Consider the following 440857-nt stretch of genomic DNA (forward strand, 5'->3'; position numbering starts at 1 on the left):
TAATAAATTATTGATTGCCTTTGCAGCTGCGCTGATCCTGCTGCCTATTCTGGGCATAGCGATTGTTTCAGGGGTATATTATGAAAAGGAAAATACAACAGGCGGGGGCACAGAAATGGACACCTTTGGTCCTGTGCCCAAAGACATGCCGGCCATTGCTGTCAGTACCCCATTTGAGTCCGTAAATATAGAAGGAGCAGATCAGTTTTATCTGGCGGTCAGGCTCGTTCAGGCGGAAAAGACCGAAGTCAGGTACGCGGAAAATTTAAAAGGCCTGATTTCAACAACTGTTGACGCCAGCGGACAGTTGCAGATCGTGCTCAAAAAATCAGACAAACAACGGGACAACTATACAAGAATCTGGATTTACGGCCCTGGAATTAAAAAACTGAATGTTGTAAATGGCAGAGGTTTGAACCTGAATGCGAAACAGGATTCCCTGCAGCTCAACCTGAGCAGCACAGGGTCGGGGCACTTCGATCCGGAGACCAATATTGGATGGTTAAGCGTCCGGACTGATAAAGTAGGAGAAATAAGTTTCAGAGAGACCGCCACCAAATCCGTAAACCTAGAGCTCAATGGGACCAATGTAAAGAGTGAGATGAGCTCATTTGACAACCTTTCCATCAATGCTGCCGGAAACGCCGAGATAGAGCTGAACGGCGGATATGACGGGGTCCCGGAGAAATCGATTAAGCACCTGACCCTGAATACCCTTGGAAAGGCAAAAGTTAAGGTTTTTAACATGCAGATTGAACAGTGCTCAGGGCGCTTTTCAGATTCCACGCAAGTAGAAATGCCCGCGGTTAACATCAACCAGATGTACGCGCCGAAAAATAAAACCCTGTAAAATAAATGCCCCCAATCGCCATCATCAAATGCCACCTTTGTTCAAGCAGCAGAGGTGGCATTTTGTCTGATCAGCATTTATTTCCCGGTAATCGCTTGATAAACCGCTTCCTTCATCTGGTAATTCCTGTCAAACAAAAGCGGATAATTGCTCCTTCCCCTAACCGGAAAATTATTGAGCCATGATGCGCCGTCGGTCAGGCCCCAGAAAGTAACCCTGCCGACCATTTTCCTGTATTTGACAAATAAGCTGAAAATGGACTGGTAACGCTTTGCCAACTGCAACGTGACGCTATCAGGCAGTCCCTTTTTGAACGGATCATATTTACTTTCGTAACCTTCACTGGCAGAGACCTCGGCGGTAATTTCTCTACCGGCTCTTGGCAATACATCAATATCCAGTTCCGTAAAATTGACATCCACACCCAAAGGTTCAAAATCTGTCAGTATTTTTTCTATACTGGTTATATTCGGGAAGACCAGACTATAATGTCCCTGTTCACCAACGCCCTTGATTTTTATATTTCTTGCCTGTAAACGTTTGATCAGCTTTAAAACACTGGCCCTTTTTGCCGGATTGTACAGGTTATAATCGTTGTAATACAACTCACAACCGGGATCAGCCTGTTGCGCAAATTCAAAAGCTTTTTCTATATAATCTTCACCAATGATCGTTTTCCATTTGGTTTCCCTGAAAGTGCCATTGTCATTAAATGCCTCGTTGACCACATCCCAGCCTTTTATCTTCCCCTTATACCGGCCTACCACCGTTTCAATATGGTCCTGCATCCTTTTGAGCAAAGCCTCCCTGCCGATTTGCAGGCCCTGGTCATCCTTGAAAATCCATTCCGGGCTTTGGCTGTGCCAGATCAGGGTATGGCCGATGGTGGCCATATGGTTTTTGACACCAAAATCCACATACTGGTCTGCATAATCAAAGCGGTATATGCCCGGTCGGGGGTGCAAGGCCCCCCACTTCAGGTCATTTTCAGGGCTTATGCTGTTGAACTGCTCAACGATCAATTTTTGCGCCTTCACATTACTCCCGTCTGTATAATTTCTTCTGATGGCCACCCCCGTCAGGAAGTCCTTTTTGAAGTAGGCTTTAAGCGGAACCTGCTTTTTCTGAGCGAACGCAAGATCTGTAACCAGAAATAACAAGAGGAACAGGTGAAAGCGTGATATTGAATAGTGGTTCATATATTGGACATCATCATTTATAATTTACTAAGATAGCAAAACGGCAGATTTTCATCTGCCGTTTTTCATCACCCTCACTCATCACCCTATAATTAACCCTATATTAATTATACTTTTTATACCTTTTCCGGTTCAGATTTTTTCCGGTTGCCTTTTTTGCCATGTTTTTTGAAAGACTCAGCCCTTTTGGCTTTTATCTCGTCATAGCTTTTGCGCTGGCCTTCATTTAAAACACTGCTGATCTGGACGTCCCTTTCCTCCATAGCGGCTTTCATTGCGGCCATATCAGGCTTCTGACCTTTTACATGTTTACCTTTGGCCTTCTTGATGCCATCCAGATTGATCGCATATATTTTCGTTTTTTGGTCAGCAGTCAGCGAAAGTTTTTTGTCCAGCGCATCGGTTGCATGCTGTGCCCTTTCTTCCGGGGTCTTGCGTGCTTTTTTAGTACTGTCCTGCTGCGCGAATGCCATAGTACCCATACTGATGAATAACATGGCGGTAAAAATCAATTTTCTCATTTTCGTTTCTTTACGTTGTTCTTAGTCATAGAGCTTCTATCCGGTAAATGGTTTAATCACCGGAATGTTAAGAAATGTTAAAAGAAAGAATTTGTACCTGCACAAAGGATATTGTACGTTTCTAAAGGATTTTAAAGTTCCTTACAAAATCATAATTTATACGAATGTAGTAAAACAAGATACTGTATTTATAAATACATAAAGACAGCCCGGTTTTAAACCCTGCAGAAACTCCAGTGTAAGTCCATAGAAACACCACACCTTATTAACCCTCGCTTAACCCTCCCTTAAGGGTTGCTTCGGCCATAGACCTACCAACCCCTAAGCAGCCATTGACCAGGGGCTTATCAAGGACCTATCAACCATGAGCTTTAAGAGGACTTTGACACCTTGTCCTATACTGGAATAAGTTTACAATAAGAAGTTTTGTTACTACTCTGTCCTATACTGGGATAAGTTTACTACTCCCCGGTTTATAACAAAGATAACGTAATGGAAATATCGTCAGATCTGATAAAAATATGGGACATGATGCATGGTGCCTAATTTTCTGTAATTTTACAATTGACCGAACGCCTTAGCTGCCTTTAAAAGCAGGCGCGTGACTGACCAAAATATGAACTGCAATACATACCTGTTTTCTTTAAGGAAGTTTGTCCTGCTGCTGATGGTATGGTCAGGAGGTATGCTTGCGAAAACACTGGCACAGCAGCCGGCATTAGGCAGCAAGATCAGTTTCAATCACCTCACAGTGGAAAACGGACTATCTCAAAGCAGCGTATTGTCGATTGCGCAGGACAGCATAGGGTTCATGTGGTTTGGTACGAAAGACGGCTTGAATAAATTCAACAGCCAGACTTTTGAGGTCTATAAGCACGATGAACGCAACCCAGGATCACTGAGCAGCAGCAGGAACATCAATACTTTACTTACAGACCGGAAGGGCAACTTATGGATCGGGACACAGAACGGGCTGAACCTCTACCTGCCTGAAAGCAATTCGTTCCGGCATTTCGTAAACGATCCTGAGGACCAGAACAGCATCAGCAACAACATCATCCGGCATCTTTTTCAGGATAAGCAGGGCAACATTTGGGTGGGAACGGAAAACGGGCTCAATAAACTGCTGAAGAATGGCAAATTTCAACGCTTTTACAGCAGCCCGGTAAAAGGACGGGGGATTGCCCACAACCTGGTCAAGGCCATTCATCAGGACCATAACAACGTACTCTGGGTCGGTACAGTAGACGGGCTGACCAGCATGACACCCCATAAAGGCAGTTATATCTTCAGCACTTATTTTCACGACCAGGCAAGCCCAGCCAGTCTGGCTGACAATGACATCAATACCATTTTTGAAGACGCAAAACACAGGCTATGGATCGGGACCCATAATTTTGGGCTGGAATTGCTGGACAGGGCGATGGGCAGTTTCAGACATTATACAGCAAAAAAAGGCCAGCCAAATGCCCTGCTGAGCAATGTGATCAGGAAGATCACGATGGACAGTTCCGGTAAATTGTGGATTTCTACCTTAAACGGGATCAGTATTTATGATGCTGACCGTGAGAAGTTTACAAACATATCGCACAACCCTGACGATCCTTCCAGCCTGAACCAGAATTCGGTTTATGACATCCTGCACGATGCGGCAGGTTCCATGTGGCTGGGCACCTATTATGGAGGTGTAAATGTGTATCATGCCAATTCGACCCCATTCCGGACCTATAAGGCCAACCCGGGAAAGAACGGGATCAGCAGCAATGTGATCAGTGCCATAGTGGAAGATAAGGCGGGTAACCTGTGGATAGGGACGGAAGCTGAGGGCCTCAATTATTACAACAGGTCGACGGGTTCGTTTACCAATTTCAAAAGTGACGGGGAAAGCAGCAGATCCCTGAGTTCCAATCTGGTCAAGGCGGTTTCCATAGACCGCGAAGGCTGGGTCTGGGTGGCTACCTATGAGGGCGGGCTGGATGTATACAGACCGGAAACGGGTACTTTTAAGCATTATAAGCCTGATCGATCCGCAAAGGGGTTGAATTCTAACCGGATCGTCTGTATGTTGCACGACAGCCGCGGGAGGCTTTGGCTGGGTACACGCTCGCAGGGGATTTTTATTTACAACCAGGCTACGGATGACTTTTCTGTCTTCATGGGCGGGCATGAAAGTGAGGACCTGAGGTATGTGCGCTGTTTTTATGAAGACCGGCAGCACAATATTTGGCTGGCTACCAATTCGGGGACTTATGTTTTGCCACCGGGTGCTGAAAAAGCAAGGCGGTTTGAGCATCCGGATACGAAGATCAGATTTGATGATGTCAATTTTATCAGGGAAGATGACAGGGGTGTGGTTTGGCTGGGCAGTTACGAGTCCGGGCTGGTCAGGTACGATCCGGTTAAAAACAGCATTCAGAACTACACGGCTGAAAATGGATTGCCGGGCAACAATGCACTTGGGCTTTTGGAAGACAAGCGGGGTTTTTTATGGATCAGCACTTCAAACGGGCTTTCCAGGTTTAACGGAAAGGTTTTTACAAATTATACAGTGGAGGATGGCCTGCCAGGAAATGTATTCAATTTAAATTCTTCTTTCAAAGACAGTCGGGGAGAAATGTTCTTTGGTGGCTACAACGGTCTGGTCAGTTTCTTTCCGGAGCAGATCAGACGCAACCGGCTCGTACCAAGAGCAGTTTTTGCACGTTTAAAACTCTTCAACAAACCGGTGAACATCGGCGATGAGACAGGCCTGCTGGCCAGAAATATCAGTTTGACTTCAGAGATCGATTTCTCTTATCATCAGAATATCTTTACTGTTGATTTTGCCCTGCTCAATTTTATCAAGTCGGAAAAGAACAGGTACGCCTATAAACTGGATGGGTTTGAAAAGGACTGGAATTATGTATCGGCACCTTCGGCTTCCTTTACCAACCTTCCGGCAGGCACATATACGCTGCTGGTCAGGGGTGCCAACAATGACGGTGTCTGGACTGCCGAGCCGGCCAGACTGCTGATCCATGTGCACCCGCCTTTCTGGAAGACCTGGTGGGCTTATACTTTTTATGTGGTCTGCATCGCGGGGCTTGTCTTTTTGATATTCAGGTATTTGTGGATGCGGGAGCTGCTGAAAAGAGAGCATGAACTGTACCAGATGAAGCTGGATTTCTTTACCAATGTATCTCATGAGATCCGCACGCCGCTGACGCTGATCCTGGGGCCGCTGGAAAACCTGGTCACTGAAACGCGGGAATCTCCGGCACTGAACCGCAGGCTGCTTACCGTGAAAAAGAATGCGGGCCGTCTGACCAGGCTGGTCAATGAGCTGATGGATTTCAGAAAAGCAGAATCGGGCAATATGAGCCTCCATGTGATGCCTGGCAATATGGTCAGCTTTGCCCGGGAGATCTTTTTGTCGTTCCAATATCTGGCGATCAGGCATCAGATTGATTACCGTTTCAATTGCGGGGAGGAAGTTATTGAGGTTTATTTTGATCCGGTGCAGCTGGAAAAGGTGCTTTTCAACTTATTGTCCAATGCGTTTAAGTTTACCCCGGATCATGGCCGGATTGTCGTTGATCTGATCGCAGTGGCCAGTGGTCAGGTGGAAATCAGGGTTTCTGATAATGGGAAGGGTATTCCTGAGGAAAGCAGGGATAAGATCTTCAGTAATTTTTACCAGGTCAGGGACCATCAATCTGCTGGTTCGGGTACGGGGATCGGTCTGTCACTTGCGGAAAAGATCGCAAGGCTCCATCATGGGAGTTTGACTTTGCTGAGTGCTGAAGAGGCTGCGAAGACCGGGATGCAGACTTCTTTTGTCCTGAAACTGAAAATGGGACAAAGGCATTTTAAGGCCAGTGAACTGGCAGAGTCATACGTCAATGTGGAAAACCCGGAGTTTTATCAGCCCGTAGAGGAAGTGCCGGAAAGCGGTCTGGTCTATCAGGAGGAGGGGCTGGCTGATTTGAAATCAGGGGATAAAACAGCAGACACCATCAGTATTTTGATTGTGGAAGACAACCTGGAAGTGCGGGAGTTCATCAGCAGTTCTTTAAAACAGAATTATCATATCCTGGAGGCTGAAAACGGCAGGGAAGGGGTGGATATCGCCATGGAGCGCATTCCGGATATCATTGTCAGTGATGTGATGATGCCGGTGATGGATGGATTGGAATTATGCCGCATTCTGAAAACGGACACGCGTACCAGCCATATCCCGATCATTCTTTTGACTGCCCGGTCAGGAAATATCCACGAAGTGAACGGCCTGAAGACAGGAGCAGAGGCTTACCTGACCAAACCCTTCAGCATCAACAGTCTGCAGCTTCATATTTACAACATGCTCACCCTGCAGGCCAATATGCGCCGGAAGTTCAGCCAGCAGATCACTTTGCAGCCTACCAATATCCTGATCGAATCGGCCGATGAAGAGTTTTTGGGAAAGATCATGGCTTTGATCGAGAACAATTTTGGGGAAGAGGAATTCAATGTCAATACACTCGCATCTGAAGTGGGCATGAGTACGCCAGTGCTCTATAAAAAGATCAAAGCCCTGACGGGCCTTACGGTAAATAATTTCATCAAGTCTGTGCGCCTGAAACGTGCGGCCCAGTTGCTGCAGCAGGGCCACCATACGGTCTATGAGGTGGCCTATATGGTGGGCTTCAGTGACAGCAAATATTTCAGCAGGGAATTTAGCAAGCAGTTCGGTAAAACGCCTTCAGCTTACGAACTGGACTGAATTTCTTGTGTTTTTTAAGATTTTCCCCCTCTTTATTTAAGATTTTAACCCCTTCTCTATTTCGCCAGCGTCTAGTTTAGCTTCACCAAATATAATAAAGCAAACTATGAACAAACTTTACTCAGGCAGTCAATTGCTGGCCATGGCATTATTGATTGTTTTATTACTGGCCGGCAGCTTTGCGTTCGGCCAGTCTGTCCAGGTTACAGGTACGGTAAGGGACGGAAGCGGCGATGGCATTCCCGGTGTCGGGATCACTGTTAAGGATGCGAAGGCGTCGGCGGTGACAGATATCAATGGTAAATTCACGATCGCGGTACCAAACAGCCAGTCTGTCCTTGTTTTTACTTACATCGGTTTTGCAACTTATGAAACGGCTGTTGCCGGGCGTAAGGTGGTCGATGTACAGTTAAAGGAAAGTCTTACCGACCTGAATGAGGTGGTAGTAGTCGGTTACGGTACCCAGAAAAAGGTAAACCTCAGTGGTGCGGTAGCACAAATCAAAAGTGATGACATTGCGGGAAGGCCCGTACCCAACCTGACTTCTGCCTTACAGGGCGTTTCTCCGGGCGTGACCATTACCAGGGGCAGCGGACAGCCGGGTGATGAGAGCACCGGGATCCGGATCAGGGGTGTGACTTCTTCAAACGGGGCAGACGCACTGGTACTGGTGGACGGGATCCAGATGGACATGAACCTGGTAAATCCGGACGATGTGGAAAGCATTTCTGTGCTGAAGGATGCCTCGGCAGCGGCCATTTATGGTGCGCGCGCTGCGGGCGGTGTGGTGCTGGTCACTACAAAAAAAGGATCAGGCGGCAAGACGAAGATCAATTTTAACAGTTATTATGGTTTGAACATTACGGCGAGACAGCCTGAGCGCCTGCCGTCCTGGGAGGAGCAGCTGCTGATCGATGAAGCGAGGTTTAATGCTTTGGGAACCAGAGAGTATACTCCTGAAATGATGGAGTGGATCAGGAACCCCAACTTTCAGTACAGGGAAAACCCTGGCGCCAACCGATGGGAGTATTTTGGAAGTACTGACTGGGTCAAAGAGGGGATGAGCAAATACAACGGCATGCAGAATTATGCCTTGTCGGTAAGTGGGGGTGACCAGAAGCTGAATTACCTGGCCTCCGGGGGTTATTATCAGCGGGACGGGGTATTGCGTTACGGTCCCGATGACAATTCCAGGAAAAACCTGAAACTGAATGTCAATGCGGAACTGAACAAATACCTGAGTGTGGGTTTTGTCGGTGGTTACGCAGGTTCTTTTGTCAATGAAAATTCAAACGGAACAGGTAATATCATTGCCAACCTGTATCGCAGCCGCAACAGGCAAACGATTTTTACACCTGCTGAAGACCAGACGGGCCAGCCTTACAATGGCGATTTGCAGGTGAATGCCATCGACATTCAAAAGAATGCCGGTCTGGAGACCCGCAATTACGAGACTTTTCAGGGCAAATTAAATTTAACGGTTAAAAACCTGGTTAAAGGTTTGACGGCTGATTTTACGGGCTGGAGAAACCAGGACAGTTACAATATGGAAGCCAACCGAAGGACACTAGTCTGGTATGGACGTACTACGGAACTGGAAAGGTTCTCTATCAATAAGCCCAATAGTATGGAAATGATCAAAAACCGTGGTTTCCATAACAATTTTCAGGGCGTGCTGAATTATGACCTGACGGTTAAAAACCATCATTTTAAGTTATTGGGTGGTGCTTCTTATGAAGAATACCGTAAGGATGAAGTGCGGGCACAGGCGCAGACGATGGTCAACAATGACTTCTTCAGTTTTAATTTTGCCGATCCATTGACCAAGCAGAATTTTGACCTGGTGGAAACCTGGGCCATTGGTTCTGTATTTGGCAGGTTCAATTATGATTTTTCTGAGAAATACCTTTTCGAAGCTTCTTTTCGTTATGATGGCAGCTCGAGGCTGGCTCCTGAAAACCGCTGGCAATTGTTCCCTTCGTTTTCTGCGGCATGGCGCATCAACCAGGAGTCTTTTATCAAGGATAATCTGCCTGTGGTCTCCAATTTGAAACTGAGGGCATCCTGGGGACAATTGGGCAATGGTTCGGTACTAGGCCTTTATGACTATATTCCTTTGCTGAGTGCGGGTCTTGGTGAAAGCCGTTCGGACTATCCGAATGTGATCTTCAATGGCCAGCAAAGCCAGTTCTTTTTTCAGAAGCAGCTGTCTTCTCCGACTAAAAGCTGGGAAACGGTGCAGCAGGCCAATATAGGTATTGACCTGGGATTGCTCAACGAAAGGTTGTTGTTTACGGCTGATATTTTTGAAAAACGAAATAAGGATATGCTGGCGGCAATTAAAGTCCCAAGTATCATCGGTGTAGAAACCGGGACTGTCAATGTCGGTGAACTCAAAAGCTATGGCTGGGAGCTGGACATCAAATGGAGGGACAAGATTGGTAGTGTAGGTTATAATGTAGGCTTTAACATTTCAGATAACCAGAACAAGGTGATCAAATATGATGGAAGAAGTTCTGTCAATGGCGGACGGGTGGAACTGCTGGAAGGTTATCCTTTGAACAGTGTATGGGGCTACAAAACAGACGGATACTTTCAGACCCAGCAGGAAGCTGATGATTATAAGGCAAGGGTGCAATATCCTTTTGCCCCGGCCAATGCCTTTAAACCGGGTGACGTGAAATACCTGGACCTGAATGGTGACGGAAGGATCAGCGCTGGCGGCGCAACTCCTGAAGATCCGGGAGACCTGACGTATCTGGGTACTACAAGTGGCAGGTACACCTACGGAATGGACCTTGGGTTGAACTGGAAGGGTATTGATTTTTCGGTCATGTTCCAGGGTGTGGCCAAACGTGCTTTCCTGCTGAACAACAATGCGCTGGTGCCTTTTAACCAGAGTGCGTTCATGCCTTACAGCATTTTTATGGACCGCTGGACACCGGAGAACCCCAATGCCATGTTTCCCCGCTTGTACCAGGGAAATACCTATAACTACCAGGCATCTGACCGCTCTGTGCAAAACGGTTCTTACCTGCGCTTGAAGAATGTTCAGCTGGGCTATACCATTCCCTTCAGGAAAAAGTTCATTCAGAACATGAGGGTATACCTTGCCGGTCAGGACCTGTGGGAAAGGACGGATGTGCTGAGTGTGTTTGATCCTGAGGTAGGAAATGATGCAGATACGGGAACTTATCCGTTTTTCCGCACGGTATCCTTTGGTCTTAATGTTACTTTTTAATTTGAATCTTATGAAAACAATCAATATAGCTTTAGTTTGTTTACTGCCTCTTACATTTTTGGGCAGCGGCTGTAAACTGGACCGGTTTCCGGAGACCGAATTCAGTGATGTGAACTTCTGGAATACGGAGACGGACCTGATCAATGCCTGCAACCGGATGTACCAGGAATTGCCTGGTTATGGCATCGACAACAGGGCCGAAGACAATATAGGCCCGGGATCGAACCAGGTCAGTACAGGCAGCAGGCCGGTACCTGGATCGAGCGGGGACTGGACTGATCCTTATAAAAGAATTTTTACAGCAAATAACATTCTGGAAAAAGCCGGCAAGGCCGCTGTTTCTGAGACGGTAAAGAACCGGTATTTTGCGGAGGCACGTTTTTTCAGGGCCTACAATTACTTCAGTTTGATGCAGAAGTATGGAGCCGTGCCTCTGTTGCTGAAAACACTGGACATCACGTCGCCGGAGCTTTCCATGCCACGGACACCAAGGGCTCAGGTGGCGCAGCAGATCTATGATGATCTTGATTTTGCGGCACAGTGGCTCCCTTCACGTGCAGAGCTGCCTGCTGCCCAGTTTGGCAGGCTGACCAAGAGCGTAGCCTGGGCTTTTAAAGCCAGGGTAGCACTTTATGAAGGTACAAGGGCCAAGTTTCACAATGACGGGGACTGGCAGTCTCATCTGAACAAGGCTGTTGATGCGGCAACTTTGGTGATGGCGCAGGGCCATATATTGAATCCGAGCTACAGCAACCAGTTTCTGATAGCGGGTGAGGGTCCAACAAATACAGAAAATATCTTTGTAAAGATCTACGGGCCGAGCAGCGCCAATGTGCTGCTGGGACACAACAATTCCAGGGATCTGGAGAACGGAAGGATCGCACCTACCCGCAGTCTGCTGCGCCAGTATTTATATACAGATGGTTTGCCTGCATGGACAACAGAAAATGCGCCCAGTGCTACCAAATCGGCCCTGTTTATTCCTGAAAGCAATGAGGTCAACTATGATGACATTTTCAAAAACAGGGACCCGAGGTTGAAACTGACCTTGTTTTTGATCGGCGAGCAGGCTTATCAGCGCCCATGGGTTCCGGTTACTTCCCTGGGATCGAGGACTGCATTTGCGGGCAAAAAAGGTTTTAGCCTGGCGGATAATGCGATCAATAACCAGGCAACGGTCGACAAGACCCTGATCAGGTATGCTGAGGTGCTGCTGATCTACGCGGAAGCTAAATTTGAATTGTCAGGAGCGATCAGTGATGCTGACCTCAACCTGACGGTCAATGCGCTCAGGGACAGGGCAGGTTTCAATATTCAACTGACCAATGCTTTTGCGACGGCCAATAGCCTGGACATGAGGGATGAGATCAGAAGGGAAAGGTCTGTAGAGCTGGCACTGGAAAACTTCAGGTACGATGACCTGATCCGCTGGAAAACCGCTGAGGTGGTACTGCCACAGGAAATATTGGGCGGAAAGTTCAATACGACCGACTGGAATTTACCTAATCCGGGTTCACTTGCGCTCAATGCTAACGGGATTGTCATCGCCGAACCTGCGAGTGCGCGTGCCTTCAGGGCCGACCGGGATTATTTGTATCCTATTCCTTTGAATGAGATCAGTTTGAGTGGAAATAATGTAGTTCAGAATCCTAACTGGTAATGTTTATTAATTAGAAATCAGAAAATGAAATCAAAAATAATGATAGCGGCAATGGCATTACTGGTAGGTGTGCTTTCTGCTTGTGAAAAAAGGGATTATCTGCTCGGCCTGCCTGAGTATGACCATCACTATTATATTGCTTATGTACCTTATACCAACGCACAGGTTACGGTCAATAAGAACCAGGCGGCATTGCTGAAATTTCCAGTGTCTTTCAATTCTTCCTTTACCAGAAGTTATGATGCGGTGGCGCAATATGTTCTGACCCCGGCTACAATTGCGGGTACCGGGGCTGCTGTTTTGGGTGCCGACTTTAATGTGGTAGATAAAAACGGGGCGGTCATCAACCCGGTAAACGGTAAATATTCCATCGTTTTTCCAAAAGCGGAAAAAGCACGGGACACCATTTACATTAAGTTGCTGAACAATCAGGTCCCGGGGGCGCGGTCTGTAAATATAGACCTGATTGAGAACGTGACTTCTGAATACAGAGTGGATACTATGTCTGTGGCTTTCAGAAGACCATTGAGGATCAATTGAGCTTTATATGATCTATAAGCCTTTTTATCTCATGAAAATTAAAGCCTTCGCCTTTATAGTGTTTACTTTACTAAGCCAGAATCTGGCTGCACAGCAGAAGACCCGGCTGAATAACAATTGGGAGTATGTGCGGCAGGACCTCGGTGGTATTTGGGAGGCTGTAAGGCCAGTTGCCGCCGGTGCGCCGGAAAGTGTCCCTATATGGAGCAAAGTAACGCTGCCGCATTGCTTTAACGCACTGGATGCGGTTGATCCCGATGTCAATTATTACCAGGGTCCCGGATGGTACCGGACCCGTCTGAACATTAATAATATCTATGAAAACGGCCGCACCCTGCTCCACTTTGAAGGCGTGGGGCAAAAGGCCGATGTGTATGTCTACACAACAAAGGTCGGCTCGCATACTGGCGGATATGATGAATGGACGATAGACATTACTGATGCTGTGGCGGCTTTTAAAAAGACGGAGGCCTATCAGAAGGAATTTAAAGGTACGGTGCCGGTATCCGTGCGGGCAGACAATTCCCGTGATCTGGAAATGATCCCCTCTGATCTTTCAGACTTTAATTTGTACGGCGGTATTTACCGTTATGTCAACCTGGTCTATGCGCCTGCACTTTCTGTGGATAAGCTTTTTGCTACTGCGGAGGTGGACGCTGCGGGTAAAATGGGGAAACTAAATCTAAAAGCCAGGTTCTACAACCCTTCCAATGCAGGCAAGGCAGAAACGACTGTGAAGCTGACGGACCCTAACGGGAAGGTCGTCCGGCAGCTCGATGTGAATCTGAAAAAACTGCAGGGGGATGTTGCACTGACCACTCTTGAACTAAAGAAGCCCCTGCTCTGGTCTGTGGACAATCCTTTGTTATATACGGTTGAACTGATTGTAAAACAAGGTGGGCAGGAATATAAAACCACAGAAAAAGTGGGCTTCAGGAATTTCGAATTCGTCGATTACGGGCCGTTTAAACTGAACGGCAAGCGATTGCTGCTCAAAGGTACACACCGGCATGAGGACCATGCCGGGGTTGCTCAGGCCATGACCGAAGACATGATGCGCACTGAAATGAAGATGATGAAGGACATGGGGGTAAATTTTATCCGTCTGGGCCATTATCAGCAGTCATCGATCATTCTCGATCTGTGTGACAGCCTGGGGATACTGGTGTGGGAGGAAGAACCCTGGTGCCGCGGTGGTCTTGGCGGTGATGTTTATAAGGAACAGGCACGGCGTATGATGACCAATATGATCGAGCAGCATTATAACCATCCTTCTATCATTATCTGGGGCCTGGGCAATGAAAATGACTGGCCAGGTGATTTCCCGGAGTTTGACAAGGAAAAGATCAGGGCGTTTATGAAAGAACAGAATGACCTTTCGCACAAGCTTGATCCATCCAGAAAGACAGCCATCAGGCGATGTGATTTTGCCAAAGATATTGTAGATGTGTATTCGCCATCCATCTGGGCGGGATGGTACAGGGGCATCTACACAGAGTATAAATCAACTTCTGAACAGGAATTTAAGAAGGTAAAACACTTCCTGCATGTGGAATGGGGAGGGGACAGTCACGCCATGCGCCATTCGGAAAGCCCGGATAATGCGCTTTCCAAAATCAAGACGGGCGACGGTACTGATGAGCGTGCAGGTGATGCGTCTTTGTATGGCGGTGGTGCGCGGGTATCCAAAGACGGAGACTGGAGCGAAAGCTATATAGTAAACCTGATTGACTGGCACCTGAAAGAACAGGAGACCATGCCATGGCTTACAGGTACGGCTTACTGGCCTTTTAAAGATTTTTCTACACCGATCAGACCGGAAAACCCGGTTCCTTACATGAACCAGAAAGGTGTGGTGGAACGTGACTTTACAAAGAAGGAGTCTTTTTATGTATTCCAGTCTTACTGGGCTGCCACGCCTATGGCACACATTTACGGGCATACCTGGCCAGTGAGGTGGGGTGATGAAGGGGAAAAGAAAATGGTGAAGGTCTTCTCCAATTGTGATGAGGCGGAGCTATTTGTTAACGGTAAAAGCCAGGGTGTGCGCAAGCGCGTCAGCAAAGATTTTCCCGCTGCGGGTTTGCGCTGGCAGGTCCAGTATGCTGAAGGCAAGAACCAGTTGAAAGTAGTGGCAAAAAAAGGTGGTGTTGTGGTGGAGGACCAAATTGAACAGGATTACCAAACTGCCAAATGGGGCAAGCCAGCCAAAATGGTGCTGGAACAGGTAAAAGAGGAGAACGGTGTTTCAACCATACAGGTGAAACTGCTGGATGCAAAGGGTGTACTGTGCCTGGATGCGCTGAATTTTGTCTCTTTTTCTTTGACTGGTGATGGTGAACTGATCGCTGATCAGGGTACTTCAAGCGGATCAAGGAGAGTGGGTGTCTATAATGGCAGGGCTGTGATCAGCATCCGCACAAAAGGAGGGAAAAGTGTGGCCAGTGTGAGCTCTGAAGGTTTGCCGACTGTCTTTTTACCAATTGGCGATTAGCTGGGGAACTGATGAGATATATTTTTATATTGTGGGATGCGGGCAGGAAAACTGATCGCAGGTCATTAAATAATCAATCGTAAAGCAGATGATCAGATACCTGAATTATGCCCTTATAGTTTTTATAATAGCGTTTCTTCATTCCTGTTCTGTACTGAAGCCGGATGGGGTCACTGTCAGGCTGGGCGCGGAGAAAGATCAGCTCGTAAATCCGGTTAAAAATGAAGCGATTAACGCATTAAAGGCGATCGTAATGCAACAGGCGGAATGGGCTATGCGGCAAAAGCCGGTTACTGTGACTTCAGATAGTTCTGCGCGCAGCGCCGGCGATAAGCATGACTTCTTTTCGGAGGGTGATTACTGGTGGCCTGATCCTGCAAACCCCTCCGGGCCTTATATCCAGAAGGACGGTATGACCAATCCGGATAATTTTGTGGCCCATCGATTGGCGATGATCAGGTTCAGCAAGATTATAGGGGCCCTGGCATCGGCATATAAAATTACTGGCGACAAAAAATATGCGGTGCAGGCGATGGTGCATTTAAAGGCCTGGTTTATTGAGCCACAAACACTGATGAACCCCAACCTGCAATATGCACAAGCCATAAAGGGCAGATTTACCGGACGGGGTATTGGTATCATCGATACCATTCAGCTGATGGAGGTTGCCCAGGGTGTGATTGTAATGGAAAAGGTCATGACTGCAGAGACAGTCAGCGGAACAAAGAAATGGTTTACAGATTATCTCGGCTGGCTGATGAGCCATCCTTATGGGAGAGCTGAAATGGAAGCACTCAATAACCACGGTACTTGTTTTGTGATGCAGGTAGCTTCTTTTGCGAAGCTCACACAGGATAGAAAGCTGCTGGATTTTTGCAGGGAAAGGTATAAAAACGTCCTGCTGCCCAATCAAATGGCGACTGATGGCAGTTTTCCTAAGGAACTGGCGCGGACTAAACCTTATGGTTATTCGATTTTTAACCTGGATGCGATGGCAGCGATCTGTCAAATTTTGTCCTCAGGCCCGGGATCTGGCCTGGAAAACCTGTGGTCTTTTCGGACTGCGGATGGAAGGTCTATAAAAAGAGGCATAGAATATTTGCATCCATTTATCGCTGATAAAAACAAGTGGCCTTCAAAACCTGATGTGATGTACTGGAAGGAATGGCCGGTGGCACAGCCTTTTTTGTTGTTTGGTGCACAGGCCTATAGCGATAAGGGCTGGCTGGGCACCTGGATGAAATTGGAACATAACCCTCAAGTAGAAGAAGTAATACGTAATTTACCTATAAGAAATCCTTTGATATGGCTCGATTGATGATCAAGAAGAAACATCTTCCCGTCTTGTTAATACTTGTGGCCCTGCATGCACCTTGTTATGCCCAGAAGCCCAATGTTAAAAAGGCATTTCAGCAGGCTGAGATACAGACGCTGCAACTGCTGAAGGAAACAGAACTGGCAAAAGCTGAAGCAGATAAATCTGCGGCAGGTAATGATCTGGTATCTCCAAGAACACTGGAAAATGGTAAGCTCAAACTCGTAGCCTCTAAAGACTGGACGAGTGGTTTCTTTCCGGGTGTACTCTGGTTTTTGTATGAGTACTATGGCAATACAGACTGGAGGGACCAGGCCAGGAAATATTCGGCATTAATCGAAAAGGAAAAGACCAATGCCGGTACACATGACATGGGCTTTAAAATCTACTGCAGTATCGGTGCCGGCTACAGACTTACTAAAGACCCGCATTACAAAGATGTGATTATTGAATCCGCAAAGACTCTCAGCAAACGGTTTAGTCCTAAAACGGGAGTGATCCGCTCCTGGGACCATAACCAGGACAAGTGGAAAAATCCGGTGATCATCGACAATATGATGAACCTCGAACTGCTGTTTGAAGCTACACAGCTGACCGGTGATTCTTCTTTTTATAAGATTGCGGTGAGCCACGCGAATACCACCATGAAAAATCACTTCAGGGCAGATTATAGTTCTTATCATGTCATTGACTATGACCCGGAAACAGGTGCTGTACTAAAAAGAAATACGCATCAGGGATATAGCCATGAATCAGCATGGGCCCGCGGACAGGCCTGGGCACTGTATGGTTATGCCATGTGCTATCGCTTTACGAAAGACCCGGCTTATTTGAAACAAGCCGAAAATGTAGCGGGTTTTATTTTGAACCATTCGGGGATGCCGAAAGACCTCGTGCCCTATTGGGATTTTAATGCACCAGGTATCCCTAATGAACCTCGTGACGCCTCGGCAGCTGCAGTTATGGCCTCAGGCTTGTATGAGCTGAGTGGCTATAGCAAAAATAGCAAGCTGTACAGAAAGAAAGCTGATGCGATGCTGAACAGTCTTGGTATGAAATACATTTCCAAAGACGGTGATAACAAAGGATTTATACTCGGGCACAGCACGGGATCAAAACCTATGAACAGTGAGATTGATGTGCCTATTTCTTATGCAGATTATTATTATCTGGAAGCCCTGCTCAGGTGCAAACGGCTGATTGCACCTGAGCAGGGCTAAAGATGATCTTTATAGAACTTATACGCTAGTGCTTGCCCTTGTTGCCTTTGCCACCGCCTTTGCCATTGCCGCCACCATGACTTTTAGCACCCGAATTTCCGGAAGCTTTAAAGTTACCTTTATTGCCACCACCAGAATGACCTTTCACTACACGGTACTTAGGGCTTTTACTATATTTAATGGCCCGTTGCGAATGGTTGGATCTGTATTTAGCATACTTCACCTTATGGGTGTTAAAATACCTGTATGGCTGCGGTGAATTGATGACTACTTTATATCCACGATACAAGTCATAGCCCCGGTATCTCGGCGGTACTCCTGCGGAAAATATCCAGTTCCCATTGCTCAGGTAGATAAACTGACGCTCCGGAACATAGTAATAACTTTCAATCTCCGGGAGATAATAATAATCTACATAATCGTAACCGACAGGACCCCATAACGGCTGCGATCCGATATTTACATTAATGCTCACCTGCGCTACAGCTTTATTGGTACTGAAACCGGCTATGGCAAACAAAAATAGAAACATTAACTTTTTCATGATATTTGTGTTTATTGCGTGTTAAAAAATGGCCGCGATTATTGAAGTGTAATCACACCCAGACTGGTATTCTGGCCAGCCGTTACTGAAACATCAGTTACAGCAGTTCCGGTGTAACCTTCAACAGGAACAATTTCGACTTTGTATTTTCCTGTAGCCAAGCCGCCGACAGTAAATTTACCAGTGATCAGGTCGGTCATTGTACCCACGGTATCAGTACCTGAGATGACCAAAACCTCAGGATGTGCAGCAATCGGGAGAACTGTGCCCGAGATCAGACCAGAAGTAGCTGCGGTTATGCCTCTCACTACCGGTTTTAAGATATACTTGCCGTTTCCTGTAACCACGATTGATTTGGCCGCATCAAAATCAAGTAATAATGAATACGTAGCGCCTGCTACCAATTCAGGGTTTTCAGTCAACTTTACTTTAAAGCCGGAACTTTGACCACTTGGGGTTTTAAGTTCCTGTTGCTCACCGTCAACCACAATGGAGTTGCCTGAATCATGAAGGACAAGCCTGATCTCAGTGATCTCGCCTGAAGGCATATCACCAGATGCAACAATGATGTCAGGGTTACTGGTGCCAATCCTGAAGTTGAGAATGTTAAATATTCCGTTGTCAACATCAAAAGTATACGGCTCGCCACCAGATAGTAGTACAACAGACTTAACGTTCAGGTTGATCGCATCAAAATCTCCAGGTGCGTCAGTCATTCTGATCTCTACCTTGGTTGTGCCAGAGGCGCCCGGGCTGTCTTTTTTGCATGCTGCGAATATCAATACGGATGTCAGCAATATGGCTGATAGTACCGAATAAAGAGTTTTGTTTTTCATAGTATTAGTTTTTGTTTGTAATATAATTATTGGTCAAAGCTCCAGATCCAACATGAAATGAACATGAAATTTCCGATTTATTATTTTTTATGAAATTTCATCTTAATTTCATCTTCAGTGTCTCCATTTGTGAAGGATTTGGTGGCGCAGATGAAAACAATAAATGTTTTAGGGGAGGATGATTGTTTGCCTCGAAAGAGGCAAACTTTCTTTATATTTACATTCAGAATGGTTATTTCGCATACAGCTATTATATACAGAGGTTTATCGCTCAGCCTGTTATTGGTCTGTATCACGGTATTTTCAGCTTATGCAGCCCCGGCGGGCTGGATATCTCCTGCAAGTCTTCAGGATAGTAGCCGGAGGAGCGGTTTCCAGGATAACAAACAGGACAAAGAAAGAAAAACAAGGGATCCTGAGACCAAGCGGCCTGGTGCACAACGGGTTGATCCCGGCAAGCGAGATCCGCAAAAGCCGGAGATCAAAGCAGTGCCCAAAGCCAGAAAACAATTGAAGCCGGCAGCTGTTAAGCCTAAAGTAAAACCAGTTAAGATTATTCGTCCTAAAATCAAAAAGCACTAACCAATATGAGATCAGCAGTCATCTGCCTATTGATATGCCTGCAGACTTGCCGTCTTATGGCCCAAACAGATGAGGTAGATGATAAAAAAACAAAAAAAACCACATTGACCCTTGCGGCCATATATAGTAACAATGTCAGCTATTACGGGCAATCCACTGCGGAGAAACTTCCTTATGTACTTGCAAATGCCACCGCAAGGCTTTCTATGGGCCTGTACTTTTCAGCTGGCGCATATAAGTTGCTGAAGATCGGCGGCGGTATTTCAGAAACGGATCTTGGAATTGGATATGAGCACAACTTTACAGATAAGTTCAATGCAGATGTCAGTTATACACGCTCTATTTTTCCAAGTAATTCGCCGCTGCTCCAGGCCGCCAATACAAACAATATCAACCTCACTTTGAGCTATACCTGGCCATGGTTCAAGAGTTCGCTTTCGGCAGATCATGCCTTTGGAGAGGAAAATGATTTTTTTCTCGGTATCACGAACGCGAAGGACATTAGTCTGGGTACTATATTTTATGATCAGGACCAGCTATCCATAGAGCCGGCGATCGAGATCATAAGCGGGACGCAGCATTTTTACACCACCTATCAGGAGGAGAAAATAAAGCGCAACAACGGGAAAGGAAAAGGAGCGAATAACGGCAATGGCAACCCGGAGGGAAGCAGAGAAATTATTACGATTCCCAAAACCAGTTTCAACTTGCTGACTTACAACTTCAGATTGCCGCTGGCTTACAGCCGCTCCAGTTATTTAGCCGAAGTGGCCTACCAGTTTTCAGTGCTTAGCGACGAAGCGATCACAGAAGCCAAAAAACAGCAATCATTTATCAGTCTCAGTTTTTATTACCAATTTTAGCTTGTAACTATTGAAAACCTGCTAACTCCATAAGATGAAAGTCCTGATCATAGAAGACGAAAAAACACTGGCATATGAAATGGAGACTTTTCTCAAAAAGGCCTTTTATCTTTGCGACCTGGCGCATACCGCGGCTAAAGCTGCGGAATGTATTGAGATGAACCAGTATGATTTCATATTGCTGGACCTGGGCCTGCCGGACGGTGATGGTCTTAGCCTGTTGCCAAAAGCTAAAAAGCACAATCCCGAGGCAGCCTACATCATCCTTACCGCACGGGGAAACCTGGAAGACAAGATAGCGGGACTGGATCTTGGCGCCGACGATTATCTCGCCAAGCCGTTTTCCTTACTCGAGCTCCAGTCCCGCATGCAGGCCATTGCCCGCCGGAAGTTCAATGTCAATGCGGAGACGGTCCCGCTGGGCGATTTTAGCGTCAACCTGCAGACACGGTTCATTTATTTTCAAGTGCAGCAGATCGAATTGTCCCGTAAAGAATTTGACCTGCTGAGTTATCTGCTGCTCCATAAAAACAGGGTGCTGACCCGCATGCAACTCAGTGAGCACATCTGGGGTACCTTTGCGGACGATGACTATGACTCCAATTATATCGATGCCCACATCAAGAACATCAGGAAAAAATTAAATACATACGCACCAACAGACTGGCTCGAAACTGTGAGGGGTGTTGGTTATAGAATAAGAAAGTAACGTGAAACTATCTGTAAAGCTGATCTACTTTATTACAGGCTCTAAAATTGCCGTTGTGCTGATTTTTATCCTGTCAGTACCTTTTTTGGTCGAGAGGATAGCCTCGGAATATACCAATTATTCACTCCGGGACCAGCAAAAGAAAGTGATGAATAACGTTCGGAGGCATGGTGTAGGATTTTACCTGCAGGGTGATAAAAGCTATGGAAGCTATACCATGCTAAAAGAGGAGTACATCGCGCTGGAACCCGCCGGCCCGGGCGTGGATATGGATACCATTCAGACAGAGGAACGTATTGTAGAGCAGGACACGCTCAATTACCGTGTGCTCAGCTACACTTTCAGGGCGGGACCAAACAGATATCTCCTGGAGATAGGAAAGACCACAGGTAGCATTAATCAATACAACAAGCCTCTCCAGCGTATTGCCTTGTACGTACTGATGGGCCTGATTGCTGTCACGATCATTATTGACCTCATTTTTACCAGGATATTGATCAGCCCCCTCAAGGAAATCATTCAAACTAAACTCATCAAGAGAAAATTTCCTTTCAAAGAGCCTGCTGTCCCAGTCAAAACAAGTACCGGAGATTTTAAGTACCTCGACCAGTCGCTGATTGACCTTATGGATCAGATCAATGTCGATTTTGAAAAGGAAAGAGAGTTTACCGCCAATGCCTCGCATGAACTTATGACGCCCATCAGTATACTGCAGACTAAAATGGAAAACCTGCTGGCAGAAGAGAACATTAGCGAAGCCACTACGATGAGCATTATCGGGATGATGAAAACACTGGGCCGGCTGAAGAAAATATCGTCCTCGCTTTTATTTATCAGCAGGATAGAAAATGCGCAGTTCGCGAGGACGGATCAGATAAAACCTGCGAAACTGATAGCAGATGTACTGGAAGAGATCAGTCACCGGATGGAAGAGAAGGGGCTGAAACTGCATGTCAGTCTTTCAGATGATGTCACCCTTAACAATGTGAACCAGGACCTGCTGTTCCAGTTTTTCTACAACCTGATTAACAATGCGATAAAATACAACGTGGAGAAGGGGAGCATCAGCATCAGTGACCATCGGGGACGTTCCGGTTATTCTATTGTCATCAGTGACTCGGGGATCGGCATCGCAAAAGAAGAGCTTGATTTTATTTTTGACCGGTTCCGGAAAGCCAATCTGGGTGAAAATGTGGGTTACGGACTGGGACTTTCTATAGTAAAGAGCATTGCGGTTTACAATGGGATTGATGTTAAAGTGGCTTCAGTTGTCGGCGAGGGAAGTAAGTTTACGATTACGTTCGGCGATTTTGATGCTAAAATAACCAGAGGAAAACCATAAAGCCAGCAATGTTCCATAGCTTCCCCCACGTTCTATCCACTCAAATATTTCCCACTGCGGATAAAAAAGCTCAGTTCCAATTTTCCAGATCAGGAACAGCATAATTAAGGGGCGTAGTGGATGGATCAGAATAGAGATGGCCGCCATAAGTTCAAACAGACCTGCCGCATGTGCCACGGTATGAACATCATTGAAACCCAGTGATTCATATTGTGCAAGCAGGCCTTTCTTTTCCGTTAAGTTGAGCCATCCATGACCTGCGAGCAACAGGAACGCTGTCAGTTGCAAAGCAAACTTCAGTTTTTTTAAACTTTCAGGTGGAATGGAGCCCGGAGGCTGTATTTTTTTAAACCATGCCCGAAAACCCTTTTCCGGTGGATATAGGATTAAAACTGCAAGAGGAGCGCCGAAATTGCCAGCCCTCTCCAGCAATTCCGCAAAAGGCTCACCGGAAAGCGGACGCATAGATGCTGTTGCCAGGCCCCATATGACCAGCCATAAAAAGACAGCCCGGACAGGATAAAATAAAAGGCTCAGCCCCATCAGTATATCTGCCGATCCAATAACAGGCATCAATGTATAGGCTGTATCCTGACCGATGCCTATCACTGCCAGATAATTACACCAGACTGCTTTGGTGATAATTCCGAAAGCCCCATGGCCGATAAGGCACATTGCAGAAGCTATGCGTAGCGTATGATATATTTTTTGCTCCGTTTTCACGATGGTATACTGAGTAAGAAATTCTTGATCTGTTGCTGTAAATATGGTATAATTTTTTGAAAGTGGGCGCGTAAAGGATATCAAAACAGGACCTCACGGCGCCGTTTATGTGTTGCTGAACAAGCCGGATATGCTGATCCGCATCACGCCAAAGAAATACGATGTTTTTTAATGTTTTAGGATGTTTTGTTAAAATGCGTTAAATTGATAAAGTATTTGAATAAATTAGCTGAAAAAAGTGTTTCAAAATTATGCTCAGAATATTTAACGCAACCATAAAGATTACTGCATTTCTTTTTTTCATCTCTCCACTCATAGGTATAGCTCAAAGTAACACTGCATTGACCCTAAATTCAAGTGCCGCCGCATTTAATGCTGAGGGTAAATATGATGATGCCTTGGCCAATATCAATGAAGCCATCCAACAGAACCCCGGTCTCGCATATTTGTACATTACCAGGGCCCGTACCTACAATCTAAAGAAAGACAGAATCCGTGCAATCGCGGATTTTACAGAGGCACTCAGGCTGGAGCCTCAGAACCTCACCGCATTAACAGGCAGGGGTTACGCTTATTTTAACGAAAAGCTCTACGATAAATCCATTGGAGATAACGACAAGGCACTGCAGCTCGATCCCAAAAATCTGATGGCCCTGTCCAACCGGGCAGCATCCTACAACAACTCTGGTGATAAAATAAAGGCCCTCGAAGATTTAAATACACTGGTAATGCTCGATGCCAAAAACCCTGTTCAGTGGGCCAAAAGAGGGGCTGTTTATGTAAATATCGGGGAATATCAAAAGGCTATTAGTGATTTAAGTACTGCACTTGAACTAAACCCAAAAGACATCAGTTCACTCAACAACAGGGGCTGGGCATTTGCCAGGACGGGCCAGTACAAACGCTCTGTAACCGACTATAAAATATTAATCAGTATTCAGCCACAAGAATCAAGAGCATACATTAGCATGATGCCATCTCTGATCAGGATGGGTCAGTTTAGTGAAGCAAGGGCAGTTTATAAAGATTACCAGGCAAAAGGATTGAGCTCCTATATCACCAATGACGACTGGAAATTTTTTATCCACTACCTCAGAGCAGCTACCGAACACATTCCCGCCGGGCAATACCAGGAAGCCCTCAGAAGTCTGGACCAGTCCCTGAAGGAGTACGGCTCAGAAATTAAGACCGCAAACAAATCAGGGTATGCAGATGTACTTGCACTAAAAGGTTACCTTTTGGAAAAACTGAACCGTGATGGTGAGGCACTTGATGCTTATAATCAGGCGACAGTAATTAATCCCGATCAGCCGGATGTCAGCGAAGCTGTTAAACGCCTGGTTCAGAAACAGGGAATTGCAAAGCAGAAGGACAATACCCAGCCTATAATTGAGCTGATCAGTCCACGGAGTGCCCGGGGTTTGCAAATTGTAAAGAATGAATCCAAAATTGAGATCGTTGGCAGGGCAAAGGACGAATCAGGAATAAAAAGCATTGCCGTAAATGGGCTGCAGGTAGATAAAGTGGAAGAAGATGGCCTTTTTTTGACCACCATAGTGCTGAAGGAGGGGCAGAACAGCATCACTGTCATCGCTACGGATAAGAATGACAATGCCGGGACTAAGACTTTTCAGCTCAATGCAATTTTACCATCAGTTGCCAAGACAAAGGAGGAGCCTGCGATCATTCCCGTGGATGTTAATAAACCGCCGGTCTTTCACGCCATACTGATTGCATCAAACGAATACCAGGATCCCGCTATAGATGATTTACAAAACCCAAGCCGGGACGCAGAATCACTAAAACAGATCCTGCAGAACAACTATACATTTAACGCCAATAATATCCAGACCGTATACAACAAGACGCGTGAGGAAATCATGCAGGCAATTATTCAGAAATCAAATTCCCTGGGTGAAAATGATAACCTGCTAATTTTTTATGCAGGGCACGGTATCGCTGAAAAAGACAAATTTGGCGATGTCGATGGATACTGGGTCCCAGTATCCGCTAAGAAGGGGATGAACTCCACCTATATTTCCTCAGATGACATCAACAAAGCTTTAAAGCGGAGCAATTCCAAACATATTCTTGTCATCGCTGACGCCTGTTTCAGTGGGGCATTTACCAGATCCATCAGCAACGATGCACCCAAAGAAATACAAGTTCAGTATACTTATCCCAGCCGTAAAATTATGGCCAGCGGCAATATGGAGCCAGTCCCTGACAACAGTAAGTTCATCTATTACCTCAATAAAAACCTGAAAGAGAACAGGGTAAAATACCTGACTGCTAAAGATCTCTTTAATAGTTTTTATAAGGCGATTATCAATAATACAGAGACATTTCCCCAATATGCAGCTATAAAAGGTGTAGGCGATGAAGGTGGTGAATTTGTATTTATTATGCGATAACCGCCTATAGATGGCTCTTAATTATTCACATCGTCATTGCTGATACTGCGTTTACTCTTTTTAATAGATTCTTTCAATTTTCCAAAACGGTAGCTGAGGCTGGCGCCCGCAGTACGGAAATTTTGCTGGCTGTTATTTTCCTGATTAAAATTCGGACCGAAAGATTTTGTCACATTCATCCTGTACCGGTTGAAAGGATTATTGGTGAAAGCAGAAAAACTGAGCTTATCCTTGATGATGTCCTTGCTCACATTGAATGCCGTACTTGCGAAAGCATTGGATTGCTGCTGTACCGTCAGATCGCCGCCGTTCAGGTAAAAGCTTGCGCTCAGGCGCCAGTCTTTAGGCAGACGCAGACCAGAGGTCATATTGAAATAGTACATAAAGCCCTGATTTTTTATCGGTTTGCCATTGCTGATTCCGTCCGCCCAGCCATGCATTAAATTTCCGTTCAGGCTCAGGTTCCAGGCCTGGCTGAGTGGGTAGTTGAAATTGATATTGCCACCCAATGCTTTAGCACCTCCGGTATTCTCAAAACGGGTACGGGTGATATTTGTGGTTTCATCATAATTAGACACCTGGAAGATCAGTCCCCTGATCCAGTTGTACCTTAGGTTTACATTCAGGTTACCCTTTTTATTCCAGTTGAAACCAAACTGCAGCGAATTGCCCTTTGTAGGGCGCAGGTCCGGATTGCCAGTAGTTTCAAAAACAGGATTTGAGCGGTCCACAAAAGGATTTAGCTGATTAATCCCAGGCCGCTGGATGCGCTGGCTCCAGCCAAAATTGATTCCTGTAGTCTTAAACCGGCGACTAATTGCAACCGAAGGAACTATGCTGAAATAGTCCTGCTTTACCTTCGATACAGTGGTCACAAAATCAGCATCAACAACTGTGTTTTCAAAACGTACCCCAGCCTTGACAGACCAGTTCTTTAAATTGTACTGATAAGAGTTGTAGGCAGCAAGGATGTTTTGGGTATTGTTAAAAGTATTGGTTTTAGAAGGATCAATGATGTAGCCCTGATTCACATCGTAGGAAAAATACTTAAAGTCACTTTCATTAGTCCGGAAAATGCCCTTTACACCTGCTTCAATAGTGAGCTTCTTTACAGGATATACAAAATCCAGCTGTGCAGTATGTTCGCTCATGACACTTTCATTGACCTGCCTGAAGTCCGGAAGACTGTAGTTGGTGCGGTTTGTGAAAAGCTGCGCGGTATTCTGATCATTTATAAAACCGTAATAGCGGTAGGAAGCTGTCAACAACTGGTTCTTGTCTCTGCGAAATCCCAATTGGTAGTTCAAAGCAGCATCAGCACCTTTTCCTGAATTGTCTTCATTGGTCAAAAGATTATACTGCTGCAGGACCGTAGATGTGTTTTTCAGCACAGAGTTCTGAAAAAATTCCCCGCTTCCATTATTGCCGTTCAGGTTAAATTGTCCGGAGATCAAATTCAGCGAATCAACCTCATAGCTCAGTTCAGTACCCAGGTAAGCATTTTTATTATCGCTTTCGCGTTCAGCGCTCTGGAAGAGCTCCGAAGGCGTGACCTCAGTACTGACACGGGATATGGTGATCCCTGTGGATGGCGTATTTGCCAGGGCGCCGCCACCAAATGCAGACAGACCGAATTTGCCCGATTTATTAGTAAAAGATCCACCTATAGAGGGGCCGCCCAATGGGGAGCGCTCGCTCAGGTTGATGTTGCCATTATAACCGTTATCTACTGCTTTATTTGTAATAATATTGATGATTCCTGCTAAGCCTTCAGCATCGTATTTGGACGATGGCGTAGTAATCACCTCAATCTTTTGGATCGTAGAAGCCGGCATGCTTTTCAGTACCTCTTTCGGATTACGCTCCATCATACTTGACGGTTTTCCATTAATAAAAATCCGGTATGCTGAATTGCCGCTCAATTTGATATTGTTGTCGGCATCGACACTCAGCAATGGAACCTTACGCATCATTTCCAGCACACTGTTGGATTTACTGTCCGGATCTGCCTGCAGGTCGTAAATAAGACGGTCGGCTTCCTGTTTGATGCTCTGACGCGCCGCAGTAACCGATACAGACTTTAGGTGCGTATTTGAAGCACTAATGGCGATCTTACCGAGATCACGAAGTTGCGTTTCCTTATCCAGAGAGATTTCCATGGATCTCATCACATAGCCGACTGATGCAAATGTTATAGTGAATTTTCCTGCCGGTAATTTATCCATCAGGAAACCACCATCTTTTTTGCTGTGCTGTGTTTTTATTGTCTTTTGGTCTGCATTTTTCAACGACACAGTGACAAATTCTACCGGCATCTGTGACGCAGAGTCAACCAGATAGCCTTTAACACTGTATGTTCCTGAGGCGATCTGTGCAGCCGCAGTAAAAAAACCAATAAGGAATGCGACTAATGTGAGTATAATTTTTTGTTTCATGAGAATACTATTTGGCAGTTTGACGCCTCCATATAGTAATATGTTACACAAGGATGTAAATTAAACCCTGTACTATGCATTGCACATTACTAAAGGTAGATTATCTTGTTTTAGAAGAAATTGATGCGGCTGGCGTCAGAGAAGCAATCGTGCGTATGACTATTTTCCATCAGAACTGCGAATGTCTTTCGCATGGTCAAAAGTTGCCAGACAACTGTCCAGCGGCTGGCCCTGATTATAAATACAGTCGCAGAAAATTTCGCATGCCTCAGGATTTTTACTCCCGGCGCATTGGCTGACACATTCGACAGCAGAGTTACCCGGCCGGAGTTCATATAAATAAAAGTTGATGATTATGACAAATGCCACAGTAGCAAACGATCCGCTAAAGAACCAGAACCGCAGTTTGCGGACTGTTGACTTTGAAACATCGGCAGGGGCATGTGCGAGCGGTCTCCAGGATAAGACCGGCTTAAGACGGTCGTAATTCCAGCACAATAAAAATAAGTTTGCCAACATCATAAACGTCACAATGCGGGTGCCCTCAAACCGCGTAGCATAAGTAAGCACCCCTATATTCAAGATAATAGGAAAATACATTAAAGCACCGAGTACAGAAGTTTTCGGGATGATTAACAATATAGCCGTTACGATCTGAGCAACACCAATAAAAGTATAATAATATCCTGTAAGATGTAACGCATCAAAATAATGGCCCAGGGGATTATTGGGCGATAGGGCAGTGAACCGTTCGCCCATAATTTTTACATACCCGGAAGGGATAAAGCCAGCTGCTAAAGCATAGCGGCAAAAAATAGCAAACCACTTAAACCACTTATCAGCCCTTGCTACACTATATAATTCTTCAAATCTGTTCATAGCCGGATGAGTTTGTTTTATTGATTATAAAAGTGCTTTGATTTACAAAGTTACTAATATAACCGAAAAATGAAAGGTTTAAGATGAGAAGACCAATGGAGATAAAGAAATGTCGCAATTACCCCCTTAACTTGTCACTATCGCATATTTGCAGCTATGTGCCATTGCTGTATCTTTGAATAAATAAATCAGAAAAAACTTATGGCAACACAAATTTTTGTGAACCTACCGATTGAAGATCTCAACAGATCTGTAGCGTTTTTTACCAAACTTGGTTATACTTTTAATCCGAAATTTACCGACGAGAAAGCAACCTGCATGATCATCAGCGATACCATTTACGTGATGCTGCTGACAAAACCTTTTTTTCAGACTTTTACTAAAAAAGAGATTGTAGATGCCCACAAAGCAGTAGAGTGCTCTATTTGCTTATCTGCCGATAGCAAAGAAGCCGTTAACGAAATTGTAGAAAAAGCACAAGCGGCAGGCGCGACAGTACCTAATCCGGCCAGTGACTACGGTTTTATGTACCAACACAGCTTTGAGGACCTTGATGGCCATCATTGGGAGTTTGCATGGATGGATCCCAATGGCATGCCTGAGCACCAGGGGTAACAAAAATGCCTATCCTGGCAAAGAACGACATCAATAACATTCTTCAAATTCGTGTATAATTTGCATCGCCCGCTAACGATTCCTCACCCTCAGGAGAAATGTTATACATGACGATTTGTAAGGCATTATCTGTTGGATACGGAATCTCAATTCGCCAACCCCAATCGGGATTATCCGGCACTTCATACGAGCCTGTTAAGGCAATATTGCCTTGTTCACTGATTGTCCCGTAACAATTCATGATTTTCCCGCTCATGCCCCAGGAATCAACCCACGAGGCGGTAATTCCGGCCTGTTTGCTGATGTTACCAATTAGTATTAAGCCATCCTGGCTAACCCCTTCATGTTGCCAATCATAGCTCAGTACAAGGAATTTGTCATCTGCAATGGATTTAACAGTCATGTTCGAAACGGAGATAAAATCCGGATCTGGCAACCAGCTCAATATCAAACGATATGTGCCTTCCCATTGTCCAATAAATTTGCTGCTTAAATCCATGATTTCCATACTTAGTTTTTATATATTTTATAATCCTCCTCAGTTGAGACTCTTTCTGAATTTTTTGTTCCATTTTTCCTGAGCCCTGTCATTGCTGCTATGATTGGTTTCCTAAAGCGATTTCAGTTTATGCTGACAAAAACCTCAGATAGTAGATCCTGCTTCCATGCGGTCTTTATACAACCGGGCTCGATTCTTTCTTCAATATATAAAAATACATGTCAGTGCGGCTCATAAAACCCATCCACTGATACAGCTGTATTGCCCGGACATTGTCGGAGCGGACATGTAAGTAGGGTGTATTCCCGTTTTTGCGAATGATCCTGACCTGGTCTTCGAGCAGTTTTCTGCCATGCCCTTTACCTGAATGACCCGGATGTGTACACACTGCACTGATTTCGGTAAAGCCATCAGACTGCAGCCTGTGGCCGGCCATGGCAACCAGTTTACCTTGTTCAAATATTCCACGATAATTCCCGAATTCAATTGTTCTTTTCAGAAATGGGCCGGGCTGAGCAAGCTGAGTCAAGGCGAGCATTTCCTGTATATGATCTTCAGTGAGTGATTGGAGATCATCGTGGTTTTCTGCTTTCGGGGTGTCGGCCCGGAAAACCATTTGATTGCCTGGGACTTTAACCGATATTGTCCAGGGTGAAGGGTCTAATTCTGGTTCGGGTGAGAACAGGACGATTACTCTTTCAGGGTCTGCCAAATCAAATAAGATCTGGAAACTTTCAGGGGTGTTTTCGCGAAGACCGGCAAATGGGGCGACCTCGGGATGAAAGAGTTTCACGCCGTCAGTACCCTCGCCCAGTTCAGCGTGTCGGGAAAGCAGCGAAAACCAGATCGGGTTGTCTAAAATAGTCTCTATCATATTCTGCACAAAGGTATTGAGAAAGTTGAAGGTTTGGAAATGCTGACCAAGATTTTACCTTAGCCCTTCCAGGGAATTTCCATTCAGGGCGCAAACAAGCGAAAATTACCACCTTGCAACCGTTGTGCAAGAATGGAGAAGGAATTGCACAATACCTTTTTCTAGGACGGATTAGTGATTGTTTTTCAATCACTGGAATGACCAGCAAAGGCCTGGCGCATAGCTGGGCTAAACTAAGCAAGGGCACGCCTACTGGCCTGGAAAAATTAGTTACCAAGCTGGATGTCCTGTTTCCGCATGTAATGACTTGGGCAACATCGATTATAGAAGTGCTGGGAGGTCTGTTTATTGTCATTGGCCTCTCGGTAGCTATCACTGCCATCCAGCTGATATGCGTTATGCTGGCTGCGATGGTCGCCATACTCATTCATTATGGCTTCAACTCAGTAAAAACGATAGGCCTTTCTCCAGAAGGACCCTTGTTTGGACCTCCGGGATACGAGATCAATTTGCTGTATATCGCAGGCCTTATCTCATTAATGTGCACAGGGTGCGGGTGTCTGTTCAGTAGAAAAGGCCTTTAAAGGCCAAAAGTAATGATACAAACTCTTGCTTGCTATTTGATTTTCTATGCAACAAGCGTTAAAGGGGTTGATGATTACCTAAGACTTGCAGGGAAACCGCCAGAAAGGCGAGGTCTTTTACAACAAAAAAGTCTGTCACGGGTATGCCGTCCATCTGTTTCCAGATAACCGGCGTGGTAGCAAGAAAACTAAGTGTGGTTAAAAAGATGACGGCTGAAAGATAGCCACCTATCCGGCCAGCCTTGTCATTCCAGAATGAGACGATAAGTAATGCGGCTGTAATGAGTTCAAATATTCCGATGAAGTTTGATACGCCCTGATCTGAGGCAAGGCTATACAGCCAGTTCATCAGAAAGCTATTAGAAGCATAGCCTTTGATTGCCGCCGCTTCTGAAGGCGTGAATTTTAACAGGCCGATCCATACCAGCACAACTATTGTCGCTATAACCCCGAGCTTATAGCCAATGCTTTTTAAATTTTTCATGTTTAATGTGATTTTTAAATTTTCCAAGTAAAGGTTTTACGTTGTTGTCGGAAAAGTTTCAGAATCCTTACATATCTGTTCAAAATGCTCAGTAGGGTAAACTCAATTGCAATTAATTTTTTATCATCCTCATGAACCCGGTCAATAAGGAGGTTGCTTCGTCGCGCCTTCTCGTAACGACGGGCCGGTGAGGGGGCCAACAATGTTCAGTGTGGACTTCGTTTGTGAGTGCTGATCATAAAATGGCGAGTAAGACTGTGTTTGTTGCTGCCACTGTGGTTCAGTTTTTCTCTCTCACAACAAATGATAAACGCAGGTCATCTGTTGTAAGGAACTTCGTTAATCCAGCGGAAGTCTCTTTTGGTCAGTTCAAATTCTTTCCTGGCCAGAGATATGATTACCGGTTTGCCCACGAGTTCTCCTTTAAGCTCAAGCGTGTCGCGGTGCAGCCTTCGAAAAGAGAGGGTATACCTGACGTCAGGTTCTTCATTGAAAGACAGTTTCAGGATTTTAGCGGACATCTCGATTTGTGCTTTGCAATAAATGGTTTCATTGTCTCCATATTTGATAAAAGCTCTATCGTACCGATCTATACCCATTGCAAGCCATCTGCTGCTTACATACAGGCTGTCCGCAGCGGGTGCACCCTTTGTCCATTTTAAGGAAGAAATCCTGTAGATGCCATATAAGCTTTCTTTTGCTTCTTTTTGTTGATTGAGGGAGGCGGTCAGGGTGTTGAATGCGGGTATGCCGGCGCAAAGGGCAATGGCGATGTATTTAACGGCTTCTTTTGTAATTCTCACCCATTTTGCTTTGAATACGGGCGGGTCCATCAAGTCAAGTCCAGTGGTTTTACCTTTAAAGAAGAACTGGAAGAGCCGTGAAAAGTTGGACGACAGGATGATAAGACACATCACTACGAGTGAAGTAGAGAGCAGTTTGACCGGTACATCATAGAAGTAGTTGATGGCCATGATATTCACGCAGGTCATCAGGCATAGTAATGCCCCGATGGTGGCTGTCTTCCTGAAGAACAGGAGTATGCCCATCATTTCAGCAAAAAACATAAACGTTTTATATCCTTCGGAGAAACCCAGGAAACGCCAGGCTAAACCCATCGGCGATGAGTCGCCGTAAGTAGTGGACATGCCTGTGGCCGAGGGGCCGGGAAATTGTCCATTGTTGAGCTTTGCAAGGCCGTAATGTACCAGCATAAAGCCAACATAGAAGCGCAGCGATACTGTGAGCCAATAATAAAGCTGGTCATGGCTTTTTCTTTTCAGGTCAATGACCGACCAGATCAATGTCCCGGTAAGCGCAAGTACAAAAACGACGAATAACAGTATGTAGTGATAAGTGGTGTCCCCGCTCCCGTTGAACTGGGGATTGACCGGATCGGAAAGGTGTAATAGGTGCTGCCCGGTCCACAGGACAAGTTTTTGCAGAAGTGGATCTGTGTATTTGATGAGGATATGTAAAAAGATAAAGGAACCGTTGTTAAAGCACAGAATGAAAATGGTGCAAAGCAGGAAGGTAAACCTGGTGGCGATCAGTTTGAGCGTTTGGATCATGCGGGTGATGTTTGGTTTGAACAATTATAATTCTTTATTGGATAAATGAGGTAATCTGACCCACGATTTTTAGAAAACATATTGTAATGATTTAGTTGATTTTAATCAGAAAGTATTAATTTGGTCCCGCTAAAACACTAATTATTCCTATTTTGGAAACTCTTAACCAAATTATAAATGAAACAATCATTGAAATCAATTTTTGCTGCTGCTTCGATACTTGCTGTAGCTGCGTGTAATACACCTACCAAGACAAATACGGATGATGCGGCTGCTGCGGACAGCACTGCTGTTGTTCAGCTGGACAGTACTAAATTTCAGAAGGAGATAGATGGTAAGAAGACCAATCTGTATGTTTTGAAGAATAAAAACGGTATGCAGGCTGCATTTACCAATTATGGTGGTCGCTTGGTGAGCCTTTTGGTGCCGGACAGTGCCGGTAAGCCAGTTGATGTGGTGGTTGGTTTTGACAGTGTGGATGGTTTTGTAAATTCTACTGAGCCTTATTTTGGTGCTACGATCGGCCGTTATGGCAACAGGATTGCGAAAGGTAAATTTACGCTGGATGGGAAGCAGTATACTTTAGCGACCAATAATGGCCAGAATACTTTGCATGGTGGTAAAAAAGGTTTTCAGTATGTAGTTTGGGATGCGGCCCAGCCTGATCCACAGACTTTGGTGCTGACTTATCTTTCTAAAGACGGTGAAGAGGGTTATCCCGGAAATCTGAATGTGAAGGTGACCTATAGCCTGACTGATGACAATGAACTAAAGATGGATTATGAGGCGACTACTGATAAAAAGACGCTTTGTAACCTGACCAATCATGCGTTTTTTAATCTGAACGGTGAGGGTAGTGGTCCGATCCTGGGCCATCTTTTGCAGATCTATGCGGATCAGTACACTCCGGTTGATACGACTTTGATTCCTCTGGGCAAACATGCAGATGTGAAGGGTACGCCGTTTGATTTTACAACTCCTGAGACAATTGGTAAAAGGATTGAAGAGGACAATGATCAGCTGAAAGCGGGTAAGGGGTATGACCATAACTATGTGCTGAATGGCACTGAGGGCTTGGGCATGACACATGCGGCTACTGTAAAAGGTGATAAGTCTGGTATCGTAATGGATATTTATACTCAGGAGCCTGGTCTGCAGTTTTACTCTGGTAATTTTATGCAGAGCAAAAATGTGTTTAAAGGTGGTGCTAAGGATGATTTCAGAACCGCGCTTGCTTTAGAGACGCAGCATTTCCCTGATTCGCCGAACCAGCCGGGTTTTCCTTCAACTGTGTTGGAGCCGGGAAAAACATATAAGACTTCTTCGGTCTATAGGTTTAGCGCGAAGTAACAGTTCAGGAAATATAGTCTGTTTAACAAGATGGTCGTTTATTTATTAAGCGACCATTTTTGTTTGTGCTAAAAACGCCATTCGGCGTGGTTATTTTCTTTCCAGGGTTGTTTAGATTCATTTTTCTGCTGCTCTGTCCAGGCAAGAGTGCCTGCTGAAGGCACTTCGATACTGGAGGTGTTTTTACGTTTATTTTTCAGGCCCTGCAAATGATCGGCATGGTTCCTGGTTGTTTCCCATAGGTCTTCTACAGAATGATCGGTAAGCAGGACGTCTTTATTGTCACGGCCGCTTTTGGGCGCAAGTAATATACCCAGTGCTGCGCCTATGGCCAACCCTGCAACGAGAGCAGCTGCTGTTAAAGGCGTATTATTTGAGATTTTCATAGCTGATGCTTTAATGTTCCTGGTTAAGTGTTCAAGTATTTTAACAACCTCATTCAGATCGTATTGTTTGTGCAAATTTTAATTTTAACGGATAACTGTCCTGATGTGCACCTGTATGGAGGGGCATTCCTAAACTTTCCGTTTTCAATTTTGTTGATCAGGGTATGAATGAAGTAAAAGTGACCGATAAAGTAGAAGGTTTCTACGATAAGTTTCTGAACTGGACCATTGAAAAGGGGCCCCTTGTTTTGATGAGCTTTGTCATCTTAATTGTGGGGCTCTGGCTAATCAGGGTTTTTTCCCGGTGGATGGAACGCAGGCTGGCACAAAAGAAAGTCAATAATTCGCTTTCTCCTTTTTTCCTGAGTGTATCGGTAGTGGTGCTGCGGATCCTGCTCGTCTTTCTCATTATGCAGGTTCTGGGTATTCGGCTAACTATTTTTGCCGCTTTGATCGGCGCGTTTGGTGTGGCGGCTGGTCTGGCTTTGTCTGGTACGATGCAAAATTTTGCGAGTGGTGTGCTGATCTTGTTACTTAAGCCGTTTAAGGTTTCAGATAATATCATTGCCCAGGGGCAGGAGGGTACCGTGACCTCGATCCAGTTGTTCTTTACCATTGTCACTACTTTTGACAACAGGAAAGTGATCATTCCCAATAGCAAGCTTTCTAATGAGGTGATCATCAATGTGAGCGCTATCGGCAGCAGACGCCTGGATATTGAACTGAAGTTCAGTTATGGCGTAGACCTGGAGACGGTTAAAAAAGTGATCGATGAAACCATAGCTGACTCCATCTCAATTTTGAAGACTCCGGAAAAACGTGTGGGTATTTCTTTGCTGGAGGAGAGCGGCTATAAAGTATTGATCAATGTCTGGCTTGAATCGCATGGTTTCAATGATGCCAAACTGGCATTTCAGGAAAAACTGCTCCATAATCTGAAGGATTCGGGTATTGTTTTGCCTGGAATGGCTGAGAAGTAATTACTGGTGAAGGTGAAGCTGGCTTTTCAAGCTGCTGATTTCGTTTTGCATCTGGTCGATCTTGCCCAGCAGGTGACGGATGGCATCGATGCCTTCGATGTTGATGTGCAGGTCATAATAAAAGTGTGCATATTTGTCCAGTTCGGTGATTTGCTCTTCATGGATGTATTTTTCCGTATCCACTATGGTCAGGGTAATGATTCCTGATTCTTCAAGGGAAATGATGAAGTCGGGTTCGATGTCGTAGTTGACACAGTATTCTGTTATCGTGATCAGTTGTGGTTCCATAGCTGTCTAACTAAGTTCTTGTAGTTCAGTAAAAAGCTCCTTTTGCTTATCTGTTAAGTTTGTTGGTATTTTGATGCTGTAAGTGATGTAGAGACTGCCGTGTTCACCTTCTTTTTTGTATACCGGGAAGCCTTTGTTTTTTAACCTTATTTTGCTTCCATTTTGTGTGCCCGGGACGACTTTTAATTTAACCTTCCCGTCAAATGTTTCAGCAGTGACTTCTCGGCCAAGTACCGCAGTGTAGAGGTCAAGCTCAACTGTAGCATAAAGATCATCATTCAGCCGCTTGAATTTTGGATCTTCACTGATATTGAAGGTGATGTAGAGGTCGCCATTGGGACCTCCGTTTGCGCCGGGTGCGCCCTGCCCGCTGAGTTTGATGACCTGCCCGTCAGCGATTCCCGCCGGTATGGTGATGCGAAGCTGTTTGCCGTTTACTGTTAAGGTCTGTTTGTGTGTGGTATAGGCGTCGCGCAGGCTGATCCTGAGTTCTGCCTGGTAATCCTGTCCTTTGTATTTGCGGCTGCCGCGCTGTTGTCCTGCGCCTGCATTGCCAAAGAGTGATTCAAAGAAGTCTGAGTAGTCGCCGCCACTTCCAAAATCGGCTCCGGAGAAGCCGCCGAATGGGTTGCCTCCTGCTCCTCCGAATGGATTGCCGCCACCGCTGTGTTGTCTTTGCTGTCCGGCGTATTGATTTTGCCCACCTGATCTTTTGGCTTGTTCGTACTGGTCGGCATTTTTCCAGTGCTCGCCATACTCATCGTACTTCTTGCGTTTTTCAGGATCGGTGAGTACCTCGTTGGCCTCATTGATCTGCTGAAACATGTTGTGGGCTTCTTTGTCGTTGGGGTTCAGGTCGGGGTGGTATTTCCTGGCCAGTTTCCGGTATGCTTTCTTGATGTCGTCCTGAGAAGCGCTTTTGCCGATGCCCAGGGTTTTATAGTAGTCTATAAATGCCATATATGTCTTTAGCTATAACATTGTTATAACAAACGAAAACATAAAATAGATGAAAAGAATTTTTATGACTTTGATTTGCTGGCTTTCCTGATGCAGGCCTCTAAGAAATGGTCAATGCCGGTGGTAGCATAACCCAAAAGCCTGGAGTTTTGACCAAGCTCTGAAGATACGATGGTTGTCCGTTCTCTGATCTGGGTCATACAGTAGGTATTGATGGCCTGCTGCATCGGAAGGGTGATGTATTGTTTTGCTTCGGCGATCTTCCCGCTTAAAATGATCAGTTCGGGGTTGAAGAGCTGTATGAGCACCGCGATTCCTTTGCCCATATAGGTGCCGATGTTGGACAGCAGCTGGATGGCATATTGATCGCCTTTGTTGGCAGCTTCGATGATGACAGCCGGTTCTATTCTTTGCAGCTCTTCTTTGCTCAGCTTGTTGAGCATGGAGTTTTTGCCTGATAATATGCCTTCTTTTGCCATTTCTGACAGGGCATTGCCGGAAGCTATGGTTTCCAGACAGCCGTGTTTGCCGCAATAACACAATGCGCCATTCTCCACAAAGGGGATATGTCCCAGCTCTCCGGAGAAACCAGAGGCGCCTTTTCTGAGTTTGCCGTCCATGATGATTCCCAGTCCGACACCCCAGTCCATGAGTAAGATCAGGGCATTTTGTTTGCCTTTGGCAATCCCATGGGTAAACTCGGCCATTGATGAGCCGTTTACGTCATTCTGGATGATGACAGGCAGGTTCAGCATTTTTTCGAAGGCAGCCGTCAGGGAGATGTCTTCTGCGTCGCTCAGGAAGTAGCTGTAGCTTTTGCCTTTTTCGGAATCGATGAGGCCAGGCAAGCCTACACTGCAGCCGATCAATTGTTCATTGGCAATACGGTGTATTTTCAGAATATCCTGAACGTGGTTACTTAAAATACTAAAGAAGTCTGACCGTGTGCTTTTGGAAATGGGCAGGGGGATGGTCTGGGCTTCAACAATGTAGTTATAGTTGTTGTCTATTATCGCTATTTTGGTATGGAACAATTCGATATCAATACAAATGATCAGGATCTTTTCATCTTTCAGGCCATAAAGGTCCGGTTTTCTCCCGCCCATGGATACGCCAAAGCCTTTCTTTTCTATCCAGTCTTCGTCAATAAGATTGGTGATGAGTTTTAAAATACTTGGCGTACTCATGTTGAGGGTATGGCACAATGTGGACACTGAACAGGGCCCAAGGTTAAAAAGATGTTTGACCAGCTGGTATTTGTGTGCCAGTTGTTTATTACGTGTGGTTTTTGTTATGTCATTTAATAGACGAAGATCCATTGTTTTAATTCCTGTATTTTGCTAAATATAGAGAACTTCTATTAAAATTTTACAAAAGTATTTTTAATACGTAAATATTTACACGATGTTTTGTGTTTTTGACAATTTCTCGCTAATATTAACCATGCAAGTATTCGGTTTGGTAAGGCCAAAGCAGGTATTACCACATGAATTCAAACACAACCACTTATATGAAACCTAAAGAACCACAACAAAAAAACACCAGAAGAGATTTTATTAAGAAGTCTGCGGTCGGTGTGGCCGCTTTTACTATTGTTCCCCGGTATGTTCTTGGCGGGCAGGGCTTCCTTGCGCCAAGTGATAAACTGACTAAGGCCGTAATCGGTGTAGGCGGTATGGGCAGGGGCCACTTTGGCTATGAGGGCACCCAGGTGGTGGCCATTTGCGATGTCGATAAAAATCACCTGAAGCAGGCTGCGGGTATGCTGGATAAGGGTGTAAAACAGTTTAGTGATTACCGTGAGCTGATCCAGCTTCCTGAGGTAGATATTGTGCACATTGCTACTCCGCCGCACTGGCATGGGATTATGGCGGTTGATGCGGCTAATGCAGGTAAGGACATCTGGTGCGAGAAGCCGATGACCCATACGATTGGTGAGGGCAAGCGCGTCGTGGAGGCGGTGAAACAGCACGGCCGGATGTTCAGATTAAATACCTGGTTTAGGTTTAAAGATACTTTTTATGGCATGGGTACTACTGTAAAGCCGATCAAGAAACTGGTAGACAGTGGTTTGCTGGGCTGGCCTTTGAAGGTGACTGTGGGCAAGCATACCGGCTATGACTGGAAGTTTTACTGGGTGGGCAAGGATAACCTGGAGCCTCAGCCGGTGCCGCCTGAACTGGATTACAATTCATGGCTTGGCCCTGCGCCTTATAAACCTTATAATGCGCATCGTGTGCATCAGACCTTCAGGGGTTACTGGGATTATGATGGTGGTGGCTTGAGTGATATGGGACAGCATTATATTGATCCGATACAATACTTTTTGGGTAAGGATGATACCAACCCGATTTCTGTGGAGGTGGATGCGCCTCAGCAACATACGGATGCAGTGGGCATCTGGCGCAGGATTACTTATACGTATGCTGATGGTTGTCAGATTATATTAGATGGTGAAGGTAAGGATACCAATGTGCCTTATATAGAGGGACCTAAGGGTAAGCTGTATCCTGGATTCAAGTCTGATATTCCTGATCTGGAGCGTAAACTGGCTCAGTTCCCTGATCCTGCTCCGGAGATTGTGGAATTCTCTGAGTCGGTGAGGTCGAGGAAGAAGTTTGCTTTGAATGAGGAAAACGGGCATCGCTCGTGTAATATCGTAAATATTGGACTGGCTGCGCTGAGACTGGGCAGGTCACTGAAGTTTGATCCTGTGAAACAGGAGTTCGTAGATGATGAGGCGGCAAACAGGCTGATCAATCCGGTAATGCGTGCTCCTTTTTCTATTTAATTATCGGGAAGACCTGTTTCATTCTATAAAACTATTAGATTATAAATCATGATAAAGAGATTATTATTTGTCCTGCTGGCGGTTGTGCTGTTTACTGATGCGGCCTTTGCCCAGGATAAAAAAGATGAAAGAACTATAACTACGCGCATAGCGGATTTGCTTGCGCAGCTGCCTGCTAAGGATGCTGCTCAGCTGGAGCGGAATATGAAGGAGGTGGCTGATCTTGGTGAGGAGGGCTATGTGACGTTGATCAGCGGACTGACTGCGCCTGGAAAGGGCAATAATGCTTTGATAGAGTATGCTGTGGGTGGTTTTACTGCTTATGCTACGAAAAGCGGCAGGGAGTCATTGAGAAATATGGCGGTTAGCGCTTATACTAAGGCGCTGGCTAAGGTGTCGGATAAACAAAATAAGGCATTCATCATCAGCCAGTTTGATCTGGCGGGTAATGATGCGGCGGTATCTGCTCTGGAAGGGTATTTAACTGATGAGCAGCTTGCGGACGAGTCTTCGAGGGCTTTGGCCAAAATTGGTACACCTGCGGCGGTGTCTGCATTGCTGACTGGACTGGGCAAATCAAGTGGTAAAGCTAAAGTTTCTGTAGTTGAGGCTTTGGGCCACACCAGTTCTAAGGCTGCTGCGGATGCGATAGCGCCTTTGGCTGCTGGTTCGGATAAAGATTTGGCAAAAGCTGGTCTGTATGCGCTGGCAAACATCGCGGATGCTTCTTCTGCTGATGTGTTGGTTAAGGCTGCGGAGCAGGCGGGTTATAAGTATGATCAGACCAATGCGGTGGCGGCTTTATTGGTGTATGAGGAGAAAAGGGTTGCCAGCGATAAAGCGGGTGTCGAAAAGATTGCCAGGGCTATTTTGGAAAAGGCAACTGGGGATGATCAGGTGGATCAGCGTATTGCTGCATTGAAATTGATTTCTGAGACTCAGTCTGATCAGCAGGCTTTGCTGGAAGCTATGGGCGATCAACAGTTTGAGTTCCGCGCAGCGGCCATAAGATATGCTGCTGCTGGTTTAAATGATGCGAATAGTGCGGAATGGGTTAAGAAACTTAACAAGGCTGATGCGCCTACACAAGTTTTGATCATTGACATGCTGAGCAATGTAAAATCTGCTTATCCTGCTTTCCTGAAGTTGTTCAAGAACAAGGATGCGGTAGTGCGGGCAGCAGCGTTTTCTGCTGCGGCTAAGACCGGTGGGGAATCGGCAATTGACCCTATGATCAAGGTGATGGGTAAAGACACTGCGAATATTACTGCTGTCTCTAATACTTTACTGAGAATGAAGGGCGAGGATGTTACCGCCGTGATTGCTCCTAATATTCCTGGCGCGAAAACTGAAGTACAGGTTGCGCTGATCAATGTTTTGGCTGCACGTGCCGCGAGTGGTCAGAGGGGCATTATTGTCGCTTCCCTGACCAGTAAAAAACCTGAAGTCAGGAAAGCTGCTTTTGCGTCGTTAAAACACATTTATAAGGCGTCAAATAAGGCTGAATTGTTTAAATTATTGAACGAAACTACAGATCCTGCCGAACTGAGCGATGTACAAGCGGCAATTATTGCAGTTTACGAAAGTAGTACGGATGCCGATGCTAAAACTGCTGAAGTAATGGCCGAAATGGATAAATCTGCAGCGGATAAAAAGGTTTTGTATTATAAGGTACTGGGAAGCATCGGTGGTAAAAAGTCATTGGATGCTGTTTCAACAGCCTTCAGTGCCGGTGATGATGCTACAAAAAAGGCTGCACTTGATGCATTGTCTTCATGGACGGATGCTGGTTCTGCTGATGAACTGATTAAAATTGCGCGTACAACGGCTAACGCTGATTTCTTAGACCAGGCATTGAATGGTTATCTGCGTTTGGTGAGAGACACAGATTATCCTGCTGAACAGCGGTTGTTGCTGCTTCGCAATGCAATGGCGGTAGCTAAGACTCCTGCGCAACAGCAAAGGATACTTAAAGATGCTGAACAGGCCCGGTGCTTTAATGCGATCGTGTTTGCTGGTCAGTACCTGGACAATCCTGCATTGCAACAGGCTGCTGCTAATGCGGTAATGAACATTACCATGGCTGGAGAATACAGTGGTGAGATAGTTAAAGGTTTATTGAACAAAACCATTGCCGTGATTACCGGCGGTGATGCGGGTTACCAGAAAGAGGGAATGCGTAAATATATTTCTTCGATGAAACAGGGTGAAGGTTTTGTGCAGGTGTTTAATGGTAAGGACCTGACCGGCTGGAAAGGTTTGGTGGCTGATCCGATCAAGCGTTCTAAAATGGATGCCAAAACACTGGCTGAGGCGCAGGCTAAGGCCGATGCGGCAGCACAAGATAGCTGGAAGGTTGTTAACGGTGAACTGCTTTTTCAAAGTCATGGTGATAACCTGGCTACGGTGAAGAAATATGGTGATTTTGAGATGCTGGTTGACTGGAAGATCATTGACGATAAGAAAGGTGAGGGTGATGCGGGTATTTATCTGCGTGGTACTCCTCAAGTGCAGATCTGGGACCTGGCGCGTACCAATGTAGGTGCGCAGGTGGGTTCTGGTGGTTTGTACAATAACCAGTCTAATCCGAGCAAACCTTTGGTTGTAGCTGATAACAAACTGGATGAGTGGAATACTTTCAGAATTTTGATGAAGGGTGACCGTGTTACAGTGTGGTTGAATGGTGTATTGGTAACGGATAATGTAATCCTGGAGAATTATTGGGACAGAAAACTGCCGATCTTTGCTGAGGAACAGATTGAATTGCAGGCGCATGGTTCGCCCGTGGCTTACCGCGACATTTACATTAGAGAAATACCTCGTCCGAAACCTTTTGAGCTGAGCGCTGAAGAGAAGAAAGAAGGTTATAAAGTCTTGTTTGATGGCACCAATATGCACAGCTGGACGGGCAATACTACTGATTATGTGATTGAGGATGGGAATATTGCGATCAGACCGAAACCGGGTAAAGGGTCTGGTGGCAATTTGTTTACCAAGGAAGAATTCAGCGATTTCATTTATCGTTTTGAGTTTCAGCTGACTCCGGGTGCTAATAATGGTTTGGGCATCAGGGCACCTTTGGAAGGTGATGCGGCCTATACGGGTATGGAACTGCAGATATTAGATAATGATGCGCCGATCTATAAAGATCTGCATGTTTATCAGTATCATGGTTCTGTTTATGGTACGATTCCGGCAAAAAGGGGCTTCCTGAAGCCTGTTGGCGAGTGGAATTATCAGGAGGTGATTGCTAAAGGGCCTAAGATCAAAGTGATTTTGAATGGTACGGTGATCCTGGATGGTGATTTGACTCCATTCCGGAAAAACGGCGCTCCTGATGGGCAAAAACACCCCGGGTTGTCAAGAGACAGCGGACATATCGGTTTCCTTGGTCACGGTTCGCCGGTACAGTTCAGAAACATCAGGATTAAGGATTTAAGCAAGAAAGAGGCGACGACGGGCAGGAAAGCAGCTGCCAGGAAGTAACTAATCACTAGTCGTCATCCTGAAATAAATTCAGGATGACGATCGCTTTAAAAGCGGAATAGAAGAAATAACATTAAACGAGCAAAATAACAGGTTAAATTATGATTGAAGATAAAGAATATTCAACAACTGAAAATTCGAGAAGAAACTTTATTAAAACAACTGCCCTTGCAGCAGCGGGGTTTATGATCGTGCCGCGTCATGTATTGGGAGGGAAAGGTTTTTTAGCGCCAAGTGACCGTCTGCAGCTGGCCGGCATTGGTGCGGGTGGAAAGGGAGAGAGTGATATTGCCGATATTGTTAAGGGTGGTAAGACAGACGTGGCTTTCTTGTGTGACGTGGACGACAGAAGAGCTGCGAATTCAAGAAGAAATTTCCCTAAGGCAAAATATTATAAAGATTATCGTGAGTTACTGGATAAAGAAGCGAAGAATATTGATGCCGTAACGGTATCGACACCAGATCATACGCATGCACAAATTGCTATGGCTGCGATGCAGCTGGGAAAACATGTATATGTACAGAAGCCGCTGACTCATGACATTTATGAGGCGCGGGTGCTGACTGAGGCCGCAAAACGATACCAGGTAGTGACGCAAATGGGCAACCAGGGTGCGTCAGGAGATGGGGTGAGAAGGCTGCAGGAATGGTATGATGCCGGAAGGATCGGAAAGGTGCATACGGTTTATTGCTGGACGGACAGACCGGTTTGGCCGCAGGGGATTGCATGGCCGTCTGCGAAAGCGGAAGTGCCTAAGGAACTGGACTGGAACCTTTGGCTGGGCAGTGCGCCGTATAAGGATTATATTGACAAAATGGTGCCGTTCAACTGGCGCGGATGGTGGGATTATGGTACCGGTGCAATCGGTGATATGGGCTGTCATTTGGTAGAACCCCCTTTCAGGGTGCTTGGACTGAATACGCCAGTAAGTGTGGAATGTAGTGTGGGTACTGTATATGTGGATGAGTTTAAGCGGGGTTATTTCCCGGAAAGCTGCCCGCCTTCAAGTCATGTGATCATGACGTTTAACAAGACTGAAAAGAAAAAGAACGACATTCAGGTTCACTGGATGGATGGTGGGATTAAACCGGAACGTCCGGAAGAACTGGGGCCTAATGAAAGATTTGGTGACAATGGAGTATTGTTTATTGGTACTAAGGGCAAAATGATCTGTGAGACGTATGGCAAAAATCCAAGATTGTTACCGCTGTCACGAAATGAATCTGATAAGACCAGGATCAGTATCCCGCGTGTGCCGGGTCAGGAAGCCGGCCATTATACCCAGTTTGCGGAAGCTGCGATTGCGGGGTATGGAAAGATGCAGCTGAGTTCTCCTTTTGAGATTGCGGGCCCGCTTACGGAGACCCTGCTGATTGCCAACCTGGCCATCAGGGGAACGGATGTGCAGCGTAAGAACGCCGCCGGACAGATCAGTTACCCGGGACGAGATCTAAAGATGCTTTGGGATAAGGTGAACATGAAAGTGACCAATTTTGACGATGTGAACCAGTTTGTGAAACGGGAGTATCGTCAGGGCTGGAGTTTAGGAGTTTAAACTTACAGCGATGTCGACAAGCAAAAATTTAAGGGTATTGGTTGTGGGCTGCGGGAATATGGGGGCTTCTCACGCCACTGCCTATCATACTTTGGATGGTTTTGAAATTTGCGGACTTGTTTCAACGGGCAAGAGTAAGGATGTGCTGAATTCGAAACTTGGCGGCGGATATGACCTGTATGCCGATTTCTATGAAGCGCTTGAAATCACTAAACCTGATGCGGTCTGTATATCAACTTATCCGGATACGCATGAGGCTTACGCCGTTAAATCATTTGAAAGCGGCTGTCATGTGTTTATAGAAAAACCGCTTGCTGATTCTGTTGAGGGTGCGATAAGGGTTGCTGAGGCAGCAAAAAAGGCGAATAAGAAGCTTTTGGTTGGGTATATCCTCAGGTATCATCCTTCCTGGGAGAAGTTCACTGAACTGGCCCGGGAGATGGGAAAACCTTTGGTGATGCGGATGAATTTAAATCAGCAAAGCCATGGTCCGAAGTGGACCGTACACCGCAATTTGATGAAGAGCCTGAGCCCGATAGTGGACTGTGCCGTGCATTATATAGACATCATGTGCCAGATGACGCGCTCCAGACCTGTTCAGGTAAGTGCTATCGGTGCGAGACTGACCGATGATATCCCGGAGTGGAATTACAATTACGGTCAGTTGCAGATCCGCTTTGAAGATGGTTCTGTTGGGTGGTATGAAGCGGGCTGGGGCCCGATGGTCAGTGACAATGCTTTTTTCGTTAAAGACGTTTTCGGACCTAAGGGGTCGGTGTCTATTATGGCAAAAAAAGCAGGGGCTGCAGGAAATTCTGACAATATAGATGCCCATACAAAAACCGAATCGATAAAAGTTCATTATGCGGACCTGGGTACTGATGATGAATTCAGCAGGCCTGATGAGTGGATTGACCTGACAGATGAACCCGGGCATCAGGAGTTGTGCAACCGTGAACAACGGTATTTTTTGAAGGCTATAAGGGAAAATATTGACCTTACTGAACCGACAGAAGATGCGGTTAACAGCTTGAAAATCGCCTTTGCATGCGACGAATCGGTGAAAAATGGACAAATGATCAAACTAAATATCAACAATACCTGAGTTTTTACTCAGATTGTTTAATATTCATTTGGAGCAAATCCAATAATTATTAACTTTAAAGCGTTATATCTAATAATTTTAAAATCTTAAACGAAGAAAAACATGGAAAAATTTTCAAAACTAAAAGCTCTTATTGCTGGTGTTGAAGCAGATGCAGACAAATTTTATAATTCAGGTAATGGTGCTGCTGGTACCAGAGTACGTAAAGCAATGCAAGATCTGAAAGGACTTGCTCAGGAGATCCGTACTGAAGTTACAGAGAAAAAGAACGCGAAGTAATCTTTCCTTGAATTATATAAAAAAAGCTCCCGGTGAAAATCGGGAGCTTTTTTTATGGACGGTTTACAAGTATTCAAAATCTTCAGTTTTTGGGAATCCTTCCAATCCGGACTGAATTGCCTCCGGGGCAGGTCTGGCCAATTTTCTTTTAACAGTGTCAATCCAGCTCCCCTCAACTTTGATCAGGGCATGAAGCTTATCTTCTTCTGAGAGAAATTCATGCTGGATGATCCAGAAAGAAGCGTCCTTTTTCATTTTCAGCAGCTTTGTAACAATGTGGATTCTGGAATTGAGATGGATCTCTCTTTTGAATTCACATTGCTCTTTGAATAGGACCGGACCGACATTTTCTGCTTTCATCATTTCTATGGTGATGCCATACTGATGCAAGATGTCAATCCTTTCCTGTGCAGCGAGGTCATAATAACTGCTGTGCCGAAGGTGAAAATTAGGATCCAGGTCTGACCATCTTAAGTTTAAGTTTTTCATTTTGACGGACGATTAATTGTTCTTCTGCTGGTTAAATATCTGCGGATAGGGGTGTCATAAAATATCATTACCAGGTATGCGATAAGTAGCAATAAGCCGGTTCCGGTAATGATAATCAGCACAAGCTGGCTTGTTCCTGGCTTATGGCCGGTGTAGTAGTTTAAGAACATCCAGATCACCGCATAGTGTGTCATGTACAATGGATAGGATATTTTACCGAAAAATACGCAGATCTTTTTGAGGCGCTGCGATATTCGGGCTCCGGCGCCAAGGGCAATTAATACAGGGAAATAAACCAATACTACCAATGGTTCCGTCAGCCAATTCCAGGTTGTGTAGGGCATCACAAAGGCCAGTGACAGCAGAATTGATAGGCCTGCGAAACCCAGTTTTGTTTTAATGATCCAGTTGAAACGGTAAATGAGCATTCCGGCTAAAAAGGAATAAAATATGCGCGCACCGCCATCCCAAAAGTTTTCACCGGCCCAGCCGCCCAGTAAGGATCCGCCGGCATGGTAGCTTGCGTAGCAAAGCACAAATACAGATATAAGGGCGAGAGCCAGCAAGTAGCGTCTGTGGAGCCTGGAAAGTACAAAAGCATACAGGATATTTGCAACATATTCCCAGAATAATGACCAGGATGGCGCATTGAGACCAAAAAGATTAAAGGAGCGTTCAGTAATTACCGGAAAAGGGATCAGCAGAATGGAGCAGATGAAAATAAGTGCCACTTTTCCCGCACTATAAACCTCCGGGTTTCCGCCAAATGGATCGTATATAAAAGCCAGCAGCCCTAGTACAGAACCCAATATAACCAGTGGATGGAGCCTGATCAGCCTGGATGTAAAAAATGTCGCAATGCCCATTTTTTGTAAACGGTCGTCGTAGGCATAGGCAATCACAAATCCGGATAAGCAAAAGAAGAAGTCTACCGCCAGGAAACCATGTGCAATAAAGTTATCGCCAGGAGGGTAGACCATTTCCATAAAATGGAAAATTACAATTGCGAAGGCTGCTATACCCCTTAGTCCATCAAGTATTTCAAAATGCTGTTTAGATTCTAAGATCTCGGGGCCAGGTACTTTTTCTTGCATTAGGTTTTTGGTTATGATAATAGCCCGGAATACAGTTCTCCGCGGGGATTGCGTATGGTTTCAAGATTACCAAATAATATGGACTCTATCAAGTTTTTAACCTGACATTAAAAATCGTATATTTTATTTCACTATCAGGCAACCTAATCAAAAAAAGGCTCGTAACTGTAAGTATAGATGAATTAAACTATTTACGTGGACGATTTACTTATTCAGGATTTAATTGATGGCTGTAAGAAAAGAGACAGGAAGAGTCAGAAAGGGCTTTACCAGATCTTTTACAGCTATTCTATGAGGATGTGTATCCGCTACGCAAAGGATAAGGATGAAGCTTTGGAACTCGTGAACGACGGTTTTATGAAGGTATTTATAAATATCCATAAATATGATCCGGATAAGCCGTTTAAGGCATGGCTCAGCACGATCATGATCAATTCGTCTATTGATCATTATAGGAAGCAAATAAAACGTATTGAAATGGAAGAATTGAATGCAAAACACGAAATGGAGGACAGGGAAAGTATTCTTTCAAAAATACATTATGAGGACCTGATCAGACTTGTGCAGAAGCTTTCTGTTGCCTACAGGACAGTGTTTAACCTGTTCGCTATTGATGGTTACTCGCACGAGGAAATCGCAAATATGCTTTCAATTTCTGTTGGTACATCGAAATCGAATTTGTTTAAAGCAAGGGAACAACTGAAAAGAATGTTAAAGGACACTCATTTAATAGAAAATTAATAGACTCATGGAATTAAACGACAACGAGTTTGATGCCACCTTTAGAAAAAAGGTATTCGATGCTGATCCGCAGTTCGAGGAAGCAGCATGGGATAAAATGGAGCGAAAACTTAAACGCAGGGATCGAATCGTGTTTTTCAGAAAGTCTGCTTTGGTATTGCTTGCATTACTGGCAGGAGTATGGGGCTATTATTCTTTTGAAAAGACGCCTGATCAGCATATTGATTGGGTATCAAATAAGAAGCAAATTGAAAAAACTGTACCTGCGGATACAATTGTGCCCCGGGATAAAATGACACCTGAAATTGATCAAACAAAGGGTATTGTTACTGTTGAAAATCAGGTGAATTCTGTTAGAGAAAAGATTACTCCTGTGGTGATCCAAAATAAGCGGACTGCAAAAATGAATTACAATCCGGATCGGGTAATGCCGGTACGGGACTTAGCTGGTGAAGGATTTAACAAACAATTGTCAGGAGCTGTCCTGATCAATCCGATTCCTGCTGATCAGTTGAGCGGTCTGACGATGTCCGATATGGATCAGCGCATGAGGCCGCCAATGATTAAGAAAGTAACTCCGGTCCCGGATCTGGGGCTGCCTGGCAAAAAAGAAATAAAGGTTAAAAGAAGCTTGCCGATTAGTTTGGCTATAAGCGCAGGGCCTGAATTTAATTCGGCGAGTTCGGTAGTGGGGGGTGACCCCGGGTTTAATGCAGGTTTAACTCTTGGTTTTGGAATTTCTAAGAAGTTAGACCTGCAAGCCGGGGTACGGTACAGCATCAAAAAATACAGCGGTGCCGGCGGTATCAGGTATAATTTTCCGAACACAAATGCTACATGGCTGAAAAATAATTTAACAGATCTGGATGCTACTTGTAATGTGCTGGAAATTCCTCTTACGGCTTCATATCGGGTTGCGGACAATGCCAGTAGAAGTATAAATGTAAATGCTGGCATATCAAGCTACCTGATGCTGAAAGAGGATTATCTTTTTAAATACAACAATCAATATGGCGGGGAGACACAGAGGGTGCTGCGGAAAGCCAATGCCAATCAGCACCTGCTGAGTGTGGTCGATCTGTCGGCTACTTATTTTATAAAATTAAAGAACAACAATTTAAAAATAGGGCTTGAGCCATTTGTTAAGATACCGTTATCTGGTGTTGGAGAGGGTAATATCAACCTTAAATCGAGTGGAATAGCATTAAAACTACGTTATGACTTGGACAAAAAAAATAATTAGAGGATGTTGCCTGCTGGGTCTTGTTCTGTTTTTTGCTGATGCGGCCGCCCAGAGCTTTGTAAGCAAAAATATAAGGATAGGGATGTTTTCATCAACTCCTCTCGAAGATATTAAAGCGGTCAGTGATCAGGGGACAGGCGTAATTGTCGCCAAGACAAGGGAAGTAGTGGTGCAGCTTGCCGTGAAGACGCTGGAGTTTGACCGCAAGCTGATGCAGGAGCATTTTAATGAGAACTATATAGAAAGTGATAAGTATCCGCTGGCTAAGTTTAAAGGGGTATTGGATCAGTCTGTGGACCTTACTAAAGACGGCGATTATAATGCAAATGTAACTGGTGTGCTTTCACTGCATGGTGTGGACAAGCAAAGGACTATCCCTTGCAGGATTTCAGTCAGGGGCGGGGTGGTTAGGGTGGAGAGCCAATTTAAAGTAGCATGCGTGGATCACAAGATCGATATACCCAGGCTGGTGTTTGCTAAAATAGCTGAATCCATCAGCGTAAAACTCAACGGACAGTTTAATCAAGTAAAATAACCCATTATGAATAAGTTCAAATTTTTGCTCATCACTTTTTCGCTGCTGGCCTTAGGTTTAACAGTTGTTAATGCCCAGGATGCAGATTCCTTAATGAAGACATTGAACAGCAACGTGATGCCAGCACCTGTCGAGGCTGTCTTTAAAGCGACACGGGTTGTTTTGTCCCATTCCAGTGAGACCCAAAAGAAACATGACCTGGACCTGCGGATCCGTCATCATTTTGGAGATATCGGGGGTAAGTTTGGCAGTGCCCATACTTTGTATGGTTTGGATGTCGCTTCGGACTTATTCATTGGTTTGGACTATGGCGTCACTGATGATTTTACTGTAGCTGTCGGAAGAAGCAAGCAGGATGAACTGTATAATTTTTCAGGGAAGTATAAGTTGCTGAGACAGAAAAGTAAAGGAGGCATGCCGGTAAATCTTACTGTATTTGCCCAAATGGGCTGGATTGCCCGTGAACCTTTTAGTGAAAGTGAGTTTGCTCAGTATTCAGACAGGTTCTCTTATTTTCTCCAGGGGATCATCTCGAGGAAGATCTCTTCGCGGTTGTCGCTTGAGGTAACGCCTGGTTATTTGCTGAGACAAAACCCTTCTGATCCTGAAGACCCAAACAATCTGTTTGTTCTCGGTTTTGCCGGCAGAATGAAACTGACCAGGCGGCTTTCCTTTATCGCTGACTATACACTGGTAAATGGTCTTTCAAGGCCTGCTGATCTTGTGACGGACTATTATAATCCGCTTGGTGTTGGTTTGGAAATCGAGACCGGCGGGCATATTTTCTCTCTGAATTTTATGAATTCAGAGTATATAGTGGAAAATAATTTTATTTCTAATACTAAAAAGTCCTGGAATAAAGGTGGTGTCCGTTTTGGATTTACCATTTCCAGAAATTTCACACTGTTTAAATCAAAGAACAAAGACCCGGATAAGCAATCAAAGATTTACTAAACTAAAAATCAAAACTATGGAACGCGACGAATTTCTCAAATCATTAGGATTGGGACTGGCACTGGTATGTACCGGCTCATGTATGTCCGGCTGTGGAAAAGGCAGCGACGGACCTGAAAAACCACCAACAAATCCTCCTCCAGGCGGTGGTGGCGGAGGCGGTGGCGGCAACACTGCCGTTATAGATCTTGCTACTCAGCTAAAAGCCATTGGCGATTATACTGTGGCTGGTGGTGTTTTATTTTACAGGATTGCAGCTGGCGATACCCCAGCTTCATTTGTGGCCACAGAGTCTCTCTGTCCGCACCAGGGTGGTAACCTGGTCTGGAAACAGGCGGCAAACAGGGTAGAGTGTCAATTGCATTTTTCTCAGTATTCTACTTCTGGTGCGGTACTGCAGGGGCCGCAGGGTTCAGCAGGAAATACCCGGGCCCTGAAAATTTACAGTACGGCGGTAAGCGGAGGTAAACTTACTGCGACAATTGTCTAACTAAACCAGCAAACCTGACCGTGGTAAAAAAGCATCCTGCTAAAGGGTGCTTTTTTTATGTATCAGGTCGGCTGTTTATGCCCAAAAAGCGATCCAAATCGGTAAGGTCGGATTTATAATGGGACAGATTGCGGCCAATAACCTTTTGGATGCTGCCAGAATTATAGAAAAAACAGACAACAAAGTGGAGATCTAAAGCTCCCTGAATATGCTGTCTATTATTTTTACTGAACTAAAAATAAAGAAAAGGCACTGGCTTATGCACTGAGGGCAGAGAAATTGGGCGTAATTACTAAACACCCCGGGGTAAACTTAATGACGCTTATGCAGCTTGCCAGATCGTGCGCATTAAACGGGCATTTCATTCAGGCCAACGCGCTCTTTAACCAGCTCATTAATACTGGGATGCGGTGAGGACGAAGTTTCCGGATTTTCTCATCTTGTAATTATTTTGGCCGTTAGCATTTTGCTGGTTTACCTTCGATATCGGCATAAACAGAAGATCACGGAGCAAAATATATATGTGCTGGAAAAAGCAAAAGAACTGCAGATTCTTAAAGCCATGATAAACGGAGAGGAAGCTGAGTGTTCAAGGCTGGCAAAGGATCTCCATGATGGCATTGGAGGACTTTTATCTGCTTCTCCCGGCTTCAGTCGCCTACTTTTAAAATTAATTATATTAAGGTTGGTGAAGTTCCCAGGATGGAAAATGGTTTTGAGCTATTGGTGTACAGGGTCATTCAGGAATTGATCAATAATGTGATTAAGCATTCACTGTCAGTTTATGCTTTGGTCCAAATGAGTTATCACGACTGTATGCTTTCGATCACGGTGGAAGATAATGGAATTGGTTTAAAAGGCGAAGAGGGGGTGGGGTTTATCAATCTCAGATCAAGAATTGCTGCTGTGAGCGGATATGTAGAAATAGAGTCCTCCGAAGACAGTGGTACAACGGTTTTTGTTGAGTTTGATGTGACACAGTATCTAATAGAGCAACCGGTGAATATTAAAAAAAATAGCAAATTAATGTATGATACCGATTACTATAGGAATAGCTGACGATCATTTGCTCGTTATGCAGGGCATAAAAGGAATGCTTGACGGCAGCAATTTTCAGGTTCTTTTCTCAGCTGTTAATGGTAAGGGTCTGTTGGATTGTCTGGACGAAAATCAACCCGATGTGTTGCTAGATATTCAGATGCCTGATATGAATGGAGTGGACCTGTGCCGGACCATTACAAGATGCTATCCTGATATAAAAATAATTGCGCTCACCAATATGGATGAGTTACATTATGTAAAGCAAATGATCAGGAACGGGGCAAGCGGTTATTTGCTCAAGAATGTGGGTCAGCTGAATCTAAAACTAAGTAAATGTACGTAGTTTTCTAATTCAGCTATCCTGCGGAGGCGGCGTGATCTGAGTGTATTTAATTTTACGGTTATAAATTAATACGCTATGGAAAACAATCATGTGATTTACTGGTCTGCTAATTGTGTCACCGGGTACAGTGGATCGGAATTAAATGTACAGAAGGAAAGTACACGTACGGACATTTTGAAAAGAACGGCAATAGCCCGGGAGTATATCATAAAAAACTACAATAAAAAGTTTAGTCTCAAAGATGTTGCCTATGCATCGTTTTTTTTCGTTAACCACCTTCTAAGGACCTTTAAGGCTGTTTATGGCATTTCACCCTATAAATTTTTGTCAAATGTTAGACCATAAAACGCCCGCAGGTAAAGCGTCTAACCGAAGGGTAGAGTTTGTCAGGCTATAATTAACAATGCATTTTTAAACCTTAAATAACAAATAGAAATCAATGAAAAAACAAATTGCAGTAATGATCGCTCTTTTCACAGTACTAGCAGCGGGATGTAAAAAAGACAAAGACAATCCTATTAACGGAGACGAAAACGGAAAAGTAAAGTACATCAGCAAAATCACCACAACTGAGGACGACGTTCAAACCACCTATGTAGCAAATTATGATTCCCAAAATAGGCTTGTTTCTTACAACGCACAAAACAACAGCGAAAAAATGACTTTCACCTATGGTGCCAACGGGAACCTTGTTAAATATGAATTCGAAAGTGACGAAAATAAAGATGTATTTGAAGTCACTTACAACGGAGCAAATGTTCCGGTGACTGGTAAGCATACAACTTACACTAACTTAGCCGTCGTAGCTGAAGAGGCGCTAACTTATACTGTGGCGAATGGGGTCATCACAGAGATGCAGGCAAAGAATCTGGACAATGAGGTCGCTACTTATAAGATGACTTATCAGAATAACAATTTGTCTAAAGTAGAAGTAACGGTCCCGGATGGCAAATTCACGATTTCAGCGACCTACGGAAATAATAAATCGCCTTTTTTAGGACTAAATTTAAAATACCTGATCGCTCCTGTCAATTTGTTCGCCTATTTTGCTAAAAATGAATTGACCGGTGTCGCTACAGCCTTTAATAATCAGACAATTGTAAGAGATGTAACGACGTACACTTATGACAATGATGGTTATCCACTTACCTCAAGTTCTACAAACCCTGATGCTGCCGCCGAACCAGCCAGTATCAGTAAATATGAGTATAAATAGATGGTTTCACTGATGGTCATATCAGCGATTGTTCTTGTAACAAAATTCAATAAATAACTTTTATTTCATTCGCTGAATATCAAAAATTTGTATATTACTGTCAAGTACCTGACAGGTTCTGTTGAGCCTGTCAGGTTTTGAACTTTTATAACCAAATACACAAATGAGCGAGTTTGAAATTAAAAAATCAGCCACTGAGTATGATGCCGTAATTGTGGGATCAGGTGCGGGTGGCGGTATGGCAGGCTATGTACTGGCAAATGCAGGCCTAAAAGTTTTGATGCTGGAAGCCGGCGAATATTTTGATCCGAGAACAGATTCACAACAATTAAAATGGCCATGGGAATCACCCAGAAGAGGCGCGGGCACGACCCGTCACTTCGGTGATTTTGACGCTGCTTACGGAGGTTGGGAACTTGACGGCGAACCTTATACCCAAAAGGACAATTCGGAATTTTCCTGGTTCCGTTCCCGGATGCTTGGCGGTAAGACAAACCACTGGGGCAGGATTTCTTTGCGGATGGGACCTGACGATTTTAAACCAAAAGACGGACTAACTGATGAGTGGCCCATTACTTACCAGGAGTTAAAACCTTTTTATGACAAAATTGACCGTATGATTGGTATCTATGGTACTGTTGAAGGGATAGAAAGTGAACCGGACGGGATATTCATGAAACCGCCAAAGCCCAGGCTCAATGAATTGTTTATAAAAAAAGGGGCAAAAAAAGCTGGTGTTAACGTAATTGCGGGAAGGGGTTCTGTGCTTACTGAAGAACTGAAAGGCAATAAGGACCGTGCGCCATGTTTTTATTGCGGGCAATGCGGCAGGTCGTGTAAAGTTTACGGCGATTTTTCAGCTTCTTCCTGCTTAGTGATTCCCGCTATAAATACAGGTAATCTTAAGGTAATCACCAATGCAATGGTGAGGGAGGTAATCACGGATAAAACCGGGAAAGCTATAGGTCTTTCTTATGTAAATACAAAAGATCTCCAGGAATATCAGGTCAATGGAAAAATCGTGATACTGGGGGCGAGTGCTTGTGAGTCAGCACGGTTACTGCTCAATTCGAAATCACCGGCACACCCTAACGGACTGGCAAACAACTCTGGAGTGGTAGGTAAATACCTGCATGATTCTACTGGAGCAAGCTTGGGTGGCTATCTGCCTCAGCTGGTAGACCGTAAAAGATACAATGAAGATGGCGTGGGAAGCGTGCACATCTATTCTCCATGGTGGCTGGACAACAAAAAACTGGATTTCCCGAGAGGTTACCATATTGAGTATGGTGGTGGAATGGGGATGCCGGGCTATGGTTTTGGCTGGGGTATTGAAAATCTGAACGGAAAAGGCGGATATGGTGCTTCATTGAAGAATGACTACAGGCACTGGTACGGTACGAGTGTTGGTATGGCGGGACGTGGAACGGCGATAGCGAGGGAAAGCAATTATTGTGAGATAGACCCGAACGTAGTGGATAAATTTGGAATACCGGTGCTTAGGTTTAACTACAAATGGGCACCGGAAGAGGTAAAACAAGCAAAGCATATGCAGGAAACTTTCCAGGAGATCATGCATGGCATGGGTGCAGTAATTACCTCAGGTATTCCAGGGCCGGAAACCAATTACGGTCTGGAGGCACCCGGTAAGATCATCCATGAGGTGGGCACAGTCAGAATGGGTGATGATCCCAAAAAATCTGCGCTTAACAGGTGGTGCCAGGCTCATGACTGTAAAAACCTTTTCGTGGTAGATGCAGGGCCTTTTGTGCAACAGGGCGATAAAAATGCAACATGGACTATTCTGGCACTCTCCATGCGTACTGCAGAATACATTTTGCAGCAAAAAGAAAAATTAAATCTAAGCTGATCTAAATCTATAAATATGAACAGACGTGAATCATTAAAGGTATTGGGTTTAACTGCTGTAAGTACAGGTATTGTACTTGAAGCGTGCAAACCAGGTAAGGAAACAGAAACAGTTGCTAAAATTGATGAAAAAGCAAAACCCGGAAGGCAGCAGTTTGAAACAGAGCGGGACAGGCAATTAAATTCCTATAAATTCTTCAGCGAGCATGAAATGGCTACAATAGCCGTTTTGGCTGATATCATCATTCCGAAAGATGATAAATCCGGCAGCGCTACTGATGCTAAAGTTCCCGATTTTATTGAATTTATAGTTAAGGATATGCCGTACCACCAGATACCGATGCGGGGTGGGTTGAAATGGCTGGACATGCAGTCCCTGAGCCGGTTTGGAAAATCATTTAAAGAAGTTTCTTCGGATCAGCAGATCGCTATAGTGGAAGACATCGCATATCCGGGAAAAGTGAAACCGGGGATGCAGCCGGGCGTCAATTTCTTTAGTCTGATGCGCAATCTTACTGCTTCCGGATTTTATACTACGGAAATTGGGATTAAAGATGTCGGTTATATGGGCAATCAGCCAAACATCTGGGAGGGTGTACCCGCTGATGTTTTGAAACATTACGGGATGGAGGATGTGTAGAGTCAGGTTAATCCTCTTGATGTCACTGTTAGCGATTTCTGGCTTTGCACAGACTAAGATTGCCAACGCAAGTGCCGGCCGAAAGAAAATAATAGTAGCTTACGTGACCTCCTGGACCAAGGTTATGCCTGACCCGGCCTACGTAACGCACATCAATTATGCTTTCGGCCATGTAAACAATACTTTCGATGGCATCCGTATTGACAATGAAAAGCGCCTTAAAAGCCTGGTAAGCCTAAAAAACAATGCACCACAGCTAAAAATTATGCTGTCTGTCGGCGGCTGGGGCAGCGGCAGATTTAGTGAAATGGCAGCGACGGCAGAGAACAGAAAGAAATTTGCGGAAGACTGCTTGCGTGTAATCAACGAGTTCGGACTGGACGGCATAGACATCGACTGGGAATATCCGACCAGCAACGCCGCTAAAATATCGTCATCTCCGGATGATACCCGAAACTATACATCACTTATGCAGGAGATCAGAAACAAGATCAGGAAATCAAAATTGCTGACACTGGCTTCTGTCGCTGATGCTAAATACATAGATTTCAAAGCCATTGAGCCTGCAGTTGATTTTGTAAATATCATGACTTACGACATGGGCCGTCCGCCATACCACCATGCAGGACTTTACCGTTCCAAATATACCAGCGGTATTAGTGTAGACGAAGCTGTAACCGCGCATTTGAATGCAGGTATGCCATTGGGTAAGCTTGTATTGGGAATTCCTTTTTACGGACACGGTAAGGATGGCATTGCAGATTTTATTGACTACAGGGAGATCGTGAACCTGAAGGGATTTAAGATGCAGTGGGATGAAGAGGCGAGGGTCCCTTTTCTGGAAAATGACAGAGGCGAATTTGTCTGCACCTACGAAACCCCGGAATCCATCGCTGTTAAATGCGCTTATTTGCTGAACCGCGGCATGCTTGGTGCAATGTATTGGGAGTACGGAGGAGACACCGATGACGGAATATTGAGGAAAGCCGTATTTTCAGGAATAAATAAATAATGCTTTCATTGCTCCGCAGGAACAGGGACAGCTTTTTTATAATACAGACTGATCAGAATAAATAATGTACCAAAGGAAATAGACAAGTCTGCAAGGTTAAATACACCTGTCTGGAAGACTATGAAATCAAGGTGCAGGAAGTCAGTTACAGACCCAAAAACCATCCGGTCATAAAGATTACCAATACCACCACCGATGATGCAACTGATCCCAACCATGAACAAGCGGTTTAAATTGCGTTTGACCATCAAAAAATACAGTGCATAACCCAAGATAAACAGGGGCAGCAGACTAAGGAAAACAAACTTCACCGGAATGGGTAGCGACTCTCCTGAACTTAGAAAAGCACCGCTATTTTCTACTTTGAGTATAGTAAAGTGATTTTTGATCACCGGGATCTGTTCATCATAATCTAGGTATTCCCTTACTACAGTCTTGGTCAACTGATCACAGCCAATATTAAATGAAATCAGCAGCAGAATAAGAATCCTGCCAAATGGCTGTTTTAGTTTCATTGCAGAAATTTATGTTTTACAAGATAGGTAAAAATTATTTTTTAAATTGCCGCCATGGCCGATTATAAAAAAGAAGCAGCTAAAGCAGCACTGGGATTGATCAGACAGGGGCATATCATTGGCCTGGGCGCAGGGTCTACTGTAGCACACCTCATTGATCTGATCAAACAAAATAAGGGCCTCATAGAAACAGTTACTTTTGTTTCTTCTTCTTTCAAGACTAATAACTACCTGGTGGAAAGTGGTTTAAACGTTCAGTCTCCTTTGCTGATTAATAAGCTGGATGTCTATTTTGACGGTTGCGATCAATTTGACTCACAATTGAATGCGCTTAAAAGTGGTGGAGGCATCCATACCGCTGAAAAAATCCTGGCCGCCATGGCCGACGAATTTATTTTGATGGGAGATGATGGAAAGTTCGTGCCTGAACTTAATGCGGTTTATCCATTGGTGATTGAAATTCTGCCGCTTGCTTTGCAAATGGTAAAGGATCGTCTGGATAAAGAATTTCCTGATGCGGAAGTAAAATTGAGAATGAGCAATCAAAAAGACGGAGCACTGGTTTCTGAAAATGGAAACTTTCTTGCGGATATTTATTTTGCTGAACTTCCGGATCTTCAGGATTTAAACAGCCGTGTAAAGATGATGCCAGGTATTGTAGAACATTCGTTGTTTTATAAAATGGCCGCCAAAGCTATAATTGCCGGTGAAACTGGCGTGAAGATCATCGAGGCGTCAGCCCTGTAATTTCCCAAGGATTGTTCACTTTGGTCTTATGGTCCTGGATTTTAACGAGAATGATAGGAGCGTGGTTCATTACCTAAGTGGATTTTGTAAGGTCTTTGCTCATCTGTCAGAAATATCACAACATGTGATAAGAAAAAACCGGAAACAAGTTGAAACTCTGATTCCGGTTTAGTACCCTGGAAGGGATTCGAACCCCTGACCCACGGTTTAGAAAACCGTTGCTCTATCCAACTGAGCTACCAAGGCATGTCCCTTATGGAGCGCCAAAGATATAAAAACGCATGAACAAGCACAAATCTAATTTGAACATTTTATTGAGAAGCTTTTAACTCAGATTGCTATTTTCTTTTGAGGGAAAGCTTCGGCATGAGAAATGATCATATTCAGGATATAATCATTGCAGGGGTAGGGCTGCAGCGCGGATTTTAACATAGCTGGTTTTGTGATATCAGTATAATGTGATATATAACCCATGCCATAAAACTTGCCATGCTCCACCAGCAGACAACTGTGTTCTTCCTCGTTCCTGCCCTGATCTATGAGTGCAAAAGTAGGCAACATGGCTTTCAGCTGCTCCATTGCATATTTTACCCTTACATTATAAGCGGCGGCCGATTCTTTTCCGGCACAGGCGCCGGCACAGTTTCCTTCGGAATGGGCGGTACAGGCCGCTCTTCCATGCTGGATATAGCACAGTTTTTCACAAAGCAAATGCTCCCTGATCAGCATTCTCAACAGGTTATGGCCTTCCAGCAACGTATTGAAACTAAAAAGCGCGTGGACGTCCTTTTTATATTTGTCGATGCCAAGCCTTGTATAACCCTTTTGGTCTTCAAACGCATATAAGCCATACTTTTGTTCAAAACGCTTCATTGCGCGGTTATTTTCAGGCCACAGGCGTTTAATTTCTGCGGCCTCCAGGATAAAAGCCATCAGCTCCGTACCGCATACTTCAAAATCTATGTTGTATATATCCTTCAAAAAGTTTTGCCTTTGCCGGCCGATATTGTTGCCGGTAAAATGCGAGCAGACCCTTTTTTTCAGGCTCTTGGCTTTCCCAACGTAGATGACCTTACCCTTTTGATTTTTGAAATAGTATACACCCGGGCTTAAAGGCAGCTTATCTACTTCAGAACGATGCAGGTTTGGCGGCAATGCCTGTTCCTTGGCGCCACGGCTCAAAGTCTGCAAGATCAGCCCTTCTGTATCTGCCTGAAATAACATTTCCAGCAAGACCGCAGTAGCTTCCGCATCACCACCGGCCCGGTGTCTGTTGTTGATTTCAATACCCAAAGCTTTACATAATTTCCCCAAACTATAAGAAGCATGTCCAGGCAGCAATTTTCGGCTCATCCTTACGGTACATAATTTCTTACAAAGCAGCTGATAACCCGACAAAGCCAGCTGATGTCGCACAAAAGAAAAATCAAAGTTCACATTGTGCGCCACAAAGATCTTGTCATGAAGCAGTCCGTAGATCTTTTCCGCTACTTCTTCAAATAGAGGTGCATCGGCCACCATCGCATTGCTAATTCCCGTCAGCGCCTCAATATAAGCAGGTATTTCCTGCTGCGGGTTAATCAGCGTTTCATACCTGTCGACCACAGATGAACCGTCATGTACCAATATGGAGATCTCCGTAATTCCGTTTCCGGAGGCAAATCCCCCTGTGGTTTCAATATCGACTACAGCATAAAACATAGTTCGGATCAATTGGTAAATGAGGTGTAAATATGCTAATTATTTTAGTAAGCAATGCAAATTAATGTCATTAATTTAAAATATTTGGCTTGATTTCAGGTTAAATGAAAACTGTGGCATATAAATGGCAGAGTAATAACAATACAACGCAACAATTAAGACTATGAAGATTTTAGCAGTGGATGATGACAGGGATATAGTCGAAGTCATAAAGATTATATTGGAGGATGAGGGGTATGAAGTATCTACCCTAACCAGCGGTATCGATGTGCTCAAAGTGGTCGCATCAATGAGACCGGATTTAATTTTATTGGATGTCATGCTCGGCGGAATGGATGGGAGAGACATTTGCCGGCAGATAAAAACCCATAAGTTGTTTAAGAACATTCCAGTGGTGATGATTTCTGCAAGTCATAACCTGCAGAATTTGCTCAAGCAGCCGGGTTCCCCTAATGACTTCATTTCCAAGCCATTTGACATTGACCGATTGGTCAAAACAGTAAAAGCACAATTGGTGGCTTGATCAGGCTGTACTGATAAATATAGAATAATACTGAATTCCATAGAGAATTTAAGACGTTAATATCGTAATGGGATTGCTGAGTATTTTATGTATCGGGCATTTATCTGCAATCTGCATTAGCCTTTCACGCTGGGCATCGTCTATCTGACCTGTAAGTTCAATCTTTCTGCTTATGGTTGTAGACTTATTCATTTCCTCTTCTTTACAGATCGCCAGTTCTATTTTAATGGCATCCAGCGGTATGTTTTTACGGTCGGCATACATCCTCATCGTTATCGCAGTACAGCTTCCCAAACTGGCCAGTAAAAGCGCGCCCGGGCTTATGCCTTCATCGGTTCCGCCCAGATCTTCAGGCTCGTCCGCATAAATAAAATGACCACCTGCATATACTTTAGTTTTGTAATGTGATTTGTCCAGTTCTGTTACCGCTGTAATCTGGTTTGTTGGCATATTTTATGATTATTGATCTTATACGATATGGTGTTATTGACGCTTTCTTAAATGGCAGATATAGACAGGATCTTCAAGCAGGGCTAGCCAAAAAATAAGTAGCAAAGCCCTATCGCAGTACATACCCCAACCAAATCGGCCAGCAGCATGGCACCAATCGCATACCTTGTGTTTTTAATGTTCACCGCACCAAAATATACAGCAACTACATAAAAGGTAGTGTCTGATGACCCCTGTAATATGCTGGACAACCTTCCCGCAAAAGAATCTGCTCCGTGGGTAGTAATGGTGTCTACCATCATTCCCCTTGCGCCGCCGCCGCTGAGGGGTCTGATCAGCGCCGTAGGTATACCGTCAATAAACCTCGAATCGGCACCCAAAGCCGTACATGCCGACTTTAATCCATTAATTATGATGTCGAATGTACCACTTGTCCTCAGCAGGCTTATTGCGATCAGCATCCCAACCAGGTAAGGAATGATCTTTACTGCGGTTTCAAACCCACCCTTGGCACCCTCTATAAATGAATCAAATACATCTATTTTTTTATACAGGCCGCCGCCTATGATCAAAAGAAAGATCAGCAGAATCAGACCGTTGCTCAAAATACCAGAAAATGATTGCAGTCCCTCCGTACTCAGTGTAACCAGGTACAGCACCAGCGCAGCAATTATAGCAGATATACTTAAAATCCAGACTAAAATGGCGGGCTGAAGCAGGCTGATCTTTTGTTTAAAAGAAACAATAAACATCGCCGCCATGGTAGCCACAAAAGTGGCGATCATGCAGGGGATAAATATCTCGGTAGGATTGGCAGAATTCAAAGAGGCCCGGATGGCGATGATGCTCACCGGGATTAAGGCAAGACCCGACGCATGCAGGCAAAGGAACATGATCTGTGCGTTTGAGGCCACGTCCTTACTTGGATTCAGTTCCTGCAGGCTCTCCATGGCCTTTAAGCCAAAGGGTGTTGCGGCATTGTCCAGCCCCAGCAGGTTGGCGGAAAAATTCATCACCATATGTCCCGTAGCAGGATGACCTTTAGGAACATCCGGAAATAGTTTGGAAAAGAACGGAGCGATGATCCTTGACAACAGCCTGATACCGCCAGCCCTTTCAGCAATGCTCATGAAACCCATGAACAAGGCCATGATACCGATCAGCTTCAGACAGATGTTTACTGCTGTCCAGCAGGTTTCAATTATTCCATCGAGTTTCAACGGGTTCAACGGATCATCAGCTTTGCCGATCACCATCCAGTTGAAAATGTCCGTTTTGCCAAAGAAGATACACTTTATACTGGCTACTACAATTGCAACAATAATGAAGGCCGACCAGATCCTGCTTAATGCCATTTTTTGTTTTTAGTTTTTTAAAGCGGTTAATTTAGCATTTTTAAAGTACATTCCATTACGGCTTTTCATCCGTCAGCTCAAATCCCCATGTTTTACCTTTTTCCGTTGCCGGGATTCCGCCGACCATCCATACCGGCGCTTTGGCGCCCTTCAGGTAATAATCAAAAAACTGCTGTTCACGGATCTGTATGTCTTTTCTGTTCTGGCGTTGCACCAGGTTATGTGCCTCATTGTTGTAGTTCAGTAACCAAACTGGTTTTCCAAGCCTGCGCAAACCATTGAACATTTCCAGGCCCTGGTACCAGGGTACCGCGCCATCTGCATCGTTGGCCATGATCACCACAGGAGTGGATACTTTCGGAAGGGAAAACAATGGTGAGTTTTCAATATAGAGTTCCGGTTTTTCCCAAAGCGTAGCCCCGATCCGGCTTTGTGTCTTTTCATATTGAAACTGCCTGTTCAGACCGCTTTCCCAACGGATCCCACCATAAGCAGAGGTCATGTTGACCACCGGTGCACCCGCCCATGCGGCGGCATACATATTTGTCCGGGTGATCAGGTGTGCCACCTGATAACCACCCCAGCTCTGACCCTGCAGGCCAATTTTTGCGCCATCTACCCAGGCATTTTTCTTTAAAGATTCTACGCCCGAATTGACGAATTCTTCCGCCGACCGGCCAGGGTATCCTTTTTCGTAGCTGATGTCCGGCGCGAAAACCAGATAACCATTGCTCACAAAATAAGAAATATTCAGCCTCGACGGAGTAGGAGCCGGAGGTACATAATTGTACAAACCGTCAGAAAGTTTTTCATAAAAGTAAACGATCATCGGGTACTTCTTTGCCGGATCAAAATTTTCCGGTTTATAAAGTATGCCTTCAGAATTGTATCCCTTTGGCGTAGTCCATTTGACCAGTTCAGCAGTGCCCCAGTTGTAGTTTTGCTGCTGAGGATTGGTGTTGCTCAATTTTACCTCTGTTTTCAGGTCAACAGAAGCAAACACATTTGGTGAGTTGCTGTAATTGCCCTTATCATACAGGTAGCGCTCCGCATCTTTAGCTTTTTCGAGTTTTGAGTAGCTGAACTTATCCATCATCACCAGCTCAGGATTTTTGCTGTCACCAATATTAGTGCGGTAAAAACCATGCTCTTTGGTCGTGTTGTTAAAAGCATCCAGCAAAACCACAGCTCTTTTTTCTAAAAACCGTTGTTCAGGATCGAGTTTGTTGTATCTGAATGTGATCTTGTTTTGCAGGCCAAAACCATTGGTGATGTTTTTAGGTGCTGTCTTACCATCAGGCGAGCAGTCCCAAATGTCATAACGGTCATAGATGAGGACTGACCTGTCGTCTTCAGTCCATGCGGCAACACCATACGGATCTGGTTCATCAGGAACATCATTCAGTTCGTCAACGATCCTGGTGGGGATTCCCACTGAGACTTGTGTTACTTTAGCAGTAAGAATATTGTAGCTAAACCATCCGGCTGTTTTTTTATCAAAATAAAGCACATACTTTCCGGATGGGGAAGGAGCGGCAATACCCGAAAGCCCGGTAATGATCTTTTTTCTTGCACCTGTTTTGGTATCTATCAGGTAATAATCTCTTATTGCACTACCGCTCCATTGCGTCTGCACCCTATTGCCATAATCCGTTGAAGCCAATACAAAGTTTGAATTTCCCTCGTCGATCAGGGAAGCATCAGGTAGTTTGGCATCTGTGAGCGGAGCAATCCTGATGTCGCTGTTAAAGATTTCTATGGCGGTCAGGTAGCTTCTTTTACTTTCCTGATCTGCATTTTTCAGCTGCATAGGCTGCAGGTAATCATCTTTATACCCCCAGATGTCCAGTTTAGCGTGTTCAAAATCTATCAGAGTGGTATCCTTCGCTTTTTTTACAGGCGCAATACCAAAAAACAGCTTTGTGCCTTCCTTGTTGAAATTGAGTCTGCCATCCCCGCTAACTGACCATTTTTTTGGCATGCCGGGCATTTCGGCGTCTACCAGGACCTGTGCGGTATCCAGGGAAGGCGAATTGAAATAAACAAAATAATCTTTAATTTCCTGTTTTTCAGGGCTTTGTTCCCCCAGGAATACCAGAGATTCGCCTTCTTCGTCAAACAGAAAATTTTTAAAGTTGCCCTTCCCGCTAACCAGTGTTTTTAATGTCCCTTTTTCTATATTCAGGAGAAAAACCCCCGCTTTGGCTGCAGCATCTTTTTTAGATCCTGTAGCCGCAAAAACCAGTTGCCTGCCATTTTTGCTGAAAGTATACTCACTTACATATTTAAAAGTCCTTTCCACACCTGTCATCAGGTTTTTAAAAACAAGGTCGGAGCCTTCCGGTCTGTCAGTCTTCGACGGCTCATCGTCTGCGAAATAGTCCTCCACATCTTTTTTAACCTCCGATCCCGCCGGTGATTTTGCTTTTTTTGAGGTATCAACAGGCTTCTCGAGTTGATATGCTAAATAAGCAAGTCCATTTTCCGGAAACTTATAAGATCTGACTCTTGGTATTTTAACCACCGCCATACTGGTCAAATTGGCGATCCCCAAAGTATCTTTGGTCATCTCATCAGCCTTTTTCTTTTTGATTTTATCAGCTCTGGTAGCAGAATAAAAGGGTTTGATGGAAAATACTGCATATTTTGAATCCGGACTGAACTGCAAATTTTCTGCCCGGCTCACTTTTAACCTGGCATTGCTGACCAAACTTGAAAGGTATAGCGTGCCATCTCCTTGCTGCTGGCTGATCACATAACCCGCCCAGTCACCGTTATTGGAGAGTTTCTTTGAGGAAATGGCCTCCCATGCATCATAAACAGTATGGTCCAGTGGTTTTTTTTGCGCATGGCATACGCTGGTGAGCAATAGGAGTGTCAGGCTTAGATATTTATACATATTAAAAAAATGTGTGTTCCCTATGTGGTTTGGAGGCTTAAAAATTAGAAAAATTTTGAGATAATACTACATCCTCTGTTATATTTTTACAATATACAACAGTGAACTACTGCTTCGCTCAGTAATATCCAGCTTAAAAGATACTGCCTTTAGACTGGATTCCTATTGGTCGAGCAGCATGAAAGCAGCATGAAAGCAGTAGGAAAGCAGTACAAAAGCAGTAGAATATATTATGGCAGAAGCTAAGGTCAACCTGCTATAATAAACCCGTAAAATGAAGAAGCACCCCTGGAGGTGCTTCTTTTATGCATACAGTTCTCGCCCAAAAAGTGGCCAGGTACTGTTATTATTTTTCTTTCTTTTTCTGGATCTGGGCCTGCTGTTGCTGGCGCATATAGTCATCCAGTCTGGACTGGAACTTGCCTTTCTTTTTTTGCTCTGCAGGCTTGGCTTTATTGTCCTGTAAAGTCTTGTGAATTTTTTCATCGTCAACCATTGATTTGATGATGAACTGCTGTGCAAAGGTCAGCATGTTGGCCAGAAAATAATAATAGTTCAAACCGGAAGGATAGCTGTTCAGCACACCTAAAAACACAATCGGCATGATGTAACCTATATATTTCATCTGTCCGCTAGCCCCAGAGATCTGGTTGTTGAAGTACGTATAGATCAACGTAGAAATGGTCATCAGGATACACATCAAACTCAGGTGATTGCCAATTACCGGGATGGTAAATCCAAATTTAATGAACTCATCGTAGGTTGAAAGGTCTTTCATCCATAAAAAGCTTTCTCCTCTAAGTTCAAATAAGTTGGGAAAGAAGAAGAAGAAAGCCATTACAAAAGGCAACTGGAGCAGCATTGGCAAACAACCTCCCAATGGGTTAACACCCACCTGCTTGTATAGCTTCAGGTATTCCTGCTGCAACAGGGTCGGGTTGTCATCACCAACTTTGGCTTTGATCACATCCATTTCAGGCTTCAATATCCTCATTTTCGCCATAGACACGTACGACTTGTAGGTCAGTGGTGACATGGCTACTTTTAACGCAATGGTCAGCAACAGGATGATCAGGCCGTAACCCCAGCCAAAGCTTTCCAGCCAGTTAAATACCGGCAATACCACAAACCTGTTGATGTATTTTAAAGGCCAGTAGCCCATGTCTACCTGTTTCTCTATTTCATGACCCTGATCTTTCAAGGTAGAAAACTTATTGGTGCCAAAATAGAAAGTAAAAGCATAGTTCTGTGCAGCTAGCTGATTGAACGGCAATTGCATATTGGCACCGTACCATTTGACCTCTTTAGGCTGAGTACTTACCTTTACTTCCAGTTCGCCTTTATCAAAAGGCACTGCAGGAAGCAGTACTGCAGAGAAAAAGTGCTGTTTGAAAGAGATCCACTCGATTTTCGCTTCTTTCAGTTCCTCTTTCTCATCTTTAGCAACATTCAGATGGTCAGGGCTTTCCGTGGTATATTTGTAATACGGCGCCGAATATCTTTGTTCGTTTTCTATTGATTTCTCCTGCTGAAGCAGGGTAGTTTCCCAGTTCAGTGATAGCGTATTGCCTTGTACAACCTGGTTCAAGCCATTTAATGCAATGTTTAAACTCACATTATTGCTGGCTGGTTTCAGGTCATATAAAAACTCAATGTATTTGTCGCCTGTATAGTTGGCACGCATGCTGACACCATTTGCAGTTTTTGAAGCTGTAAAGTAAAGGTCATTGGTGCTTACCATTTTACCGCCAATGTTCAGGTTTAAGCCAAATTTATTTTGCTTTCCGTTAAACAATACTACAGGGCTTCCTTCAAATGTTTTCTGCCCTTTAACTTCTACAGACAGGATCTTGCCGCCTTTATTAGTAAAAGTTAATTTTAAATTCTGGTTTTCAAGGACAGTTTCCTGTTCAGTTCCGGAAATATTGTTCCCAAAAGGACCTTTTAAAGCCGTTGAATCGATAGCGGGGGCAGGAATGGCTGCCTGAGCGACAGGAGCGCTGGCTGATGCTTTTTTTGCTGAATCAGCAGCAATTCTTTCGCTTTCTTTTTTGATCTCTGCCTCACTCGGCTTGAAAAAATAGAAAGACCCGGCAAGAACGATCATGATCAGGAATAATCCTGTGAATGTATTTTTATCCATTATTGTTATATAAAACGCGTATTATTTTATTTTCTTTTTTGTAAACTCCATCGCTGCGGCGACAAATTTAACAAAAAGAGGGTGAGGATTTGCAACAGTTGATTTTAATTCGGGGTGAAACTGCCCGCCGACAAAGAAAGGATGGTTTTTCAGCTCTACAATTTCTACAAGATTACTATCCGGATTGATGCCTGAAGCGATCATTCCAGCTTCTTCATATTGGTTCAAATAAGCATTATTGAACTCATAGCGGTGTCTGTGACGTTCAGTGATGTGCGTTTTGCCATAAGCACCGTAAGCTTTGGTCCCCTTTTTAAGGTCACATGGATAAGAGCCCAGACGCATGGTACCACCTTTGGTGGTTATGTTTTTCTGATCATCCATCATATTGATCACCGGATGCGCTGAATTTTCATCGATTTCAGTAGTATTTGCATTGGTAAGGCCGAGTACATTCCTGCCGTATTCTATGACGGCGCACTGCATACCCAAACAGATCCCAAAGAATGGCACGTTGTTTTCCCTAACAAATCTGATGGCTTCGATCTTTCCTTCTATACCCCGGCTGCCAAAACCCGGAGCTACGAGCAGCCCATCAAAGTGCTCAAGTTTTTCTTTTACATTCTCCGGATAGATTTCTTCTGAATGAATGTACTGTACGCGTACTTTACATTCGTTTTTCGCTCCTGCATGCACAAATGATTCTGTAATAGATTTGTAGGCATCCGGAAGTTCCACATATTTTCCAACGACACCAATGGTCACTTCAGAGATCGGGTTTTTCAGACGTCCGAGGAAGTCTTTCCAGCTCTCCATATCAGGCTCATTCTTTTGCGCCAGTTTCAATTTGCTCAGCACGATCTTATCCAGCTGCTCTTTCATCATCAGCAAGGGAACGGAGTAAATTGAGGAAGCATCGATCGACTCTATTACCGCGTTAACATTTACGTTGCAAAACAAAGCTATCTTTTTACGGATATCAGCTGTAATATGGTGTTCCGTACGGCAGACCAGGATATCTGGCTGAATACCATATTCCAGCAATGCTTTTACCGAGTGCTGTGTAGGTTTGGTTTTCAGCTCACCTGCGGCGGCAAGGAAAGGAATTAAAGTAAGGTGGATCACTATCGCATTATTTGCGCCCTCTTCCCATTTAAACTGGCGTACCGCCTCTATAAATGGCAAGGATTCGATATCACCAACGGTACCGCCGAGCTCGGTGATTACGATGTCATATTTACCGCTGTCACCAAGGATCCGCATGTTTCTTTTGATCTCATCGGTAATGTGGGGTACTACCTGCACGGTTTTTCCTAAAAACTCACCCTGCCGTTCTTTGTTGATCACATTTTGATAAATGCGGCCGGTAGTAATGTTGTTGGCCTGCGAAGTAGGCACGTTTAAAAATCGTTCGTAATGGCCAAGGTCAAGATCTGTTTCTGCACCGTCTTCGGTCACATAGCATTCGCCGTGCTCGTATGGGTTTAGTGTTCCCGGATCAATGTTGATGTAAGGATCAAACTTTTGGATGGTTACACTGTAGCCGCGTGCTTGTAATAATTTGGCTAATGAAGCGGAGATGATGCCCTTTCCTAATGAGGAAGTAACACCGCCCGTAACAAAAATATACTTAGTCATGTTTATGAATTTGTGGATATTAAGCCAGTTTTTGTACTGCCTTATTGTTTTTGTACGGGATACAAAGTTAGCAAATAAAACTGAAGCGGAACGCCTATTTTTTGAAATAAAAATGAGCTTAAAAACAAATCCCTAAAATCTTAGACATGAAATTGTTAGAGCACAAAACCAAACAGCCGCCGTTTTATATCTTCGGGTTTTTCTTTTTTATTGCCATCATAACGGCGGTATATTTCCAGTAATCTCTGCAGATCTTTATCGGAATCTGTTTTTTTTCCTTTTCCCGGAGGTACGATCTGCGCCGTATAATTGGCAAACCCTTCTATCTTTGTGGCAAACCAGGTAGTGTTAAACCGGGGGATGGCAATACCCAGGATCATTCCCGGTAATCCGCTAAAGCCTTCAGGCCCGCCTTTCAATAAGATCTCTTCTGTGTAGAATGCCACTACATATACTGTGTCATTGATACGCCCTATGGCTTTTCTGCATTCATAGCCTGCGATGGTTCGCAGATCATGCATAATCTTCCAGTTTATAGCTGGAATAGTGTCCCTGAGCAGATAATCATCACCGACAACACTTTTCTTTATCACTCTGCTTTGCCCGGAATAATTGGTGTAAAGCTGGTTCTCCGAATCGTCAAGTGACAAAAACAGCATCGAATTGTCATTTTCAGCCTCTTTTCTATTTGCCTTATAAAGTGATTTATTCTGGTCAAAGTACAGTTCCCATTCACTGGTACTGTATTTTTTCATTTTTTCCTTAGCCTCATCAGGGATGTTCCAGTCTGCCGCACTTCGCTGCATGTTGACCTTTTTTTCATAGGTGATCTTGCCGTAAGGAATAAAAACCTGCTGTGCGTTCATTTTTTGAACGGACAATCCAATGAGGAATACACTGAGGACAATGGTTTTCATTTTTTTATTTACCAGCCGGACTTTTGATAAAGTTACCGCTTAAATTCCAGTTTATCCCTATCAAAGCATATCTCGGGATGTAACTAAACGTATTTTCGCTTTTGATATTACCACCCACAAAACGGTTGTAACCAATTTTTTGATTGAGCAGATCCGTAGCGGTAAGCCGGATCTCCAGCGCCTCATTTTTCAGTAACTTGGCAGACAGGTAACTGTTTAATATGGCTACATTTAAGTTTCTTTCAAAAGATAAATTGGCCGGACGGAATGAAAGGGAGAGGGTCGTATTGAACTCCATTTTGTAGGGCAGCTGCACCGTTCCGGAAAACTCGTGGTCATGTGTTAAGCTTTTCCCGTCATTGAGGTCGCCTATTGATGACTTTCCATACATAAAGCTGGCGGAAGGTGAGTAGCTGATGTCGACTTTTGGAGTGTAATAATTGAAGGTGGTCCGCAGGTTGTACTGATTGTTACGTGTTTTGTTTTTTGTGAAATTTATGAGCGTGATGTTATTTGATGTATTGAAACCCAGGTCTACACCCAGTCTGAAATTGAGTTTGGCAAAACCTTTGGAATAGTAAATGTTTCCTGCTGTAGAGTTGATGCCGTCGAGATTGGTAAAACTTGAGATCCTCTTGTTAAAGTCATCTACAATTTCGGTTTCAGTAATGGCCTTGCTGGTGAAGCCATAGCTAAAATAGGCTGAAATGTATTCATCAGTTTTAAACTGGAAACTGTTAAACGAAAGTCCGAAGTTATTAGTAAAGGAAGGCCGCAATGTAGAATTACCAATGATCTGATACAGCGGATTATTAAGCTGGCGTACAGGCTGCAGCTGGTTGATGCTGGGTTGCTGCATATAGCCGTTATAATTGGCTGATAAAGTGCTGTTGTTGTCGATCTTGTAAAATATATTGGTGGCAGGAGCTAGATTAAGGTACCTGCGGTCAAAATCAGTCTTTCTATCCAGATCCCTTAGCTCAAAATTGGTTTGAGTAGCCTCCAGGCCTGTTGAAATAGAAAAACTGTTGATTTTATATTGCATCACCATTTTTCCCACATTGGAGAAGTTGATGAATTTAAAATTATTACTCAGGGAATCTATCTTCAGTCCACCTTTGTCGTTTACAAACCTGTAGCTGCTTGAGGAGATGGTTTTAAAACTATAACCCGCTTCCATAGCCCAGTGTTTGGATATGGGTTCAGTATAGCTGATCCTGGTGCCAACGGAATTTTGCTGATTGGAATTGTCTTTGTTCAGGTCTATATTTTCTATACGGTTCAAAGTGCCGTTGTCATTATAATAAGTTGTGCGGTTGATGCTGTTTTCAAAGTTTTTTCCAGACTGGGTTTCGGGTTGCAGGTCAATAGAAAGTGTTCTTCCTTTTTTCCTGAATCTTTTGGACCAGTTGATATTTCCGTTAAAAGTTTTTGCATCACCGGTTCCGGTGTTGGTCTGGGAATTCTGACTAATGAAGGCTTCCTTTTCATTTCTGGTGTCGTCGAGTCCTTTCGTATCAAGATAATTTCTGCTTTGTCTTACGCCATAGGCTATTTTTAATGTAGAGAGGGAATCCAGGATATAGCTAAAGCTGCCCCTGATGCTTTCACCCGTGCTCTTTGAACGGTCATTATTCCTGCCTGAACTGATAAACAGCGCACCCCCGGGAAGTAATTCCTGGGAATTTGAAGTTTTTCGGTTGGTGCTCTTATAGTCAAAACTTTTGATGTTTACTTTCACACCAGTCTTGTTGTTTATTCTCTCAGAAAAATGACCACCCAGATTCAGATTGCTGGGCAGACCACCCGTCGGAGAGCCATAATCGTCGTCGTCATCACCACCGGACGAATACATGATCGAACTGCCATCATCGCCTACCTCTATCACATCATAATCCTCTCCCTTTAATTTTCTCATCGAACGGTTGATCTTCGATTCATTGGCCAGGTTGGAATAAGTGGCGAAAGCAGCAGCTTTGAGCTTGTTTTTAAACACACCGGCCATTCCACCGTAATCACGGAAATTGCCGGTGCCATAGTTGCCGTCTAAAGCTGTGAGGTATCCGTTTTTGGCATTTTCCTTTAGTTTGATGTTAATGGTTTTGTTTTTAATGCCGTCATCTATCCCCGTGAGTTCGGCGGTTTTACTCTTTCTATCATAGACCTGAACTTCTTCTACAGCATTTGCCTTCAGGTATTTCGTAGCCAAAAGCGGATCATCGCCAAAAAATTCATCGCCGTCTACGAGTACGGTTTTTACATCTTTACCCTGTGCTTTTATCGCACCGTTTTTATCAACTACAACCCCCGGCAGCCTTTTGAGAAGTTCCTGTACATTCGCATTGGTCCTCACCGCAAAACTATCAGCCTGAAATACTAGGGTGTCACCATGCATCCGTACCGCATTTTTGGTAGCCTTTATCTGCACCTCTTTCAGTAGCTTTGATTTGAGTTCCATATGGATATTGCCCAGGCTGACCTGTGTGGTATCAGACAATCTTAAATTCGTAAAATAATCGGCCATTTTAGGATAGGTGATGATCAGTTTATAATCACCCTTCATTAAGTTGTCCAGGGTAAACTGACCTTGTGCGTTGGTCCTGGTACTTTTGATGAGAATAGAATCAACGGAACTGATCAGCAACACCGTACTGTACTGCAGTGGCCTTTTTTCCAGTGAATCTGTAACCACAGCCCTGATTCCTGCTTTTTGTGCCGATGCGGTAAAGAAAGACAATGCAAGCAGAATAAATATAAAAGATCTCATTAGCATATACCGCAGGACAAACTGTAAATAGCTAAAATAAGTTTTTTTGAGCATCCATTAAAGAAAGTAGCGGGTGTTTGAGCGTTTATAATTTAATTGAAAACCGGTTTGATTAATGTTTGGTCCGAATGGATAAATATCCGAACCGAATAACAACGCAGGAACCCGGATTAAAGTATGTCCGAAATTGAGGTGTAAAAAAAAGGCCCGGAATCTCCGGGCGCTTTGTTCGAAAGTATATTTGGTTAGAATATTAAAGGTTGATTTAGAAGCAAAAATCGTGTCTTTCATTTTGTTTCAGTATATAAACATAGCATAAAGTTTGTTGAAATCATAATATTATTATTAACATTTCTCAAAAAAATTCGCATAATACGTTTTAGCGCTATAAAAATGTTAATTATTGAAATGAATTAAAATTTGTGCTGTGATGCAAATTTTTGCTATTTACAGCAAATATAGTAGGGCTTTACTTTTTTTTCTGTTACTGACCAGGCAATGTAAACTTTATGTTCTTTGCCCAGGCGATAAAAGAATCCGTTGAGCTGATTTTTTTTTAGTTCCTCAAAAAAGGCTTTGTCAGGCACATATTGGTCCGGGTTTTCCTGCCCCGTTACCGCCGGTTCCATAAAATTCTCTTCGTCAAAGAATCTGCTGATTTCTTCTTTGAGAAATTTGATCTGATTTTTCTTTTTATCAAGATTGATCGTCGCATCATAATTTTTAAAGAGATCAGCCGCTTTAATGCCGATGCTGTAGATCAGCCTCCCCTCAAAAGAGCGGATCGTAAATGCCAGCCGCATGTCTTTTGGATTATTGCCTTCAATTTTTACTTTGAAGGTATCTGCCTGTAAAGAGTCACTAAAAGATTTGACGATAATTCTTTGCTGTTCATTGGCGGGAATGGTTTCCCCGGTGCCCGGATTACTGCATGCAGCAAGGACAGACACACCGATTAAGATACAGACGGTCAAAAACTTCATATCCTGTTATTTATTTTCTCCAGATCTTCAGGAGTGTCTATTGAAAAGGTCTCAATGGAAGTAATCCTGGTCTGTATCTTATAGTTGTTTTCAATCCAGCGCAGCTGTTCAAGGCTTTCAGCCATTTCAAGCGAAGAAGAAGGAAGCCGGGTGATTTCCAGCAATGCCTTTCTTGTATACCCGTATATGCCTATGTGTTTGTAAAACTGATGGGTACTGAGCCAGTCTTCCATTTTTGCGTTGCGGATGAAGGGAATGGTCTGTCTGCTGAAGTAAATGGCTTCCCCGGCAGTATTCAGAAGTACTTTGGGAGTATTATGATTAAACAGTTCGCCTTCCTCGTGTATTTCCTTGATCAAAGTAGCCAGCTGAACAGCTTTGTCCTCAAAACAGGAGGCTAGCAGATCAATCTGCATGGGGTCTATATAAGGCTCATCACCCTGGATATTGACGATGACATCAAATTCCGGCAATATCCCAGCTACCTCTGCGCAGCGGTCTGTACCGCTCAGGTGATCAGCAGAAGTGATCACGTACTGGCCGCCAAATCTTCGGACTTCTTCAGCAATGCGCTCATCATCAGTAGCCACCACAATCTGTGAAAGCGCAGCGGCTTTACCGGCTTGCTCATATACCCTTTGGATCATGCTTTTCCCTTTGATCTGCACCAGTGGTTTGCCGGGAAACCGCGTAGAGGCATATCTGGCAGGTATGATCCCAAGTATTTTCATCTTAAAAAAGTCCGTTTATTTCTGCTTCTATGGATTGAATGATGGAACCCAAATCTTCTGGATTGTTGCTGAAGTCAAGCTTGTCCTTGTCCAGGATCAATAGCTTGCCCAGGCTATAGTCTTTGATCCAGGCTTCATATTTCTCATTTAATTTAGAGAGGTAATCTATCCGGATGCTGGCTTCATATTCACGTCCGCGGCGCTGTATATTATTTACCAGTGTAGGTACCGAGGCACGAAGGTAAACCAAGAGATCAGGTGGTTTTATAAATGAAGTAATGTTGGCAAATATGGCTTTATAGTTATGGTGATCCCTGGTGGTCATCAGGCCCATTTCGTGGAGATTATCTGCAAATATATGTGCGTCCTCGTAAATGGTCCTGTCCTGAATTACATTTCTGTTGAAGTTTTGTATGTCCACGATTTGCTGGAAGCGGCTGTTTAAGAAATAGATCTGCAGGTTAAAGCTCCATCTTTTCATGTCACTATAGAAATCTTCCAGGTATGGATTGTTGTCTACAGCCTCATACAAAGCCTCCCAACCATAATGTTTTGCCAGTAAGCCTGTCAATGTAGTTTTTCCGGCGCCTATATTTCCAACTATCGCTATGTGCATATCGTGTTTTTGAAGATCTTAAGGTAATTATTTTTGCGATTAATTCAGAATGATTTAAAACCGATCAAAGCCCTTACCTCACGAATGGTTTTCCGGGCACTTTCCCTTGCTTTTTCGGCACCCTGCTCAGCAACTTTACGCAGGTAGTCACTGTCCCCGGAGAGCCCCTCAATACGCTCACGAATAGGGCCGTTGAACACAATCATGTCCTCTGCCAACTGTTTTTTGAAATCGCCGTAACGGATCGCCATTTTATTATACAGCTCCTCAAAATGGGCCAGAGTATCGGCAGGTGAAACTATTTTCATCAGGTCAAACAAGTTCTGGATCGGCTCAGGTTTAACCTGATTTTCCGTTAAAGGCCCGCCATCAGTCACTGCACGCGACAGTTTTTTACGAATAACCTCCGGACTATCCGCCAGATAAATGCAGCTGCCTTCACCATTTGATTTGCTCATTTTGCCTTTCCCGTCCAGTCCGGGAACCTTCACCAGGTTGTCCGAATAGTTAAAGGCAAAGGCCTCCGGGAAATAATCATTATTGTAAAGCCTGTTGAAGCGGTTGCCGAATGTCCGTGTAAACTCCAGGTGCTGCTCCTGGTCCTTTCCAACAGGCACCTTAACGGCTTTGTGGATCAAAATGTCGGCAGCCATCAGTGTAGGGTAGGTTAACAATCCGGCGTTAATATTGTCCGGCTGTGCGCGTACTTTATCTTTAAACGAAGTACTGCGCTCCAGTTCGCCCATATAGGCATTCATATTCAGGTAAAGGTAGAGCTCTGCTACTTCAGGTACATCAGACTGAATATAGATCGTTGACTCATCCGGATTGATGCCGCAAGCAAGGTATTCGACCAGTACATGCCTTACATAGCCATGCAGGTCCTGCGGAGTAGGGTGGGTGGTCAGCGAGTGAAGGTCTGCGATAAAGAAAAAGCAGTTGTAATCATACTGCATCTTTACGAAATTGGTCACTGCACCAAAATAATTTCCCAGATGTAACTGTCCTGTAGGACGGATACCACTAACTACCGTTTCTTTCATGGGCCGAAAATAAGAAAATTTTATCTAAGTTTGATTCAATGATTACACTCTTAAGGCACATTCACCGCACTTATTCTATAGTTGTTATTCTTGCCTTTTCGGCGCTGTTTTACCCATTCTATTACCTCGCTTCACGAAAACCTGCGGGCTACCGGCTGCTCAATCTGATGCGAAAACTAAACAGCTTTCTGATCAGTACGTTTATAGGTGTCTTCTATCTGTTTGAATATGAAGAGCCTCTGGTAAAAGGGCAGACCTATATTTACTGCTCCAATCATTTTTCCAATTTTGACATCATGATCATGTGTATCCTGGCCAAAGGCCGGTTTCATTTTATGGGAAAAGAAGAACTCCTGGATAACCCCGTCCTAAAGCTATTTTTCAAAACAATAGATGTCCCGGTAAACCGGGACAGTAAGATCTCAGCTTTCAGGGCCTTTAAAAAGGTAGGCGACAACCTGGAAAACGGCATGAGCCTGATCATTTTTCCTGAAGGAAGGATTGATGGACATCAATATCCGCCACAATTGCTGCCTTTTAAAAACGGCCCGTTCAGACTGGCCATAGAAAAAAACATACCCATTATCCCGGTCAGTCTGACCAATGTCTGGAAAAAGATGTGGGACGATGGCCATAAGAAAGGCACAAGCCCGGGATTCTGTAACATTTACGTGCACAAACCCGTTTCCACAAGAGATTTGAATATAGATGACGCAGATTTATTAAAAGACCGTATTTTTGACCTGATAAACAGTAAACTCGTTCATAAATGATAATAGATAAGCAAACCATTAACAAAGTGGCTGATCTGGCAAGAATAGCGATAGAAGATAAAGAAGTTGATACATTGATCACCGACATGAATAAGATACTTACATTTATGGAGAAGCTGAACGAACTGGACACAACGGGGGTTGAGCCTCTTGTCTATATGAACCACGAAGAAAACGTTTGGCGGGAAGATAAGGTAAAGCATGAGATCACGGTAGAAGAGGGTCTGAAAAATGCGGCAAAGCACAATGAAAGCTTCTTCTTTGTGCCAAAGATTATTGAAAAATAAATAACAGATGTAACATCGGTATGCCGGTGACTGTCTAAAAAGAAAAAGCAATGGATAAAGCGTTAATTAACATCAAAGATATCGGCCGTAAATATGTGATAGGTTCCGAAGTGATCCATGCTTTAAAATCAGTAACCCTGGATATTCATAAAGGCGAATTTGTAGCATTGATGGGTCCTTCAGGTTCCGGAAAATCTACACTGATGAACATATTGGGCTGTTTAGATACACCCAGCAAAGGCGATTATGTGTTAAACGGGATCAATGTAAGCCAGATGACAGACAATGAACTTGCCGAAGTCCGCAATAAGGAGATCGGATTTGTGTTTCAGACATTCAACTTATTGCCACGCTCCACTTCCCTGGACAACGTTGCGCTTCCGCTGATCTACGCAGGTGCAAATAAAAAAGAACGTGAGGAAAGGGCCCATAAAGCTTTAGAAAATGTTGGACTGGGCAACAGGGTCACACACAAACCCAATGAACTTTCAGGAGGACAGCGCCAGCGTGTAGCGGTGGCCAGGGCACTGATCAACAACCCGTCCATTATACTGGCCGACGAACCGACAGGGAATCTGGATACCAAGACCTCTATTGAGATCATGGGCCTGCTGGAAGAGATCCACAGTAAAGGCAACACCATTATCCTGGTCACGCACGAGGAAGACATTGCGCAGCATGCCCACCGTATCGTACGTATGCGGGACGGCCTGATAGAAAAGGATTACATGAATGAAGATATTAAAACTGTTTCTCCGCGCCTGAGCAATCTGGAGAAAAAAGGCAGCGATTTCGAGAAAATTGTATAAATTTCTGCATGAAGATATACACCAAGACCGGAGATAAGGGGCTTACCTCATTGATCGGGGGGACCCGTGTAGCCAAATATCATCTGCGTATCGAATGTTATGGTACTGTAGATGAGCTCAATTCCTATATCGGTCTGATCATGTGTCAGGACATAGATCCACACCATCAAAAAATCTTAAAGGAAATTCAGGACCGGCTTTTTACGGTTGGCGCATCACTTGCCGCCGATCCGGAGAAATCTAAAATGAAAATCCCTGATCTCCATGAAAGCGATATTTTGCTGCTGGAGACAGAAATGGACAACATGAATGAAATGCTGCCTGAGCTGAAACATTTTGTGCTTCCCGGTGGAAATACCGTAGTTTCCTGGTGCCATGTGGCACGGTGTGTTTGCCGCCGTGCCGAACGACTGGCTGTTCACCTGGCAACAGAGAGTTTTGTTGACGAAAAAATGACCATTTATTTGAACAGATTAAGTGATTATTTATTTGTTTTGGCACGAAAACTAAATTCTGATGCCGGAACAGCAGAAAATATATGGGTTCCGCGCTTGTAAATTTGTAATTGTTTAGAACGGAAAATAGTGGAAAAAAAAGTTTGTTTTGCTCAGGTTTTTTAATATACTTTTGCGAATCAATTTTTGAATAACTTAATAGTATAAGAAATATGTATTGGACATTAGAACTCGCATCGCATTTGGAAGACGCTCCATGGCCTGCAACAAAAGATGAATTAATTGATTACGGGATAAGATCAGGGGCACCTGTAGAAGTAATTGAGAATTTACAGGCACTCGAAGACGACGGTGAACCTTATGAGACCATCGAAGAGATCTGGCCTGATTATCCTACAAAAGATGACTTTTTCTTTAACGAAGACGAATATTAAGTTTTGCCCATAAGCGCATAAAAGCCTCCCGGTTTACCGGGGGGCTTTTATATTTTGGAACGATGATTGATTAGATAATGTCATGGCAATGTATGTTACACTGCCGTCATCTATCTAAAACATTAAAAAATTAAACGTTATGGGAAATCTACTTTATTTGATCGCGGTAATTTTGGTCATCATTTGGGCCATCAGTTTCTTTGGAAATTATTATACCGGTGGCATTATCCACATCCTGCTGGTTATTGCAGTAATCGCTATTATCCTGCGGGTAATACGTGGTGCGGCCTGACATTAATTAGTAATATGATAAATAAAGGGGGATTCTGAATATCAGAGCCCCCTTTTCTTTAACAGGATCGATGCTATTTCCAGGTCTTCCGGGTAAGTGATCTTGAAGTTCTCCCTTTGCCCCTCTATTAGATTTATTTTCATGCCACAGTGTTCTGCCACGGCTGCATCATCAGTGAATTCACTGGAATATGGCACCTCATAACATTTTTTGAGTACCCCGACATCAAAGGTCTGCGGTGTCTGTACCAAGGCAAAGTCGTTTCGGTTTAATGCAATACTTCCCTGTTCAGCAGTTAGTTTTCTGATCGAGTCTGTCGGTCTTATCGCCACCACACAGTTTCCCTTTCTTTCCGCCTCATGATAAGAACTGCTAATGAGTTCGGGTGAAACCAATGGCCTGACCGCATCATGTATAGCAACAATCCCGGCTTCTGTAATGGCGTCCAATCCATTTTTTACAGAATGAAACCGCTGTTCCCCGCCTTCTATAACTGTGTGCTTTATTTTAAAATGGTGGATATTGCATAACTCAGCCCAGTAGAAATGCTGATGTTTGTTTAAAACCACCAGGATTTTCGGGCTCAGTCCACAACGGTGGAAAGCTTCTATAGTATGCATGATCACAGGTTTGCCATTTAGCAATAGGAACTGTTTGGCTACCATGCTCTGCATCCTGCTGCCAGAGCCTCCTGCTACCAAAATTGCATAGTAGTTTGTCATATAATCAGCATGGCATCGCCATAGCTATAGAAGCGGTATTTCTCTTTTACTGCCACCTCATATGCATTCATGACATAATCATAACCTCCAAAAGCACTTACCATCATCAGTAAAGTCGATTCAGGCGTATGGAAATTGGTGATCATTGAATTGGCAATGCTGAAATCGTAAGGAGGGAAGATGAATTTACTTGTCCAGTCATTGGCAGCTTTAAGTGTCCTGTTTGAAGACACAGCGGATTCAATTGCACGCATAGATGTAGTACCGACAGCACAGACCCTGTGCTTTTTTTCGATCGCATTGTTTACAATGTCTGCGGCTTTTTGCTCAATGATAAACTGCTCAGAGTCCATTTTATGCTTGGTCAGGTCTTCAACCTCAACAGACCTGAATGTGCCAAGGCCAACGTGTAGCGTTACCTCCGCAAAATCCACTCCTTTAAGCTCAAGACGCTTCATCAGTTCCCTGCTAAAGTGCAAACCCGCGGTAGGGGCAGCAACAGCGCCTTCATGCTTGGCGAAAATCGTTTGGTAACGTTCCTTATCCTGCGCAGTAGCTTTGCGTTTGATGTATTTAGGCAATGGTGTTTCACCCAGGATCTCAATATTTTTTCTAAATTCTTCGTCTGTCCCGTCAAACAGAAAACGGATGGTTCTTCCGCGTGAAGTAGTATTGTCTACAACTTCTGCCACCAAAAGATCGTCATCACCGAAATACAGTTTGTTTCCAACACGGATCTTACGGGCAGGATCTACCAGCACATCCCACAAACGCAATTCCTTGTTCAGCTCGCGCAACAAAAACACTTCAATTGTGGCACCAGTCTTTTCTTTATTTCCGTATAAACGGGCAGGGAAAACTTTGGTATTGTTCAAGATCATTACATCCTTGTCGTCGAAATACCCTAAAATATCTTTGAATATTTTGTGTTCAATTTTTCCGGTATCTTTGTGTAAAACCATTAAACGGGCTTCATCCCGTTGTTCTGAAGGATTACTGGCAACTAATGAATCAGGTAAATTAAACTTAAACTGAGATAACTTCATATTGTTCGATGTAATATTTAAGGGCGCAAATTTACGAATATAATCTTTATTTTTACTAGATTATATTTTCTTTTAAATTGTTCCTGAAGCCGGGACGGTATTGTTGGTTTATATGCAGAGGCTTATGTATTTTTTATAATATATAAACGCTGACTGTAACCTTTTTGGCTACTTTTGGTCTAAACCTTAATTATGATTATTCTCAAACTAATAGGCGAAAGTTTTCGGTTTGCATCTGATGCACTGCGCCAAAATAAGCTTCGTACTATGCTTTCCCTGTTAGGCATCACCATAGGGATTTTTGCCATCATATTTGTGTTTTCCGCCGCTGATACTTTCAGGGCTAAGCTTCAGGCCAGTATTGATAAATTAGGTTCTAAAACCATATTTGTCCAAAAATGGCCATGGGGTGGTTTTGGAGATTATCCCTGGTGGAAATATGTGAACAGGCCAGAGGCGTCTTTGAGGGATTATGATCTGCTGAAAGACCGATTGGAATATGCGCAGGGTATTTCTTATGAGATATATGCCAATGAGCGCACGGTTAAATACCGCGTCAACTCGGTGGAAGGGGTGGGTATAAGGGCCGCTTCTCAGGATTTTAATAAAACCTGGACGCTTGATTTTCAGGAGGGCAGATATTTTACGGACAACGAGGGCAGGACGGGTGCCCCGGTGGTACTTATCGGTGCGTCTGTAGCAGAAGGTCTGTTTAATGGCGAGCCTGCGATCGGAAAGACGATTGCGGTAATGGGTAGAAAACTGAATGTGGTGGGCGTGTTTAAGAAAGAGGGCGAGGATATGCTGGGGATGTCCCAGGATAAGAATATTGTCATGCCGATCAATTTTGCCCGGGGGATTATGGACGTGGAAAGCGGCAGATATGACCCGAGCATCACGGTAAGGGGTTATGACCATATTGCGCTGGAAGAAGTGGAAAGCGAACTGAGAGGGGTCATGAGAGCGATCAGAAAGACGCCTCCGGGAGCCGAGGAGGACTTTGCTTTAAACAAAAGCACCATTGCTTCCGACGACCTGGACAAGATGTTTGGCGTGGTAAATATAGCGGGCTGGATCATCGGGGGATTTTCTATTCTTGTCGGAGGGTTTGGTATCGCCAATATTATGTTTGTATCGGTAAAGGAACGGACGAATATCATTGGGATCCAGAAGTCACTGGGTGCCAAGAATTATTTTATCATGCTGCAGTTCTTGTTTGAGGCTGTTGCGCTTTGTTTGCTTGGCGGATTGCTTGGGCTGTTGCTCGTTTACCTGGCCACGCTGGGCTCAGCAGCGGCAGGTTTTGATATGGTCCTTTATTTTAAAAATATTGCGCTGGGTATTGGGGTTTCTGTGCTGATAGGCGTGATTTCGGGTTTTTGGCCGGCTTATTCGGCATCGAGGCTGGATCCTGTCGAAGCAATCCGCTCCTAATATGCTTTGCTCCGTTTAAAAATACCTCGCTTGCTCAAGGGTGCTTGGGGGCAAAATGATTATCCTGCATTCGGACTGGAATCTTTAGCCCTGAAGAAGGGCAAAAGTTCCTATGTCCTCAACAGGACAATGATTTTGCCTGGATGCATACCTTTCACTGCGCAATCATTTTTAATATGTCGCTGCAGCATAAACTCGCTCATTTAAAGAGGGGGTTACCTAAAGAGGGGCAGGGCATTACATACTGAATACCTTGCACTCAAATTTACCTTCAGTGATAATTTTTGTTCCTCCTGCAGGGTTTTCGCCTTTAAACTGGAATTCGCCTTTGATGGTTTCATTAGTATAAGAGGTGACAGTTACGGTGCCTTCCGAGCTGAGAAAGCTATGATTAAAATCAAGCTGGGTAGTATAGGAGCCAATAAAAGCACTGGTTTCGGCATCATACTCTCCAACGCCATGAAATTCTGAAATCGATAGGTTGATGGACTCACTATTTGAGCCTCCTATGTTTCCAATGATCTGTATGCTATTCAGGTCTTTATATAGGGTGCCAAATACATTCTTCTCTCCAGAGGCTTCTTTTTTTACACCGTCTACCTTAAGGGTTATTTTAAGTGAAGAAAAGTTTGACGGTACTACCTTCTTGCAGGAACCGGTAATTAAAATGCTGACTAATAGAATTAGTGAAAATGTAAAATGCTTCATATGCGTTAATTTTTTCAAAGCTAAAGAAAATAAAGAAATCTTAAAACAGTATAATTTGGCATAAATCTGCGGTAGCAGGTTAAGACACAGGCAAGCAGAGTTCGACCTTAGTTTGCGCTTGCTGTGCTCTTACAGCATACCTGCTGCGGTAATGCTGCGCTTAAAGACCATTTAACCGCAGAAAGTACGCAGGATAAGCGCAGGACTAGCGCAGAAGGCGACATGAATGTCTTACCCGGATATATTTTTCATACACTGCTTTTTGTGTGTAGCGCTTTAAGGAATCGACAGAAAAAGCATCGGTAATGAAATACCATAAAAAAGGCCGGTTTCATCATTTGAAACCGGCCTTTTTACGATTGTTTAATCTTAGCTCAATTTAGCCAGGGCATCTTTGATCCTGGTTACTGCTTTTCTCAATTGATCTTCCGAAGCCGCATAAGAAAGTCTGATGCAATCTTCATTTCCAAATGCTTCACCAGTCACGGTAGATACATGAGCTTCGTTCAGCAGGTATAAAGAAAGGTCTTCTGCAGTGTTGATTACTGTATCACCGTTTCTTTTTCCAAAGAATGATTTGATCTCAGGGAAGAAATAGAAAGCGCCGTCAGGAAGGTTCACTTTTACGCCCGGGATTTCAGTCAGCAGGGCATAAACGATATCCCTGCGTTTTTTAAATTCATCAACCATTGCATTTACGGTGTCTAAACCACCGTTGTAAGCAGCAAGAGCCGCACGCTGCGCGATAGATGAAGTGCCGGAGGTAATTTGTCCCTGCAGTTTATCGCAAGCATTGGCAATCTCCTTGTTCGAAGCCATATACCCAACTCTCCAGCCGGTCATTGCATATGATTTAGAAAAGCCATTGATCAGGATCACGCGGTCTTTTACCGATTCAAACTCCGCGATAGAAGCATGTTTTCCAACAAAATTGATGTGCTCATAGATCTCATCAGAGATGATATAGATGTTCGGATGTTTTTCAAATACCGCAACCAGGTCAGCCAGTTCTTCTTTGCTGTATACAGATCCGGTCGGATTGCATGGAGAAGAGAACATGAACAGTTTGGTTTTAGGGGTGATTGCAGCTTCAAGCTGTGCGCCGGTGATTTTAAAGTTGTTTTCCACAGTCGCGTTGATGAAAACCGTTTCGCCTTCACCCAATTTGATCATCTCTGAATAAGACACCCAATAAGGAGTAGGAACGATCACTTCATCTCCCGGATCTACCAGGCACATCACCGCATTGGCCAGAGATTGTTTGGCACCCGTCGATACCACGATCTGGTCAAAATTATAGCTCAATCCATTTTCTCTCAATAACTTCTCAGCAACCGCCTTACGGAGTTCAGGATATCCTGAAACGGGAGTATAGTACGAGTAATTTTGATCTACAGCTTCCTTTGCCGCTTCCTTTACAAATTCAGGCGTAAAAAAGTCTGGTTCACCAAAACTCAGGTTAATAACGTCTATCCCTTTTGCGGACAGTTCTCTACCTAATTTAGCCATTTTAATGGTCTGTGACTCAGATAGGTTGTTGATTCTTTTGGATAAAAATGTCATAATAATGGGTACGAAAGCAAATAAAATTTTGTGCGGATGCAAATATATGAACCTCATGGGATTAAAGACTAAAAAAAATACTTTTTAACAGAATTCCATCGCTAAAGCGTATTTTTGAAGGCTAAACTCTGTGATTTGCAACCAAAAAAGAAGGCAATACTTATCGCTTTAAGCATCAGCATATTGCTCATGCTTGCAAAATTCGTAGCATACCTCATCACACATTCCAATGCGATCCTGACCGATGCGGCAGAGAGTATTGTCAATGTACTGGCCAGCAGCTTTGCGTTTTACAGCATTTACCTGGCCACCATTCCCAAAGACACCAATCACCCTTACGGACATGGAAAAGTAGAGTACTTTTCTGCTTTCCTGGAGGGGACACTCATCACCATCGCAGGCGTCATCATCATCGTTAAATCGGGCTATGATCTGATCTATCCAAAGCCCATTCTGAAGCTTTTTGAAGGTGCGGCAATCATCGGTGCCACCGGCTTTGTAAACCTGCTGGTAGGTTATTACCTGATCAATACCGGCAAGCAGCAAAATTCCATCACCCTTGAGGCCGACGGCAAGCACCTCATTACCGATGCAGTCACCAGTGCCGGGCTTGTGGCCGGAGTAATCCTGATCAAACTGACTGGTCTTTACTGGCTGGATGGTGTGATCTCAATTTTACTCGGCCTGTATATCATTTACAATGGTTACAAACTCACCAGGCGTTCTGTCGGCGGGTTAATGGATGAGAGTGACCTGAGCCTGGTTGAAGATATTATTGATTGTATGCAAAAGAACAGGAGAGACCCCTGGATAGACATACACAACCTCCGTGCGCAGCAATACGGCGCAGACCTGCACATCGATTGTCATGTCACCCTGCCTTACTATTTCGACCTCAACCAGGTGCACCACGAAATCTCTTCCATAGATAAGATGATCAACGGGAATGCGCAGCGCAAAACTGAGCTTTTTATCCATGCAGACCCATGCCTGCCCGCCTGCTGCAATTATTGCCACATGAAGGAGTGTCCGGTCCGCGCAGAGGTTTTCCGGGGAGAGATCAAATGGACCATCCAGAACGCCACCAAGAACCAAAAACATTTTGACCAATGAGCTATTTTAATGTAAGGGTATACGGATTACTGATCAATGAAAATAATCAGGTGCTGATTAGCGATGAACAATCTGGCGGCAGGACCTTCAGTAAGTTTCCCGGAGGCGGGGTAGAAGTAGGCGAAGGCATTATCGACGCGCTGAAGCGGGAGTTTATGGAAGAATGCAATGCAGAGATTGAAGTGATCCGTCACCTGTACACCACCGATTTTTATGAACAGTCTTCTTTCAATGACAGCCAGATCCTCAGCATTTATTACCTGGTAAAAGAAACCAAACCATTAACGCTTACCTACAAAACTGTAATATTCGATTTTGATGAAAACACCCTGCAGTCCTTCAGGTGGATCAGTTTAAACGACCTGAGCACCGATGATGTGACTTTCAGAACAGATAAAACCGCGATAGAACTATTACTAAAAGAAAGACAATGAACTTAGCAGAACGCGATAAAAAAGTAATCTGGCATCCTTATACGCAAATGAAAAATCCACTGCCCCATATTCCGATAGTGAGGGGCGAGGGCGTTTACGTATTTGATGAATCCGGTAAAAAATACATAGATGCAGTATCCAGCTGGTGGGTAAATATTCACGGTCATGCCCACCCGCACATAGCCGAAAAAGTAGCGGAACAATTAAAAACACTGGAACATGTGATCTTCGCAGGCTTTACCCACGAGTCCGCAGTCCAGCTTGCCGAAAGGCTCCTGCCTTTATTGCCGGGCAAACAGGAGAAAGTATTTTATACTGATAATGGCTCCACAGCTGTGGAAGTGGCGCTGAAAATGTGTCTGCAATATTGGGTAAACACCACCAAACAACCGCGTACCAAGATCCTGGCATTCAAAGGCGCTTATCATGGCGATACCTTTGGGGCCATGTCGGTCAGCGGCCGGAGTATTTTTACAGATCCCTTCGCCAGTCTGCTATTTGACGTAGAATTTATAGACCTGCCCAATACAAAGAACATCGAACAGATCAAATCAAGGATCAGTTACCTGTCCAACGAAGTGGCCTGTTTTATATTTGAACCCATGGTACTGGGCACAGCAGGTATGGTTATGTACGAAGCCGGACATCTCGATGAACTGATCGCTGCCTGTCAGAAACATGGCATACTGACCATTGCCGATGAGGTGATGACCGGTTTCGGGCGCACGGGCAAGCTGTTTTCATGTGAAGCATTGCAGTACAGTCCCGATATTTTTTGTCTGTCCAAAGGGATCACCGGAGGCACCATGCCCCTGGGTGTCACCACCTGCAATGCGAAGATCTTCGATGCGTTTCTGAGCGATGACAAGTTAAAGACCCTGTACCATGGCCACTCTTACACCGCCAATCCTGTGGCCTGCGCGGCGTCCCTTGCGAGCCTTGACATATTGCTGAGCGATGAGACCCTGCCAAATATCCAAAGGGTTTCCGCAAAGCATGAAGCATTTGCGGAAAAGATCAAAGGGCATCCGAAACTTAAGGATGTGCGGCAGACGGGCACCATACTGGCGATGGAATGGGAGACCGGAGGCGACACATCTTATCTGAACGGACTCAGAAACCGGTTGTACAATTATTTTCTGGAACAGGGAATTATCCTGAGGCCTCTTGGAAATATTATATATATTTTACCTCCGTATGTCATCAGTAACGACGACCTCGATTATATTTACAGCACTATTTTGACCGCATTAGAAGAAATATGAAAGTTCGTCATTGCGAGGTACGAAGCAATCTCATGCTAATGACCAGGATGAGATTGCTTCGTACCTCGCAATGACGCAAGAATAAACAAAACCATTATGAACATCAAGCCGATCTTAGAAAATATAGTTGACAATAACGTATTACATGCCAAGTGGTTAAACACCCTTTCTTATATGGAAAATGCAGGTGCCAAAAAGATCTCCGCATCTGAACATAAGGAAAATGTAAATCTGATCATCCTGAAACATGCCGCAGAGGAGCACCGTCACGCTTATTACCTGAAAAAGCAGCTGGATAAACTGGAAGGCGGACTTTGCAAGACCTATACCAATGATGAACTGCTGACACCCAATCATACCAAATTTTATCTGAATGCACTGGATGTAGCGGTTTGCCGCTACCTCAAGCAGCATTTCAACCTGAGCGGCTATGAATTAAAATTTGCCGCATACCTGTTTGTAACCTATGCCATTGAAGTCCGCGCCGATGAACTGTATCCCGTATACCAGGAAGTGCTGACCAATGCAGGCAGCCGCGTTACCGTGAAATCTATTATTTTAGAAGAAGAGGGACATCTGGAGGAAATGCTGAACCAACTCAGGGGTTTCTCCCCGGACTGGGAAAAACACGCAGAGATCGTCATCAAAATAGAGCAGGAGATGTTTGAAGACTGGATATTGAACCTGGGAAAGCAAATTGCATAACCGGCTCTACATGTTCCTCAGGTACCCTGCCTGCTTATTTAATGTACCCATTTCGTCATCTCGACGACAGGAGAGATCTCTTGTTTAAGCCAATGCAAGAGATCTCTCCTGTCGTCGAGATGACGCTTAAACAAACAGCGCCTAAACTCACCAACATTTAAACAAAACAAGGCCTAAACAAACAACAGCTAAACAAACCAACGTTTAACCACTACAACAAGCGCCAAACATCTCAAACCTTCAGCACCTTCTCCGGAGTGATCGCATAGAACCTGTCTCCCTGTTCAGGTTTAACAATCTTGAGGCCGGTGAATACACTAAATGCCGGCATGACCAGGCAGTGTTCAGCAAAATAAAAACAGGGAAACTTCAACTGCTGTCTTGCCCTGCCGTAAATGACCACACCGGGGTGGACGTGTCCGGTAATATTATAATAACTGTCAAATTCACGGGGCTTGTCGTGGATAAACCGGAAGGGTGCACAAAGCAGTTCCTTGTTGTGCACCTCAATACCCAACGCTTCATAATCCTCATTCTTCAGCGCATCGTGATTTCCTTTTACCAGAACTACTTTTAAAACGGGATACCGGCTGCGCCACTCCAGAAAGGCGTTGGCGTCACTGTTCATGTTATTGTGGAACATATCTCCTGTAACCAGCAGTACTTCAGTGAGATATTCTTTAACAAGGCTTGTCAGTCTTTGCAGGTCCGTCAATCCTACCGTATGAGGCACCTGAATGCCTGATTTTCTAAAATGCGCAGACTTACCAATATGAAGGTCACTGATGATCAGCATCTTTTCCCGTCTCCAATACACTGCCCGTTCCTTGCTCAATACCAGTTGCTCTCCGCTGCACTCAACGATCATTCTTCTTTCTTGTGTTTTTCTTTTCTGCCTCGGCAGTCATTCTTTCAATTCTCTGGCTCAGTTCTTCAGAACTCATGTTGTCACGCAAGCTATCCACTTTGATCGGAAAACACAAAGGCGTATAGCTGTCTGTTTTTACAATGACCACCTTGCTGGCCTGGATCCTGTGCAGGGCCGCTGCCAGCCGTGGTTCCTCTATCTGCTGATAAAAAGCCTCATCATAAGCCTGCCGCAATAATAGGTTATGTTTATCATAATCACTAAAAACGTTGAAAAATAATGCGGCAGAAGACTGCAGGTGCTTGTTTGCCACATACTTGCCGGGATAACCCTGAAACACCAAACCCGAAATACAAGCAATGTCCCTGAACTTTCTTCGTGCCATTTCAGTAGCATTGATGCTGGCGATGATATCTGCCGAAAGGTCATCAGGACTGAAAAGTGACTTGATGTTTTCTTCATCCAGCGGAATTGGCTGTTCGCTCAGGAGTTCAAAACCATAATCGTTCATGGCAATAGAAAACGTAATGGGTTTCAAACGGCCCAGCCGGTAGGCGACCAGTGACGCCATGATCTCATGCACCTGCCGGCCTTCAAAAGGATAGGCAAAGAAGTGGTAACCGTCTTTTGTGTTGATCAGCTCAATCAAAAACTCATCATCCTTAGGTACATGCGATACCTTCGCCTGCCGCTGAAATAAAGGAAGGATAAAGTCAAGTTCCTCGTCATCATGCTGCTTATACAAGGTCTCATTGTACTTCTTGCGCAATATCGCCCCCAGGTTTGCCGTCAGGGAGATGCGGCCACCCATCCAGCTTGGGCTCATGGCGGTCTTCTGTTTGCTCTTGCGCACCAGTACCATCATTTCCTTGATCATGATGAATTCCAGCACCCGGCCGGCAAGCGTAAAATTGCTGCCCGGTTTCATTTTCGACACAAAAGACTCTTCCACCATGCCTACAAAACCACCCGTCAGATATTTCACCTTGATCATCGCATCGCTCACAATCGTACCGATATGCAGCCTGTGCCTCAAGGCGATCTGTCTGCTTTCCACTTTCCAGAGTCCATCGACTTTAGAAACCTTACTGAACTCATTATAAGCGGTTAAACTATCTCCACCTGTAGTGATGAACTGCATGATCCAGCTCCATTCCTGGGGCAGTAATTCCCGGAAAGCATGCGTTTGCTTCACCTCAAAAAAGACCTGTTCATCGTCAAAGCCATCTCCGACAGCCAGCGTGACCAGGTACTGGATCAGCACATCAAAAGACATCACCACCGGCTCCCGGCTCTCGATGTCCTGTGTCCTTGCGGCTTCTTTTATGGCTGCGGCCTCCACCAGTTCGAGCGCATGGGTGGGCAGGAAGTAGATCTTTGAAGTCTCATGAGGCGAATGTCCGCTGCGGCCGGCACGCTGTAAAAACCGCGCAACACCTTTAGGCGATCCGATCTGCACCACCGTATCCACAGGCTTAAAATCCACCCCCAGATCGAGTGAAGAAGTACTCACAACAGCCTTTAGCGCACCTGTATGTATGGACTCCTCTATCCAGTTTCTCAGTTCGTGGTCAATAGAACCATGGTGAATGGCCAGCAGGCCCGCCAGATTCTCATCTTTGGCAAGCAGGGTCTGGTACCAGAGCTCAGCCTGTCCCCGGGTATTGGTAAAGATCAGTGTGGTTTTGCTTTTGTAAATGATAGGAAGGAGCTTATGCGCCAGCTTATGCCCCAAATGGCCCGCCCAGGGCAGCATATCTATATGGTCGGGCATAATAGACCTGATGACGATCTTTTTCTCTATATCGGCTTTAATGATGGTCTTCAGCACATCTTCATAAGGCACAAGCACATCCAGCGCCTGTTCAATATTTCCGATGGTAGCCGATATGCCCCAGATCCTGAGCAGCCTTTCCGGATGCTGAGCCTTCAGCAATCCCTTGATCCTGGAGATGGCCAGTTCCGCCATCACCCCCCGTTTACTGCCCAGCAGTTCATGCCATTCGTCGGCCACAATACACTGCAAATGCTCAAAATAATTGAAAGTGCTTTTTTGCGCCAGCAACAGGTGCATACTTTCCGGGGTAATGATCAGCACCTCAGGCATTTGTTTCTTTTGCTTCAGCTTCTCATTTTGTGGAGTATCACCATTTCGCACACCCACCGTCCAGTCCATTTGCAGCTCCTCACAGACCTCCCGCATGGCACGGGCAAGATCTTTGGCCAGCGACCGCAAAGGCGTAATCCAGATCAGCTTTAATCCGGCGTCCTGTTTTTTCCTGTTTGTCGTTTTTTTAGTATTTCCGCTTTTTTTATTGAAATCTTCCGCCAGGTCCTTAAAATCTTCCTTCAGATCTTTACCAATCTGTTGCTGCAGGTTTGGAACTGGGGACTTAATCACTGTGTTCGAATGCTCCGGATCAGCCCTTTTGTTCAGCTCATCAATCACAACCGCCAGAAACAAAGAAAAAGTTTTTCCAAAGCCCGTAGGGGCATTGACCAGGCCACTATAACCTTCCGCATAATATGCCCAGGCATCCGTTTGAAACTTAAAGGGCTTTTTCCTACCGGACTTCAGCCATTGCATCACCTGCTTATAACCGCTGCTTTTCTCCAGCGGCAATGGCTTGTCTGCTGTCCTTTTTTTTAATACCGCTGGTTTAGCTGATCTGCTCTTCTCCATGTCAAAAGCGCTATAAAGTAGATTGCAACAATTGCCTCAGATCATCCAGCGTATTGATCTCATCGGCTTTTTTATCTTTTCGCCACCTGGCAATCCGCGGAAACCGCAAAGCAAGGCCAGCTTTGTGCCTTTTGCTCTCTGCGATCCCTTCAAAAGCGATCTCAAACACCAATTCCGGTTTCACCGTCCTTACCGGACCAAATTTCTCTATCGCGTTCTTTACCACAAACGAATTTACTTCTTTTATTTCTTTGTCCGTCAGGCCCGAGTAAGCCTTCGCTACCGTGATCAGCTGGTCGCCATCGCGGACCGCAAAGGTATAATCTGTAAAGAAGTTTGCCCTGCGTCCGCTGCCTTTCTGTGCGTAGATCATCACGGTATCCACCGTGTAAGGATTGACCTTCCATTTCCACCAGTCGCCCCGTTTCCTGCCGGAATGGTAGAGAGAATCCAGCTTCTTGAGCATAATGCCCTCGCTGTTGATCTCCCTTGAGCCTTTTCTCTGCTCTGCAAGATCTTCCCAGTCTGTAAACTCTACGACAGGAGAAAGGACCACTATATCTTGGGTTTTCAAACCGCTGACGGTCCTGACCAGTACAGACCGCCGGTTTTCGAGAGGTTCTTCTCTCAGGTCACGCCCTTCATACTCGAGCAGGTCATAAGTGTAAAAACCAATCGGCGCATCGCTGAGCTGCGACTTATTGATGGTTTTTCTGTTTAATCTCTGCTGCAAGACACTAAACGCTAGCACATTACCGTTCTTCACTGCAAGTATCTCTCCATCCAGAACCGTACCGTCCTCCAGTTCATCAGCCAGAAAATGCAGCTCAGGAAACTGCGCTGTAACCAGCTCTTCACCCCGGGACCAGATGAACAGCTCACCATTCCGTTTCACAATCTGCCCCCGGATGCCATCCCATTTCCATTCCGCCTGCCAGTCAGACACAGCTCCCAAAGCAGCAGGCTCCGCTTCCAGCGCATAGGCCAGGCAAAAAGGGTAAGGCCATGAATTGTCGGTGTTCACATGCGCCCCGGCCATCAGGTCCTCATAGCTGATCTCCCAGGGCTGCCATTTGCCCATAATGCTGTGCATCACCTTGTTGCTCTCCATGTCGCTTTGTTTGGCCAGCGCATTGACCAGCATTTTATTGGAAACCCCGATCCTGAAGTTTCCCGAGATCAGCTTATTGAAAATGAAGCGTTCCTGGGTTTCCAGGCTGTTCCAGGCGTTTAAAATGAATTCTTTTTTCTCCTCATCCGTCTTGCCGTTCAATGCAGAAAGGCCATTGATCCATTCATGCAGCTTGCGGTTGGTCTTGTGCTCCGCCTCCGGCAATACCAGTGCTATGGTCTCACTGAGGTCGCCTACATTGTGATAACTCTCTGCAAACAGCCATTCCGGAATGCCGCTCAGTTCTACCGCCCATTGGCGGATCAAAGCCGTATTGACAGGCCGTTTGGGTCTTTTTCCGGTAAACATGGCGATCACATAGGGCTTGTCCAGATCATCAGCTTCCGTAAAATAATCAACCAGGGCAGCAATCTTATCGTTGGTCTTGTTGCTCATCTCCAGCTGGCGGATCAGTTCTGTAAATCGCCTCATACGGCATCCTCCTGTATTTTCTGACCGGCATCTGCACTTATTTCCACTTTTTCTTCTTCTTCCTCATTGCCGTATTGCGTTTTTACTTCTTCCGCTTCAATCCCAATTTCATTCAGGTACTTTGAAAACGTCGCCGTATAACCATGGGTAACGAATACTTTTTCAGCACCCGTTTCTTTGATCGCAGCCAACAGACCCGGCCAGTCGGCATGGTCACTCAATGCAAATCCGGCATCAGCACTGCGCCATCTTCTGCCCGCCCTAACCTGCATCCAGCCGCTGCAAATGCCTGTAGCAGGGCCAATAAGGCTTTTGATCCAGCGGCCGTCGGCCAGAGCAGGAGGTACAATCACAATTCCTTTCTGCAGTTCATCCTTCTTTATTTCCGGGGTTATCCTTTGGGTTTCAGGTAGATCCACACCTGCACCGATGAAACGTTCATTGAGATTGGCTATAGCGTTGTGAACATAAATGTCGCTGTAACCGGCGAGGCCTTTTATCAGACGCTGTGCCTTACCCAGGCTATAGGCAACCAGTACACTTGTTTTATTGCGGTCATGGTTTTCAGAGACCCAGTTCCTGATCTCCGAAAAGATCGTTTCCTGTGGCTGCCATTTATAGATTGGCAATCCAAATGTACTTTCAGACACGAAAGTATGGCACTTTACGGGTTCAAATTGAGTGCTGATGCCGTCATATTCTGTTTTGTAGTCGCCGGATACGACACAAATCTCTCCTTTATATTCCAGCCGGACCTGCGCAGATCCGATCACGTGACCTGCGGGAAAAAGACTTACCTTTACACCATTGATCGTTATTTCCTTATTGTAGGGCAGGGTTTCAATGGTCAGGTCCGGGCCGAGCCTCTGGTTTAAAATGGGTTTGGTCAGTTCATGGCACAAATAGGCCTTATTGCCCCATTTTACATGATCGGCATGGCCATGGGTGGTCACTGCCAGGTCAACCGGCCGCCAGGGATCGATGTAAAACCCGCCCGGTATGCAGTATATTCCTTTATTGGTAAAAGAGATGAGTGCCATTGGCTAACAACAAAAGCAATACAGATAAAGTTTTGATGAGTATCTGCAGAGTTACTGCCCTACAATTTAATAGATTTTGGCAGGAACGGCAATACATCTTTACAAGATCTTTTATAGGTCTGCAGATCTACAAAGGATCTACAAAGGATCTATAAAGGATTAAGAAAGGATCTACAAAAGTATACAGCAGTACGTTTTCACTCATACCGAAAAGGGTCTGGAATTTGTGCAGAACAGAAATAAAATGGATAGGTATGGTGTTGTAGTTTTTCTTTTATATTTTTACCATCTAAGATATAACGAATGCCAAATATACAAAGACTTGTACTGATTCTTTTTACACTTCTATCTTTCAGCCAGTTCTCATTAGCACAAAATAAATTAACCATTAACGGCAATGTCACCGATTCAGGCTCCGGTGAAACGCTGATCGGAGCCAGTGTAAAGCTTGTTGGCCCCGTTTCAACCGGTGCAGTTACCAATTCATACGGGTTTTACTCAATCAGTGTACCCGCGGGGAAGTATGAGCTTGCGGTAAGTTTTATCGGCTACAAGACAGATACACAAACTGTTGACCTGAGCAAATCTCTGAAATTGAATATCGCCCTGACAGAAAGTAACCAGCTCAATGAAGTGGTCATCGCGGCTGAAAAAAGAAATGAAAATGTAGTCAATCCGCAGATGGGCCTGCAAAAGATCACTGTGAAAGAGATCAACAACGTACCTGTTCTGCTTGGGGAGCGGGATGTGCTGAAGACCTTGCAGCTGCTGCCGGGTATTAAATCTGCAGGGGAGGGCAACAGTGGTTTTTATGTCAGGGGTGGTTCTACGGATCAAAACCTGATCCTGCTGGATGAGGCCCCGGTTTACAACGCTTCACATTTGCTGGGTTTTTTCTCGACTTTCAACTCTGATGCCATTAAGGATGTAAGTGTTTACAAAGGCGGTATGCCGGCACAATACGGCGGCCGGCTGTCTTCAGTTCTGGATATAAAAATGAACGAGGGAAACCGCAAGCAATTTACCACCGAAGGCGGGCTTGGTCTGATCTCTTCACGGCTAAAGGTCGAAGCACCCATTGTAAAAGATAAGGGGGCATTCATGATCAGCGCAAGAAGGACCTATATTGATGCTTTTCTTGCATTGTCGCCGGACAGTTCTGTGCGGGGCAATACCTTGTATTTTTATGATTTGAATGCCAAGGCCAATTACCAGATCGACGATAAGAATACGCTGTTTCTTTCCGGATATTTTGGCAGAGACAACCTGGGGATCAATGAAACATTTGGTTTCAACTGGGGGAATTCGACGGTAACGCTGCGCTGGAACCATTTGTTCAGTGACCGCTTGTTTTCCAATACGTCACTGATCTACAGCAATTATAATTATGTGATCAGGAACCTGATGGAAGAAAATAATTTTGAGGTCAATTCTGCGATCAAAAATTACAACATCAAAGAGGACTTTGAATATAGCCTGAGCGCTAAACACAGTCTTAAATTTGGTATCAATGCCATTAGCCATACCATTGAACCGGGCAAGATCAATACAACAGGCGAATCGAGTGTAAACCAGGCCAATTATGAGAGCAGGAAAGGCATTGAGCTGGCTGCTTATATATCTGATGAATGGGCCCTAAGTGACAAAATAAACGTCGTCTACGGTCTGAGGATGAGCAGTTTTTCACCGACTGGTCCTGGAAATTTTAAAACCTATGATGAAGACGGGAATACCCTCGAAGTGATTCCTTATAAAAAAGGCCAGATCATTAAAAATTACATCAACGCGGAACCGAGGATTTCAGCGAATTTTCAGATCAGCCCCAATAGTTCTTTGAAAGCCGCTTACACCCGAAATGTCCAGAATGTGCATCTGATGTCCAATTCTACGTCGACTTCACCTACGGACCTGTACATCATGAACAGCAATAATGTAAAACCTGAAATTGCCGATCAGATCGCTACTGGTTTTTTTAAGAATTTCAATGACAATAGATATGAGTTTTCGGCTGAGATCTATTATAAATTGATGCAGAACCAGATTGAATACAGAAGTGGAACAGATTTGAGGGGCAACAGTAATGTCGAAGCGGATCTGCTGTACGGAGATGGCCGTGCCTATGGTATTGAACTGTTCCTGAAAAAAAGATATGGACGGTTTAACGGCTGGATAGGCTATACCCTGTCAAAAACAGAGCGCAAGTTTGATGCCATCAACAGCGCCAAATGGTTCAACGCAAAGCAGGACCGGACACATGATCTGTCTCTGGTAGGCATTTTCAAGGCCACTTCCAGGTGGACTTTTTCTTCGGTGTTTGTCTACAACACCGGAAATGCGGTGACTTATCCGAGCGGAAAATACCAGATCAATGGGCGTACCGTATTTTATTATACCGATAAAAATGGCTACCGCACACCGGCATACCATCGTTTGGATGTATCCGCAACGCTCGAGGGCAGGCCGGGAAGAAGGCTGCAGTCCAGCTGGTCGTTTGGCATTTATAATTTATACAACCGTCAGAATGCGTTCGCTATTGACTTTAAAGATGATCCTGATGACGCTACTAAAACCCAGGTGGTGCGTACCACATTGTTTGGGATCATTCCTTCGGTAACCTGGAATTTTAAATTTTAACAAGATGATGAAAAGAATATACCTGATCGGGGCAGTGCTTTGTGTACTGGGGATGATGGGCTGTGAAAAAGTAATCAAGCTTGATCTTGATAACGCGGATCCGCGCATAGTGATTGACGCCAATGTCAACGATCAATTTGAAAACCAGACCGTAAGAGTTTCTAAAACCTACAGCTTTTCAGAAAGCAATAAATTCAACGGCATCAGCGGGGCCAAGGTGGTATTGACTACCTTTGATGGTGATGTAGTAAATTTCAATGAGACTGCGGTAAAAGGGGTTTACAAAAGCCCCAGGATGCGCGGCAAACCGGGTGTGGAATACACCATGACGGTGACGGTGGAGGGCAAGACCTATGTTTCGGTTTCGGCGATGCCTTTTAAAGTGTCGCTTGACTCATTGACCTTCAAACAGTTTGATTTCTTTGGCAGTATAAATACTTACATTGCCGCGAATTTTGAGGATCCGGGATATACCGCGGATCAGTACCGGTATATTTTGAAGGTAAAAGACAAAGTAGAGGAGGATGCGGTTAGTGATGACCGTTTTAACAATGGCAATCATGTGGCCAATGTATTGTACTATGAGCTTGACGACCTGACGAACGGGGATACACTTGAGGTGGAATTGCAGTGTATAAGCAGGCCGGTCTATAAATACTTCTTTACGCTGGAACAGATCTCCGGAGATGGCGGGCCGCCGGTTTCTCCGGAAAACCCGCCTTCAAACTTCAGTAATGGGGCACTGGGTGTGTTTAATACTTATACCTCCAGTAAACGTACTGCGTTAATTAAGAAACCTTAACAGCCAGGATGTTTGGTATTGACGATAAGGGCAGAAGGCTGGCGTGCTGGTTTAAAGGGCCTTTAAACTAAACTGTCAAAAAGAATTGTCAAAAACAACTGACTGACCAGCTGCGTTCCCAGTTTTCGCCGGTCTGCAAACTGACGATGCCTTCTTTTGTTTCCAGGTTCTGATCATGGTCTGTACCGTCAGCGATTCCGCACCAGGGTTCCAGGCATACAAAGTCTGCGTCTTTTGCGGCCCATATGCCGAAAAACGGGAAGCCGTCAAAGTCAAAATGCAGGCCGCGCGGATTCCTTCGGTTGCGCAGGGTGATCCGGTTACTTTTTAGGGTTTTAAATACCAGCGCATCTTCGTAAAAGAGCTTATGATTCAAACGCAAAACATTTTTGTCCAGTTCTATGGTGTCGGTTTCATCGCTGATCAGATCGCTGTGTATTTTATGGTAAACCAGCTCAGTGTCCTTATTGAAAACCAAAAAATAGTCATCGTAAGTGAGTTCATGACCGGTCGGGGTGGCAAATGCCGGATGGCCGCCTACTGAAAACAACAAGGTGTTCTGATCATCAGTATTGGTGACGTGATAAGTACAGGAGAGGCTTTTGCCTTCAATTTTATAGTGCAGTGCCAGTGCGAATTTAAAAGGATATACTTTTAAAGTATCCTCATCATGAGTAAGGGTAAAGGTGATTTCAGTTGCGCTGGTCTGGTTCGCTTTAAATTCACGGTCCCTGGCGAAGCCATGGCGCGGGAGATTATATTTCTGACCATTGACCAGGTAAGTGTTGTCTTTAAGTCCGCCGACTATTGGGAACAATACAGGGCTGAACTTCCCCCAGAATTGGGGATTTCCGTTCCACAAGTATTCAGTATCAGTTTCTTTGCTTTTAAAGTTTTGCAGCTCAGCACCTTTTGCTGAAAAAACTGCTTTAACATATTCATTTTCTATCGAGATCATATTTTTCACTGAATTGCTAAAATAGTAAATTCAGTTTATCTAAACTCATATGCCTTGCATTATTGCGGTTGTTTGACTAGGTTTATGAAGATGTATCGGGTCATCTGTATAAATTGTAACTTACTATGGGCACTGTAAAAAAAACGGTAACGATAACAGGATGGCTAATGAGCAGGCCGGCACTTACAGGATTACTTGTTTTCCTGGTCCTGCTGATTCTTATTGGACTGATCACGAATCAGCGGTATCACTTTTTAAAGGAAACAGAACATCATGAAATCGAGCATGTCCTTGATGCGGTAAAACAAAATGTGGAGCAGAGGTTAAGGGACAGTTATACTACTGCGCTGACGCTTGCGCTCACCATCAGGGACAATGGCGAACCTGAAAATTTTGAAGCTGTTGCTGCAAAGCTGATTGACTCTAATTCCAGCTTTCTGGCAGTGCAGCTGGTACCTAACGGCATTATTAAGTATATCTACCCGTTGAAAGGTAATGAAGGGGCTTTAAATGCGAATATCTTTACGATAACGGATGAGCATTCTATGAGGGCACGACAGTCTATCCGGTCTGGAAAGATGTATTTTACAGGGCCTAATCAGTTGAAGCAGGGTGGAATAGGTATTGTGGGCAGGCTTCCTGTATACAATAAGGATAAATTTTGGGGATTTTCTGCGGTCGTTATTAGACTGGATACCTTTCTGAAAGAGACAGGTATTGCCGGTAAAAAGAATGAAAAATTTTATTTCCAGTTTTCGAGGTATAATATTTCCAGTAAAAAAGAGGAGTTTTTTCTTCCGGGTGATACCAGTTTTTCAGACCATATTTATGGATCTGTAGCTATTTCTGATGGGAACTGGAAGATTTATCTGGTTTCAAAAAACAGGTATGACATCTTTATTCAGCTGATATATTCGTTATTATTTGGTTTATCTCTGGCCATATTGAACAGCTTGCTCATCACAAAGCTTTTAAAAAAGCATCTGGAACTGCAAAATGTGGTCGATAACCAGGCTTCTAAGCTCATTGAGACTGAAATGAAGTTTAAAACCATTTTTGAAGAAGCTCCAATCGGAATAGCGCTGATCAGTGCTGCTGACGGGAGGTTTTTGCAGGTGAACAAGGAATTATGTAAGATTCTGGGATATACTGAGCTTGAACTTTTCAAATTAAGTTTGAAAGACATCAGCTATTCAGATCGGAAAAAAACGGGTAATCTGCAAGGGCAGGCAGATTTAAGTGCCGATAGTCAGAATCGACGGCAATACATTCATAAGAATGGGAGTGTAAAATGGGCAAATCTTATAGAAACACCCCTGCTGGATGAAACAGACGGGTCTGAGAGCAATATTATGATCCTGGAGGATGTGACTGACCGGAACAATTCTATAAATATGATTACGGAGCAGAACAAACGCCTGCTGAACTTCTCTTACATTGTTTCGCATAACCTGAGGTCTCATACCAGCAATATACAGGCAATCGCAGGCCTGATAGAGCAGAGTTCTTCTGAGCAGGAAAAGAAAGAACTGGTCGCACTGCTGAAAACGGTATCGGCTTCACTGGATGAAACAATGGTCAATCTGAACAATGTGGTCAATATTCAGACCAGCATAGATGTGATCACTGTGCCGCTTAACCTAAGTGATTATATAGGGCGGACCCTTAATGTTTTGAGGGACCAGATCAATGTAAAATCAGTAGATATTCGCAATGATGTTCCGGCTGATACTATGGTAAATTATAATCCGGCGTATCTGGAAAGCGTTTTGCTGAATTTCATCTTTAACGCCATCAGGTATAGTCATCCGGACCGCAGGCCGCTCATCAGACTAAACAGTTACCGCGAGAACGACCAGGTCGTGCTTGAGGTTTCGGATAATGGGATTGGGATTGACCTGGATAAATTTGGCGACCAGCTTTTTGGAATGTATAAAACCTTTACGGAAAACCCCGATTCAAAAGGCCTGGGACTTTTCATTTCTAAAAATCAGATCGATGCCATGAGCGGTATGGTTACCGTTCAAAGTGTATTGGATGAAGGAACGACCTTCAAGATCTATTTTAAGTAAGCAGATTTTTAAGTAAAGCCGGCCTGCCTGATGAATTAATTTTCCTTTTTAGCAGCCGCCTCTTCTTTGGCTTTCTTCTTGAAAAATCCCCTTAAAAGAAAATTATGCTGCAATGCCTCCAGGTTCTCGTCCAGTTTCTGACTGCTGGTCTCCATGTTTTTCACAATGGATTTTACCTGCTCTGCTGTTTTTTGGTCGTTCAGCAGGACACCTACGGCATTATCTGTTTGGGTTAGTTTAGCCGAAGCTTTGTTGAGGTTTTCAGTCAGTGCTGATGCAGAGCTGGCGGTTTTCTGTAGTTCATCAACAGAGGCCTGCAGTTTTGCGAATACAGCGGTATCGGTCAGTAGTTTGTCGGCGAGGCCACCTTTAGTGTTGAGGGTTTTGGTAAAGGTATTGAGCTCCATTGCCATTTTATTGGCGGCAGCCGTTGTGTTTTTCAGGTTTACGACAATAGATTTAAAGTCGGCAGCAACCTGCTCATCGGTCAATAAGGTGCCGGCTGTTCCTTTTCCTTCTACCAGGCTTCTGGCCAGAATTTTAAAGTCTGAGGTCACATCTACCAGGTTTTTGTTGTTGACTTGAAACGTTTTCATGATGTCATCGGTTGAAAGGGTAGTGTTTACCCTCAGCCGGTCGCCGTCTTCAACGAATGGAAACTTGGGGGTGCCGCCTGTGATCACGATGATCTTGTTGCCGATCAGTCCGTCAGAACTGATGCTTGCCGATGCATCTTTATGGATGTACTTGTGCGCTTCTTCTTCAATATTTAAAAATACCTGCACTTGCGAGGTCCCGTAAAACTGGATCTTTTTGATGGTTCCGATCTTTACACCCGAAAACCATACGTTATTGCCGGCTTTAACGCCTTGTATGTCATTGAAAACGACATCAACGGTAAAGCTTTTAACAAAAGCTTTTTTCTGGCTTCCCAGTGTAAATACTCCTACTATGAATATCGCCAGGCCAAGAAAAATAAATATTCCTACTGTTATCTTACGGCGATTGTCTGATGCCTGCATAATTTCTATTGTATAAAATTGTAATCGTAAAATGGTTTTACCCGTTCGTCAGCGGTATTGAACACTTCTTCAAAAGTACCCTGGCGTTCAAATTTGCCGTCGAGCAGCATGGCCACTCTGTTGCCCACCGCCTTAGCGCAGGTCAGGTCGTGTGTGATGATGATGGAACTGGTATGAAAACGCTCCTGCACTTCATTGATTAAGCTATTGATCTCTAAACAGGTGATGGGGTCAAGTCCTGCTGTCGGTTCATCATAAAGCATGATTTCAGGTCTGAGGATCAGTGTGCGCGCCACACCAATTCTTTTTCGTTGTCCGCCGGAAAGTTCTGATGGCATCTGGTTGATGGTGTGCAGCAGGCCAACGGCGTCGAGCATTTCCTCAACAGCGCTGTTTACTTCGCCTTTAGTCAGTCTCCTCTGGTTGCGTACAAGCGGAAATTCAAGGTTTTCTCTTACGGTCATACTGTCGTAGAGGGCGCTGTTCTGAAAAGAAAAGCCAACTTTAAGCCGTAATGCCAGCAATTCTTTGTAAGTGATGCGGTCTACATGCTGGTTCAGTACAAGCACTTCTCCCTGGTCGGGTGTGAGCAGGCCGACCAGAATCTTGATCAGTACTGATTTTCCTGTACCGGATTTTCCCAGTACTACAAGATTCTCCCGTTTGTTCAGGTGAAGGTCTACGCCTTTGAGTACATGGTAGTTGCCAAAAGATTTATACAATCCTTTGACTTCTATTACTTTTTCGGGGCTGATTTGTTCTTTTGTCATAAAGGTTATGTTCTGAATAAACCAAAGAACTGAACAGATACCACTTCTTCAATGAAGATGAGGAACATTCCGATCACTACTGATGAATTGGCCGCTTTTCCCACACCTTCGGTTCCTTTAGAGGAATTGTAGCCCTGGTAACAGCCTACCATACCAATGGTGAAGCCGAAAATAACTGCTTTGATCGTGGATGCCGTAATGTCCAGAAAAGAAATGGATTCCAGCGAAGACTGAAAGAACAGTTTGGCACTGGTACCTTCACTCATTGATACATTGAGCAAGGCACCCAGCATACCTACCATTGCAGTATAGAAGGTAAGAATAGGGATGGTTATCGTGGCGGCGAGCACCCTGGTGCTGACCAGAAATTTAAACGGGTTTGTTGCGGAGACCTCCATGGCGTCGATTTGCTCGGTTACCCGCATGGAGCCAAGTTCCGCGCCGATACTTGAACCTACTTTCCCGGCTGCGATCAGCGAGGTCAGTAAAGGGGCGAGGGTTCTTAATAATGCGATACCGACCAGGGAGGGAAGCCATGATGTGGCGCCAAATTCAGCGAGGGAAGGTCTGGATTGTTTGGTAAATACGACACCTGTGATAAAGCCGGTCAGAGAGATCAATGCCAGTGAGCGGTAACCGATATCGTAACATTGTTTCATCAGCTCCTTGCCTTCATAAGGCGGAAGGAAACCCTCCTTAAAGAAACGGCCCATGAATTGAAAAACATCGCTCAGCGTAATAAACATCCTGGACAGTTTGCCCGGGCGCTTAACTTCTTCGTCTAAAATTACAGGGTTATCAGTTTTATTTTTCATGCAAAGGGCTTTCTTCTCATACCGTTCAATTCAGGATCCTCCTTGGTGCGCGCACAAACACTGCTTAACAAACCATGAGCCATAATTGCGCAAAGTTATTTACTTTTTTACATAAATAGTCAGGATGTTGAAAATCTTATCTTTTATTTCCCTCCTGGCGGACAATAAGTTTGTAAAAATTTAGTATACGTTAGTGCCAGGTGTTCAGAAGTGCCGTCACCTTCGCTGATGCTGTGTGTTCTGTTCGGATAAGACATCATTTGAAATACTTTCCTGTTCTTAATCAGTTCATTGATCAGCATTTCCGCGTTTTGATAGTGAACGTTGTCATCGCCGGTTCCGTGTATATACAGCAAATTGCCTTTTAAATTTTGCGCGTAGGTAACGGGAGAGCCCTTGATATAGGCCTCGGTACTCTTCAAAGGCGAGCCCATGTACCGTTCCTGATAGATGTTGTCGTAGGTCAGCTGATTGCCCACTGCGGCTATCGCTATGCCGGTTTTATAGATCTCGGGATACTGGAACAGGAGGTTTAAGGTAGATGAACCGCCACCGCTCCAGCCCCATACGGCTACGCGGTCTTTATCCACAAACGGCCATTCCAAAACTTTTTTAGCGGCCATGGCCTGGTCACGGATGTTGAGCCTGCCGATGTTCTGGAAAATACTTTTGCGCCATTCCCTGCCCTTAGGTGCGGGGGCGCCTCTGTTCTCCAGCGAAATATAGATGTAGCCATCTTTAGGCATGTCACCGGCGTAGAGTCCGTTCTGGCCGGCACCCCAGGTGTCCGTTACTGTTTGTCCGGCAGGTTCTCCATAAACATAAAACACGACGGGATATTTTTTGGTCTGGTCAAAATTGTCAGGCTTTTTCATCCAGCCGTCCACTTCAATCCCGTCTTCTGTTTTTATTTTAAAGAATTCTACTTTGTTTTTTGGCGGTTTGATCCGACCCAGCTGATTGGTCACACTTCCTTCCATAGTGAGCGGGTTCAGTGTGGTTAATTTCATCCATTCTTTTATCGGGGGAACCGAAGCTGTCTGGTAAGTGTGCCGGGCAAATATGCCGTTTGGTGAGATGTCATAAGTATGTGTGCCGGGGAGAATAGAAGGGGTGACCATTTCAGGTTTTGCACCGCCGGACAGTTTGGTTTTATAAAGGTATTTCTGGGTGGCATTTGTGGGTGAGGCGATAAAATAGACAATGCCATTTTTTTCATCGATCATAGATTGCTCGATCACGTCATAATCGCCTTTGGTAATCAGGGTTTGCTTTTTACCGTCTTTGCTAAACCTGTACAAGTGGCGCCAGCCGTCTTTCTCGCTGGACCAGATGAACTCTTTTCCTTCCGCGACCCAGTACCAGCCCTTGCCCGCATCGATCCATGCTTTATCCGTTTCTGTATAGATATTGCTGATGTTTCCCGTGCCGGCATCAGCAACATAAAGCTTGCTTACATTTTGCTCCCTGTTCAGCTGCTGCAATATCACTTCATTGCTGTTGGGGATCCATTCCATTCTCGGTATATAGTTCTGGACCTGGTCGCCTGGCACTTTCAGCCAGCTGGTTTTAGCTGTTGCGATGTCAACGATCCCTACTTTGCAGGCGGAGGGGTCCTGGCCAACTTTAGGATATTCAACAGGAATGGTATATGAATAGATGGAATCTGTATTGTTGATCATCAGGAAATTCCTGATTTTGGTGGCGTCAATTTGCCAGTAGGCGATGGATTTGCCATCAGGACTCCATCTGAAACCGTCCCTGCAATCAAATTCTTCTTCGTAAACCCAGTCAAAGGTACCATTGATCAGTCTGTCTGTACCGTCTGTGGTCAATGCTTTGGTCGTTTTGGTTTCAAGATCATCTATATAAAGATTGTGTTTACTTACATAGGCTACTTTTTTACCATCGGGGGAGAATTTCGCAAACATTAATGAGGAGGCCGGTTTTCCCTTTCCGATCTGTGTGATCTGGTTTGTCTTTAGGTCAGCGACATAATAATCTCCGCGGGTCTCATATCTCCAGACTTTCTTACTGTTGGTATACAGCAGTACTTTGGTGCCGTCTTCAGAGATCTGGAAATCCTTAAAATTGTCTAATCCGCTGTTTCTGCTGCTATAGATCAGGTTCCGGCTTACAATGGTCTTCCGGTCATTTGCAGGCAGGGTGATGGAAACCAGTTCTCCGGCGGAGATCTCATAATAAGAATTGCCATCTTTTGCCCATTTAATGTCTTGTGCCGCTGATGGCAGCGCAAGAGCGGCAAGAAAGAGGAATGCGAGTTTAAAAACGATGTCTTTGAAGTTCATTTTCAGAGTTCTATAAATTGCTGATATACAGTTTGGAGGTAAGCCTTAGCAGCATTAAGGACATGGGTTGCTTCGTCTTTGTCCTTGGGATTGCTGTTGTACAATACCATTTTTCCAACATTGTCAAAAGTAACACATTGTTTGTTATTCATGAAACCCATGCCGTTGTCCCAGCTAAAAAAAGCAAAAGGTTTCGTGTAGGGGTTCAAAAGATTTTTGCTCCAGATGAATTCCGTTGCCGGGATGTTGAGTTGCGCGAGTACTGTTGCGGCTACATCGGCCTGACTGCCCACATTTGTGAATTTCTTTCCTCTGAACTCCTCCTTTATCACATCTCCATAAAATAAAAGTGGCACATGATAGCGTTCCGGTACGAAAACATCAACCCTGTCCTTGGGCAGCACGTGTCCATGGTCAGCAATGAATACAAACAAGGTATTTTTGTACCAGGCTTGTTTTCTGGCGGTGTTCAGAAACGCATTGATGCAGGAATCGGTATAATAGGCCGTGCTTTTAAATTTGGCTTTGTTGTCATCTGATCCAAACCTGGGCCTGCCCGGCAGTACATAAGGTTCGTGATTGGTGAGGGTAAGGGTGGTGGAGAAAAAAGGTTGCTTTTCCTTGTTCAGGTCTGAGAGTTGGCGTTTAAATACATCTTCATCAAACTGTCCCCAGGGAGATTTGCCTTTGATTTTGAAATCATTTCTGTCAACAAGTTTTTGATAGTTGTGGCTCAGTATGAATGCTTTGTAGTTGTCAAATTCAGATTCTCCTCCGTAAAAGAAAGCGGTGTTGTATCCATTTTTAAATAAGGGCTGTGACAGCCCGGGAAGCTTCTGCAGTTTATCGGGCCATTTTACAACACTGCCTGCCGCCAGTGTCGGAAAGCCTGCCAGCGTGGCCATCAGGCCTTTATCAGTACGGCTTCCGGATGAATAGATCTTGCTGAACAGCACACCTTTATTGATCAGTGTATCAAAGTTTGGGGTAATGCCTTCTTCGTTTCCCAGCGTTTTGGTCAGATCAGCAGTAAAACTCTCAATGATGAACAGCACCACATTGGGCCTGTCTGTTTTCAGGACATGGATGGTGCTGTCCTTTGCAGGTGTGTACAAGTCTTTTACGTATTTTTCTGCCTGTTGCCTACTAAAATATAAATAAGGATTGCTGCTGGCTTTGCGTGCTGCGAGGACGCTGCGAAGCAGGTTCCATTCGGTATTTACCGCGGCATGGTTCAATACCTGTTCTTTAGAAAAATAAGCCATACTCTGGTTAATCGGCGAACCGCCGAGACCACCGCGGACCAGCAGAAAGGTTCCGGCAAATAAAACGGGTACCACAAGCAACCTGAGCCAAATCGAAACAGCTTCAAATGTTAATTTTCTTTGCACTATCCACTGTTGTATTATAAAACCCAGGACCACAAGCAAAGCAAGCATGGAAATGGTTAAGGCAATGGGAGAGGACGCACTTGATGCCAGGGCTTCATTAGGAGTAGAAATGGCAAAACCGACTGCTTTAGCATTGATCTTGCTTCCCCATTCCCGGTATATGTTAAAATTCACAACAGAAATGATGCTGAACAGTACAATAAGTACCTTGTTGTAAACGGAAAGCCATTTCAGTTCTATAATTTTTCGTCCACTGAGCAACCAGTATACATAGCTCAGCAATGGCACTACTACAATATAGGCTGTCATAGACAGGTCAAGCGGCAGGGCATGATAAAAAGTAGCGACAGTCGCAGAAAATGGGACAGCGGCTATTTTTTTGGAATTGATCAGCAGGAATATCAGGCGGTCAATAAAGAAAAATAACAGCCAGAAGAGGAAATACCGTATAAAAAACAGGAGGCCTTTAAACATTTGTATTTTTATTGACCGCCGCCCTGCATCGCTTTGATTTCATCCATCGTTTTCTCTTCATAGCCTTTAGGTATTTCTAAAGACAATGGTGCAATCTTTTCTTCTTTAAGGTTTTTTAATGTAAGTATAGATTTTACCCCATTCTGGAACATGGTGAATTTTACCAGCGTTCCTTTAATATCCTTAAAGTCAGCTTCTTTATATCCTTCAGGAAGATCAAAGTCAGTGGTCGACCAGAGTTCATAGGCAGCACCATTGCTGTCTTTGTAGGTGTACTTTTCTGCGTTATAAATGCCTACTTTTTGTTTTTCGCCGGTTGCTTTAAAATCAGAGAATTTAGGAGCACCTTCTCTGCTTTTCTCCATATCCTCTTTGCTCATCTTTACTGCAAACTGTTTTTGGGCGATAGGTACGTCTATCAGCAGCAACCCGGTTTTTGAGGTTTTATCGTCAATGATCTTGATCAGCGCAGGTCCCTGGCTCAATTCTACCTTCGACAGGTTGTCTTTAAACCTCACTACAGTTTCTTTTGGTAACATAGCAGCCATTGGCTCTTGTTCTGCTGTCAGCGAATACTCCATCCCATATGTAAGGGTGCCTTCAGTGATTTTTTTCTGAGCCTTGGCGATTATGGCCGCGCTGATTAAAATGGCAGTTAATACTCCGGTCTTGATTGATTTAAACATGTTATGATTTTTTAAGTTGATCTGATTATAATGGTTACCACCGTAATTTTTCCTTTGATAAAAACGCACTGATGCCTTTTTTAAAATCCTCACTGTCCCTTACCCTGGCATTGATCTGTACAGCCATAGAAAGGCTCTTTTCCAATCCCGGATTGGTGGTCAGGCCGATGAGCTGTTTTGTTACCATTAACGAGTTGGCTGAAGTTTCAGTACACAAATTTAATGCAAATTCTTTCGTTTTTAGATGAATGTCTGCTTTGTTTGTTACGTAGGTAATCAATCCATATTCCAATGCTTTTTCGGCAGGGAAAAGTTCGCCACTGAGCAACAGCTTTTTTGCTATGGTTTCGCTGGTCTTGCGCATCAGAAAACAGGATACGATGGCAGGAACAAAACCAAGTTTGACTTCCGTATAGCCAAAACTGGCTTCGGGTACCGAAAAGATAATGTCACAAACAGTTGCCAGCCCACAGCCGCCAGCTATGGCATGGCCCTCAACCTGTGCGATCACGATCTTTGGCAGGTAGTATATCGTGGTAAACAAGCGTTTCAGGTTTTCAGAATCAGCAAGGTTCTCTTCAAACGTATTGTACTGAAGCTGCTGCAGATAGGCAAGGTCGGCGCCTGCGCTGAAGGCCGGGCCATTTGCGTTTAAGATGACGACTTTTGCGTCATCGTCCTCAGAGGCCCTGATAAAAGCTTCGGTAAGGAGGGATACCAGTTCCGGATTTAGGGCGTTCCGCTTCTCCGGCCTGTTTATTGTAATGGTAGCTATTCGTTCGGTGACAGTATATAAAACAAGGTTTTCAGTCATTGCCGTTTGTATTTTTTTATCGAATTACTATGGGATCAAACATAAATAAAATTGTCTTTAATAAGGATTATTTGGAGGATTAATCTTGCTTTAACAGAATCCAGTTTATTTTTTTAACTTGATGCTGATCAATTGCCGGTTTAATAAAATAATTGAAATCCTTTTCACCGGTTTTTTTTAAAGTAATCAGCGTTATTTCCTGTCCGGAAATGAGTCCCCGGATTATTTGATTGCGGATTTTAAATGCAATCACTTTTTTTTGTTTGAGTGCTGCTGCTTTCTTCGTCAGCAAAAGTGACTGAAAGCACAGCAGAAATACCAGCGATGTAAACAATGCGCGTTTGTTGTAATGCGAAAGCGCTAAAATAAATAGCCCAATTGCGATACATAGCATCAGGAGTTCCGCTTTGCTGATCCAGATACCCGATATTGTTGCATGAGGCAATCCGGAAATTTTCAATAATCCGGCATTGGAAAAGTTGATCAGCCACTCAAAAGCCGGGCCGAGTGCTTCTATTCTGAAAATCAGCAGGAAGATGCCAAGATACATCAAAAGTGCCGCAGGCAGTAAAATAAACAAGTTGCTGATTAGAAAATATACCGGAAACTGGTGAAAATAGTACACGCTCAAAGGATAAGTGATGAGCTGTGCCGCCAGGGAAATGGCCAGGGCACTCCATAGTTTGTACAGCCATTTATTTTTAATATGCAGCCAGCCTTCTATTTTGGGTTGCAGCCATATTAAGCCCAAAACTGCCAGAAAGGAAAGCTGAAAACCTATATCCCAGATCAGGAATGGATTCCAGGCCAGTAGGATAAACGCTGTGAAGGCGATGATGTTGTAGCTGTTTGTTTTTTTGACAAAGGATTTGGCAATAATAAATACTGATATCATGACGGCAGATCTTAAAACAGAGGGAGAGAGGCCTGTCAGCAGGGCATAAAACCACAGGAACGAAAGGATAAAGATCGTTTTGACCAGCATAGACCAGCGTTTCCGGTCAAGGAACTGCAAAAGCCAGTTGAGGACTACATAGACAATTCCGACATGCATCCCGGAAACAGAAAGCACATGTATGGTACCTGTCTTGGCATAAATATTCATGGTCTCCTGGCTCAGGTCAGATTTATAGCCAAGGATCAGTGTCGACGCAAATGCAAAAACATCATCCTTCTTAAGGACCTTTCTATAGAAATTTACCTGCTCCTTTCTAAGTTTCAAAGCAAAGGCGACAATTGGGTTTCCGGTGTCGCTCGTTATTTTAATTAAATCTGCCTGTTTGAGAAAGGCCTGGTGATAAATGTTCTGCATGGCAAGCCAGGATCTGTAGTCGAATTCCGAAGGATTGTAAGGTGGCTCGATTTCTTTGGGCTCTGCTTTAATGATCAGCTCATCGCCATAACTGAGGACAACAGGGCTGAGCGTATCGGCTTTAACAGCGACCATCAGGTTGCCTGAAACTGTTGTGGCTGCCGGCACTTTATTTTCTAAAGATTGATTGTTTTCCGTATCATTATGTACGCTGACCACCAGAGATTTAAATCTTATAATGTTGTCTTTTGATTGAGGTTCGTTTACGATCCTTATTTTTAGATATTGGAACCTCTTACCGGCAAAATAATCTGATCTAATAGACTGCTGGTGAAATACGCAGAAAAAGGCGCCAAAGGTAAACCAGAAGAAATAAAAAGCCAATCCTATTGTGCCTTTAAAGCGGTAGGCTTTCAATTTCAGGTAATATACATTTAAGCTGCCCAAGCTCAGAAGCAATAACAGACAGATCAGCGCACAGGTCCAAAGTAATTGAATATAAGCAAATGGATAGCTGATGAGAATGCCCAATCCATAAGGGAGCAGGATTTTTACAAAAGGAATTTCGTGACTGTTCATCAAAACTGGTACCTGAGCTGTATTCTAACATCCGACTTGCTTCGGCCATTGATCTCATCCAGGCCTGAGCCAATCGTTTCCATGTCCTGATACAAATAGACGGCGTACCTTGCCCAGACGTCCATTGACTTGATTAGCCTGTATCTGACATTCAGGTAAGCTCTAATGCCCTTACCATTGTAAGCCCCTGAGCTTGCCCCGTAAAGCACATTGTCTTCGTAAGCATAGATTCGGCTGTCATAAGACGGGGTGCGGAAATACGCAACGCGGACGTTCCCTGAAAGCAAACCCCGGGCAGGCTTATAATCCGCATCCTGAAAGATCAGAAAACCATATTCATTATTCATTGCAGTCTCGGGGACCTGGCCTCCTTTCTGATAATTAGACATTTCCGCACGCTGATGAAGGTTAAATTCCTTATTGATCTGCCAGTTCCAGTCCAGTCTGAAGCTTTGTTTTTTTACCCTTTCCAGGTGTTGAAATTTACTGCCTGCATCCGGATTTTGCTGCTTTACTTCTCTCTTGTACCTGATCAGTGCTTTAAATCTCTTGTTTGGTGTAAAGGCCGCTTGTCCGAGCAGCTCATATCCTGAAGAAGCTGAATCTATCCTGTATTTTAACCACGGAAACCTGAAGTAATCACTATAAGCTGAAAATGTCCATCGTCCGGATGGCATATAATTCAGGCCTGTATAGATACCTTTTTCATTACTGATCTCTGTGGCTTCGCCTATACCACTGCCAAAAAAATTGTGGTAATCTCTATCATAATTTCTGTGCAGCACTACGACCGATACTTTTGAAGATAAACTTGCCAGCGCCCCATTTACAAAGGCCCATCCGCTGTAGAGACTATGTGCCCATTCCCCATAAAAATAGATGTTTTTAAAAGTATAGTTGTAGTGAAACCCGGTATTGATCAGCTGTCTTCCTGTAAATCCGTATTTGTTGTACAGCTGAGTCCCTGTTACAAATTCATGCTGATAATCGGATTTGTAACCAACCAGTCCTGCATTCAAATGATCCGCGGTGTATTGCAGCACCATGCCATAAACCAGCTGTTCCAGGCTTTTCTGATTTTTCAGCTCTGTTGCCGTTCTGTGCAGTCCGCTGATGTTTATATTTTGAAGTGTAGGATGCCCGTCAGACGGATATTTTACCGAGGCATCCAGTTTTCTGAATGAAACAAAAGAAGTAAGGTCAAAATTAGGCGAGAGACCAACGGTGCTGGCTAGTCCGCGGAAAAAAGAGGCTTCGTTCGAAGAATTATAGGCCCGCAGGCCAATGTCTTTACTTGCTACCGAAGTCACATCCGGGCCTTTTCCAAAAGAAAAGCCTGACCATAGGGTCAATCCTTGTCCAAATTGGAGACTATAGTCTCCAATAACCAATTTTTTAACCCTTCCCGGTGTACGAAAAGAAATGTGGAAGGACAGGTGGTCTGCTCCGGACTTTTTTCTAAAGAGGTATTCTCCGGCATCTTTTTCAGTAACAAGTGCTGCGGATAGGAAATCATCGTAATTGTACTTATATCTTAGCAATAGCTTGTCCGGCGTGCCCAGGTACCTGCTTCCCGGCAAATCGGTAAATCCTTTTTGTGTTTCCAGGATCCGTCCGTATCTGAGGATCAGGTCGTGGCTGCCTTTTGCATAGAGGTCCGGTAAATTCAGCCCGGAAATGCCTGAGGGTATACCTGTGGTGATAAACGGAAGCATCCGGTTTATCGTTTGCAGGTCAAAGCCGTCTATCGCCTGAAGCTCCAGCACGTCAGCCAGCCTGCCTGTATTGCTGATGTGTTCGATGAGATTACTGATCTGCAGGGGCGACAAAAATACCAGTTCTTTTAACTGTGCCGGGCTGGCTTTATTCAGATCTATAGGGTGCTTGAGATGATAGTTCAGGCGCTCGCTCAGTTCGGACAAGTCGTAATCATCCGCCAGGTTCTCTGCCAGACTTTCAATAATGTCTTTTACCGGGTCGTGGTCCTGCGCTTGCAGACCGACAACCCATAACGTTAAAACGCTGATGACAATGAACCGGGCTCTTTTTGACATAAATTTGCCAAAGAGCTGCAATTTTCAGCAAATAAGTAATTAATTATCCGGTTAAGTTAAAACATGCTGATTATCAGAGGGGATAATGTTTGCTGATTCAACGAATAACGCCTAGATCTCCTCGTTGAGCTTCAATAAAAAGTCTTTCAGTTTCTCCAGTGAGGCGATGATCTTTTGATTTTCCTTTACTTCGCCGCTGTTGTTTTTCAGGTGTTCTTTGGCACCCTTCAACGTAAAGCCCTTATCATTCACCAGATGAAAGATCATTTTCAGGTTTTCTATGTCCTCCGGCGTGAACAGGCGATTGCCTTTTTTGTTCTTTTTGGGCTGCAGCACATCAAATTCCTTTTCATAAAATCTGATCTGCGATGCATTCACACCAAACATTTCGGTCACTTCACCCATCGTGAAGTACATTTTATTGATTTCCCGTTCTTTGTAAGGCATAATTAGGGTTGATTGTTAGTGTCTTATGGCTTTTATTTAAAGTATTCAAACTTAGATAAAGTTATGCAAGTATTAATGATCCGGAATAAAAATATTTCATATTTCCCCGCAAATAACTTTAGCACAAGCCAATAAATGTATCATTTTATGTAAGTCCATCTTAGCGGATTAATCCAATAATATGCTAATTTTGTTGCACTAATCAAGATAAAGATGACAGCTAAGGAAATCAGACAGGCGTACTTAAAATTTTTTGAATCCAAACAACACCACATTGTTTCATCAGCACCTATTGTCGTTAAAAACGACCCTACGCTCATGTTTACCAATGCAGGAATGAATCAGTTCAAAGACCTGTTCCTCGGCGAAGCCCCTGTTAAATATCCGAGAGTGACCGATACGCAGCGCTGTCTGCGGGTATCGGGCAAGCACAATGACCTCGAAGAAGTAGGAATAGACACCTACCACCACACCATGTTTGAAATGCTGGGCAACTGGAGCTTTGGTGACTATTTCAAGAAAGAAGCCATTGCATGGAGCTGGGAATTGCTGACTGAAGTCTATAAAATCCCTAAAGACAAGTTATACGTATCCATCTTTGAGGGAGATGATAAAGAAGGTTTGCCGAGAGATACGGAAGCTTTTGAACTTTGGAAACAATATGTGCCTGAAGACCGCATCATCCTTGGTAATAAGAAAGACAATTTCTGGGAAATGGGCGATACAGGCCCCTGCGGACCTTGTTCAGAGATTCATGTAGATTGTCGCCCGGACAATGAGCGTGCACAAATAGAAGGCAAATCACTGGTCAATGCCGATCATCCGCAGGTGATCGAGATCTGGAACAATGTATTTATGCAGTTCAACCGGCTTAAAGATGGTTCATTGCAGCCGCTGCCTGCTCAGCATGTGGATACAGGTATGGGATTTGAACGCCTGGTCAGGGTCTTGCAAGGCAAATCGTCCAATTACGATACTGATGTTTTCCAGCCGCTGATCCAGTTTATAGCTCAGCATGCCGGTGTTGCTTATGGTGCTGATGAGAAAACAGACATTGCCATGCGGGTGATGGCAGATCACATCCGTGCCATTTCATTTGTCATTGCAGACGGGCAGCTGCCATCTAATAATAAGGCTGGTTATGTGATCCGAAGAATTCTGCGTCGCGCAGTACGCTATGCCTATACCTTTTTGAACCTTAAAGAACCATTTTTAAACCAGCTGGTGCCTGTACTGGCCAGACAGTTTGAAGGGGTGTTTGAAGAACTTGCGCTTCAGCAGGATTTTGTACAAAAGGTCGTTTTGGAAGAGGAGGTCTCTTTCTTAAGAACTTTAGCTACAGGTATCCAGCGCTTTGATAATTACACTAAAAAGCAGGCTGAGCTGCTGATGGCGGAGAATGCCATTGAACTGGAAAAATCTTTTGAAGACCAATGGGTTTACAGCATTTTAAAAGATCAGATGGTGATCTCCGGAGAGTTCGCCTTTGAGCTTCAGGATACCTATGGCTTTCCGATTGACCTTACCGAACTGATGGCGCGGGAGAAGCGCTGGTTTGTAGATATGGACGAATATGGCAAAGCTTTGCTCAAACAAAAAGAGCGCTCCAGAGCAGCTACAGCCATCGACACAGGAGACTGGATCCTGGTAAACCCTGAACTGGAAGTGGAATTTGTGGGTTACGATGACGTAGAAGCCGAAACAGAGATTATAAAATACCGTAAGGTAATTGCCAAAGGTAAAGAACAATACCAGATCGTGCTCAGCAAAACTCCTTTCTATGCTGAAAGCGGAGGTCAGGTAGGAGATACCGGCCGCCTTGAAGACCATAGCCGGCTTTTCTTTGTGGAGATCACCGATACTAAAAAGGAGAACGGAGTTATCGTTCACTATGCAGATACCCTTCCCGGTGATGTAGAGGGGCTATTCTGGGCAGTGATTGACGAAGACAAACGCATGCTTTCGCAGGATAACCATACCGCAACGCACTTATTGCACGCAGCCCTGAAGAAAGTGCTGGGCAATCATGTAAACCAGAAAGGTTCATTGGTCAATCCGGATTATCTGCGTTTTGACTTTTCTCATTTCGCTAAAGTAACAGATGAAGAACTCGCTAAAATAGAGCATCTGGTCAATCAAAAGGTAAGGGAAAATATTCCATTGAAAGAACAGCGGTACGTACCTTACGATCAGGCCATTTCAAGCGGTGTGACGGCTTTGTTCGGAGAAAAATATGGTGATCTGGTGCGGGTCATCACTTTTGATGATCATTACTCAAAGGAGCTTTGCGGGGGTACCCACGTACAGGCGACCGGACAGATTGGTTATTTTAAAATCACGTCAGAAAGTGCTGTAGCGGCAGGAGTAAGGCGTATAGAGGCCATTACAGCAGATAAAGCTGAAGCTTTCATTCTCGATCAGAACAGGGAACTTAATGAACTGAGAGCGCTGTTAAAGGGCAATAAGGATTTGAGTACTGCTGTTGCAGCCTTAATAGAAGAAAATAACAGACTAAAGAAAGATGCTGAAAAAGCTGTAACAGAGCATTCTGCCAATCTTAAACATGAGATTGTGCACCACATCAAAACCGTTAACGGGATTAACATGATCACTACACATGTGGATCTGCCAAATGCAGATGCAGTAAAGAACCTGGCTTATGCAGTTAAGGAGCTTGTAGATGAGCTGTTCCTGGTGTTTACGACATTAATTGACGATAAACCAGGTATTACGGTCATGGTTTCAGAGGATCTGGTGAAGGATAAAGGTTTAAACGCATCTAACATTGTAAGGGAACTGGCGAAAGAAATCCAGGGCGGTGGTGGCGGACAGCCGTTTTATGCCACAGCCGGAGGTAAAAATAAAGATGGGCTTAAAGCCGTGCTTGCAAAGGCCGAGGCATTGATCGATGGACTGCCGCAATAGCTAATTTCTTTCCCGGTCTAACACAAATGTGAGCAGACCTGCCACATTTGTGTGTTCATTTTTATGATCATGATCTGCGGGTTTAAAGCCCAGCTTCTCCAGGAGTTTGACAGAGGCCACATTTGCTTCTGAAGGAAAGGCAGTAATGCTTTTTGCGCCCATTTCATCAAATCCGAAATTGGTCACACATCTAATAGCCTCTGCTGCAATGCCTTTACCCCTAAATTCAGGCAGCAATTCATAGCCGATTTCAACTGTTTCCTGTGGGATGTCAAAGTTCCATAAGCAGATCGTACCGATCAGCGCCGGATCCTCTTTAAAAGAGATTGCCCAATACATAGATACATTTTCAGACACCAGTTTTTCAATCTTATGGATATGGGCAATTGCATCATCAATACTGGAAGCAGGTACTATACCTGTCAATACAGCTACTTCTAAATCTGAGCGCAGCCTATAGATCTCAGGAGCGTCACTCAGGACCAGCCTTCTGAGTTTCAGGCGATCTGTTTCTAATACCGGGAATACGGAAAAATCAGGTGCTTTCATCTGGCTGGACTTGATAATGGCACTTCAAGATAATGCTCTACTATTGGAAAAGGATCGTAATAATTGTGCAGCAGCGCCTTCCAATCTTTGTAAACGGCTGATTCCCTGAAACCAACTGTATGCGCTTCCATCGTTTCCCACTCAACCAGCAGTATGTATTTATGATCAACTTCAACACACTTTTGGAGGGTATGACGAATATAACCGTCAATGGAACTGATGTATTGACCAGCTACTTTAAAATCAGCCTCAAACTGATCAGCCAGGCCGGTTCTAATGTATAGGATAGCAACTTCTAATACCATAATCTCTTTGCTTTTAGCCAAACTTAGCAAAAAATGGCAGACTATTTATTACAGTTTACTAACCAATTCAGCAATTCTGTTGGAAATACCTACCTCATTATCGTACCATGCCACAACTTTCACCATTTTACCAATGTTTTTGGTCATACTGCCATCCAGAATAGAGGAGTGGGTATTGCCAAGGATATCAGAAGAAACCAGCTGCTCTTCGGTGTATTCCAGAATCCCTTTCAGCGAGTTTTCTGCATAGTGTTTAAACAAGTCATTCAATTCCTTTGCAGACACCTCTTTTTTAAGATTGATAGAAAGGTCAACTATTGAAGCATCGATCACCGGGACACGGTAAGAATAGCCATCCATGATGCCTTTCAGATTAGGCAGGACATCTCCGATAGCTTTGGCAGCGCCGGTTGTAGTCGGAATAATAGAATACGAGGCCGCACGGGCTCTGCGCAAATCTTTATGAGGCGCATCCTGCAGGTTTTGATCTGCTGTGAAGGCATGAACAGTAACCATATAGCCGGATTCCACGCCAAATTCCTTGTCCAAAATATAAAGGATCGGCGCGATGCTTCCCGTGGTACAAGATGCGGTAGAATAGATCTGGTCGCCGCCAATCAGTTCGTCATTTACACCATGAACAATGGTTTTTACACCACCGGTTGCAGGTGCGGTGATCAGTACTTTTTTCGCGCCCGCATTGATGTGGGCCTGCGCAGCTGATTTATCGGTAAACCTGCCAGTAGATTCTACCACTGCGTCAATCTTCAACGCTTCCCAGGGCAGTTTGGCAGGGTCTTTTTCACTCAGTAACCGTATTTTCTTTCCATTTACAATGATGTTTTCACCATCTTCTAAAACTTCACCCGGAAAACGTCCATGGGCTGTATCGTATTTCAAAAGGTGGGTCAAAGTCTTGATGTCAGTCAGGTCATTGACTGCCACAACTTCTATTTCCGGTTTATTTTCTAAGGCGCGCAGCGTCATCCGGCCGATGCGGCCGAACCCATTAATTGCAATTTTCATATCTGTTATTTTTAAATTTGAAATTTATGTCAGGTCATCACCTCTGTCAAAGAAGTTCTGAAAGCCCTCCGGTAGTCAGACGGGGTGACCATTAAGTGACGTAAAAAAGTTCTTCTCATAGACACCAGGCCACCCAATCCACACCTTTCGGCAATCTGTTCCAGCGAAATATCAGTGTCTTCCAGGTATTTGCGAGCCGCTTCTACCCGTAGCTTCTCTATATACTTAGCGGGAGGAATGCCTGTCTGTTTGTGAAAAACCCTGGTAAAGTTTCTTAAGCTCATATTGACATGATCTGCTAACCGCATGATATCGAGTGGTTCATGCAGGTGTTCAATAATCCAGGGGCGCAGCTTCCCGGCAATATTATGGTGATCATAGACGGGCAGTAAGTTGCCAAATTGGACCTGAAAGCCAGGTCTGTTGAGGTAAAACACCAGTCTTCTGGCTACCTGCATCGCTATTTCTTTACCATGATCTTCTTCTACAAGGGCCAGGGCCAGATCTATACCTGAAGACACACCACCCGATGTGTAAATCCTGCCGTCATTGATGTAAAACGGATTGGAATCTACCTGGATCAGCGGATAGCTCTTCTGGAGCAGCTCGCTGCGGTCCCAGTGGGTGGTCGCACGCTTTCCATTTAACAACCCTGCTTTAGCGAGTGCAAAAGCGCCGGCGCAGATGGAGCCGACCCTGCGGATGTTTTGATCTCTTGCAGCCAGCCAGGTGTAAAACGCTGCATAGTCAGGATCCTCAAGGTTCTGAATGTTATTGCTCCCCGCAATTAATAATGTATCTATTGGCGCAGTGATTTCCATTACGCTGCGTGTGCAATTGATCTCGATTCCAACCGAGTTGGTCACCTGCTTATTAACGGTAGGCGAGACGACGAGAACCTCGTAGCCGGCAACACCCTCTTTGAGTTCAAGGATTTTATTGGCACTGTTAAACACATCGGCAGGCCCTGCAAAATCAAGCAGCATATGACCTGTCATTGCCACTATTACCACTTGTTTTTTTGTCTGAGCTTTGCTGATCGATAAATCTTCCTGATTCATAACTCAAATTTACGAAATAGAAAGATGGGCTCAAAGGACATAAATTATACAATTCAGGCCATAGTGATGAAGTTACTTTTATTCGAAGTCCTCTTTTGTAAATGTTTTTTCTATAATAACATGTTTGCCTTCCGCGTCGGATACAACAGTTGACGCCATACCGATCGTTATTCCCAAATAGTCTATAGTTACCCTGTAAGTGGAAGGCACATTAGCTGTCGTTGACATTTTTAAAGTGGTTTTATCACCAATCATCACCTCATCATAAGCAATGTAAATCTCAGATATGGGACTTCTGCTGATCTCATTTCCGTTTTTGATACTCCGGTAAACGATCAGAGAACTCGCTCCGTTCGGGGTAAAGGTATAAGTCACTTTTCTTATGGTCCTGTCCGGCTTATCCTGTTTCTTTTTGCAGGCTGCAAATGACAGGATAAATAAAAGTACCAGGACTAGTTTTTTCGTTAATGTCTGCATACAGAAGCGTTAATTGGTTTTATGCAATCTACTATTTTCTCTGCTACATCCAATAATCAAAATTAAACGAACATACCTTAAGTATAATTTTATACCCTGATCATTGATCGTCGGGTCCGACCTCATTTCCTTCTTCGTCAATTTGCATGTGTTCGTCCCAATTTTGATTGGATGCCTGCTTTGACTGGCCGTTTGCATCTTTTTCTGTCGAATTTGCTGACTTTGCGACGTTTTGATCTTCTTCTGGAGTTTTCATCATCTGGTTATTAAGGATACAACAACTCTTATTCTGAAATACAACAAATCAAAGTGAAATAAGTTCTTTATTGAAGAACCTGTTCTATTACGGAAACTTAATACTGGTTTGTCCAGTTTTACCGTCGCTTGTCGCCATATACCAGCACCACACTGATCAGACCCGCTGCAAAAAAGCCGAATACCAGAATAAAGACCCCACCGACCAGAAAATGACTGATGACCGAGCCCAGCGCTGCGCCGATAAAAAAGAAAAAAGTTCCGTAGATAGCGGAAGCCATACCCGCCATATTTCCCATTGGTTCCAGAGCCAGGGCACTGCTGTTTGGCTCAACAGCCAGGTTAATTGCCAGCAGCAGGGCAAGGCCGACAAAAAGAACCAGCATGTCAGGCGGGTCACCGGCAATGAGGGTAAACAGCAATAAAAGGCTGCTGATTATAGAATAAACGACGAGCAATCCCTTGATGCTCTGTCTGGCGCCGTACCTCGATGAAAGACGGGAATTCAGTAAGGAGCACAGTGACATCAGCAGTCCGATGCCGGCAAAGATCCAGGCAAACAGCTTCGGTTTACCATAAATTTCCCCTATAATGTGTTCGGAACTTGCTACGTAAGAGCTCAGCGCAGTAAACAGGAGGGTCGCTACACTTGTATACCGCATAAAAATCCTGTTGCTGATCACTTTTCGGATGGCATTCCCAATACCTGACCAGTTAAGCGCACTGCGTCGGTCAGGGGGAAGGGACTCTTCCAGCCGGAGCGACCAGAAAAATACCAGAACAGCAAAAAGAGGGGGAGTCAGGAACACCATCTGCCAGGAGGAAACAGACATAATGGCGAGGCCCAAAAATGGCGCGAGGACTGGAGTAAACAGGAAAATTGTAAATATAAGCGACATGATCCGGGCCATCTGGTCGCCCACAAAACGGTCACGGACACCCGCGATGGTTGTCATAAAGACGGCTGAGGCTCCCATACCTGCTAAAAAACGCGCAGCAAGCATTAGTGACAGGTCAGGTGCAAAAGCAGCCCCGATTCCGCTGATAATGTAAAGCGGAAACCCGATACGAAGAATGGCCAGCCGGCCAAAACGATCGGACAGCGCGCCAAAAATGAGTTGCGCCACCTGCCCCATAAAAAAGAAAGAGATGATCTTTGAGGTTTCAGTAGACTCCGGACTCAGCCCGAGGTGGGCCCGGAGTTCGGCAAAAGCAGGAAGCATAATGTCAATGCCCAAAGCCGTCAGCATCATGGTGCAGGCAGACAGCGCAATGAATTCAGCAGGTTTCATCTTCATGGATCGACCCGTTTATTTAATGGTTTCATAACAATGTTTGTTTTAACGTTACACAAAACTATTTATTTAAGTTAAACAGCAGGAGGTGTAAATTAGACTTTGTTACGGGCAGATTTGGACAAAACTATAAATTATTTCTGCTCCATTCACTCCAGGAACCCACATACAACTTAGGGATCGGTAAACCAGCGTAATCCATAGCCAGTAGCGTATGGCAGGCTGTAATACCCGATCCGCAATGGACAATGACATTTTCAGGTTTAACACTTGCCAGTGCTTTTGTATATTTTTCCTTCAACACTTCCGGTTTTAGAAAAGTGCCGTCCGCTTCCAGATTCTCAGTATAGGGGATATTGATAGCGCCGGGAATGTGGCCTGCAATCAGATCAATCGGCTCAGTTAACCCTGCAAAACGGTTGGCATCACGGACATCAATCACGACATGGCCTGCTGTTTTTGCCACATTTTCCACTTCTTTAATATCCGATAATGGCAAAATCCAGTCACTAACCGGATATGGCGCAACATGCATTGGAGTTTCTACCGCTGAACTTGTCGGAAAGCCCGCCTTTACAGCAGCATCAAACCCGCCGTCTATGACCTGCACCTTTTCATGACCAACAGCTTTCAGCATCCACCAAAACCTTGCGGCTGCATTGCCACCCATTTTATCATCATAAACAATCACATGACTGTCTTTGGAGATCCCGAATTTCTGCAGTATCCGCGCAAACTGTTCCGGAGCAGGTAAGGGGTGTCTTCCGCCGATGGCGAAATCCCCGATAGCTGCAAGATCTGTATTGACATCGGCAAAAAGGGCTCCTGTCAAATGGTTTTGATCGTACCTGGCTTTTGATCCGGCACTGGCATCGATCAGTACGATATCTTCAGTCTGGCTTAACTTAAGCAGATCTTCCGGTTTTATGATTGGTGATGGTTTTTTGCTCATGATGTTTATTGCTTCGTCTGATCAAAGTTAAGCTTAAACCATCAATCACCGTTAATTGTAACGGCAAAAAAACCAAACATTAATGGAAATATTTCTAACTTGAACCCATGACATTTGCAGACAAGGCCATCCTTTTCAATAAGCAACTCAAGTACACCGGCGGGGCTTTGCCGCCTGGCATCCGGATCATGAACCCCTTTGAGGAGTTTGAACAGACTATGAAGATTGTGGAGACCTTTTATCACAAATATTACAATGACAACAAACAGCGGCACCTCATCCTGGGTATCAATCCAAGCAGGTTGGGCGCAGGACTGACCGGTGTGCCCTTTACCGACCCAAAGCGGCTAATGAAAGAATGTGGCATTCCATATCAAGGCAGGATCACCCATGAACCCTCATCCGTGTTTATCTATGAAATGATCCAGGCCTACGGCGGCCCTGAAGCATTTTATAGAGACTTTTACATCAATTCGCCCAGTCCGCTGGGCTATACTTCAGTAGACCTCAACGGAAAAGAAAAGAATTACAATTACTACGACAGCAAAGCACTGATCGACGCCGTTAAAGGTTTCATGCTGGAAAGCATTAACAAACTGATTTCCCTGGGAATAAATACCGATACATGCTTTTGTTTTGGAACCGGCAAGAACGAGAAGTTTCTGGCTAAACTCAACGAAGAACACAGGTTTTTTAAAGAAATCATCGCACTGGAGCACCCCAGGTTCATCATGCAATACAAGAACAAGCAAAAAGAATTTTATATCGATAAATATCTTTCGGCATTTGACAGCGTTCACAATTCAGAAGTGATTTAACTGTATTATTCAATTCATTATGGAAATCAAGACAAAAAGGATTTATGCACCCGCCGCCGATTCAGATGGCTTTCGCATACTGGTTGACCGCCTGTGGCCGCGGGGAATAAAAAAGCAGGAAGCCCATATTGATTTGTGGCTTAAAGAAGTAGCACCATCAACCGAATTGAGAAAATGGTTCAATCACGAGCCTGAGAAGTGGGAGCAGTTCATGAAAAAATACCGTGCAGAGTTAAAGGGGGCTGCTGCATTTGAAGAACTGACCACCCTGGCAGAAAAGCACAGGATCCTCACCTTACTATACGGAGCAAAAGACGAACAGCATAACCAGGCGGCGGTATTGGAACAATTCTTAGTTAAAGGTATTTAGTAATGCTAATGCCGGCCAGCTCCGGCAAGTACCAGATTTTTAACACGGCAGCACAATTTAAGTCAGCTCTTTTTGGAAACAAACACTATTTTCAATACCGGCATATTGCCCGTAATTCGGAACAACCCGGTAACCCATTTTTTTATACAGCGCAATCGCTTCAGGCTGCCGGAGCCCGGTTTCTAAAACACAGGTACTAAAGCCACTTTCCCTGGCCCAGTCCTCAATCTCGGTCAAGACCCGGCTTGCAATGCTTTGACCACGCACAGCCTCAGGTACATACATTCTTTTGACTTCCGCACTACTATCGCTATAAGGTTTAAATGCGCCGCAACCTACAGGGTTCCTGTCACGATAAGCAATAACCACATGCTTAATCAGGTCGATCTTGTTGAACTGAGCGTAAAAAGAATGATCAGCGCCATCCCTGTCAGCCAGTTCCCTGTCCAGCAATTTCACCAGGTTTATAAAATCCTGGTTTTTTGAGTCGGTACGTACAAAAGAAAGCATCATAATTCTAATCCGTTACTATCCATGGTCAGTATTTCAGTCATGTAATCAAAAAAAGGTTGCATATTCCGGAACGTTTCAGCTGCCACAGAAAGGAAATCTTCATTTAAAACCTCTTCGTCAGTAAATTTTCTGATCAGCAGGAACTGTTTATAGCGTAATAAGTCAATGGCACCATCATCGGCGGCAAAGCCTTTGGGCGTAGTTTTCAACTGCTCACCCCTTAATTCGCCAAAAGTGGACACAAAAGACCCGCTTTGCAATATCTCCCGCAAAGGCCCCGCATCAAAAGCGATGTTGTCCCTGATCAGTTTCAGGTCTTCCCTGGACGGCCCCCAGAAACCGCCGCCCAGAAAACTGCCGTTCGGTTCAATATGAAAATAATAACCCCCTCTGCGGTACCTGGTGGCACGTTTGAAACTGCCGCTCCAATGGGTTTTATATGGTGTCTTGTCTTTAGAGAAGCGTGTATCCCGATAGATCCGGTACAGGCTTTTTTTCCCGGACGGAGTTTCAATTACATCAGACTTGTTGAGTTCAGCAAGCAGTGCATCGGCAAATGCCTCAACTTTTTGCTGCTCTGTCTCAAATGCCAGTTTATTGGCATTGAACCAGTCCCTTTCATTATTACTCCCTAAGAGGTTTAAAAAATCCAGACTGGATTTATCGATACGGGCCGGTGCAATAGGGGGTGTTGTCATATTGCTTCAAATATAAGGCAGTTCATTTTATTTCTCCTTCGAATTCAGATTTTTCCTTTAATCTTAACCCCTTCATCAATGCCGGGCATCCGCCAGCCCCGGGTTTTGGTGATGGCAGTAAAAAGCGCTTTAATGAAGGTTGAGTCCGGTTGCGCTGCACCGGAACGAGGCAAGATGACCAGGAACAGCATCAGAAAAAGACTGTTCAACTTCTATTTTCTGATCATCAGCACCATACAAATAGCGATATTAATCATAGAACTATTGATGCTGGCCAATAGCGCCTGCCGGCTATTTTTTCAGATACCCTTTTTCTCTGAGCCTCTTGATTACCTTTTCGCCGAGCGTTTTACCCCATACCTGCCCTGCAATCATGGATTCCTGAGTAATAACAGGTGTTTTCGACGCGTATTTCTTACCGACAGGGGTTTTATAAAACGCAATCACACCCTTGATCTCTTCTTCAGTCAAATGTTTCTGATAAGCTGGCAGTATGAGGTCTACAACCTGATCAATAGCCACTTTGTTCATTTCCACGGTGAATTCGTCCCAGAATGCTGCAGGAACAGAAGGCTGTTGTTGTTTGAACAAGGTAATCATCTGGCTAATGACACCTTTGTAAGTACCTTCCGCGCCCGAAAGCTGCATCAATTGCTTTAAAGAGCTTCTGTAAGACGCATTATTCTGAGCAAAGGAACAAGAACTTGCAATGATTATAAAAAGAGCAGTTAATAAGAGGTTTTTTTTCATATCCTAATTTAAGGCTTTATTTCCAATCTGCACCCCTCAGCGAAAACTTTTTAAATTCTCGCGTTAAAAAAACACACTGCCATAGGGTTGTCAGCGGGCGTACTTTTCTTTGTGTCATTAAAACAATGTAACACTTAAAAGATCATACCATGACAACAGCAATCACCAGCACCGAAACTCCATTATTTTTGTCAGCCCATCATCTCTTAGACCATTGGCAGGGCCACAGAAAACTGACCAGGAGAGTCATTGAAGCCTTTCCTGATGACAAATTCTTTGACCATACCTTAGGCGGCATGCGCTCCTTCGCCGACATGATGAAGGAGATCCTTGACATGTCCGCACCCGGTGTCAAAGGCATCGCCACAGGCGAATGGCCGGCCACCGACGGTTCCTGGAACCACAACGCGAAAGAAGTAGCCGCTTCCAAAAAGACTTTCCTCGAGTTATGGGACCGGGCTACCGACGAGATCAATGCCTACTGGCTGCTGATTTCTGAAGACCGCTTCCAGGAAAGTGTACTGGCTTTTGGCCAATACGAAGGAACCGTTTACAATACCATACTTTATTTCATTGACAATGAGGTACATCACCGTGCCCAGGGCACAGTTTACCTCCGTAGCTTGGGCATTGAGCCGCCTTCGTTCTGGAACAGGGATTAATGAAACCACCGCTTTCTTTAAAAAGATGGGCGTCCGAAAAGGGAGATCGGCCGCCTGAGCATCGGCTGTACGAAAACTTTCCCCGGCAGGTACCCATATAAATCAGAGGCTGTCCGGCCTTTGATGTGACCCCAAAAGTTGGACAAAAGCTTTTGGGGTCACATCACTTTTTGGACAGCCTCTTTTTCCGCGAAAAATGAATTGCCGCTGTGCCGAATTAATGCTAATTTAACGCCTTGTTAAAGACAAGAGGCTAGTATTGCCTGGATTTCTTTAGCAATATGCCCGGATTTCTCTACCAATATATTGTGACACAAACCACCCGATAGATAGCCATGACCAAACTGTTCATCCGTATAGCGGCAATACTTTTCTTCTCTTTTAGCGCATCAGCTCAGAAAACAATCCTGCTGACCGAACAAGCTCAGAACAGACTCCTGATAGTAGAACAGCAATCCGGACAGACCATATGGGAATGGCTGCCACAGCAGTCCAATGTTGCTCCCGAACATTTCAGCTGGTTTAAGAACATCTCCGAGGCAAAACCCCTATTCAATAGAAAATACGTATTACTTACCGCATCAGGGGGGGCGGTTGCACTCGTACGGATCAGCGATAAAAAGACGATGTTCTATGCCAATGCAGGCAACAACCCGCATTCCGCTGAACTATTGCCCGATGGGAACATTGTCAGCGCTGCCAGTACCGGCAACGTAATGACCCTCTTCAAAGTAGATACTGCAAATGCATTGCATTCCGGCTACAGGAAAACATATTACCTCAAAGAAGGGCACAATGTGGTGTGGGATAAGAAAAGACAATTGCTGTGGGCCACCTCCGGCGACACACTAAAAGCATTCAGCTACAGCGGGAATTGCCTGAAACCGGAACTGACCGAAAAAGAGAAAATACTACTGCCCGGTCCGGAAGCGCACGATCTGTTCCCGGTATTCGGCAAAGACGAGCTCTGGTTTACCAATGTATCCGGCTTTTATAAGTTTAGCCTAAAGACCAAAACCTTCACAAAATTCCCCGCTAATGATGCGCGAAACATCAAAAGTGTTTCCTCCGGACCGGCAGGCTATCCGGTCATTGCCATGCGGCCAAAAGAGAAATGGTGGACAGATGAAGTGACTGATAATATGGGCAAAAGTCTTTATAAGCTCAAGGGCTTAAAGATCTATAAAGCACGCTGGTTTGTCGATAACCAGTTCAGCTATCCAAAAAAGCATGTGTTTAATTTGTGTCAGCAGAAGGCCTATTTGAACACCCAGTAGCCCAGTGCCAGCCAGACCAGTCCTTTGACCAGGAAGAACATAAAGCCCCAAAAGCCAAGTTTCTTTAGCCATTTGAGCAAGGCAGTCTTTCTTTCAGAAGCAGGTTTTGTAGTCATATGCAGCAATCTATATGATCCTGACACAAAAATAAAGGATTTAGAGATACGATCATCACGGATTTCAATTAATGCAAACGTTCCCCGGAATAAAAAAGTGTATGCCAGTCCGCAACAACCACCCTGCTTTCCCCAAAATTCAGTGTCTGAATTTTAACTTAACCCCCTACAGAATTTTAATCATTGGACACCTTATCTGCACTCAGCTTCTTTATCGGCGTCAGCTCCACTTTCCTGAACTCCACTTCCGAACCCTCCGCCTGCAAAGCAATATGCCCGCTTCGCACCGTACAATTAAACCCATTATTGACAAACTTACCATTCACCCAAACAAATACCTTATCCTCCAGACACTCCACAACCATTTTATTCCACTCGCCGACAGGATTTTCAACATCCTGCAGCAGGCGCTCAATTTTACGCAGCTTATCACCATTTATCCCCCAGCGGGCTTTATCACCCCGGCGCGCTTCCATATCCGGCACCTCAATATCCTCCTGAATGCACCAAAAATCTCCGGCATTGGTATGCTGAATCTGCACCTCAATAGACTTTGGAAACATATCATAAAGCGCCCTCGGCGTAGAAGCATGCACCAGCAGACCACAATTACCAGGAGTTCCCGCGAAGCGGTACTGCACCTCAATTCGATAGTTTTTATACACCTTATCGGTGATCAAATGACCGCCGGGCGTACCCAGACTCACCAGCAGACCATTGCGGACAATAAAAGGATTCCGCGCATTAGCATCCTTGTCCATCGCAGGAACATCGGCATGCCAGCCCCTGAGGTCCTTGCCATTAAACAAACTGCGCGGCTTCTGCGCAAAAGAACCAACAGTACCGGCAAAGATCAGCCCGGTGATTACAAAAAAGGTAAAGGTTAGTTTCATACAAATTTGTGGTTATCTGGTATCAAAAATGGTTTAGCAAATCACTCGAAATGGTTTACCCACCAGTCAAAAATGGTTTAGCATACTAATATATAAAATCCAGATTGCTTCATGACATAAAATCCACTAGTTTAGCGCCGGTGTCATTTTAAAACCGCCAATTTATGAGCGAAATCAAATGGGGGATCATCGGCTGCGGCGATGTGACCGAAATCAAAAGCGGACCGGCCTTTAACAAAGTGCCCAATTCATCGTTAGTCGCCGTGATGCGCAGGGACGCCGCCAGGGCGGAAGATTACGCGCGCAGACATGGCGTGCCCAAATGGTACAGCGACGCACAGCAGCTGATCGATGACCCTGAAGTCAATGCCATATACATCGCCACACCACCCCTCCAGCATGAAGAATACACCATAAAAGCACTCGCCGCGGGCAAGCCCGTTTACGTAGAAAAACCCATGTCTCTGAACGCCGCTGCCGCGGAAAGAATGAAAGCCGCTTCGGAAAAATATGGGGTGAAACTCAGCGTGGCCCATTACCGCAGGGCACAGCCTATGTTTTTAAAGATCAGGCAATTATTGCGGGAAAAGGCCATTGGAGATGTGCGCTTCGTACAGCTGCAGATGCTGCAGCCACCCAATCCGGCACTCATCGCTGCTTCCGAAACCAACTGGCGTGTCGACCCGGCCATATCCGGGGGCGGGCTGTTTCATGACCTGGCCCCGCACCAGCTGGACCTGATGGTTTATTTCTTTGGAGAACCGGCTGCGCTGCCAAATTTTGATGGTGTGAGAACGGGGCAGGGTATAGCGCTGAACCAGTCCGGGACAAGTGCCGCCGATGACCTGGTAACCGGACAGATCCTGTTCAAAGACGGAGTGGTTTTTAATGGAATGTGGTGTTTTTCTGTTGCTGAGCAGGATAAGACGGACCTTTGTGAAATTGTAGGAAGTCAGGGTAAAATACAGTTTTCTGTATTTGGCAGTACGGTTACTGTTGTTAAAAACGGAACAGCCAAGGAGCTGATTTTTGATCCGATCCCTCATGTAGAGCAACCGATGATCGAACAGGTAACGGCGTATTTTTTAAACAAAGCAGAAAATCCCTGCTCCGCAGAACAAGCCATCCTTTCCATGCGGATTATCGATCAGTTTACCAGTTAATCTGCTTTCGGTCTGCATAGTTTGTGTGTTTAATATCCGTTTAACTTTCTTTAAGTTTTGATTAAGGTTTGAGTAAGGGTTGCTTAAGGGTTGATTAAGGTACACCTTAACCAATAGCTATTAAAACCATAAGTAAACGTTAAATAAAAAATGGAAAATATACCAATCATATGAAGACCATATCAAACACAATACCTACCTTGAGCCCGACTAACTGAATATAAAATTATGGGCATATTAAAACACGGGCCGTTTGGCATGGCCACAGGCAAGATCCAGAACATGGTCAGTTATGACCTGAACGGCAAAAATGTAATTCGCAGAATTGGACGAACCAGAAAGAAACCCACGGTCAGGCAACTGGCTGTTCGTCAGAAAATGGCCGTGGTGATTAGATTTTTAAAACACCTTGGGCCGCTTATTGAATTTGGGTTTAAAGCCCAGGCAGTAGCGGCCAGAAAGTCTGCGCACAATATGGCTACTTCATACAACACAAAAAATGCCACTGTTGGCGAATATCCGGAAATTGTGATGGACTACAGCAAGGCAATGATCTCACAAGGCGATTTGATGCAACCCATTGATCCACAGGTGGAGCTGTTGCAGGGAAAGCTAAGGTTTAGCTGGCAGAACCACCCGGACCTGAACTATACCAACAAAAAAGACCAGGTCATGATGCTGGCATATTTCCCGGAATCACATGACATCAGCGCAGATGTTTATGGTGCGCTCAGGACTGCCGGTGAGGATTTCCTGCCTATTGACAATAAGTTGCAGCAGGCGAGGATGGAGGTGTATATGGCCTTTGTCTCGAGTGACCGTGAAACCGCTTCTGATACCATTTACCTGGGTACGATCAATGGTTAAAGATTATTTATTAGATTAGTGTCTGGAACATTAACCTGCTTTAAATCTGAAATTATGCTTCGGTACCGATCCTTTTTGTTTTATACCTTCCTGTTGCTGAGCCTGTTTGCCAGGGGACAGGGGCCAGGCACAAAATCCGCAGAAGCCCTTGCACACGCGCAGAATAAAGCAAATAAAGCGGTAAAACAGCTCAAATTTACAGTAGAAGAAGCGCCGGAATGGTCAGCCTTGTTTACACGGAACAGCGGCTGGTTTGGCGGGGACGGCATTTTCTCTATTCCGCTCAACGGCGTGGAAGCAAATGGTTCTGAATCCCCCAAAACACTTTTTATATTTTCCGACAGCATGATCGGGGAGATCAAAGACGGCAAACTGCAGCCGGGTTCTAAAATGATCCACAATTCTACTGCATTACTGAAGGGCACTGAACCCCTTAAGGATCAGATGACTTTTTACTGGAAAAACATGGTTCAGGACAATGCAGAAACTGTATTCGTACCGAAAACCCCGCAAACCGGCCCCACCGACTACTACTGGCTGGGCGATGGTTTTGTAAACCACGCGTTAAACAATTCGATATTTATCTTCGGCTACCGGGTAAAACAGGTGAGCGATGGCACATTTGGATTTGAAGAAGTCGGAAATACACTGATAAAGATTGATGCGAAAGAAGACCAGCCTTATTCGGTTTATCAGCAGAAGGATAGCCCTTTTTATTTCAGTAAAATAGGTGCCAACGGGAAAGCTGCCGAAATGGGTTCATTCGGTGCGGGTATATTCGTGAATACTAGCAAAGCGGGCGCGCCAAAGGGCGATAAATATGTTTATATCTATGGGGTAAGGGGCAAAGCCAAAAAATTGCTGGTCGCGCGGGTACTGCCCAAAGATTTTGAAGATTATACCAAGTGGATGTTCTGGGACGGCCTGAAATGGAATCCTGATATGCAGCAGGCTGCGCCGGTAACCGAGGGGGTGTCCAATGAACTGAGTGTGTCGGTCTTGCCGGACAACAGTTATGCGCTGGTTTTTCAGGAAGGCGGCATGGGCAGACACATTGCCATGCGCATCGGTAAGAGCCCTGCGGGGCCGTTCGGGCCGCCAATCCGGCTATGGGACTGCACTGCCGCACTCACCAAAAAGTCGTATTTCCCGTACAATGCCAAAGCACATCCCAGCCTTTCAAAAAAAGGGGAACTGCTGATCAGTTACAACATCAATTCCTTCGATTTCTTTAAAGATCTGGCGGTTGACCCGCAATTGTACAGGCCAAGGTTCATCCGGGTTAAATTTGAATAGTACACAGATGAACGTGTAGAATTGGCCGCTTGTAAACAGCTGCGCCAAATGCTGGTGATCATTGCTGGATCTGCTGCTGCTGTTGTTGCTGCTGCTGCATGATGGCATCCATATAGCGCTGATAGCTGTTTTTATTGGGTGTGCTCGGGTTTGGTTTGCTGTAGTTGATCTCTTTAGGCTGGATGTAGCTGTCGGTTTCAAATGCATCGTCCTCATCATGACCTACCGATACGGTAACCTCCATAACATGGCCGGAAGATCCTTTAAAGACGCCTTTTACCGGGGAGCAATCGCTGAAGTTTCTGCCTACCGCAAGCCGCACATGGTTTTCATTGGCGATGCAGTTGTTGGTCGGGTCCAGTCCCAGCCAGCCATATTCCGGGATATAGGCCTCGGCCCAGGCATGGGTAGCGCCTTCGCCGCGCATGCCGTCACGGTTTGGACAGATGTATCCGCTTACATACCGCGCCGGGATCTGGGTGAAGCGCAGCATGGTGGTCAGGATGTGTGCAAAATCCTGGCAAACCCCGGCTTTCAGCCCCAGTATTTCGCTTAGCGTAGAATCTACGGTGGTCACGCCTTTGATATAGGTAAATTCCCTGAAAACGTAATTACAGAATTTAACGGCGGTTTTATAGGGGGTATCTTCGGTGTTTTTGAGGTTGCTGACGATTTTTTTCAGCGATTCGGCTTCGGGAAAGTACTCCTGTTTGAGGTAATCGATATAGGGCACTTCATATTTGATATCGTCCAGGATCTGCCATTGCTCATTGACAAAGATGTCGTCCTGCGGCAGCGCTTTGGCATGGGTTTCTACATAGATCTTTGAATAGATCTTGAGCTGGGTGTGGGGTTCTTTTTGTGTGAAAGTGCCGATTTCATTGCCATAGTAGTCGATAAAGATGTCTACATCCGGCGTGCCGGAAATGTTGAGGTCGTGTTTGATCACCTGCTGATAGTCGTCTTTGATGGGAAACAGGATGATCTGGTTGGCGCTGTCACGTACCGGTGATTCATATCTGTAATTGGTGATGTGTTTGATCTTGAAAACAGGCATATCTCTGTATTTATATATAGCTTTTGCTTTTTGGTCAGTTGATTTAAGGCAATATTGGATTTATTAATGGTAATTTAATATAAAAGGTCACATTTAATGGTGCTTATGGGATGCGGATTGATAAAATAAGGGGTTCGGATTGATAAAGTAAGGGCATGAATTACTAAAAATAGTATTCCTGCAGCAGGTTCCCGATCCCATAAAGGCCGTTCCTGATCTTGACCAAATAATTGTGCAGTCCTTCTTCCTTGATGGTGTACACAGAGCTGTATGTGATGTAACTGTGCAGTTTGCCGATGTTGAACGAAAGGCTTTTATAATGCTCTATGTTCTTTTCGCTCTTCAGCCGTTCAAAATACCGCTGGATGTTGTGTACCCCGTATTTCGCGGAACGCGGAAAGTCCTGATTGAGCATGATCAGCTCCAGGACATTTTCATCACTGAAACCGCCTCTGTAAGATTTCAGGTAAAGCTCATAGCCGCCCAGGGAAAGCAACAGGTGCTTCCAGTAGGAGGTGTCGGTGAGCAGGTCCGGATTGTCTGATACGGAAATGAACTTGATGTCCAGGATGTCTATGGACTGGATGCTGCGCTCGAGGTATTTGCCGATGCTCATGAAACTGCGGATCTCACCGCGTTCCATGGTGCTGTCGGCGGTGCCGTAGTAGAGCATCACTTGTTTGATCAGGATATCCAGCGCGGTAATGGGGTCGTCTTTCTGGACGTACCAGAGCAGTTTGGGGTCTTTTACGGTATGGTAGTACTCGTTCAGGCATTGCCAGAGGTCAGTGGCGATGTGTTCCTGCACGCTTCTGGCATTTTCACGGGCCAGGGTGATGATGTTGATGATGGAATTGGGGTTGTCGCGGTTGAACAGCAGGTACTCTACTACTTTCCGGCTGTCGTTCTTCATGGAAGAAATTTCTTCTTCTTTTCCGCCGGAAGAGATGCGGATCACCGGATCCCAGGTAAATTCGTGTATGGTGTCCTGTGAGGAGGCGTAGTTGATCTTCAGCATCCGGAGGATGCCGTCGCTGCGCTCTACGTACCTGCTCAGCCAATATAAACTTGATGCTACTCTGCTTAACATGTTGTGTTTCTTTGCTTGGTGTGGTTTAAGATGATAATACCCAGGTGTCTTTACTGCCGCCGCCCTGTGAGCTGTTGACCACGAGCGAGCCTTCTTTGAGCGCCACGCGGGTCAGCCCCCCGGGCACGATGGAGATGCCGTCGGGTCCGCAGAGCGCAAAGGGCCTCAGATCGACCCGTCTGGGCTGCAATACTCCGTCCATATAACAGGGTGCGGTAGAGAGGCTTATGGTAGGCTGGGCGATGAAATTGCGCGGGTCTTTCAGTACTTCGATTTTGTAGTCGTCTATTTCCCGCTGATCTGCCGCGTGGCCCATCAGCATGCCGTAGCCGCCGCTGCCATTGGTCTTTTTGATGACCATCTTGTTGATGTTCTCAAATACGTATTCTTTTTCATCGGCATTGCCGAGGCTGTAAGTGGGCACGTTTTTGAGCAGGGGTTCTTCATTGAGGTAGTACCTGATCATTTCGGGCACGTATTTGTAGACGGCTTTGTCATCGGCCACGCCATTGCCTACGGCATTGATGATGGCTACGTTGCCCTTGCGGTAAGCGCTCATGAGGCCGGCTACGCCGAGTACACTTTGGGGGTTGAACACCAGCGGGTCCAGGAAATCATCGTCTACACGCCTGTAAATGACGTCTACCTGCTGCAGTCCGGTGGTGGTCTTCATAAATACTTTCTGGTCGCTGATGACCAGGTCACGCCCTTCTACCAGTTCTACGCCCATCAGCCTGGCCAGGGTAGTGTGTTCGTAGTAGGCTGAGTTGTACATTCCCGGGCTCAGCAGTACGATGGTAGGGTTGGAGACCGCTCTGGGCGATAAGGCAAGCAGGTTTTTATAGAGGATGTTGGGGTATTCGGTTACGCTGCGCACTTTGCACTGGGGGATCAGGTCGGGGAACAGTCTTTTGGTGATCTCCCGGTTCTCCAGCATGTAGCTGACACCGGAAGGGGTTCTCAGGTTGTCTTCGAGCACATAAAAGGTGCCGTCGTAGTCGCGGATCAGGTCTATTCCGGCAATGTGGATGTAAATGTCATGCGGTACGTTTAAATTGTACATTTCCCGGAGAAAATGTGGACAGGAATAGATCAAAGATGCGGGAATTACCTTGTCTTTGATGATGAATTGTGTGCTGTATACGTCTTTTAAGAAAAGATTGAGTGCTTTCAGGCGTTGTTTGATGCCTTTTTCTATAAAAGACCACTCTGGTGAGGTGATTACCCGCGGAATAATGTCGAAAGGAAAGATTTTCTCGATTCCTTCGCCGCTATCGTAAACGGTAAAGGTAATTCCCTGGCTCATGAATAGTCTTTTGGCGAGTTCCTCCTTTTTATTGAGGTCATTTGCTGACTCTTTTTGCAGATAGGTGATGATTTTGTGGTACTGTTCTCTCAGATTGTCGTTGGAGATGTACATTTCATCCCATGTATTGGAGATATTTTGGTATTTACTCAGGTCGATTTCACTCATATGTCACAAAATATGTCTAATAATAAGGTATTTTATTGTAATTTTTAAATAAATGGCGGTGATTTTATAGAAAATGGTGGTAATGATGGGATTAAGCTTCAGTTTTTATATTTTTTTGTAATGATTGTTAGTTTTTTGTGTTGCCGGGATCTAATATTAGGAGAAAAGACCTTTGCTTTAACTTTAATAACTATTTTGTGACAGGCACGAAAAGGTATAAGGTAGAGATTATTATCCAGCTTTTTTCTTTAAATTAGATACAACACAAATGTAATCTTATGAATAAATATCTGTTTATCGCCCTGGCTATGGCCATGGGCTTATCTGCCCGTGCGCAGATCTCCTTTCAGAAAGTCATCCGGGTGGGTGTAAAAGCAGGGATCACAGGTTCCGTTTTTACCAGGGATGTTGAACCTTTTGATCCGCATATTCCGGGGTATTACGAGAATTTCGACCGCTATGTTAACCTGAACGGTTATGGTGGCATCACCCTGGATTATGATGTGACGGCTCGCATCAGTCTGGGTGCTGAGCTGCTGTATTCGGCAAAGGGAATGGCCTATTGGGAGGAAAATAACGGCGTAGTTTTCTATGATGAGGATGGAAATAGAGGTCAGGCACACAATGTTTTCTATTTTGATATCGATTATGTAGAGCTTCCCATCACCCTGAATGTGAGTGTGCTGCGACCTGAAGGTAAAGTCTGGCTCAAGGCATATGGCGGTATGGCCAGGGGGGCAGCGGTCTATAAAAAGACTAAAATCACTTATCCTGAGGTTGGGGGCTATGACCAGCCCGGCGATGCGGGAAAGAAAGAGCTTCAGTATGTGCGCACTTTCAATACCAGTGTCATCGGGGGGTTGAAGGTCGGTAGCAATAAGCGCAAATCCATCTTTCCATACGGGGATCTGAGGGGCAGTTATATGGTGCAGCCGGTATTCAACCGTAAAAAGGCGGATACCGGCGGTAACCTGGATACCCGGATGTTCAGCTTGTCGCTGGGCCTGGGTGTACAGTTTTAAATGCCACAAATAGCAGCCATCACCGGCTAAGACAATTGGTGAAGTAATTTATTGTTATCTTTACGGTGAACACATTTTACAGCACATTTGAAACCGTTTCTTCTTTCCGTATTGATACTTGGCAGTCTTCACCTGGCTGCGCAGCATAAGGCTGCTCCTTCATACACGCCCGTGGTTAGTGCCGCTAAGCAGTTTGCACTAAAACCGGGAATGGACTTTCTTTCGTATTCAAACCCGCAGAATGACTTTATGCTCATCGGCCGGATGGAAAATACAGAGAAGATCTATTCCCTTATAATGACGGACGATGCCGATGAAATTGTCACCGCCAGTAACATCAGGGTGGCTACCGAGGTCGGCGACAACCATTTTAAACTGGCCGGACTTGCCCTGGCGGGCAGCAACCTGACTGCTTTTGTGGAAAGTCACAACAGGCAGACCGGCAGAAACGTGATGGCCATGCAGGCAGTGGATAAAAATGGGGGGCTCACTTCGGAAGGGATGCTGGTTGGGTATTTTGACTTTGTTAAGGCAGACCATCCCGGTTTATGGCATATTGCTTCTTCGCCTGATCAAAAAAAGATTGCACTGGTGGCCCAGTTGCCGTATGAGCCCAATAAGCCCGAACGGTTTAAGTATTTCTTCATGGATGAAAACCTGACCATGACGCATACGGGTGAATTTTCTGTTGACAATGAACATGCTAAGGTCGCAGGGTATCAGGGTTTGCCGGTTACCGGCTTTTTAGTTTCTGACAAGGGAGAGCTGTATCTGATTGCAGCGGGATCTGCGGAAAATCATCATTTTCCGTATGTCTATAAGGGTACGGTGGGTTCTGATCAATGCGTTACGGTGCCTGTTGGCGCAATGGGCGGAGACGATGAATGCGGGAGTTACCGGGCAACGGTGAAGCCCTCCGGTGATCTCATCATTGCGGGATATTTTCAGAAAAAAGGCGGTACTGACGGTATGGCTGCATTGACTTCAGGCAGCTGGAATTTCAGCAGTTCGGAGCAGGGGATTAAATCTAACGCATTTGGGGCACCGGTGCCGGCGCTTACCGCCGATCAGCTGCTGACGGCTAAGGATACCTATTATTTAGTGGGCTGTTCGCGGGCAGGTATCCATGTTTCGGGGTTCAATGCTGCAGGCGGGAAGAAGTTTGAGGTTCCGGTGGCACGTGATCTGATGGCCGGTATGGCGATGCATGATCATTCCGGTGGTAAAGCTAAGCCGGAAGAGGGCATAGCCTCCGGGGTATTGGATGGCAGGCTTTGCCTCATTTATAATGATCTGTCAGCGAAATATAAAGCAGGCGGGACCGGGCTGGCCGTAGTCGGCTTGTCTGTGAACCATGACGGACTGGTGAGTGCTCCTGCCGTTTACGACCGGCTGACCACGGAAAATACGATGCTGCTTCCCCGTTTTTTTAGTGCAAGCGCTGATCACATCCGGGTGCTGGCTTCGGCTGAAAATAGAATAAAAGTCATTACTTTCCACTAATTCCATGAAAGGTATCCGATTTTTGTGTGCTGGCCTGGTTTTATCAATTGCTACAAGTCTGGTTGGCTGTGATACCAGCGATTCAGATCACAAAACGAGAAAGATGTGGTACCGGGCAATTCATAAAACGGATACTGCGGTGTTTAAGGTGAATGTAACCGACGGGCAGTTTAAAGGCCTTTATGAGATCAATTATGGTGGTGAGTACAGGGATTCGGGTGAGGTGAGCGGATATGTGAAAGGAGATACACTGCTGGGCAATTATCTGTACCAGCGCGTGGGTATTCCTCAGCTGCACCGGATTCCGATAGCTTTGTTAAAAAGAGGCGACAAACTGATCATGGGAGTGGGGTCTATGGAGATTTATCTGGAGAGGACTTATTTCAAACCCAGGGTGCCGATTGATTATCAGAATGTAAAGTTTATATTTGAAAAACTCTAGTCTATGCACCATCTGGTGATCCAATGCATCTGTCTGCTTTTTATTATCATTTTCGTGGTCATGCTGGCGCAGCGGATCAAGGTGGCTTATCCGATATTGCTGGTTCTTGTGGGCCTGCCTTTGGGTTTTGTTCCTTTTTTGCGCGGCATTGAGATACAGCCGGAGCTGATCTTTGTGATCATTCTGCCGCCGCTGCTGTATGAGGCTGCGTGGAACACGTCCTGGAAAGATTTTTGGAAGTGGCGGCGGGTGATCAGCAGTTTCGCTTTCCCTGTTGTGATCCTTACTTCCTGCGTGGTAGCTTTTGTTTCTTCCAGTCTGATTCCGGGATTTACTTTGGCGGCTGGCTTTTTGCTGGGTGGTATTGTTTCGCCACCGGATGCGGTATCGGCAAGTGCCATTCTTAAAAATATAAAAGTGCCAAGGCGCTTTATCAGTATAGTTGAAGGGGAAAGTTTGCTCAATGATGCTTCCAGTTTGGTGGTTTTCCGTTTTGCACTGGCGGCTGTGCTGACCGGCAGTTTTGTTTTCCGCGAAGCGGCGACCGATTTTGTCGTCGTCATTGTGATGGGGATTGTGACAGGTATTGCTGTGGCCCTCGTTTTTTATGCCATTCACCGCTGGCTCCCGACTTCTACCAATATTGATGTGGTGCTGACATTTGTTACGCCTTATGTCATGTATATGCTGGCGGAGGAATTTCTTTTTTCGGGGGTACTTGCCGTGGTCAGCGGCGGGCTCTTTCTTTCTGCCCGAAGGCATGAATTCCTGTCTCACCGGAGCCGGTTGCAGGGTGTTAATGTATGGGAGGCGGTCGCTTTTGTCCTCAATGGCTTTGTGTTCATTCTGATTGGTCTGGAATTTCCGGTGATCATCAAAAACCTGGGCCCGGAGGGCTTTGCACCTGCACTTCGATACAGTCTGATCATTACCGGGGTACTGATCGTGACGAGACTTGCCAGTACTATGGGTGCCATTGTGGTGACCAGGTTCATGGCTAACTTCATCACTGTCGCGGACCGGAATCCGGGTTGGAAAGCACCGATCCTGTTTGGCTGGACTGGTATGCGGGGGGTGGTTTCGCTGGCGGCTGCGCTAAGTATCCCGCTGAGCATGAATTCTGGCATACCGTTTCCCAATCGGGACCTGATCCTGTTCATTACTTTCACAGTAATCCTGGTGACGCTGGTTTTACAGGGGCTAACGCTTCCTTTGGTGGTGAAATGGGTCAATATGCCTGATCCGGATCTTACCATCACTTATGAACAACAGCAGCAACTGATGCGGAAGAAGATATCGCATCTGTCCCTCAGGATCCTCAATGAAGAGTATGCAGAGCATACGGTGAAAAACGATATGATTAAGGCGCTTAAGCTGCGCTACACTGCCGATATAGAATTGCTCAAAGACTGGGAACATGAGGATAATGGTGTGAAGGCAACTGAATACTATAAAGACTACCGGGAGATCATGGCCCGCCTGCTTAAAGAACAGCGTGCTTTGCTGCATGACCTGAATAAGAAAGAAAGCATCAGTGATGTCCTGGTGAAGCATCAGCTGGAACTCCTGGACCTGGAGGAGGAGAAACTGCGCCAGTATTTTGAGCTGGGAAAAGAATAATGTGGTGACCGGCCGGTCCGCTGTCCGAATCCGCACAGCTGATGTTCGTTTATGTACAGCCGGAAGCCGCTTATAACGGTTTGAATGGTTGCGGATTGAGTTTCAGGCTTTGGCACATGCCTTGAAACTTCAGTGGCTAAATAGATATACTTTATGCTCAGACATCACTTGCTGCTGGTATTCCGGAACTTTAAAAGGCATAAAAGCTCTTTTTTCATTAACCTGATAGGGCTTACTGCCGGGCTGTCCTGTGCTTTGCTGATTTACCTGTGGGTGAGTGATGAAATGCAGGTTGATCAGTTTCATAGCAAGCGGCTTTACCAGGTGATGATGAATGAGCACCTTGGAGATGGAATCAATACCAAGGACGGAACCCCGGGGCCGCTCGCTGAGGCGATGGCTCAAGAGATGCCGGAAGTGGAACTGGCGGTTATGGTTTCTCCGGGTTTCTGGCTTGGACAGAGTAAGGTCTCTACCGGCAATAGGAAGGCAATTATGGCTGCAGGTAAGTTTGCAGGACCGGATTTTTTTAAGGCGTTCTCTTTTCCGCTGGTTTACGGAAACAAGGAAAATATACTTTCAGGGCAAAAAACTGTGGCCATTTCAGAAGGGCTTGCTGTTAAACTGTTTCATACTACAGATGTGGTGGGCAAACGAATGATGTGGAGCAATACTGAAATGGAGGCTGAAAACCATGCGCTGATCAGTGGGGTTTTTAAGAATGTTCCTTCAAATTCATCAGAACAGTTTGATTTCCTGGTGTCTCAGGATGTGCTGATGGCTAGCGGAGACTATCGTAAATGGGGCAATTATGGGCCAAATACATTTGTGGTGTTGAAAAAGGGAGAGGATCCTGAGTTGTTTAATAAAAAGATCAGGAAATATTTGGAGACTAAGGATGTTGACAACTATAACTTGTTCATCAGGCCTTATGCGGATGCCTATCTTTATAATAATTTCAAGAATGGTGTTTTAAATGGCGGCAGAATAGATTATGTAAACCTGTTTACGGTCATTGCCATTTTTATACTGGTCATTGCCTGTATCAACTTTATGAACCTGAGTACCGCAAGGGCTTCCAGAAGATTGAAGGAAGTTGGGGTCAAGAAGGTGATGGGGGCGTCCAGAAAAATGCTGATCGTCCAGTACCTCACTGAATCGCTGATGATGAGTTTTGCGGCATTGTTTATATCATTGCTGGCTGTAGAATTGCTGCTTCCGCAGTTCAATAACATTACGGGAAAGCAGTTGTCCCTTCATTTTGACCCTGCACTTTTTACTGCGCTTTTATTGATCACCATACTGACAGGAATCATCTCGGGGAGCTATCCGGCTTTATACCTGTCGGGAATGAAGCCTTCAACTGCATTGAAAGGAAAACTTATCCTTTCTGCCGGCGCTCTGTGGACCCGTCAGGGACTGGTGGTTTTTCAATTTGCGGTATCGGTAATTCTTATCGTAGCGGTAATGATCATTTATAAGCAGGTAGAATACATCCAGACTACAAATCAGGGTTTCAATAAGGACAATGTGGTGTATTTTGAGACCGGCGGGAAATTTAAGAACAACGCTGATTTTGCGATTGAGCGCATTAAAAAAATACCGGGTGTATTGAATGTATCGAGTATAGACCGGGAATTGCTTGGTGACCTGAGTTATACGACCGGTGATTTTAACTGGGAGGGAAGAAACCGAAAAGAAGTGATCAGGTTTCAGCGGGCTGATGTCAATGCAGGCCTTATCGAGACGCTGGGTATTGAAATGGCGCAGGGCAGGAGTTTTTCAAAGGAGTTTAGCGCTGACACGGCCAGGATCATTGTCAATGAGGCGGGAGCTGCCGCGATGCGGATTAAAAATCCGGTAGGGAAGATATTCACACTCTGGGGCGTGGATATGCAGATTATTGGTGTAGTGAAAGACTTTCATTTTGAATCCCTGCATCAACCGGTGAAACCTATGTTCATCAGGTATAAACCCGCATATACCAACAGGATCATGGTCAGGGTCGCGGCCGGAAAGATGAAAGAAACACTGGATGCGCTCAGGCAGTTCCATGCGGAGTTCAATCCGATGTCTGAATTTGACTTTAAATTTCTTGATCAGGATTTTCAGGCGCAGTATGTTGCTGAAAACAGGGTGGCGGTATTGTCCCGTTATTTTGCCATTCTGGCTGTTGTTATTTCGTGTCTGGGACTGTTTGGGCTGGCTTCCTTCACAGCGGAGAAACGGTTTAAAGAGATCGGCATCAGGAAGATCCTGGGTGCTACTGAACTCAATGTGATGTATATCTTATCCAAAGATTTTATCAAACCCGTGTTGCTGGCTATTCTGATCGCGCTTCCCCTGGGTTATGTGTTCGGGAAGAACTGGCTTGGAGGCTATGCTTACAGCATTGACCTGAAGCTTTGGTTTTTTGTCGCCGCCGGATTTTTGACAGTACTCATCTCCATCGTTACGGTTGTGTTCCAGGCTTATAAAGCGGCGAAAGTAAGCCCGATACAGTCGATTAAGACAGAATAGCTGCTTGACTTATTGAGGCTGTCAAACCCGCTGGTCATGCTGAAATGAATTTGCTTCGCAGCTTCTTCGAGGTCAGCATGACGAAATGTGCAGGGTCAAACAGTATAGAGATCGTTTATTGAAGGCCTGTAACTTACAGATGCAGGCTAAATATTGGATAAATTATATCTTTGAATAAGTAGTTGCCCGGTTCCGGGTGTCTTAAGATAACAGGTTATTCAAAAATACGGCATCACATCGACCAATGGCTGAAGGGGAAACAGAGTTAAAAGAGTTATTTAAAGTAATCTCCCTCGGCGATAAAAGGGCCTTTGATTCACTTTTTAAGAATTACTATGTGCTGCTCATCAGGTTCGCCTCGTCGTACCTCAGACAAGAAGAAGATGCTGATGAGGTGGTTTCGGACCTATTTGTAAAGTTATGGCTGAAGCGGGTGGAACTCGATAAAATAGTCAATCCCAAAGTATACCTGTATGTGTCTGTGAAAAATGCGTGTTTAAATGTCATCAGGAATACAAGTAGAAACAAATTCAATTTGCTGGACGGGAGCCCGGATGAGCAGCAGGCTGCTCCGGTCTATTGTTCGCCCCAAACGATTATGGAGGATAAACAGCTGCAGGCCAAACTGGACCAGGCAGTTTCGGCCTTACCCGAACAGCGCAGGCTTATTTTTACAATGGTTAAACTGGATGGGCTGAAATGCAGGGAGGTAGCGGAGATCCTGAATTTATCGGTACGAACGGTAGAGGGACAGGTCTTTAAGGCGGTCAGGACATTGGCGGATGAACTGACTGGTTATCTGGGATATAATCCTGCGACCGCTGCAAAGCATAAACTAAACGTAAATCTGCTTTACTTTTTATTTTAAACGGCCATAGGTAGTTCTGCTGCGGCTGTTGTCCTTTAGGTATTAACATAGAAATCATGAAGAGGGATGCTTTTTTAAAATTATTGACCCGTAAGCTCAATGCCGGTCTTTCGCCTTCAGAATCACGGGAATTTTATGATGCGGTAAATTCCAATGCGGAGTTTCGGCGGCTTGATGAAGAACTGACGAAATATTTTAAGGTCAATAATGCGCTTGCTTCCGGCATTGGTAATGAGTATAATTTAGATGACAAGCTTCAGCTGATCTGGAAATCAATTGATGCACATGAAGATAAGTTTGCAAATTTGAAGGTCAGTCATTTTAACAGATATGCTCGTGTACTGAAGATAGCTGCCGTTGTTTTTATTTTGTTGGCCGGAGGACTTATGTTCTTTAAATATCAAAGGGAAGAACCGCAGGAAAATACCATATTGGTCAATTCGGGAAATCAAAAAGTATTCATGACGCTTGAAGACGGAACCAAAGTCTGGCTAAACCGGCAGTCTTCTGTTACTTATAATGAAGATTTTGGTAAGGTAAGCCGAAAAATCTCGCTGAAGGGTGAAGCTTTTTTTGATGTGGCCAGGAATCCGGGCCTGCCTTTGTCAATTGATGCAGGCCGGATTAACATTAATGTTAAGGGTACGGCTTTTAATGTGAAGGCTTATGGACAGACGAAAAATATAGAAATAGCACTTATAAGAGGGCTCGTAGAGCTGACTGATCATCAGGAAAAGATAAAAAGCATCGTGCTTAAGCCCAATGAGAAGTTTGTTTTTATACCGGGAAACGGTCTGGGTCAGGAGCAATATCAAGTCCTGAAAATGAATGGGGAACTGAAAAATACTGATGTTAAATGGACGCAGGATACTTTGGTGTTTAAAAAGGAAAAACTGAAAGATCTTGCGCTGCACCTGGAGGTCAGGTACAATGTAAAGATAGAAATCCAGAACGAACAGCTGAAAGATAAGCGGTTCAGCGGATTGTTCAGGTCGGAGCCGCTCAGAGACGCGCTTGAAGCTTTAAAGCTTTCCTATCCATTGGATTATCAGATCACCGATCAAAAAGTCATTATAAAATAGGCCAGATGAACTATAGAGTATTAAGTGCTATTTTACTGGCAATATTTGTTTCGTTATCGGCGATAGCGCAAAACAAACGCATTTCAATCGGGGTAAAGGCACAGCCCATTAAAAAAGTACTGCAGCAGATCCAGGATGCAAGCGGATACAGTATTGTTTATAGTGATGATGTAGTTGCTGATTCTATCTATGTGAGTATAGATGCGAAACAGAAATCTGTTGCTGAAATATTGAATGAAACACTTCCTGATAAAAGGCTTTTTTATAAAATGATTTCTGAAAACCTGATTGTTATCGGTGGCAGGACATTGCGTGCAGCTGACCGGAAAAGCGCGGGTTCTGTTTTGGTACAGGGCCGGCTGACGGACGAGTCAGATAAGCCGGTATCATTTGCGTCGATCGGACTATTAAAAGACAAGACTTACCTGAGCGGGAGCACAAGTGATGAAAACGGTTATTTCCAGGTTAGTTATGCCTTTGAAAATGCTGTCGGGTATGAAATCAGAGTGTCGGGCCTTGGTTATAAGGAGCTGAGCGTCCCGTTTGTCTATCCGGATACTTCGGCTTTAAAGCACCTGGTTATGAAACAGGAGGAACGGACATTGGCTACTGTAAATGTCACTGCCACACGGCCGGCAATAGAGCGTAAGGCAGACAGGTTCATTGTAAATGTTGAGGGCAGTTCGCTGGCCAATGGATTTAACGGACTGGAAGTTTTGCAGAAATCGCCGGGCGTATGGGTGGGCAGCGACGGTTCGATCACTTTAAAAGGAAACCAGTCTGTTATGGTGATGATCAATGATGTAGTGCAGCGCATGTCATCCGGCGATCTGGCGGAGTTTCTCCGTAATCTCCGCTCTGAGGATATCAGCAAGATTGAGATCATTTCCAATCCTCCCTCAGAGTTTGAAGCGGCGGGGTCTGGCGGGATCATTCATATTGTCCTGAAGAAATCCCGGCAGGATGGCCTGATCGGTTCTGTATCAGTACAATACCGGCAGCAGGAAAAACAGCCTGCTTATGGTACCAACATGTCACTCAATTACAAATACAAAAGTCTTTATCTTTTTGGAAGCCTTTCTCTCGGTAAGGAGAAGAGTGATTATATAGCCACTAATGACATTACCTATCCGGACCAGAGCTTTTATTCGAGCCATACCACCAGGTTCAATGACAATTCCAGGGAGTTTTACAGGCTTGGTGTGGCTTATGACCTGTCAAAAAACCAGTCGCTGACTTTGCAGACGATAGAGACAGAAGGGGAACTCAACCAATATTTTGATACAGAAATTGATTTTACCAGGAGCAGCCGGCCTTTGACGGGATCTGCCAGGTCGGAGTGGTTCAGGAAACCGTATCAGGGGAGCACGACTTTGAATTATGTTCTTAAACTGGATAGCCTGGGGTCTGGTTTAAAGGTTATTGGTGATTATGTCCGGAATACAAAGACTGAACTCAATGATTTTTATTCCCGGTATACGGTTTCTGAAAAGAATTCAACCTTTCGCAATAACACGCCGAATAGCACTAATCTGTACAGTGTGCAGACCGATTTTACAAAAGTGCTTCCCCGTGATCTTGAATTTAAGGCGGGGCTCAAATTTGTTTCTACTGAACGTGACAACGAGGTGCTGAACGAGGACCTCATTGGAACAGAGTGGGTTGTGAATAAGCAGCTGAGCAACCATTTTATCTACTCGGAATATCTTTCTATGGCATATGCTTCGATCAATAAGATAAAGGGGAAAACGAATATCAAATTGGGACTTAGGGCAGAACAGACACGTATGAACGGTGAATCCATTACTTCCGGGGAGCGGTTCAGCAGAAATTATATTGGATTATTTCCCTCACTTTTTATCACGCAGCAGCTGGATGAGGAGAAGAAGAACTCCCTTTATTTCAGTTATTCCCGCAGGCTGCAGCGCCCTTCTTTTGCAGACCTGAACCCTTACAGGCTGCAGTTTGACAACTACCTGACCCAGCTTGGAAATCCGGACCTGCTGCCTGAATATACCCACAAAATAGAATTGGGAAGCTTGTTCTGGAAGGGGTTTTCTGCAGAAATCTATTATTCACTCACTACCGATAAAATTGCGCAGCTGGCAAGCCCTGTTTCGGATAATATCATTGAGTACCAGACCCGGAACTTCAGCAACAGCTATGAGTATGGTTTTTCGGTGGATGCGCCTGTTAAGGTCAATGCCTGGTGGACGGTGCGCAACGGGCTGGCTTTGTACAATCTTGCGTACCGGCTGGATACTTTCAGGATCAGGCAAACGAGTTTGTATTTAAGGTCTGCGCACGATTTCAGTTTTAAAGGTCTTTTTGATATCGATGTTTCTCTGGATTATACTTCGCCATATGTCACTGCCAATACCCATCACGCAGACCGTTTTATAACGGATATTGGTATGTCTAAAAGACTGCTCAGCAAAACCCTTCAGCTGCGTCTGTATGCCAGCGATGTGTTTAATACATTCAGGGAAAAGAATTATACTACTTATAACAGCACGCGTATCGACTTTTATCAGAAGCGGCCGACCCGAACATTCAGCCTGACAGTGAGTTATAGCTTTAGTTCCGGTAAGAAATTCAGCAACAAGAAAATCGAGCTGAGTAACGAGGAAGAAAAACGCAGGTTAGGGAACTAAGTGACTTTCTGCTTCTGCGATCAGGGCAGCCGGAGTCGGTTGTTCTGCAACTGGAAAGGCCTGATCAGCATGGTTTTGAGAATCCGAAGTATTCAAACAATCTTTTAATTGAGTCCGCAAAAGGTTATGTTTGTATATATCAATAAACTGCATGGATTTGGACAAAGAGGAATTTAAAAGAACGATACAGAATGGTGAAATTCCAGTGGGATTGCCTTTATTTATACAGGCTTTGTGGCATGATGGAAAAGGAAACTGGGCAAGGGCGCATTCGCTGATCGATCATCTTGATGACGCGCAGTCTGCCCACGTACATGCTTATCTGCACCGTAAGGAAGGTGACATCTGGAATGCCGATTACTGGTATCGCCGGGCCGGCAGGAAAAGACCTGACAACACGCTGGAAGCAGAATGGGAAGATCTGCTTTCCTTATATCTCTGAGCCCATGAATAAAATCTATCCCCTGGGAGATTCGGCTATAGTGCTGGAATTCGGACAGGAAATCAGCGAAGAAACGCATCAGCTAATTCATACGGTATGTTTGTTTTTGGATGAATACTCATTTGAAGGCTTTATTGAATATGTGCCCGCATTCACCACGGTAACCATTTTTTATGATCCGCTGGTTTCAGATTATCAGGCAACAGAATCTCTGCTACAGGAGATGCTGGAGGAGATCGCGGAGACGGGAGCTGAGGAAGATACTGCTGTCACTGTAGAAATTCCGGTTTTGTATGGCGGACCTGATCTTTCATTTGTGGCCGCACATGCTGGTTTGACAGAGGAAGAAGTGATCAATTTGCATACTTCAGGTGAATACCTGGTGCATATGATCGGATTTGCGCCGGGCTTTCCCTACCTGGGTGGACTGAATGAAAAGATCGCTGTACCGCGGAAGCAAACACCACGCAACAGTGTGCCTGCCGGGTCGGTGGGCATCGCAGGCCAGCAAACAGGGATATATTCCATAGAGACACCCGGAGGCTGGCAGATCATCGGGCAGACGCCCTTGGACCTGTTTGATGCGGAACGTGAACAGCCTTCATTGCTCAGAGCGGGAAATAAGGTTCGTTTTGTAGCGATTGACGCGCTGGAGTTTCAAATGCTGAAAGGAGAAGTTGATGGGTATTAAGATCATAAAAGCGGGTTTACAAACAACCGTACAGGATCTCGGAAGAACCGGATACAGGAAAGATGGCATCATTGTAAGCGGCGCTATGGATACCCTTGCCTTGCAGATAGGAAATTTACTGCTGGGAAATGAAATGGGCGAGGCAGGTTTGGAATGCACACTGCCGGGCCCTAAAATATTGTTTGAGACTGCCCAGCTGGTTGCACTGACCGGTGGGGACATGAGCCCTCTTGTAGATGGGCTGACTGTAAAGATGTGGAGGCCCGTGTATGTGAAAAAAGGTTCGGTTTTGAGCTTTGGCGCTGCGGTACAAGGTTGCAGAACCTACCTTACTGTATTTGGTGGTTTTAAGCTGCATGCAGTATTGGGCAGCTATTCTACCTTTTTAAAGGCTGGGTTTGGCGGTTATAAGGGGCAGGCATTAAAAAATGAAGATACATTGTCTTTTAACAGGATCTATAAGGGTACTGAAAAGCTGTTCAACTGGTCGCTCGACCTGAAACTTTATCCTGAACTTGATGGTGAAATGATCAGGGTATTAAAAGGGCCTGAATATCATTTGTTTACGGAGCAAAGTCTGGCCTTGCTGGAGGAGGAAAAATACCAGATCACTAATGACGCGGACCGGATGGGCTATAGACTGCAGGGCGCCGCGCTGCGAATGACCGAAGCCAAAGAAATGCTTTCATCGGCTGTTTGTTTTGGAACGGTACAGGTCACTCCGGACGGCTCAGCAATCATTTTAATGGCAGATCATCAAACAACAGGGGGCTATCCGCGTGTTTTACAGGTAATCACTGCTGATCTGACCAGGCTGGCGCAAATGAAAAGCGGACAACAGATCCGGTTCAGATTGGTTACTTTAGCAGAAGCCAGAGCGGCTTTGCTGCTTAGGGAAAAGCAGATTAAACAATTGAAGCAGGCAATAACATTTAAATACATATAGATCATGGGAAATACAGCAGCTACTGTCGATCTGAATTGTGACATGGGTGAAAGTTTTGGGGTTTATACGATTGGCAGCGATGAGGCCATTTTCCCTTACGTTACATCAGCCAATATCGCCTGCGGATTTCATGCGGGTGATGCCGCTGTAATGAAGAAAACGGTCCGGCTGGCCTTAAAATATGGTGTGGCAATAGGTGCACATCCCGGATTACCTGATCTCCAGGGTTTTGGCAGAAGAACGATGGCGATCAGTGCGGAGGAGGCTTATGATATGATGGTCTACCAGATCGGAGCGCTTTATGCTTTCGCAAAATCTGAAGGGGGATCTTTAAATCATGTGAAACCTCATGGAGCACTCTACAATATGGCAGCTGAAAATGCCGGTCTTGCAGAGGCCATCGCAGAAGCGGTTTATAAAGTGGATCCGCTGTTAATTTTGTACGGGTTGTCGGGCAGTGAGCTGATAAATGCAGGATCCAAAATTGGTTTAAAAGTAGCCAACGAAGTATTTGCCGACAGGAGCTACCAGGATAATGGCAAACTGACATCACGTAACCTGGCCAATGCGCTGATCACTGATGAAGATCTTGCGGTTGCGCGATCGCTCCGGATGGTGAGGGAAGGGCTGGTCACCACGGTGAATGGTTCTGAAATAGCGAAGCAGGCTGATACCATATGCCTGCATGGTGATGGAAAGCATGCGGTGGAATTTGCCGCCAGGCTTCATACGGTGTTTAAAGAAGCGAATATAGGATTGAAAGCATTGTCTCATCATATGCCTCAATGAAGAAAACCATAAACCGGGGTTGCCTGGTTTGGGTAGATTTTATATATAGAAGAGCCTGCCATTACATTCAATAAGGCAGGCTCTTTATCTTTAATTTTATCCTCTTGGCCTGATGATACGTTCAATACCAGGGTCTCTTCTTTCACTTCTGTATTGATAGCGCGATCTGTCTCTCCTGTCATCGCGGTGACGGTAGTGGTGTTTCGGAGCACCGTAGTATTTTACTTTATGGCCTTTGTAACGTTTGTAGTGTCTTGGTGCGCTGTAATAAACCGGCGCCGGACGGTAATGTCTGCGTACTGAAACATAGCGCGGGGCCGGGGCATAATACCGTGTAACAACCGGCCTGTATGCTACTTCCTCGTAATATACCGGGGCCCATCTTGGCTGGGAACCGATACTGACATTGATACTGACCTGGGCGTGTGCTGTTGTTGCTATTGCTGATGCGAATCCGAGCATCGCCAATAAAATTAATCTTTTCATAGAATTAACGGTTTTAGTGTTTGTGTGTTGTAATATTAATTTTCAAAACTTGTGCCACAAGTATAATTATGGCTACAATCATGTGTTAATAACGCATAAATGGTTATGTTTGTATCCTTGAATCAACTTTAGTAAGTAACATTATTGCCTATAAATGAGTACGAAGACAGCAGTTTCTGCATCAGCATATGAATTGGTATCTGGTTTGGAAATCCACGTACAGTTAAATACAAAATCAAAAATATTCTCGGCAGACAGTGCTGCATTTGGTGCGAAACCCAATGAGCATATTTCTGCAGTCTCACTGGCTTTGCCGGGCGCACTGCCTAAGTTGAACAAAGAAGTCGTCGCCAAGGCTGTTCGTATGGGCCTGGCACTGAATTGCACTATAAATCAGGTCAATTACTTTGACAGAAAGAATTATTTCTATGCAGATCTTCCAAAAGGGTACCAGATCACGCAGGACAATAAGCCGATCTGCCAGAATGGTTTTCTGAACGTAACGCTGAGCAATGGTGAAGAAAAGCGTATCGGCATCAACCGGATCCATTTGGAAGAGGATGCCGGTAAGAGCCTGCACGATCAGGATGACCTGTACTCCTATGTTGATCTGAACAGGGCAGGAGTGCCTTTGATTGAGATTGTTACCGAACCTGATATCCGCAGTTCTGAAGAAGCGTCGGCTTTGCTGACTGAAATGAGAAAGCTCGTTCGCTTTCTGGATGTGAGTGACGGCAATATGGAGGAGGGCAGTTTGCGCTGCGATGCCAACATATCTATCCGTAAAAAGGGTACACTGGAATATGGCACCCGCTGTGAGGTGAAAAATCTGAACTCGATCAGAAACGTACGCAGGGCAATGGACTTTGAATTTGGCAGACAGCAGGAAGTTCTGGAAAATGGCGGAAAGATTGTGCAAAGCACATTGAACTTTGATGCCGAACAGGGCACAACATCGCCCATGAGAAGTAAAGAGGAAGCAAATGATTACCGCTACTTTCCCGATCCCGACCTGGCGCCTGTACACATCTCCGATGAATGGCTGGCACAGCTGAAATTTGATATGCCTGCGTTGCCCGCTGAGATCTGTAAACAACTGGTGCATGATTATGATGTAAATGTTGCAGATGCTACATTAATTGCTGAAGACCATGATCTGCTGGCCTTTTTTACAGCGGCTTTGCTGAATGTAAATAATCCCAAAAGCCTGGTAAACTGGCTGACGGGCGCGGTGAGGGCTTTGCTGAATGAACGAAACATAACGATCGCAGAATTTAAAGTAAGCCCCGGACAGCTTGCAGATGTGATCAACCTGGTGGATGATAAAATGTTGACCCAGCAGATCGCATTACAACAATTGCTGCCCGCTTTATTGAGCCAAAAAGATACTGAACCTGTGGATGTACAGCAGCTTGCAGCAGATTTAAACCTGCTGATCGTGGACAATGGCGACGAACTCGTTAAATTTGTAGAGGAAGTGTTGTCCAGATATGAACAGCAGGCGCTGGCTTATAAAAAAGGAAAAAAAGGAGTGCTGGGCCTTTTTGTCGGCGAAGTCATGAAACTGGCAAAAGGGAAAGCCAATCCCCAGAAAATAAATGAATTGGTACAAGAGAAATTAAAATAAGAATAAGAAATAAACAAGCGTTATGAAGAGATTAGTCTATGTGTTGATAATGATCAGCGTTGCTTTTGCATCATGTAAAGACAAAAGTAAATTTGTGATCAGCGGAGAATTTAAAAATGCCGAGCCGAAAAGCAAAGTTTATCTGTACGCTGTACAGCAAAACAACCAGTCGCCGCTTGATTCTACAGTTTTCTCAGAAAAAGGAGAGTTTAAATTTAGCCACAGTACTGAAGGTGTGGAGTTCTTCAAGATTGCTGCGGGCCATAGCGAATATGTGATCATTGCGGAAAATGGAGATGGCGTTAAGATCAGTGCTGATCTTACTGATAAAATGCTGACATACAACATTTCAGGGGGGAAGGAAGCTGATAAACTGCAGGAATTAAATACCTCAAAAAATGCTTATTTAGGCAGAATGGCGGCCATACAGGCCCAATTTGATGAAGCCGTGTCGAAGCAGCCTGACCAGCGCGAAACGATCATGCAGCAGATTGCTCCTAAATACAACGCAGAGTTGGCGGGACTAAATGCTGCGGTGCTTAAGTTTGCCAATGAAAATACAGAATCACTGGCCGGTTTTTACGCCATAAATATGCTGAACCCGGCTGAATATGAAAAGGAGATGGTTGCTTTCGCAGGAAAGATCAGCGGAGACCTGAAAAAAAACAAGACCGTAACTGAGTTTGTTGACAAGATGGCCAGCCTGCAAACGGTACAGGTAGGGCATCCGGCTCCGGATTTTACGGTTCCGGGATTGAATGGACAATCTGTAAAGCGGGATGATTTTAAAGGAAAGTATGTATTGATCGATTTTTGGGCTTCCTGGTGTGCACCTTGCAGACAGGAAAATCCAAATGTGGTCAAAGCCTACAATGCCTATAAGGACAAGAATTTTACCATACTTGGTGTCTCACTGGATAAAGATGCGACAGCCTGGAAAAAGGCTATTGCTGAAGATCAGCTGACCTGGAACCATGCAGGAGAACTGAAGGATTTCGAAGGAGATATGGTCAGAAAGTATCATATCGAAGCCATTCCAAGTAATTTTCTGCTTGACCCTAATGGTATGATCGTAGCTAAAAATCTTAGGGGTGAGGACCTTGAAGCTTTCTTAAGTAAAACTTTACGCTAAGCCTAAATTCATGTTAATATATAAGTAGGTATTAACAATTTGTTAACATGTGTTTAACGCTATATTATAATTGATTACCTATTTTCGTAACAAATAATTAAAGCTATGAGCGCTGTAAAACAAAAGATACTGATTGTAGATGATGAACCGGATATTTTAGAGTTAATTGAATATAACCTAAAGAAAGAAGGGTATCAGGTTTTTCTTGCCAATAATGGACAGGAAGGGATCACAGTTGCTAAGAAAGTTCATCCTGATTTAATCATCCTGGATATCATGATGCCCAAAATGGACGGGATAGAGGCTTGTCGCCTAATGAGGGCAATTCCTGAGTTTAAAAGCACGTTCATGGTGTTTTTGACGGCAAGGAGCGAAGAGTATTCTGAAATAGCCGGGTTTAATGTAGGTGCTGATGATTATATAGCTAAGCCTATAAAGCCACGGGCACTTGTCAGCAGGATCAATGCCATATTGAGAAGAAATTCCAGTACTGATGAAGTTTCTGATAATAAAGTGGAAATTGGCGACCTGGTGATCGACAGGGAAGCTTACCTGGTTTATCAGGACGGTAAAAAGGTTGTTCTCGCTAAAAAAGAATTTGAATTGTTATACCTGCTGGCTTCGAAACCGGGAAAAGTGTATACCAGGGAATCTATCTTAAAGAACATTTGGGAGGATTCAGTCGTAGTGACCAATCGTACTATTGATGTGCACATCCGCAAACTCCGTGAAAAACTGGGAGAAACTTATGTGGCTACCGTAAAGGGTGTGGGCTATAAATTCGAACTTTCGTAACCTCATATATGGGCTCACGGTAATTTATTTGTATTTTTGCGCTTTACGTAAAATTACCGAGTGAAATATCCTTCCTTTAAAGACCTGATCCTTTTCGAAAACGATGACTATATCGTTGTAAACAAGCCTCCTTTTGTAGCCTCTCTGGATGAGCGCGGTGGTTCCGGTGAAGTAAATATTCTGCGCCTGGCCAAACAATATGCCGACGATGCGCAGGTAGCACACCGTCTGGATAAGGAGACCTCCGGTGCCATGATCATCGCCAAAACGCCTGAAGCTTATCGTCATGTATCCATACAATTTGAAAAGCGCAGGGTCAACAAGGTTTATCATGCTGTCGTGGACGGACAATTCGTTTTCAAGGACCTGTTTATTGACCTTCCAATTCTCAATGACGGCAATAAAAGTGTAACGATAGACAGAAAAGAAGGTAAACGTGCGGAAACTTATTTCAATACCCTAAAGAATTACAGACATTATACTTTGATGGAATGTAAGCCTGTAACCGGCCGCATGCACCAGATCAGGATTCACCTCGCCACCCAGCGCGCCGCTATCGTCGGCGATCACATGTATAAAGGCAAGCCAGTGTTTCTTTCCGGTATAAAGAAAGGCTACCGTATTGCCAAAGACGATGAAGAACAGCCCATCATGAAGCGGTTTGCCCTGCATGCCAGGTTCGTTACTTTCAAAGGCCTGGATGATAAAGACATATTCATCGACGCACCATATCCAAAAGACTTTGCCACGCTGATCAAGCTGCTGGATAAGTTTGACGCTTAACGCAAACGGTTGCGCAACGTTTGCGTATGAACTGTGTACTATTATTTAATAGTTTTACTTTAAGCACAAAAACCCGAATTGAGAATATTTAATAGACATTTGAACTGCTGATCGGGGGGTCGGCAGATTTAATCACTGTTGCTGATAACAATTAAATGTTTGAGATGAGTACACTTTTATACACCGATGATGAAGACGTCCTGATTTCATTTCAGCAGGGAGATGACAGTGCATATGAAATCATTTATGACAGATACTGGGCACTTCTTTATCGCCATGCAAGAAAGATGCTTCAGAATGATGAAGAAGCAAAAGATGTGGTACAGGAGGTATTCATGGTGTTGTGGACCAAATTAAGCACCTCAGGTATCACTCAGCCACTTGCGGCATTCCTCTATACAGCTACCCGCAATAAGGTGCTGGATTATATTAAACATTCCAAAGTGAAAGCCAAATACCTTGCAAGTCTGCAGCATGAAATGGAAAGTCAGCTTCAGCCCCCTGATGGCCTGGTACGTGAGCGGCAACTAGCCCGGCAAATTGAATCCGAAATCCAGTTCCTGCCTCCTAAAATGCGGGAGATCTTTGTGATGAGCCGCAGGGAATATAAATCCTATAAAGAGATTTCGGAATACCTTCAGATATCAGATAAAACGGTCAAAAAGCAAGTGAGCAATGCCCTGCACATTCTCAAAGCAAGACTGGGAGCATTTTTATTTTAATTTTATTCAATTTCATCTACTCCCTGGGCTAAGCTAAGTCGTTATACCCATAATTAAGCCTAAAAAGGGCTCATATAAAATGGAAGACTTTAACGCTGCGCAGGAAGAACTGCTTGATAAATATAAAAAAGGGATCTGTACACCTCAGGAGAAGGCTGCTGTAGAAAACTGGTACAATCAGCAGTCGGAAATGACCTCAGATGATCTTGATGAACCCGACTATGACCAAACCCGAAAAGAAATATGGACTGCGCTCCAGTCCAGGAGAATTAAGGCGCTAAACGAAAACAAAGACAAATCAGTTATCGGGTTAAAAAGACATTATCTAAGTATTGCCGCCTCTCTCCTTATTGTCGTGGCAGCCGGATTGTTCTTCCTGATGTATAAAAGACAGGAGCAGCCTCTCAAAACAAGTGAACAGGCCAGCATAGCCAGGCCTGGCGGAAATAAGGCATACCTAACACTGTCCAACGGAAAACGGATCGTCTTAAATGATACCCTGAGCGGTACACTGGCCGTTCATGCCGGTGTAAAGATCACCAAAACCGCGAACGGACAGATTGCCTGTGAAGTGATTCCGGGAAAAGCAGGTGACCCGCTCAAATACAATACACTTGAAGCTCCTAAAGGCGGGCAATACCAGATCACACTCGTAGACGGAACCAAAATCTGGTTAAATGCTGCTTCAGTTCTAAGATATCCGTCTCAATTTGCGGGAAAGGAAAGAAAGGTAGAACTCACAGGGGAAGCCTATTTCGAAGTGGCTAAGTCCAAAACCAAGTCTTTTGTGGTTGTTTCCAAACAGCAGGAAGTACAAGTCCTTGGTACCCATTTTAACATCAATGCTTATGAGGACGAAGCGGGTATTAAGACCACTCTTGTTGAAGGCAGTGTTAAGATAACCGCTTCCTCCTCCTCTCAAAAACGCGAAGCAGCGATGGAACTGGATGATGTAATTCTAAAACCGGGTCAGCAATCAACTGTAAAAGACAACAGAATCAACATTAAAGAGGTTGATACAGAAGAAGCCATCGCCTGGAAAAACGGCTATTTTACCTTTGAAAATGATAATCTGGAAATGATCATGCGTAAGCTGGAGCGCTGGTACGACGTAGAAGTCACCTACACAGGCCGGATCAGCAATAAAGTAAAAGTAATGGGTTCCATTTCCAGAAATACTGAATTGCCCGAACTGCTGAAAATGCTCGAAAGCACTGATAAATTCAAATTTAAAACAGAAGGAAGGAGGATCACTGTTATGCTGTAAACTCTACTTACCGGTATCTAAAGTATGGCCCGGGAAGCCTTGCTAAAGAACCAGGAGTGTTCGCGCACCCCTGGTCAAAGAAGTTTGGATTACCTATCAAAATTTTGAATCAACAAAACCAATTAATCGAACCTGAATACCAAAGCGTTTGCAGCGCAATGGTAATCAACAACCAAACCAATTCAAATGTATGAAAATTTATCTCTCTGATTCGTATGGGGCTTTCTGTATGAATAAGAAAATCTTATTAATCATGAAGTTGACAGTTATTTTAATCATATCAGCGCTGCTACAGGTAAATGCTGCCAGTTTAGCGCAGAATAAGATTACGCTCAATGTAAAGAATGAATCGCTGGACAAAGTGCTAAAGTCCATCAGAAAACAGACTGGATATAACATCATTATCATATCGACCAATATGGATAATGCAAAACCTGTTCATGTAAATTTAAAGGAGGCAAGCCTCCAAACTGCACTCAACAGCGTGCTGACCAACACTGGATTGACCTATGCCATAGATGGTAAATCCATAGTGGTCAAGGAAATTAAGGACAATCCTGTAACCGCAAAGCCGCAACAGGCCCTCAGGTTTATGAAGGTATCCGGTGTGGTAAAAGATGAGCTGGCTATGCCCATACCTGGAGTAAGCGTGAAGGTGACTGGTGAACAGCGCAATGCAGTTACGAACGGCAATGGTAAGTACACCATTGAAGTCGAGCCTACTGACTCACTCGAATTTAGCTATGTAGGTTATAAAAAGCAGGTCATCCCGGTGCGAAATAGGGTAGACATTAATGTCATACTTGTGCCAGACGAAGGCAGTCTTGATGAGGTAGCCATCGTAGGGTTTGGTAAACAAAAGAAAGCGAGTCTGGTGGGTGCACAGGTCACCATAAGGCCGGAGGAATTAAAACTTCCCGTAAGGGACCTGACATCCGCAATAGCCGGCCGCCTGGCAGGGGTTGTGGCCTATCAGCGAGGAGGTGCACCAGGTTCAGATGCTGCAGATATATTTATCCGCGGCATAGGAACATTTTCTTCCAGTCCGCAAACGCCGCTATTGGTGGTAGATGGGGTGCCGGACAGGTCTATCAATAACATAGATCCTGAGGACATTGAAAGTTTCACTGTACTAAAGGACGCGTCTGCAACAGCGGTATATGGTACCAGAGGTGCAAACGGGGTAATCATCATCATTACCAAACAAGGCAAATCAGGAAAGCCCACAATCAATGCGGAAATCAATCAGGGCACCAGTAAATTCACTGAGCTTCCCAAGTTCCTGGACGGACCGTCATTCATGACTTTGTACAATGAGGGACTTACCATGCGTGGCAGGACGCCACTGTATACCGAAGAGCGGATTGCAAAGCATATTTCCGGCGAGGATCCGGACATTTATCCAAATGTAGACTGGTATGGTACATTGTTCAATAAATATGGAAATAACAACCGTGCTACTTTAAATGTGCGGGGTGGTTCAGACAATGCGACTTATTATATTTCTGCCGGTTATTATGGCGAGGTGGGGATGTTCAAGCGCGATGAGGTTCAGTCCTACAATTCCACACTTAAAATGGATAGGTTCAGTTTTACCAGTAATGTAGGCGTAAACATCACCAAAACTACCAAGCTGGATCTTGGTGTTAACGGCTTTATCACTAACATTAACCAGCCTGGTTATGGTGTAAATGAGCTTTTTGCACTTGCTACCAGCTCTGCTCCGCACATCATCCCTACCCGTTACTCCAACGGGCAATGGCCGCAGTTGCCTGGTACACTTCCCAGTCCGCTGATGGCGCTTACACAGTCGGGCGTAACGACAACCTACAACAATACCGTCCGCTCCAACCTGAAAGTTGCTCAGGAGCTGAATATGATTACCAAGGGTCTGAATTTCTCCGCATTGTTTGCATTTGACGTAAACGTAAACAACAACCTGAACCGTACCAGAACTGTGCAGACCTATTTTGGCAATACCAGGGATACAGAAGGAAATCTGATCACTGCCATCAGTACTGCAGGTACCAATGATCTTGGCTATGGTTATACCAGGTATGGTGACAGGCGTTTTTACAGTGAAGCAGCATTAAACTATTCCAGGAAATTTGGTGATCATGACGTGTCCGGACTTGCTTTATTCAATCAGTCGGATTACAGCGATGCAACAGCGCGTGTGACCAGTTATAAAGGTGCTATTCCATACCGTCAGCGTAATTTTGTTGGCCGTGCTACTTACGGCTACAAAGACCGTTATTTTGTAGAAGGAAACTTCTCCTACTCGGGATCTGACAACTTCGTCCCAAGCAAGCGTTATGGACTTTTCCCGTCTATAGGGGCGGGCTGGATTGTGTCCAAAGAATCCTTCTTTGAGCCGGTTAAAGATGTAATTTCTCATTTTAAACTTCGTTACACCTACGGTGTATCCGGAAATTCGTCAAATAATATAAACACCCCTGACCTTAGGTTTTTGTACCTGACCACTATCGGAACCGGATATGGTTATACATTTGGTGAACCGGGATCCACAAGAAGCTACGATGGATACGGTGAAAGCCGCATCGGAGGTGATGTTAAATGGGAAAGCTCTTACAGGCAAAATCTTGGTATAGAACTTAATTTCCTTAAAGACGACCTGCAGTTTATTATTGAGTTATTTAAGGAAAGGCGTGAAGGAATTCTTTTGCCGAACTATGTAATCCCTTACAATTCAGGATTTACCGTTGGTAATATTCCGTATAACAATATTGGTAAGACCCGGAACAAAGGTATAGATGCTACCATGAATTATACCAAAAATTTTGGCGATCAAAGCTTTTTCAGCTTCAGGGGAACATTCAATTATAATAAAAACTTAGCGGTATTTGACGGTTTGCCGCCATGGCGATATGATTATCTGAACCGCATTGGTCAGCCGATCAGCCAGCGCTTTGGTTATATAGCCACCGGTCTGTTCCAGACCCAGGAAGAAGTAGACAATGCAGCCGTTCAATCCGGTGATGTACGTCCGGGAGATATCCGGTACAAAGATCTGAACGGCGATGGTGTGATCAATTCCAATGACCAGACGGGTATAGGCTATGGGGCTGTACCGCGTATCGTATATGGCCTCAATTTTGGTGGTGGCTACAAGAAATTTGACATCAGTTTGTTCTTTCAGGGAGCAGCGCTGGTGGATTTCAACTACGCAGGGGGTTTTGGGACTACGCCATTTTCTCAGGGCCCGTCTTACGGCAATATGTACACCTCTGTTAATGACCGCTGGACGCCTGATAATCCGAATCCAAGGCCATTCTATCCGCGTCTTTCCACCAATCAGGACATCACTACCAACTACTATACCAGCACCTGGTGGGTACAGCGCGCCGATTATATCCGTTTAAAAAGTGCGGAACTGGGTTACAACTTTGACAATAAGTTCCTGTCCAAAGTGGCCATTAAACGCCTCAGGATATTTGCCAACGGTACCAACCTGCTGACTTTCTCTAAATGGAAATTGTGGGATCCTGAACTGGGAGATGGCCGTGGAGCTTCTTATCCAAACATCACCACATACAATATGGGTTTACGCGCTAACTTTCAATAAAATAAACCATGAAGACGAACAAAATATATCATAACATACTGGCAATTGCATTTTGTTTAGCGATGCTGCTGCCTGCGGGATGTAAAAAAGGTTTTTTTGATACCGTTCCGGACAACATTACCAAGGTAGAAGATATTTTTGCCAACAGGGGGCAAACTGAAAACTGGCTGGCAGGATTATACAGCATGGTTCCTGATCCCTGGAACCTGGATAATTTCGGATACATATTTCTCACCACCACCGATGAAGGTGATGCTTCGAACTGGAACACACCTGCGCTGGTGAGCGGGGCCATGTCGCCCAGCACTACACCTACAAAATTTGCAGCCTATTATGAGCGCATCCGTGCGGCGACTATCTTTTTGGAAAGAATAGATGGCAACCAGGAGATTCTGGCCTTGGTAAATGGTCCGGAACTGATCAAACAATATAAAGGTGAGGCCCGCTTCTTAAGAGCATATTATTACTGGCTCATGATGAAAGAAGTTGGTCCGGTTGTGATCATGCCACTAAAATCAATGGCTCCTGAAGATGACTTCCAGATTCCCAGAAGTTCATGGGACGAAAGCGTTGCGTTCGTATTGAGTGAAATCGCTGCAGCCAAAGCAGATCTGCCGCTGAACAATTTTGCTGTAGGCAGTTCCACTGATCTGGACATTGCACAGACCGGACGGATCAATAAGATCATCGCCACAGCTGTAGAATCTCAGATCTTGTTGTACCATGCCAGTCCATTGTACAATGGAAATTCAGAATTCTCTGATTTTAAGAACCTTGACGGTAAAGTATTGTTAAATCCAACTTACGATGCCACCCGATGGAAGAAAGCAGCAGATGCATCCAAAGCAGCAATTGATTTAGCAGAATCGCAAAACAAAGCCCTGTACAAGGTTAATGATGCAGACCCTTTTCGTGCAGCTTTCCTGTCATCCCGAAACCTTTACTGGGACGGATGGAAAACAGAGGGTATCTGGTTACGAACCGCCAGTGCGACCAGCGGATGGGAAATTCGAATTGCGCCGCGTTCTACACAAGGAACAGCATACAATGGAATAGGTGTGGTACAAAGCCTGGTAGATGATTTCAGGATGAGCGATGGCATGGCCATTACAGGCCACCCGGATTACAACGAAAATACATACAACAAACCAGCTACTCCATATTACGTAGCTGGTACGAATACGATGTACACCAACAGAGAAGCACGCTTTTATGCAGACATTACTTTCAACGGCTCGGTTAGTCCGGCGGTAGCAAAGACCGGTACCAACAACTCCAGGGTTGAGTTTTTCAATACCGGAACTTCAGGAAAAGCAGGGGCACCCCGTGACTGGCCCAAAACGGGATATGTTGTGCGAAAAAACCTGCACCCGACTTACAGTGTCAGCCCTGCGGTCAACGTTACCCGACCGGCCATGGTAATCAGACTTGCGGAATTGTATTTAAATTATGCAGAAGCATTAAATGAAGCAGAACCAGGCAATGCCGATGTATTAAAATATTTAAATGCAGTACGCAACAGGGGAGGACTTCCGTCCCTGAACTCTGGTTCACAGGACGATTTGCGCAAAGAAATACGCCTGGAAAGACGTATTGAACTTTGTTTCGAGATGGGTAACCGCTATTTTGACGTGCGCCGCTGGAAAATTGCCGATAAACCAGGATCCAATCAGGGGGGTGCATTTTATGGAATGAACATGGATGCTGGTACTTCACTTTCAGATCCTGCATATCATAAAAGAACTGCAGCCATCAACAGGGCACAATGGCAAAGACGCTACTACTTCATGCCTTATGGTCAGAACGAAGCTGACAGAAATAAAGTAATGGTTCAGTTTCCGGGGTATTAATCATTTATAAATATTTATATGAACATCATAAAACATAACCTGCTCCTTCTTTTCGCAATTGTATCGTTCACTGCCTGTGAAAGGAATACTTCCTACGAAAAGGAAACTGATTCCAAAGAAGGGGCGCAGATCTTTATTGCAAAAGCCAACAGAGGGATTCAGAATTTAACCATATTTCCTTATGCCGATACCGCACGTACTTTTACTTTTGGCGCGGGGATAGGTGCACTGGGGTATCCGGCCAACAATATCAACATCAAACTGGCCATAGATCATAAGGCGCTCGATAGTTTAAATGCGATCAGGGTAAATTCTGCGCTCGATCCGTATGAACTTTTTCCGGCCGATTCTTATGAAATCGACAAACTGAACCTGGTGATCCCTAAGGGGGGGATGTCATCTGATTTGGTATCAGTTAAGTACCACTCTACAAAATTTAATGCGGAAAAGAGTTATCTGCTACCGCTGAGCATTACAGAGGCATCTGGTTACGCACTCAATCCGACAGCAAAAACGATCTTTATTGTTGCACCGAAACTGGAAGAAATGCCGGCACCGACTGCAGGATGGGTGGCCTCGGCCTCAACCGAACAGCCTACCGGTGAGAATACCGGACTCGCTTCAGCAGTGTTGGATGGCAACCTATCAACGATCTGGCATTCGAGATATACCGCGCCACGCAGCAGCTTTCCGCACTGGCTAAGTTTCGATATGCAGACACCGATCTATGTCACGAAGATAGCTATGGCACCAAGGCAGAATAATGCCAACGGATTTACCAAATTTAAACTTGAGGGTTCGCTGGATGGGACTACCTGGTTTTCACTGGGTGATAACCTCGAGTTCAATCCCGGTTTGCTGAGTTATCAGGAATACCCGATCACCCGGCAATTTTTAAAGAACATCAGGATCACTATGCTTGAAGGCAAGCAGGATCTAACGTTCCTTGCTGAGTTTGTAGTTTATAAATACTAAGAGGCTATAGTACTAAGAGACTATCTGGTTCGCTCGTCATGCTGATTTATTTCAGCATCCTGGCCTTGCAGGATGTTACTTTCTATTCCGGGATACTGAAATAAATTCAGCATGACGTGAGGTTATAAAAAAAGCTCCCCGGTAATCGGGGAGCTTTTCATTTACAGGCCAGTAGAAGGTTGTAGTTAATCCGCAACCCTTTTCAGACCAAATTTCTCTATTTTGCTATACAAGTGACTGCGCTGAATATCGATGTCATCTGCAGTTTTAGACACATTCCAGTTGTTCTTCTCCAGTTTAAACTTGATGAACTCCTTTTCCGCATAATCCTTATAATCCTGGAAATTGCTGAATTTTTCATAATTGAAAGCACCGCCGCTTCCGTTGCTGTTTGCAGGTGCATGGTTGCTTCCATTAGCCGCACCAATATTGGTGCCACCGCCCGGATTTGCAAATGCACTTACATCATGCTCAGTAATGGTTTTGTCACTCAGAATGATCAAACGCTCGATCATATTGTGCAGTTCCCGCACATTACCTGTCCAGGGCAGGTTCTGCAGTGCAGCTATCGCACCTTCACTGATCTTTTTAACAGGCATACCATATTCCTTGCAGATGTCTTCCAAAAAGTTTTGCGCGATCTCCGGGATATCTTCAGTACGCTCCGTTAACGGGGGTACGTGGATGTTGATCACATTCAGACGGTGGTAAAGGTCCATCCGGAAGTTGCCTTCCTCAATCTCCTTCATCAGGTCTTTGTTGGTAGCCGCAAGCACCCTCACATTTACCTCCAGTTCTTTCTCGCCACCCACACGGGTAATTTTATGTTCCTGTAAAGCTCTAAGTACCTTTGCCTGTGCTGAAAGGCTCATGTCTCCGATCTCATCCAGGAAAAGCGTACCACCATTTGCCAGTTCAAACTTACCGATACGCTGTTTAACAGCTGAAGTGAATGAGCCTTTCTCGTGTCCGAAAAGTTCACTTTCAATCAATTCGGAAGGAATGGCCGCACAATTTACCTCTATAAGCGGGCTGTCCGCACGGTTAGATTTTTCATGTACCCAACGGGCTACCAGCTCTTTACCGCTTCCGTTTGCACCGGTGATCAGTACACGGGCCTCAGTAGGGGCTACACGTTCTATAGTTTCTTTGATCTTGTTGATGTTATCAGACGAACCCAGGATATCCCTTGTCTTGCTGACCTTACGTTTCAGTACCTTGGTTTCAGTAACCAAAGTGCCCCTGTCCAGCGCATTTCTAACCGTGATCAACAGCCTGTTCAGGTCAGGTGGCTTGGAGATAAAGTCAAATGCACCTTTCTTACTGGCTTCTATCGCGGTTTCAACCGTGCCATGGCCCGATATCATAATGAAAGGAAGATCAGGACTATAGGCAAGTGCCTGTTCCAGCACCTCCATACCATCCATCTTGCTCATTTTGATGTCGCAAAGAACGAGGTCGTATTTCTTTTTCTTTATGAGATCAAGTCCGTCTACACCATTGTCAATATCGTCAACTTCGTAATTTTCATATTCTAAGATCTCACGTAATGTGCTTCTTATCGCCCGCTCATCATCAATTATTAACAGTTTCGCCATGTGGTGTGTTAAAATTTTATTATCCGTATGCTAATATATTACTTTTATCAGTAATGCATTATAAAATCAAAAAAATGCAAGCCTGTAAGCCGGGTTCTGTTCCCAATAAATCGGGATTCTATCATTAATCCAGTATAAATGTTGCCATTTATCTCTAACGACCTACCCACTAACATCGGGCGAGCAGCCCTACATGCGTTAGCCTATTTGGTCTTTCAACTCCCGGGGTTTACCAGTCTTGCCATCACTGGCAAAAATCGTGAGCTCTTACCTCACGTTTTCAACCTTACCTGTGTCAATGGCTTAGCCTTGCGGCATCGGCCAAATCCCATCGGCGGTGTGCTTTCTGCGGCACTTTCCGTATCTCGATTTTACATCGGGACCCTTCCCGTTAGGAAGCGGGATGCTCTGTGTTGCCCGGACTTTCCTCTCCGAAACGAGTTCGCAGCGATAGAACAGCTTGCATTTTTGCTGTAAAGATACAAAAAAAGGTATTCTTCTCTAAGGCTGGACCTTTTACTCTGAAAAAGAGCAAAAATCCTATGCCTTTTCGAAGAACAACCTTTTTTTGTTATTGGGCGCAAAAACTGGGAGAATAAAAAGGAAAGAAGGACAAAAAAAAATGTATTCTTCTCTAAGGCTGGACCTTTTGCTCTGAAAAAGAGCAAAAATCCTATGCCTTTTCGAAGAACAACCTTTTTTTGTTATTGGGCGCAAAAACTGGGAGAATAAAAAGGAAAGAAGGACAAAAAAAGGTATTCTTCTCTAAGGCTGGACCTTTTACTCTGAAAAAGAGCAAAAATCCTATGCCTTTTCGAAGAACAACCTTTTTTTGTTATTGGGCGCAAAAACTGGGGGAATAAAAAGGAAAGAAGGACAAAAACTGGGAGAATAAAATCGGGTAAAAAAATCCTTTTATTTCGTAATGTACAGCCGTTTAGAGTTCCCTGTAATGGATTTTATTCTGCCAAAGTACTTTTCATCGTCAAGCTTATTGTAATAGCTGACCTTTACATTACCTATTGATTTTACCTTTCCCTGGGGCTCATTAATGTCAAAAGCATTGTAGTATTTAATGTCGATGTCGCCGATTGATTTTAAGGTGCCGGCCTTATCGTGGATGTCAAAACTGTTATTATAAGCAATTTTGATGCTTCCTATTGACTTCAGCCTGCCTTTAATGTCGTGGATATCATAGCTGTCATTGTAGTCAAATTTTATGCTTCCTATGGATTGGATCTTACCCTCCTTGTCCTTGTCTGAACTGTCAAAATACGTTATTGGCTGGTTGGCAATAGAAGTTGGATTGCCTTCAGTATTATAAAAACGATCATAAGAGGGGCCGTTATCATTATCATTGCCCGAATCACTTCCGTCAACCTGATCTACATAAAAAATTTTTCCCTCCGGCCCCAGGCCAATGATGATTTTTGAATTTAATATCAATTCGATAGACCTGAGACCCTGTATTTTATCTGAAACCCTGAAATGCGCTGCTGTGATGTTTTGTGCATTGGTCTGTGATGCTACAATGAGCATCAGTAATGTAACCAGTAGGTGTCTGCAATTAAGATAGATAGATCGGCTCATTGGTTCTTTTTTTATAGATGGTTACAAATTCTTGATATTTACCCCAAAACAAAGTTTTTTTTTAATGCGATTGTCGGTTTACATTTGTCAGGTTCTCTGGTGCTTTGGTTTGGTCATATTTGCGTGTTTAATGAATTTACAAATTTTATGGATATGAAGGTGGATAATGATAAAGAAAAAGAAAAGGGCCCACAGGCTCCGTCAAAGCCCTACGATACCGAACGGATCATTACGACCGTCAACGACATTGACTTTTCAGGTACGTATTCCTACGCTAACTATTTAAACTGGCACATACAGGAGCGTTTTGAGCTGATCAAAGGAAAGATCTTTAAAATGACTGCGCCTTCTACAAAACATCAAAGGTTTACCGGACGGATATTTTTGGAATTGGGCAATTTTCTGAAAGGGATGAAATGCGAGGCTTTTATTGCTCCGTTCGATGTGCGCTTTCCTTACAAATCCAAAGACGATGTTGATGTAACTACCGTGCTCCAGCCAGATGTTTGTGTAGTATGTGATCCAGGGAAAATCGACAGTAGAGGCTGTCTGGGTGCGCCCGATATCGTTGTTGAAGTTCTGTCTCCGGGAAATAACAGGAAAGAACTGGACAATAAATACAAAGTCTATGAAGAGTTTGGTGTGCGTGAGTACTGGATAATTCATCCTTCAGAACGGACCTTGATTCAATATGTGCTCAATGACGAAGGAACATTCGTTGCTGGAAGACCATATGCCGGAGGAAATGAACTGGTGTCGGACTTGCTGCCCGGTTTCAGGCTGAACATTGATGAACTGTTTATGAATTGTGATGATGAAGATTAGGCTAACGTTCTGAAGATCAAGTTAATCTGCTAAATAAGCATCAATGCTCCATTTGTAAAGCGGAACGGTAGCCAGCAGGAGGCTGGCAGCGCTGACCGCAAAAACGGAATAATTGAATGGCGCCCTGTATCCGGCGAAAAACAACATGGATAATGCAAAGGCGAGTGTCAGTGCAAAACTCCCGATGGCGGCTAATTTTGTTTTATAGCCGATGATCAGCAAAATCCCAAACAAGATTTCTCCAATGGTAGCCAGCGCGCCCATGACTTCGGCTGTTCCAGCATTGAGGTATGGGAGCAAACTATTGGTATAAACAACAAAATTGTGCCAGTTGCCCCAGCCGACATTCGGCTCTCCCGGGGCACCCAACAGCCCAAACCTGTCCAGTACAGGCAGGATAAAGCCGATTCCAAGTGACAATCTCAAGAATAACTGAGGTATTGCGGATGCATTCATCATATTTGTACATTTTTGATAAATGTAGATATTCAGTTGCTGACTAATGTTGAAATATTGTATTTATTTATTTGTCGCTTTCAATTCCTTTTCGCCTGGTATCATCCTGTATATTACAGGGATGTCTTATGTTAACAAATGATTACCATCTTGTTAAAACCGCAATTGTCTGTTTAATTGGGTATTATAAACTTATTTTTATAAAACAATTAATTTTATTGACCATGGAAATGAACTATTTAATTGTGGCTGCTGTATTACTGCTGGTGATCATTTTGATAATCTGGATGATTCGCAGGAATCAGAAAGACAAAAAGAAATTTGAAAAAGAGATTATCAATTCTGAATTAAAGCCTGAATCACATAAAGAGGATAAAGTTTGATTCTGAACAGGAGTGCTCTTTATGTGGCTGATGGTTATTAAACCAAGTCTTAAAAACCGAAGCTGTTCAAAGGAATTGTATTACATCCCCTGAACAGCTTCGTTTATAAAGGTTTATGAATTAAGGCCAAGCCTGATTGCGGCTTCCACAGGACAATATTGTTCCTTGCCTTCTATTTCAAAATCACTTCTGAGCAGCAACGGGGGTTGGGCCAGAAAACGGGGTTCTGTTCCCTGGTGCCGTTGTGCCCTGTGCACCAGAAAAGGATGGCAGAGGTATACTGTCCCTGCCTTTCCGGTGGCGTATATTTCTTTTTTTACTGGCAATTCAGCCGCTTTCTCAGCGAGATCAGGCAGCTTTTCTGCTAATTCCATAAATGACAGCCCGGCATCTCCTGCAGGCTTTAACAGCCTTGCGACGTCGAGATGCGATCCCTTTAAGATTATTGTAGGGGCATCCAGTTCAGTGACATCGGAAAACAGAAAAAGCATCAGCAAGGCCCGGCCTTTTGATTTTATGTTGATACGTGCGCCGAAATAGTCATTTGGATCGGCTCCGGCAAAACCGGCATCTACATGCCAGCCGGTATCTCCTGAATCAACCCCAGAGGGGAAGCGGACTGGAAAAGCACCCATGCTCATGCAGGGAATCCATTTGCATGTACCCGCAAGCTGATCGAATGCCCCTTGAAGGACTGTTGTATTGGCGGCTTTGGTGAATGGTTCCTGTGTATACATACCCAGCCAGACCACGGGCTGTGTCCAGGTGCTGCTGTCATTGGGGTCTGCAGGAATGTCTTTCCACAGAATATTTCTTGCTTCGCTGGCAAGTTCCGTAGAAAAGGCATTGTCAATGCGGACGAAGCCGTCCGTAATAAAGGATTGTATTTGTTCCTGATTTAAGATTTCGTTCATAATGATTAATATAAATGTTCAGACAATAGATAGTTTATTGCCCTGGCGGGCAGTAAATCAAAATACTGATGGTCAGAAGACCGGGGAAATTTATATTAAAGCATTAATGTCATTCTCATTGTGCAAATATATTGATTAATCATATTTATGATTAGGCTTTGTGAATTTTTATATAAGACTTTCTGCGGGAATGTGTCATGACTCTCTTCGGACAACAAGGGAACTGCTACGCATCTGCGAAGCATCTGCTTAGGGGTTGGTTCGCTTGTGGGGCGACCAAAGCCCTAAGGAGGAGTTAGAAAGCTTCTTCATAGATGTGACGTTGAGCAGGGAGAGAACTTATATTGATTTTAGCAGACAGCGGTAGCGGATATGATTATTTTGTTTGGTGGTTAACGTTGCTGTTGAAATATTATATAAGTTTGTTTGATTTTAACTAAATTAGTTCAAGGGAAAACTTAACATCATGGCTGCTTATAGTGCATATTCTGATCAGGAACTGACTGTTTTGTTAAAGCAGGGCGATCAATACGCTTATGCCGAGATCTATGGCCGCTATGTTAAAGGACTGGTTCGTTTTGCAGAAACTAAATTGTATAGCCTTGAAGACGCACGTGACCTGATCCAGGATGTTTTTGTGGGATTGTGGAGTGATCGGGATTCACTCGAAATAAATGAAAGCCTAAAGTCGTACCTGTTTGGGATCGTACGTTTTCAAATCATCAACAGAATAAGGAAAAATATCGTCCGTGAAGATTATGCAGCAAAGCTAAGGGCGCTTTCGCCAGCTTACGTATCACTGGAAGAAGAATTGGAATTAAAAGAACTGGAAAGCAACATCAAAGCCAAATTGAGTGAACTGCCTGAAAAAACGCAGGCTATTTTTCAGAAAAGCAGGGAACAGCACCTCAGTATTAAGGAAATTGCCGAAGAACTCAACTTATCGGAGCAGACAGTAAAAAACCAGATCAGTATAGCCTTAAAGTACCTTAAGAAGTCTTTTTCTGCTTTCTTTTTTACCATCTTCTGGTAGGTTTTGGCGCTGATGTTATATTCCTGTTAAAAAAACATTAAAAAATTTCGGTACTATTTGTTCTGTCAAACTACTACCGTATTAGAAAGCAAAAAATGAGTACAAAGCACATCATAGAACTATTGGCCCGATATGAAAAGGGAGAATGCACAGAGGCAGAAAAAGCATTGGTTGAACAGTGGTTTGAGGCGCATGGTGCTGCTGATTCCAGCTTTGAGCAGATGGATAGTGATGAACAGCAAAAATGGGTAGCCGCTTTATTTAAGGATATCAATCAACAAAATGAAATTAAAGCAATTCCACCTGTAAAACGTTTATGGCCACGTATCGCGGTAGCCGCTGCCGCGGTGGCCGTAATGACTTTGGGAGTGTGGCTTTACTATGCATCATCTATAAACGGTCGTCATCCTGACGCAGGTCAGGACCCCGGAAGCGCACAGTATGCCAACGACATAGCACCAGGTAAGAATGGTGCGACGATTACTTTGGGTAATGGAAGGGTGATCCAATTGAGCGATGCGAAGAGCGGGGTTGTAGTTGGAAATGGAAAGATATTCTATTCGTCATTGCGAGGAGGGGATCCTTCGCTTCGCTCAGGACAGGCTGCGCAACCCCATGATGAGATTGCTTCGATTCCTCGCAATGACGGGGTGGGAGAGAATAGCATGATGCTAACAGCGAGCACCACCCGCGGGCAGACGTATCAGTTTACTTTACCAGATGGTACGAAGGTCTGGCTCAACGCAGATTCAAAAATATCGTTCCCTTCACAATTTTCTGGAAGAGAACGCAAAATATTGTTAGAAGGTGAGGCTTATTTTGAAGTGTCAAAAGATAAAGCACATCCTTTCATTGTACAAAGCGATGGGCAGCAGGTGACTGTACTTGGTACGCATTTTAACATTAATGCTTACCGGGGCGAAGGCAATATTAAAACGACTTTGCTGGAAGGTTCAGTACGTTTAACTAACCACTCTGCAGTAAACGGTCGTCATCCTGAACTTGTTTTAGGACCCCGCACCAGTGAAATACTACTTAAACCCAACCAGCAAGCCACAAACACCGGCGCTGCTATAAAAGTAGAAGCCGTAAACGCAGCCGATGCTATAGCCTGGAAAAGCGGCAGGTTTGCCTTTAACAGAGCCAGCCTGGAAGCTGTATTGCACGAAATGAGCAGATGGTATAACGTAGACGTTAAATACCCTGATGGCATACCTGATGAACAGTTTACGGGGAACATAAACCGGAACAATACCCTGGCCCAGGCGCTTGATATATTGAAGTTTATGAAAGTGAAATTTGAAATACAGGGCCGCACCATAGTTGTAAAGAAATAAAAAAGACATCATCCCTTTAACTAACCATATAAACCAAAAACTAACCCAAAAATGAGAACAGAAAAACGAATATAAAGGAATGATGAACAGGGGGCTTTAAATAAGAAGCCGGATAGTAGTTCGAAGTACCATCCGGCGGTCGATTGAGCTAACCTTTCCCTAAGGCCTAAGCCGACAGGGATAAAAACAATTGCTAGAACAATATTTTATCAACTCAACCAAAGTAAAGTTATGCATTTATTTGCTCATAACCCAGGTGTACGTTTATTGCGTATACCGTCTAAACTGCTGTTAATAATGAGGCTAACCACTTTCATTTTAATGATTGCCCTGGCCCAGGTAAGTGCCAGAGGATTCGGACAGAAAATAACCCTGAATGAAATTAACGCGCCTATTGAAAAAATTCTACAATCTATAAAAAGCCAATCCGACTATGGTTTTATTTACAATGTAAAAGACCTGAACAACCACAAAGTAACACTTAAACTTAAGGATGCTACCATTGAAGAAGCCGTAAAAAGCCTGACCAAGGACTTACAGCTGAGCTACAAAATTGTAAACAAAGATATTGTGTTGACCCGCGAAGAGCCTTCCCTACTGGACAAACTTTTCAACGTCATTTCGAACCTCGTGAGAGATCTAACCGTGCGCGGGGTAGTAAAAGATCAGGATGGGAAACCACTTCCAAACGCAAGTATCCGGGTAAAAGGGAAAAGTGCTGTCATCAATACTAACCAAAACGGGGAGTTTGAAATCAGGAATGTGGCAGAAGATGCTGTGCTGTTAGTTGGCTATGTAGGTTATAAAACTTTGGAGATACCGGTTAGGGGGGCGGTGATTCCATTGGAGATTAAGCTGGAAATGCAAACAGGGGAACTGGAAGAAGTTAATGTAACTTATAACACTGGATACCAGACCTTGCCGAAAGAAAGAGCAACAGGATCTTTTACAATAATCGACAATAAAACATTAAACCAACAGATAGGTTTAAATATCTTGAAAAGACTGGATGGGGTAACCAATGGTGTGTTATTTAATACAAACCGAGGTAATTCTAATCCCCAAAATCAAACGAAAATATCAATTAGGGGCTTAAGTACAATAAATGGGCCTTTAGATCCACTGATTGTTCTGGATAATTTTATCTATGAAGGAGATATCAATAACATCAACCCTAATGATATAGAAAATATTACGGTTTTAAAAGATGCAGCGGCTGCCTCAATATGGGGTGCAAGGGCAGGTAATGGTGTAATTGTAATTACCACAAAAAAAGGCAGGTTCAGTCAGAAAACCAGGATTGATTTTAATACAAATGTTTTAATAACTGAACGACCGGACTTGTTTTCGGTTCCCCAAATGCAAGTTAAAGATTATATAGAAATGGAAGAATTTCTATTTAACAAAGGATATTTTAATAACCAGATCAATGGAAATAATTACAGGTCCCTCATTCCATCTGTAGAAATCTTTTTAAAGAGAAGAAATGGTCTGATTTCTAAATTAGATTCTGCCAATCAAATTGATGTTTTAAAACAAATAGATACCAGAAAAGAATACAATAAAAGCTTTACACGCAATGAAATTGCGCAGCAATATTCATTAGCTATCAGGGGTGGCAGTGAAAAGAACGCTTATACCGCTTCAGTGAATTATGATAAGAATCGAAATTATTTAAATGCGGATTATGAAAAGATCAATTTGAGTGTAAACAATACTTATAAGCCAACTAAAAAGCTTGAGGTAAATTTATCCCTTTACTATACCAATAGCGAAGGTAAGAGCGGTGCACCAGATTTTCAGATATTGCAAACTATAGCTTCAAGAAATGTTTCCTATTTAAAATTCGAAGATGAGGGAGGCAGTTCGCTACCGGTTACCAATTTATACCGCAACGCCTATTTAGACACCGCTGGGGCGGGAAAGCTATTGAATTGGAGATATTATCCTTTGGATGATTACAAGCATAATTATCAAACTGCCAAAATAAATGAGATGATAGGAAATATTGGTTTAACCTATACCATCTTTAAACCTTTCAGTGTTTCAGTAAAATATCAATATCAGCGCCAAGACACCAAAGGTGAAGGTTTGGCTGACGAAGAAAGTTTTTATACCAGAAATAATATAAATCTGTTTAGTCAGCTAAACCGAACAACAGGCATAGTCAAATATAATGTACCCATGGGTGGAATATTAGCGTTGTCCAATTCGGTGTTAAGTGCACACAATATTAGGGGACAGGCAAATTTAAATCAAAACTGGAAAAACCATGCTATCTATGGAATTATAGGCGCCGAAATACGTGAAATGGAGAATACGGGAAATAGTTCAACAATTTATGGGTATAAAGGCTTACCATTGATTTATACAAATGTTGACTACATAAATACTTACAGAACATTTGTGGATGGCAGTTTTCAATCAGTACCTGGTGGCCCCAGTCTATCCAGCGGCACTAACCGATTTGTTTCCTTATTCTCTAATTTCTCTTATGTACTCCTAGATAAATATACAGTATCCGCAAGTGCCAGAAAAGATGGTTCAAATATTCTTGGCGTAAACACCAATGACAAATGGAAACCTTTATGGTCTGCAGGTTTGAGTTGGGATATTACCAAAGAAAAATTTTACAAACTAAATTGGCTACCCACCTTTAAAATAAGAACCACTTTAGGAAGCAGCGGAAATGTAGATTTGAGCCGGTCTGCTTTGCCGATTTCATTTAACATCTCTCCTTCGGCTAACTCCGCATTTCCGAGTACAAGGATAACCACTTTAAACAACCCCGAGCTGCGATGGGAGCAATCGAAACAATTCAATTTTGGATTTGATTTTGCTTTAAAAAATGCGATAATTTCTGGCGGTGTAGAATTTTATATAAAAAAGGGGACAGACTTATATGGGCCTACTCCTTTTGATTATACCGCTTGGGGCGGAGGCAAGGAAATCACAAAAAATGTTGCCAACATGAAAGGACATGGAATAGATGCCATCATAAAAAGTGTTAACATGAATCGTTCACTTAGATGGGAAACAACGTTCCTACTTAACTATAACAATAGTAAAACAACTGCTTATTTTATTTCAAGTGCGCAAACAGGTACAAGCTTATTTGGTGCTGGCAGGGCAATTTCACCAGTTATTGGTAAACCACTTTATGCAATTGCGGCCTATAAATGGGCAGGCTTGGATATTGAAGGTAATCCTCAGGGATTTTTAAATGGAGAAAAAAGTAAAAATTATATGGCTCTGGCAGCCGAAATATCAAAAAATGGGATTGCCAGTGAAAGCGCTGTTTTTATCGGTTCCACCGTTCCGGTAACTTTTGGCTCAATAGGCAACAGTTTTTCATGGAAAGGTGTATTTATGGACTTTAATATTGTGTATAAATTTGGCTACTATTTTAAACGACCTGCTTTGCAGTACAGCGCACTTGCAGAGATGGGTGCCGGTCATATAGATTATGAATCCAGATGGTTAAAGCCAGGAGATGAAACTAGAACAAATATCCCTTCGTTTCAATATCCGATAGATAGCCGCCGGGATGCTTTCTACGCAGCGTCGGAAATCAATGTGCTAAAGGCCGATCACATCAGATTGCAATTTGTAAATGTCGGTTATACATTTAGCAGACCCACAAAAAGAGAGCTTTTTAGTCAGCTACAAGCGTATGTCAACATTTCCAATATAGGAATATTATGGCGTTCCAACAAAGATAATCTGGATCCGGACTACCCTGGTTTAACTGTACCATCAAAAGGATTTGCAATAGGCTTGAAGGGTAACTTCTAATTGCTTTAGGATTATGAAAATAAATTTTAATAATGTGGTTATGATATTAAAAAACGACTTTATGAAACTTAACAACTATTACTCCCTGCCAAAAATATTCCAGATCTTTTTATTTTCTTTTCTTGTAACTATCTGCTGCTCTTGTAAAAAGTACCTGGATAAAACACCGAATGATAAACTTTCTGTTCCTTCTTCACTGGAAGATTTGCAGCGTTTGATGGACGATGCAGTTAGCATGAATAATGCAACTGTAAATATGGGCGAGGCATCTTCAGATGACTATTTTTGGACAAATGATATGTATGATGCTTTGGATTTGATAGACCGGCATGCTTATACCTGGATATATGACGATTATAATTTTGGTAGTGATTGGTCCTATTCCTACCTGCCCGTTTTCAATTCAAACTTTTGCATTGAAAGTATTCAAAAAATTCAAAAGACAGGATTAAATAAAACCATGTGGGACAATGTGATAGGCTCAGCATTATTTTTTAGGGCTTATCATTTTTATAATCTTGCTGGGGTTTATGGAAAAGCATACGATGTGAATTCTTATGAAAAAGATTTAGGCATTGTATTGAGGTTAAATTCTGATTTTAATATCCCTTCTTTAAGAGCATCTATTAAAGACACGTATGCCCAGATTATTAAGGATGCGGAAGAGTCTATAGGATATTTGCCAGAACAACCTCAGCATGCGCTACGCCCCTCAAAACCGGCTGCGTACGGACTGCTTGCGCGCTGTTACCTTTCCATGCGCTTATACGATGATGCCTATAAATATGCCGACCTCTGCCTTAAACTTAAAAGTAGTTTGATAAATTTTAATGGAGATCCGGACATCAGCATTAATGCAAATGCCCCCTTTACAAAGTTCAATAAAGAAACCATTTTCTATACAAACACCTCAGGCTTCAGAAAGCTTTATGCCGCAACGTTTGCATTGGCAGACACAAATTTATATGTGTCTTTTAAACCTGGTGACTTAAGGAAAGCGGCTTACTTTGCACCTTCTGGTAAGTATTTTAAGTTTAAAGGTAACTATACAGGCAGTGCAAGCCTTTATTTTTCAGGAATAGCGGTTGATGAAATGCTGCTGATACGAGCGGAGTGTGCAGCAAGGGCGGGAAAGTTGACCGAAGCTATGGCTGACCTAAATTTGCTTTTAATATCCAGATGGGATAAAAATACACTATATGTGCCAGTATCAGCAGGTAATGCCAAAGAGGCAACAGACATTATTCTGGCAGAAAGAAGAAAGGAATTGCTCTTTAGATCCATCAGATGGACGGATATTAAACGATTGAATAAGGAAAATTATAATATTATCCCCAAAAGAGTAGTAAAGGGAACAGCATATACGCTTGAACCTAATGAAGGAAGATATGCTATGCCTTTGCCTAAAGATATAATTGATATAACCGGTATGCCCCAAAATCAGTATTAAACCTCAGTCATATGTTTACGAACAGCTATAAAAAAATTGTGTTATACATAATTATAATTGGCACGACAATGCACAGCCAGGGGCAGGTAATAATGCCCAAAAAAGCAGCAAATATAAGCTATGCTCCATTGCATGTTGGTGATACTTTACCCGATATCATTTTTAAAGATTTAACCAATTATCCTTTGAAAAACCCTCCCGCCGCTCATTTCAAGGGTAAAATCATGATCCTTGATTTCTGGTCTACTTACTGTAGCAATTGTATAGAAGGTTTTTCAAAAATGGAAGCATTACAGCAAGAGTTTACTGGCAAAATGCAAATTATCCTTATCAATTCAATAGAGACAAAAGAAGTTATCGAAACCAGGATGCAAAAAATGAAAAAATACATGCCAAATGTAGGTCTATCTGCTTTGCCAGCTGTAAATGGGGATGCAAACTGGAGGTTCCTATTTCCGCATCGTTCGGTTCCGCAACATGTTTGGATAGATATCAAAGGAAAGGTGGTGGCGATTACAGATGACAAAGCGGCTACCAGTTTAAATGTTAAAAAATTGCTTGAGGAAGGAAAAATTAATTTGCCATTGAAAGATGATCTGCTGAATAAGGAAGTGAAACAAATCGGGCTATTATTACCCGTTGATGCTACACTTCCAGATATATATTATAGTTGTTTTATGCGCTATTCCAGACGTATTGGCAATTTACCATCTAGTCCTTACGATAGAAGTAAAGATGGCATGGCAAGTAGATATACATTTATCAATAGCATATCTGGTTTGTATAAAACAGCCTTTTCCAAGGTAAATGCTGCTTCGGGTATTCCAATCCGAATGATATTTGAGGGAATTGATGTCAGTAAATATCAATTGCCTTTAGACCAATCTAAAGTTAATGAGTGGGGAGAAAAATATGGTTACGTATATGAACTTCGGGTTCCGGTTGAACAAGAAAGCAACTGGCAGGAAATTATGCAGGAGGACCTCAATCAATATTTTGGAAGATTACAAAGAATTAACGGAAGAATTGAAAAACGGCGGTTCCAAAGCTTGGTACTAATAAAAAAAGCAAATCTTACTTTAAAGAAAAGGGGGATGGCCTTTAAGAGGATATTAGGACAATTACGAAATCTTGAAAATATGTCGGTTAATCGCCCTTTTATTGATGAATCTGGCATTACAGGGTTTGTTGATTTTGAACTAAAGGGTGACCTAAGCAATTTAGAAAATATCAAACATCAATTATTACCGAATGGCCTGGATATTATAGAAGCTGAACGGACAGTTGATGTATTGGTAATCAGAAATAAAAATCAATACTAATTTAGGTGAGTTAATAAGCCAGGCCGCGGATGCGGCCTGCTTTGTTTATGTTGATGCCCCTCTTAATTCTCCTACAGCTCGGAAAATTGAGATGCACTTTTAACAGAATTACCAGGATTCCCTTTTTAAATCTATAAAATAATTTTTCCTATAAAAAGACCATAGTTTACCGCTCTACAGCTGCTCAAAGATAGGTTTTAACAGGTAAAGGCTTAACAATACACAGGCAGGGCATAGGTACACCACGCCTTGTCATTGTTTGTTATGTCAATTTTTTTATGTCAACCGAATTATAAACTAAATAATGAACGATTATGGAAGTACTTTACATGGAAGTAAAAGCCCTGCAGGGAATGTTACAAATCTGCCCCTCAACGGCCAAAAAGAAGATTGCAAAAGTCAGGAAGGCCCTTGGCATTCCGAAATACGAAAAAGTAACGGTCGAGGAGTATTGCAAAGAGCATAGATTGAACTACGATACGGTGCAAAAATTATTGCAGGAAGGTATGAAAAGAAAGTAATAAGGTTTAACGATGTCTGTAGAGGTAGCGATAATTAGGAGGGGTTTACCTGTTGCCTTACTTTTGATTCATCAACCAACCTATTTGATATGAACAGCTCTTTAACAATTAGTATTTACAGGCGGGCAGGACGGCAGGCTTCGCTGGTTTTTAGAAGGGGAAATAAGGTTTTGTACCGGATCACGACCGTTGAGCATGCCCAGGCTGTGGTAAGGGTTTTTGGTGGTTATGAAGCTGATCTGAAGAAAAATGAGGCTGAGCCTGAGTTTGTGTTTGAGATTTTATGCCCCAGGAAGAGGAATAGGGCCGTGGAAATAGGATTGGATGGTGGCCGGGCTCATTTGTATGTGTATGAGCTGGTGAGTGGGGAGCTTTCTCCTTGTTTTAGATGGAATGGAAGCAGGGATGAGTTGTTTGAGGCTTTAGGCCAGCTTTCGCTTATGGCGTTTATAAACAGGTATTGAGATTTTGGTTTTTCGCCTTTTTGGTAAGGCATCCCTGGCTTGTCCCTGACTCAGGAATCGGGACGGTCTGAATAGCGCAGGGTAAAGCAGTGTTTTACAATTTAATTTTATGTTTATGGGACGTTTAACTGGTGGTCCTTACTACTTTTTGATAGGCAGGACCGGTAACAACGTTGGGCGGGTAAGAAACGGCAAAAATACGTTTTCTATGCGTCCGCATCCTAGCAGTAAACCGCCTACCGAGGCGCAGCTTGCTGTGCGTTTTCCTCTGGGTATGTTTGCAGCCTGGCTGAGCTGGATTTCGCCTGTCATCGAGACTGGATTTCAGGACTATGATGAAGGTGAGTCGGCTATGAATGCTGCGGTGGGGTACAACATTAAAAACGCCGTTACCGGCGTGTATCCGATGCAGGCCATTGACTATCCAAAAGTGCTGCTGAGCAGGGGAAAGGTAAGTGGTCCGAGTAGTCCTGTTATGGCGACTACTGTGGATGCGCAGCTGGACATTACCTGGTCTGATGTGATCGAGAGTACGATTGGCTTGCCGACAGACATGGCAACTTTTGTGGTGTACAATCCGTCAAGGGGTGCTTTTGCGGTGAGGTCTGGTGTGGTAGCGAGGTCTGCTGAGAGCTATGACATCTCGCTGCCATCTGCCTGGAGCACGGAGAATGTGCATGTGTACATGATCTTTGTGGAGGTTGAGGGCAAGGCTGTAAGTACGAGTGCTTATCTGGGCGCTACGGTAGTGCAGTAGTTAAAAATGGTGGTCTCCTCCAGGGCTCGGTTTTCAAGGCGCGAAAAGCGCATGAAAACAATGCCCATCGGAGTCACCATTTTTTATGGGAAAACAGGGCGGTTAAAAGGTATGCGCCTGGAACAAAATGTGGGTGTCTGTGACCGGGCATCAGCGCCCTTTGTGCCCCTTCAGGCACCTAAGGGATGCAAACCGGGAGCAGATTCCCACATTTTGTTAGATAAGAAAACAATTGTTAATTAAATTTTGAAAGAAGATATCATGGGAATTATGAAGAACGGCCCTCATGGGCCGGTATATGGCAGAGTCGGCAATCTGGTAACGTATAGGGTACTGAACAAGGATGTGGTAAGGATGGTGGGTGAGAATAATAAGCCGCCTAGTTTGGAACAGCTGGCCTGCAGGCAGCGAATGGCTGTGGTGGTTGCTTTTCTGCGTCCGCTGACTGATTTTATTAATATTGGTTTTGCACTGAAGGCCAGAGCTGCGAATAAGTATCCTTATAATATGGCAGTGTCATATAATGTAAAGCATGCTTTGGCTGGGGTGTATCCTGATGTGGTAATGGATTATGCTAAGGTGATGGTGGCAAACGGGAATTTGTCTGTGGCTGTCAATGCAGGGGTATTATTGGCAGATGAAGGGTTACGTTTTAGTTGGGATGCCGGTAGTGATATGGGTATTGCGGAGCAAAGGCAAAGGGTGATGATGCTGGCCTGCTTTCCGTTATTGCAAAAGGTGATGTGCTTTATTGGTGGTGCTGAGCGGGTTGCGGGAACGGATGTGCTGTATTTGCCGAATGATTTAAGGGCTGCGTACATGGAGATTTACATTTCTTTTATCAGTGTAGGTAACAATGAAGTTGCAGACAGTGTTTACCTGGGCAGGCTGCACTAGGTTATCTGCTCAATTTTCCTATTTTTACCCAACCACACAAACGTTTAGGAAAATGAGAAACCACATCAAACCTGTTTTAGGCTTCGCTTTAATGGCATTGCTTGTATCCAATGCAGCGAAAAGCCAAACCACCGGCAACAACAAGTATGTAAACACTTTTATAGGAACCTATCCGCTTACTGATCCTAAAATACTGGGTTATGAGCTGCCAAAAGGCTGGAGGTCATGGGCGGGATTGACATTCCCGGGAAGCTCTATGCCCAATGCGATGGTTCAGCTGAGCCCGATCACTGAGTATGGATCTGGCGCTGGATATGAATATGAAGATGACATCATTTATGGTTTTGCGCATACCAATAAAGGTCACTGGAACCTGTGCAATATTCCACTGATGCCGGTGTGGGAAGGGGGCATTGCATCTGCGAAGGCGGCAATTGATGCCTCAAAAAACACCCTTGAGGGCAGGAGCAGAAATCCTAAGGAATTTGGTTCTAAATTTTCACATCAGAAGGAAAGTTCAGCTCCCGGTTTTTATCAAGTTTACCTGGAAAACTACAAGACTACGGTAAGTCTGACCTCTACGCTTAGGTGCGGTTATCACAAATATGATTTTGAAAATAACACAGGCCGCCAGATCGTATTTGATCTGGGGAGATCCAATAACAGAATTTCCAACTGGGAGATTGAGCAGGCAGGTACCAATGCGTTAAAAGGCAGTCAGCGTACAGGTGAGCGGATTTATTTTTATGCAATATTGAATACCGGCATTACAGCTGTAGAGAAAACGGATGAAGGTAAGGCTGGTGGATTTGCCCGTGTAAAGCTGTCTGATGCGGGAAAAGGTCCTGTAGAGGTTAAAATAGGGATTTCATTTGTGAGTACGGAAAATGCAAAGGAGAACCTGGAAAAGGAGATTGGAAATAAAACGTTTGAAACGGTACGCCAGGAAGGCGCTCAGACCTGGGAACAGGTGCTTTCCAAAATTCAATTGAAGGGCGGCACTGAAAAGCAAAAACAAATGCTGTATTCTTGCCTGTACCGCTCTTTGTTATGGCCGGCGCTGAGGAGCGATGTAAACGGGGAGTACACGGACGCAAAAAGAAACGTCGTGAAATCAACGGATTTCAATTATTATACAGAGCCTTCCTTATGGGATACTTACCGCAATAAAGATGTGTTATTGGGTTTGATCTCGCCTAAGGTTGCTCTTGATGTGATCAAGTCGATGAAGGATGTGGGTGACAAGAAGGGGTTTATTCCTACCTTTTTTCATGGTGACCACGGGGCTTCTTCCATTGCAGGGGCATATTTGAGGGGGATTGATGATTTTGACATCAAAGGTACTTATGAGATCTTATTGAAGAATGCAAATGTGGAGGGCGGCGCCCGCCCACACATCGCCGAGTATATTAAAAAAGGATACATTTCGGATCCCGATATTCCTAATCCGGAGGTAGAGACTAAGGCAAAGGCTGGTGTGTCTAAGACCCTGGAGTATTCTTATGACGATTATTCTGTGGCGCAGATCGCAAAAAAACTGGGAGATACTGCAAATTACAGGATCCTGATGGCGAGGTCTAAGAATTATAAAAATATGTTTGATCCGTCGACAAGGTTTATGAGGGGAAGGCTGGAAAACGGAGACTGGATCAAGCCTTTTGATCCGCAGTATCCTTATTATGAGTATATGTACAGGGAGGCAAATGCCTGGCAGGTATCATTCTTTGCGCCGCATGATATGCCTGGCCTGATTGAACTGTATGGCGGGCCGAAAGGTTTTGAGTCTAAACTGGATTCTTTGTTTACTTTGCCATGGAATCCTAAACACATCGCCAGAAACGTGGAAACTATGGTAGGCCAGTATTGTCATGGCAATCAGCCTGATCATGAGGCGCCTTTTGGTTATACTTTTATCGGCAAGCCTGAAAAAACACAAAAGGTTCTGGATAATATTTTGAATAACCTGTATGGTATTGGCGAGAAAGGTCTGGCACTTTCAGGTATGGACGATGCGGGTGAGATGTCTGCCTGGTATGTGATGAGTGCGTTGGGTTTGTATACTTTTTCGGCTACAGATCCGGAATATCTGGTGACTGCGCCTTTGTTTGATGAGGTAAAGTGGAAAACCAGCAGCGGTAAGTTGCTGACGATCTCGAAGCCGGGTAAAGGCCGGGGAATTGCTGCTATAAAGGTTGACGGGAAGCTGAATAAGGGTTACTTTGTTTCTCATGACCTGTTTAAAAATGGCGGTAAGATCGATATAACTACCAAATAAGTTTTTCTAGTGTTTCTTCAGGGAACTCATAGTGATGCCTGCGAGTACGCAAACTGATCCGATGATATGTATGGTGCTGAGTGGCTCATGCAGGAAGATAAAAGCGGTGAGGACACCGACAATGGGTTCGAGGTTGAGAAAATTGCCTACTTGTGCTGCGGGCAGGGTCTCTAATGCTTTGTTGTACAGGAAGTAGCATAGGGCCGATGCTATGGCGCCCAGGTAGATCAGGGCTAACCATTCATTTGCTGAGAGAGAGATGGTACCGCCATGGTTGTACAGGTCGATGAGTGCGGCGGGCAGCAGCAAAATGGTGCCCGAAAATCCGCTGAGACAGGTAACCGTGAGTGAGTTGATGTGGTCAAGTTTCCTGGAAATAATGGTGTAGACTGCCCAGCAGATCATTGCTGCGATCATCAGCAGATTGCCTTTGAGGCTGTCGCCGCTTTGGTCTCCGTTTGTAAAGAAGCCTACAGCTGCGACTCCTGCGGTAGACAAAAGGATGCCGGTGATCTGGAATTTGTTTAGTCTTTCTTTGAGAAAGATGACACCAAGGACGGCGATGGCCACAGGCAGGAAGCCCTGAATCAGCGCCCCGGTTGATGCGGAGGTATACAGCAGGGATATATTGAAAGCAATGTAAAAGAGTGTAATTCCCGTTAGCCCCATGAGGGTGAGATAGGCGTAGTCGGAGCGCTTTAGGTGGCTGATGCTGGCCTGTTTGCTAAAAATAAATACCGGCAGCAGACAAATAGAAGCAATGAGGAACCTGACAAAGGCAAAGAACAGTGGCGGAATGTCTGCTACTAAAACTTTGGTTACGGCGATGGTACTGCCCCATGTGAGCATGACAAAAATAATGCTGGCAAGACCAAAGTATTTTTTCATTTGTTTACAAACCGACTGGACCAGTATTTTGTTCTGACGAGGTAATAATCGTCTGCAAGTGGTTTGTAGTCGAGGTAAGTAAATCCTGTTGTTTTGTATGGTTTTGCGGGTTCTATCTGCGTGCCTTCATGCCATTCGTTGAATGAGGTGATGGCAATGGCTGAGGGTTTTACGGCTATTGCTTTTTTCCAGTAGTCGTCGTAGTATTTGCCATTGTCCCTGTTTTGGGTATTGATGGCATTTTCCGGGCGGATGCGCTCATCGATATAACCAGGGCCTACACATGGGATGAACTGTTTTTTGTTCTGTATGGCCCATTGCTGCATGTCTGCCCAGTTTTTTGGGTCGGAGCCGTACCGGAATACTTTAGAGACGAAATAGGTGTAAAAGCCATCAAATCCGGATGTTTTGAAGAATTCTTGCTCGTTGCTGTTTACCCAAAGTCCCATAAAATCTGAATTGTATGGTGTTTTACGGATGCTCTGGCTTCCTTCGGCATTGAGCACTTCGGCCCATTCCGGGACTTTGCTCAGGTAAGAGTCGTAAACGAAGAATAGTGGTTTTTTGGTGTCCTCCGCACGGTAAAAGGCGGGGTGTTTGCCCCAGGTGTCGATGATGTATTTGACATCTGCTTTCACGGTGAGCGGGCTTCTGGCTCCGTAAGGCTCTATCTGAAAGCCTACTTGTACTCCTGCTTTTTGTGCTTCTGCGAAGATCACGGGAATGCTTTCGGCGGTGAAGTGGTCTTTGCCCCAGTAAGTCAGGAATATGGCATCAATGCCTGCCTTTTTGATCATGACCATGTGTTTGCCAATGAGTACAGGGTCTTTGGTGCTGTAGTTGCCCAGGCTCGGAAAGAAGTTGGAGCCGATGTTGTCCCCGCCTGGGTATCCTTTTTTGTCGCCATTGTTCCAGTGCGACCAATGCTGGTCTGTGCCGTCGAAGGCCGGGGTCTGGTACCAGTTGTAGTAAAAACAGAATACTCTTTTGCGGGCTGCTTGGCTTTTTTGGAATGCGGTAATGAGCAGGAGCAGCAGTGCTGCTGATAGTAATATTTGGTTCTTTTTCATTTGTGTGCCGATCTGTGTATCAGCACCTAAATTATAAAAAATACTTTACTTACAGTTTTTAAGGTCTTCGGCTATTTGTTCAGGTTTATACATACCTTGTTTGTTTCCATAGGAATTGGTGATGTATACTATGAGCTGGGCGATGTCGATATCAAAAAGTTGTGCGTTATCAGGCATTTTGCCTTCGTAATCCTGGTTGTGGATGGTTACAGTGGTGTCTGATCCGTTTTTAATGAGACAGGCCAGTTTTTGTTTGTTTTGTTTTAGGTACACGGTATCGGTGAGCGGCGGAACGAGTTTGCCCAATCCTTCGCCATTGGCTCCATGGCAGTTCTGACAATGTTTGATATACAGGTCGCGGCCGTTGGTATAGTAGATCTGCTGTTTTAGCTCATCAGAATTCTGACAGGAATAGATGATCGACGCAATGACGGACAGGGTAAGGAAGGTGAGCAAGGTCTTGCGCATTATGGTTCTTTAATTTTAGTGCTGAACTATTTCTTTTCTTCCGCAAGCAGGACCGGGATGTCTTTTTTCAGTTGTGCTACCTGTTCGGGATTGGTGCCATCATAGGCTCCGCGGATGTGTTTGTCTTTGTCAATGAGTACAAGCCATCCCTGGTGCACGTAGTTTTCTTTGGCGGTGCTGTCTTCCATCACGGCTACTAAATAATCTTTTTCGGCAATCTTGTAGACGCTGTCTTTGCTGCCATAGGCGAACTGCCACCTGGCTCCGTCTACACCGAGTTTAGTTGCGTATTTCTTTAACTTGGATGGGATATCGTATTTAAAGTCAATGGTGTGTGATAGGAACATGACATCCGGATTGTCTTTGTATTCGTCAAAGATTGTTTTCATGTTGCGGTGCATGGTTGGGCAGATGGTGGTACATGAAGTAAAGAAGAAATCGGCGATATAGATCTTGTTTTTGAAGGTGTCGCCGGTCACTGGCAAGCTGTCCTGGTTCAAAAAGCTAAATGCCGGAATGGTTTTGTAAACCGTGTCGACAGTGGTGGTACCATCTGCATTTTTAACTTCTTTTGTATCTCTGGGGCCAAGTATGGGCAGTGTTCTGCTTTGTTTGCAAGCGGCAAATAGAAGGATGATGCATAAGAATGATAGGGGGTAAATATACCTGGCTGACTTCATAATGGCAGTTAATATTGGTTATTGGATTGTTGCAAAGGTACATTCCTGAAAAAATAAACTGTAATGTCTGGGTAATTATTTAGGTTTTTATAGTCAACTTGACTAAGTTTGCACCAATAAGTTCTTTACTTTCTTCATCAACCGGTATAGGTTTTACTTAATTGTAGATTAATAGGGAATCGTGTGAAAATCACGGACTGTCGCGCAACTGTAAGTAACACAAGGTTTTTACCCTTAGTTTGTCCACTGTTCTGCGGAATGGGAAGGATGGTAAAAATGTTACAAGTCAGGAGACCTGCCTAATATCGATTTGACTATGCTTTCGCGGTTTGAAGCAGGGGTTGAGTTTGGTGTAATGGTTTCTATTTACTCTCGTCTATCGTTACTGAAACAAGTTCATTACGGGCTTTAAGAGATATCTCTTGTTTTGTTTCACAGTTTCTCTGGGACATGAATAGTTCAAGAGATCTCTCATTGCATTCGAGATGACGAGGTGGCATATTTGAGATAACGGCCTGGGGATGATTATGTCTGCCGGGCGGTTCCGTTACATTGTTATTCCTTCTTATTTCTTCTTTCCCGTTCGCATTGCGAAGTTCAGCAAAAAGGGCTTTTAAAGATTTTTTCATCATTAAAAAGCAAGAAAATGCTAACTAACAATCTAGGCTACCCGCGTATTGGTGGCAACAGAGAACTCAAAAAAGCCTGCGAGCAGTATTGGTCAGGCAAGACAACTATTGCGCAGCTGGCGCATACAGGAAGGGACATTCGTAAGCACAATTGGGAACTGCAGAAGGAGGCAGGCATTGACCTGATCCCGTCCAATGATTTTTCCTTTTATGACCAGGTACTGGATTGGTCACTTACTGTAGGGGCCATTCCTAAGCGTTATCATGAGGTGATCATGAACAAAGGCAATGCAGAGCTGGACCTGTATTTCGCGATGGCCCGTGGTTATCAGAAGGATGGTCTGGACATCACTGCTATGGAGATGACCAAATGGTTTGATACCAATTACCACTACATCGTACCTGAGTTTACTAAAGATCAGAAATTTAAATTGTTTTCTACTAAGGTGTTAGATGAGTATAATGAGAGTAAAAGATTAGGTATTAAAACCAAGCCTGTACTGATTGGTCCGGTTACTTATTTGCTTTTGGGTAAGGAGAAAGAGGAAGGTTTTGACAGGATCGACCTGATAAAAAACCTGCTTCCGGTTTATATTGAGGTGTTGAAAAAGCTGGAGGAGCAGCATGTGGAGTGGGTACAGTTTGATGAGCCATTCCTTTGCCTTGACCTGACTGAGAAGGACACAGAAGCTTTCCATTATGTGTATGGGGAGATCAAACGTCAGTTTCCTAAGTTGAAAACCCTCCTGACTACTTATTTTGATGCGCTGAAAGACAATACTTCTCTGGCTGTTTCCCTGCCGGTAACGGCATTGCATATTGACCTGGTAAGGGCACCTGAACAGATGCGTCCTGTACTGAATGTTTTGCCTGATTCAATGCTGCTTTCGGTTGGGGTAGTTGACGGCAGGAATATCTGGAAGAATGATTTTCAGGCTACTTTAGTACTACTTAAATCTTTACTTTCTAAATTTGATGCCAATAAGTTGATTATAAGTCCTTCATGTTCTTTAATACATTCGCCTTGTGACCTGGGCAATGAACATAATGATACTATTTTAACACCTTTGGCAGCTGAAATCAAGCAATGGCTGGCATTTGCGAAACAAAAGGTTGATGAGGTGGTCGTTTTGTCTCAATTGATTAATAATGAAAATGATGCATTGCTGAAATTAGAGGAAAACATTAGGTGTGCTGAAAACAGACGGTCATCGCTTCTGATCCACAATAAGGAGGTGAAAAAAAGGGTGTCGGACATCACCGTAAAAGATGAAAACAGGTTGAGCCCCTTCGCACTTCGGAAGCACGCACAGCATAGGGCTTTGGGTCTTCCGCTGTTCCCTACTACGACCATCGGTTCTTTTCCGCAGACTCCGGAAGTCCGGAGCTGGCGGGCCAGGTATAAAAAGGGTGACTTGTCTCTGGCAGAGTATGATGCGCTGATTGAAAAGGAAACAGAGGAGACGATCCGTTTTCAGGAGGAGTCGGGTATTGATGTGCTGGTGCATGGCGAGTTTGAGCGTAATGACATGGTGGAGTATTTTGGGGAGCAGCTTGCTGGCTTTACTTTTACTAAAAATGGCTGGGTGCAGAGCTATGGCAGCAGGTGTGTGAAGCCGCCTGTAATCTATGGGGATGTATATCGTCCCGCACCGATGACAGTAAGATGGTCTGCTTTTGCGCAGTCGCTGAGCGATAAATGGGTGAAAGGCATGCTGACTGGCCCTGTTACGATATTGCAGTGGTCATTTGTGCGCAATGACCAGCCGCGGTCAGAGACCTGCACGCAGATCGCCCTGGCCATTAGGGACGAGGTGGTTGATTTAGAAAGGGCGGGTATTAAAATCATTCAGATTGATGAGCCTGCGATCAGGGAAGGTTTGCCGTTGCGAAAAGCAGACTGGCAGCAATACCTGGAATGGGCGGTAAGGGCGTTTCGCATCTCTGCAAGCGGGGTAAAGGACGATACCCAGATCCATACGCACATGTGTTATTCGGAATTTAATGACATCATCCAGAACATTTCGGATATGGATGCGGATGTGATCACAATTGAATGTTCACGTTCGCAAATGGAGTTGCTGGATGCTTTTGCAGATTTTAAATACCCGAATGAAATAGGACCAGGTGTGTATGATATTCATTCGCCACGCGTACCGTCTAAGGATGAGATGGTTAACTTGTTGAAAAAAGCCATGTCTGTGATTCCTGCGGCGCAATTGTGGGTAAATCCGGACTGTGGTTTGAAGACCAGGCATTGGGATGAAACGAAAAAAGCACTCATAGAAATGGTGGCTGCCGCAAAAGTACTGCGGGAAAGTGTGGAAGAAGCTGTAACTTTGTAAAAAATACAGGGCAGGAGGAACGAGCCTGCCCTTTTTATAGAATTACAAACACACAATGAGAATAAGGAAAAATGCAGTGATTACTGCGGTTGGTGGTTATGTTCCTGACACTGTTTTAAGCAACCATGACCTTGAAAAAATGGTTGATACAAATAGTGAATGGATTGTGGCAAGGACAGGGATAAAGGAGAGAAGAATTGTTAATGATCCAAATATAGCTACATCTGACATGGCAACTTTTGCTTTGAAAAGGTTGATGGAGGATGGTAATGTAAACCCTGATGAGATCGACTGTGTGATCGTTTCTACCTCTACGCCTGATTATGTAATGGTTTCTACTGGCAGCATGGTGTGTGAGAAGGCAGGTCTGAAAAATGCCTGGGGTATTGATACCAATGCTGCCTGCAGTGGTTTTTTATATGCGCTTACGCTTGGCGCGAGTATGATCGAAAGTGGCAGGTGCAAGAAAGTAGTGGTTATTGGCGCGGACAAAAACAGTTCTATTGTCAATTATACAGACCGCAACACTTGTATTCTTTTTGGTGACGGTGCCGGCGCGGTGATGCTGGAGCAAACGGAAGAGCCTGTTGGCTTGATGGACAGTTTTTTCAGGACGGATGGTACAGGTAAGGAAAACCTGATCGTGACTGCTGGTGGTTCTAAGTTTCCGGCTTCGCAGGCTACATTGGATGAGAAGCTGCATTATGTGCGTCAGGATGGTCGCGTGGTGTTTAAAGCGGCGATACAGGGCATGACAGATACTTGTAATGAGATATTGCAGTCCAATGATTTGCTGAGTTCTCAGATCAACTACCTGATCCCGCATCAGGCGAACCTGAGGATCATTCAGTCTGTTGGGGAGTATCTCGGGCTGTCGGGAGATCAGGTGAAGGTGAACATCGACCGTTATGGCAATACTACTGCTGCTACAATTCCTTTGGTGCTTTGGGATTTTAAAGATGATTTTAAATATGGTGATAAAATGATCCTGACTGCTTTTGGTGCTGGATTTTCCTGGGGTGCTACTTATCTGAAATGGGGTAAGCTTAGAAATTGACCGTTCTCTTCGAAGACTGGATCCTGCTGTCCTGAAAAAGGACAACAGTTCCCTATGTCTTCTCTGAGAAGGTAAATTTCCTGGGAAAGCAGGGCGCAGAAAAACCGGTAATGGTCATTAAATAAATTGATTTTAAAAAGCAATCTGAAGGGGTTGCTTTTTTTATTACATTTGCTCCTGAAATGCTGATAAAACCCATATCTATATTGCTTTTAGTGAGTTTGCTCTCTGCTAATTTGTCGGGCTTGTGGGTGTATATGGGGTTTGAGGCCAATAAAGGATATATTGCTAAGGAGCTTTGCGAGAACAGGGACAAGCCGGAGATGCATTGTAACGGGAAATGCTATTTAATGAAGAAGTTAAAGCAGGCCCAGGACAAGGAGCAAAAACAGGAGCGGCAGTCTCAGAAGTTGCAGGTTCAGGACGCGGTGGTGAGTACACCGCTGGTCTTTAAGCGGTATGCCTTTGCGGTGGTTAATCTTCATATTCCGGTTTCTACGGGAATGCCGCAAAGTATTAAGAATTCTATATTTCATCCGCCACAGGAAAATTGACGGGAAAATTGACCGTTCTCTTCGAAGACTGGATCCTGCCGTTCTGAAAAAGAACGACAGTTCCCTATGTCTTCTCTGAGAAGGTAAATTTTCTGGAAAAGTGGCCTGTAAAGCTTGCTTATGACGCTGATATTGTGCGACATGGCAGGTATAGGCAAAATGGCCTGCAGTTAGCATAGTTATATGTTTTTCTGCGGGGGAATTCTTAACTATTACTATTTTCTTAATGAATCCAATCAGATATTTAATTTTATCATTGGGTCTGGTGTTCTGCTTTATGCGGGGCCAAGCCCAGGTGCAGCCCACCTTAAGAGGCTATATTTATGATTCGCAAACCCGGCAGCCGCTGTCTGGAGCGATTGTTTCCGGTGATGATGGACAAGAGCTCGTCAGATCCGATTTAAAGGGCTATTTCTCGCTGGAAAGCGTAAGTGTCGATCAGGTGTTAAAAGTATCGCTAAAGGGCTACAAAACGCAACTGATCAAGACACTGAGTTTAGATGAGGATGCAGATAAAAATATTATCGGCGAACTGAATGTGCAGATGGAAGCAGATCCGGTAAGTTTGAATGAAGTGCGGGTGACTGGCTATAACGCAAATAAAACCAATAAAGAAACTGCTGGTGCGATTTCGCTGATCACTTCCCGGGACATCAATCGTGGTAGTGCTGTGTCTTTTCAATCGGCATTGAACGGCATTGCGGGAGTTCGTATGGATCAGAGCACGCTTTCTGAGGCACGGATTTCTATCCGCGGTAATGGTGTGCGGGCATCGTATGGCATCCGCAATGTGAAGGTCTACGTCAATGAGATTCCGGTAACGGAGGCAGATGGTACGACGAGGATCGAAGCGCTGGATGTCAACAGTATCGGCAGGGCCGAGGTGATTAAAGGGCCGGCTTCGAGTATTTACGGTGCGGGAACAGGGGGTGTGATCAATTTCCAGTTGCAGCGCTCGCCTTATCAGGAGCAAAGTATCGAGGCTTCAGGCCTTGCCGGGTCCAATGGTTTATTCAGGCTCGCTACTGCCTACCGGAGTGGTGGTGATAAGATTAATAGTTATGTATCTTATGGCTGGCAGGAATATGAAGGTTACCGTGAGCATAGCAAGGACATGCGCCGGTTCCTGACTGGTAACTTTCAGCTTTTTCCAACCGATAAGCGGATCATCACTTTATTGCTCAACAGGACTACACAGTATTCACAAATTCCGGGTTCACTGACGCTGGACCAGGTCGCCGCGAATCCGGGACAGGCCAATGCAACCAATGTGGATAAGCTGGCCGGCCGGTACCAGACCTGGACCAGAGTGGGTCTGGGACAGCAATACCGTTTTAATGACCAGTTTTCAAATACAACAAGTGTGTTCACTTATTTTTATGATCTGAACCATCCGCTCCCCTATGCTTATATCCGGAATTTTTACCAGAGTTATGGCGGGCGTACGCGGTTTAGTTACGATCCTGAGTTTTCAGTGCTGCCAACTAAATTTACATTGGGTGCAGAGTACAACCAGGGCTTGACCAAAGGCAGCCAGTATGTGAACAATCATGGGTCTGAAGGTACGATCAATTCAAATATTGATTACAGGAATACCCAGTATTCCCTTTTTTATCAATCGGAAACTGGGCTGGCTACAGGTACTTTTCTGACGCTGGGTTTGAGTTATAACAGCCTGAATTATGATGTGGAGGATTATCTGAAGCAAAATCAGAGTGGTGTGAAGAAATTTAAAGCACAGGCCAGTCCGCGTGTGGCATTAAGCCATACATTCAACGATGCACTGACTTTGCATGCGAGTGTGAGTACAGGGTTTTCTCCTCCTTCCAGCTCGGAGATAAAGAATGTAGATGGTTCTATTAATCCGGTTTTACAGGCTGAAAAAGGAACAAACTATGAATTCAATATAAAAGGGAATTTATTGGAGAGCCGTCTGGAGTATGATCTTGCCCTGTTTAAACTGGATATGAAAGGGGAATTGATCGGCCAGTTTGTGCAGCAAGGCATAACGATCTATAATAATTCCGGGAAAACCAGCCACAACGGAGCTGAGTTGTCTTTGTCTTATCTGCTATGCAAACCTGAAGATGGAAATGAGGTAGTCAGGCTAAGACCTTTTGCTGCTGTGACTTATTCTGATTTTAAATTTAAAGATTACAGAGCTTTGAATGCAAAGGGAGAAGTTTCGGCGACATTTGACGGCAATAAGCTGACAGGTATAGCGCCTTGGGTGATTAATGCCGGTATTGATCTGGAAACGAAGTGCGGTGCTTATTTTTACGGCAATTATTTCTATAGCGATCATCTTCCGCTGAATGATGCGAATTCAGTATTTAATCCTTCATATGAGGTGCTTAATGCAAAACTGGGTTATAAAAAGCTGATTCTGAGTTGCCTGGAAGCAAATGTTTATGCCGGACTGGACAATATCCTTGATAAAAGTTACAGTTCAATCGTTTCGCTCAATGCGGGTGCAACTAATGGTGGGCAGGCTCCGTATTTTAATCCTTCACCCAAGCGGAATGGTTATGGCGGTTTAAACCTGAAGTATATATTTTAAAATATTTGTGATGAAAAAATTAGTATTCATATTTATCCCTATCGTCCTGGTGCTTCTGAACAGTTGTGCCAGAAAAGAATCCAGTCCCGTCGTTCAGTTGCTGCATTCAGGAGGGATTAATTCAGTTGGCCCTTATCTGACCAAGGATAACAAAGGCAATACGGTATTGTGCTGGATGGAGCAGGATGGAAAGGATTCATTATACCGGCTGAAATATGCGGTTTATAACGGGCAGGAAGACAAGTTCGGAACTGCAGTGACGGTTCCTGGTTCTGCAGGCTGTAGTATCTCCGCGGAAAGTATGGGGAAGGTAGCTTTTAAGGCAGATGGGACAGTGATGGCAATTTACGCCAAACGCTTTCTTTCAGAGAAAAGTCCCTATGCCGGTGCCATCTATTATAGTTTTTCCTCAGATAAAGGCAAAAGCTGGTCTGATTCACAATTTTTGCATTCGGATACTGCACATGCTTATGGCAGAAGTTTCTTTGATGTGGTTACTTTGAAAGATGGCGAGCTTGCGGCAGTTTGGCTGGATGGAAGATTTGGAAAAAGCATTAAAGGTTCGGCACTGTATTTTAACAGGACTGCAAGTGGAAAGGGCTTTGGCCTGGATTCCTGCCTGGATAAGGGCACTTGTGAATGCTGCAGGACTGATCTTCTGTGTGATGAAAAGGGCAATCTCCACCTGGCTTACAGGAGCATACAATTCCCATCTGTTCTTTCTGGCAAACAAGTCAGGGACATGGTGTATAAATCATCTATAGATAATGGAAAAACTTTTAGTGAGTCCAAAGCAGTCAGCAAGGACAATTGGGAAATTGAGGGTTGTCCGCATTCAGGACCTTCTTTGGCGGTCAATGCTAATGGCGGCGCAAACGTAATTTGGTTTACTGCAGGCGGAAGTGCCGGATTGTATTATACTACTGCACCGGCCCGCGGTGCTGATTTCAGAAGCCGGACCCTGATCACTGCGACGGGCAGGCATCCGCAATTGTTATCTTTGGCTGATGGAAGGACAGTGATGGTCTGTGAGGAAATGCCGGAGTTGGCGACGGAGCATACTCCTGCCGGGGCAGCAAAGATGGATCATGGTTCCGCAATGAAGCATTCTGGCGGTGGCATGAACCATGGACCTGCAGGATCGGCAAAAATCGTCTTGAGGATGATCGCTGACGGAAAGACAGAGCAGGAGATTGCGCTGTCCGATGGGGAGCATCCCGACAATCACGCGGTACTGAAAAAGCAGGGCGATCATGTGCTTGCAGCCTGGGTGCGGGAAGGTCATTCGCGTTCGGAGATCTGTTTTGCCAGGGTTGACATAAGGGATCATCAGTCAAAAAATTTATAATTTAAAACAGCATGAGAATGAAAAATACAATTGGAGTATTACTTTTGATGATAGTCGTAATATCTTGTAAACAAGGAGAGAACTATAAAGATGTTCGTGATGAGGTCATGAAATTTCATGATGTGGTCATGGAAGATCAGGGAAAAATCGTGAGCAACCAAATGAAGCTCGATACATTGCTGCGGTCATTTAAAGCAGTGAAGCAGCAGTTTCCGGAAACGGATACTTTAAAGGAGAAAGCAGCGATCAGCGCCTTACTGAAACAGCTGACAAGTTCGGAGGAGCGCATGAATGACTGGATGCATAAATTTGAGCCTGACGTAACAGGAAAGTCTAATGAGGAGGCGGTCAGGTACTTTAAAGAAGAAAAGATTAAAATCCATAAAATTGACAGTCTTTATAAAGCCGATATTGCCGTGTCGGATGCTTATCTTACCAAATTTAAAAAGCCATGAGAATTCTGCTGATATCAATTTGCTGGATGATTTTGTTGTTGCCCGGCTGTAAAGAACCGGAACGCCTGCCTTATTTACAGGCTGATACGATCAAGATTCCTCCTTTTAAGCTGTTCAACCAGGACAGTACCATCGTAACGGAAAAAGATTTTAATGGTGTGATCTATGTAGCTGATTTCTTTTTTACTTCTTGCCCCACAATCTGTCCGGTCATGCACAGGAACCTGCTGAAGGTGTATAAAAAGTACAAAGGGAACCCGATGGTGAAAATTGCTTCTCATACGATTGATGTGAAGTATGATACGCCCTCAAGAATGAAAAAATATGCCAGTAAACTCGGTGTCGAGGGGAGGCAATGGGAATTTCTTTGGGGCACCAGGGACGAGATCTATGCTTTGGCCGAACGGAACTATATTGTTTCTGCTAAGGAAGATAAGGAGGAACCCGGTGGTTTTGTGCATGCCGGATACCTGATGCTTGTGGACAAGCAAAAGCGCCTGAGGGGTGCTTATGATGGCACATCGGATACTGATGTTAAAAAACTAATGGAAGATATGGATGTGCTGTTAAAAGAGTAATTTTAGGGCATCGTTAATTATGACCAGGGACAAGGAAGACAGCAATTCATCAAATATAGATTATACCAGGCTTGGCAGTATTCTCCATACCGGTAAGTCGCTTCAGTTGCCATCAGGCCATAATGATTCTTGTAAAACGGTGTTGATCCTTAGTCAGCACCGTTTTTACAGGCATTTGGTGATGGAGCTGGCCGAGGCGGAGATGACTAAGAATGGCAAGCTCAAAAATCCATTCAGGTCTGTTGATCCGCTGGATAAGGTATGGAAAACCAATGCAGAGGCTGAACTGAAATTTTATACAGGTGTTTCAAGGTTTAAAAATAACTATACTGAGGGAAGGGCAGAATCTGATCTGGAGGCGCTGAAGGCAATTGTAAACAATCCCCTGAAACTGGGCGTATATCTCCATGATGATAAAATCTCATCGACCATTAACGCGGGTTCGGTTGTTCCTGTCAAGATGGAATTATTGAGGCCGGATCTGTTGATCAGTGTTGATGAAAAGAAGGATGATTTTCAGATTTCAGGTAAACTTACGTTAGGGGGCCGTTCTTTTTCACTGGAAACAATCAAGATTAAATATCATTATTTTATTCAAACCGGCAATCAACTCTATCTGGTCGATAATCCTTATTTGTTGGGCGTGATTGATTTCTTTAAGCATCAAAACGATACGATTGTGATCGCGAGGCCCGAATACGAGGAATTTCAGGAGAAGATACTGTCTGTACTTGAAGGCAAGATCAAAATCAATTATTCTTATTTGAAGCAGGCTACCAAAAAGCAGCTCGTCGAACAGGGTTTTGACCTGGAAAATGAGCAGATTGTGTATTTGTCTGAATCGGAAGATTTTGTACTCATCACCCCGGTAATGCGATACGGCAGCCTGGAGATCCCGGTGATCTCCCAAAAGCAGATCAAGTCAAAAGATAAGCTGGGCAAGATGTTTACGCTCGACCGGGATGAAGAGAGAGAACTCCAGTTCATTACGGCCATTGCCAGGATGCATCCTTACTTTATGGAGCAGATGAATGAGTTTCCGGAGCAGAAGCATGCGGATTGTTTTTACATGCACCGCAAGCACTTTTTGGAAGAAGCCTGGTTTTTGGATGCTTTTGAAGCCTGGCGCAGCAAGGGAATCGCTATTCTTGGATTTAATGAACTTAAGAATAATAAACTGAGTCCGTACAAGGCCGATATTTCCATCAGCGTGATTAGCGGCATTGATTGGTTTGAGACTGCAATCAAAGTAAAGTTCAACAAACAAACGGTGTCCCTGAAGCACCTTCATAAATCGATCAGGAACAAAAGTAAGTTTGTTCAGCTGGATGACGGCACCATGGGCATTCTGCCTGATGAGTGGCTGGAGAAGTTTGAAGGTTATTTTGGCGCTGCGGAAATCAGTGACAATATGCTTCGTACGGCCAATATCAACTATGCATCTGTTGAAGAGCTTTATGACGATGACCTGCTGGACAGAGAGACGCGGGAAAGATTGACCCTTTACCGTTCCCGTCTGGCATCTTTTGAAGCAATTGAACATATAGAGGTACCTAAAGAGCTCAACGCTACACTCAGGGAGTACCAAAAACAAGGACTGAACTGGCTCAATTTCCTGGATGAATTTAATTTTGGTGCCTGCCTGGCCGATGATATGGGTCTGGGTAAAACCATACAGGTTCTGGCGTTTATTCTTTCCCAAAGGAAAAAGGTGACCCGCAATGTCAACCTGGTGGTCGTTCCTGCATCGCTGGTGTTCAACTGGGTTCAGGAGATCCGGAAATTTGCACCTTCCATAAAAGTGAAAATAATTTATGGTTCGGACCGGGCAAAAGTGGTTCATGATTTTGATCAGTATGAAGTGATATTGACGTCTTATGGTACTTTGCTATCTGACATCCGGTTTTTAAAAGATTACCGGTTCAACTACATCTTTCTGGATGAGTCGCAGACGATCAAGAACCCTGATTCGCAGCGCTATAAGGCGGTAAGGTTGCTGAGTTCCAGAAACAAGGTAGTGCTGACGGGCACACCCATTGAAAACAATACTTTCGATCTTTACGGGCAGTTGTCCTTTGCCTGCCCCGGTTTGCTGGGCAGCAAGGAACATTTTAAACGGCTTTATTCTGTGCCCATTGATCAGTTTAAAGACAGCAGACGGGCTAAGGAACTGCAAAAGCGCATCAATCCATTTGTTTTGCGGCGTACGAAGGAGCAGGTGGCTAAAGAATTGCCCGATAAAACCGAAATGGTGATCTATTGTGAAATGGGTGCCCAGCAGCGTGAGGTTTATGAGGCTGCCAAAGATGAGATCAGGGATTACCTGATGGGGACTTCTGAGGATGAGCTGGCCAAGAGCAGTATGCATGTGCTCCAGGGAATTACGAAGCTGAGGCAGATCTGTAATTCGCCGGCGATATTGAATAAGGACGTGTTTTATGGTGATGCATCAGCAAAAATGGACGTGCTGATGGAGCAGATAGAAAGCAAATCTCCGCATCATAAGATACTGGTGTTTTCCCAGTTTGTAACCATGCTCGATCTGATCAGGGAACAATTAGATACACGTTCAGTTGCCTATGCTTATCTGACCGGGCAGACAAGGGACAGGTCATCTGTAGTCGATTCTTTCCAGAACAATGCAGATGTTCGTGTGTTTTTGATCAGCCTGAAGGCAGGCGGAATTGGGTTGAACCTCACACAGGCTGATTATGTATACCTGGTAGACCCCTGGTGGAATCCAGCTGTTGAAAATCAGGCCATTGACCGGGCTTACCGAATCGGGCAGCAAAAAAATGTGATGGCCGTAAGGCTGATCTGCCCGGATACGATAGAAGAAAAGATCATGCTGATGCAGGAATCCAAGAAGGGGCTGGCCGGTGATCTGATTAAAACGGAAGAATCTATTTTTAAGTCACTTTCAAAAAAGGATCTGCTGGGTCTGCTTTGATAGCGGGATTTTAGGTTTGATAAATTTGAACCTGAAGATTAACCCATTTGCCCGATCTTGTGTTGCATCAGGTGAGCAATAGAGCTTGCCCTTAGTATTGCTTTTTCTGCCAGTGGTCCTTCAAAGTTCGTTCTGACTGTATTTTTCCAGATGTTCATCCACTGCTCAAAATGTGCTGACATCAGAGGAACTGTCTTGTTCAGCTCAATATGTTTAAGCATTGGGTTTCCACTATAGGTGATGACGTCGAAAAGGATGGTTTCCCAGAATGACACCATAGTCGGGATGTGGCTCTCTAAAACAAAACCGGCCTTTTTAAATAGCGGGCCTATTGTTTCATCGTTAAGTGCCTGGTTGTAAAAATTCTCCACCAGCAACTGTATGTCCTGTTTATCAGCGATATCTCTCATTTATTTTCCCGTATTGAGCCAAATGGTTTCCTTTCGCAAAGGTAGGGGCTAAACTGGCAATTTGTTTTTTCTTGGCCATCTTTTACAGTATTATTAAAATATGAAGTTAAAAACCCCCATATTTATAATGCAAACCTATTGTATATCATTTCAGTAAAAAAAAGAATTACGTTACAGATGCATTACCGGGAAATTTTAGATCAGCTTCGCACACATGTGTCAAATCTGTTTCAATCTCATGAGGATAAAAGGCTTGTTTATCACAACCTGGAACATACCGCACAAGTGGTTGAAAATGCGGTTAAAATAGGCAATCACTATCGGTTGCCGGATGAGGATTTTTTTATAGTAATAGCCGCATGCTGGTTTCATGATATAGGATATCTTTATGATTGCAATCAGCACGAATCAAAAGGAATAAGTCTTGCCGCAGATTTTCTTAGAGAAAAAGGCATAAATCAGGAGGTCATTGACAAAGTGAGCGGATGTATCAGGGCAACGATGATGCCTCAGCGCCCTGAAGGTCTTTTGCAGCAAATTGTTTGCGATGCAGATCTTTTTCATCTGGGTAGTGATAGTTTTAAAGAGAGGAACAAGCTAATGCGTAAAGAGGCTGAAGCCTTTTTTAACAAGAAAATTGATAAAACAGAATGGAGGGCAAAGACCATTGCCTTGTTTAAAATGCATCATTTTCATACTGATTTTTGCCGGGATCTTCTCAATGCAAAAAAAGCAGAGAATTTAGCTGAATTGGAAAGTAAATTAATAACTCAACCCAGCGTGGATATAAAAGAAAATTCTCAGGTGATAGCCACTAAGGAAATAAAAAAGAAAAAAGACGATAAACCTGAGCGTGGTGTGGAAACAATGTTCAGGATTACCTCAACCAATCATCAGCGATTGAGTGACATGGCTGATAACAAGGCACATATCATGATCTCGACCACATCGATCATCCTGTCTGTAATTCTGAGTATACTGCTTAGGAAGCTGGAGGATAATCCGCATTTAATCATTCCTACAATGATTTTATTGATCGTCTGTGTGGTTACTATGGTGTTTTCGATCCTGGCCACCAGGCCATCCATTCCCGAAGGTATATTTACACCTGATGACATTAAGGGCAGGAGGGTTAACTTATTGTTCTTCGGTAATTTCTACAGGATGAGCCTCGATGACTATCAAAATGGAATGCTAAAGATGATGGAGGACCGTGATTTCTTATATGGAAGTCTGATTAAGGATGTTTATGCTCAGGGTGTTGTACTGGGCCGCAAATACCGGTTGCTGCGTATAGCGTATAATGTGTTCATGTTTGGTATTGTTGCGTCCGTTCTTGCCTTTATTGTTGCCTCTGCTTTAGTGATGTAATGACTTTATGGAAAAAGCTGTTTTTTTTAACAGGGACTTAAGCTGGCTGGGTTTCAACGGAAGGGTGCTTATGGAGGCGGCCAGGGAAAAGGTTCCTATTTTGGAACGGATCAAATTTCTTTCTATATACTCTTCAAATCTGGATGAATTTTATCGGGTAAGAATACCTGTTTTAATGGCTGTTGATGAACATCTTGGGGTGTCTGATCTTGCCGGTAACTACGAGCTTGCCAAAATGGAGATCAACCAGCAGCTGCAGAAGTTTGGGGAGATCATATCCAGACAAATTTTACCTGCGCTGGAAGCTGAGGGAATCCACTGGATCTATAACAAACCTGTTCCGGATCTGATCTCTCCGATAGTAAATGAGCTTTTTTTTACGGAAGTGCTGGCTTATATCCATCCGGTACGCATAGAGAAAGATCTTAGCGGTTTTTTTGCTGAAAATAATAAATTGTATCAATTGGTGATACTGGAGGATCATAACGGACTGGAAAGACTTGAGCTCATTGGCATTCCTTCTGACGAAATCCCGCGTTTATATTCGGTGACGACAAAAGAAGGGCAGTATGTTTTATTTCTGGAAGATATTATAAAGCACAACTTGTCTCATTTGTTTCCGGATGATATGATCAAAGGTGTATACAATTTGAAGGTAACACGTGATGCTGAGCTGAACATTGATGAGCTGGACGGAGACGATATTGCCCTTGCTTTAGAAAAGAAACTGGAGACCCGGGATTTTGGTTTTGCGACCAGGCTGCTTTGTGAACCGGGGATTCCGCTGAGGAGCCTTTATAAAGTCGTTTATGCACTTAACCTGCAGAAAGCTTCGATAGTTGAGGGCGGGCGTTACCATAATCTAAAGGACCTGAATAATTTTCCTTTGGATGGGGCTAAATTTAGTTACCTCAGATGGCCTCCTGCTTTATCGGTGCCCGTTCCGGAAGGTGAAACGCTTTTTGATCAGCTGCTAAAAAAAGACATGCTCATCAATGTGCCCTATCAGCGTTATGATCCTGTGCTGCGGTTTTTTAATGAAGCGGCTAATGATGTTAAAGTGGAGGAGATCTATGCTACCCTTTACCGCGTCGCCAGCAATTCGAGAATCGTAAGTGCCTTGAGTACTGCGGCAAGGAATGGCAAAAAGGTCGTGGTGATGCTGGAACTTAAGGCCAGGTTTGACGAAGCGAACAACATCAAATGGGCCAAAAGGATGAAAGCTGCGGGTGTAAAGATCATTTACAGTAGTCTTGATCTTAAGGTGCACGCTAAAGTTGCGCTGGTCAAACGCAGGGTCGCGGAACAGACGCAGTACCTCGGTTTACTGGCTACAGGTAATTTTAATGAAACGACTGCAAAATTTTATACTGATCATGTTTTGCTGACGGCGCATCAGCCAATGCTCAGGGAACTCGAATTATTGTTCGGTTTTTTGAGTAAGAAAAAGAAAGTTCCGTCTTTGGAAGATCAGATCAATTTTGAGCATTTACTCGTAGCCCAGTTCAATCTTCAAAGTGGTTTCCTTGGCCTCATACAGCGTGAGATTGATCATGCCGCCAAAGGGCAGCCCGCTTCAATCACTATTAAGATGAACAATCTGGAGGAAAAGGTAATGATCTCCAAGCTGTATGAAGCTGCTCAGGCAGGTGTGAAAGTGAAATTGATCATAAGAGGCATTTGCTGTCTCGTGCCTGGTGTAGCAGGGTTGAGTGAAAATATTGAAGTGGTCAGGATAGTAGGCCGGTATCTGGAGCATGGCAGGATCTTTATATTTCATAATAATGGTCTTGAAGATGTTTTTATGGGCTCTGCAGATTGGATGAACAGAAATATTTACAGCCGGGTTGAGGTTTGTTTTCCTGTATATGATCAGGATTTGAAGCGTACCATTTTAGAAATCGTTAACTTGCAAAATGATGATGCTGCACAGCAGGCAATTTATCTATTTTTGCACGAACCGAATATTTTACAAACCTGATTGAATATGAAACGAATCTATCCCTACGGTTTAATTTCTTTAATGTTATTCGTGCTTCTTGCGACGATAGCCTGTAAAAATACCAAAAAAAAGTATACAAGCCCGGCAGGCTATGATTTCCTGAAGCCCGATAAATTCACAATGCCATCAAGTTTGCTTGAAATATCAGGAGTTACTTTTCATGACATGAATAGTGATACGGTTTATACGATACAGGATGAAGACGGTAAATTGTTCAGGCAGAAATGGGATGTCAAGAAGCAGAAGAACATGAAGTTTGCTCCTAAAGGTGATTATGAAGATCTGGCTATTTTTCACGATAGGGTGTTTGTACTGAAAAGTAATGGTACACTTTATTCATTCCCATTTTCAGAATCAATTAAGGAAGAGTCGGATCAGGTGAGGGAACGTAAGCGTGTGGTGCCAAAAGGAGAATATGAGAGCTTGTATGCCGATCCTGAAACAAGCAAGTTGTATATCCTGTGTAAAAACTGCCCTGTCGATAAAAAGAAGAAACAGGTGACGGGATATGTTTTTAATTATGATGCCTCGATAGATTCTATGGGAAGTATTGACAGTTTTAAAGTTGATCTGACTAAGCTAAAGGATATTAACGCGAGGTTGAAAACGACTGCAAGTCCCTCTGCTTTAACTAAAAATCCTGATACTAAAGAATGGTATATCCTGTCCTCAGCAAATAAATTGCTGATGGTAACGGATGAACACTGGAAGATAAGAGCGGCTCATAAACTGAATTCATCCACTTTTAACCAGCCCGAAGGAATGGCTTTTGATAAAGATCTGAACTTGTATATTTCCAATGAAGGAGACGAAATCACAGATGGAAATATAATAAAATTTAAATATGCACCGTCAGGGAAGAAATAAAAAGGCGCGTTGCTGCAGCTATTTATTGTTCAGCATTTTCCTGCTGATCTCCGGCTATGCAGAGGCCCAGTTGACGGACTCCATAGTTTCCAGGATGATATTGATTGGCGATGCCGGAGAGATGGACCTGCAGCAGGGAGGAGTGATAGGAGATGCATCCCGCAAGACCCTTCAGGGTAAGACTACGGTGTTTTATCTTGGTGATAACATTTATCCAAGGGGCATGGGGCTGCCGGGAAGTAAAGAAGAGCAGCAGACGAATGAAATCATAAAATCACAATATACTCCGTTCAGGACCTTGGGAGCACCAGTTTACTTTATCCCGGGAAATCACGACTGGGATAAAAGCGGCCCACTCGGTTTGAACAAAATCAGAAGGCAGGGTTCGTTCTTAAAAGAGCAGGGAGACAGCTTGCTGAAACTGATTCCAGATGGAGGTTGCCCCGGACCAGTTGAAATTCCTCTTGGTAAAAACCTGGTGGTCATTGCCTTTGACAGTGAATGGTGGGTATTTCCGCACAATAAAGATACTGCCGGATGTGAGTGCGGCACTAAGGATGAAGTTATTGCCAGAATGAAAGCTTTGTTTGACAAGAACAGACACAAAGTGATTGTACTGGCCTCGCACCATCCATTTCAAAGCTATGGCAACCACGGTGGTTATTATTCGTGGAAAGATCATATTTTTCCGCTTACCGCGGCAAATAAAAATTTATATATTCCTTTACCGGTGATCGGCTCATTATATCCATTGCTGAGGACGATCTTTGTTAACCCGGAAGATCTGGCACATCCGCTCTATAAGGATATGGTCAGCAGGATTGACAGTACATTTGCTAAATATCCTAACCTCATTCACGTAGCCGGACATGATCATGGTCTGCAATTTATAAAGAACGGGGACATTCAGGTAGTTAGCGGTTCGGGTGCCAAGCATAGTTTTGTAAGTAAGGGAAAGCATGCATTATACGCTTCAATACATCCCGGTTATGTAATTGTGGATCAGTTGATAAATAATTACGTTCGTTTTACTTATTATGCAAATACAGGCGGTAAATTTGAACAGGTTTTCACTTATATTAAAGAATACGATTCAAGTTCCTGATATTTGTAGAAAATTCCTATAAAGAATTATAACAATGCAAGCTATTACGCTAAATCTAAATAAGATACATGAGCCAGGAGGACATCCGATCGGCGCAGATATCAAACTCTCTCTTCATCCGTTCATCGAGTACATTCAAAGAAAAGCCAATACAGAAAAAACCAGTAAAGTCAATTTCTACCGCTATATTCTTGACCAGTTCAATCAATACCCTGAACTTAAATATCCGATTGCGCCGGAAGACGCAAATAAATATTCAGCATTGTTTGAGCTGATTCATACTTCTCTGTCTCCGATCATCAACGATGAAACACAGCAATACTGGGCCTTAAGTACCCCGATTTCTGCCTGGTTCCATTATGGAACAGATGCTTTCTATAGTGTTTTTATGGAGCCTTCTAAATGCAGCCTTAAAGCTGACCTGAGTTTGCCTTCTAAAAAGGATATGGATAAAAACATGTTGTCCGCCTTTTACAACCTGATCATGGAAAGGTTCTATAATTTTTCATTAAGCAATAATGAGTTTACCGTAAATTCTATCATCGATCCGGAGACTCATTTGCTGAAATATTACAGATTAAATGTGGATTCTCGCTTTTTAGACATTAAAACGAGCGAAAAGCTGCCCGAATACAATTTGAAAGATGTGAAAGATTACATCAAAGACGAAAGAAACACATTAAAGATACTTACCAAACTTATTCCACCTGAAATATTTACTGTTGAAGGAATATCTATCGTAACCTTGACCGATGTGACTGCCGAATACGCATTGGAAATCGTAAAAAATATAATAATTGAGCACAGTGAGTCTCAAAAAGGCGAGCATAGCAATGATATTGCTACAGCATTAAAAACATTGGTTGGTACGGATCAGGTAGAATTTGGCATGCTCCCTTATATTAAGGTGAATAAAAAACTGATGATTGATGATCAGTCGGGTTTCAAGAGCATCGTGGTCCAGCTTGCGAAAGACAAAGGTATTGACGATCATGAATACAGAAGCCTAATAGAAGATTATCTCGAAAATCCGCGTACGCTGATCTTTCCGGAGATCACCAAAGAGGAAATGGTACATTACCCAATGCTGCAGCTTTTGGGTGAAGTGGGAATCAAGTCTTATGCACTTTTTCCGCTGTATTACAACGCAAAGCTCGTAGGCTGCCTGGAATTCTATACCAAAGATGCGACTAAGTTTAACGGAAATACACTTACAAAAATAGAACGTGCCTTTCCCTTATTGGCGCAATTGTTTCAGAATATCATTATTGATTTTAATAATGATATTCAGGATATCATTACCGCTAAATTTACTGCTTTACAGCCGTCTATACAGTGGCGCTTCAACGAGGCTGCATATAACTATCTGCAGTCTGGCGCCAGGGAAAGAAATTTGCCGGTTGAGCCTATATTTTTCAGAAGCGTTTATCCGTTTTACGGAGCGGTAGATATAAAGAATTCAAGTGTACAGCGTAATGCTGCAATCAGAAGAGACCTTTATACACATTTTGGAATACTTGAAAATACGATCAACAAGATTAAAGGCATGATCGCTTTGTGCAAGGAAGAAGATATCCCTAAAGAAGAAACCATCTGGAACTATAAAAACCTGGATGAGCTTTCTGATCGGGAGATATTGAAAACGGAAGACTATCTGCAGCGGCAAATCCCTGCCTCATTAAATCTGCTGAAGGAAAACCATCCAGATCTGACAGATATTGTTGAAGAATACTTCAGACTTACCGGTGCTGAAAGTAAAGTGTTTGAGAACAGAGAACGCTATGAGAAAAGCATGCAGATGATCAACCTGGCTGTGACCCGCCACCTGGATGATTTCAATGCCGAGCTTCAGGGCGTTTATCCAAACTATTTTGAAAAATTCAGAACTGACGGTGTTGAGTTCGATATTTATATGGGACAATCTATAGCGCCTAAAAAACCTTTCACCGATAATCTGCTTGCCAGCTTCCGGTTAAAGCAATTGAGGGTTCTCGCTGAAATTGCGCAGACTACTAATAATTTAGGTCCATATTTTTCTTTACCTTTAGAAACCACACAGCTTATTTTTGTATATGATAAGCCTATTGACGTAAGTTTTAGAATTGATGAGCAAAGATTTGACGTAGAGGGCAGTTATAATATCCGTTATCAAATGGTGAAGAAGCGGATTGACAAAGCTCATATTAAAGATACTGAAGACCGTTTGACCCAGCCGGGTAAAATCGCGATTGTGTATTTTAACAGTTCAGAAGCGAAAGAGTATTTGGGGTACATTAAAAAACTTCAAAATCAAGGTTTACTGACCAATGATCTGGAATATCTCGAAATAGAAGAATTACAAGGTGTGGAAGGACTAAAGGCCCTTAGAGTGGGTGTAAGTTTAAAAAGATCACTGAATTAATATGCGCTTAAAGAACCTGCTCGGTTTATCTCTTCTTGTTTTAACAATCCCGGCCTTTGCGCAGAAAGCAAATACAGGTGATTCTATAACCGTGGTTATGGGTCCCGAGTATGATAAAGTGAGCAGTTTGCACAGGTTCTGGCTTGGTGAAAGCTACCGAAAGATCTGGGCTACTCCGGTAAAAGTCCGGATTATTGATCTTCAGAAAGAACGTGGCGGTTTTAAAATTGTTAAACTTGGTGGGGGTATGCAGACGCGTTCCCTGCGCCTCGAAGATTCTACGGGAAAAGAGTGGGCTTTAAGAACCATTCAAAAATATCCTGAGCAGGGATTACCAGAAAGTTTGAAACCCACCATCGCCAAAGATATCGTACAGGACCAGGTTTCTACCAATCATCCTTTTGGAGCGCTTATCGTGCCTCCTTTGGCTGAAGCATTGGGTATTCCACATTCCAAACCTGAGATTGTTTATGTAGGTGACGATCCTGCGCTGGGGGAGTACCGTAAGGATTTTGCGAACGCAGCATACCTGCTGGAACCGCGTTCTCCGTTTGAAGAAGAGACCGATAATACCATTAAGGTTCAGCGAAAAATCCAGGAAGACAACGATACCCGTGCAGATCAGAAACTAACCCTTAGAGCCAGACTGCTTGATTTTGTGCTTGGAGACTGGGACAGACATGAAGACAACTGGCGCTGGCTTCCCCGAAAACAAAAGGGAGAAACGACCTATATACCTGTACCCCGGGACAGAGATAAGGTGTTTTACAAGACTTCCGGTGTATTTCCATGGATACTTAACCATCAATGGCTGAAATCTCATTTACAACCTTATAGCGGGACAATCCGGGATGTAAACCACTGGAATTTCAACGAAAGATATTTTGACAGGTACTTTTTAAATGAATTAAGTGAGCAGGACTGGAAGGATGAGATAAAATATGTCCAGGATAAACTGCAGCCGGAACTCATCAACAGGGCTTTTAGACACATGCCTGATACCATATTCAAACTTAGCGGTGAAGAGCTGATCAAGTTTTTCACTTCCAGAAGAAATAAATTAGACACACTGGCCCTGCAATATTATAAATTCCTGTCCATAAATGTCGATGTTCCGGCTTCTGATAAAAAAGAGTTTTTTGATGTCAGTAACCTTGAAAACGGGGATGTGGAGATCACGGTATCCAACATCAATAAAGAAGGAAAGAAAGGCAGGCAGGTCTATCACCGGATATTTGATCCTGAGGTAACAAAAGAAGTCAGACTGTATGGAATGGCAGGTGAAGATGTTTTCTCTGTCTCAGGAAAAGGAAGCGCTGATATAAAAGTCAGGATGGTAGGCGGAGACAGTGCTGACAAATTTGAAGTTGCCAAAGACGTGCACAACAAACCTTATGTATACGACCGTTCAGATGAAAAGAATGAATTTCCTGCAGGATCGGATGCCCGCTTAAGGCTGGCAAAAGATACACTCGTGAATAAGTTTGACGGGAATGCTTTTCTTTACGATAGATCGGGTCCGTTATTTAGTTTAAACTATAACATTGATCAGGGATTTCAGGTAGGGGCCGGATACATCTATGAGACACAGGCCTTCAGGAAAAAACCTTTCGGTATCAAACACGAGTTTTGGGCAAACTATACCACAGGCAGAAGGTCGTTTATTTTAGATTACCGCGGAGAGTTCAAGAAAGCAGTTGGCGGCAATGACTTAATTGTACATGGCAATATGCTGGGGCCAAATAATTTGAGTAATTTTTTTGGTATCGGGAACAATACCAAATATTTAAAGCTTGACGATGAGGACGAAGAATTGCTGGGCAGAGAAGACGGTATTTCCTACTACAGAAACCACTATAATTATCTAAACGCAGACATAAAGCTAAGCAGAAGCATGAGCAAACATCTCGTCATAGAAGGAGGGATCCTGGCTTCCTGGTATACCAGTACCGTTTCAGGCAACGAGGAGCGGTTTTTCAATGATTACAATGCTTTGCATCCCCAAGAAGAGATCTTCTCTGATAAGTATTACGGTGGCCTGGTGGCCGGCTGGACTTATGACCGGAGAGACAATATCCCTATCCCGAAAAAGGGATTGTACTGGAAAACTCAATTCATTGCGCAGCAGCGGCTTGACAAAACAAATGACCGCTATGGCTCCGTGACGACTGAATTCCGGTTTTACCTGAATCCAGCAAATTCGGGACTGGTAATAGCCAACAGGATAGGTGCAGGTACGGTTATCGGGAAACCAACATTCTTTCAAAGGATGCAAATTGGCGGCGTAAATAGTCTCAGGGGCTTTAACAGCAGACGTTTTACCGGCACTACAATGGCATATCATAACCTGGATCTCAGGTTAAAGCTATTTAATTTTACTTCCTACCTGGTTCCCGGTACTGTTGGGATGATCGGTTTTCACGATACCGGCAGGGTATGGGAAAAAGGGGAGTCATCTGCAAGGTGGCACCATGGTTATGGCGGTGGATTATACGTAATACCAGGGGAAGTATTGCTGATACAAGCTGCTGTTGGCTTCTCCAGAGAAGCAACCATGCCGTATATATCTATTGGATTTAATTTCTAAAGGTTACTCAGCCTCTTTATCTACAAAAAGCCTGATCTCGTGATCTGAGATGGTGATCAGCCTGTCCTTGTATAGTCCGCCGATTACCTTTTTGAAAGCATTTTTGCTGAGCTTGAACCGGTCGTATATGTCATCAGGTGCGCTTTTATCACCCAGGGCAATGACACCTCCCGATTCCTTCAATTCTTCCAGTAAGGCATCCTTATTGTCCAGAATATGACCATATCCCATGGGTTGGAGGCTTAAATCGATCTTACCTTCCACACGGATCTTTTTAACCCAGCCCTTTCGCACTTCACCAGGATTCAAAATGTCAAATAACTCATTGGTATAAAGAAGCCCGATATATTTGTTATCGATGATCGCATTGTAGCCCAGATCAGACCTGTCTGCAATGAGCAAACTTACTTCATCACCTTCTTCAAGGTCGATTTCATGTTCTTCCACAAAATTGAGCAATTTGGAGGACGCAATCATTCGGTTATTGCTGGTGTCAAGGAAAACATAAACCACATGGCTGTCGCCTTTAAACATCGGACGTTTTTGCTCTCTGGCCGGTACAAAAATATCTTTATCCAATCCCAGGTCCATAAAAGCACCATCTTCACTGTCATCAACAACTGTCAGGTAAGCAAAATCGCCTACACAGGCCAATGGTCTTTTGGTTGTTGCTATTAGTCTGCTTTCTTTGTTGGCATAGACAAATACACTTACATTGTCACCCACCTCCGTGTTTTTAGGCACCTCAGTATAAGGAAGCAAAGCTTCATCTTCTCCGTCTGTTAAAACCAGGCCTAAATCCGTTTTAGTTATAATTCTTAGATCGTTATATTGTCCTATTGCTATCATGATGGTAAATTTAGCCATTCCTGCATTGCAGGAATGGCTTTAAGTCATTAGTATTTGCAAAGGTACTAAACTGCCCTTAGATTAAATCTTTATAATGCGATCCTGTGGTTGTTATATTGCATAAACTATATGGTGGTAGTCCAAAAAGGATTTCCAGTTTGATGACTATGTTGTGAGGAATCTCTTTTTTGACATCGAGAGGTATATTTGAATAATTGTTGAAGGTATTTATACTCTTCCCTATTATTTTCGGAATTAACTTTATCAATTTAGCATGCTCACCTTTGGTCAGCTGATCCATCATTTCCTGGATCCTGTATTTTTTCTTGACTGCGTTATTTAAACTCATAAAATAAAATCTCAATTTTTTTAAAATGTAAATAATAAATTAATTTATCAGGCCTGTAAGTGTAAGTTTATACAGAAAATGTGATATAACATTAATAAATTACTGAAAAAAATCAATTTTTTATGAAAAATAATTGCTTAAACCGTTTAGCACGCACCAAATTTGCAGCAATTTTACTTCGGTAACCGGTAGTGCAATAAAATACCAGGCGTTGAACAGCCGGTATTTCTGTTAGTCTGTCCGCAAGTTCATATAAGGGTATATTTAGTCCGCCTATATTGGATTCCTCATATTCATAGGCTTCCCTGACATCAATTAACAGAAAATCTTCATGACGATCCCGCCAGCTTTTAAGATCATCTAATGTAATGCCCTCAAATACCGGGCTCATGTTTGCCTGACGATCTAATTTATCCTGCTTCTGCAGATTGAAAATCCTAACATCATTGTTCAGCGCATCAATCGTCATCAATTTGCCTGACAACGTTTCACCAAAACCTGCAATCAGCTTGATGGTCTCATTGGCCATATAGGTCCCCACAATTCCCGGTAAAGTACCTATGACCCCACTTTCTCCACAATTTGGAACATCCTCTGCCAATGGGGGTTCAGGATAGAGGCTGCGGTAGTCCGGCCCACCCATAAAATTGAATACCGAAACCTGTCCTTCAAACTTAAACAGTGAACCAAAGACAAGCGGCTGTCCCAGTTTCACGCAGGTATCATTCACCAAATACCGGGTAGGAAAGTTATCAGATCCGTCGACTACGAGATCATACCTTCCAATTATAGTTGCTGCGTTATCAACTGTGAGTTTAAACGGAAAACTGTTAAAACTAATGTGAGGATTGAGCAATTGAAGCTTAGCCACTGCTGTTTCCGCCTTGTTCTTTCCGATATCACTGGTATTGTAAAGGATCTGCCGCTGCAAATTACTTTCATCAACCAGATCATGGTCAATGACTCCAATGTGGCCAATACCTGCAGCAGAGAGATAAAGCAGTACAGGACAGCCCAATCCGCCGGCACCTATGACTAAAACAGATGCAGCTTTTAGTTTCTGCTGCCCCTCAATTCCCAGTTCAGGAAGCAGCATTTGACGGTCATATCGTTTTAATTCTGAACTATTCATGTTATACTTTAGTCAGGCTCAGGTCCCAGTCCTTCCACACAGGTTCGTAGCCCTGAGCAGAGATCATCTGAGCAATTTCAGCCGCACTTCTTTCGTCAGAGATCTCAAATTGTTCCAGCGATTGTGGCTCAACTGCATATCCGCCGGGATTTGTTTTGGAACCTGCACTTATAGAAGTGATGCCTAATTTTATAATATTATTTCTGAAAGATACGGATTCGCGGGTAGAAATGGACAATTCTATCTCCTGATTAAAGATTCGGTAAGCACAGATCAGCTGGACAAGTTCCCTGTCATTCATGACCACCTTGGGTTCCAGCCCGCCGCTGAAAGGACGCAGTCTTGGAAAGGAGATGCTGTATTTGCTTTGCCAGTAGCGTTTTTCCAGATAGGAGAGGTGCAGCGCTGTAAAGAAAGAATCAGTACGCCAGTCTTCCAGACCAATCAGCACACCGAGACCCATTTTATGTATTCCGGCCTGACCGAGCCGGTCCGGCGTCTCCAACCTGTATTGGAAGTTTGATTTTTTACCTTTCGGATGGTGTTTTTTATAATCTTCCTCATGGTAAGTTTCCTGGTAAACCAGAACTGTGTTGAGACCGTAAGGAGTAAGTTCCTGATAATCCTCCAGATCCAATGGCTGAACTTCCATAGAAATGTGTGCGAAATGTGGTTTGATCAAATCAAGCGTTTTCTTGAAGTAATCTGTGTGAACCGACTGATTGGCTTCCCCGGTCACCAGTAAAACATGGTCATAGCCCATGCCTTTTATTGCAGCAACCTCCTCCATGATCTCTATAGAAGATAAGGTTTTGCGGCGCACCTTATTGTCATAGCTGAATCCGCAGTACGTACAAATGTTATTGCACTCATTGGAAAGGTACATCGGCACATACATCTGGATCACCTTTCCAAAACGCTTCCGGGTCAATTGCTGGCTGATCTGTGCCATTTGTTCCAGATAAGGCGCGGCGGCGGGGGAGATGAGTGCCTTAAAATCCTCGAGAGATCCAGAACCAGCATTTAACGCATGTTCCACGTCTTTACGGGTTTTATTAAGGATACTTTGACTAACCTCCTGCCAGTCATATTGCCTGAATATGTCGGTGAAACTGCTCATAGGGGTATTAATAAATTTGTTCATCAAGAAAAGAAGTGAGCGGACTGCTTGCTACAGCTTCAGCATGTACAGCTCCAAGTCTGGCTTCAAAAGCCATCCTGCCAGCTTCAACCGCGATCTTAAATGCTTTCGCCATTTTTACCGGATCGCCTGCGATAGCAATGGCTGTATTTACCAAAACCGCATCCGCACCAATTTCCATAGCCCATGCAGCATCAGAGGGCGAGCCAATACCGGCATCAATGATCACCGGAACATTGCTTTGACTGATAATGATTCCCAGAAAATCTATAGTTTTGAGCCCTTTGTTGCTGCCGATAGGAGATCCAAGCGGCATTACAGCAGACGTACCCACATCTTCCAGACGTTTACAGAGCACCGGATCTGCATGAATATAGGGTAAGACCACAAAACCCAGCTTAGCCAGCTCCTCTGTAGCCAGTAAGGTCTCTATAGGATCAGGCATCAGGTATTTAGGATCAGGATGTATTTCCAGTTTGATCCAATTGGTCTCCAGCGCTTCTCTTGCCATTTGCGCCGCAAAAACTGCTTCTTTCGCATTGCGGACACCAGAGGTGTTTGGCAATAAACTGATATGCGGATGTTTTAATTTCAATAAGATGTCATCATCATCATTCTTCAGTTCCACCCGTTTTAAAGCCACCGTGACCAGTTCGGAAGCCGATGCTACAAGGGCGGCTTCCATTTCCACTGAAGAACTGAATTTTCCCGTCCCGGTAAACAACCGGGAATGAAAAGTTTTATCTGCTATTTTCAACATAACTATAAATTTATAGGATGTAAGATCTGTAATTCCTCCTTTATGCAGCTGATCTGTCCCGCCAGATCCGTATGATTGGTCAGTGCACCGGAAACAGCCACACCATATATGCCCGTTTTCATCAACAGAGAAACATCTGCCTGTTCAATGCCCCCAATGGCAACGATCGGGATTCTTATGCCTGCCTGTGCGACTTCCTTCAAGATGCTTTCATAACCTTTCAAGCCCAGTACCGGGCTTAAATTCTGTTTGGTATTTGTAAACCGATAGGGGCCTAAGCCAATATAGTCCGCCCCATCCGCGACTCTTTGCACAATGTGTTCAAAAGTGTTGGCGGTGCCGCCAATGATCATCCTGTCGCCGGCAATAGCCCTCGCTTCCCGGATTGACATATCCTGCAATCCTAAATGTACACCATAGGCGCCTGCCTGAACCGCTATATGCGGATGGTCATTTACAATGAGCCTGGCTCCATAATCAACACACAAAGCATTGGCTTTAAGAGCAAAATCAAGGATGTCAGCCTCTGGCTGATCCTTAATTCTAAGCTGGATCCATTTCCCTCCGGCATCCAATACTTCCTTAATGGCATCCAAATGCGTGCCCCCGGAAGTATTCTGTGATATATACTGTAATTTATCGATCATAATTGTGGTAACCTAAAAGTGTGTTATTGCTGTTTAAAAAATCCTCAATATATATTTTGCCATGTTTGCAGGCATCTCTCAAATTATAGCCCAAAGCCAGATTTGCGGTGATTGCGGCAGATAACACACAGCCAGACCCATGCTTCTGCCGATTCAGGACAATCCCCGGTTTTAACTCCAGCACCCGGGCGTTCTCAAAAAGCAAATCTGTCCCCATAGCCCTTAAGTTGTGACCACCTTTCAGAAGAACAGGGCAGTAGACAGCCCAATGACCAGCCGTCTCTTCCGCAGATCCTGCATTGCCCATACTGAGCATCTCGCTATAGTTCGGAGTGATCAGGTCAATAAGCTGTAAAACAGAACCCAACTGCACCAGATTCCATTGATGGAAGGAAAACCCGGCACTCGCTTTCAAAACCGGGTCCAGAACGATTTTTACATCTTCATCCTGTGTCCTGATAAAAGACAATACCTCCATTAGCACCTCAACATCTTTGATCAGTCCGATCTTGCAGGCAGAAATCCTGAACTTTGCAAATAAAGGTTCAAGTTGTGCGATGATCTGCGTTGAACTCATCCATTCACAGCTTATAAACTGATCATCGGTCTGTACAGTCAATGCCGAACACACCCCAAATCCATAAACCCGGTGCTGCTCAAAGCACTTCACATCAGCAAGAATTCCCGCGCCACCACTGGGGTCAAACCCGGCTATACTCATCACATATGGTCTTTCACCCAGCATTTTACCTGTTTAAAATTATCAATTGCCTTCAGGGGATCGTTCCAGACCCAGCCCAGCATAGCTGCGCCGTCAAAACCCATTCGTTTCATCCTTGCAATGGTATTTAACCCAATTCCACCCAAAGCAATCACCTTAGCATTTTTTTTACTCACATGAACCTGATCAGCCTCATCGCCAGAAACACCTTTATAACCCGGCTTTGAATAACTATCGAACAAAGGTCCAAAGAAAGTATAATCAAAACCGTACAAGCTATTTATGTCTTCAACCCGATGCACAGAAGTGCTTAATATTTTCTTTTGATCAGAACCCAAATCTGAGAATGCAGTCAATACTGATTCCTGTTTCGCAATCGCTATCCTTCTTTTTTCCGGAAAATGCAAACGATTAATCCCATAATCAAACATCAGTTCATGACACTGGTGTAAAGCAACCCGGTCATGATACCGCGCATCAATTTGAGTTAAAATCTCCCTGCATTCTTCAATTCCCCATTCCGGTTTTCTCAGGTGAAAAATCTCCAGTCCATGCTCAAACAGATCATTGATGAGTTTCGCTTCACCTTTAAAACCTACCGGACTGGAAATGACCATCAGCTGCATATCGTTTATAAATAGATCTCGCTGCCTTTTTCTGTAAACTCCCTGGACTTTTCTTCCATTCCTTTTGCCAATGCGTTTTCCTCTTCCAAACCTTGTTTGGCCGCATATTCTCTCACATCCTGTGTAATCTTCATAGAACAGAAATTTGGTCCGCACATTGAGCAGAAATGAGCGATCTTCGCACCGTCTGCAGGAAGCGTTTCATCGTGAAACTCCTTTGCAGTATCCGGATCAAGGGACAAATTAAACTGGTCTTCCCAGCGGAACTCAAACCTGGCCTTGCTCAGGGCATTGTCCCGGTATTGCGCACCAGGATGCCCTTTGGCCAGGTCTGCTGCATGCGCCGCGATCTTATAAGTGATCACACCATCCTTCACATCCTTTTTATTGGGCAAGCCCAAATGCTCTTTTGGCGTCACGTAACACAGCATCGCAGTACCATACCAGCCAATCATGGCCGCTCCGATAGCAGAAGTAATGTGGTCGTAACCAGGAGCAATATCCGTCGTTAGCGGGCCCAAAGTATAAAAAGGAGCCTCCGCACAATGCTCCAGCTGCTTCTCCATATTCTCCTTGATCAGGTGCATCGGTACATGTCCGGGACCTTCAATTATTGTCTGTACATCATGTTTCCAGGCAATTTTTGTCAGTTCACCAAGCGTTTCCAATTCAGCAAACTGCGCCTCATCATTGGCATCCGCAATACTGCCCGGCCTCAGGCCATCACCCAGAGAGAAAGAAACATCATAAGCCTTCATGATCTCACAGATCTCCTCAAAATGAGTATACAGGAAGTTTTCTTTATGATGCGCCAGACACCATTTCGCCATGATGGAACCACCCCGGGAAACAATACCAGTCACCCTTTTTGCCGTCATCGGAATATACCTTAGTAAAACACCCGCGTGAATCGTAAAATAATCCACACCCTGTTCCGCCTGTTCGATCAAAGTATCCCTGAAGAGTTCCCAGGTCAGGTTTTCCGCCTTTCCATTTACTTTTTCCAAAGCCTGATAAATAGGAACCGTACCAATAGGGACAGGAGAATTGCGGATGATCCATTCGCGGGTCTCATGAATGTTTTTGCCGGTCGACAAATCCATGATCGTATCCGCACCCCATCTGCATGCCCAGACCGCTTTCTCTACTTCCTCCTCGATAGAAGAGGTCACCGCTGAATTGCCAATATTCGCATTGATTTTCACCAGGAAATTACGGCCGATGATCATCGGTTCCAGTTCCGGATGGTTGATGTTGCAGGGGATAACCGCTCTGCCTGCGGCAACTTCAGAACGCACAAATTCCGAAGTAATATAGCCCTTAGGCGTATTTGCGCCAAAACTGTTGCCCTGATGCTGATGCATCATAGGATCACCATGAGCAACCTGTGAAGCGTTCAATAAATCGATCCGCTGGTTTTCACGGATCGCAATATATTCCATTTCCGCAGTAACAATGCCTTTTTTTGCATAATGCATTTGCGAGACATTGGCCCCTTTTATTGCCTTATACGGCTTACTTACATAGGCAAATCTCAGCGAATCAAGTGACTTGTCTGCCAGCCTGAGCTGTCCATAATCTGAGCTGATGTGATCCAGCTGCTCTACATCCTTTCTGCCTGTGATCCATTTTTCCCTTAACCTTGGCAGGCCTTTTTTTACATCAATATCTGCATTCACATCTGTGTAGGGACCACTTGTGTCATATATGGTTACAGGCGCATTCGGTTCAGTAAGGCCGAAACCATTGTGGATCTTTGTGTCAGATAAACTGACCTCGCGCATAGCGACTTCAATATCATGCAGTTGCCCTTTTACCCATATCTTTTTGGATGCCGGGAAGGGGCTGCGGCTAATGACATGTTCCTGGGGAATTTTTTCTTGTTTCATATGTTAAGTTTTGGGATAAGCTGGATTCTTGAAAAGAATTATTTAAATGAAATGGGTCAGTAGTTTATCCACCCTGAGTTGCCTTAATGAGCATCACCTGGTCGCCTTCTTTCAAAAGATGATGACTCCAGCTGGACTTGGTAATGATGGTCTGATTGACGGCCACAGCAATTCCTTTTATCTCGCCGGAAAGTACGACGGAAAGCATTTGCGCTACAGAGCAGGCCTCATTGAGCTGATGATTTTGTTGATTTACAGTTACTTCCATAATTTTGATAATTTGGAAAACTGTAGGGAGCACCCATAAGGGGTCGAAAAGACAGCAATAGATTTGCTTCTACTTTTCCCTTCGGCGGTACTAACCGCATCAGGTTCAAAGGGTATTTCTCAGCACAAGGGCACCCCTAAAGTTTTTTGTAAAGCTATATTATATTATTTTGAAATGCAAACATGATGATTAATTGGGCCGATTTAATAAGCCAAAAGGCGCCCGCACGCGATTATTGCTACCCATAATGATATTGATACCAGTGCAGATAGCTTTGCAGCCGGTGAAAGTTCCTTATTGTGAGGGTTTTCACTATGGTTTAACGGTTTGAACAATAGCCTGTGAAATACAAGCACATTAATAGCCGCCAGCACCAGCAGGGTCATTTTGAGCCAAAATGTCGGATCTATACCCAGTGTCCTGGAATTGGTCATAAACAGCAATATCCCTGAAGGAACGATCAGTAGCAATCCCCTTTGTGACCATGGCAGCAAATGCGCGGATAATGCTTTTAAGGGCAGGTTTTTAGCAAAACCCAACAGTCGCAGATCAAACAGGAAGGCCCCGCCAACAAGGATCACAATGCCCACAATATGTACAATCTCCAGGGCAGGGTAAAGCCATAACGACTGGCGTATAGAAGAAGCCAAAGCTGTGTTTTCCAGCCAGGCAAAAAAGTCTGTTACCTCAGGCAAATTAACGCAATTCGTATTTTACGGTGTCAACATAGATCCGTTCGGCCCGCATTTCTTCTTTTTTTGTCTTATGAGGATAAGCGACAAGCCTTACAGGTGTTCCTTTCTTGATCATATCAGCAGTTAAGCCGCGATCTGTCATGCGGGAAGTAGGTGCCAGGTAGACCAGCCACAATTTTCCTTTGTATTTAACTTTCGCCAGTGCGTGCGGATTTTCATATACAGATTCCTCAATAGTACTTTTAAAATCCAGGACCTTCTTCTGGTCATAATCGGCCCAACCGTGATGAAAGAATGTAAAGGACAGGCAAAAGAAACAGAGTATTGCTAGTGAAATTTGTTTTAAGTAGTTCATATTCAATAGGTTTTATGTATTAAATCTAGTAAAATATTTCTTCAGATCAAAGGAGTACAACTTTCTAACATGCAAAGGCTAAATTTTGTTTAATGTATCCTTATCTTCGTTTTAAAAGACCACCTCATCGCAACAGCTTATGAATGAAACTGAATATTTACAGTTCTGCAAAAAACAGGTTAACGGGCCATTAAATGAAGAAGACCTCGTCACCATGCTAACTGCATGGGGCGCCATCAACTATTCGCTGGGCTATAAAACAGCTCTGACTGACAATAACATTGAACCCAAAGACGACGCCCCGGGTTCAACTGGTTCAGCTATTTAATCAGCGCAGACACAGAAGGACAGCCTGCTATTTCCTACCCATTCCCAGTATAAAAGCAACAATCCAGCCACCTACAGCTGCGATTACCGTCATTGCCGCAATATCTGCCAAAAGTGTATTGGGTGTAAAAATAGTAGTGGTCGAATACATGGCCATATCTAAATATATGGCGACAAGCAATCCCACTATCGCACCCCGTGCAGCGCCCTGTGCCGGTGTGATCCCCGTGCTCCACCGGCCAAACAGAATTGCAAAAAAGAAACCCCAGGCCAGGTTTGCCACCACCATCGCCCACATCTCCATCGGGTCTTTGTGCATGCCAGCGGCGCCCGGGCCCGCATTGGTCATCATAAAATCCATCAGCAGGATACCATAAACGAGCCATCCCAGAAGGAAGAAGACCACACCACCGGCTATGCCGGCAATTAAGATTTTGTTTGAGTTCATACCAGTGTTGTTTAAATGAATTTGGTTAGAATTTGTTTACTATCTAAGTTATTGATAAATAGTTATATAACAAATAAAATTGATGTGGCTGCCAAATCGCCAATATTGCATTTTGCAACGCAAATCTTTCGGCTCTCTCTCTGCTCTGCTACAGTGTTGGTTCAGACTTGCGTCACATCACGGACAGGGTTGGTTCGGTCTGAACCGAACCAACCCTGTCTGTGATGTGTATCAAATGTGTCTCAACCCTGAAGTTGGGACGAGAGAGAACCGAAAGAGTATCGAAAGAGCTCAGATACTTCTCTGTTATGCAAGAATTAATGGCAATGTAATAGGCTCTAATGATGATTATTGCAAATAAAATTGTAAACTTTGTAAAATCAAAAGCACGCATATGGCCAGATATAAAATTCCAGCACTTTTATTGCTTATCGGTATAATTTGCGCGGCTTTTGTGCTGCCCGGCCATCATGATTTTGACCTGGCCAAACAGGAAATCCTGTTCCGGAAGATCGGTCATGAGGTTCTTTTACATTCCGGAGACAGCACTTCAAGGGTGCTGCCGGTAAAAAAGATATCCGACAGTGAATACCAGATCACCTTTGCAAACAAATTTACCTATCAAACCGATTCTTTGGTAGAGATTGTCAGACGCGCCCTGGCAAAAGATAAACTTGCAGACAAATATGTCATCACTGTATTAGATTGTTCAGGAAAAGACATCATGTTTGGCTACGCAGTTTATAAGGACAAAAAAGACGATATCGACGCCTGCTCAGGAAGAAAACAGCCTAAAAACTGTTACCGGATCAATCTCAAATTTCAAGCTGCCGGCATTACGACATCGCAAAAAGGACTTTTGCTTGGCGGATTGCCTTTTCTGGCAATCGTGGGTCTGCTGATCACCAGATCTGTACAGTCAAAGAAAAAACAGGCTTTATTTGCTGGGGGAGATAATAGCACGGACAATAGTAAAGTACATTTTAAGGATAATAATGAGCACTGTTTCAGACTTGGAAGCACACTTTTCTATACCGATAAACGTCTGCTTGAGTTTTCAGGGCAAGCCGTTGAACTCACCCAAAAGGAAAACACGTTACTTTTGATATTTGCCAGATCGCCAAACACAGTCATAGAAAGGGCGAGACTTCAAAAAGAAATATGGGAAGATGAGGGGGTGATCGTCGGCCGCAGTTTGGATGTGTTCATCTCCAAACTGAGAAAGAAGCTGGAAAACGATGTTTCTGTCCAGCTCATAAATATTCATGGCAAAGGGTATAAATTAGAAATACACCAGGATTAGGACGATGCATTCTATACATGAAGAGGTTTTAGAAAAACAACGGAAAATACTTTTAGATCTTGGCAATGACATCACCAGAGTAAGAGAAAAAAACGACCTCATTACCCTGTTTTCAAAGCGGATCAAGGGGCTGTTTTACTTCACGCATACCATTATTACCCTCATTGATCCGCAGGATGACAGCTACAAACCTTTTCTTTTGGACCATGAATTTTCGCCGATAAAAAACCACAAAGATTATGATCTGCTCGTAAATGCAAGATTCTCCCTGGATGAACCATTCATCAAATCGGTACTTGCAACAGAAGAACCGACACTTTTCTTGCTGGAAAATGTGATCAACCACCCTCAAAGCCCAGTATTTCTCCGTGCCAACCATGAAAAAGGCGTAAAGGAGGTATTGATGATGAAACTGATGAATGCAGATAAGCCGATCGGCTTTATCCACATTTACTCAGACAGGGACGACAGTTTTACACAAGAATTCAGGGACATCATCAAGCGCATATCCCCGCAGTTGTCCAGTGCCGTATCCAACATCATCAAGAACGAAGAGATCAAAAAGAAGGAAAACGAGAAATCTTTTCTGCTGGATTTTAGCAATGACATGACCTCTGTACGCACAAAAGCAGACCTGGACGGCGTAGTCAGGTCTGCCTTGCGCAAGCTCACCCCAGACGGCGGTTATGTGATCAGAAAGATCAACGAAGATGGCCTTACTATGAGCGCCTATGTTCACGATCCCGGGACTGCAACAGCGGATCAGGCATTGTTAGCGGAAGTATTATCTGCTAAATTTCCGATAGATGACGGCCTGCAGAACAGGGTATTGGAAAGTCATATACCCTTGTTGTTCAGCGTAAAGCGGGAGGCGGAACGGGGCATTCAGTCCAGATACCTTGAGCTGTGGCAAAACATGGGTTTCCAGACCATGGTGGGTATTGCACTGCGCAACAGAAATGCGAATATCGGATTGTTATGGCTGAGCATTGATGAAATCAATATCCCTATTTTACAGGGGATCTGTGCGCAGATTGCCGTGGCAATGAGCAACATCATGGCCAACGAAGAAGTGCTGCGCAAACAACAGGAACAATCCTTCCTGCTGGACTTTTCCAATGACATCGCCGGCATCATGACTAAGGCCGACCTGGAATCAGCCGTTACCAGAGTGCTGCAGCGCTTGCTGAATACCAAGCTTGCGATGCTGCGGCTCATCGACGATGATGGACGTCACCTGAGCCCGTATATGTTCGACAAAAGCTTGTTTGAGGGTATCATTAGTGATTTTGACAAGCTTTCCGATCAAAAAATAACTATTGATGAACGCTACACCGCGCTGGTGTTAAAAAGTGAAGAGCCACTTGTTCTCCATGTCGAAGAGGAACTGCGGTCGGGTGATCATCAATACGCTGTACTCTGGGAAAAAACAGGCTTCAAAAATATGTATGCAGCAGCGCTTAGGGTCGCCGATCAAACACTCGGTACGGTATGGATGCTTGCTGATCACATCAGTACCGCTTTGTTTAAAGGCATATGCGCACAAATTTCAACGGCTGTTTCCAACATTAAGGCCAATGAAAAAATACTGGAGTACCGCAAACGCCTGGAAGATGAAAATGATTATCTGAAAGAACAGATCAGAACCATTTATAACTTTTCTGACCTCATTGGCAGCGGCGAACAAATGCAACAGGTTTACCGTTTGATTTCATTGGTTGCAGAAAGCAATTCAACGGTCCTGATTTTGGGAGAAACCGGCACCGGCAAGGAACTGGTTGCACGTGCAGTGCACCAGGCTTCGCCGCGCAGGGACAAACTGATGATCAAGGTGAACTGCGCGGCCATGCCGGCCAATCTGATAGAAAGTGAACTGTTCGGCCACGAGCGCGGTGCGTTTACCGGTGCCGTAGAACGCCGGATCGGTAAGTTTGAGCTGGCCAATAACAGTACATTGTTTCTTGATGAAATTGGCGAAATGCCGCTTGAAGCACAGGTGAAGTTATTGAGGGTGCTGCAGGAAAGGGAGATGGAAAGGATAGGCGGCAAGACTACCATCAAACTAAATGTAAGGGTTATTGCCGCCACCAACCGCAATCTTGAACAGGAAGTAAAGGCCGGCCGGTTCAGGTCCGACCTGTATTACCGTTTGAATGTATTTCCCATCACCCTTCCGCCTTTAAGGGACCGTCTGGAAGATATTGAGGCCCTGACCGGGTTTTTCCTGACCAAATACGGTAAGAACACCGGAAAGAAAATAACCAGGATCAGCCCGAAGGCATTGCAGCAATTGCGGAGTTATTTATGGCCAGGCAATGTCAGAGAATTAGAACATGTGCTGGAACGCAGTGTGCTGCTGGCCGCAGACCATATCGTAAAAGAGGTTTATTTGCCAGGTGCAGGCGACGCCGCTCAAATTTCCGAAATGCCTGCTAACCGTTCACTGGAAGAAGTGGAGCGCGCTTATATCATTGAAGTGCTGAAACGGTGCAGCGGAAAGATCTCTGGTACCGGAGGCGCAGCAGAAATACTGGATATACCGGGCAATACGCTGCATTCCAAAATAAAGAAGCTTCATATCCGCAAAGCAGATTACTTTACTTGATAATGATTACTATTATACCCCGTTATAATGACCACTATTAACCCAGTATAATGATTATTATACCTATTTATATCCATGTTATGGCTTATAATGCACATCATAGGTATCAACATCGTCATTGCGAGGCACGAAGCAATCTCATCTTTTAACTCGTATTGAGATTGCTTCGTGCCTCGCAATGACGATACCTGCCGCAATAATAACGCTCATCAGAATGACATTATAACATTATAACTTCCCTTAATAAAGGGACTTATTAAGTACTTTCACTAAATACAGTGAAAAAAACAATAAATGTAAATAAGTAACCAATTGATAATTAATGATTTAGTGTGTTGGCATCAAAATGGCCTATTACAATGTAATTCACATTTAATAAATCATTTAACTAAAGCAATTTTAACAAATCATTTAAAACCAAAAACAATGAAAATAGTAATCATCGGCGGAACCGGACTAATAGGAACAAAGGTAGCAGGTAAACTTCGCCAGGCCGGCCATACAGTAATCGCAGGCTCACCATCTACAGGCATCAATTCAATTACAGGTGAAGGCCTGGCTGAAGCAATGAACGGAACAGACATCGTGATCGACCTTTCCAACTCCCCGTCTTTTGAAGACGGACCAGTATTAGAATTCTTTGAAACCTCTGGCCGCAACCTGATGGCCGCAGAGACAAACGCGGGCGTTAAACATCATCTGGCTGTTTCAATCGTAGGCGTAGACCGCATGCAGGACCTGGGCTATATGCGTGCTAAAATTGCTCAGGAAAACCTGATCAGACAATCCGGATTGCCTTATACCATCATCCGCAGTACCCAGTTTTTAGAATTTATCCCCTCACTTGCCGGCGCTGCTACCCAGGGCAATGAAGTTCATGTATCAGATGTAGAATTTCAGCCGATTGCCGCTGAGGATGTAGCCACTTTTGTAGCTGATCTTGCATTGGCGACGCCCGCCAACGGTATTGTAGAGATCGCTGGTCCTGAGCGTCATACACAAAGCGAATTTATCGCCGCGTATCTCAGGGAAAAGGACAGCAGCAAGAATGTAATCACCAACAAAAAAAGTGAATACTTTGGCGGCCCGATTCCACATGATGGCCTGGTTCCGCAGGGCGAGGCGAAACTCGGAGCAACGGATTTAAAGCAATGGCTTGCCGTACAGTAGTATTCTACCGGCCAGGAAATAGAGTTATAATTTCCTGGCTTGTACCCATTTGGCCTTTCCGGATTGTCTTTAATGATGAAAACCGGATTACCAGATGAAACTGTTAACGCGCTCTCTTTTAATACTCTTTATTTTTAGTCTTTCAGCATTTATCTCCGATGACGGACCAATAGAACGGCTCATTGCCGCACTTGGACAGTTGGCAGCGACCCATCCGCAGGAGAAGGTTTATCTGCACACCGACCGGCCTCACTATGCCATAAACGACACCATTTGGTTCAAGGCTTACGTGACCATCGGTGGACAGCACCATTTATCGGCCAAAAGCGGATCGCTGTATGTTGAGCTGGTCAATGAAAAAGATTCAGTGGCCCAGCTGCTCAAACTGCCGTTAGTTGCAGGCATGACCAAGGGCTGTTTTGCCCTGACCGATGAAATGGGAGAGGGAAACTACCGGCTCAGGGCCTATACCCAATGGATGCGCAATGCGGGGCCTGAGTATTTCTATGATCGGGTTTTTGTGGTCAGGCCGGAAGAAAATGAATCTGTATTTGGATCCGTCAGGCTAAATTTTGACGGACTGTCACAGGGAGAAAGCTTTGTCGGGGCGGTGATCAGGTATACAGATTCCACGGGTTATCCGCTATCAGGTATACCACTTAAATACAACCTGAGAAAGGATTATAAAACAATATATACGGGCAAGGGTGTCACAGATGAAGAGGGAGTTTTTCGGGCAGAGTTTAAAGGACTGACACCGGAAGCTGCAGCGATGAGCCACCTGGTCACGAGACTTGAACTTGAGGACGGTAACGTAGTGACCAAAACATTTCCGGTCAGGATGCAGTCAAAGGAGGTCGAAATTCAGTTTTTTCCCGAAGGCGGTCAGTTGTTGTGTGGCGCTGCCCAGCGGATTGCCTATAAGGTGACAGGACCTGACGGCCTCGGCATACCTGTTTCAGGCAGGCTTGCCGGCAAGGCCGGACAGCAACCCGGCGAATTCAAAAGCAATCAGTTTGGCATGGGTTACATCAAAACCGAAGTAGATAACAATCAAGTCAGATTGGTGAACTTTACGCTTGCCGATGGGAGCAAAATAACAGGGCAACTTCCGGTTCCGCAACTTTATGGACATTCCTTGTCGATAGACTATCATCCTGAGACTTTTCAGGCTACTGTATCTGTCAGACAAGTTTTACCGGATCCGGCATATGCACAAGATCTTTATTTGCTGGTACAGTCCGGCGGGATTGCTTATTATGCAACCGAGGTTTCCATGTCAGATGATGTGGCCAGGCTGGATGTCTCCCTCAAGGGAATGCCTAGCGGAATTGCACAGTTCACCCTTTTTGCCAAAACAGGCGAACCTCTGGCTGAACGTATTATTTTTGTGCAGCAAGACGACCAGATGAAAGTCTCACTGAAAACAGATACGACGGTATACCAGGACCGTGAAGAGGTTTATCTGGAATTGACAACCCGTGCTTCTCAGAATAAATACCCTCCCGCAGACTTTTCCATTTCTGTGTTTAGTGAGGATGCAGTGCCTTCAGATGCCGCACATGAGACCACGATTTTTTCCCAGCTGCTGCTCAGCTCTGACATCAGGGGTTACATAGAGCAGCCCAATTACTATTTTCATCACCCGACACCTGATACCCGGAGAAACCTGGATATCCTGATGATGACCCAGGGATACAGGCGTTTCAGCTGGCGAAACCTGAACTCAGGAAAGACCGGGCCCATTTATTTTCCACCGGAAAAGCTCGGTATCAGAGTAAGTGGAAAATTGACCGGTCTCTGGCATCAGAAAATTCCCTTTGGAAAGGTTTTTCTAGTTAACAATAAGATCGGCATCGTAATTGCCGACACCACAGACCAGGACGGCCGCTTCAGTTTTAATGATCTGGTGATTGCTGAAGGACTGCGTTTTTCCGTAGTGGGCCGCACCAAAAAAGATGGATCAAGGGTCGAGATTTTGCTCGACAAATATGGCAATCAGCAATTGACACCAAATGTGAACATTGCCGATGCGCGGACAGATTTCAGCAAAAATATATTGTTAAAACCGAAAAGACTAAGTAAGGAAGAAGAAATGAATTTGAGGGCACGGCTGAGTTCAGCCAACTTACTCAAGGAAGTCCGGATCAGCGCAAGGCGGCGTGATCCGGGGCTGAAAACCCTGAAAGGTTACATCACTGAAACCATTATCTTTAATGCGCAGGATTCTGGTAAGACCATAGTAAAGGCGATTAATGACAGGGCATTGGAAAATCTGAAATTCATTACACAGGCCACCAGGACAATTGTAACCAAAGATACAAACGAACAAGGCAGGGAATACTTTAAAGTTGCAGATCAGAAGGCTTTTATGGGCCAGCAACAGATGTCTATGCTTATTAATGACCGGTATTACGGTCCTGATGCCATTAATGACATCCTCCAATGGGATGTGGAAGACGTCATCAAAATAGATATCGTACGCGCAACAAGTCCGGTAAGACCAACGGTACTGATTTATACCCGGACCAACTATGTGTATAATCCCATTAACCCGTCAGACCCATATTCACCTTCAAAATGGGCACCCGATATGGTCAATATCTTCCCCAGGGGGTATGACATGGTAAAGGAATTCTACGTTCCCAGGTACGACAACACCGGACAGCAAAACAGCAAGGCAGATTTTCGGAAAACCATTTACTGGAACCCCTCTGTAAAGGTCCGGAACGGTAAGGCGCTATTGAGTTTCTTTAACGGCGACCGAAAGGGAAAATACAAAATTGTCGCAGAAGGCATTAATTCCGAAGGCCAGCTGGGCCGCCAGATCATGTATTATACTGTACATTGACCATTTTTCATTTCTTCCGTTTTAAAGACAGATGTTTTAAAAATGCTTGTGTAAATCGCGCATCTTTTGCTAGCTTAGATAAATGCCTGTTGTTATATGTTGAAATTAGCCCTGATACTGTTTTCGCTCGCAGCTCATGCTGCTGATCCTGCGATTGTATCAGTACCACATGCCTATGAGAATATCGGAAAACAGGTAAGTGTATTGAAAGATCAGCACAACTCCTATACTTTTGATCAGGTAACCAGCACGGCAGCTGCCGGGAAATTTGTACGTTCCACAGAATCGATATTGAATCTTGGCAATTCAGCTTCAGCTTTCTGGATCAAAATAAGGTATCAAAACCCAGGCACACAGACTGCTTACCTGATCGTAGACGTACCTAATATCGATCATATTGATTTTTACGCTGCAGATGGCAGGGGAGTTGTGGTCCGACGGCATACGGGCAGCCTGTCTGCACCAAATCCGGACGTTGTGGCAACGAATCAATACCTATTTGACCTGCTTCCAACAGGTGTTCAGGGAAAAGATGTTTATCTGAAAATACGAAGCAGCAACATTATGCTGGTGGCTTTGAAGATCGCAGATGCAAAAACACTGATTTCTTCCAGTAATTATAAATTGGGCTTTGAGGCAATTTACTCCGGTATTTTGATCATGCTTTTTATTTTTAATGTTTTTCTTTTCATCAGTGTAAAGGACAGGACATATTTATATTACTCGGTATATATAGCTGCGCTATTAATTTATGTGGTCCTGTACTTACGGGGTTACAGCTACATTCTCGGACCTGATATTCGAAGATTTGTTAATCTATATCCACATGTGTTTGCCAGCTTGGCAACAATCGCTGCTTTTTTCTTCTCCTGGGAGTTTTTAGGCATTAAAGAGCGGGTGCCGAAAATGGTCCCCGTCTACAAAGTGATGGTCGGTTTATGGATCATTTTATTGATCATCGCTATGTTCGGTGGCAAATCCGTTTTGGCAGTGCTGGTAAATTACCTTACATTCATCAGCTGTATGGTGGCCTGGTATGCAGGATTGTGTGCCTACCGCAATGGCTTAAAACCTGCATTGTATTACCTGATCGCCTGGTTTGCGGTAGCACTCTCCTTTGTCATCGCATTGCTGGGGCTTACCCATGTCATTCCCTATTATGACCTGTCTTATGAGGTAGGACCTATTGGAACGACCATTGAAATGTTATTTCTGTCATTTGCACTAGGCGACCGGTTCAACCATATCCGGCAGGAAAAGAACCGAATCAAAAAAGAGAACCTGAAACTGATCCTGTCACATAACGAAAAACTGGAGTTCGTTGTAGAGGAGCGCACCCGGAAACTGTCAAAAGCGAATGCAGAGAAAGATAAGTTGTTTTCGATCATAGCCCATGACCTGCGCAGCCCGTTCAATAGCCTGGTAAGCATACTCGAACTGAACGATAATGATATGCTGAATCTTGAAGAGCTCAAGATGCTGCTTCAGGAAACACGGAAAAATGTCGACCAGATTCACCTTACGCTTAATAACTTGTTGTATTGGGCGAAAGGACAGATGGAAATGCCCGGATCAAATCCTGAAGACTTTGATTTGGAAGCTATGGCCGAAAGGCTGATATTGGTATACCAGCCCCTGTCGATGAGCAAGAATGTCCAGCTGATTACCAGTACCTCCGGGTCCTGCAATGTTTTTGCCGATGTCAATGAGATAAACCTGGTGCTGCGTAACCTGATTGACAATGCCATTAAATTTAGTCCGCAGAACAGTGTGATCCGTATCGTTATGGAGCAGCAGGATAGCAAAGTGCAGATCAGCGTGTGCAACGCTGCTCAGGAAAGTAGAGCTGCTAAACTGGAAACACTGCTGGACCCTATGGAATTTTCCAGTACTCCAGGAACAAACAACGAACAGGGTATTGGTCTGGGCCTGCTTCTTTGCCGTGAATACATTCAGTTAAACGGAGGGGATATGCAGGTTGTTGCGAGAGACCATCAGGTAATCATATCGTTTTCATTACCAGCAGCATAAAGTGTCAGGAAAACTATAAGTTAGTCTGCCGCGCTAACAAGCGACCCGGGAATCCATCATATATTTTGAATCCGGACGAAGCGGCTGATCGCACTCAAGGATGCTGATCGCGTCGAGAATTTTAAGACAATAAGATCTCGACATCAAATCATGAGGTTCCCAACTGACATTTCTTCTTATATGACCATATGCATACACTGTTCCCACTTCATGACCGCGATTAAAGATCAGGTAAACACCATGCCGCTGCTTAAAAACTTTAAGCACGCATCCTTCTATAACAATCTCAAAATGAATCATATACGGCTAATCAACAGGCCTGTTATTTAGATAAGCAACCATGCTGCATGTTATGACTATAACAATAAAAAAAAGCACAAGGGCAGCAATGTCTGCCGCTCTATCCTTACGAAATCTAATATCCCGCTGCACGGGTTCTAAAAAATGAATCTGTCGTTTCTCCATATTTCCAGGTCTGTTTCATCCTTATCTAAAATAACAAAAATGTACCTTTTGGCCAAACTCAAAAAGTGTATATCACTGAAAAATTACGTTGGACACAAAATAGAAATCCTCGTGGGTGGATACAACCGGCAAGTAATAAAACAGGCTGATTTTTATACGAATGATTTCGTATATTGGTATTTTATTTTGTCACAACAATGAAAAAGACACTCTTCCTCATGCTAATGTTACTCATTGGCTATTGCTCTTTCGCACAGGAGGGCAGCACGCTACAGAAAAACATCATTTCGCAAAGAAGCGACAACCCGATGAAATCTAAGCTTGACTCTACGATTGACAAACTCATCCTAAATTATATGAAGGAAGGGAAGCGGGTTGGTATTTCCCTGGGAATTAATTACAACGGGAAACAGTTTATCTACAATTATGGCGAAACCAGTCCGGGTTCCGGTATATTGCCCAGCGACAAGTCTGTATATGAGATCGGTTCCATTACCAAGACATTTACGGGCCTTCTGGTGGCACATGCCATAAATGAGGGACGCGTCTCATTAAACGACGACATTAGGAAATTTCTACCCGGAAGTTTTCCGAACCTTCAATACCCCAATGGAGATCCGGTAAAAATCGCTTATCTGCTGGCTCATACCGCACAGTTTCCAAATAGTTTTGGAGATCCGCTAAGCCCGTCCGTGGGTAATGAAACTTTTATTGATTCCCTGCATAAGATTAAGCTCGACTCACTAAAATCTTTCCGGTACAAGTATTCCAATGTGGGTTACCAGTTATTGGGCCTTATCCTGGAACGGGTATACAAAAAATCTTATATAGATCTTATTAGCCAGTATGTTACCAAACCTTTGGGTATGCTGCAAACCAAACTGGACTATCCTGCTAATGAAGAAAGCTCATTACTAAAGGGTTATGGTACCAATAGAGAACCCGTCCGTTCCATCCCCGAAATCTTGCCTGCTGCGGGAGGCCTGCATTCTTCTGTAAGGGATATGCTCAAATACCTGGATTACCAAATTCAGGAAAAGACTGCTGAAGTCAGGTTGACACACCGGGTCATTTTTGGCGATGTAGACAAGGAAGCCTATGGATTTCAATGGGCGATCGGCAAGAACTGGGGCTGGGATCAATACCTCAGAATAGATGGCGGCACACAAGGATACCGTACTTTCTGTGTGATGTATCCGCTTCACAATGTCAGCATTGTGCTCTTTTCCAATCAGAAGGATGACTCAGCAGGAGCGGGGCTTTACAAAGTGGCTACGGGTATTTATGGTGCTTTGAAATTAGCCATGAATGCTAAGTCGGCGTTCTAGTCATTAGCCCATGAGTAGTATCTGGGTTAACCTCACAAACACATCACACCCGTATCGCATACGGGTCCCACCCGGGGTTGACCCGGTATAGAGACCGCCAAAGCCGGATGTGTTCCGGATCGGATCCGGAAGTGAGGTGGGTTTAACTCAATAAGACACAATATGCCTCATATGGTGCTCCAGATGAACGACATAATCATCAAATAACCACTCGAGAGTTACATCTTGCGTCCCGTTAAAGCATTGCCTTTGAAGGGCCTCGTCGGATAGCAATCTGATCAAACTGACGATCTGAAGGTTGTAGGCTTTCCAAAAAGCAATGAGTTGTGCGGCTGGAATTTCATTATAATGCCCTGCCGCATTCCATTTGTCCTGATCGTAACGAATGAAAGGTTTGTCTTCAAACTGTCCTCTGATCCATTTGTGGTGGTTATTGGTTGCGCTGTCAATCAGGTGACCCAGTATCTGCTTTTTGCTCCATTTATCAGGGGAGGGTTTTATCGAAAAGCTTTCCTCATCAATTTCAGACAGGCGCCCGGGGATGGTGTTGCAGAGGTATTCAAGTCGGTCGAGGCTGGTTGTAGTCATAGGTCTAAATTAAAGATTTTGCCCATTTTACAACACCTCATTAATCATCTTTTTTACTCTATCATTTCCGGGAAAAGCTGATAGCAGGTGCATCTATAGCGAGGTCAGCAGACGGTTTACAGGATAACAAGAATAAAAGGCTGAAGAGGCAAAGAAGATTTAGTGTTTTCATGAGCCCTGGTTATAATTTAAAGATAGTAAAAGGATTTGGCTGCATTGCAACCATTGTTCGTATATTGTCATCTATTGTAAAACTCCCCGTCATGAGAAAAACCTTAGTGCTCTTATCCTTCTTAATCGCATTTACCTCTAGCTTACCGGCACAAACCATTAACAAGCCCAGGCTGGATAGTCTGCTGAACCTGCTTGCCGATAATAACCAGGCCATGGGGAGCCTTGCCTTAACCGTGAATGACCAGATGATCTATCAAAAGGCAACAGGCTTCATCGCCCTCAACAACGGAGTTAAAACCGATGCTGATGTGAAAACGAAATATCGCATAGGTTCTATCAGTAAGATGTTTACCAGTGTACTTGTGCTGCAGCTGATTGAGGAAGGAAAGCTTAGCCTTGCTACGCCACTGGCCAAATATTATCCACAGCTGCCAAACGCAGGCAAGATCACCATAGACATGATGCTGAGGCACCGGAGCGGGCTGCACAATTTCACTAACGACAGTCTGTACACGACCTATAAATATAAACCCGCAACACAGCAAACACTGACAGGTATTTTTGCCAGACAACAGGCCGATTTTGAACCGGATGCAAAAGCTGAATACAGCAATACAAACTTCGTCTTGCTGGGTTTTATTGCAGAAAAAGTAGCCGGGAAACCCTATGCCGACCTGATCAAAACCCGGATTGTGGACAAACTTGGCTTGCCGGATACCTATTATGGCAGAAAGGCCAATGCCAGGAAGGACGAGGCGATATCTTTTAGCTACGGGGGCGCATGGAAACCCGAACCCGAAACAGATATGAGTGTGCCGGCCGGTGCCGGTGCCATGGTGTCAACCCCTACGGATCTTACCAAATTTATTAGCGGGCTTTTTAACGGTAAATTGGTAAACGACAGCAGCCTGAATGTGATGAAGACCATGAAAGATGGTTTCGGTATTGGCATGTTTGGTTACAATTTTAGAGATAAAATGGGCTTTGGGCACGGCGGCAGCATTGATGCCTTCAACTCCATACTGACTTATTACCCGAAAGAGAAGGTAGCAATAGCCTACATCACTAATGGTGGTTCGTATGGTCCCAAAGGTGTTGTACTTGGGGCGTTGAGTACTTATTTTAAGGTGCCTTTTACCCTTCCCTCGTTTACCAGCATCGCATTAAAAAGCGAGGACCTGGATAAATATCTGGGCATTTACAGCAGTACACAAATGCCGCTCAAAATTACCATCAGCAAAAATAACAACACGCTAATGGGCCAGGCAACAGGGCAGAGCGCATTCCCGCTGGAAGCCCCTGCCAAAGATCAATTTGTGTTTAATCAGGCCGGTATTGAGTTATTATTTAATACTTCCAAAGCTGAAATGACGCTGAACCAGGGCGGTGAGACTTTTTTGTTTACCAGGGATAAGTAGTGTTGATCTTTATTATCAGTTACAAAAACTATTGTTTTTGTAACTGATAAAACCGTATCTTGACTCAACCTCATATTAAATGATTTATGAAACGCTTCTCCAAATTTTACCTGCTCTTTTTGTTTGGTAGTCTTAGCTTGAATCTTGCGGCCCAGGAATTGGGTAAAACCTTCGTTGAAACAGATACCGCGATCATCGATTTGAACGCCCCGTATTATGGCAATGTCAAGCCGCCCAAATTTTCAGGAGCAGAGCATGGAATACAGGGATACATAGTGGATAGGTTCCGCTTTGAGCAAAAAGAAATCGATAATGGTGTGAAAGGAGAGGTGGTGATCTGGGCCTATATAGAGCGGGACGGGACAATCTCTAAGACTCGCTTTGAAAAAAACACCAATTCAGTTATTGGAGAACGCGTTCGTAACATTCTGCTGCATGCCCCCAAACATATTCCGGGAACCAGAGACGGGAAACCGGCTAGATTCAAGACCAAGCTGATCCAGAAATTTGAGGCGCATCGAGGCTAATCCCGGAGAGAAAATAGAAAACTATTGAGCTTTATTTATAACATATGCTTTTTTGCTATATTTAATATGGTCAATCAATCTTATATGAAGCCCTTTCCACTGATATTTCTGTTGTTTACCAACGTCGCTATTTATGCTCAAACCAATTCAAGCAAGTTTGACATAAAGGAATTTACGCCTTTTGAATCAAATACGCTGAGGTTCGATAAGATAATACCAGATGGCGAATATCTCTATTGGAGGTGTCTGTATACCGATGCAATCTTGAAAAAAGAAAAAGAGCAGGTTGTAGCCGAATATGGTGACCGGAAATATGCCAGGCTTGTTAAAAAGAAGTATAGCGGCAGGGGTTTTCTGGTCGGCTGCGGGCCTGCATTCTGCTACTATTATATAGTTGCCGTTCGGAAGGACAAAACAATTGAAATGATTGACCGGGACGAATTATTAAAATCATTTGTAGGTAAGGTCGATGGTATCGAAGAGGTCAAAATATTGGCAAAGGCAAACCGACTCTATGTCAATCTGAAACGTCTTAATACCGGTTCGTACCGTAAAATAGGTGACGACTACTTACTGTATCTGTTTGATGATATGCAAAGCTGCTTACCTGGTGATGGGCAGGATGAACAATCCGTAAAAGCCTTCCTGACCTCAAAAGGTGATTTTACATTAGTAGGCAGGACATTTTATAATAAAAAACCGGGAATACATTAAGTCGCTCCTGATCCCGATGCTGCGATAAAATTCCTGCAGCAACCATTATATTTATAACCGACACAGGAGAAAAAGCGAGTTGTTTAAGCGTAGTATTATCCTCTTCTTATGCCGACTATCAGAATGGCTTATTTTTTCTCCATTTTAACCAGCCCGTACCTCGTAGCCAGATAGATATTTCCCTTAGCATCTTTGCTAATATCAGTTACAAAGGAAGAAGGAACTTCTGAATTCTTATTGTTGTAAAACTCCCAACCATCCTTTAAATCGTATCTGACCAGTCCGGCCCGTTCCGTGCCAATCCACAATACATCCTCCTTCTCATCATATAACATTGGCCCAACGTTATTTACAGGTATACCGGAATTGTCAATTGTAAGCTGTTTCCAGGAACCATCCGGTTTAAACACAGCAATACCTTCATTTCTGATCAAACTTTTGCGGTCTGCAGGAGCATATTCGTAAAGTCCGAAATACAAATTACCTTGACTGTCTTCTTCCAGACTTGTAATACACTTACCCTTCAGTACAGTACTGCCAGCGTTAAAATCCGTTGCAGTCCCGTCTGCATCAATCATCACAGAACCGCTAAAAGTGCCAATCCAGATACGACCCTTCTTATCTTTTTTAGCATAATATACCCGGTCGGAAGGCAGCGCTTTTAAATTAGCTTTGTTAATAACAGACCAGGACCCGTTATTGTTAATAATCAGCCCCTGATCTGAAGTGAAAAAAACTTCGCCCGACGCCACATTATTAATAATGCTATAACCCCTTTTGATGCCAGTTTTAAGAGAATCATAAAGTACCCAGTCCTTATCATTATAACTATATACACCAGACTCAGTATAAAACCATTTGACATTAGAATTGTCTGTTGCCATCCCCCTCACATAATAATACTTGGCAGGCGGTAAAACACCTCTGTCAACCTTGCTCAACTTATCATTTTCCAGACGGTACAAATCTTTGTTTGTCTCATAGAAAATAACACCTGTTCTATCCACTGTTAAATGATCACTCAGATTATCCTTCATGATTGAATTTTTGGAATTCCAAACGGTCATTTTATAAGAGCCAAGGTGCGCATTGTCATATTTATGATGCTTATTTTCGATATCCGGATCCACAGGCCGGTCAAACAAGGCAGTTGCGAACTCTTCCGTTACCCGCTGTATTCGGCCGGAAAGCTTACCGTTTAAAACATCTATCGCTACATTGACAGAAACCCTGCCTTCAATTTTCCCATTTGTGGATGCAGGCGACCAGCCGGTAAAATCATTTAAAGCCATTACGACCTTTTCCGACAACATTCGGCCATTTACATCTGTATAGCTCAGCACGCACCCTTTACCTGTTGAATCTACCAAAACCTGGAACAAAATAGACCCTCTTAGATTGTTCACATTATTGTGAGAATTCAAATAATGGATCATTTTTGAAAACTTAAGACTATCGGCTTGCACCTTAATGTCTCCGCAATCCAAACAGAATGCAGAAGTCTGGCAATTGTTCAGCTTCTTAGGAAAAATGTGTTGAGCATTGGCACCCGCGGCAATGCAAAACAGCAAAATTGTGGATAAAAATTTCTGTAATTTAACGGACATGAGCAACGTAAAAGTTAGAGGAGTAAGATACAGAGATATTTTAAAAACAAAATAAATTTACTTCAATTGAAGCAATGATCCCCACCAGCACGATTTAGCTGAATCATATTCTTCCCATTTACACCTCGATAGAAATCTTTACCCTGCCTCCAAGGCCTTTTTCTACAATATCGAACAGTGTTTTAAGCGTTAAATTGCTGCCATCATTTTCCACTCGAGAGATATAAGTCCTATTTTTATCAATCAGATCAGCCAGTTGGCCCTGCGTCAGCTGTTTATCTTCACGGGCCTTTCTTAGCAACAAACCTATCTTAAATCCCTCCAGTTCACGTTCCAGTTCATCCCTTCTAGGTGTACCCTTTTCACCATAAACCTTATCTTTTATTTCCTTCCAGTTAGTTGTACCCATTATTTATTCTCCTTATGATATTCGTTCATCAATCTAATAGCCTTAAGCAACTCATCCTTTGGCGTTTTTTGAGATTTCTTCGCAAACCCGTTTAGCAAGATGACCAGCTTGCCCTTGTCAAAAAAGCAAAATACCCTCCAAATATCAGAAGCAAGTTTAATCCGTACTTCATATAGTCCCTGGGTATCTTCAACATATTTTAAATAATTTAGAGGAACACGTTCCAGTATTTCAATGGCTTCAATTATTTTAAAGATCTTATCCTGAACTTTTTTGGGCTGTTCACGCAAAAAATCTTCAAAATAGTTCTTGTAGGCAACGACCTCTCTAACCTTATTCATAACGAAGGTAACTTATAAGTAACATCCAAGCAAGTATTTTCATTAATTTCATTCCCAATAACACCTGGTAATGAGCTAAGCGAAAGTATATATGTTTTAACAGAAAAACATACCTTTCAAAATAAATTTATTATTGTCAATTTATTGATAATCAATTAAATATATTGAATTTTTGTACGAAATAGGGGAGATAAGAATATCTGGTAACTTCATTGATAACTGCATGTTGATATTGTTAGCTAGTACAATAAAAGTTATATTCGTAAAAAGCCTGATATGAAACCCTCTCTAATGCATCTCGTCTTGTTTCTGACTATCACATCTGCTTATAAGACAATCGGGCAGGTAAACAAAGAGCGCCGGACAACGAGCTACAAATATTCGAAAATTAAACAGTTCTACACACCGATAGAGAACGGCACTCCAAATGCATCCAAGCGGAAACCTTACTCAGAGAGCCAATTTGACAACAACGGAAACCTTATAAATTATATATTCATGTCTTATGATAGTGCATTTGGGAAACGCGTCGAGACTTACAAGTATGAAAACAATAGAAAGGTTGAGCAAATGGCCGACGGTATCCGTTCGTTATGCACTTACAACAACAGCGGTGATACACTTGAAGTCAAAGAATACGGGCGCAAAGAATACGGCGAGGAAAATACGCTGATCAGACGCTCCTTATATGCTTACGGAAGCAACGGTAAGAAGTCTGTTGTCACTATTTACGCTGGCCTTACAGACACAGTCACTGTCAAAACCACTTATACCTACAATGATCGTAATCTGCCCATGCAGCAGCAATACAGTAGTTTTCTCCCAGCAGAACGCGTTGAAGGCACTGTAATCAACACTTATGACTCATCGGACAAGATCATCAAAAGGGAACTTGACGCATCCCAAATGAAATTTAATGAGCAAACCAACTACGTATACGACGATAAGGGTCGGGTAGTGGAGTGTACCAGTAAGTATAATGTTGATCCTAATCCCACTAAACATATCTACAGTTATAATGCGGAGGGGTTGGTGGTTAAAGACCATTACTTTTGGTCGGGCAATGAAGCAATAATCGACTATGTGTATACGAGGTAAATCATTGTTTCTTAGTGTCTTCACTTATTCCGATTCAGCCATGTCTGGATACATCCTATAATACTTAAAGTCGTCAAAACTATCGTAAAACTCAGTAACGGCCAGTAGCCAATCTCTTTTGCACCTCTAATATTAGTATTCATAAGCACAATCTCAGGCTTGATGTGGGTTATGATCCGCTGCGGGAGCCGCCCAAATATCTCGTTCCAGTTGTTCGATAAGTTAAACTTGTATCCATCATTTATTTGTAGGCTAATTACTTAAAATAACTATCTTACAGTATTGACAACAATACAATTCATGAAAATTTTCGCTACTGTTTTCTTAACTATTACCTCACTTATCTTTTTAGCGGGCTGTTCCAGCAATAAAAACATAGCTGGTAAATATAGAACTACACGAGCGGAACTTGGTTTTTTCGGAACATCTTTGGAACTTAAAAAGGATTCTACATTTCGCTTTTATTTTGGCGGAGATTTGATCAGCTATACAGACAGTGGCAGATACACACTTTCGGGAAGTGACATTATACTTAAATTTTATCCATACCACTTAGACACCGGGCTGGAAGCAAAGCTGAATGCACGGGATACTGTGTATCGCCCGAAAAAACTCTATTATCGAAACAGAAAGATACGACATTATAATATAGACGGGCATGTTATAAGAAGAGCCAGATACTACCAGGAAAGGAACCTGATCCTTTTTAAATGGAACAGATGGGTGAAGCGAAAAAGCTACCTGAAAAAAGTCAAAGAAAACTATTAAAAGATTCTAGATGAGGTAATAAATACTGAGAATACAAAAGAAGATATAGCTAAAAAGTTAAAATGAAGTTGACGATTTTAATATTATTGATTGGCTGCCTGTTTGGATGTAAATTTGGTTCAGAAAAATTACATGTTATTGAAAGGACTATAGGGGTGTCTACCCAATATTTTGCTCCTGCAGACTATGACAGTACCTTTGTATTTGACAACAAAAAATATCTTATCAGGTCAAGGGAATTTTTCAATGAAGATGGCAGGGTTACTCATGTTTTGGAATGGGGAGGAGTGGGCTATACAGATTGGACAAGCCAAATGATCGATGAAACAGATGACTTTTTTAGTAATGATGGTTATAGCAAAACTATTGCCGCCTATAGACTTAATAATCGCCAAATCCTGGTTAATTCTGATACAGGTGAGATCAAAGGAGTTGATGGTGTCCGGAGACTGATATATTATACCTTAAAACCTGGAGAAAAGCATAACCGGATAATGCATCTTTATAGACTGTCCTATAAATAATTTGCAGATGACGAGCTGCATTTATATAAATTTTAACAGTGCAAATGGGAAGTTGGTAGGGGATAGTGTGTAGTGTGGGAATTTACCCGGCTAATCCAGTAATGAAAAATGCACTATGCAGTGCTGATCAACGTATAAAATCTTTTTACAAAGTTTACATTTTAATTTACAATCCAAATCACCTGATCAGAAGCATATGAAAGTACCTTCGATTGATCAATTTTAAGAAATATGAAAAATAGAAAGAATGTCATCTATGCGCTAACTATAGCGCTGGTCGCGGTGAGCGGACTCGTGTTTGCTAATCGTGAAATGAAAAATGAAACTGAGCGGTCACCAAAGCCCATGTCGGTTGAAGACAAGAAAGCCGCCCTTGAGGCCCGGAAAAAATGGGAGGGTACTCCTGACGGTTTAAAGTACAAAGCATGGGAGGCTTCTCCAGAGGGCAAAAAGGTACGCGCCAGTCATGATAAAATAAAGGGAAACCTAAAGTCTTTCAGCAATATGGAGGCCGTGGTGACCTCTGTTACTTTTAAGCGTGCGGGTGCGAAATCATCGGGACCAAAATGGCTCATCGTCCAGATTAATGGCGAAGAGTACATGATGCAATTTACCGGTAAAGATTTTCAGCAATTGAACGGCCTAAAAGTGAATGATAAGATCATTGTAAAAAGCCGCAGTGCGGGGTTTTCGCCTAATCATCCCTATTTGATTCTATCGGGCGACTATATTGAGCAAAACGGCAAGGAACTTTTTAAACGTGACTTGAGCAAAAATGACGGTTGCTGATGGTTCAGTGAGGTAGCTAGCGAAGTTGATCCCAACTTAAGAACCTTCGTGCCAGGCTAACAGGTCAACAGATCATTTTCAATTCTGTTGACCTGTTCGATACGAAATACAGGGATTGCAGCAGAAGTAGGAATGAAGAAGCAATACCCATATATCTTTGTGGTTAAAAATAACAAACTATCATTCAATATTTTAGATATTTCCTTAATATTTTGATGAGTGGAAACTTACGTTAAACAATGTTAAATTCCGCTTGTGGATTGTTGAACAACTTATATTTGAAAGTAGCCCTCAAATGTATGATAACCAACCCTCTCAAGTATTTAATAATCATTGTATTGTTGTTACTTACCAACTACAATGTTCAAGCGCAAGTTCCGGAAAAACAATCAGCCATCACCGGCAAAGTACTTGATGAAAATAAAGAGTTCCTACCGTATGTTTCGGTCAAATTGCATCAGGTTATCGATTCGACTTTAGTTCAATCCGTTCAAACGAATGAAGCTGGTATTTTTCAGTTTTCTAAAGTACCTGCCGGAACATACTATATTGAAATCGACTTAATAGGTTATCAGAAAAGCATTAATCGCCCTTTTACATTAGAGGCAGGCGGTCAAAAAGTGAACCTCGGTGTAATTGTTCTACAGAGCCCTGTCCAACAATTAAACACGGTGGATATCAGTGTTAAAAAGCCACTTATCGAAAGAAAAGATGGTAAAATAATCATCAATGTTTCAGCAAGTCCACTAACTCCAGGGAGTACAGCAATGGAAATTCTATCAAGAGTTCCTGGTGTAACCCTGGATAATGAAGGCAATGTGAGCTTAAGAGGTAAACCCGGTGTTAGCCTCATGATTGACGATAAGTTGACATATTTGTCATCAGCGCAACTAGCAAATCTCCTCCGTGCTACATCTGGAAATACCATCCAGACGATAGAAATAATCTCAAATCCATCATCGAAATACGATGCCAGTGGTACAGGAGGTATCATTAACATTAAATTGAAGAAAAATACCAGCTTTGGAACCAATGGCACTCTGACGCTTGGTGGTGGCCTAGGTAAATACCATAAGTCTGACGCAGGTATAGCACTCAATCACCGAAGCAAATCTCTTAATATCTATGGTAATTATAATTACACCTATAATAAACAATACGAAAACCTATTTCTTACCCGAAGTACTAGAGCTGCCACTGAAATAACGTATTATGATCAAAAGGCCAGAGACGCATTTTCACGGAAGAACAATAATTACAAAACTGGTATTGATTATTTTATCAATGAGAACAATACAATTGGTTTTATGTTGAATGGCTACGTGAATAACTATGATGGAACCAACAAAATCAAGACAACTATTGGCACTCAGCGCGGAAAAATCGATTCTACTGTACTTGGCCGGAACTCATCTGTGAGTCAGTATGAAAGCCAGACTTATAGCCTGAATTATAAATCTGTACTGGATACTTTAGGACAAGAGTTAAACGTTGATCTGGACCTTTCCCAGGTCCACAATATGGAAAATGCACATTACAACAATGACTTTTACAAAGCCCGGGGACTTTTGTACGGATCACCTCTTATATTTCGAAACTTAACGCCTTCAAAAATCAAGATAGCAGCAGGAAAGTTAGATTATACCCTTCCTTTACCAAACAAGATGAAAGTTGAAACAGGGATTAAAAGCAGTTATGTGAACACAGATAACGATTTCCGGTCAGAACAACAGGCAGACGAGGGCTGGAAGAATAATGAAAGCCTAAGCAATCGGTTTTCCTACAAAGAAGGCGTTAACGCTGCCTATGTTAATCTTCACAAAGACTTCAATTCAACTGCTCTTCAGGTAGGATTGCGTACGGAGCTTACACATTCGGAGGGTAAATCTATAACCCTTCAAGATGAGGTAGTACGTAATTATATAGACTTTTTCCCCAGCTTATCAGTGAATCAGACCCTGTCTAAAGATCACATAATTGCTTTTTCTTATAGTCGCAGAATTGACCGGCCAGACTACCAATCGCTCAATCCCTTTATTTATTACGTTGATTTATACACGCTGTCACAGGGAAATCCTGCACTAAGACCACAATATGCCAATTCATTTGAGATTAACTATGGCCGTAAAAAACTCAATATCTCGTTTGGTTATATAAGGACCAAAGATGTAATAACCACAACATTATTAACAGACACAATCAAAAAGACCATGCTACTATACGAGCAAAATTTAGCTTACAGACGTACTTTCAGTGCGACCATTAGCAGACCAGTTAACCTAACTGACTGGTGGAGCACAGATAACGACATTACACTTTATAATAGCCGTTTTGCCAGCCCTGAACTAATGGGTATGCCATTTAAGAACGAAAAAACAACCCTTGAACTTAATACAATCCACACATTTAAATTCAGTTCTACATTAAATGCAGAATTATCTGCAAATTATACTTCAAGCCAGGTCTATGGAACATATATAGCGAAGCCAATATATGGTTTAGATTTTGGGGTCAATAAGTCCTTTGCAAGAGAAAGAGCAAATATCAAACTAGGTATAAACGATCTTTTTGATCAAAGACAAATTAAGATTAGGAGCGCAATTCCTTCTCAGGATTATCAGCTCAATCAGAAACAAGAAAGTAGAGTTTTCAGGCTAACATTTACATACAATTTTGGCAGCAATACCATTAAGGCAATCAGGGACCGTTCAAATAGCTCTACGTCTGAACAAGGCAGGGTAAAATCCGGAAATTAAAACATCTTCATCGGATAGGTAATCGTTTTGAAAAACCTTGTTTCAGACGTTACTGGCGTCCCATGCAGATACAGCTAATAAAATACCTCTGATTTTTCATTTCATCCCTATTACCGATACGGTTTAAATTATATTTACATCGTGAGATTTATAAGAATTGCATCAACGAATTGGATTCATTTATTAGGATTCTATATAACGACTTACTTATATGGGTTGTTTGCAAAACTGATCGGGTTTGAAGATACCTATGATGATTGGTTCGTGACCATCTTCTACAATCTGATTGGTATAATATTCTTGCTGTTGACCTACGGCCTTATGATTGTAATTAGTTTCTATCTTGTGATTCTGTGCCTTGATTTACTGTTATTCCAGTTTAAAAAACTCAGACTGCTGCATATTGTAATCATGGAATGGGCTATAATAATACCTCCATTTATATACTGGGCGTTCGCGGAAGATTATTGGCTCTGGCTAGCACTAATTGGATCTTTACTAACAACGCAGTTGCTACGAAGAAAGGTATTGATGAAAAAGTATCCACAACTCTTACCATAACGATAAATAAATAAAAGCCATCCCTGCCGGGTGTATCTGATAAGGGAGTTAAGTATTCATTAGACGCTACTTTTACTATGATTGATTAATTATCGCACAAAGTTAAGCTTGTATACATTGAAGACCCAACGACAAGTAAATTCAGGACTGGACAGACCAGCTAATTGATTGAGCAATGCAATTACTCTTTTTTCTGATAAATGCTTTATATTCATTAATTTATAAGTTAGTTTGTTAGTAATAAACCCCCATAAACACTCTCCCCGGTCAGCTTCCCATTTTCATTGTTAAAATTCATATAACAATGCAGCTCGTCACCAGCAAAATCAGCGGGGATCTCAAACTGATAAGCCAGATCCTTTCTCAGCGCCCCATTCTGCCGGATCAGTAACCTATTCTTATCAGCGTTGTAAATCACAAAAGTAGCCCGGTCGGTTATCCTGCCAAACTGGGTTTGCGCTACCGGCACCCAGCTAAAGCCAATAGCGCCAGGCACAGCCGCAATGTGCAGACAGCAGGGCTTGCAAACGTTGCCTTTGCTGTATACTATTTTCGGATAATCGATCTGGTATTGCCCATTGACCAGTATAAAAGCAGTCTTATAGTTGAATTTGAATGCCGCGTTAAAAGGGCTGTTTCTTTTGGTAAAGTCTTTAAAGCCGACGGCGATTAAGGGATTTAAGAGGCTGAGAAAACTGATCAGTAAGCCAAACCTATGGTTTTCAACAAGTTGAATTTGAGTAGCAGGAGTGAGGCTCGGGTGGTACAAGGCCGTTACTACATTTTTGCCTTTGACCCTTCTGCCGATGACCGGGCCGGTCTTGTTGGAAAAACCACCAAATATTCCAGAATTTAATATGCCCATAATGCTATTGTTTTACAGATCAAAGCTAAAGGAGTTCAAATAAATAAATTGCGACATTTGTCTGCTATTTTCGATTATAATAACTTTTCGAGCAAAGGTTAAAACTGGGTTTAAAGCAGTGATAAAGTCCTTTTAAAGCTCATGGTTGATAGGCCCTTTATAAGACCTTGTTTAGTGGCTTGTTAAGGGTTGATAGGTCCACGGACGAAGCAACCCTTAAGGGAGGGCTAAGCAAGGGCCTGGAAGGTATGGAGTTTCAGTGGTGTTATAGTGGGGTTCAATTTTTTTAACCCGCTATTATCATGTAGTCCTTCTTGCTCATCTTCCGTAACTTCAAACGCAAAAGTACCTTTTGTATTAATGTTTTGGGACTTGATCATTTTATTCGAGGGCTGGAATATCAGCGGCTATTTCGAAGTGGTATTTGTCCTTAAGATTATTAGGTATGCTATAAGCTTATCAAAGTGGATATTCCGCTGCATTTTGCCGAAATTTTCATATAGAGGAACGGAATAAATTTGACCATGCAGAATAAATAAATATTTTCCTCGATACCAACATAGACCCACTCATCCACCAGAACAATAATTCGTTGATTTATATATATTAAAGATAGCATTGTACCAAATAATACTATTAACTTGGTATTAGGGGAGAAATTTATGGACGTCTATCTTACATACTCAGATCAGGAACTAACATCGTTATTGCGGAGGGGTGATGGTCGTGCTTATCGTGTACTTTACAGTAAATACTGGGAACAGACATATAATAATGTTTATAAGCGCTTGAGGAATCACGATCAATCGGAAGACATCACTCAAGACATTTTTTTACAGCTATGGCTGAAACGAGAGGAGGTAGCGATAGTGAACCTAGGTGCATATTTATATATTGCAGCCCGGAATAGTGTATTTCGATCAATGGAAAAACAGGCCCAATTTATTCCAATTGCTGATTTACTGAATGACTTTGAGAGCGTTCATGATCATGCAGATAGCAAGATACTTACCGTTGAGTTTATGCGTGCTTACGAAGCGCTGGTCAATGCCCTTCCAGAAGGGCAGCAAACTATTTTCAGAATGCGTTTTAATGAAGATCTTAGTCCGGATGAAATAGCAATCAAACTAGGCTTATCACCAAAAACAGTTCGCAACCAGCTCGGTAAAGCTATTTCCACATTGCGAACATCTATGACCATGCTGGTGGCTATTCTGACCTTTTTGCAAAAATAATTTCGATTTCCATGGGCGGATTTTGAATTATTTGTACATGTATATAAACTACTTGTATTTTATATCATGATAGAGACAAAACAATTCCTTGAAATTTTAAAAAGTCATCGGCTTGGCAAGGCTACGAAGGAGGAACTAGAATTTCTATATGCTTATTATAATTTGTTTAGCATAGCCCCAGACGTGTTAGATGAAATGTCAGTCCGTGAAAAGGAAATGATCAGGGATCGGATAGAAGCCAGGTTACTGGATGATATCGGCATGTCGCGTAAGAAAGCAAGTACTTTCCCACTTTGGAAGCGTTTATTAGGCGCTGCTGCAGTAACTTCCATGACTCTCGGTCTTTGGTTCTATTATACCTCTGATAAACATCTCACAAATGAGCCTAAGAAAAGTGCAAAATATGCGAATGACGTTGCTCCTGGTAAGATGGGCGCAACGCTGACCCTTTCCGATGGTAGGCAGATAAAGTTATCAGACGCAAAGAATGGAGAGTTGGCAAATCAATCTGGTGTTATCGTCTCGAAGGCGGCCGATGGACAAATAATCTACCATATGATGCCTTCGGCGACAGGCGGTCAATCCAATACCCTTTCGACAGCCAAGGGCGAAACTTATCAGGTTAAGTTACCAGACGGATCTACTGTTTGGTTAAACGCCGTTTCAAGTTTAACATATCCGGCGAGCTTTAACAATCTCAGTGAACGCCGGGTAAAACTAACCGGGGAAGCCTATCTGAAAGTGGCAAAGGACAAAAGTCATCCGTTTATTGTTGAAACCGGCAAACAGGAAGTGGAGGTTTTAGGAACTGAGTTTAATATAAACAGCTATACCAATGAACACGCTATAGCTACAACGCTTATAGAAGGATCGGTAAAAGTCAGAGCTGGCGGAAACCAGCAGGTGATTAAACCAGGCGAGCAAGTTCAAAACCGTGAATCAGAATTGAGAGTAACAAATGTCAATATTGCAACAGTTGTTGATTGGAAGGAGGGTGAATTCAATCTTGATGGCCTACCGTTCCGATTGGCAATGAGAAAACTCGCCAGATGGTATAATGTAGAAGTGATTTACGACGCATCTGTGCCAGACAACATAATATCTGGTGGATGGATCTCAAGGAATACACAGCTGTCAACAATTTTGGATGGGATTGAAAAGTTGGGCTTGGTAAAATTCAGGCTTAAAGATAGAATTGTATATGTAACAAAGTAGACCAGATAGGTCTTATCACAAATGTAACCAATATAAATCAGAACAATTAAAATGCGAGTATATGAATAGACCTTAAAGGAAGAAGTATAATAAAAAGCAAAGCATCCCCGACCAGGTCAGGAATGCTTTGCGTCTGGACCAGATTAAACGTATAAATTTTAACCGCAGGTACCCTAGATTTCGACAGCCAGAGGTAACCTGATTGAACCAAACTAAACGCAAACTTAGCAACAATTGACGTAAAAAGCAATTGCGCGGTCTCTTGTCGGCCTGTAGACGCGTTTATAAACCACGACAAAATGTATCATTACTACACCAAAAAACCAGGCATACCAAAAGCGGTATTCCATAAAATATGGCTAATTATGCGATTAACCACCGTATTGCTAATAGCATCCCTGATTCAGGTCAGCGCAGCATCGTTTGGCCAAAAGATAACTTTGAACCAGCAGAATGTCCCGCTGAAAACTTTGTTAAAAGAAATCCGAAAGCAAAGCGGCTATAACTTTTTGTTTGATGGCCGTGCAGTAACCCCCGATTTAAAGGCCAGCATCAGGGTTTCGAACGCTTCGATTGATGAAGCCCTAAGAAATGTACTTGTCAAGCTTCCGTTTGAGTATGAAATTCAAAGCACAACAGTACTAATAAAAAGAAAAACGGTTACTTTCCCTGAAGAGCTGTCACGGCAACCTGTTCCTCCTCTTACAATTACCGGCCGAATAACAAATGAAAACGGAGAACCGCTGGTGGGCGCTACAATCAGAGTCAAAAACGGAGTCTCAGGTACTTCGTCCGGGGCTGGCGGCAATTTTAACATACAGTTGCCTGAAGCAGGAGGCACGCTTGTGGTTTCATTTGTCGGACATCAATCAGAAGAGATTACCATTTCAAAGTCTGGAAATTATATTATATCTCTAAGGACTTCGGTAAATACCGCAGAGGAAATAGTAGTAGTCGGCTATGGGGTCAGGAGTAAATCGTCGTTAACGGGCAGTGTAGTCAGTGTGGATACCAGGACTTTTGCAGACCTGCCGGTTGTCAACCCATACCAGGCTATGCAAGGCAGAACTCCCGGCTTAAGGATTACCCAGTCTTCTGGTCAGCCTGGAAGTGAAGGAATAAACTTGAACATTCGGGGTCCTAACTCGTTTGCCACCAGCAACTCTCCTTTGGTCATTGTAGACGGTATCGTAGGAAGTTTGACAGATCTTGATCCGAGCTTTATTCAAACGATCACTGTATTGAAAGACGCTTCTTCTGCGGCAATTTACGGTGCCAGGGCTGCAAACGGCGTTATACTCGTTACCACAAAAAAAGGTACTGGCAGTCCCGGCCTGAAAGTAGAATATACCGGAAAGTATATTAATCAAAGTAAGACAAACTGGCCCGACCGTATATGGAATTCTGTAGAATATATGGAGATGCTGAACCTGGCTATTAAAAACGGTGGTGGCGGTAACGGTCAAATAACCTATCCTGACAGCATCATCAATAAATACAGAATACCCAGTGAATTATACCCTGATTTCAATCATGAGGAGTTCATGATGAAGAACGTGAACATAGGTGCTCACAATCTATCCATCAGTGGCAAAACCGATAACACAACTTATCGTGCTGCACTGGGGGCATGGAACCAGGATGGGATTGTGAAGGGCTTTGAGTATAAAAAATATAACGCAATGTTTAACATGGACTCAAAACTCAATGAAAAATTTAAATTCGGAATAACGATCAATGGAATCCTCGACAAGCGCAAGGAATCAGCCTTTGGGAGTTCTGATATGATATTGTCCATTCTGTCGCAAATGCCTACTTATAAACCTTATGTAGCAGATGGATCGGGCAAATATAGTTTCAGAGGCTGGGCACAGGGCAACATCGAGTATCCTGGAAAATCCCCCATTGGTGTATCAGAAAACGGCGGACTATGGAGAGACGGCAACCGGTTGCAAACAACCGCATATACAGAATATGAGATCATAAAAGGTCTTACATGGCTTACCAAAGCAGGGCTGCGCTATAGCTCTGCCGATTCGAAAGCCCAGATGCCGCTCATTCCGGTGTACAATTATTTCACCTCTCAGTTTGAACAAAATGCGGACAACAGAGGGACAATCGATCTGACACAGCAAAACACGCAGTCACTATACAAAACTTTATATTCTACCTTAAACTACCGTTTGTCAGTAGCTCAGGATCACATTTTTGATGTCCTGGCAGGTGTTAGTCAGGAAGATCTGACAGATAAAAGCATCGAAGGATTCCGGAGAGGATATGCATCACCATTACTAGATGTGCTGTCAGCAGGACCTACTTTGGGTCAGACCAATGCTGCAGGACTAAATGAATACAGGCTACGCTCATTTTTCGGGAGGTTAAACTATAGTTACAAGAATAAATACTTGCTGGAGAGTGTGATTAGAGCTGATGGCAGCAGCAGATTTGTTGATGGGCACAACTATGGCACCTTTCCATCCTTGTCAGCGGGTTGGAGGATCTCTGAAGAGACCTTTATGAGAAAGCACCTCGCTTTCCTGAGTAATCTAAAGGTAAGTGCCTCGTATGGTGAGCTTGGAAATGATGCGATTCAATTTGAAAATAATACGATTGCAAATTATCCTTATCAATCGACACTGAATTTAGGAGCTAATTATTTTTTTGACAGCTTTTATCCAGGTGTTTCCAGATCAGCACTGGCCAATAGGTTGATTATGTGGGAGGCCACCAAAGCCTACAATCTCAAAGTTGATTTCGATTTTGTCAGAAGTCTGCTTTATGGCAGTTTCGAAGTTTACAATAAGAAAACGGAAGGGATTTTAAGAATATCTCAGCTTCCAGGCTATGCTGGCTTAGGAGCTCCTTTTGTGAATGAAGGAATCGTTCAAAACAAAGGTTATGAGGTCGCTCTTGGTCACAGAGGTGAAAGCAGGGGGCTAATATATTCAATAGACCTAAATCTTGCCAGTTTTAAAAATAAGCTGGTAAAGTTCGGCGCACCGGTTATAGGAACAAACCTCATGAAGGAAGGGGTTGAGATGAACAGGTATTTCATGTACCAGGCAGATGGCATATATCAGAATCAGGACGAAGTGGATAATGGACCGACACCCCGCTGGCCTTCTGTCCCTGGCGATGTTAGAATGAAGGACATAAATCAGGATGGCAAAATCACTCCTGACGATAGAGTAGAAGTTTCAGGAGTAAACCCTGACTACACTTACGGTTTGAGCTTGTATGGATCCTTTAAAGGATTCGATCTTAGTGTCCTGTTTCAGGGAGAACATGGCAGGAAGACTTTGGTAAACAATTGGGTATTGCCATTCTCTGGAAGGACCGTACCACTCTCTTACTGGCAGGATGGTGCCTGGACCCCAGGTAGCGGCATCAATGATAAGCCGAGAATTGTGCATGGTAACGGACCTTTAGGTCAGTCAAATCGCGAAGTGAGCACTTTTTGGCTTAAAGACGTTTCCTATACACGCTTGAAGTTCCTTACACTCGGATATACTCTGCCAAATTCTGTAGTTTCAAAATTAGACATTGGGCATATCCGGGTTTTTGCAAACGCGGAGAACCTGCTGACACTTACCGATTTCGAATTTGGTGATCCGGAAGGCGGATCTGGCTGGTCTTATCCAACACTCAAGTCATTCAGCGTCGGCCTGAATGTACAGTTTTAGTTTTGACTATTAAAATAAATAAAATGAATCGATTATTAATATACCTACTTATATTTCCCGCAGTGCTTCTATCATGCAAAAAAGATTTTCTTGCTGTCAATCCGCATGATAAGTTATCAGAGGGAACATTCTGGCAAACCGAACAGGATGCCAGGCTCGCCATTGCAGGAGTTTACAATTCGATGTATAACAGCTATTTTGGTATGGGCGATTATCCAGGATGGGATGGTCTTACAGATAATGCGTACTCGTTTAATAACAGGTCCGGTGTTTTGGGCGCTGTCACAGCTCCCATTACTTCTACAACGGGTGGGATTGTCACCGATTTTTACGTCAATGCCTATTCTAAAATTGCAACATGTAATTATTTTCTCGAGAACATCGATAGAATAAAGGGAATGGATCAACAGATCATAAATAACTGGAAGGCAGAAGTTCTGGTCATAAGAGCATGGTTTTATTTCCATCTGACTGAATTCTATGGGGATGTTCCTGAGGTTTTCAACTCTTACACAGTTGGAGACGCCCTTCTTTCCCGGGCTCCAAAGGCGACCATTCTTCAGCGAATACACGGGGATCTCGACCTGGCTATCTCCACACTACCAGACAAAATTTATTCAGATGGTCACGTTGTAAAATACACAGCAATAGCAATAAAGGCGAAGGTTTGCCTCGCCAATAAACAATATCCTGAGGCGGCAATGTTGGCAAAGCAAATTATGGATGCTGGAAAATTTCAGCTCTACCCAAATTATAAAAAAATGTTTTTCACAGAAGGTCAAGGTGCTGACAACCGCGAAATTCTTTTTGCTATCCGATACGTATCTCCCGACCTTGAACATGCAGGAAGTTTATGGTGGGGCTGGTGGAGAAGTCTGGGTATAACCAAAGACCTTGCAGACGACTATGAAGCCATCGACGGCTTGCCCATTTCAACTTCTCCGCTTTACGATAGCGCCAAACCATATGACAACAGAGATCCCAGATTGAATATGACGTGGTATATGAACGGGAAACCCTGGCCCTACAGTGGCGAAGGCTATCCCATCTTTTCCAGCGATTATGTAGCCGCCCCAGTAAGAGGAAGCCTAGGCAAGTATGTCGAAGACCGGGCCATTACAGTTGCCCAGGCAGAACATGCGGACAATGACGTTATTTTGATGCGGTACGCAGATGTAATGCTGATGTATGCCGAGGCTAAAAACGAAGCATCCGGCCCAGATGAATCGGTGTATACAGCGATAGATGACATTAGAAAACGGGTAGGAATGCCTGAGATCGCCAGAGGAAAAACACAGCAGGCGTTAAGAGAGGCGATACGGCATGAACGAAGGATCGAACTGGCCGCTGAAAGTTCAAGATGGCTTGATCTGAAACGCTGGGGTCAGCTCGAAAAGATTGGAACGATCAGTACCAGTCAGGTTCCGGTAAAGTACCAGTTTTCTGCACATAATTATTTGTGGCCTCTTCCTCAGTCGCAGGTTGACTACTACACCGGGCACGGTTCAAAACTTGTTCAAAATCCTGGATATTGAGCACACAATAAAAAGTATCACAATTAATAGCAGCGGAAAAATGAAATTTGTTTTTTATGTATTCATATTAGCAGGAATACAGACAGCGATTGCCCAAAATAAAAAAGATGTCCCGTCCTATGCCGGGACATCTTTCTCCTGGCATCACGATTACCATCAGACATTGGTCATGAAAATCATGAATTGTGTAGTGGATAAGGATGGGAGCGCCAAAGTAATATGTAATTTTGAGAAGACCCTGACCCTCATCAAAGATATGGACAATATGACTTTGGGGGTTCCAAAAATTCTCTACTTGGTGGGCTGGCAGTATAATGGCCATGATGATCTGTACCCTGCATTTTTTGAAGTGAACAATGCTTTGAAACGAACACAAGACAAGAATGGCCTGGAGAGCCTGAACTGGCTGGTAAAGGAGGCAAAAAAGTACCATACAACCATTAGTCTCCATATTAATATGACCGATGCATATGACAACAGCCCGCTATGGAATGAGTATATTAAAAACGACTTGATCTCAAAAAATGAGGACGGCAGCTTGAAAATTATTGGCAATTACAATGACAGAAAGGCGTATCAGATCAATTATAGGAACGAATGGACAAAGGGCTTCGCACAAAAAAGAGTGGATCAATTGATAAGCCTGATGCCCTGGCTAAAGGACGCGGGTACAATCCACCTCGATGCATGGATTGCACGGGATAGCAAAGGACACGGTGAGTCAGTCGAGACCGAGAGGGAGTATCAAAAGAAAGTTGGCCGATACTGGCTGGCAAAAGGTATTGAACCGACTAACGAAGTAGTTTTTGACTATTTGACTGGACTGGTGCCATATGCTTACCATTTCAACTACCGGACACAGAAGGACTATCTGGATATTTCTCCGAGCATACTAACTGGTACACATATGAACCCGGATGTTTCTGGAAGTGACTTCGGATTGCAATTTTTATTTGGAACCAGTACTTATGGGGAAACATCTTTCCCAGGAGAATGGAGTAAAGTCTCGGAAGAACATTGGGAGCCGGTATTTAAGAGGAACTTCTTTCTTAATTTCCCTCAATATCACTATTTGAACCGATTAGAAAGGCTAAAAGTCGAAGGAGAAGGAAACGCCAGAACGGCATACTTTTCAGGAAATGTGAGGACCTCGTTGACTGACAGTACTGTATATGAAAATTTAAATCTGCTGCGAAAAGGCAACACGATCTGTTTCCCAGCGACCTGGGCAGCTGAAATGACCTGGGTTGCCTATAGCACCAAAGATACCACGATCACTTTCCAGCCGCCCCAGTCATGGTTGACCTCGAAAAAGCTTTCTGTTTTTGAAATATCTAAAAGCGGACTAAAAAAAGTCGACGAAATGAAATGCAAAACAAGTTCATATGAGTTAAAGCTGCGTGCAGGCGTTCCACTATGTATCCGGCCAAAACTTAAATGAACCGTTTCAAAGACTGTTCGCCCTATTCGCAATACAGTTTATCTGTTCAATTAGTTTAGTATGATTGGTAGGGCCCGGCCGGCCGGGCGGCCCTTTTTCCGTGGCTAACAGTATAGCCGCTCAAAGCAACCAAGTGCAGTTCAACAGCCACTATTTGAGCCTGCCATACTTATTAAAGAAAGATTGTAATTTTGTTATAAATCAATTTCAAATGAAGTACGACAAATACCTCCCGGTTGAAAGGCTCAGGCCATATGTAAAGTATTTTGCAGTGTCGGAAAGTGAAGCTGAAAACACATACAAAATCTTTCCTTCTACAGGATTGGTTATTGGCTTCCAATATAGAGGCCGGCTTTCGACAATAAACGAAATCGCGGAGAGCATACTTGATTCATCCGGTATAACCGGGCTTTCGGACAGTTACAAGATCTTCAAGAATTCAGAAAAGATTGGAACTGTTCTTATCTACTTTACCGAAACCGGATTTACCCACTTTGCCACTAACCCAACAAATGAACTTTTTAATTTAAGCTTATCATTAGATCAAATTTTCAAAAAGAACGACATATCAGAAGTAGAAGAAAGGCTCGTGGAGGCCAATTCAGATAAGAACCGAATTGAAATTGTGGAACAGTTTTTAATTTCACAACTTAGAGATATACAAATCGATAAACTGATTGTTGAGGCAGTAAAGCTGATCTACCAAAGTAAGGGAAGCCTCCGTATGAAGGAGCTGATAAGCAAGCTATACATAAGCCAAAGCCCGTTTGAAAAACGTTTTCGAAAAATCGTAGGTACAACACCAAAAAAATTTGCTTCTATTATCCGGTTCAATGCAGTACTTGATAGCCTCAATGGCGCCAAGTCACTCAGTGAAATATGCCACGAAAACAACTTTTTCGACCAGGCACATTTCATTAAAGATTTCAGGCAGTATACCGGAAATACGCCGGAGAGCTTCAAAAGATACATGTGATTTTATATCATAAATTCTGATCGCTCAAAACCTGTAATTTTGTCTTCATTGGTCGAAATAAATAAACGATTTTTTACAATCACCAGCTTCTTAGTTGTCACATATTTGTATTGATAATTTTAATGCAAAGAAGCTGAACTGGCAACTCCAGCAATTTAGTTTGAAATTTTGATCAGGAGTTTAGAACAATTAAATCGGAAAAAGAATGTTTACAGTAGAACAAATCTGTGCAGCCCACAGAAAGGTAAAATCAGGGGCAGACTTTCCTGCGTACATCCAGGAAATAAAATCATTAGGTGTAACTCATTATGAGGCCTACGTATCGGATGGTCATACGGACTATCATGGGGCCGGTGGTCACTCAGCAACAGTGCCGGCAAAATATGAATCAATTGCAGTTGCCGACGCGGCGAACATCATTCATTTTAAGGCAGAACTGGCAGCCCACCAGCAAGGTAAATCTGACTTTTTAACTTTTATAAAAATGTGTGCTGCGAATGGTGTAAAGAAATGGGAAGTATCCATTGAAAAAATGATCTGTACCTATTTTGACAAAGCAGGTAAACAGATATGGACAGAACAAATACCTAACCATTAAATCACTGAATTATGTACACTTGGATGTTGGGGGAGACTTTACAAACTGCCTGGAATGATGAGGCTATTATTGTTCCATCCTCAAAAAATGAACACTTTGAAAGCCATGGTAACAAGCTGACGGTAATCGTACCCACGATTCTAACCGGAAATCAATTCGGGCTTTATGAGATCGAAATGGCGCCGAAAGCCCGCGGGCCAAAACTGCATTACCATAAGGTCATGGATGAGACCTTTGTCATACACGAAGGAATACTTACTGTTTTGACAAGCAAAGGAGAAACAAAAGTGGAAGCAGGGTCTGTTGTGCACTTGCCCCGCCTTACTTGCCATGGCTACAACAATGATACAGATGGCATTGTAAAGATGACCATGTTATTTACACCGGGCCATAACCGCGAGGATTTCTTCAGAAGAATGTACAAAATGCTTGAGGAAAGCCCAGGGGATTTAGAGGCGTTTCAAAAATTATACCTGGAATATGACAGTTACTCATTGAATGTCAAGGACATGATACCGATGCGCAAATAATCAATGTGAGCCAAATGACCAAAAAAATGGAGCTGAGAAAATTGGCTCTATTTTTTTGAAAGAACTACACATTTTTCATAATGTCATAATCTTTGTTTGTGGAATGAGCGAAGACATTCCGTCTTCTCTACTCATCTATTTAAAATTATAAATAATTGATTGAAAGGTAAGTATCCATTCCATTTCCGGCCTACTAGCCCTAAATTGATTAACGGGGCACGTAAAAATTAGCGCTCAACTAGATTGAATGTAACCAATTCCTTCTGGGGTTGGTTATGGGGCTCGAACCTAACTACTTTGTTCTACTACAATTCTTCACTAACTCCGAAACCTTAAGAACTAGTAAACCGATCTCTCCTTTTTCAATCTCAAAATCCATCCTGTACCTGGCATTACTATAACTCTTGACCAGTTTTTCGAAAACAATCTCATCCGCTTCGCTACCGGTAATAAACAACATATACGGCACATCACTGAAACACCTGCACAGCATCAACAATCGGTGTAGATTGTGAATATCGCATCTATAATCCATGTGCAATCCGATCAGCGCTATACAAGACTGCTCAACCGCTTGATGCAGCATAAAAGCACATACATTGTATTTTTTGCTATTCAGACACTCTATCGCGCCATGTAGAAAGCCTTCCGCTCTGGAAATACCATTATTAAATCTTTGCTTCAATCTTTCCTGATCGCTAAGTGAGACTGAAGGATAAGGAACCAATGTATAGATGAAAAATTGCCTGTTATAAAGCAACTTACCGGTATTAAATACATTTGTGAAGAACTTGTAACCATCATTGATAGATTTGTCAATACCCTCTTTGCCATGGGCAAGAATAGTTACTTTCCCAAATTCATAATGCGCGTTGACGAAATCCTGTATGGCGTTTTCAATCCGGGAAGGACCCTCTGTAACCATCAACAACCAATAATCACAATGTCCGGCATCCGGGAAATCACCAAAGCAGCCAGCCACCTTTCTCGATTGCTCATCCTTGTGAAAACAGTAAATCTGCAATGGATCATATTTATCTACTACCTTTTGAAGGAGATAATTGATATCCCTTACATGAATTTGCTTTTCTAATGTTTGCTCCATACCGTCAATTAATTATCAGAACTGATATTACAATTGAACTTTAAAGGAAGTGCCGGTTTTAGTTATCATGTATATCAGTAGCGCGTTTCGGATCCATCGACGATAACCTAATGAACTACTGGTCTTTATAAAGCAATTGATATTATGAAAATTAACACAATCAATCTATATCAACCCATACAAATGCAAAAACGTGGGTACCTACCTAAACGCCTAGTAAGGTACTGGTATACCGTGACGACGAATAGATAGGCCCACGTTTTAACACGCGAGCACTATTTCACCTATCCCTTTGTCGTCTATCAAAATTACCAGTTTCTACTAGACAAAGCTCTTGGTGCTAAATGCTTCAAATATTTTGAAGATTTGGCAAAATTATAATATTAACTCTCTATATCTATGTTTTAAATGTGAATATTCTTTTAATTACGGCCAACTTATACCAACTGAAGTTATGAGCGGTAGTAAAATGCAATAAAAATCGCCCAACCATCCTTAAAGCATTATGACAGTGACAATTAAAATATACATTAAAAATTATTTTTTAGGCCCATATCCCGATTTTTAATAATGGTTACCCTTTGTTGGTATTAAATAGACTATCCATTTTCTCTTTGTTGATTTCAAGTAACCAATCATTAAATTTATTATAAATCGGGCGCAATTGTTCAGGATCGTGAGCAACTATGTCCAATCCCCTATCATCATACATGTGAAAGATTACTTTCTTGTCAATATTTAGGAAGTATATTTCTTTCGAAGTTAAAACGCCATTTTTGTCAAGTCTTGGCTGCCGCTCTGAAAAATCTGTGTTTCCTATTGCTTTTAGGATGTTCTTGTATTTTAACTTTTCAGTGATGGACTCGACTATAGCAATATTTCTGATGTCGTAACTATCGTTTCGATCGTAGAGCCCATGCATTTTCTGATAGCCGATATGCCTGCAGTCTAAGTCGCCAATTTGTTTAAAGCAATAATTACCCAGTCTTATTTTACGCCGCTTATATCTATAATCTATTATAACAATAAAGAGGTCGTCCTCCAGGTTGAATGCTGCTTCAAACAGCGCAACAGAACGTTTATGTACCTCATCAAAATATTCATCAGTACCTACTTCATCTTTCTGAAGATCAAAACGCAAGCCGTTATTCCAGTTAAAAAATAAAGAGGATTTTATTGTAAGTCCTTTAAAATAATCGTTGAGGAATTGCTTGTACTTTTTAGTTGTCGTTATTTTTTTCATTTAAATCATAGCGAATTTATCAAATGGTTGAAAGATTTTGAGCGTATACCGCACTACTTCGTCTGCGCTGTAAACAAGGTCGCAATTTTAATGATTGCCGCACGGCCCTTTCGTCCCGGACATTGTTTTTCGTAATGATATGGTGCGTAAAAGTCCAATCCTCTGATTTCGTTTCTGGTGATCAGCGCCAGACTCATACCACCAGCATCATGAATCCTATAAAATTTCTTGTCCTCAGCAACAGGGCAGCCCTCTCCATCAACCTTATCATCAGCAATGCCCCATGGATCTGTATCTAATGTACTTTTCCAAAGTAATGTCTTTTCTTCACAGCTTATGGGGTAAATCGCAAAATATTCCTTCATTTTCGGGGTCACTTTCGTGATCAAAACCCGGCGTAGTCTCCGGAGTTTCTTTTGAACAGCAGTGAAATCCTTGATCCATTGACCTCGCAAAGCTGAATGACCTACATATTCATAAAAAGATATCTTTTTCCTCTTTTTTGCCAATATAACAAAATGTGGTGCCTCCAAACCCCATGTATTTATATCACGGAAAACCAGTGTAGAATCTGCCTTATCACGCAAATAGATATATAACGGATCTTCTGTGTTATTTTGCCGGGCGCTTACTGGCAATGTTGCTATCCATATCAATACAAAGATGCTGAGCGATTTAGAAAACTTCATATTCTAAGATAGTTAAAGTATATAAGTTCATTCAAATAAAAAGTCAACAGAGAGCTGTTTGCTCAATGCTCCGCAATTGTTAACTAGAACTGTGTTTTTTCGCAGTTTGTTGCTTTACAGCTAAAAGTTGTATAACTTGTCGTTAACTAATTTATTATTAACGCTTATGTTATATCATCATCAATGCCACGATGAGCTCATTGCTCATTTGGTTGGAAAAATGCCGGAGATCCCGGCTGAGTTTCCAGTTCTGGTTCGTCCGTTGCTCTCGGCGCCTTTTACGGTCAAAGAAGATCTGATCATTTTAAGTCCCGGAGACGTTGCCGATTTTGCGTTCTGGCCGGTAGAAGGCTACATCAGGTGTTTCAAAGCGTTTAAAAGGGAAGAAGACCGGGAACATTACGATCAAAAAACAATTGAGATTTCTTTGCCAGGCAAAATATGGCTGCCGGTCGATAGTTATATGAACCGTAATCCGGTAGATTTTTATGTCGAGATCAGCAAAGGCACAACTTTGGTGGCTTTTAGCCGCAAGTCTTTTGAAGAACTGGTAGCTGCAATGCCGGAGGTAGGGTTACTTGCCTTGGCAATCATATCGGCTGCTGAGCACGATTGGCTGAAGAAATTGGAGATGTGCAAGGTAGATGGTAAAACAGGATATGAGACTTTCCTGGATTTTTTTGGCCTTTCAGTGGAATCCTTTATCTGGTTAATGCATATCGCCAATTACATAGGCTTGAATAAAGGTAGCCTAAGTCGCATCAGAACGGAGGGTGGCTTTTCAGATGAGCACCTGAGGAAGTAGCATTTCGATTCACATTTGTGAATTTGATTTAAAGTTTCCTGGTGTTAATTTTTAAATTAACGCAGTAGACATTATGGAACAATATCGTTTACACGAGCTGCTTCCTGTGAACCAGCTTGTATCTCTAGGGACAATATTTGCAGACATGTGCGACTATAAGCCCGATATGGATCTGGACGACGAGTTTGTAGAGTTCATTTACGGCGAATATGACCGTATAGAAGAGGAATTTTTGGAGTTGTGGGCCGCCAGGGAGGCGCTGCATTGATGTTCCGTCTGAATTAATTGATCTCTATATGTTGAAACGCAAACTCATAGACCGCTTGGATTCGCTAAGACAGCTAAGTAAGGCATACAGGTCTTTTTTGGAAGAAGACCATTCCTATCGCTACCGCTTAATAACCAGAGGTTCACTGTTGTTGTCTCCTGGCAAGAAAGCCAATGAGCTTCATTTCATTGGCAGGGGTCTTTTTAAGCTGTATTACCTTCGGGATTCTGGTGAAGAGCAGCAACTGGACTTTTTTACTGATGGGGACTTTATGATGCTGCCTGTCGATTTTTATGACGATACTGATAACTTCCGCTATTATATAAAGGCCCTGGAGCCGGGGGAGATATTGAGTATTTATAAGCGTGATATGGATCTGATCTATAAGCGTTTTCCGGAGGCAAGGGACCACACGGACCTCATCAGAAGTGAGATTTCTTTGAGTATTACTGCTCATGTTGATCTGCTGCTGATTCGCAAGGAGGAACTGTTTAATGAGTGTGTGAAGGTGAAGAAGGAGGTATGTCCCAGGATCAGTAAGCAGTTAATGAGCAATTTTCTGGGGATTAGTAAAAAGTCTCTGGAACGGGGCAGAAGTAGTAGTTAAGGTCTGTTTGAGACAGATGTCGCATTGTTTATTGGACATTTGTCCCGTTTTTTTGCAGCCAAATGTCGCATTTTATTTTTCTGGTCTGCTGTAGTTTTGACATTACCATCTGGTACCTGAGTAGCTAGATTTTTTCAAGGAAGGGGTCGGTGATGCGAAACTGGTGTGCAGGTGGTATAATTAATTTATTGTTTTATTCCAACAAATGTTTGATCATGGGAATTCAAGTTTGGGGGCTCCTTGGGGGGTTCCAAAAGAAAGTTGGTCCTGCTGTTGGTCATTGGACTAACGGACAGAATGTGGTTACAGCGTTACCTCACCCTTCTGATAATCCGCCTACGGTGCCGCAGTTAAATGTACGTGCTAAATTTGGGCTGGTGATTAGTTTTTTGAGCTGGATCAGTCCGCTCATCAGGGTTGGTTTTCAGAATGCGCACAAGGAAAAACAGTCTGCTTTTAATGCGGCTTTTGTGTACAATTACAAAAATGCGGTAACCGGTACTACTGCTGCCAATTTTACCATCGACTATCCGGAGCTGATGTACAGTAAAGGCAGGCTTGGCTTGTCGTATCTGGCTTCGATGGCTACTACGATTGATGCGCAGCTGGATTTTAGCTGGCTGGCCGCTATTGCCAATGGTATTGGTGAGCCTACTGACCTGGCTACTTTTGTGGTGTACAATCCGTCTAAGCAGTTGTTTGTAACTGCTGTCGGTGCGGCACTGCGTAGTGCGCTGAGCTATGACATGGTGCTGCCATCTACTTTTAGTACGGACAATGTGCATGTGTACATGAGCTTTGTGTCTGCTGATGGCAAAATGGCGAGCGATAGCATCTATATGGGTGCTACGGTAGTGCAGTAAGGGGTTAAAAATGGTAGTTAAAAATGGTGATCTCCTCTAGGGCTCGGGTCTCATGCGCTGAAGGGCGCATGCCACCTATGCCCATCGGAGACACCATTTTTATTGGAAAGAGAAAAGAAAAGCGATCGTCATTGCGCAAGTTTGAACGATCGTTATTGCGAGATAGGTAATTCGTCATTGCGAGGCACGAAGCAATCTCTCCTGCATGATGAGGTTGCTTCGTGCCTCGCAATGACGATTGTATAAGTTCTTGCAATGACGATTTAGAGTTCTTGCATTGGCCGTACGAACTCTCGCAATGACGATTGTTGTTGAAAAAAAATATAAACTTTAATATTATGGGAAAGTTAATTAATGGTTCGTTTGGCGGTATTACAGGGAAGGTAGGAGATATGGTCTTCTATGTTTTAAATGGTGAAAATGTAGTAAGGCATGCTGGTAAAAGTGTCAAACCGAGATCTGAAGCGCAATTGGCCAATCAGGCTAAAATGACTTTAGTAAATCTGTTTTTGAAGCCGATATCGGAGTTTATTAATACCGGGTTTTTGCTTAATGTCTGGCCGGAAAAGAGTAATCCATACAACAGGGCAGTTTCTTATAATAAGATAAATGGGGTTGTTGGTGTGTTTCCTTCTTTTATGATCGATTATGGTAAGGTTCTCGTCAGTAAGGGGGATTTGCCTGTTGCTGCCGGGGCTTCGGTTGATCTGTTTGCTGAGGGGCTGAGGTTTGGTTGGTTATTCCCTTCTGATATGCCTTATCCGAGGGAAAATGACAGGGCGATGCTGCTGGCTTATTTTCCTGTGTTGGGTTCTGCTGTTTATTCGCTTGAAGGTGCCAGCAGGAAAGTGGGGACGGATCTGCTGGTTCTTCCGGAAGAGCTATTGGCTGAGCCTATGGAGGTTTATATTGCCTTTGTTGCTGCTGATGGTAAGCGTGTTTCTAATAGTGTCTATCTGGGCAGGTTGAATTGAATCTATCCAAAACGGGTTCAATTTATATCCAGACAGGACGACTTTAAATGCTTCAATTATTTAGTCAAAAAGTACTTTTTATTGCTTATTCAAGAGTTTCTTAGTCACAAATTCATTAAAAAAGAAATCTCTATAAATATTGCCAATCGGTATTTCGTTTTTTCCGATATACACCGTATTGTTGTCTACAGAATCTATTTTATTGACATTGATAATATACGATTTGCTGACTCGGACAAAAGAACTTTTGGGAAGCAGATCATGAATGGTTTTAATATTCATCAGTGTAATCACTTTTTGATTTTCCAGGTAAATGATTACATAGTCTTTTAACCCTTCAATATAAAGTATATCACTAAAATATACTTTGAACATTCTGCGGTCTGCCCTTACAAAAATATAATCGTCGGTTATGTTTTCTATATTGCTGTTTGTATGGTCGGTATGGAATAATTTACAATACGTCTGCGCTTTTTCTACCGCTTTTTGAAAGCGCTCTAATTTTACAGGTTTGATCAGATAGTCAATAGCGTCGACTTCATAACTCTCAGATGCAAATTCATGAAAAGCGGTAGTAAACACCACTAAAGTAGTTTTAGGAATGGTTCTGGCAAAGTCAATTCCATTCACTCCTGGCATTTGAATATCAAGAAATATTAAATCAACAGCATTTTTTGCCAGAAATTCTCTTGTGGCCTCTGCTCCGTTAAATGAAGCTATGGATTCCAGGTTTTCTGTCTCGTTAACCAGTTTTTGGATTGCTTTTCTTGCTAATGGCTCGTCGTCGACTATTATGCAGTTCATTTTATAATTTTTAATACTTGGCATCATGATTGGTCCCTGGGGTAAGCCTTAGGGTAACGCAGTAGGTTTCCGAATTGTCTTCTATTTTCAAATCATGTGAGGAAGGGAACAGGAGTTCTAATCTTCTTTTAATATTGGCCAGGCCTAGGCCTCCGGATTTATTGACTGCTTTTACAGCAGGTTTTGAGTTGATGCATTTGAAAAAGAGCTCATTATGGCAAACATTAAAAAACAAGTTTACATAGGACAATTTCGCTGAGTCATTGTTGTGTTTTACCGCATTTTCGACAAATGAAATGAACAATAAGGGGGGAACCTGGATACCGCTCAATTCTCCTTCTTTGGATATTAAAAAATTAAAATTGTCCCGTCTGACTTTTTCCAGGTTTAAAAAATCTTCTAAGAAATGGATTTCTGATGTCAATAAAACTTTATCTCTCGAGCTGTCGTAAAGCTGATAACGAAGCAGGTCACTTAGTTTCATCAAGACCTGCGATGCTTTTTTAGGATCGTCTTCAATTAATACATTGGCGTTATTGAGCATGTTAAAAAGGAAGTGCGGATTGATCTGATTCTTGAGTTGTTCCAGTTCTGCATTGGTTTTTGCCAGGTCCAGATCATGGATAAGTTGGGCGTCAGCTATCCACTGCTGGAATAATTTAACTGCTGCCGATGCGATAATGAGCACCACGATCATGAAGGAAAAGGTAAAAAAATTAATATTGTCATCCTCGTAAGGCAGTAAATCAGATTTAAAGTAACTGGAAAAGACTTCATGGATGTAAAAGGAGAGAATCATGCCTGACAACACAAACAGACCATAACTCAGGTATTTCTTTCTAAATAAAAATTTAGGCACAAAAAAATACATGTTACTGTAGGCCAGTGAAATGATCAGCGAAAAGATAGCCAGTCTGTTATAGGTTTCGAAGGGTTCTATGTAATCTGGCGGACTGTAATACAACACTACAATACAAAAGGCGATGAGTAACAAATGTCGTTGAAACCGGTATTTCTCTGAAATGATCAGCTGTAGGATACAGTTGGCATCCATGGTCTTTCTGTGTAAAGTTTTATTCATAAACCTGTTCTAGATTTCGAGCAAATTTAGCAGTACGCCGGATATATAAATTTTTACTATACAAAAGCACATTAATAATATACCAAAATAAGATTTAAAGCGCGTAAACCTTTGCTATGAGCTAAAAACCGCGCTTCCGTCGCTGAAAGCTTAGTGTGCTTTTATTTTACTAGATGTAAAAGCTGCTTTAATATATAAAGTAAGGCATTTTGTCTATATAAAATATGCGGGTTCTGCAGAAATATACTTTAGCTGAAAATTGAAACATTTAACTCAAAAACTTAACTCAAAACTTTAATAAATGAAAAGCAGAATTCCATCGTTTCTAATACTCTTTTTTGCCTTTGTAGTCCATGGGTATTCGCAGGAAAAAGTTACCCTTAGCGGTACTATATCTAATAAGTCCAACACGGAAACGCTAATTGGCGTAAATATTTACATTCCGGAAGCGAAAGTAGGCATTACTACCAATTCTTACGGGTTTTATACAACAACATTGCCAAAAGGGACTTATACCATTGTCATAAGCTATGTGGGTTTTGACAATATAGAGGAAACCATCACCCTGACCGAAAACACCAAAAGGAACTTTGGACTGACAGAAAACAGTAAAACTCTGGGTGAAGTAGTGATTAAAACCAACACCACAAAGGAAAACATCCGGAAACCTGAAATGAGCACCAATAAACTGTCTATTGCCACTATAAAAAAGATGCCGGCCGTGATGGGTGAAGTGGATGTGTTAAAGTCGATCTTACAGCTTCCGGGGGTTACCAATGCTCAGGAGGGTGCATCGGGGTTTAATGTCAGGGGAGGTTCTGTTGATGGAAACCTGGTACTGCTTGATGAAGCCGTTGTTTACAATACCTCGCATTTATTCGGTTTCTTTTCTGTTTTTAATGCTGATGTGATAAAGAATTTGAAGCTTTACAAAGGAGGGATTCCCGCTAATTTTGGCGGGCGTATATCGTCAGTACTGGATATTTATCAAAAAGAAGGAAACAACAAGGAGTTTCATGTAAACGGGGGTATCGGACTGGTCTCCAGCAGGTTGCTTGTTGAAGGGCCTATTGTTAAAGATAAAAGTTCTTTTGTGGTTGCGGGAAGAGGTTCTTATGCGCATCTTTTTTTGAAAATGGCAAATGAACCCAATTCAGCCTATTTCTACGATCTGAACACCAAGTTCAATTACAAATTCAATGATAAAAACAATGTTTTTGTATCAGGATATTTTGGCAACGACAACCTGAATTTTAATAACAGTTTTATAAACACCTACGGTAACAAACTTTTTAACCTCAGGTGGAACCATATCTTCTCAGACAAGATTTTCTCTAATGCATCGGCCATTTACAGTGATTATGACTACCAGATTAAAGTAAGATCGGCTGGTCTGGACTGGAAAGCTGAGGTAAAGAACTACAATTTCAAATATGATTTTAAACATTATTTTTCGAATAACCTGACTTTAAATTATGGTGTAAATTCAGTTTATTACAGTTTTAATCCTGGTACAATCAGGCCGTTTGATGCGGGTTCAGGTGTCCATCCTGACCAGTTGGCCAAGAAATATGCTTTTGAAAATGCTGCATATATCAGTGCTGAACAGAACCTTTCTGACAAATTATCGCTGAATTATGGACTTCGCTACAGTAATTTTCAAAGATTGGGCGCGCAGGAGGTGTACACTTATGCCAATAATCTGCCGGTTGTTTACAATAAGGAGCTTCATATTTATGAAGAGGCTGTTCCAACGGGAACAATCAACTATTTGAAAAACAAAAAGATAGCGGGTTTTGGCAATCTGGAGCCCAGACTTGCCATTGTGTATTCGATAAACAATGATCAATCCATCAAGGCCAGTTACAATAGAATGAGCCAGTACGTTCATTTAATTTCCAATACGGCTTCTGCAAGCCCGCTTGATATATGGGCGCCTTCTGACCAGTACCTTAAACCGGAAATTTTAGATCAGGTTGCGCTGGGGTACTTTCACAATTTTAAAGACGATAAGTTTTCTTTGGAAGCGGAAACGTTCTACAAGAAAGTAAAGAACAAAGCGGATTATATCGACGGCGCGGATTTATTGGGAATAGATGCAATAGAAAGCGTGCTATTAAACGGAGAGGGAAGAGCGCATGGCCTGGAAATGATGCTCAAAAAAAATACAGGAAAGCTGACGGGCTGGGTTTCCTACACGCTTTCTAAAGCTGAACAAAGAACACCAGGAAGGAATACAGATGAACCGGGTATCAATAACGGGGAATGGTACAGAGCAAATTATGACAAATTGCACAATTTATCTGTCACGGGTGCTTATGCTTTGAGTCGGAAATGGTCGCTCGGGGCTATTCTAACTTTCCAGAGTGGAAAAGCGGCAACATTTCCGGATGGGAAATACCTGTATCAGGGCATTAACGTTGCGAGTTATGGAGTAAGGAATGAAAATTCTTTAGCTGCATACCACCGTGTTGATGTATCTGCAACTTATACGCCTAAACCCGACAAGAGAAGAGGATGGCAGGGGGAATGGAATTTCAGTATCTACAACCTGTACAACAGAAACAATGCGGCGTCGTATTCTTTTAGACAGAATGAGGATACGGGAACAAGTGAGACCAGAAGGGTATCCATTTTTGGCATTGTTCCCAGTGTAACCTACAACGTAAAATTTTAAAACAACTCACTTATTTATAATTAAAATAACTCACCTATTTATAAAAAGATAAAAATGAAACTACTGCAAAAAATTATAATTATTTCTGTTGGACTGTTTGTTGGACTGTTTTTGACAGGATGCGAGAAGGCCATCAATGTGCCGCTTAAGACAGCATCGCCAAGATTGGTTGTAGATGCGTCTATGGATTGGATGAAAAATACTGCTGGCAATGTACAAAAGATTGTATTGTCGACCACAACGGGTTATTACAGCCCGGAATTCCCAGGCGTTTCAGGCGCAGTAATTACGGTAACAAACGCGTCGAATACGGTTTTTAGTTTTGTAGAAACTCCTGGTACAGGGCAATACATTTGCAGCAATTTCCTTCCTGTTATGGGGCAGACTTATCACTTAAAAATTGTTTTAAACGGAGAGACCTATACTGCATCGGAAACATTTACCGCTGTTCCTAAAATTGAGGATCATATTGTTCAGAACAATGAGGGAGGTGAAATGGGTGATGAAATCGAAGTCACGTTTTCCTATAAGGATGATGCAAGTCAGGCAAATTCTTATCTAAACAGTATCAGACAGCCGTATTCGCCATTCCCGGAGCTTGAAGTTGAAGATGATGAACACCGTGATGGTAATTTAATGGAGGAGTCCTTTTCTCATGAAAAGTTTAAAACCGGGGACCAGGTAGAGTTTAAACTTTACGGAATTTCAAGAAGCTATTACAATTACATGTTCAAATTAATACTAGCTTCTGGTAATGATGGCAATCCTTTCCCTACAACTCCAAGTGCTGTCCGCGGTAATATTGTCAATCAGACCAATGGCGAAAATTACGCTTTTGGCTATTTCAGACTGGCAGAGGTTGATTCTAAAATCTATACGATTAAGTAATTAAGTTTTGTGCGTGTGGTAAAGATCGGGAATTGGCGATGCCATAAGCATATAGGCACGACGTTTTTGTGCTTGATTGAATAACCTAAATGATAAAATAAATAACCTAAATGAATACAATAAATGAATAAAATAATAATTGTGCTTTTGCTGCTCTTATCCGTTTTAAAGGTTGACGGACAAAGCGCTTCAATTGACTCAACAAAGACCAATGAAAACATTCAATTCAAATACAAATCGCTCATCATTCCAACTGCTTTAATCGGATATGGGGTTGTAGGTCTTGTAAGCCCTGCTTTAAAGGATATCAATATCAGTACAAAGAATGAATTCAGGGACCATGATGATAAGAAAGTAAACTGGGACGATTATGCTCAGTACAGTGCGTTCTTATCTGTATATGCCTTAAATGGGTTAGGCATACATGGAAAAAATAATTTTAAAGATAGGACCATTGTTTTGGCAACGGCATATCTCCTAATGGGGGGGTCTGTAAACCTTATAAAAAGAACTTCTAAAGTGACAAGACCAGATGGCTCGGACAACAGGTCGTTTCCTTCGGGGCATACTGCTACGGCTTTTATGGGCGCCGAATTTTTACGTCAGGAATATAGAGATGTATCGGATTGGTATGGTATTACGGGCTATGCCGTCGCTGCTGGCACAGGTCTTTTTAGAATGTCCAACGAAAAGCACTGGCTTACTGATGTTGCTACAGGAGCGGGAATCGGAATTTTAAGTACTAAGGTTGCTTATTGGATTCATCCATTAATTAAGAAGACGATTTTCAAAGAAAATGATAAAAGAAATGGGGTTGTTATGCCTTTTTATAATGGAAGAGCGTATGGACTGGGATTATCAATGACATTCTGAACCAGGTTAAATTGACTTCTTAATTGACTTGTACTCATATTAATAAATTTTGATTATATTCAATCAATTAACACTTTGCCCTTTTTAACCTCTTTTATTATGAAATCTATCTTTATTGCGCTTTTAGTGCTTCCAATGAGTCTGCTGTTTACCGGTTCTGCCTTTGCTTTGCCATCTTCCTGTCATGCTTCCCTGACCGATACGGCCAGGAAAACCCTTACTCCCAAAGAAACCAGGCAACTCAAGAAGACCATGAAAAATGTTGTTCCGAAAGAGGTTTCGGACATGGTATTGAAAACAGTGTCTGGTGGAACCGTTACTGATCCTGGCGACATGCCTTCTTCAATGGCAAAAATGAGTTATGCCATTGAAAGGAATGAACTAATTAGGGAATTTAAGTCTGATACTTTTGATAGTGCTAAGGAAAAACGTGAAGCAAAAAAAGAGTTGAAAAGAGAACTTAAAGAGCTAAAGAAAGAATATAAGCAGGAACTCAAAGAAAGCAAACAGGAACTTAAAGAAAGCAAACAGGAAGAGAAGGAGATGAGGGCGGAGCTTAGGAAGTCTCTTTAAGATTTCAGGTATTTTTCTAAGATCTGATAAATAATGACGATCACAAAGCATATGATTCCGAAGAATGGTGTGCGGAAATACCAGGGCTTGTCGCTGGTTGGGATCCGGTCTAGTTTTTTGAGGTCGTTAGGTTCCATAGCTTAAAGATAAAAAGATTCTGGAAATAGAAAAATACCTATCTTAATATTACTAAAGCAGCTCTTGATTAAACAACTCCTAAATAAAACAGGTCCTAAATCAAACAGGTCCTAAATCAAACAGCTCTTAAATCAAATGCTTTTTATGAAATCTTACTTTGCATTCAACCCTCAAACCCATAACTTCTGGCCAATTTATGAAGCCATAAAAACTTATTATCCAATCGGCATCGGATATGCTTATCCCGTTTTGTACACAGAATATGAAGGACAGAAGAAGTTTGTCGCACTCCTGGCCGACAACTTCCACAACATGGAAAACTTCAAAGCACGCTATGAAAGTTTTACCAGCAAACTTCAGGAGCAGTTTGGCCTTGAGGTACAGGGTACTTCATTTGGTCAGCAGCCTTGCTTCAGTTTTGACCTGATCCTTGAAAAGACCGAATTGCCGGAACTCACAAAGGTTAAAAAGTTATCTGTTGCTGTGAGTTTACTGGGAGATTTTTATACCATTTATGGTGCGGATGAGACCATATTGAAAGAAGAACGGCAGCCATACCCTTATAATTATCACGCGGTAAACGCAATTACAGCTTCTCCTTACAAAGAGTTTGAAGTACACTTTCTGAAGTTAAAGCAGGTAATTCTCGAACGGTATCCTCATCATAAGCAAGTTCCTTTCTCTATCTTGACTACTTATATTGATGGGGTCTACAATCGTTTTGATGAAACCAATGAAAGCACGATTTATAATGCGTTGTTCAATCACCTGTTGCGTGCGAATTATCCATACAACATCAGGGGAGATCAGTATTATGGCTGCGACGAATGGAGAAATGAAGGTATTACTGATGCAGATTTCCAACAGTAGAGGTTTTTGCACCGCCACCATCAAACGCCACATGATGCTACGCTCACATTTCGTTTTCCGGATCCTGTTGACGGGGATGTTTTTCATTAGTTGTTTCCAGGTATTTGCGCAAAGCGCTGCTATGCGGATCACAGGTACTGTTATAGATGCGCAGAGCAAAAAGCCTCTGGCCGGGGCCAGTGTTTATCTGGACCATACCACCAGGGCTACGGTGAGCTCTGATAGCGGCAAGTTTGTGTTGAGTGGTATTCCGGCCGGAAATTATAAGTTGATCATATCTTATGTGGGGTACAATTCTGCTTCTGTTGCGATAACTGAACAATCACCGCATGGTTTTATGGTGGAGTTGCCTCCGGCTGAAAAATTATTGGATGAAGTTGCGATAAAGATCAACCCGAAATGGGATGAGTATTTCTCCCTGTTTAAAATGTTCTTTTTAGGAAAAGGAGGTCTGCAATGCAATATCAAAAACCCGAAAACACTTCATTTTGAGTACGACGATACTTCGTATGTTTTAACTGCCGAAGCGGGCAGGCCTTTGATCATTGAGAACCAGGCTTTGGGATACCGGATGTATTATGATCTGGCCTCGTTTGTGCATTATGCCGGCCGTACGCGGTATTCGGGTGATGTCCGTTTTGAGGAATTGGTTCCTAAAAGTAGTAAAGAGCAAAAGAAGTGGAAGGCAAACAGGGAGCAAGCGTACTATGGTTCTTCGATTCATTTTATGCGATCCCTGGTCAATAATAGACTAAAGAAAGACGACTTTATTGTGAAGAAATTGGTAAAGGCTAAGGTCTTACCTGGTAATCCTATGCGTTCTGTTTTGCTGGGATGGCAGGGTGATGAGTTTAAATCGACGGATACGGTCATTTCTATGCGCTGGAACGGAAGAGATTATGCCCCTGAAGATACGACTGTCGGGCCCGGAGCTGGCAGTTCAACGCAATGGGGTAACAAAATGGGTTATAATATACTCTATCCCGGAGTGGTTCCTTATGAAAATATGGTAACGGCGACTGCTTCTGCCAGCAATTACCGGCTAGCCTTTGATGATTCCATATTCGTCACTTACAAAAAGAAATCAACTTCTATTTTGACGATGCTGGTACCGGAAACTTTTGTGGATAGTCATGGGAACCTTTCAGATCCGCATGCGGTGATCAGCGAAGGGTACTGGGCAACGCTGCGTGTGGCTGACCAGCTGCCTTTTGATTATCAGCCGGAGGAGTAGGAGTCCCTGAGATGACGGGCGCGGAAAGCTCAATGGAACTGTCCGGGTAATGTCGAATTACAAGATATAGCCTTTGTCGGTTAATTTTTTGATTTCTTCTTCCAAATTTTCTTCTTTCAACGTGATAATGATCACGCCATATTTGCCCTTGTCCTGGAACATGTCAGTGGCGCTTTTGTCCTTCAGGACCTCAAGTGATGCGATGTGTTCTTGCTGAATGATCGAAAGCGGGCTCACGGCATATTCAACCGGGGTTAGGATGATGCGTTTATCTCCATTATTGATTACATAAAGCGGGATTTTCCTCGCCGCGATGTCTATATCACTTGCGGGTACTCTTGTCCATACTTCAGTTGTCTTCATCCCATTGAAGGATCCTGTTGTGCGCATGGTATTTTCGCCATCTAAAGTCAGGGTAAAGGTGAAAATCTGTCCGATCATACCTGCAGACTCTCTGTTGACATGCAATATCTTTTCTGCATACTTATCAATATTCAGTTTGTAAGACCCAAAAATGCTTGTTGTTGTGATGCCGGATGCAGAATCTACTTCCACTACGGTAAAATGAGTAGGAGTAAAGGATTTATATTTTTTGAACTTGTAGTTCTTTTCGTTGGCTTCAGGATTTTCACCGTATTGGAAACTTTTGATCTGCCAGGTACCTGTTAGGGTATTTACTGTTTGTGCATGCAGGCTGATGCAGGCCAGCATTGATAGTGTGATTGTGAGTAAGCGTTTCATATCAGTTATGGTTTGAAAAACTAATATAATGCTAAATTGCAGAATAGTAGCATAAAATGAATGGATTATGGTCAATGAAAATGAAAAACCTGAGTTTTGGGAAACAGCATTTGGTGAAAAGCGGGAGATGTGGGGCTTTGAGCCTGCTAATTCTGCTGTGCTGACAAAGGATTTCTTTCTGCAGAAGTCTGTAAAAAACATCCTGATACCGGGCATTGGTTATGGACGCAATGCACAGATTTTCAAAGAAAGCGGGATGACCGTTACCGGGATTGAGATATCAAAGACTGCTATTGAAATGGCTAGGAGGCATTATGGTTCGGATATGGTGATCCATCATGGTTCTGTAAACGACATGCCATTTGATAAGAACAAATATGACGGGATATTTTGCTATGCTTTAATTCATTTGCTGGACAGCAACGATCGGGAAAAGCTGATCCGGGACTGTTATGACCAGCTTTCAGATAACGGCTATATGGTATTTACCGCTATTTCCAAAGCTGCGCGGACCTATGGGCAGGGAAATTTTATAAGTGAGGACCTTTATGAGATATTTCCGGGCGTTAACATGTTCTTTTATGACAGGGCATCGATAGAATCGGAGTTTGGCAGTGCCGGATTATTTGAAATTACGGAGATCAATGAGAGCCAGCCATTCTTTTTAATCAAGTGTAAAAAAGGGAATGGCCAGTCTCAGTGAGGTTTATTGAGCTGTGTGTTCTGGCTAAATGAAGGTTAAAACGTAGGGAGCGCCGTGCTCAGGTCGGAATCGAGGAAGGGATAAATGCGACAATGTTTTCTCTATTCCATTGGTCTGTTATTTGCGGTTTATTTCCAGAAAGTAACCCGTATCATCCTAAAATAAGCACTATGGCAGGACAAATTTTAAATAAGACCATCGAGGTTGATGACATTGAGCTCTTCTATCGCGAAGCGGGAAACAAGAAAAACCCATCTTTGTTGTTGCTGCATGGGTTCCCGACCTCCTCTGTGATGTTTAAAAATTTAATGGTCGCCCTTGCCGACCGATACCACCTCATTGCTCCGGATTATCCTGGTTTTGGCTTCAGTGCTTTTCCAGACAGAAATGACTTTGAGTACTCTTTTGAAAATGTGGCGGCATACATCAACAAGTTTACCGATGCAATTGATTTAAAATCATTTACCACCTATCTTCATGATTACGGTTGCCCGATCGGGCTTCGGATCTGTGTCAGTAGTCCCAAAAAAATAGAGGGGATCATTGTCCAGAACGGCAATGCCTATCTTGAGGGCATTGAACCGGTATGGGATGAGATCAGGGATTACTGGGATCATCCTACTGAAGAGAAAAAGAAAAAGGTGTATGCCTTTTTAAGTAAGGAAGGTACAAAAGACCAGTATTTTGCCGGATTGCCCGAAGAAATGTTCGGTCACGTTAGTCCTGAAACCTGGCTGCTGGACTGGGAGCGGATGAGCAGGGCCGGCAACCTCGATATGCAATACCTGTTGAACTGCACTTATAAAAGCAATATTGAAATGTTTCCTGTCTTTCAGGAATATCTCCGTACACACCAGCCCCCGGCACTTGTGCTATGGGGAAAGTATGATCCCTATTATGACGTAAAAGAGGCCCACTGCTATAAGAGACACCTGCCAAACGCAGATGTTTATCTTATCGATGGCTCTCATATGGTACTGGAGACCAACTTTGACGAAGTCTTAAGTCTTATTGAGGGCTTTTTGTCTTCCTTGCACGATACCTGAGATAAGACACTACTGCAAGTGCAAAGACCGATGCGATCGTGATGTAAACCCATGATGGAATTGGAACGGGATCACCTTGTGCATAGGAATGTAAGCCCGATAGGTAGTAGTTTACACCAAAATAGGTCATGATAATTGTCGAGAAGCCGATCAGCGAAAGCAGGTTAAACAGATATTTGCTTCTCAGTCCTGGTATGAGCCGCACGTGCAGGATAAACGCATAAACGATCACCGAAATGAATGCCCAGGTTTCTTTAGGGTCCCAGCTCCAATACCTGCCCCAGCTTTCATTTGCCCAGATACCTCCCAGGAATGTTCCTACGGAAAGTAAAAATAAGCCTACGGTCAGCGACATTTCGTTGACGATTGCCAGTTCAGTTACTGATGCTTTTACTTTTGCAGAGATCTTGTCGTTGTCAATGATGAACAGTAGCAATACCACAGTTCCAATCAGGGCACTTAGGCCAAAGAAGCCATAGCTGGAGGTGATAATCGCAACATGGATCATCAGCCAGTACGATTTAAGAACCGGCACCAGCATGGTGATCTGCGGATTCATTTGTGAGCCGCCGTGTGCGAAACCCATCAGGATTACAGCAATTAAACATCCTGCAGCAGGAATAAATGCATTGCTGTTTCTGTACATCAGCAATCCTGAAACCACTCCAATCCAGCTGATGAACAGCACGGCTTCATAACCGTTGCTCCAGGGCTCGTGCCCGGATATATACCAGCGTACGCCCAGGCCTATTGCCTGAAGTAAGGTTGCCGTCCCGATCAGGATGAGTACGAAGGTCACCAGTTTATTTAATATTTTCGATGTCCTGAACAGTTTCAGAAATGCCAGCGAGAGGATCACCGTGCCTAAAACCGCATAGCAGATCATCAGTTTTAAGAACAGATTCCAGGAGTTATAACTTACTTCAAACGCTACTTTTGTTGCTGAAGGCACGACTGCCTTGCCGTATTTCTGCTGTGCATCGCTAATGCGCTGAAGTTCTGTATCTGCGGTCTGCCAGTTGCCGGTGGCCCGTCCCTGGTTGACAGCACTTACGTAGCGGTCAAAGGCATTTGGGGTAGCCGTGGTGTCCATATTGATAGGGGATATGGCTTCCCAGGTATTGTTCTTGTCGCCGGCTATGGGGAAAATACGCAGGTACTGGCCGGTGATCAGTTGTCCCATAGCCTCCAGTTTGTCGTTCATTTCAATCAGGTCTTTGTCGTAGTTGTCCTGTTCAGACGGTTTTTTGGCGAAGGCCTTCATGTAATCGTCTTTCAGGACAAATTCTGCGCTGCCGTCGTCATGCATCCTGATCAGGTTGACCATGGAGGTATAGCCTTCGGGGTCGGCGTTTACTACTTTTAGTATGTCCTTTCCGCCTTTTGTGTTGACTTTAAAGACAGGGACGTTAATCCAAATGAATGGATTGGTAGAGATAGACAGGAAAAACTGGTTGGCGCTGAGGCTGTGAAAACGGTCTTTACCATATAGCTTTCTTAAAATCTCGAGGGCCATGGTGTTTACCGGTTCAATCCGGCCGTCAATGTTCTGGACCAGCAGGTGCCCAAATTTATCGGCATGTTCAGCATCGATTTTTAAGGCGGCAGCAAATTCTTCTCCGTTTGCATTTTTGGAGGGTTTGTATGGCTGTGCAGGAGAACTGGCGGGTGCTGCTGGTTCGTGTTCATGTACTTCTCCGGGCTTGTGGACATGTTCTGTCCCGTCTTTGCCGTGCATGTCTATCTCCTGGCTAAAAGCGGCACCTGCTGGCAGGAAGAAAAGCAGCAGGAGCAGGGCCTTAGATTTGGCAAGTGTTTTCAGTTGCTCATTGAGCTTGGAGAAATGTGTTCCTTTCCAGAACAAGGTCACAAAAAGGCCTAGGAACAGCATGGTATATCCCAGGTAAGTTACGTTCGTACCCAGCTCATCATGGTTGACAGACAGGATGGTGCCTTTTTCATCAGAATCAAAGCTTGATTGGAAAAATCTGAACCCGGAATGGTCCAGTACATGGTTCATAAAGATTTTGTAAGGTGTTTCTGTGTTTCCGTGCTGGATGATCACATCTGAAGAATAGGCTGCAGGGCTATTACTGCCCGGATACTTTTCCATTTTAAATTTGGCCAGCTTCAAGGCAAAAGGGGTTTTGTAGATCTTGGAGCCATAGGCGAGGGCGATCTTCAGGCCGCCTACTTCACTCTGATGCTGGAAATTGGTCATCCCTTTGCCACCGTAAAAGGAAATGGTATCGACAGCGGTGGGGGTAGTAACCTCTACTTTTACCAGGTCAAGGTCGGTTTCGTGTGTGCGTTTATCGCCTTCATAATACATGATGTGGCCATTTATCGCGGGTTCGGGAACAACGAAAGCGAGGTCGCCGTAGGTGTATAAGCTTCTTAGGTTAAAAGGCTGGGCAATGTCGTCTCCGGTTACTACTTTTCTTTCTTGTGTAGCCATGATCATATAATTGCCTTCATAAGGCGAGGAAATCCGAAAGGTTCCTGTCGAATTGTCGATATTGATTGCGCCGGGCGTGGGTTTGTTGAAGCTGACCAGCATGTTGTTCATCAGTTGAACGCTGCCCGAAGGGATATATTTATTTACCCGCTTGCCATTTTCCAGAACTACCACGTGCAGTGTCGATGGTCCTGAGGGTTCCCGCACCAATGAATCCTGTGCACGGGCGTAAAAGTCAATCACCTTTATTTTAACGCGTTCGCCCCGGAAGTCATATTCTGATTTAAATGTCTTTTTAAACATCTTCAGATAACCCGGAATTCTATTGGAAATTAGAATGGCACGGACGTCGTCATAAGCCAAAACGTCTTCGCCTTTACCAATCTGAACTTTGAAGAATGTAGCATCGGAGATCACATCGCTGCTTGACTCCCCTTCCCGGATGTGCATAGAACCTTCAAAACTGATATACCTGGTGATGAACCCGCCAATGAAAATCACAATGAAGCCCAGGTGGAACAGGAGCAGGGGCCACTTTTTACGCTGTGTCAGCTGGTATCTTTCAATGTTTCCGATGAAATTGAGGATCAGGATGACCATTACCAGTTCAAACCACCAGCAGTTGTAGATCAGGGCTTTTGCTACGGGTGTGCCGTAGTCATTCTCAACAAACGTGGCCATGGCCATAGAAAATGCGTAAATTAAGAGCATCGCACCCATAGTCCGGGTCGAAAAAATGATTTTTGCTAGAGTTTTAAACATCGGTAATATCAGAAATGTGGTTTCATTCAGCGACCCGCAAGATACTGCTCGAAACCGAAAAAAATAAAAGGCAGTTGTATTATGGCAATAATCAGACTTTATTACGCTCCAATTTTCCAGTACACACTGACCAGTTCAAGTTCAATTCTGTCTGCGCTTTGTATGAAAAAAATTCTTAAATTCATTTCTATGAAAGCAATAAAAATCTTTTTGACTGTGGCTATCGCATTGGCTGCAGCAACATTGGCAGACGCCCAGGATAAAACAGATAGTATAAAGGTTTATTATGAGCCGGCAAATCCTGTTCATCATGGTGATAATCTGGAATATTATGTAGATAGTGTATTGTTAAAAATCGGTTTTATCGAAACTTTTAACCCAACCCAGATTGAAAAGATTGATATTGTTAAAAATAAAGTATATATCACACTCAAAAAAGACGTACCATACAACTTTGTCAGCCTTCAGTCCCTTAGTAACAAATACTTAAAAACCAGGGAAAATAAGGGGGTGCTCTATACCGTCGATGGAAAGCTCATTACAGATGCTGAGACTTGGATCAACGAAAAAAATATTCTGAGCATCAGTGTCGCTGCTGACCAAAAGGTGTCGGCCCTGCCCGGCGGGAAGGCAACGATCTTTAAGATACTGACCAGGTCTAAAGAAAATATTGAAAACGCGAATAAAATTTATATTCGGGGCAATACATTAGGTTCCAGGTAATTTGATATGAGCCTCTCTTCAAAAGCGGGAAACATTCTGGGCCAGATCAATAGTAAAACCATGCTGGGTGATCTGCGTAAAATTGCTAAGGAAATCAAAAAGGACCATGAACTGGCTATGGAACTGTGGTCAACGCGGCAGCTTTTGCCCAGACAACTCGCCATCCTGATAATGGACAATAAGCTGCTCTCGCAAGATCTGATCAATCAGCTTGACCATGACATGATGGATCATCCTTTTAAAGAGCGAAATCAATTAATGGATTGGTTGATGGCAAATCAGCTGGCTAAGGACAAGAAAACTATAGCGCTGATGGAATCCTGGAAAAACAGCCCTTCTTTACTTCAAAGACGAACGTTTTGGTATCACCAGGCCCGGTTGCGCTGGATGGGACAAGCACCCCCTCCGAATACCGGAGAATTGCTATCGGCAATTGAAACACAAATAAAGAACGAAGAACCTGAAGTACAATGGGCAATGAATTTCACGGCGGCCTGGATTGGTATTTTTGATAAAAAGTACCGGGCACGCTGTATTGAAATAGGGCAGAAAACGGGCCTGTATAAAGGTGAAATGGTGTCAAAAGGATGTACCCCCGATTATTTGCCGGAGTTCATTGCTATTGAAAGCAACAAAAGAGGTTTGTAGTTCATATAAATGATCTCATAACTTTTGAAGGGTCACCGGTTAACGAATTGGAGACCGCATTTCATGAATCCCCTCATCCAACGAAGTCATTTTAATTGTTTCAAACTCCTTATATTCGTATCTTTCTCAAAAAGATTAAAAGGCCCGGGATCTTCAAAAAATGGTATCATCACCTGTAAATCAAGTCATATGGATTCGAATGTTAGCATTATTACATCAGACAAAGGAGAGCGGTTGGCTATAGCCGGAGGCAATTACCGAGTCATTATATCAGGAGAACAAACCAGCAATAACTATGCTGTTATCGAAATGATTGTACCGCCAGGAGGCGGGCCGCCACCGCATTCACATCCCGATATACAGGAAATGTTTCACGTACTGGAAGGAGAAGTCGAATTTAAAACCGAAGCTGGTAAGCAAACCCTTCAAAAGGATGGCTTTGTGAATATACCATTAGGTGGAGCGATACATTGTTTCAAGAATAACTCAAAGGAATATGTCCGGCTACTTTGTACAGTAGTACCAGCAGGGCTGGAAAAATTATTCAAAGAAATTGGAACACCAGTTGGCCCGGGCGAAATGCTGCCAATGCCTGAAATGACTGAAGAAAGAAAGCAGCTTTTAAAAGAAATGGATATTAAATACAATCAGAAGACTTACCCTCCTGACTTTCTCGGTTGAGATGGCCAAGGGAGTGCTGACGGAATACTATCTTAGCAGTCAATAAACAAGACAATATACATATGCAGGATTTGAATAATAAAGTAGCCTATGTTACAGGCGGAACAAAAGGCATCGGTTTTGGGATCGCTAAAGCTTTGATTAGCGCAGGATTGAAGGTAGCAATTTCTGGCCGCAAGCTGGAAGATGTGCAACAGGCCAGAAAAGATCTCGGTTCAGAAAATGTATTGGCCGTCGCTTCGGATGTATCGGACTTTGAAGACGAAGCCCGCGCAGTGGCACTTATAGTTAAAGAGTTCGGTCAGCTGGATATACTGATTGCCAATGCGGGAGTAGGGAAGTTTGCCCCTGTGGATCAGTTGAGCCTCGAGGACTGGAATGCGATGATATCCACCAATCTGACGGGCGTATTTCATACACTTAAAGCAGGGGTAGAGCAATTGAAATTGAATAAGGGTTATTTTATAACGATCTCGAGCCTGGCTGGTACTAATTTTTTCGCAGGCGGATCAGGTTACAACGCTTCAAAGTTCGGTGTAGTAGGTTTTACACAGGCTGCGATGCTGGATTTGAGGGAATATGGCATCAAGTCGACCACCATTATGCCTGGTTCAGTAACCTCCCATTTCAATGGTCACACCCCAAATGAGGCTGATTCCTGGAAAATACAACCATCGGACATCGGGGAGATGATTGTCAATTTGTTGAAAATGAATCCAAATGTATTGCCAAGTAAAATAGAGGTACGTCCGGCGCAGACCAAATAACCGGACTGAGTTTGTATCTACCCCGGGGCGGAATCTTCGCATAAAGCATTCGGGTTTGATATCAACCTCTTTCCCTTTGCATCAGGACCAGCATATTACCCAGTGCTTCAGCTGTCCGTATAAGGTTATCTGCTGTACTTGCCAGCGCAGTTGCGAGATCTTCGGGCTGGTTTCCAATAGGCAATAATACATCAAAATACGCCTGTAAATTAACATTCCGCTCCAGCGGCACCTTGCCTGCCAGGGCAACTACAGGCAGTCCTTTAAGTTTGGCATGGTAGGCAACGCCAAAAGGCCCTTTACCCTGTAAGGTCTGCTCATCAATACTCCCTTCCCCGGTAATGACCAGATCGACCCGTTCCAGTGCCGAATTAAAATCTGTAAGTGACAGAAAATGATCTATCCCGTTTACCAGTCTGGCATTTAGAAATGCATATAAACCTGCAGCTGCGCCTCCGGCAGTACCGCCGTACTTTATCGCAGCCATATCCCTGCCTGTATGTTGCAAGGCCACAGCTGAAAGTTTATAAAGCGCCTCGTCCAATTTTTTCACCGCTTCTGGTGATGCCCCTTTTTGCGGGCCGAATACCGCTGCAGATCCCTGTTCACCCAATAGCATATTGTCCACATCGCACAAAACAATCACCTCACAGTTCAATATTCTTTCGTCCAGTGCTGAAAAATCGACCGTAGTTAACGCTCCAAGATCTTGAGGAAGAAGGGTCAGCTCATTGCCGTCCGCGCCTAAAAAACGGACACCAAGGGCACGCAAAATACCGGTACCACCATCCACTGTAGCCGAGCCACCCATGCCGATGATGATTTTTTTTACCCCCTGGTCAAGTGCTTTTCTGATCATTTCCCCGGTACCGAAAGAATTGGCACGCAGTGGGTTAAGTTCTTCGGGTTTAAGTAATCTTATACCTGACGCATCTGCCATTTCTATCACAGCAGTAGCACCATTGTCGATCAGGCCAAATACAGCATTTATTGGTCTGCCCAGCGCATCGTGTACTGCGACGTCCAGCAATGTACCTTTACATTTTTTTATGATTAAGGTTCCTGTACCATCCCCACCATCAGCTACCGGGAAACACTCCGTGGTCACACCGGCCTTACTTCGCCTTAAACCTTCCTCAATAGCAAAGGCTGCTTCTTCGGCATTCAGACCGTGTTTAAAAGCATTGGGGGAGATCAGGATATGCATAATGCCTTCATTTAAAGGTTCACTACGTTTACAGGATTCCCATCTTTATAGGCAGTCAGGTTGCTGATAGTTGTCTCCATCAACCTGGTCCTCGCTTCTTTTGTTGCCCAGGCAATGTGGGGTGTAATGATGCAGTTCTTTGCCCCAAAAATCGGGTTGTCCTTTGCAGGCGGCTCAACAGAAAGCACATCGAGGCCCGCTCCGGCAATTATATTGTTGTTCAATGCCTCGGCAAGATCTTCCTCAACAATAACAGGACCCCTTGAGGTATTCAAAAGAAAGGCGCTGCTTTTCATTCGCTGCAAATTCTCCTTATTAATGAGCCCTTTAGTCTCGGGGGTTAAAGGGCAATGGATACTGACAACATCTGACTGCTCCAGCAGTTCGGGTACTTCTGCCCACTTGAAATTACTGCGCTGAGACTGATCTGTACGGTTCCGGCTTGTCCCAATGATTTTCATCCCAAATGCGGTGGCCACATCAGCAACCTGCCTGCCTATATCGCCAAATCCGATAATGCCCATTGTTTTCCCTGTCAGTTCAACCAAGGGATAGTCCCAGAAGCAAAAGTCAGCAGAGGAAGCCCAGCGGCCGGAGGCCACAGCATCGCTATGGCGCTGTACATGCAGGCAAAGTTCCAGTAACAGGCCAAAGGTCAGCTGCACTACAGACGGCGTACCATAACCTGGTACGTTACTTACAGTTATCCCTTTTTCTCTGGCCATTTGGATGTCCACTATATTATAACCAGTGGCCAGGACTCCAATGTATTTCAAGTCCGGAAGACTCTTTAATGCCTCAGCGTTTACCGGTGTTTTATTGGTAAATATGACATCGGCCCCTTTTGAGCGTTCAACAACTTGATCTACCGGGGTGCGGTCGTACAGGGTCACGTCGCCGAATTGTTTCAGCCCGTCCCAGCTCAGGTCCCCTGGGTTCAGTGTATATCCATCTAATATTACGATTTTCATAGCTAATATTTAAATAAGTGATGAAGCTATCACAAACTTATATTTTTCGCAACTTATTATTTTACCTATTTATAGCTAAACACAAATTCTTCACCCTAACCCGGCAGGTGACGGTCTTAACTTAACTTATTAAGATACACACGCAGCTTTTTATTCCAGCGTTCCTGAGCTTCGAGATTGGCCCCGTGGCGGGTTTGCTTGTCATATTCGAGCTGTATTTTTTCGTAACTGGCGTAGAGTTTTTGATAATTGGTGCGAATCTCTTCCTTATAGTTCCTGGTGTAGCGGCAGGCATTCAATTCATCTTCAACTCTTTTTCCAATGATAAATCCTATGATGATGTGTCCTTGTTCATGAGTCACAAGCCGATCAATGTCGTTCTTATGCACCCGGGAAATGTCTAAATAGCTTTTGGAGCTGTTAGGGGTTATATTGACAGTAAGATTAACTTTTACTTCACCCGTGCGCGAATTGCGCTCTACAGCAAAATCGTAGTCGTAATCAATGAAGGTCATGCTGGCGTAAGGGCTGTTTTTAGGAGCCGAGCCCTGGAAGAAACTCAGGTCAATTTGCATGATGTCCGTTGGAATTAAGTTCTGTCCGCTTGCCTGGTTTGCCATAACGAGCAGGACGAGGATGTTGGACAAAGCTAAAAGTCTAAATGCTTTCGGTAAACGCATAGGGTAGCTAATTGATACATCCTGATACGAATAAATATGGTGCCAATATTCGCGGGGTAGATCGGTCTAAAAGACAACCCGGTACTTTTTGCTATGATTTCTATCGTGACTCCAAGTTCTTTGAGCTTTTTTGCAGTTTCAAGAGCTTGTTCATGACGACCTTCAGTTTTTCCTTCCTAATCGTCTCATCATGACTGTAATTATCCCTGGCGATCTTCAGACTCGCCTCGTAGGCACTCATTTCGTCCGGACTTAAATTACTCACCTCAGCTATTTTAACTAATTTAACAAACTCTTCCTTGTCTTTCAACGATACAGGAATTTCCTTCAATTTATTCATGTGTCTCAGTGAAAACAACCAGCCTTCCTCAGGCGTCTCGAGTTCAGTAGCCTGTTTGCGAAACTTGGTAATGTTAAAAGAAGTTAATTATCTTTTTATCGCTGGTGCAATGGCTATATTTAGTTGATCATACCAAATATACATAAACTTTATGCGCTCACTCTATTTAACCCTTGCAATAGCCTTTTTTTTATTATCCTTTGGACTCACTGCGTTTGCCCAAAACAAAGATGGACAAAATCCTGCTGTCAAATTGTCCATTCAGGAGCAAAAGAATGTCACTATTAAGGGTAACATTAAATCTTTCAGGCCAAGCCAGGGTTTAATAGACGAATACGCATTCGTTTATGTGGATATGGTGACCGGCAAGGACGTCATTATACCGATCAGCAAAGATACCGCTGGGAACTTTAGCGTCACTTTTCCGGTTCAGGGTTATCAGGAAATTATGCTCAGCCAGGGGTATAAAATAGGAGATGAGGTTCGGTTTGGGGGTTATTTTGTAAACCGGTTCTTTGTAAAGCCGGGAGAAGACCTGAACTTTGATTACAAGGCAAATAAGGACTATTCTTTCAAAACCAGCTATGGAGGAAGTCTGGCCAATGCAAATAACCAGCAGGACAAATATTCTAAATCCTTGCGGGAAAGTTTAGGATTCACTGACCTTGTTGCTTATGAATATCTGGATTCTCTAAAACCCGGCGCCTATGTTCCCTTAAAGCATTTATTAAAATCACAACTTAAAAAAGTCCTGGACTTTAACACTCAGTACTTCAAAGTTAAGGGACGCGACCCTTTTTTAAAGAAGCAGATGGATTTGGAGGCTAAATATTTTCTAGCCAGTTATTTATCACTGGCATTGTTCAAATTAAAAGAACAAGATCCAGGTATGCTCCTGTTCCTGGATTCAATAGACGTTAAACTGGACAATCCGGAAGCTTATGGAAGTGTCAGGTATAAAAGTTTTTTGAATAATTATTATCATCAGCTACAGCGGGAAACGTTTAAAAAGGATGAGGAAGTTACCGTTCTTTTTGCGGACATGGCCAGCTACCTGCTCAGGGAGCACATTGAATTTGCTGAAGAGGAAAAAGCACTTTGCCGAAGGATTTTGGATACGGTGAATAAGGCATCTGAAGAAGACAGAAAGTATTTCAACGAGAATTATTTGGAGAAGTTTGGCGGCGAATACGTTGACACTTATAAGGCCGGCGCAACTTTCGATCAGATCGCTTCCAGCAAAGATCCATTTGTAAGGACCATTTTCCTGACCAGGTTGCTTAGGGAAAAACTGGACAATAATCAGCTGGTGAGTATCAATTCATTAATTCCCAGGTACAAGGCACTGGTGAACGACAATCCGGTTAAACGACTTTTCTTAAAAGACTATCAACTAGCCTACGATCTGCTTTATAAGAGTAAGCTTTCTGCTAAGTCGGTTATACTTGACGCAAAAAAGCTACCGGCCACGGGGATTGTTAAAAATATGCTTGAGCGATATAAGGGCAAGGTGGTCTATCTGGATATTTGGGCAACCTGGTGTATTCCATGTCTTACGGAAATGAAGAATTCGAAGAAACTCCGTGACCAGTTTGCTGGTAAAGATGTCATTTTCCTGTATTTATGTATCAGTTCGCCCACAGAAAGCACCTGGCAGAGGTTGATCGCGGGCCACAATATTGAGGGGGAGCATTATTTCTTGAGTAATGCACAATCTGCTGATCTGGCGCGAGAATTTAATATCAGGATGATTCCGCGATATTTGATCTTTGATAAAAATGGCAATGTGGCTAATAAAGAGGCTGACCGGCCGTCGAGTACTAAGACGAAGATGGAAATTGAGGGGTTGCTGCAGAGGCAGGATGTTTAAATGCGATATTAATGGAAACACTCCCTAAATACCTGCTCAACATGGAACCATTTGACATTGAATTTAATTTCCCAACGAAGGTTTACCTAATTGGTTGACTAACCTTCTATACAACCAAATTTTTCGGGATGATTCCCTGCCGTCATACCCACATAAATAATCGAACAGCCTTGTTATGTTAGGATTAAAATAATTTATGCCACTTTGTTTCCAAGGTAAATAATAAGGAGAATTTCCTGATTTGCTAAAAACAACTAAATCTGGGCCTTTATTGAACCTGATTATAATTTTATAACTGGCTTCATGATCCATTCGAAACCGGGGATAACAAAGTGAAGTTAATGACCCTTGCACAAAAACAGAGTCGTCTATTCTTTTCAAAAACTTTTCTTCTGGTATTTGCTTGCTGACACGTTCTGAAGCCCGGTAATATTTAATTAATGAATCCCGATTGAGGTTGAATGAACTCGTTTTTATCCTCGGGCTTGGATTAAACAGACAGCGTATCAGAAGTTTTATGCTGTCTGAGGAAACTTCATGAGTGAATATGTCAGATATAGAATCCTTTTCAAAATATTCAATTTTTTTACGTTGAGCATGCCACTTACCGTTTTCCGGAATGATGTTCGCCTGTGTATAAAAACCGGTCATCCCGCCATTATTTATAATCAATTCAATATCCTTGATGTTTGAAATGTGCCCGGATACAACATTGGACATTTTGTCTTGCGCCCTCAAGTTTAGGCACAAGAATAGAAATAGGCAACATATTAGATATTTCATAACATTACTAATGTCGTATAAACCTATGCTTTCATAATGATAAGTTCCCAAGATACATAAATGGCAATCAACTAGCGAACCTGGTGTGGGGGATAGCGGGGTAAAACTATCGGATTCCCTTGAGCAGTGCTCCGAAATCCGGGCTGTCAAAGTTAAATTCTATCTCCTTGTGCTGCGGAGTGTAATTTACAATTACAGGGAACTGCTTTATTTTATTCACATCGATCATCAGTTCGTACCTGCCGCTTGGATCATTCGCCAATTTCAGATATTCAAACACAGCAATTCCTTTTTCAGGATCAATAACATGGATATCAATTGAACTTTTACTGCCATTATAGTCAGCGACCGTCGAGATTTTGTAGGAGTTTTCCCCTGTTTTACTGAAACTACTGGTCCCGTAGATCATTCTTTCCATGCCCATTTCAATAAATATACTGTCGCTCAGCGATACTCTTGTGTAGCTCCAGTCAGATGGAGCATATAAATAGTACTTTCCTTTGTACAAACTCAGTTTGCACCAGTTGAGCGGTATGTCTGTTATCCGCAGGGGTTTGTTTGCTTTGACTTTAAAGGACTTTAGTCTGCGGATGCTCTCTTTATGCTCCCTGTCTTTTCTGGTGTAAGCTGTATCTGCAATCCGAGCGTAATAAGCTGAATTTGGATTGGGGTCAATAAAAATGGCGTGACCTTCTTTATCCCGGGGTTTTAAGAATACAGTATCAAGCTGCTGGGCAAAACCAGTGGTGGTCAGTATGCAAAATGCAAGAATCAATAGATATTTCATTACTAAATATAGTGAAATTTAGCCAGGCATCCGGTGGCGGCTGATGGCAAAAGTGTTTCTTATAGAGTTTACCAGGGGAGGTTATAAATCCATAAATAGACGCTGTTGATGATTGATAATGGTTCAGGGAGAGGGGCTTTCTGATATGCACTTTAATAATTACCTTTGCATTTCTTTGATTGTACCGGTGCAGCTGTGTGCCGGTACAGTTATATAGAGGCAGCACGTACATCAATGATCTCAAATAATAAACACCGTTTCTTTTTAAGTCTTTTCTTTTTTATCTCGGGGCTTAGCTTTGCTACCTGGGCATCGCGTATTCCTACCATTAAAACTGCTTTTGGGTTCAATGAGGCGGAACTGGGCAGTGTTTTGCTGGCCATGCCTGTCGGTTCTCTGATTGGCCTGCCCATTTCCGGATGGCTGGTTTCTAAGTATAACAGCCGGGTGCCGCTTACGGCGGGCTATGCGCTCAACGGTCTTTCTCTGGCCCTGATCGGGTTTGCGCACAATACATTTAGTCTTTTGCTGGCCATCACGCTTTTTGCCTTTACCACCAGGATTTTTAACATCTCTGTAAATACCCAGGCATTGACACTGTCAAAGAGATTTGAAAAGAAAATATTGGGATCGTTTCACGGATTTTGGAGTATAGGGGGGATCGCGGGTATTGCACTATCTACTTTTTTACTGGCGCTGAATGTCTCTATTGAATATCATTTTGCGGCTGTAGCTTTGCTGATGATCGTGATCAGTGCTTATTCTTATCAGTTTTTGCTGAAAGGTGACAGGTCTGAAACGGGAAATAAGATTGTGCTGAGCAAACCTGATCCTTATATTTTCTATCTGGGGATTGTCGTGTTTTTGTGTGCGATCTGCGAAGGGGGGATGTTTGACTGGAGCGGTATCTATTTTCAGGAGGTGCTTGATGTAAAGATCTTTACCTATGGTTACCTGATTTTTATGACTTTCATGGCAGCTTCCAGGTTCCTTTCGGATATCATCATTGGCAGGTTTGGCATGCCGAAGACTTATATCATGAGTGCGGTGTTTGTGGTGTCGGGAATTTGTATGGCAATTATTTATCCTACGTTCTGGACTGCGATGATCGGGTTTTCGCTGGTAGGGTTTGGGACGGCATCTATCATTCCCATGTCTTATGCGCTGGCCGGGCAATCGAAAAAATACTCTCCGGGTATGGCGATATCAATCATCGCCACCTATTCTATCACAGGTATGCTGCTGGGGCCGCCTTTAATCGGGTACCTGGCTCATGCATTTAACCTGAGAGTATCTTTTATAGTATTTGCCCTATGCGGACTGCTGCTGGTGCCCATCACCAGGATGTTCTTCAGACATCAGGCCACATTGAAATAGTTTATGAGTTATTTGAGGCTACATAGTCAGGGTCTTCGCCTGAAACGGCTCCTTTGTTGAGCTCGGCTTCTCTGAATTCTTTGTAGTCCTGTGCTACTGCATTTGCTTTGTTTTTTACTTTGCCTACTACTTCATCTTTAAAGCCTTTCAGGCTTTCACGTCCAGTGCTTACGGTGTCTTTTAATGAGTGCAGGCCATCTTTTACATTATCTGCAAGTCCGAGGGCCTTGTCGGAAAGTCGCTCTCTCGTTGTTTTACCACTTTCGGGTGCGAACAACACACCCAATACTGCCCCTACAGCCAATCCCGCCAATAATCCAATTATTGCCGCAGATTTATCGCCTGACCGACCTGAGAAGTCAGACAAACCCTTGTTAATTAATTTCTTATAATTCATAATAGGTGTTTTTTTTAATAAAGTAACACATACCGTACCAATGTGTTTTATTTAAGTCAATTTTACTTTTTTTATAGGGAAATAAGCCAGTTTATTGTCTACTTTTGTAGTGTGTACTTTTTACACTAACTATCGCTAAAATTGGACATATGAAAAGGAGTTTATTGACTTTGACGCTGGGCGGCCTGGGAATCGGCATTACAGAATTTGTGATGATGGGACTGCTGCCGGATATTGCTAAAGATCTTAATATTTCTATACCGCAGGCGGGCCACCTGATCTCTGCTTATGCTTTGGGTGTGGTGATCGGCGCTCCTTTGCTGGTGCTTATTGCTGGTAGTTATCCTCCGAAAAGGATCCTGATGGTGCTGATGGGAATGTTTACAGTGTTCAATGCTTTGTCTGCTTTTGCTCCGGGATACCATACGATGTTCATTGCGCGTTTGCTGGCGGGTTTGCCGCATGGTGCTTTCTTTGGTGTGGGTTCTGTGGTGGCTAGCCGTCTTGCAGATAAGGGTAAGGAGGCTCGAGCGGTGTCTCTGATGTTTGCCGGGCTTACGGTAGCCAATATCCTGGGTGTGCCGCTTGGTACTTATATAGGTCATAATTTTTCATGGAGATATACTTTTGTCATCATCGTCATCGTCGGTCTGGTGACTTTACTGAGCCTTAAGTTTTGGATGCCCAATTTGCCGGCTACTAAAAACAGAGATCTGGGTAAGGAACTCAACTTCTTTAAATTGCCGGAATCCTGGCTGATCATTCTGATGATTGCTATTGGGACAGGCGGTTTGTTCTCCTGGTACAGTTATATTGCACCACTACTGACTGAGGTTTCGGGTTTTTCTGCAGGCAGTATTACTTATATATTGGTCATTGCAGGTGCGGGGATGATGGTGGGCAATTTCATCGGGGGCAGATTGGCAGACCGGTTTTCTCCGGCAAGGGCTACCTTTGCCTTGCTGATTGCAATGTCGGTGACCTTGTTGATCGTGCATTTTGTGTCAGGCAACCAGGTCATGGCGCTCATCATGACTTTCGTTGCGGGTGCTGTTGCATTCGCCGCTGCGTCACCAATCCAGATGCTGATGATCAATACGGCCAAAGGGTCTGAAATGCTGGCTGCTTCTGTGAGCCAGGCGAGTTTTAACATTGGCAATGCGCTGGGTGCTTTTCTTGGTGGGTTACCACTATTAGCAGGTTACGACTATACTTCACCTGTTGCGGTGGGCTCCATGATGGCTTTGACTGGTGCGGCTTTTGCCTGGATGCTGATCGCCAGGGCAAAAAGAGTGACCAGGTTTGCGATGTCTTAAGTTTCTCCGGAGTTTACTTAAACAAAGGAAACATCTTTGGTACTTCCTTTTCTTTGCTGGTGTAATAGGTCAGCTTGCGGTCGGTGGAAAATAAATACAATGAGGGGTATTCTCTGGGATGAAACAATGGAATGAACACCCGGTCTTTATCCTGTAATATCGTTACATTTTTCAGCGCCGCCAATGGTTTGGCAAAGTTGTTTATGTAATAATCAATAGAAACTTTTTCGTCCTGGCTGATCAGGTAAATGTTGACATTGCCCAGTTCTTTGGTTCTTTTGGACAGAACGGCTGCTACTCGCTGGCAATGCTCGCAAGTGGCATCAAAAAACATCAGCAGAGATTTTTTTCCTTTTGTAATTTGTGCGGTAGAAAATGTCTTGCCATCTGTTTTATAGAAAACAGCGTTTGGAAGTCCGGTTCCGGGTTCAAGGCCCTGGGACCAGGCAAATGTACCAGATAAAGACAGGAGCAAAGTAAATAAGATTTGTTTCATAACGTCTCAAAGTTTCTAATGGAAAGCGCAAATATCAGATTCCTGATGTGCATTCTTATGGTTTGGGTGTCAGTTTTTTTCTGCCGAACAATAATTTTACAGGAAAAATCAGGTAAATTATTCAACTACAAGGTTGTAGTAACAATACTGATATAAAAACCCTGTTGTTTTATAAGATAACTTTTTAGATTTGCCCTACACAAAAGAACCACATATATCTGCAGCAATCCGTTATGAGACCTTACATTTATGCATTCCTGATTCTAGGCGTATTTACTTTGTACCAATGCCAGAGTTATAAAAAGGCTACAACTGTTGTATCAAAACCAGGCCCGGTCGATCTTACATCGTCACCGGTTGTTCCTGCGGATCAGTCCATCAGCAAGATGGAGGTCGAAGAGGGATTTGAAGTACAGCTTATTGCTTCTGAACCATTAGTGACAACTCCAGTTGCAATGTCTTTTGACAAAAAGGGCCGTATGTGGGTGGTGGAAATGAACGGATATATGCCTGATACTTTAGGTACGGGCGAGGATAAACCTACAGGGAATATTGTCATTCTGGAGGATAAAAATAAGGATGGTGTGTTTGATGACCGCAAGGTGGCCATTGACGGGTTGGTCTTGCCGAGGTCGATCTGTTTGATTGAGGGCGGGATACTGGTGGCTGAACCGCCTAGTCTTTGGTATTACGAGCTTAAGGATGATAAGCCTGTAAAAAAGACATTAGTTGATCCTAAATATGCGACGGAAGGTAATGTCGAGCATCAGCCGAATGGCTTGTTAAGAAACCTGGACAATTGGATCTACAATGCCAAATCAAGTAAGCGGTATCGGAAACAAGGCGATAGCTGGCTGATTGATGATACGCATTTCAGAGGGCAGTGGGGTATAAGCCAGGATAATTATGGCCGTTTGTATTATAATGACAATTCTTCTAATGTGCAGGGTGATTATTTTAGTCCGGGTTTTGGGGCTGCTAATAAGAACCAACGCGGTGTGGCCGGTTATTATGAAAGAACGGTACCGAATAACCGTACGTATCCCATCAGGCCAAATCCGGGTGTAAACAGGGGTTATATGAAGGGCACGCTGGATGATAGTCTTAGGCTCGCCAATTTTACAGCGGCCTGTTCACCGCTGATTTACAGGGGCGACTTGTTTGGCAAGGACTATGATTTTAATGCTTTTGTGGCTGAGCCGTCCGGCAATCTGATCAAAAGGAATATCATTAAAGAGAATGGCTATGTTGCCAAAGGAGAACAGGCTTATAAGGGCAGGGAATTCGTGGCAAGTACGGATGAGCGCTTCAGACCCGTGAGTTTGTACAATGGCCCGGATGGTGCTTTGTATGTATTGGATATGTACCGCGGGATCATCCAGCATAAGACTTATGTGACGCCATACCTGGCCAACCAGATCAAAATGCGAAACCTGACGCTGCCATTAAATTGTGGAAGGATTTATAAAATTGTTCCTAAGGGCAAGAAGACGGCTATGGCCTCTATTCCTGATGACGCAAGGCAATTGGTAGCGATGCTGAGCAGCCCTAATGGTTATTTGAGAGATAAGGCACAGCAGACATTGATCGACAATAAAAATAAAGTCGCTATTCCGCTGCTGAAACAAGTGATCAAACAAACTGGTAAGCCATTGCAGGTCATACATGCACTCTGGACTTTGGAAGGGCTGCATGCGTTAGAGACCAATGAGGTATTGGCTTTGCTGAAAAGCCAGGAATGGCCGGTTCGTATGCAGGCACTGACGGTAATACCTTCGGTAATCAGTCTTTCATCCGCGCCTTTGTATGTCGCGGCGCTACAGCAGCTGCTGGACAATAATGATGAACTGGCTGCTCCTTATATCGGATTTCTGGCTGCAGACCTCAAACCTTTTAATGAGAAGGCTGCTGATGGATTTCTGGTTGATCTGGCTAAGAAATATCCGGACAATGCTTATGTTGCTGATGCGGTAATCAGTAATCTGGCTTATCGTGAAGAGACTTTTAAAAAGTCATTGGCTGCTGTGGTTCCCGATTCTGATTTAAAGATCAATAAACAGCTTCAGAAGGTGATCACCGCTTATAAAAACACCCAGAAGAACCGCAATCCGGAACTGCTGGCGCGCCAGTTTCCTAAAGGTTCGGCTATATTCAGGTCGACCTGCCAGACCTGCCATGGCGCTGATGGTAACGGAACGCCTTCGCTGGCACCGCCTTTAAACAAGTCGCAATGGGTAACCGGTGACAAGAACAAACTGATTTCTATTGTGCTTTTTGGATTGACCGGACCTATAAATGTAAATGGTCATGTGTATGAGGCGCCTGAAGTAGCGGGCGATATGCCGGGCATTGGCCACAATGACGAGCTGAACGATGAAGACATTGCGCAGCTGCTCAGTTTCATCAGGCAGTCCTGGCAGAATGATGCGGCCAAAGTTGATAAGAAGGACATTCTGAATATCCGCAGTAAATATAAAGGCAGGCAAAAGACATTTACAATGGAAGAACTGGATTCTAATAAATAAAGCATGAAAGTAATTATCGGATCGGACCACGCAGGGTTTAAATACAAAACCATTATTGCAGAGATGCTGCAAAAAGAGGGGTATATTGTGATTGATAAGGGCAGTTATACGGGATTGCCCTCAGATTATCCGGATCATGCAGCTGATGTGGCCCGTGCCTTGCAAAATAAGGAGGGTGACAGGGGTATATTGGTCTGCGGCAGCTCTGTTGGAGTAAGTATTGCAGCCAATAAATTTAAGGGCATCAGGGCAGGGGTTTGTCATGATACTTATTCTGCGCACCAGTCTGTAGAGCATGATGATGTGAATATCCTGTGCATCGGTGAACGGGTGATCGGTATTGAGCTGGCCAAGGATATCGTATATGCTTTCCTGAAAGCTGAGTTTTCCGGAGAGGAACGTCATGTTAAGCGCCTTGCGAAAATCACCGCAATAGAGCAGCAGCAGGGCTGACCTTCACCATTATAGCTGGCTTGTTGTCTAGTTTTGTACCAGCTGAATAGCGATCATGATCAGCAGGGCTACTACACAAATAATTAAGGAGTTGACAGAAGGCAGTTTGTTCTGAGATTTGGTTATCATTTTGTAAAGTTTAGTATAAGGATGTTTCTAATAAAAATGGGATCAGGTCATAAAGACCCAACCCCATCATCTAAATTAACGCTCTCAAATAACTAAACGAGTGGCGGTCTTTTTTCGCTACAAAAAAGTGAAAAAATATCCCTTATATTGTTTATAACTTTGTTAGCAACCTGTTAACAATTTGTTTATAAGTTATTTAACTTTTCCTTGGAAAGTTTCATTAACCTCCGTATATTAGATCTATCAATTAGCAAGTACTTTGACAGTCTGAAGAAATACTAAAAAGAATACTTAGCCCAAGGGCAAAAGGTTCTGGTAAATCTAAGGATCAGCACAGGTAGCCCGACATCAAAGGAAACGGAGAAAACGGGTGGCACCAAAACATCACCGGTAGCTGCGAAGCGAAAGTAGATCAGTTGAATCCGAAAAGGACATTATACACTGAAAGAGGAATTCTACGGGATGAACCGGACAGTATAATTTTACGGGCTTCGAAGTTCTTAGGAACTAAAGAACGCTACGAAAGGTTAAGGATACAGAGCAGTTGATAAAGTTATCTGAGGCTACGGCAGCAGATAATTGGAAACGGAGACACCAAATCGCAAGAAGAGGAGCTCCGTTTTCCGTTTTACAGACATTCTGTTTTTGTCATTTAATCCCCGGTAAACTGGATTGCAGATTTTCAGCAATTTCCTTTATTCTCTTTTATCCGATATTATTTGTTAAAAAAACATATATGGGCATATCATTCACATATGTTCTAATTATGTTACATATAATGACAAATAATAATTTGCAATGATAATTTATCTAATTACATTGAGGAATAAACCATAAAAACACATTAATGAAAAAACAACTATTAACTGCTCTTGCAGTCCTGGCATCGCTGTGCGGATATGCCCAAACAAAAGGCACCAATGCGCTTAGCCTTGGTGTTAGTGCTTACACTTCTAAAACTGAACAGAACATTCCGTCAGGGAGCGCGAGTCAAAAGCAAAAACAGAGCACTTTTTCTCTGGGATACGGCCGTTTCATCAGTGATCATACCAAACTGGGTATCGATCTGACTTACGGGCATGGAACTTCAACCAGCACAAGCACGAGCCAGGATAATGCGACAGACATATTTGGCGGGGCGCTGAGTTACCAGAAGTACTATCCGCTGATCGGGAAGTTTTATGCCTATGCTGGTGGTGCAGCCTCTTATAGCTTCAGCAAACTTGATTATGATGATCCTCAGAATTTAAATTCCTATAAAAGCAATTCTTATGGCCTGGGCGCTTACGGAGGCATTACCTGGTTCATCAGCAAAAGATGGGCCCTTGAAACTAACCTGTTATCAGCAACAGCTTTATATACTACTGCTGACCAGACAGACGGCACAGGTGGATCGCCTGTTTACACAAAGAAAGATACTAGCTTTAGCCTTAACACTCAGGGTGTGATCACGGACCTTGGGTTCAAGGTCTATTTACTTTTTTAAACTGACAATTATTATTTATGGCAACGGGTCATTGAGGCGGAAACAATTCTGCACCAGGGACCCGTTGTCTGTTTATAGCATTTCACTTCAAACATAAATTTCGCTATTTTTAGCTGTCATGAGTAAATCCGTAAAACAACCGTCCCTAAAGCAAAAGATTTTCGTACTTGATACTTCGGTGATCCTCTATGACCACAATGCTTTTAATAATTTTCAGGAACATGATGTGGCCATTCCCATCCAGGTACTGGAAGAGCTGGATAACATGAAAAATGGCAATGAAACCCGGAATGCGGAAGCCAGGAGTTTTATACGTCTTATGGATAAGGCCTCAGGCGACAAGATCATGAACAAATGGATTCCATTAAATGGCTTTAGCCCGAAAATGGGCGTCAAAAGAGGAAGCTTTAAAGTGGTAATGGACAAAAAGCCTAAAATTACTGATGCGGAAGAAGTCTTTGGTAAAGGTAAATTTGACCACCGCATCCTCAATGCGGCGCTGAGCCTGAAGGAGGAGTTCCCGCAAAAAAAAGTGGTGCTCGTATCTAAAGACATTTGCCTGAGGCTAAAGGCCAAATCTCTTGATCTGTATGCTGAAGATTATGAAACCGGTAAGGTGAAAAATCTGGATGAACTGTATACTGGCAAAAGTATCATCAGTAAAGTACCTGAAGCGCTTTTCAATGAACTCAAGGCAACGGGCAGTGCTCCTGCGGGTCAGCTTGACATTGCAGATCCTGAAGCCAACCATTTTTGCATCTTGAAATCGGGTAGGAAGAGCGTTACTGCCTGGTATTATGCACAAACAAAACTTCTTTATACGATTAAACCGGAAACTATATTTAACATTTCACCCAGGAATCATGAGCAAGCTTTCGCTGTTCATGCATTGACGAATCCTGATATCAAACTGGTGACCATACAGGGTAAGGCCGGAACGGGTAAGACCCTGCTGGCCCTGGCCAGTGCGCTGGAGCAGCGTAAAGAATACCGGCAGATCTATGTGACACGTCCTATCATTGCGCTGAGCAATAAGGATATTGGTTTCCTGCCCGGCGACATCAAATCTAAGATAGATCCTTATATGGCACCGATCTGGGATAACCTGAGGTTTATCAAAGAACAATATAATGATGATCCTAAGATTCAGGGCAGGATAGATGAGTTTGTTAATACCGAAAAGATCGTGATTTCTCCGTTGGCATACATCAGGGGGAGAACACTCACCAAGATCTTTTTTATCGTAGATGAGGCGCAGAACCTAACCCCGCACGAGATTAAGACCATCATTTCCCGGGCAGGAGAAGATACCAAGATCATATTTACCGGTGACATTTACCAAATTGATACGCCCTATCTGGATGCGGAAAGTAACGGCCTTTCTTACCTGATCCAAAATGCAAAAAACCATCCGCTGTATGCTCACATCACATTGGACAAGGGTGAGCGCAGCGAACTGGCCAATCTGGCCAATGATCTTTTATAGTATTATCCGGTTTGTTGCCTGATTTATGGCAACGTCCTGGTTAAAATCCCGCAAAAGCACTTCTTTCTTAAATAAACAGCAAAAATATCAGCTGTTTAAGCTTTTTTTTCTATAAAAAACAAAATTATCCAACAGGCATTGATTTTATGTTAAGATAAAGTTATCTTGTATTGTCTTAAAAAACAGGTATTAACCTGCATATACCTGCAAAAGCCTGCATTTTAAGATCTCTGTAATCGTCTGCTCATCTAAAATCGAACAAACCCCTATCTGTTAAATCTAAAACCAAACTGTATTATGAAAGAAAAGAACAATCACAGCTGATTGCCTGGTACACATAAGTGTGTAAGTCCACCACTACTAATTAATTCCTAATCATTACAAAATGTATTAAATTGTATTAAATCATTATGAGAAAATCTTTACTTATTTTGTGCATGGCCCTGATTTGTTTATCTACGCTTGCACAGGCACAAACGAGGGTGACCGGCGTGGTTACCTCTGCCAAAGACGGGGTGCCCATTCCCGGAGTCAGTGTTCTTATTAAGGGGACTACAAAAGGGGTATCTACTTCGGCCAGCGGTGCTTATATGCTTGACAATATCCAATCCGGAGCAGTCCTTGTTTTTTCTTCTATAGGATTTCAAACAATTGAAGTTCCGGTAAATGGGCGTTCCACAATTAACATTGCACTTCAGTCGAGTGACCAGTCGCTGGATGAGGTGATTGTGGTGGCTTACGGAACGTCGACCAAGGGCACGTATACGGGGGCTGCGTCTGTGGTCAAAGGAGAAACCATAAAAAATACGCCTGTTACATCTTTTGAAAGTACGTTAAATGGCAGGGTGTCAGGCGTACAGGTGACCGCTTCTTCTGGTCAGGCTGGTTCTACACCAAGTATCAGGATTCGTGGTATAGGCTCGATGAATGCGTCCAACGAACCTTTATATGTCATTGATGGTGTGCCGGTAGTCTCTGGAAATGTAAGCCAGTTAAGCGGCACTTATATCACAAACAATGTAATGAGCTCGTTAAATCCGGCTGATATAGACGCTATTACTGTCTTAAAGGATGCAGCGGCTTCATCGTTGTACGGTTCCAGAGCTGCAAACGGTGTTGTTTTGATCACTACTAAGCGTGGCAAAGTCGGTAAACCAGTGATTAATTTTAAATCCTCACTTGGCTTAACACCTTCCTGGGCTACAGATAATTATGAACCGGCTGGCGTGCAGGAACAGGTAAATATGCTGTACCAAGTGTTTCACGATCTGAATACTTCTGCCAAGAAATCGGATGCGGTAGCGAATGCGGATGCACTTGCCAGATTGAATACAAGATTTAACAGGCATGGCTACACTTTTTCAACATCAGGAACAGATTTATTACAGAATGTAGCCATTAAAGGATTAACTGACGGTATCGTAAATCGGGAAGGTCAGTATTTTGACTGGGAAGATGAGCTGTTTAGAACTGCTCAATTTCAAACCAACGATCTTTCTGTAAGTGGAGGGGATCCCAACACTACTTACTACTCTTCTTTTTCTTATACAAAAGACCAGGGTCGGATAAAAGTAAATGATTTCGATCGCTACTCGGGCAGATTCAACTTGTCACAAAAAGTAGGTAAGCATGTAGAATTCATTACCAATGCCAACATTTCAAGAAGCGAGCAATCTGGTTTTAACGATACAAGGAATAATGGTGCAAACTATTTCCTTCAATCCAGGAATTTGCTATGGCCGTTATACTGGCCTACAGACTATAAAACTGGTGCGCAATGGACTGCAAGATATGGCAGCTTTGCTTATAACAGCCAATTTTATGACAATGAATGGGAAAATAGTGAAATAAACCTTAAGGTAGCAGGTAATGAGACCGTCAACATTAAAATATTACCTGAACTAAACCTGAAATCCGTATTTTCTTATGATAACACCCAAGTTAAAGATCATATTTATTATAGCCCTTTGCACTTTAGTGGTACTACAACGAAAGGTACTGTCTCAGAGTATACAGCAAACATCAATAAGATCGTTTCCTCAACTACATTAAATTACAATAAACAGTTCGGCCTGCACAATCTGGGATTACTTGCCGGTTTTGAAGCAGAAAGAAACCGTACGGATTTTCAGCGTTCAACCGGAACAGATCTTCCTTCAAGTTCACTCCATACAGTAGCTACGGCTGGGGTAAGGGATGCTGATGCCAGTTTCTCTGGCTATAACATGATGTCTGTTCTCTCACGGGGAGAATACAATTTTAATCAAAAATATTATGCCTCGGCATCTTACAGGCGGGACGGTTCATCTAAACTCGGCCCTGACACCCGTTGGGGAGACTTTTGGTCTGTTGCAGGATCATGGAGAATCAACAACGAGAATTTTATGAAGGGCCTAACTTACATCAGTAATCTGCGGTTAAGAACATCTTACGGTGTGAACGGTACAATGCCAACTCAAAACTATGGCTGGAGGAATCTAACATCATATAGTTCGAGATATATGGGGCAGGCCGGCGGCGAAATAAGTGTGCTGGGCAATGATAACCTGACCTGGGAAACAAGTTATACTTCCAATCTTGGATTAGAGTTTGGATTTCTGGATAACAGGATTTTTGGAACGGTTGAGTACTTTAACAGAGACTCAAAAGACCTGCTTCAAGACGTGTTAATTTCTACAACAACGGGATTCAGTTCTATTTTAATGAACATAGGGGAGATGAACAACCGCGGTATTGAAATAGAATTGGGCGGCGATATTATTCGTAAAGACGATTTAAAGTGGACCGCCAGCATAAACGGCTCATTCACAAAATCTAAAGTAACCAAACTTTATGGCGGCCAGGACATTATCTGGTATGATCCCACAGGAGGTGCCGCAGCAGGCGAAGACAGAAGAGCGCAGTTTATATTTAGGGAAGGAGAATCAGCTTTGAGTTTCTATGGTTATGAATGGGCAGGTGTCGATCCTAAGGACGGCAGGAACATGTGGTATGTAAATGATCCGGAGAACGACCAGGAAGGAGAATTTATTCACAACGGCAAGGGAGCCACTCATGATTTTAGCACAGCTAACTATACCGTTTTAGGTAATGCAGTACCTACCGTATTTGGTGGTATCAACACGGATGTTGCCTATAAAGGTCTTAGTTTAGCCTTGAATTTCAATTATAAACTGGGTGGTAAACTGTATAATGGCGCATATAAAGATGTGGCGGACGATGGTTATTATTGGGAGAGGATCAGGTCACAGGACTATTATGACAACAGGTGGACAACTGAAAATCCAGGAGGATCGTTGCCTAAGCTTGACGGGAATGATTTGACCGATCCTCAGCAATACAGCAGCCGTCAGATGCATAGTGCCACCTTTTTAAGATTAAAGAATGTTACTCTTGCTTATAATTTACCCAAGAGCTTGGTCAATAAGATAGGTGCGTCCAATACCAGGTTGTATGTTAACGGAACCAATCTGCTTACATTTTCGAAATATAAAATTGCCGATCCGGAAGTCAACCAATACGGGACAAGAGGATGGGAAACCCCGTTTGGAAAAACCTATACTTTTGGTATTGAATTCAGTTTTTAACGATTAAAGATCTAATAAGATGAAAATAATAAATATAATATTTACAGGTCTGCTCATTATGAGTTTATCTTCATGTAAAGACTTTTTAGATGTTGAACCCAGTAACCTCGGCGATTCGAAAACATCGATTCAAACGCCCAGCGATGCTAAAATAATGATGAACGGGTTGATGCGAAATATGATCAGCTCCAGTTACTATGGCAGAAACATGTTTATGTATGGGGACGCCAAGGGAGGTGATATGACTATATTTATGCAGGGCCGGGGACTTGACGGCTTGTATACATTTAACCATAGTAAGACAACGGGTAGTAATTCTACTTTCTGGACACAGATATACAATGGCATTCTTCAGGCAAATAACCTCCTTGAGAGCATACAGCGGATCGATCCTTCCAGTACCAATGCCGAGTTTAATGTTGTTAAAGGTCAGGCGCTGACAGCACGGGCCGTTATGTATTTTGACCTTGTCAGGTTGTATGGAAAAGCTTATAGCGAAAATAAAACTTCCTTTGGCGTGCCTAATATTATTACTACACTTCCGGCCACTGCCCAACCGCTTCGTGCTACAGTAGAGGAGAATTATAACCAGATCATGGGCGATCTGAAGGCGTCAGCTCCTTTATTGCCGAAGATTAAAACATCAGGATACCTTAATTACTATGCAAATTTGGCGATGCAGGCCAGGGTTTACCTTTACATGGATGATCATACAAATGCGCTTAAAGCTGCGCAGGAAATAATTGCTGTGCCCGCTAGTTTATACAGGTTGTACACAAATGCTGAATGGGTTCCCTCATGGAAAGCACAATTCGGCCTGGAATCTATTTTCGAACTGGTGATATCGCCGAATGAGGGCGACCTGCTTACCGCCTCGCTTGGCTTCTATTTAAGACGTGCACAGCATGGCGGATCTGCTGCACTAGGTTTTTTTATGGCCAGTACGCCTTTCCTAAACAGATTAGGCCAGGATCCTGCGGATGTCAGATGGGGTGTAATGAGTAACGATGAGTCATCTGGCACCCGATTGGGATCACTTTATAAATATAGTGGTGGTGTTGCCCTGGAAGGAGACGGTAAAACTACAGCAACCGCTGTAAATATTAAAGTAATCAGGCTGTCTGAAATATATTTGATCGCGGCAGAGGCCGCACTCACTATAGATAAGACCCTGGCGGCCGGTTATCTCAATGCCATACGAAAAAGATCTCCTAATCTTCCGGCTGTTACCGCTGGAAATATTACAATAGATATGATTCTGGATGAAAGGAGTAAGGAGTTATTTGGTGAAGGACAGCGTTATTTCGACCTCATCCGGTTGAATAAATCCATCACATTTGATGATGCTTTTGGCGGTTTAACGATTACAAATCGGCCGTTAACTATAACGAGAGCTTTTAATAAGACGATCCTGCCAATTTCTCAGGATGAGATCAATGCCAATCCGGGCCTTGCTGCACAACAGAACCCCGGATACAATTAGTTATTGCGCAATTAAACCATTAAGGGTGTTCAAATTTTTGAACACCCTTTTTATACCGGATTTTTCCAGTTTAATTAATTAAAACAGCTGCATTGTAACCGCCTGCTGCTGCCCTGATGAAGAATCCGCTTTAGCTTTAGCCTTTAGCTTATGCTGCTCTATCCATGACGTATAATCGCTCACAGAAATCGACTCTTTCAGCAAACCGGCGCCTATATGCATCAATGCGATCCTGTTTTCAATAATCTGCCTGTACTGCTGCAATAAATGCTGCAACTGCTGCTGCAATTTATTTTTCGGCTTGATCCGGATGTTTTTATTCAATGGATTGATCAGCTGCATATTGAGTTCCTTCACAAAATAAGCCAGTGCCGACTCTATCCGCGCCTGTAATGCCTGCTGGTCTTTAAAACCACTTTGTTTGTGAAGCTGCCTCACCTGTGCCCGAAAACGCTCAGACAGCACCAGCAAGTCAGCAGCCGATTTAGCCAGCTGACTCAATAAAGATTTGAACTCAGGAATATTTGCTTTAACCACCTCCGGATTTGAAACCACAGTTTCGAGACCACCGACAGCCTGAGTGAGAGAAAAATGATCAAGCACCAGCTGGAGGATAAACTTCTCCTGCGCCTCAACAAGCATCGAATCCAGCTCCTGTTCCTTTACAGGATTCATATAATTGATCACCTCTGTGTTCGACCTCAAACTCTCCGTATTGATCTTAGACTTCAAAATCAGCCCGTTCAGGGTTCTTACCCGGCTTAATGCCACATAAACCTGTCCGGCCACAAATGATTTTCCCGCATCAATAATGGCATGATCGAACGTTAATCCCTGACTTTTATGAATCGTCACCGCCCAGGCAAGTTTAACCGGATATTGGGAAAATTCACCCACCTGCTGCTGCACAATTGCATCTTCCGGGTCGGTCTTGTATTCAAATGACTGCCAGGATGATTTTTCAAGCAGCAGGTTCTCTTCCTGCGGAAAGGAAATGTAGATCTCATTGTTCTTTATCGATTTGACTCTGCCGATCTTTCCGTTGTAAAATTTCCGGTTGTCGCCGGTATCATTCTTAATAAACATGACCTGCGCACCTTCTTTGAGCTTTAAAGTCTGTTCAGCCTGAAGGTTCAGTTCCCTGAACTCACCATTTACGGTGCCCTCAAAAGTATATTCCATGCCGGGCAGTTCAGCAAGCTTTTCCCTGTTGATGGTATTCGCTTCCGCATTATGAGAAGTGATGATGATCGGGTTTAGCTCATCCGTCGAACTGAACGAAGGATCGTACCTTTTATTGAGCAAAGATAAACTGTCTTCACTGATCCGGTTGTTCCTGATGTCATTCAATATCCCAATGAATTCCGGTTCGGTCTGCCGGAATACAGTCGTCAGCTCAATTTGCAGGAGCGGATTTCTGCGGATCACCAGGGCATCAAAGAAATAGGGGGAAGCATAGGCCCTGCTTAGAAAAACCCAGTCTTCCCGTTTAGTCACCGGAGGCAGCTGGTACAGGTCACCTATAAGCAGCAGCTGAACACCACCAAAAGGATCATTGTTTTTTCTGACGGAACGCAGCAAAGCATCAATGACATCCAGCAGATCACTGCGTACCATAGATACCTCGTCGATCACGAGCAATTCCAGTTCAGTAAACAGGTTTAGCTTCTCCCGGCTGTAGCTCATTTCAGAAACCATCGACTGGATAGAAAGAATGCCCGACTGCAGGTTTTCCAGGCTGATGTCACCGGGAAAGAAGGAGCCCGGTGGCAACTGAAAAAAAGAATTGATGGTTGTTCCTTTGGCATTCATCGCGGCAACGCCTGTTGGCGCTACTACTGCCATCTTCTTCTTGCTCTGCTCTTTTATCTTTTTTAGCAGGGTAGTTTTACCCGTTCCGGCCTTCCCGGTCAGAAATATATTCTGATTGGTCTGGTCAATAAAAGATAAAACTTTGCTGGAAACTGAATCAGAAGAACCGACATTACTCATGAGACAAATTTAACACAAATGAAGAAGTGATCTGCCATACGAAAAGCAAATAATATAGCTATGCCCCCATTTTTTATCAACATGCGCGGATGGCATGCATCGACGAAACGCAGTTGGCCGCCCGTTATTCAGCCTCAGCCGACCTTATCTTTGGAGTTTTGATCTCTTTTCTGCCGATCTTATAAGAAATGATAAACCTGATGTCCTGATTTTGATAGCGATAGGACATCCGTTGATTATAATCTGCTGATGTGGTGACCTCATCAATGTAGGTATGTGGTTTTAAAAAAGTTTCCACACGTAAACTCATGTTCAGGCGCTCGTCCTTTGTTTTCTTATTAATGGTCATGTTGTAAAACTTCCATCCCGTGCGATATCCTTGCAACTGCAGTTTTTTTGTATCAAAGAAACCGTAAAAATCTATACTAAAACCCCTTGGAAGCTTGTAGCTGCCATTTAAATTCAGCTGTCTCATCAGCCCCTTGTTACTGATACCAAGCATCCCGCTTTCCAGCCAGACATATTGTGCGGTCAGTCCGGCACCCAGACTCAGCGCAGACGCAGGTTTCCAGTTAAACGTGGCAGACAGACCCAGTCTTTGATTTTTCCCGACATTTTTCCAGGTACTTTCAAAGACCCCGTTACCCAAAGGGCGGCGGATGTTTTCAATGGTATTCCTGTTGTCATTGAAAAACAGGACAAAATCCCTGAACAGTTTAGCGCCATTGACAGAATAGCTCAGCTGATAACGGTTGGTCAGTTCAGGCTCCAGCTTGGGGTTGCCATATTGTATTGTGAGCGAATCACTCGTAACTACTGTCGGGTTCAGGTAGGAGATATAAGGTCGCTGCAGTTTCATCGTATAACTCAGCTTAATACTGGTTTTATCGTTTACCATTCTATTGAACAGGATTTGCGGGGCCAGGTTATGAAAAGAAGGAATATCGACCCTTTGGTTTTTGAACACCACGTCCAGTTCCGTTTTCTCATACCTCAATCCTCCGCTCAGACCCCATTTTCCAATTTTCACACTGGTATTGGCATAAGCAGCGTAGACCCTGTTTTGATAGGTAAAGTCATTGGAACGCTGGGCGTCACGCTGGTAGCTGCCGCTGTCAAAATCATAAACATCAAACAAACTTTCACTCTTTGCGTTTTTAGCCGAGACCTTGGCACCCGCTTCCAGTTTCCAATTGTCTGTAAACACCTGTGTATAATCCCTCTGGATGATATAATCATCATAAGTCGTGCTGCTAAAGAAGTTCTCCCTGTACGGATTCTGCCCGATCTGGTCTAATCCGTAATCACTGGCACCTTTAAACGGCGCATACATACCTAGTACAGCATATTCTATATGTTTATCCTTTGATGTCCCTGTAAAACCAATATTATAGCTATTGCCATTATTCTTGTCCCTGGTCTCCATATTACGCTGAAACAGATACTGCTGTATCTCCTGGTCTGTCCCATAGTTATCAGACATCTTTATGGTTGTGTTTGGTGATCTCCTTGCGCGGTAACCCAGGTCGAATGTATTTAGCGTATCCAAACTATACAGGAGGCTTATTCCACCGTAAAAGTAATCGCCGGATTGTTTGGTTTCATTCTGTTGGACGCGCATCAAATTGTCCGCAGTACGCTGCAGCACCGAGCCATTCCTGTTCCGGTATTTCTGATACAGGGCATCCGAATTGAGAAAAAATCTACCATTCCTGGTCTGTATGTCCCCCTCTATATTGTCACTTCTGATCCCCGCCATGCCACTTATATTCCCATTGGTGGCATCATCTCTTATTTTCCGGGTAATGATGTTAATGACCGCATCCGCACCTTCCGCATCGTAGCTGGCTGAGGGATTGGTGATCACCTCGACCCTGACTATACTTTCACCTCTGATGGCCCTCAAGGCATCAGCTACAGAGGAAGCATAGATATCAGAAGGCTTCCCGTCTATCAGCACCCTGACATTTGAACTGCCACGGACAGAAAGCCCGCCATTTTGGTCCACACTGACCATCGGGACTTTTCTGAGTACATCTGATGCATCTGAACCAGCAATAGCAGGAAGGCTTTCCACATTGAAAGCGATACCGTCCACACGTTGTTCGATCAAAGGTTTTTGACCGCGGATGGTCACTGTTTTCAGCTTAATGGGCTGCTTTTTCTTTGCTGTACCGGGACTAACGGAATCTGTACGCATTGAATCCCCCCGAAGCGCCCGTTTCCTGAGTGAATCAGTTTTAATACTGTCGGGACGCTGTGCATGGACCGAACATAGCCACAGGCAGGCCAGGATCATAAATAAACAGGTCTTTTGATACACGATACTAAATATTCTTAAAACTTCGTTACCTGGTTATTTTACCGCAGGATAATCCGGAATGTTCCTTTTTACCATCCCAGCTCACATCAGGCAGTTCGACAAAGGACTTTATTTTTTCAAAAGGAACCGGACTTTCATAAATGGCCTCAAAACCTTCGCAGGGACCGCCTGCTTTTTTCTGCTGCGCAGCCAGCTCACATGCGGGAGCACTCATTAAAATAATACACGCAATCAAATAATTTTTCATGGCTTCAGAATTATTAAATCAGAAATTATGAGTCAAAGGACGGGTAATTATAACCATACCGGGAATTTAGTAGAGATAACGCACATATTTTAGACGAACGACAGCAAGGCAGGCTGTTTTTTTATGAGCAGCTCAAATCTTTTTATCTAAATTTATAACACCCATTAGACTAACTATGAGTTTTTTAGACCGACAGTTTATCCCGCCATTCTCCCGCCGGCATGTAACCGTCAAACATGCGCTGCTGCATACACTTTACTGGGTGCTGATCGCCGCTTTTTTCGCTTACGAAAAAAGATACCTGATCCATAAAGCCAACCTGCCTTATTTTTTATTCTGTGTCATCGGAAGAGTAATCATGCTGGTGGCTATTGCCTATCTCAATATCCAGTATTTCCTCCCAAAATACCTTCTGAGAAAGCAATACCTGCGTTATTTCCTGCTGGTTCTGCTCTCCGTCGCCGGTTATATGGTGGCCCAGAGCCTTTTTGACTACTTCCTCTACGGATATGTGATCGGGCCCATGCGCAACAGCAACCTCATGGAAACCATGTCTTACAACTTCTTCAGTACGATCTGGTACCTGGCACTGATGGTAGCCGTAAAACTGAGCATCGACTGGTACGAGCTGCAAAACAAACCAGCAGAAACCACAGAGCCCCTTCCCGAATTTACATTCGTAAAGAGCGGCACGCAAAAGATAAAGATCATCTACAGCGAAGTAACCCATATAGAAGGCTTAAAAGACTATGCCATTGCACATACCACCGCCAATCAAAAAATTGTGATCAAAGGCTCCATTAAATACATGAATGAGATATTTCCGGAAGCACTGTTTATCAGGGTGCACAAATCTTTCATTGTCGCTAAAGACAAGATCAGGCAGATAGAAAAAAACAAGATCATCATCAACGAACATCAGATCCCGATAGGAAGAAGCTACAAACAAGAGCTGGGGAAACATTTATTAAACAATAACTTCTCGATTACCAAACTCACTGAATAAAAAAGAATGACCTGTAAAGCGCTATATAGCCTGATTAAGTGAAGTTTGTAAATATATTTTGGTTCTGCTGTATCAAATCGAGTGTGTTTAACGTCTAATAGGTAATAGACTTGTTACAACTAACCGGAATCTAAATATTTAATCATGGAATTAACACACCCATATCAACAAAATCAGGGAAATATACAGCATCAGGATGCAAATTCACAATTTTTAGTAGTAAAAAGTGATGATGTTCAGCGCATAGAGGCCCTTTCTTTACTGTTTCCCCGTTTGAGCAGTATGATCAGGAACAATAAAGGTAAAAACCTGGTACTCAATTTTCGTGATGAACAACAGCGCTCACTCATCGTAATGATTGTTTCTGAAACTGAAAATGAAGCGGCACTGATTCAAATGGCCAGCTGATGTTTTTTAGTTAGGTATTTTTTTGTTCTTAGTAAGCGTAGCACCCGCGCTGGCGATAACCACCAATGCTACGGCCATCCATTCGTAAAAAGTCAGCAGCTCCTGCAGGAAAATCAATCCGCAGAGCGCAGCTACAGCCGGCTCTAAACTCATCAGAATACTAAAGGTCTGCGCCGGTATTTTCCGCATTGCGTTTATTTCCAGCGTAAAGGGGATAGCACTTGAAAGCAGGGCCAGAGCAGCGCCACTAAAAATCATAATTGGAGTAAAATTACTCAATCCGCCTCCGGCGATACCAAAAGGCAGAACGATCATGGTCGCAAAGACCATCCCTATGGTTACGGCCTGGCCGCCGTCCAGTATTTTTGAAGTGCGTCTGCCCAACACAATATATCCGGCCCAGAACCCGCCAGCAAGCAAAGCCATCAGCGCACCGATAAGATCGATACTCTTTTCACTCCATGGAGCGATGAAAGCGATCCCCGCTGCGGCCAGCAGTACCCATAAAAATTCGATAAGACGCCTCGACCCGGCGACAGCAAGGAGCAAAGGGCCGATGAACTCCAATGTTACTGCCAGACCCAGCGGTATGCGCTCCAGGGACATATAAAAAATCATGTTCATTGCCCCAAGGCAGAGTCCATAGGGGATTACAGCCCTCCATTGTGCTTTGTTCAGCCTTTTTAAATTTGGCCGGTTCACTGCCAAAAGGATCAGCGCAGACAGACCGATCCTGACGGACGCTGTTCCCGTTGCCCCTAAGGCAGGAAATAACCCTTTTGCAATTGCAGCCCCAGCCTGTACGCTCACAATGGCTCCAAGGACGGCCGGCAAAGGCGGGATGTTGATCTTGCTTTTTTTCATCCATTTATATTTTTTTTTCATCGGCGATGAAGCTATCATAATTATAGTGATCCTCCTGTGGATTTTTGGAAAATCATGATGGTTTCATTAGGATGCTCTTTTATTCGGAATAATCCGGGCCGCAAAGCTAAAGTTTTGAGCCGGGAAAACATGGACTTCCTGAAAAACAAATCAGGAGACTTCCAGTCAGGCAATTCAAATTAGCATTTAATAAAAAAGGCAGGAATACCGGACTTATATTAAACAAGATTTATTATCATAAAATTAACCTCGATTATCAGTGTAAAATATTGCAAACCGTCAGAGAATTGCTAAATTTGTTAGTATGAAAAGATCCGGATCTGCTGATTTACCCCTGCATTATGGCTATGTACCCAAATGGCTTGCAGAGCGCATGAGCAAACTGGGTTTTGCCATTACAGAAGCTATAGTGGCAGAATACGGTACCTCAGAAGTGCTGCGCCGGCTCAGCGATCCTTTCTGGTTTCAAAGCCTGGGTGCGGTAATGGGCATGGACTGGCATTCCTCAGGCATCACCACTTCTGTGATGGGTGCCTTAAAATCTGCCATCAATCCGCACTACCGCGATCTGGGGATTTATATCTGTGGTGGCAAAGGTGCAAAATCGAGAAACACACCTGATGAATTACTGAAGTTTGGCGAGCGGACCGGATTAAACGGCATCGATCTGGTACGCTGCAGCAAACTGAGCGCCAAGGTAGACAATACCGCAGTGCAGGACGGTTTTCAGCTCTATACCCATAGTTTTATAGTGGATAAAAACGGACTGTGGACTGTCGTGCAGCAAGGCATGAGCCAGGGGAGCTCAATGGCCCGGAGATACCATTGGCATTCTTCAGCGCTAAAATCATTTGTAGATGAACCACATACGGGAATTTGCGGAGTCAATCAGGGGCAGATCCTTAACCTTGCAGCCGCTGGCGCGGCACCAGCCAGGGAAACTATGATGGCCATGGCCGCTGAGCACCCGGAACGCATGATCGCTGAGGCCCGTAAACTGGTCATGCCCGCACACCACGATGTAAAATCAAAAGATGTAGACCTGAAACGTTTGGGTGCCATGCTCTGGCTGACACATGAAAAAAAACCAACAGACTTTGAAGAATTATTGCTTTTAGAAGGTATGGGCCCCCGGACGCTGCAATCTCTGGCGCTGGTAAGTGAGGTGATTTACGGTACACCGGCCAGATTTACCGATCCGGCGCGGTTTTCTTTTGCCCATGGCGGCAAAGACGGCCATCCTTTCCCTGTGCCGGTCAAAGTTTATGATGAAACCATAAGTGTGCTCAGTAAAGCGGTCCAGAAGGCAAAAATTGGACAGTCAGACAAACTGCAGGCCATCCAAAAGTTAAGTGAATTGTCCTACAGGGCCGAAAAGAATTTTATTCCCAATGATAATTTTGATCAGCTGATCCAAAAAGAACGCGACGAATCATGGAAATACGGAGGAAAGACCGTGTTTGGTGATGCCAAACCCCCAAAGGGCCTTGGACAGCTCACCCTATTTTAACGGTGAATTTTAAAACAGGTGTGATTATTGTAGCGTATGCGCGATTCCTAACGTTAACAGAATATGAAGAAATTGTTATTCCTATTGATCATCGGCGCAGCTGTTGCCGGATGTGGCACTACCAAACAGACACCAGTCCCAAAAACAGATGTTATTGAACTGAGCGGTAAGCTCGAAAAGCTGGGCATGACGACTTTTCAATATGGCACGCATGTGCTTAAAACAGCTGATAAAACCTATGCTTTAAAAAGTGAAAAAGTCAATCTGGATGGCTTTGTAGACAAACAAGTTACACTAAAAGGCACAAAAGTAGACGGCTATCCTATAGAGGCCGGCCCGGACCTCCTGGAGGTTCAGGAAATTACCTCAAAATAGTTCTATCTTCGCAGCAAAATTTAACAATGCTGGAGATAGTTTATCAGGACGATCATTTAATTGCCATCAATAAGCCCCACGGCTTGCTGGTCCACCGTTCATCCATTGCCGGTGATGCAAAAGTATTTGCACTGCAGCTGCTGCGGGACCAGATCGGCAGGCATGTCAGCCCGGTACACCGGCTGGACAGGAAAACCGGGGGCCTGCTGCTCTTTGCTTTTGAAAAGGATGTAGAGATTGCTATGCACCAGCAGTTTATGAATGGTGAGGTACAGAAAAAGTACCTCGCTGTTTTGCGGGGCTATGCGCCTGACAAGGAAGATATCGACTATCCGCTGGCTAAAGAAAACGGCACCATTCAGGATGCTTTTACTTCATTCGTTACGCTGAAGCGTGCCGAGCTTGACGTGGCCTTTGGCAAACACCCTACATCCCGCTATTCATTGATTGAAGCCACACCCACCACCGGCCGGATGCACCAGCTGCGCCGGCATTTTGCGCACATATTCTATCCCATCATCGGCGACCGTAAACACGGCTGCAATAAGCAGAACAAGTTCTTTAAGGAACAATGGGAGATGACGACCATGCTGCTGCACGCCTCTGAACTGTTATTTAAGCATCCGGTAACGGGAGAAGTAGTACACCTGAAAGCTCCTGTACAGGAAGAATTTGAAAGGGTTAACCGGCTGATGGGCTGGTAAAGTACGGTTCTTGTGCTCCTGACTGACAGGCTAATGTTTTAACTCAGCTAAATTATGCCTTTCCGCATACCTGCTCCCTATCTGCTGCGCTGCTTCTGCGCTTAAAGTACCCTTAATCGCTGCTCTAGCACAGAAGGACCGCAGAAAGTACGCAGAATAGCGCAGGAAAAGGGCGGCGGATCTTATTTGGTAACAAGGATAAATATGGAATTCCATATGGAGAATTCTGGAGAAAGGAATAATTGACAGCGACATTTCGGGTTTTGCCCGATATCAGACCAAATGTTCGATATCGGGCATTATTATAAAATACATATTACATAATATTCTGAAAATCAATTATTTGTAATTGGCATCTGCCTTGCAAAACCCTGTCCAAATAAACCAACCAATGGACAAATCGATTGAAGAAGAAGTATCTGTCAGGAAAAAAAAGAAAAGGACCCTGATCATAGCCGTCATCGTATTGGTGATCATCGGCGCAGTACTTGCCATGCGTGCCTATATTAAACCTTCGGTCTCTAAAGCTGAGATTACATCGGCCATAGCTGAAACAGGCAGCATTGAGAATACCATCAATGCCAATGGCGAGGTGCTGCCGGAATTTGAGGAGATCCTGACCAGCCCGATCAATGCTGCAGTTAGAAACGTGCTGATGGATGCAGGAACCAAAGTAAAAGCCGGACAGTCGATCCTTACACTGGATAAATCTGCGGCGCAGACCGAATTTGATAAGCTGAGCTTTCAGATCGAATCCAAAGAGAACGAGATCAGGAAGTTGAAGCTGGACCTGGAAAAGAGCTTTTACGACATTAAATCCAACAACAGCATCAAGCAGCTGCGCATCAGTAACTTTAAAGACGCAGTTTCAAGTGCGCAAAGGCTTTTTAAAGCGGGGGGTGGTACCAAAGAAGATATAGAACAAGCCGAACTGAACCTGAAGGTGGCCGAACTGGAAAAACAGCAGCTCGAAAATGAGATCAGGAGCAAGCAGCAGACCATGAAGATCGAGATCAGGGAAGCAGAGATTGCGCTGGCCATTCAAAGAAACGACCAGCTGGCATTCAAAAGGAAGCTTGACCTGGCCAATGTTATCGCTACGCGGGATGGCGTGGTGACCTGGGTCAATAAGAATATAGGGGCGAGCATCAAAGAGGGCGAATCGCTGGCACGGATTGCCAACCTGAGCAGTTATAAAGTAGCCGGAAGCATTTCGGATACCCAGCTGGATCAGCTGCGGAATGGTATGCCGGCTATCGTCCGGATCAACGAACAGCAATTGCGTGGTACGGTGGTGAGCATTTCTCCGGCGGTCAGCAATTCGATAGTTTCATTTGAAGTACAGCTTGATGAAAAGAACAGCAAACTGCTAAGGCCCAATCTTAAAGCTGATGTATTTTTAATTACAGATACGCGCAGTAAAGTGTTGCGCGTGCCCAACGGACCTGCTTTTAAAGGCTCAAACCTGCAACAGATTTTTGTGCTCAAAGCTGGTAAGGCCGTCAGACGGGAGGTGAAAACAGGGCTCAGCAATTTTGATTACATCGAGATTGTCAGCGGGATAAAGGCAGGTGAGCAGGTGATCACTTCTGATCTGAGTAAATACGAGTATGCAAAAGAAATTGTGATAGAAGATTAGGCCATGAAGATCAGATTTGTCATATTACTTTTCATCATCGGCACAGGTCTTCAGCTGACAGCCCGTGCAGGAAATGCCGACACACTCAGACTCACACTCCGCGAAGTCGTAGAACGGGCAAAGGCCAACTCTATTGCCGCCAAACAGGCGATTACCGTCAGAGAAACCAAATATTGGGAATGGCGTACGTTTAGGTCAAATTATCAGCCTCAGCTGGCCTTGAGTGGCATTTTGCCGGGCTATAACAAGACTTATGCCCAGGTGCTCCAGCCCAATGGATCTATCTTATTCCAGCCAATCCGCAACGATAATTCGTCGCTAACGCTGGATTTTAAACAGAGTATAGCTGCTACGGGCGGAACTGTTTACGGAACAACGGAGTTACAGCGTTTCAGTGATTTTGACCGCAATACGGTACTTTATAATGGCACACCTTACGGCATTGGCTATACCCAGCCTCTGCTGCAGTTCAACAGCCTGAAATGGGACAAGAAAATAGAGCCGCTGAAGTTCAATGAAAGTAAGCAGGCCTACATAGAATCCCAGGAAAACATCTCGATCATGGTAACGGGCTATTTCTTTGATCTCCTGTTGGCCCAGGTCAACCTGCACCTGGCAGAAAGCAATTTTGCCAATACGGATAAGATCCTGAATATTGCCAATACCAAGTTTGAACTGGGTAAGGTTTCTAAGAACGAGATTCTGCAGCTGCAGTTGGAGCGCCTGAATGCCCAGAAGGCGGTGGGTACGGCCAGGCGTGACGTGGAAATAGCGGGACTGACGCTGCGCAGCTATGCGGGTATAGAGGGCGAGGACCGGATTGTACTCACCACACCTGCCGCTGTCGGCCAGTTTAGCGTGTCTGCGGATAAGGTTTTGGCGGAGGCTTTTGAGAACCGCTCTGATGCGATTGCTTTTGTGCGCCGCATTGCGGAAGCTAAAAGGGATGTAGCTAAGGCTAAGGGCGAGAATGGTCTGGTGGCTACGTTGAGGGCCAATCTGGGTTTTTCGAATGCGGGAAACCGGATCTTTGATGTCTATAAATCGCCAAAAAGCCAGCAGTCTGTTGAGATCCAGTTGTCTATTCCGGTGCTGGACTGGGGCAGGTCCAAATCAAGGGCCAAGACGGCACAGGCCAATGAGCAGTTTACGGTTTATGAGGTCGAGCAGGACAAGCAGACTTTTAAGCAGCAGATCGTGACCCAGGTGACGCTCTTCAACATGATGCAGGAACAGATGGAACTTACTGCCCAGGCAGACAGGATTGCCGCTGAAAAATACCAGATTGCCAGTGAGCGCTATGTGCTTGGCAATTTGAGCATTACTGATCTGAGCATCGCCTTCCAGGAAAATGACCGGGCAAAAAGGGATTTTATAGCGGCGCTCAGGGATTTCTGGGGGGCATACTATCAGCTCAGGTACTTGTCGCTGTATGATTTTGAACGAAATGAAAAGATAACTTATAAATAAACCATTAAATACATACCAAATGATACGTTTACAAAATATTGAAAAGGTCTACCGGACCGATACGGTGGAGACACTGGCCATCAATGACATTAGCCTCGATATTGCAAAAGGGGAATTTCTATCCATTATGGGGCCATCGGGTTGCGGCAAGAGTACCCTGCTGAACATCATGGGCCTTCTGGATGAGCCTTCAAGGGGCAGCATTCGCATCGATGATCAGGATACGTCCAGATTCAACGACCAGCAACTCGCAAAATTCCGCAATCAGAAACTGGGTTTTATCTTTCAGAGTTATCACCTGATCAACGACTTACAGGTACTGGACAATGTGGAGCTGCCTTTACTCTACAGAACTTCCTCCGCCAAAGAGCGCAGGGAACTGGCAACTGAAGCACTGGTAAAGGTAGGCCTCAGCAACCGTTTGAAGCATTTCCCTACGCAGCTGAGCGGTGGTCAGCGTCAGCGGGTCGCCATTGCGCGCGCTATCGTAGGCCGTCCGCAGATCATTCTGGCTGATGAGCCGACAGGTAATCTGGATAGCGCTATGGGCAATGAGATTATGGAGATCCTGATCAACCTGAACAAGAACGACGGCACGACCATCATCATGGTGACCCACGACGAAAATATGGCGCATAAAACACACCGTCTGGTCAGGTTGTTTGACGGCTCCCACGTTCAGTAATTCATTTGAGCATTTATTATTATGCTAACCATTTAACCATCTGTTATTATGCTTAAAAATTATTTAAAAATAGCCATAGCCGTACTGCTCCGCAGGAAGTTTTTCACCTTCATTAGTCTGTTTGGGATTAGTTTTACACTGACCATCCTGATGACCTCGACTGCGCTGGTTGAAAATATACTGAGCCCGTCTTATCCGGACTTCAAAAGAGACCAGATGCTTTTTTTAACCCGGGTAACGAAAAAGAACTCTAAGGAAGGATGGATAAATAGCAGTTCGCTTTCGCTCAGTTTCATTAAGCGCTATGTTTCTACCCTGAAAAAACCAGACAAGATTGTGTTTTATTCCTTCGGCAATACCGCTAATGCCTATGTCAATAACAAAAAAATCGGGCTTGAGTTTAAGTTTACCAATGACGTCTACTGGGTAGCAACTCAGTATAATTTCCTGGAAGGGAAGCCTTACACCGCGCAGCAGATACAAAGTGCGGAGCGCGTAGCAGTGATTTCCGAGCGTACAAAAAAGGCTTATTTCGGAGATGCTGCACAGGTAACAGGTAAATACATCGAGCTGGACAATGTCAATTACCGCGTGATCGGGGTCGTGAAGGGAGTTCCAAGGACCAACAGGAATTTCTTTGGGGATGTCTATCTCCCTTATACGGTTTCTAAAACCAAGTTTGAAGACCAGGGGCTGATGGGCAATTTCGGGGTTGCGCTGGTGGCGAAGTCTGAAGCAGACCTGCCTGCGATGCGGTCAGAATATGAAAAGATGCTCAGCAAGGTGCCCCGTGAAAAGGATTTTGATAAACTGTATGTACACGCAGACGGTGCCCTGGAAGGCCTTTCCCGCAATCTGTTTGGCAATGATGACTCAGCAGGCTTTGGAAGAATGACAGCTATTATAGGTGCAATAGTGCTGTTGTTTATGCTCCTGCCAACCATCAACCTGGTCAATATCAACATTACGCGCATCATGGAAAGGTCTTCAGAAATTGGTGTCCGCAAGGCTTTTGGTGCCTCATCAAAGACGCTGGTCTACCAGTTTCTTGTTGAAAATATCATCCTGACTCTTCTGGGGGGGATTCTGGGGGTGGTTTTTTCATTTCTCGCAATCTATGTATTCAACCGGTCGGGTTTCACGCCGGATTTTGAAGGTTCACTTAACTTCACCGTTTTGTCTATAGGGCTGGGGCTCTGCCTGATCTTTGGGCTGATGTCAGGTGTATATCCCGCCTGGCGTATGTCAAGGCTCAATGTGGTCGCTGCGCTGAAGGCCCAATAGGCAGATTTATTTACATAATAAGACATTATCATGTTCAGACATTTATTTAAATTGATATGGAACAAAAGGAAGCACAACGTCCTGTTCCTCTCCGAGATCCTGGTCTCTTTTCTGGTGATTTTCGCCATATCGTCCATGCTGGTTTACTACTACCTCAATTATAGGAAGCCTGCCGGCTTTCAGTATGAAAAGGTATGGGCAATAGGATATTCTAATCCCTTAAAAACAAAAGACAAAGATACCCTGTCGGCATTTTACGACCAGGTAAAATCTACCCTGAATGCGGTGCCCGAAATTAAAGAAGTTAGCTTTTCGAGCTATAATTTTCCTTATGCAAACAGCAATTCTACTACCGGCTTCGAGTATAATGGTAAAAAATACAACCAGGTCAATTTTTATCAGGTGGATGAAAATTACGACAAAGCATTGTCCGCTAAAGTTGTGGAGGGCCGATGGTTTAAAAAAGAGGACCGGGTCATGAAAAATAACTTTACTGTGATCAATACCACCCTTAAGGAAGCCATATTTGGCAGTCAGTCTGCTATCGGCAAACTTGTCGGCGATGATAAAGCGAAGATTATTGGTGTGATTGAGGACATAAAAACCGGGGGCGATTTCTATCCTGCCGGATATGGGGGGTACAAAATGCTGGATTCAGCTTCATTTGAATGGATTGGGACCATTTTGATTCAGGTTACAGACAATGCAGACGCTGCCTTTGAAAGCCGCCTTTCCAAACTTCTGGCAAGAACTATTCCCAATTCTAACATCGCGATCAGCCATCTGACTGACCTGAGGGATTCCAAAAACTCTAACACCGTTATTCCAGTGGTCATTGCCAGCATTATCGCAGGTTTCCTCATCATCAATGTGGCTCTTGGTTTATTTGGTGTACTCTGGTACAACATCAACCAAAGACGGGGAGAGATTGGTCTGCGCCGCGCGATCGGGGCAAGTGGCAATTCTGTAGCCGCACAGCTGGTCACAGAATCTTTATTACTGGCTTCTTTATCGCTTATCGTTGGATCTTTCTTCGCCATTCAGTTCCCATTGCTAAACGTATTTGATGTGCCTTCAGCCGTGTATTTTATCGCCCTGCTCTTGTCGGTCCTGTTCATTTACATTCTGGTTATCCTGTGTTCCCTGTATCCGGGCAGACAGGCAGCGGCCATACATCCTGCTATTGCATTGCATGAAGAATAATAACTATATTAACTTTGTATATGATCCTGATTGTAGATGACGATATCGCCGTAAGAACTTCACTGGCATTGCTGCTGGAAAGTGCAGGCAATAAGGTGCTTACTGCTGAAAATGCGGAAGATGCGCTGAGTGTCGTCAGCCAGCAGGTTCCAAAGCTCATCATTCTTGACCTCAACTTTTCTATCGACACTTCGGGCAGGGAGGGTATGGAACTGCTGAAAAACATCAGGGCTATAGACTCAGGTGTTCCTGTTGTGCTCATCACAGGATGGGCCAGTATTGACCTCGCTGTACAGGGTATGAAGCTGGGTGCCAATGATTTTATCAACAAGCCATGGAACAATGAGCATGTGCTGCAATCGGTAAATACCCTGCTGGATCTGCATACTGCCAAAACGAAACACAGTACGCGCAGGCAGCTGGACCAGCAATACAATTTTAAACAGATCATTGCTGAGGACCCGGTGATGCTTTCCATTCTCGAAACCATTGGACAGGTGGCGGGTACCGATGCCTCTGTACTGATCCTTGGAGAGAGCGGAACCGGAAAAGAACTGATCGCCGAGGCGATCCATGAAAACAGCCAGCGCAGGAACAAGCCCTTCGTGAAGGTCAATCTGGGCGGTATATCCAGTACTCTGTTTGAAAGTGAAATGTTTGGTCATGTACGCGGAGCATTTACCGATGCAAGGTTTGACCGTACCGGACGTTTTGAAATGGCGCACAGAGGCACGATATTCCTGGATGAAATAGGGGAGCTGGAAGCCGGAAGCCAGGTGAAATTACTGAGGGTGCTGCAGGACCGCACCTACGAGGTACTGGGCAGCAGCAGAAGTAAAATGGTGGACGCAAGGGTGGTGTGTGCAACAAATAAGAACTTGCTTGAAATGGTCGGTTCGGGCACTTTCAGAGAAGATCTGTTGTATCGCATCAACCTGATCACCATTCATTTGCCTTCTTTACGTGAACGAAAAAGTGATATACCCCTCCTGGTCAATTTTTTCATTGACAATCTAAAGGAGATCTATAACCGGCCTTATTTATCGGTGTCTTCAGCCGCTATGAAGTGGCTGCAGCAATTGGAGCTGCCCGGCAACATCAGGCAGCTAAAGAACCTCGTGGAGCGCTCCATCCTGGTCAGCAGAAATAACGAACTGGGCATAGATGACTTCAAAACACAACTCGAGGTCTCTCCGGTCAAAAAGCAAAATGTCCAGCTGCCAGGGGTGGGGAGTATCACGCTGGAAGAAATGGAGATTGAAATGGTCAGACGTGCCATGAATTTTCACCACAACAAGATCACCAAAGCTGCTGCTTCATTGGGAATAACCCGCAATGCGCTTTACCGGAGGCTGGAAAAGTACCAGATTCCATATCATGATGATGAGGATTAACCTATGAAATGGAGAATAAACCGGGTAAAGCTTAAGACTAGATTTATTCTTTTTATCATTGTCATTCACCTGATCTTTTTAGTGCTCTGCTATCTGATTTTTGAAAAGAACAAGTTGTTTTTTATAGCTTCTGAAGCTTTCGTGCTGATCTCCTTGTCCATTTCAATTGGCTTGTACCGGCAGCTTATTGAACCGATCACTTATATCAAAGATGGAATCAATGCCATTAAAGACCGTGATTTTAATGTGAAGTTTTTGCTCACAGGCAAGACTGAGATCGATGAACTGATCGGCGTATACAACCAGATGATGGACGCACTGCGTGAGGAACGGACCCGGCAGGAAGCGCAGCATTTTTTTCTGGAGAAGCTGATCCATACCTCACCGACGGGTATCATCATACTGGATTACGACCATCAGATCAGGCAGATCAATCCAAAAGCCGGGCAGATACTGGGAGCCAGTGCCGATGATTTTGTAAAGCAGCTCGAACCGCTCAAAACCGGTGAATCCAAAACCATCAGGATAGGGAGCATCAATACCTATAAGGTTCAGAAGTCCAATTTCATTGACCGTGGTTTCCCAAGGGTATTTGTCATGATCGAGGAAGTGACCGCAGAGATCTTTGAAGCGGAAAAAGGTGCTTATGGCAAAGTGATCCGGATGATGGCCCATGAGGTTAACAATACCATTGGGCCTGTGAATTCCATTCTGAATATGGCGCTTGATACGGATGAATTGTGGAAGTCCGGGGATAAAGCTTCATTGAAGAATGCCCTGAATGTGGCGGTCGAAAGAAACCAGAACCTGAACCTGTTCATGAGAAACTTTGCTGACCTGGTCAAACTGTCTCCGGTCAGTAAACTTCGCGTTGACCTCATCCCATTAATTCACAACGTAGCAGACTTTATGCAAATAAAAGCCCGGCAGCATGATGTCATTTTTGAGTTCCGGCTTCCTTACCAGCCATTTTACATCTATGCTGACGCATTGCAAATGGAACAGGTGCTGATCAACATCGTAAAGAACGGAATAGAAGCAATTGAAACACATGGTCTGATCAGCTTCTCACTGGACCCCGCGCGTAAAACCCTGATCATAGCTGACAATGGAAAAGGCATTTCCGCAGAAATGAATGAGCAGCTTTTCAGTCCTTTTTTCAGTACTAAGAAAGACGGGCAGGGCATAGGCCTGACCCTGGTCAGAGAGATTTTGCTGAACCACGGATTTGAGTTTTCTTTAAAGACTATGACTCCGGGCCAAACAGAATTCTCTATCCGTTTAACCTGATTTTTCATTTTCGTGTCATAACATTTATCCCGGGCTATCATCCTGACTTTTTTACTACAATATTCAAATGTTGAGTATTAACTTTGCCCTACTTATTAATTTAAGTGACACATGAGACTTCAACACATCAAAAATATAAGTAGTATAGCGATATTGCTCACACTCGCCTTCACCACCAACCTGTTTGCCCAGCAGACCAGGATCAGCGGAACAGTCACTGATGCCGGCAATAAGGAAACCATTCCTTATGTCTCCTTTATACTGATCCCGAGCGGGATGGGCGGTAAAACTGATATCGACGGAAAGTTCAGTATGAACCTGACCGGAAACGATACCCAGATCAAATTCAGCTATGTTGGCTACAAGACGCAAATCAAAAACATCAAACCGGGTGTTTCCCAGACCATTAATGTCCAGCTGCAGGATGAAGCCATGCAAATGAACGAGGTGGTGATCAGGGGAACTAAAAGAGGACCGTACAGGAACCGTGAAAATCCGGCTGTTGCGCTCATCCGCAAGGTCATCGCCAACAAATCAAAGAACCGGACCGAGAGTTATGACCAGGTGGCTTATCAGAAGTATGAACGTATGCTGTTTTCCCTGAGTAACCTTTCCGACAAATTCAAAAACAAGAAAATCTTCCGCAATTACCAGTTCCTGTTCCAGGAGCAGGATTCTACTAAAATAGGCGGAAAAACCACGCTGCCAGTATTCCAGCAGGAGAAACTCTCTGATAATTATTACACAAAGCATCCGGAAAAAACAAAATCCATCATCATCGCCGATAAGAAGGTAAACTTTGATGAGAAATTTATAGACAACCAGGGTCTGAGTTCTTATTTCGACAGGATGTACCAGGACATTGACATTTATGACAACAACATCTCTGTGGTCAGCAATCAACTGCTGAGCCCGATAGCCGATGGTGCGCCTGGTTTTTACAAGTTCTTTATTACAGATACCATCAAGGACCACAATCCGAAACTGGTGGAGCTGTCTTTCATGCCACGAAACAAAACAGATCTTTTATTTGAAGGCAAGCTTTATGTGACGCTAGATGGCAACTATGCGGTTCAGAATGCTTACCTCACAGTCAATAAAGACATTAACCTCAACTTTGTCCGTGCACTTGAAGCGAAGCTTGATTTTGATCAAAACCCTGACAAGCGCTACCACCTGAGCAAAAGCAACCTGATTGTTGACTTTGGACTGAGTAAAAATGGCGGTACAGGCTTTACCGGCGAGCGGACCGTGACCTACAAAGATTTTAAGATCAACGAACCAATTCCGGATTCTGTGTTTAAAATCCCGGCCAAGCTTGCTGTGGCACCGGATGCAACCGCTAAATCAGATGCCTTCTGGTCTGCCAACAGACCTGAGTCGCTGGGTAATGTAAACCTGCAGGTATACCATAACATTGACAGTTTGCAGACCATTCCTTCCTTTAAAAGAACAATGGATGTGGTGACCCTGCTCTTCGCAGGATATAAAGATTTCGGGCCTTTTGAAATGGGACCGGTCAATACTTTTTACAGCTTCAATAATGTAGAAGGTTTTCGTTTACGTCTCGGCGGCCGAACCACCACTGCATTGAGCAAAAGGTACTATTTTGAAACATACGCCGCATATGGCTTTACCGATCAGAAATGGAAGTACTTCCTGAGCGGAACCTATTCTTTGAATAACAAGTCGATTTATTCTTTTCCTCAGAACTACATCAGGGCCAGCTTCCAGCGTGATACCAAGATCCCGGGGCAGGACCTGCAGTTTGTACAGGAAGACAATTTCCTGCTTTCCTTTAAAAGAGGAGAGAACAACATGATGCTGTACAATGACTTTTACAGGCTGGATTATGTTCATGAATTTGAAAATCATTTTTCTTACAGCGTTGGCCTGCGCAAATGGAACCAGTCGCCTGCAGGTAATTTGTATTTCAACAATTCGCCGAACAACCTCTTTACCAGGATCAATAACATCAGCACCTCTGAGGTGACCCTGCAACTGCGTTACGCACCTGATGAGAAATTTTACCAGGGTAAAATATACAGGACACCGCTTGTAGGGCCTAATCCTGTTTTTAACCTCCGTTATACTGCAGGCATCAAAGGTTTGCTGGGCGGGGAGTACAACTACCATAATTTTATGGGCAGCATCGACAAGCGTTTTTACCTGTCTCAGCTTGGCTACAGTGACGTGACACTGGAAGGCGGTTATATCATAGGTAAAGTGCCATTTCCTTTGCTGGATATCCATCGTGCCAACCAAACTTATGCCTATCAGCTCAACTCTTACAACCTGATGAACTTTATGGAGTTTGTGAGTGACCATTATGCCAGCATCAATATTGACCACAATTTCAACGGTTTCTTTTTCAATAAGATGCCGCTAATCCGTCGTCTGAAATTAAGGGAAGTGCTTTCATTCAAAGCATTGTATGGCGGATTGCGTGATGAAAACAACCCGGCAATCAACACCAGTACCCTTCAGTTTGTAAGAAACAAAGAAGGCATACCGCTTACCGGTTCTTTAAATAATGATCCTTATATAGAGGGCAGTGTAGGTGTGGCCAATATCTTTAAAGTCTTAAGAGTTGATGCGGTCAAACGTTTTACCTACCTGGACAATCCAATGGTCTCCGGCTGGGGGATCCGCGCCCGGGTCAAGTTTGATTTCTAGGCACTTTCAGGTTATTCCTCCCGGTCAAGGTTCTCTTCCCGGTTTGAATGAGGATGGTTTTTGGCCATATTGTCCTCCTGTTCCTGAGGTTCGTGAGCAGCAATATCCCGGCTTGGATCATCTGACTGATCTCCGCTGCCTGCTTCATCTGAAAAATCTTCGGCCCGAAGATCCGCAAGCTCATCACCGTGTTTTTCAGGTTCCAGGTTCTGGTCCAGTCTTTTATTCCAATTGTCTATTCCTTTGTTGTTCGTTTGCTCAGCCATCATGGTTTGTTTTAATTATTCTATAAACAACGGAAAACCGTCTTTGTTTAGGCAGCTATTGTAACAGTTTTACACCAGCGATTACATTTTTGGAAAATTCTACTAAATTCAAGGCATGAAACCAAGTATCAAAACTATCGCCTGTCTTTTGCTTCTGGCATTGAGCCTGGAAGCCATTCCGGGTACAGCACAAATCTTCAATCCTGCAGACCTTAAACTCGTAAGCAGTCAGTTTTCTTTCACAGAAGGACCTGCAGTCAATAAAAAGGGAGAGATCTATTTTACCGATCAGCCCAATGACAAGATCTGGAAATACGGCACCGATGGACAGCTATCCCTGTTTATGGACAAGACGGGCCGCTCCAACGGATTGTATTTTGACAAGAAAGGAAACCTGCTTGCCTGCGCGGATGAAAAAAATGAGCTCTGGTCTATCGATAAAAATAAAAACATCACTGTACTGATCACTGATCTGGATGGTAAAAAGCTAAACGGCCCCAATGACCTGTGGCTCGATAAAAAAGGAGGGATCTATTTCACTGACCCTTATTACCAGCGTGATTACTGGACCAGGAAGAAACCGGAAATAGAAAAGCAAAATGTATACTACATTCCCGCGGGCAAGGAAAAAAAGATCCTGCTCGCGTTGGATGACCTGAAACAACCCAACGGCATTGTCGGAACTCCCGACGGCAAATACCTGTATATAGCTGACCTGGGCGCACAAAAAACTTACCGGTACACCATTGCTGAAGCAGGGAAACTGACTGAGCGTAAGCTCATGTTTGAAAAAGGATCAGATGGTATGACACTGGACAACCAGGGTAATATCTACATCACAGGAAACGGAGTGACGGTTTACAATCCTGAAGGAACGCAGATCGCCCATATCCCCTTAAAAGGCTGGACTGGCAATGTCTGCTTTGGTGGCAAGAACAGATCTGATCTGTTCATTACCTCCTCAAAGTCAGTATATACCATTCCAACCACAGTAAAAGGGGTAGAGTAACTACCCCAATTTCAATGCTACCTTTTTGCCGGTTTTCGCAGCCAGATAAATGGCATCAATAATCTTGAGATCTTTTACTCCTTCTTCGCCATCAACCGGGACTACAGGCACTTTACCATTTAATATAATGTCAGAAAATTCTTCCATTTGCACCGTCTGATGGGTGACATGGGGATGGGTCAGCTCACCTTTGTTGGTACGTCCTTTTATCGGGCCGTAACCGGTTGAAGGCTGTAATTCCGCAAATCCTTTCTCACCATTCAGGAAAAACCTGTCCAGATTGTTCATGGCATAGGTAGAGAGGCAGGAAGCCACGGCACCCCCTGGAAAACCAAACTGGAACTGGATCGTCTCATCCACACCTTCAGCAAACCTTTCCGGCTGTGTTTTCGTTTCCTGGGCCGTGACCCATACCGGTTCTTCACCAACCATATACCTTGAACCGTTAATGGCATAAATGCCAATGTCCATCAAAGAACCACCACCTGCCAGCTGCTTATTTAACCGCCACTGTTTAGGATCACCGATATTGAAGCCGCACAAGCCCTGGAAGAACATGATCTTTCCAAACTCACCAGCTTTTCTCATCCTGATGATCTCCAGGGTTTTAGGTTCAAAATGCATCCTGTAGCCCACCAATAGTTTCACACCCGCCTTTTTGCAGGCATCTACCATTTCCTGTCCCTCTTTGGCGTTCAGTGCCATCGGCTTTTCACAGATCACATGTTTTCCAGCCTTTGCCACACGGATCGCCTGGTCATGGTGCAATCCGTTGGGCGTGGTAATGTATACCGCATCTATATCCGGATTGTTTTTGATGGCATCAAAACTCTCATAGTTGTAACAATTTTTTTCGGGGATGCCGTATTTGCTCTGCCAGTTCGTAATTTTTGAAGGCGTACCACTGATCACGCCAACCAGTTTTGCTTTTTTGCAGTCACGCATGGCATCAGCAACGCGGGTGCCATAACCGCCCAGTCCCATTATAGCTACCCTCAAAACGGGACCATCATAATTTTCCTCAATGATCTTCACCTCATTTGCCAGTCCGGACAGCGGAGCCAGGGGTAAAGTGATGGCCGATGCGGCCAGTAATTGTAAAAAGTCGCGGCGTGTATTCATACTTTAATCATTTGGTTATACTATTGATAATTTAGCTTACACAAGTACCAAAAGGGTTTATTGTTGTAATTGGTTTTCAACAAGATAACAATTTATATCAATTTTAAAGAAACTGGCCATCTGTATAGGACTTTCCGGCCAGACAGTTGTCTTTTAATCAGAATTATTACGCCCGACCAAAAAAATAATTAGGAATTTAAAGAAGAAAAATTATATATTTATTTTAATGTCATTGAAATATTACACTGTAAGCTTCCAGTGACATTAAGCAGCCCTGATCAAACATGGGCACAACCAAATAAACCAGATAAACTAAACTGTATGAACCGATCACTCCATCCGGGCATTCCTGCTGTCCAAGATAAGAACAGAATTTTTCTAACAAGTAGCAATTCCGCGTCTTAAATTCCACTCGTTACTAAATCGTTTTCTCTTATACCAAATAACCATTATGGCTAAACTCTACTTACTTGTTGTATGCTTTTTTCTATTGACTTCCTGCGGCCAGTCCGGTAAAGACGGACAAGACGCGGCTGCTGAAAACCCACTATTCAAATTATTGGATTCCTCAAAGACCAATATTCTTTTTGCAAACAACATCAGTGAAAATTTTGAACATAATGTGTTTAACTATCCTGCTTTTTATAATGGAGCCGGGGTAGCAATGGGTGATTTAAACAACGACGGACTGGATGAGCTCTATTTTTCGGGAAACATGACCGGAAATAAACTTTACCTGAACCAGGGTGATATGCATTTTGCGGATATCACCGACCTGGCAGGCGTGGCCGGGAGGGACAACTCCTGGAAGAACGGGGTAAATATGGCTGATGTAAATGGTGACGGAAAGGTGGATATCTACGTCTGTTACTCTGGCCGGCGCCCTGGCGCGGACCGCAGAAACCAGCTTTTTATCAATCAGGGACTCAATTCCGAAGGCCTGCCCACGTTCAAGGATGAGGCAGAAGCCTATGGCCTCGCAGATACTGCATATAGTACACAATCGCACTTTTTTGATTATGACCGCGATGGCGATCTTGACCTCCTGCTGGTAGATGAGAACATTAACGTTCTTACCAATCTGGACGACATTACCATACAAGAATTGCTAAAAACTCCGGACTCAAAGACCGCGACCAAGCTGTTTAGAAATGATAAAGGGCATTTTAAAGACGTAACAATAAGCGCAGGCCTTCAGAGTTCATCATTATCCTATGGATTGGCAGCGGCAATTTCAGACGTAAATGGCGATGGATGGCCAGATATGTATGTATCGAATGACTATTCTATAAAGGATTATCTTTACATCAATAATCATGATGGTACCTTTACCGATCAGCTGAATAACCATCTTGAACATATTTCCATGTACTCGATGGGCAATAGTATAACAGATGTGAACAATGATGGCCTTCCAGATATCTTCACACTGGACATGCTTCCCGAAGACAACCGCCGCCAGAAATTGCTGCAGGGATTCGACAATTATGAATTCTTTTACCTGAACCTGAGAAACGGGCTATACTATCAGTATATGCGGAATATGCTTCACATTAACAATGGAAACGGGACCTTCAGCGAAATTGGCCAGCTGGCAGGAATTTCCAATACAGACTGGAGCTGGGCACCGTTATTTGCCGACTTTGATAATGACGGCTGGAAAGATCTCTTTGTAACCAACGGATATCTGCATGACTTTACCAATATGGACGTTGTAAAATACAACCAAAACTATTTTAAGAACGTCAACGGCGAAGTAGAACCAAGGCATATTTTAGAAATGCTGAGTAAACTGCCCTCATCCGATGTGAAAAACTACATCTATAAAAATAACGGCAATTTAACTTTTGACAATAAAGGCAAAGAATGGGGCATGAGCATTCCTTCAAATAGCAACGGGGCCGTTTACGGCGATCTTGACAATGATGGTGATCTTGACCTTGTCGTAAACAACATCAATAAAACCGCTTTTGTTTATCAGAACCAGGGCGATTCCTCAAATCATTACCTGAGAATAAAACTTAAAGGCCTGAAGCAAAATACAGATGGTTTAGGAGCGATGGTTACCATTTTTTCTAAAGGAAAGCAGCAGTGTGTTGAACAAATGCCTTCAAAAGGTTATTTGTCAACCGTATCTGCAACCCTACATTTTGGACTTGGCAAGCAAAAAGAAATCGATTCCCTGCGCATTGTATGGCCCGATGGAAAAATGCAGACACTGACCAAAGTGGGAGCCGACAGGCTGCTGTACATTTATGAAAAAGATGCAAGCGGAACCTATCAAAAACCAAAGCCAGTTGCTCCTGTTTTTAAAGAAGTGCCCTCTGCCATACCATTGGTTGAAGTGAAGAATGACATCAATGATTATAAACGCCAGCCACTGCTAGTAAATGCGCTCTCCTTTACCGGACCCTGTATGGCAAAAGGCGATGTAAACGGGGACAAACTGGAAGATGTATTCACAGGTGGTGGTGTAAACAGGCCCGGAGCGTTGTATATACAGCAACAAGGGGGGAAATTCATTAAAAACGAGCAGCCCTTTCTCAGTGACCAGCAGAGTGATGATGCAAATGCTGTTTTTTTTGATGCCAATGGAGACGGCTTCCAGGACCTGTATGTTGTGAGCGGCGGCTACCGGAACTTTAAAGATGGTGACCCATTGCTTCAGGACAGGCTATACCTCAATGACGGTAAAGGCAATCTTTCAAAATCTGTCACCTCTTTACCGGAAATGCGGATCAGCAAAAGCTGTGCACGCGTCGGCGATTTTAATGGCGATGGACATCCGGACCTGTTTGTAGGTGGCCGCAACGCAGGATCAAGATACCCCGAACCACCCAAAAGCTTTATGCTGATCAATGATGGCAAAGGTCATTTCACAGACCAGATCAGGAAAGCAGCACCAGAGCTTGAGTACATAGGCATGGTTACCAGTGCCGCATGTCTTGACCTCAATGGTGACAAAAAACAAGACCTTGTATTGGCAGGCGACTGGATGCCGCTCAGTGTTTTTATCAATGAGGGGGGCAAATTGAAGAACAGGACCAGTAAATACTTTGACAAGGAATACACCGGCTGGTGGAACAGCCTGAAGGTAGAAGACATGAACGGCGACGGGCATCCCGATCTTATCGCAGGCAATCTGGGCCTCAACAGCCAGTGCAAGGCGAGTGATCAGGAACCAGCAGAATTGTGTTATAATGATTTTGATGACAACGGCTCTGTCGATCCCATCCTTTGTTTTTATATCCAGGGCAAAAGTTATCCTTACCTGACCAGAGATGAAATGCTGGACCAGATGAGCATCATGCGCCCGCGTTTTCCGGATTACGCAAGCTACGCAGATGCTGGCATGAAAGAAATATTCACCCCGGAGGAGATGAAAGGGGCCAAAACCCTGAAAGCCAATTACCTGAAAACCGCCTATTTTGAAGGCAGTGCCAATGGCAAATTCAAAGAAAAACAACTGCCGATACAGGCCCAGTACTCACCGGTATATACCATTACACCGATAGATTATAACGGCGACGGTCACAAAGACCTGCTGCTCTGCGGAAACATTTACCAGTCGCGTATCCGCTTTGGCCAGTACGACGCCAACCACGGCATACTTTTGAAAGGTAACGGAAAAGGCGGATTTACTTACATTCCTGACCAGCAGAGCGGCCTGAAGCTCAAAGGGGATGTAAGGAGCGTCATTGCGCTGAACAATACCTTGTATGTAGGTATCAATCAGCAGAAAATGAGGGCCTTCCAGTTCAATAACGTTAAATAGAAATTCAATAAGATTAAATAGTATTCAACAAAATAAAATAGAAACGTCACAATAGTAATATGCCGATGAAACAACTGATAATTTGCTGTACGTTGCTGCTCTGTCTGATGGGCTGTAAGAAAAAAGAGAAAGATCCGGAACTGACGAATAAAGACATCGCCAGGGTCCTGGAGCAGATGACCCAGTTCATGATCCACGACGTCACCAACCCGCCGCTGGCCGGCCGGTTTTATTCCTATGCCTGCATCTCGGGATATACCGTCATGGCCTTGAACGATTCGAGCGTAGTGCCTTTGAAAGGAGTTCTAAACGAATTTCCCGACATCAACACCCCTCTCGATTCAGGAGCATACTCCCCCCAGCTCAGCGCCATCCTGGCCATGACAGGCACAGCAAAGAAGATGCAGCCCTCAGGCAAGAAGTTTGGCGACTTTGAGCAGCAATTTCTAGACTCCTGCCGTAAGATCGGATTCTCTGATGAAATCATCGCACACTCACAGTCCTATGCCAATCAGGTCATCAAACAGATCATGCCTTATGCCAAAAAAGACCGCTACCACAGGATCAGCAATTACCCGCGCTATACGCCGTTAAATACGGAGGGCAGCTGGTATCCGACCCCGCCTGCATTTTTTGCACCGGTAGAGCCATATTTCAATACGGTACGTCCGTTTTTTATCGATTCCGCGCAAGCGTTCAAATCGGTTCCGCCTATTTCCTATTCAAAAGATAAAAATTCTCCCTTTTTCAAACTCCTGACAGGCGTTTATACAGAAGGAGGAGCAGGATTGACGCCTGAACACAGAGAGATCGCAGGTTTTTGGGACTGCAATCCCTTTGCCCTCAAAAATGAAGGACACTTAATGGTGGGCTTAAAAAAGATCTCACCAGGTGCGCACTGGGTCGGCATTACAGGTATCGCCTGCCAGAAAGCTAAAGTAAACTTCTCAAAAGCGCTGGAGATTTATACAGTCGTCGCTATGGGCATCACAGACAGTTTCATCAGCTGCTGGGACGAAAAATACCGGAGCAACAGAATCCGCCCCGAAACGGCGATCAGGAGACTGATAGACCCCAAATGGAAACCCCTGCTGCAAACCCCGCCCTTTCCCGAATACATGAGCGGCCATTCACACATCTCCTCCACAACAGCGACCATTCTTACCTATTACTTTGGCGACAATTTCAGCTATACAGACGATGTAGAGGAAAACTATGGGCTAAAGTCAAGAAAATTCAGCTCATTCAACGAGGCCGCAAAAGAAGCCGCCATGAGCAGATATTGGGGTGGAATCCACTTCCTGGACGGAATTGAAAACGGTGTAAACGTAGGCAATGCCATCGGTAAGCACATAGTAGACGAGCTCAAAGCCAATCAGATCAAACCATTAAACCAATCAAATAAACTGTAAATATCAATCTAAACTGTAAACCTTAATCATTAAAACATGAAGAAAATTCTACTGACACTCTCAGCTCTGGCAACATTAACTTTATTTGCTTCAAAGACCCAGGCCCAGGGTTGCGTAGCCATTCGCAGTACAGGCGGCATCTGCTCCATGACTGAGCATCCTGAAGGAGAACACACCACCGGAGGCAGCTGGATATTGAATGTGAATACCCGCTATTTTATGTCCAATAAACATTTTAAAGGAGATGTCTATCAGAAAGAAAGACTTGAAGTCGGCAACGAGGTGATCAACTATCAGTTTGCTACCGATCTTTCCCTGATCCGCGTATTCAATAACCGCTGGTCGGCTATGGTTGATGTTCCTATCATTTCTAATGTGAGGTCCTCCAAATACGAGCACAATGCTCCGCCAAATCTGAGCGATAAAAGGGGCAGGACCAGTTCTTTCGGTTTAGGTGACATCAGAGTTGCCGCCTACCGCTGGTTATTTAACCCTGAAACAAGTCCTAAAGCCAACCTTCAGGTCGGTTTAGGGATCAAATTCGCAACAGGGGATTACGATTACCAGGACTACTGGCAAAACGTAGGTCCGGGCGGCACACCTGAATTGCGTACTGTAGACCAATCCATTCAATTGGGTGACGGTGGTACCGGTTTAACTTTGGAGTTAAATGGATTTACCGCTGTCGCTAAAAACCTTGGCCTGTATGCCAACGCCTTTTACCTGGCCAATCCACGTCAGAATAACGGTGTGAGGACCTACCGTGAAAAAGTAAGCGCGGCTATTGCCAATGAGGCCATCAGCAGTGTACCCGATCAGTTTATGGCCAGAGTCGGTGCCAACTATGCATTGAACAAATGGGTATTTTCCGGTGGTGCCCGCATAGAAGGTATTCCGATACACGACGTCATCGGCGGCAGTGGCGATTTCCGCAGACCGGGTTATGTCATTTCGGTAGAACCCAGCATTACCTACCAGCTGAGCAAGATCAATTTCTATGCCTCCGTACCAGTTGCGGTCTACAGAAAAAGAACACAAAGCGTCACAGACCGTGCCAGGCAGACGGGTCCTGTCTTTGTAAACGGTGATGCTGCATTTGCCGACTACTCAGTTAACCTGGGCATTTCCTTCAGACTCTAATCTAAAAAATACGTTTTTATCCAGGGGCTGTCCGATCTTTTTGGACAGCCCTTTTTTTTACGGATATCTGGCGGAGAAAAATCTTTGTACAGTTGATTCCGGGACGGTCAGTTTCTTCAGGGCAACCTCTTTTTTTTTCTCTCAGCGGTCTTCTCATTTCAGTCACTTATTTTGTACCTTAATGCTTCCAAATTTATAGGGGGAATGCTCCAGGCGCTTAATCACATTTCAGGGATCCTTAAATTGAGAACATTGATCTTGTTCCTGATATTGGCTTGTATCGCCGAAAAAGGTAATGCGCAAGCCGATCCGGAACCTCATTTCAGAATAACAAATTATGACTCTCATACCATTAATGGTTTCGCCCCAGCGGGATCGACCATAAAACTTTACTATGCCGACAGCGCTTCCTTTACCCCCAGGACAGGTGTACCATTTGCAACTGTAGTAACCGATGGGCCGCCCTATTTCGTATGGCAATATACTCGCGGCAATGACCACCTGGGTGATTTTGACGGCCCGGTTGTGGTATCCATGACCAGGCCAGGGAGCGCCGAAGTGATATTTGAATCCTCCTTATTAGGCGCAGATGAAGTGAAGATTCTCAATTTTCAGCCCTGCGCCGAAACACAGACAATCTGGATGTTTCCCGGTGCAGGCGATGTTTTTACCTGGCGGGACGAAAGGGGAGATATAAAAAGCCATGACCAACTGCTGAGAGATGCGCCCCCCGGAAAGTACACGTTGGAGTATAAAAATATTGCCGGTCGCCTCTACCGCAGTGAACCTGTGCTGGTAGAAGAACCTCCGCGTGCCGTTTCCGATAACATCACGCTGCAGTGCGGAGAATTGTTTAGAGAATATGAAGGTCAATATACCGGTACGGCAGCAAGCTTCTTATGGGAAAACCAGGCAAGCGGTGCAACAATGACTGGAGACAGGGTGAGGCTTTCTCCAGGAGCCTATAACTTCTATGTGACAAGCCCTGGCGGCTGCCGTTCAGATCCTGCAATAATAACTGTCCGTGCAGCCCCTGTACTTGCCCGGATAGATGTCAGCAGCAATATACAGGTTACAAAGACAAAATGCACCGAAAACACCGGCTCTATTACCGGTGTCAGGGTCATTCCGGCACCTAATCAGACACCTAATTACAGATGGAGGGACACTGTCGGCAATGAATACCCTGTGACCGACATCCAGGGCACGATCGACATCTATAACCTGGCCGCTGGTAAATATACCCTGGAGGCTTATACCGACAACAATTCCTGTCCAACCATTCTTCTTGAGGAAGAAATCGAGGTGGAAAATGGCATAACGCTAACCCTAAATCCGGAAATACCTCAGGTACAACCCAGTTGCGGGCTAGGCAACGGATCAATCACCGGGCTCTCTGCTACCAATGCGACCAGTTTTGAATGGTATAAAGGTGACGACAGGACTACACCGGTATCTAGAGAACTGGAGCTGCATAATGCCTCGCCCGGTTTTTATACACTGATACTAAAGAACGAATTCGGGTGTACACATGAATATTCGCCCCATTTTTTCGAAATCTTTCCTGCCGTTGAACTGCTCACTCCGCCGGTCATGAAAAGCGACACCTGCAGCCTTGGTAAGGGCAGCTTAACCGGCCCGGTTTTCAACACTTCAGTCACCTACATCTGGCGCAACGAAGCCGGAGAAGAGGTGGGCAACAGGAACAGTGACCTGCTCAATGTGCCTGCCGGCAATTATACCCTGACTGCGAGCAACAGCAAATGTCAAAACACTTTTCCCTTCACCATAGGCAATACACAAACGAACATCGTCCCCCCCTTAATGGAAGACATCCTGATCTGCGCACCTTCCAGCGTAAACATCAGTTTCAAAGAGACCGCCGAAATCTACCGCATTTACAACGCCAGCGGCACACTGCTCAGCCAGAGCAGCAGCAAAGATTTCAGGATCCGTGTCGATCAGCCCGGAATCTATTACGCGGCACTCGGCAGAGGCAGCTGCGAAAGTCCCCGTACCATGTTCAGCATCGGCTTTGGCTCCTCAGGTCTGCAAATACCAACGGCTTTCAGCCCCAACGGCGACGGCATCAACGACAATTGGATGATCAAAGGCATAGAGGTATACACCACACCCGAAGTCAAACTTTTCAACCGGCAGGGCATGATGGTCTTTCACAGTTTCGGCCGTTCCCAGCCTTTTGACGGCAAAAGCAAAGGCGCAGATCTTCCGGTAGGCGTATATTATTACATGGTCCGGCCAAGTATAGAATGCCCCCCGCAAAACGGCAGCCTCACCCTAATCAGGTAAGTCCTGAATTTATTACAACAATAGCGGAGTTCTTTCTGAGAGTAGCGAAGGTCTTTCTGGAATGGTGAAGTGCTTTCTGAGAATAGCAGCTCTTTCTGAGAATAGCAAAGCTCTTTCTGAGAATACCGAAGCGCTTTCTGAGAATAAGAGAATTAACTAATTTTTAACTTGTTGAAAAAAATAATAAATCTTCAGCTTATTGTTTTTTAACGTCTTAACAATTAAATTGTACCATCTAAACAAATATGCCATCTAAAAATATACCGCTCATGAACAAACGTCTACTCAACAAATGCCTTTACGCATCCCTTATTGCAATCCTGTTTTTTTCCGCTCCGGTGTTCAGTCAAACTGATACAGATCCCAACAGAGCCAAACTAATAGAGGCCGTCAAACTGATGGACAAGGGCGAAGTCGATGCCAGCATCACCATCCTGAAAGACCTGCAAAAGGTCGACCCAAACAACTACAATTACAACTATGAGCTGGCCTATGCGTTTTTCTTAAAAAAAGACTACCCTGCGGCAATTGAAGTCCTGGAGAAACTGAAGACCAATAAAGACGTAAGCGATCTGGTCTACCAGTTGCTTGGCAACACCTATGACATGAGCGAGAAAGCTGAAAAAGCGGTGCAAACGTATGCCGAGGGCTTGCAGCGGTTCCCAAATTCCGGTAAACTCTACCTGGAATCCGGTGTCATGAACCTCAAAAAGAATGACCTTGCTGCCGCGACAAAGGTCTTTCAGAAAGGTACAGAAGTAGACCCGAAGTTTCCTTCAAATTACTACTGGCTGTCAAAGGTGTGGGCGACTACGCCGGAAAAATTATGGACCCTGATGTACGGCGAAATCTTCATGAACCTGGAGAGCAATACCAAACGTACTGCAGAGATCAGCAAATTGCTGTTTGATACCTACAAAAATGAAATTAAAGTAACCAGCCCGGGTCATTTTTCTGTGAGCTTCAGCAACAATAACGTGGTCAATCCCAATGAGAAAAACCCTGATAAATTACTGCCTTACGGCGTGGCCGTCTACGAAAGGTTGCTGATGATCTCCGCTTTGGGCTTAAAAGAAGTGAACATCAACACCCTGGACAGCATCCGTGCCAACTTTGCCGGCGAATATTTTAAAGGAAAGACCGCGGTGACCTATCCCAATGTACTGTTCAGCTATCAAAAGAAAATAGCCGATGCGGGCCATATCAACAGCTACAACCACTGGGTGCTCCAGAAGGGTGACGAAGAACTGTTTAAAACCTGGGTGGCCGCCAATGCAGATAAATGGCAGGACTTTCTGAAGTGGTTTGCTGCCAACAGGCTGATACTCGACTCCGGCAACCGGTTTATTATTTCCGATTATCAGTAATTGAAGACCTGCTAAGCTGATATTCGGGAGCCATTAAGTCGTGGTTTCATAGCCATAAAGTCGTTATTCCATAACGATTAAGTCGAGGTTTTGGAACTGACAAACCGGCATCACCTGCATTTTAACCACCAATGCGACCGGTATATATGCTGGTCGCAACTGCCGTGCGCTCATCATTTATAAAGGAGATATAAGTTTCCAGAGGCTCGCTAAGCATATCGTCTGTGATGTGCAGGGTTTCAAAACCTTCAGATCTTTCTGCGCCGTACCTGATCGCTCTGACTCTTTCTGAGCCCGGGGCGTAGGCTAAAAGCATCACCTGATCAGAAGCCCTATTCTGGTCGTATCCGGTGGCCTGATCCCAGCTGAACTTTAAACCCTCAGGTACCACTTGCACAATTGGATTTAATGCCGGAGGCAGTCCGCCCTCACTGATGCGCACATTGGGATAATCCATTTCTATATCCGGATATTCCCCCTTCAGGGCATATTTCTTGTTGTAGGACAGCGCCAGGTTATAAAAATTCTTTGTTGTATTTTTTGCCGCAATTGAAAAGCCCACCTTTAATAAAGGCGACAATGAATCTAAAAATTTATTGACTACTTTTAATTCCTGCTGATTGGCTAGCTGCCCTTTACTGTTGCGCTTAAGCTTGATCGGATGATCAGGATTAATCCGTGTTACATTTTGACCGTTCAGCATATAGGCAGTAATGCGGCCAGTCGTGCCCTGCATTGGTCCGAACGGACCACTGGTTAATTTACCCATTTTTTTGTTCTTTTAGAAGATATTTAGTTGTTACTAAGATAGATAATATGTTTGGTATTCTCTGCACCTTCTTTACTATTAATTAGATTATCTATTTATAGTTTATAGGACATCATTATATCATAACCAGGTCTATAGATATAGAAAGGATATAGAAATGTTATAGCAATGTTATAGAAAGGTTATATAAAATTTAAAAGAAGGCAGAAGGAAAGAAGAAAGCATAACGCAGGAATGACTGGGATTGGAAGTCGAAATACAATATTCGGGGGCAGTGGGGCAATCGATTTCACAATTCTTTCTTTGCTTGTTATATTTTTTGTAATTTCAATCCACAAACACCAAATGTAAACCGGAGATACCAGGAAGAAGGGCATCAGCGCATACAGGTCAGGACATGTAGATATGTCCGGACAATTCTTCCCGCGAGTCTCAATAAGAAGAATATGAAATTAACTAGTTTTAATGCTAAACCGGTTTTGTTATGCGGACTGCTGCTGGCAGGATTGGGCTGTAATGTTTCTAAAAAGAACCAGGGCAAGCCTGGTTTGAGCAGCCTGCCGCCGGTGCCTTATCCCGGCCCGGAAAAGTTTGCCGACCATATCCGTACTACAGAATTTCAAACTCCAGCGCAGGAACAGGCGGGTTTTAAGCTGCCGCCGGGTTTTGAGATTTCGCTGTATGCTTCGGAACCGGACATCGGCAAGCCGATCAATATGGATTTTGATGCGCAGGGAAGGCTTTGGGTGACGCAATCTTCGGAATATCCGATGGCCGCGCCTTCGCTGAAGGGGAAGGACAAGATCACGATCCTGGAGGATACGGATGGTGATGGTAAAGCCGATAAGTTTACGCCTTTTGCGACAGACCTGAACATTCCGATAGGGATCATTCCGGTACAGAAGGGCGCTATAGCGTTTAGCATTCCCAATATTTATAAGTTCAATGACGCCGACGGGGATGGCATTGCCGAAGATAAAAAGGTGCTGTTCGGGCAGTTCGGCTACCAGGATACGCATGGCATGGTCAACAATTTTGCCCGTGGTTTTGACGGCTGGATCTATGCTTGCCATGGTTTTACCAATACCTCGACCATTGCGGGTACGGATGGGGATTCGATCACGATGGTGTCGGGTAATACGTTCAGGTTTAAGGAGGATGGAAGCAGGGTGGAGCAGACGAGCTTTGGCCGGGTCAATCCTTTTGGGTATACGTTTGATGAGCTGGGTTATTTGTATTCTGTGGATTGCCATTCTAAACCGATTTACCAATTGATCAAGGGTGGGGAGTATCCGCATTTTGGCAAGAAGGCGCCTGCTATGGGTTATGCGCCGGAGATGATGAGTTTTGAGCTGGGGTCTACTGCGCTGTCAGGTCTGGATTATTATTTGGGCGAGCAGTTTCCGCAGGAGTACAGGAATAGTTTTTACAATGGGGATGTGGTGACCTGCCGCATCAACCGGAATACGATGTCGCTGAGCGGTTCATCGCCGGAGGCTAAAAGGGAGGCGGATTTTCTGATCAGTGCGGATCCGTGGTTTAGGCCGGTGGCGATAAAGGAGGGGCCGGATGGGGCGCTGTATGTGGCGGATTTTTACAATAGGATCATCGGGCATTATGAGGTGCCGCTGGATCATCCTTTGAGGGACAGGCAGAGTGGCCGGATCTGGAAGATCAGGTATGTGGGCACGGAAAAGCATACGGACCACAAGGTGCAGGACTGGAGTAAGGCGGGTTTGACGGAATTGCTGAAGCACCTGGATTATCCGCAGTTGAACATCAGGATGGCGATTGCCAATCAGGTGGTGCAAAGGTTTGGTGCTGCTGCTGTACAGCCTTTGCTGAAAGTTCTGGGTTCGGATAAGACAAGTGCTAAAGCGGCTGTGCAAGCGCTTTGGGCGTTGTATAGGTTGAATGCTTTGCCGGATGGGGTGCTGGAAAAGGCGCTGCAGGGTGCGGTAGCTGCATCAGGCGGTGCCGGGTCTTCGGGGGTTACGGGTTCTGGCTTGCGGAGTTCGGGTAAGTCTTCTGCCGGCGTTGCTGATCCTTTGGTTAAAGTGCATGCGTTCAGGATATTGGCGGAGCAAAAAACAGTTTCTCCGGGGCACAGGGGCCTGGCTTTGAAGGCTTTGACGGATGCGAATGTGCATGTGCAGCGTGTTGCGGCTGAGGTGTTGGGTAAGGCTGTTGATCCGGACAATGTGGGGCCTTTGCTGACTTTGTACGGCAAGGCGGACGAAAAGGACACTCATTTGAAGTATACGGTGCTGCTGGCCTTGCGCAATAATATGAGGAATGAGGGGGTGATGCGTCATGTGGTGGCGCAGAATTGGTCTGATTTGCAGATGGATGTGCTGATGAGGGTGGTGAAGGATGTGCCGTCGAAGGAGGGGGCTCTGTTTGCAATGAAGTTCCTGGAGGGGCATGATCTGCCGAAGGCGGAGTTGCTGGGTAGTCTGGAGTATATAGGGCGTTTTCTGGAACCTGCGCAATTGAGCCGTCCGGTGGCTTATATTCAGAAAAGGTTTGCGAATGATGTGAATGCGCAGTATGTGTTGTTTACGACGATGCAGCAGGGTTTGCAGCAAAGTGGGGGGGCAGTGGTTCCGGCGATGAGGGATTGGGGGATCAGTCTGGCTGAAAAGGCGTTGGCCGGGTATTCTGGTGCAGGTACCCGGGGTGGTGTGAATGTACGTGCTGGTGCTGGAGTTTCTGACAATGGCGTTATTGGTTCTTCTGAGATGTGGAGCAACAGGCCTTTGCTGGAAACGGGGGATCCGGAGAATCCATGGGCCATGATTGATCGTGCTATTGTGGGTGAGCTGCCGAGGGTTAAGTTGTTGTGGAGCGAGTTCAACTGGTATCCGCCGACTGGCGTGCTGGTTTCTTCGGTGTTTAAATTGCCGGCTTCGCTGGAGCTGAGTGTGTTTGACAATGATGTGCACAACACGGAGGCGAAGACTGGTGTTTCTAAGAATTCGGTACGGGTTTTATTGGCTAAGTCGCATAAGGTGATCGGCAGTTACCGGGCTGCTTTTACGACGCCGATGACCAACAGGGATTTGATGAAGGAGGTGCCGTTTGATTTGTCTAAGTATGCAGGGCAGCTGGGTTATATTGAGGTGGTGGACAGTACCAGGACGGGTTCTGTGGGTATCGGGGGCTTTAAGCCAGCGGTGCTTTCGATCCCTGACAGGGGTTTGGCAGAGACTGCGGAGCGGTATACGAGGGCGGCGGAGATTGCGGGGACGTATAAGGTGGTGTCTTTGGTGCCTGCTTTGAAGGCTTTGCTGGCGGACAGGCTTGCTGATTATAAATCCCGCGCAGCGGCTGCGAATGCGCTGATGGCGATTGACGCGCGGGGTAATGGTGTTTTGGTGGAGGGGGTGTTGCTGGATCTGGCTGAAAGTCAGTTGGTGAAGGAGAAAATGGCGATGGTGCTGGGACAGAGTGCTTCGCCTTCGCGGTTTGCTGCTTTGCAAAAGGCGATGGCGGGTAGTCAGCGGAGTTTACAATTGGGGATTGCTTCTATTTTGGTGAATGATGGGACTGGTATTGACAGGTTGCTGCAGTCGGTGAAACAGGGTGATGTGCCGTTTGACCTGCTTTCTGAGATTGCTGTGAAGGAGAGGCTTAGTGCGAATATGAGTGCTGCGCAGCAGTCGGAGTTTAAGAAATTGTCTGTTGGTCAGGCTTCTGAGAGTGAGGCGCGTAAGGCTTTGATTGCTGCGCGTTTGGCTTCGTTTGATCCTTCTTCGGTTTCTGTGGAGCAGGGGAAGGCGATGTTTATTCAGAATTGCAGTATGTGCCACCAGATTAAGGGTACGGGCGGTATGATTGGTCCGCAGTTGGATGGTATTGGCAATTGGGGGCAGAAGGCTTTGACGGAGAAGGTTCTGGATCCGAACAGGAATATTTCGCAGGCTTTCAGGACGTATAATGTTACGCTGAATAATGGTAAGGTGCTGACGGGTTTGTTCCGTCGTGAGGAGGGTGCGGTATTGGTTTTTGCGAATCCGGGAGGGCAGGAGTTTTCTGTGGCGAAAGCGGATATTAAGGAGCGGGTACCGTCTAAGTATACGCTGATGCCGGATCAGTTCAGAAATACGATTGCGCCAAAGGATTTTGATGCGCTGCTGAAGTTTTTATTGGCAACAAAGGAGTAGAGGGGGAATCGTTATCCCGAAGTATGAGGATCTCGTGGTGAAAGTTTATTGGAATCGCTTGGAGCTGGAAAAAATAACCATTCTCTTCGAAGACTGCATTTCTTGTCGCTGAAGGAGCTCCAAGAACGCTGATGTCTTCTCTGAGAAGGTGATTTTTTCTGCTCCGCGCTAGTGCAGAGGAAATAGGTAATTTGAGTGCGTTAGCGCAGATAGGACCAGGATTGTGCCGCCCGTCATTTCGAGAACTGCCGGTAGAATCGTCATTGCGAGGAGTTCTTCACGACGAAGCAATCTCAAAAGAAGTACGGAGATTGCTTCGTTCCTCGCAATGACGAGGAGTGATAGTGCATGGCGGTGGCAATAAATAAATGATTAGTAAAAGAATAAATGTAAATTGTGTAGATAAAATACAAGTAAAAGAAGCAGAAGTAAAAAGAGCACCAGTAAAATAACACCGGTAAAAATAACACCGGTAGAAATGACACCGGTAAAAAGAATCAGAAGTAAAAAAATAAACACAACTAAAAAAACACAACCAAATGAAGATGAATAAACCAAATTATAAAATGATTGCGGTGGCGCTGTTGACGGGCGCTGGCCTGTGTTATAGTGGCACTGATGCCGTTGCGCAGAAGAAAACGAAAGAACTGAAGTTTAAAAAGACGGTGATCAGTACGGATTTTTTTTCTGAGGGTGCTGGTGTGGGTGACCTGAACAAGGATGGTAAGATGGATATCGTAGCGGGGGCTTTCTGGTATGAGGCGCCTAACTGGACGAAGCATGAGGTGTATACGCCGGGCAAGTTTGATTTCAATACGGGTTATAGTGATTCTTTTCTGAACCATGTGATGGATGTGGATCAGGATGGCTGGCTGGATTATATCCGTGTGGATTTCCCTGGCGAAGCGGCGGTATGGTATCAGAATCCTAAGAATTCCGGTGGTCACTGGAAGGCTTTTCCTTTGTATTCTTCGGTAGGTAATGAGTCGCCGCGTTTTGTGGATGTGGATGCTGATGGTAGGGTTGATTTGTTGTGCAACGATTCTAAGGGAAACCGGATGATCTGGCTGGAATCGCCGAAGTCGAAAGGGGCTACGGACTGGACGGTGCATGTGATCAGTGATGTGAAGGACCGTGGTACGCATCAGTTTACGCATGGGCTTGGTTTTGGGGATATGAACAAGGATGGTCGTAATGATGTGGTGATCCGTCATGGATGGTGGGAATCGCCTGCTGATCCGAAGCAGAGCAATTGGGTATGGCATGAGGCGGATCTGGGTGAGGATGCTTCGCAGATGTATGTGATGGACCTGGACCGGGATGGTGATATGGATGTGATCAGTTCGTCGGCGCATGCTTATGGGATCTGGTGGCATGAGCAGGTAGTGGATGCTGCTGGTGCGGTGAGTTGGAAGCATCATGATATTATGAAAACTTTCTCGCAGACGCATGGTCTGGGTTTGGTGGATATGAATAAGGATGGCAATCCTGACCTGGTAACTGGTAAGCGTTTCTGGGCGCATCAGGGTCACGATCCGGGTGAGCGTGAGCCAGCAGTTTTGTATTGGTTTGAGTATAAGCCGGGTAAGGTGCCTTCATGGACGCCGCACCTGATCGATTCTGATTCTGGTAATGGTTTGCAGACCAACGCAGTGGATATGAACAAGGATAAGCTGATTGATATTGTGGTGGTGAACAAGAAGGGTGTGTTTTATTTTGAGCAGCTGAAGAAGTAGGGTGTTTGTGCCGGTTTTTGGCTGACTTTTAGCTCATCCCCGGTTTGGGATTTCCCGGCTGGTGTGGCAGTAAATAAAAGTATTTTGATAAAAGCGATCTGTGTGATCGCTTTTATTTTTTGCGCTCTGGTTTATTTTTTATCTTGTTTAAAATATACTATATGATACGCTTCTTCATTCAATCTGTTTCTGTAGCCTTGTTGGGCTTAATATTGTTTTGTGGTACTGCCCGTTCACAGGAAAAAAGGGTAAGTTTCATGCTGGGTGCGGGTATGACTTACAATAGTTTTTATTCTAAGCACAGCCGCTATGTAGATGGTAGTGATTTCGGAGGGGAGTATGAGTTTATATGGTCATATTATGCGGAGGGAATTGTGGATATTAACCTCAAGAACTCATTTGCCTTGCGTACTGGTTTGAAGTATATTGGAAAAGGAGCAAGGCCCGAGGAGTTTGTGTCAGGTAGCTACCGCTCACAGTATAAAGATGAAAAGTTGTTCATGCTGGAGGTGCCGGTCAATCTGGTCAGGCGTATAAAACTTGGTAACAGAGCGCTGGTCCTTTCCGGGGGTCTTTTCGGAGGGTTTATGGTAAGTGGGATGAAGAAGTATCAAAATGGATACTATGACAGACCTTATGATCCGGATGCGCCCTACCTTAATGTTTATAAGGATTTTGAGCTTGGCCTGAACCTTAAAACCGAATATGAATTTATGGAGAACACTTTTGTGGGTGTGGGGTATGAAGTTGGATTGTTGAATCTTATTAAGCCTTCAAATTCAGGGACGATAAGAACTCAAGCCTTCACTTTTGGGCTCGGCTACCGGTTTTGGTGAGCTGGTTTTGGCTTTGTTGGGCGGTTATCTGATCATACAGGTGAAATACTGGTATGATTTAAAGATGATTGTGTTTATTCCTGCATTTCAGTACTTAACTTCAGGTTTTTAAACTGGATGCCGCTGTCGAATGTGCCGGGAATTTCCCATCCGAGATTGGTGCTTTCGATGGCGATGTCTTCAAATGTGGTGGTTTTCAGGTAACCGTTGTCTTTGGCTTTTTGAAAAGCTTTTTTAATCAATGGATAAAGGTCTTTATGAATGTTTATCCATTTTTTATCGTGTAATGTTCCTGAGTAGATTTCTTTGGAGGCCACGTTGAGGATAAATTTCTTTGTGGCGTCTTCTTTTCCCAGGTCTTGTGCGGCGTATTCTTCCAGTATGGGGTGCCTGGAGTCGTAAAGGGGCAGGCCAAACCAGAAGTAGTCGCTATAGCCCGCTGATGCTTTGTTGACGTTTTGGATCAGCAGGTAGAAGGTGACTTGTGCGGCGTGCAGGCCGGGGTCGTAAGCGGTGCCGGTTTTGTTGATGGAATACAGGAGCCTTGCGCTAATCCTGAAGTCCAGTTCCTTCATTTTGGCAATTGGCATTTGGTTGGTGCGTTGTTCGAGCAGCAGGTGGGGCCAGGCTTCATTGGCAATTCTGGGTTTAAGGTATTCTTTTGACCCGAAGACTTCCAGGCTAATGGTGGTTTCTTTTCCCTGTGTCAGAAAGCTGACTTTTTTGCCCTGGTTTTGATAGATAATGGTATCACCGTGCTGGACGGAGGGCGTGTTTTTTAAGTTGTAGCGGCTGGCCCATTGTGGCATTTTCCAGATGGGGGGCCTTATTTGCTTATTGGTGGGGCTGCCTTGTTTGCCAAAGGGCCGAAGGGTGTCTATAATCTCCGGATGGGCTGAGCTTTCGCCGATCAGGCCAATGCCGTACTGAAAGCGGGTATCGCTGATGATTTGGATTTCTGCGGGTTTCGATTGTGCCCGTGCGGCGCTGCTGATTGCCAGTAGTGTGTGTATACAGATGGCTCCGGTCAGAAAGGTATGTTGCAGAAAGCGGGGCTTCAGTTGTTTTTTTATTCCCATTGGGTTGTGGTATGCTGGATGAAGTATTTTTATCCCAGCTCTGCTTCTTTGAGCCATCCTTTTAAGGTCTGCAGGTCTTTTTGCATGTGGCTGATCACTTCGTCTTTTGGGATGCTGAGTTTGCGGCCTCCGGATTCAGCTCCGCCGATCGGATACTCGAAATGCTGTGAAATGGGCTTTTTGAAGCCGTATTGTTTGAGTAGTCTGAAGTATTTTTTGAAGTCGATCATTCCCTGACCAAGGGCTACATTTTGAGTCGTCCACTTGCCGTCTTTCTTTTCCCAGTGAAAATCTTTGATGGTAATGGAACCGAGGTGGTTATGGATCAGTTCGAGGTTGCGCGGCCAGGCTTCTGCGCCGTCTACTGTGGCATGCCGGATGTCGAACTGGATGCCGGTCCATTTGGGGTCGAGGTCTTTCAGGGATAGCCACAGGTCCCAGATGGGGCCGCCAAATCTTTCGGTATGGTTTTCATAATCGCCATGGATCTGGTATTTTTCATTGAGCGTTGCCAATCCTTTCAGGTCTTTTTTGAAGGTTTCCAGATCTGCTTGTATGCCTTTTCCGGTGTAACCATACCAGCCCATGCGGTAGTTTTTGATGCCGACTGAGGCGGCTGTTTTTAAAATAGCTTGTGTATGTGGCTCGTCTGCGGTCCTGATGTCGGTGGTGATGGTGTAGACTTCGAGTCCGGCATTTCTGATGGCTTCTACTGCTTTGGGCAGGTCTTTTGCGACGTTTTCAGGAAGGACATGACCTTTGTCGCGTACGGTGAGGTCTACGCCGTCATAGCCGAGCTGCGCGGCAAGGGCCGCCATGTCTTTGTAATTGAGCCAGTGGAGGTGTTTGGAGAATATGCTGATGCTGAGTTTATCGTCGGCAGGTGCTGCTGCAGGATCAGGTTTTTGTGATGGTTCAGCTTCAGGAAGCCCGGTATTCTGGGCTGGTGGAGCATCGTTTAATGAAGTTGCCGCGGCTGTACTTAGTGAAGTTGCCGGGGCGGCGTTTAATGTGGATAGGCCCAAAGGGAGGGCGGCCGCCGCGATTGCGGTGTTCCTGATGAATTGTTTACGTGAGATGTTTGCGCTCATTATTTATTTCTGGTTTTTGTTGTTCTGTCTATCCGCTTACTGACCCCTGAACCTAATTGACCTTTGGGTTTAACTGATTCTTAGGCTCAATTGCCCCAGGCTGTGATGATCAGGTCTCTTTCTCCGCCGCGGTTGCGGTGCTCACAGAGGTAAATGCCCTGCCACATGCCGAGGGCCAGCCTTCCGTTACTGATGGGGATCATCACGGAACTGCCCAATATCGATGCTTTAAGGTGGGCGGGCATGTCATCAGACCCTTCATAGTCGTGCTCATAATCGGGGTCGTTTTCCCTGACGGTTTTATTGAAATAAGTTTCGAAGTCTACTCTTACTGTGGGGTCTGCGTTTTCGTTGATGGTCAGTGAGGCTGAGGTGTGCTGTATGAATATCTGGCAAATGCCGCTCTGGAGTTCCCCGATTTCGGGCAGTGCGCGCCTGATTTCATCTGTGATCAGGTGAAATCCCCGCTTCCGTTCCGGCAGGGTCAATGCGCGCTGATATATCTTCATGGTCATGTATTGATTTCTAATGGTGCTTGATTTCTAATGGTGCAGGTCTTTGAAAACCGGTATGACAAGGTAGGAAAAAAGCGAGTTTTTTTCTACATACAGGCCATCAAAATCCTCAGTGTACGGTAATTATTTCCCCAGTTTTTTTGCGTGTAAAATGCACTGGGCCACTGGAAACAGCCTAAAGGGCATTATGGGATAAATTTTACGCTTTGGTACAATAGGTGCAATATGCTATGCAATCAATCCATTTAATCCGGGGCAGTTGATGCCACTGGTCACATTTAATACTGGTCGTCATGACGGAATTAAGAAAATCAATCAATATGGCCGAGGCCATAAAAAAAGTGCTGAGAGAACGCAATATGAGCAAGTATGAATTTTCGCTCATTATGGGACGCGACATTTCTGTGATCAAACAGTGGCTCAGCGGAACTTATAGTTTCAACCTGCCCACGCTCATGGAGATCAGTTTGAAACTGGATCTTATTTAGCTAAATTAGTTGCTTCTAAATTCATTTTATGAAGCGACTTTTAGCCTTGATTCTTTCTGTTTGTTTTGTATTGCCGTTATTGGCTCAGCAGACACAAAAGCCTGTACTGCACGGCAGCAGCTGGATGGCCATTACGGGCAAGCCTCTGGCCGCTACTGCTGGTGCGATGATCTTCCAGAAAAAGGGAAATGCCGTTGATGCGGCCTGTGCAATGCTGGCCGCTGCCTGTACGATGTGGGACACACTGAGCTGGGGTGGTGAAACACAGGTGCTCATCTACAATCCGAAGACTAAAAAAGTAATTGCGATCAATGCGATGGGTTTTGCGCCGACTGGTGCGACACCTGAATTCTTCAAGAATAAAGGGCTTAATTTTCCGCCTGAGTATGGCCCGCTGGCGGCAACTACTCCTGGTACGCCTGGTGGGCTGATCTATATGCTGGCCAATTATGGAACAATGAGCCTGGAGCAGGTTTTGGAACCGGCGATGCAAATGGCTGCCGGATATCCGATTGAGGCCCAGGCGGCCAATATCATGGAGCGCTATAAACCGATGATCAAAGCGTGGCCGTACAGCAGGAAAGTTTTTCTGCCGCATTCGCCGGCGGTTGTTGCGGGAGGTCAAAATGCAGCTGTTTCACAACGTGAGGCACCGGAAGCCGGGGAGATATTTGTGCAGAAAGATCTGCTGGAAACCTTGGGTAAACTTGTAGAGGCGGAACGCAATGCGCTGAAACGGGGAAAGGGCCGTAAGGATGCGATGATGGCGGCTTATGACCGGTTTTATAAAGGGGACATTGCCCGTGAGTTTGTCAGGGGATGTCAGGAGCAGGGCGGACTGATCACGATGGGGGACCTGGCCAAATGGAAACCTGTGGAGGAAGAGCCGCTGATGGTGAATTATAAGGGCATTGAGGTCTATAAACTGCAACAGTGGACACAGGGTCCTGTGATGTTGCAGGCACTGAATATACTGGAAAATTTTGACCTGAAGGCTATGGGTTATAACAGTACAAAGTACATTCATACGCTGTACCAGGCCATGAACCTGGCTTTCGCTGACCGTGATTTTTATTATGGAGATTCTTATTTGCCACCGGCTGAACCTATAAAGGGTCTGTTGAGCAAGGAGTATGCAAAGCAAAGGGCGGGACTGATCCGGTACGATAAAAATGATGTCTCGATTGGGCCTGGTGATCCGTATCCTTTTGAGGGAAAAAAGAATCCGTATCTGGGTTTATTGAAGAAAAGGGGCTATGAACTGGACACCACTAAAAGAAATTTTGCGCCTAAGCATGATATGGGCAACAATAGTGCGCCTGAGTTGTACCAGGACAGGTTGTGGCGCGGTACTACTTCGGTAGAGGCGGCGGATAAGGAGGGCTGGGTGGTTTCCATCACGCCGAGCGGTGGCTGGCTGCCTGCTTGTATTGCGGGCAATACGGGAGTTGGAATGAGCCAGCGGATGCAGAGTTTCGTGCTGGATTCGGCATTGAATCCTTTTAATGTGGTCGCGCCTGGCAAACGCCCGAGGGTGACTTTGTCGCCTTCTTTGGCGCTGAAGGATGGCAGACCTTTTCTGGCTTCGGCGGTGCAGGGCGGTGATACGCAGGACCAGAATTTATTGCAGTTTTTTCTCAATGTGGCGGAATTCGGGATGAATGTTCAGCAGGCGTCAGAAGCGGCCAATATCAATACCAATCAGCTATGGTTGTCACTCGGCGGTACAAAACTGACTGACCGTGAGCCTAAGCCCGGGCAGATCTTATTGCACGACAGTACTCCTGAAATGGTACGCGGCGACTTAAAGAAGATGGGTTATACACTTAGTTTTGATGACAGGACCAGCGGGCCCATCAATGCCATTTATTTTGACTGGAAACATGGCAGCCTCTGGGGTGGATCGAGTAACCATGGCGAAGACTACGGCCTAGGCTGGTGACCTTAGTTATGATCAGAACAAAATAGGGTTCGCTTTGTTATAAATTGGTATCAATTCAATAATTTATGACAGAACGGCATACCTACCAAACGGGTATTATAGGAAATTGTGCGTACATCGCGCATGTAAATAAGAATACGAATATCGATTGGCTTTGCTGGCCAAGATTTGACAGCAGTTTTGTTTTTGGCGGTTTACTGGATGGTGAAAAAGGGGGGGAGTTTTCCATTCGCCCGCATGGCGAGTTTACATCACGTCAGTTTTACCTGGAAAATACGAATGTAATGGTCACTGAAGTGTCTAATCCGGAGGGGAAGTATCGGATTACAGATTTTGCACCACGGTTTTATCATCATGAAAGGTATTTTAAGCCGCTAATGCTGATCCGGAAAATTGAGCCCCTGGAGGGTAACCCGAGGGTGCGGGTAAAGTGCAGTCCGGTTTGTAATTACGGTGCTGTGAAGCAAAAGGGGCACCGGGGAAGTAACCATATTTTATTTACGGGCTGCATCGAAAACATGCAGCTGAGTACCAACATTTCGCTGAGCTATATAGAGGATGAGAAGTATTTTGCGCTGAACGAGCCTAAGTACCTGATCCTGACCTATGGTCATGAATTGAATGCTCCCATAATCAGTACTGCGGAACGCTTTCTTACCGAGACGATCAGGTACTGGCGGCGATGGATCAAACATTCTAAGATTGCGGGGTTTTATCAGCATCTGGTGATCCGCTCTGCGCTGGTACTCAAGATCCATCAGTTTGAGGATACCGGGGCTATTATTGCGGCAAGTACGACGAGTTTACCGGAATCACCGGGAAGTAAGCGCAACTGGGACTACCGCTACTGCTGGATGCGGGATACGTATTATGTGATCACCGCGCTGAACCACATCGGTCATTTCGAGGAAATGGAAAAGTACTTTGGTTACATTACTGACATTTCTTTCAGGGACGATGAGCGTTATCAGCCCTTATTTGGCATAGCGGGAGAAAAGGTGCTCACCGAGCGGATCCTGAAGCACATTGGTGGTTACCAGGGCAATAAGCCGGTCAGGATCGGTAACCAGGCTTATGAACACATTCAGAATGATATCTATGGTCAGGTACTGGTTTCTATGCTGCCTTTGTATACTGACCACCGCTTTATTTTCAGAGAAAGACAGGATTCGGCACGCTGGCTGGATTATCTGCTGGGCAAGATCGAGCGCACTATTGATGAGCGGGATGCGGGACTTTGGGAGTTCAGGAACATCGCACATACGCATTGCTATACCAATTTGTTTCAGTGGGCCGGGGCAAATGCGGCATTGAAAATGGCCAAAACTATTGGCAATGCTGTGTACGAGGAGCGTGCGGTTATCCTGATCAATAAGGCGGCGAAACACATTGAGGATTGTTATGATCCGGTACGAAAAGTCTATACCCATGCGGTCGGCAGTCAGCATCTTGATGCCAGCACGCTGCAGCTGATCCTGATGAACTACCTTGATCCGGCTTCTGAAAGGGCCAGGGATCATTTACTGGCTTTGGAGAAGGAGCTGAAAGCGGAGAATGGTTTGTTTTACCGGTATCTGCATACAGATGATTTTGGCAGACCAAAAACTACTTTTTTGATCTGTGCTTTCTGGTATATCGAGGCTTTGGCTTGTGTGGGCAGGTTGGATGATGCGATCCGTGAGTTTGAATCCATCATTCAGTACGCCAACCATTTATTGCTGTTTAGCGAGGATGTGGATGAGAAGGATGGAAGCCAGTGGGGCAATTTTCCGCAGGCATACAGTCATGTGGGTTTGATGAATGCGGCACACCGCATTGCGATCAAGCTGGACAGACCGGTATTTTTATAGCGGATTTCCGCTACCTGGCAGTAAGGGCGCGGTAGATCCGTCGCAGCAGCGATGGTTTTTCTGCCCGCCTTGCAGCTGAACGGTTTTGTATTCTTTCCTGATTGGCTTGTGTCTTTTCCTGGTAGGTGGTCAGTGTTTTCAGCAATTCCCTTACTTCTTTGTAATCTCTTAAGTAATAGCGTGCTGATGATATGTTACTGCCGACTTTGATGGTATAGGCGTCTTCCGGCAATGCTTTAAAGATATCTTCATCGGTATGGTCATCGCCAAGGGCAAGGATAAAGTCCGGGTTGTTGTTGTGCAGCCAGTTGAGTGCCGCTTTGCCTTTGTTGACTTCTATGTTTTTGAACTCTATGACTTTATTGCCGTCCATCATCTGCAGCCCTTTGTCGGCTATGACCATTCTCAGGTGGTTCACAATTTCGCTGGCCCTGAGTTCTCCGAGTCCTTTCTCCACCTTGCGGTAATGCCAGACCAGGGAATAGCTCTTTTCTTCCACAAAGGATCCGGGTGTCCTGTCGGTATAAGTGTCGAGTACGGTTTTTACGTCCTGTTTCCATTTGTCGGTCAGCAGGGGCAGCGATTTCCACTCTTCATTGAGCTGTTTCTGCCAGGCGCCATGCTCGGCGATCATGTCCAGATTCAGGTGTCCGAACCATTTCTCTAATGTCTCATAGCGGCGCCCGCTGATGATGATGACGCGGTTGGCCGGATCATCGGAAAGTCTGGCAATGATGTCGTAAAGTTCCTGATCTGGTGATGCTTTGTCTATATCACCCTGAAAGCCAACCAGTGTGCCGTCGTAGTCTAAGAATATATATCTGTCATTGGTTGCTACATAGGCTTTTGAGATCTGATCTTTGATGGACTGGGCAACATATTTGGTCAGCATGGATTGTTGCAGTTGTTTTACTTCCAAAAGTTTGTCCATAAAGTTTTTAACCCAGAGGTTGATGTTGAATTTTTTGACGATATGCCGCATGCTGCTCATGCGTGCGGTTTGTTCTTCCAGCGGCATGTCAATGGCCTGGACTATTGCGCGCATGATTTCCCCAATGTTGTTGGGGTTAACGATCAGGGCGTCATTAAGCTCTTTTGATGCGCCCGCCATTTCACTGAGTATCAGTACACCATCGTTGTTGGTACGTGATGCTACATATTCTTTGCTGACCAGGTTCATTCCATCACGCATGGGGGTGACCAGGCAAATGTCTGAGCTGCTGTAAAGTGCGGAAAGGAATTCGACAGAAAAGGATTTGTAAAAATAATGTACAGGTACCCAGTTCATAGTACGGAACCTGGAATTGATATTGCCTACCAGCTGGTCTATGCGGTCGCGCAGTTCCCTGTATTGTGGCACGGTATCTCTTGAAGGTACCACAATCATGTAGAGTACGGCTTGTTCGATGTATTTGGGGTGCAGCTGGAGCAGGAGTTCGAGCGCCTGAAGCCGCTGTATAATGCCCTTGCTGTAATCCAGCCGGTCGATGGTCAGTATGATCTTGAGGTCTTTCTGACTTTCCTTAAATGCTGTAGCGTAACGGGCAACCTTGGCGTGTTGGGTTAGTCCTTCAAATTTATCGTAGTCAATGCCCATAGGGAAGGCTTCAACAACGATGTGCCGGTTTTTATAAATGATGACATTGTCGTCCATCTTGCTGCTGGACAGGCGTGATACGGCGCTTAGAAAGTGCCTGACGTCATCGAATGTATGGAAGCCCAGCAGGTCTGCGCCCAGCATGCCTTTAATCAGTTCTTCCCGCCAGGGTATGAGCCTGAAGATTTCATAGGAGGGAAAGGGGATGTGCTGAAAGAAGCCAATGGTAACTCCTGGTCTTTCTGTGCGGATCCTGCATGGCAGCAGCAGCAGCTGGTAGTCCTGCACCCATATGGTATCTCCGTCTTTGATGTGCTGGATAACTACCTCGCTGAATTTGTCATTGACCAGCTGATAGAAGTCCCAGTAGGTTTGGTCAAAATTGGCATAAGTGACCAGGTAATGAAATACGGGCCAGAGCACTTCATTGGAGAATCCTTCATAGTAAAGGTTGATCTCTTCGTTGGTTAAAAATACCGGGATGAGGTTGAGACCCGCTAGTTTCCTGGTTACTTCTTTTTGCCGTTCCGGGGGGACTTCTATACCGGGCCAGCCTATCCAGATGTTGTTACCATCTTTATACACCGAGCCTAATCCTGTGGCGAGCCCGCCTTCACTTGGTCTTAAAATGTACTCTCCGTTCTGTTCTGTAATCTTTACAGGGAGGCGATTTGAGATAATTATCGTTTTGTTTCTAGCTGACATATTATTCTATTAACAACCCTAAAAGTGGACCAAATGTTTTTAAAAATGATATTTTCGTCATGTGTTTGCCGGGAAAAATGCTGATGAGCTGAACTTGGCGTCAAATTTGTTTGGCCTCATTCAGCAATTTATCTGGCTGCAGATAAGTTTTATCAAACATCCGATTATGATCAAAAACCGATTTTCAATACTTGTTCTTTCTGTTTTTTTACTGAGTTCTTGTTCTTCTATGTATATGCCTAATGTACCTAACACTCCGATGCTGAGCCAACAGGGCGAGTTTAGTGGTGGCGGACACATTTCGTTGCGTGGAAATGTTAGTCTGAATGGTGCATATGCGGTTTCTGATCATTTTGGCGTGTTATTCAGTGGTTCCAGGATGAACAGGGAATGGGAGCGGAAGGACTATAAGAACAAGCTTATTGAAGCGGGGGCGGGCTATTTCAATACTTTTGGTCCTGATGATAACCGCATCCTTGAGGTATATGTTGGTTATGGGGGCGGCAGTACGGACCGTACTTACAGGCGGTATGATGACAATGGTGTGCTGACAGGAACTGATCTGGAAGAGGCTACCTTTAATAAGACCTTTTTACAGGTCAATTATAGTTCTAAAAAATCTAGCAATCTGAAGTTGTTTGGAAAGGACTTTCCGATCAATTATGGTACGGCATTGCGGATCAGCTCGGTGGAAATGAAGACTTTTATGATCAATGGAATAGGCCAGATGCGTGAGGGCAATGTATTTTTGGAGCCGATATTTTTTACGCGGATGAAACTGAGTGATCAGTTTCAGTTGCAGTATACGACCAGTGGTAATTTTGGGCTCAACAGCAGGAAATATATGAATGCCGGTAGTTCGATCTTTACGATCGGGGCGGTGGTGAATTTGGGAGGAAAGGTCGCGAAGAAATAGGAAATCCTTGTCAGGACTGCTATAATACGTCATTGCGAGGCACGAAGCAATCTCCTTTCATAATGAGATTGCTTCGTGCCTCGCAATGACGTTTTTTTATTAGCTAAGTTTTATTTTTAACTAAATTTCTTCTTTGTTTAACTAAGCTTACTTGGTGCGTACTGTAATCGCCTTCAATGATGGTCTGTCTTTTACATTCTCTGTTGTGTTTTTCGCAAGGATGTAAACATCATGAAACTTACCGTCAGTTACTGCTGCGATCGGAACGTTCAGATTACTGGTTGTTGTAGAGGCCAGGACTTTACCATCTTCGCTGTCCAGTCTGATCTCTATGGTGTAGCGTGCGTTTGAATTGTTCAGTCCTAACTGCAATGCAGTGATATCGGTAAGGTCTATCTGACTCAGCTTGATCCAGCCTGCTTTTTGAGGGAAGATCAGGGAGATGTCGCCTTTGGAATCTTTACGGGCAAATTCCGAGATGTCCTTAATGTCTTTTGCGTTGATCTCACTGTTCCTTAATGTAACTGCGTCGTTTGCGGTCAATGATTTCAGACTGGCAGTTCCCTGATCAGAGTAGGTTGCTTTCAGGGAGAGCACAGACTGGCCTTTGCTGATCTCCGCAGGGGGAACGATTTTGCCCGCTGTTGGCAACGATGGTGCCGTTGAGGCTTTTGCACTCAGGCTCATGATCCAGTCGGTAATCTGTCTAACGTCAGATTCCTTCATAGTTGGATGTGATGGCATGGCGACCTCTCCCCAAACGCCGGTACTTCCTTTGATGACCTTACCGGCAAGATATTCTGACGCATTGGGCTTATTCTGGTATTTGGCAGACACCAGTTTGAACATTGGGCCTATTGATTTCTCATCAATCTTGTGACAGGCGATACAATCGCTTTTCAACATGATGGCTTTGCCGGCAAGTGTTTGTGCAGCTTCCTGGTGACCCAGTTTTGCGCCCGCAAGGTCTGTTCCTTCAATATAACTGCTGGAGACATAAATCCTGTTTTTGTTGACAACGGCGCCCTTGTCGGCAACCTGAACCTGGTAATTGACAGGCTTGCCCGGGAAATAGAAAGATTTGTTGCCGCTGATCAGTATGTCAACTTTTGGCTGGGCATTACCGGCAGATACCGAAACAGTCTGGCTTTTTGACGAGGCCTTATTCTTGTCGATAACCTGAACGCTGATGGCGTAATTGCCTGCTTTGGCAAATGTGTGCTGCAATTCAGGTTTGGTGGTCGTTTTCTTAAGACCGCTGCCCAGACTCCATACGTAGGTTAAAGCGTCGCCGTCAGGATCGGAGGCTTCTACTTTAGCTGTCATTTTATACGGCAAAAGTCCGCTGGTATTTTCAATATTCAGGTTTTGAACGATTGGAGGACGGTTGCCTTCCAGATAATCTATTCTTACGATTCCGGCATCAGGGTTTTTAGAGAACCAGCCTTTGCCGTATTCGAGGATGTACAGTTTACCATCAGGACCTTGTTCCATATCGATGGGTGCGGCAAGAGAGATATTGCCCATGAATGGCTCCATACTTTTGTATTCTCCGTTCGGGCCCATGGTCACGGCTTTCACCCATCCGCGGATCCATTCATAAATGAGTAGTTTTCCGTTATAATAGGCGGGGTACGGTGATGCTCCGGGTTTGGTATAATATACGGGGCCTGCCATAGCGGTACGGCCACCTGTTCCTACCTCGGGAAATTCAGCAGAGGCACCATAAGGATACCATATGAATGCGGGCTGAGCAGGAGGTAGCGTAGTTAAACCTGTATTGTTGGGAGAATTATTGATCGGAGCTGCAGGATTAAATGCTTCTCCGCTTGTACCGGTTTTATAATCATAAGCGTGATAAGCATAGTTGTTTCCTACGAAGAGCGGCCAGCCGAAATAACCGGCTTTCTGAGCTTGGTTTACTTCGTCATAGCCACGTGGCCCCCTTGCAGGGTCGTCGTTGCTGGCATCCGGGCCAACTTCACCCCAATACAGGAAGCCCGTTTTCTGATCGACAGAGATCCTGTACGGGTTTCTGTTTCCCATGACATAGATCTCGGGCTTGGTTTTAGGTGTTCCTTTAGGGAAGAGGTTGCCCTCGGGAATGCTGTAGGTTCCGTCTTCGTTGACTTTAATCCTTAATATTTTTCCGCGCAGGTCATTGGTATTGCCCGCAGATCTTCTTGCATCGTATTGATGAAGGCCGTCACGGTTGTCTAATGGAGCAAAGCCTTTGTTTACGTATTGTTCTTTAGGGACATCAAAAGGAGTGGAGTTGTCACCTGCGGAAACATAAAGTAAACCGCCCGGGCCGAAAGCGATTGAACCACCGGTGTGACAGCAGATCTCTCTTTGAGAATAAAATTCAAGGATTACTTTTTCGGTAGCTGTGGTGATCTTGTCATTGACCAGTTTAAAACGTGATAAACGATTCACAGATTTTTCTATAGGACTGTAAAAAGCGTAGACATACTGGTTTTTTGCAAAGTTAGGGTCCAGTGCAAGACCGAGAAGCCCTTCTTCGGCATTTACTCCTTCTGTATTTGTTTTTGAATAGACGTTGAGTTTGCCTGCATCAACAACTTTCTTCGTGCTGTTCTTGTATAAAAGAAATTCGCCACGGCGCTGCGACACCAGGATGTCGTAGTTGGGCAGTACAGCAAGTTCTGTAGGTTCGGTGAACTCGCCATGGACAAGGTTCACTTTAACAAATCTGTCCTGGTCAGGTGTATCAATTCTAAGTGTACTACGCTGGTTATTTACAGTATCGCCTGGTGTTTTTAGTAGGGTCGATCTTTTTTGTTGTGAAAAAGGAATCGCTGCTGTAAGTGCAATTCCCGAAAGGAATAGTATTAAAGAAGTCTTCATTTATGAGTTTTGGTTTTGCGTGCTGTGATATGGTTAAATGGGTATGCCCTGTTTCAAAAATACAGCTTTGCAATCGATTTCCTAGTAATATTTTAAATACTTTTTAGTAAAGTTTTGAGCACATTGGCTTCTTATGATTTTGTCTCTCCCGGCAGGCATGACACAGCTGGCGGTGAAAGCCATGATATCTGGTCTTGCATGTGTTTTGAGAATGTGTTACAAAATAGTTTTAGCAAATTAAATAAGGGCTATTTTATTCATTTACAGTTGTTATTGTTTATTGTAACAAAATCATTATTTTGCGATCCTTTTAATAAGGAATGATTTTGTTACTTTTAAATTTTTATAACCAAAAAACCACAACATGAAACTTAATTACTTAAGGTTTGGAACAACTGCCTTTGTCTGGCTGTTGGGAACTACACTTGTGGCTGGTCAGCAGCTAACTGACAAGTCAGAGATTGCCCTGAATGACCTGTCGTCGTTTAAAGACGCGGGCAAGTCATGGACAATTGCCGGGGGTGTAACGGCAAACTTGAATGAGCAGAACGCATTAAACATTTCGAAGGGCAGCGGAGTGCTGGTGAATCTGCCAACTAAAAAGAACCATGGTTCTGACCTGCTGACGCTTGCAGAGCATGGAGACATTATGCTCGAGCTGGATTATTTGATGGCAAAGGGAGCTAATTCCGGAATTTATCTGCAAGGGGTCTATGAAATCCAGCTGGAAGATTCATGGGGAATGAAAAATCCGCAGTCTTCTAATAATGGCGGGATCTACCAGAGATGGGATGATTCAAAACCTGAAGCAGAAAAAGGCTATCAGGGTTCTGCGCCGCGTCAAAATGCTTCTAAAGCACCTGGCACCTGGCAACACATCAAAATTGCATTCCAGGCGCCGAAGTTTGATGCTTCGGGCAAAAAAACTGATAACGCAAGGATTCTGGGTATTGAACTGAACGGTGTGGTGATCCATGACAATGTAGAATTGTTTGGGGTAACCAGGGGTGCTAACGGTCAGGAAAAAGCGTTAGGTGCTTTACGTCTGCAGGGAGATCATGGTGCAGTTGCATTCAAAAACATTAAAATTTCTAAATTGCCTTCTGCTGCTGCGATCGCAGGCAGACAAAGAGGGGACAATACAGACCCGATCTTTATTGATGTTGCTACTACTCCCAATATCCGCAGTTTCGTATACATTCCGGGTGGGCCTGTGGTTGTGCACGCCATTTCAGTAGGTAGCCCGCAACAGGTGCATTTCAGCTATGACCTTGACAATGGATCATTGTTTCAGGCATGGCACGGTGAATTTGTCGATGCTACTCCAATGTGGGACGGCAGGGGTAACGGTTCTTCGAGACCTCGTGGTGTGCTGACTTCATTTACTAAAAAACCTGTTCCTGCTTTAGCTAAACTGACAGATGCTCAGGCTGCATGGCTTGCCGATACAACCGGTACAGGATTTAAACCAAAGGGATATGTACTGGATGATCAGGACCGTCCGGTTTTCACTTATAATATCTTCGGAACTAAAGTGACAGATGCCATTATGTCTATGGACAATGGTCAGGGCCTGACCAGGGCGATCACGCTGGAAAAACCAACTGATAACATTTATGCGCTGGTAGGTACTGCCTCCGATGTGCAGGAGGTGTCAAAAGGACTTTACCTGCTTGACGGTCAGTCTTATTATGTAAAATTTGACGATGCGAAGGACAAACCTGTGATTAGGGATGCCAACGGGAAGAAAGAACTTGTTGTTCTTGTTCGCGGCAAGTTAAATTATTCTATTTTATTTTAAGAAGGGTTAGATCATGAAATATACTTTTAAAACGCTGGCAATGCTGGCTTTGAGCTTTAGTTTTTCTACGGGGTTTGCGCAGGAAACACCTAAAGAGGAAGATTTTTATAAAATTAACAAGGTTAAGACACCGGAAGGAACTATCCTGGAAGTAGGTGGGCTTGTAACGCTGCCGAACGGTAATCTGGGTGTTTCTACCAGAAGAGGTGAGGTGTTCATTGTGGAAAACCCTACAAGCAACAGACCATATTTCCGCAAGTTTGCTTCCGGATTACACGAAATACTCGGCCTTGCTTACAAGGATGGTGCTTTATATTGCGCACAAAGAGGTGAGCTGACCAAACTGATCGATAAAAACCAGGATGGTAAAGCTGATGTTTATGAAACTGTTTATGCATGGCCGCTGAGTGGTCACTACCATGAGTACAGCTTTGGTCCTAAGATCGCACCTGATGGGTCGTTCTTCGTAACCGGCAACGTTGCTTTTGGGGATGAAATGTGGTACCGTGGCGAAAGCCGTGTGCCTATGCGCGGATGGACCATGAACATCACCGAAGATGGTGTGATGAAACCATGGGCTACCGGTATGCGTTCACCTGCAGGTCCCGGTATGATCGACGGTCAATTGTATTATACCGATAACCAGGGCGACTGGGTTGGATCAGGAGCGATATGGAGAGTTGAAAAAGGAGATTTTATTGGTCATCCGGCAGGTCTGAGATGGACTGGAAGAGCTGACTCTCCTGTAAAACTGACCGAAGAGTTTTTCAGGTCCAAAATTGATGAAAGAAGAAATGTGGATGCGAACGGAAGGGCGATCAAACCTGAAAACAGGGTAGATGAAGAATTCAAAACTTTGTTCCAGATGAAAAAGGACTTCCCTATGCTGCGTTTGCCTTCAGTATGGTTGCCATATGGTATTTTGGGTATCTCTACTTCAGAGCCTGTTAAAATCCCTGAGGGTGCTTTTGGTCCGTTTGCCGGACAGATCCTGATCGGTGACCAGGGTATGAGTATCATCTCGAGGGTGTTTATGGAAACTGTAAACGGCGTTGAGCAGGGTGCATCCTTCTTGTTCAGAAGTGGTTTCCGTTCAGGAGTACTGCGTTTGGGCTGGGGTACTGACAATTCATTGTTCGTAGGTGAAACTAACCGTGGATGGGGTTCAGCTGGTGATGCCAATGAAGGCCTTGAGCGTTTGACCTATACCAAAACTCCTTTCGAAATGAGGGCCATACGGGCAATGCCTGATGGTTTTGAGATTGAATTTACTACACCTGTTGACAAGAAGTCTGCAGAAGACCTGAGTTCTTATGATGTAGAAAGCTATATCTATAAATACCACCCGGTTTACGGATCGCCTCCGGTGAATCTGGAGAAACTTAAAGTTAAAGGGGTAAAAGTTTCTGCTGACGGTCTGAGGGCAAGATTGATTGTTGATAACCTTCGCCAGTACTATATCCATACCATCAAAGTTGATGGTGTACGTGAGCAGGGTTCTTCATCCGCATTGCTGCACCCGATTGGTTATTATACGCTGAACAGCATTCCTACTGGAGCTAAATTGTCTATGAGCGAAGTGAGTACCAAAAATTCAGGAAGATCTGCCAAAACAACAGCTGCACCTGCTAAAACCAAAGCGACAGGTGATAAGCCTAACGCCGATGATCCAAATGGAGCTGAAAGCACTGCTACTGCAGCAACTAAACCTATTTCGACTGCGGCGCCTACTTATGCACAGGTAAAAGGCTTGCTGACCAACTATACTTGTATCGCTTGTCACAATGCTGATAAAAAACAAATAGGACCTGCTTTCCGGGACATTGCAAAACGCAAATATTCTCCGGAAAAAATTGTTTCCCTGATTCACAATCCACAGCCTCAAAACTGGCCGGGTTACTCAACAGAGATGCCTCCGATGCCACAGGTTACTAAAGCTGATGGTTTAAAAATAGCGGCCTGGATCAATTCCCTGGCCAAGTAAATAGACTTGTTCTATAACTGAAATTATTTGGGGTACTCATCATTATTGATGATTATCCCAAATAATTTTTTTACTTTCAGTCCCTCAATCAAATAAAACCTAATTTTCACTAATGAGCACACTCCACAGTAGCGATTACATTGTATTTTTCATATACTTTATAATTGTATCGGCCTATGGCTTCTGGATTTATTACAAGAAAAAATCCGCGGCAAGCGATTCAAAAGACTATTTCCTGGCAGAAGGCTCACTCACCTGGTGGGCAATCGGTGCTTCGCTTATTGCGTCTAATATCTCTGCTGAGCAGATGATCGGGATGAGCGGCTCCGGTTTTAAGCTTGGATTAGCCATTTCAGCCTATGAATGGATGGCAGCCGCCACACTGATCATTGTAGCTGTATTCTTTATGCCGGTTTACCTGAAGAACAAGATCTTCACCATGCCGCAGTTTCTGAACCAGCGTTACAATTCAACCGTAGCCATGATCATGGCGGTATTCTGGCTGATGCTTTATATCGTAGTTAATCTGATGTCCATCCTTTATCTGGGTGCACTGGCGATCAGTGGTATTTCCGGTCTGGACCTCACTTTCTGTATCCTTGCGCTTGCGATTTTTGCGATTCTGATTACACTGGGGGGTATGAAGGTAATTGGTTATACCGACGTGATCCAGGTATTCTTTTTGGTACTTGGAGGTCTGGTTGCTAGTTATATTGCTTTGAATATCATTTCTGGTCAGCAAGGTATTGTCAAAGGTTTCTCGGTTCTTACCGATGGGGCTTCCGAGCATTTCCACCTGATCTTCAAAAAAGATGATCCAAATTATGGTGATCTGCCTGGCTTAAGTGTGCTGATCGGCGGTATGTGGATTGCCAACCTGAGCTATTGGGGCTGTAACCAGTACATCACACAAAGGGCCCTGGGCGCATCATTACCGGTGGCCAGAGCAGGACTTTTATTCGCGGCCTTTTTAAAAATGCTGATGCCTGTGATTGTCGTTATTCCCGGTATTGCTGTTTATTATATCATTAAAAATAAGATACCTGATATCAGTGCGGACAGCCTGCTGACTTCATCTGGTGTTCAGGATCCCAATAAAGCATATCCGGCGTTACTGAGTTTGTTGCCGGTTGGTCTTAAGGGGCTTTCATTTGCCGCGCTTACAGCTGCTATTGTGGCTTCTCTGGCCGGTAAGGCAAACAGTATTGCAACCATCTTTACATTGGATATTTACAAGAAAGCATTCAAAACAGACGCCAGTGAAACAAATTTGGTCAACGTGGGTAAGGTCACAGTTGTGGTTTCCATGCTGCTGGCTGTTGTACTTTCCCTTATTGTGGGTGATGCTCTGATGGGAGAGGGTAAACAGGGATTCCAGTACATTCAGGAATATACAGGCTTTGTGTCTCCGGGTATCTTTGCGATGTTCATTTTAGGTTTTTTCTGGAAAAAGACGACTTCAAACGCGGCATTGTTTGCGACGATTGGTGGCTTCATCGCTTCTGTATTGCTTAAATTCCTTCCGGGATGGATTGACCTGGCGCCACTACACGAATATGGCTGGTCTGTGGCAAATTCACATGGGGTGTTTGAAATTCCGTTTCTGGACCGGATGCTGGTTGTTTTTGCGATCTGTGTGATCGGTATGTATTTCATCAGTATTTATGAGAATAAAAAAGGCGTGGTGACCAATGGCCTGGAAGTTGATGCTTCTATGTTTAAGGTTTCGAACTCCTTCCTTGTTGGTTCTTTGATTATTATCGCGATGCTGGTTGCATTGTATACAGCGTTTTGGTAACAGGTTAATTTTGATTAGCTCCTCTAGGGCTCGGCTTTCAAGGCGCTGAAGGGCGCATGAAAGCAATGCCCATCGGAGTAATCAAAATTCAGGGGTATTAAGAAAAGCAGGTCAGAATTTATTCTGACCTGCTTTTTTTGTTTTGGGCAAGTCTGAGTATGTGAAGCAAATTTATGAAGCAAATTTATTTTCCATTTAGTGTGTTGCAGGATTTGAATTAATCAAAACTACTGTCTAGTTTAGAGTGGGATCTTGTAACTAAATGATAAAATGAAATTATGGAGTAAAATTGTACTCTTCCTGTACCTGTCTGTTTGTAGTTCTGCCTATGCGCAGCTCTGCGGAACGCCTGGACTGGACGGGCCGGCAAATATTGCAGTCTCCATCAATACTTATTTTCCTGTATCAGGTGATTATAGCTTGTCGGCGGGCGGGCGCACAGTGTTTCTGGCCGCAGTGCCACCTGATGATCCTTATGGCAACAATTTTGGCTTAAAACCAATTAGCAAAGGAGATCTGCTGCTGATCATACAGATGCAGGATGCTACGATAAATTATACCGATAACAATTTATATGGCTCTGCGGCCTCAGGCTCTGGACCTGATGGTTTAGGTGGTACGGGTTTCATATCGCCCGGCAATACAGGGAAATTTGAATATGCAATTGCTACAAGTGATGTGCCACTTAGCGGAGGCTCACTGACCTTCAAAGGTTTCGCACCTGATGGCGGAACGGTTAATTCGTATGTAAATGCGGCGGCAACAGCAAGCCGTGGGGCGAGGACATTCCAGATAATCCGCGTGCCTCAATATTCTAATCTTGTACTTTCAAAAGACATTAAAACGCCTCCTTTTAACGGAAAGGCTGGCGGGATCATAGCTTTTGACGTGTCGGGTACAATGGATTTCAATGGATTTATCGTGGATGCCTCGGCGAGAGGCTTCAGAGGTGGCTACGGGCCTGTAGGGAATTCTGAAGGTAATGTCAATGGTATATATGTAATTCCTTCTTCGGATTCACGTTCTGTTGGAAAGGGTGAAGGAATTGCGGGGACACCCCGTTTTATGTGGGATGGCTTCAACCGGGTAGACAACGGTACAGAAGGCCTGCCAGGAGGTTCATATGGTAAAGGTGCACCCGGAAACGCCGGAGGCGGAGGAAATGATCACAACGCCGGTGGTGGCGGAGGCGGAAACGGTGGTTATGGTGGTGTAGGTGGTGACGGTGTTATTTTTGGAAGAAATGACGACACCTTTCCCAATGGCGGGCGCCCGGGATTTGTCAGCTATAGCGGTGGTTCTCCGGACATCAGCAGATTGGTCATGGGTGGCGGTGGTGGTGGTGGAGATGCCAACAATGCGCTTGATGGTGTTAAAGGCGGTGTCGGCGGTGGAATTGTCTTAATCAATGCCGGAAGTATCAAAGGCTCTGGTGTGATAAAATCGAATGGCGGTAATGGGGCGATCGGCATTTCCGGTGTGAACCCTGATGGGGCTGGAGGAGGAGGTGCAGGGGGAACGATTTATATTAAGGTAATCGCACCGGACCTCACCGCAAATTTGAGGCTTGAAGCCAAGGGCGGTAACGGAGGAAATACAGCAAGGGACCAGAATGACCATCATGGCCCTGGCGGTGGCGGCGGGGGCGGACAGATCTTTTGTAGGATGCCCGCATCTACGGTGAGCACAGATATCGGCGCAGGTTCATCCGGTCTTACTGCAGATGGGTTAAATAACAATGCCGCGCCGGGTACTGATGGCTATCAGAGATTCTTTGCCATTGCCGACTTGCCCATCTATCTGCAGGGCAGCGGCTCTGGTTGTTATCCTGAGCTCAGTACAACAATGACACAGCTCAACGGCAATGCGATATTGTACCCCGGATCTTTGGTGAAGTACAGAATTGTAGTCAGGAATGCATCTGGAGGCGGAAATGCAGGTGGTGTCGAAGTGCAGGTACAGCTGCCTTTTGGGTTTGTTTTTGATTCAGCAACTGCAATTCTCGGCGGTGATTCGGGCGGTCCCGAAACACCACCTAACCTTGCCAACAATCCAGATGACAAAGGGACTCCGAATCGCCCGTTACTGGGAGATTTCAACATTTCCCCCGGTGATGCTGTGACTATTGATCTGATTGCAAGGGTAGAATGCGGCACGTCTGCGGGTCATTATAACGCCAGTGCACAGGCATTGTATCTTGATCCCTCCAGGACACTGAACGGGATCTATCGGAGAATTACTCCAAAGATCAATGCGTCGGCAGATGCCAAAACAAATTATGAAACAGGTTCCGGAGGAATAGTATCGGGTTCAAATTATGACGGGTTGACCGCGGCTGAAGAGGATGTTATGGTTACTGCTTTTGTGCTGTCGGGAAATACCATACAAACCCCTGCCAATGAGGTCTATTGCGTCAATGGCAACCCGGAAAAGATCATTGGCTCGGTGCCACTGGAGGACATGCCGGAGAGCTTTTCTTATCAATGGCAGCTTTCTGAAGATGGCACAAACTTTCTGGACATTGTGGGCGCAACTGAATCTGATTTTGATCCTGAAACGATCGTCGCTACTGTTTACTACCGCCGTAAGATCTTCCATCTGGGCTGCCCGATGAATTCTATAAGCGATCCTGTAAAATTAAGTGTGTATGTGCAGGTTATTTTTGATCCTATTCCTGATGTCTGTGAAGAAGCGCTACCCTTTCAGTTAACGCAGGCAAGAGAGAAATGGGGTGTTCAAACTGAAAGTGGGAAAGGCAGTTATTCAGGGCCAGGTGTGGACCTGAACGATATTTTTAGTCCTGCGCTTGCTGGTGCCGGTCGGCACCAGATTACTTATACTTTCCTGGCTAACAACGGTTGCTTTGATGCGAAAACGGTAAATGTTACTGTGTTCGCAACTCCGGATGCAGATGCAGGAGCTGATCTGGTCATTTTGGAAGGAGGCGAGGCTATGCTTAGTGCTACGGCTACAGGAACAGCTTTGTCTTATAAATGGACGCCGGCAGCGGGATTAAGCCAGGACGATATATTAAATCCGGTAGCGTCTCCGGCCGGTGATATGATGTACACCCTGACGGTTAAATCGGGCGAGGGATGCGTCGTCACAACGCAGGTCTTCGTTAAGGTGCTTAAAAAACTGAGTGTACCAAATGCATTTAGTCCTAACGGCGACGGAATCAACGACGAATGGAATATTAAATATCTGAACACTTATCCAAATGCCACTGTCATTATTTTAAACAGATATGGAGAAAAAGTATATTCAGGTAGATCTCAGGGGAAGGGGTGGGATGGCAGATATGGCGGAACAGATGCGCCTGCGGGGACCTATTATTATTTAATAGATCCACGAAATGGCAGGAAGGTAACTTCAGGATCCATAACGCTTATAAGGTAAAGACTGTGCCCAAATGACACAGCCTTTATGAATTACATTTCTTAGTATTTAAACACTTTACCGCCAACCATTACCTCTTGTGTAGCTTCATCAAACGTGGCTTTCATACCAGTTCTTGCTGCAGCAGTAGTCATGATGTTTGCGATGGAATGATAATAACCCACCTCAACTGGTGCATTGGTTTCCTTTCTGCTGCGAATACACTCCATCCAGTTGCGCATGTGTGCAGAAGTGAGGTTATCAGCGCCGGTATTTGCCGATGCGGTAACTTTTTCCAGGTTATCAGTCAGTTTCAACTCGGGCAGTAAATTAGGCTGCATGTTCATTGCCTTGGCTGCATTTGCTGTCAGTCCGCCTTTTGGCGAAACTTTATTCGTGTTCAGGTTCATTTCACCACCGTTTGAATAGTAGATCTCGGTCGGATTTTCATCACCATTGTGCATTCTCGAAGTGAAGATCACCTGGAAGCCATTGGTTGGATCATTTTCCTTGCCATAATCAAATGCTGCAGTTAATGTATCCCAATTCCTTCTGCCATCTTTCCACTGGTAGATTCCCCCGTTGGCGACTACGCTTCTCGGATGTTTTAATCCGCTGAACCAGTGTACTGTATCAATCTGGTGTGACATCCATTGTCCCGGCAAGCCGGATGAGAAAGGCCAGAATAATCTGAATTCCAGGTATTTTCTGGGATCCCATTCTTCTGCAGGACGGTTCAGTAAAAAGCGCTTCCAGTCAGTGTCTTCCTGTTTTAATTTTGGTACCAGGTCAGGTCTGCGCCATCTGCCTGGCTGGTTCACATTCCAGCTGAGCTCCACCATGGTAATGTTACCAAATTTACCGTCTTTGATGAACTGATCCGCGGCTTTATAATTTCCACCGCTCCGCCGCTGGGATCCGATCTGCAGAATTTGCTTTGATGATTTAACAGCTTTCAGTGCCATACGTGCATCTGCCATAGTTTCTGCGAATGGCTTCTCACAATACACATCGCATTTATGACCTACAGCCTCAGCGGCGTGTGTAGCATGCGCAAAATCGGGTGTGCTAATGATTACGGCGTCCAGATCTTTAAGCGCATACAGCTCATCATTGTTACGACAGGCGGTAATGTCATGACCCAGTTTACTTTTCAGATGATCTACAGCCAGTCCCCGGCGGTAGTTCCAGAGGTCTGATACAGCTACCATATCAAAATTGAGTTCTTTCTGATGGTTTAAAAAACACGGCAGAAGGGTGCTTTTGAAACGATCTGAAAAACCTACGACACCGACTCTTACCCGGTCATTGGCACCAATAATATTACCATAACTTTTTGCGCTAAGGCCCATGGTACCGGCATAGGTGCCAGCAGCAGCTATAGCGGCTTGTTTAATAAATTTTCTTCTTGAATCCAACATGGTCTATATAAGGTTTAAGATTTTTTAAGTTCTTTTATTTTGAGGCTTCTGAATGAAACATTATCACCATGGTCCTGCAACAGGATATGGCCTTTTGGCGCCATACCGAAGTCTTTCCAGTTTTTGTATTTACTTCCTGCAACCAGGTCCAAAAACTCTTTAGATCCCCTTGTATACTCTACGACTTTGAAGCCGTTCAGCCAATATTCTATTTTGTTATCAGGAAATACCCTGATCAGGCCTTTGTTCCACTCACCGATCTTTCTCTGTGAATTGGCGATCTTTTTACTGGCGATCAGATCATACAGGGAGCCAAGCGTGCGGTTACCATTTTTACCTAGTTTTGCATCGGGATGTCTGGCATCATCCAGGATCTGGTATTCGGGTCCGATTGCCGAACCTTTGTTGCCTTCTGTCAGGGTCACAAAATATTTTACCCCGCTGTTGGCACCTTCGGTGAGTTTGAAATCGAACTTCAACTCGAATGCGCCATATTCTTTTATCGTTACAATATCACCGCCATTGGTAGATTCAGCACCGCCGGATTTTTCGACACTCAGTTCACCATCTTTAATAGACCAGCCCTTTTCAGGAAATTTGGTCTTGTATGCACCGATCCAGCCATTGGTGGTCTTTCCATCCCACAGCAGCGCATATCCCTCAGCTTTTTCTTGTTTTGAAAGGTCATTCGGTATCATGTTCACCACATAGATGCCGTCAATCTTCGAAGGTTTCAGATTTTCGGTCTGGATACGGACATTGCGCCAGCGGATCTGTTTGCCCGGTTGGTCATTTTTGCCTATAGCATGTACCTGAAGGGCAATAAAACCGGAAGGAGTCATTGCATCCACCACGTTTGCTGTCGGTATGCCGTTTACCCAGGTTCTGATGGAGTTGCCGATGCACTCTATATGGTACTTGTTCCACTGGTCTTTTTTAAACGCCGCCTGGCCTTTTGGATTGATGTCTAACGGATATAACCAGCCTCTGCGTGCTTCGTCATACAACCCGCCGCTCCATTTCCTGTCGGATGGGTCAACTTCTACCTGGTAACCGTGGACACGGCCGTTCATATAATCCGAATTGCTTTCGCTTCGGATCTGGATTCCAGAATTCATGGAATTGTCCACCAGAAGTTCCACCTCAAGAATAAAATCTCCGTAAAGTTTTTCTGTTGTTAAGAAAGAGTTTGGTGTATTGGATACCGTTGTTCCCACGATCTCCCCATTTACGACTTCATATTTTGCCTGGCCATTCAGCTGCTTCCATCCCTGCAGGTCTTTTCCGTTAAAAAGGTTCTGCCATTTTCCGCTCTGCGCATATGATGTAACGGGTATGCTTCCCAACATTAACGCAGCCAGAATTAATAATTGTTTTGTTTTCATTTATGTATTTATGCTTATTGATTTGGTATAAAATATAATTTAACAGGAGTTGCTACTTGCTGAAAGCCAAAGCCTGCTGGTTCAAGGCCTCAGGTGTGATCTTTTCCCCGGAGGTAATGATGATGCGGTAACGGAAAGTAACTGACTGACCCGGTGCCAGTTTGAAATCCAGCATTTCTTTGCCATTGCTGAATATCTTCTGTCCAAGTGGGTTTGCTGCAAACAAACCGTAGTCGCGCGCATGCCAGTAAGTAGGGTAGCCGGGGTTTTTAGGATGATCTACTATAGCAATGGAAACCGGCTGACCATCTTTTACTGCGGAAAGCACACACCAGTTGCCCCTTGTGCCCCAGGCATCATTGCCGGTTTTACCGGCGCTGGTTAGGTAATTGCCGTTGGCGCCATTTCCAGAAGCAGAAACTTTAGTGATATTGCCCTGGCTGTCTGTGAATTCTTCTATTTTATTTGATGGCATTTCAAGTTCCTTAGTTACCCGGATGCCCAGCATGCCATCTTTGATGTCTTTAAAGAATACACTGTCCTTCTGTGCGGTTAAGGTGGTAATCCGGTCAATTGTCCTGCTGTTGTCTGCACCACTAAAAATAAAAGTGGTCTTTTCTTTTAACAGGATTTGTTTGGCCTGGTTTTCCCAGTTTGAACTGTAACTTAGCTTGCCGCTTGTTTTTCCGTTTTCGGTGGATTCAACTTTAGTATTCCTGATCCAGCCATACTTTATTTTGTTGGCCGCAGGAATATTATAGGAATTGTTCCAGAAATCCAAACCATTCACGCTTTCATAATTTAGCCAGAGACCAATATGATGCGGATGGTCATTGCGCTCGCCATCACGCGGAGCGAGAGGAAAGCCGCGGGTTACCGTAGCGCCGTTAGCGGCATTGATAGGATATAACACAGGTTTTTCCAGATTGTCTGGATAGATGAAACTGGTAAAAAGTTTCCCGTCTACCGTCACTTCAACTTTGTTTTCTTTTTTATTTTGAATGAAGTCTACTTTTTTGGTTTGTGCCTGAACGGATAAACCGACACAACAACAGGCAAGGATTAAATACTTGTTCATCATATTTGGTTAAAATGAATCGTCTTGAACAGATCGAACTAATAGCTAAATATACTTTTCTTTATATAGAATCTGCGCTGCACAGCTCATTTGATACTGAAAAATTACGAAAACGATTGCGGTAAAAACCTATAAATTTGAAGAATAACGCCTATTATTGCAAGGTAAACCACGATGCAAATGAACCGCAAGCAGTTTCTGTCTTTTATCGCCGCTACAGGAATAATTCTCCCTCTGAGAGGATTGGCAAACGCTGTTGATCAATCACCCTATAAGGCTATAAAGATTCCGCCGTATCTTAGTGCCGGAGATACCATAGGGATTACCAGTCCTGCCAGTTACATTTCGATGGAAGATATCCAGCCCTCGGTACAATTGATGGAAAGCTGGGGATTTAAGACCCAAACCGGTAATACCATCGGCGCACGAGATTTCACAATGGGCGGTACAGATGATGCCAGGACAGCTGATTTTCAAAATATGCTGGACAATCCTGACATCCGGGCAATCATGTGTGCCCGGGGTGGATACGGAGTGATCAGGATCATTGACAGACTCGATTTTACCAAATTCAGAAAACACCCAAAATGGATCATCGGGTTTAGTGATATTACCGCATTTCATACCCACATCAACAGCAATTTTGGAATTGCTACCATTCATTCCAAGATGTGCAACAGTTTTCCTTCAGACTGGACCAAAGCCAGCCCCATGCAGATTGAAACCATATTGTCGATCAGACAGGTATTGAGCGGACAGGATACAAAATATAGTGCTCCCGCCACTGCAAATAATCGCACCGGCAGGGCAGAGGGGGTACTCGTGGGTGGAAATCTAAGTTTGATCGAAACCCTTGCAGGCAGCAGATCCGATCTGGAAACCGATGGCAGGATTCTTTTTGTTGAGGATACCCATGAGGAGCTCTACAGTATTGACAGGATGTTCTGGAATTTGAAACGCAGCGGTAAATTGGACAAACTGAAGGGTCTGGTTATAGGGGGTTTCAAACTAAATGAGGAGAGTCCGGGCGACGAATTTGGCAAAACCGTCTATGATATCGTCTCAGAAAAAGTAAAGGAATTCGATTATCCGGTTTGCTTTGATTTTCCCGTGGGGCACCAGGTCAACAATTACGCACTCAAATGTGGTACGAAATACTTGCTGAATGTCGAGGTAAGTGGAAGCTCGCTGACATCTCTGCGATAATGCCGTTGAAAGATTTATAACCAACTGTTTTCCTTATACCATTTTATAGTATCCTGGATGCCACGTCCGAGGTCAAATTGAGGTGCATAACCTAAGTCCTTTTTGGCACTGTCAATGTTGCAGGCCCAGTTCACAGCGGTCAGCTCAGCCATTTTTTCCTTATTTAAAGCCGGGGTATTTTTGCTGTACCTATATAACAGGTCCATAAAAGAAGCCATTAAGCTGACAACGCCCACAGGAATATGAAATTTAAACGTCTTTTTATTTAGTGCTTTCTTTACAGTGTCAGCAAGTACGTAGCGGTTATAAACATATCCGTCTGAAACGTTATACTGTTTTCCGTTTACCGTAGCAAACAATGCATTCACTATAACATCTGCCAGGTCTTTTACGTAGACAAAGCTCAGATGTTGTTTAAAGCTTCCAATGTGCGGCTCCAGTCCCCTGGAAATGCTTTTAAATAAAATAAATATGTCTTTCTCCCTTGGGCCATAAACTGCCGTTGGCCGGATGATGATCAGGGGTAAACCTGCAATTTCAAGGAGGTATCGCTCAGCCAGCAGTTTACTTGCTCCGTAATTGGTTACCGGGTGGGCTGGGGTGTCGTCCTGTATTCTTTCCGACAGGTCAATCAGCGGCCCAAGCGCAGCGAGACTGCTTACAAAAACAAACTTTTCAAGACTGATCTTAGCGGTAACAGCGGCAAGAGCCAGGTTTTTGGTGTATTCAGCATTGATCTTATTGTAATCTGCACTGGTTTTAGCCTTTGTAGTCCCCGCTGCGTGAATGATGTAATTAAACTGATGTTCCTCGAGTGTTTTAACCAAGTCGCCAACAGCTGTATAATTCAGGTCAATATACCTGATCTTAAACTCAGATAAATGAGACCGGTTACTGTTTGGGCGAACGGCAGCATATACATCCAGTCCGGCCCCGACTGCTTTCTCTATCAAATGATAGCCAACAAAGCCAGTGGCACCAGTGATCAATACCTTTTTGTTCATTTATAAGGGCTTCTCGTAGATCCTGTATTTCTTATACGGATCACCTTTAATGGCAGCGATGGCATTGTTTACCAGATCATTGTGCTCCAATGTCCATCCAGCCTCGGCATACTGAAAACCCTTGGCACGGTAAGATTTGATGATGTTTCCGTAAATACAGGCCTCAATACCCATTTTGCGATAGCCATCGATCACACCGAGCAATAGGATCCTGATGCCTTTGATGTTCTTTTTTCCAAATAACAGTTTGAATATCCCGGTTGGCAATAACCGTCCTTTCTTGATCTTGATCTGGATTTGGTTCATGTCCGGAATGGCTGCTCCGAAACCGACCAGTTTGCCATCCTGTTCAGCAACAAAACAAAAGTCGGCATCCAATACCAATTTAAGATCTTTGGCCTGGTAATCAAACTCCTCGTCATTTAAAGGCACAAAGCCAGCATTTTTATCCCATGCTTTATTGTAAACCTCCCTAAGGTTAGCCGCTTCCTGTTTAAAATTCTTCATGTTGATCTTACGGATGGTGATGTTGTTGCGCTTTAAACGGTCTTCCAGCCTGTCCATCAGCTTCACTGAACGGTCATCGTAGTTATCACCCGTAAATTTCCAGGCAATCAGGTCAACTTTCTTCCGCAAATTCCAACCCTCCATTAAAGCGGGGTAGTAGGTTGCATTGTACGGCATCATCACTACCGGGGGTGAGTCGAAACCCTCAATCAATAAACCGCAGGACTCATTGGTAGAAAAATTCACCGGACCTATTATCATGCCTTTTACACCTTTGTTTCTTAGCCATTCTGATGCTGTATCAAATAGCAGATCGGACGCCTTCTGGTCGTTGATACAATCAAAAAAACCAAAAAAACCGTCATTGGCGTCGTTAAAAACATTGTAGTTATTGTTCAATATTGCAGCGATGCGACCAATGACCTGATCTCCATCGTACAATAAGAAACATTGCAACGAAGAGTGTTTGTGAAAAGGATGAGTAGTCAGTAAATCTCTTTGCGCAATAAAGAGCTCAGGTACATAGTTTGGATCAGCTTTATAAAGCTCGTGAGGGAAATCTATAAATGTGGCTAATTGTTTCTTATTGCTAACTGCAACTATGTTTCTCATTTGTGATACCTGGTTTGTTGGTTTGGTATTGGTCCGGAATTAAAGTACCGGCTGTGATTTGTGTACCTGTACCTGTTTGGCCGCTGATGCAATCTTTTCAACCGCTTCTTCTATTTGAGCGAAGGTATGTGTGGCCATTAATGAAAATCTGAGCAGTGAGGAGTCAGAAGGTACAGCTGGCGACACTACCGGATTTACAAAAATCCCGTTGTTGCTCAATATGTTGGTAATTAAAAAAGTTTTTTCATTATCACGGATATACACCGGGATAATCGGGCTGTCCGTATGACCAATATCAAACCCTGCTTCCAGCAGCAGCTTTTTAGCATAGTTGGTATTTGCCCACAGCCGGTCTATACGTTCCGGCTCGGATTCAATGATATCCAGTGCAGCAATGACACTTGCAACAGCAGCTGGCGGCATACTGGCGCTAAACATCAGCGATCTTGCCCGGTGTTTTACAAACTCTATAGTTTCTTCTGTCCCGGCAATAAAGCCTCCGAGCGAGGCCAGCGACTTACTGAAAGTACCCATGATCAGGTCAACCTTGTCTGTCAGCCCAAAATGTGAAGCAGTACCTGAACCATTCAGTCCGATCACACCAAGACTATGTGCGTCATCCATCATGATATTGGCCCCAAATTCATCGGCGATCCTGACGATCTCCGGGAGGTTTACCAAATCACCTTCCATACTGAAAATACCATCAGCCACAATCAGCTTTGCAGCATCCTCAGGCAATCTGCTCAATTTTTTACGCAGATCATCCATGTCATTGTGGGCATATTTTATAGAACGGGAAAATGACAATCTGCTGCCATCAATTATAGAAGCATGGTCGTATTCATCAAGAATGAGATAATCGTTTCTGTCCAGTAAACATGAAATCACACCAAGATTCACCTGAAAACCCGTGCTAAAAAGTACGGATGCCTCTTTTCCAACGTAAGCAGCGAGTCTGCGTTCCAGTTCAATATGTATGTCAAGCGTCCCGTTTAAAAATCTGGATCCCGCACAGCCTGTACCATACTTATCAATTGCTGCTTTTGATGCCTCCTTAATTTTCGGGTGGTTGGTGAGGCCAAGATAGGAGTTAGAACCAAACATGAGCACCTTTTTCCCGTTAATTATCACTTCTGTATCCTGCCCCGATTCTATTGCACGGAAATATGGATAGAGTCCCTTTTCCTTGATTGCTGTAGCGTCTTTGAAAGCTGCTATCCTATCTTGTAATTTTTTGCGCATGCTAGTACTATAAATATTTAGATGAGTTTAAAAATCAACATTTATGCCAATAAATAAAACTTTCCAAATCTAGTATCATAAATAGAGAAAACAAAACTTGGAGGCAACCAAGTTTGAATATATTAATTTTTAAAACAAAAATTACAATTTTCTTATAATTTTCGCACTAAAATGAGGTGAATCTTGCTGAGAATTTAAAAATATTCATTATTTGGAACCGCAAAAGGTATAAAATAAAACAGGGATAAATCTGGCGATGAATCCCTGCTTATATAGATGGTTGGTCCACCACAGACCAACCTAAACCAAACAAACTGATCCTATAACGAATCCTATTGCGATAATGTTTTATCGTAAAATAATAAAAACATTTCTATGACAATCGATGTCTAATAATTTAAAGATATGCCGTTCAGACATAACATCTTGCCGTTTGTAATCTATTTGATAGAATAAACAACCGGGGCCGTTAACCGTTATATTAGGGTATAATATTCACCCTTAAATTAACTACTATGGATCAGAAAATCATCAACCTCTATGATGAATATACCCACAGCAAACTAAGCAGGAAGGATTTCATGAAAAAGCTGGCCATCATTACCGGCGGAACAGCAATGGCAATGACCGTATTGCCACTGCTGGAAAACAACTACGCTAATGCAGCGTCCTTTTATGACGATTCGATCATTTCCGAGAACATTACCTATCCCGGTGCAGATGGCGAGATGAAGGCGGTGCTTGCCAAGCCTAAAGACAAAAAGAATCTGGGCAGTGTAGTGGTGATTCATGAAAACCGGGGACTGAATCCGCACATTATCGATGTCACTAAAAGGGTTGCCGCCGAAGGATTTATTGCCTTAGGTATCGATGCACTTTCCCCCTTCGGAGGTACACCAGCTGATGAGGACAAGGGACGGGAGCTTATCGGTAAGCTTGATCCGGATAAAAACCTGCAGAACTACCTGAAAGGACTCGGATACCTGAGAGACCGAAAAGACGGCAACGGCAAAACTGGTCTAATAGGTTTCTGCTGGGGGGGCGGCATGGCCAATAAACTGGCTGTAAACGATCCTAATCTTCAGGCAGCAGTAGCTTACTACGGCGCACAGGCAAAGGCGGAGGATGTTCCAAAGATCAAAGCAAGTGTGATGCTGCATTATGGTGGACTGGATGAACGTATCAATGCCGGAATCCCCGCTTATGAGGAAGCCCTGAAGAAAAACCATGTGGATTATCAGATATTTATTTACGAAGGAGTGAACCATGCCTTCAATAATGACACTTCGCCAACAAGGTATAACAAAGCAGCCGCAAAACTAGCCTGGCAGCGAACCATCGACCTGTTCAAAACTAAGCTTAAATAATCAGATAATAGTACATCTAACTGACACTAGCATTGGAAATTAAGCTAAAAATGCTTAACTTTGTGCAAATTTTAAGAAATTAATGAAGATATTTATTACAGGCCTTCCTTTAGAAGTAGGGGAAGATGAATTGACGGCCGTATTTGGTGATTTCGGTCAGGTAAAATCACTTAGAATCATCAAAGATCGTGAGACCGGTCAAAGCCGTGGTTTTGGATTTGTGGAAATGCCGGTAGACGAAGAGGCAAAAGAAGCAATCAAACGCATGAATGGCGGCGATTACAACGGTAACCGCATCAAAGTTGCAGAAGCTCAGGAGAAACCAAACACAGGTAGCGGAAACGCAGGCGGTGGCTTCAGACGCAACAACCGTACAGAGAAAAGCTATTAATTAGCTTTTTTCTATTTCAGTTTACTGATTCTATTTTTAAAACATATTTAGAGCAGCATTGTTGACATATGTCAAATAATGCTGCTTTTTTTTGTTAAATTGTAGAGACAAATACAGTAACCAGCTCAACTATGAATGTCGATTACATCGCGCTGTCCGTACCTATATTTTTCATTCTGATCGGAGCTGAGCTTGCTTATACTTTTTATAAGAAGCTCAATTACTACAGGTTAAACGACTCTATATCAAATCTGAGCCAGGGAATCGGTCAGCAGGTTGTGGGGGTGTTTATGAAAACAGCACTGTTCTTTGGCTATAAATACATATTTGATCACTGGCGGTTTTTCGATATCCCCAATACGATCTGGGCCTGGATCATACTGTTTATAGGCGTTGACTTTTTTTATTACTGGTTTCACCGCATGAGCCATGAGGTCAATGCACTTTGGGCGGCTCATATTGTACACCACCAGTCTGAAGAATACAACCTCACAGTGGCGCTCCGGCAGTCCTGGTTTCAAAGCTGGTTTTCATGGGTGTTTTACCTGCCTCTGGCATTTCTGGGTTTTGATCCGGTCATGTTCCTTACCTTAAGCGCTTTCAATACCTTATACCAGTTCTGGATCCATACGCGTACCATTAAGAACCTGGGTTTTCTGGAATATATTATCAATACACCATCACATCACAGGGTTCATCACGGCACTAATCCGAAATATATAGACAAGAACCATGCAGGCACACTCATTATCTGGGACATGCTATTTGGTACTTTTCAAAAGGAAGAGGAGGAAGTGTACTATGGCATTACTACGCCACTGGCCAGCTGGAACCCGGTATGGGCCAACCTGCATTACTGGCACGAACTGCTGGAGACTATAAGAAAAAGCCCCCGCCTTCGTGACAGGATCAGCGTATTCATTAAACCACCCGGATGGTATCCTGAACATTTGGGCGGCTTCAGGCCGCCGCCGGAAATCAGTGCGGAAAATTACTCCAAATATAATCCTGAATACCACATTAAACTAACGGGCTATGTTATCATGCAGTTCATTATGGGGCTGACAGCGGGCACGGTCATCCTGTTTTTGAATGCATCCCTGCCACTCATTCCCATGATCATCGGTGCTGTTTTTGTGGTGCTCACCCTCATCACCTGCGGGGCCCTGCTCGAAGGAAAGAAATGGCTGATTATTTTTGAATATATCCGTCTTCCCATCGGGATTTTGATAGTTTTGCTGCTTGAACTCCCGGTAGGATATCAGGTCATTGTCACCACCCTGCATGTCATATCGCTGGTATGGTTCTATAACCTTCAAAAAATAAATACAGATGCTGAAGAAACACCTGAAGTTTAACACCTTATTTGCAGTCATATTTATACTGCAGCTCCTGTCCGAATACAACCATGAGCTGATCAGGCTAAAATATACCACCAAGCCGCTTATTGTATTGTCGCTTTTGCTGATGTTGACTGTCGGCACAAGATTAAAGGGTCGCTTTCACAAACGCATCTTCACAGGTTTGCTGTTTGCCCTCGCTGGTGATATTTTGCTCATGCTGGGCGACAACCCGGCGTATTTTATGTACGGACTGGGTGCATTTCTCATTTGTCATATCTGCTACATCAGTGCATTTTACCTCGATTTCAGATCGGCACCCGAACTGGACAAGAAAGGTGCGCGAATAGCAATTTTGATGTGTGCATTTTTTGGTATTGGCTTTTATTTCTACATCAGGCCACATTTAGGGCCTATGAGACTACCTGTCCTGGCTTATACCTTTGTGATCAGCCTGATGATGATGATGGCTGCCTTCCGGAACCTGAGGGTAAACCGGTCCAGTTTCCTGTTCATCTTGTTTGGCGCCATTTGTTTCCTTGTTTCAGATGCGCTCCTGGCGCTGAATAAATTTGTAATACAGTTTGATTATGCGGGTGTATTTATCATGGCTGCCTATATGGCCGCGCAATACCTGATCACAATGGGGGCGGTAGACCGCAAACTAATTAATCTTTATCCAAAGCAGTAAATACCTGCACCAAACGTTCACCATCTTCATCTACCAGGGTAAGCGTATGTTTTCCGGCAGGCGGGCTCAGCGCCAGCTGGTGATAATTTTTAGTCGTCGTCACATATTCATTATCAATATGCCAATAGATGCTGGCATTGGCCCGACGGTGTGTGGCATTAAAAACAACTTTTCCACGTGTGCCGTCCAGCTCGACCGGTATATACACACTCGCATAGTTCTTAGGGTAGATCATTTCCATGACATTCCCATTGCCGGCATCTTCGCAACCTGGTTTATAAACCGGCAGGTCTTTATAATCGCTGTTCTTGATCTTGTAATAATATTCCATGGCAGGAGGCAACACGAACCAGGCTTTGTGAACCATCAAAGAAGGCTGCTCACAACCATCTGTGACCCTGTACGTGCCCGTCCGGTCGAGATGGATCATTTTATGATAGGGGCAGAGCGTCGTTTTTTCCCCGGCGGGGGATACCAGCTGCATCACTTTATCTGTGCAATACGCTCCTGCCTTGTAGCCACTCTGACGGCAAACCATCATTTGCTTCAATTTGTTTTTAGGAGTTTTAAACCATTTTCCAACCGGCAGCTGTTTAAAAATATCAAACAGTACCGGCGCTGCCGCATCTATTCCGGTTAGTCCAGGCCGGCCTTCACCATCGGCATTGCCTGCCCATACGCAAACAACATAATCTGACGTAAGTCCGATGGCCCAGGCGTCCCTGAAGCCAAAACTGGTCCCCGTCTTCCAGGCCAGCCGTTTTGAAGAGGAAAATTGCTCCCACAGACCTTCCTCCCCGGGACGCATCAGTTCTTCCATGGCATTAAAAGTATTCCAGATCGATCCGTGATCGATAATCGAGTTGATCTGTGTCTGGAACCGGTCAAAGCGCTGGTCACGGCTTATCGGCTGGCCATGCCCATCCAGAGGGTGAAAATAAACCGGAGGATCATAATCGTGCGGATTGTACCGGCCTTTATAATCATTAAAATGGTTTAATGTTCTTGCCATTCCCATATATGCCTTTGCAAGATCCCACATGGTGACCTCGCTGCCCCCAAGTATCAATGACAGGCCATAATGGTCTGCCGGCTGGCTCAATGTACTGAAACCAAACTGTTTCAGTTTGTCATAAAATCTCGGATACTTATAACTCTGCAGCATCTTGACCGCAGGGATATTTAAAGAGCGGCTCAGGGCACGATCTGCCGGGATGGCACCATCATAGCCCATATCATAATTTTGAGGCGAATAACCGCTTATCTGAGTGGGTATATCAGCGATCAGTGTTTTGGGTAAAATAAAACCATCATTGAGCATACTGGCGTACAAAAAGGGTTTTAGCGTGCTGCCTGGACTACGGGGGGCTTTGATCATGTCTACATGACTCTCCAGTTCCTTGTTTTCCGGCTGATAAATATTGCCCGCATAACTGATCACCGTGCCTTTTTTTACATCAAGGACCAGTGCGGCAATGTTGTTGATGCCATTTGCCCGGTAACGGTTGTTGTACCGCTTTAAAAGTTCATTTACACGCAGTTGCAGGCTGAAATCTAAAGTGGAAGTGATACGGGTTGTGGTGCTGACAAACCTGGCATTTCGAATGCCTGCCCGATATTCCGTTTTAAATCTGTTCAGCAGATGAGGAGCATACTGAGGCAGAGGCAAGGGCTCATCAGGAATAGGCTCCAGTTTTGACAAATCTGCAGTGGCCCTGTCCAGAATGTGTAATCTGACCAGTTTATCCAGCAGGTCATTCCTTTTTTTGATCAGCCTTGCTGAATTCTTTCCGGGGCGGACCAGTGAAGGGCTATTGGGAAGTACAGCCAGGGTTGCCATTTCACCCCAGGACAGGCTTTCCGCACTGCGTCCAAAATAACGCCAGGCTGCCGCATCCAAACCAACGACATTACTTCCAAATGGCGCGTTGCCGGCATACAGTTTCAATATGTCCTGTTTGGAATTGGTCAGTTCCAGTCTGAATGCCAGCAAGACCTCTATTAGCTTCTGCCACAGCGTTCTGTCTGCACCACGTGAAAGCCTGATTACCTGCATGGTAATGGTACTGCCGCCGCTGACCACACTTTTCGCCCTGATGTTTTGCCGCGCAGCCCTGGCCATAGCCATAAAGTCCACACCCGGATGCTTGTAGAAGCGCTTGTCCTCAAAAGCGATCAGGCACTGCGCAAACCTGACCGGTACAGAATCGGCAACAGGAAACCGCCACTGACCGTCTTTGGCGATAGACGCACTCAATAGACGTCCGTCGGATGCTTCAATCACAAATGAAGTCGGAGATATAAACAGCTGTCCTGGCAATGAAAACAAAAACGCCAGCAACAACAGGACACAAACCAGGTCCGTCATCCAGAGCGCAGCGGAGGATCTCTTGTCTTTGCTACTCAAGAGATCTCTCCTCTGTCGGGACGACGAAAAACAGATCCTGCCTATTTTACGACTTGAACCCATTTACCGGCTTCGGTAGCACTAATATTGTTGTTGTACATCGCCTCGCACTGTGTGGCGGATAAATAATACCTGCCAATGTATGACGCATTCAGCAATACTTTGTAAACTACAGTCTCGTTTTCCCTCAGATTAAAATAAGTAAACACCCGGTCGTCCCTGATGTCGCGGTAAGTATAAGGCGAGGAGGCAATGATGCTTTCATTGTCATTGACCCTTGTATTGATGATCTCCCAGCCTGAAGGAAAGATCTGCGTCAATGCCATCTGTTCATAATACCCCATCCGGCCCGGATTCTTAATCGTTACTTCTGCATAAAAATCTGTACCCTGTCTTAAGATACCCGGATCCAGAGGCTTGCCGTTCAATAACTTATAACTGATGCTCATGTCAAGCGCATCCGGGTTGTTTGGCAGGAAAGTATTCTGTCCGGCCGAAGGCTGTCCCTGCAAAATCAGACGGGCAAACAATACGCCCTTGCCAGTATTGGTAACCGATACCGCACCTTGCCCGGCAGAACTGCCACCCTTAAAGGTCAATGGCGTACTGATGATATATTGCGCGGAATTTACATTTCCTTTCTTACCATCAACGGTATAACTGTATTTTAAACTGGCCGATGAACTGGTTTGCCCACAAAATTTGGCGATGGCCAGCAAACTATAAGCTGTAGTCTGTGTGCTGTACCAGCTGTCTTTACCCATTTCAGCAGCGACTGTTTGAAGAATCTGCGCAGCGGAAGAAGTACGGCCCAATAAGGTCAGCGTCTCCAGGATCATGGCCTCATCACGCAGATCAGAACCATAGGTGCCACCCAGCTGATTGTAAGGCTGAATCTCCGTAGATAACCCTTTGATCAGGTTGCCCGCCGCATCATTTTGTCCTGCAAGTTTATAAGCCGCCGCCAGTCTCCATTTGGCAGTAACTGACAAATACTGAAAGCCCCTTAAGCGGTTCATGGCCGCGATATCCGGTCTTTTGGCCAGAGCCAGAACATATAACCGATATGCCTGTGACAAATCGCCACCGTAAAAATTAGTGCTGTTTGGCACCCAGGCCGATGCTTTGGTTTTCAGGTAACGGAGAAGTTCATCGGCCATGCCAACTGGCAGCGTATAACCCACGTTTTGAGCCTCGATCAGGAAATGTCCTGCATAATTAGTACCCCATTCATCAGAGTTACCCTCACCAGGCCAATAGCTCAAGCCACCATCAGGAGTTTGAAAGCCGCGGAGCCTGTTGATGCCTGCCTTAATGTTCATTTCCGTTTTCGCCTTTTGAGATTCATTCAGCGCCGTTAGCTTGTCCAAAAACAATTGCGGAAATACAGAAGAAGTGGTCTGCTCCACACAGCCATGCGGATATTGCATCAGGTAACTGAGCCGTTTTTTAAGGTCAATAGGAGGTATGGCCGACAACTCTACCGATCCGGAATTTGTACCATTCATTCCTATCGGCGAATACCCCACAGACCAGTTGCTTCCCGGCTGTATCACTGCAGAAACCACATTGGTGACATAAGGATTCGGATTCCTGATGTCCATTTCTACATCGTAGACTGCCTTTTCAGTACCGCTTTGCGCAGTGATCTGAACTTTGGCGATTCCAATAAGCTCAGGCACCTTGATCTGGAAATAAGCAAGCTGTTCACCCGGTTGTTTAAAGGCCAGCTGTTTTGAAGCTCCGCCAATGACCTGCAGGTTTGTCGCCTTCAACTGTACCGAAACATTCTTTAAATTAGGCTCAGTTGCGAATATCGTAGCAGGAAGGGTAAAACTCTCACCCGGACCGATCACCCTTGGCAGCGTAGCCAATAGCATCAGTGGCTTTTTGACCTGTACCGATTTTTCAGCAAACCCATAAGCACCGTCTTGTCCGGCCACGACCATAGCCCTCACCGCACCGATATACTGCGGCAGTTTAAATTTATGCACTTTGCTTTCTCCTTTGCCCAATGCAAAAGGCCCCAGGTATTTAACCACAGGCACAAACCTGTTGGCCTTGGCCGGGTTAAGATTTCTGTTGATCGAACCATCACCGCCAATACTCAGTATCCGCTCCAGGTTACCGCCCCATGCGCCAAGCACATAGTCAAACAGATCCCATGTTTTTACACCCAGGCCTTCACGCGCATAGAATATCCCATGAGGATCAGGAGTTTTAAACCTGGTGAGGTCAAGTAAGCCTTCATCCACAATCGCAATGGTGTAGGTCATGGCCTTGCCGTTTTGCTCGGCTATCGTAATGGTATTTTCCGTTTCCGGTTTAATCTTGTCCGCCATTTTGATCACTGGTTTCAGTATCGTCTGCGGATCTTCGATCAGCAAAGGAATGGCGCCATACATCCGGATCGGCAGGTCATTGACCGTCTGCGCATGCGGTTGTAACAAAGTGACATTGGCAAACACATTTGGCGCCATTGCAGCTTCCGCTTTGAAAGTAAACTGCGTCTGACCGGGCTTTGTATCCGTCCAAAACGTTTTGAGCACCCTGCTGCCATTCTCAATAGAGATCAGCGCACGGCCGCCTTTTCCGGACGGAATGGTCAGGACCACATCTTCACCCACATTGTATTTCGGCTTATTGCTGGTGAAAGACAGCATAGAAGCCTCAGTAGGATTGTTGGCCTGCTCACGCTGTGCCCAGCCCGGCCAGTCAATATAAACAGATTTACCGGTCACATGACCGCCGTTCAGGTCCCGAACCAGGATCAGGTAACGTCCCCATTCCGGCTCGTTGATGCGCAGGTTCCAGTTGCCCTTACCATCCTGTAGTGTGATGTTTTCTTTTTTAACCAGTTTATTGTAAGAGTTTTGTGTGAAATTGGCAAAGGAATTTTCATCATCCTGTTCCCACCACCATCGCCATTGTACCTTGTACAGTTCCACATCCACAGTCTTTCCGCCTTTGACCAGTTTCCCGTTCCGGTCCACATTCACAATATTTACTGTATGGTCTTTGCCTGTTACCAGCATACCGCTCAGCCTTTCACCTTCAGGGGTCTTTATACCGTAATAGTTTTCATAAACATGGTAGGGGATGCTAAAATTGTCGATGCTGAAATTACCCCCCGCCTCAAATACTTTGGTGGTAAAATTGGCTTTGAGCATACCCGGCGCAGTTTTGTTCTCATTTAAGCTGGTGCTGACCTGGGCAACCCCGTTGTCATTGAGCTTACCATCAAAAATGGTCTTCACCTGCGATTGAAACACCACGGTAGGATTGTCAAACTCATAGGCCTCAAAACCTTTAAACATAGTTTTCATCGTGTTGAGGTTTACATCAACTTTGGCTTTCAGGTTCTTGCCCGGCGAGCCGAACAGCCAGTTGGCAGATAAAGTAGCATAAGATGCGCCACCAATGCCTAAATAACCCACGTCACCGGTGTTAAAGTTGATCTTGAGCCGGTTTGGCATGACCGTCTCTATCTTGATCGTTTTGCTGAAAACAGAACCGCCAGCTTTCACTTTCGCCAGCCAGTTGCCAGTAGGAGCAGTGCTTTCAGTAACGGTTTTGAATGCATAAAAACCATTTAACGGCTTGCCGTTAATGCTGCGCCTGATCAACTGACCTTGCGGATTGTACAATTCAAAAGTCACTGGATAACCACCCGGCAGCTTTTTCAATTTGTCTTCCAGGATGAACGAAAGATATAACGAATCGCCAGGGCGCCAAACACCGCGCTCTCCATAAATAAAGCCTTTCAAGCCATTTTGCACCACATCGCCACTTACATCAAACCTGCTGAGCGGCAGCGAACTCCCATCGTCCATTTTCAGATACCCGCGCTCCTCACCATTTTTTGCAATCAGCAGAAAGGGTTTTCTTTTTAAATCAAATGAAACCATGCCATCACCACCGGTTTTTACAGTAGTGATCAGCTGGCGCTGATAATCGAGCAGTTCGAGCGTTACCCCGCTCATCGGTTGCGCGGTTAGCAGGTCTGTGGCCACAATCATCATGCTGTTGTCGTTGCCGCGTTTAGCGATCAGGCCAATATTTGATGCCATGACGTTTCTGCTGGCCCATTTATCAGTCGTATAATAAGATGGTTTACATGGATTTTCCCGGTCTTCCCAACGGTAATTATCTGGATAATATCCACTATAACGGCTCCAAAAATCATCATCCTCATCAATGTTCTCACTATACCCATGGTATTCATCTTCCTCCTCACTTAGTCCAGATGATGCGGTATTCCCATCTTCAGTCCCACACTGATAAACATGATAACTTTGTCTGAAACCGATCGTGATCCTGTACATCGCACCCGGCTCAGTTTTAAGCAGCTTATCCAGATCCAGCACAAACCTGTTCTTCTTGTGCAGGTTCAGGGCCTTGTCCTCATCCAGTCTGATGGTTTTCTCGACCACAGGCTTACCCACCCGGCGCAATTCATTGCCATCCTTATAATTGTTATTCTGAAAAAACTGCGGGATGTTATTTTCATAGATCTTGATAATGGTCACATCAACAGCCTTTAGGTTTACCGCTTCAAAAGGCATCACCAGTTTACCAGAATTGGGCAATATGGTGCCGCTGCCGGAAATGGTGACTGAAGGAAGCTTGTTTTCAAAGCTGATGGCGCCTGTTTTTTCAACACCCAGCTTTTTACCATTGATATTCTCGACACCAGGATTCACGGTTACTGTGTATGCACCTTCCAGATTAACAGGAGCATAGATCTTTACCTGGCTGGCGTCTATGGTAAACCTCAAATCGGAAATACCGGACAGAGACAACATACCCGAAAGATCCTGGGCCACGCCAACAGGCTCAGAAAACTGCACCAGTGCATAGTCTTCCTGACCCTGTACCGCTTTAATATCCAATACTTTAAACACACCCAATGCGGGAACCTGCACCTTCATTTCCCCTTCATTATCCGCATAAATAGGATCACCTGACCATTTCAAAGTCAGTTCCGTATCAGTTTTGGTCTTTTTGATGCTGTCAATGTTAAACACATAACTGTTCTTTTCCGGATTGTGCGCCCATTTTATCTTCAGCGGTTGCCCGAAATCCAGCTCCAGAGCCTTTTCTATGGCCTTCGGATCTTCCTGATCTGAAGTGCTGATCTCGCCCGACAGTTTCATATAGTCCAGCGAAGTATTGTTCTGAGAGACCAAACCATTCTGGGTCAAACTCAGCCCGGGCTTAATGACTCTAAAATTAAAATCAAACTCTTCCAGGCCCTCCTCAGTCTCAGTGACCTTATTGAGATTGAAGGTCGCATCGTAAGCTTCTCCGGATTTCAGTGGCTCGTCAGGTCTGAATTCAACAGTCTGTGCATCAATCCAGTAAGTTTTTCCTTTTACAGAAGGAGAGAAGCTGAACAGGTCCCTGTTGTCAGCTACACCTACATCGCTAAGCGTCTTGACCTGGTTTGCCAGATGCACCCTGATGAAGCTTTTTTTGGAAACGGTACCGGAGGTATAAGATTCTATATATTTAGAATATTTCTGGTTATAATCATGGTGTTTTTCTTTTTTGAAGAAGAAAAAGGCTGCCACTGCGATGATGATTCCGACGACCAGGACAGCTGTAAGGGCTATTTTGTTCTTTTTCAGAAAATTGTCAGGAGGGGAGGATTGCTGAGATTCCATACGCTTATGTTTAACAATAAGATGCGTACGAAAATTAGTAAAAAAGGATGATAATAATTGTTATTGCAAGCGATAATTTATCAGCATGCCTGACTGTAGTTTTCTAAGCCCCGTTAGGGGATAGGATTACTTTATCATTACACCAGGTCTGTCCACAAGCGGAATGCGAATCAGGTTTTCATCAACAATACTCTCAGGCAGAAAAATAAATTTCTTATCATAAATGACACCGTTAATGTAATAGCTGAGCCAGTATTCATTCGTCAGCCCGAAAACCTGCGGATCAATAGCTTCTACTCCCGCAAAAGATTTAGGCCCGATATCACCCAAAGAATGGCGTAAAACAGATGTTTTCACCATCCTGCCATCCTTTTCGCCATAGCCTTTAGAACTGATCAGTACATTTTCGAGTTTTTCGTTCTTCATGTTAACCAGGTAGACTGTCCAGTTCATGACTTCTGGCGTCTCGCTCATCAGTACCACTGATATGGCCACATCTTCCACTATATTTTCAGGAATGTCTTTTTTCATTCTATCTCTTCACTGCCGCTTTCTTTGCGGGAGCTTTCTTTTTCACAGCAGTCTTAGCACCCGTTGCCTTACCAGAAGCAGCCCCACTTTTCGCAGCCACCTTCTTTTTCTTTGGTTCAAAAGCATTTGGTACCTGCTCCACGATCAGTGCTTTTACCGTATCCAAAGAAATTGCTGCCAGTTCCTCAGGCGTATATTTATCGTTGGTCGCCGGATTCTTTCTCAGTTTCAGCATTTCTTTGCCAAAACGGATAAAAGGTCCCCACCTGCCATTCTCGATAGCTATTTTATCTGCAGGCCATTGCTGAATGAATCTGTTGGCTTCCTTGTCCAGCTTTTTCAGGATCAGTTCCTCAATATCCTGTTCCTTCAAATTGTCAAAATTATACGCCTTGGGCACATTGATAAACAAATCATTCCATTTGATAAATGGACCAAATCTGCCCGTACCCTTAGTCACCGGTAAACCCTCATAATGTGCCACAGGAGCGTCTGCAATGACCTTTTCGCCAATGATCTCTACCGCACGGGCCTGATCGATAGATAAAGGATCTTCATTTTTAGGGACAGAAATGTAAGCATCACCCCATTTCACATACGGACCAAAACGGCCTACACCCACAGAAACTTCCTTGCCCTGGTAATCCTCCAGAGAAAAGGGCAATTTAAACTGTTCCAGCGCCTCTTCAAGCGTCACGGTAGCAACAGACTGAGATTTGGCCAGGCTCGCATAGCGTGGCTTCTCTTCATCATCGTTATTGCCAATTTGAACCAGCGGGCCAAACTTGCCTATCTTTACATATACATTCTTGCCTGTCGCCGGGTCAGTACCCAAAAGGCGTTCTCCATTGGCCCTGTCAGCCGTTTCCAGCGTGGTTTCGACTTCAATATGAAAAGGCTTGTAGAAGGAGTGGAGCATTTTGGTCCATTCCTGCAGCCCCTGGGCAATCTCATCAAATTCCTTCTCCACTTTTGCGGTAAAGTTGAAATCGATAATACCTTTAAAATGCTCAACCAGGAAATCGTTGACCACTTCACCTATATCCGTAGGGAAAAGCTTTGCCTTTTCCGCACCGGTAATCTCTGTTTTAACCTGTTTTTTGATCTGACCGCCACTTAGTACGATGGTATTGAAAGACCTTGAACGGCCATCACGGTCTTCTTTGACCACATAGCCGCGGTTCTGTATGGTAGAAATGGTAGGAGCGTAAGTAGAAGGCCTGCCGATGCCCAGTTCCTCCAGTTTTTTTACCAGTGAAGCTTCAGTATATCTTGCAGGCGGCCTTGAGAAACGCTCAGTAGCACTCAGCTCATTGAGCAAAAGTTCCTGTCCGCGCGCCAAAGGAGGCAGCATGTTGTTGTTTTCTGAATCTTCAGCCTCGTCCTCGTCATAAGACTCGAGGTAAACCTTCAGGAAACCGTCAAACTTCAGCACTTCACCTTCAGCGACCAGGTTTTCTTTGCGCGTACTGATCCCGATCTGGGCCGTAGTCTTTTCAAACAAAGCTTCGCTCATTTGCGATGCAATGGCACGTTTCCAGATCAGATCATACAGACGCTGTTCGGAACTGTCACCCGGTACGGTGTGGTGGTTGAAATAGGTAGGGCGGATGGCCTCGTGAGCCTCCTGTGCACCTGCAGACTTCGTTTTATAAACCCTCAATTGATGGTATTTATCGCCATAAGCGGACCTGATCTCTGCAGCAGCACCCTGCAAAGCAGTTTCAGACAAATTAACTGAGTCCGTTCTCATATAAGTGATCCGTCCGCTCTCATACAAACGCTGCGCGATCTGCATGGTCCGGGAAACCGAATAGCCCAGTTTACGTGACGCCTCTTGCTGCAGGGTAGAAGTGGTGAACGGCGCAGCCGGATTGCGCTTGGCAGGTTTGGTCTCTAAAGAAGAAACAGAAAAGCTTGCGTTGATACAATCATTTACGAATTGCTCTGCATCAGCTTCTTTTTCAAACCGTTGCGGCAATTCAGCTTTAACAGTTTCCCTGCCTTTACCTGTCGAGAATATCGCTGATATTTTAAAAGCAGCGGTACTGTTAAATTTATTGACCTCTCTTTCTCTGTCCACGATCAGGCGGACAGCCACAGACTGTACCCGTCCGGCGGACAGTGACGGTTTTACTTTTTTCCAAAGCACAGGAGAAAGTTCAAAACCTACCAGTCTGTCCAGTACACGGCGTGCCTGCTGTGCATGCACCAGGTTATAATCTATAGTACGGGGTGTTTCAATTGCCTTTAATATAGCAGGCTTGGTGATCTCATGAAAAACAATACGTTTGGTTTTAGCTTCTTTGAGGCCCAAAGTTTCAAATAAGTGCCATGAAATGGCTTCTCCCTCGCGGTCCTCATCGGACGCTAACCATACCATTTCCGCTTCTTTCGCTAATTTCCTGAGTTCTGCTACTACTTGTTTTTTATCTGATGGAACTTCGTAAGTCTGAGCAAAATCATTGGTAATATCAATTCCCATATCTCCCTTCACCAGGTCACGAATGTGGCCGTAACTGGATTTAACAAGAAAATCCTTACCCAAATACCCCTCTATGGTTTTAGCTTTTGCAGGTGACTCAACTATTAATAAATTCTTCGCCATTCAGAACGTTTTTCTGCAAATAAAGCTATAATAAAGGCTAAATTCAAAATACAATCGAAAATTTATGCCAAAAGCGTTTGCAGGACCTTCGCGGTAGAAAGGCATAAACCGTCTGTATTTCAGTAAGCTAAAGTATTTAAGCGGATAGTAGCGTACCAAAAATCAGGGATGTAAAATAATCTGGCCGGTATATACACTGTCAGAAACCTGCTGTCTGTCATTACTGATAAAAGCAAGATAAGTTTCGACAACTGTATCCCGTTTTATCCAATCCTGAGTCCCCGGTTGCGGGTGAAATTCAAGTACATCTGTCCCTGCTGTTCTTCTGGCGCCCCCAACATTGAAAAAGGCATTCATCGTGTCGGGGAGGTAAGCCATTAACATGACCTGATCGCTTTTAAGCTTGTAATTCCAGTTGGGGTTGGTCTCCCAGGTAAAGATCAGCAGATCGCCCGATCTCGATACCCCTGCATTGACTGGTGCGGGTAAATCGCCTTTGCTCATGATCACTTTACTGTAGTCGGTGTAATAGTCGGGGTATTCGCCCATGATGGCATGCTTCCTGAAAAGGGAGCTGGCTTCATTCTGTGGAAATTTTGTTTTGCCTTTTGTAGCAGGATGAAAGCTGTAGCTGATAAAGTCTCCAATCGGTGCAACAAATTTTTGCGCCATAGTAAACTTTTTGCGTGAAGCCAGTTGTGGGATGGTGGCCGGAATATTTGTTTTATGGGATACCATTCGGCTGACATTCATGCCACGCCATACGTAGTGGATGACATTTCCCAATTTGCCAACAAGAGGCCCATATAGGCCTGATTTTAATCTGCTCATTTTTTCAGAATTTATAAGTTAGTTAGAAGAACAGCTTTTTAGCTGACTGTTCCTGATCCCAAATATAACATATGTTACTGAATTAAGTATATCATGTTCGGCTATTTAAAGCTATGAATAAATTCATCATAAACTATTTCTAAACTGCTTTAACCAGATGATGACCAGTCCGTGACCAGATGATGACCAGAACAGAACCAGACTAAAATAAGAACGCACACCTGTCGCGTAACAAGTTGGGGATATATTTTAATATGACATGGAGTCAACTTTTTTGTACTTAACTTCGTACTTGTTCTTGTACTTATTCTTTATTTTTAACTAAGATAATAACCCCTTCAAAAACTACATTATGAACACACTATTAATTTTACTGAGCCTGTTCTTTACACCGCCGGCCAAAAGCGTTTATGATTTCTCATTCAAAACCATTGATGGTAAAGAGATCAAACTTTCTAAATTCAAAGGCAAAAAGATCCTGATTGTAAATACGGCTTCCAAATGCGGTTTTACTCCTCAGTATACGGAATTGGAGCAACTGCACAAGCAATATGGCAAAGATGTGGTATTGATCGGTTTCCCGGCGGGTAATTTTGGCGGACAGGAACTGGCGACCAATAGCGAGATCAAAGAATTTTGCACTGGCAAATACAATGTTACTTTTCTATTGTCTGAAAAGACAAGTGTAAAAGGTGAAGACATCAGTCCTTTATTTAAATACCTGACCACTGCTGAAAACCCTGATTTCACAGGTGACATCAGCTGGAATTTTGAGAAATTCCTGATCAATGAAAAGGGACAGCTGGTACACCGGTTTAAGTCTAAAACTACTCCGCTGAGCGCAGATATCACTAAAACACTGGCCGCAAAATAGGGTTTGCCACAAAGAAAAAGATGCTTAAGACTGCTTTGCTAAAGCAATGTTTTTAAGATGGTGTTCAGCACTACTTGCCTAAGCGGTATTTTTGAGACAAGTTTTCCAAAGCTGCGAAAAAGAGAATTCCTAATTCAGGACGTCTCTTTTTTTTAATCTTATGTTTTTATGCTTTATCGTATTTTTGTGCATCAGGTCTTTTTAAAACTGCTTTAATCGATTATTCATAACTATGCCCGTGCAATTTTATAATCCCAGGAGATGGTTTAAACAACTGAGTTATCTGCTCCTGGCGGTTTCATTACTATGTGCATGCAGCTCTGGTTATAAACTGGTTAAATCGGGCCGGACGGATTATTCCATCAATAAGGAAATTGCTGCCGACAGTGCGATTATCAAAACTTATTTGCCATACAAGGCAAAAATGGATGCTGAGATGAACCGGGTAATTGGTCAATCAGCCATACTGATGTCCAAAAAAAGCAGCGATACCTTGCCCGAAAGTCTACTAAGCAATTTCTTTGCGGATGCGGTGATACAGCAAGCCCTGAAGATCGATCCTGCTATTGATTTTGCAATGCCTTCTACAAAAGGCGGGTTGCGGGTTGATCTGCCTAAAGGCGATATTACCGTTTCTAACATATTTGAATTGATGCCCTTTGAAAATCAGCTGATTGTATTTACCCTGAAAGGCAGTGATGTACAGCGTTTGCTGGATTTTATAGCAGCAAGCAACGGTCAGCCGGTGGCGCAGCTGAAGATGAAGATCAGCAATAAAAAGCCTGTTGATGTGTGGATAAACGGAGAGCGGTTTGATGTTTTGAAAAACTACAGGGTGCTGACTACTGATTATATTTCTGGTGGAGGTGACAATACACAAGGCTTTGAAAATCCGGTAGATAAGAAAATGCTTGACCTGAAGGTAAGGGATGCGCTGCTGAATTTTGTAAAAGAAGCCGGGACTGCCGGTAAGGTTATATGTTCAAAATCAGATGGAAGAATTACAAAGGATTAAACGCAGGGGATTTATTACGAAGAGTGGTTTGCTGGCTGGTTCTGCGGCACTTTCGCTGAGTTCTTTTGATGCGCTTGGGGCTTTTTCAGCAGACCACAGAAAGAGAAACACCTTAAATGCAGGAGAAAAAGATGCTTTAAACAGGCTGGGGGCAGATCAGCAGGCATTGGTAAACGGGGAGGTGGTTAAACTGTGTATTTTGCATACCAACGATGTGCACAGCAGGATTGAGCCTTTTGCAATGGACGGTTCTAAGTACCAGGGCCTGGGTGGTACTGCTCGCAGGGCTGCTTTGATCGGTAAGATCAGGGCTGATGAGGCCAATGTACTGTTGCTTGATGCGGGGGATATTTTTCAGGGTACGCCTTATTTTAATTTGTACGGTGGCGAGATCGAGATGAAACTGATGACCTTAATGGCTTATGATGGTGCAACTATGGGCAATCATGATTTTGATAATGGCCTGGAGGGATTCCATAAGCAGCTTCCGCATGCAAAGTTTCCGGTGATCTGCAGCAATTATGATTTTTCCAATACGGTGCTGAGCAAGTCTACTGTTCCGTTTAAAGTGTTTCACAAAGGAGGATTAAAGATCGGGGTATTTGGTGTTGGAATAGAACTGAAAGGCATCGTTGATGATAAGAATTATGGCGATACGGTCTACATTGACCCGGTTTCGAAGGCCAATGAGATGGCTTTATTGTTGAAGGAGGAGTTGAAATGCAATCTGGTGATCTGTTTGTCGCATCTGGGATATAGCTATAAGAATGATAAGGTTTCGGATAAGGTTCTGGCTGCGCAGACCCGTAATATTGATTTAATTATCGGTGGACATACGCATACTTTTATGGATGTGCCTGAGGATGTTATGAATCTGGATGGTCTGGTTACTACGATCAACCAGGTTGGTTTTGCGGGGATAAATCTGGGCAGGGTCGACTATTATTTTGAACGTTATAAAGGCAAGCATGTTAATACAGGCTCGCCTTATTTGATTTCGAATCAGGTATAATTGGACAGGGCTTTTGCAGGCCACTCGCTGTAATCCAGGGAGCGGGGATACCTTGATCGCCTCTCAACAAGATATCGCTCATGATGTTTGAGACGAACAGGCGTACAAAATGTGGTCAGGGAGGTTACACTAAAAAACCACCGCCCAGCAGGTCATTACCTTCGTAGAATACTGCGGATTGTCCTGGCGCTATCGCAGAAACATTGTGGTCGAATACCACACGCATCTTGTCTTTTTCCTGTACGATGGTACTCAGCATACCGGCATCTTTATACCTGATCTTGGTGATCACGTTGTCCATCGGTTCATGGATGCTTTCGTATTTGACCAGGTTGAGGTTTCTGACCAATGCTTCTTTTCTTTCCAGTTCGTCGGCACGGCCAAGTACTACGGTATTGCTTTCCGGCAGGATCTGGGTTACAAACATGGGTTCACCGAAAGCTACGCCTAGTCCTTTTCTTTGTCCTATGGTATAAAATGGATAGCCTTTGTGCTGGCCGATGACCATTCCATCTTTGTTAATGAAGTTACCGCCTGCTACACGTTCTTCCAGGTCTTCTACTTTATGTTTTAAGAAGGCGCGGTAGTCGTTGTCCGGTACAAAGCAGATTTCATAGCTTTCGCTTTTTTTGGCCAGTTCTTCTTGTCCCATGTCCAGCGCCATTTGCCTGATCTCGGACTTGGCGAACGAGCCTAATGGAAATTGCGTGCGTGCAAGGTTTTCCTGTGAAACTCCCCACAATACGTAGGATTGGTCTTTGTTTTCGTCTTTTCCTTTGGAAATGACGTAGCGGCCACTGTCTTGCTGCCGGATGTTGGCATAGTGACCGGTTGCGATAAATTCGCAGTCGAGTTTGTTGGCGCGCTTCAACAGGGCTTCCCATTTGATGTGGGTATTGCAGAGTACGCATGGGTTTGGTGTGCGACCTGACAGGTATTCGTCTACGAAATTGTCGATCACGAAGTCTCCGAACTCGTCTCTGATGTCTAATATGTAATGGGGAAAGCCGTAGTTTACTGCCAGGGTACGTGCATCGTTGATGCTGTCCAGACTGCAGCACCCGGTTTCTTTGCTGCTGCTGCCGGATGTGGCGTAGTCCCAGGTCTTCATAGTCAGTCCGATTACTTCGTATCCTTGTTCGTGAAGCATTACTGCTGCTACTGAACTGTCGACCCCGCCGCTCATGGCGACTAATATTCTGCCTTTTTTACTCATGTTATTTAATACTGCCGCGGGTTCAAAGCCCGGTGATTAAGATATAAGGTGCAAAAGTAGGGGTTTTTAGGCAATTGACGAGTAGTTAGTGGTCAATTAGTTGTCAATTAAAGAGTAAAATTCAGTGATAGGTAAAATTAAGTGATCTTTTTTCGGACTCGGGGATTCACGTTCTGAAAAAGAACGCAATCCCAATGTCCTCTCAAAGACACTGAATTTTGGGGAAAGTATGGGGGCTATACAAAGAGGAGCTATTGTTTATGCGTAAGGAAATTAAAACTGGTTTCTTAAAGAAGATACTGGATTTGCGGAAAGCAGGGTGGCTAGGGGCATTGCGCAGCTGTGTCCCAGCCTTCGAAAAGATCACCAGATTTTCGGTAAAATAAGCGCCTTGCATTCGATATCATAACTATCACACATTCAATATAACAAGTATCATGCAATATAATAAGTATCCTGCAAGCGCAATCGCTTTAACTTTAAGAAAGGATGTAGGAAAACGTATTAGCAAAGCTGTAAACAATGATTTTGTAAAGAATTTTTTTACCTTAGGCGATGCTTGTCATGTTTCGTTTATAAGGACGTGCTTTGCTGCGAAGGCATACTGTTGGACTTACGGAACCTGGTTTGATCTTGTATTTATTTAATCTGGTATTAAGGAACCTTAATTATTATTTTGAGGAGCTTTTTCCAGGTATTTTGAAGGAACTGATTTTACTTATTTTATATGAAGAGAGTTTTATTTTATGGTTTGCTGCTTGCTCCGGTGCTTTCTGTGGCCCAGCAGGGATTGGTTAAATATGTGAAGCCGATCATCGGTACAGAAAAGATGGGGCATACTTTTCCGGGTGCTACGGTGCCTTTTGGGGCGGTTCAGCTGAGCCCGGAAACAGATACCATACCGTATTCGGTGGATGGTAAATATACCGGTACGGTTTATAACTATTGTGCGGGGTATAAATATGAGGATAAAACCATTGTTGGTTTCAGCCACACGCACTTTAGCGGTACGGGGCATTCTGACCTGGGTGATTTTCTGGTGATGCCGACCCAGGGGCCATTACAAATGAACCCGGGTATTGCGGCCAATCCTAAATCAGGTTTCCGTTCTTCGTTTTCACATGCCAGTGAGGTTGTTGAGGCCGGTTATTATAAAGTGAAGTTAGATGACGACAACATTCTGGCTGAGCTGACTGCTACAAAAAGGGTAGGGCTGCACCAGTATACTTTCCCGAAATCTGACCAATCGCATATTATCCTGGATCTGATGTCAGGCATTTATAACTATGATGGTAAGAATGTGTGGACTTATGTCCGCGTGGTCAACGATACACTGATCACAGGCTACAGACAGACCAATGGCTGGGCACGCACGCGGACAGTCTATTTCGCGATGTCGTTTTCTAAAGCTTTCAAAGGATATGGTCAGAAAAACTTCGATGGTCCACAGCCATACCGGGGTTTCTGGCGGAAATTTGACCAGACTAAGAACTTCCCGGAAATTGCGGGAAAGAATGTGAGAATGTACTTTGATTTCAATACTGAGGCTAATGAAAAAATAAAAGTAAAGATGGCTTTATCTCCTGTTAGCCAGGATAATGCTTTGGAAAATATGCGGGCTGAAGTGCAGGGATGGGATTTTGACAAGGTAAAGCAACAAGCGCAGTCTGAATGGGAAAAGGAGCTGAAGAAGATAAAAATAGAAGCTTCTGAGGACGATAAGATCAACTTTTACACTGCGATGTACCATACTTTTATCAACCCGACGACTTATGCGGATGTAAATGGCGAGTATAAAGGTCTGGATCAGGGTGTGCATAAGGCTGATGGTTTTGTGAATTATACTACTTTTTCACTTTGGGACACCTACAGGGCGTTACATCCTTTCCTGAACATCATGCAGCCTTCACGTAACAATGACATTGTGAAGTCTATGATGGCCCATTATGATCAAAGCGCATTGAAAATGCTGCCGATCTGGTCGCATTATGCCAATGATAATTGGTGCATGAGTGGTTATCACAGTGTATCTGTTCTAGCGGATGCGATTGTCAAGGGTGTGTATACCGGTGACGCCAACAAAGCGCTCGATGCTTGTATCATGACGGCTAATCACCGTGATTATGAGGGTATTGGTGAATATATTGATAAAGGATATATTTCTGCGGAGAAGAGTGGCACTTCGGTGTCGAATACGCTGGAATATGCTTACGACGACTGGTGTATTGCGCAGCTTGCCAAAAAATTGGGCAGACAGGATGTTTATGATACGTTTATCAAAAGGTCTGGTAACTGGGTCAATAATTTTGATAAGTCTATCGGTTTTATGAGACCTAGGATGGCTGACGGTTCATTTAAGGCGAAATTTGATGTGCTGAGTACGCATGATCAGGGCTTTATCGAGGGCAATACCTGGAACTATAGTTTCTTTGTTCCGCATGATCCTGATGCGCTGATTGCTAAAATGGGCGGTGCGAAAAAGGTTGGGCTGAGACTGGATTCTCTGTTTACTATGCATTTACCGGATGAGTTTTTTGCTGAAACTGAGGACATTACCCGGGAGGGGATTGTCGGCGGTTATGTTCATGGCAATGAGCCGGCGCATCATGTGGCTTATTTATACAACTGGATCGGTCAGCCGTCTAAAACACAATCCAGAATCCGTATGATCCTGAAAATGCAGTATAAGCCTACGCCTGATGGTTTGGGTGGCAACGATGATTGTGGTCAGATGAGTGCCTGGTATATGTTTTCTTCTCTGGGCTTTTATCCGGTAGCGCCAGGCTCTGATGAGTATTCTCTGGGTAGTCCTGCTGTGAAGTCGGCAGTGCTTTCATTGGAAAATGGTAAGACGTTTACTGTCGAAGCGCTGAACCAGAGTGATAAGAATGTGTATGTGTCTAAGGTATTGTTGAACGGTAAGGAGCATAAGGGTTTGACGATTAAGCATTCGGATATTGTGAATGGTGGGAAGATTACGTTTACAATGTCACCCAAGGCTAGTAATGGTAAAATTAAGTAATAGTAAAAATTAAGTGATCTTTTTTCGGACTCGGGGATTCACGTTCTGAAAAAGAACGCAATCCCAATGTCCTCTCAAAGACACTGAATTTTGGGGAAAGTATGGTGTGAATGTATGAGGCGAAGATTGAGAGATAAAAAGGCCAGCGTTTTACGCTGGCCTTTTTATGTTAATGATATCTCTATTTATTTTATGCTGCTATATATTGATTTCATGATTTAAGGTAGCTATTTTATGAAATGCATGAAAATGTTTCTTTAACTGTTCAATATCATCACGGCCTGCTATGCTCCCTGCTTTCCATAAAATTCAGTGTCTTTGAGAGGACATAGGATTTGTGCCCTTCTTCAGGGCGCAAGGTCCAGTCCGAAAAAAGATCACTTAATTTTACCTTTACTTTTTGTTCCAGATTCCATTTTTGCGGCTAAACAAATGCTGGTACATCAGCACGGGGATCGTTGCCCTGGATCTGGTTTTTGCGGATATCGGAGGGATAAGAAGGTTTTTTGATGATCTTTTTATTGAGTCCGCTGGCTGCGCTGTAGAGCAGGATGCTGCCGAGGGCGATTTCTTCTATGCCCCTGAAGGTATGCTTGCGAAGGGCTCTAATGCCTTTCTGCAGCATATAAACGCCGGCGATCACTGAAATCAACCTTTTTCCGGAGTTTAGTTCTTCTGTTTCGTATTTGCTCAGAAGGGAGCTTACTATGGATGTAGTGATGTTATCTTTTATATGCCTGAACATGGTTAATTCAATTTAATGTCTGAAATTCATTTTCTGACTAATTGTTGAACATCGTCAGGGATGATTTTGTTTGCATTAAAATCGTCAATTTTATTGAAGTTTTTTTGACGGCGGGTCTGCGTCGGGCACTGATTTCTCCTAAAGATTGGTAAAGATCAAACTTATCTGTGCCGATCCGGATGGTATAAATTCTTAGCTGGTAAAGAGGTACTTTATATCAATGCGCTCTAACTTTTCTATTTTGCCAAGAATAGCATTGAGGCTGCTTTTTCTGATCTCTAGCTGCATCGTACAGGTGTTGTCAAAATTCTGGTCAAGTATGTTGAGTTGCTCGTCTTTCACCAGTTTCATGACATCGTTCATAGCCATATAGTCAAAGCGTATTTCATAGATGTCGTTTACTGTTTTCTCTACAATATTTGATTCTTTAATTGCTTCTGCGGCAGCAGTTTTATAAGCATTGATTAAACCAGGAACACCAAGTAATGTGCCGCCAAAATACCGGACGACAACGATTAGCAAGTTGGTGAGATCAGCGGAAAGTATGGTGTTCAAAATTGGTCTTCCCGCGGTTCCGGAGGGTTCGCCGTCATCCTGGATCCTAAAGATGCTTCTATCTGGACTGAGACGCAATGCCCAGCAAAAATGTCGCGCTTTGGGGTGTTCTGATCTTAATTTTTGCAGGATATCTTTTACGTCCTCATCTGATTTGATGGGAAAGGCAAAGGCAATGAACTTGCTTCCTTTGTCTCTGTAAGTTCCTTCAGAATGGCTTGCTATGGTTTTGTAGGTATCATCAAACAGCATATTTCTGAGATAGGGTAATCAAAAGAATAGCTACAAGTGCAAGAGACAATCCCCAGTAGTTGAGCTTATTGAGTTTCTCCCTGAAGATGAATATGCCAACGAGGGTGCCAAGAATGATCACGCCAATATTCATTGCGGCAAATACGGTTGAAGGGTTGTCGGCCATGGCGCGGTGTGCTTTCAGATAGAAAAGGATATTGAAGAAATTGAAAAAACCAAGGATACAGCCGCAAATGAAGTTGATGAGTTCGAGTTTTTGTTTTTTAATGAGTGACTGATAAGCGATGAAAGCAAGTGATATGATAAAGGAAAGGGCAAATATGAGTACCAGCGAACTGGTATAGGGGATGGTTTTGATCTGGGCGACTTGTTTGAAGAGTGTATCTATGAGTCCGAAACCGATAAATACAATGACGGGATAGATCCAGTTGACAGCCTGGCTGCTTTTTGTCTTTTTATAAAGGGTAAAAAATATGGCGATAAAACCAATGGCCAGCCCGCAGAGTTTTAATGTGGTGAAATCTTCTTTAAATAGAAAATAAGCGGCCAGTATGGGGATAAATAAGGATAAGCGCTGTGCTATATCTGTTTTGACTATCCCGATGTTTTTGACTGATGCAGCCAGGAACCAGAAGATGACTGGCAAAAGGACACCTAATGCGAGGTGGATCTTAGGTGGTGTTCCGGCAGTGAAGTGACCAATAGCGGGTCTGAAGAATACAAAACTGAGACTGATTGCAAATAAGTAGTTCCAGGTGACGGCCTGCGGAATGCTGATCTTGTACCTTTTTGCAAGTTTCAATAAAACTGCTACAGTAACGCTGCAACAAATGCTGATGATCAGGTATATCATTTGCTGGTATTTTGATAGACACTCAGTTTGTCCTTGCCGATCAGGTAATTGTCTTTTATAGCACCATTGATCTGGGGAGCGGCAATGCCGTCCTGCCAGGAGCTGGCGGAGGTAAATACGCGTGCTTCATCCCAAAGATTAGCGCTAAGGAATTGGTTCAGCAGGTTTGCACCGCCTTCTATGATCACGGACTGTATGTCCATGAGGTACAGTTGAAAAGCAATCTTTTGAGGGAGGTAGTATTGCATATCTTCCATTTGGATAAAATGGATGTTATCGACGACCTTGGTCTTTATTTCATTGAAAACCACTGTTTTTGCGTCTTCGTTGTAGATGTGGCTGCTTAATGGGACCTGCAGTTTGCGGTCGATCAGCATGCGGGTTGGGTTTTTACCGGTCCATTCCCGGCTGTTGAGCAGCGGGTCGTCGGCAATGGCGGTTTGCTTTCCGATCAGGATGGCATCTTCTTCTGTGCGCCATTTGTGTACCAGTTTCTTGGCCAGCGGCCCGCTAATCCATTTCTGGCCGGTGATCTTCGGTGCAAAATAGCCATTGGCAGTGGTGGCCCATTTGAGGATAATGTAAGGACGCTGATGGTTGATCCTGGTCAGGAAACGTCTGTTCAGAAAACTGCATTCTTCCTGTAGTACGCCGGTTACGACTTCTATTCCTGCGTTTTTAAGTTTCTCTATGCCTTTTCCGTTTACATCTTCAAAGGGATCGGTATTGCCGATAACAACCTTTTTCAGTTTGTGTCTGACCAGCAGATCTGCACAGGGTGGGGTCTTGCCATAGTGAGCGCAGGGTTCAAGGCTCACATAGGCTGTTGCACCTGCAAGCAGCTCGGCTGCCCGGTCGCCATGGTTTCGGAGCACTGCATTTATGGCGTTAACTTCGGCATGGGCTTCACCAAACCTGGCGTGATAACCTTCGCCGATGATTTGATCGTTGTTGACTATAACACAGCCAACCATGGGATTGGGGCTTACATTTGCTATTCCCAGTTTGGCCAGTTCAAGGCAGCGTTGCATGTATATTTCGTCTGTCATCATCACAAAAGTAAGGTATATTGTTTGATTTAATTACTTTTGCGGGGCATGAATTTTAAGCAGCTATCGCAACATTTTACAAGAGAATTGAGTGGTTTGTATGACCATGAAGAGGCGGTTGCCGTCTTTGCTGTTGTGGCCAGGCAGGTATCTCGTTTTGACAGGGGCAAACTGTCGCTAAAGTCTTCGGAAAGTGTTCCTGAGCCTGATTTAGTGTTATACAACGGTATTCTGGCGGAACTAAAAACCGGAAAGCCTGTGCAATATGTGCTCGGGGAAACCCTATTTTACGGCTTGTCTTTTAAGGTAAATCCTGCGGTGCTGATCCCAAGGCCGGAAACTGAGGAACTGGTGGAATGGGTGCTTGAAAGTGTTGCTGCTGAAGCCATGTCTGGCCTTCAAATTCTTGATGTGGGCACGGGAAGCGGTTGTATTGCGGTTGTGCTCAAAAAACATTTGGATACAGCGGGAGTTTTTGCGCTGGATGTATCTAAAGATAGTCTCTCTATGGCGTCAGATAATGCCATTATTAATGAGGTAGTTATAAATTTTATAGAGGCTGATATTCGTGAATATTCGGGTAGGGAAACATTTGATGTTATTGTAAGTAATCCGCCGTACATTACAATGAATGAAAAGCGGGAGATGCATGAAAATGTACTGGCTCATGAGCCTCATCTGGCATTGTTTGTTTCTAATGAAGATCCGCTTGTTTTCTATAAGGCAATAGCGGATTTTGCATTATTGAATTTGAAACCTGATGGCTTTTTGTTTTTCGAGATCAATGAACATCTTGGTAAAGAGACAGTACAAATGCTGAAAGACAAATCGTTTTTTAACATAGAGTTAAGAAGGGATATGCAGGGAAAGGACAGGATGATCAAATGCAGATTAAAGGCCCGGGAATAGTTTGAATCTGTTGTCTTGGTTAGCTCCTGGGATGGTATTGTGTAACGACTGATCTTAGATAGTCCCTGTCGGTATGGGTATAGATTTCGGTGGTAATGATGCTCGAATGGCCCAGCATTTCCTGCACTGCTCTAAGATCGGCACCGCCCTCTATGAGATGGGTGGCAAAAGAGTGCCTGAATGTATGGGGACTGATGCTTTTTTTGATTCCTGCTTTAAGGGCCAGGGTTTTGATGAGTTTGAACACAGATATTCTGGACAAGCCTGTGCCGCCTGGATTGAGAAAGATATAATCTTCATAGCCACTCTTGACGGGAATATGGACTCTGACCTCGTTGAGATAAATCTGTATGAATTTAAGTGCAGTATTTCCTATGGGTATAAGCCGTTCTTTATCCCCTTTACCGGTAACCTTGATGAATTCATTTTCGGCATGCACATTTGATATCCTGAGGGTAATGAGTTCTGTGACGCGCAGTCCACAACCGTAGAGTGTTTCTAATATTGCCTTGTCTCTCATTCCGTTGCGTTTGGAAGCATCAATTGCTCCTATTAAGTCGTTGATCTCGTGTATGTTTAAAGTATCAGGCAATTTTCTGGAAAGTCTCGGCATCTCCAGAAGGTCGGTGGGGTTGATGTCGATGAGCTGCTCCAGCACAAGGAATTCAAAGAAAGATTTGAGTCCGGATATGATCCGTGCCTGGGAGGCTGCCTGCATTCCCAATTCATTGATCCAGGAGATGAAAAGCTTTAAATCATTTATGTTAATGTCCTTTATATTAGTTTGTTGATTTTTCAGATCGAAGAACTGCCAAAGCTTATCAATATCACTTAGATAGGCGTCAATGGAATTGTCTGCAAGGGACCGTTCCAGTCGCAGGTAAGCTCTGTAAGATTTTAAATAAGGGTTATTGATCACAAAAATTTTCTACTGTAAGTTTTTAGCTTTAAGTTTGAATTGATGAAGATACAAATTATTAACGGCCCAAATCTAAACCTTTTAGGTGTGCGTGAACCCGGTATTTATGGAAATACTGGTTTTGATGAGTACATTAAGCAGTTGCGTGACATCTACAGCATCCTGGAGATCGATTATTTTCAAAGTAATGTAGAAGGCGAGCTCATCAATAAATTGCATGAAGTTGGATTCAGTTATGACGGGATCGTGATCAATGCGGGTGGATATACGCATACCTCTGTGGCAATAGCCGATGCAATTGCAGCCATTAAAACTCCTGTTGTAGAGGTACATATATCAAATATCTATGCCCGGGAAGAATACAGGCATGTATCCCTTACCGGAAAGAACTGTAAAGGTGTGTTAACCGGTTTTGGTATGGACGGATACAGGCTTGCCATTGAAAGTCTGCTGAAAGGCTAGTTTCTTTTCAACTGACTAAAAAATCTGATTTTTCTAATGAAATAATCATAAACGATGCTGGATGGATATTGACCTGTGTGTTTTTGAAAGCTGATCTGTTTGCTGGTCCTTTTCTTTGCATTGGCGGTCAGCGTCTTTAGAAAATGAAAATGTGCCTTATTGACTGCAAATGCAAAGTCTGTCTTTCCCTGCAAAAGGAAGTGCAGCCATGCTATAAAGTCTATGCTCATGCGGATAAAGATCCTGAAATAGGCGTCGCTCAGGGGCAGGTTCTTCTGCAGAATAATGAGGTTGTTTCTAAAGTTCAGATAGGTTTTGTAGGGGTTGTTGGCATCTAAAGTGCCTCCGCCGACGTGGTAAACTTCGGCATCCGGGCAGTAAATTATTTTATATCCCAGATTCTTCAATCGCCAGCAAAGGTCGATTTCCTCCATATGGGCAAAGAAATCGGGATCCAGACCGCCAACCTCTTTCCATTGTTTGCTTTTTATGAACAGGGCCGCGCCGCTGGCCCAGAAGATCTCCACGGTATCATTATATTGTCCATGGTCTGATTCTACGGTGTCAAAAAGCCTTCCCCTGCAGAATGGATAACCATGCAGGTCCAGGAAACCGCCTGCTGCGCCTGCATATTCAAATTCTGTTTTCTTTTTCTGCCATTTGATCTTTGGCTGGGCCACTGCTATGGTCGGGTCGCTTTGCATCAGGTCAATGACCGGCTGGATCCAGTTTGGAGGAACTTCGACGTCTGAATTGAGCAGTATGTAGTAATCAGCCTCGACCTGTTCCAGTATTTTCCGGTATCCTTCTGCAAAGCCGTAGTTGTGGTCGTTTATGATCAGCCGGATTTGAGGGTAGTTGGTCTTCACAAACTCCACAGAATTGTCTGTAGAGGCGTTGTCTCCAACAATCAGTTGCAGATTGTTGTATTGTGATTCTATAACCCCGGGCAGGAATTTTTCAAGCAATGCTTGTCCGTTCCAGTTTAAAATTACTACTGCTACACTTGGTTCTGTCATTCTAAGTTCCGGGGTTTGTGTTTCCATCGCTTGTGGCTCCACAGCCAGTAAGGTGGATTATCGATAATTATTTTCTCCAGGCGCTCAAAAGTCGCCCTGGTGATCTCATATTCTTTGGTTTCAGCCGGTTTTTCTGAAACAAGGTAACAATCCACTTCATAATACCCTTTTTTGATCAGCTGCATATTGAAATAGATAACCGGTCTGTTGGTCTGTATGGCAATTTTTTCAACACCCAGTAAAACAGGGGTAGGCTGATTCAGGAAATCTATCCAATGATGGGCCTCGTCTTTTACAGGGGTTTGGTCCCCGGCAAAACAAAACATAGTAGTCTGATTTCTTGTGCTTGCAACCGCTCTCAGGGTTTGGCGCATGGGTATGAATACATTGCCTGATTTGGTACGGGTTTTATAAAACCAATCATCGAATGCAGTGTTGCTTAATGGTTTATAAATGACATAGGCTTTGGCTGGTATTTTAAGCCCAAGGGCCATCATTCCTAATTCCCAGTTTCCGTAGTGTCCTGTACAGGCTAAAATGCTTTCCCCGCGGTCGAAGTAATCTGTAATTAAGTGCAGATTGTTAAACTTCACCCTTTTTTCAAGTTCTTTGTCTGTAATGGAGCGGAGTTTTATGATCTCAAAGATCAGATTCGCCAGGTATTTAAAGAAAGTTTTTTCCAGTTTTATGAGTTCCTGCGGTGATTTGTCCGGAAAGGAATTGCGCAGGTTTTCCCGGACTACTTTTTTGCGGTAACCAAATATCCGGTATAGTATGAGGTATCCAAAAGTTGCAAACTGGTACAACGCGGAGAGGGGAAGCAGTGATAAAAAGTTTAAAAAAGATATTCCTATATAAGAAAAGCTTTTTTTTATCATTATTTTGGCGGATTGAGAATGCAAACATAATTTATCAGATGCAAACTTCAGCTATATTCCCGCTTTTTTATCTTCCGCCGGTTGGTTATTTTTCCCATTTAAAAGACTTCGAAGCTGATTTTCTGATAGAAAAGGAGGAGCATTTCGTAAAGCAGACTTATAGGAACAGGGCAGTGGTTTATTCTCCAAACGGCCCCCTGGATCTGATCGTACCTGTGCTAAAGGGTGCAAAAATACATACGAAGATGAAAGACGTGAAAATCAGCAATGATTTTGACTGGCAAAGATTGCATTGGAAAAGCCTCGAGAGTTGCTATCGCAATTCGGCATATTTCGAGTACTATGAGGATGAGTTTTTCCGCTTTTATGAACAAAAGTTTGATTTTCTGTTTGATTATAACCTGGAGATTATGCACTGGTTATTAAAACAACTGAAGAAGAATGTCGTACTGAAATTTACTGCTGAATATGTGGAAGAACAGGATGTCGCTCATGATTTTAGAAAGCGGATTCATTTCAAAAATCCACTTAATGTTTCTGAATTTAAACCTTATTTTCAGGTCTTTGATGACAGAAACGGGTTTATACCAAACTTAAGTATAGTGGACTTGTTGTTTAATCAGGGCCCTCAGTCGAAATTATACATTTGATTATGACCAAACAGCAAAAACGTAAGCAGAGGAAACATAAGCACTATTCATTGCCTGAAGCGGGTTCAAGCCCGGGATTGGTCTATATTGATCCAAATGCGCTCAAGCCGGTAATTAAGTTGTATAAGTACAGCTCAAATGTTTACGAAGTCCGGGAACTGGAGCACCTTGATAATATCCGGCAAATCATTGCGGATAAAAATTTTACTTTCTGGGTGGAGATCAAGGGTTTTAATTCTCCGGCATTGTTTGAAACGCTCCGCCAGGATATCGGCGTTAGTAAACTGGTACTGGAGGACATTACCAGGACTTATCACCGCCCTAAATTTGAGGAGTACGAGGGTTATGATTTTGCGGTGAGCAGGATGCTTCATTTTGATGAGAATGATGACCTGGATAATGTTCAGGTATCTTTTGTCTTGACAGACAATACATTGTTTACACTCCAGGAGGGCTATGAAGATTGCCTGGAACCGATTAGGAACCGGCTTAGGATAGGCAAGGGAAACATCCGGGTGGGAGGGAGCAGTTACCTGATGTATGCCCTGATGGATGTCATCATTGACCGTTATTTCCAGATCCTTGGCAAATGGGGTGAGGATCTCGATGTCATCGAAGACCGGCTTTTTGAAAAACCTGACCGCACGGTCATGTACGACACCCAGATGATTAAAAGAAACCTGATCGGAATAAGAAGGGTATTATGGCCGGAAAGGGACAAATTAAATGATATATTAAGAACAGATAGTCCGCGCATTACTGAACAAACCAAAATGTACATTAAGGATGCTTATGACCATTGCATCCAGATCATTGACATTGTGGAGTCTCTCAAGGAAATATCAGTCACCAATATGGATATGTACCTGTCTATTATTAGCAACAGAATGAATGAGGTGATGAAGGTACTGACCATCATGTCATCCATTTTTATTCCGCTGACATTTATTGCTGGTATTTATGGAATGAATTTTTCCAGGGAGGATCCTGTGACAGGTAAAGTATTGCCGTTAAACATGCCGGAACTGTACGAGGAACACGGCTATTTATATACTATGATCCTAATGGGGGTTATTGCTATTGTACAAATCATATTTTTCTGGCGCAAGGGATGGTTTAAATAGACCTGATTATTCTTACCTTAGCTTCGTGCAATCCTTCGAACTAGATAAAACCGATATATCTAAGATTAAAGTAGCCTTAAATGGCAATGATGAACAGCTGAAAGTTCTTCTGGAGGAGTATCATGCCTCAGAAATTGCCATACTTTTTGAGAGCCTAAATAAAGAGGATAAGCAAAGGATTATCAATCTGCTATCGGTTGAGATCGCTTCTGAGGTGATTTCTGAAATGCATGAGGAGTCGCATCCTGAGGAGTTACTGCTTCAGCTGCACCCGGATAAGCGGACGGAGATCGTCGAGGAGCTTGATTATGATGATGCTACAGACATTATCTCCCAGCTTGAAGAGCATGAACAGGCCGAGATTCTGGAGGACCTGAGTGAGGACGATGCTTCGAATATCCGTAATCTTTTAAGCTATCATGAGGAGACTGCGGGTGGTTTGATGAACACGGAGTTCATCAGGATCAATCTGAATCTTACCAAGAAAGATGCAATTGACGAGATCATCAGGCAGAGTGAAGAGATAGAAGAGTTTTACACAATTTTTGTAATCAATGATGACAATGTTTTTCAGGGAATTGTTTCTTTGAAGGATATCATTAAGGCAAAAGGAAATGTCAAGATAACCGAGCTGGTCAAGGCTGAAGTGGCATGGGTGTATCCGGATACGGATCAGGAGGAAGTGGCCAGGTTGATCTCTCAATACAACATCACCAGTATACCGGTGTTAGACAAGGACATGAAGTTATTGGGACGTGTTACTTTTGACGATGTCATTGATGTACTTGAAGATGAAAATACTGAGGATATCCTGAAAATATCCGGGGTTTCTGAAGACGAGGAATTGAGTGGTAACTGGGTTGAGGCTGTTAAGTCACGTTTGCCCTGGCTGATCCTGAATCTTGGCACTGCTTTTCTTGCTTCAGGTGTGGTAAGGCATTTTGCACCGACTATTGAACGAATTGCAGTCCTGTCCGCCTACATGACGATCATCGCTGGCATGGGTGGAAATGCGGCCACGCAAGCGCTTGCTGTAACGGTGAGAAGGATTTCTTTATATGACCTGACGGATAACCAGGCCTACAGAACGGTACTTAAAGAGTTTACGGTGGGCCTGATCAATGGTGCTGTGACGGGATTGATCGTATTTTTATTTGCTTTGTTTTTTGATGCTAACCCGATGCTCGGGTTGGTTATCTTCCTGGCTATGACCGGTAATCTGCTGATTGCAGGGGTTACTGGTGCCGGTATACCACTAGTATTAAAGCGGGTCGGAATTGATCCGGCCATTGCTTCTTCAATAATTATTACAACTTTTACGGATGTTTTCGGATTTTTGCTGCTGCTCGGACTTGCAAGCAAACTTTTACTTTAATTTTATTATTATATGCAACCCACAAAACACAATTGGACAAAAGAAGAAATATCAGAAATATATCACAGACCATTTTTAGATCTTGTTTATGAGGCTGCAACTGTTCACCGTGAGAATAAAGATTACGCGGAGGTACAGGTAAGTTCCCTCATCTCTATCAAGACTGGTGGTTGCGCAGAGGATTGTTCTTACTGTCCTCAGGCTGCTCGTTACCACACTGATCTTGAAGTCCAGCCGCTGATGCAGGTCAGTCAGGTGGTAAGTGCTGCTGTAAAGGCCAAAGAGGGTGGAGCCTCACGTTTGTGTATGGGAGCTGCCTGGCGTGAAGTCCGCGATAACCGGGACTTTGACCGTGTGATTGAGATGGTCAAGGCCGTGAATGATATGGATATGGAGGTTTGCTGTACCTTAGGTATGCTTACTGAAAATCAGGCGCAGCGTCTTGCAGATGCAGGCTTGTATGCGTATAATCACAACATTGATACTTCTGAAGACGACTATAAGCGCATCATTTCTACGCGCACTTATGATGACCGCCTGAATACCATTAAGAATGTCCGCAAAGCTAAACTTACGGTTTGCAGTGGCGGGATTATTGGATTGGGAGAGACGGAAGAGGACCGGGTTTCTATGTTACAAACACTGGCCAATATGGCTGTCCATCCCGAGTCGGTTCCTGTTAATGCACTGGTCCCGGTAAAGGGTACTCCACTGGAAAACCAACCGAGGGTTCCGATCTGGGATATGGTCAGAATGATCGCTACTGCGCGTATTATCATGCCTAACTCAGTGGTACGTTTGTCAGCTGGAAGAAATGAAATGAGTACACTTGAACAAGCTTTTTGCTTTATGGCAGGTGCGAGTTCAATTTTCGCCGGGGATAAATTGCTGACCACGCCAAATCCGGATTTTGTAGATGATATGGCCATGTTTGAGCTACTGGGGCTAAAGACGCGTGATGCTTTTAAAAACGGAAGGCCCGTAAATACCATTGCAAATAGGGCAGAAGCTTCGGTTTAAACTTATAATTAATCGTTAAAAGCCCCGTAACTTGTTTACCAATATTACGGGGCTTTTAGCGCTTTACAGGACGGGCCTTATAGGGCTGTAACTCTTGTGGAAATGTTTCCTTTTGTCGCTTTTGAATATGGACAAGTCCTGTGCGCTTTATCTGCGATGCTTTGAGCTTCTTCAATTGTTATACCGGGAATATGAACGTCAAGTTCGGCAGACAGCACATATGAATTTCCGTCCTGGTTAAAGGAAACATGCACCTCTACAGTAGCCTCCGAAGTATCTACACCTTCATGCTGTGCAATAGTGCCTAACGCTCCCAGATAGCAAGCACCCCAGGCAGCAGCAAATAGCTGTTCAGGGTTTGTCGCGCCGCCCTGACCGCCCAGTTCTTTCGGCTTTCTGAGATCAAACTCTATTATCCCATCACTTGATTTAATATGTCCATCGCGGCCGCCTTTAGCGGTCACCGATGCCGTATACAGTTTTTCCATAGTCATTTTTCTTGTTGTAATAAAGGAGAACAACCGTCTTGGCTTAAAGTTTTACACTTTAATTTTTTCCGATAATTTATAAATATCGTATGCAACTTTTTGTATGAGGTCAAATTGTTCCGCTACGACTACTTCTGAAGTTTGAATATTTGGGTTATCATTGATATTTCTCCGGATCAGCGGAACGTTATGAATATGACCTGTGTTGTTTCGAAGCGTATCACCTGCGAGTTTCAAAAGATAAACTGTATTTTGTGCCACAGGCTTTAATTCTTCATAGTTCGAAACTTTAAACGAATGTTCCTTATTGTACAAAAACAAAGTGGCTATATAAGAAGACAATAAATGACTTAGCGAGGTAAACTGATGCAGCTCTTTCATGAGCAGCTGTTTACTTTTTGGCTCAGAAAACATCCGCTGAAAGAGAGAAGCGAGATTGGCCGAAGTAACATATACTTCTTTTCTGGCTACTTTATAACTGGTAAGATCACTTATGCTTTGCGCATAAAACAAACTTACTTGTTCAAAATACTTCATATTTGCATTTAAATTATCTATTAAAGCCTCTTTAAGCTTTTCATGTTCCCAATTGGGGAATAGAGAATAACTGGCAAAAAGTGCTATTCCTGAACCTATCAATGTGTCATAGATACGTTCCCGGGCAATTGACAGACCGCCCATGCCCAAAAACTCGAAAAGAATAAGGATGTAGGGTGTCATGAACAACACACTCACCACATAATTTTTACGCTGAAAGCTATAGCATCCGATCATGCAGATTAGTAATATAACAAATAATGTATTTTTATCATGAACATATACAAGTACTCCCATTCCAGCAAATGCACCGATTACCGTTCCGATCAACCGTTGATAGTTACGTTCTTTAGCAAGACTAAAACCAGGTTTGGAGATCACCAGAATAGTTAATAAAATCCAATAACTGTGTGAGAAATTGAGTGTTTTAGCTACCACAAAGCCAATAAGCATAACTATAGCTACTCTGAGAGAATGCCTGAATGTGGAAGAATTGAAGGTGAGGTTTTCTACCAGCAATCCCGGATCAATACTTTGCCTGGTTATAAATTTCTCAATGTCTACATGCCTTGGTTTGAGATTCTTTTTTTCACTTTTATTAAAGTATCCGTTGATGGTTTTAATCCTTGTGAGGATATTTTCAATGTTTACCTCGATGTTTTTGAGTGCTATAATTCCCAGCGTGTTGTATTTTCCATCTTTATTGTCAATCTCTAATTGTATGATTTCAGTCTTGAGTTTTGCCACATCATCAATTAAAGAGGAGGGAAGGCTGGGGGTTCCACCGGTTTTTAGTGAAAATGCTATGTCATCAAGTTCATCGGCAATTTTTATAATAACTGACTCGTAATGAGATAAGATCCCCGATGGGTCAAATTGTTCATGAAGTTGTTTATAGTTATAATAAGTTGACATGACCTGTTCAAAAAGATCAACCATATCAACGAAAACCAACAATAAAAATCTACCTTCCGGTGTTGATTCTCTGACAACTTCTCTGGTTTTAAACAGAACTTCCCTCACCGCATCTTGTTTTTCATGTACTAAAACCTGCAACCTTAGTAGTTCGGCGTAGTTCTTCTCATAGTCTGTATTTTGTCGGTAAAATTTAGCTTTTGCCCTCAGAAAATCGCTAATTTCATGAACTGAATCACTTAGTGTCTGCTGAGCAAGTCTATAAGGACGTAATCGGTAAAACAAATAACTTAACATTGTATACCAGATACTTCCAATAAAAATCAATAATGAATAAAGAAGAACTTCGTTCCAGGGCCTGATATCATCAATACTCAAAACCATGACAAGTAAAGACGCTGTTCCAATAGATGCCGCTCTGAGCCCGTATAGAATAAACATGGAAAAAATAAAGCTGCATATAACCAGTACAATAGCAGTAAAATAGATACTGCTATTTGTAAGTCCAACCAGAATTGATATCAATGTAATTAAGCCTGTGGTAATTAGCATTGCGTTTCGGCGATGAACAATTGGCCCGGGAGAATCTACAACACTTACACATAACGCGCCTAAGGAAAGCGTCATGCCATATTGAAGCATTCCGTATTGTGCAAGAATTAAAGATGGACAAAGAACTCCAAAAGTTATTCTTAAGCCATCCGCAAAGTATGTACTCAATAAAAAATCGTGTATATTTCTAATCGGACGATTAAGCATAACTTTGTTATGACATCAAAATATGAAAAGTTCAATTATAAACCCAATTTTTGTTTAAATATGAGCCATAAGTAAGTTAATAATTATAATTAATATTATGTTAACTAATAGCTTTACCTACTCTTCATCTGCTGCTTCAATTTGTTTGTAAGACCATTGGAGGTTTAAAACTCTTCCAGTTTGGATTTAAGCTCCTGCACCTTATCCAGCCTATTTTTACGGGTATAAATATCTATAAGTAACTGAACTGTTGATTTATCGTTCTGATTGATCTCATGCGCTTGCAATAATGCGATTTCAGCTCTGTTGATAAAAGAAATAAATTTTTGACTTTTGTCCTGTCCGGAAGATTTAAGTGCCGTATTTGCTGAACCTACATACGCCAGGCCCATTTGATACAGTGCGTCAAAATAGTTTTCATCTATGGACAGAGCTTTATTATAAGCTAGCTCAGCGGTACTGTAGTTTGAATTGTTCTGATGTAAATACCCATATAAGAAATACAGCAGTTTGTTTTTAGAGTCAACTTTTAATGTGTTTTCTATTATCTTAATAGCCGTTTCATATTTCTCATTGTCAAGCAAGAGATTTATATAACTATTTGTAAGATTAGCATCATAAGGGTTTAGTTTTATGCCATCCTCCAATGTCTTTATAGCCAGCTCATTTTCAAATTTTGAAACATAGATATTGGATAGATTTTGAAATAATACCGGGTTTTTTACTCCGTTATCCTTAGCTCTTTTGAAATAGACTAATGCATTATCATATGCTTGCACGTTTTGCGCAGCCAGTGCCGTGTTAATGGCTAAAACTGTGTCTTTTGGAAAGAAATCACTGACATCTTTTAGCAGTTTATAAGCGTTAGCGAAATCATTGTTATTAAAAGCTGTGTTAGCTTTATTTTGTTTTCGGATGTTCACATTGTAAATAGCAGCATCAATCAAACGGGAATTGGCTTGAAATTTATCTAATCGCCTTGCCGAATCAATCGCATCAATAGCTAACGTATAATATTTATCAGCATTACCTTCATCAGCATCAATTATTGAAATATACGAACTTAAATAAGCTTTTATTGCCCATGTTTCCGGCCACTTCTTTGTTTTTCTGTCGCTTTGAGCAGCTTCACTTGCCTTAATACCCTCCCCCAGTATTCCGAGTTGTTTTGCGGGTTCCGCTTTGGCGTTGATTGCCACATGCAGTTTACCAATGCTATTTCTCGCAATTTGAACCTGGCTTCTTTGGGAGAATGCCAGATTAGAAGTCATCAGCACTAATAGTGTGATATTTAGAAATGATATCTTACTCATAATACAAATTTAAAAAAAAGGAGGGATAAAATACCCCTCCTTTTTAGTTCTATAATACAAATGCTATTTAGGCAACGCATCCAACTGTTTCTGAACGGCAGCTTCATTCACTTTGTCGTTCTTGAAATTATAAATTGACCTTAATTTATCCAGCGCATAACCGCTTTTTTTATCCAGCTCGGCTGCGGCCTTATAATAAGGTATTGCCTGATCCAAAATACCTTTCATTTTTGTACCCAGGTCGTCAAATTCCTTTTTCTTTTTTACATCAACCTTGGTTTTATTGGCTTCAAGCTCAGTCGCCAATTCATTTCTGGCATCCTGAAAGTCATTTGCTTGTTTGAAAAAGATATCCCCCATTGCGATTTGATAATCCGGATTATCAGGATTCTTTTCAATGAGCTTCTTAATCATCTCCTGAGACTTGGTAGCATCACCTTTTTTTAACCAGTAATTGGTCTCCATGCCAAGGAGGTCGTTATCATTCGGGTATTTTGCTGATGCCTCCTGAATTATGGCAATTGCTGTTGTACTGTCTTTCACTTCAGACAAATAGATGTTAATCAAGTCCTTATAAAGCAGTGCGGCGTCCGGATAGTTCAAAGCAATTGCCGCTTTGTAATTTCTAGCTACTTCAGGATAATTCTTTAATTGTTTTGCCATAAGGGCTGCATTTACGAACATATTTGTATCCTTCGGATTCCTGGCTGTATATTCATTAAAAGATTCCAGCGCTGTTGCAAAATCTTTTTTCTTATAGGCAAAAACTCCTCTATTTCTCACCGCATCTTCAATAAATCCACTCGCATCTTCCAGGAACTTTTTTTCCTCCTCTTTAGGATTTAGGGATTTAGCTTTAGTGATCGCTTCCTCTGCTATCTTTTGTTTAGCTTTAGAGTTGGCTAAATCCAGGGAATCAATCTGAGCGGTTCTTGATGCAAACAAAGCTCTGTATGTCCAGGCTTCGGCCGATTTTGATGTTTTTTCATCAGCAATAGCCTTATCGGTGTGAGCCAGACCGTCATTCAGCATCTTTAGGCTTTCAGGAAGTGTTTTCGTCCCACTATTGGAAATAAGGATCCAGGCATTTTTAGCTGCATTAACTTCACTTTTCTGCGCATTTGCAAGTGATGCAACACCTACAAACAATATACTTAAAAGTATCTTTTTCATTTTATCAGTTATTTGTTCAACAATTATATTTGATCTTCTTTTGAATCCTCATCAGGAGTTACATCTCCAGCTTCATCAGTAATCGGGCCATTTTCCTCTATCGCCTCTCCTTCAACTTCAACTTCTTCATCCTCATGCTGGATTTTAGCCACAGATGCGATTTCATCATTCCCTTTCAAATTGATCAGCTTCACACCTTGTGTTGCCCTGCCCATTACTCTTAATTCACTTACAACAATCCTGATTACAATTCCTGAGCGATTTATAATCATCAGATCATCAGCATCAGTAACGGCTTTAATAGCTACTAAATTACCAGTTTTTTCAGTAATATTTATGGTTTTAACTCCTTTTCCACCCCTGTTGGTAACCCGATAATCGTCAATATCTGTACGTTTTCCATATCCCTTTTCGGAAACTACAAGTACAGTAGTTTCAGGATCATCAACAGCAATCATGCCAACTACTTCATCAATCTCATTTGCAAGGGTAACTCCGCGTACACCTGTTGCCGTTCTGCCCATCGGCCTTACCGTTGATTCATTAAAACGGATCGCCCGCCCTGACCTCAATGCCATAACGATTTCACTTGATCCCGTTGTCAGACTCGCTTCAAGCAATTGGTCACCTTCGTTGATATTAATTGCATTTATACCATTCACGCGCGGCCTTGAATAGGCCTCCAGAGAAGTTTTCTTAATAGTACCTTTTTTGGTACACATAATGATGTAATTGTTCTCCAGGTATTCCTGATCTTTAAGGTTTTTAACCTTAATAAATGCTTTAATCTTTTCTTCTTTAGGAATATTGATAATATTTTGTATTGCTCTCCCTTTGCTCAACCGCGTTCCTTCAGGAATTTCGTAAACCCTTAGCCAAAAGCATCGGCCTGTTTCCGTGAAGAACAACATATAATTGTGATTTGAAGCAATCAGCAAATGCTCAATAAAATCTTCATTTCTTGAATCACTGCCTTTTGAACCCTTTCCTCCCCTTCCTTGTGTACGGTACTCTGTCGCGGCAGTACGTTTAATATAACCTTCATGGGAAATTGTGATGACAACATCTTCGTCCTCGATAAAATCTTCCATGCTCATGTCACCTGCAGCATGTACAATTTGAGTTCTGCGTTCGTCACCGTATTTTTCCATCATTTCTGTAAGCTCATCCTTGATGATCTGCATACGCAGGCTTTCATCATCCAAAATAGACTGCAAGAATTCAATGGTTTTCATCAGTTCATTGTACTCATCTTTGATCTTGTCTCGCTCCAGACCTGTTAACCTTCTTAGGGTCATATCCAGAATTGCCCTGGCCTGAATATCTGAAAGACCAAATTGCTCCATCAAACCTGTTCTTGCATCATCAGGAGTCTCAGATGCACGAATCAGTTTAATCACCTCATCCAGGTGATCCAAGGCAATAAGCAAACCTTCGAGGATGTGTGCACGCTTTTTCGCTTCAGCTAATTCAAATTTAGTACGGCGGATAACCACCTCATGCCTGTGCTCCACGAAATAACGTATCAGATCCTTCAGGTTCAACATCTGAGGTCTGCCGTTAACAAGCGCTATATTATTTACACTGAATGATGTTTGTAAAGCAGTTTGCTTAAATAAGTTATTCAACACGATTGAAGCATTCGCATCGCGCTTGATCTCATAAACGATCCTGATCCCGTCCTTATTAGACTCATCCTTTATGTTGGATATGCCTTCAATTTTTTTCTCACCGACTAGCTCAGCAGTACGCTCAATCATCATCGCTTTATTTACCTGGTAAGGTATTTCGGTGACAATAATAGTTTCACGGTCTTTTGTGGTTTCAATCTCTGCTTTGGCACGCATCACAATACGCCCACGGCCAGTTTCAAATGCCTCCTGTACACCAGCGTAACCGTAGATGATGGCCCCGGTCGGAAAATCAGGTGCCTTGATGTGCTTCATCAGGTCAGCGATCGTTATTTCATTGTCGTCAATGTAGGCGATGGTCGCATTAATGACTTCTGTAATATTGTGAGGAGGCATATTGGTAGCCATACCCACTGCAATACCAGAAGAACCATTGATCAGGAGGTTAGGTACTTTTGACGGAAGAACAGTCGGTTCCTGAAGGGAATCATCAAAATTCAGCTGAAAATCAACAGTGTCTTTATTGATATCAGCAAGCATATCCTCGGCAATTTTTTGAAAACGCGCCTCTGTATAACGCATCGCCGCGGGAGAGTCTCCATCAATCGACCCGAAGTTTCCCTGGCCTTCAACCATCAGGTACCTAAGGCTCCACTCCTGTGCCATCCGAACCATAGTATTGTATACTGACGCATCTCCGTGCGGGTGATATTTACCCAATACCTCACCCACAATACGGGCTGATTTTTTATATGGTTTATTGTTTGTTAATCCCAGATCGAGCATGCCATACAGCACACGTCTGTGTACCGGTTTTAATCCATCACGCACATCAGGCAAGGCCCTGGATACGATAACAGACATCGAATAATCGATATATGCGGATTTCATTTGCTCGTCAATATCAATCCTGATTATTTTGTCGTTTTCTTGATTTTCTAAATCTTCTGCCATAAAATATTAATGTTCCTTAAGAACGATTTAAATGTGGTATTCTTATAACCTTGCGAATCTAATAAAAAATGCACCATTAAGGTGCATTGTGGAAAAATTTTACCGCATAAATTAACTGCATATCAGGCCCATTCTATCCCCTTTTTGAGCTTGCTTAAAGTGTAAGATTCCGGACTGTCAGGCAGGGTCTGATGGTTGTACACCCATTTAGCCAAAGGCGGCAAACTCATTAAAATTGATTCAATCCTGCCATTTGTCTCCAGACCGAATTTCGTCCCTGCATCATAAACCAGGTTAAATTCCGCATACCTGCTTCTGCGGAGATACTGCCACTCCTGCTCTTTTTCTGTAAACTCTTTATCACGGTTCCTGTCTATTAGTTCCGAATATGCAGGAATAAAAGTATTTCCTACCGCAACTGAAAAATCGAGAAGCCGGTCAAACGACAAACCAGAATTTTCAGGTTTCAGACGGTCATAAAAAATGCCGCCAACTCCCCTTGTTTCTTCCCGGTGCCTGATATAAAAATAATCATCAGCCTGTGCCTTAAATTTAGGGTAAAACGAGGGGTCAAATTCATCACAGGTCTGCTTCAGCAAATGATGAAAATAGCGGACATCAGTATCAATGATGTAATGCGGTGTCAGATCAATTCCACCTCCAAACCATCGGGTTTGGTCGTCCATTTCGAAATACCTGATGTTCATGTGGATGATGGGTACCAATGGGTTAGCCGGATGCATCACTATCGAAACCCCGGTCGCAAAGAAATCGTCACTTTCTACGTTAAATGCTTTTTTTACCGCCTCAGGTAATTTTCCATGAACTGCTGAGAAATTAACGCCACCCTTCTCAATCACATCTCCATGCTGCATGATCCGGGTTCTGCCGCCACCGCCACCTTCCCGGTTCCATAACTCCTCTTCAAAAACAGCTTTACCATCAGCCAACTCCAGCTCCTGACAGATTTCATCCTGAATTTTCTGGTATGCCTCAACTACTTTATCTCTAAACACCATCTTCTGTTAAAATAAGCTCAAAGGTAACCTTAAAAAAAAGCCATCATTCGTTATAATTTCAGAAAGTACAATCCTTTGACACTACTCTTCGATGAAATTCAGGTCACGACCATACGTTTCATCCAGGTTGTACAATGCAATATAGGCCATTCCGACTGTGAGTACAGCTATCATCAGCGCTGCATTGATAATCCCTACTTCGCCAAGCAGGAATTGAAATAAAAGGGTAACCAGGATCAATGAACCTCTGACCATATTTGGCACGCTGGTGGTAACCGTCGCCCGCAGATTAGTACCAAATTGCTCAGCAGCAATAGTGACAAATACGACCCAGTAGCCCGTAAATAAACCAAAGAAAATACAAAGAACATAGAATCCGAAAGCTGTCCAGCCAGTATTTAGCAGATAAACAAGCATGGTACAGAAGGTAAGTGTCACAAAAATAAATACAATTTTTTTTCGGGTTCTAAATAGCTGGCTTAAAGCCCCGCTGAGAAAGTCCCCCAGAGAAATCCCAATGTAAGTGAACATTACACCCTTACCATTATCTAAAACATCTTTAGCATGCAATGCCTTTCCAAATTCGGGGGCTATGCCAACCAGGATACCAACTACAAACCATAGCGGAACAGCGATTAATATGCAGTTCAGATACTTGAAAAACCGTTTCTTATCAGAGAAAAGCATGAGAAAATTACCCTTAGAAACATCCTTCTTGGCCATATTTTCGAACATGCCCGATTCAAATACCCCAAATCGAAGCAATAAGAGTATAATACCAAGCCCTCCGCCAACAAAAAATGCAGTTCTCCATTCAAAAAGATCACCAACTATATAAGCAGCTACAGCACCCATCAGACCAATCCCCGCGACCAGCATGGTCCCATATCCTCTTTTCTCTTTGCTCATACTTTCACTAACCAGCGTAATACCCGCCCCGAGTTCACCTGCTAATCCTATACCCGCAATAAACCTCAAAGCTGCATACATTGGGATACTGGTCACAAACCCGTTTGCGATGTTTGCAATAGAATACATGATGATAGATCCAAACAACACAGACAGCCGTCCTTTTTTATCACCGACAATCCCCCAGAATATCCCCCCGATGAGCAGTCCAGCCATTTGCCAGTTCATTAAGCTTAATCCCGTCTCCGTTATTTTATCTGCCGGGATACCTAACGCACTTAAGCTTTTATTCTTGATGATCAGAAATAACAGCAGGTCGTATATGTCTACAAAATAGCCGAGTGCGGCTACAAGAATCAAAAGGAAAACACTCCCTTTTTGTTTATTGTTGTTCATACTATGTTTATTTGGACGCTGAAAGTACAAACAAAATCACTGATGAAAAAACATTTCCTAAAAAAACATAAGGGGCAAAATACAAAAGTACCATGCCCCTAATGCTGCTCGTTATACCCTGCTATTGAGGGGGTCTTTGGGTGGTATCAGGCGGTGTTTTAGTAGTGTCAGGTGGCATAGTACGGGTAGTATCCGCAGGCGGTGTTGTCATGGTCGTATCAGTTCCGGTACTATCCGTCGTTCCCGAGACGCTCTTCGTGGAGTTGCATGCTGATGCGGCAATCATTATTGAACCCGCGAAAGCAAGACTTAAAATTGACTTTTTCATAGGAGTAGATTCTTATTTTTTTAATGATAATATTTAGAGTTATGAACAAGCATACCCAATAAAAGTTTTAAAAATGACACGGAAAGTTTCATTGTTCGATAAACTTTCTGATCTTTAAGCATCATGGTTGTATCAGAAAAAACCCTAAAATGGGTGTTGTGTTTATATCCTCCCTTATTATTTCAGCGTATTTGGATCAGGAAGTTTCACAAGGAATTCCGGGGTGTAGACGTAAAGATCATCAAAAGCCTTTTCAATAAAAATTACAACGGATCAATATTTGGCGGAAGCATCTATGCGGCAACAGACCCCTTCTATGCCATATTATTCGATCAATTGCTGCAGCGTCGCGGGTTTAAAGTCCGAGTATGGCTTAAAAGTGCATCCATCCAATACCTAAAACCTGGGCGGAGTCATCTTTACTTTACAATAACCATTTCAGATGAGATGCTGAATGAGGCAATAACCGCACTAAATACCGTGGGGAAGTTCGTGAAAGCCTACCCAATGGAAGTGACCACCGCCACCGGAGAACTTTGTGCTACAATATCCAACGAAGTATACATTCGTAATTTACATCAGGGAGAAGAACCACGTATAGCCTATTAAGGAAACACATTATGAACCTCAGGAAACTAATTTTACAGGGCGAAGGAGCTACACTGGATTTTAAGAAAACAATCACCAGCAATGAAAAAATTGCCAAAAGCCTGGTTGCATTTGCCAACAATAAAGGCGGAAAGCTATTAATTGGTGTCGCAGATGACGGGACAATCAAAGGTGTAAAATCAGAAGATGAGGAACGTTATATGATCACCAAATCAGCACATCAGTTCTGCAGACCGGCAATAGAACCCGAGTTTGAAGAAGTTTATGTAGATGACAAACTGGTACTTATCGTTAATATCGCAGCCAGCGAAACCAAACCACATTATGCGCTTGATGAAAACAAAAAATGGTGGGTTTATTACAGAGTAAACGACAAAAGTATTCTTGCCAGCAAAATCCTGGTTGACGTGATTAAGAAAGGCAATGACAGATCCGATAACATCATAAGTTATACAGAACAGGAAAAAAAGCTTTTTGAGTATCTGAACGAGCAAGGCCGGATTACCCTTAAGCAGTTTAGCAAACTAACCAGAAGCTCCTACAGACAGGCGCAGAAAATACTGGTGAGCCTGATCATTAGCGGTGTAATCAGACCGCACACTACAGAAAAGGAAGAATATTATACCGCATGCTGACAAAAACCTACGCGAAGTACAAATCATACTACGCTGATAACCTGCGACTGGCCATGCCCATCGTGGTATCCCAGTTAGGACACACACTCGTACACCTCGCCGACAGCGTTATTGTCGGGCATTTCGCCGGTACACTTCAGCTCGCAGCGGTTTCACTGGTCAACAGCATTTTTATGCTCATTCTGGTACTGGGAATAGGAATAGCCTATGGCCTCACCCCTCTTATCGCCCAGGAAAACGGCAAAAAGAACTATAACGAATGCGGAAGACTGCTGTCAAACAGTCTGGTTATCAACTTCATTACAGCTGTTTTCCTCTACGCTTTCGTACATTTCGGCACACTGACCATGATAGACCATATCGGGCAAACCCCGCAAGTTGTCGCCTACGCAAAACCTTACCTCGGCTACCTGGCGGTATCCATCATCCCTCTGATGATCTTCCAGACCTTCAAGCAATTTGCAGAAGGATTAGGCTTTACCAAACAAGCGATGTTTGTATCGATCTGGGGCAATGTCATTAATGTCATACTGGGTGTTATTTTTGTAAAAGGGATGTTTGGAATAGCCCCTATGGGCGTTAAAGGAGTTGGGCTCAGCACACTGATAGACCGCATTTTAATGGCCTCAGTAATGTCAGTTTACGTCATGCGCTCACAATATTTTAAAATTTATATCCGGAAATTCAAACTTGGTTTTGATAAGATAAAGGCCATAAAGATCATAAAAATAGGCGCCCCTGTGGCCATGCAATATGCCTTCGAGATCAGTGCATTTAGCGGCGCAGCCATTCTCATAGGAACTATAGGTGCGGTGGAGCAAGCGGCCCATCAAGTCGCAATTAACCTGGCGGCCGTTACCTATATGATGGCCAGCGGAATAGCCTCAGCTGCAACCATCAAAACCGGGAACAATTTCGGTAAAGGCGATCTGAAGGACCTTCGCCGTTCGGCTATAGCAAGTTATCATGTGATACTGCTTTTTATGAGCACTACGGCCATATTTTTTACGTTTGCCAATTCCATATTGCCATACATCTACACCGAGGACCCGGCAGTGATCGGAATCGCCGCACAGCTGCTCATCATTGCAGGTTTCTTCCAGCTTTTTGACGGGACACAAGTAGTTGGGCTCGGCGTACTCAGAGGTATGGGCGATGTAAACATTCCTACAATAATTACCTTTATCGCCTATTGGATTATTGGCATTCCACTGGGATATTTACTGGGCATCACACTGGACATGGGTGTCAATGGAATATGGTACGGACTTACATTCGGCTTACTCACCGCCTCCCTCCTTTTGTTCATCCGGTTTCAACACAGAACAAAACTCCTCATCCGGACTTATGCGGAAAAAAAGAGTACATAGCCTGTGCCCACAGATAAATATTTATTATATAATTATCTAACAAACAATTAATTACCTATTTAATTGAAAAAGAATTTTGTAGAGTGGAAAAATGGTAATAATATTATCGACTTATTCGATAGACTTAATTCGAATAAAGATTAAAAATTTAGTTACACAAGGAACAATAATGAGTTTATCCGAAAGCCAGATGAGCATACCTGTCAGCAATATCAAACAGGAAAAGAAGTGGAAAAAAATAGCTTACATATGTCTCATTATTCTTGCCGTATTATTTCTTGGTATTGCGGCATACACTTATTTAACCTATGATTCCCTGGTCGCTTTTGGCAAAGAAGCTTACGGGCAACTGGACGAGAAGTTTGGCTGGATGCTTCTGGTAGGCTTTATAGCCCAGCTGGTAGATGGTGCCTTAGGAATGGGATATGGGGTGGTCTCCACTACCCTGTTGCTTTCGGGCGGATTAAACCCCGCAGTCATCTCCGGAAGCATACATACCGCTGAAATGTTTTCGAGCGGTGCATCAGGCTTCAGCCATTATCGTTTTGGGAATGTAAATAAAAAACTGTTTAAAACCCTGCTGATCCCTGGCATACTTGGTGCTACAGCCGGCGCTATACTGCTTAGCTACGCAGGCGAGAAATTTTCAGGATACATCAGGCCAGTCATCTCCGTTTATACACTACTCCTGGGAATCCGCATACTACTTAATGCATTTAAAGAAAAAACAAAACCGCAAAAAGTAAAACGCGCTGGCTGGCTGGCAGGTGCAGGTGGTTTTTTAGATTCATTTGGCGGTGGCGGCTGGGGGCCGCTGGTTACCTCAACGCTTATTGCCAAAGGCCGGACCCCGAAGTATGTAATTGGCTCTGTGAGCCTGACAGAGTTCTTTGTGACCATGGCCAGTGCAGTAACATTCTTCTTTATTCTGGGCGTCAGTCACTGGCAATCCATCCTTGGACTTATTGCCGGTGGCGTTGTAGCGGCGCCAATAGCTGCCCGTTTAGTAGGCAAGCTGCCCATAAAAAAGATGTTTATAGGAGTAGCCGCCGTAGTCATCATCTCCAGTGTCCGAATTATTTATATGGCGGTTATCAAAATGATTTAGTCATAAATCGTGCTATATTTTCTTTAATTTTCAAAATAATAAATAAATTAGTTGCCATTACCGCTCATGGCAAACATCCCTGGAAAACAGCATCTCATAAAAAGCATTGGAAACTACAAGTGGGTACTCCACTTGTTTTTTTGGACCATTTTGCTTAGCATCTCATACCTGCAAATGCGAAATGCAGGCTCCCTTGAGCATCCAAAATACATGGCCAACACCAATACTTCTATCTACCTTACCAAGGTAGTCCTGCTGTTAATACTGTGTTATGCCTTTCAATTCGCGATAGTTCCACTATACAAATCAAAAAATAAGCTGATCTTCTGGCTGGCTTTTCTGTGTCTGCTGCTGATCGTTTTCCTTGCCCGGGTCCTGCTCATAAAATTGATTCTTAGCAGTCAGCCGGGACTTGACGCACAGGCACAGCAATTCAGCTACATCAGCTACAGGACGCTTTCAGCGTTCCTGTTCCCCTTTATTTTTTTTATTGCGTTTTATTACTTTGTAGACATCTATGACCAGCAAAAAGAGATTCAGAGATTGATACAGTTCAAGACTCAAAAGATAACTTTAGAAAGCACCTTTCTCAAATCCCAGATCAATCCGCATTTTCTTTTTAACACGCTGAACAATATTTATGCGCTCAGCCTGAAAAAATCACCACAAACACCCGCAATCATTGACAAACTCGAATCACTGCTCCATTACATGCTTTACGATTGCAAAGCAGACCTGGTACCGCTCAAAAATGAATTCACCTTTACCAATAGCTACATTACACTTGAAAAACTGCGCCACAAAGAAGACCAGTGTACAGTTACTGTAAATATTAAAGGCAACATAAACGGTAAAATGATCGCGCCGCTCCTGCTCATCAACTTTTTGGAGAATGCATTTAAACACGGCACCAAAACCAGTTTTGGAAAATCATGGATCAATCTGGACATCGATGTCCAGGACAAATACATACACTTTAAACTTCAGAACAGTAAGCCGCTCAATACAATTGGCCAGGCCATTTCTGACTACCAGGGAGGCATTGGTCTGAAAAATGTAAGACGAAGACTGGAGATCTTATACCCTGATAAACACACGCTGTTTATGCACAGCTTAAAAGACAGATTTGAAATTGACCTAACCATTAATTTTTAAAAATGAGTGGCCTCGTACAAATAGAGATCAATAAAAAGAACCGCTGGGTATATTTCACACGGTACCGGTGGGTTGCACACCTCATTTATTGGCTGTGGGTATTTGTAGCTGGTACACTGATGACGGTCAAAGTACCCGTTACTCTGTCAGTTATCTTTAATCACTTTGTACTGGAAAATCTGCTCATTGCCATATTCTATTACCTCTATTGCCTGGTTCTGATCCCCTATTATTTCAAAAGGAACCGCAATATACTGTTCTGGATACTGATTGTCGGCAGCTATTTGTTTTTTACCGCACTGGATATCTGGTTCACCCGTACTTTCGTCACTTTTTATTCCGAGAATCCGTTAAATGGCAACCTTTCATTTTGGGACATGTATTCCTATAGTCTGGGCGGTTATCTGCTCAATTTTATGGTCTTCTCCATGATGCTGTTCTTTATGGAAAAAAATGAAGAAAACCACACCATTCTAGAACTGGAAAATGAAAAGAAAGAAATAGAACAAGTCAAACTGGACCTCCTGAAGACCAATATAAGTCCTGATTTCCTAATGCGCTCCCTTAAACAGCTAAAGCAATCGGCCATCAGCCAGGACGAAAATACGCCCGAAGCCATTCTTACATTTTCCGATCTGCTGCGTTACAGGCTCTACTGGGGCAGACAGCAGCATACCCCTCTTCAGGAAGAGCTGCAGGCATTGAACAATTTTACCCATTTCATTGCGCTCAACCATTTTAAGCATCACCTTGAGGTTGTACTGAATGTCCAGGGAGAACTTGCGGATCAAAAAATAGCGCCATTATCGCTCATCAACATCCTGGAACTTTTTTGCAAAGTCCAGTCCGGTAAACCTGTAACTCTGGAAATCAATATTTTGATAGAACAGTGCCGGCTGGTACTTGGTATGGAATATCATGACAGTCCCCCTGAAACTTTGGTTACCGACCTGGACAACTACGGCAGCAATTACAAACAAATGTTTGGCGGCAGCGTTCAATTCCATTTTGAAAACTGTCAAGATGCACGTTGCAGCATTACCTTTATGTTGCCGTTGATATAATTTTGCAAACTTTAAAATAAAGTCTTTATCTTGAAGTAATTTAACCAAACGCTAACCGAATGACCTTCTACTCCAAATTACTACCTGGCCTCTGGCTTTCAGGTGTGATTGTTTTATCCGCCTGCCTGCATAAGGACAAAAAAAATACCGCCGAAGGCACCCTGTTTGAACTGCTTACATCTGAAAAGACACATATAGAGTTCAACAATGAAATAGTTGAAAATTCTAAGGCCAATATCATGTCCTATCAATATTTCTATAACGGCGGCGGAGTATCGGTTGGCGATGTAAATAACGACGGCCTGGACGACATCTACTTCTCCGGCAATATGACCCCTGCCAAACTCTACCTCAACAAAGGAAATATGCAGTTTGACGACATCACGCTCAAAGCAGGGATAACAGAATCCGGGTTCAGCTGGAAAACCGGGGTTACGATGGCCGATGTGAACGGCGACGGCAAACTCGACATCTATCAATGCCTGTCAGGTGGTCTTCCTCCCAAAAACCGGGAAAACAAATTGTTCATCAACACCGGTAACGATGCGTCAGGAATTCCGCTCTTCAAAGAACAGGGCACCGAATACGGCATTGCCGATAATTCTTATACTACCCAGGCTGTTTTTTTTGATTACGACAAAGACCATGACCTGGACCTGTTCCTCCTCAACCACAACCCGAAAGCGTTTACAACGCTGGATGAGCATTCCTCGCCGGCAATTTTAAAAGAATCGGCACCAACCATCAGGGTAAAACTCTATAAAAACACCAATAACAAGTTCACAGACGCATCGGATCATTCAGGTCTGTTCAATTCCTCATTCACCTATGGCCTGGGTGCAGGCATAGCTGATGTAAACAATGACGGATGGCCCGATATCTATATCTCCAACGATTATTCAGCACCGGATTACTTTTACCTCAACAATGGCAACGGCACATTCAGTGAACAGCTAAGTGCTCAAATTGGCCATACCTCATTGTATTCGATGGGCAATGATATTGCTGATATAAACAATGACGGCCTGCAGGATATACTGACACTCGATATGCTGCCTGAGGACAACCATCGCCAGAAGCAGCTGTTTGCTCCGGACAACTATGAATATTACAACCTGCGCCTTAATCTTGGTTTTCATTACCAGGACATGCGCAATATGCTGCAGATCAACAACGGCAATGGCACCTTCAGTGAAATTGGTCAGCTCGCGGGTATTTCCAACACAGACTGGAGCTGGGCACCATTATTTGCAGATTACGACAATGACGGCTGGAAAGACCTCTTTGTGACCAACGGTTATCTGCGGGACTACACAGATATGGATTTTCTGAAGTTTAAAGGAGATTTTCTCCGTCAGAATAACCAGCAGCAAGTCAAAGAAAATATCCTCAGCCTGATCAATGAGATCCCTGCATCCAACCTCATCAATTACGTTTTTAAGAACAACGGAAATCTGAGCTTTAGCAATAAAAACGAGCAATGGGGAATCCAGACCCCGTCAAACAGCAATGGGGCTGCCTATACAGACCTTGACAATGACGGTGACTTGGATTTGGTCATTAACAACATCAACATACCTGCCTTTATTTATCAAAACAGGGCTTCAGAAACAGCTAAACACCACTACCTGAAAGTTAAACTGCATGGCGCTTCAGGAAATACACAAGGAGTCGGCGCTAAAATCTGGCTTTATGCAAAAGGCAAACAACAATATCTGGAGCAAAATCCCGCCCGTGGATACCAGTCCAGCGTATCCCCCGTCTTACATTTTGGTTTAGGGGCAGATCAAGCTATAGATTCACTGCGTGTAGTCTGGGCGAGCGGCAAACAGCAGCTGCTCAAACAGGTCAAATCCGATCAGCTGCTTACATTAACGGAAAAGAACGCAAATCAGCCATACAACATTCAGAAAGCTCCGGAAACTTTATTTAAAGAAATCAAATCGCCCATTGCATTTAAGCAGCAGCAGAACACCATCAACGACTTCAAGCGTCAGCCGCTGCTTACCAATCCATTATCTTTTAACGGGCCCTGTATGGCACAGGCCGATGTCAACGGTGACGGATTGGCCGATGTATTTGTCGGTGCAGGACAAGGTCAGGCCAGCCAGCTTTTCCTGCAGCAGGAAGACGGCTCATTTAAAAATAAAAACACCCCGGCACTTCATGAAGACTTAAGATCAGAAGATGCAGAAGCAGTATTCTTTGACGCCAATAGCGATGGACACCCGGACCTCTATGTCGCCAGCGGTGGATATGGCAACTATTTACAAGATGATCCCCTGCTCCAGGACCGTTTGTACCTCAATGACGGAAACGGCAATTTCCGGAAAAGACAAAACGCACTACCAAAAATGTACAGCAGCAAAAGTTGCGTTACGGTTACCGACTTTAATGGCGATGGACATCCCGATCTGTTTGTAGGCAGCCGGGTTATACCTGGAAGATATCCGGAGGCCCCGCAGAGCTACCTGCTCATCAATGACGGCAAAGGCAGCTTCAAAGACCAGATCGCAAGCATCGCACCCGAATTTCAAAAAGCCGGAATGATCACAGATGCACAATGGCTTGACCTGAACAACGATAAAAAACCAGACCTGATCATTATAGGGGAATGGATGCCGGTAACAGCCCTGATCAATGAAAATGGCCGTTTGAAAGACAGGACCAAAGATTATTTTGATAAATCATATACCGGCTGGTGGAATAAACTACTCATAGAAGACCTCACTGGTGACGGCAAACCTGATCTGATCATTGGCAATACAGGCCTGAACACCCAATGTAAAGCAAGTGACAAAGAGCCCGCAGAAATGTACTACAAAGACTTTGACGACAATGGTTCGGTCGATCCGATTTTATGTTTCTACATCAAAGGCAAAACCTACCCCTATGTGAGTCGTGATGAACTGCTCGACCAAATGAGCATGATGCGTACCCGCTATCCCGATTATAAAAGCTATGCCGATGGCACCATGACCGATATTTTTACCGGAGATGAGCTTAAAGGTGCATTAAAACTGAAGGCCAATTATCTCAAGACAGCTCTGTTCATCAGCAATGACAAGGGGCGGTTTAAAGAAATGCCGCTTCCGGTACAGGCACAACATTCGCCTGTATATGCCATTATTGCTTTAGATTACGACAAAGATGGTCATAAAGACCTGGTGCTCTGCGGAAACATCAGCCGTGCAAGGCTCAAGTTTGGCAACAGCGATGCAAATTATGGGGTGCTGCTAAAAGGCAATGGCAAGGGAAACTACGAGTACATACCCCAGTTCCGTTCTGGCTTTGACCTGAGGGGCGATGTACGGAATGTGATCAGCATAAATAACCAGCTCATATTTGGAATAAACCAAGGTAGTCTGAAGGCTTACGGGACAGTGCGCAGATAGCCTGGTACTGCTCTGGGGGTAAGCTTGCACAATTGCCGTAGAAAGTCTGCAGAGTTTATGCTATGGCAGTCTGACACAGGCACAAAATATTTATTTTTAACCCGTTGTCCTATTCCGTAATTTACGATCGTCATTTGGTTTTACTACTTAAACTTTATCAAAATGAAAGATTTTTTATTGTTATTCAGAAATGACCCTCAGGTAGCTCAGACACTCTCACCTGAAGAATTGCAGGCAAGAACAAAAAAATGGATGGACTGGGTCGGTGGCATCGCTGCCCAAAACAAACTGGTAGACCGGGGAAACCGGCTCAGCAATGAAGGTGCGGTATTGAAACCAGGCAATATCATTACCGATGGTCCCTACGTAGAGATCAAGGAATCCCTTGGCGGCTACACGCTTATCCGCGCTGAATCGCTCGAAGAGGCAATTGAGCTTTCCAAAGGCTGCCCTATCCTTCAATTTGACGGAAATGTAGAAGTACGTCCGATCAACCCAATGTAAGTCTTCATCCCCATGACGCAAACTGACGGATTACTGCCGCATTTATTCAGAACAGAGTACAGCAAGATTACAGCTGTACTCTGTAAGTTGTTTGGCATCGAACATGTCGAAATAGCTGAAGATATTGCCAGTGATACTTTTTTACTGGCTTCAGAGACCTGGGGCATTAAAGGTTTGCCGGAAAACCCCGCTGCATGGCTGTATACGGTTGCAAAGAACAAGGCTAAAGATTACCTGAAGCGGAACACCCTTTTTATGCAAAAGATCATGCACCAGCTCGATAGCAATGAACTGGATGACAGAGAGCTGGAGATCAACCTCTCCGATCAGAACATCACTGACAGCCAGTTGCAGATGATGTTTGCCATTTGTCACCCGTCCATTTCTGCAGAGGCGCAGATCTGCTTGTCGCTGCGGGTGTTATGCGGTTTTGGGATCAATGAAATCGCTGCTGCCTTTCTGACCAGCAAGGAAACCATCAACAAAAGGCTGTTCAGGGCTAAGGAAAAACTCCGTGAAGAAAATGTAAAGATCGAGTTTCCGAGCGAAGGCGCCATCGGCGAGCGTTTGGAGACGGTGGCCAGGACCCTTTACTTATTGTTCAATGAGGGATATTATTCTCATAGCCAGGAAAGTACTTTGCAGAAAGAGGTTTGTTATGAGGCGATGCGGCTCACCTATTTTCTGCTCGAAAACAAAAAGACAAACCTGCCTTTTATCAATGCGCTGATGTCTTTGATGTGCTTTCATGCTTCCCGGTTTGAAGCCAGAACGGATGGCGATGGCCAGACCATTTTATACCAGGACCAGGATGAAAATCTCTGGGACAGGGAACTCATCAGCCGGGGCAATTACTTTCTGAATACGGCCTGGCAGGGGAATAAAATTACTAAATATCACATTGAGGCCGGTATTGCCTCCTGGCATACCAAAAAGGAGGATTCGGCAGAAAAATGGGAGCATATACTGCAGCTTTATAATCAGTTGTTGATCATTGAGTACTCACCTGTGGCGGCACTCAACCGGACTTATGCGCTGTCCAAGGCCAATGGAAAAGCGGAGGCGGTCATTGAAGCTGAAAAGCTGAACCTTGCCGGCAACCAGCTTTATCATTTGCTGCTGGGTGAACTGTATATGGGTACGGATGACCTCATGGCGGTAGACCACCTTCAAAAGGCTTTGCAACTCGCCACTGCTAAATCTGACAAGACGCTGATCACTAATAAGATCCTGGCCATTTCTTTGCTGTCTAAGGGCTGATTGCCGTTTATGCCGGGTATTGGTGCCCGATATGATAATGTGTATTAAAAACGGTTTACTCAATGAAATCCTCATTTCACTAACTGCAACCCCTAACTCACTTATTACCGATATTTTAAACATTAGCTTTATCTAAATTCGGACAGGTAATCTACAATTAATACCTCTCCCTATGAAAAAAAGACTTATACCTCTATTAGGTATGCTGGGTTTCTCAGCCGGTGCTACTGCCCAGCAAGTAGAGCTTCAACGCTCAGTAGTAGCCAGTACAGGAGGCTCAGCCCAAATCAACAATACCATTGTTCAATACACCATCGGCGAAGTGCTGGTCGAGGCTATTGCCAATTCTCCTGTGCTGGTCACACAGGGTTTCCAGCAGCCTGAAATCGCCGGTAATGAAACTGAACCGGAAATTGCATTTGTAAATGGCTTTATTGTCTATCCCAATCCGGCGTCTGGTTCTACCAATCTGGAATTTGACATGATTAAGGATGGTGTGGTAAACATGATGCTGGTCAACAATGCCGGACAAACCATAAGAAACATCTCGGCCAAGTTGCTGGCGGGCAAGGTGAAATATGCGATGCCGATCGGCGGGGTCGCATCTGGTCTTTATTATGTTGTCCTGCAGGCAGGAAGCCGGAGATATTCAGAAAAACTGGTCATTCAATAAGCTTATGAAACATAACATTTACCTTGCTGTAAGCCTGATGGTTTACCTGGTATGTGCGTACCAGAACAGCACTGCACAACAAGATAACAGAGCGGTAAACACGGGGGCAGGTTTCCTTTTACTGAGTCCCGATGCCAGGAATGGTGGAGTGGCGGAAGCCGGAACTGGACTTCCTGTAGATGCCAATTCCATGTTTATCAACGCGGCAAAAATTCCGTTTGGCACAAAAATGAGCATTAGCGCTTCGTATACCCCATGGATGAAGGAACTGAGTAAGGACTCGCATCTGGCTTATATTGCTGCTTACCGTCAACTGACCGGCGGGCATGCTATTGGCGTGTCGGTCAAGTACCTTGATCTGGGTTCGGTCAACTTCAGAGATGATGCCGGAGCGCTGCTTGAACAGTACAAAGCCAGTGAGATGGCCATTGATGTAAGTTATGCCCGCAAGTTTGGGGAAAGCTTTGCCATGGCACTGACCGCCAGATATTTTCAAAGCGATATCGGTTCAGGGACTTACAACAATTTATTACTGAAACGTACTGATGCCTTTGCAGCTGATGTGGCGATCTATTCAGATAACAAATCTGAGGATGGAAGTTACAGCCGCAGGTACAATTGGGGTGTGGCACTTACCAATTTGGGCACGAAACTGAAATACAGCGAACAGACCACTACGTTTCTACCTATGAACCTTCGTGTTGGTGGTGGTTATGCTTTATATAAAACTCCCGAAAACAGGTTGACACTCCTGCTGGATTTTAATAAACTGCTGGCACCTACCCCGCCCCGCTATAAAACTGATGGGATGGGCAACCAAACAGCAGAAATTGAAAAAGGCAAGGATCCAAATAGAAGTGTAACCAGTGCTTTGTTCACTTCTTTCTTTGATGCCCCGGGAGGGTTCAGAGAAGAAATTTCCGAATTTACGGTGGCAGGCGGGCTTGAATTTTCTTATTACAATGCCTTCTTCCTGCGGACAGGCTATTTCTATGAAGATCCGAGTAAGGGTAACCGGCAGCATTTTGCCGCGGGCCTTGGCTTCAATATCAATCCGGTAAGGATAGACATGAGCTATGTTTTCCCTACTTCGGACAGATTTGTCATGAAAAACACGATGCATTTTACACTCAGCTTCACTCCCGGTGGAATGTAATTGTCTAAATATTAACCTAACTCTTATACCATAAATCTTAACGGTGATGAAATCAATTAAATCTTTATTAACTCTGTTTATCGCACTTGTGACCTGCCAGCTGGCATTTGGTCAAAGTGGCTTTTCCGGTATCAACTACCAGGGGGTAGCCAGAAACACTAACGGAACTGTTTTGTCCAACCAGGCCATCAAGGTCAAGATCTCGATATTGGGCGGAGCCAATAATGGCCCGGTTCAATATATGGAAGAACATTCGCTGAATACCAATGCTTTAGGTTTGTTTACCTTACAGATTGGTAAAGGTACTCCGGGCAGCGGAACATTTGCTGCTATCCCCTGGCAAAATGTGAACCAGTATGCAAAAGTTGAGATCGCCCTTGGTGGCGGCTCGTATACGGCCCTGGGCAGTACTCAGCTGATGAGCGTTCCTTTTGCGCTGTACGCGGCGTCTGGTAATCCCGGTCCGCAGGGACCAGCTGGCCCTCAGGGCGTCCAGGGTGTGAAAGGCGACAAGGGGGATAAAGGGGACAAGGGAGATAAAGGTGACAAAGGTGATATCGGTCTAACTGGCGCGCAGGGTAATGTAGGTCCGCAGGGACCTCAGGGCGACAAGGGTGATAAAGGAGATGAGGGTGATACGGGTCCTCAGGGCGTCAAAGGAGATAAAGGTGCAACTGGAAATGCTGGTCCTGCCGGGCCACAAGGCATCCAGGGGGTCAAGGGAGATAAAGGCGATAAAGGAGATGCGGGAGCCATTGGTCCTATGGGGATTCCGGGACCAGCTGGCGCTGTCGGTCCGATTGGTCCTGTCGGCCCTGCCGGGCCACAAGGTATTCAGGGTATTCCTGGAAACATCAATGCTTCCCCGGCTGGTGGCGATTTGTCAGGAAATTATCCGAATCCGGTTGTAGCTCAAATACAGACTAAGCCTGTCTTGAATACTGTGCCTGTTCTGAACGACGTATTGAAGTTTAATGGTGTCGCATGGGCTCCGTCTCCTATTGGTGGTGGTGGCGGCGGTTTGGTATTACCGTTTGCGGCTACTGAAAATAATGCTGCGACGTTATTTTCACTCACCAATGACGGAGATGGTACGTCTGTAGAAGGCATCAACAATACAACGACTTCGAGTATCAGTGCGGTCAGGGGAATAGTCAGCTCAGCTAGTCCGGGTGGTTTTTCTTCTGGTGTCAGGGGCATCAATAACGGTACTGGCGGTTTGGGCGTTGGTGTATATGGGTCACAAAACGGCAGTGGCTGGGGTGTGTACGGAACTACTCCAAACGGATTGGGTGTGTATGGAAATGCTACTGATAATGGATACGGAGTATATGCAAACAGTAATACGGGAACTGGTTTAAATGCGACCAGTAATAATGGTATTGCAGCCAGTATAGCGATCTTCAATAACGCGAATAATAACAATGCATTAAACGCCAGTTCAGTAGGCAACGGAACTGTGGTCAATGTCACTTCTTCAGGAAATGGTACTGGTGTACGCAGCAGTACTGGTGCCGGTTTTGGGCTACATGGTATCACCAGTGCACAGACTTCTGCAGGTATTGTGGGTGACAACAATGGTGCGGGAGAAGCTGTTGTGGGTCGTACTACAAGTGATATTGCGGGTGCGGTTGTAGGTCGCAATGATGGCGGTGGTTATGGTGTGAGGGGTTTTATTGCTACAAACACTGCTAATACTGGTATCGGAGTGTACGGCCAGGTCGGGTTAAACGGCAGTACGGGTATGGCTGGTAAATTTGAAAACTTTAATCAAACCAATACGGAAGCCAACATCCTGGAAGTTATCAGTAATTCTAATGGCAATATCCCTGACAATACTTTAGGTAATGTGGCTTCATTCACACTAAATAATACCAATAGTGTCGGTGCTGCAGTTCGCGGCGAGGTCAACACCATATTCGGGAACTTCGGTGCTGCGGGTATATTTGGTGTATCTTCAGGTACAGGTGGACGTGCAGGTTTGTTTTATGCCTCAAATCCTTCTGGTAATGGAGCTTCACTGATAGCTCTGACAGATGGCAACGGTAACGCAATTACCGCCAACGCAGGTAAAGACGGGAACGGCGTGGAAACAAATATAGATGGAGCAGGTAATGCACTGTATGCCTGGGTCCCTACATTTTCAGAAGGACGGGCTGGTCGTTTTGAGATATTCAATGAAAACAATGAGAATGAGGTTATTACAGTTAAAACAGTCGGTAACGGTACTGCCGGCAGCTTCAAAGTGGATCGCACAACCGGTACATCTCCTGCGGTTGTAGGTGAAGTCAATTCTATGTTTGCTAATTTTGGTACCGCGGGTATATATGGAAAATCTTCAGGTACGGGAGGCTATGCAGGTTTGTTCTATTCTTCCAATCCAGCTGGTAATGGTCCCGCAGTCCTTGCGCTTACAGAAGGCAGCGGCAACGGTATAACTGCCAATGCGGGTGGTAATGGTGATGGAGTCGAGGCTTCAGTTGATGGAAATGGAAATGCAATATCCGGATTCGTACCCAACTTTGGCACCGGAAAAGCCGGAAGGTTTGCTAATTTTAACAGCGCCAACGGGCAACCAGTAGTGCATGTGACTACAAATGGTACTGGTAACGCTTTGTTGATAAACCATCAGGGTCCTTCAGGAAGCGTTGCAGTTTATCAAAGTGCTAGTGTAAACGTTGCGAGGATCAATAAAGCTGGTCGCGGCTTCTTCAACGGCGGTACCCAGAACAGCGGTGCAGATATAGCGGAATCTTTTGAAGTGACCGAGCACATCTCCATGTATGAGCCTGGAGACATCCTGATCATTTCAGTAGATAAAGACAGAGCTGTAGAAAAATCAAATAAACCTTATTCCAACCTTGTCGCAGGTGTATATGCGACAAAACCAGGGGTTTTGTTAACTGAAGAAAATATTGATGCAGATTTAAGCGGACAGGTGCCTATGGGTGTAATTGGTGTGATTCCCACAAAAGTTTGTCTTGAAGGTGGTGCCATTTCGCGCGGTGACCTCCTGGTTACCTCATCTACCCCTGGTGTGGCCATGAAAGCAGATCCTGATAAGGTTAAAGTTGGACAGGTACTCGGTAAAGCCCTTGAATCTTATTCTGACGGAAAAACAGGAAAGATTAAAGTATTGGTGAGTGTTAAGTAATAGCTAATTTAATAAAATGAAAAATATGAAAATGATATATAAAACCGGGATTGTAGCAGCTATTGTGTTAATCCTAAGTGCTAATACCTCGATAGCACAGGAAAATGAATCTGGTGAGAGCGTCAGAAAACAATATGTTAATAATAATGTGCCCGGAGCCAAATATGCGCCGGAAAAGAAAAGTAATGGGAAAGAAGAAACTGATAAGCCAAAAACTTATAACAAAGGTGATTTTAAAAGCACACTTGATGGAGGAAAATCACAAAGCGGCGGAGCTACGGCGCGGCGTTCAGCACAAAAGAGTGTGAATGCTGCTGCCCGGGCCACACAGAAACCACTTCCAAGCGATCAGCCTGCGGTGAAAGAAGAAATAAAAAAGATAGATCCGCCAAAACCGCCTTCTCAGGGAGATGAGAAGAAAAAAGATTAAGAACTTAACGATGTAATACAATGGTTAGTTTAACCTGGTTAGCTTTCGCTGACCAGGTTTTTTATTGTTTTACTTCAGGTATTTATTTTATTTTTTTACCTTCATAAAAAAAATGAAACATGGAACATCATCAATCGCCTGAAGGTTTTCAAACTCTTGTAGGACTTTTAACTTTAGTTTTAATCATAGCAGTAACTGCTTTCTACCTGTCGTTTATGAAAAAACGTAAGTCAGAAGGCCCGGGTCATCACTAGAATACTTCCTTCGGGTTTTATCAAGCTTAAAATGAAACTGTCATTTGGCATTAAATCAATGCATTCAACTGGCGGTTTTTCATTTTAAGCCCCATTCCCGTTTTAACGAATATATCAAAACCCTTACGCTGTTTAATGGCCTTGATGCCTTCGTATCCGGCCGGTGTGCTCCTGATCTTGTTGAGCAGATAAGTATCATCCTTTTGAAGATCGTCAACATTCAGTTCTTTTTTTTCTAGTCCGGATTTAATCAATTCAGTTAATATTCTATTGGCATATACATGCAAGGGTAAGTTAAAAACCTCGTTGATCAGCCGTGTATAGAGTGCATTGATCCATTCTGCTTTTTCAGGATCACTAATAACTATGAGTTCGTCCTGGATCAATAGTTGCTTTATAAATTCTTTAACTTCTGCTATGGTTACCAGACCGGCATAATAGGAATCTCTAAGTGTATAATCCAGCCTGTCTGCGCAAAGCTTGGGTATAGACTGTTCAAGGAGCTTAAAGTCGCCATTAATGATTTGATCTATATGATACCCATGCCAGGATAGAATTTCCGGAATGTCTGATGAAAGCAATACTTTTTCAAAGATCTGTTCATGATAATCCTCCTCAGCATTATTTAATACATAATCTCCCACGTGAGAAAATGCGGTATGAGATACGTCATGTAGTAATCCTGCAATTTGCTCCAGTTCGGACCCCCCCAGTTTCCTGATCAGGAGCATTACCCCTATTGAATGTTCCAATCTGCTGTGGTTAATGTCAGGACTTACCAAAAAAATTGCGCCGCTTTGATGTATCCGGTTCAATCTTTTTAAAGATGCTGAGTTTAATAAATCCTCAAATACACCCGGCAACTCGATTTTGCCAAAGAATATATCGTTTATAGTAATCATAACATTAGAATTTCATCACAATATTACTAATATTATTAGTTATATTCAAGAAAAAAAGCAAATATTTTTAGTATAATTTTCTCTTTTTACAATGCGATATACTAACTACATTAGCCGGCAGGTAATTAAATGATTTGTTGATCAGAAAAATAATCCATATAGATATGGATGCATTTTATGCGTCTGTCGAGCAGCGGGACTTTCCAGAATACAGGGGGAAGCCAATTGCCGTCGGAGGTTCTCCGGATGGCCGCGGCGTAGTAGCAGCCGCCAGTTATGAAGCACGCAAGTTTGGTGTAAAATCTGCTATGCCCTCAAGACAGGCGCTGCAGTTGTGCCCGGAACTCATCTTTGTAAGACCCAGATTTGACGCCTATAAGGCCGTCTCTGCCCAGATCCGTGAGATATTTAGCAGGTATACTGACCTCATAGAACCCCTTTCTTTAGATGAGGCTTATCTTGATGTATCATCAGACAAGCTAAATATCGGATCTGCACTGGAAATTGCCGGACAGATTAAACAGACCATAAAGGAAGAATTGCACCTTACGGCTTCTGCAGGGGTTTCTTCCAGTAAATTTGTAGCCAAGATTGCTTCTGACATCAATAAACCCGATGGTCTGACTTTTATAGGCCCCTCCAGGATTGAAACATTTATGGAGCAACTGCCTGTTGAGCGTTTTTTCGGTGTAGGAAAGGTAACTGCAAAAAAAATGAAAAGCATGAATCTGCATACCGGAGGCGACCTGAAAAAGCTCTCTGAGCAAGAACTCATTAAGTATTTTGGAAAGTCAGGCAAATTTTATTACTCGATAGTCCGTGGAATCGATGATCGCGAGGTACAACCCGAAAGAATGACCAAGTCGCTGGCTGTTGAAGATACCTTTGAGCATGACCTAATTACTGTTGAGGAAATGTATACTGAGTTGAGCAAGCTGGCAGACAAAATTTGCATACGGCTGCAAAAAAACCAGCTGAGAGGAAGGACGGTGACATTGAAATTAAAATACCATGACTTTAAACAGATCACCAGAAATCAGTCATTTCATGAACCTACTTCAGATTATGCCATCATTATAAATACAGTAAAGCAACTCCTTGAAAATGTAGATCTGGAAGATAAGAAGGTTCGTTTGCTGGGAATATCGCTTTCCAATTTTGGGCCCTTACCCCCATCTCATAGGCCCGGGGACCCTGATCAGCTGGAATTGTTTGATTGAATTTATTATCCTGTTATTTTTCAGGTAAACAGATTTCATTTAATCTAAACAAAAAATAATATGGGTTTGTTAATTTATTGAACAAAAAAATAATATGATGAAAACTTTAACTTTAACTCTTATGCTGGGTATCACCGTGTTGTTTGAAGCAAACGCACAGATACAAAAAGGAAATGTGATGATGGGCGCTAACATATCCGACATTCAGTTTGGCCTGGACAAACCTAATGTTTTCAGTTTGTCGATAAACCCTAAAGCAGCCTGGTTTGTACAGGACGGACTTGCATTCGGCGGTGATGTTTCATTTGGCTTGGCGACCGCTAAAAACTCAGGAACTGACATTACCTATGGCATAGGTGCGTTAGGTCGTTATTATGGATCAACCGGTGCTGATGAGGTGGTCAGAAATTCCAGGTTTTTTGGTGAAGCTACTGTGGGAGTATCTGGTGTGAATCCTTCCGAAGGAGGAAATACAAATGGCCTTGGATTTAGTTTTGGTCCCGGTTTTACCTATTTTGTCACTCCGTCAATTGGACTGGAAGGCTTGCTGAAATATAATGGGGTTGTAGGTTTTGGAAGCAGCGCATACGCACATAAGCTTTCTTTAGGTGTTGGATTTCAAATTTATCTCCCGGGCAGAAGTACAGCCAGAAAAGTGGAGCGGGATATGCAATAAAATTTTATTTAATAATTTAAAACAAGGTTGTTCAAAATGTGTTTCATAGGAACAAATAAATCGTAAGGTTATGAATAATCATGATGAAAAGCAAGTCGGCTCCAACCTTACCGGTGCAGCAATACCCGGAAAACCAGGGCATCAACGCGACATTCCGATTCCGGTCGATCCGAACATAGAGATTGGGCATGAAGGCAAAGAAGATAATAAGGGTGATGATCTTCCGACAGAGCATATTCAAAATACAGATGCTTTATTAGGAGATGTACATCCGGCAGACTATAGTGAAAATTCTCAGGAAAAAACTAACGCAAAAAAAGAGAACGGAAAAGAATAGTATACTATGATCCTGCGTATTTTCACAGTTGATACCCATGGTGGTATGCGCTATTTTTGAATTACTATTTACATTAATGTCCAATTATCATGTATCTCAAAAAGATCAACAAATCATCGGTCAGGCAATTTGCCTATGGATTGTTAAAATTTCTTGCTTTTGCACTTTTTGTTTTCTGTTTTTATCAGGCTTGCAAAATCACTACTCCGTAATTTTTGGATTACTTGTCAGTCTTTAAAAAGTTCCATGACAGTTTGGAGCGTGAATGCTTTTGTTCTTCGACAAGAAATTTAGCGATCTGGTTCAATTGTACTTCATTTTCACTAACTGTCCTGTCCCCAAGCGCTACCAGTTTTTCAATATTAGAAGGGCTTGCTGCGTCCAGACCCTCCTTAATGCTTTCTAAACTCATTGGTTCTATTCTTATATAGTTTTTTTCCTTGCCAACAGAACTAAAAAGCTGATGGAGAAAAAAATCACTCGTTTCCGCTACACCGCTCATCATAATGTCTATCAGGGCCGGAACAATAGCCATTGCGCTGCTCTTTTTAAAATGCTCATAATCATAAGACCTGCGAGACCGGCCTGTGCCCAGAGAGAAAAGATAAATATCATTAATGCGGGTTTGATTGAAGGCTTTGGTCACCTCGATAAGACCACTCAGTGCCGGATTGGTTGCAAATACACCTCCATCCAATAAGGGATATCTGACGTTGGCCAAAGAATGAATCTCGGCAACACTGAAATAGGTAGGCGCCGCGGAGGTAGCACGGCAAACATCTTTCAGATAAAAATCACGTGTTGGCCCTCTTGAAATGGCATTTTGCTGCCTGAAGAAATGAGTTTTACGAAGCTCTATGTTGTAAGCACTGATGATACCTGGCTTTATCAGCTGACTGAGTTTGGTTTCACCAAAATACTTCTCCAATACCGCCTCAAAGACTGCACTGTTGTAGCGCTCACCGGCCAAGCCAAATTTAGCCCTTAATCTTTTAAAGAAACTCATTTTGAATATTTCGTTTCCATGCTCAAGATACAAATCCAAGGCCGCTTTCGCTGAAAATCTTGGACGCGTGGGGTGATCTTCGGAGGGGCATAACAATAGACAGGTAAGAATACCTCCAGTACTTGTTCCTGCAAAGAAATCGAAATAATCGACAATAGCAGCATCGGGGTTTTTACTTTCTCTTTTAAGTTTTTCTTCCAGTGCTACCAGGAACATTCCCGGAATGATTCCCCTTATGCCACCACCATCAATAGAAAGTATCTTTTTCATAAATGCAATATCGGCTTCTGGTAAATATAAACGGTTTTTTATTGAAAATAAAAAACTGCGTATTTACTCAGTTGACCGCTGTTCTTTATATAGTTATTTTTGGTTATAGACTTTTACATCTGCCTAAGTTCATGTTAAAGTTATAATCCGGATCGATTTAGTACTTTGTTTCCGGGTTTGATCAGGAAGGTTAGAATTCATAATATCGCAACGCTCTTAAAAAACAAACAAAGCCGAATTACTTCGGCTTTGTTTTTATCTTTTATTTCCTGGTATCTCTATATTTATTTACTAATTTATTGCGAATAATTTATCGGAAAATGGTGTGGGACAGCAATATAAGGGGGAGATTGAGACAATGCTTTGCAGAAAATCTTGCCAGTGGGGTGTAAACTCGTTTCTTATAATTTTACAAACCAGACCGGCATCCACCGGTCCTGGTTTATATTAACTACCTAAATTGTTTTCTATTTTTTATTGAACG

The 440857-nt window shown here is 44.0% G+C and carries 364 protein-coding genes, 1 tRNA gene, 1 other RNA gene and 2 riboswitches (1 of these 368 cut by a window edge); of the genes, 214 read left to right on the top strand and 152 right to left on the bottom strand.

Annotated elements, in window-relative coordinates; genetic code table 11:
- On the top strand, nt 1-850 hold the 3' portion of the coding sequence (locus QEP08_RS10340; protein WP_285057653.1) for a GIN domain-containing protein. The gene continues 11 nt to the left of window position 1, outside the view; only the last 850 of its 861 coding nucleotides appear in the window; its start codon lies off the left edge, out of view; its stop codon occupies nt 848-850.
- Between the two features lie 77 nt (nt 851-927).
- Here the strand turns inward: QEP08_RS10340 and QEP08_RS10345 are convergent, their stop codons facing one another.
- Nucleotides 928-2049 (bottom strand): endo-1,4-beta-xylanase, encoded by a 1122-nt coding sequence (locus QEP08_RS10345; protein WP_285057655.1) that lies wholly within the window; start codon nt 2047-2049, stop codon nt 928-930.
- A 116-nt stretch (nt 2050-2165) separates the two neighbouring features.
- Entirely contained in the window at nt 2166-2570 is a 405-nt protein-coding gene (locus tag QEP08_RS10350; RefSeq protein ID WP_285057656.1) for a DUF4890 domain-containing protein, read from the bottom strand.
- A 616-nt stretch (nt 2571-3186) separates the two neighbouring features.
- Here QEP08_RS10350 and QEP08_RS10355 point away from each other — a divergent pair.
- The 7 genes from QEP08_RS10355 (at nt 3187) to QEP08_RS10385 (ending at nt 17781) form a co-directional block, all read left to right on the top strand.
- Nucleotides 3187-7311 (top strand): hybrid sensor histidine kinase/response regulator transcription factor, encoded by a 4125-nt coding sequence (locus tag QEP08_RS10355; RefSeq protein ID WP_285057657.1) that lies wholly within the window; start codon nt 3187-3189, stop codon nt 7309-7311.
- A 106-nt stretch (nt 7312-7417) separates the two neighbouring features.
- Nucleotides 7418-10552: a SusC/RagA family TonB-linked outer membrane protein gene (locus QEP08_RS10360; protein ID WP_285057658.1), complete on the top strand. Its 3135-nt coding sequence runs from the start codon at nt 7418-7420 to the stop codon at nt 10550-10552.
- A gap of 10 nt (nt 10553-10562) precedes the next feature.
- Nucleotides 10563-12212, top strand: a complete 1650-nt coding sequence (locus QEP08_RS10365; RefSeq protein WP_285057660.1) for a RagB/SusD family nutrient uptake outer membrane protein — start codon at nt 10563-10565, stop codon at nt 12210-12212.
- A gap of 24 nt (nt 12213-12236) precedes the next feature.
- Nucleotides 12237-12752 carry a hypothetical protein gene (locus QEP08_RS10370; RefSeq protein WP_285057662.1) on the top strand — a complete coding sequence of 172 codons (516 nt, stop codon included), beginning with the start codon at nt 12237-12239 and terminating at the stop codon, nt 12750-12752.
- A gap of 31 nt (nt 12753-12783) precedes the next feature.
- Nucleotides 12784-15246: a glycoside hydrolase family 2 protein gene (locus QEP08_RS10375; RefSeq protein WP_285057664.1), complete on the top strand. Its 2463-nt coding sequence runs from the start codon at nt 12784-12786 to the stop codon at nt 15244-15246.
- 88 nt (nt 15247-15334) lie between these two features.
- The gene (locus QEP08_RS10380; protein ID WP_285057666.1) at nt 15335-16564 is read left to right on the top strand and encodes an alginate lyase family protein; all 1230 of its coding nucleotides are present in this window, start codon (nt 15335-15337) and stop codon (nt 16562-16564) included.
- On the top strand, nt 16564-17781 hold the full coding sequence (locus tag QEP08_RS10385) for a glycoside hydrolase family 88 protein (protein ID WP_285057668.1): 1218 nt from the start codon (nt 16564-16566) through the stop codon (nt 17779-17781). Before QEP08_RS10380 ends, QEP08_RS10385 begins: the two co-directional genes overlap by 1 nt.
- A gap of 25 nt (nt 17782-17806) precedes the next feature.
- On the opposite strand, the gene QEP08_RS10390 is transcribed toward QEP08_RS10385, so the two are convergent.
- Both QEP08_RS10390 and QEP08_RS10395 read right to left on the bottom strand, forming a co-directional pair.
- Nucleotides 17807-18325 carry a hypothetical protein gene (locus QEP08_RS10390; protein ID WP_285057670.1) on the bottom strand — a complete coding sequence of 173 codons (519 nt, stop codon included), beginning with the start codon at nt 18323-18325 and terminating at the stop codon, nt 17807-17809.
- Nucleotides 18326-18363: 38 nt separating this feature from the next.
- Complete coding sequence (locus QEP08_RS10395; RefSeq protein WP_285057672.1) at nt 18364-19161, bottom strand: DUF4382 domain-containing protein; 798 nt, start codon at nt 19159-19161, stop codon at nt 18364-18366.
- A 228-nt stretch (nt 19162-19389) separates the two neighbouring features.
- Here QEP08_RS10395 and QEP08_RS10400 point away from each other — a divergent pair, with 228 nt between their 5' ends.
- The 4 genes from QEP08_RS10400 to QEP08_RS10415 are packed head-to-tail and all read left to right on the top strand — an operon-like array spanning nt 19390 to nt 22657.
- Nucleotides 19390-19743: a hypothetical protein gene (locus QEP08_RS10400; RefSeq protein ID WP_285057674.1), complete on the top strand. Its 354-nt coding sequence runs from the start codon at nt 19390-19392 to the stop codon at nt 19741-19743.
- A gap of 56 nt (nt 19744-19799) precedes the next feature.
- On the top strand, nt 19800-20606 hold the full coding sequence (locus QEP08_RS10405) for a hypothetical protein (protein ID WP_285057676.1): 807 nt from the start codon (nt 19800-19802) through the stop codon (nt 20604-20606).
- Nucleotides 20607-20640: 34 nt separating this feature from the next.
- The gene (locus QEP08_RS10410) at nt 20641-21315 is read left to right on the top strand and encodes a response regulator transcription factor (protein WP_285057678.1); all 675 of its coding nucleotides are present in this window, start codon (nt 20641-20643) and stop codon (nt 21313-21315) included.
- Between the two features lies 1 nt (nt 21316).
- Nucleotides 21317-22657, top strand: a complete 1341-nt coding sequence (locus tag QEP08_RS10415; RefSeq protein WP_285057680.1) for a sensor histidine kinase — start codon at nt 21317-21319, stop codon at nt 22655-22657.
- Here the strand turns inward: QEP08_RS10415 and QEP08_RS10420 are convergent.
- The gene (locus QEP08_RS10420; protein ID WP_285057682.1) at nt 22580-23380 is read right to left on the bottom strand and encodes a hypothetical protein; all 801 of its coding nucleotides are present in this window, start codon (nt 23378-23380) and stop codon (nt 22580-22582) included. The two genes, QEP08_RS10415 and QEP08_RS10420, sit on opposite strands and share 78 nt — an antisense overlap.
- A 251-nt stretch (nt 23381-23631) precedes the next feature.
- On the opposite strand from QEP08_RS10420, the gene QEP08_RS10425 reads away from it, so the two are divergent.
- A complete protein-coding gene (locus QEP08_RS10425) occupies nt 23632-25794 on the top strand; it encodes a tetratricopeptide repeat protein (protein WP_285057684.1) in 2163 nt (720 codons plus the stop codon).
- 17 nt (nt 25795-25811) lie between these two features.
- On the opposite strand, the gene QEP08_RS10430 is transcribed toward QEP08_RS10425, so the two are convergent.
- Together QEP08_RS10430 and QEP08_RS10435 are read right to left on the bottom strand one after the other, a co-directional pair.
- Nucleotides 25812-28229: an outer membrane beta-barrel protein gene (locus QEP08_RS10430; protein WP_285057686.1), complete on the bottom strand. Its 2418-nt coding sequence runs from the start codon at nt 28227-28229 to the stop codon at nt 25812-25814.
- Nucleotides 28230-28388: 159 nt separating this feature from the next.
- Nucleotides 28389-29108: a hypothetical protein gene (locus tag QEP08_RS10435; RefSeq protein WP_285057688.1), complete on the bottom strand. Its 720-nt coding sequence runs from the start codon at nt 29106-29108 to the stop codon at nt 28389-28391.
- A gap of 201 nt (nt 29109-29309) precedes the next feature.
- On the opposite strand from QEP08_RS10435, the gene QEP08_RS10440 reads away from it, so the two are divergent.
- Nucleotides 29310-29723: a VOC family protein gene (locus tag QEP08_RS10440; protein WP_285057690.1), complete on the top strand. Its 414-nt coding sequence runs from the start codon at nt 29310-29312 to the stop codon at nt 29721-29723.
- 43 nt (nt 29724-29766) lie between these two features.
- Here QEP08_RS10440 and QEP08_RS10445 read toward each other — a convergent pair whose 3' ends face one another.
- Both QEP08_RS10445 and QEP08_RS10450 read right to left on the bottom strand, forming a co-directional pair.
- Nucleotides 29767-30231, bottom strand: coding sequence for a DUF1579 family protein (locus QEP08_RS10445; protein WP_285057692.1), 465 nt, complete (start codon nt 30229-30231; stop codon nt 29767-29769).
- 166 nt (nt 30232-30397) lie between these two features.
- The gene (locus QEP08_RS10450; protein WP_285057694.1) at nt 30398-31096 is read right to left on the bottom strand and encodes a GNAT family N-acetyltransferase; all 699 of its coding nucleotides are present in this window, start codon (nt 31094-31096) and stop codon (nt 30398-30400) included.
- Nucleotides 31097-31293: 197 nt separating this feature from the next.
- Between QEP08_RS10450 and QEP08_RS10455 the strand changes: the two genes are divergently transcribed.
- Nucleotides 31294-31680, top strand: a complete 387-nt coding sequence (locus QEP08_RS10455) for a DoxX family protein (RefSeq protein ID WP_285057696.1) — start codon at nt 31294-31296, stop codon at nt 31678-31680.
- A 58-nt stretch (nt 31681-31738) separates the two neighbouring features.
- Here QEP08_RS10455 and QEP08_RS10460 read toward each other — a convergent pair whose 3' ends face one another.
- Nucleotides 31739-32164: a DUF417 family protein gene (locus QEP08_RS10460; RefSeq protein WP_285057698.1), complete on the bottom strand. Its 426-nt coding sequence runs from the start codon at nt 32162-32164 to the stop codon at nt 31739-31741.
- A 317-nt stretch (nt 32165-32481) separates the two neighbouring features.
- On the bottom strand, nt 32482-33735 hold the full coding sequence (locus QEP08_RS10465) for a hypothetical protein (RefSeq protein ID WP_285057700.1): 1254 nt from the start codon (nt 33733-33735) through the stop codon (nt 32482-32484).
- Nucleotides 33736-33912: 177 nt separating this feature from the next.
- Here QEP08_RS10465 and QEP08_RS10470 point away from each other — a divergent pair, with 177 nt between their 5' ends.
- On the top strand, nt 33913-35085 hold the full coding sequence (locus QEP08_RS10470) for an aldose epimerase family protein (RefSeq protein ID WP_285057701.1): 1173 nt from the start codon (nt 33913-33915) through the stop codon (nt 35083-35085).
- A gap of 68 nt (nt 35086-35153) precedes the next feature.
- Here QEP08_RS10470 and QEP08_RS10475 read toward each other — a convergent pair whose 3' ends face one another.
- Nucleotides 35154-35471 (bottom strand): YtxH domain-containing protein, encoded by a 318-nt coding sequence (locus tag QEP08_RS10475; RefSeq protein WP_285057703.1) that lies wholly within the window; start codon nt 35469-35471, stop codon nt 35154-35156.
- Nucleotides 35472-35635: 164 nt separating this feature from the next.
- Between QEP08_RS10475 and QEP08_RS10480 the strand changes: the two genes are divergently transcribed.
- Nucleotides 35636-36451 (top strand): mechanosensitive ion channel family protein, encoded by an 816-nt coding sequence (locus tag QEP08_RS10480; RefSeq protein WP_285057705.1) that lies wholly within the window; start codon nt 35636-35638, stop codon nt 36449-36451.
- Here QEP08_RS10480 and QEP08_RS10485 read toward each other — a convergent pair whose 3' ends face one another.
- The 3 genes from QEP08_RS10485 to QEP08_RS10495 all read right to left on the bottom strand — a co-directional run bounded on the left by QEP08_RS10485 (nt 36452) and on the right by QEP08_RS10495 (nt 39018).
- A complete protein-coding gene (locus QEP08_RS10485; protein ID WP_285057707.1) occupies nt 36452-36739 on the bottom strand; it encodes a chaperone modulator CbpM in 288 nt (95 codons plus the stop codon).
- Nucleotides 36740-36745: 6 nt separating this feature from the next.
- Nucleotides 36746-37699 (bottom strand): J domain-containing protein, encoded by a 954-nt coding sequence (locus QEP08_RS10490; RefSeq protein WP_285057709.1) that lies wholly within the window; start codon nt 37697-37699, stop codon nt 36746-36748.
- Nucleotides 37700-37761: 62 nt separating this feature from the next.
- Nucleotides 37762-39018, bottom strand: a complete 1257-nt coding sequence (locus QEP08_RS10495) for an ROK family protein (RefSeq protein ID WP_285057711.1) — start codon at nt 39016-39018, stop codon at nt 37762-37764.
- 191 nt (nt 39019-39209) lie between these two features.
- On the opposite strand from QEP08_RS10495, the gene QEP08_RS10500 reads away from it, so the two are divergent.
- From QEP08_RS10500 to QEP08_RS10520, 5 genes are all read left to right on the top strand, one after another.
- Nucleotides 39210-40490: a Gfo/Idh/MocA family oxidoreductase gene (locus QEP08_RS10500; RefSeq protein ID WP_285057712.1), complete on the top strand. Its 1281-nt coding sequence runs from the start codon at nt 39210-39212 to the stop codon at nt 40488-40490.
- A gap of 48 nt (nt 40491-40538) precedes the next feature.
- Nucleotides 40539-43976 carry a DUF1080 domain-containing protein gene (locus QEP08_RS10505; RefSeq protein WP_285057714.1) on the top strand — a complete coding sequence of 1146 codons (3438 nt, stop codon included), beginning with the start codon at nt 40539-40541 and terminating at the stop codon, nt 43974-43976.
- 101 nt (nt 43977-44077) lie between these two features.
- Nucleotides 44078-45532, top strand: coding sequence for a Gfo/Idh/MocA family protein (locus QEP08_RS10510; protein WP_285057715.1), 1455 nt, complete (start codon nt 44078-44080; stop codon nt 45530-45532).
- 10 nt (nt 45533-45542) lie between these two features.
- The gene (locus tag QEP08_RS10515; RefSeq protein WP_285057716.1) at nt 45543-46637 is read left to right on the top strand and encodes a Gfo/Idh/MocA family protein; all 1095 of its coding nucleotides are present in this window, start codon (nt 45543-45545) and stop codon (nt 46635-46637) included.
- 102 nt (nt 46638-46739) lie between these two features.
- Nucleotides 46740-46916 carry a histone H1 gene (locus QEP08_RS10520; RefSeq protein WP_285057718.1) on the top strand — a complete coding sequence of 59 codons (177 nt, stop codon included), beginning with the start codon at nt 46740-46742 and terminating at the stop codon, nt 46914-46916.
- A gap of 63 nt (nt 46917-46979) precedes the next feature.
- Here the strand turns inward: QEP08_RS10520 and QEP08_RS10525 are convergent, their stop codons facing one another.
- Together QEP08_RS10525 and QEP08_RS10530 are read right to left on the bottom strand one after the other, a co-directional pair.
- Nucleotides 46980-47405 (bottom strand): acyl-CoA thioesterase, encoded by a 426-nt coding sequence (locus QEP08_RS10525; RefSeq protein ID WP_285057719.1) that lies wholly within the window; start codon nt 47403-47405, stop codon nt 46980-46982.
- Nucleotides 47402-48499, bottom strand: a complete 1098-nt coding sequence (locus QEP08_RS10530) for an acyltransferase family protein (RefSeq protein ID WP_285057721.1) — start codon at nt 48497-48499, stop codon at nt 47402-47404. The genes QEP08_RS10525 and QEP08_RS10530 overlap by 4 nt, the downstream gene beginning before the upstream one ends.
- Nucleotides 48500-48694: 195 nt before the next feature.
- Here QEP08_RS10530 and QEP08_RS10535 point away from each other — a divergent pair, with 195 nt between their 5' ends.
- The 11 genes from QEP08_RS10535 (at nt 48695) to QEP08_RS10585 (ending at nt 58583) form a co-directional block, all read left to right on the top strand.
- A complete protein-coding gene (locus tag QEP08_RS10535; protein WP_285057723.1) occupies nt 48695-49240 on the top strand; it encodes an RNA polymerase sigma factor in 546 nt (181 codons plus the stop codon).
- Between the two features lie 7 nt (nt 49241-49247).
- Nucleotides 49248-50483 carry a hypothetical protein gene (locus QEP08_RS10540; RefSeq protein ID WP_285057725.1) on the top strand — a complete coding sequence of 412 codons (1236 nt, stop codon included), beginning with the start codon at nt 49248-49250 and terminating at the stop codon, nt 50481-50483.
- Nucleotides 50458-51018 carry a YceI family protein gene (locus tag QEP08_RS10545; RefSeq protein ID WP_285057726.1) on the top strand — a complete coding sequence of 187 codons (561 nt, stop codon included), beginning with the start codon at nt 50458-50460 and terminating at the stop codon, nt 51016-51018. The genes QEP08_RS10540 and QEP08_RS10545 overlap by 26 nt, the downstream gene beginning before the upstream one ends.
- A gap of 6 nt (nt 51019-51024) precedes the next feature.
- Nucleotides 51025-51972: a DUF5777 family beta-barrel protein gene (locus tag QEP08_RS10550; protein ID WP_285057728.1), complete on the top strand. Its 948-nt coding sequence runs from the start codon at nt 51025-51027 to the stop codon at nt 51970-51972.
- Nucleotides 51973-51988: 16 nt separating this feature from the next.
- On the top strand, nt 51989-52462 hold the full coding sequence (locus QEP08_RS10555) for a QcrA and Rieske domain-containing protein (protein WP_285057731.1): 474 nt from the start codon (nt 51989-51991) through the stop codon (nt 52460-52462).
- 702 nt (nt 52463-53164) lie between these two features.
- Nucleotides 53165-53521: a sensor histidine kinase gene (locus QEP08_RS10560; RefSeq protein ID WP_285057732.1), complete on the top strand. Its 357-nt coding sequence runs from the start codon at nt 53165-53167 to the stop codon at nt 53519-53521.
- The gene (locus QEP08_RS10565) at nt 53493-53846 is read left to right on the top strand and encodes a response regulator (protein WP_285057733.1); all 354 of its coding nucleotides are present in this window, start codon (nt 53493-53495) and stop codon (nt 53844-53846) included. Before QEP08_RS10560 ends, QEP08_RS10565 begins: the two co-directional genes overlap by 29 nt.
- Nucleotides 53847-54285: 439 nt before the next feature.
- Nucleotides 54286-55062 carry a hypothetical protein gene (locus QEP08_RS10570; protein WP_285057734.1) on the top strand — a complete coding sequence of 259 codons (777 nt, stop codon included), beginning with the start codon at nt 54286-54288 and terminating at the stop codon, nt 55060-55062.
- Nucleotides 55063-55225: 163 nt separating this feature from the next.
- The gene (locus tag QEP08_RS10575; RefSeq protein ID WP_285057735.1) at nt 55226-56932 is read left to right on the top strand and encodes a GMC oxidoreductase; all 1707 of its coding nucleotides are present in this window, start codon (nt 55226-55228) and stop codon (nt 56930-56932) included.
- Nucleotides 56933-56947: 15 nt separating this feature from the next.
- Entirely contained in the window at nt 56948-57571 is a 624-nt protein-coding gene (locus QEP08_RS10580; protein ID WP_285057736.1) for a gluconate 2-dehydrogenase subunit 3 family protein, read from the top strand.
- Between the two features lie 19 nt (nt 57572-57590).
- A complete protein-coding gene (locus QEP08_RS10585) occupies nt 57591-58583 on the top strand; it encodes a glycoside hydrolase family 18 protein (protein ID WP_285057737.1) in 993 nt (330 codons plus the stop codon).
- A gap of 5 nt (nt 58584-58588) precedes the next feature.
- Here the strand turns inward: QEP08_RS10585 and lspA are convergent, their stop codons facing one another.
- Nucleotides 58589-59098, bottom strand: coding sequence for a signal peptidase II (gene lspA / locus QEP08_RS10590; RefSeq protein ID WP_285057738.1), 510 nt, complete (start codon nt 59096-59098; stop codon nt 58589-58591).
- A 54-nt stretch (nt 59099-59152) separates the two neighbouring features.
- On the opposite strand from lspA, the gene rpiA reads away from it, so the two are divergent.
- Nucleotides 59153-59845 carry a ribose 5-phosphate isomerase A gene (gene rpiA, locus QEP08_RS10595; protein ID WP_285057741.1) on the top strand — a complete coding sequence of 231 codons (693 nt, stop codon included), beginning with the start codon at nt 59153-59155 and terminating at the stop codon, nt 59843-59845.
- A 172-nt stretch (nt 59846-60017) separates the two neighbouring features.
- Here the strand turns inward: rpiA and QEP08_RS10600 are convergent.
- Both QEP08_RS10600 and QEP08_RS10605 read right to left on the bottom strand, forming a co-directional pair.
- Nucleotides 60018-60091 (bottom strand) — tRNA-Arg (locus QEP08_RS10600).
- Between the two features lie 84 nt (nt 60092-60175).
- A complete protein-coding gene (locus QEP08_RS10605) occupies nt 60176-61546 on the bottom strand; it encodes an exonuclease domain-containing protein (RefSeq protein WP_285057743.1) in 1371 nt (456 codons plus the stop codon).
- 163 nt (nt 61547-61709) lie between these two features.
- Here QEP08_RS10605 and QEP08_RS10610 point away from each other — a divergent pair, with 163 nt between their 5' ends.
- Entirely contained in the window at nt 61710-62069 is a 360-nt protein-coding gene (locus QEP08_RS10610; RefSeq protein ID WP_285057745.1) for a response regulator, read from the top strand.
- Nucleotides 62070-62117: 48 nt separating this feature from the next.
- Here the strand turns inward: QEP08_RS10610 and QEP08_RS10615 are convergent, their stop codons facing one another.
- The 11 genes from QEP08_RS10615 to trpS all read right to left on the bottom strand — a co-directional run bounded on the left by QEP08_RS10615 (nt 62118) and on the right by trpS (nt 77611).
- Nucleotides 62118-62519, bottom strand: a complete 402-nt coding sequence (locus QEP08_RS10615) for an OsmC family protein (RefSeq protein WP_285057746.1) — start codon at nt 62517-62519, stop codon at nt 62118-62120.
- 83 nt (nt 62520-62602) lie between these two features.
- The gene (locus tag QEP08_RS10620) at nt 62603-63874 is read right to left on the bottom strand and encodes a nucleoside recognition domain-containing protein (RefSeq protein WP_285057748.1); all 1272 of its coding nucleotides are present in this window, start codon (nt 63872-63874) and stop codon (nt 62603-62605) included.
- A gap of 55 nt (nt 63875-63929) precedes the next feature.
- Nucleotides 63930-66773, bottom strand: coding sequence for a S9 family peptidase (locus tag QEP08_RS10625; RefSeq protein WP_285057750.1), 2844 nt, complete (start codon nt 66771-66773; stop codon nt 63930-63932).
- Nucleotides 66774-67119: 346 nt separating this feature from the next.
- Entirely contained in the window at nt 67120-68916 is a 1797-nt protein-coding gene (gene yidC / locus QEP08_RS10630; protein ID WP_285057751.1) for a membrane protein insertase YidC, read from the bottom strand.
- 21 nt (nt 68917-68937) lie between these two features.
- On the bottom strand, nt 68938-70554 hold the full coding sequence (gene pyrG, locus QEP08_RS10635) for a CTP synthase (protein ID WP_285057754.1): 1617 nt from the start codon (nt 70552-70554) through the stop codon (nt 68938-68940).
- A gap of 155 nt (nt 70555-70709) precedes the next feature.
- Entirely contained in the window at nt 70710-71471 is a 762-nt protein-coding gene (locus QEP08_RS10640; RefSeq protein ID WP_285057756.1) for a GLPGLI family protein, read from the bottom strand.
- A gap of 4 nt (nt 71472-71475) precedes the next feature.
- On the bottom strand, nt 71476-74238 hold the full coding sequence (locus QEP08_RS10645; RefSeq protein WP_285057759.1) for a TonB-dependent receptor: 2763 nt from the start codon (nt 74236-74238) through the stop codon (nt 71476-71478).
- 443 nt (nt 74239-74681) lie between these two features.
- Nucleotides 74682-75221 carry a hypothetical protein gene (locus QEP08_RS10650; protein WP_285057760.1) on the bottom strand — a complete coding sequence of 180 codons (540 nt, stop codon included), beginning with the start codon at nt 75219-75221 and terminating at the stop codon, nt 74682-74684.
- Nucleotides 75218-75952: a 3-deoxy-manno-octulosonate cytidylyltransferase gene (gene kdsB / locus QEP08_RS10655; RefSeq protein ID WP_285057763.1), complete on the bottom strand. Its 735-nt coding sequence runs from the start codon at nt 75950-75952 to the stop codon at nt 75218-75220. Before kdsB ends, QEP08_RS10650 begins: the two co-directional genes overlap by 4 nt.
- 1 nt (nt 75953) lies before the next feature.
- Nucleotides 75954-76568, bottom strand: coding sequence for a deoxynucleoside kinase (locus QEP08_RS10660; RefSeq protein WP_285057764.1), 615 nt, complete (start codon nt 76566-76568; stop codon nt 75954-75956).
- 44 nt (nt 76569-76612) lie between these two features.
- Nucleotides 76613-77611, bottom strand: coding sequence for a tryptophan--tRNA ligase (gene trpS / locus QEP08_RS10665; RefSeq protein ID WP_285057766.1), 999 nt, complete (start codon nt 77609-77611; stop codon nt 76613-76615).
- Between the two features lie 38 nt (nt 77612-77649).
- On the opposite strand from trpS, the gene QEP08_RS10670 reads away from it, so the two are divergent.
- The 6 genes from QEP08_RS10670 (at nt 77650) to QEP08_RS10695 (ending at nt 80661) form a co-directional block, all read left to right on the top strand.
- A complete protein-coding gene (locus tag QEP08_RS10670; protein ID WP_285057769.1) occupies nt 77650-78384 on the top strand; it encodes a lysophospholipid acyltransferase family protein in 735 nt (244 codons plus the stop codon).
- A complete protein-coding gene (gatC, locus tag QEP08_RS10675; RefSeq protein WP_285057770.1) occupies nt 78381-78671 on the top strand; it encodes an Asp-tRNA(Asn)/Glu-tRNA(Gln) amidotransferase subunit GatC in 291 nt (96 codons plus the stop codon). Before QEP08_RS10670 ends, gatC begins: the two co-directional genes overlap by 4 nt.
- Nucleotides 78672-78721: 50 nt before the next feature.
- A complete protein-coding gene (locus QEP08_RS10680) occupies nt 78722-79480 on the top strand; it encodes an ABC transporter ATP-binding protein (RefSeq protein ID WP_285057772.1) in 759 nt (252 codons plus the stop codon).
- A gap of 8 nt (nt 79481-79488) precedes the next feature.
- Nucleotides 79489-80037 carry a cob(I)yrinic acid a,c-diamide adenosyltransferase gene (locus QEP08_RS10685; RefSeq protein ID WP_285057774.1) on the top strand — a complete coding sequence of 183 codons (549 nt, stop codon included), beginning with the start codon at nt 79489-79491 and terminating at the stop codon, nt 80035-80037.
- 110 nt (nt 80038-80147) lie between these two features.
- Nucleotides 80148-80369 carry a DUF2795 domain-containing protein gene (locus QEP08_RS10690; protein WP_008240955.1) on the top strand — a complete coding sequence of 74 codons (222 nt, stop codon included), beginning with the start codon at nt 80148-80150 and terminating at the stop codon, nt 80367-80369.
- Between the two features lie 139 nt (nt 80370-80508).
- The gene (locus QEP08_RS10695) at nt 80509-80661 is read left to right on the top strand and encodes a lmo0937 family membrane protein (RefSeq protein ID WP_285057777.1); all 153 of its coding nucleotides are present in this window, start codon (nt 80509-80511) and stop codon (nt 80659-80661) included.
- Nucleotides 80662-80702: 41 nt separating this feature from the next.
- Here QEP08_RS10695 and QEP08_RS10700 read toward each other — a convergent pair whose 3' ends face one another.
- Together QEP08_RS10700 and queA are read right to left on the bottom strand one after the other, a co-directional pair.
- Entirely contained in the window at nt 80703-81383 is a 681-nt protein-coding gene (locus QEP08_RS10700) for a 2-C-methyl-D-erythritol 4-phosphate cytidylyltransferase (protein WP_285057778.1), read from the bottom strand.
- Nucleotides 81380-82429, bottom strand: a complete 1050-nt coding sequence (gene queA, locus QEP08_RS10705; RefSeq protein WP_285057779.1) for a tRNA preQ1(34) S-adenosylmethionine ribosyltransferase-isomerase QueA — start codon at nt 82427-82429, stop codon at nt 81380-81382. The genes QEP08_RS10700 and queA overlap by 4 nt, the downstream gene beginning before the upstream one ends.
- Nucleotides 82430-82621: 192 nt before the next feature.
- Between queA and QEP08_RS10710 the strand changes: the two genes are divergently transcribed.
- Nucleotides 82622-83863, top strand: a complete 1242-nt coding sequence (locus QEP08_RS10710) for an ABC transporter permease (RefSeq protein WP_285057781.1) — start codon at nt 82622-82624, stop codon at nt 83861-83863.
- Between the two features lie 237 nt (nt 83864-84100).
- Here QEP08_RS10710 and QEP08_RS10715 read toward each other — a convergent pair whose 3' ends face one another.
- Together QEP08_RS10715 and QEP08_RS10720 are read right to left on the bottom strand one after the other, a co-directional pair.
- Nucleotides 84101-84571 carry a DUF6252 domain-containing protein gene (locus QEP08_RS10715; protein ID WP_285057784.1) on the bottom strand — a complete coding sequence of 157 codons (471 nt, stop codon included), beginning with the start codon at nt 84569-84571 and terminating at the stop codon, nt 84101-84103.
- 369 nt (nt 84572-84940) lie between these two features.
- Nucleotides 84941-86134 carry a pyridoxal phosphate-dependent aminotransferase gene (locus QEP08_RS10720; protein WP_285057785.1) on the bottom strand — a complete coding sequence of 398 codons (1194 nt, stop codon included), beginning with the start codon at nt 86132-86134 and terminating at the stop codon, nt 84941-84943.
- A 135-nt stretch (nt 86135-86269) separates the two neighbouring features.
- Here QEP08_RS10720 and QEP08_RS10725 point away from each other — a divergent pair, with 135 nt between their 5' ends.
- The 4 genes from QEP08_RS10725 to QEP08_RS10740 all read left to right on the top strand — a co-directional run bounded on the left by QEP08_RS10725 (nt 86270) and on the right by QEP08_RS10740 (nt 89651).
- Nucleotides 86270-87247 (top strand): cation diffusion facilitator family transporter, encoded by a 978-nt coding sequence (locus QEP08_RS10725; RefSeq protein ID WP_285057787.1) that lies wholly within the window; start codon nt 86270-86272, stop codon nt 87245-87247.
- The gene (locus QEP08_RS10730) at nt 87244-87681 is read left to right on the top strand and encodes an NUDIX domain-containing protein (RefSeq protein WP_285057789.1); all 438 of its coding nucleotides are present in this window, start codon (nt 87244-87246) and stop codon (nt 87679-87681) included. Before QEP08_RS10725 ends, QEP08_RS10730 begins: the two co-directional genes overlap by 4 nt.
- Nucleotides 87678-88946, top strand: coding sequence for an adenosylmethionine--8-amino-7-oxononanoate transaminase (gene bioA / locus QEP08_RS10735; RefSeq protein ID WP_285057790.1), 1269 nt, complete (start codon nt 87678-87680; stop codon nt 88944-88946). Before QEP08_RS10730 ends, bioA begins: the two co-directional genes overlap by 4 nt.
- 96 nt (nt 88947-89042) lie before the next feature.
- On the top strand, nt 89043-89651 hold the full coding sequence (locus QEP08_RS10740; protein WP_285057792.1) for a hypothetical protein: 609 nt from the start codon (nt 89043-89045) through the stop codon (nt 89649-89651).
- Nucleotides 89652-89883: 232 nt separating this feature from the next.
- Here the strand turns inward: QEP08_RS10740 and pdeM are convergent, their stop codons facing one another.
- The 4 genes from pdeM to QEP08_RS10760 are packed head-to-tail and all read right to left on the bottom strand — an operon-like array spanning nt 89884 to nt 95845.
- Nucleotides 89884-90519 (bottom strand): ligase-associated DNA damage response endonuclease PdeM, encoded by a 636-nt coding sequence (pdeM, locus tag QEP08_RS10745; RefSeq protein WP_285057794.1) that lies wholly within the window; start codon nt 90517-90519, stop codon nt 89884-89886.
- Nucleotides 90509-93202, bottom strand: coding sequence for a ligase-associated DNA damage response DEXH box helicase (locus QEP08_RS10750; protein ID WP_285057795.1), 2694 nt, complete (start codon nt 93200-93202; stop codon nt 90509-90511). Before QEP08_RS10750 ends, pdeM begins: the two co-directional genes overlap by 11 nt.
- Before the next feature lie 10 nt (nt 93203-93212).
- Nucleotides 93213-94805 carry an ATP-dependent DNA ligase gene (locus tag QEP08_RS10755; protein WP_285057797.1) on the bottom strand — a complete coding sequence of 531 codons (1593 nt, stop codon included), beginning with the start codon at nt 94803-94805 and terminating at the stop codon, nt 93213-93215.
- Complete coding sequence (locus QEP08_RS10760) at nt 94802-95845, bottom strand: ligase-associated DNA damage response exonuclease (RefSeq protein ID WP_285057800.1); 1044 nt, start codon at nt 95843-95845, stop codon at nt 94802-94804. The genes QEP08_RS10755 and QEP08_RS10760 overlap by 4 nt, the downstream gene beginning before the upstream one ends.
- 303 nt (nt 95846-96148) lie before the next feature.
- Here QEP08_RS10760 and QEP08_RS10765 point away from each other — a divergent pair, with 303 nt between their 5' ends.
- Together QEP08_RS10765 and QEP08_RS10770 are read left to right on the top strand one after the other, a co-directional pair.
- Entirely contained in the window at nt 96149-98479 is a 2331-nt protein-coding gene (locus tag QEP08_RS10765) for a TonB-dependent receptor (protein ID WP_285057802.1), read from the top strand.
- A 4-nt stretch (nt 98480-98483) separates the two neighbouring features.
- Nucleotides 98484-99281, top strand: coding sequence for a DUF4249 domain-containing protein (locus tag QEP08_RS10770; RefSeq protein WP_285057804.1), 798 nt, complete (start codon nt 98484-98486; stop codon nt 99279-99281).
- An 88-nt stretch (nt 99282-99369) separates the two neighbouring features.
- Here QEP08_RS10770 and QEP08_RS10775 read toward each other — a convergent pair whose 3' ends face one another.
- A complete protein-coding gene (locus tag QEP08_RS10775; RefSeq protein ID WP_285057807.1) occupies nt 99370-100239 on the bottom strand; it encodes an aldose 1-epimerase family protein in 870 nt (289 codons plus the stop codon).
- 125 nt (nt 100240-100364) lie between these two features.
- Between QEP08_RS10775 and QEP08_RS10780 the strand changes: the two genes are divergently transcribed.
- On the top strand, nt 100365-102311 hold the full coding sequence (locus QEP08_RS10780) for a PAS domain S-box protein (RefSeq protein WP_285057808.1): 1947 nt from the start codon (nt 100365-100367) through the stop codon (nt 102309-102311).
- A gap of 35 nt (nt 102312-102346) precedes the next feature.
- On the opposite strand, the gene QEP08_RS10785 is transcribed toward QEP08_RS10780, so the two are convergent.
- The 10 genes from QEP08_RS10785 to QEP08_RS10830 form a co-directional block, all read right to left on the bottom strand.
- Nucleotides 102347-103333, bottom strand: coding sequence for an MlaD family protein (locus QEP08_RS10785; protein ID WP_285057809.1), 987 nt, complete (start codon nt 103331-103333; stop codon nt 102347-102349).
- A gap of 5 nt (nt 103334-103338) precedes the next feature.
- Nucleotides 103339-104103 (bottom strand): ABC transporter ATP-binding protein, encoded by a 765-nt coding sequence (locus QEP08_RS10790; protein ID WP_285057810.1) that lies wholly within the window; start codon nt 104101-104103, stop codon nt 103339-103341.
- Nucleotides 104104-104108: 5 nt separating this feature from the next.
- Nucleotides 104109-104918, bottom strand: a complete 810-nt coding sequence (locus tag QEP08_RS10795; RefSeq protein WP_285057812.1) for an MlaE family ABC transporter permease — start codon at nt 104916-104918, stop codon at nt 104109-104111.
- A 143-nt stretch (nt 104919-105061) separates the two neighbouring features.
- Nucleotides 105062-107227 (bottom strand): S9 family peptidase, encoded by a 2166-nt coding sequence (locus tag QEP08_RS10800; RefSeq protein WP_285057814.1) that lies wholly within the window; start codon nt 107225-107227, stop codon nt 105062-105064.
- Between the two features lie 2 nt (nt 107228-107229).
- Complete coding sequence (locus QEP08_RS10805; RefSeq protein WP_285057817.1) at nt 107230-109092, bottom strand: LTA synthase family protein; 1863 nt, start codon at nt 109090-109092, stop codon at nt 107230-107232.
- Nucleotides 109093-109100: 8 nt separating this feature from the next.
- Complete coding sequence (locus QEP08_RS10810) at nt 109101-109778, bottom strand: hypothetical protein (protein ID WP_285057819.1); 678 nt, start codon at nt 109776-109778, stop codon at nt 109101-109103.
- A gap of 34 nt (nt 109779-109812) precedes the next feature.
- Nucleotides 109813-110592 (bottom strand): enoyl-CoA hydratase/isomerase family protein, encoded by a 780-nt coding sequence (locus tag QEP08_RS10815; RefSeq protein ID WP_285057822.1) that lies wholly within the window; start codon nt 110590-110592, stop codon nt 109813-109815.
- A 79-nt stretch (nt 110593-110671) separates the two neighbouring features.
- Nucleotides 110672-112483, bottom strand: a complete 1812-nt coding sequence (locus QEP08_RS10820; protein ID WP_285057823.1) for a ComEC/Rec2 family competence protein — start codon at nt 112481-112483, stop codon at nt 110672-110674.
- Complete coding sequence (locus QEP08_RS10825) at nt 112483-114537, bottom strand: helix-hairpin-helix domain-containing protein (protein WP_285057826.1); 2055 nt, start codon at nt 114535-114537, stop codon at nt 112483-112485. Before QEP08_RS10825 ends, QEP08_RS10820 begins: the two co-directional genes overlap by 1 nt.
- 111 nt (nt 114538-114648) lie before the next feature.
- Nucleotides 114649-114984: a MerR family transcriptional regulator gene (locus tag QEP08_RS10830; protein WP_285057827.1), complete on the bottom strand. Its 336-nt coding sequence runs from the start codon at nt 114982-114984 to the stop codon at nt 114649-114651.
- 213 nt (nt 114985-115197) lie between these two features.
- Here QEP08_RS10830 and alaS point away from each other — a divergent pair, with 213 nt between their 5' ends.
- On the top strand, nt 115198-117909 hold the full coding sequence (gene alaS, locus QEP08_RS10835) for an alanine--tRNA ligase (RefSeq protein ID WP_285057829.1): 2712 nt from the start codon (nt 115198-115200) through the stop codon (nt 117907-117909).
- Here alaS and QEP08_RS10840 read toward each other — a convergent pair whose 3' ends face one another.
- From QEP08_RS10840 to QEP08_RS10875, 8 genes are all read right to left on the bottom strand, one after another.
- The gene (locus tag QEP08_RS10840; RefSeq protein WP_285057831.1) at nt 117910-118458 is read right to left on the bottom strand and encodes a GNAT family N-acetyltransferase; all 549 of its coding nucleotides are present in this window, start codon (nt 118456-118458) and stop codon (nt 117910-117912) included.
- Entirely contained in the window at nt 118455-118763 is a 309-nt protein-coding gene (locus QEP08_RS10845) for an antibiotic biosynthesis monooxygenase family protein (RefSeq protein ID WP_285057832.1), read from the bottom strand. Before QEP08_RS10845 ends, QEP08_RS10840 begins: the two co-directional genes overlap by 4 nt.
- Before the next feature lie 48 nt (nt 118764-118811).
- Nucleotides 118812-119789 (bottom strand): type I glyceraldehyde-3-phosphate dehydrogenase, encoded by a 978-nt coding sequence (gene gap / locus QEP08_RS10850; protein ID WP_285057834.1) that lies wholly within the window; start codon nt 119787-119789, stop codon nt 118812-118814.
- A 29-nt stretch (nt 119790-119818) separates the two neighbouring features.
- Nucleotides 119819-120850 (bottom strand): GlxA family transcriptional regulator, encoded by a 1032-nt coding sequence (locus QEP08_RS10855; RefSeq protein WP_285057836.1) that lies wholly within the window; start codon nt 120848-120850, stop codon nt 119819-119821.
- Nucleotides 120851-120928: 78 nt separating this feature from the next.
- Complete coding sequence (locus QEP08_RS10860) at nt 120929-121327, bottom strand: hypothetical protein (protein WP_285057837.1); 399 nt, start codon at nt 121325-121327, stop codon at nt 120929-120931.
- A 100-nt stretch (nt 121328-121427) separates the two neighbouring features.
- Entirely contained in the window at nt 121428-121586 is a 159-nt protein-coding gene (locus QEP08_RS10865) for a hypothetical protein (protein ID WP_285057839.1), read from the bottom strand.
- Between the two features lie 115 nt (nt 121587-121701).
- The gene (locus QEP08_RS10870; protein WP_285057841.1) at nt 121702-122880 is read right to left on the bottom strand and encodes an MFS transporter; all 1179 of its coding nucleotides are present in this window, start codon (nt 122878-122880) and stop codon (nt 121702-121704) included.
- Nucleotides 122881-123004: 124 nt separating this feature from the next.
- Nucleotides 123005-123829, bottom strand: a complete 825-nt coding sequence (locus tag QEP08_RS10875; protein ID WP_285057842.1) for a sulfurtransferase — start codon at nt 123827-123829, stop codon at nt 123005-123007.
- A gap of 107 nt (nt 123830-123936) precedes the next feature.
- On the opposite strand from QEP08_RS10875, the gene QEP08_RS10880 reads away from it, so the two are divergent.
- Together QEP08_RS10880 and QEP08_RS10885 are read left to right on the top strand one after the other, a co-directional pair.
- Complete coding sequence (locus QEP08_RS10880; RefSeq protein WP_285057845.1) at nt 123937-124647, top strand: SMUG2 DNA glycosylase family protein; 711 nt, start codon at nt 123937-123939, stop codon at nt 124645-124647.
- A gap of 19 nt (nt 124648-124666) precedes the next feature.
- Nucleotides 124667-125017: a DUF488 domain-containing protein gene (locus tag QEP08_RS10885; RefSeq protein WP_285057847.1), complete on the top strand. Its 351-nt coding sequence runs from the start codon at nt 124667-124669 to the stop codon at nt 125015-125017.
- 57 nt (nt 125018-125074) lie between these two features.
- On the opposite strand, the gene QEP08_RS10890 is transcribed toward QEP08_RS10885, so the two are convergent.
- The 4 genes from QEP08_RS10890 to QEP08_RS10905 form a co-directional block, all read right to left on the bottom strand.
- Nucleotides 125075-125530 carry a GNAT family N-acetyltransferase gene (locus QEP08_RS10890; protein ID WP_285057849.1) on the bottom strand — a complete coding sequence of 152 codons (456 nt, stop codon included), beginning with the start codon at nt 125528-125530 and terminating at the stop codon, nt 125075-125077.
- Nucleotides 125527-126228, bottom strand: a complete 702-nt coding sequence (locus QEP08_RS10895) for a DUF2461 domain-containing protein (RefSeq protein WP_285057852.1) — start codon at nt 126226-126228, stop codon at nt 125527-125529. The genes QEP08_RS10890 and QEP08_RS10895 overlap by 4 nt, the downstream gene beginning before the upstream one ends.
- A 44-nt stretch (nt 126229-126272) precedes the next feature.
- Complete coding sequence (locus QEP08_RS10900) at nt 126273-126437, bottom strand: hypothetical protein (protein WP_285057854.1); 165 nt, start codon at nt 126435-126437, stop codon at nt 126273-126275.
- A gap of 82 nt (nt 126438-126519) precedes the next feature.
- Nucleotides 126520-126978, bottom strand: a complete 459-nt coding sequence (locus tag QEP08_RS10905) for a DUF2059 domain-containing protein (protein WP_285057857.1) — start codon at nt 126976-126978, stop codon at nt 126520-126522.
- Between the two features lie 149 nt (nt 126979-127127).
- Here QEP08_RS10905 and QEP08_RS10910 point away from each other — a divergent pair, with 149 nt between their 5' ends.
- Together QEP08_RS10910 and QEP08_RS10915 are read left to right on the top strand one after the other, a co-directional pair.
- On the top strand, nt 127128-127640 hold the full coding sequence (locus tag QEP08_RS10910) for a DinB family protein (protein ID WP_285057859.1): 513 nt from the start codon (nt 127128-127130) through the stop codon (nt 127638-127640).
- Nucleotides 127641-127975: 335 nt separating this feature from the next.
- The gene (locus QEP08_RS10915; protein ID WP_285057861.1) at nt 127976-128917 is read left to right on the top strand and encodes a DUF6528 family protein; all 942 of its coding nucleotides are present in this window, start codon (nt 127976-127978) and stop codon (nt 128915-128917) included.
- Here QEP08_RS10915 and QEP08_RS10920 read toward each other — a convergent pair.
- Entirely contained in the window at nt 128899-129033 is a 135-nt protein-coding gene (locus QEP08_RS10920; RefSeq protein ID WP_285057863.1) for an alanyl-tRNA synthetase, read from the bottom strand. The two genes, QEP08_RS10915 and QEP08_RS10920, sit on opposite strands and share 19 nt — an antisense overlap.
- Nucleotides 129034-129209: 176 nt before the next feature.
- A complete protein-coding gene (locus QEP08_RS10925; protein ID WP_285057864.1) occupies nt 129210-129926 on the bottom strand; it encodes a 3-keto-disaccharide hydrolase in 717 nt (238 codons plus the stop codon).
- A gap of 164 nt (nt 129927-130090) precedes the next feature.
- Here QEP08_RS10925 and QEP08_RS10930 point away from each other — a divergent pair, with 164 nt between their 5' ends.
- The 3 genes from QEP08_RS10930 (at nt 130091) to QEP08_RS10940 (ending at nt 133252) form a co-directional block, all read left to right on the top strand.
- On the top strand, nt 130091-131089 hold the full coding sequence (locus tag QEP08_RS10930; RefSeq protein ID WP_285057866.1) for a Gfo/Idh/MocA family protein: 999 nt from the start codon (nt 130091-130093) through the stop codon (nt 131087-131089).
- Between the two features lie 228 nt (nt 131090-131317).
- On the top strand, nt 131318-131956 hold the full coding sequence (locus QEP08_RS10935) for a DUF6266 family protein (RefSeq protein WP_285057869.1): 639 nt from the start codon (nt 131318-131320) through the stop codon (nt 131954-131956).
- Nucleotides 131957-132010: 54 nt separating this feature from the next.
- The gene (locus tag QEP08_RS10940) at nt 132011-133252 is read left to right on the top strand and encodes a DUF5005 domain-containing protein (protein WP_285057871.1); all 1242 of its coding nucleotides are present in this window, start codon (nt 132011-132013) and stop codon (nt 133250-133252) included.
- 58 nt (nt 133253-133310) lie between these two features.
- Here QEP08_RS10940 and QEP08_RS10945 read toward each other — a convergent pair whose 3' ends face one another.
- The 3 genes from QEP08_RS10945 to QEP08_RS10955 form a co-directional block, all read right to left on the bottom strand.
- Nucleotides 133311-134309: a transglutaminase family protein gene (locus QEP08_RS10945; protein WP_285057873.1), complete on the bottom strand. Its 999-nt coding sequence runs from the start codon at nt 134307-134309 to the stop codon at nt 133311-133313.
- A 163-nt stretch (nt 134310-134472) separates the two neighbouring features.
- Nucleotides 134473-135399 carry an alpha-E domain-containing protein gene (locus tag QEP08_RS10950; RefSeq protein WP_285057875.1) on the bottom strand — a complete coding sequence of 309 codons (927 nt, stop codon included), beginning with the start codon at nt 135397-135399 and terminating at the stop codon, nt 134473-134475.
- A 25-nt stretch (nt 135400-135424) separates the two neighbouring features.
- Complete coding sequence (locus QEP08_RS10955; RefSeq protein ID WP_285057877.1) at nt 135425-136873, bottom strand: circularly permuted type 2 ATP-grasp protein; 1449 nt, start codon at nt 136871-136873, stop codon at nt 135425-135427.
- 278 nt (nt 136874-137151) lie between these two features.
- Between QEP08_RS10955 and QEP08_RS10960 the strand changes: the two genes are divergently transcribed.
- The 12 genes from QEP08_RS10960 to QEP08_RS11015 all read left to right on the top strand — a co-directional run bounded on the left by QEP08_RS10960 (nt 137152) and on the right by QEP08_RS11015 (nt 151452).
- On the top strand, nt 137152-137895 hold the full coding sequence (locus QEP08_RS10960) for an outer membrane beta-barrel protein (RefSeq protein WP_285057880.1): 744 nt from the start codon (nt 137152-137154) through the stop codon (nt 137893-137895).
- Between the two features lie 87 nt (nt 137896-137982).
- Nucleotides 137983-139398, top strand: a complete 1416-nt coding sequence (locus QEP08_RS10965; protein ID WP_285057883.1) for a hypothetical protein — start codon at nt 137983-137985, stop codon at nt 139396-139398.
- 4 nt (nt 139399-139402) lie between these two features.
- A complete protein-coding gene (locus QEP08_RS10970; RefSeq protein ID WP_285057884.1) occupies nt 139403-139840 on the top strand; it encodes a hypothetical protein in 438 nt (145 codons plus the stop codon).
- Between the two features lie 3 nt (nt 139841-139843).
- On the top strand, nt 139844-141460 hold the full coding sequence (locus tag QEP08_RS10975; protein WP_285057887.1) for a Na+/H+ antiporter: 1617 nt from the start codon (nt 139844-139846) through the stop codon (nt 141458-141460).
- A 153-nt stretch (nt 141461-141613) separates the two neighbouring features.
- Nucleotides 141614-143980, top strand: coding sequence for an ABC transporter permease (locus tag QEP08_RS10980; protein WP_285057889.1), 2367 nt, complete (start codon nt 141614-141616; stop codon nt 143978-143980).
- A 244-nt stretch (nt 143981-144224) separates the two neighbouring features.
- Entirely contained in the window at nt 144225-144848 is a 624-nt protein-coding gene (locus QEP08_RS10985) for an RNA polymerase sigma-70 factor (RefSeq protein ID WP_285057892.1), read from the top strand.
- A 56-nt stretch (nt 144849-144904) separates the two neighbouring features.
- A complete protein-coding gene (locus tag QEP08_RS10990) occupies nt 144905-145930 on the top strand; it encodes a FecR family protein (RefSeq protein WP_285057894.1) in 1026 nt (341 codons plus the stop codon).
- Nucleotides 145931-145935: 5 nt separating this feature from the next.
- On the top strand, nt 145936-148584 hold the full coding sequence (locus QEP08_RS10995; protein WP_285057897.1) for a TonB-dependent receptor: 2649 nt from the start codon (nt 145936-145938) through the stop codon (nt 148582-148584).
- A 151-nt stretch (nt 148585-148735) separates the two neighbouring features.
- Entirely contained in the window at nt 148736-149026 is a 291-nt protein-coding gene (locus QEP08_RS11000) for a hypothetical protein (RefSeq protein WP_285057899.1), read from the top strand.
- A 4-nt stretch (nt 149027-149030) separates the two neighbouring features.
- Complete coding sequence (pxpB, locus tag QEP08_RS11005) at nt 149031-149717, top strand: 5-oxoprolinase subunit PxpB (RefSeq protein WP_285057901.1); 687 nt, start codon at nt 149031-149033, stop codon at nt 149715-149717.
- Complete coding sequence (locus tag QEP08_RS11010) at nt 149707-150663, top strand: 5-oxoprolinase subunit C family protein (RefSeq protein ID WP_285057903.1); 957 nt, start codon at nt 149707-149709, stop codon at nt 150661-150663. The genes pxpB and QEP08_RS11010 overlap by 11 nt, the downstream gene beginning before the upstream one ends.
- Before the next feature lie 3 nt (nt 150664-150666).
- Nucleotides 150667-151452 carry a LamB/YcsF family protein gene (locus QEP08_RS11015; protein WP_285057905.1) on the top strand — a complete coding sequence of 262 codons (786 nt, stop codon included), beginning with the start codon at nt 150667-150669 and terminating at the stop codon, nt 151450-151452.
- A gap of 96 nt (nt 151453-151548) precedes the next feature.
- Here QEP08_RS11015 and QEP08_RS11020 read toward each other — a convergent pair whose 3' ends face one another.
- Entirely contained in the window at nt 151549-151938 is a 390-nt protein-coding gene (locus QEP08_RS11020) for a hypothetical protein (protein ID WP_285057909.1), read from the bottom strand.
- Nucleotides 151939-152092: 154 nt separating this feature from the next.
- Here QEP08_RS11020 and gatB point away from each other — a divergent pair, with 154 nt between their 5' ends.
- From gatB to QEP08_RS11065, 9 genes are all read left to right on the top strand, one after another.
- Nucleotides 152093-153565 (top strand): Asp-tRNA(Asn)/Glu-tRNA(Gln) amidotransferase subunit GatB, encoded by a 1473-nt coding sequence (gatB, locus tag QEP08_RS11025; protein WP_285057911.1) that lies wholly within the window; start codon nt 152093-152095, stop codon nt 153563-153565.
- A gap of 22 nt (nt 153566-153587) precedes the next feature.
- Nucleotides 153588-154697, top strand: a complete 1110-nt coding sequence (locus QEP08_RS11030; RefSeq protein ID WP_285057913.1) for a TlpA disulfide reductase family protein — start codon at nt 153588-153590, stop codon at nt 154695-154697.
- Nucleotides 154698-154802: 105 nt separating this feature from the next.
- A complete protein-coding gene (locus tag QEP08_RS11035) occupies nt 154803-155492 on the top strand; it encodes a response regulator transcription factor (RefSeq protein ID WP_285057915.1) in 690 nt (229 codons plus the stop codon).
- Between the two features lie 60 nt (nt 155493-155552).
- The gene (locus QEP08_RS11040) at nt 155553-156275 is read left to right on the top strand and encodes an RluA family pseudouridine synthase (RefSeq protein ID WP_285057918.1); all 723 of its coding nucleotides are present in this window, start codon (nt 155553-155555) and stop codon (nt 156273-156275) included.
- Nucleotides 156276-156439: 164 nt separating this feature from the next.
- Nucleotides 156440-156997: an RNA polymerase sigma factor gene (locus QEP08_RS11045; RefSeq protein ID WP_285057921.1), complete on the top strand. Its 558-nt coding sequence runs from the start codon at nt 156440-156442 to the stop codon at nt 156995-156997.
- Nucleotides 156998-157076: 79 nt separating this feature from the next.
- Nucleotides 157077-158264: a FecR family protein gene (locus tag QEP08_RS11050; RefSeq protein ID WP_285057924.1), complete on the top strand. Its 1188-nt coding sequence runs from the start codon at nt 157077-157079 to the stop codon at nt 158262-158264.
- 253 nt (nt 158265-158517) lie between these two features.
- Entirely contained in the window at nt 158518-161850 is a 3333-nt protein-coding gene (locus QEP08_RS11055) for a TonB-dependent receptor (protein ID WP_285057926.1), read from the top strand.
- A gap of 8 nt (nt 161851-161858) precedes the next feature.
- The gene (locus tag QEP08_RS11060) at nt 161859-163700 is read left to right on the top strand and encodes a RagB/SusD family nutrient uptake outer membrane protein (RefSeq protein WP_285057928.1); all 1842 of its coding nucleotides are present in this window, start codon (nt 161859-161861) and stop codon (nt 163698-163700) included.
- Between the two features lie 18 nt (nt 163701-163718).
- Entirely contained in the window at nt 163719-164675 is a 957-nt protein-coding gene (locus QEP08_RS11065) for a BT_3987 domain-containing protein (protein ID WP_285057930.1), read from the top strand.
- 185 nt (nt 164676-164860) lie between these two features.
- Here QEP08_RS11065 and QEP08_RS11070 read toward each other — a convergent pair whose 3' ends face one another.
- From QEP08_RS11070 to QEP08_RS11080, 3 genes are all read right to left on the bottom strand, one after another.
- A complete protein-coding gene (locus tag QEP08_RS11070) occupies nt 164861-166273 on the bottom strand; it encodes a sigma-54-dependent transcriptional regulator (protein WP_285057932.1) in 1413 nt (470 codons plus the stop codon).
- Between the two features lie 69 nt (nt 166274-166342).
- Nucleotides 166343-166740, bottom strand: an RNA gene (gene rnpB, locus QEP08_RS11075) — RNase P RNA component class A.
- A 448-nt stretch (nt 166741-167188) separates the two neighbouring features.
- Nucleotides 167189-167863 carry a hypothetical protein gene (locus QEP08_RS11080; RefSeq protein WP_285057935.1) on the bottom strand — a complete coding sequence of 225 codons (675 nt, stop codon included), beginning with the start codon at nt 167861-167863 and terminating at the stop codon, nt 167189-167191.
- A gap of 153 nt (nt 167864-168016) precedes the next feature.
- On the opposite strand from QEP08_RS11080, the gene QEP08_RS11085 reads away from it, so the two are divergent.
- On the top strand, nt 168017-168688 hold the full coding sequence (locus QEP08_RS11085; RefSeq protein ID WP_285057936.1) for a Uma2 family endonuclease: 672 nt from the start codon (nt 168017-168019) through the stop codon (nt 168686-168688).
- 21 nt (nt 168689-168709) lie between these two features.
- On the opposite strand, the gene QEP08_RS11090 is transcribed toward QEP08_RS11085, so the two are convergent.
- Nucleotides 168710-169147 carry a DoxX family protein gene (locus tag QEP08_RS11090; RefSeq protein ID WP_285057938.1) on the bottom strand — a complete coding sequence of 146 codons (438 nt, stop codon included), beginning with the start codon at nt 169145-169147 and terminating at the stop codon, nt 168710-168712.
- Between the two features lie 227 nt (nt 169148-169374).
- Between QEP08_RS11090 and QEP08_RS11095 the strand changes: the two genes are divergently transcribed.
- On the top strand, nt 169375-169527 hold the full coding sequence (locus QEP08_RS11095) for a hypothetical protein (RefSeq protein WP_285057940.1): 153 nt from the start codon (nt 169375-169377) through the stop codon (nt 169525-169527).
- Between the two features lie 113 nt (nt 169528-169640).
- On the opposite strand, the gene QEP08_RS11100 is transcribed toward QEP08_RS11095, so the two are convergent.
- The gene (locus QEP08_RS11100; protein ID WP_285057942.1) at nt 169641-170441 is read right to left on the bottom strand and encodes a phytanoyl-CoA dioxygenase family protein; all 801 of its coding nucleotides are present in this window, start codon (nt 170439-170441) and stop codon (nt 169641-169643) included.
- 466 nt (nt 170442-170907) lie between these two features.
- Here QEP08_RS11100 and QEP08_RS11105 point away from each other — a divergent pair, with 466 nt between their 5' ends.
- The 10 genes from QEP08_RS11105 to QEP08_RS11150 all read left to right on the top strand — a co-directional run bounded on the left by QEP08_RS11105 (nt 170908) and on the right by QEP08_RS11150 (nt 184292).
- On the top strand, nt 170908-171474 hold the full coding sequence (locus QEP08_RS11105; RefSeq protein ID WP_285057945.1) for an RNA polymerase sigma-70 factor: 567 nt from the start codon (nt 170908-170910) through the stop codon (nt 171472-171474).
- A gap of 95 nt (nt 171475-171569) precedes the next feature.
- Entirely contained in the window at nt 171570-172811 is a 1242-nt protein-coding gene (locus QEP08_RS11110; RefSeq protein ID WP_285057948.1) for a FecR family protein, read from the top strand.
- Between the two features lie 321 nt (nt 172812-173132).
- The gene (locus QEP08_RS11115) at nt 173133-176606 is read left to right on the top strand and encodes a SusC/RagA family TonB-linked outer membrane protein (RefSeq protein WP_285058367.1); all 3474 of its coding nucleotides are present in this window, start codon (nt 173133-173135) and stop codon (nt 176604-176606) included.
- Nucleotides 176607-176667: 61 nt separating this feature from the next.
- A complete protein-coding gene (locus QEP08_RS11120; RefSeq protein ID WP_285057950.1) occupies nt 176668-178056 on the top strand; it encodes a RagB/SusD family nutrient uptake outer membrane protein in 1389 nt (462 codons plus the stop codon).
- A gap of 11 nt (nt 178057-178067) precedes the next feature.
- Nucleotides 178068-179378, top strand: coding sequence for a TlpA family protein disulfide reductase (locus tag QEP08_RS11125; RefSeq protein WP_285057952.1), 1311 nt, complete (start codon nt 178068-178070; stop codon nt 179376-179378).
- A gap of 314 nt (nt 179379-179692) precedes the next feature.
- Complete coding sequence (locus QEP08_RS11130; protein ID WP_285057953.1) at nt 179693-179899, top strand: hypothetical protein; 207 nt, start codon at nt 179693-179695, stop codon at nt 179897-179899.
- Nucleotides 179900-179988: 89 nt separating this feature from the next.
- Entirely contained in the window at nt 179989-180363 is a 375-nt protein-coding gene (locus tag QEP08_RS11135; protein WP_285057956.1) for a hypothetical protein, read from the top strand.
- A 115-nt stretch (nt 180364-180478) separates the two neighbouring features.
- Nucleotides 180479-181120: a DUF6266 family protein gene (locus QEP08_RS11140; RefSeq protein ID WP_285057959.1), complete on the top strand. Its 642-nt coding sequence runs from the start codon at nt 180479-180481 to the stop codon at nt 181118-181120.
- Nucleotides 181121-181366: 246 nt separating this feature from the next.
- A complete protein-coding gene (locus tag QEP08_RS11145) occupies nt 181367-182017 on the top strand; it encodes a DUF6266 family protein (RefSeq protein ID WP_285057961.1) in 651 nt (216 codons plus the stop codon).
- 52 nt (nt 182018-182069) lie between these two features.
- Nucleotides 182070-184292 (top strand): GH92 family glycosyl hydrolase, encoded by a 2223-nt coding sequence (locus QEP08_RS11150; protein WP_285057963.1) that lies wholly within the window; start codon nt 182070-182072, stop codon nt 184290-184292.
- Nucleotides 184293-184298: 6 nt separating this feature from the next.
- Here the strand turns inward: QEP08_RS11150 and QEP08_RS11155 are convergent, their stop codons facing one another.
- Genes QEP08_RS11155 through QEP08_RS11170 form a run of 4 tightly spaced genes read right to left on the bottom strand, consistent with a single transcriptional unit; the run spans nt 184299 to nt 187398 of the window.
- Nucleotides 184299-185180, bottom strand: coding sequence for a DMT family transporter (locus QEP08_RS11155; RefSeq protein WP_285057966.1), 882 nt, complete (start codon nt 185178-185180; stop codon nt 184299-184301).
- A complete protein-coding gene (locus tag QEP08_RS11160; RefSeq protein ID WP_285057970.1) occupies nt 185177-186250 on the bottom strand; it encodes a glycoside hydrolase family 99 protein in 1074 nt (357 codons plus the stop codon). Before QEP08_RS11160 ends, QEP08_RS11155 begins: the two co-directional genes overlap by 4 nt.
- 45 nt (nt 186251-186295) lie before the next feature.
- The gene (locus QEP08_RS11165) at nt 186296-186718 is read right to left on the bottom strand and encodes a c-type cytochrome (RefSeq protein WP_285057972.1); all 423 of its coding nucleotides are present in this window, start codon (nt 186716-186718) and stop codon (nt 186296-186298) included.
- Nucleotides 186719-186744: 26 nt separating this feature from the next.
- The gene (locus tag QEP08_RS11170; protein WP_285057975.1) at nt 186745-187398 is read right to left on the bottom strand and encodes an SCO family protein; all 654 of its coding nucleotides are present in this window, start codon (nt 187396-187398) and stop codon (nt 186745-186747) included.
- Nucleotides 187399-187529: 131 nt separating this feature from the next.
- Nucleotides 187530-187715, top strand: a riboswitch (cobalamin riboswitch).
- Nucleotides 187716-188044: 329 nt separating this feature from the next.
- Between QEP08_RS11170 and metE the strand changes: the two genes are divergently transcribed.
- From metE to QEP08_RS11210, 8 genes are all read left to right on the top strand, one after another.
- Nucleotides 188045-190372, top strand: a complete 2328-nt coding sequence (gene metE / locus QEP08_RS11175) for a 5-methyltetrahydropteroyltriglutamate--homocysteine S-methyltransferase (protein ID WP_285057977.1) — start codon at nt 188045-188047, stop codon at nt 190370-190372.
- A gap of 55 nt (nt 190373-190427) precedes the next feature.
- Nucleotides 190428-191429 carry a beta-ketoacyl-ACP synthase III gene (locus tag QEP08_RS11180; protein ID WP_285057978.1) on the top strand — a complete coding sequence of 334 codons (1002 nt, stop codon included), beginning with the start codon at nt 190428-190430 and terminating at the stop codon, nt 191427-191429.
- A 215-nt stretch (nt 191430-191644) separates the two neighbouring features.
- Nucleotides 191645-191983 (top strand): hypothetical protein, encoded by a 339-nt coding sequence (locus QEP08_RS11185; protein ID WP_285057981.1) that lies wholly within the window; start codon nt 191645-191647, stop codon nt 191981-191983.
- Between the two features lie 226 nt (nt 191984-192209).
- Entirely contained in the window at nt 192210-194543 is a 2334-nt protein-coding gene (locus QEP08_RS11190) for a TonB-dependent receptor domain-containing protein (protein ID WP_285057983.1), read from the top strand.
- Between the two features lie 10 nt (nt 194544-194553).
- Nucleotides 194554-195891, top strand: a complete 1338-nt coding sequence (locus QEP08_RS11195; RefSeq protein WP_285057986.1) for a sialidase family protein — start codon at nt 194554-194556, stop codon at nt 195889-195891.
- A 17-nt stretch (nt 195892-195908) separates the two neighbouring features.
- Entirely contained in the window at nt 195909-196346 is a 438-nt protein-coding gene (locus QEP08_RS11200) for a hypothetical protein (RefSeq protein ID WP_285057988.1), read from the top strand.
- Nucleotides 196343-196924, top strand: coding sequence for an SCO family protein (locus tag QEP08_RS11205; RefSeq protein ID WP_285057991.1), 582 nt, complete (start codon nt 196343-196345; stop codon nt 196922-196924). The genes QEP08_RS11200 and QEP08_RS11205 overlap by 4 nt, the downstream gene beginning before the upstream one ends.
- Nucleotides 196925-196943: 19 nt before the next feature.
- The gene (locus tag QEP08_RS11210; protein WP_285057994.1) at nt 196944-199874 is read left to right on the top strand and encodes a DEAD/DEAH box helicase; all 2931 of its coding nucleotides are present in this window, start codon (nt 196944-196946) and stop codon (nt 199872-199874) included.
- Between the two features lie 38 nt (nt 199875-199912).
- Here the strand turns inward: QEP08_RS11210 and QEP08_RS11215 are convergent, their stop codons facing one another.
- Entirely contained in the window at nt 199913-200284 is a 372-nt protein-coding gene (locus tag QEP08_RS11215; RefSeq protein ID WP_285057996.1) for a group III truncated hemoglobin, read from the bottom strand.
- 177 nt (nt 200285-200461) lie between these two features.
- On the opposite strand from QEP08_RS11215, the gene QEP08_RS11220 reads away from it, so the two are divergent.
- The 6 genes from QEP08_RS11220 to QEP08_RS11245 are packed head-to-tail and all read left to right on the top strand — an operon-like array spanning nt 200462 to nt 210617.
- Entirely contained in the window at nt 200462-201655 is a 1194-nt protein-coding gene (locus QEP08_RS11220; protein ID WP_285057998.1) for a Pycsar system effector family protein, read from the top strand.
- A 7-nt stretch (nt 201656-201662) separates the two neighbouring features.
- Nucleotides 201663-203636, top strand: coding sequence for a polyphosphate kinase 1 (ppk1, locus tag QEP08_RS11225; RefSeq protein ID WP_285058000.1), 1974 nt, complete (start codon nt 201663-201665; stop codon nt 203634-203636).
- A 6-nt stretch (nt 203637-203642) separates the two neighbouring features.
- Nucleotides 203643-204524 (top strand): SdiA-regulated domain-containing protein, encoded by an 882-nt coding sequence (locus tag QEP08_RS11230; RefSeq protein WP_285058001.1) that lies wholly within the window; start codon nt 203643-203645, stop codon nt 204522-204524.
- Complete coding sequence (locus QEP08_RS11235) at nt 204502-205629, top strand: metallophosphoesterase (RefSeq protein ID WP_285058003.1); 1128 nt, start codon at nt 204502-204504, stop codon at nt 205627-205629. Before QEP08_RS11230 ends, QEP08_RS11235 begins: the two co-directional genes overlap by 23 nt.
- Before the next feature lie 34 nt (nt 205630-205663).
- Nucleotides 205664-208030, top strand: a complete 2367-nt coding sequence (locus QEP08_RS11240) for a GAF domain-containing protein (protein WP_285058005.1) — start codon at nt 205664-205666, stop codon at nt 208028-208030.
- A 1-nt stretch (nt 208031) separates the two neighbouring features.
- Complete coding sequence (locus tag QEP08_RS11245) at nt 208032-210617, top strand: BamA/TamA family outer membrane protein (RefSeq protein WP_285058008.1); 2586 nt, start codon at nt 208032-208034, stop codon at nt 210615-210617.
- Between the two features lie 3 nt (nt 210618-210620).
- Here the strand turns inward: QEP08_RS11245 and QEP08_RS11250 are convergent, their stop codons facing one another.
- The 12 genes from QEP08_RS11250 to QEP08_RS11305 all read right to left on the bottom strand — a co-directional run bounded on the left by QEP08_RS11250 (nt 210621) and on the right by QEP08_RS11305 (nt 220049).
- Nucleotides 210621-211466 (bottom strand): CvfB family protein, encoded by an 846-nt coding sequence (locus QEP08_RS11250; protein ID WP_285058011.1) that lies wholly within the window; start codon nt 211464-211466, stop codon nt 210621-210623.
- Nucleotides 211467-211542: 76 nt separating this feature from the next.
- On the bottom strand, nt 211543-211815 hold the full coding sequence (locus QEP08_RS11255) for a hypothetical protein (RefSeq protein WP_285058013.1): 273 nt from the start codon (nt 211813-211815) through the stop codon (nt 211543-211545).
- 112 nt (nt 211816-211927) lie between these two features.
- On the bottom strand, nt 211928-212947 hold the full coding sequence (gene moeB / locus QEP08_RS11260; RefSeq protein ID WP_285058015.1) for a HesA/MoeB/ThiF family protein: 1020 nt from the start codon (nt 212945-212947) through the stop codon (nt 211928-211930).
- A gap of 1 nt (nt 212948) precedes the next feature.
- Nucleotides 212949-214067 carry a 2-iminoacetate synthase ThiH gene (gene thiH, locus QEP08_RS11265; protein WP_285058017.1) on the bottom strand — a complete coding sequence of 373 codons (1119 nt, stop codon included), beginning with the start codon at nt 214065-214067 and terminating at the stop codon, nt 212949-212951.
- Between the two features lie 7 nt (nt 214068-214074).
- A complete protein-coding gene (locus tag QEP08_RS11270; RefSeq protein ID WP_285058019.1) occupies nt 214075-214848 on the bottom strand; it encodes a thiazole synthase in 774 nt (257 codons plus the stop codon).
- A gap of 2 nt (nt 214849-214850) precedes the next feature.
- Nucleotides 214851-215495 carry a thiamine phosphate synthase gene (locus QEP08_RS11275; protein WP_285058020.1) on the bottom strand — a complete coding sequence of 215 codons (645 nt, stop codon included), beginning with the start codon at nt 215493-215495 and terminating at the stop codon, nt 214851-214853.
- On the bottom strand, nt 215485-216240 hold the full coding sequence (locus QEP08_RS11280) for a hydroxymethylpyrimidine/phosphomethylpyrimidine kinase (protein WP_285058023.1): 756 nt from the start codon (nt 216238-216240) through the stop codon (nt 215485-215487). The genes QEP08_RS11275 and QEP08_RS11280 overlap by 11 nt, the downstream gene beginning before the upstream one ends.
- On the bottom strand, nt 216216-216842 hold the full coding sequence (locus QEP08_RS11285) for a thiamine phosphate synthase (protein ID WP_285058024.1): 627 nt from the start codon (nt 216840-216842) through the stop codon (nt 216216-216218). Before QEP08_RS11285 ends, QEP08_RS11280 begins: the two co-directional genes overlap by 25 nt.
- 5 nt (nt 216843-216847) lie before the next feature.
- Nucleotides 216848-218731, bottom strand: coding sequence for a phosphomethylpyrimidine synthase ThiC (thiC, locus tag QEP08_RS11290; RefSeq protein WP_285058027.1), 1884 nt, complete (start codon nt 218729-218731; stop codon nt 216848-216850).
- Nucleotides 218732-218795: 64 nt separating this feature from the next.
- Nucleotides 218796-218999 carry a sulfur carrier protein ThiS gene (gene thiS / locus QEP08_RS11295; protein ID WP_285058030.1) on the bottom strand — a complete coding sequence of 68 codons (204 nt, stop codon included), beginning with the start codon at nt 218997-218999 and terminating at the stop codon, nt 218796-218798.
- 59 nt (nt 219000-219058) lie between these two features.
- A riboswitch (TPP riboswitch) is annotated at nt 219059-219147 on the bottom strand.
- 55 nt (nt 219148-219202) lie between these two features.
- The gene (locus tag QEP08_RS11300; protein WP_285058031.1) at nt 219203-219694 is read right to left on the bottom strand and encodes a DUF6644 family protein; all 492 of its coding nucleotides are present in this window, start codon (nt 219692-219694) and stop codon (nt 219203-219205) included.
- Between the two features lies 1 nt (nt 219695).
- Nucleotides 219696-220049 carry a DUF6152 family protein gene (locus QEP08_RS11305; protein WP_285058034.1) on the bottom strand — a complete coding sequence of 118 codons (354 nt, stop codon included), beginning with the start codon at nt 220047-220049 and terminating at the stop codon, nt 219696-219698.
- A 139-nt stretch (nt 220050-220188) separates the two neighbouring features.
- Here QEP08_RS11305 and QEP08_RS11310 point away from each other — a divergent pair, with 139 nt between their 5' ends.
- Nucleotides 220189-220377, top strand: a complete 189-nt coding sequence (locus tag QEP08_RS11310; protein WP_285058036.1) for a hypothetical protein — start codon at nt 220189-220191, stop codon at nt 220375-220377.
- A gap of 27 nt (nt 220378-220404) precedes the next feature.
- Here the strand turns inward: QEP08_RS11310 and QEP08_RS11315 are convergent, their stop codons facing one another.
- Nucleotides 220405-220824 (bottom strand): hypothetical protein, encoded by a 420-nt coding sequence (locus QEP08_RS11315; RefSeq protein ID WP_285058039.1) that lies wholly within the window; start codon nt 220822-220824, stop codon nt 220405-220407.
- Between the two features lie 394 nt (nt 220825-221218).
- Here QEP08_RS11315 and QEP08_RS11320 point away from each other — a divergent pair, with 394 nt between their 5' ends.
- The 6 genes from QEP08_RS11320 (at nt 221219) to QEP08_RS11345 (ending at nt 232577) form a co-directional block, all read left to right on the top strand.
- The gene (locus QEP08_RS11320) at nt 221219-222127 is read left to right on the top strand and encodes a helix-turn-helix domain-containing protein (protein WP_285058040.1); all 909 of its coding nucleotides are present in this window, start codon (nt 221219-221221) and stop codon (nt 222125-222127) included.
- A 4-nt stretch (nt 222128-222131) separates the two neighbouring features.
- Nucleotides 222132-224732, top strand: a complete 2601-nt coding sequence (locus tag QEP08_RS11325; RefSeq protein WP_285058043.1) for a sigma 54-interacting transcriptional regulator — start codon at nt 222132-222134, stop codon at nt 224730-224732.
- Between the two features lie 426 nt (nt 224733-225158).
- Nucleotides 225159-225902, top strand: a complete 744-nt coding sequence (locus QEP08_RS11330; RefSeq protein WP_285058045.1) for an SDR family oxidoreductase — start codon at nt 225159-225161, stop codon at nt 225900-225902.
- A gap of 94 nt (nt 225903-225996) precedes the next feature.
- Nucleotides 225997-228753 carry a hypothetical protein gene (locus QEP08_RS11335; RefSeq protein ID WP_285058048.1) on the top strand — a complete coding sequence of 919 codons (2757 nt, stop codon included), beginning with the start codon at nt 225997-225999 and terminating at the stop codon, nt 228751-228753.
- A gap of 96 nt (nt 228754-228849) precedes the next feature.
- Nucleotides 228850-230784, top strand: coding sequence for a sensor histidine kinase (locus QEP08_RS11340; RefSeq protein WP_285058050.1), 1935 nt, complete (start codon nt 228850-228852; stop codon nt 230782-230784).
- Nucleotides 230785-231446: 662 nt separating this feature from the next.
- Nucleotides 231447-232577 carry a serine hydrolase domain-containing protein gene (locus tag QEP08_RS11345; RefSeq protein ID WP_285058053.1) on the top strand — a complete coding sequence of 377 codons (1131 nt, stop codon included), beginning with the start codon at nt 231447-231449 and terminating at the stop codon, nt 232575-232577.
- A gap of 147 nt (nt 232578-232724) precedes the next feature.
- On the opposite strand, the gene QEP08_RS11350 is transcribed toward QEP08_RS11345, so the two are convergent.
- Nucleotides 232725-233165 (bottom strand): DinB family protein, encoded by a 441-nt coding sequence (locus QEP08_RS11350; RefSeq protein ID WP_285058056.1) that lies wholly within the window; start codon nt 233163-233165, stop codon nt 232725-232727.
- Nucleotides 233166-233428: 263 nt separating this feature from the next.
- Between QEP08_RS11350 and QEP08_RS11355 the strand changes: the two genes are divergently transcribed.
- From QEP08_RS11355 to QEP08_RS11365, 3 genes are all read left to right on the top strand, one after another.
- Nucleotides 233429-234757, top strand: coding sequence for a serine hydrolase domain-containing protein (locus tag QEP08_RS11355; RefSeq protein ID WP_285058058.1), 1329 nt, complete (start codon nt 233429-233431; stop codon nt 234755-234757).
- Nucleotides 234758-234843: 86 nt separating this feature from the next.
- On the top strand, nt 234844-235284 hold the full coding sequence (locus QEP08_RS11360; RefSeq protein ID WP_285058059.1) for an energy transducer TonB: 441 nt from the start codon (nt 234844-234846) through the stop codon (nt 235282-235284).
- Nucleotides 235285-235368: 84 nt separating this feature from the next.
- Nucleotides 235369-235998: a hypothetical protein gene (locus QEP08_RS11365; protein ID WP_285058061.1), complete on the top strand. Its 630-nt coding sequence runs from the start codon at nt 235369-235371 to the stop codon at nt 235996-235998.
- A gap of 128 nt (nt 235999-236126) precedes the next feature.
- Here QEP08_RS11365 and QEP08_RS11370 read toward each other — a convergent pair whose 3' ends face one another.
- From QEP08_RS11370 to QEP08_RS11380, 3 genes are all read right to left on the bottom strand, one after another.
- A complete protein-coding gene (locus QEP08_RS11370; protein WP_285058062.1) occupies nt 236127-237605 on the bottom strand; it encodes a ligand-binding sensor domain-containing protein in 1479 nt (492 codons plus the stop codon).
- Nucleotides 237606-237723: 118 nt separating this feature from the next.
- Nucleotides 237724-238014 (bottom strand): helix-turn-helix domain-containing protein, encoded by a 291-nt coding sequence (locus QEP08_RS11375; RefSeq protein WP_285058065.1) that lies wholly within the window; start codon nt 238012-238014, stop codon nt 237724-237726.
- Nucleotides 238014-238355, bottom strand: coding sequence for a type II toxin-antitoxin system RelE/ParE family toxin (locus QEP08_RS11380; RefSeq protein WP_285058068.1), 342 nt, complete (start codon nt 238353-238355; stop codon nt 238014-238016). Before QEP08_RS11380 ends, QEP08_RS11375 begins: the two co-directional genes overlap by 1 nt.
- Nucleotides 238356-238631: 276 nt before the next feature.
- Here QEP08_RS11380 and QEP08_RS11385 point away from each other — a divergent pair, with 276 nt between their 5' ends.
- The 5 genes from QEP08_RS11385 to QEP08_RS11405 all read left to right on the top strand — a co-directional run bounded on the left by QEP08_RS11385 (nt 238632) and on the right by QEP08_RS11405 (nt 244290).
- The gene (locus tag QEP08_RS11385; RefSeq protein WP_285058070.1) at nt 238632-239453 is read left to right on the top strand and encodes a hypothetical protein; all 822 of its coding nucleotides are present in this window, start codon (nt 238632-238634) and stop codon (nt 239451-239453) included.
- Between the two features lie 300 nt (nt 239454-239753).
- Nucleotides 239754-240221, top strand: a complete 468-nt coding sequence (locus tag QEP08_RS11390) for a hypothetical protein (protein ID WP_285058073.1) — start codon at nt 239754-239756, stop codon at nt 240219-240221.
- Nucleotides 240222-240283: 62 nt separating this feature from the next.
- The gene (locus tag QEP08_RS11395) at nt 240284-240745 is read left to right on the top strand and encodes a hypothetical protein (protein ID WP_285058076.1); all 462 of its coding nucleotides are present in this window, start codon (nt 240284-240286) and stop codon (nt 240743-240745) included.
- Nucleotides 240746-240976: 231 nt separating this feature from the next.
- Nucleotides 240977-241534 carry a hypothetical protein gene (locus QEP08_RS11400; RefSeq protein ID WP_285058077.1) on the top strand — a complete coding sequence of 186 codons (558 nt, stop codon included), beginning with the start codon at nt 240977-240979 and terminating at the stop codon, nt 241532-241534.
- 278 nt (nt 241535-241812) lie between these two features.
- The gene (locus QEP08_RS11405) at nt 241813-244290 is read left to right on the top strand and encodes a TonB-dependent receptor (RefSeq protein ID WP_285058078.1); all 2478 of its coding nucleotides are present in this window, start codon (nt 241813-241815) and stop codon (nt 244288-244290) included.
- 787 nt (nt 244291-245077) lie between these two features.
- Here QEP08_RS11405 and QEP08_RS11410 read toward each other — a convergent pair.
- The gene (locus QEP08_RS11410; RefSeq protein ID WP_285058081.1) at nt 245078-245716 is read right to left on the bottom strand and encodes a DUF6266 family protein; all 639 of its coding nucleotides are present in this window, start codon (nt 245714-245716) and stop codon (nt 245078-245080) included.
- A 662-nt stretch (nt 245717-246378) separates the two neighbouring features.
- Between QEP08_RS11410 and QEP08_RS11415 the strand changes: the two genes are divergently transcribed.
- The 8 genes from QEP08_RS11415 to QEP08_RS11450 all read left to right on the top strand — a co-directional run bounded on the left by QEP08_RS11415 (nt 246379) and on the right by QEP08_RS11450 (nt 256929).
- Nucleotides 246379-246951, top strand: coding sequence for an RNA polymerase sigma factor (locus tag QEP08_RS11415; protein ID WP_285058368.1), 573 nt, complete (start codon nt 246379-246381; stop codon nt 246949-246951).
- A 66-nt stretch (nt 246952-247017) separates the two neighbouring features.
- The gene (locus QEP08_RS11420) at nt 247018-248166 is read left to right on the top strand and encodes a FecR family protein (RefSeq protein ID WP_285058084.1); all 1149 of its coding nucleotides are present in this window, start codon (nt 247018-247020) and stop codon (nt 248164-248166) included.
- A gap of 365 nt (nt 248167-248531) precedes the next feature.
- Nucleotides 248532-251849, top strand: a complete 3318-nt coding sequence (locus QEP08_RS11425; RefSeq protein WP_285058086.1) for a TonB-dependent receptor — start codon at nt 248532-248534, stop codon at nt 251847-251849.
- A gap of 23 nt (nt 251850-251872) precedes the next feature.
- Nucleotides 251873-253384 (top strand): RagB/SusD family nutrient uptake outer membrane protein, encoded by a 1512-nt coding sequence (locus QEP08_RS11430; protein WP_285058089.1) that lies wholly within the window; start codon nt 251873-251875, stop codon nt 253382-253384.
- A gap of 40 nt (nt 253385-253424) precedes the next feature.
- Nucleotides 253425-254825: an endo-alpha-N-acetylgalactosaminidase family protein gene (locus QEP08_RS11435; protein ID WP_285058091.1), complete on the top strand. Its 1401-nt coding sequence runs from the start codon at nt 253425-253427 to the stop codon at nt 254823-254825.
- Between the two features lie 211 nt (nt 254826-255036).
- Nucleotides 255037-255801: a helix-turn-helix transcriptional regulator gene (locus QEP08_RS11440; RefSeq protein ID WP_285058094.1), complete on the top strand. Its 765-nt coding sequence runs from the start codon at nt 255037-255039 to the stop codon at nt 255799-255801.
- A gap of 205 nt (nt 255802-256006) precedes the next feature.
- The gene (locus tag QEP08_RS11445) at nt 256007-256399 is read left to right on the top strand and encodes a DUF1398 domain-containing protein (RefSeq protein ID WP_285058096.1); all 393 of its coding nucleotides are present in this window, start codon (nt 256007-256009) and stop codon (nt 256397-256399) included.
- A gap of 11 nt (nt 256400-256410) precedes the next feature.
- Nucleotides 256411-256929, top strand: a complete 519-nt coding sequence (locus QEP08_RS11450; protein ID WP_285058097.1) for a cupin domain-containing protein — start codon at nt 256411-256413, stop codon at nt 256927-256929.
- Nucleotides 256930-257221: 292 nt separating this feature from the next.
- Here the strand turns inward: QEP08_RS11450 and QEP08_RS11455 are convergent, their stop codons facing one another.
- The 3 genes from QEP08_RS11455 to QEP08_RS11465 form a co-directional block, all read right to left on the bottom strand.
- Complete coding sequence (locus QEP08_RS11455) at nt 257222-258034, bottom strand: HEPN domain-containing protein (RefSeq protein WP_285058098.1); 813 nt, start codon at nt 258032-258034, stop codon at nt 257222-257224.
- A 574-nt stretch (nt 258035-258608) separates the two neighbouring features.
- Entirely contained in the window at nt 258609-259277 is a 669-nt protein-coding gene (locus tag QEP08_RS11460) for a DUF3885 domain-containing protein (protein WP_285058100.1), read from the bottom strand.
- Nucleotides 259278-259330: 53 nt separating this feature from the next.
- On the bottom strand, nt 259331-259966 hold the full coding sequence (locus QEP08_RS11465) for a hypothetical protein (protein ID WP_285058102.1): 636 nt from the start codon (nt 259964-259966) through the stop codon (nt 259331-259333).
- Between the two features lie 166 nt (nt 259967-260132).
- Between QEP08_RS11465 and QEP08_RS11470 the strand changes: the two genes are divergently transcribed.
- The 5 genes from QEP08_RS11470 to QEP08_RS11490 all read left to right on the top strand — a co-directional run bounded on the left by QEP08_RS11470 (nt 260133) and on the right by QEP08_RS11490 (nt 263483).
- Nucleotides 260133-260771 (top strand): Crp/Fnr family transcriptional regulator, encoded by a 639-nt coding sequence (locus tag QEP08_RS11470; protein WP_285058105.1) that lies wholly within the window; start codon nt 260133-260135, stop codon nt 260769-260771.
- Nucleotides 260772-260844: 73 nt separating this feature from the next.
- Nucleotides 260845-261039, top strand: a complete 195-nt coding sequence (locus tag QEP08_RS11475) for a hypothetical protein (protein WP_285058107.1) — start codon at nt 260845-260847, stop codon at nt 261037-261039.
- Nucleotides 261040-261067: 28 nt separating this feature from the next.
- Entirely contained in the window at nt 261068-261646 is a 579-nt protein-coding gene (locus tag QEP08_RS11480) for a Crp/Fnr family transcriptional regulator (protein WP_285058109.1), read from the top strand.
- A 215-nt stretch (nt 261647-261861) separates the two neighbouring features.
- Nucleotides 261862-262509 (top strand): DUF6266 family protein, encoded by a 648-nt coding sequence (locus QEP08_RS11485; RefSeq protein WP_285058111.1) that lies wholly within the window; start codon nt 261862-261864, stop codon nt 262507-262509.
- Between the two features lie 338 nt (nt 262510-262847).
- Nucleotides 262848-263483: a DUF6266 family protein gene (locus QEP08_RS11490; RefSeq protein ID WP_285058113.1), complete on the top strand. Its 636-nt coding sequence runs from the start codon at nt 262848-262850 to the stop codon at nt 263481-263483.
- A 78-nt stretch (nt 263484-263561) separates the two neighbouring features.
- On the opposite strand, the gene QEP08_RS11495 is transcribed toward QEP08_RS11490, so the two are convergent.
- Both QEP08_RS11495 and QEP08_RS11500 read right to left on the bottom strand, forming a co-directional pair.
- A complete protein-coding gene (locus QEP08_RS11495) occupies nt 263562-264287 on the bottom strand; it encodes a LytR/AlgR family response regulator transcription factor (RefSeq protein ID WP_285058115.1) in 726 nt (241 codons plus the stop codon).
- Nucleotides 264288-264297: 10 nt separating this feature from the next.
- On the bottom strand, nt 264298-265368 hold the full coding sequence (locus tag QEP08_RS11500) for a sensor histidine kinase (protein WP_285058117.1): 1071 nt from the start codon (nt 265366-265368) through the stop codon (nt 264298-264300).
- A 301-nt stretch (nt 265369-265669) separates the two neighbouring features.
- Here QEP08_RS11500 and QEP08_RS11505 point away from each other — a divergent pair, with 301 nt between their 5' ends.
- The 4 genes from QEP08_RS11505 to QEP08_RS11520 all read left to right on the top strand — a co-directional run bounded on the left by QEP08_RS11505 (nt 265670) and on the right by QEP08_RS11520 (nt 270379).
- Nucleotides 265670-268045 carry a TonB-dependent receptor gene (locus QEP08_RS11505; RefSeq protein ID WP_285058120.1) on the top strand — a complete coding sequence of 792 codons (2376 nt, stop codon included), beginning with the start codon at nt 265670-265672 and terminating at the stop codon, nt 268043-268045.
- A 54-nt stretch (nt 268046-268099) separates the two neighbouring features.
- Entirely contained in the window at nt 268100-268933 is an 834-nt protein-coding gene (locus QEP08_RS11510; RefSeq protein WP_285058123.1) for a DUF4249 domain-containing protein, read from the top strand.
- Between the two features lie 123 nt (nt 268934-269056).
- On the top strand, nt 269057-269806 hold the full coding sequence (locus QEP08_RS11515) for a phosphatase PAP2 family protein (RefSeq protein ID WP_285058125.1): 750 nt from the start codon (nt 269057-269059) through the stop codon (nt 269804-269806).
- Between the two features lie 99 nt (nt 269807-269905).
- The gene (locus QEP08_RS11520) at nt 269906-270379 is read left to right on the top strand and encodes a hypothetical protein (RefSeq protein WP_285058127.1); all 474 of its coding nucleotides are present in this window, start codon (nt 269906-269908) and stop codon (nt 270377-270379) included.
- On the opposite strand, the gene QEP08_RS11525 is transcribed toward QEP08_RS11520, so the two are convergent.
- Nucleotides 270376-270516, bottom strand: coding sequence for a hypothetical protein (locus QEP08_RS11525; RefSeq protein WP_285058129.1), 141 nt, complete (start codon nt 270514-270516; stop codon nt 270376-270378). The genes QEP08_RS11520 and QEP08_RS11525 overlap by 4 nt on opposite strands.
- Before the next feature lie 145 nt (nt 270517-270661).
- On the opposite strand from QEP08_RS11525, the gene QEP08_RS11530 reads away from it, so the two are divergent.
- The gene (locus tag QEP08_RS11530) at nt 270662-271387 is read left to right on the top strand and encodes a hypothetical protein (protein ID WP_285058131.1); all 726 of its coding nucleotides are present in this window, start codon (nt 270662-270664) and stop codon (nt 271385-271387) included.
- On the top strand, nt 271332-272621 hold the full coding sequence (locus QEP08_RS11535; protein ID WP_285058135.1) for a carboxypeptidase-like regulatory domain-containing protein: 1290 nt from the start codon (nt 271332-271334) through the stop codon (nt 272619-272621). The genes QEP08_RS11530 and QEP08_RS11535 overlap by 56 nt, the downstream gene beginning before the upstream one ends.
- Before the next feature lie 57 nt (nt 272622-272678).
- Here QEP08_RS11535 and QEP08_RS11540 read toward each other — a convergent pair whose 3' ends face one another.
- Nucleotides 272679-273362, bottom strand: coding sequence for a DUF4488 domain-containing protein (locus QEP08_RS11540; protein WP_285058138.1), 684 nt, complete (start codon nt 273360-273362; stop codon nt 272679-272681).
- A 67-nt stretch (nt 273363-273429) separates the two neighbouring features.
- Here QEP08_RS11540 and QEP08_RS11545 point away from each other — a divergent pair, with 67 nt between their 5' ends.
- Nucleotides 273430-274065 (top strand): class I SAM-dependent methyltransferase, encoded by a 636-nt coding sequence (locus QEP08_RS11545; RefSeq protein ID WP_285058140.1) that lies wholly within the window; start codon nt 273430-273432, stop codon nt 274063-274065.
- A 170-nt stretch (nt 274066-274235) separates the two neighbouring features.
- Nucleotides 274236-275111, top strand: coding sequence for an alpha/beta fold hydrolase (locus QEP08_RS11550; protein ID WP_285058143.1), 876 nt, complete (start codon nt 274236-274238; stop codon nt 275109-275111).
- Here the strand turns inward: QEP08_RS11550 and QEP08_RS11555 are convergent.
- A complete protein-coding gene (locus QEP08_RS11555; RefSeq protein WP_285058146.1) occupies nt 275074-278331 on the bottom strand; it encodes a cytochrome c biogenesis protein in 3258 nt (1085 codons plus the stop codon). The two genes, QEP08_RS11550 and QEP08_RS11555, sit on opposite strands and share 38 nt — an antisense overlap.
- Before the next feature lie 189 nt (nt 278332-278520).
- Here QEP08_RS11555 and QEP08_RS11560 point away from each other — a divergent pair, with 189 nt between their 5' ends.
- From QEP08_RS11560 to QEP08_RS11575, 4 genes are all read left to right on the top strand, one after another.
- On the top strand, nt 278521-279054 hold the full coding sequence (locus QEP08_RS11560) for a hypothetical protein (protein WP_285058148.1): 534 nt from the start codon (nt 278521-278523) through the stop codon (nt 279052-279054).
- 6 nt (nt 279055-279060) lie between these two features.
- A complete protein-coding gene (locus QEP08_RS11565; RefSeq protein ID WP_285058151.1) occupies nt 279061-279702 on the top strand; it encodes a DNA alkylation repair protein in 642 nt (213 codons plus the stop codon).
- A 189-nt stretch (nt 279703-279891) separates the two neighbouring features.
- The gene (locus QEP08_RS11570; RefSeq protein WP_285058154.1) at nt 279892-280383 is read left to right on the top strand and encodes a cupin domain-containing protein; all 492 of its coding nucleotides are present in this window, start codon (nt 279892-279894) and stop codon (nt 280381-280383) included.
- Nucleotides 280384-280445: 62 nt separating this feature from the next.
- Entirely contained in the window at nt 280446-281150 is a 705-nt protein-coding gene (locus tag QEP08_RS11575) for an SDR family oxidoreductase (protein ID WP_285058157.1), read from the top strand.
- A 61-nt stretch (nt 281151-281211) separates the two neighbouring features.
- Here QEP08_RS11575 and QEP08_RS11580 read toward each other — a convergent pair whose 3' ends face one another.
- The 4 genes from QEP08_RS11580 to QEP08_RS11595 form a co-directional block, all read right to left on the bottom strand.
- Nucleotides 281212-282357: a glycerate kinase gene (locus QEP08_RS11580; RefSeq protein ID WP_285058159.1), complete on the bottom strand. Its 1146-nt coding sequence runs from the start codon at nt 282355-282357 to the stop codon at nt 281212-281214.
- A gap of 11 nt (nt 282358-282368) precedes the next feature.
- Nucleotides 282369-283328, bottom strand: coding sequence for a D-2-hydroxyacid dehydrogenase (locus QEP08_RS11585; RefSeq protein ID WP_285058161.1), 960 nt, complete (start codon nt 283326-283328; stop codon nt 282369-282371).
- Between the two features lie 116 nt (nt 283329-283444).
- Nucleotides 283445-284008, bottom strand: a complete 564-nt coding sequence (locus tag QEP08_RS11590; RefSeq protein ID WP_285058163.1) for a DUF922 domain-containing protein — start codon at nt 284006-284008, stop codon at nt 283445-283447.
- Between the two features lie 100 nt (nt 284009-284108).
- Entirely contained in the window at nt 284109-284420 is a 312-nt protein-coding gene (locus QEP08_RS11595; protein ID WP_285058369.1) for a PD-(D/E)XK nuclease family transposase, read from the bottom strand.
- Between the two features lie 79 nt (nt 284421-284499).
- On the opposite strand from QEP08_RS11595, the gene QEP08_RS11600 reads away from it, so the two are divergent.
- Entirely contained in the window at nt 284500-286218 is a 1719-nt protein-coding gene (locus QEP08_RS11600) for a TlpA family protein disulfide reductase (RefSeq protein ID WP_285058166.1), read from the top strand.
- Nucleotides 286219-286281: 63 nt separating this feature from the next.
- Here the strand turns inward: QEP08_RS11600 and QEP08_RS11605 are convergent, their stop codons facing one another.
- Nucleotides 286282-286956 carry a hypothetical protein gene (locus tag QEP08_RS11605; protein WP_285058169.1) on the bottom strand — a complete coding sequence of 225 codons (675 nt, stop codon included), beginning with the start codon at nt 286954-286956 and terminating at the stop codon, nt 286282-286284.
- Nucleotides 286957-287107: 151 nt separating this feature from the next.
- Entirely contained in the window at nt 287108-287788 is a 681-nt protein-coding gene (locus tag QEP08_RS11610; protein ID WP_285058172.1) for a hypothetical protein, read from the bottom strand.
- A 234-nt stretch (nt 287789-288022) separates the two neighbouring features.
- Between QEP08_RS11610 and QEP08_RS11615 the strand changes: the two genes are divergently transcribed.
- Nucleotides 288023-289165 (top strand): MFS transporter, encoded by a 1143-nt coding sequence (locus tag QEP08_RS11615; RefSeq protein ID WP_285058174.1) that lies wholly within the window; start codon nt 288023-288025, stop codon nt 289163-289165.
- A gap of 1 nt (nt 289166) precedes the next feature.
- On the opposite strand, the gene QEP08_RS11620 is transcribed toward QEP08_RS11615, so the two are convergent.
- Nucleotides 289167-289562, bottom strand: coding sequence for a YtxH domain-containing protein (locus QEP08_RS11620; RefSeq protein ID WP_285058175.1), 396 nt, complete (start codon nt 289560-289562; stop codon nt 289167-289169).
- A gap of 149 nt (nt 289563-289711) precedes the next feature.
- On the opposite strand from QEP08_RS11620, the gene QEP08_RS11625 reads away from it, so the two are divergent.
- Complete coding sequence (locus QEP08_RS11625; RefSeq protein ID WP_285058178.1) at nt 289712-290878, top strand: MFS transporter; 1167 nt, start codon at nt 289712-289714, stop codon at nt 290876-290878.
- A gap of 13 nt (nt 290879-290891) precedes the next feature.
- On the opposite strand, the gene QEP08_RS11630 is transcribed toward QEP08_RS11625, so the two are convergent.
- A complete protein-coding gene (locus tag QEP08_RS11630; RefSeq protein WP_285058179.1) occupies nt 290892-291374 on the bottom strand; it encodes a peroxiredoxin family protein in 483 nt (160 codons plus the stop codon).
- A gap of 233 nt (nt 291375-291607) precedes the next feature.
- Between QEP08_RS11630 and QEP08_RS11635 the strand changes: the two genes are divergently transcribed.
- The 6 genes from QEP08_RS11635 to QEP08_RS11660 all read left to right on the top strand — a co-directional run bounded on the left by QEP08_RS11635 (nt 291608) and on the right by QEP08_RS11660 (nt 302523).
- Nucleotides 291608-293899, top strand: a complete 2292-nt coding sequence (locus QEP08_RS11635) for a DUF7133 domain-containing protein (RefSeq protein ID WP_285058182.1) — start codon at nt 291608-291610, stop codon at nt 293897-293899.
- A gap of 3 nt (nt 293900-293902) precedes the next feature.
- A complete protein-coding gene (gene rpiB / locus QEP08_RS11640; RefSeq protein ID WP_285058184.1) occupies nt 293903-294352 on the top strand; it encodes a ribose 5-phosphate isomerase B in 450 nt (149 codons plus the stop codon).
- A 976-nt stretch (nt 294353-295328) separates the two neighbouring features.
- Nucleotides 295329-295967, top strand: coding sequence for a DUF3575 domain-containing protein (locus tag QEP08_RS11645; RefSeq protein ID WP_285058187.1), 639 nt, complete (start codon nt 295329-295331; stop codon nt 295965-295967).
- Nucleotides 295968-296085: 118 nt separating this feature from the next.
- Complete coding sequence (locus tag QEP08_RS11650; RefSeq protein ID WP_285058188.1) at nt 296086-297453, top strand: PhoH family protein; 1368 nt, start codon at nt 296086-296088, stop codon at nt 297451-297453.
- A gap of 410 nt (nt 297454-297863) precedes the next feature.
- On the top strand, nt 297864-301040 hold the full coding sequence (locus QEP08_RS11655) for a SusC/RagA family TonB-linked outer membrane protein (protein WP_285058190.1): 3177 nt from the start codon (nt 297864-297866) through the stop codon (nt 301038-301040).
- A gap of 19 nt (nt 301041-301059) precedes the next feature.
- The gene (locus QEP08_RS11660; protein ID WP_285058192.1) at nt 301060-302523 is read left to right on the top strand and encodes a RagB/SusD family nutrient uptake outer membrane protein; all 1464 of its coding nucleotides are present in this window, start codon (nt 301060-301062) and stop codon (nt 302521-302523) included.
- 78 nt (nt 302524-302601) lie between these two features.
- Here the strand turns inward: QEP08_RS11660 and QEP08_RS11665 are convergent, their stop codons facing one another.
- From QEP08_RS11665 to QEP08_RS11675, 3 genes are all read right to left on the bottom strand, one after another.
- A complete protein-coding gene (locus QEP08_RS11665) occupies nt 302602-304515 on the bottom strand; it encodes an ATP-dependent DNA helicase (RefSeq protein ID WP_285058194.1) in 1914 nt (637 codons plus the stop codon).
- 124 nt (nt 304516-304639) lie between these two features.
- Nucleotides 304640-306814: a TonB-dependent receptor domain-containing protein gene (locus QEP08_RS11670; RefSeq protein ID WP_285058195.1), complete on the bottom strand. Its 2175-nt coding sequence runs from the start codon at nt 306812-306814 to the stop codon at nt 304640-304642.
- Nucleotides 306815-306863: 49 nt separating this feature from the next.
- A complete protein-coding gene (locus QEP08_RS11675) occupies nt 306864-307085 on the bottom strand; it encodes a hypothetical protein (protein ID WP_285058198.1) in 222 nt (73 codons plus the stop codon).
- A 175-nt stretch (nt 307086-307260) separates the two neighbouring features.
- On the opposite strand from QEP08_RS11675, the gene QEP08_RS11680 reads away from it, so the two are divergent.
- Nucleotides 307261-308091, top strand: coding sequence for a LytR/AlgR family response regulator transcription factor (locus tag QEP08_RS11680; RefSeq protein ID WP_285058202.1), 831 nt, complete (start codon nt 307261-307263; stop codon nt 308089-308091).
- Nucleotides 308092-308235: 144 nt separating this feature from the next.
- Nucleotides 308236-308499 (top strand): hypothetical protein, encoded by a 264-nt coding sequence (locus QEP08_RS11685; RefSeq protein ID WP_285058204.1) that lies wholly within the window; start codon nt 308236-308238, stop codon nt 308497-308499.
- 6 nt (nt 308500-308505) lie between these two features.
- Here QEP08_RS11685 and QEP08_RS11690 read toward each other — a convergent pair whose 3' ends face one another.
- Nucleotides 308506-309363 carry an EamA family transporter gene (locus tag QEP08_RS11690; RefSeq protein WP_285058206.1) on the bottom strand — a complete coding sequence of 286 codons (858 nt, stop codon included), beginning with the start codon at nt 309361-309363 and terminating at the stop codon, nt 308506-308508.
- Nucleotides 309364-309688: 325 nt separating this feature from the next.
- Here QEP08_RS11690 and QEP08_RS11695 point away from each other — a divergent pair, with 325 nt between their 5' ends.
- The 11 genes from QEP08_RS11695 to QEP08_RS11745 all read left to right on the top strand — a co-directional run bounded on the left by QEP08_RS11695 (nt 309689) and on the right by QEP08_RS11745 (nt 323614).
- Complete coding sequence (locus tag QEP08_RS11695) at nt 309689-310894, top strand: DUF763 domain-containing protein (RefSeq protein WP_285058208.1); 1206 nt, start codon at nt 309689-309691, stop codon at nt 310892-310894.
- 63 nt (nt 310895-310957) lie between these two features.
- Entirely contained in the window at nt 310958-311269 is a 312-nt protein-coding gene (locus QEP08_RS11700; protein WP_285058211.1) for a hypothetical protein, read from the top strand.
- Between the two features lie 26 nt (nt 311270-311295).
- Nucleotides 311296-311973: a pseudouridine synthase gene (locus tag QEP08_RS11705; protein ID WP_285058213.1), complete on the top strand. Its 678-nt coding sequence runs from the start codon at nt 311296-311298 to the stop codon at nt 311971-311973.
- 391 nt (nt 311974-312364) lie between these two features.
- Nucleotides 312365-313612, top strand: coding sequence for an efflux RND transporter periplasmic adaptor subunit (locus QEP08_RS11710; RefSeq protein ID WP_285058216.1), 1248 nt, complete (start codon nt 312365-312367; stop codon nt 313610-313612).
- 3 nt (nt 313613-313615) lie between these two features.
- Nucleotides 313616-315082, top strand: a complete 1467-nt coding sequence (locus QEP08_RS11715) for a TolC family protein (RefSeq protein ID WP_285058218.1) — start codon at nt 313616-313618, stop codon at nt 315080-315082.
- A gap of 19 nt (nt 315083-315101) precedes the next feature.
- A complete protein-coding gene (locus QEP08_RS11720; RefSeq protein WP_285058220.1) occupies nt 315102-315767 on the top strand; it encodes an ABC transporter ATP-binding protein in 666 nt (221 codons plus the stop codon).
- A 48-nt stretch (nt 315768-315815) separates the two neighbouring features.
- Complete coding sequence (locus QEP08_RS11725; protein WP_285058223.1) at nt 315816-317051, top strand: ABC transporter permease; 1236 nt, start codon at nt 315816-315818, stop codon at nt 317049-317051.
- Between the two features lie 30 nt (nt 317052-317081).
- Entirely contained in the window at nt 317082-318254 is a 1173-nt protein-coding gene (locus tag QEP08_RS11730) for an ABC transporter permease (RefSeq protein WP_285058226.1), read from the top strand.
- Between the two features lie 20 nt (nt 318255-318274).
- Complete coding sequence (locus tag QEP08_RS11735; protein ID WP_285058228.1) at nt 318275-319648, top strand: sigma-54-dependent transcriptional regulator; 1374 nt, start codon at nt 318275-318277, stop codon at nt 319646-319648.
- Nucleotides 319649-319651: 3 nt separating this feature from the next.
- Entirely contained in the window at nt 319652-320938 is a 1287-nt protein-coding gene (locus QEP08_RS11740; RefSeq protein ID WP_285058231.1) for a sensor histidine kinase, read from the top strand.
- Nucleotides 320939-321049: 111 nt separating this feature from the next.
- Nucleotides 321050-323614, top strand: coding sequence for a DUF5686 and carboxypeptidase-like regulatory domain-containing protein (locus QEP08_RS11745; protein ID WP_285058234.1), 2565 nt, complete (start codon nt 321050-321052; stop codon nt 323612-323614).
- 11 nt (nt 323615-323625) lie between these two features.
- On the opposite strand, the gene QEP08_RS11750 is transcribed toward QEP08_RS11745, so the two are convergent.
- The gene (locus QEP08_RS11750) at nt 323626-323880 is read right to left on the bottom strand and encodes a hypothetical protein (RefSeq protein ID WP_285058235.1); all 255 of its coding nucleotides are present in this window, start codon (nt 323878-323880) and stop codon (nt 323626-323628) included.
- Nucleotides 323881-323995: 115 nt separating this feature from the next.
- Here QEP08_RS11750 and QEP08_RS11755 point away from each other — a divergent pair, with 115 nt between their 5' ends.
- Nucleotides 323996-324889, top strand: a complete 894-nt coding sequence (locus QEP08_RS11755) for an SMP-30/gluconolactonase/LRE family protein (RefSeq protein ID WP_285058237.1) — start codon at nt 323996-323998, stop codon at nt 324887-324889.
- Here QEP08_RS11755 and QEP08_RS11760 read toward each other — a convergent pair whose 3' ends face one another.
- Complete coding sequence (locus QEP08_RS11760; protein WP_285058239.1) at nt 324890-326011, bottom strand: Gfo/Idh/MocA family protein; 1122 nt, start codon at nt 326009-326011, stop codon at nt 324890-324892. It lies immediately after the preceding gene.
- 451 nt (nt 326012-326462) lie between these two features.
- Between QEP08_RS11760 and QEP08_RS11765 the strand changes: the two genes are divergently transcribed.
- The 5 genes from QEP08_RS11765 to QEP08_RS11785 all read left to right on the top strand — a co-directional run bounded on the left by QEP08_RS11765 (nt 326463) and on the right by QEP08_RS11785 (nt 336015).
- Nucleotides 326463-329786, top strand: a complete 3324-nt coding sequence (locus QEP08_RS11765; RefSeq protein ID WP_285058240.1) for a VCBS repeat-containing protein — start codon at nt 326463-326465, stop codon at nt 329784-329786.
- A gap of 65 nt (nt 329787-329851) precedes the next feature.
- On the top strand, nt 329852-331198 hold the full coding sequence (locus QEP08_RS11770) for a vanadium-dependent haloperoxidase (RefSeq protein WP_285058242.1): 1347 nt from the start codon (nt 329852-329854) through the stop codon (nt 331196-331198).
- 36 nt (nt 331199-331234) lie between these two features.
- Nucleotides 331235-332338, top strand: coding sequence for a hypothetical protein (locus QEP08_RS11775; protein WP_285058244.1), 1104 nt, complete (start codon nt 331235-331237; stop codon nt 332336-332338).
- A 204-nt stretch (nt 332339-332542) separates the two neighbouring features.
- A complete protein-coding gene (locus tag QEP08_RS11780; protein WP_285058245.1) occupies nt 332543-334648 on the top strand; it encodes a T9SS type B sorting domain-containing protein in 2106 nt (701 codons plus the stop codon).
- Between the two features lie 269 nt (nt 334649-334917).
- Nucleotides 334918-336015 (top strand): tetratricopeptide repeat protein, encoded by a 1098-nt coding sequence (locus QEP08_RS11785; protein WP_285058246.1) that lies wholly within the window; start codon nt 334918-334920, stop codon nt 336013-336015.
- A gap of 121 nt (nt 336016-336136) precedes the next feature.
- Here QEP08_RS11785 and QEP08_RS11790 read toward each other — a convergent pair whose 3' ends face one another.
- Nucleotides 336137-336784 (bottom strand): DUF6266 family protein, encoded by a 648-nt coding sequence (locus QEP08_RS11790; RefSeq protein WP_285058247.1) that lies wholly within the window; start codon nt 336782-336784, stop codon nt 336137-336139.
- 446 nt (nt 336785-337230) lie between these two features.
- Between QEP08_RS11790 and QEP08_RS11795 the strand changes: the two genes are divergently transcribed.
- From QEP08_RS11795 to QEP08_RS11805, 3 genes are all read left to right on the top strand, one after another.
- Nucleotides 337231-340950: a PVC-type heme-binding CxxCH protein gene (locus QEP08_RS11795; RefSeq protein WP_285058248.1), complete on the top strand. Its 3720-nt coding sequence runs from the start codon at nt 337231-337233 to the stop codon at nt 340948-340950.
- Between the two features lie 539 nt (nt 340951-341489).
- Nucleotides 341490-342686 (top strand): FG-GAP repeat domain-containing protein, encoded by a 1197-nt coding sequence (locus tag QEP08_RS11800; protein ID WP_285058249.1) that lies wholly within the window; start codon nt 341490-341492, stop codon nt 342684-342686.
- Between the two features lie 161 nt (nt 342687-342847).
- Nucleotides 342848-343522 (top strand): outer membrane beta-barrel protein, encoded by a 675-nt coding sequence (locus QEP08_RS11805; RefSeq protein WP_285058250.1) that lies wholly within the window; start codon nt 342848-342850, stop codon nt 343520-343522.
- 74 nt (nt 343523-343596) lie between these two features.
- Here QEP08_RS11805 and QEP08_RS11810 read toward each other — a convergent pair whose 3' ends face one another.
- From QEP08_RS11810 to QEP08_RS11820, 3 genes are all read right to left on the bottom strand, one after another.
- Complete coding sequence (locus QEP08_RS11810; RefSeq protein ID WP_285058251.1) at nt 343597-344601, bottom strand: hypothetical protein; 1005 nt, start codon at nt 344599-344601, stop codon at nt 343597-343599.
- 29 nt (nt 344602-344630) lie between these two features.
- Nucleotides 344631-345692, bottom strand: coding sequence for a sugar phosphate isomerase/epimerase family protein (locus QEP08_RS11815; RefSeq protein ID WP_285058252.1), 1062 nt, complete (start codon nt 345690-345692; stop codon nt 344631-344633).
- 86 nt (nt 345693-345778) lie between these two features.
- Nucleotides 345779-346201 carry a secondary thiamine-phosphate synthase enzyme YjbQ gene (locus QEP08_RS11820; protein WP_285058253.1) on the bottom strand — a complete coding sequence of 141 codons (423 nt, stop codon included), beginning with the start codon at nt 346199-346201 and terminating at the stop codon, nt 345779-345781.
- Between the two features lie 299 nt (nt 346202-346500).
- Between QEP08_RS11820 and QEP08_RS11825 the strand changes: the two genes are divergently transcribed.
- The 3 genes from QEP08_RS11825 to QEP08_RS11835 all read left to right on the top strand — a co-directional run bounded on the left by QEP08_RS11825 (nt 346501) and on the right by QEP08_RS11835 (nt 350487).
- Nucleotides 346501-346695 carry a helix-turn-helix domain-containing protein gene (locus tag QEP08_RS11825; RefSeq protein ID WP_285058254.1) on the top strand — a complete coding sequence of 65 codons (195 nt, stop codon included), beginning with the start codon at nt 346501-346503 and terminating at the stop codon, nt 346693-346695.
- Nucleotides 346696-346723: 28 nt separating this feature from the next.
- The gene (locus QEP08_RS11830) at nt 346724-348637 is read left to right on the top strand and encodes a gamma-glutamyltransferase family protein (RefSeq protein WP_285058255.1); all 1914 of its coding nucleotides are present in this window, start codon (nt 346724-346726) and stop codon (nt 348635-348637) included.
- 65 nt (nt 348638-348702) lie between these two features.
- Nucleotides 348703-350487 carry a glycoside hydrolase family 15 protein gene (locus QEP08_RS11835; RefSeq protein ID WP_285058256.1) on the top strand — a complete coding sequence of 595 codons (1785 nt, stop codon included), beginning with the start codon at nt 348703-348705 and terminating at the stop codon, nt 350485-350487.
- 10 nt (nt 350488-350497) lie between these two features.
- Here QEP08_RS11835 and QEP08_RS11840 read toward each other — a convergent pair whose 3' ends face one another.
- A complete protein-coding gene (locus QEP08_RS11840) occupies nt 350498-352789 on the bottom strand; it encodes a bifunctional alpha,alpha-trehalose-phosphate synthase (UDP-forming)/trehalose-phosphatase (RefSeq protein ID WP_285058257.1) in 2292 nt (763 codons plus the stop codon).
- A gap of 166 nt (nt 352790-352955) precedes the next feature.
- Between QEP08_RS11840 and QEP08_RS11845 the strand changes: the two genes are divergently transcribed.
- On the top strand, nt 352956-353705 hold the full coding sequence (locus QEP08_RS11845) for a hypothetical protein (protein WP_285058258.1): 750 nt from the start codon (nt 352956-352958) through the stop codon (nt 353703-353705).
- 147 nt (nt 353706-353852) lie between these two features.
- Here the strand turns inward: QEP08_RS11845 and QEP08_RS11850 are convergent, their stop codons facing one another.
- On the bottom strand, nt 353853-356573 hold the full coding sequence (locus QEP08_RS11850; RefSeq protein WP_285058259.1) for a PQQ-dependent sugar dehydrogenase: 2721 nt from the start codon (nt 356571-356573) through the stop codon (nt 353853-353855).
- A gap of 364 nt (nt 356574-356937) precedes the next feature.
- Here QEP08_RS11850 and QEP08_RS11855 point away from each other — a divergent pair, with 364 nt between their 5' ends.
- The 4 genes from QEP08_RS11855 (at nt 356938) to QEP08_RS11870 (ending at nt 365555) form a co-directional block, all read left to right on the top strand.
- On the top strand, nt 356938-358374 hold the full coding sequence (locus QEP08_RS11855; RefSeq protein ID WP_285058260.1) for a 3-keto-disaccharide hydrolase: 1437 nt from the start codon (nt 356938-356940) through the stop codon (nt 358372-358374).
- 13 nt (nt 358375-358387) lie between these two features.
- The gene (locus QEP08_RS11860; protein WP_285058261.1) at nt 358388-360358 is read left to right on the top strand and encodes a c-type cytochrome; all 1971 of its coding nucleotides are present in this window, start codon (nt 358388-358390) and stop codon (nt 360356-360358) included.
- Between the two features lie 112 nt (nt 360359-360470).
- Nucleotides 360471-362156, top strand: a complete 1686-nt coding sequence (locus QEP08_RS11865; RefSeq protein WP_285058262.1) for a sodium:solute symporter family transporter — start codon at nt 360471-360473, stop codon at nt 362154-362156.
- 270 nt (nt 362157-362426) lie between these two features.
- Nucleotides 362427-365555, top strand: coding sequence for a T9SS type B sorting domain-containing protein (locus QEP08_RS11870; RefSeq protein WP_285058263.1), 3129 nt, complete (start codon nt 362427-362429; stop codon nt 365553-365555).
- A gap of 41 nt (nt 365556-365596) precedes the next feature.
- Here QEP08_RS11870 and QEP08_RS11875 read toward each other — a convergent pair whose 3' ends face one another.
- Genes QEP08_RS11875 through QEP08_RS11885 form a run of 3 tightly spaced genes read right to left on the bottom strand, consistent with a single transcriptional unit; the run spans nt 365597 to nt 369418 of the window.
- Nucleotides 365597-366955, bottom strand: coding sequence for a Gfo/Idh/MocA family protein (locus QEP08_RS11875; protein ID WP_285058264.1), 1359 nt, complete (start codon nt 366953-366955; stop codon nt 365597-365599).
- Between the two features lie 14 nt (nt 366956-366969).
- A complete protein-coding gene (locus tag QEP08_RS11880) occupies nt 366970-368340 on the bottom strand; it encodes a 3-keto-disaccharide hydrolase (protein ID WP_285058265.1) in 1371 nt (456 codons plus the stop codon).
- A gap of 52 nt (nt 368341-368392) precedes the next feature.
- Nucleotides 368393-369418: a DUF6807 domain-containing protein gene (locus QEP08_RS11885; RefSeq protein WP_285058266.1), complete on the bottom strand. Its 1026-nt coding sequence runs from the start codon at nt 369416-369418 to the stop codon at nt 368393-368395.
- Nucleotides 369419-369598: 180 nt separating this feature from the next.
- Here QEP08_RS11885 and QEP08_RS11890 point away from each other — a divergent pair, with 180 nt between their 5' ends.
- Nucleotides 369599-370624, top strand: coding sequence for a S66 peptidase family protein (locus QEP08_RS11890; protein WP_285058268.1), 1026 nt, complete (start codon nt 369599-369601; stop codon nt 370622-370624).
- Between the two features lie 14 nt (nt 370625-370638).
- Here QEP08_RS11890 and QEP08_RS11895 read toward each other — a convergent pair whose 3' ends face one another.
- The 3 genes from QEP08_RS11895 to spt are packed head-to-tail and all read right to left on the bottom strand — an operon-like array spanning nt 370639 to nt 373992.
- On the bottom strand, nt 370639-371628 hold the full coding sequence (locus tag QEP08_RS11895) for an NAD-dependent epimerase/dehydratase family protein (protein WP_285058269.1): 990 nt from the start codon (nt 371626-371628) through the stop codon (nt 370639-370641).
- On the bottom strand, nt 371629-372747 hold the full coding sequence (locus QEP08_RS11900) for a hypothetical protein (RefSeq protein ID WP_285058271.1): 1119 nt from the start codon (nt 372745-372747) through the stop codon (nt 371629-371631).
- Nucleotides 372748-372786: 39 nt separating this feature from the next.
- Nucleotides 372787-373992: a serine palmitoyltransferase gene (spt, locus tag QEP08_RS11905; RefSeq protein ID WP_285058272.1), complete on the bottom strand. Its 1206-nt coding sequence runs from the start codon at nt 373990-373992 to the stop codon at nt 372787-372789.
- 515 nt (nt 373993-374507) lie between these two features.
- On the opposite strand from spt, the gene QEP08_RS11910 reads away from it, so the two are divergent.
- The 4 genes from QEP08_RS11910 to QEP08_RS11925 all read left to right on the top strand — a co-directional run bounded on the left by QEP08_RS11910 (nt 374508) and on the right by QEP08_RS11925 (nt 377781).
- Nucleotides 374508-375359 carry a dienelactone hydrolase family protein gene (locus tag QEP08_RS11910; protein WP_285058273.1) on the top strand — a complete coding sequence of 284 codons (852 nt, stop codon included), beginning with the start codon at nt 374508-374510 and terminating at the stop codon, nt 375357-375359.
- An 82-nt stretch (nt 375360-375441) separates the two neighbouring features.
- A complete protein-coding gene (locus QEP08_RS11915; protein ID WP_285058274.1) occupies nt 375442-375750 on the top strand; it encodes an RNA recognition motif domain-containing protein in 309 nt (102 codons plus the stop codon).
- Between the two features lie 131 nt (nt 375751-375881).
- The gene (locus tag QEP08_RS11920; protein WP_285058275.1) at nt 375882-377108 is read left to right on the top strand and encodes a sterol desaturase family protein; all 1227 of its coding nucleotides are present in this window, start codon (nt 375882-375884) and stop codon (nt 377106-377108) included.
- Nucleotides 377083-377781 (top strand): lysoplasmalogenase, encoded by a 699-nt coding sequence (locus tag QEP08_RS11925; RefSeq protein ID WP_285058276.1) that lies wholly within the window; start codon nt 377083-377085, stop codon nt 377779-377781. The genes QEP08_RS11920 and QEP08_RS11925 overlap by 26 nt, the downstream gene beginning before the upstream one ends.
- Here QEP08_RS11925 and pbpC read toward each other — a convergent pair.
- From pbpC to QEP08_RS11950, 5 genes are all read right to left on the bottom strand, one after another.
- Nucleotides 377759-380188, bottom strand: a complete 2430-nt coding sequence (gene pbpC / locus QEP08_RS11930; RefSeq protein WP_285058277.1) for a penicillin-binding protein 1C — start codon at nt 380186-380188, stop codon at nt 377759-377761. The genes QEP08_RS11925 and pbpC overlap by 23 nt on opposite strands.
- A 41-nt stretch (nt 380189-380229) precedes the next feature.
- Nucleotides 380230-385854, bottom strand: coding sequence for an alpha-2-macroglobulin family protein (locus tag QEP08_RS11935; RefSeq protein ID WP_285058278.1), 5625 nt, complete (start codon nt 385852-385854; stop codon nt 380230-380232).
- A 126-nt stretch (nt 385855-385980) separates the two neighbouring features.
- The gene (locus QEP08_RS11940) at nt 385981-386385 is read right to left on the bottom strand and encodes a hypothetical protein (RefSeq protein ID WP_285058279.1); all 405 of its coding nucleotides are present in this window, start codon (nt 386383-386385) and stop codon (nt 385981-385983) included.
- 1 nt (nt 386386) lies between these two features.
- Nucleotides 386387-388993, bottom strand: coding sequence for a type I DNA topoisomerase (topA, locus tag QEP08_RS11945; protein WP_285058280.1), 2607 nt, complete (start codon nt 388991-388993; stop codon nt 386387-386389).
- Nucleotides 388994-389155: 162 nt separating this feature from the next.
- Complete coding sequence (locus QEP08_RS11950; protein ID WP_285058281.1) at nt 389156-389824, bottom strand: DUF6266 family protein; 669 nt, start codon at nt 389822-389824, stop codon at nt 389156-389158.
- 352 nt (nt 389825-390176) lie between these two features.
- Between QEP08_RS11950 and QEP08_RS11955 the strand changes: the two genes are divergently transcribed.
- From QEP08_RS11955 to QEP08_RS11965, 3 genes are all read left to right on the top strand, one after another.
- Entirely contained in the window at nt 390177-390698 is a 522-nt protein-coding gene (locus QEP08_RS11955; protein ID WP_285058282.1) for a glutathione peroxidase, read from the top strand.
- A gap of 232 nt (nt 390699-390930) precedes the next feature.
- On the top strand, nt 390931-391713 hold the full coding sequence (locus tag QEP08_RS11960) for a 5'-nucleotidase C-terminal domain-containing protein (RefSeq protein ID WP_285058284.1): 783 nt from the start codon (nt 390931-390933) through the stop codon (nt 391711-391713).
- Complete coding sequence (locus QEP08_RS11965) at nt 391691-392725, top strand: bifunctional metallophosphatase/5'-nucleotidase (RefSeq protein WP_285058285.1); 1035 nt, start codon at nt 391691-391693, stop codon at nt 392723-392725. The genes QEP08_RS11960 and QEP08_RS11965 overlap by 23 nt, the downstream gene beginning before the upstream one ends.
- Nucleotides 392726-392849: 124 nt before the next feature.
- Here QEP08_RS11965 and mnmA read toward each other — a convergent pair whose 3' ends face one another.
- A complete protein-coding gene (mnmA, locus tag QEP08_RS11970; RefSeq protein ID WP_285058286.1) occupies nt 392850-393941 on the bottom strand; it encodes a tRNA 2-thiouridine(34) synthase MnmA in 1092 nt (363 codons plus the stop codon).
- Nucleotides 393942-394668: 727 nt separating this feature from the next.
- On the opposite strand from mnmA, the gene QEP08_RS11975 reads away from it, so the two are divergent.
- Nucleotides 394669-396963 (top strand): GH92 family glycosyl hydrolase, encoded by a 2295-nt coding sequence (locus tag QEP08_RS11975; protein WP_285058287.1) that lies wholly within the window; start codon nt 394669-394671, stop codon nt 396961-396963.
- Nucleotides 396964-397387: 424 nt separating this feature from the next.
- On the opposite strand, the gene QEP08_RS11980 is transcribed toward QEP08_RS11975, so the two are convergent.
- The 4 genes from QEP08_RS11980 to ribD form a co-directional block, all read right to left on the bottom strand.
- The gene (locus QEP08_RS11980) at nt 397388-397708 is read right to left on the bottom strand and encodes a hypothetical protein (protein WP_285058288.1); all 321 of its coding nucleotides are present in this window, start codon (nt 397706-397708) and stop codon (nt 397388-397390) included.
- Between the two features lie 192 nt (nt 397709-397900).
- Complete coding sequence (locus tag QEP08_RS11985) at nt 397901-398515, bottom strand: IMPACT family protein (protein ID WP_285058290.1); 615 nt, start codon at nt 398513-398515, stop codon at nt 397901-397903.
- Nucleotides 398505-399368 (bottom strand): DMT family transporter, encoded by an 864-nt coding sequence (locus tag QEP08_RS11990; RefSeq protein WP_285058292.1) that lies wholly within the window; start codon nt 399366-399368, stop codon nt 398505-398507. The genes QEP08_RS11985 and QEP08_RS11990 overlap by 11 nt, the downstream gene beginning before the upstream one ends.
- A complete protein-coding gene (gene ribD, locus QEP08_RS11995) occupies nt 399365-400417 on the bottom strand; it encodes a bifunctional diaminohydroxyphosphoribosylaminopyrimidine deaminase/5-amino-6-(5-phosphoribosylamino)uracil reductase RibD (protein ID WP_431844608.1) in 1053 nt (350 codons plus the stop codon). Before ribD ends, QEP08_RS11990 begins: the two co-directional genes overlap by 4 nt.
- 48 nt (nt 400418-400465) lie before the next feature.
- Between ribD and prmC the strand changes: the two genes are divergently transcribed.
- Entirely contained in the window at nt 400466-401326 is an 861-nt protein-coding gene (gene prmC / locus QEP08_RS12000; protein WP_285058296.1) for a peptide chain release factor N(5)-glutamine methyltransferase, read from the top strand.
- 19 nt (nt 401327-401345) lie between these two features.
- On the opposite strand, the gene xerD is transcribed toward prmC, so the two are convergent.
- Nucleotides 401346-402245 (bottom strand): site-specific tyrosine recombinase XerD, encoded by a 900-nt coding sequence (gene xerD, locus QEP08_RS12005; protein ID WP_285058298.1) that lies wholly within the window; start codon nt 402243-402245, stop codon nt 401346-401348.
- Between the two features lie 42 nt (nt 402246-402287).
- Here xerD and aroQ point away from each other — a divergent pair, with 42 nt between their 5' ends.
- The gene (gene aroQ, locus QEP08_RS12010) at nt 402288-402707 is read left to right on the top strand and encodes a type II 3-dehydroquinate dehydratase (RefSeq protein ID WP_285058299.1); all 420 of its coding nucleotides are present in this window, start codon (nt 402288-402290) and stop codon (nt 402705-402707) included.
- On the opposite strand, the gene QEP08_RS12015 is transcribed toward aroQ, so the two are convergent.
- Both QEP08_RS12015 and QEP08_RS12020 read right to left on the bottom strand, forming a co-directional pair.
- Nucleotides 402704-403726: a glycosyltransferase family 2 protein gene (locus QEP08_RS12015; protein WP_285058301.1), complete on the bottom strand. Its 1023-nt coding sequence runs from the start codon at nt 403724-403726 to the stop codon at nt 402704-402706. The two genes, aroQ and QEP08_RS12015, sit on opposite strands and share 4 nt — an antisense overlap.
- A complete protein-coding gene (locus QEP08_RS12020; protein ID WP_285058302.1) occupies nt 403723-404604 on the bottom strand; it encodes a lysophospholipid acyltransferase family protein in 882 nt (293 codons plus the stop codon). The genes QEP08_RS12015 and QEP08_RS12020 overlap by 4 nt, the downstream gene beginning before the upstream one ends.
- A gap of 38 nt (nt 404605-404642) precedes the next feature.
- Between QEP08_RS12020 and QEP08_RS12025 the strand changes: the two genes are divergently transcribed.
- From QEP08_RS12025 to bioB, 4 genes are read left to right on the top strand one after another with little or no spacing between them, the layout of a single operon-like run.
- Entirely contained in the window at nt 404643-405254 is a 612-nt protein-coding gene (locus QEP08_RS12025; protein WP_285058304.1) for a WbqC family protein, read from the top strand.
- Nucleotides 405255-405256: 2 nt separating this feature from the next.
- Nucleotides 405257-406378, top strand: a complete 1122-nt coding sequence (gene corA, locus QEP08_RS12030; RefSeq protein ID WP_285058306.1) for a magnesium/cobalt transporter CorA — start codon at nt 405257-405259, stop codon at nt 406376-406378.
- Between the two features lie 25 nt (nt 406379-406403).
- Nucleotides 406404-407753, top strand: a complete 1350-nt coding sequence (gene mgtE / locus QEP08_RS12035) for a magnesium transporter (RefSeq protein WP_285058308.1) — start codon at nt 406404-406406, stop codon at nt 407751-407753.
- 12 nt (nt 407754-407765) lie between these two features.
- A complete protein-coding gene (gene bioB, locus QEP08_RS12040; RefSeq protein ID WP_285058309.1) occupies nt 407766-408773 on the top strand; it encodes a biotin synthase BioB in 1008 nt (335 codons plus the stop codon).
- Nucleotides 408774-408850: 77 nt separating this feature from the next.
- Here bioB and QEP08_RS12045 read toward each other — a convergent pair whose 3' ends face one another.
- From QEP08_RS12045 to QEP08_RS12075, 7 genes are all read right to left on the bottom strand, one after another.
- Entirely contained in the window at nt 408851-409261 is a 411-nt protein-coding gene (locus QEP08_RS12045; RefSeq protein WP_285058311.1) for an organic hydroperoxide resistance protein, read from the bottom strand.
- 51 nt (nt 409262-409312) lie between these two features.
- Complete coding sequence (locus QEP08_RS12050) at nt 409313-411433, bottom strand: FUSC family protein (RefSeq protein WP_285058312.1); 2121 nt, start codon at nt 411431-411433, stop codon at nt 409313-409315.
- A 203-nt stretch (nt 411434-411636) separates the two neighbouring features.
- The gene (locus tag QEP08_RS12055; protein WP_285058313.1) at nt 411637-412785 is read right to left on the bottom strand and encodes a tetratricopeptide repeat protein; all 1149 of its coding nucleotides are present in this window, start codon (nt 412783-412785) and stop codon (nt 411637-411639) included.
- Between the two features lie 63 nt (nt 412786-412848).
- On the bottom strand, nt 412849-413958 hold the full coding sequence (locus tag QEP08_RS12060) for a tetratricopeptide repeat protein (protein ID WP_285058314.1): 1110 nt from the start codon (nt 413956-413958) through the stop codon (nt 412849-412851).
- A 23-nt stretch (nt 413959-413981) separates the two neighbouring features.
- Nucleotides 413982-416543, bottom strand: a complete 2562-nt coding sequence (gene gyrA / locus QEP08_RS12065; protein WP_285058315.1) for a DNA gyrase subunit A — start codon at nt 416541-416543, stop codon at nt 413982-413984.
- Nucleotides 416544-416665: 122 nt separating this feature from the next.
- Entirely contained in the window at nt 416666-417562 is an 897-nt protein-coding gene (gene hemF, locus QEP08_RS12070; RefSeq protein WP_285058316.1) for an oxygen-dependent coproporphyrinogen oxidase, read from the bottom strand.
- 81 nt (nt 417563-417643) lie between these two features.
- Nucleotides 417644-418867, bottom strand: a complete 1224-nt coding sequence (locus tag QEP08_RS12075; protein WP_285058318.1) for an MFS transporter — start codon at nt 418865-418867, stop codon at nt 417644-417646.
- Between the two features lie 451 nt (nt 418868-419318).
- Here QEP08_RS12075 and QEP08_RS12080 point away from each other — a divergent pair, with 451 nt between their 5' ends.
- The 13 genes from QEP08_RS12080 (at nt 419319) to QEP08_RS12140 (ending at nt 435708) form a co-directional block, all read left to right on the top strand.
- Complete coding sequence (locus QEP08_RS12080) at nt 419319-419804, top strand: DUF4442 domain-containing protein (RefSeq protein ID WP_285058319.1); 486 nt, start codon at nt 419319-419321, stop codon at nt 419802-419804.
- Between the two features lie 11 nt (nt 419805-419815).
- On the top strand, nt 419816-420439 hold the full coding sequence (locus tag QEP08_RS12085) for an AlbA family DNA-binding domain-containing protein (RefSeq protein WP_285058321.1): 624 nt from the start codon (nt 419816-419818) through the stop codon (nt 420437-420439).
- A complete protein-coding gene (locus tag QEP08_RS12090) occupies nt 420433-421809 on the top strand; it encodes an MATE family efflux transporter (RefSeq protein ID WP_285058323.1) in 1377 nt (458 codons plus the stop codon). Before QEP08_RS12085 ends, QEP08_RS12090 begins: the two co-directional genes overlap by 7 nt.
- A 169-nt stretch (nt 421810-421978) precedes the next feature.
- A complete protein-coding gene (locus QEP08_RS12095; RefSeq protein ID WP_285058325.1) occupies nt 421979-422917 on the top strand; it encodes a sulfite exporter TauE/SafE family protein in 939 nt (312 codons plus the stop codon).
- A 66-nt stretch (nt 422918-422983) separates the two neighbouring features.
- Entirely contained in the window at nt 422984-424072 is a 1089-nt protein-coding gene (locus tag QEP08_RS12100) for a sensor histidine kinase (RefSeq protein ID WP_285058327.1), read from the top strand.
- Nucleotides 424073-424074: 2 nt separating this feature from the next.
- The gene (locus tag QEP08_RS12105) at nt 424075-425136 is read left to right on the top strand and encodes a histidine kinase (RefSeq protein ID WP_285058329.1); all 1062 of its coding nucleotides are present in this window, start codon (nt 424075-424077) and stop codon (nt 425134-425136) included.
- A 59-nt stretch (nt 425137-425195) separates the two neighbouring features.
- A complete protein-coding gene (locus QEP08_RS12110) occupies nt 425196-428531 on the top strand; it encodes a VCBS repeat-containing protein (RefSeq protein WP_285058330.1) in 3336 nt (1111 codons plus the stop codon).
- A 162-nt stretch (nt 428532-428693) separates the two neighbouring features.
- Nucleotides 428694-429035, top strand: a complete 342-nt coding sequence (locus QEP08_RS12115; protein WP_285058332.1) for a YciI family protein — start codon at nt 428694-428696, stop codon at nt 429033-429035.
- 12 nt (nt 429036-429047) lie between these two features.
- The gene (locus QEP08_RS12120) at nt 429048-430295 is read left to right on the top strand and encodes an RNA polymerase sigma factor (protein ID WP_285058334.1); all 1248 of its coding nucleotides are present in this window, start codon (nt 429048-429050) and stop codon (nt 430293-430295) included.
- A 172-nt stretch (nt 430296-430467) separates the two neighbouring features.
- Nucleotides 430468-430968: a T9SS type A sorting domain-containing protein gene (locus QEP08_RS12125; protein WP_285058336.1), complete on the top strand. Its 501-nt coding sequence runs from the start codon at nt 430468-430470 to the stop codon at nt 430966-430968.
- 4 nt (nt 430969-430972) lie between these two features.
- Nucleotides 430973-432124, top strand: coding sequence for a type IX secretion system outer membrane channel protein PorV (porV, locus tag QEP08_RS12130; protein ID WP_285058337.1), 1152 nt, complete (start codon nt 430973-430975; stop codon nt 432122-432124).
- A gap of 46 nt (nt 432125-432170) precedes the next feature.
- Nucleotides 432171-435278 (top strand): collagen-like domain-containing protein, encoded by a 3108-nt coding sequence (locus QEP08_RS12135; RefSeq protein ID WP_285058339.1) that lies wholly within the window; start codon nt 432171-432173, stop codon nt 435276-435278.
- A gap of 25 nt (nt 435279-435303) precedes the next feature.
- Nucleotides 435304-435708 carry a hypothetical protein gene (locus QEP08_RS12140; RefSeq protein WP_285058340.1) on the top strand — a complete coding sequence of 135 codons (405 nt, stop codon included), beginning with the start codon at nt 435304-435306 and terminating at the stop codon, nt 435706-435708.
- A gap of 304 nt (nt 435709-436012) precedes the next feature.
- Here the strand turns inward: QEP08_RS12140 and QEP08_RS12145 are convergent, their stop codons facing one another.
- Nucleotides 436013-436864 (bottom strand): HD domain-containing protein, encoded by an 852-nt coding sequence (locus tag QEP08_RS12145; RefSeq protein WP_285058341.1) that lies wholly within the window; start codon nt 436862-436864, stop codon nt 436013-436015.
- Between the two features lie 164 nt (nt 436865-437028).
- Between QEP08_RS12145 and dinB the strand changes: the two genes are divergently transcribed.
- The 3 genes from dinB to QEP08_RS12160 all read left to right on the top strand — a co-directional run bounded on the left by dinB (nt 437029) and on the right by QEP08_RS12160 (nt 439097).
- The gene (dinB, locus tag QEP08_RS12150) at nt 437029-438084 is read left to right on the top strand and encodes a DNA polymerase IV (protein WP_431844610.1); all 1056 of its coding nucleotides are present in this window, start codon (nt 437029-437031) and stop codon (nt 438082-438084) included.
- 94 nt (nt 438085-438178) lie between these two features.
- Entirely contained in the window at nt 438179-438760 is a 582-nt protein-coding gene (locus QEP08_RS12155) for a hypothetical protein (protein WP_285058342.1), read from the top strand.
- A gap of 70 nt (nt 438761-438830) precedes the next feature.
- Complete coding sequence (locus QEP08_RS12160) at nt 438831-439097, top strand: hypothetical protein (protein ID WP_285058343.1); 267 nt, start codon at nt 438831-438833, stop codon at nt 439095-439097.
- Nucleotides 439098-439317: 220 nt separating this feature from the next.
- Here QEP08_RS12160 and QEP08_RS12165 read toward each other — a convergent pair whose 3' ends face one another.
- Complete coding sequence (locus QEP08_RS12165; protein WP_285058344.1) at nt 439318-440373, bottom strand: patatin-like phospholipase family protein; 1056 nt, start codon at nt 440371-440373, stop codon at nt 439318-439320.
- Nucleotides 440374-440857 lie beyond the last annotated feature (484 nt).

This window comes from Pedobacter ginsengisoli, from assembly GCF_030244015.1.
Lineage (GTDB): Bacteria > Bacteroidota > Bacteroidia > Sphingobacteriales > Sphingobacteriaceae > Pedobacter > Pedobacter ginsengisoli.

Coding starts and splice junctions, on each gene's coding strand:
- QEP08_RS11730 (WP_285058226.1), top strand. CDS start 317,082: ATGTTCAGACATTTATTTAAATTGATATGGAACAAAAGGAAGCACAAC.
- QEP08_RS10545 (WP_285057726.1), top strand. CDS start 50,458: ATGACTTGGACAAAAAAAATAATTAGAGGATGTTGCCTGCTGGGTCTT.
- QEP08_RS11585 (WP_285058161.1), bottom strand. CDS start 283,328: ATGAAAATCGTAATATTAGATGGATATACACTGAACCCAGGGGACCTG.
- gyrA (WP_285058315.1), bottom strand. CDS start 416,543: ATGGCAGAAGATTTAGAAAATCAAGAAAACGACAAAATAATCAGGATT.
- QEP08_RS10865 (WP_285057839.1), bottom strand. CDS start 121,586: ATGATGAAAACTCCAGAAGAAGATCAAAACGTCGCAAAGTCAGCAAAT.
- QEP08_RS10740 (WP_285057792.1), top strand. CDS start 89,043: ATGAACATCAAGCCGATCTTAGAAAATATAGTTGACAATAACGTATTA.
- QEP08_RS11795 (WP_285058248.1), top strand. CDS start 337,231: ATGAAATTAACTAGTTTTAATGCTAAACCGGTTTTGTTATGCGGACTG.
- QEP08_RS10530 (WP_285057721.1), bottom strand. CDS start 48,499: ATGCAAGAAAAAGTACCTGGCCCCGAGATCTTAGAATCTAAACAGCAT.
- QEP08_RS11065 (WP_285057930.1), top strand. CDS start 163,719: ATGAACATCATAAAACATAACCTGCTCCTTCTTTTCGCAATTGTATCG.
- QEP08_RS10625 (WP_285057750.1), bottom strand. CDS start 66,773: ATGTATAAATATCTAAGCCTGACACTCCTATTGCTCACCAGCGTATGC.
- QEP08_RS11195 (WP_285057986.1), top strand. CDS start 194,554: ATGAAAAAATTAGTATTCATATTTATCCCTATCGTCCTGGTGCTTCTG.
- QEP08_RS11125 (WP_285057952.1), top strand. CDS start 178,068: ATGTTTACGAACAGCTATAAAAAAATTGTGTTATACATAATTATAATT.
- QEP08_RS11690 (WP_285058206.1), bottom strand. CDS start 309,363: ATGAAAAAAAGCAAGATCAACATCCCGCCTTTGCCGGCCGTCCTTGGA.
- QEP08_RS11535 (WP_285058135.1), top strand. CDS start 271,332: ATGGCTGCGACGAATGGAGAAATGAAGGTATTACTGATGCAGATTTCC.
- QEP08_RS10350 (WP_285057656.1), bottom strand. CDS start 2,570: ATGAGAAAATTGATTTTTACCGCCATGTTATTCATCAGTATGGGTACT.
- QEP08_RS10950 (WP_285057875.1), bottom strand. CDS start 135,399: ATGTTAAGCAGAGTAGCATCAAGTTTATATTGGCTGAGCAGGTACGTA.
- dinB (WP_431844610.1), top strand. CDS start 437,029: ATGGATGCATTTTATGCGTCTGTCGAGCAGCGGGACTTTCCAGAATAC.
- QEP08_RS10515 (WP_285057716.1), top strand. CDS start 45,543: ATGTCGACAAGCAAAAATTTAAGGGTATTGGTTGTGGGCTGCGGGAAT.
- QEP08_RS11400 (WP_285058077.1), top strand. CDS start 240,977: ATGAAAAATAGAAAGAATGTCATCTATGCGCTAACTATAGCGCTGGTC.
- prmC (WP_285058296.1), top strand. CDS start 400,466: ATGAATTTTAAGCAGCTATCGCAACATTTTACAAGAGAATTGAGTGGT.
- QEP08_RS10490 (WP_285057709.1), bottom strand. CDS start 37,699: ATGGCATTTATAGACTACTATAAAACCCTGGGCATCGGCAAAAGCGCT.
- QEP08_RS11555 (WP_285058146.1), bottom strand. CDS start 278,331: ATGTTTAAAACTCTAGCAAAAATCATTTTTTCGACCCGGACTATGGGT.
- QEP08_RS11070 (WP_285057932.1), bottom strand. CDS start 166,273: ATGGCGAAACTGTTAATAATTGATGATGAGCGGGCGATAAGAAGCACA.
- QEP08_RS10670 (WP_285057769.1), top strand. CDS start 77,650: ATGATTACACTCTTAAGGCACATTCACCGCACTTATTCTATAGTTGTT.
- QEP08_RS11790 (WP_285058247.1), bottom strand. CDS start 336,784: ATGGGTAAATTAACCAGTGGTCCGTTCGGACCAATGCAGGGCACGACT.
- QEP08_RS11460 (WP_285058100.1), bottom strand. CDS start 259,277: ATGAAAAAAATAACGACAACTAAAAAGTACAAGCAATTCCTCAACGAT.
- QEP08_RS11020 (WP_285057909.1), bottom strand. CDS start 151,938: ATGAAAAGATTAATTTTATTGGCGATGCTCGGATTCGCATCAGCAATA.
- thiH (WP_285058017.1), bottom strand. CDS start 214,067: ATGAGCAGTTTCACCGACATATTCAGGCAATATGACTGGCAGGAGGTT.
- QEP08_RS10825 (WP_285057826.1), bottom strand. CDS start 114,537: ATGTCAAAAAGAGCCCGGTTCATTGTCATCAGCGTTTTAACGTTATGG.
- QEP08_RS12110 (WP_285058330.1), top strand. CDS start 425,196: ATGACCTTCTACTCCAAATTACTACCTGGCCTCTGGCTTTCAGGTGTG.
- QEP08_RS10885 (WP_285057847.1), top strand. CDS start 124,667: ATGGAAATCAAGACAAAAAGGATTTATGCACCCGCCGCCGATTCAGAT.
- QEP08_RS11660 (WP_285058192.1), top strand. CDS start 301,060: ATGAAAATAATAAATATAATATTTACAGGTCTGCTCATTATGAGTTTA.
- QEP08_RS10995 (WP_285057897.1), top strand. CDS start 145,936: ATGAACTATAGAGTATTAAGTGCTATTTTACTGGCAATATTTGTTTCG.
- QEP08_RS11710 (WP_285058216.1), top strand. CDS start 312,365: ATGGACAAATCGATTGAAGAAGAAGTATCTGTCAGGAAAAAAAAGAAA.
- QEP08_RS11365 (WP_285058061.1), top strand. CDS start 235,369: ATGAAGCCCTTTCCACTGATATTTCTGTTGTTTACCAACGTCGCTATT.
- QEP08_RS10575 (WP_285057735.1), top strand. CDS start 55,226: ATGAGCGAGTTTGAAATTAAAAAATCAGCCACTGAGTATGATGCCGTA.
- QEP08_RS10620 (WP_285057748.1), bottom strand. CDS start 63,874: ATGGCATTAAGCAGGATCTGGTCGGCCTTCATTATTGTTGCAATTGTA.
- QEP08_RS11870 (WP_285058263.1), top strand. CDS start 362,427: ATGAAATTATGGAGTAAAATTGTACTCTTCCTGTACCTGTCTGTTTGT.
- QEP08_RS11345 (WP_285058053.1), top strand. CDS start 231,447: ATGAAAAAGACACTCTTCCTCATGCTAATGTTACTCATTGGCTATTGC.
- QEP08_RS11210 (WP_285057994.1), top strand. CDS start 196,944: ATGACCAGGGACAAGGAAGACAGCAATTCATCAAATATAGATTATACC.
- QEP08_RS11095 (WP_285057940.1), top strand. CDS start 169,375: ATGAACTATTTAATTGTGGCTGCTGTATTACTGCTGGTGATCATTTTG.
- QEP08_RS10485 (WP_285057707.1), bottom strand. CDS start 36,739: ATGGAACCACAACTGATCACGATAACAGAATACTGTGTCAACTACGAC.
- QEP08_RS10880 (WP_285057845.1), top strand. CDS start 123,937: ATGACATTTGCAGACAAGGCCATCCTTTTCAATAAGCAACTCAAGTAC.
- QEP08_RS10585 (WP_285057737.1), top strand. CDS start 57,591: ATGTCACTGTTAGCGATTTCTGGCTTTGCACAGACTAAGATTGCCAAC.
- QEP08_RS11420 (WP_285058084.1), top strand. CDS start 247,018: ATGATAGAGACAAAACAATTCCTTGAAATTTTAAAAAGTCATCGGCTT.
- QEP08_RS10990 (WP_285057894.1), top strand. CDS start 144,905: ATGAAGAGGGATGCTTTTTTAAAATTATTGACCCGTAAGCTCAATGCC.
- QEP08_RS11100 (WP_285057942.1), bottom strand. CDS start 170,441: ATGAACGAAATCTTAAATCAGGAACAAATACAATCCTTTATTACGGAC.
- QEP08_RS10690 (WP_008240955.1), top strand. CDS start 80,148: ATGTATTGGACATTAGAACTCGCATCGCATTTGGAAGACGCTCCATGG.
- QEP08_RS10945 (WP_285057873.1), bottom strand. CDS start 134,309: ATGCCTGTTTTCAAGATCAAACACATCACCAATTACAGATATGAATCA.
- QEP08_RS10500 (WP_285057712.1), top strand. CDS start 39,210: ATGAAACCTAAAGAACCACAACAAAAAAACACCAGAAGAGATTTTATT.
- QEP08_RS11720 (WP_285058220.1), top strand. CDS start 315,102: ATGATACGTTTACAAAATATTGAAAAGGTCTACCGGACCGATACGGTG.
- QEP08_RS11865 (WP_285058262.1), top strand. CDS start 360,471: ATGAGCACACTCCACAGTAGCGATTACATTGTATTTTTCATATACTTT.
- QEP08_RS11940 (WP_285058279.1), bottom strand. CDS start 386,385: ATGAAAAAAGACATTCCTGAAAATATAGTGGAAGATGTGGCCATATCA.
- ribD (WP_431844608.1), bottom strand. CDS start 400,417: ATGACAGACGAAATATACATGCAACGCTGCCTTGAACTGGCCAAACTG.
- QEP08_RS11080 (WP_285057935.1), bottom strand. CDS start 167,863: ATGAGCCGATCTATCTATCTTAATTGCAGACACCTACTGGTTACATTA.
- kdsB (WP_285057763.1), bottom strand. CDS start 75,952: ATGAAAATACTTGGGATCATACCTGCCAGATATGCCTCTACGCGGTTT.
- QEP08_RS10375 (WP_285057664.1), top strand. CDS start 12,784: ATGAAAATTAAAGCCTTCGCCTTTATAGTGTTTACTTTACTAAGCCAG.
- QEP08_RS10465 (WP_285057700.1), bottom strand. CDS start 33,735: ATGATCCAAACGCTCAAACTGATCGCCACCAGGTTTACCTTCCTGCTT.
- QEP08_RS10520 (WP_285057718.1), top strand. CDS start 46,740: ATGGAAAAATTTTCAAAACTAAAAGCTCTTATTGCTGGTGTTGAAGCA.
- bioA (WP_285057790.1), top strand. CDS start 87,678: ATGAACTTAGCAGAACGCGATAAAAAAGTAATCTGGCATCCTTATACG.
- QEP08_RS10695 (WP_285057777.1), top strand. CDS start 80,509: ATGGGAAATCTACTTTATTTGATCGCGGTAATTTTGGTCATCATTTGG.
- QEP08_RS10425 (WP_285057684.1), top strand. CDS start 23,632: ATGCTCAGAATATTTAACGCAACCATAAAGATTACTGCATTTCTTTTT.
- QEP08_RS11885 (WP_285058266.1), bottom strand. CDS start 369,418: ATGAACAAGTATTTAATCCTTGCCTGTTGTTGTGTCGGTTTATCCGTT.
- QEP08_RS11000 (WP_285057899.1), top strand. CDS start 148,736: ATGGATTTGGACAAAGAGGAATTTAAAAGAACGATACAGAATGGTGAA.
- QEP08_RS11655 (WP_285058190.1), top strand. CDS start 297,864: ATGAGAAAATCTTTACTTATTTTGTGCATGGCCCTGATTTGTTTATCT.
- QEP08_RS11980 (WP_285058288.1), bottom strand. CDS start 397,708: ATGTTCAGGCATATAAAAGATAACATCACTACATCCATAGTAAGCTCC.
- topA (WP_285058280.1), bottom strand. CDS start 388,993: ATGGCGAAGAATTTATTAATAGTTGAGTCACCTGCAAAAGCTAAAACC.
- QEP08_RS11755 (WP_285058237.1), top strand. CDS start 323,996: ATGAAACCAAGTATCAAAACTATCGCCTGTCTTTTGCTTCTGGCATTG.
- QEP08_RS11130 (WP_285057953.1), top strand. CDS start 179,693: ATGGAAGTACTTTACATGGAAGTAAAAGCCCTGCAGGGAATGTTACAA.
- QEP08_RS11625 (WP_285058178.1), top strand. CDS start 289,712: ATGAAAAGGAGTTTATTGACTTTGACGCTGGGCGGCCTGGGAATCGGC.
- QEP08_RS11140 (WP_285057959.1), top strand. CDS start 180,479: ATGGGACGTTTAACTGGTGGTCCTTACTACTTTTTGATAGGCAGGACC.
- QEP08_RS10605 (WP_285057743.1), bottom strand. CDS start 61,546: ATGTTTTATGCTGTAGTCGATATTGAAACCACAGGGGGATTTGCCTCC.
- QEP08_RS12055 (WP_285058313.1), bottom strand. CDS start 412,785: ATGAGTAAGATATCATTTCTAAATATCACACTATTAGTGCTGATGACT.
- QEP08_RS11495 (WP_285058115.1), bottom strand. CDS start 264,287: ATGAACTGCATAATAGTCGACGACGAGCCATTAGCAAGAAAAGCAATC.
- QEP08_RS11305 (WP_285058034.1), bottom strand. CDS start 220,049: ATGAACTACTTAAAACAAATTTCACTAGCAATACTCTGTTTCTTTTGC.
- QEP08_RS11805 (WP_285058250.1), top strand. CDS start 342,848: ATGATACGCTTCTTCATTCAATCTGTTTCTGTAGCCTTGTTGGGCTTA.
- QEP08_RS10975 (WP_285057887.1), top strand. CDS start 139,844: ATGCACCATCTGGTGATCCAATGCATCTGTCTGCTTTTTATTATCATT.
- QEP08_RS10910 (WP_285057859.1), top strand. CDS start 127,128: ATGACAACAGCAATCACCAGCACCGAAACTCCATTATTTTTGTCAGCC.
- QEP08_RS11160 (WP_285057970.1), bottom strand. CDS start 186,250: ATGAAAAAGAACCAAATATTACTATCAGCAGCACTGCTGCTCCTGCTC.
- QEP08_RS11960 (WP_285058284.1), top strand. CDS start 390,931: ATGCCCGTGCAATTTTATAATCCCAGGAGATGGTTTAAACAACTGAGT.
- QEP08_RS11575 (WP_285058157.1), top strand. CDS start 280,446: ATGCAGGATTTGAATAATAAAGTAGCCTATGTTACAGGCGGAACAAAA.
- QEP08_RS11410 (WP_285058081.1), bottom strand. CDS start 245,716: ATGGGCATATTAAATTCTGGAATATTTGGTGGTTTTTCCAACAAGACC.
- QEP08_RS10345 (WP_285057655.1), bottom strand. CDS start 2,049: ATGAACCACTATTCAATATCACGCTTTCACCTGTTCCTCTTGTTATTT.
- QEP08_RS12060 (WP_285058314.1), bottom strand. CDS start 413,958: ATGAAAAAGATACTTTTAAGTATATTGTTTGTAGGTGTTGCATCACTT.
- QEP08_RS11360 (WP_285058059.1), top strand. CDS start 234,844: ATGAAACGCTTCTCCAAATTTTACCTGCTCTTTTTGTTTGGTAGTCTT.
- QEP08_RS11950 (WP_285058281.1), bottom strand. CDS start 389,824: ATGAGCAGATTAAAATCAGGCCTATATGGGCCTCTTGTTGGCAAATTG.
- QEP08_RS10700 (WP_285057778.1), bottom strand. CDS start 81,383: ATGACAAACTACTATGCAATTTTGGTAGCAGGAGGCTCTGGCAGCAGG.
- QEP08_RS10895 (WP_285057852.1), bottom strand. CDS start 126,228: ATGACAACACCCCCTATTGCACCGGCCCGTATCGATAAATCCAGTCTG.
- QEP08_RS10750 (WP_285057795.1), bottom strand. CDS start 93,202: ATGGAGAAGAGCAGATCAGCTAAACCAGCGGTATTAAAAAAAAGGACA.
- QEP08_RS11695 (WP_285058208.1), top strand. CDS start 309,689: ATGAAAAGATCCGGATCTGCTGATTTACCCCTGCATTATGGCTATGTA.
- QEP08_RS11750 (WP_285058235.1), bottom strand. CDS start 323,880: ATGGCTGAGCAAACGAACAACAAAGGAATAGACAATTGGAATAAAAGA.
- QEP08_RS10445 (WP_285057692.1), bottom strand. CDS start 30,231: ATGGAAATCATGGATTTAAGCAGCAAATTTATTGGACAATGGGAAGGC.
- QEP08_RS10430 (WP_285057686.1), bottom strand. CDS start 28,229: ATGAAACAAAAAATTATACTCACATTAGTCGCATTCCTTATTGGTTTT.
- QEP08_RS11540 (WP_285058138.1), bottom strand. CDS start 273,362: ATGAAACGCTTACTCACAATCACACTATCAATGCTGGCCTGCATCAGC.
- QEP08_RS10780 (WP_285057808.1), top strand. CDS start 100,365: ATGGGCACTGTAAAAAAAACGGTAACGATAACAGGATGGCTAATGAGC.
- QEP08_RS10580 (WP_285057736.1), top strand. CDS start 56,948: ATGAACAGACGTGAATCATTAAAGGTATTGGGTTTAACTGCTGTAAGT.
- QEP08_RS10525 (WP_285057719.1), bottom strand. CDS start 47,405: ATGAAAAACTTAAACTTAAGATGGTCAGACCTGGATCCTAATTTTCAC.
- QEP08_RS11825 (WP_285058254.1), top strand. CDS start 346,501: ATGACGGAATTAAGAAAATCAATCAATATGGCCGAGGCCATAAAAAAA.
- moeB (WP_285058015.1), bottom strand. CDS start 212,947: ATGAATAGTTCAGAATTAAAACGATATGACCGTCAAATGCTGCTTCCT.
- QEP08_RS10905 (WP_285057857.1), bottom strand. CDS start 126,978: ATGAAAAAAAACCTCTTATTAACTGCTCTTTTTATAATCATTGCAAGT.
- QEP08_RS11060 (WP_285057928.1), top strand. CDS start 161,859: ATGAAGACGAACAAAATATATCATAACATACTGGCAATTGCATTTTGT.
- QEP08_RS11105 (WP_285057945.1), top strand. CDS start 170,908: ATGGCTGCTTATAGTGCATATTCTGATCAGGAACTGACTGTTTTGTTA.
- QEP08_RS11705 (WP_285058213.1), top strand. CDS start 311,296: ATGCTGGAGATAGTTTATCAGGACGATCATTTAATTGCCATCAATAAG.
- QEP08_RS10440 (WP_285057690.1), top strand. CDS start 29,310: ATGGCAACACAAATTTTTGTGAACCTACCGATTGAAGATCTCAACAGA.
- QEP08_RS11975 (WP_285058287.1), top strand. CDS start 394,669: ATGAAGAGAGTTTTATTTTATGGTTTGCTGCTTGCTCCGGTGCTTTCT.
- QEP08_RS10765 (WP_285057802.1), top strand. CDS start 96,149: ATGCCAAATATACAAAGACTTGTACTGATTCTTTTTACACTTCTATCT.
- QEP08_RS11850 (WP_285058259.1), bottom strand. CDS start 356,573: ATGAAGACTTCTTTAATACTATTCCTTTCGGGAATTGCACTTACAGCA.
- QEP08_RS10495 (WP_285057711.1), bottom strand. CDS start 39,018: ATGGATCTTCGTCTATTAAATGACATAACAAAAACCACACGTAATAAA.
- QEP08_RS11490 (WP_285058113.1), top strand. CDS start 262,848: ATGGGAAAGTTAATTAATGGTTCGTTTGGCGGTATTACAGGGAAGGTA.
- QEP08_RS10400 (WP_285057674.1), top strand. CDS start 19,390: ATGGTTATTTCGCATACAGCTATTATATACAGAGGTTTATCGCTCAGC.
- QEP08_RS11120 (WP_285057950.1), top strand. CDS start 176,668: ATGAAACTTAACAACTATTACTCCCTGCCAAAAATATTCCAGATCTTT.
- QEP08_RS12115 (WP_285058332.1), top strand. CDS start 428,694: ATGAAAGATTTTTTATTGTTATTCAGAAATGACCCTCAGGTAGCTCAG.
- QEP08_RS11110 (WP_285057948.1), top strand. CDS start 171,570: ATGAGTACAAAGCACATCATAGAACTATTGGCCCGATATGAAAAGGGA.
- QEP08_RS11815 (WP_285058252.1), bottom strand. CDS start 345,692: ATGAGCGCAAACATCTCACGTAAACAATTCATCAGGAACACCGCAATC.
- QEP08_RS11220 (WP_285057998.1), top strand. CDS start 200,462: ATGCATTACCGGGAAATTTTAGATCAGCTTCGCACACATGTGTCAAAT.
- QEP08_RS10435 (WP_285057688.1), bottom strand. CDS start 29,108: ATGAACAGATTTGAAGAATTATATAGTGTAGCAAGGGCTGATAAGTGG.
- QEP08_RS11415 (WP_285058368.1), top strand. CDS start 246,379: ATGGACGTCTATCTTACATACTCAGATCAGGAACTAACATCGTTATTG.
- hemF (WP_285058316.1), bottom strand. CDS start 417,562: ATGGTGTTTAGAGATAAAGTAGTTGAGGCATACCAGAAAATTCAGGAT.
- pxpB (WP_285057901.1), top strand. CDS start 149,031: ATGAATAAAATCTATCCCCTGGGAGATTCGGCTATAGTGCTGGAATTC.
- QEP08_RS11010 (WP_285057903.1), top strand. CDS start 149,707: ATGGGTATTAAGATCATAAAAGCGGGTTTACAAACAACCGTACAGGAT.
- QEP08_RS11430 (WP_285058089.1), top strand. CDS start 251,873: ATGAATCGATTATTAATATACCTACTTATATTTCCCGCAGTGCTTCTA.
- QEP08_RS10710 (WP_285057781.1), top strand. CDS start 82,622: ATGATTATTCTCAAACTAATAGGCGAAAGTTTTCGGTTTGCATCTGAT.
- QEP08_RS11895 (WP_285058269.1), bottom strand. CDS start 371,628: ATGAACAAAAAGGTATTGATCACTGGTGCCACTGGCTTTGTTGGCTAT.
- QEP08_RS11775 (WP_285058244.1), top strand. CDS start 331,235: ATGAAGAAAATTCTACTGACACTCTCAGCTCTGGCAACATTAACTTTA.
- QEP08_RS10550 (WP_285057728.1), top strand. CDS start 51,025: ATGAATAAGTTCAAATTTTTGCTCATCACTTTTTCGCTGCTGGCCTTA.
- mnmA (WP_285058286.1), bottom strand. CDS start 393,941: ATGAGTAAAAAAGGCAGAATATTAGTCGCCATGAGCGGCGGGGTCGAC.
- QEP08_RS11650 (WP_285058188.1), top strand. CDS start 296,086: ATGAGTAAATCCGTAAAACAACCGTCCCTAAAGCAAAAGATTTTCGTA.
- QEP08_RS11050 (WP_285057924.1), top strand. CDS start 157,077: ATGGAAGACTTTAACGCTGCGCAGGAAGAACTGCTTGATAAATATAAA.
- QEP08_RS12135 (WP_285058339.1), top strand. CDS start 432,171: ATGAAATCAATTAAATCTTTATTAACTCTGTTTATCGCACTTGTGACC.
- QEP08_RS10875 (WP_285057842.1), bottom strand. CDS start 123,829: ATGAGCAAAAAACCATCACCAATCATAAAACCGGAAGATCTGCTTAAG.
- QEP08_RS10930 (WP_285057866.1), top strand. CDS start 130,091: ATGAGCGAAATCAAATGGGGGATCATCGGCTGCGGCGATGTGACCGAA.
- QEP08_RS11935 (WP_285058278.1), bottom strand. CDS start 385,854: ATGGAATCTCAGCAATCCTCCCCTCCTGACAATTTTCTGAAAAAGAAC.
- QEP08_RS11250 (WP_285058011.1), bottom strand. CDS start 211,466: ATGATAGCAATAGGACAATATAACGATCTAAGAATTATAACTAAAACG.
- lspA (WP_285057738.1), bottom strand. CDS start 59,098: ATGAAACTAAAACAGCCATTTGGCAGGATTCTTATTCTGCTGCTGATT.
- QEP08_RS10570 (WP_285057734.1), top strand. CDS start 54,286: ATGAAAAAACAAATTGCAGTAATGATCGCTCTTTTCACAGTACTAGCA.
- corA (WP_285058306.1), top strand. CDS start 405,257: ATGACCAAACAGCAAAAACGTAAGCAGAGGAAACATAAGCACTATTCA.
- QEP08_RS10960 (WP_285057880.1), top strand. CDS start 137,152: ATGAATAAATATCTGTTTATCGCCCTGGCTATGGCCATGGGCTTATCT.
- QEP08_RS11615 (WP_285058174.1), top strand. CDS start 288,023: ATGATCTCAAATAATAAACACCGTTTCTTTTTAAGTCTTTTCTTTTTT.
- QEP08_RS11465 (WP_285058102.1), bottom strand. CDS start 259,966: ATGAAGTTTTCTAAATCGCTCAGCATCTTTGTATTGATATGGATAGCA.
- QEP08_RS11275 (WP_285058020.1), bottom strand. CDS start 215,495: ATGATCGATAAATTACAGTATATATCACAGAATACTTCCGGGGGCACG.
- QEP08_RS11630 (WP_285058179.1), bottom strand. CDS start 291,374: ATGAAACAAATCTTATTTACTTTGCTCCTGTCTTTATCTGGTACATTT.
- QEP08_RS11675 (WP_285058198.1), bottom strand. CDS start 307,085: ATGAAAAATTATTTGATTGCGTGTATTATTTTAATGAGTGCTCCCGCA.
- QEP08_RS11045 (WP_285057921.1), top strand. CDS start 156,440: ATGAGTACACTTTTATACACCGATGATGAAGACGTCCTGATTTCATTT.
- QEP08_RS10925 (WP_285057864.1), bottom strand. CDS start 129,926: ATGAAACTAACCTTTACCTTTTTTGTAATCACCGGGCTGATCTTTGCC.
- QEP08_RS11685 (WP_285058204.1), top strand. CDS start 308,236: ATGGAATTAACACACCCATATCAACAAAATCAGGGAAATATACAGCAT.
- QEP08_RS11170 (WP_285057975.1), bottom strand. CDS start 187,398: ATGAAGTCAGCCAGGTATATTTACCCCCTATCATTCTTATGCATCATC.
- QEP08_RS10715 (WP_285057784.1), bottom strand. CDS start 84,571: ATGAAGCATTTTACATTTTCACTAATTCTATTAGTCAGCATTTTAATT.
- QEP08_RS11245 (WP_285058008.1), top strand. CDS start 208,032: ATGCGCTTAAAGAACCTGCTCGGTTTATCTCTTCTTGTTTTAACAATC.
- QEP08_RS11890 (WP_285058268.1), top strand. CDS start 369,599: ATGAACCGCAAGCAGTTTCTGTCTTTTATCGCCGCTACAGGAATAATT.
- gatC (WP_285057770.1), top strand. CDS start 78,381: ATGATAATAGATAAGCAAACCATTAACAAAGTGGCTGATCTGGCAAGA.
- QEP08_RS10660 (WP_285057764.1), bottom strand. CDS start 76,568: ATGCACATAGCGATAGTTGGAAATATAGGCGCCGGAAAAACTACATTG.
- QEP08_RS11015 (WP_285057905.1), top strand. CDS start 150,667: ATGGGAAATACAGCAGCTACTGTCGATCTGAATTGTGACATGGGTGAA.
- QEP08_RS11035 (WP_285057915.1), top strand. CDS start 154,803: ATGAGCGCTGTAAAACAAAAGATACTGATTGTAGATGATGAACCGGAT.
- QEP08_RS11205 (WP_285057991.1), top strand. CDS start 196,343: ATGAGAATTCTGCTGATATCAATTTGCTGGATGATTTTGTTGTTGCCC.
- QEP08_RS11515 (WP_285058125.1), top strand. CDS start 269,057: ATGAATAAAATAATAATTGTGCTTTTGCTGCTCTTATCCGTTTTAAAG.
- QEP08_RS11315 (WP_285058039.1), bottom strand. CDS start 220,824: ATGAACTCAAACAAAATCTTAATTGCCGGCATAGCCGGTGGTGTGGTC.
- QEP08_RS11085 (WP_285057936.1), top strand. CDS start 168,017: ATGAAGGTGGATAATGATAAAGAAAAAGAAAAGGGCCCACAGGCTCCG.
- QEP08_RS10555 (WP_285057731.1), top strand. CDS start 51,989: ATGGAACGCGACGAATTTCTCAAATCATTAGGATTGGGACTGGCACTG.
- QEP08_RS11135 (WP_285057956.1), top strand. CDS start 179,989: ATGAACAGCTCTTTAACAATTAGTATTTACAGGCGGGCAGGACGGCAG.
- trpS (WP_285057766.1), bottom strand. CDS start 77,611: ATGAAAGAAACGGTAGTTAGTGGTATCCGTCCTACAGGACAGTTACAT.
- QEP08_RS11375 (WP_285058065.1), bottom strand. CDS start 238,014: ATGGGTACAACTAACTGGAAGGAAATAAAAGATAAGGTTTATGGTGAA.
- QEP08_RS10645 (WP_285057759.1), bottom strand. CDS start 74,238: ATGAGATCTTTTATATTTATTCTGCTTGCATTGTCTTTCTTTACCGCA.
- alaS (WP_285057829.1), top strand. CDS start 115,198: ATGACAGCTAAGGAAATCAGACAGGCGTACTTAAAATTTTTTGAATCC.
- QEP08_RS10760 (WP_285057800.1), bottom strand. CDS start 95,845: ATGGCACTCATCTCTTTTACCAATAAAGGAATATACTGCATACCGGGC.
- aroQ (WP_285058299.1), top strand. CDS start 402,288: ATGAAGATACAAATTATTAACGGCCCAAATCTAAACCTTTTAGGTGTG.
- metE (WP_285057977.1), top strand. CDS start 188,045: ATGCTAACTAACAATCTAGGCTACCCGCGTATTGGTGGCAACAGAGAA.
- QEP08_RS11390 (WP_285058073.1), top strand. CDS start 239,754: ATGAAAATTTTCGCTACTGTTTTCTTAACTATTACCTCACTTATCTTT.
- QEP08_RS11990 (WP_285058292.1), bottom strand. CDS start 399,368: ATGATATACCTGATCATCAGCATTTGTTGCAGCGTTACTGTAGCAGTT.
- QEP08_RS11965 (WP_285058285.1), top strand. CDS start 391,691: ATGGAAGAATTACAAAGGATTAAACGCAGGGGATTTATTACGAAGAGT.
- QEP08_RS11440 (WP_285058094.1), top strand. CDS start 255,037: ATGAAGTACGACAAATACCTCCCGGTTGAAAGGCTCAGGCCATATGTA.
- QEP08_RS10970 (WP_285057884.1), top strand. CDS start 139,403: ATGAAAGGTATCCGATTTTTGTGTGCTGGCCTGGTTTTATCAATTGCT.
- pyrG (WP_285057754.1), bottom strand. CDS start 70,554: ATGACTAAGTATATTTTTGTTACGGGCGGTGTTACTTCCTCATTAGGA.
- QEP08_RS11445 (WP_285058096.1), top strand. CDS start 256,007: ATGTTTACAGTAGAACAAATCTGTGCAGCCCACAGAAAGGTAAAATCA.
- thiS (WP_285058030.1), bottom strand. CDS start 218,999: ATGGAAGTAACTGTAAATCAACAAAATCATCAGCTCAATGAGGCCTGC.
- QEP08_RS12025 (WP_285058304.1), top strand. CDS start 404,643: ATGCAAACTTCAGCTATATTCCCGCTTTTTTATCTTCCGCCGGTTGGT.
- QEP08_RS12140 (WP_285058340.1), top strand. CDS start 435,304: ATGAAAATGATATATAAAACCGGGATTGTAGCAGCTATTGTGTTAATC.
- QEP08_RS10405 (WP_285057676.1), top strand. CDS start 19,800: ATGGCCCAAACAGATGAGGTAGATGATAAAAAAACAAAAAAAACCACA.
- QEP08_RS10365 (WP_285057660.1), top strand. CDS start 10,563: ATGAAAACAATCAATATAGCTTTAGTTTGTTTACTGCCTCTTACATTT.
- QEP08_RS12090 (WP_285058323.1), top strand. CDS start 420,433: ATGCTGACAAAAACCTACGCGAAGTACAAATCATACTACGCTGATAAC.
- QEP08_RS11230 (WP_285058001.1), top strand. CDS start 203,643: ATGAAACGAATCTATCCCTACGGTTTAATTTCTTTAATGTTATTCGTG.
- QEP08_RS10360 (WP_285057658.1), top strand. CDS start 7,418: ATGAACAAACTTTACTCAGGCAGTCAATTGCTGGCCATGGCATTATTG.
- QEP08_RS11335 (WP_285058048.1), top strand. CDS start 225,997: ATGAAACTGTTAACGCGCTCTCTTTTAATACTCTTTATTTTTAGTCTT.
- QEP08_RS11180 (WP_285057978.1), top strand. CDS start 190,428: ATGAGAATAAGGAAAAATGCAGTGATTACTGCGGTTGGTGGTTATGTT.
- gap (WP_285057834.1), bottom strand. CDS start 119,789: ATGAAAATTGCAATTAATGGGTTCGGCCGCATCGGCCGGATGACGCTG.
- rpiB (WP_285058184.1), top strand. CDS start 293,903: ATGAAAGTAATTATCGGATCGGACCACGCAGGGTTTAAATACAAAACC.
- QEP08_RS12080 (WP_285058319.1), top strand. CDS start 419,319: ATGGTTGTATCAGAAAAAACCCTAAAATGGGTGTTGTGTTTATATCCT.
- QEP08_RS11560 (WP_285058148.1), top strand. CDS start 278,521: ATGAAAGCAATAAAAATCTTTTTGACTGTGGCTATCGCATTGGCTGCA.
- QEP08_RS11785 (WP_285058246.1), top strand. CDS start 334,918: ATGAACAAACGTCTACTCAACAAATGCCTTTACGCATCCCTTATTGCA.
- QEP08_RS10680 (WP_285057772.1), top strand. CDS start 78,722: ATGGATAAAGCGTTAATTAACATCAAAGATATCGGCCGTAAATATGTG.
- QEP08_RS12020 (WP_285058302.1), bottom strand. CDS start 404,604: ATGATAAAAAAAAGCTTTTCTTATATAGGAATATCTTTTTTAAACTTT.
- QEP08_RS11435 (WP_285058091.1), top strand. CDS start 253,425: ATGAAATTTGTTTTTTATGTATTCATATTAGCAGGAATACAGACAGCG.
- QEP08_RS10800 (WP_285057814.1), bottom strand. CDS start 107,227: ATGAACTTCAAAGACATCGTTTTTAAACTCGCATTCCTCTTTCTTGCC.
- bioB (WP_285058309.1), top strand. CDS start 407,766: ATGCAACCCACAAAACACAATTGGACAAAAGAAGAAATATCAGAAATA.
- QEP08_RS11645 (WP_285058187.1), top strand. CDS start 295,329: ATGAAAAAACAACTATTAACTGCTCTTGCAGTCCTGGCATCGCTGTGC.
- QEP08_RS11255 (WP_285058013.1), bottom strand. CDS start 211,815: ATGAGTTTAAATAACGCAGTCAAGAAAAAATACAGGATCCAGGAAATG.
- QEP08_RS11510 (WP_285058123.1), top strand. CDS start 268,100: ATGAAACTACTGCAAAAAATTATAATTATTTCTGTTGGACTGTTTGTT.
- QEP08_RS12075 (WP_285058318.1), bottom strand. CDS start 418,867: ATGAACAACAATAAACAAAAAGGGAGTGTTTTCCTTTTGATTCTTGTA.
- QEP08_RS11920 (WP_285058275.1), top strand. CDS start 375,882: ATGAATGTCGATTACATCGCGCTGTCCGTACCTATATTTTTCATTCTG.
- QEP08_RS10610 (WP_285057745.1), top strand. CDS start 61,710: ATGAAGATTTTAGCAGTGGATGATGACAGGGATATAGTCGAAGTCATA.
- QEP08_RS11055 (WP_285057926.1), top strand. CDS start 158,518: ATGAAGTTGACAGTTATTTTAATCATATCAGCGCTGCTACAGGTAAAT.
- QEP08_RS12095 (WP_285058325.1), top strand. CDS start 421,979: ATGAGTTTATCCGAAAGCCAGATGAGCATACCTGTCAGCAATATCAAA.
- QEP08_RS11525 (WP_285058129.1), bottom strand. CDS start 270,516: ATGGAACCTAACGACCTCAAAAAACTAGACCGGATCCCAACCAGCGAC.
- QEP08_RS10380 (WP_285057666.1), top strand. CDS start 15,335: ATGATCAGATACCTGAATTATGCCCTTATAGTTTTTATAATAGCGTTT.
- QEP08_RS11875 (WP_285058264.1), bottom strand. CDS start 366,955: ATGTTGGATTCAAGAAGAAAATTTATTAAACAAGCCGCTATAGCTGCT.
- QEP08_RS11845 (WP_285058258.1), top strand. CDS start 352,956: ATGATCAAAAACCGATTTTCAATACTTGTTCTTTCTGTTTTTTTACTG.
- QEP08_RS10450 (WP_285057694.1), bottom strand. CDS start 31,096: ATGATAGAGACTATTTTAGACAACCCGATCTGGTTTTCGCTGCTTTCC.
- QEP08_RS11840 (WP_285058257.1), bottom strand. CDS start 352,789: ATGTCAGCTAGAAACAAAACGATAATTATCTCAAATCGCCTCCCTGTA.
- QEP08_RS11620 (WP_285058175.1), bottom strand. CDS start 289,562: ATGAATTATAAGAAATTAATTAACAAGGGTTTGTCTGACTTCTCAGGT.
- QEP08_RS11485 (WP_285058111.1), top strand. CDS start 261,862: ATGGGAATTCAAGTTTGGGGGCTCCTTGGGGGGTTCCAAAAGAAAGTT.
- QEP08_RS10955 (WP_285057877.1), bottom strand. CDS start 136,873: ATGAGTGAAATCGACCTGAGTAAATACCAAAATATCTCCAATACATGG.
- QEP08_RS11395 (WP_285058076.1), top strand. CDS start 240,284: ATGAAGTTGACGATTTTAATATTATTGATTGGCTGCCTGTTTGGATGT.
- rpiA (WP_285057741.1), top strand. CDS start 59,153: ATGGCCGATTATAAAAAAGAAGCAGCTAAAGCAGCACTGGGATTGATC.
- QEP08_RS10795 (WP_285057812.1), bottom strand. CDS start 104,918: ATGAAAAATAAAACTGATAACCCTGTAATTTTAGACGAAGAAGTTAAG.
- QEP08_RS10890 (WP_285057849.1), bottom strand. CDS start 125,530: ATGATGCTTTCTTTTGTACGTACCGACTCAAAAAACCAGGATTTTATA.
- QEP08_RS11350 (WP_285058056.1), bottom strand. CDS start 233,165: ATGACTACAACCAGCCTCGACCGACTTGAATACCTCTGCAACACCATC.
- spt (WP_285058272.1), bottom strand. CDS start 373,992: ATGCGCAAAAAATTACAAGATAGGATAGCAGCTTTCAAAGACGCTACA.
- QEP08_RS10870 (WP_285057841.1), bottom strand. CDS start 122,880: ATGAAGATGAAACCTGCTGAATTCATTGCGCTGTCTGCCTGCACCATG.
- QEP08_RS11505 (WP_285058120.1), top strand. CDS start 265,670: ATGAAAAGCAGAATTCCATCGTTTCTAATACTCTTTTTTGCCTTTGTA.
- QEP08_RS10565 (WP_285057733.1), top strand. CDS start 53,493: ATGATACCGATTACTATAGGAATAGCTGACGATCATTTGCTCGTTATG.
- QEP08_RS11285 (WP_285058024.1), bottom strand. CDS start 216,842: ATGCAGCTGATGGTCATTTCCAGTCCGGTAGGTTTTAAAGGTGAAGCG.
- QEP08_RS11450 (WP_285058097.1), top strand. CDS start 256,411: ATGTACACTTGGATGTTGGGGGAGACTTTACAAACTGCCTGGAATGAT.
- QEP08_RS11910 (WP_285058273.1), top strand. CDS start 374,508: ATGGATCAGAAAATCATCAACCTCTATGATGAATATACCCACAGCAAA.
- QEP08_RS11680 (WP_285058202.1), top strand. CDS start 307,261: ATGAGTTTTTTAGACCGACAGTTTATCCCGCCATTCTCCCGCCGGCAT.
- QEP08_RS11955 (WP_285058282.1), top strand. CDS start 390,177: ATGAACACACTATTAATTTTACTGAGCCTGTTCTTTACACCGCCGGCC.
- QEP08_RS11855 (WP_285058260.1), top strand. CDS start 356,938: ATGAAACTTAATTACTTAAGGTTTGGAACAACTGCCTTTGTCTGGCTG.
- QEP08_RS11240 (WP_285058005.1), top strand. CDS start 205,664: ATGCAAGCTATTACGCTAAATCTAAATAAGATACATGAGCCAGGAGGA.
- QEP08_RS11310 (WP_285058036.1), top strand. CDS start 220,189: ATGAATGAAACTGAATATTTACAGTTCTGCAAAAAACAGGTTAACGGG.
- QEP08_RS10805 (WP_285057817.1), bottom strand. CDS start 109,092: ATGTTTAAAGGCCTCCTGTTTTTTATACGGTATTTCCTCTTCTGGCTG.
- QEP08_RS12165 (WP_285058344.1), bottom strand. CDS start 440,373: ATGAAAAAGATACTTTCTATTGATGGTGGTGGCATAAGGGGAATCATT.
- QEP08_RS10650 (WP_285057760.1), bottom strand. CDS start 75,221: ATGAAGTTTTTGACCGTCTGTATCTTAATCGGTGTGTCTGTCCTTGCT.
- yidC (WP_285057751.1), bottom strand. CDS start 68,916: ATGGATAAAAATACATTCACAGGATTATTCCTGATCATGATCGTTCTT.
- QEP08_RS11760 (WP_285058239.1), bottom strand. CDS start 326,011: ATGAATACACGCCGCGACTTTTTACAATTACTGGCCGCATCGGCCATC.
- porV (WP_285058337.1), top strand. CDS start 430,973: ATGAAACATAACATTTACCTTGCTGTAAGCCTGATGGTTTACCTGGTA.
- QEP08_RS11530 (WP_285058131.1), top strand. CDS start 270,662: ATGAAATCTTACTTTGCATTCAACCCTCAAACCCATAACTTCTGGCCA.
- QEP08_RS11740 (WP_285058231.1), top strand. CDS start 319,652: ATGAAATGGAGAATAAACCGGGTAAAGCTTAAGACTAGATTTATTCTT.
- QEP08_RS11810 (WP_285058251.1), bottom strand. CDS start 344,601: ATGGGAATAAAAAAACAACTGAAGCCCCGCTTTCTGCAACATACCTTT.
- QEP08_RS10615 (WP_285057746.1), bottom strand. CDS start 62,519: ATGCCAACAAACCAGATTACAGCGGTAACAGAACTGGACAAATCACAT.
- QEP08_RS11600 (WP_285058166.1), top strand. CDS start 284,500: ATGCGCTCACTCTATTTAACCCTTGCAATAGCCTTTTTTTTATTATCC.
- QEP08_RS11470 (WP_285058105.1), top strand. CDS start 260,133: ATGTTATATCATCATCAATGCCACGATGAGCTCATTGCTCATTTGGTT.
- QEP08_RS10470 (WP_285057701.1), top strand. CDS start 33,913: ATGAAACAATCATTGAAATCAATTTTTGCTGCTGCTTCGATACTTGCT.
- QEP08_RS11715 (WP_285058218.1), top strand. CDS start 313,616: ATGAAGATCAGATTTGTCATATTACTTTTCATCATCGGCACAGGTCTT.
- QEP08_RS11550 (WP_285058143.1), top strand. CDS start 274,236: ATGGCAGGACAAATTTTAAATAAGACCATCGAGGTTGATGACATTGAG.
- QEP08_RS11570 (WP_285058154.1), top strand. CDS start 279,892: ATGGATTCGAATGTTAGCATTATTACATCAGACAAAGGAGAGCGGTTG.
- QEP08_RS10370 (WP_285057662.1), top strand. CDS start 12,237: ATGAAATCAAAAATAATGATAGCGGCAATGGCATTACTGGTAGGTGTG.
- QEP08_RS10480 (WP_285057705.1), top strand. CDS start 35,636: ATGAATGAAGTAAAAGTGACCGATAAAGTAGAAGGTTTCTACGATAAG.
- QEP08_RS11330 (WP_285058045.1), top strand. CDS start 225,159: ATGAAAATAGTAATCATCGGCGGAACCGGACTAATAGGAACAAAGGTA.
- QEP08_RS11215 (WP_285057996.1), bottom strand. CDS start 200,284: ATGAGAGATATCGCTGATAAACAGGACATACAGTTGCTGGTGGAGAAT.
- QEP08_RS10980 (WP_285057889.1), top strand. CDS start 141,614: ATGCTCAGACATCACTTGCTGCTGGTATTCCGGAACTTTAAAAGGCAT.
- QEP08_RS10510 (WP_285057715.1), top strand. CDS start 44,078: ATGATTGAAGATAAAGAATATTCAACAACTGAAAATTCGAGAAGAAAC.
- QEP08_RS10640 (WP_285057756.1), bottom strand. CDS start 71,471: ATGAAAACCATTGTCCTCAGTGTATTCCTCATTGGATTGTCCGTTCAA.
- QEP08_RS12015 (WP_285058301.1), bottom strand. CDS start 403,726: ATGACAGAACCAAGTGTAGCAGTAGTAATTTTAAACTGGAACGGACAA.
- QEP08_RS11770 (WP_285058242.1), top strand. CDS start 329,852: ATGAAACAACTGATAATTTGCTGTACGTTGCTGCTCTGTCTGATGGGC.
- QEP08_RS11780 (WP_285058245.1), top strand. CDS start 332,543: ATGCTCCAGGCGCTTAATCACATTTCAGGGATCCTTAAATTGAGAACA.
- QEP08_RS11380 (WP_285058068.1), bottom strand. CDS start 238,355: ATGAATAAGGTTAGAGAGGTCGTTGCCTACAAGAACTATTTTGAAGAT.
- QEP08_RS11090 (WP_285057938.1), bottom strand. CDS start 169,147: ATGATGAATGCATCCGCAATACCTCAGTTATTCTTGAGATTGTCACTT.
- QEP08_RS11340 (WP_285058050.1), top strand. CDS start 228,850: ATGTTGAAATTAGCCCTGATACTGTTTTCGCTCGCAGCTCATGCTGCT.
- QEP08_RS12105 (WP_285058329.1), top strand. CDS start 424,075: ATGAGTGGCCTCGTACAAATAGAGATCAATAAAAAGAACCGCTGGGTA.
- QEP08_RS11520 (WP_285058127.1), top strand. CDS start 269,906: ATGAAATCTATCTTTATTGCGCTTTTAGTGCTTCCAATGAGTCTGCTG.
- QEP08_RS10985 (WP_285057892.1), top strand. CDS start 144,225: ATGGCTGAAGGGGAAACAGAGTTAAAAGAGTTATTTAAAGTAATCTCC.
- QEP08_RS11860 (WP_285058261.1), top strand. CDS start 358,388: ATGAAATATACTTTTAAAACGCTGGCAATGCTGGCTTTGAGCTTTAGT.
- QEP08_RS10685 (WP_285057774.1), top strand. CDS start 79,489: ATGAAGATATACACCAAGACCGGAGATAAGGGGCTTACCTCATTGATC.
- QEP08_RS10935 (WP_285057869.1), top strand. CDS start 131,318: ATGGGCATATTAAAACACGGGCCGTTTGGCATGGCCACAGGCAAGATC.
- QEP08_RS11725 (WP_285058223.1), top strand. CDS start 315,816: ATGCTTAAAAATTATTTAAAAATAGCCATAGCCGTACTGCTCCGCAGG.
- QEP08_RS10920 (WP_285057863.1), bottom strand. CDS start 129,033: ATGACTACAAAACCTGCTTCTGAAAGAAAGACTGCCTTGCTCAAATGG.
- QEP08_RS10785 (WP_285057809.1), bottom strand. CDS start 103,333: ATGCAGGCATCAGACAATCGCCGTAAGATAACAGTAGGAATATTTATT.
- QEP08_RS11115 (WP_285058367.1), top strand. CDS start 173,133: ATGATTGCCCTGGCCCAGGTAAGTGCCAGAGGATTCGGACAGAAAATA.
- QEP08_RS11665 (WP_285058194.1), bottom strand. CDS start 304,515: ATGAGTAATGTCGGTTCTTCTGATTCAGTTTCCAGCAAAGTTTTATCT.
- QEP08_RS10820 (WP_285057823.1), bottom strand. CDS start 112,483: ATGAACAGTCACGAAATTCCTTTTGTAAAAATCCTGCTCCCTTATGGA.
- QEP08_RS11475 (WP_285058107.1), top strand. CDS start 260,845: ATGGAACAATATCGTTTACACGAGCTGCTTCCTGTGAACCAGCTTGTA.
- QEP08_RS10810 (WP_285057819.1), bottom strand. CDS start 109,778: ATGTTTAAATCAATCAAGACCGGAGTATTAACTGCCATTTTAATCAGC.
- QEP08_RS11385 (WP_285058070.1), top strand. CDS start 238,632: ATGAAACCCTCTCTAATGCATCTCGTCTTGTTTCTGACTATCACATCT.
- QEP08_RS11270 (WP_285058019.1), bottom strand. CDS start 214,848: ATGTTGAAAATAGCAGATAAAACTTTTCATTCCCGGTTGTTTACCGGG.
- QEP08_RS10390 (WP_285057670.1), bottom strand. CDS start 18,325: ATGAAAAAGTTAATGTTTCTATTTTTGTTTGCCATAGCCGGTTTCAGT.
- thiC (WP_285058027.1), bottom strand. CDS start 218,731: ATGAAACAAGAAAAAATTCCCCAGGAACATGTCATTAGCCGCAGCCCC.
- QEP08_RS11480 (WP_285058109.1), top strand. CDS start 261,068: ATGTTGAAACGCAAACTCATAGACCGCTTGGATTCGCTAAGACAGCTA.
- QEP08_RS10410 (WP_285057678.1), top strand. CDS start 20,641: ATGAAAGTCCTGATCATAGAAGACGAAAAAACACTGGCATATGAAATG.
- QEP08_RS11610 (WP_285058172.1), bottom strand. CDS start 287,788: ATGAAATATCTATTGATTCTTGCATTTTGCATACTGACCACCACTGGT.
- queA (WP_285057779.1), bottom strand. CDS start 82,429: ATGAAGTTATCTCAGTTTAAGTTTAATTTACCTGATTCATTAGTTGCC.
- QEP08_RS11545 (WP_285058140.1), top strand. CDS start 273,430: ATGGTCAATGAAAATGAAAAACCTGAGTTTTGGGAAACAGCATTTGGT.
- QEP08_RS11880 (WP_285058265.1), bottom strand. CDS start 368,340: ATGAAAACAAAACAATTATTAATTCTGGCTGCGTTAATGTTGGGAAGC.
- QEP08_RS10755 (WP_285057797.1), bottom strand. CDS start 94,805: ATGAGGCGATTTACAGAACTGATCCGCCAGCTGGAGATGAGCAACAAG.
- QEP08_RS11590 (WP_285058163.1), bottom strand. CDS start 284,008: ATGCGTTTACCGAAAGCATTTAGACTTTTAGCTTTGTCCAACATCCTC.
- QEP08_RS12120 (WP_285058334.1), top strand. CDS start 429,048: ATGACGCAAACTGACGGATTACTGCCGCATTTATTCAGAACAGAGTAC.
- QEP08_RS10560 (WP_285057732.1), top strand. CDS start 53,165: ATGGAAAATGGTTTTGAGCTATTGGTGTACAGGGTCATTCAGGAATTG.
- QEP08_RS11745 (WP_285058234.1), top strand. CDS start 321,050: ATGAGACTTCAACACATCAAAAATATAAGTAGTATAGCGATATTGCTC.
- QEP08_RS10860 (WP_285057837.1), bottom strand. CDS start 121,327: ATGCAGACATTAACGAAAAAACTAGTCCTGGTACTTTTATTTATCCTG.
- QEP08_RS11280 (WP_285058023.1), bottom strand. CDS start 216,240: ATGCTGGGTGAAAGACCATATGTGATGAGTATAGCCGGGTTTGACCCC.
- QEP08_RS11835 (WP_285058256.1), top strand. CDS start 348,703: ATGACAGAACGGCATACCTACCAAACGGGTATTATAGGAAATTGTGCG.
- QEP08_RS10505 (WP_285057714.1), top strand. CDS start 40,539: ATGATAAAGAGATTATTATTTGTCCTGCTGGCGGTTGTGCTGTTTACT.
- QEP08_RS12160 (WP_285058343.1), top strand. CDS start 438,831: ATGAATAATCATGATGAAAAGCAAGTCGGCTCCAACCTTACCGGTGCA.
- QEP08_RS11355 (WP_285058058.1), top strand. CDS start 233,429: ATGAGAAAAACCTTAGTGCTCTTATCCTTCTTAATCGCATTTACCTCT.
- QEP08_RS11900 (WP_285058271.1), bottom strand. CDS start 372,747: ATGAGAAACATAGTTGCAGTTAGCAATAAGAAACAATTAGCCACATTT.
- QEP08_RS10720 (WP_285057785.1), bottom strand. CDS start 86,134: ATGACATTTTTATCCAAAAGAATCAACAACCTATCTGAGTCACAGACC.
- QEP08_RS11635 (WP_285058182.1), top strand. CDS start 291,608: ATGAGACCTTACATTTATGCATTCCTGATTCTAGGCGTATTTACTTTG.
- QEP08_RS11320 (WP_285058040.1), top strand. CDS start 221,219: ATGGCCAGATATAAAATTCCAGCACTTTTATTGCTTATCGGTATAATT.
- QEP08_RS11700 (WP_285058211.1), top strand. CDS start 310,958: ATGAAGAAATTGTTATTCCTATTGATCATCGGCGCAGCTGTTGCCGGA.
- QEP08_RS10815 (WP_285057822.1), bottom strand. CDS start 110,592: ATGACTGAAAACCTTGTTTTATATACTGTCACCGAACGAATAGCTACC.
- QEP08_RS10840 (WP_285057831.1), bottom strand. CDS start 118,458: ATGAAAGCACCTGATTTTTCCGTATTCCCGGTATTAGAAACAGATCGC.
- QEP08_RS11915 (WP_285058274.1), top strand. CDS start 375,442: ATGAAGATATTTATTACAGGCCTTCCTTTAGAAGTAGGGGAAGATGAA.
- QEP08_RS11200 (WP_285057988.1), top strand. CDS start 195,909: ATGAAAAATACAATTGGAGTATTACTTTTGATGATAGTCGTAATATCT.
- QEP08_RS10770 (WP_285057804.1), top strand. CDS start 98,484: ATGATGAAAAGAATATACCTGATCGGGGCAGTGCTTTGTGTACTGGGG.
- QEP08_RS10915 (WP_285057861.1), top strand. CDS start 127,976: ATGACCAAACTGTTCATCCGTATAGCGGCAATACTTTTCTTCTCTTTT.
- QEP08_RS11670 (WP_285058195.1), bottom strand. CDS start 306,814: ATGATCCTGGCCTGCCTGTGGCTATGTTCGGTCCATGCACAGCGTCCC.
- QEP08_RS10845 (WP_285057832.1), bottom strand. CDS start 118,763: ATGGTATTAGAAGTTGCTATCCTATACATTAGAACCGGCCTGGCTGAT.
- QEP08_RS10460 (WP_285057698.1), bottom strand. CDS start 32,164: ATGAAAAATTTAAAAAGCATTGGCTATAAGCTCGGGGTTATAGCGACA.
- QEP08_RS11165 (WP_285057972.1), bottom strand. CDS start 186,718: ATGCGCAAGACCTTGCTCACCTTCCTTACCCTGTCCGTCATTGCGTCG.
- pdeM (WP_285057794.1), bottom strand. CDS start 90,519: ATGATCGTTGAGTGCAGCGGAGAGCAACTGGTATTGAGCAAGGAACGG.
- QEP08_RS10940 (WP_285057871.1), top strand. CDS start 132,011: ATGCTTCGGTACCGATCCTTTTTGTTTTATACCTTCCTGTTGCTGAGC.
- QEP08_RS11830 (WP_285058255.1), top strand. CDS start 346,724: ATGAAGCGACTTTTAGCCTTGATTCTTTCTGTTTGTTTTGTATTGCCG.
- QEP08_RS12145 (WP_285058341.1), bottom strand. CDS start 436,864: ATGATTACTATAAACGATATATTCTTTGGCAAAATCGAGTTGCCGGGT.
- QEP08_RS11800 (WP_285058249.1), top strand. CDS start 341,490: ATGAAGATGAATAAACCAAATTATAAAATGATTGCGGTGGCGCTGTTG.
- QEP08_RS11235 (WP_285058003.1), top strand. CDS start 204,502: ATGCACCGTCAGGGAAGAAATAAAAAGGCGCGTTGCTGCAGCTATTTA.
- QEP08_RS10790 (WP_285057810.1), bottom strand. CDS start 104,103: ATGACAAAAGAACAAATCAGCCCCGAAAAAGTAATAGAAGTCAAAGGA.
- QEP08_RS12045 (WP_285058311.1), bottom strand. CDS start 409,261: ATGGAAAAACTGTATACGGCATCGGTGACCGCTAAAGGCGGCCGCGAT.
- QEP08_RS10455 (WP_285057696.1), top strand. CDS start 31,294: ATGACCAGCAAAGGCCTGGCGCATAGCTGGGCTAAACTAAGCAAGGGC.
- QEP08_RS10385 (WP_285057668.1), top strand. CDS start 16,564: ATGATCAAGAAGAAACATCTTCCCGTCTTGTTAATACTTGTGGCCCTG.
- QEP08_RS11030 (WP_285057913.1), top strand. CDS start 153,588: ATGAAGAGATTAGTCTATGTGTTGATAATGATCAGCGTTGCTTTTGCA.
- QEP08_RS10355 (WP_285057657.1), top strand. CDS start 3,187: ATGAACTGCAATACATACCTGTTTTCTTTAAGGAAGTTTGTCCTGCTG.
- QEP08_RS11370 (WP_285058062.1), bottom strand. CDS start 237,605: ATGTCCGTTAAATTACAGAAATTTTTATCCACAATTTTGCTGTTTTGC.
- QEP08_RS11155 (WP_285057966.1), bottom strand. CDS start 185,180: ATGAAAAAATACTTTGGTCTTGCCAGCATTATTTTTGTCATGCTCACA.
- QEP08_RS10830 (WP_285057827.1), bottom strand. CDS start 114,984: ATGCCTTACAAAGAACGGGAAATCAATAAAATGTACTTCACGATGGGT.
- QEP08_RS11150 (WP_285057963.1), top strand. CDS start 182,070: ATGAGAAACCACATCAAACCTGTTTTAGGCTTCGCTTTAATGGCATTG.
- QEP08_RS11455 (WP_285058098.1), bottom strand. CDS start 258,034: ATGGAGCAAACATTAGAAAAGCAAATTCATGTAAGGGATATCAATTAT.
- QEP08_RS11500 (WP_285058117.1), bottom strand. CDS start 265,368: ATGAATAAAACTTTACACAGAAAGACCATGGATGCCAACTGTATCCTA.
- QEP08_RS12155 (WP_285058342.1), top strand. CDS start 438,179: ATGATGAAAACTTTAACTTTAACTCTTATGCTGGGTATCACCGTGTTG.
- QEP08_RS11985 (WP_285058290.1), bottom strand. CDS start 398,515: ATGCTGTTTGATGATACCTACAAAACCATAGCAAGCCATTCTGAAGGA.
- gatB (WP_285057911.1), top strand. CDS start 152,093: ATGAGTACGAAGACAGCAGTTTCTGCATCAGCATATGAATTGGTATCT.
- QEP08_RS12125 (WP_285058336.1), top strand. CDS start 430,468: ATGAAAAAAAGACTTATACCTCTATTAGGTATGCTGGGTTTCTCAGCC.
- QEP08_RS11735 (WP_285058228.1), top strand. CDS start 318,275: ATGATCCTGATTGTAGATGACGATATCGCCGTAAGAACTTCACTGGCA.
- QEP08_RS11765 (WP_285058240.1), top strand. CDS start 326,463: ATGGCTAAACTCTACTTACTTGTTGTATGCTTTTTTCTATTGACTTCC.
- QEP08_RS10395 (WP_285057672.1), bottom strand. CDS start 19,161: ATGAAAAACAAAACTCTTTATTCGGTACTATCAGCCATATTGCTGACA.
- QEP08_RS11190 (WP_285057983.1), top strand. CDS start 192,210: ATGAATCCAATCAGATATTTAATTTTATCATTGGGTCTGGTGTTCTGC.
- QEP08_RS10730 (WP_285057789.1), top strand. CDS start 87,244: ATGAGCTATTTTAATGTAAGGGTATACGGATTACTGATCAATGAAAAT.
- QEP08_RS10540 (WP_285057725.1), top strand. CDS start 49,248: ATGGAATTAAACGACAACGAGTTTGATGCCACCTTTAGAAAAAAGGTA.
- QEP08_RS11580 (WP_285058159.1), bottom strand. CDS start 282,357: ATGCATATCCTGATCTCCCCCAATGCTTTTAAACACGGTCTGAATGCC.
- QEP08_RS12100 (WP_285058327.1), top strand. CDS start 422,984: ATGGCAAACATCCCTGGAAAACAGCATCTCATAAAAAGCATTGGAAAC.
- QEP08_RS11325 (WP_285058043.1), top strand. CDS start 222,132: ATGCATTCTATACATGAAGAGGTTTTAGAAAAACAACGGAAAATACTT.
- QEP08_RS11925 (WP_285058276.1), top strand. CDS start 377,083: ATGCTGAAGAAACACCTGAAGTTTAACACCTTATTTGCAGTCATATTT.
- ppk1 (WP_285058000.1), top strand. CDS start 201,663: ATGGAAAAAGCTGTTTTTTTTAACAGGGACTTAAGCTGGCTGGGTTTC.
- QEP08_RS12085 (WP_285058321.1), top strand. CDS start 419,816: ATGAACCTCAGGAAACTAATTTTACAGGGCGAAGGAGCTACACTGGAT.
- QEP08_RS10475 (WP_285057703.1), bottom strand. CDS start 35,471: ATGAAAATCTCAAATAATACGCCTTTAACAGCAGCTGCTCTCGTTGCA.
- QEP08_RS11565 (WP_285058151.1), top strand. CDS start 279,061: ATGAGCCTCTCTTCAAAAGCGGGAAACATTCTGGGCCAGATCAATAGT.
- QEP08_RS11820 (WP_285058253.1), bottom strand. CDS start 346,201: ATGAAGATATATCAGCGCGCATTGACCCTGCCGGAACGGAAGCGGGGA.
- QEP08_RS10855 (WP_285057836.1), bottom strand. CDS start 120,850: ATGAATCAGGAAGATTTATCGATCAGCAAAGCTCAGACAAAAAAACAA.
- QEP08_RS10775 (WP_285057807.1), bottom strand. CDS start 100,239: ATGATCTCGATAGAAAATGAATATGTTAAAGCAGTTTTTTCAGCAAAA.
- QEP08_RS11425 (WP_285058086.1), top strand. CDS start 248,532: ATGCGATTAACCACCGTATTGCTAATAGCATCCCTGATTCAGGTCAGC.